The sequence below is a fragment of the Pseudomonas sp. TMW22090 genome, from assembly GCF_022496665.1.
Taxonomy (GTDB): Bacteria; Pseudomonadota; Gammaproteobacteria; order Pseudomonadales; family Pseudomonadaceae; genus Aquipseudomonas; species Aquipseudomonas gregormendelii.
On sequence record NZ_SCFH01000002.1, the window covers coordinates 282,964 to 688,945 of the forward strand.

General features: G+C 60.3%; 369 protein-coding genes, 4 tRNA genes, 1 other RNA gene and 3 pseudogenes (1 of these 377 cut by a window edge). 150 read left to right on the forward strand and 227 right to left on the reverse strand.

Annotation, left to right across the window (positions count from 1 at the left end; all coding sequences use genetic code 11):
• The 17 genes from EQV97_RS07385 to rpsB form a co-directional block, all read right to left on the reverse strand.
• Window positions 1–745: the 5' portion of an acetyl-CoA carboxylase carboxyltransferase subunit alpha gene (locus EQV97_RS07385; protein WP_010462799.1), read on the reverse strand. It extends 203 nt beyond the left edge of the window; only the first 745 of its 948 coding nucleotides appear in the window; the start codon lies at window positions 743–745; its stop codon lies beyond the left edge, outside the window.
• Between the two features lie 150 nt (window positions 746–895).
• The gene (gene dnaE, locus EQV97_RS07390; protein WP_045060139.1) at window positions 896–4,417 is read right to left on the reverse strand and encodes a DNA polymerase III subunit alpha; all 3,522 of its coding nucleotides are present in this window, start codon (window positions 4,415–4,417) and stop codon (window positions 896–898) included.
• A gap of 76 nt (window positions 4,418–4,493) precedes the next feature.
• On the reverse strand, window positions 4,494–5,120 hold the full coding sequence (gene rnhB / locus EQV97_RS07395; protein ID WP_045060138.1) for a ribonuclease HII: 627 nt from the start codon (window positions 5,118–5,120) through the stop codon (window positions 4,494–4,496).
• Between the two features lie 11 nt (window positions 5,121–5,131).
• The gene (lpxB, locus tag EQV97_RS07400; RefSeq protein WP_122837697.1) at window positions 5,132–6,262 is read right to left on the reverse strand and encodes a lipid-A-disaccharide synthase; all 1,131 of its coding nucleotides are present in this window, start codon (window positions 6,260–6,262) and stop codon (window positions 5,132–5,134) included.
• Window positions 6,263–6,264: 2 nt separating this feature from the next.
• Complete coding sequence (gene lpxA, locus EQV97_RS07405) at window positions 6,265–7,041, reverse strand: acyl-ACP--UDP-N-acetylglucosamine O-acyltransferase (RefSeq protein ID WP_045060136.1); 777 nt, start codon at window positions 7,039–7,041, stop codon at window positions 6,265–6,267.
• On the reverse strand, window positions 7,038–7,478 hold the full coding sequence (gene fabZ / locus EQV97_RS07410; RefSeq protein ID WP_007907157.1) for a 3-hydroxyacyl-ACP dehydratase FabZ: 441 nt from the start codon (window positions 7,476–7,478) through the stop codon (window positions 7,038–7,040). Before fabZ ends, lpxA begins: the two co-directional genes overlap by 4 nt.
• Before the next feature lie 109 nt (window positions 7,479–7,587).
• On the reverse strand, window positions 7,588–8,643 hold the full coding sequence (gene lpxD, locus EQV97_RS07415) for a UDP-3-O-(3-hydroxymyristoyl)glucosamine N-acyltransferase (protein ID WP_240888757.1): 1,056 nt from the start codon (window positions 8,641–8,643) through the stop codon (window positions 7,588–7,590).
• Between the two features lie 3 nt (window positions 8,644–8,646).
• Entirely contained in the window at window positions 8,647–9,150 is a 504-nt protein-coding gene (locus tag EQV97_RS07420) for an OmpH family outer membrane protein (RefSeq protein WP_010462812.1), read from the reverse strand.
• A gap of 45 nt (window positions 9,151–9,195) precedes the next feature.
• Window positions 9,196–11,571 carry an outer membrane protein assembly factor BamA gene (gene bamA / locus EQV97_RS07425; RefSeq protein WP_122837695.1) on the reverse strand — a complete coding sequence of 792 codons (2,376 nt, stop codon included), beginning with the start codon at window positions 11,569–11,571 and terminating at the stop codon, window positions 9,196–9,198.
• A gap of 74 nt (window positions 11,572–11,645) precedes the next feature.
• On the reverse strand, window positions 11,646–12,998 hold the full coding sequence (gene rseP / locus EQV97_RS07430; RefSeq protein ID WP_122837694.1) for a sigma E protease regulator RseP: 1,353 nt from the start codon (window positions 12,996–12,998) through the stop codon (window positions 11,646–11,648).
• 56 nt (window positions 12,999–13,054) lie between these two features.
• On the reverse strand, window positions 13,055–14,245 hold the full coding sequence (gene ispC, locus EQV97_RS07435; RefSeq protein ID WP_240888758.1) for a 1-deoxy-D-xylulose-5-phosphate reductoisomerase: 1,191 nt from the start codon (window positions 14,243–14,245) through the stop codon (window positions 13,055–13,057).
• Window positions 14,242–15,048, reverse strand: coding sequence for a phosphatidate cytidylyltransferase (locus tag EQV97_RS07440; RefSeq protein WP_240888759.1), 807 nt, complete (start codon window positions 15,046–15,048; stop codon window positions 14,242–14,244). Before EQV97_RS07440 ends, ispC begins: the two co-directional genes overlap by 4 nt.
• Window positions 15,048–15,803: a polyprenyl diphosphate synthase gene (gene uppS / locus EQV97_RS07445; RefSeq protein ID WP_045060131.1), complete on the reverse strand. Its 756-nt coding sequence runs from the start codon at window positions 15,801–15,803 to the stop codon at window positions 15,048–15,050. Before uppS ends, EQV97_RS07440 begins: the two co-directional genes overlap by 1 nt.
• A gap of 13 nt (window positions 15,804–15,816) precedes the next feature.
• Window positions 15,817–16,374 carry a ribosome recycling factor gene (frr, locus tag EQV97_RS07450; RefSeq protein ID WP_045060130.1) on the reverse strand — a complete coding sequence of 186 codons (558 nt, stop codon included), beginning with the start codon at window positions 16,372–16,374 and terminating at the stop codon, window positions 15,817–15,819.
• Complete coding sequence (gene pyrH / locus EQV97_RS07455) at window positions 16,371–17,114, reverse strand: UMP kinase (protein WP_003172271.1); 744 nt, start codon at window positions 17,112–17,114, stop codon at window positions 16,371–16,373. The genes frr and pyrH overlap by 4 nt, the downstream gene beginning before the upstream one ends.
• A 210-nt stretch (window positions 17,115–17,324) precedes the next feature.
• Window positions 17,325–18,188: a translation elongation factor Ts gene (tsf, locus tag EQV97_RS07460; RefSeq protein ID WP_028622556.1), complete on the reverse strand. Its 864-nt coding sequence runs from the start codon at window positions 18,186–18,188 to the stop codon at window positions 17,325–17,327.
• Window positions 18,189–18,379: 191 nt separating this feature from the next.
• A complete protein-coding gene (gene rpsB / locus EQV97_RS07465; RefSeq protein WP_003219330.1) occupies window positions 18,380–19,117 on the reverse strand; it encodes a 30S ribosomal protein S2 in 738 nt (245 codons plus the stop codon).
• A 374-nt stretch (window positions 19,118–19,491) separates the two neighbouring features.
• Here rpsB and map point away from each other — a divergent pair, with 374 nt between their 5' ends.
• From map to dapC, 3 genes are all read left to right on the forward strand, one after another.
• The gene (map, locus tag EQV97_RS07470) at window positions 19,492–20,274 is read left to right on the forward strand and encodes a type I methionyl aminopeptidase (protein WP_122837693.1); all 783 of its coding nucleotides are present in this window, start codon (window positions 19,492–19,494) and stop codon (window positions 20,272–20,274) included.
• Window positions 20,275–20,318: 44 nt separating this feature from the next.
• Entirely contained in the window at window positions 20,319–23,021 is a 2,703-nt protein-coding gene (locus EQV97_RS07475) for a [protein-PII] uridylyltransferase (protein ID WP_122837692.1), read from the forward strand.
• Window positions 23,022–23,137: 116 nt separating this feature from the next.
• Window positions 23,138–24,337 (forward strand): succinyldiaminopimelate transaminase, encoded by a 1,200-nt coding sequence (gene dapC / locus EQV97_RS07480; RefSeq protein WP_240888760.1) that lies wholly within the window; start codon window positions 23,138–23,140, stop codon window positions 24,335–24,337.
• Between the two features lie 112 nt (window positions 24,338–24,449).
• On the opposite strand, the gene EQV97_RS07485 is transcribed toward dapC, so the two are convergent.
• Window positions 24,450–26,081, reverse strand: a complete 1,632-nt coding sequence (locus EQV97_RS07485; protein ID WP_240888761.1) for a Na+/H+ antiporter — start codon at window positions 26,079–26,081, stop codon at window positions 24,450–24,452.
• Between the two features lie 276 nt (window positions 26,082–26,357).
• Here EQV97_RS07485 and EQV97_RS07490 point away from each other — a divergent pair, with 276 nt between their 5' ends.
• The 4 genes from EQV97_RS07490 to EQV97_RS07505 all read left to right on the forward strand — a co-directional run bounded on the left by EQV97_RS07490 (window position 26,358) and on the right by EQV97_RS07505 (window position 29,672).
• Window positions 26,358–26,720, forward strand: coding sequence for an ArsC family reductase (locus EQV97_RS07490; RefSeq protein ID WP_225570171.1), 363 nt, complete (start codon window positions 26,358–26,360; stop codon window positions 26,718–26,720).
• Between the two features lie 33 nt (window positions 26,721–26,753).
• Window positions 26,754–27,788 (forward strand): 2,3,4,5-tetrahydropyridine-2,6-dicarboxylate N-succinyltransferase, encoded by a 1,035-nt coding sequence (gene dapD / locus EQV97_RS07495; RefSeq protein WP_122837688.1) that lies wholly within the window; start codon window positions 26,754–26,756, stop codon window positions 27,786–27,788.
• Between the two features lie 277 nt (window positions 27,789–28,065).
• On the forward strand, window positions 28,066–29,271 hold the full coding sequence (locus tag EQV97_RS07500) for a cysteine desulfurase (protein ID WP_240888762.1): 1,206 nt from the start codon (window positions 28,066–28,068) through the stop codon (window positions 29,269–29,271).
• Window positions 29,268–29,672: a SufE family protein gene (locus tag EQV97_RS07505; protein ID WP_240888763.1), complete on the forward strand. Its 405-nt coding sequence runs from the start codon at window positions 29,268–29,270 to the stop codon at window positions 29,670–29,672. Before EQV97_RS07500 ends, EQV97_RS07505 begins: the two co-directional genes overlap by 4 nt.
• Window positions 29,673–29,764: 92 nt before the next feature.
• On the opposite strand, the gene tcdA is transcribed toward EQV97_RS07505, so the two are convergent.
• On the reverse strand, window positions 29,765–30,577 hold the full coding sequence (gene tcdA / locus EQV97_RS07510; protein WP_240888764.1) for a tRNA cyclic N6-threonylcarbamoyladenosine(37) synthase TcdA: 813 nt from the start codon (window positions 30,575–30,577) through the stop codon (window positions 29,765–29,767).
• Window positions 30,578–30,803: 226 nt separating this feature from the next.
• Here tcdA and EQV97_RS07515 point away from each other — a divergent pair, with 226 nt between their 5' ends.
• The 4 genes from EQV97_RS07515 (at window position 30,804) to EQV97_RS07530 (ending at window position 35,909) form a co-directional block, all read left to right on the forward strand.
• A complete protein-coding gene (locus tag EQV97_RS07515; protein ID WP_122837684.1) occupies window positions 30,804–33,392 on the forward strand; it encodes a glycosyltransferase in 2,589 nt (862 codons plus the stop codon).
• A 103-nt stretch (window positions 33,393–33,495) separates the two neighbouring features.
• A complete protein-coding gene (dapE, locus tag EQV97_RS07520; RefSeq protein WP_122837683.1) occupies window positions 33,496–34,647 on the forward strand; it encodes a succinyl-diaminopimelate desuccinylase in 1,152 nt (383 codons plus the stop codon).
• Window positions 34,647–35,456 (forward strand): putative RNA methyltransferase, encoded by an 810-nt coding sequence (locus EQV97_RS07525; protein ID WP_240888765.1) that lies wholly within the window; start codon window positions 34,647–34,649, stop codon window positions 35,454–35,456. Before dapE ends, EQV97_RS07525 begins: the two co-directional genes overlap by 1 nt.
• A gap of 75 nt (window positions 35,457–35,531) precedes the next feature.
• Entirely contained in the window at window positions 35,532–35,909 is a 378-nt protein-coding gene (locus EQV97_RS07530) for a hypothetical protein (protein ID WP_045060117.1), read from the forward strand.
• A gap of 119 nt (window positions 35,910–36,028) precedes the next feature.
• Here the strand turns inward: EQV97_RS07530 and EQV97_RS07535 are convergent, their stop codons facing one another.
• Window positions 36,029–36,238: a cold-shock protein gene (locus tag EQV97_RS07535; RefSeq protein ID WP_010462862.1), complete on the reverse strand. Its 210-nt coding sequence runs from the start codon at window positions 36,236–36,238 to the stop codon at window positions 36,029–36,031.
• A 164-nt stretch (window positions 36,239–36,402) separates the two neighbouring features.
• Between EQV97_RS07535 and plsB the strand changes: the two genes are divergently transcribed.
• The 3 genes from plsB (at window position 36,403) to EQV97_RS07550 (ending at window position 40,170) form a co-directional block, all read left to right on the forward strand.
• A complete protein-coding gene (gene plsB / locus EQV97_RS07540) occupies window positions 36,403–38,907 on the forward strand; it encodes a glycerol-3-phosphate 1-O-acyltransferase PlsB (protein WP_122837681.1) in 2,505 nt (834 codons plus the stop codon).
• A gap of 148 nt (window positions 38,908–39,055) precedes the next feature.
• Window positions 39,056–39,454: a YbaY family lipoprotein gene (locus tag EQV97_RS07545; protein ID WP_122837680.1), complete on the forward strand. Its 399-nt coding sequence runs from the start codon at window positions 39,056–39,058 to the stop codon at window positions 39,452–39,454.
• 38 nt (window positions 39,455–39,492) lie between these two features.
• A complete protein-coding gene (locus EQV97_RS07550; RefSeq protein WP_163019376.1) occupies window positions 39,493–40,170 on the forward strand; it encodes a DUF4197 domain-containing protein in 678 nt (225 codons plus the stop codon).
• A 113-nt stretch (window positions 40,171–40,283) separates the two neighbouring features.
• Here EQV97_RS07550 and EQV97_RS07555 read toward each other — a convergent pair whose 3' ends face one another.
• Window positions 40,284–43,349: an efflux RND transporter permease subunit gene (locus EQV97_RS07555; RefSeq protein WP_240888766.1), complete on the reverse strand. Its 3,066-nt coding sequence runs from the start codon at window positions 43,347–43,349 to the stop codon at window positions 40,284–40,286.
• Window positions 43,350–43,355: 6 nt separating this feature from the next.
• The gene (locus EQV97_RS07560) at window positions 43,356–44,456 is read right to left on the reverse strand and encodes an efflux RND transporter periplasmic adaptor subunit (RefSeq protein ID WP_240888767.1); all 1,101 of its coding nucleotides are present in this window, start codon (window positions 44,454–44,456) and stop codon (window positions 43,356–43,358) included.
• Window positions 44,457–44,549: 93 nt separating this feature from the next.
• Between EQV97_RS07560 and EQV97_RS07565 the strand changes: the two genes are divergently transcribed.
• Window positions 44,550–45,194: a TetR/AcrR family transcriptional regulator gene (locus tag EQV97_RS07565; protein ID WP_122837677.1), complete on the forward strand. Its 645-nt coding sequence runs from the start codon at window positions 44,550–44,552 to the stop codon at window positions 45,192–45,194.
• 115 nt (window positions 45,195–45,309) lie between these two features.
• Here the strand turns inward: EQV97_RS07565 and EQV97_RS07570 are convergent, their stop codons facing one another.
• Complete coding sequence (locus EQV97_RS07570) at window positions 45,310–46,089, reverse strand: class I SAM-dependent methyltransferase (RefSeq protein WP_225570200.1); 780 nt, start codon at window positions 46,087–46,089, stop codon at window positions 45,310–45,312.
• Window positions 46,090–46,184: 95 nt separating this feature from the next.
• Here EQV97_RS07570 and EQV97_RS07575 point away from each other — a divergent pair, with 95 nt between their 5' ends.
• Window positions 46,185–46,808 (forward strand): energy transducer TonB, encoded by a 624-nt coding sequence (locus EQV97_RS07575; protein ID WP_240888768.1) that lies wholly within the window; start codon window positions 46,185–46,187, stop codon window positions 46,806–46,808.
• Window positions 46,809–46,811: 3 nt separating this feature from the next.
• Here EQV97_RS07575 and EQV97_RS07580 read toward each other — a convergent pair whose 3' ends face one another.
• From EQV97_RS07580 to ppc, 7 genes are all read right to left on the reverse strand, one after another.
• Window positions 46,812–47,507: an extensin family protein gene (locus EQV97_RS07580; protein ID WP_122837674.1), complete on the reverse strand. Its 696-nt coding sequence runs from the start codon at window positions 47,505–47,507 to the stop codon at window positions 46,812–46,814.
• Between the two features lie 2 nt (window positions 47,508–47,509).
• On the reverse strand, window positions 47,510–48,331 hold the full coding sequence (locus EQV97_RS07585) for an isocitrate lyase/phosphoenolpyruvate mutase family protein (protein ID WP_240888769.1): 822 nt from the start codon (window positions 48,329–48,331) through the stop codon (window positions 47,510–47,512).
• Window positions 48,332–48,362: 31 nt separating this feature from the next.
• Complete coding sequence (locus EQV97_RS07590; RefSeq protein ID WP_240888770.1) at window positions 48,363–49,223, reverse strand: DUF72 domain-containing protein; 861 nt, start codon at window positions 49,221–49,223, stop codon at window positions 48,363–48,365.
• Window positions 49,223–49,528 carry a hypothetical protein gene (locus tag EQV97_RS07595; RefSeq protein ID WP_240888771.1) on the reverse strand — a complete coding sequence of 102 codons (306 nt, stop codon included), beginning with the start codon at window positions 49,526–49,528 and terminating at the stop codon, window positions 49,223–49,225. Before EQV97_RS07595 ends, EQV97_RS07590 begins: the two co-directional genes overlap by 1 nt.
• Before the next feature lie 254 nt (window positions 49,529–49,782).
• Window positions 49,783–50,457 (reverse strand): tRNA (adenosine(37)-N6)-threonylcarbamoyltransferase complex dimerization subunit type 1 TsaB, encoded by a 675-nt coding sequence (gene tsaB / locus EQV97_RS07600; RefSeq protein ID WP_240888772.1) that lies wholly within the window; start codon window positions 50,455–50,457, stop codon window positions 49,783–49,785.
• 85 nt (window positions 50,458–50,542) lie between these two features.
• Window positions 50,543–51,193 (reverse strand): adenylate kinase, encoded by a 651-nt coding sequence (gene adk, locus EQV97_RS07605; RefSeq protein WP_045060103.1) that lies wholly within the window; start codon window positions 51,191–51,193, stop codon window positions 50,543–50,545.
• Window positions 51,194–51,480: 287 nt separating this feature from the next.
• Window positions 51,481–54,111, reverse strand: coding sequence for a phosphoenolpyruvate carboxylase (gene ppc, locus EQV97_RS07610; RefSeq protein WP_122837669.1), 2,631 nt, complete (start codon window positions 54,109–54,111; stop codon window positions 51,481–51,483).
• A gap of 201 nt (window positions 54,112–54,312) precedes the next feature.
• Between ppc and EQV97_RS07615 the strand changes: the two genes are divergently transcribed.
• From EQV97_RS07615 to EQV97_RS07625, 3 genes are all read left to right on the forward strand, one after another.
• Window positions 54,313–54,657, forward strand: coding sequence for a pilin assembly protein (locus EQV97_RS07615; RefSeq protein WP_122837668.1), 345 nt, complete (start codon window positions 54,313–54,315; stop codon window positions 54,655–54,657).
• 286 nt (window positions 54,658–54,943) lie between these two features.
• Entirely contained in the window at window positions 54,944–55,357 is a 414-nt protein-coding gene (locus EQV97_RS07620) for a DUF4398 domain-containing protein (RefSeq protein ID WP_122837667.1), read from the forward strand.
• Window positions 55,358–55,411: 54 nt separating this feature from the next.
• Window positions 55,412–56,200 carry an OmpA family protein gene (locus EQV97_RS07625; RefSeq protein WP_240888773.1) on the forward strand — a complete coding sequence of 263 codons (789 nt, stop codon included), beginning with the start codon at window positions 55,412–55,414 and terminating at the stop codon, window positions 56,198–56,200.
• A 125-nt stretch (window positions 56,201–56,325) separates the two neighbouring features.
• Here the strand turns inward: EQV97_RS07625 and EQV97_RS07630 are convergent, their stop codons facing one another.
• From EQV97_RS07630 to EQV97_RS07700, 15 genes and pseudogenes are all read right to left on the reverse strand, one after another.
• Entirely contained in the window at window positions 56,326–56,655 is a 330-nt protein-coding gene (locus EQV97_RS07630; protein WP_045060763.1) for a hypothetical protein, read from the reverse strand.
• Window positions 56,655–57,566 carry an alpha/beta hydrolase gene (locus tag EQV97_RS07635; RefSeq protein WP_240888774.1) on the reverse strand — a complete coding sequence of 304 codons (912 nt, stop codon included), beginning with the start codon at window positions 57,564–57,566 and terminating at the stop codon, window positions 56,655–56,657. Before EQV97_RS07635 ends, EQV97_RS07630 begins: the two co-directional genes overlap by 1 nt.
• A gap of 160 nt (window positions 57,567–57,726) precedes the next feature.
• Window positions 57,727–59,004, reverse strand: coding sequence for a flavohemoglobin expression-modulating QEGLA motif protein (locus tag EQV97_RS07640; RefSeq protein WP_045060765.1), 1,278 nt, complete (start codon window positions 59,002–59,004; stop codon window positions 57,727–57,729).
• 35 nt (window positions 59,005–59,039) lie between these two features.
• The gene (locus EQV97_RS07645; RefSeq protein WP_122837664.1) at window positions 59,040–59,594 is read right to left on the reverse strand and encodes a hypothetical protein; all 555 of its coding nucleotides are present in this window, start codon (window positions 59,592–59,594) and stop codon (window positions 59,040–59,042) included.
• Between the two features lie 46 nt (window positions 59,595–59,640).
• Window positions 59,641–60,356: pseudogene (locus tag EQV97_RS07650) on the reverse strand (TetR family transcriptional regulator).
• 99 nt (window positions 60,357–60,455) lie between these two features.
• Window positions 60,456–61,958 (reverse strand): lysine--tRNA ligase, encoded by a 1,503-nt coding sequence (gene lysS, locus EQV97_RS07655; RefSeq protein WP_045060768.1) that lies wholly within the window; start codon window positions 61,956–61,958, stop codon window positions 60,456–60,458.
• A 125-nt stretch (window positions 61,959–62,083) separates the two neighbouring features.
• Window positions 62,084–63,179 (reverse strand): peptide chain release factor 2 gene (gene prfB, locus EQV97_RS07660; RefSeq protein ID WP_122837662.1). Its coding sequence is split into 2 segments (ribosomal slippage): window positions 62,084–63,106 and window positions 63,108–63,179, totalling 1,095 coding nucleotides; the frame shifts between segments, so codons are not numbered across the junction.
• 137 nt (window positions 63,180–63,316) lie between these two features.
• On the reverse strand, window positions 63,317–64,318 hold the full coding sequence (locus tag EQV97_RS07665) for a PleD family two-component system response regulator (protein ID WP_240888775.1): 1,002 nt from the start codon (window positions 64,316–64,318) through the stop codon (window positions 63,317–63,319).
• 48 nt (window positions 64,319–64,366) lie between these two features.
• On the reverse strand, window positions 64,367–65,377 hold the full coding sequence (locus tag EQV97_RS07670; protein WP_122837660.1) for a chemotaxis response regulator protein-glutamate methylesterase: 1,011 nt from the start codon (window positions 65,375–65,377) through the stop codon (window positions 64,367–64,369).
• The gene (locus EQV97_RS07675; RefSeq protein WP_240888776.1) at window positions 65,374–67,671 is read right to left on the reverse strand and encodes a hybrid sensor histidine kinase/response regulator; all 2,298 of its coding nucleotides are present in this window, start codon (window positions 67,669–67,671) and stop codon (window positions 65,374–65,376) included. The genes EQV97_RS07670 and EQV97_RS07675 overlap by 4 nt, the downstream gene beginning before the upstream one ends.
• Entirely contained in the window at window positions 67,668–68,351 is a 684-nt protein-coding gene (locus tag EQV97_RS07680; RefSeq protein WP_122837658.1) for a chemotaxis protein CheW, read from the reverse strand. The genes EQV97_RS07675 and EQV97_RS07680 overlap by 4 nt, the downstream gene beginning before the upstream one ends.
• Window positions 68,348–69,619, reverse strand: a complete 1,272-nt coding sequence (locus EQV97_RS07685) for a CheR family methyltransferase (RefSeq protein ID WP_122837657.1) — start codon at window positions 69,617–69,619, stop codon at window positions 68,348–68,350. The genes EQV97_RS07680 and EQV97_RS07685 overlap by 4 nt, the downstream gene beginning before the upstream one ends.
• The gene (locus EQV97_RS07690) at window positions 69,616–70,152 is read right to left on the reverse strand and encodes a chemotaxis protein CheW (protein ID WP_225570191.1); all 537 of its coding nucleotides are present in this window, start codon (window positions 70,150–70,152) and stop codon (window positions 69,616–69,618) included. The genes EQV97_RS07685 and EQV97_RS07690 overlap by 4 nt, the downstream gene beginning before the upstream one ends.
• Window positions 70,152–71,774 carry a methyl-accepting chemotaxis protein gene (locus tag EQV97_RS07695; RefSeq protein ID WP_240888777.1) on the reverse strand — a complete coding sequence of 541 codons (1,623 nt, stop codon included), beginning with the start codon at window positions 71,772–71,774 and terminating at the stop codon, window positions 70,152–70,154. Before EQV97_RS07695 ends, EQV97_RS07690 begins: the two co-directional genes overlap by 1 nt.
• A 143-nt stretch (window positions 71,775–71,917) precedes the next feature.
• Window positions 71,918–72,640, reverse strand: coding sequence for a tellurite resistance TerB family protein (locus EQV97_RS07700; protein ID WP_122837655.1), 723 nt, complete (start codon window positions 72,638–72,640; stop codon window positions 71,918–71,920).
• Window positions 72,641–72,824: 184 nt separating this feature from the next.
• Here EQV97_RS07700 and EQV97_RS07705 point away from each other — a divergent pair, with 184 nt between their 5' ends.
• From EQV97_RS07705 to EQV97_RS07745, 9 genes are all read left to right on the forward strand, one after another.
• Window positions 72,825–73,739, forward strand: a complete 915-nt coding sequence (locus EQV97_RS07705) for a LysR family transcriptional regulator (protein ID WP_045060777.1) — start codon at window positions 72,825–72,827, stop codon at window positions 73,737–73,739.
• A 132-nt stretch (window positions 73,740–73,871) separates the two neighbouring features.
• Window positions 73,872–75,329 (forward strand): gamma-aminobutyraldehyde dehydrogenase, encoded by a 1,458-nt coding sequence (locus EQV97_RS07710; RefSeq protein WP_240888778.1) that lies wholly within the window; start codon window positions 73,872–73,874, stop codon window positions 75,327–75,329.
• A gap of 89 nt (window positions 75,330–75,418) precedes the next feature.
• Window positions 75,419–76,570: a putative ABC transporter substrate-binding protein YdcS gene (ydcS, locus tag EQV97_RS07715; protein ID WP_045060779.1), complete on the forward strand. Its 1,152-nt coding sequence runs from the start codon at window positions 75,419–75,421 to the stop codon at window positions 76,568–76,570.
• A gap of 178 nt (window positions 76,571–76,748) precedes the next feature.
• Complete coding sequence (locus EQV97_RS07720) at window positions 76,749–77,786, forward strand: ABC transporter ATP-binding protein (RefSeq protein ID WP_122837653.1); 1,038 nt, start codon at window positions 76,749–76,751, stop codon at window positions 77,784–77,786.
• Between the two features lies 1 nt (window position 77,787).
• Window positions 77,788–78,735 (forward strand): ABC transporter permease, encoded by a 948-nt coding sequence (locus EQV97_RS07725; protein ID WP_122837652.1) that lies wholly within the window; start codon window positions 77,788–77,790, stop codon window positions 78,733–78,735.
• Window positions 78,725–79,552, forward strand: a complete 828-nt coding sequence (locus EQV97_RS07730; RefSeq protein ID WP_122837651.1) for an ABC transporter permease — start codon at window positions 78,725–78,727, stop codon at window positions 79,550–79,552. The genes EQV97_RS07725 and EQV97_RS07730 overlap by 11 nt, the downstream gene beginning before the upstream one ends.
• Window positions 79,553–79,721: 169 nt before the next feature.
• Window positions 79,722–81,146, forward strand: a complete 1,425-nt coding sequence (locus EQV97_RS07735) for a gamma-aminobutyraldehyde dehydrogenase (protein ID WP_240888779.1) — start codon at window positions 79,722–79,724, stop codon at window positions 81,144–81,146.
• Between the two features lie 459 nt (window positions 81,147–81,605).
• Window positions 81,606–83,087, forward strand: a complete 1,482-nt coding sequence (locus EQV97_RS07740) for an amino acid permease (protein WP_122837649.1) — start codon at window positions 81,606–81,608, stop codon at window positions 83,085–83,087.
• Between the two features lie 64 nt (window positions 83,088–83,151).
• The gene (locus EQV97_RS07745) at window positions 83,152–85,014 is read left to right on the forward strand and encodes an NAD(P)/FAD-dependent oxidoreductase (protein ID WP_225570622.1); all 1,863 of its coding nucleotides are present in this window, start codon (window positions 83,152–83,154) and stop codon (window positions 85,012–85,014) included.
• A gap of 48 nt (window positions 85,015–85,062) precedes the next feature.
• Here EQV97_RS07745 and EQV97_RS07750 read toward each other — a convergent pair whose 3' ends face one another.
• Window positions 85,063–85,248, reverse strand: coding sequence for a hypothetical protein (locus EQV97_RS07750; RefSeq protein ID WP_045061012.1), 186 nt, complete (start codon window positions 85,246–85,248; stop codon window positions 85,063–85,065).
• A 388-nt stretch (window positions 85,249–85,636) separates the two neighbouring features.
• Between EQV97_RS07750 and EQV97_RS07755 the strand changes: the two genes are divergently transcribed.
• The gene (locus EQV97_RS07755) at window positions 85,637–87,262 is read left to right on the forward strand and encodes a glucan biosynthesis protein D (RefSeq protein WP_240888780.1); all 1,626 of its coding nucleotides are present in this window, start codon (window positions 85,637–85,639) and stop codon (window positions 87,260–87,262) included.
• Window positions 87,263–87,334: 72 nt separating this feature from the next.
• On the opposite strand, the gene EQV97_RS07760 is transcribed toward EQV97_RS07755, so the two are convergent.
• The 3 genes from EQV97_RS07760 to EQV97_RS07770 all read right to left on the reverse strand — a co-directional run bounded on the left by EQV97_RS07760 (window position 87,335) and on the right by EQV97_RS07770 (window position 91,079).
• Window positions 87,335–88,441 carry an NADH:flavin oxidoreductase/NADH oxidase gene (locus tag EQV97_RS07760; protein ID WP_122837646.1) on the reverse strand — a complete coding sequence of 369 codons (1,107 nt, stop codon included), beginning with the start codon at window positions 88,439–88,441 and terminating at the stop codon, window positions 87,335–87,337.
• 319 nt (window positions 88,442–88,760) lie between these two features.
• Window positions 88,761–90,470 carry a single-stranded-DNA-specific exonuclease RecJ gene (gene recJ, locus EQV97_RS07765; protein ID WP_122837645.1) on the reverse strand — a complete coding sequence of 570 codons (1,710 nt, stop codon included), beginning with the start codon at window positions 90,468–90,470 and terminating at the stop codon, window positions 88,761–88,763.
• A gap of 66 nt (window positions 90,471–90,536) precedes the next feature.
• Window positions 90,537–91,079, reverse strand: coding sequence for a YaeQ family protein (locus tag EQV97_RS07770; protein ID WP_007897614.1), 543 nt, complete (start codon window positions 91,077–91,079; stop codon window positions 90,537–90,539).
• A 145-nt stretch (window positions 91,080–91,224) separates the two neighbouring features.
• Here EQV97_RS07770 and EQV97_RS07775 point away from each other — a divergent pair, with 145 nt between their 5' ends.
• Together EQV97_RS07775 and EQV97_RS07780 are read left to right on the forward strand one after the other, a co-directional pair.
• Entirely contained in the window at window positions 91,225–92,424 is a 1,200-nt protein-coding gene (locus EQV97_RS07775; RefSeq protein ID WP_122837644.1) for a CaiB/BaiF CoA-transferase family protein, read from the forward strand.
• A complete protein-coding gene (locus tag EQV97_RS07780; RefSeq protein ID WP_122837643.1) occupies window positions 92,405–92,626 on the forward strand; it encodes a hypothetical protein in 222 nt (73 codons plus the stop codon). The genes EQV97_RS07775 and EQV97_RS07780 overlap by 20 nt, the downstream gene beginning before the upstream one ends.
• Before the next feature lie 170 nt (window positions 92,627–92,796).
• On the opposite strand, the gene EQV97_RS07785 is transcribed toward EQV97_RS07780, so the two are convergent.
• The 10 genes from EQV97_RS07785 to ffh all read right to left on the reverse strand — a co-directional run bounded on the left by EQV97_RS07785 (window position 92,797) and on the right by ffh (window position 101,870).
• Complete coding sequence (locus tag EQV97_RS07785; RefSeq protein ID WP_122838606.1) at window positions 92,797–93,084, reverse strand: DUF3509 domain-containing protein; 288 nt, start codon at window positions 93,082–93,084, stop codon at window positions 92,797–92,799.
• Between the two features lie 220 nt (window positions 93,085–93,304).
• Window positions 93,305–94,714 carry a threonine synthase gene (gene thrC, locus EQV97_RS07790; protein WP_122837642.1) on the reverse strand — a complete coding sequence of 470 codons (1,410 nt, stop codon included), beginning with the start codon at window positions 94,712–94,714 and terminating at the stop codon, window positions 93,305–93,307.
• A 66-nt stretch (window positions 94,715–94,780) separates the two neighbouring features.
• On the reverse strand, window positions 94,781–96,085 hold the full coding sequence (locus EQV97_RS07795) for a homoserine dehydrogenase (RefSeq protein ID WP_092281511.1): 1,305 nt from the start codon (window positions 96,083–96,085) through the stop codon (window positions 94,781–94,783).
• A 133-nt stretch (window positions 96,086–96,218) separates the two neighbouring features.
• A complete protein-coding gene (gene dsbC, locus EQV97_RS07800; RefSeq protein ID WP_122837641.1) occupies window positions 96,219–96,950 on the reverse strand; it encodes a bifunctional protein-disulfide isomerase/oxidoreductase DsbC in 732 nt (243 codons plus the stop codon).
• Between the two features lie 255 nt (window positions 96,951–97,205).
• Window positions 97,206–98,102: a site-specific tyrosine recombinase XerD gene (gene xerD / locus EQV97_RS07805; protein ID WP_122837640.1), complete on the reverse strand. Its 897-nt coding sequence runs from the start codon at window positions 98,100–98,102 to the stop codon at window positions 97,206–97,208.
• A gap of 197 nt (window positions 98,103–98,299) precedes the next feature.
• Window positions 98,300–98,650 carry a 50S ribosomal protein L19 gene (gene rplS, locus EQV97_RS07810; RefSeq protein ID WP_003175895.1) on the reverse strand — a complete coding sequence of 117 codons (351 nt, stop codon included), beginning with the start codon at window positions 98,648–98,650 and terminating at the stop codon, window positions 98,300–98,302.
• Window positions 98,651–98,695: 45 nt separating this feature from the next.
• Complete coding sequence (trmD, locus tag EQV97_RS07815; protein WP_154503229.1) at window positions 98,696–99,469, reverse strand: tRNA (guanosine(37)-N1)-methyltransferase TrmD; 774 nt, start codon at window positions 99,467–99,469, stop codon at window positions 98,696–98,698.
• On the reverse strand, window positions 99,451–99,987 hold the full coding sequence (rimM, locus tag EQV97_RS07820; protein ID WP_008014731.1) for a ribosome maturation factor RimM: 537 nt from the start codon (window positions 99,985–99,987) through the stop codon (window positions 99,451–99,453). Before rimM ends, trmD begins: the two co-directional genes overlap by 19 nt.
• 5 nt (window positions 99,988–99,992) lie before the next feature.
• Window positions 99,993–100,244 (reverse strand): 30S ribosomal protein S16, encoded by a 252-nt coding sequence (rpsP, locus tag EQV97_RS07825; protein ID WP_045059142.1) that lies wholly within the window; start codon window positions 100,242–100,244, stop codon window positions 99,993–99,995.
• Window positions 100,245–100,493: 249 nt separating this feature from the next.
• Entirely contained in the window at window positions 100,494–101,870 is a 1,377-nt protein-coding gene (ffh, locus tag EQV97_RS07830; protein WP_007897558.1) for a signal recognition particle protein, read from the reverse strand.
• A gap of 195 nt (window positions 101,871–102,065) precedes the next feature.
• Between ffh and ccsA the strand changes: the two genes are divergently transcribed.
• The 3 genes from ccsA (at window position 102,066) to EQV97_RS07845 (ending at window position 105,710) form a co-directional block, all read left to right on the forward strand.
• Entirely contained in the window at window positions 102,066–102,878 is an 813-nt protein-coding gene (ccsA, locus tag EQV97_RS07835) for a cytochrome c biogenesis protein CcsA (protein WP_045059143.1), read from the forward strand.
• A 12-nt stretch (window positions 102,879–102,890) separates the two neighbouring features.
• Entirely contained in the window at window positions 102,891–104,135 is a 1,245-nt protein-coding gene (locus EQV97_RS07840; protein ID WP_122837639.1) for a transporter associated domain-containing protein, read from the forward strand.
• Window positions 104,136–104,393: 258 nt separating this feature from the next.
• The gene (locus tag EQV97_RS07845; RefSeq protein ID WP_122837638.1) at window positions 104,394–105,710 is read left to right on the forward strand and encodes an MFS transporter; all 1,317 of its coding nucleotides are present in this window, start codon (window positions 104,394–104,396) and stop codon (window positions 105,708–105,710) included.
• A 115-nt stretch (window positions 105,711–105,825) separates the two neighbouring features.
• Here the strand turns inward: EQV97_RS07845 and purT are convergent, their stop codons facing one another.
• The 5 genes from purT to EQV97_RS07870 all read right to left on the reverse strand — a co-directional run bounded on the left by purT (window position 105,826) and on the right by EQV97_RS07870 (window position 109,091).
• Window positions 105,826–107,007, reverse strand: a complete 1,182-nt coding sequence (gene purT, locus EQV97_RS07850) for a formate-dependent phosphoribosylglycinamide formyltransferase (RefSeq protein WP_201148427.1) — start codon at window positions 107,005–107,007, stop codon at window positions 105,826–105,828.
• 100 nt (window positions 107,008–107,107) lie between these two features.
• Complete coding sequence (locus tag EQV97_RS07855; RefSeq protein ID WP_045057738.1) at window positions 107,108–107,575, reverse strand: VUT family protein; 468 nt, start codon at window positions 107,573–107,575, stop codon at window positions 107,108–107,110.
• Between the two features lie 138 nt (window positions 107,576–107,713).
• Window positions 107,714–107,917 (reverse strand): DUF1289 domain-containing protein, encoded by a 204-nt coding sequence (locus EQV97_RS07860; RefSeq protein WP_122837635.1) that lies wholly within the window; start codon window positions 107,915–107,917, stop codon window positions 107,714–107,716.
• Window positions 107,914–108,438: a gamma carbonic anhydrase family protein gene (locus EQV97_RS07865; RefSeq protein ID WP_240888781.1), complete on the reverse strand. Its 525-nt coding sequence runs from the start codon at window positions 108,436–108,438 to the stop codon at window positions 107,914–107,916. Before EQV97_RS07865 ends, EQV97_RS07860 begins: the two co-directional genes overlap by 4 nt.
• A 53-nt stretch (window positions 108,439–108,491) precedes the next feature.
• The gene (locus EQV97_RS07870) at window positions 108,492–109,091 is read right to left on the reverse strand and encodes a CoA pyrophosphatase (RefSeq protein WP_045057735.1); all 600 of its coding nucleotides are present in this window, start codon (window positions 109,089–109,091) and stop codon (window positions 108,492–108,494) included.
• Between the two features lie 146 nt (window positions 109,092–109,237).
• On the opposite strand from EQV97_RS07870, the gene EQV97_RS07875 reads away from it, so the two are divergent.
• The 3 genes from EQV97_RS07875 (at window position 109,238) to leuA (ending at window position 112,447) form a co-directional block, all read left to right on the forward strand.
• Entirely contained in the window at window positions 109,238–109,789 is a 552-nt protein-coding gene (locus EQV97_RS07875) for an NUDIX hydrolase (protein WP_122837632.1), read from the forward strand.
• Between the two features lie 110 nt (window positions 109,790–109,899).
• Window positions 109,900–110,403: a L,D-transpeptidase family protein gene (locus tag EQV97_RS07880; protein WP_045057733.1), complete on the forward strand. Its 504-nt coding sequence runs from the start codon at window positions 109,900–109,902 to the stop codon at window positions 110,401–110,403.
• Window positions 110,404–110,767: 364 nt separating this feature from the next.
• Entirely contained in the window at window positions 110,768–112,447 is a 1,680-nt protein-coding gene (leuA, locus tag EQV97_RS07885) for a 2-isopropylmalate synthase (protein WP_225570633.1), read from the forward strand.
• A 214-nt stretch (window positions 112,448–112,661) separates the two neighbouring features.
• Here leuA and EQV97_RS07890 read toward each other — a convergent pair whose 3' ends face one another.
• The 21 genes from EQV97_RS07890 to trmJ form a co-directional block, all read right to left on the reverse strand.
• Window positions 112,662–113,453, reverse strand: a complete 792-nt coding sequence (locus tag EQV97_RS07890) for an amidohydrolase (protein WP_122837630.1) — start codon at window positions 113,451–113,453, stop codon at window positions 112,662–112,664.
• The gene (locus tag EQV97_RS07895; protein WP_240888782.1) at window positions 113,441–114,589 is read right to left on the reverse strand and encodes a pyridoxal phosphate-dependent aminotransferase; all 1,149 of its coding nucleotides are present in this window, start codon (window positions 114,587–114,589) and stop codon (window positions 113,441–113,443) included. The genes EQV97_RS07890 and EQV97_RS07895 overlap by 13 nt, the downstream gene beginning before the upstream one ends.
• A 224-nt stretch (window positions 114,590–114,813) precedes the next feature.
• Entirely contained in the window at window positions 114,814–116,283 is a 1,470-nt protein-coding gene (der, locus tag EQV97_RS07900; protein ID WP_045057729.1) for a ribosome biogenesis GTPase Der, read from the reverse strand.
• A gap of 234 nt (window positions 116,284–116,517) precedes the next feature.
• The gene (gene bamB / locus EQV97_RS07905) at window positions 116,518–117,669 is read right to left on the reverse strand and encodes an outer membrane protein assembly factor BamB (RefSeq protein ID WP_045057728.1); all 1,152 of its coding nucleotides are present in this window, start codon (window positions 117,667–117,669) and stop codon (window positions 116,518–116,520) included.
• Window positions 117,662–118,303: a tetratricopeptide repeat protein gene (locus EQV97_RS07910; RefSeq protein WP_122837627.1), complete on the reverse strand. Its 642-nt coding sequence runs from the start codon at window positions 118,301–118,303 to the stop codon at window positions 117,662–117,664. The genes bamB and EQV97_RS07910 overlap by 8 nt, the downstream gene beginning before the upstream one ends.
• Before the next feature lie 42 nt (window positions 118,304–118,345).
• Window positions 118,346–119,635: a histidine--tRNA ligase gene (gene hisS / locus EQV97_RS07915; protein WP_045057726.1), complete on the reverse strand. Its 1,290-nt coding sequence runs from the start codon at window positions 119,633–119,635 to the stop codon at window positions 118,346–118,348.
• Between the two features lie 36 nt (window positions 119,636–119,671).
• Window positions 119,672–120,781 (reverse strand): flavodoxin-dependent (E)-4-hydroxy-3-methylbut-2-enyl-diphosphate synthase, encoded by a 1,110-nt coding sequence (gene ispG / locus EQV97_RS07920; protein ID WP_045057725.1) that lies wholly within the window; start codon window positions 120,779–120,781, stop codon window positions 119,672–119,674.
• Between the two features lie 3 nt (window positions 120,782–120,784).
• Window positions 120,785–121,792, reverse strand: a complete 1,008-nt coding sequence (locus tag EQV97_RS07925) for a RodZ family helix-turn-helix domain-containing protein (RefSeq protein WP_240888783.1) — start codon at window positions 121,790–121,792, stop codon at window positions 120,785–120,787.
• The gene (gene pilW, locus EQV97_RS07930) at window positions 121,792–122,550 is read right to left on the reverse strand and encodes a type IV pilus biogenesis/stability protein PilW (RefSeq protein WP_122837624.1); all 759 of its coding nucleotides are present in this window, start codon (window positions 122,548–122,550) and stop codon (window positions 121,792–121,794) included. Before pilW ends, EQV97_RS07925 begins: the two co-directional genes overlap by 1 nt.
• A gap of 17 nt (window positions 122,551–122,567) precedes the next feature.
• Window positions 122,568–123,710 carry a 23S rRNA (adenine(2503)-C(2))-methyltransferase RlmN gene (gene rlmN / locus EQV97_RS07935; RefSeq protein WP_225570637.1) on the reverse strand — a complete coding sequence of 381 codons (1,143 nt, stop codon included), beginning with the start codon at window positions 123,708–123,710 and terminating at the stop codon, window positions 122,568–122,570.
• Between the two features lie 28 nt (window positions 123,711–123,738).
• Entirely contained in the window at window positions 123,739–124,164 is a 426-nt protein-coding gene (gene ndk, locus EQV97_RS07940; protein WP_007916882.1) for a nucleoside-diphosphate kinase, read from the reverse strand.
• A gap of 88 nt (window positions 124,165–124,252) precedes the next feature.
• Window positions 124,253–124,453: a Fe-S cluster assembly protein IscX gene (gene iscX, locus EQV97_RS07945; protein ID WP_122837622.1), complete on the reverse strand. Its 201-nt coding sequence runs from the start codon at window positions 124,451–124,453 to the stop codon at window positions 124,253–124,255.
• Window positions 124,454–124,467: 14 nt separating this feature from the next.
• The gene (fdx, locus tag EQV97_RS07950) at window positions 124,468–124,809 is read right to left on the reverse strand and encodes an ISC system 2Fe-2S type ferredoxin (RefSeq protein ID WP_045057720.1); all 342 of its coding nucleotides are present in this window, start codon (window positions 124,807–124,809) and stop codon (window positions 124,468–124,470) included.
• Entirely contained in the window at window positions 124,809–126,674 is a 1,866-nt protein-coding gene (gene hscA, locus EQV97_RS07955; protein WP_122837621.1) for a Fe-S protein assembly chaperone HscA, read from the reverse strand. The genes fdx and hscA overlap by 1 nt, the downstream gene beginning before the upstream one ends.
• A 51-nt stretch (window positions 126,675–126,725) precedes the next feature.
• Window positions 126,726–127,238: a co-chaperone HscB gene (hscB, locus tag EQV97_RS07960; protein WP_122837620.1), complete on the reverse strand. Its 513-nt coding sequence runs from the start codon at window positions 127,236–127,238 to the stop codon at window positions 126,726–126,728.
• 8 nt (window positions 127,239–127,246) lie between these two features.
• Window positions 127,247–127,570 (reverse strand): iron-sulfur cluster assembly protein IscA, encoded by a 324-nt coding sequence (gene iscA, locus EQV97_RS07965; protein ID WP_028620147.1) that lies wholly within the window; start codon window positions 127,568–127,570, stop codon window positions 127,247–127,249.
• 28 nt (window positions 127,571–127,598) lie between these two features.
• A complete protein-coding gene (gene iscU / locus EQV97_RS07970) occupies window positions 127,599–127,985 on the reverse strand; it encodes a Fe-S cluster assembly scaffold IscU (RefSeq protein ID WP_003443374.1) in 387 nt (128 codons plus the stop codon).
• 84 nt (window positions 127,986–128,069) lie between these two features.
• Complete coding sequence (locus EQV97_RS07975; protein ID WP_045057717.1) at window positions 128,070–129,284, reverse strand: IscS subfamily cysteine desulfurase; 1,215 nt, start codon at window positions 129,282–129,284, stop codon at window positions 128,070–128,072.
• Between the two features lie 50 nt (window positions 129,285–129,334).
• Window positions 129,335–129,826 carry a Fe-S cluster assembly transcriptional regulator IscR gene (gene iscR / locus EQV97_RS07980; RefSeq protein WP_007903581.1) on the reverse strand — a complete coding sequence of 164 codons (492 nt, stop codon included), beginning with the start codon at window positions 129,824–129,826 and terminating at the stop codon, window positions 129,335–129,337.
• Window positions 129,827–130,090: 264 nt separating this feature from the next.
• Window positions 130,091–130,867, reverse strand: a complete 777-nt coding sequence (cysE, locus tag EQV97_RS07985; RefSeq protein ID WP_045057716.1) for a serine O-acetyltransferase — start codon at window positions 130,865–130,867, stop codon at window positions 130,091–130,093.
• Window positions 130,868–130,869: 2 nt separating this feature from the next.
• Window positions 130,870–131,640: a tRNA (cytosine(32)/uridine(32)-2'-O)-methyltransferase TrmJ gene (gene trmJ / locus EQV97_RS07990; protein ID WP_122837619.1), complete on the reverse strand. Its 771-nt coding sequence runs from the start codon at window positions 131,638–131,640 to the stop codon at window positions 130,870–130,872.
• 146 nt (window positions 131,641–131,786) lie between these two features.
• Here trmJ and suhB point away from each other — a divergent pair, with 146 nt between their 5' ends.
• The gene (gene suhB / locus EQV97_RS07995; RefSeq protein WP_008014726.1) at window positions 131,787–132,605 is read left to right on the forward strand and encodes an inositol-phosphate phosphatase; all 819 of its coding nucleotides are present in this window, start codon (window positions 131,787–131,789) and stop codon (window positions 132,603–132,605) included.
• A gap of 263 nt (window positions 132,606–132,868) precedes the next feature.
• On the opposite strand, the gene EQV97_RS08000 is transcribed toward suhB, so the two are convergent.
• From EQV97_RS08000 to queA, 6 genes are all read right to left on the reverse strand, one after another.
• Window positions 132,869–133,417, reverse strand: a complete 549-nt coding sequence (locus EQV97_RS08000; RefSeq protein ID WP_045061576.1) for a glycine zipper 2TM domain-containing protein — start codon at window positions 133,415–133,417, stop codon at window positions 132,869–132,871.
• A 121-nt stretch (window positions 133,418–133,538) separates the two neighbouring features.
• Window positions 133,539–134,453: a protein translocase subunit SecF gene (secF, locus tag EQV97_RS08005; protein WP_122837618.1), complete on the reverse strand. Its 915-nt coding sequence runs from the start codon at window positions 134,451–134,453 to the stop codon at window positions 133,539–133,541.
• A 9-nt stretch (window positions 134,454–134,462) separates the two neighbouring features.
• Window positions 134,463–136,331, reverse strand: a complete 1,869-nt coding sequence (gene secD, locus EQV97_RS08010) for a protein translocase subunit SecD (RefSeq protein WP_122837617.1) — start codon at window positions 136,329–136,331, stop codon at window positions 134,463–134,465.
• A 63-nt stretch (window positions 136,332–136,394) separates the two neighbouring features.
• Complete coding sequence (gene yajC / locus EQV97_RS08015; protein ID WP_007982729.1) at window positions 136,395–136,730, reverse strand: preprotein translocase subunit YajC; 336 nt, start codon at window positions 136,728–136,730, stop codon at window positions 136,395–136,397.
• A 43-nt stretch (window positions 136,731–136,773) separates the two neighbouring features.
• Window positions 136,774–137,889, reverse strand: a complete 1,116-nt coding sequence (gene tgt, locus EQV97_RS08020; protein ID WP_163019375.1) for a tRNA guanosine(34) transglycosylase Tgt — start codon at window positions 137,887–137,889, stop codon at window positions 136,774–136,776.
• A gap of 14 nt (window positions 137,890–137,903) precedes the next feature.
• The gene (gene queA, locus EQV97_RS08025; RefSeq protein WP_122837616.1) at window positions 137,904–138,953 is read right to left on the reverse strand and encodes a tRNA preQ1(34) S-adenosylmethionine ribosyltransferase-isomerase QueA; all 1,050 of its coding nucleotides are present in this window, start codon (window positions 138,951–138,953) and stop codon (window positions 137,904–137,906) included.
• 108 nt (window positions 138,954–139,061) lie between these two features.
• Between queA and EQV97_RS08030 the strand changes: the two genes are divergently transcribed.
• Both EQV97_RS08030 and EQV97_RS08035 read left to right on the forward strand, forming a co-directional pair.
• A tRNA-Leu gene (locus tag EQV97_RS08030) sits at window positions 139,062–139,146 on the forward strand.
• Between the two features lie 156 nt (window positions 139,147–139,302).
• A complete protein-coding gene (locus EQV97_RS08035; RefSeq protein ID WP_122837615.1) occupies window positions 139,303–139,632 on the forward strand; it encodes a hypothetical protein in 330 nt (109 codons plus the stop codon).
• 767 nt (window positions 139,633–140,399) lie between these two features.
• Here the strand turns inward: EQV97_RS08035 and EQV97_RS08040 are convergent.
• The gene (locus EQV97_RS08040) at window positions 140,400–140,792 is read right to left on the reverse strand and encodes a hypothetical protein (protein ID WP_240888784.1); all 393 of its coding nucleotides are present in this window, start codon (window positions 140,790–140,792) and stop codon (window positions 140,400–140,402) included.
• A gap of 1,105 nt (window positions 140,793–141,897) precedes the next feature.
• Between EQV97_RS08040 and EQV97_RS08045 the strand changes: the two genes are divergently transcribed.
• Window positions 141,898–142,179 carry a DUF3077 domain-containing protein gene (locus tag EQV97_RS08045; protein WP_240888785.1) on the forward strand — a complete coding sequence of 94 codons (282 nt, stop codon included), beginning with the start codon at window positions 141,898–141,900 and terminating at the stop codon, window positions 142,177–142,179.
• 214 nt (window positions 142,180–142,393) lie between these two features.
• Here the strand turns inward: EQV97_RS08045 and EQV97_RS08050 are convergent, their stop codons facing one another.
• Window positions 142,394–142,762, reverse strand: coding sequence for a PH domain-containing protein (locus EQV97_RS08050; protein ID WP_045062660.1), 369 nt, complete (start codon window positions 142,760–142,762; stop codon window positions 142,394–142,396).
• 53 nt (window positions 142,763–142,815) lie between these two features.
• Window positions 142,816–142,950 (reverse strand): annotated as a pseudogene (locus EQV97_RS08055) (two pore domain potassium channel family protein); the annotation flags it as partial.
• A gap of 103 nt (window positions 142,951–143,053) precedes the next feature.
• On the opposite strand from EQV97_RS08055, the gene EQV97_RS08060 reads away from it, so the two are divergent.
• From EQV97_RS08060 to EQV97_RS08075, 4 genes are all read left to right on the forward strand, one after another.
• On the forward strand, window positions 143,054–144,967 hold the full coding sequence (locus EQV97_RS08060; RefSeq protein WP_240888786.1) for an alkaline phosphatase family protein: 1,914 nt from the start codon (window positions 143,054–143,056) through the stop codon (window positions 144,965–144,967).
• Window positions 144,968–145,241: 274 nt separating this feature from the next.
• Window positions 145,242–145,496 carry a type II toxin-antitoxin system prevent-host-death family antitoxin gene (locus EQV97_RS08065; RefSeq protein ID WP_082069261.1) on the forward strand — a complete coding sequence of 85 codons (255 nt, stop codon included), beginning with the start codon at window positions 145,242–145,244 and terminating at the stop codon, window positions 145,494–145,496.
• On the forward strand, window positions 145,493–145,747 hold the full coding sequence (locus tag EQV97_RS08070) for a Txe/YoeB family addiction module toxin (RefSeq protein WP_240888787.1): 255 nt from the start codon (window positions 145,493–145,495) through the stop codon (window positions 145,745–145,747). Before EQV97_RS08065 ends, EQV97_RS08070 begins: the two co-directional genes overlap by 4 nt.
• Window positions 145,748–145,908: 161 nt before the next feature.
• Window positions 145,909–146,406, forward strand: a complete 498-nt coding sequence (locus EQV97_RS08075; protein ID WP_122837610.1) for a GNAT family N-acetyltransferase — start codon at window positions 145,909–145,911, stop codon at window positions 146,404–146,406.
• Window positions 146,407–146,408: 2 nt separating this feature from the next.
• On the opposite strand, the gene msrA is transcribed toward EQV97_RS08075, so the two are convergent.
• The gene (msrA, locus tag EQV97_RS08080; RefSeq protein WP_122837609.1) at window positions 146,409–147,113 is read right to left on the reverse strand and encodes a peptide-methionine (S)-S-oxide reductase MsrA; all 705 of its coding nucleotides are present in this window, start codon (window positions 147,111–147,113) and stop codon (window positions 146,409–146,411) included.
• Window positions 147,114–147,137: 24 nt separating this feature from the next.
• Window positions 147,138–147,662 carry a peptide-methionine (R)-S-oxide reductase MsrB gene (msrB, locus tag EQV97_RS08085; protein ID WP_122837608.1) on the reverse strand — a complete coding sequence of 175 codons (525 nt, stop codon included), beginning with the start codon at window positions 147,660–147,662 and terminating at the stop codon, window positions 147,138–147,140.
• A 151-nt stretch (window positions 147,663–147,813) separates the two neighbouring features.
• Between msrB and EQV97_RS08090 the strand changes: the two genes are divergently transcribed.
• The 5 genes from EQV97_RS08090 (at window position 147,814) to EQV97_RS08110 (ending at window position 153,404) form a co-directional block, all read left to right on the forward strand.
• Window positions 147,814–148,530, forward strand: a complete 717-nt coding sequence (locus EQV97_RS08090; protein WP_122837607.1) for a response regulator transcription factor — start codon at window positions 147,814–147,816, stop codon at window positions 148,528–148,530.
• Window positions 148,527–150,041, forward strand: a complete 1,515-nt coding sequence (locus EQV97_RS08095) for a HAMP domain-containing sensor histidine kinase (protein ID WP_122837606.1) — start codon at window positions 148,527–148,529, stop codon at window positions 150,039–150,041. Before EQV97_RS08090 ends, EQV97_RS08095 begins: the two co-directional genes overlap by 4 nt.
• A 161-nt stretch (window positions 150,042–150,202) precedes the next feature.
• Complete coding sequence (locus EQV97_RS08100; protein WP_240888788.1) at window positions 150,203–150,703, forward strand: DUF6622 family protein; 501 nt, start codon at window positions 150,203–150,205, stop codon at window positions 150,701–150,703.
• A 234-nt stretch (window positions 150,704–150,937) separates the two neighbouring features.
• Window positions 150,938–151,642 carry a hypothetical protein gene (locus EQV97_RS08105; protein WP_225570968.1) on the forward strand — a complete coding sequence of 235 codons (705 nt, stop codon included), beginning with the start codon at window positions 150,938–150,940 and terminating at the stop codon, window positions 151,640–151,642.
• 340 nt (window positions 151,643–151,982) lie between these two features.
• A complete protein-coding gene (locus EQV97_RS08110) occupies window positions 151,983–153,404 on the forward strand; it encodes a PLP-dependent aminotransferase family protein (protein ID WP_122837603.1) in 1,422 nt (473 codons plus the stop codon).
• 92 nt (window positions 153,405–153,496) lie between these two features.
• Here EQV97_RS08110 and EQV97_RS08115 read toward each other — a convergent pair whose 3' ends face one another.
• From EQV97_RS08115 to EQV97_RS08160, 10 genes are all read right to left on the reverse strand, one after another.
• On the reverse strand, window positions 153,497–154,297 hold the full coding sequence (locus EQV97_RS08115) for an N-acyl homoserine lactonase family protein (protein WP_240888789.1): 801 nt from the start codon (window positions 154,295–154,297) through the stop codon (window positions 153,497–153,499).
• A gap of 15 nt (window positions 154,298–154,312) precedes the next feature.
• Window positions 154,313–155,272: a diiron oxygenase gene (locus tag EQV97_RS08120; protein ID WP_225570965.1), complete on the reverse strand. Its 960-nt coding sequence runs from the start codon at window positions 155,270–155,272 to the stop codon at window positions 154,313–154,315.
• Window positions 155,273–155,339: 67 nt separating this feature from the next.
• Window positions 155,340–156,095: a TauD/TfdA family dioxygenase gene (locus EQV97_RS08125; RefSeq protein ID WP_240888790.1), complete on the reverse strand. Its 756-nt coding sequence runs from the start codon at window positions 156,093–156,095 to the stop codon at window positions 155,340–155,342.
• A gap of 18 nt (window positions 156,096–156,113) precedes the next feature.
• Window positions 156,114–156,989: a branched-chain amino acid aminotransferase gene (locus EQV97_RS08130; protein ID WP_122837599.1), complete on the reverse strand. Its 876-nt coding sequence runs from the start codon at window positions 156,987–156,989 to the stop codon at window positions 156,114–156,116.
• A 24-nt stretch (window positions 156,990–157,013) separates the two neighbouring features.
• Window positions 157,014–158,354, reverse strand: a complete 1,341-nt coding sequence (locus EQV97_RS08135; RefSeq protein ID WP_122837598.1) for a lysine 2,3-aminomutase — start codon at window positions 158,352–158,354, stop codon at window positions 157,014–157,016.
• Between the two features lie 29 nt (window positions 158,355–158,383).
• The gene (yfcF, locus tag EQV97_RS08140) at window positions 158,384–159,028 is read right to left on the reverse strand and encodes a glutathione transferase (RefSeq protein ID WP_122837597.1); all 645 of its coding nucleotides are present in this window, start codon (window positions 159,026–159,028) and stop codon (window positions 158,384–158,386) included.
• Window positions 159,029–159,230: 202 nt separating this feature from the next.
• Window positions 159,231–159,698, reverse strand: a complete 468-nt coding sequence (locus tag EQV97_RS08145; protein WP_225570962.1) for a cupin domain-containing protein — start codon at window positions 159,696–159,698, stop codon at window positions 159,231–159,233.
• Between the two features lie 82 nt (window positions 159,699–159,780).
• The gene (locus tag EQV97_RS08150; RefSeq protein ID WP_122837595.1) at window positions 159,781–160,275 is read right to left on the reverse strand and encodes a RidA family protein; all 495 of its coding nucleotides are present in this window, start codon (window positions 160,273–160,275) and stop codon (window positions 159,781–159,783) included.
• Between the two features lie 27 nt (window positions 160,276–160,302).
• Entirely contained in the window at window positions 160,303–161,583 is a 1,281-nt protein-coding gene (locus tag EQV97_RS08155; protein ID WP_240888791.1) for a biotin carboxylase, read from the reverse strand.
• A 42-nt stretch (window positions 161,584–161,625) separates the two neighbouring features.
• Window positions 161,626–162,726 (reverse strand): hypothetical protein, encoded by a 1,101-nt coding sequence (locus EQV97_RS08160; protein WP_240888792.1) that lies wholly within the window; start codon window positions 162,724–162,726, stop codon window positions 161,626–161,628.
• Window positions 162,727–162,875: 149 nt separating this feature from the next.
• On the opposite strand from EQV97_RS08160, the gene EQV97_RS08165 reads away from it, so the two are divergent.
• Window positions 162,876–164,294: a PLP-dependent aminotransferase family protein gene (locus tag EQV97_RS08165; protein ID WP_122837592.1), complete on the forward strand. Its 1,419-nt coding sequence runs from the start codon at window positions 162,876–162,878 to the stop codon at window positions 164,292–164,294.
• Between the two features lie 46 nt (window positions 164,295–164,340).
• Here the strand turns inward: EQV97_RS08165 and EQV97_RS08170 are convergent, their stop codons facing one another.
• The 13 genes from EQV97_RS08170 to EQV97_RS08230 all read right to left on the reverse strand — a co-directional run bounded on the left by EQV97_RS08170 (window position 164,341) and on the right by EQV97_RS08230 (window position 178,194).
• On the reverse strand, window positions 164,341–165,489 hold the full coding sequence (locus EQV97_RS08170) for a hypothetical protein (RefSeq protein ID WP_240888793.1): 1,149 nt from the start codon (window positions 165,487–165,489) through the stop codon (window positions 164,341–164,343).
• A gap of 556 nt (window positions 165,490–166,045) precedes the next feature.
• Window positions 166,046–166,933, reverse strand: a complete 888-nt coding sequence (cyoE, locus tag EQV97_RS08175; protein WP_045062703.1) for a heme o synthase — start codon at window positions 166,931–166,933, stop codon at window positions 166,046–166,048.
• Window positions 166,934–166,944: 11 nt separating this feature from the next.
• Window positions 166,945–167,280, reverse strand: a complete 336-nt coding sequence (gene cyoD / locus EQV97_RS08180) for a cytochrome o ubiquinol oxidase subunit IV (protein ID WP_028623533.1) — start codon at window positions 167,278–167,280, stop codon at window positions 166,945–166,947.
• Window positions 167,281–167,907, reverse strand: coding sequence for a cytochrome o ubiquinol oxidase subunit III (locus EQV97_RS08185; protein WP_045062707.1), 627 nt, complete (start codon window positions 167,905–167,907; stop codon window positions 167,281–167,283).
• 3 nt (window positions 167,908–167,910) lie between these two features.
• Window positions 167,911–169,941, reverse strand: a complete 2,031-nt coding sequence (gene cyoB, locus EQV97_RS08190; protein ID WP_122837591.1) for a cytochrome o ubiquinol oxidase subunit I — start codon at window positions 169,939–169,941, stop codon at window positions 167,911–167,913.
• A 3-nt stretch (window positions 169,942–169,944) separates the two neighbouring features.
• Window positions 169,945–170,889: a ubiquinol oxidase subunit II gene (cyoA, locus tag EQV97_RS08195; protein WP_122837590.1), complete on the reverse strand. Its 945-nt coding sequence runs from the start codon at window positions 170,887–170,889 to the stop codon at window positions 169,945–169,947.
• Window positions 170,890–171,714: 825 nt separating this feature from the next.
• Window positions 171,715–172,224 carry a disulfide bond formation protein B gene (locus EQV97_RS08200; RefSeq protein ID WP_122837589.1) on the reverse strand — a complete coding sequence of 170 codons (510 nt, stop codon included), beginning with the start codon at window positions 172,222–172,224 and terminating at the stop codon, window positions 171,715–171,717.
• A gap of 637 nt (window positions 172,225–172,861) precedes the next feature.
• Window positions 172,862–173,638 (reverse strand): ABC transporter substrate-binding protein, encoded by a 777-nt coding sequence (locus EQV97_RS08205; RefSeq protein WP_045062714.1) that lies wholly within the window; start codon window positions 173,636–173,638, stop codon window positions 172,862–172,864.
• A 295-nt stretch (window positions 173,639–173,933) separates the two neighbouring features.
• Window positions 173,934–174,386 carry a molybdopterin synthase catalytic subunit MoaE gene (moaE, locus tag EQV97_RS08210; protein WP_122837588.1) on the reverse strand — a complete coding sequence of 151 codons (453 nt, stop codon included), beginning with the start codon at window positions 174,384–174,386 and terminating at the stop codon, window positions 173,934–173,936.
• A gap of 3 nt (window positions 174,387–174,389) precedes the next feature.
• Window positions 174,390–174,632 carry a molybdopterin converting factor subunit 1 gene (gene moaD / locus EQV97_RS08215; protein WP_122837587.1) on the reverse strand — a complete coding sequence of 81 codons (243 nt, stop codon included), beginning with the start codon at window positions 174,630–174,632 and terminating at the stop codon, window positions 174,390–174,392.
• A complete protein-coding gene (gene moaC, locus EQV97_RS08220) occupies window positions 174,629–175,102 on the reverse strand; it encodes a cyclic pyranopterin monophosphate synthase MoaC (protein WP_240888794.1) in 474 nt (157 codons plus the stop codon). Before moaC ends, moaD begins: the two co-directional genes overlap by 4 nt.
• 235 nt (window positions 175,103–175,337) lie before the next feature.
• Window positions 175,338–176,732 (reverse strand): PhoH family protein, encoded by a 1,395-nt coding sequence (locus tag EQV97_RS08225; RefSeq protein ID WP_122837586.1) that lies wholly within the window; start codon window positions 176,730–176,732, stop codon window positions 175,338–175,340.
• A 337-nt stretch (window positions 176,733–177,069) separates the two neighbouring features.
• Complete coding sequence (locus EQV97_RS08230) at window positions 177,070–178,194, reverse strand: polysaccharide deacetylase family protein (RefSeq protein WP_240888795.1); 1,125 nt, start codon at window positions 178,192–178,194, stop codon at window positions 177,070–177,072.
• Window positions 178,195–178,511: 317 nt separating this feature from the next.
• On the opposite strand from EQV97_RS08230, the gene yaaA reads away from it, so the two are divergent.
• From yaaA to EQV97_RS08305, 15 genes are all read left to right on the forward strand, one after another.
• Window positions 178,512–179,291 (forward strand): peroxide stress protein YaaA, encoded by a 780-nt coding sequence (yaaA, locus tag EQV97_RS08235; RefSeq protein ID WP_122837584.1) that lies wholly within the window; start codon window positions 178,512–178,514, stop codon window positions 179,289–179,291.
• An 801-nt stretch (window positions 179,292–180,092) separates the two neighbouring features.
• Entirely contained in the window at window positions 180,093–181,409 is a 1,317-nt protein-coding gene (locus EQV97_RS08240) for a nucleotide sugar dehydrogenase (RefSeq protein ID WP_122837583.1), read from the forward strand.
• Between the two features lie 286 nt (window positions 181,410–181,695).
• Complete coding sequence (gene alg8 / locus EQV97_RS08245; protein WP_177328586.1) at window positions 181,696–183,180, forward strand: mannuronan synthase; 1,485 nt, start codon at window positions 181,696–181,698, stop codon at window positions 183,178–183,180.
• A gap of 36 nt (window positions 183,181–183,216) precedes the next feature.
• Window positions 183,217–184,386 (forward strand): alginate biosynthesis protein Alg44, encoded by a 1,170-nt coding sequence (locus EQV97_RS08250; protein ID WP_240888796.1) that lies wholly within the window; start codon window positions 183,217–183,219, stop codon window positions 184,384–184,386.
• A gap of 9 nt (window positions 184,387–184,395) precedes the next feature.
• Window positions 184,396–185,907, forward strand: a complete 1,512-nt coding sequence (algK, locus tag EQV97_RS08255) for an alginate biosynthesis TPR repeat lipoprotein AlgK (protein ID WP_240888797.1) — start codon at window positions 184,396–184,398, stop codon at window positions 185,905–185,907.
• Window positions 185,904–187,391, forward strand: a complete 1,488-nt coding sequence (locus EQV97_RS08260) for an alginate export family protein (protein WP_122837580.1) — start codon at window positions 185,904–185,906, stop codon at window positions 187,389–187,391. The genes algK and EQV97_RS08260 overlap by 4 nt, the downstream gene beginning before the upstream one ends.
• A gap of 26 nt (window positions 187,392–187,417) precedes the next feature.
• On the forward strand, window positions 187,418–188,992 hold the full coding sequence (gene algG / locus EQV97_RS08265; RefSeq protein ID WP_122837579.1) for a mannuronan 5-epimerase AlgG: 1,575 nt from the start codon (window positions 187,418–187,420) through the stop codon (window positions 188,990–188,992).
• A gap of 10 nt (window positions 188,993–189,002) precedes the next feature.
• Complete coding sequence (locus EQV97_RS08270) at window positions 189,003–190,451, forward strand: alginate O-acetyltransferase (RefSeq protein ID WP_122837578.1); 1,449 nt, start codon at window positions 189,003–189,005, stop codon at window positions 190,449–190,451.
• An 11-nt stretch (window positions 190,452–190,462) separates the two neighbouring features.
• Window positions 190,463–191,593 (forward strand): mannuronate-specific alginate lyase, encoded by a 1,131-nt coding sequence (locus tag EQV97_RS08275; RefSeq protein ID WP_225570952.1) that lies wholly within the window; start codon window positions 190,463–190,465, stop codon window positions 191,591–191,593.
• 211 nt (window positions 191,594–191,804) lie between these two features.
• Complete coding sequence (locus EQV97_RS08280) at window positions 191,805–193,370, forward strand: MBOAT family protein (protein ID WP_122837576.1); 1,566 nt, start codon at window positions 191,805–191,807, stop codon at window positions 193,368–193,370.
• An 11-nt stretch (window positions 193,371–193,381) separates the two neighbouring features.
• A complete protein-coding gene (locus EQV97_RS08285) occupies window positions 193,382–194,557 on the forward strand; it encodes an alginate O-acetyltransferase (protein WP_122837575.1) in 1,176 nt (391 codons plus the stop codon).
• 17 nt (window positions 194,558–194,574) lie between these two features.
• Complete coding sequence (locus EQV97_RS08290) at window positions 194,575–195,231, forward strand: alginate O-acetyltransferase AlgF (protein ID WP_045061381.1); 657 nt, start codon at window positions 194,575–194,577, stop codon at window positions 195,229–195,231.
• 145 nt (window positions 195,232–195,376) lie between these two features.
• Window positions 195,377–196,828, forward strand: a complete 1,452-nt coding sequence (locus EQV97_RS08295) for a mannose-1-phosphate guanylyltransferase/mannose-6-phosphate isomerase (RefSeq protein WP_045061382.1) — start codon at window positions 195,377–195,379, stop codon at window positions 196,826–196,828.
• Window positions 196,829–197,117: 289 nt separating this feature from the next.
• Window positions 197,118–197,582: a multidrug transporter gene (locus EQV97_RS08300; RefSeq protein WP_240888798.1), complete on the forward strand. Its 465-nt coding sequence runs from the start codon at window positions 197,118–197,120 to the stop codon at window positions 197,580–197,582.
• Window positions 197,583–197,615: 33 nt separating this feature from the next.
• The gene (locus tag EQV97_RS08305) at window positions 197,616–198,440 is read left to right on the forward strand and encodes an SDR family oxidoreductase (protein WP_240888799.1); all 825 of its coding nucleotides are present in this window, start codon (window positions 197,616–197,618) and stop codon (window positions 198,438–198,440) included.
• Window positions 198,441–198,649: 209 nt separating this feature from the next.
• Here the strand turns inward: EQV97_RS08305 and EQV97_RS08310 are convergent, their stop codons facing one another.
• Window positions 198,650–199,531, reverse strand: coding sequence for a LysR family transcriptional regulator (locus EQV97_RS08310; protein ID WP_122837573.1), 882 nt, complete (start codon window positions 199,529–199,531; stop codon window positions 198,650–198,652).
• A gap of 110 nt (window positions 199,532–199,641) precedes the next feature.
• Between EQV97_RS08310 and EQV97_RS08315 the strand changes: the two genes are divergently transcribed.
• Window positions 199,642–200,862, forward strand: coding sequence for an MFS transporter (locus tag EQV97_RS08315; protein ID WP_240888800.1), 1,221 nt, complete (start codon window positions 199,642–199,644; stop codon window positions 200,860–200,862).
• Window positions 200,859–201,257, forward strand: coding sequence for a DUF4440 domain-containing protein (locus EQV97_RS08320; RefSeq protein ID WP_122837571.1), 399 nt, complete (start codon window positions 200,859–200,861; stop codon window positions 201,255–201,257). The genes EQV97_RS08315 and EQV97_RS08320 overlap by 4 nt, the downstream gene beginning before the upstream one ends.
• Window positions 201,258–201,315: 58 nt before the next feature.
• Here EQV97_RS08320 and EQV97_RS08325 read toward each other — a convergent pair whose 3' ends face one another.
• From EQV97_RS08325 to EQV97_RS08340, 4 genes are all read right to left on the reverse strand, one after another.
• Entirely contained in the window at window positions 201,316–202,173 is an 858-nt protein-coding gene (locus EQV97_RS08325) for an HlyD family secretion protein (RefSeq protein WP_045061385.1), read from the reverse strand.
• A gap of 24 nt (window positions 202,174–202,197) precedes the next feature.
• Window positions 202,198–202,398: a DUF1656 domain-containing protein gene (locus EQV97_RS08330; protein WP_045061386.1), complete on the reverse strand. Its 201-nt coding sequence runs from the start codon at window positions 202,396–202,398 to the stop codon at window positions 202,198–202,200.
• Window positions 202,388–204,580, reverse strand: coding sequence for an FUSC family protein (locus EQV97_RS08335; RefSeq protein WP_240888801.1), 2,193 nt, complete (start codon window positions 204,578–204,580; stop codon window positions 202,388–202,390). Before EQV97_RS08335 ends, EQV97_RS08330 begins: the two co-directional genes overlap by 11 nt.
• 168 nt (window positions 204,581–204,748) lie before the next feature.
• Window positions 204,749–206,260, reverse strand: coding sequence for an efflux transporter outer membrane subunit (locus tag EQV97_RS08340; protein ID WP_240888802.1), 1,512 nt, complete (start codon window positions 206,258–206,260; stop codon window positions 204,749–204,751).
• A 259-nt stretch (window positions 206,261–206,519) separates the two neighbouring features.
• Here EQV97_RS08340 and EQV97_RS08345 point away from each other — a divergent pair, with 259 nt between their 5' ends.
• Complete coding sequence (locus EQV97_RS08345) at window positions 206,520–207,488, forward strand: LysR family transcriptional regulator (RefSeq protein WP_122837567.1); 969 nt, start codon at window positions 206,520–206,522, stop codon at window positions 207,486–207,488.
• A gap of 76 nt (window positions 207,489–207,564) precedes the next feature.
• Window positions 207,565–208,539 (forward strand): D-glycerate dehydrogenase, encoded by a 975-nt coding sequence (locus tag EQV97_RS08350; protein WP_240888803.1) that lies wholly within the window; start codon window positions 207,565–207,567, stop codon window positions 208,537–208,539.
• Window positions 208,540–208,612: 73 nt separating this feature from the next.
• Here the strand turns inward: EQV97_RS08350 and EQV97_RS08355 are convergent, their stop codons facing one another.
• The gene (locus tag EQV97_RS08355) at window positions 208,613–209,515 is read right to left on the reverse strand and encodes a DMT family transporter (protein ID WP_122837565.1); all 903 of its coding nucleotides are present in this window, start codon (window positions 209,513–209,515) and stop codon (window positions 208,613–208,615) included.
• 135 nt (window positions 209,516–209,650) lie between these two features.
• Between EQV97_RS08355 and EQV97_RS08360 the strand changes: the two genes are divergently transcribed.
• On the forward strand, window positions 209,651–210,526 hold the full coding sequence (locus EQV97_RS08360) for a helix-turn-helix transcriptional regulator (RefSeq protein ID WP_240888804.1): 876 nt from the start codon (window positions 209,651–209,653) through the stop codon (window positions 210,524–210,526).
• A gap of 35 nt (window positions 210,527–210,561) precedes the next feature.
• Here EQV97_RS08360 and EQV97_RS08365 read toward each other — a convergent pair whose 3' ends face one another.
• The 8 genes from EQV97_RS08365 to EQV97_RS08400 all read right to left on the reverse strand — a co-directional run bounded on the left by EQV97_RS08365 (window position 210,562) and on the right by EQV97_RS08400 (window position 218,716).
• Window positions 210,562–212,991, reverse strand: a complete 2,430-nt coding sequence (locus EQV97_RS08365) for a TonB-dependent receptor (protein WP_240888805.1) — start codon at window positions 212,989–212,991, stop codon at window positions 210,562–210,564.
• A 166-nt stretch (window positions 212,992–213,157) separates the two neighbouring features.
• Window positions 213,158–214,147: a FecR family protein gene (locus EQV97_RS08370; RefSeq protein WP_240888806.1), complete on the reverse strand. Its 990-nt coding sequence runs from the start codon at window positions 214,145–214,147 to the stop codon at window positions 213,158–213,160.
• A complete protein-coding gene (locus EQV97_RS08375) occupies window positions 214,144–214,710 on the reverse strand; it encodes an RNA polymerase sigma factor (RefSeq protein WP_122837561.1) in 567 nt (188 codons plus the stop codon). The genes EQV97_RS08370 and EQV97_RS08375 overlap by 4 nt, the downstream gene beginning before the upstream one ends.
• 4 nt (window positions 214,711–214,714) lie before the next feature.
• On the reverse strand, window positions 214,715–215,041 hold the full coding sequence (locus tag EQV97_RS08380; RefSeq protein ID WP_240888807.1) for a DUF3325 domain-containing protein: 327 nt from the start codon (window positions 215,039–215,041) through the stop codon (window positions 214,715–214,717).
• Complete coding sequence (locus EQV97_RS08385) at window positions 215,042–216,622, reverse strand: PepSY-associated TM helix domain-containing protein (RefSeq protein WP_240888808.1); 1,581 nt, start codon at window positions 216,620–216,622, stop codon at window positions 215,042–215,044.
• Window positions 216,619–216,924, reverse strand: coding sequence for a DUF3649 domain-containing protein (locus EQV97_RS08390; RefSeq protein WP_122837558.1), 306 nt, complete (start codon window positions 216,922–216,924; stop codon window positions 216,619–216,621). The genes EQV97_RS08385 and EQV97_RS08390 overlap by 4 nt, the downstream gene beginning before the upstream one ends.
• A gap of 222 nt (window positions 216,925–217,146) precedes the next feature.
• Window positions 217,147–217,554, reverse strand: coding sequence for an HPF/RaiA family ribosome-associated protein (locus tag EQV97_RS08395; protein ID WP_045061399.1), 408 nt, complete (start codon window positions 217,552–217,554; stop codon window positions 217,147–217,149).
• A 214-nt stretch (window positions 217,555–217,768) separates the two neighbouring features.
• Window positions 217,769–218,716: a LysR substrate-binding domain-containing protein gene (locus EQV97_RS08400; protein WP_045061400.1), complete on the reverse strand. Its 948-nt coding sequence runs from the start codon at window positions 218,714–218,716 to the stop codon at window positions 217,769–217,771.
• 135 nt (window positions 218,717–218,851) lie between these two features.
• Here EQV97_RS08400 and EQV97_RS08405 point away from each other — a divergent pair, with 135 nt between their 5' ends.
• From EQV97_RS08405 to EQV97_RS08415, 3 genes are all read left to right on the forward strand, one after another.
• On the forward strand, window positions 218,852–220,228 hold the full coding sequence (locus tag EQV97_RS08405) for an L-serine ammonia-lyase (RefSeq protein ID WP_225570941.1): 1,377 nt from the start codon (window positions 218,852–218,854) through the stop codon (window positions 220,226–220,228).
• Between the two features lie 63 nt (window positions 220,229–220,291).
• Window positions 220,292–221,593 (forward strand): serine/threonine transporter, encoded by a 1,302-nt coding sequence (locus tag EQV97_RS08410; RefSeq protein WP_240888809.1) that lies wholly within the window; start codon window positions 220,292–220,294, stop codon window positions 221,591–221,593.
• Window positions 221,594–221,877: 284 nt separating this feature from the next.
• The gene (locus tag EQV97_RS08415) at window positions 221,878–222,195 is read left to right on the forward strand and encodes a DUF3509 domain-containing protein (protein ID WP_240888810.1); all 318 of its coding nucleotides are present in this window, start codon (window positions 221,878–221,880) and stop codon (window positions 222,193–222,195) included.
• On the opposite strand, the gene EQV97_RS08420 is transcribed toward EQV97_RS08415, so the two are convergent.
• Complete coding sequence (locus tag EQV97_RS08420; protein WP_045061403.1) at window positions 222,192–222,692, reverse strand: phosphate-starvation-inducible PsiE family protein; 501 nt, start codon at window positions 222,690–222,692, stop codon at window positions 222,192–222,194. The genes EQV97_RS08415 and EQV97_RS08420 overlap by 4 nt on opposite strands.
• Window positions 222,693–222,966: 274 nt before the next feature.
• Between EQV97_RS08420 and EQV97_RS08425 the strand changes: the two are divergent.
• Window positions 222,967–223,206: pseudogene (locus tag EQV97_RS08425) on the forward strand (YebG family protein); the annotation flags it as partial.
• A gap of 173 nt (window positions 223,207–223,379) precedes the next feature.
• Here EQV97_RS08425 and EQV97_RS08430 read toward each other — a convergent pair.
• Entirely contained in the window at window positions 223,380–224,399 is a 1,020-nt protein-coding gene (locus tag EQV97_RS08430; protein WP_045061405.1) for a Glu/Leu/Phe/Val dehydrogenase dimerization domain-containing protein, read from the reverse strand.
• Between the two features lie 175 nt (window positions 224,400–224,574).
• Here EQV97_RS08430 and EQV97_RS08435 point away from each other — a divergent pair, with 175 nt between their 5' ends.
• On the forward strand, window positions 224,575–225,378 hold the full coding sequence (locus tag EQV97_RS08435; RefSeq protein WP_122837554.1) for a transglutaminase family protein: 804 nt from the start codon (window positions 224,575–224,577) through the stop codon (window positions 225,376–225,378).
• A gap of 133 nt (window positions 225,379–225,511) precedes the next feature.
• On the opposite strand, the gene maiA is transcribed toward EQV97_RS08435, so the two are convergent.
• Genes maiA through hmgA form a run of 3 tightly spaced genes read right to left on the reverse strand, consistent with a single transcriptional unit; the run spans window position 225,512 to window position 228,778 of the window.
• Complete coding sequence (gene maiA / locus EQV97_RS08440) at window positions 225,512–226,147, reverse strand: maleylacetoacetate isomerase (protein WP_240888811.1); 636 nt, start codon at window positions 226,145–226,147, stop codon at window positions 225,512–225,514.
• Between the two features lie 12 nt (window positions 226,148–226,159).
• The gene (gene fahA, locus EQV97_RS08445; RefSeq protein ID WP_240888812.1) at window positions 226,160–227,464 is read right to left on the reverse strand and encodes a fumarylacetoacetase; all 1,305 of its coding nucleotides are present in this window, start codon (window positions 227,462–227,464) and stop codon (window positions 226,160–226,162) included.
• A gap of 3 nt (window positions 227,465–227,467) precedes the next feature.
• On the reverse strand, window positions 227,468–228,778 hold the full coding sequence (hmgA, locus tag EQV97_RS08450) for a homogentisate 1,2-dioxygenase (protein WP_240888813.1): 1,311 nt from the start codon (window positions 228,776–228,778) through the stop codon (window positions 227,468–227,470).
• Window positions 228,779–228,942: 164 nt separating this feature from the next.
• Here hmgA and EQV97_RS08455 point away from each other — a divergent pair, with 164 nt between their 5' ends.
• Window positions 228,943–229,734 (forward strand): IclR family transcriptional regulator, encoded by a 792-nt coding sequence (locus EQV97_RS08455; RefSeq protein WP_240888814.1) that lies wholly within the window; start codon window positions 228,943–228,945, stop codon window positions 229,732–229,734.
• 2 nt (window positions 229,735–229,736) lie between these two features.
• On the opposite strand, the gene EQV97_RS28875 is transcribed toward EQV97_RS08455, so the two are convergent.
• From EQV97_RS28875 to EQV97_RS08475, 5 genes are all read right to left on the reverse strand, one after another.
• Window positions 229,737–229,868 (reverse strand): hypothetical protein, encoded by a 132-nt coding sequence (locus tag EQV97_RS28875; protein ID WP_276614251.1) that lies wholly within the window; start codon window positions 229,866–229,868, stop codon window positions 229,737–229,739.
• Between the two features lie 415 nt (window positions 229,869–230,283).
• The gene (locus EQV97_RS08460) at window positions 230,284–231,195 is read right to left on the reverse strand and encodes an SDR family oxidoreductase (protein ID WP_122837549.1); all 912 of its coding nucleotides are present in this window, start codon (window positions 231,193–231,195) and stop codon (window positions 230,284–230,286) included.
• Window positions 231,196–231,370: 175 nt separating this feature from the next.
• Window positions 231,371–232,273 carry an alpha/beta hydrolase gene (locus tag EQV97_RS08465; protein WP_240888815.1) on the reverse strand — a complete coding sequence of 301 codons (903 nt, stop codon included), beginning with the start codon at window positions 232,271–232,273 and terminating at the stop codon, window positions 231,371–231,373.
• A complete protein-coding gene (locus tag EQV97_RS08470) occupies window positions 232,273–233,055 on the reverse strand; it encodes a class II aldolase/adducin family protein (RefSeq protein ID WP_122837547.1) in 783 nt (260 codons plus the stop codon). The genes EQV97_RS08465 and EQV97_RS08470 overlap by 1 nt, the downstream gene beginning before the upstream one ends.
• A 102-nt stretch (window positions 233,056–233,157) precedes the next feature.
• Window positions 233,158–233,613 (reverse strand): flavodoxin, encoded by a 456-nt coding sequence (locus tag EQV97_RS08475; protein ID WP_122837546.1) that lies wholly within the window; start codon window positions 233,611–233,613, stop codon window positions 233,158–233,160.
• 102 nt (window positions 233,614–233,715) lie between these two features.
• Here EQV97_RS08475 and EQV97_RS08480 point away from each other — a divergent pair, with 102 nt between their 5' ends.
• Together EQV97_RS08480 and EQV97_RS08485 are read left to right on the forward strand one after the other, a co-directional pair.
• On the forward strand, window positions 233,716–234,174 hold the full coding sequence (locus tag EQV97_RS08480; RefSeq protein ID WP_122837545.1) for a PAS domain-containing protein: 459 nt from the start codon (window positions 233,716–233,718) through the stop codon (window positions 234,172–234,174).
• Between the two features lie 72 nt (window positions 234,175–234,246).
• Window positions 234,247–234,852 (forward strand): hypothetical protein, encoded by a 606-nt coding sequence (locus EQV97_RS08485; protein ID WP_122837544.1) that lies wholly within the window; start codon window positions 234,247–234,249, stop codon window positions 234,850–234,852.
• 1 nt (window position 234,853) lies between these two features.
• On the opposite strand, the gene EQV97_RS08490 is transcribed toward EQV97_RS08485, so the two are convergent.
• Window positions 234,854–235,813, reverse strand: a complete 960-nt coding sequence (locus EQV97_RS08490; RefSeq protein WP_122837543.1) for a MerR family transcriptional regulator — start codon at window positions 235,811–235,813, stop codon at window positions 234,854–234,856.
• A 211-nt stretch (window positions 235,814–236,024) separates the two neighbouring features.
• Between EQV97_RS08490 and EQV97_RS08495 the strand changes: the two genes are divergently transcribed.
• From EQV97_RS08495 to EQV97_RS08545, 11 genes are all read left to right on the forward strand, one after another.
• Entirely contained in the window at window positions 236,025–236,594 is a 570-nt protein-coding gene (locus EQV97_RS08495; protein WP_240888816.1) for an antibiotic biosynthesis monooxygenase, read from the forward strand.
• Window positions 236,595–236,826: 232 nt separating this feature from the next.
• A complete protein-coding gene (folM, locus tag EQV97_RS08500; protein ID WP_240888817.1) occupies window positions 236,827–237,537 on the forward strand; it encodes a dihydromonapterin reductase in 711 nt (236 codons plus the stop codon).
• A 22-nt stretch (window positions 237,538–237,559) separates the two neighbouring features.
• A complete protein-coding gene (gene folE, locus EQV97_RS08505) occupies window positions 237,560–238,135 on the forward strand; it encodes a GTP cyclohydrolase I FolE (RefSeq protein WP_225570933.1) in 576 nt (191 codons plus the stop codon).
• A 2-nt stretch (window positions 238,136–238,137) separates the two neighbouring features.
• Complete coding sequence (gene folX / locus EQV97_RS08510) at window positions 238,138–238,509, forward strand: dihydroneopterin triphosphate 2'-epimerase (RefSeq protein ID WP_045061421.1); 372 nt, start codon at window positions 238,138–238,140, stop codon at window positions 238,507–238,509.
• Between the two features lie 96 nt (window positions 238,510–238,605).
• Window positions 238,606–238,902, forward strand: a complete 297-nt coding sequence (locus EQV97_RS08515) for a DUF1244 domain-containing protein (RefSeq protein WP_007944633.1) — start codon at window positions 238,606–238,608, stop codon at window positions 238,900–238,902.
• Complete coding sequence (locus EQV97_RS08520) at window positions 238,895–239,233, forward strand: HopJ type III effector protein (protein WP_225570932.1); 339 nt, start codon at window positions 238,895–238,897, stop codon at window positions 239,231–239,233. Before EQV97_RS08515 ends, EQV97_RS08520 begins: the two co-directional genes overlap by 8 nt.
• Before the next feature lie 163 nt (window positions 239,234–239,396).
• On the forward strand, window positions 239,397–240,647 hold the full coding sequence (locus EQV97_RS08525) for an aspartate aminotransferase family protein (protein ID WP_122837538.1): 1,251 nt from the start codon (window positions 239,397–239,399) through the stop codon (window positions 240,645–240,647).
• A 227-nt stretch (window positions 240,648–240,874) separates the two neighbouring features.
• Window positions 240,875–241,849, forward strand: a complete 975-nt coding sequence (locus tag EQV97_RS08530) for an amino acid ABC transporter permease (RefSeq protein WP_122837537.1) — start codon at window positions 240,875–240,877, stop codon at window positions 241,847–241,849.
• A gap of 69 nt (window positions 241,850–241,918) precedes the next feature.
• Window positions 241,919–242,647: an amino acid ABC transporter ATP-binding protein gene (locus EQV97_RS08535; protein WP_163019374.1), complete on the forward strand. Its 729-nt coding sequence runs from the start codon at window positions 241,919–241,921 to the stop codon at window positions 242,645–242,647.
• 45 nt (window positions 242,648–242,692) lie between these two features.
• Window positions 242,693–243,526 carry a transporter substrate-binding domain-containing protein gene (locus EQV97_RS08540; RefSeq protein WP_122837535.1) on the forward strand — a complete coding sequence of 278 codons (834 nt, stop codon included), beginning with the start codon at window positions 242,693–242,695 and terminating at the stop codon, window positions 243,524–243,526.
• Between the two features lie 157 nt (window positions 243,527–243,683).
• Window positions 243,684–244,967: an FAD-binding oxidoreductase gene (locus EQV97_RS08545; protein ID WP_240888818.1), complete on the forward strand. Its 1,284-nt coding sequence runs from the start codon at window positions 243,684–243,686 to the stop codon at window positions 244,965–244,967.
• Window positions 244,968–245,151: 184 nt separating this feature from the next.
• Here the strand turns inward: EQV97_RS08545 and trxB are convergent, their stop codons facing one another.
• Window positions 245,152–246,114, reverse strand: a complete 963-nt coding sequence (trxB, locus tag EQV97_RS08550; RefSeq protein WP_122837533.1) for a thioredoxin-disulfide reductase — start codon at window positions 246,112–246,114, stop codon at window positions 245,152–245,154.
• Between the two features lie 312 nt (window positions 246,115–246,426).
• On the opposite strand from trxB, the gene cysZ reads away from it, so the two are divergent.
• Complete coding sequence (gene cysZ / locus EQV97_RS08555) at window positions 246,427–247,179, forward strand: sulfate transporter CysZ (RefSeq protein WP_122837532.1); 753 nt, start codon at window positions 246,427–246,429, stop codon at window positions 247,177–247,179.
• A 39-nt stretch (window positions 247,180–247,218) separates the two neighbouring features.
• Complete coding sequence (locus EQV97_RS08560; RefSeq protein ID WP_225570928.1) at window positions 247,219–248,418, forward strand: glycosyltransferase family 1 protein; 1,200 nt, start codon at window positions 247,219–247,221, stop codon at window positions 248,416–248,418.
• 466 nt (window positions 248,419–248,884) lie between these two features.
• Here the strand turns inward: EQV97_RS08560 and EQV97_RS08565 are convergent, their stop codons facing one another.
• From EQV97_RS08565 to EQV97_RS08575, 3 genes are all read right to left on the reverse strand, one after another.
• A complete protein-coding gene (locus EQV97_RS08565; RefSeq protein ID WP_240888819.1) occupies window positions 248,885–249,988 on the reverse strand; it encodes an NADH:flavin oxidoreductase in 1,104 nt (367 codons plus the stop codon).
• 161 nt (window positions 249,989–250,149) lie between these two features.
• Window positions 250,150–250,632 carry a glutathione peroxidase gene (locus EQV97_RS08570; RefSeq protein WP_122837529.1) on the reverse strand — a complete coding sequence of 161 codons (483 nt, stop codon included), beginning with the start codon at window positions 250,630–250,632 and terminating at the stop codon, window positions 250,150–250,152.
• A gap of 123 nt (window positions 250,633–250,755) precedes the next feature.
• On the reverse strand, window positions 250,756–251,241 hold the full coding sequence (locus EQV97_RS08575) for a peptidylprolyl isomerase (protein ID WP_045061434.1): 486 nt from the start codon (window positions 251,239–251,241) through the stop codon (window positions 250,756–250,758).
• On the opposite strand from EQV97_RS08575, the gene EQV97_RS08580 reads away from it, so the two are divergent.
• The 3 genes from EQV97_RS08580 to EQV97_RS08590 are packed head-to-tail and all read left to right on the forward strand — an operon-like array spanning window position 251,210 to window position 254,611.
• The gene (locus tag EQV97_RS08580) at window positions 251,210–251,548 is read left to right on the forward strand and encodes a DUF3565 domain-containing protein (protein WP_122837528.1); all 339 of its coding nucleotides are present in this window, start codon (window positions 251,210–251,212) and stop codon (window positions 251,546–251,548) included. The genes EQV97_RS08575 and EQV97_RS08580 overlap by 32 nt on opposite strands.
• A gap of 57 nt (window positions 251,549–251,605) precedes the next feature.
• The gene (pta, locus tag EQV97_RS08585) at window positions 251,606–253,705 is read left to right on the forward strand and encodes a phosphate acetyltransferase (RefSeq protein WP_122837527.1); all 2,100 of its coding nucleotides are present in this window, start codon (window positions 251,606–251,608) and stop codon (window positions 253,703–253,705) included.
• The gene (locus EQV97_RS08590) at window positions 253,706–254,611 is read left to right on the forward strand and encodes an acyltransferase (protein WP_240888820.1); all 906 of its coding nucleotides are present in this window, start codon (window positions 253,706–253,708) and stop codon (window positions 254,609–254,611) included.
• Between the two features lie 173 nt (window positions 254,612–254,784).
• Here the strand turns inward: EQV97_RS08590 and cysN are convergent, their stop codons facing one another.
• The 3 genes from cysN to EQV97_RS08605 all read right to left on the reverse strand — a co-directional run bounded on the left by cysN (window position 254,785) and on the right by EQV97_RS08605 (window position 258,632).
• Window positions 254,785–256,683 (reverse strand): sulfate adenylyltransferase subunit CysN, encoded by a 1,899-nt coding sequence (gene cysN, locus EQV97_RS08595; RefSeq protein WP_045061437.1) that lies wholly within the window; start codon window positions 256,681–256,683, stop codon window positions 254,785–254,787.
• Window positions 256,684–256,692: 9 nt separating this feature from the next.
• Window positions 256,693–257,610, reverse strand: coding sequence for a sulfate adenylyltransferase subunit CysD (cysD, locus tag EQV97_RS08600; RefSeq protein WP_010463281.1), 918 nt, complete (start codon window positions 257,608–257,610; stop codon window positions 256,693–256,695).
• Window positions 257,611–257,873: 263 nt separating this feature from the next.
• Entirely contained in the window at window positions 257,874–258,632 is a 759-nt protein-coding gene (locus EQV97_RS08605) for a Nif3-like dinuclear metal center hexameric protein (RefSeq protein WP_122837524.1), read from the reverse strand.
• A gap of 102 nt (window positions 258,633–258,734) precedes the next feature.
• Between EQV97_RS08605 and algW the strand changes: the two genes are divergently transcribed.
• The 3 genes from algW to EQV97_RS08620 all read left to right on the forward strand — a co-directional run bounded on the left by algW (window position 258,735) and on the right by EQV97_RS08620 (window position 262,827).
• Window positions 258,735–259,901, forward strand: a complete 1,167-nt coding sequence (gene algW / locus EQV97_RS08610; RefSeq protein WP_240888821.1) for a Do family serine endopeptidase AlgW — start codon at window positions 258,735–258,737, stop codon at window positions 259,899–259,901.
• Window positions 259,902–259,988: 87 nt separating this feature from the next.
• Entirely contained in the window at window positions 259,989–262,094 is a 2,106-nt protein-coding gene (locus EQV97_RS08615) for a TonB-dependent receptor (protein ID WP_240888822.1), read from the forward strand.
• A gap of 13 nt (window positions 262,095–262,107) precedes the next feature.
• A complete protein-coding gene (locus EQV97_RS08620) occupies window positions 262,108–262,827 on the forward strand; it encodes a DUF4198 domain-containing protein (protein WP_240888823.1) in 720 nt (239 codons plus the stop codon).
• A 117-nt stretch (window positions 262,828–262,944) separates the two neighbouring features.
• Here EQV97_RS08620 and hisC read toward each other — a convergent pair whose 3' ends face one another.
• From hisC to EQV97_RS08670, 10 genes are all read right to left on the reverse strand, one after another.
• Entirely contained in the window at window positions 262,945–263,997 is a 1,053-nt protein-coding gene (gene hisC, locus EQV97_RS08625; protein ID WP_225570555.1) for a histidinol-phosphate transaminase, read from the reverse strand.
• A 2-nt stretch (window positions 263,998–263,999) separates the two neighbouring features.
• The gene (gene hisD / locus EQV97_RS08630) at window positions 264,000–265,325 is read right to left on the reverse strand and encodes a histidinol dehydrogenase (RefSeq protein ID WP_122837519.1); all 1,326 of its coding nucleotides are present in this window, start codon (window positions 265,323–265,325) and stop codon (window positions 264,000–264,002) included.
• 125 nt (window positions 265,326–265,450) lie between these two features.
• Complete coding sequence (gene hisG / locus EQV97_RS08635; protein WP_007942738.1) at window positions 265,451–266,086, reverse strand: ATP phosphoribosyltransferase; 636 nt, start codon at window positions 266,084–266,086, stop codon at window positions 265,451–265,453.
• 166 nt (window positions 266,087–266,252) lie between these two features.
• Complete coding sequence (gene murA, locus EQV97_RS08640) at window positions 266,253–267,518, reverse strand: UDP-N-acetylglucosamine 1-carboxyvinyltransferase (protein WP_122837518.1); 1,266 nt, start codon at window positions 267,516–267,518, stop codon at window positions 266,253–266,255.
• A 22-nt stretch (window positions 267,519–267,540) separates the two neighbouring features.
• A complete protein-coding gene (locus EQV97_RS08645) occupies window positions 267,541–267,780 on the reverse strand; it encodes a BolA family protein (protein WP_045061443.1) in 240 nt (79 codons plus the stop codon).
• Window positions 267,781–267,893: 113 nt separating this feature from the next.
• Entirely contained in the window at window positions 267,894–268,199 is a 306-nt protein-coding gene (locus EQV97_RS08650) for an STAS domain-containing protein (protein ID WP_045061444.1), read from the reverse strand.
• Window positions 268,196–268,849: an ABC transporter substrate-binding protein gene (locus EQV97_RS08655; RefSeq protein ID WP_122837517.1), complete on the reverse strand. Its 654-nt coding sequence runs from the start codon at window positions 268,847–268,849 to the stop codon at window positions 268,196–268,198. Before EQV97_RS08655 ends, EQV97_RS08650 begins: the two co-directional genes overlap by 4 nt.
• Before the next feature lie 11 nt (window positions 268,850–268,860).
• The gene (mlaD, locus tag EQV97_RS08660; protein WP_045061446.1) at window positions 268,861–269,328 is read right to left on the reverse strand and encodes an outer membrane lipid asymmetry maintenance protein MlaD; all 468 of its coding nucleotides are present in this window, start codon (window positions 269,326–269,328) and stop codon (window positions 268,861–268,863) included.
• On the reverse strand, window positions 269,328–270,125 hold the full coding sequence (gene mlaE, locus EQV97_RS08665; protein ID WP_045061447.1) for a lipid asymmetry maintenance ABC transporter permease subunit MlaE: 798 nt from the start codon (window positions 270,123–270,125) through the stop codon (window positions 269,328–269,330). Before mlaE ends, mlaD begins: the two co-directional genes overlap by 1 nt.
• Window positions 270,125–270,934 carry an ATP-binding cassette domain-containing protein gene (locus EQV97_RS08670; protein ID WP_122837516.1) on the reverse strand — a complete coding sequence of 270 codons (810 nt, stop codon included), beginning with the start codon at window positions 270,932–270,934 and terminating at the stop codon, window positions 270,125–270,127. The genes mlaE and EQV97_RS08670 overlap by 1 nt, the downstream gene beginning before the upstream one ends.
• 276 nt (window positions 270,935–271,210) lie before the next feature.
• Here EQV97_RS08670 and EQV97_RS08675 point away from each other — a divergent pair, with 276 nt between their 5' ends.
• The 10 genes from EQV97_RS08675 to EQV97_RS08720 all read left to right on the forward strand — a co-directional run bounded on the left by EQV97_RS08675 (window position 271,211) and on the right by EQV97_RS08720 (window position 278,237).
• Window positions 271,211–272,185 (forward strand): KpsF/GutQ family sugar-phosphate isomerase, encoded by a 975-nt coding sequence (locus EQV97_RS08675; protein WP_122837515.1) that lies wholly within the window; start codon window positions 271,211–271,213, stop codon window positions 272,183–272,185.
• Window positions 272,185–272,709, forward strand: a complete 525-nt coding sequence (locus EQV97_RS08680) for an HAD family hydrolase (protein WP_045061450.1) — start codon at window positions 272,185–272,187, stop codon at window positions 272,707–272,709. Before EQV97_RS08675 ends, EQV97_RS08680 begins: the two co-directional genes overlap by 1 nt.
• 7 nt (window positions 272,710–272,716) lie before the next feature.
• Window positions 272,717–273,289, forward strand: coding sequence for an LPS export ABC transporter periplasmic protein LptC (lptC, locus tag EQV97_RS08685; RefSeq protein ID WP_122837514.1), 573 nt, complete (start codon window positions 272,717–272,719; stop codon window positions 273,287–273,289).
• Complete coding sequence (lptA, locus tag EQV97_RS08690; protein WP_045061452.1) at window positions 273,276–273,824, forward strand: lipopolysaccharide transport periplasmic protein LptA; 549 nt, start codon at window positions 273,276–273,278, stop codon at window positions 273,822–273,824. Before lptC ends, lptA begins: the two co-directional genes overlap by 14 nt.
• Window positions 273,824–274,549 (forward strand): LPS export ABC transporter ATP-binding protein, encoded by a 726-nt coding sequence (gene lptB, locus EQV97_RS08695; RefSeq protein ID WP_045061453.1) that lies wholly within the window; start codon window positions 273,824–273,826, stop codon window positions 274,547–274,549. Before lptA ends, lptB begins: the two co-directional genes overlap by 1 nt.
• Before the next feature lie 183 nt (window positions 274,550–274,732).
• The gene (locus EQV97_RS08700; RefSeq protein ID WP_045061454.1) at window positions 274,733–276,226 is read left to right on the forward strand and encodes an RNA polymerase factor sigma-54; all 1,494 of its coding nucleotides are present in this window, start codon (window positions 274,733–274,735) and stop codon (window positions 276,224–276,226) included.
• A 74-nt stretch (window positions 276,227–276,300) separates the two neighbouring features.
• The gene (raiA, locus tag EQV97_RS08705; RefSeq protein ID WP_045061455.1) at window positions 276,301–276,609 is read left to right on the forward strand and encodes a ribosome-associated translation inhibitor RaiA; all 309 of its coding nucleotides are present in this window, start codon (window positions 276,301–276,303) and stop codon (window positions 276,607–276,609) included.
• A 12-nt stretch (window positions 276,610–276,621) separates the two neighbouring features.
• Window positions 276,622–277,086 (forward strand): PTS IIA-like nitrogen regulatory protein PtsN, encoded by a 465-nt coding sequence (ptsN, locus tag EQV97_RS08710; RefSeq protein ID WP_122837512.1) that lies wholly within the window; start codon window positions 276,622–276,624, stop codon window positions 277,084–277,086.
• Window positions 277,087–277,088: 2 nt separating this feature from the next.
• Entirely contained in the window at window positions 277,089–277,946 is an 858-nt protein-coding gene (gene rapZ / locus EQV97_RS08715) for an RNase adapter RapZ (protein ID WP_122837511.1), read from the forward strand.
• A 15-nt stretch (window positions 277,947–277,961) separates the two neighbouring features.
• Window positions 277,962–278,237, forward strand: a complete 276-nt coding sequence (locus EQV97_RS08720) for an HPr family phosphocarrier protein (protein ID WP_122837510.1) — start codon at window positions 277,962–277,964, stop codon at window positions 278,235–278,237.
• Window positions 278,238–278,317: 80 nt separating this feature from the next.
• Here the strand turns inward: EQV97_RS08720 and EQV97_RS08725 are convergent, their stop codons facing one another.
• The 6 genes from EQV97_RS08725 to pmbA all read right to left on the reverse strand — a co-directional run bounded on the left by EQV97_RS08725 (window position 278,318) and on the right by pmbA (window position 283,629).
• The gene (locus EQV97_RS08725; RefSeq protein WP_122837509.1) at window positions 278,318–279,211 is read right to left on the reverse strand and encodes a ZIP family metal transporter; all 894 of its coding nucleotides are present in this window, start codon (window positions 279,209–279,211) and stop codon (window positions 278,318–278,320) included.
• Between the two features lie 30 nt (window positions 279,212–279,241).
• Complete coding sequence (locus EQV97_RS08730) at window positions 279,242–279,853, reverse strand: superoxide dismutase (protein ID WP_240888824.1); 612 nt, start codon at window positions 279,851–279,853, stop codon at window positions 279,242–279,244.
• Between the two features lie 2 nt (window positions 279,854–279,855).
• A complete protein-coding gene (locus EQV97_RS08735; protein WP_122837507.1) occupies window positions 279,856–280,296 on the reverse strand; it encodes a hypothetical protein in 441 nt (146 codons plus the stop codon).
• A 27-nt stretch (window positions 280,297–280,323) separates the two neighbouring features.
• The gene (locus EQV97_RS08740; RefSeq protein WP_122837506.1) at window positions 280,324–281,700 is read right to left on the reverse strand and encodes a class II fumarate hydratase; all 1,377 of its coding nucleotides are present in this window, start codon (window positions 281,698–281,700) and stop codon (window positions 280,324–280,326) included.
• A complete protein-coding gene (locus EQV97_RS08745; protein WP_122837505.1) occupies window positions 281,681–282,088 on the reverse strand; it encodes a FagA protein in 408 nt (135 codons plus the stop codon). Before EQV97_RS08745 ends, EQV97_RS08740 begins: the two co-directional genes overlap by 20 nt.
• A 194-nt stretch (window positions 282,089–282,282) precedes the next feature.
• Entirely contained in the window at window positions 282,283–283,629 is a 1,347-nt protein-coding gene (gene pmbA / locus EQV97_RS08750; RefSeq protein WP_122837504.1) for a metalloprotease PmbA, read from the reverse strand.
• Between the two features lie 108 nt (window positions 283,630–283,737).
• On the opposite strand from pmbA, the gene yjgA reads away from it, so the two are divergent.
• A complete protein-coding gene (gene yjgA, locus EQV97_RS08755) occupies window positions 283,738–284,262 on the forward strand; it encodes a ribosome biogenesis factor YjgA (protein WP_045061465.1) in 525 nt (174 codons plus the stop codon).
• Between the two features lie 109 nt (window positions 284,263–284,371).
• On the opposite strand, the gene tldD is transcribed toward yjgA, so the two are convergent.
• From tldD to mreB, 8 genes are all read right to left on the reverse strand, one after another.
• Window positions 284,372–285,814, reverse strand: a complete 1,443-nt coding sequence (gene tldD, locus EQV97_RS08760; protein ID WP_122837503.1) for a metalloprotease TldD — start codon at window positions 285,812–285,814, stop codon at window positions 284,372–284,374.
• 22 nt (window positions 285,815–285,836) lie between these two features.
• The gene (locus EQV97_RS08765; RefSeq protein ID WP_122837502.1) at window positions 285,837–286,682 is read right to left on the reverse strand and encodes a carbon-nitrogen hydrolase family protein; all 846 of its coding nucleotides are present in this window, start codon (window positions 286,680–286,682) and stop codon (window positions 285,837–285,839) included.
• 156 nt (window positions 286,683–286,838) lie between these two features.
• The gene (locus EQV97_RS08770) at window positions 286,839–290,642 is read right to left on the reverse strand and encodes a YhdP family protein (RefSeq protein WP_240888825.1); all 3,804 of its coding nucleotides are present in this window, start codon (window positions 290,640–290,642) and stop codon (window positions 286,839–286,841) included.
• A gap of 75 nt (window positions 290,643–290,717) precedes the next feature.
• Window positions 290,718–292,175 carry a ribonuclease G gene (rng, locus tag EQV97_RS08775; RefSeq protein WP_045061469.1) on the reverse strand — a complete coding sequence of 486 codons (1,458 nt, stop codon included), beginning with the start codon at window positions 292,173–292,175 and terminating at the stop codon, window positions 290,718–290,720.
• 57 nt (window positions 292,176–292,232) lie between these two features.
• The gene (locus EQV97_RS08780; protein WP_122837500.1) at window positions 292,233–292,829 is read right to left on the reverse strand and encodes a Maf family protein; all 597 of its coding nucleotides are present in this window, start codon (window positions 292,827–292,829) and stop codon (window positions 292,233–292,235) included.
• A gap of 50 nt (window positions 292,830–292,879) precedes the next feature.
• Window positions 292,880–293,371: a rod shape-determining protein MreD gene (gene mreD, locus EQV97_RS08785; protein WP_045061471.1), complete on the reverse strand. Its 492-nt coding sequence runs from the start codon at window positions 293,369–293,371 to the stop codon at window positions 292,880–292,882.
• The gene (gene mreC / locus EQV97_RS08790; RefSeq protein ID WP_346769717.1) at window positions 293,371–294,474 is read right to left on the reverse strand and encodes a rod shape-determining protein MreC; all 1,104 of its coding nucleotides are present in this window, start codon (window positions 294,472–294,474) and stop codon (window positions 293,371–293,373) included. The genes mreD and mreC overlap by 1 nt, the downstream gene beginning before the upstream one ends.
• A 140-nt stretch (window positions 294,475–294,614) precedes the next feature.
• Window positions 294,615–295,652 carry a rod shape-determining protein MreB gene (gene mreB, locus EQV97_RS08795; protein ID WP_240888827.1) on the reverse strand — a complete coding sequence of 346 codons (1,038 nt, stop codon included), beginning with the start codon at window positions 295,650–295,652 and terminating at the stop codon, window positions 294,615–294,617.
• A 210-nt stretch (window positions 295,653–295,862) separates the two neighbouring features.
• Between mreB and gatC the strand changes: the two genes are divergently transcribed.
• From gatC to EQV97_RS08825, 6 genes are all read left to right on the forward strand, one after another.
• Window positions 295,863–296,150 carry an Asp-tRNA(Asn)/Glu-tRNA(Gln) amidotransferase subunit GatC gene (gene gatC, locus EQV97_RS08800; RefSeq protein ID WP_045061473.1) on the forward strand — a complete coding sequence of 96 codons (288 nt, stop codon included), beginning with the start codon at window positions 295,863–295,865 and terminating at the stop codon, window positions 296,148–296,150.
• Window positions 296,151–296,166: 16 nt separating this feature from the next.
• The gene (gatA, locus tag EQV97_RS08805; protein ID WP_045061474.1) at window positions 296,167–297,618 is read left to right on the forward strand and encodes an Asp-tRNA(Asn)/Glu-tRNA(Gln) amidotransferase subunit GatA; all 1,452 of its coding nucleotides are present in this window, start codon (window positions 296,167–296,169) and stop codon (window positions 297,616–297,618) included.
• A gap of 10 nt (window positions 297,619–297,628) precedes the next feature.
• On the forward strand, window positions 297,629–299,074 hold the full coding sequence (gene gatB / locus EQV97_RS08810; protein ID WP_122837498.1) for an Asp-tRNA(Asn)/Glu-tRNA(Gln) amidotransferase subunit GatB: 1,446 nt from the start codon (window positions 297,629–297,631) through the stop codon (window positions 299,072–299,074).
• A 148-nt stretch (window positions 299,075–299,222) separates the two neighbouring features.
• Window positions 299,223–299,597 carry a septal ring lytic transglycosylase RlpA family protein gene (locus tag EQV97_RS08815; RefSeq protein WP_240888828.1) on the forward strand — a complete coding sequence of 125 codons (375 nt, stop codon included), beginning with the start codon at window positions 299,223–299,225 and terminating at the stop codon, window positions 299,595–299,597.
• A 44-nt stretch (window positions 299,598–299,641) separates the two neighbouring features.
• Window positions 299,642–300,706, forward strand: coding sequence for a calcium/sodium antiporter (locus EQV97_RS08820; RefSeq protein ID WP_122838603.1), 1,065 nt, complete (start codon window positions 299,642–299,644; stop codon window positions 300,704–300,706).
• Entirely contained in the window at window positions 300,703–301,083 is a 381-nt protein-coding gene (locus EQV97_RS08825) for a carboxymuconolactone decarboxylase family protein (RefSeq protein ID WP_045061477.1), read from the forward strand. The genes EQV97_RS08820 and EQV97_RS08825 overlap by 4 nt, the downstream gene beginning before the upstream one ends.
• Window positions 301,084–301,212: 129 nt before the next feature.
• On the opposite strand, the gene EQV97_RS08830 is transcribed toward EQV97_RS08825, so the two are convergent.
• The 9 genes from EQV97_RS08830 to EQV97_RS08870 form a co-directional block, all read right to left on the reverse strand.
• Window positions 301,213–302,154 (reverse strand): AEC family transporter, encoded by a 942-nt coding sequence (locus EQV97_RS08830; RefSeq protein WP_240888829.1) that lies wholly within the window; start codon window positions 302,152–302,154, stop codon window positions 301,213–301,215.
• Window positions 302,155–302,476: 322 nt separating this feature from the next.
• Window positions 302,477–304,030, reverse strand: a complete 1,554-nt coding sequence (gene garD, locus EQV97_RS08835) for a galactarate dehydratase (RefSeq protein WP_225570544.1) — start codon at window positions 304,028–304,030, stop codon at window positions 302,477–302,479.
• An 11-nt stretch (window positions 304,031–304,041) separates the two neighbouring features.
• On the reverse strand, window positions 304,042–305,415 hold the full coding sequence (locus EQV97_RS08840; RefSeq protein ID WP_346769718.1) for an MFS transporter: 1,374 nt from the start codon (window positions 305,413–305,415) through the stop codon (window positions 304,042–304,044).
• Window positions 305,416–305,577: 162 nt separating this feature from the next.
• Window positions 305,578–307,023, reverse strand: coding sequence for an aldehyde dehydrogenase family protein (locus tag EQV97_RS08845; RefSeq protein ID WP_240888830.1), 1,446 nt, complete (start codon window positions 307,021–307,023; stop codon window positions 305,578–305,580).
• 59 nt (window positions 307,024–307,082) lie between these two features.
• Window positions 307,083–307,994 (reverse strand): 5-dehydro-4-deoxyglucarate dehydratase, encoded by a 912-nt coding sequence (gene kdgD, locus EQV97_RS08850; RefSeq protein ID WP_045061482.1) that lies wholly within the window; start codon window positions 307,992–307,994, stop codon window positions 307,083–307,085.
• 390 nt (window positions 307,995–308,384) lie between these two features.
• Window positions 308,385–309,134 carry a FadR/GntR family transcriptional regulator gene (locus EQV97_RS08855; RefSeq protein WP_205940042.1) on the reverse strand — a complete coding sequence of 250 codons (750 nt, stop codon included), beginning with the start codon at window positions 309,132–309,134 and terminating at the stop codon, window positions 308,385–308,387.
• Window positions 309,135–309,305: 171 nt separating this feature from the next.
• Entirely contained in the window at window positions 309,306–311,033 is a 1,728-nt protein-coding gene (locus EQV97_RS08860; protein ID WP_122837493.1) for an ABC transporter ATP-binding protein/permease, read from the reverse strand.
• Between the two features lie 97 nt (window positions 311,034–311,130).
• The gene (locus EQV97_RS08865) at window positions 311,131–311,697 is read right to left on the reverse strand and encodes a response regulator transcription factor (protein WP_045061485.1); all 567 of its coding nucleotides are present in this window, start codon (window positions 311,695–311,697) and stop codon (window positions 311,131–311,133) included.
• Window positions 311,690–312,952: an ATP-binding protein gene (locus EQV97_RS08870; RefSeq protein ID WP_045061486.1), complete on the reverse strand. Its 1,263-nt coding sequence runs from the start codon at window positions 312,950–312,952 to the stop codon at window positions 311,690–311,692. The genes EQV97_RS08865 and EQV97_RS08870 overlap by 8 nt, the downstream gene beginning before the upstream one ends.
• Before the next feature lie 314 nt (window positions 312,953–313,266).
• Between EQV97_RS08870 and EQV97_RS08875 the strand changes: the two genes are divergently transcribed.
• The 9 genes from EQV97_RS08875 to EQV97_RS08915 all read left to right on the forward strand — a co-directional run bounded on the left by EQV97_RS08875 (window position 313,267) and on the right by EQV97_RS08915 (window position 325,218).
• Complete coding sequence (locus EQV97_RS08875) at window positions 313,267–313,983, forward strand: SIMPL domain-containing protein (protein WP_240888831.1); 717 nt, start codon at window positions 313,267–313,269, stop codon at window positions 313,981–313,983.
• Window positions 313,984–314,454: 471 nt separating this feature from the next.
• The gene (locus EQV97_RS08880) at window positions 314,455–316,080 is read left to right on the forward strand and encodes an ABC transporter substrate-binding protein (RefSeq protein WP_122837491.1); all 1,626 of its coding nucleotides are present in this window, start codon (window positions 314,455–314,457) and stop codon (window positions 316,078–316,080) included.
• A gap of 302 nt (window positions 316,081–316,382) precedes the next feature.
• On the forward strand, window positions 316,383–317,984 hold the full coding sequence (locus EQV97_RS08885; protein WP_122837490.1) for an ABC transporter substrate-binding protein: 1,602 nt from the start codon (window positions 316,383–316,385) through the stop codon (window positions 317,982–317,984).
• 172 nt (window positions 317,985–318,156) lie between these two features.
• Complete coding sequence (locus EQV97_RS08890; RefSeq protein WP_122837489.1) at window positions 318,157–319,572, forward strand: OprD family porin; 1,416 nt, start codon at window positions 318,157–318,159, stop codon at window positions 319,570–319,572.
• Between the two features lie 78 nt (window positions 319,573–319,650).
• Window positions 319,651–321,246 (forward strand): ABC transporter substrate-binding protein, encoded by a 1,596-nt coding sequence (locus EQV97_RS08895; protein WP_240888832.1) that lies wholly within the window; start codon window positions 319,651–319,653, stop codon window positions 321,244–321,246.
• Window positions 321,247–321,320: 74 nt separating this feature from the next.
• A complete protein-coding gene (locus tag EQV97_RS08900; RefSeq protein WP_122837487.1) occupies window positions 321,321–322,331 on the forward strand; it encodes an ABC transporter permease subunit in 1,011 nt (336 codons plus the stop codon).
• 10 nt (window positions 322,332–322,341) lie between these two features.
• Window positions 322,342–323,259, forward strand: coding sequence for an ABC transporter permease subunit (locus EQV97_RS08905; protein ID WP_122838602.1), 918 nt, complete (start codon window positions 322,342–322,344; stop codon window positions 323,257–323,259).
• Window positions 323,260–323,269: 10 nt separating this feature from the next.
• Window positions 323,270–324,238 (forward strand): ABC transporter ATP-binding protein, encoded by a 969-nt coding sequence (locus EQV97_RS08910; RefSeq protein ID WP_122837486.1) that lies wholly within the window; start codon window positions 323,270–323,272, stop codon window positions 324,236–324,238.
• Entirely contained in the window at window positions 324,238–325,218 is a 981-nt protein-coding gene (locus EQV97_RS08915; protein ID WP_045061495.1) for a peptide ABC transporter ATP-binding protein, read from the forward strand. The genes EQV97_RS08910 and EQV97_RS08915 overlap by 1 nt, the downstream gene beginning before the upstream one ends.
• A 195-nt stretch (window positions 325,219–325,413) precedes the next feature.
• Here the strand turns inward: EQV97_RS08915 and EQV97_RS08920 are convergent, their stop codons facing one another.
• Both EQV97_RS08920 and EQV97_RS08925 read right to left on the reverse strand, forming a co-directional pair.
• On the reverse strand, window positions 325,414–325,671 hold the full coding sequence (locus EQV97_RS08920) for a hypothetical protein (RefSeq protein WP_122837485.1): 258 nt from the start codon (window positions 325,669–325,671) through the stop codon (window positions 325,414–325,416).
• Window positions 325,672–325,974: 303 nt separating this feature from the next.
• Entirely contained in the window at window positions 325,975–327,558 is a 1,584-nt protein-coding gene (locus tag EQV97_RS08925) for a peptide chain release factor 3 (RefSeq protein WP_045060017.1), read from the reverse strand.
• Between the two features lie 458 nt (window positions 327,559–328,016).
• On the opposite strand from EQV97_RS08925, the gene EQV97_RS08930 reads away from it, so the two are divergent.
• From EQV97_RS08930 to EQV97_RS08950, 5 genes are all read left to right on the forward strand, one after another.
• The gene (locus EQV97_RS08930) at window positions 328,017–328,733 is read left to right on the forward strand and encodes an ABC transporter permease (RefSeq protein ID WP_122837484.1); all 717 of its coding nucleotides are present in this window, start codon (window positions 328,017–328,019) and stop codon (window positions 328,731–328,733) included.
• Window positions 328,734–328,768: 35 nt separating this feature from the next.
• On the forward strand, window positions 328,769–329,662 hold the full coding sequence (locus EQV97_RS08935) for a glycine betaine ABC transporter substrate-binding protein (protein WP_122838601.1): 894 nt from the start codon (window positions 328,769–328,771) through the stop codon (window positions 329,660–329,662).
• A 12-nt stretch (window positions 329,663–329,674) separates the two neighbouring features.
• On the forward strand, window positions 329,675–330,328 hold the full coding sequence (locus EQV97_RS08940) for an ABC transporter permease (RefSeq protein WP_045060019.1): 654 nt from the start codon (window positions 329,675–329,677) through the stop codon (window positions 330,326–330,328).
• The gene (locus tag EQV97_RS08945) at window positions 330,325–331,482 is read left to right on the forward strand and encodes an ABC transporter ATP-binding protein (protein WP_122837483.1); all 1,158 of its coding nucleotides are present in this window, start codon (window positions 330,325–330,327) and stop codon (window positions 331,480–331,482) included. Before EQV97_RS08940 ends, EQV97_RS08945 begins: the two co-directional genes overlap by 4 nt.
• Before the next feature lie 453 nt (window positions 331,483–331,935).
• On the forward strand, window positions 331,936–333,099 hold the full coding sequence (locus EQV97_RS08950; RefSeq protein WP_045060021.1) for a type III PLP-dependent enzyme: 1,164 nt from the start codon (window positions 331,936–331,938) through the stop codon (window positions 333,097–333,099).
• A gap of 194 nt (window positions 333,100–333,293) precedes the next feature.
• On the opposite strand, the gene EQV97_RS08955 is transcribed toward EQV97_RS08950, so the two are convergent.
• Together EQV97_RS08955 and EQV97_RS08960 are read right to left on the reverse strand one after the other, a co-directional pair.
• On the reverse strand, window positions 333,294–334,055 hold the full coding sequence (locus EQV97_RS08955) for a sel1 repeat family protein (RefSeq protein ID WP_225570537.1): 762 nt from the start codon (window positions 334,053–334,055) through the stop codon (window positions 333,294–333,296).
• Window positions 334,052–334,732, reverse strand: a complete 681-nt coding sequence (locus EQV97_RS08960) for a Fe2+-dependent dioxygenase (RefSeq protein ID WP_240888833.1) — start codon at window positions 334,730–334,732, stop codon at window positions 334,052–334,054. The genes EQV97_RS08955 and EQV97_RS08960 overlap by 4 nt, the downstream gene beginning before the upstream one ends.
• Before the next feature lie 207 nt (window positions 334,733–334,939).
• Between EQV97_RS08960 and EQV97_RS08965 the strand changes: the two genes are divergently transcribed.
• Complete coding sequence (locus EQV97_RS08965; RefSeq protein ID WP_240888834.1) at window positions 334,940–337,276, forward strand: TonB-dependent siderophore receptor; 2,337 nt, start codon at window positions 334,940–334,942, stop codon at window positions 337,274–337,276.
• A 257-nt stretch (window positions 337,277–337,533) separates the two neighbouring features.
• Window positions 337,534–340,062: a sulfite reductase flavoprotein subunit alpha gene (locus EQV97_RS08970; protein WP_240888835.1), complete on the forward strand. Its 2,529-nt coding sequence runs from the start codon at window positions 337,534–337,536 to the stop codon at window positions 340,060–340,062.
• 153 nt (window positions 340,063–340,215) lie between these two features.
• Here EQV97_RS08970 and EQV97_RS08975 read toward each other — a convergent pair whose 3' ends face one another.
• Genes EQV97_RS08975 through ptsP form a run of 3 tightly spaced genes read right to left on the reverse strand, consistent with a single transcriptional unit; the run spans window position 340,216 to window position 345,769 of the window.
• Window positions 340,216–341,955 carry a PTS fructose-like transporter subunit IIB gene (locus tag EQV97_RS08975; RefSeq protein ID WP_225570534.1) on the reverse strand — a complete coding sequence of 580 codons (1,740 nt, stop codon included), beginning with the start codon at window positions 341,953–341,955 and terminating at the stop codon, window positions 340,216–340,218.
• An 11-nt stretch (window positions 341,956–341,966) separates the two neighbouring features.
• Entirely contained in the window at window positions 341,967–342,908 is a 942-nt protein-coding gene (gene pfkB, locus EQV97_RS08980; protein WP_122837477.1) for a 1-phosphofructokinase, read from the reverse strand.
• A complete protein-coding gene (ptsP, locus tag EQV97_RS08985) occupies window positions 342,908–345,769 on the reverse strand; it encodes a phosphoenolpyruvate--protein phosphotransferase (RefSeq protein ID WP_122837476.1) in 2,862 nt (953 codons plus the stop codon). Before ptsP ends, pfkB begins: the two co-directional genes overlap by 1 nt.
• Before the next feature lie 289 nt (window positions 345,770–346,058).
• On the opposite strand from ptsP, the gene cra reads away from it, so the two are divergent.
• The gene (gene cra / locus EQV97_RS08990) at window positions 346,059–347,054 is read left to right on the forward strand and encodes a catabolite repressor/activator (protein ID WP_240888836.1); all 996 of its coding nucleotides are present in this window, start codon (window positions 346,059–346,061) and stop codon (window positions 347,052–347,054) included.
• Between the two features lie 3 nt (window positions 347,055–347,057).
• Entirely contained in the window at window positions 347,058–347,858 is an 801-nt protein-coding gene (locus tag EQV97_RS08995; RefSeq protein WP_240888837.1) for a TatD family hydrolase, read from the forward strand.
• A gap of 165 nt (window positions 347,859–348,023) precedes the next feature.
• On the opposite strand, the gene EQV97_RS09000 is transcribed toward EQV97_RS08995, so the two are convergent.
• The 3 genes from EQV97_RS09000 to ampD all read right to left on the reverse strand — a co-directional run bounded on the left by EQV97_RS09000 (window position 348,024) and on the right by ampD (window position 351,616).
• Complete coding sequence (locus tag EQV97_RS09000) at window positions 348,024–350,054, reverse strand: methyl-accepting chemotaxis protein (RefSeq protein WP_122837473.1); 2,031 nt, start codon at window positions 350,052–350,054, stop codon at window positions 348,024–348,026.
• A 168-nt stretch (window positions 350,055–350,222) separates the two neighbouring features.
• Window positions 350,223–351,059, reverse strand: coding sequence for a regulatory signaling modulator protein AmpE (gene ampE / locus EQV97_RS09005; protein WP_122837472.1), 837 nt, complete (start codon window positions 351,057–351,059; stop codon window positions 350,223–350,225).
• Window positions 351,056–351,616, reverse strand: a complete 561-nt coding sequence (gene ampD, locus EQV97_RS09010) for a 1,6-anhydro-N-acetylmuramyl-L-alanine amidase AmpD (RefSeq protein ID WP_045060034.1) — start codon at window positions 351,614–351,616, stop codon at window positions 351,056–351,058. Before ampD ends, ampE begins: the two co-directional genes overlap by 4 nt.
• A gap of 195 nt (window positions 351,617–351,811) precedes the next feature.
• On the opposite strand from ampD, the gene nadC reads away from it, so the two are divergent.
• Window positions 351,812–352,660 carry a carboxylating nicotinate-nucleotide diphosphorylase gene (nadC, locus tag EQV97_RS09015; protein ID WP_240888838.1) on the forward strand — a complete coding sequence of 283 codons (849 nt, stop codon included), beginning with the start codon at window positions 351,812–351,814 and terminating at the stop codon, window positions 352,658–352,660.
• 54 nt (window positions 352,661–352,714) lie between these two features.
• Here the strand turns inward: nadC and EQV97_RS09020 are convergent, their stop codons facing one another.
• From EQV97_RS09020 to rlmE, 17 genes are all read right to left on the reverse strand, one after another.
• A complete protein-coding gene (locus EQV97_RS09020; RefSeq protein ID WP_122837469.1) occupies window positions 352,715–353,020 on the reverse strand; it encodes a DUF6388 family protein in 306 nt (101 codons plus the stop codon).
• Window positions 353,021–353,155: 135 nt separating this feature from the next.
• Window positions 353,156–353,231, reverse strand: a tRNA-Thr gene (locus EQV97_RS09025).
• A 215-nt stretch (window positions 353,232–353,446) separates the two neighbouring features.
• Complete coding sequence (pnp, locus tag EQV97_RS09030; protein WP_045060037.1) at window positions 353,447–355,552, reverse strand: polyribonucleotide nucleotidyltransferase; 2,106 nt, start codon at window positions 355,550–355,552, stop codon at window positions 353,447–353,449.
• A gap of 195 nt (window positions 355,553–355,747) precedes the next feature.
• The gene (gene rpsO / locus EQV97_RS09035; protein WP_028623136.1) at window positions 355,748–356,017 is read right to left on the reverse strand and encodes a 30S ribosomal protein S15; all 270 of its coding nucleotides are present in this window, start codon (window positions 356,015–356,017) and stop codon (window positions 355,748–355,750) included.
• A 117-nt stretch (window positions 356,018–356,134) separates the two neighbouring features.
• Entirely contained in the window at window positions 356,135–357,052 is a 918-nt protein-coding gene (gene truB / locus EQV97_RS09040; protein ID WP_045060038.1) for a tRNA pseudouridine(55) synthase TruB, read from the reverse strand.
• A gap of 3 nt (window positions 357,053–357,055) precedes the next feature.
• Window positions 357,056–357,457: a 30S ribosome-binding factor RbfA gene (gene rbfA / locus EQV97_RS09045; protein WP_045060039.1), complete on the reverse strand. Its 402-nt coding sequence runs from the start codon at window positions 357,455–357,457 to the stop codon at window positions 357,056–357,058.
• Window positions 357,458–357,616: 159 nt separating this feature from the next.
• Window positions 357,617–360,148 carry a translation initiation factor IF-2 gene (infB, locus tag EQV97_RS09050; protein WP_122837467.1) on the reverse strand — a complete coding sequence of 844 codons (2,532 nt, stop codon included), beginning with the start codon at window positions 360,146–360,148 and terminating at the stop codon, window positions 357,617–357,619.
• Window positions 360,149–360,175: 27 nt separating this feature from the next.
• Window positions 360,176–361,657 (reverse strand): transcription termination factor NusA, encoded by a 1,482-nt coding sequence (gene nusA, locus EQV97_RS09055; protein ID WP_045060041.1) that lies wholly within the window; start codon window positions 361,655–361,657, stop codon window positions 360,176–360,178.
• A gap of 47 nt (window positions 361,658–361,704) precedes the next feature.
• Window positions 361,705–362,163 (reverse strand): ribosome maturation factor RimP, encoded by a 459-nt coding sequence (gene rimP / locus EQV97_RS09060; RefSeq protein WP_010463487.1) that lies wholly within the window; start codon window positions 362,161–362,163, stop codon window positions 361,705–361,707.
• Window positions 362,164–362,301: 138 nt separating this feature from the next.
• Window positions 362,302–362,378 (reverse strand) — tRNA-Met (locus EQV97_RS09065).
• Window positions 362,379–362,474: 96 nt separating this feature from the next.
• Window positions 362,475–362,560 (reverse strand) — tRNA-Leu (locus EQV97_RS09070).
• Between the two features lie 22 nt (window positions 362,561–362,582).
• Window positions 362,583–362,966 carry a preprotein translocase subunit SecG gene (secG, locus tag EQV97_RS09075; RefSeq protein ID WP_240888839.1) on the reverse strand — a complete coding sequence of 128 codons (384 nt, stop codon included), beginning with the start codon at window positions 362,964–362,966 and terminating at the stop codon, window positions 362,583–362,585.
• A gap of 4 nt (window positions 362,967–362,970) precedes the next feature.
• Complete coding sequence (gene tpiA, locus EQV97_RS09080; RefSeq protein WP_240888840.1) at window positions 362,971–363,726, reverse strand: triose-phosphate isomerase; 756 nt, start codon at window positions 363,724–363,726, stop codon at window positions 362,971–362,973.
• Between the two features lie 66 nt (window positions 363,727–363,792).
• Entirely contained in the window at window positions 363,793–365,130 is a 1,338-nt protein-coding gene (gene glmM / locus EQV97_RS09085) for a phosphoglucosamine mutase (RefSeq protein WP_122837465.1), read from the reverse strand.
• Between the two features lie 17 nt (window positions 365,131–365,147).
• Entirely contained in the window at window positions 365,148–365,999 is an 852-nt protein-coding gene (gene folP, locus EQV97_RS09090; RefSeq protein WP_122837464.1) for a dihydropteroate synthase, read from the reverse strand.
• Window positions 366,000–366,007: 8 nt separating this feature from the next.
• Window positions 366,008–367,918 (reverse strand): ATP-dependent zinc metalloprotease FtsH, encoded by a 1,911-nt coding sequence (gene ftsH / locus EQV97_RS09095; protein WP_122837463.1) that lies wholly within the window; start codon window positions 367,916–367,918, stop codon window positions 366,008–366,010.
• A gap of 197 nt (window positions 367,919–368,115) precedes the next feature.
• Window positions 368,116–368,745, reverse strand: a complete 630-nt coding sequence (gene rlmE / locus EQV97_RS09100; protein ID WP_122837462.1) for a 23S rRNA (uridine(2552)-2'-O)-methyltransferase RlmE — start codon at window positions 368,743–368,745, stop codon at window positions 368,116–368,118.
• A gap of 101 nt (window positions 368,746–368,846) precedes the next feature.
• Here rlmE and EQV97_RS09105 point away from each other — a divergent pair, with 101 nt between their 5' ends.
• Window positions 368,847–369,155, forward strand: coding sequence for a YhbY family RNA-binding protein (locus EQV97_RS09105; protein WP_045060047.1), 309 nt, complete (start codon window positions 368,847–368,849; stop codon window positions 369,153–369,155).
• A gap of 9 nt (window positions 369,156–369,164) precedes the next feature.
• On the opposite strand, the gene EQV97_RS09110 is transcribed toward EQV97_RS09105, so the two are convergent.
• From EQV97_RS09110 to grpE, 8 genes are all read right to left on the reverse strand, one after another.
• Window positions 369,165–369,569: an MFS transporter gene (locus tag EQV97_RS09110; protein ID WP_122837461.1), complete on the reverse strand. Its 405-nt coding sequence runs from the start codon at window positions 369,567–369,569 to the stop codon at window positions 369,165–369,167.
• A 31-nt stretch (window positions 369,570–369,600) separates the two neighbouring features.
• The gene (greA, locus tag EQV97_RS09115) at window positions 369,601–370,077 is read right to left on the reverse strand and encodes a transcription elongation factor GreA (protein WP_008029775.1); all 477 of its coding nucleotides are present in this window, start codon (window positions 370,075–370,077) and stop codon (window positions 369,601–369,603) included.
• Window positions 370,074–373,295, reverse strand: a complete 3,222-nt coding sequence (carB, locus tag EQV97_RS09120; protein ID WP_045060049.1) for a carbamoyl-phosphate synthase large subunit — start codon at window positions 373,293–373,295, stop codon at window positions 370,074–370,076. Before carB ends, greA begins: the two co-directional genes overlap by 4 nt.
• A 116-nt stretch (window positions 373,296–373,411) precedes the next feature.
• Window positions 373,412–374,548 (reverse strand): glutamine-hydrolyzing carbamoyl-phosphate synthase small subunit, encoded by a 1,137-nt coding sequence (gene carA, locus EQV97_RS09125; RefSeq protein ID WP_045060050.1) that lies wholly within the window; start codon window positions 374,546–374,548, stop codon window positions 373,412–373,414.
• A gap of 258 nt (window positions 374,549–374,806) precedes the next feature.
• Complete coding sequence (dapB, locus tag EQV97_RS09130) at window positions 374,807–375,610, reverse strand: 4-hydroxy-tetrahydrodipicolinate reductase (RefSeq protein ID WP_240888841.1); 804 nt, start codon at window positions 375,608–375,610, stop codon at window positions 374,807–374,809.
• 10 nt (window positions 375,611–375,620) lie between these two features.
• Entirely contained in the window at window positions 375,621–376,745 is a 1,125-nt protein-coding gene (gene dnaJ / locus EQV97_RS09135) for a molecular chaperone DnaJ (protein WP_045060052.1), read from the reverse strand.
• A gap of 454 nt (window positions 376,746–377,199) precedes the next feature.
• Window positions 377,200–379,116 (reverse strand): molecular chaperone DnaK, encoded by a 1,917-nt coding sequence (gene dnaK / locus EQV97_RS09140; RefSeq protein ID WP_122837459.1) that lies wholly within the window; start codon window positions 379,114–379,116, stop codon window positions 377,200–377,202.
• A 102-nt stretch (window positions 379,117–379,218) separates the two neighbouring features.
• A complete protein-coding gene (gene grpE / locus EQV97_RS09145; protein WP_122837458.1) occupies window positions 379,219–379,785 on the reverse strand; it encodes a nucleotide exchange factor GrpE in 567 nt (188 codons plus the stop codon).
• 240 nt (window positions 379,786–380,025) lie between these two features.
• Between grpE and recN the strand changes: the two genes are divergently transcribed.
• Window positions 380,026–381,699: a DNA repair protein RecN gene (gene recN, locus EQV97_RS09150; protein ID WP_240888842.1), complete on the forward strand. Its 1,674-nt coding sequence runs from the start codon at window positions 380,026–380,028 to the stop codon at window positions 381,697–381,699.
• 101 nt (window positions 381,700–381,800) lie between these two features.
• Here recN and fur read toward each other — a convergent pair whose 3' ends face one another.
• Window positions 381,801–382,205, reverse strand: a complete 405-nt coding sequence (gene fur / locus EQV97_RS09155; RefSeq protein WP_045060056.1) for a ferric iron uptake transcriptional regulator — start codon at window positions 382,203–382,205, stop codon at window positions 381,801–381,803.
• 97 nt (window positions 382,206–382,302) lie between these two features.
• On the opposite strand from fur, the gene EQV97_RS09160 reads away from it, so the two are divergent.
• Window positions 382,303–382,830, forward strand: a complete 528-nt coding sequence (locus EQV97_RS09160; RefSeq protein WP_045060057.1) for an outer membrane protein assembly factor BamE — start codon at window positions 382,303–382,305, stop codon at window positions 382,828–382,830.
• Between the two features lie 58 nt (window positions 382,831–382,888).
• Here the strand turns inward: EQV97_RS09160 and EQV97_RS09165 are convergent, their stop codons facing one another.
• The 3 genes from EQV97_RS09165 to EQV97_RS09175 are packed head-to-tail and all read right to left on the reverse strand — an operon-like array spanning window position 382,889 to window position 385,041.
• The gene (locus EQV97_RS09165) at window positions 382,889–383,203 is read right to left on the reverse strand and encodes an RnfH family protein (protein WP_122837456.1); all 315 of its coding nucleotides are present in this window, start codon (window positions 383,201–383,203) and stop codon (window positions 382,889–382,891) included.
• Window positions 383,196–383,630, reverse strand: a complete 435-nt coding sequence (locus EQV97_RS09170) for a type II toxin-antitoxin system RatA family toxin (RefSeq protein ID WP_045060059.1) — start codon at window positions 383,628–383,630, stop codon at window positions 383,196–383,198. Before EQV97_RS09170 ends, EQV97_RS09165 begins: the two co-directional genes overlap by 8 nt.
• 7 nt (window positions 383,631–383,637) lie before the next feature.
• Window positions 383,638–385,041 carry a sodium-dependent transporter gene (locus tag EQV97_RS09175; protein WP_240888843.1) on the reverse strand — a complete coding sequence of 468 codons (1,404 nt, stop codon included), beginning with the start codon at window positions 385,039–385,041 and terminating at the stop codon, window positions 383,638–383,640.
• A 118-nt stretch (window positions 385,042–385,159) separates the two neighbouring features.
• Between EQV97_RS09175 and smpB the strand changes: the two genes are divergently transcribed.
• Window positions 385,160–385,642: an SsrA-binding protein SmpB gene (gene smpB, locus EQV97_RS09180; RefSeq protein WP_028623113.1), complete on the forward strand. Its 483-nt coding sequence runs from the start codon at window positions 385,160–385,162 to the stop codon at window positions 385,640–385,642.
• A 130-nt stretch (window positions 385,643–385,772) separates the two neighbouring features.
• On the opposite strand, the gene EQV97_RS09185 is transcribed toward smpB, so the two are convergent.
• Complete coding sequence (locus tag EQV97_RS09185; RefSeq protein WP_122837454.1) at window positions 385,773–386,540, reverse strand: GntR family transcriptional regulator; 768 nt, start codon at window positions 386,538–386,540, stop codon at window positions 385,773–385,775.
• 261 nt (window positions 386,541–386,801) lie between these two features.
• On the opposite strand from EQV97_RS09185, the gene EQV97_RS09190 reads away from it, so the two are divergent.
• The 7 genes from EQV97_RS09190 (at window position 386,802) to ssrA (ending at window position 395,306) form a co-directional block, all read left to right on the forward strand.
• Entirely contained in the window at window positions 386,802–388,496 is a 1,695-nt protein-coding gene (locus EQV97_RS09190; RefSeq protein WP_225570523.1) for a lactate permease LctP family transporter, read from the forward strand.
• A 151-nt stretch (window positions 388,497–388,647) separates the two neighbouring features.
• On the forward strand, window positions 388,648–389,472 hold the full coding sequence (locus EQV97_RS09195) for a (Fe-S)-binding protein (RefSeq protein ID WP_240888844.1): 825 nt from the start codon (window positions 388,648–388,650) through the stop codon (window positions 389,470–389,472).
• Window positions 389,469–390,923, forward strand: coding sequence for a LutB/LldF family L-lactate oxidation iron-sulfur protein (locus EQV97_RS09200; protein WP_240888845.1), 1,455 nt, complete (start codon window positions 389,469–389,471; stop codon window positions 390,921–390,923). The genes EQV97_RS09195 and EQV97_RS09200 overlap by 4 nt, the downstream gene beginning before the upstream one ends.
• Window positions 390,923–391,594, forward strand: a complete 672-nt coding sequence (locus EQV97_RS09205; protein WP_225570520.1) for a lactate utilization protein — start codon at window positions 390,923–390,925, stop codon at window positions 391,592–391,594. Before EQV97_RS09200 ends, EQV97_RS09205 begins: the two co-directional genes overlap by 1 nt.
• Window positions 391,591–394,401, forward strand: a complete 2,811-nt coding sequence (locus tag EQV97_RS09210) for an FAD-binding and (Fe-S)-binding domain-containing protein (protein WP_240888846.1) — start codon at window positions 391,591–391,593, stop codon at window positions 394,399–394,401. Before EQV97_RS09205 ends, EQV97_RS09210 begins: the two co-directional genes overlap by 4 nt.
• 127 nt (window positions 394,402–394,528) lie before the next feature.
• A complete protein-coding gene (locus tag EQV97_RS09215; protein WP_122837448.1) occupies window positions 394,529–394,810 on the forward strand; it encodes a hypothetical protein in 282 nt (93 codons plus the stop codon).
• Between the two features lie 99 nt (window positions 394,811–394,909).
• Window positions 394,910–395,306, forward strand: a transfer-messenger RNA (tmRNA) gene (ssrA, locus tag EQV97_RS09220).
• Window positions 395,307–395,635: 329 nt separating this feature from the next.
• Here ssrA and EQV97_RS09225 read toward each other — a convergent pair.
• The 3 genes from EQV97_RS09225 to EQV97_RS09235 all read right to left on the reverse strand — a co-directional run bounded on the left by EQV97_RS09225 (window position 395,636) and on the right by EQV97_RS09235 (window position 398,493).
• The gene (locus EQV97_RS09225) at window positions 395,636–395,917 is read right to left on the reverse strand and encodes a DUF3077 domain-containing protein (protein WP_122837441.1); all 282 of its coding nucleotides are present in this window, start codon (window positions 395,915–395,917) and stop codon (window positions 395,636–395,638) included.
• A gap of 1,128 nt (window positions 395,918–397,045) precedes the next feature.
• Window positions 397,046–398,239 (reverse strand): type II toxin-antitoxin system HipA family toxin, encoded by a 1,194-nt coding sequence (locus tag EQV97_RS09230; protein WP_240888855.1) that lies wholly within the window; start codon window positions 398,237–398,239, stop codon window positions 397,046–397,048.
• A gap of 5 nt (window positions 398,240–398,244) precedes the next feature.
• Window positions 398,245–398,493, reverse strand: a complete 249-nt coding sequence (locus tag EQV97_RS09235; protein WP_122837439.1) for a helix-turn-helix domain-containing protein — start codon at window positions 398,491–398,493, stop codon at window positions 398,245–398,247.
• Between the two features lie 178 nt (window positions 398,494–398,671).
• On the opposite strand from EQV97_RS09235, the gene EQV97_RS09240 reads away from it, so the two are divergent.
• The 5 genes from EQV97_RS09240 to EQV97_RS09260 all read left to right on the forward strand — a co-directional run.
• Window positions 398,672–399,193, forward strand: coding sequence for a sigma-70 family RNA polymerase sigma factor (locus EQV97_RS09240; RefSeq protein ID WP_122837438.1), 522 nt, complete (start codon window positions 398,672–398,674; stop codon window positions 399,191–399,193).
• Complete coding sequence (locus EQV97_RS09245) at window positions 399,190–400,152, forward strand: FecR family protein (RefSeq protein WP_240888847.1); 963 nt, start codon at window positions 399,190–399,192, stop codon at window positions 400,150–400,152. Before EQV97_RS09240 ends, EQV97_RS09245 begins: the two co-directional genes overlap by 4 nt.
• A 172-nt stretch (window positions 400,153–400,324) precedes the next feature.
• Window positions 400,325–402,664: a TonB-dependent receptor gene (locus EQV97_RS09250; RefSeq protein WP_240888856.1), complete on the forward strand. Its 2,340-nt coding sequence runs from the start codon at window positions 400,325–400,327 to the stop codon at window positions 402,662–402,664.
• A gap of 603 nt (window positions 402,665–403,267) precedes the next feature.
• On the forward strand, window positions 403,268–405,298 hold the full coding sequence (locus tag EQV97_RS09255) for a DUF3274 domain-containing protein (protein ID WP_240888848.1): 2,031 nt from the start codon (window positions 403,268–403,270) through the stop codon (window positions 405,296–405,298).
• Window positions 405,295–405,982 (forward strand): DUF2875 family protein (locus EQV97_RS09260; protein ID WP_240888849.1); only part of this gene is annotated, 688 nt, incomplete at its 3' end. The genes EQV97_RS09255 and EQV97_RS09260, both read left to right, overlap by 4 nt.

Consider the following 405,982-nt stretch of genomic DNA (forward strand, 5'->3'; position numbering starts at 1 on the left):
CCATGGCTTCAGCAGCATCCGGCGCCTTTTCGGCGGTTTTCCACAGGATCGACGCGCAGCCTTCCGGCGAAATCACTGCATAGGTCGAGTACTGCAGCATGTTCAACTGATCGCAAACACCGATCGCCAGTGCACCACCGGAACCACCTTCACCGATCACGGTGGCGATGATTGGGGTTTTCAGGCGTGCCATGACTCGCAGGTTCCAGGCAATCGCTTCGCTCTGGTTGCGCTCTTCAGCATCGATGCCCGGGTAAGCGCCTGGCGTATCGATGAACGTCAGGATTGGCATCTTGAAGCGTTCAGCCATTTCCATCAGGCGGCACGCTTTGCGGTAGCCCTCAGGGCGCGGCATGCCGAAGTTGCGGCGAACCTTCTCGCGCACTTCACGGCCTTTCTGGTGACCGATGATCATCACCGGCTGGTCGTCCAGACGGGCAATGCCGCCCACGATGGCCGCGTCGTCGGAAAAGTGACGGTCGCCGTGCAGTTCGTCGAACTCGGTGAAGATGTGCTCGATGTAATCGAGGGTGTATGGACGTTTCGGGTGACGCGCCAGACGTGCAATCTGCCAGCTGGTCAGCTTGCCGAAGATGTCCTCGGTCAAGGTGCTGCTCTTGTCCTGAAGGCGGGAGATCTCATCGCCGATATTCAGCGAATTGTCATTACCGACCAAGCGCAACTCTTCGATCTTGGCTTGAAGGTCGGCGATCGGCTGTTCGAAATCTAGAAAATTCGGGTTCATAGGCGTCCGTCTTGGGTCGACGTCCAAGTGAGCTTGGGCCGGCCGGTTGTCTATTCGCGCCCTACCATAAGGGACAGGCGCGTTCAGGTCGAGATTAAAAATTGGGTCGAGATCAGGGCTGCTCTCTTGTGCAAGAGCGGCACCTGGCCGTCAACGGTATTGGAGGAAGACGTTGTCTCGCCCGAACTGGTCACGCAAGGCTTGAATCAACGCATCCGCCGGGTCGATTCGCCAGGTCTCGCCAAACTGCAGCAAGGCCTTGGCATCGGGGCTCGTGTATTCCATGGTAATAGGACACGCGCCGCGATGGCGCTTGAACAATTCACCCAGCCAGCGTAGCTGATCGCCCTTCAAGTCCTTGGTCTGCAACTTCAGGCGCAGGCTTTCAGCCAGGTTGGTGCGCGCATCTTCCATGCTCATCACCCGCTTGACCCGCAGGCGCAGGCCGCCGGAAAAATCATCGTTGCTGACCTCGCCTTCGACCACCACCATCGCGTCGGTCTGCAACAACGATTGCGCGGAATGGAACGCCTCGGCAAACAATGAGGCTTCAATGCGGCCGGAGCGGTCGTCCAGGGTAATGAACCCCATCTTGTCGCCCTTTTTGTTTTTCATCACCCGCAGCGCAATGATCATGCCCGCCACGGTCTGGGTATCGCGTGCCGGCTTCAGGTCAATGATGCGCTGGCGGGCGAAACGGCGGATCTCGCCTTCGTACTCGTCGATCGGGTGGCCGGTGAGGTACAGGCCCAAGGTATCTTTCTCGCCCTTGAGGCGTTCCTTGAGGGTCAGTTCCTTGGCCTTGCGATGGTTGGCGTAAACATCCGCATCCTCTTCGACGAACAGGCCACCAAACAGGTCGGCGTGGCCACTGTCGTGGGTGCGCGCGGTCTGTTCCGCCGCCTTGATAGCCCCTTCCATCGCATTGAGCAACACGGCACGATTCTGGTCGATGCTCGCTTGATAGGCTTTGGGCTCGTCGTGGAAATACGGTCCCAGGCGATCCAGCGCACCGCTGCGGATCAAACCGTCCAGGGTACGTTTGTTGATGCGCTTGAGATCGACCCGAGCGCAGAAATCGAACAGGTCCTTGAACGGCCCATCCTGGCGCGCCTCGGTGATGGCTTCCACCGGCCCCTCACCCACGCCCTTGATCGCACCAAGGCCGTAAATAATCCGGCCTTCTTCGTTCACCGTGAACTTGAACTCCGAAGTATTCACATCCGGCGCGTCGAGACGCAGCTTCATGGTGCGAATTTCTTCGATCAAGGTCACGACCTTGTCGGTGTTGTGCATGTCCGCCGACAGTACCGCAGCCATGAACGGCGCCGGGTAATGTGTCTTCAGCCATGCGGTCTGGTACGACACCAGGCCATAGGCTGCGGAGTGAGACTTGTTGAAGCCGTAACCGGCGAATTTCTCCACCAGGTCGAAGATGTTACCCGCAAGGTCGGCATCGATATTGTTGGTCGCGCAACCTTCGATGAAACCGCCGCGCTGCTTGGCCATTTCCTCGGGCTTTTTCTTGCCCATGGCGCGCCGGAGCATGTCCGCCCCGCCCAAAGTGTAACCAGCCATGACCTGGGCAATCTGCATCACCTGTTCCTGATACAGGATGATGCCGTAAGTCGGTGCCAGTACCGGCTTGAGGCCCTCGTACTGGTAGTCCGAGTGCGGGTACGCCAGTTCCGCGCGACCGTGCTTACGGTTGATAAAGTCGTCAACCATGCCTGACTGCAAAGGCCCCGGACGGAACAGGGCCACCAGTGCGATCAAGTCTTCGAGGCAGTCGGGCTTGAGCTTCTTGATCAGCTCCTTCATGCCGCGCGACTCAAGCTGGAACACCGCTGTGGTTTCGGCTTTTTGCAGCAACTGGTAGGTCGGTTTGTCATCCAGCGGAATGAAGGCGATGTCCAGGGGCGCTTCATCGACCTTGGCACGGTCGCGGTTGATGGTTTTCAGCGCCCAGTCGATGACCGTCAGGGTCCGTAGTCCCAGGAAGTCGAACTTCACCAGGCCAGCGGCCTCGACGTCGTCCTTGTCGAACTGAGTTACCAGGCCATCGCCGGCTTCGTCGCAATAAATGGGCGAGAAGTCAGTGAGCTTGGTCGGGGCGATAACCACACCACCGGCGTGCTTGCCGACGTTACGCACCACGCCTTCAAGCTTGCGCGCCATCTCCCAGATTTCTGCGGCTTCTTCATCGACCTTGATGAAGTCGCGCAGGATTTCTTCCTGTTCGTAGGCTTTTTCCAGGGTCATGCCGACTTCGAACGGGATCATCTTCGACAGACGATCCGCCAGGCCGTAGGACTTGCCCTGCACCCGCGCCACGTCCCGGACCACAGCCTTGGCGGCCATGGAGCCGAAGGTGATGATCTGGCTTACCGCATTACGTCCGTACTTCTCGGCCACGTACTCGATGACCCGGTCACGACCGTCCATGCAGAAGTCGACGTCGAAGTCGGGCATGGATACCCGTTCCGGGTTGAGGAAACGTTCGAACAGCAGGTCGTATTCCAGAGGATCAAGGTCGGTGATCTTCTGCACATAGGCCACCAGCGAGCCGGCACCCGAGCCCCGGCCGGGACCTACCGGCACACCGTTGCTCTTGGCCCACTGGATGAAGTCCATCACGATCAGGAAATAACCGGGAAAACCCATCTGGATGATGATATCCAGCTCGAAATTCAACCGGTCGACATACACCTGGCGCTTGGCTTCGTAGTCCTCGGTGGTATCCCTGGGCAGCAGGACGGTGAGGCGGTCTTCCAGGCCGTCAAAGGACACCTTGCGGAAATATTCGTCGATGGTCATGCCATCGGGAATCGGGAAGTTGGGCAGGAAGTGCTTGCCCAGCTTCACTTCGATGTTGCAACGCCGGGCGATCTCGACGGTGTTTTCCAGCGCTTCGGGAATGTCGCTGAACAGCTCGGCCATTTCCTCGGCACTTTTGAGGTACTGCTGGTCGCTGTAGTTCTTCGAGCGCCGGGGATCGTCGAGGGCCCGGCCCTCACCGATGCAGACCCGGGTTTCGTGGGCGGCAAAATCTTCCTGCTTGATGAACCGCACATCGTTGGTCGCCACCAGCGGTGCACCGATTTTCTCGGCCAGGGCGACGGCGCCGTGCAGTTGCTCTTCGTCGTTGGGACGGTTGGTGCGCTGGATTTCCAGATAGAAGCGGTCCGGGAACACCGCCATCCATTCCCGTGCCAGGGTTTCCGCTTCCGCCGGATTGCCACTGAGCATGGCCAGGCCGATTTCGCCTTCCTTGGCCGCCGACAACATGATCAGGCCTTCGCTGGCCTCGGCCACCCACTCGCGCTCGATGATGATCGAACCATTGCGCTGGCCGTCGATGAAGCCCCGGGAGATCAGTTCAGTCAGGTTGCGATAACCCACGGCGTTCATCGCCAGCAGGCTGATCCTGCTCAATGCATTGTCCGGGTCCTTGTTGGACAGCCACAGGTCGGCGCCGCAGATCGGCTTGATGCCTGCACCCATGGCTGCTTTATAGAATTTGACCAGAGAGCACATGTTGTTCTGGTCGGTGACCGCCACGGCAGGCATGTTCATGCCGACCAGGGTCTTGACCAGCGGTTTGATCCGCACCAGACCGTCGACCAGGGAGTATTCAGTGTGCAGGCGTAGATGAACGAATGAAGCCGGCATGGTGATCCTGTCTGTGAGCTCGAAAACAACAAGGCCCGGATTGTACCGGGCCTTGGCGAAAACATCAGCCTTGCGACTAACTCTCGATCAGGCTCTCACGAGCCTCATACGCCAGGCGTACCGGGGCGAACGAGCGCCGGTGAATCGGCGTGGGTCCCAGGCGGGCCAGGGCTTCCAGATGAACGGGGGTCGGGTAGCCTTTGTGGCCGCCAATGCCGTAACCCGGGTAAATCAATTCGAAAGCAGCCATTTCACGGTCGCGGCTGACCTTGGCCAGGATCGATGCCGCTGCAATCGCAGGCACCTTGCCGTCGCCCTGCACCACCGCTTCGGCGCGCATGGACAATTTCGGGCAGCGATTGCCATCGATCATCGCCAGCTTGGGCTGGATGTGCAGGCCCTCGATGGCGCGCTGCATGGCCAGCATGGTGGCGTGAAGAATGTTCAGCTCGTCGATTTCCTCGACTTCGGCCCGGGCAATGCACCAGCTCAGGGCCTTTTCGCAGATTTCATCGTAGAGTTTTTCGCGACGGGCCTCGGTGAGCTTCTTCGAGTCGTTAAGGCCGAGGATCGGACGGTTCGGATCGAGGATTACCGCAGCCGTCACCACGGCGCCGCAGAGCGGCCCGCGACCGACTTCATCGACGCCGGCAACCAGTTCTTCGACTTCTGCGACCAAGGTGAAATCCAGTCCCATCTGCATGCTTGTCTTGCTCATTGTACGTGGCCAATCAGTTTCAGCACGGCGTCTGCCGCCTGGTTGGAGGCGTCCAGACGCAAGGTCCGGTGGATTTCGTCGAAGCCGCGGGTTTGCTCTTCCCCGCCTTCGATCAGGGGGGACAAGGTCTGGGCCAGGGCTTCGACCGTCGCATCATCCTGGAGCAATTCCGGCACCAGCAGGCGCTGGGCCAGCAAGTTCGGCAAAGACACATAGGGGCTTTTGACCATACGCTTGAGAATCCAGAACGTCAGCGGTGCCAGGCGATAGGCCACCACCATGGGCCGTTTGTACAACAACGCTTCGAGCGTAGCCGTTCCGGACGCGATCAACACCGCGTTGCAGGCGGCCAGTGCAAGATGGGATTGACCATCGAGCAGCGTCAGGGGCAGATCCCGCCCGGCCAGCATCGCTTCCAGCTGGGCCCGACGCTGCGGGCTGGCGCACGGCATGACAAATCGCACACCCGGACGCATCGCGCGCAGGCGCTGGGCAGTATCGAGGAACAGCTCGCCAAGACGCCCGACTTCACCGCCACGACTGCCCGGCATCAGCGCAACCAGAGGGCCGTCCGGCAAGCCGAGCTCGGCCCGCGCGGCGGCGCGATCGGCCTCAAGCGGAATCGCATCGGCCAGGGAGTGCCCGACAAAACGCACCGGCACGCCCTTCTCTTCATAGAATTTGGCTTCGAACGGAAACAGCGTGAGCATCAGGTCACAGCCTTCGCGAATCTTCAGCACGCGCTTCTGACGCCAGGCCCAGACCGAAGGGCTGACGTAGTGCACGGTCTTGATCCCGGCCTGACGCAGCTTGAGTTCGATATTGAGGTTGAAATCCGGGGCATCGATGCCGATGAACACATCCGGTTTTTCGGCGATGAGATCGCCGACCAGCTTCTTGCGCCGGGCCAGCAGCTCACGCAGACGGCCCAGCACTTCCACCAGGCCCATGACCGACAGGCGTTCCATGGGGAAGTAGGAAACGAGACCCTCGGCCTCCATCAACGGCCCGCCGACGCCAATGAACTCTACCGCCGGGTGCTGAACCTTGAGCGCGCGCATGAGACCCGCGCCCAGAATGTCACCGGAAGCCTCACCCGCTACCAGCGCAATACGCAAGTTAGCCATGATTAACGGGTGATGCCGCGGGTCGAAGACTGGATCGAGTCACGGAACACTGCGACTTCCGGGAACTGCGCCGAGGCCTCGCCCAGTTCGGTCAGTGCCTGCTCGACCGTCAGGCCCTGGCGGTACACGACCTTGTAGGCGCGACGCAGGGCATGAATGGCTTCTTCACTGAAACCGCGGCGGCGCATGCCTTCGAAGTTCATGCTGCGGGCTTCGGCCGGGTTGCCGAACACCGTGACGTACGCCGGGACGTCCTTGCCAATGGCGGTGCCCATGCCGGAAAAGCTGTGGGCGCCGATATGGCAATACTGATGCACCAGGGTGAAGCCGGACAGGATCGCCCAGTCCTCCACATGCACATGCCCCGCCAGCGCGGTGTTGTTGACCAGGATGCAGTGGTTGCCGATGACACTGTCGTGGCCGATATGGGCATAGGCCATGATCAGGTTGTGATCACCCAGGGTCGTTTCCGAACGGTCCTGAACAGTCCCACGGTGAATCGTCACGCCTTCGCGAATGACGTTGTGGTCGCCGATCACCAGGCGAGTTTCTTCGCCCTTGTATTTCAGGTCCGGCGTGTCTTCACCTACCGAGGAAAACTGGTAGATGCGATTGTGTTTACCAATACGTGTCGGGCCCTTGAGAATCACATGCGGCCCGATCACTGTCCCCTCGCCGATTTCCACACCAGCGCCGACGATCGACCAAGGGCCGACCTCGACGTCGTCGGCCAGTACGGCCGTCGGATCGATGATTGCGCGAGGGTCAATCAAACTCATAGTTTGCGTTCCGCGCAGATGATTTCAGCGGAGCACACTGGCTTGCCGTCCACCGAAGCCTGGCACTCGAACTTCCAGATCTGACGCTTGCAGCTCAGGAACTTGGCCTCAAGGATCAACTGGTCGCCCGGCAGCACCGGCTGGCGGAAGCGCAGTTTATCCGAACCGACGAAGTAGTAGAGGGTGCCGTCGGCTGGTTTCACGTCGAGCATTTTGAAACCAAGGATCCCGGCAGCCTGAGCCATTGCTTCAATGATCAGTACGCCCGGCATGATTGGGTGCGCCGGGAAGTGACCGTTGAAGAACGGTTCGTTGATGCTGACATTCTTGTAGGCGCGAATGCGCTTGCCTTCCACATCCAGATCCACGACCCGGTCCACCAGCAGGAACGGGTAACGGTGAGGCAGGTATTCGCGAATCTCGTTGATGTCCATCATTTCGGGGGGAAGCCTATGTAAAGATTGGGAGCGCGCGACTAAAAGCGCACCCCTCTAGCAAATCAAGGAGGCAGTCTAGCGGCTGTGCACACTTGATATGGAAATGGTATCAGCCATCTGATGAAGCATTACCGTCAGGGGTCACTTCCCCTGCACGCTTTTCCAGCTGACGCAAACGCCGCGCGATGTCATCGAGCTGACGGATGCGTGCCGCGCTTTTGCGCCACTCGGCTGCCGGCTGCATCGCCGTACCGGAAGAATAGGCACCCTTTTCGGTAATCGAATGGGTCACCATGGTCATCCCGGTGATGAAAACGTTGTCGCAAATTTCGATATGCCCCACCAGCCCCACGCCACCGGCGAGCATGCAATGCTTGCCGATCTTGGTGCTGCCGGAGATCCCCACGCATGCCGCCATGGCGGTGTGATCGCCAATCTGGACGTTGTGGGCGATCTGAATCTGGTTGTCGAGCTTCACGCCATTGCCAAGTACTGTATCGGCCAGCGCACCACGGTCGATCGCGGTATTGACCCCGATCTCGACGTCGTCACCGACCAGCACACCGCCGATCTGGGCGATCTTCTGCCAAACGCCTTTCTCGTTGGCGAAACCAAAACCTTCGCCGCCCAGCACAGCGCCCGACTGAATCACGACCCGTTTGCCAATGCGAACGTCGTGGTACAGCGTCACTCGCGGTGCCAACCAGCCACCTTCGCCGATTTCGCTGCGCGCGCCGATGAAGCAATGTGCGCCAACCGTTACGCCGGCGGCAATACGCGCCGCACTTTCGATCACCGCGAATGCACCGATGCTCGCTGTCGGATCAACCACTGCATCGGCAGCGATGACGGCGGTCGGATGAATGCCGGCAGGCGCCTTCGGCTTGGGATCGAACAGATGGGAAATCCGCGCATAGGCCAGGTACGGATCCGGCACCACCAGTACGTTACCGGCAAACCCGTCCGCGTCTGCGGCTTTGAGCAACAACGCTGCAGCCCGGCAATCAGCCAGGTACTTGCGATACTGAGGGTTTGCCAGAAAGCTCAACTGAGCTGGGCCAGCCTCTTGCAAAGTGGCTAGCCCAGTAATTTCTTTCTCCGGGTCGCCACGCAGGGTGGCGCCGAGGAACTCGGCCAATTGGCCGAGCTTCATAGTCGCTGTCATGGATTACTTCAGCTGATTCATGCGCTCGATAACCTGGCGAGTGATGTCGTACTGAGGTTTGACATCGATCACTGCGCCACGCTCGAAGACCAGGTCAAAAGCACCTTTCTTGATGACTTCTTCCACAGCGCTGTCCAGTTTTGGCTTGAGCTGCTTCAGCATTTCACGGTCAGCAACGGCTTTGGCTTCGTTCAGCTCCTTGGACTGGAACTGGAAATCACGGGCCTTTTGCTTGAATTCAAGCTCCAGGCGCTCACGCTCGCCTTGCTGCATCTTGTCGCCACCGGCCATCAGGCGGTCCTGGATGCCCTTGGCACTGCTTTCCAGTGTCTTGAGCTTGGACAGCTGAGGACCGAACTTCTTCTCGGCATCCACGGCGTACTTCTTGGCCGCGTCGGATTCGAGCAAGGCCATCTGATAGTTCAGGACCGCGATTTTCATGTCGGCAAAAGCCGGACCTGCTACCAGTACGGTTGCCAGGAGAACCAATTGAGTCAACTTACGCACGATGCACTCCTACAAAATCCATTGTCGTTATCTTGGGTCAGACGCTTAGAACGTCTGGCCGAGGGAGAATTGGAACACTTGAGTCTCAGCGTCATCCGGTTTCTTCACTGGCATGGCCAGGGCGAAGCTCAACGGACCCAGTGCGGTGACCCAGGTCACACCGACACCGACGGAACTGGCCATGTTGCTCAGGCTGATGTCGTTGCACTTGGTGCTGGACGGCGAGCCATCAGCATTGGTGGTGTCCTTGCACTGCGAGTCGAACACGTTACCCACGTCCCAGAAGACCGAAGTCCGCAGGGAACGCTGATCCTTGACGAACGGCAGCGGAAACAGCAGTTCCACGCCGCCCTGGATCAGGACGTTACCACCGAACGGCAGTGGATCCTGGTCCGGATCTTCCGCGGTACCGGGGTTGCGACCACGACTCGGTGTACTGCGAGGACCCAGGGTGCTGTCCTTGAAGCCACGAACCGAGTTGAAACCACCAGCATAGTAGTTTTCATAGAATGGCAAGCCATCGGTCGAACCGTAACCGTCGCCATAACCCAATTCGGTGTGCAGGCGCATGGTGTAGTTCTCGCTCAGCGGCTGGAACAACTGGCCACGGTAGTCGAGCTTGAAGAACGACAGGTCGCTGCCCGGCGTAGTGGTTTCCAGGGTCAGGCTCTGGGAACGACCACGGGTAGCCAGCACGCCCTTGTTCAGGGTCGACTCGGACCAGCCGGCCGACGCCTTGAAGTTCAGGTACTTGTCGCCTTCCTTGTTCACGAAGTCGAAAATTTCATCAACGGTGTAGACACCGGTCTTGATCGTGTCCTGCTGTGCGGTCAGGCCGAAGGTCAGGCGAGACGTCTCGCTGATCGGGTAACCCACGCTCACGCCGGCACCCAGGCTGTCTACCGCATAGCTGGCGATGTCAGTTTCGAGATCGTCATAGTCGGTGGTGCGGTAGAAAGCGTTGTAACCCAGGCTCACACCATCAGCAGTCCAGTACGGGTCGACATAACCGAAGTTATAGCGGCTCTGGTATTCACTGCGGGTCAGGCCGATGCTGACCTTGTTACCGGTACCCAGGAAGTTGTTCTGGGTGATCGAGCCACCGAGGATCAAACCGGCACTCTGGGCGAAACCGACACTGGCGGTGATGGAACCGGAGGCCTGCTCTTCGACGCTGTAATTCACGTCCACCTGATCGTCGACGCCCGGGACTGCTGGCGTTTCAACGTTGACTTCCTTGAAGAAGCCCAGGCGTTCAAGACGGGTCTTGGACTGGTCGATCAGGTAGGTCGAAGCCCAGCCACCTTCCATCTGGCGCATTTCACGACGCAGCACTTCGTCTTCGGACTTGGTGTTGCCACGGAAGTTGATGCGGTTGACATAGGCGCGCTTGCCCGGGTCTACGGCGAAGGTGATGTCGACCGTGTGGTCGTCATCGTGCGGCTGCGGAACACCGTTGACGTTGGCGAATGTGTAGCCTTCGTTACCCAGGCGGCGAGTGATCAGTTCCGACGTGGTGGTCATCAGCTTGCGCGAGAACACCTGGCCTTTCTGCACCAGCAGCAGGGATTTGACCTGGTCTTCAGGGACTTTCAGGTCGCCGCTCAGCTTGACGTCACGAACGGTGTATTTCTCGCCTTCGTTGACGTTGACGGTGATGTAGACGTGCTTCTTGTCCGGGGTGATCGACACCTGGGTCGAAGCGATGTCCATGTTGATGTAGCCACGGTCAAGGTAGTAGGAACGCAGACGCTCCAGGTCACCGGACAGCTTTTCACGGGCGTACTTGTCATCGTTCTTGAAGAACGACAACCAGTTGGTGGTCTTGAGTTCGAACAGGTCGATCAGGTCTTCGTCAGGGAAGACGGTGTTACCCACCACGTTGATGTGCTGGATAGCAGCAACGGTGCCCTCGTTGATGTTGACCTTCAGCGCGACGCGGTTGCGCGGCTGCGACACCACTTCGGTGTCGACGGTTGCGGAGTAGCGACCCTGAGCGACGTACTGGCGCTGCAGTTCGTTACGAACACCCTCAAGGGTGGCGCGCTGGAAGATTTCACCTTCGGCCAGACCGGACTGTTTAAGGCCCTTCATCAGGTCTTCAGTGGAAATCGCCTTGTTACCTTCGATTTCGATACTGGCGACCGACGGACGCTCGACTACCGTGATGACCAGGACGTTGCCATCGCGGCCCAGCTGGATATCTTGAAAGAAACCGGTTTTGAACAACGCACGAGTGGATTCCACCAGGCGACGATCGTCAGCCTGCTCGCCGACGTTCAACGGCAAGGCACCAAAGACACTACCCGCGGAGACCCGCTGGAGGCCATTGACGCGAATATCAGAGATAGTGAAGGACTCGGCGTGAACTTCGGCGATCATCAATACGGTGAGAACCGCAGTTAGCAGCAGACGTTTCATGAAGTCCTTTCTTATTCCAACTGGCAATAAACAAACTGCCGCAAAATGCGGCAGATTCGCAATTCAGCGAAGTGTTACAGACGGCCCAAATCATTGACCAGGGCAAGCAACATCACCCCGACCACCAAACTGATACCGATCTGTATCCCCCAACCCTGCACCCGATCCGACAAGGGGCGACCACGCACCCACTCGATCAGATAAAACAACAAATGCCCCCCATCCAGTACTGGAATGGGCAACAAATTCAGAACGCCCAGGCTAATACTCAGATAAGCAAGGAAATTCAGGAAATCAGCGACACCCGACTGGGCAGAAGCGCCCGCCACTTTAGCAATGGTTATCGGTCCACTCAAGTTTTTTACCGAGAGCTCGCCGAACAACATTTTCTTGAGCGAATCGAGGGTCAGAATGCTCATGGTCCAGGTACGTCGAGCCCCTTCCCCGATTGCCGCGACCGGACCGTAACTGATCTCGCGAATCATCTCTGGTGGCCAATCGACTGCTTTTACCCCGGCCCCCAGGTATCCGCTGGGCGCCTTGCTCTCGCCGCGAGCTGCCAGGGTCACTGGAACGTCGATTGGAGCCCCATCACGCTCGACCCGCAACACGATCTTGCTGTCAGGTCGCAGTCGAACCGTATCCACCACTTGTTGCCAGTCGTCGAGGGCCTTGCCATCGAGGGCCAGCAAACGGTCGCCCGTCTTCAGGCCGGCAGCCTGTGCCGGGCCCTTCGGGTCGAGTTCGGCCAACACCGGCGGCAGAGCCGGGCGCCACGGCCGAATGCCCAGCGAACGGATCGGATCGGGCTCATCTGCGCCTTTGAGCCACTTATCCAGCACCAGCTCGCGCGGGGTATCGCTGGTGGAACCCGGATCCCGTACAACCAGCTGCAACGCTCCGCTTTCGCCCAATCTGCGAACCAGCTGCAGGTTAACCGCGGCCCAGCCGGAAGTCGGCTCGCCATCTATTGCAACAATTTCCTGGCCCGCCGTCAGCCCGGCCTTGGCCGCTATGCTGGCGGGTTCGACACCACCGATGACCGGGCGCACCTGGTCGCTGCCCAGCATGGCGAGCACCCAGAAGAAAAACATCGCCAGCAGGAAGTTGGCGATCGGGCCCGCGGACACGATGGCGATACGCTGGCGCACGGACTTGCGATTGAAAGACTGATCGAGCTGATCGACCGGCACTTCGCCTTCGCGCTCGTCCAGCATCTTCACGTAGCCGCCCAACGGAATGGCGGCGACCACGAACTCGGTACCCTGCTTGTCGTGCCAACGCAGCAACGGCATGCCGAAGCCTACGGAGAAACGCAGCACTTTAACCCCACAGCGACGCGCGACCCAGAAATGGCCGAACTCGTGGAAGGTGACCAGCACGCCCAACGCAATCAGGGTGCCGACAATCATGTAAAGCGCGCTCATCTATTCTCTCCGCAATCCTATCCAGTGCTGCATGGGCTTGCGCATTGCAACACGTGTCAGCGCCCGTGGCGACTCAGCCATTGCCCGGCCAGTTCACGAGCCTTGGCGTCTGCCGTAAATACGGCATCGAGATCCTCCACCGCTACCACCGGCTCAAGATTCAACACTTGTTCGATAATACTCGCGATTTCCAGATAACGAATCCTTCCATCGAGAAACGCGGCTACCGCCACCTCATTTGCTGCATTGAGCATGGCCGGTGCACTGTTGCCGGCCTCGGCCGCCTGACGCGCCAGGCGCAGGCAGGGGAAACGCTCCTCGTCAGGCGCCTGGAAGTCCAGGCGAGCGATCGCAAACAGGTCCAGCGGCGCCACACCCGAGTCAATGCGCTCCGGCCAGGCCAGGGCGTTGGCGATCGGCGTACGCATATCGGGATTGCCCAACTGCGCCAACACCGAACCGTCTATGTAATCGACCAGGGAATGTATGACACTTTGCGAGTGGATCACCACCTCGACCTGGGACGGCTTGGCGTCGAACAGCCAGCAGGCTTCGATCAGCTCAAGCCCCTTGTTCATCATGCTGGCCGAATCGACCGAAATCTTGCGCCCCATGGACCAGTTAGGATGAGCGCAGGCCTGCTCTGGCGTCACGTGTTGAAGCTCGGCCAGCGGCGTCTGGCGGAACGGGCCACCGGAGGCCGTGAGCAAAATACGACGAACCCCGACCGAACCCAGGCCCTGGGCGAAATCCCGCGGCATGCACTGGAAGATCGCATTGTGTTCACTGTCGATTGGCAACAGTACCGAGCCGCTCTTGCGCACCGCCTGCATGAACAAGGCGCCGGACATTACCAGCGCTTCCTTGTTGGCCAGCAGGATCTTTTTACCGGCCTCGACCGCCGCCAGGGTCGGGCGCAAGCCTGCCGCTCCGACGATGGCCGCCATCACTGCATCCACTTGCGGATCGGCCGCGACCTGGCACAAGCCCTCTTCGCCCACCAATACCTGCGTGGACAGGCCGGCCGCGCGCAACTCTTCCTGCAGGCGTCGGCCGACGTTGACTTCAGGCACCACGGCAAACCGTGGCGCATGGCGCACACACAAGGCCAGCAGCTCGCTCAGACGCGTGAACCCGCTGAGGGCAAACACCTGGAAGCGATCCGGGTGCCGGGCAATGACGTCAAGGGTGCTCAGGCCAATCGAGCCCGTAGCCCCCAGCACGGTAATCTGCTGTGGGCGACTCACGGTGCCGCCATCCACAACAGTACTGCAAACACGGGGATGGCCGCGGTCAGGCTGTCGATCCGATCCAGCACTCCACCGTGACCTGGCAGCAGGTTACTGCTGTCCTTGATCCCGGACTGGCGCTTGAACATGCTCTCAGTGAGGTCGCCCACCACCGAGATGAATACGATCACCGCCGCACCGATCAAGCCCTTGAGCAGTTCTGCAACCGTCCAGTCGCGAACCAGCCCGACGAAAAACGTAATGACCAGCGCCAGCGCCAGGCCGCCGTAGACCCCTTCCCAGCTCTTGCCAGGACTGACCTGCGGCGCCAACTTGCGCTTGCCAAAGGCTCGACCGGAGAAATAAGCCCCGATATCCGCGCCCCACACCAGCACCATCACCGCCATGATCAGCCAGTTGCCCAGAGGCTCCTGCTTGATCAGGATCAGACCTTGCCACGCCGGAAGCAGCACCAGCAGGCCGATCACCAGCTTGCAGGCGGCGCTCGACCAATGACCGCTCGAACGCGGGTACGTCAGCACCAGATAGGTTGCAACGCCCCACCACAGTACCGCAGCGCCCAGCACCCAAGGCGCGAGCCCGGGCAATATATGCATGAAAAACAGCATCACCGCGACGGCCAGCGCGTAGCCGACACGAACTTGCTGGGCGGTAAAGCCCGCCAGGCGAGCCCACTCCCATGCGCCCAGGGTTACGACCAGGCCAATGAACAGCGCAAAGCCGGAGCCTTCCAGCAGGAAAAAGCCGCAAAGGGCGATCGGCAGCAGGATCAGTGCAGTGATGATTCGTTGTTTAAGCATTAAGCCCGGGCTCCAGCTTCGACCTGCTCGCTCGTTTTACCGAAGCGGCGCTGGCGCGAAGCGAAATCGGCCAGCGCTTTGCGCATGGCGTCGTGTTTGAAGTCCGGCCAGAACAGGTCGGAGAAGTACAACTCGGCGTAAGCCAGCTGCCACAGCAGGAAGTTGCTGATGCGGTGCTCGCCACCGGTGCGGATGCACAGGTCGGGCAGAGGCAGGTCGCCCGTCGACAGACACGTCTGCAGCAGCTCCGGCGTGATGTCCTCCGGACGCAGATGCCCGGCCTGGACTTCACGAGCCAGGCGTTGCGCGGCTTGAGCGATGTCCCACTGACCACCGTAATTGGCGGCGATCTGCAAGACCAGGCGATTGGCGCCCACTGTCATGGCTTCAGCCTCGCGCATGGCGGCCTGGAGTTCGGGATGGAAGCGCGAACGGTCGCCTATGATGCGCAAACTGATGTTGTTGTCGTTCAGGCGCTTGGCTTCGCGACGCAGCGCCTTGAAGAACAACTCCATCAAGGCACTGACCTCATCGGCCGGGCGCTGCCAGTTTTCGCTGGAGAACGCGAACAGGGTCAATACCTCGACCCCGGCCTCGGCACACACCTCAATCACTGCACGCACCGCATCGACGCCGGCCTTATGACCGGCGACACCGGGCAAAAAGCGCTTTTTCGCCCAGCGGTTGTTACCATCCATGATAATCGCGACATGGCGCGGCACCGCGAAGGGCGCAGTCTGCTTAGTCTTTTCCATGAAAACGCGACCCTTATACGGCCATCAGGTCCGCTTCTTTCTGCTTGGTCGCAGCGTCGATATCCGCCTCAGCCTTGTCGGTGAGCTTCTGGATATCGGCAGCGGCACGACGTTCTTCGTCTTCGCTGATTTCCTTGTCCTTCACCAGCTTTTTCAGGTCGCCAAGCGCATCGCGACGAATGTTGCGCACGGCAACACGAGCGTCTTCCGCAGCACTGCGAGCCTGCTTGGTGAAGCCCTTGCGGGTTTCCTCGGTCAGTGCCGGCATGGAGATCAGCAGCAGCTCGCCCAGGTTGGTCGGATTGAGGTTCAAACCGGCGCTCTGGATGGCCTTGTCGACTGCGGCGAGCATGTTGCGCTCGAACGCCACGACCTGCAGGGTACGGGAGTCTTTGACGGTCACGTTGGCTACGCCGCTCAACGGGGTGTCGGTACCGTAGTAAGGCACCATCACGCTGCCCAGAATGCTCGGGTGAGCCTTGCCGGTACGAATCTGTCCAAACGCATGGGACAGAGACTCCAGGGATTTCTGCATGCGCGCTTGAGCGTCTTTCTTGATTTCGTTGATCATTGTTGGCCTTCCTCGATCAGGGTCCCTTCAGCGCCACCATGCACGATATTCAGCAGGGCGCCGGGCTTGTTCATGTTAAAGACGCGCAATGGCATCTTGTGGTCGCGGCACAGGCAAATGGCCGTCAGATCCATTACACCCAGCTTGCGATCCAGCACTTCATCGTAAGTCAGATGATCGAACTTCTCGGCATGCGGATCTTTGAATGGGTCGGCAGTGTAGACGCCATCGACCTTGGTCGCCTTGAGCACGACATCGGCATCGATTTCGATAGCACGCAAGCATGCCGCCGAATCCGTGGTGAAGAACGGATTGCCGGTACCGGCCGCGAAAATCACCACTTCCTTGGCGTTCAGGTGGCGCATGGCCTTGCGACGATCGTAATGATCAGTCACACCTACCATGGAAATAGCCGACATCACGATGGCCGAGATATTGGCACGTTCCAGCGCGTCGCGCATGGCCAAGGCGTTCATCACAGTGGCCAGCATGCCCATGTGGTCGCCCGTTACCCGGTCCATGCCGGCTGCGCTCAGCGCTGCACCGCGGAACAGGTTGCCACCGCCGATCACCAGACCGACCTGCACACCGATGCCAACCAGCTGGCCGACTTCCAGTGCCATGCGATCCAGAACTTTCGGATCGATCCCGAACTCTTCCGAGCCCATCAGGGCCTCGCCGCTAAGCTTGAGTAGAATGCGTTTATAGCGAGCCTGATAACCACTGCCCTGCTGAGCCATTGCGAATCTCTCCTGCGGCGTATTTTAAAAATTCTTTGCGAGCTGTTTACAGCTGGCGTTCACTCTAGCTTGGCGCTGCTTCAGCGCCATCGGAACATGGCTTTGTAAGCCAGTTCCAAAGGGAAACCAATTAAAAATTTGGCCCCCCATCTGAAAAGAGGCTGCGCGCGTGAGCGGGCAGCCTCTTCAGGGCGACAGTTGAAAACTGTCTTATTGCTTGGCGGCGGCCAGCTGGGCAGCAACTTCTTCAGCGAAGTTGTCGACCGGCTTCTCGATGCCTTCGCCTACTTTGAAGTAGGTGAAGGAAACGATTTCAGCACCGGCTTTCTTGGCCAGTTCGCCAACCTTGATTTCAGGGTTCTTGACGAACGCCTGCTCAACCAGGCTCGCTTCAGCCAGGAACTTGCTGATACGGCCTTTGACCATGTTTTCAACAATGTTCTCCGGCTTGCCGGCGATCTTGTCAGCGTTCAGGGTCAGGAACACGCCCTTCTCACGCTCTACCGCTTCAGCGGAAACTTCCGATGGCAGCAGGAATTCAGGGTTGGTCGCAGCTACGTGCATCGCGATGTCTTTAGCCAGCTCAACGTCGCCGCCTTTCAGAACAACCGCAACACCGATTTTGTTGCCGTGCAGGTAGCCACCAACAACATCACCTTCAACGCGAGCCAGGCGACGGATGTTGACGTTTTCGCCAACCTTGCCGACCAGTACCAGGCGATCAGCTTCTTGAGCTTCGATCAGCGGAGCAACGTCAGTCAGTTTGTCAGCGAACGCTTTTTCAACGCTGGATGCGACAAATGCCTTGAAGTCGTCCTGCAGAGCCAGGAAGTCGGTCTGCGAGTTCACTTCCAGCAGAACGGCGGACTTACCGTCTTCTTTCAGAGCGATAGCGCCTTCAGCAGCTACGTTGCCTGCTTTCTTGGCAGCCTTGATGGCGCCCGAAGCACGCATGTCATCAATGGCTTTTTCGATGTCGCCGCCGGCCTTGGTCAAGGCCTTTTTGCAATCCATCATGCCTTCGCCGGTGCGCTCGCGCAGTTCTTTGACCAACGCTGCAGTAATCTCTGCCATTTCAAAATCCTCTTGGATAGGTTTTCAACCATTCCACCCGAGCAAACGGGCGTTCAATTCTTCCCGAAGCCTTATTTGATAGCTGCTGCACATTACAAGGCTGCAACTGCGCTGCACACAAATGGTTTTCGAGGTGGCAAAAAGGGGGCCAAGCCCCCTTTTTGCTTACTGAGTCAACGCCAAGGCGTCAATTACTCAGCTGCAGCTACCGGAGCTTCTTCAACGAACTGCTCGGTGCCACCAGCAACGTGGTTGCGGCCACGGATTACAGCGTCAGCCATCGAACCCATGTACAGCTGGATAGCGCGGATTGCGTCATCGTTGCCTGGGATGATGTAGTCAACGCCTTCCGGGCTGCTGTTGGTATCGACTACGCCGATAACCGGGATACCCAGCTTGTTGGCTTCGGTGATCGCGATGCGCTCGTGATCAACGTCGATAACGAACAGAGCGTCTGGCAGACCGCCCATGTCCTTGATACCACCCAGGGAACGATCGAGCTTCTCAAGATCGCGAGTGCGCATCAGCGCTTCTTTCTTGGTCAGCTTGGCGAAAGTACCGTCTTCGGCTTGCACTTCAAGGTCACGCAGACGCTTGATGGAAGCACGGATGGTTTTGAAGTTAGTCAGCATGCCGCCCAACCAGCGGTGATCGACGTACGGCGAACCGCAACGTGCTGCTTCTTCAGCAACGATCTTGCCAGCGGAACGCTTGGTGCCGACGAACAGAATCTTGTTTTTGCCCTGGGCCAGGCGCTCTACGAAAGTCAGAGCTTCGTTGAACATTGGCAGGGTTTTTTCAAGGTTGATAATGTGAATCTTGTTACGCGCGCCGAAAATGTACTTACCCATTTTCGGGTTCCAGTAACGGGTCTGGTGACCGAAGTGCACACCGGCCTTCAGCATATCGCGCATGTTGACTTGGGACATGATAGTTCCTTAATAAGTCGGGTTTGGCCTCCACGTATCCCAATGACCAACCAGCAGCATCAGCTGAAGGCACCCAGGTCATCGTGTCGACACGTGTGTGGATTTAAGCCTTTCGGGGTATCCCCGGAAAGCGGCGCATTTTATACCATAAGACTCGCAAAAACGGAACCCGGATTCTCAATTCCTGACGCACGCCTTTATCCGCGCCCTTGGAATCCCCCTGGAGTGCGCCCATCTAGATGAAGAAGCGATGCACAGAGCCTCAGGTTTGCCCTGATCGTCTGGTAGAATCGCGTTTTTCAGGGCGGCGAAGATCGTTTGCGCACCGCCCATTTTGACTTAGTGAAGCGCCATCGAGCGCAGAGAGAGCCTGTATGACCGTCAACCTCAAGACACCAGAGGACATCGCAAAAATGCGTGTCGCCGGCAAACTGGCCGCCGATGTGCTGGAAATGATTGCAGAACATGTCAAACCGGGCGTCACCACCGAAGAACTGGACCGCATTTGCCATGACTACATTGTCAATGTGCAACAGGCCATTCCTGCGCCGCTGAATTACAAAGGCTACCCGAAGTCGATCTGCACCTCGATCAACCACGTGGTCTGCCATGGCATTCCCAACGAGAAGCCATTGAAGAATGGCGACACGTTGAACATCGACGTGACCGTGATCAAGGACGGCTACCACGGCGACACCAGCCGCATGTTCCACGTCGGCACCGTACCGGTCTGGGCCGAGCGTTTGTCCCAGGTCACCCAGGAATGCATGTACAAGGCTATTGAAATCGTCAAGCCGGGCTGCCGCCTGGGCGACATCGGCGAAGTGATCCAGAAGCACGCTGAAAAGAACGGCTTCTCGGTGGTTCGCGAGTTTTGCGGCCACGGCATTGGCAAAGTGTTTCACGAAGAGCCGCAGATCCTGCACTACGGCCGTGCCGGCACCGGCATGGAACTCAAGGCGGGCATGACCTTTACCATTGAGCCGATGATCAACCAGGGCAAGGCCGACACCAAGGTGCTGGGCGACGGCTGGACTGCCATTACCAAGGACCGCAAGCTCTCCGCCCAATGGGAACATACCCTGGTCGTGACCGAGACTGGCTACGAGATTTTCACCCTGCGCAGCGATGACACCATCCCTCGCGTTTCGGCCTGATTCAACGCGCGCAACTTCCCGCCCATAGAAAGGAAAGCCAATCGATGCCGCAGGTGGATCCAGAACTCTTCGACCGCGGCCAGTTCCAGGCTGAACTGGCCCTGAAGGCAAGCCCCATTGCCGCCTTCAAGAAGGCCATCCGCCAGGCCCGCGAGGTGCTCGACGGGCGTTTTCGCAGCGGCCGCGACATTCGGCGCCTGATCGAGGATCGCGCCTGGTTCGTCGATAACATCCTGCAAAAGGCCTGGGAACAATTCGACTGGAGCGAAGACGCCGACATCGCACTGGTGGCGGTCGGCGGCTACGGTCGCGGCGAGTTGCACCCATATTCCGACATCGACCTGCTGATCCTGCTGGACAACGCCGATCACGAAGTTTTCCGCGATTCCATCGAGCGCTTTCTGACGCTCCTGTGGGACATTGGCCTGGAAGTTGGCCAAAGCGTTCGCTCGGTGGACGAATGCGCCATTGAAGCCCGCGCCGATCTGACGGTTGTCACCAACCTGATGGAAAGCCGCACCATCAGTGGCCCCGAGCGTCTTCGCCAGCGCATGCTCGACGTCACCAGCACCGCGCACATGTGGCCCAGCAAGGACTTCTTCCTGGCCAAGCGAGCTGAACAGAAGGCCCGCCACCACAAGTACAACGACACCGAATACAACCTGGAACCCAACGTCAAAGGCTCGCCCGGCGGCCTGCGGGACATCCAGACGATTCTGTGGGTGGCCCGGCGCGAGTACGGCACCTTGAACCTGCGGGCGCTGGCTGGCGAAGGCTTCCTGGTTGAAAGCGAAAATGCCTTGCTGGCCTCGTCCCAGGAGTTCCTGTGGAAGGTGCGCTACGCCCTCCACATGCTCGCCGGCCGCTCCGAAGACCGCCTGCTGTTCGATCATCAGCGCTCGATTGCCGGGCTGCTGGGTTTCGAAGGCGATGACGCCAAGCAAGCCATCGAAAACTTCATGCAGCAGTACTACCGGGTGGTCATGAGCATCGCCCAGCTCAGCGACCTGATCATCCAGCATTTCGAGGAAGTCATCCTCGCCCCGGAAGACGAAGCGCCGCCACAGCCGATCAACTCGCGGTTCCAGCTGCACGACGGCTACATCGAGGCGCGCAACGACAACGTGTTCCGCCGTACCCCGTTCGCCATGCTGGAAATTTTTGTTTTGATGGCCCAGCAGCCGGAAATCAAGGGCGTGCGCGCCGATACCATTCGCCTGCTGCGCGAACACCGTCACCTGATTGACGATGAGTTTCGCAACGACATTCGCAACACCAGCCTGTTCATCGAGCTGTTCAAGTGCAAGATCGGTATCCATCGCAACCTGCGCCGAATGAACCGCTACGGCATCCTCGGGCGCTACCTGCCTGAGTTCGGCTTTATCGTCGGGCAAATGCAGCACGACCTGTTCCACATCTATACGGTCGACGCCCACACCCTGAATCTGATCAAGCACCTGCGTAAGCTGCAGTACACCCAGGTGTCGGAAAAATTCCCGCTGGCCAGCAAGCTCATGGCCAAGCTGCCCAAACCCGAATTGATCTACCTGGCCGGCCTGTATCACGATATTGGCAAAGGCCGGCACGGCGACCACTCGGAAATCGGCGCAGTCGACGCCGAGGCATTCTGCCAGCGTCACCAGTTGCCGGTGTGGGACAGCCGCCTGATCGTCTGGCTGGTGCAGAATCACCTGGTGATGTCGACCACCGCCCAGCGCAAGGACCTGTCGGACCCGCAAGTGATCCATGACTTCGCGCAGATCATCGGTGACGAAACCCATCTCGACTATCTATACGTGCTGACCGTGGCGGACATCAACGCCACCAACCCGACGCTTTGGAACTCCTGGCGCGCCAGCCTGCTGCGCCAGCTGTACACCGAGACCAAGCGGGCCCTGCGCCGCGGCCTGGAGAACCCGGTGGACCGCGAGGAGCAGATTCGCCAGACCCAAAGTGCTGCCCTGGACATCCTGGTGCGCGGCGGGACCGATCCGGACGACGTCGAGCAGCTATGGGCGCAACTGGGGGATGACTACTTCCTGCGCCACACCGCTGGCGACGTGGCCTGGCACAGCGACGCAATCCTCCAGCAGCCGGCTGACGGCGGGCCCCTGGTGCTGATCAAGGAAACCACACAGCGCGAGTTCGAGGGCGGTACCCAGATCTTCATCTATGCCCCCGACCAGCACGACTTTTTTGCCGTGACCGTGGCGGCAATGGACCAGCTCAACCTGAACATCCACGACGCAAGGGTCATCACTTCGAGCAGCCAGTTCACCCTCGACACCTACATCGTGCTCGATACCGATGGCGACTCGATTGGCGACAACCCGACCCGGGTCAAGCAGATCCGCGAAGGCCTGACCGAGGCGCTGCGCAACCCGGACGACTACCCGACCATCATTCAGCGCCGGGTACCGCGCCAGCTCAAGCATTTCGCGTTCGCGCCCCAGGTGACGATCCACAACGACGCCCAGCGCCCGGTGACCGTGCTGGAACTCAGCGCCCCGGACCGCCCGGGCCTGCTGGCACGGATCGGGACAATCTTCCTCGAGTTCGACCTGTCATTGCAGAACGCGAAAATCGCCACCCTGGGCGAGCGCGTGGAAGACGTGTTCTTCATCACCGATGCGAACAATCAGCCTTTGTCCGACCCGTTGCTGTGCAGCCGCTTGCAGGATGCGATCGTCGAGCAACTGACCGTCAACCAGGAATCCGAAATCAAACTGTCGCGACTCACTATCTGAATTATCCCCCCTGTGGGAGCGAGCCTGCTCGCGATGGCGTCCGTCCATTCAACATCGCCAATGACTGACACAACGCCATCGCGAGCAGGCTCACTCCTACATTGAATGAGGCCCCCATGAACAACGCCCTGACCCAGTTGCAGCCCTACCCGTTCGAGAAGCTCCGCGCCCTGCTCGGCAGCGTCACGCCAAACCCGGACAAGCGCGCTATCGCCCTGTCCATCGGCGAGCCCAAACACCGCTCGCCCGCTTTTGTTGCTGAAGCACTGGCAAGCAATCTGGATCAGATGGCCGTGTACCCGACCACCCTCGGCATTGCCGCATTGCGCGAAGCCATCGCTGCCTGGTGCGAACGACGCTTCAGCGTTCCGAACGGCTGGCTCGACCCGGCGCGCAACGTGCTGCCGGTCAACGGCACTCGAGAAGCGCTGTTCGCTTTCACCCAGACAGTGGTCAATCGTGCCGATGACGCGCTGGTGGTCAGCCCGAACCCGTTCTACCAGATCTACGAAGGTGCGGCGTTCCTGGCGGGCGCCAAGCCGCACTACCTGCCGTGCCTGGATGCCAACGGCTTCAATCCGGACTTCGACGCAGTTTCGCCGGATATCTGGAAACGCTGCCAGATCCTGTTCCTGTGCTCGCCTGGCAACCCCACTGGCGCACTGATTCCAGTCGAAACCTTGAAAAAGCTGATCGCCCTGGCCGACGAGTACGACTTCGTGATCGCCGCCGACGAGTGCTACAGCGAGCTGTACTTCGACGAACAGACCCCACCCGCCGGTTTGCTCAGCGCCTGCGTGGAACTGGGTCGCCAGGACTTCAAGCGCTGCGTGGTGTTTCACAGCCTGTCCAAGCGTTCCAACCTGCCGGGCCTGCGCTCGGGCTTCGTGGCCGGTGACGCCGACATCCTCAAGGGCTTTTTGCTGTATCGCACCTACCACGGCTGTGCGATGCCTGTGCAGACTCAGTTGGCCAGCGTAGCCGCATGGAATGACGAAGTGCACGTGCGCGCCAACCGCGACCTGTACCGCGAGAAATACGACGCCGTGCTGGCAATCCTCAGCCCGGTGCTGGACGTGCAGCGTCCGGACGGCGGTTTCTACCTGTGGCCGAACGTTGAAGGTGATGACGAGTCGTTTTGCCGCGACCTGTACGCGGAAGAACATGTGACGGTGGTGCCGGGCTCCTACCTGTCCCGCGAAGTGGACGGGTTCAACCCTGGTGCTGGCCGCGTGCGCCTGGCACTGGTTGCGCCGCTGGCCGAGTGCGTCGAGGCCGCTGAACGTATCCGCGCGTTCATCCAAAGCCGCCGCTAAGCGCCGCCCCCCCCCGGTGGAGCTGCCGAAAGCTGCGATCTTTTGGCGTCTTCAAGGACGCTGATAGTCACAGGATCGCAGCCTTCGGCAGCTCCTACCGGGCGGGTCACCATTACTTCACCTGCCCCAAATTGGCCTCGCTCAAATCCAGCTCCGCCAACACCTCACGCAGTACGTCATCGCCAATCTGGTGCTGACGGCTGAGGCTGTACAGTTCCAGTCGCTGCGCCCGCAATGCTTTCAAGCGCATCCGCCGCTCCAGCAAGTCCATCTGGAACGCCAATGCCTGGGCTTCCGCCGAATCGTTGAACACCTCCAGCTGATGCCGGTATTCGGACATGATCCGCGCCTTGAGCTCGGCGGCGAGTGCTGCCTGCGCCGCGTCATGCGGCTTGGCTTCTTCGGCTTCGAGCGCATGAATCGCCGCCTCGGCCGTCTTGCGCCAGGCCTCACGCACTTCCTTGCGCCGCTTGTCGTCGGGGCTTTTTTCTATGCCACGCAGGAGCAACGGCAGCGCAATACACGCCGCAATCAGTGACAGCAGGATCACCCCGGCCGCGATGAATATCAGCAAGTCACGTTCCGGGAATGCCACGCCCCCCATCAGCATCGGCACCGACAACACACCCGCCAGCGTCACCGCCCCGCGTACGCCGCCAACGGTCAGTAACCAGCACGAGCGCGCAGTCGGAACCTGCGTCATTTCACCCTTGCCGCGCCAGCGGCGCAGCAGGCCCGACAAGCGCCAGATACTTTGCACCCACACGAAGCGCAACACCAACAGCACCAGAAAGATTGCCAGCACATCCAGGCAGCGGTAGAGCAAGGTCGGCCACAACGAGGTTTCATGACTGGCAACTGCCTTGATGATGTCCGGCAACTGCAAGCCCAGCAGCAGGAAAATCAAACCGTTGAAAGCGAACTCCAGCAGCGACCAGACGCTGCGATTGAGCAGCCGGGTACTGGTCTGGCGCGGCAGCAGGTCGAGCCAGCTCTGCATCATCCCTGCCGCCACCGCCGACAAGATGCCCGATGCTCCAAGGCGCTCGGCCAGTACGTAGGCGGCGAAGGGCAGCAACAGCATAAACACCACGTGGGTCGCGGGGTCATCCCAGCCGCGCGCGATCATCCAGGAGCGCAGTCGCCCGACCAGCCAGCTCAGCGCAACCCCGACCGCCAGCCCGCCGACCGCTACCAGGACGAATGTCAGGCTCGCATTGGCCAGGGAGAACACGCCGGTGACGGCGGCAGCCAAGGCAAATTTGAACGTCACCAGGCCTGAGGCGTCGTTCATCAGTGCCTCGCCCTGCAACATGTGCATCAATGGCGTCGGCAGCCTGTTCTGCGAAATCGCCGACACCGCCACGGCATCCGTCGGCGACAAGACTGCCGCCAGCGCGAACGCCACCGGCAAGGGAATGCTTGGCAATAGCCAATGAATGAAATAACCGGCGCCCACCACGGTGAACAACACCAGGCCCACTGCCAGCGTCAGGATCGGCCCCCGCAGGCGCCATAGCTCGCGCTTGGGCATCCGCCAGCCATCGGAAAACAACAAAGGCGGCAAAAACAAAAATAGAAACAATTCAGGGTCCAGTGCCACATGCAACCCCAGCGTCGGCCAGGCCAGCAGGGCTCCGGCGCAAATTTGCACCAGCGGCAATGGCAGCGGGATAACCCGCCCCACCAGACGAGAGACACTGACCAGCATGAGCAGGATCAGGACGGTGTAGGCGGTTTGCATAAAGCGTTTTCCCAGGCAATCGACAGCATTGAAGTGCCATATTAGCGGTTTAGACTGCGGGCTGGCCGTTACACCTATGTCGCATCGCGGGCATCAGCATGCCTGACATCCTGCGGGAGCGACCCCGCTCGCGATCGCGGCGTAACATTCGACATGAAGACTGACTGACCCAACGCCATCGCGAGCAGGCTCACCCCACAGGTTTACGCGCTAACCGTAAGGTCATGGCATAATCCTTCACCTTTTTTTTCCAGCACCTGTAAAGGGGGCAATTCCTTGACCGTTTCAAGTAAAACCTTGCACCTTTTCGGCATCAAAGCTTGCGACACCATGAAAAAGGCGCGCACCTGGCTTGATGAACACGCTGTCAGCTACGACTTCCACGATTACAAAACGGCCGGAATCGACCGTGAACACCTGACCCAGTGGTGTGACGAGCACGGCTGGCAAGTGGTGTTGAACCGCGCAGGCACGACCTTTCGCAAACTCGAAGACGAACGCAAAGCCGATCTCGACCAATCGAAAGCCATCGAATTGATGCTCGCGCAACCCTCGATGATCAAGCGCCCTGTGCTCGATCTCGGTGACCGAACCCTGATTGGCTTCAAGCCAGATATTTACGCGGCAGCGCTCAAGTAAGCCAGCCCGTTCAATTTTGTTAGAGGTATTTACATGTCCAATTCCCTGTTCAGCATCGCTTTCGGCGTCGGCACCCAGAATCGTCAAGGCGCATGGCTGGAAGTGTTTTACCCTCAGCCGCTGTTGAATCCGTCGGCCGAACTGGTGGCTGCCGTCGCGCCAATTCTCGCTTACAGCGAAGGCAACCAGGCCATCACCTTCACCACCGCGCAGGCTGCGCAACTGGCTGAAGCCGTGAAGGGCATCGACCCGGTACAAGGCAAGCTGCTGACTCGCCTGGCCGAAAGCCACAAACCGCTGGTCGCCACCCTGCTGGCCGAAGACGCGCAACTGACTTCTACCCCAGAGGCGTACCTCAAGCTGCACCTGTTGTCCCATCGTCTGGTTAAGCCCCATGGCCTGAATCTGGCCGGGATCTTCCCGCTGCTGCCGAACGTAGCCTGGACCAGCCAGGGCGCAATCGACCTGAGCGAACTGGCCGAGCTGCAACTCGAAGCCCGTCTACGCGGCGAGCTGCTGGAAGTGTTCTCGGTAGACAAGTTCCCGAAGATGACCGACTACGTCGTACCGGCTGGCGTGCGTATCGCCGATGCGGCCCGTCTGCGCCTGGGCGCTTATGTCGGTGAAGGCACCACTGTGATGCACGAAGGTTTTGTCAACTTCAACGCCGGCACCGAAGGCCCGGGCATGATCGAAGGTCGTGTCTCGGCAGGCGTATTCGTCGGCAAGGGCTCGGACCTGGGCGGCGGCTGCTCCACCATGGGCACCCTGTCGGGCGGCGGCAACATCGTGATCAAGGTAGGCGAAGGCTGCCTGATCGGCGCTAACGCCGGTATCGGCATTCCACTGGGCGATCGCAACACCGTCGAGTCTGGCTTGTACGTGACCGCTGGCACCAAGGTTGCGCTGCTGGACGAGAAAAACCAGCTGGTAAAAGTGGTCAAGGCCCGTGAACTGGCCGGTCAATCCGACCTGCTGTTCCGTCGCAACTCGGAAACCGGTGCCGTGGAATGCAAGACCCACAAATCGGCCATCGAACTGAACGAAGCGCTGCACGCTCACAACTAAGCTGCGCCATTAACCTGTAGAAGCGAGCTCGCTCGCGAACAACGCTAGGACAACGCGGCTATTCAGGTAGCCAGAGTTATCGTTGACGTCCATCGCGAGCAAGCTCGCTCCTACAGGTGCACAGTCAATTCTGCAGGAGCGAGCTCGCTTGTGAAAAACGCTTGGGCAACGCGGTTATTCAGGTAGCCCGAGTTATCGTTGACGTCCATCGCGAGCAAGCTCGCTCCTACAACGGGTTTGGCATTTTCCCGCCCATGTTTTGCAGGGCCCAATTTGCATGATGATCCCCTCCCCGTGGCGCGCCGACTTCCCGGCCATCGCCGCACTGCAACGGCAGGACCAGACCTATCTGGACAACGCCGCCACCACGCAAAAACCCCAAGCCCTGCTGGATGCGCTGGCGCACTACTACGCCAACGGCGCCGCCAACGTGCATCGGGCACAACACCTGCCCGGCGCCCACGCGACCCAGGCATTCGAGGACAGCCGCCGCAAAGCCGGACAATGGCTGAATGCCGGCGATAGCGGGCAGATCATCTTCACCCACGGCGCCACCTCCGCTTTGAATCTCCTGGCCTATGGCCTGGAGCACTCATTCCAGCCGGGCGACGAAATCGTTATCAGCGCCCTGGAGCATCACGCTAACCTGCTGCCATGGCAGCAACTGGCCCATCGCCACAAGCTGAAGCTGGTGATCCTGCCACTCGACAACGACGGCCTCATCGACCTGGACGCCGCCGCCCTGCTCATCGGCCCGAGCACTCGCCTGCTGGCCGTCAGCCAGCTGTCCAACGTGCTGGGCGCCTGGCAACCGTTACCCGCCCTGTTGGCCCTGGCACGGAGCCACGGCGCCATCACCGTAGTCGATGGCGCCCAGGGGATCGTTCACGGTCGCCACGATGTGCAGGCCCTGGGTTGCGACTTTTATGTGTTTTCCAGCCACAAGCTGTACGGTCCGGATGGCCTCGGTGTGCTGTTTGGCCGGCATGAAGCACTGTTACATCTGCGCCATTGGCAATACGGCGGCGAGATGGTGCTCGATGCCAATTATCACGACGCTCGTTTTCGTCCCGCGCCCCTGGGTTTCGAAGCCGGCACACCGCCGATCGCCAGCGTCATCGGGCTCGGCGCCACCCTGGATTATCTGGCAGGGCTGGATCAGGACGCCGTGTCGGCTCATGAAGCCGCCCTGCACGATTATTTGCTCAAGGGCCTGCAAGCCCGCAACGGCATTCGCCTGCTGGGCAAACCGCAACTGGCCCTGGCCAGCTTTGTGGTCGAGGGTGTGCATAACTCGGATCTGGCGCACCTGTTGACCGAACAGGGGATTGCCGTGCGCGCGGGTCATCACTGCGCCATGCCGTTGCTGAAGAGTCTTGAACTGGCCGGCGCGATCCGGGTGTCGTTGGCGCTGTACAACGACTCCGATGATCTGGAGCGCTTCTTTGAAGCCCTGGACCAGGCCCTGGAGTTGCTGCGATGACCCTGCCAGCGGACGCCGTCACGGCGCTGGCCACCTTCAAGGAAGCTGCAGGCTGGGAACAACGCGCGCGGCTGTTGATGCAGTGGGGCGACCGCCTGCCTTCACTCAGTGATGAGGACAAAGTCGACGCCAACCGCGTGCATGGCTGTGAAAGCCAGGTGTGGTTGGTGGGCTCGCTGCAGGACGGCCACTGGCAGTTTGCCGCGAGCAGTGATGCGCGGTTGATTCGCGGGTTGGTGGCGTTGCTGCTGGCGCGGGTCAATGGCCTGTCGGCCAGCGAATTGAAGCAGGTTGATTTGCCGGACTGGTTCAATCAACTGGGACTGAGCCGGCAGCTCTCCCCCTCGCGCAGCAATGGCCTCAATGCAGTCCTGCGGCGCATGCAAGAACTCGCCCCGTAGGAGCTGCCGAAGGCTGCGATCTTTTGATCTTCGGCGCCCACTTCGACACTAAAGATCAAAAGATCGCAGCCTTCGGCAGCTCCTACAAGTGTCTATGCCTCGGGTTTGATGCGATCCGCCGGGCGCCGCACGCCCGCCACAATCTTGTCCACAGCCTTGGTCGCCGCGACCATGCCGAACGTCGCCGTCACCATCATCACCGCGCCAAACCCGCCGGCGCAGTCCAGCTTCACCCCGTCGCCCACGAAACTCTTCTGCAGGCAAATGCTGCCATCGGGTTTCGGGTAACGCAGTTGTTCGGTGGAGAACACGCAAGGCACGCTGTAATGCCGGGTCACAGTGCGCGAGAAGTTGTAATCGCGGCGTAGCGTGGAACGCACTTTCGAAGCCAGCGGGTCGTTGAACGTACGGTTCAGGTCACAGACCTGAATCAGCGTCGGATCAATCTGCCCGCCCGCGCCACCGGTGGTGATGATCTGGATCTTGCGGCGCTTGCACCAGGCAATCAGTGCCGCCTTGGCGTTGACGCTGTCGATGCAATCGATCACGCAGTCGATGTTCGGCGTGATGTAGTCGGCCATGGTCTCGCGGGTGACGAAATCCGCTACCGCGTGCACGGTGCAACTCGGGTTGATCCCGCGCAAGCGCTCGGCCATCACCTCGACCTTGGGCTTGCCCACGGTGCTGTCCAGCGCATGCAACTGGCGGTTGGCGTTGCTGACGCAGACGTCATCCAGGTCGAACAGCGAAATCTCGCCTACGCCGCAACGGGCGATCGCTTCAGCCGCCCAGGAACCGACGCCACCGACGCCGACGATTGCCACATGCGCCGCGCGCAGGCGCTCAAGGCCTTCGATGCCATACAAGCGGGCGATGCCGGCAAACCGTGGATCTTCTGTACTCATGACCATTACCCCAAAAACCGGCGCGCATTATAGGGCCATCGGGCGACAAGTTTTAAGCTTCGGCGACAAGTGTAAGAACTTATGTGAAACCGGAGTGCCTAATGTCAGACATTTCCCTGTTAGCTGTACGGTCATAGAACCTCCAGTGTAGGATGCGCGCCCCTGCCCCAGGCAGTCAGTCGCCAACCGCTCCTTCGTTCCACAGCCTTTGGAACCCGAAAAAGCTATGTCATCGCGTAAATTTGGACTCAACCTGGTCGTGGTGCTCGCCATCGCAGCCTTGTTTACCGGCTTCTGGGCGCTGATCAATCGCCCTGTCACTGCTCCCAACTGGCCTGAACAGATCTCCGGCTTCTCCTATTCGCCGTTTCAGCAAGGCCAGTACCCGCAAAAAGATCAATATCCAAACGACGATGAAATGCGCCGTGACCTGGAGATCATGAGCAAGCTGACGGACAACATCCGCACTTACTCGGTCGACGGCACGCTGGGAGATATTCCCAAGCTCGCGGAAGAGTTCGGCTTGCGCGTGACCCTGGGCATCTGGATCAGCCCGGACGAGGAGCGCAATGAGCGGGAAATCCTGCGCGCCATTGAAATCGCCAACACCTCGCGCAGCGTGGTGCGGGTGGTTGTAGGAAACGAGGCAATTTTCCGTAAGGAAATTACCGCTGCGGAGCTGGGCATGATCCTCGATCGCGTGCGCGCGGCGGTGAAAGTGCCCGTGACCACGTCCGAACAATGGCACGTCTGGGAAGAACACCCGGAGCTGGCCAAGCACGTCGACCTGATCGCCGCTCACGTATTGCCCTACTGGGAGTTCATCCCGGTGGACAAGGCCGGGCAATTTGTCCTGGACCGCGCCCGTGACCTGAAGAAAATGTTCCCCAAGAAACCCCTGCTGCTCTCGGAGGTTGGCTGGCCGAGCAACGGCCGCATGCGCGGTGGCGCCGATGCATCGCCGGCAGATCAGGCGATCTATTTGCGCACGCTGGTCAACAAGCTCAACCGCCAGGGCTTCAACTACTTCGTGATCGAAGCCTTCGACCAGCCGTGGAAGGCCAGTGACGAAGGTTCGGTGGGTGCTTATTGGGGTGTATTCAATGCCGCACGCCAGCAGAAATTCAACTTTGAAGGCCCGGTAGTCGCAATCCCGCAGTGGCGCGTGCTGGCGGTCGGCTCGGTGGTACTGGCGCTGCTGTCCCTGACGCTGCTGATGATCGACGGCTCGGCGCTGCGCCAGCGTGGTCGTACCTTCCTGACCTTTATCGCATTCCTTTGTGGTTCGGTGCTGGTGTGGATCGGCTATGACTACAGCCTGCAATACAGCACCTGGTTCAGCCTGACAGTAGGCATCCTGCTCGCCCTCGGTGCGTTCGGCGTGTTCATCGTGCTGCTGACCGAGGCCCATGAACTGGCCGAAGCGGTATGGACCCACAAACGTCGGCGCGAATTCCTGCCGGTGGTGGGCGACTCGAACTACCGGCCAAAAGTCTCGATCCACGTGCCTTGCTATAACGAGCCACCGGAGATGGTCAAACAGACCCTCAACGCCCTCGCCAACCTCGACTATCCGGACTTCGAAGTCCTGATCATCGACAACAACACCAAAGACCCGGCCGTCTGGGAACCGGTGCAGGCGTACTGCGAAACCCTGGGGCCACGCTTCAAGTTCTTCCACGTCGCCCCCCTGGCCGGCTTCAAGGGCGGTGCGCTGAACTACCTGATCCCACATACCGCCAAGGATGCCGAAGTCATTGCAGTCATCGACTCCGACTACTGCGTTGATCCGAACTGGCTCAAGCACATGGTGCCGCACTTCGCCGACCCGAAAATCGCCGTGGTGCAGTCGCCGCAGGATTATCGCGACCAGAACGAAAGCACCTTCAAGAAGCTCTGCTATGCGGAATACAAAGGCTTCTTCCACATCGGCATGGTGACCCGCAACGACCGTGACGCGATCATCCAGCACGGCACCATGACCATGACCCGTCGCTCGGTGCTCGAGGAGTTGGGCTGGGCTGACTGGTGCATCTGCGAAGACGCCGAGTTGGGCCTGCGGGTGTTCGAAAAAGGCCTGTCGGCTGCGTACTACCACACCAGCTACGGCAAGGGCCTGATGCCCGATACCTTTATCGACTTCAAGAAGCAGCGGTTCCGCTGGGCCTATGGGGCGATACAGATTATCAAGCGGCACACAGCAAGCCTGTTGCGCGGCAAGGACACTGAACTGACCCGCGGCCAGCGTTACCACTTCCTCGCGGGCTGGCTGCCGTGGGTGGCGGACGGCATGAATATCTTCTTCACGGTCGGCGCCCTGTTGTGGTCGGCGGCGATGATCATCGTGCCCCAGCGGGTCGATCCACCGCTGTTGATTTTCGCGATTCCGCCCCTGGCACTGTTCGTGTTCAAGGTCGGCAAGATCATCTTCCTGTACCGCCGCGCGGTCGGGGTGAATCTCAAGGATGCCTTCTGCGCGGCACTGGCAGGGCTGGCGTTGTCCCACACCATCGCCAAAGCGGTGCTGTACGGGTTCTTCACCAGCAGCATTCCGTTCTTCCGTACGCCGAAAAATGCCGACAACCACGGCTTCTGGGTGGCAATTTCGGAAGCGCGGGAAGAAGTGTTCATCATGCTGCTGTTGTGGGGCGCGGCATTGGGGATCTTCCTGGTGAACGGCTTGCCAAGCAATGACATGCGCTTCTGGGTCACCATGTTGCTGGTGCAATCGCTGCCGTACCTGGCGGCATTGATCATGGCCTTCCTGTCCTCGTTGCCCAAACCTTCGTTGGAAACCGAACCGGCAACCGCATAGTCCGTTATTGGATAACGTCAAACGGCGGCCTTCGGGTCGCCGTTTTGCTTTAGAATGATCGCCCTTTTGCACAGGTTTACCGTGCGCACCTCGGAGCTTCTACATGACGGCCCACGCCGACCTTTCGCCGACCCTTCAACTCGCCATCGACCTCATCCGCCGTCCATCCGTGACGCCGCTCGACGCCGATTGCCAGAAGCAGATGATGCAGCGCCTGGGCGATGCCGGTTTCACGCTGGAACCGATGCGCATCGAGGATGTGGATAACTTCTGGGCCACCCACGGCCAGGACGCGGGCCCGGTACTGTGTTTCGCCGGCCACACCGACGTCGTGCCAACCGGCCCGGTGGCCGCCTGGCAAATCGACCCGTTCAACGCGTTGATCGATGAACACGGCATGCTCTGCGGCCGTGGCGCGGCGGACATGAAAGGCAGCCTGGCGTCGATGACCGTGGCCGCCGAGCGCTTCGTCACCGACTACCCGAACCACAAGGGCAAGGTCGCATTCCTGATCACCAGCGACGAAGAAGGCCCCGCCCATCACGGGACCAAGGCCGTGGTCGAGCGTCTGGCTGCACGCAAGGAGCGCCTGGACTGGTGCATCGTCGGCGAACCGTCGAGCACCACACTGGTGGGCGATGTGGTGAAGAACGGTCGCCGTGGCTCCCTGGGTGCCAAATTGACCGTGCGCGGCGTGCAAGGTCACGTTGCTTACCCGCACCTTGCCAAGAACCCGATCCACCTGGCTGCCCCGGCGCTGGCCGAACTGGCCACCGAGCATTGGGACAACGGCAACGACTTCTTCCCGCCTACCAGCTTCCAGATTTCCAACGTGAATTCCGGCACCGGCGCAACCAACGTGATTCCGGGCGACCTGGTGGCGGTGTTCAACTTCCGTTTCTCTACTGAGTCCACGGTTGAAGGCCTGCAGAAACGCGTTGCCGACATCCTCGACCGGCATGGCCTGGACTGGCACATCGACTGGGCGTTGTCCGGCCTGCCGTTCCTGACCGAGCCAGGCGCTTTGCTGGATGCTGTTGCATCGAGCATCAAGGACATCACCGGTCGCGACACCAAGGCGTCCACCAGCGGTGGCACCTCTGACGGACGTTTCATCGCCACCATGGGCACCCAGGTCGTCGAACTGGGGCCGGTCAACGCGACCATCCACCAGGTCAACGAGCGAGTGCTGGCCGCCGATCTCGACGTGCTGACCGAAATCTACTACCAGACCCTGATCAAGTTGCTCGCCTGATGCTCGCCTGCCCGATCTGCAGCGAACCGCTGAACGACGTGGACAACGGCGTGGCCTGCCCCGCGGGACACCGGTTCGACCGCGCACGCCAGGGTTACCTCAACCTGCTGCCGGTACAGCACAAGAACAGTCGCGACCCTGGGGATAACCTGGCGATGGTCGAGGCTCGCCGTGACTTCCTCAACGCCGGGCATTATGCCCCGGTGGCCCGGCGCCTGGCCGAACTGGCGGCGCAGTACGCGCCGCAACGCTGGCTGGACATCGGTTGTGGCGAAGGCTACTACACGGCACAAATCGCCCAGGCACTGCCCGATGCCGACGGCTACGCGCTGGATATTTCCCGGGAAGCGGTCAAACGCGCCTGCAAGCGCAACCCGCAACTGACCTGGCTGATCGCCAGTATGGCGCGGGTGCCGCTGGCTTCTGGCAGTTGCCAGTTTCTGGCCAGCGTGTTCAGTCCCCTGGACTGGGAAGAAGCCAAGCGCCTGCTCAGCCCCGGTGGTGGCCTGATGAAGGTCGGACCGACCAGCGGCCACCTGATGGAATTACGCGAGCGCCTGTACGATGAAGTCCGTGAATACACCGACGACAAGCATCTGGCCCTGGTACCGCAGGGCATGGTGCTGGCGCACAGTGAAACCCTGGAGTTTCGCCTGAGCCTGGCAAGCGGCCTGGACCGTGCCAACCTGTTGGCCATGACGCCCCATGGCTGGCGCGCCAGTGCCGAACGCCGGGCTGAGGTGATCGAGCAAGTTGAACCGTTCGAGGTCACCGTTTCAATGCGTTACGATTACTTCGTACTTCAATAATTTTGGTCTCGAGTTAACAACTTGAGGCCCGCTAAATCCGCGAATGGATTTTTCAGACCCGCAGTGAGGACATCCATGCGCCAACCCGATATCGAGATTTACCTGAAAGACGCTGACGTCGACTACAAGGCGGTCGCCACCTGGCTCGGCGAAGCCCTGGGGCCGTGCACCGACTGGGTCCAGAAGGGCCAGACCTACAAGTGCAAGGCCGGCAATGTCCCGGTGACCTGGTTGCCGAAGGCTGTAGGGAAATGGAACAGCCTGTACCTGGAAAGTGACCAGACCCCGTGGGAAGACGACATCGCCTGCGCCCGCGCTGCATTTGCCGCACTGAACGTCGAAGTACGCTGCGCGCCAGGTACGTGGGTCGAGGAAGAAGGTGAAGAGACCGCGGATCGCTGGATGCGCATCAGCGCTGACGGTGAAGAAGAGATCACCTGGAAGACCGCGTAAAGCGAATAGATCGTCCGAACGCGGCCCGAACCTTCGGCAGCTCCTACAGGGTCATGTGTACACCTGCAGGAGCTGCCGAAGGCTCGGGCCGCGTTCGGACGATCTTCTGATCTTAAAATTTACAACCCCACCACATCCTCAGCCTGCAATCCCTTCTCGCCCGTCACCACGGCGTATTCGACCTGCTGACCTTCCGCCAGCGAACGATGCCCCTCGCCGCGGATCGCGCGGTAGTGCACGAACACGTCCACCCCGTCCTCGCGCTGAATGAAGCCATATCCCTTGGCGTCGTTGAACCACTTCACATTGCCGGTCTCGCGCGTTGCCATAAATCGCACCTCTTCTTTTTATTGTTGAGGCGCGAGTATAGGACAGCCCGAAAAACTCTCAACTGAACTTTACTTAGCCGCTTTTTTGCCGATTTTCGATGAATCCGGCACACTATCGACCGCCCGAGCAAATGCTCGGTCTCATTCACTCACGCAGAAGCCGTATGACCCGCTCCCCGTTCCGCCGTCTAGTGTTTGGCACCTTGCGCCGACTGCTGTACCTCTGGGTTCGCTCGGAGACGATCAACCAGTCGTCGTTCACCCTCAACCTCGACCGCAGCCGGCCGGTGTTCTACGTCCTGCAAAATCCTTCGCTGACCGACCTTGCCGTGGTCGATACCGAATGCACCAAGGCCGGCCTGCCGCGCCCGGTCCTGCCGGTGTCGGTGGGCAACCTGCTGGAGCCAGCGGCGTTTTTCTACCTGACACCCGACCCCGACTGGCTCGGCCGCCAGGACAAGCGTGGCGCGCCGCCGACCCTGACCCGGCTGGTCAGTGCCCTGAGCCAGAATGCCGCCGAAGATGCGCAGATCATTCCCGTCAGCGTGTTCTGGGGCCAGTCGCCAGACAGCGAATCGAGCCCGTGGAAGCTGCTGTTCGCCGACAGCTGGGCGGTCACCGGCCGCTTGCGCCGGTTGCTGAGCATCATCGTCCTGGGCCGCAAGACCCGGGTACAGTTTTCCGCGCCGATCCACCTGCGTGAGCTCATCGATCACAACAAGGGCCATGAGCGCACAGTGCGCATGGCCCAGCGCATCCTGCGGGTGCACTTTCGCAACCTGAAAGCCGCCGTGATCGGGCCGGACATTTCCCACCGGCGCAACCTGGTCAAAGGCTTGCTCAACCAGCCGCTGGTCAAGCAGGCGATCCTCGAGGAGGCCGAGCGCGAGAACATCTCCCCGGAAAAAGCCAAGGCCCAGGCCCTGCGCTATGGCAACGAGATCGCCTCGGACTACACCTATACCGCGATCCGTTTCCTCGAAGTGGTGCTGAGCTGGTTCTGGAACAAGATCTACGACGGGATCAAGGTCAACCACATCGAAGGCGTGCAAAAGGTCGCCCAGGGTCACGAAGTCATCTACGTGCCGTGCCATCGCAGCCATATCGATTACCTGCTGCTGTCCTACCTGCTGTTCCGCAACGGCCTGACTCCGCCGCACATCGCCGCAGGGATCAACCTCAACATGCCGGTGATCGGCAGCCTGCTGCGCCGCGGCGGCGCGTTTTTCATGCGCCGCACGTTCAAGGGCAACCCGTTGTACACCTCAGTGTTCAATGAATACCTGCACACCCTGTTCACCAAAGGCTTTCCGGTCGAATACTTCGTCGAAGGTGGCCGCTCGCGCACCGGGCGCATGCTGCAACCAAAAACCGGGATGCTGGCGATCACGTTGCGCAGCTTCCTGCGGTCCTCGCGGATGCCTATCGTCTTCGTGCCCGTGTACATCGGTTACGAGCGAGTGCTGGAAGGCCGTACCTATCTGGGCGAGCTACGAGGGGCCACGAAGAAGAAGGAATCGATCTTCGACATCTTCAAGGTCATCGGCGCCCTCAAGCAACGCTTCGGCCAGGTGGCCGTCAACTTCGGCGAGCCGATCAAACTGGCGGAGTTCCTCGACAGCGAGCAGCCCGACTGGCGCCAGCAGGAACTCGGCCCGCAGTTCAAGCCGGCGTGGCTCAACGAAACTACCCATCGCCTGGGCGAAAAAGTCGCGCAGCACCTGAACGAAGCGGCAGCCATCAACCCGGTCAACCTGGTCGCACTGGCCCTGCTCTCCACCAGCCGCCTGGCCCTGGACGATCGCGCGATGGCGCGGGTGCTCGACCTGTACCTGGCGCTGCTGCGCAAAGTACCGTACTCGCCGCACACCACCTTGCCGGAAGGCGATGCTCGGGCGCTGATCGAGCACGTGAAGGACATGGACCTGCTCTCCGAGCAGAGCGATGCCCTGGGCAAGATCCTGTACCTGGACGAGCAGAACGCCGTCCTGATGACCTACTACCGCAACAACGTGCTGCATATCTTCGCGCTGCCCGCGCTGCTGGCCAGTTTCTTCCAGAGCGCCTCGCGCATGAACCGGGAGCAGATCCTGCGCTACACCCGCGCGCTGTACCCGTACCTGCAGTCGGAGCTGTTCATTCGCTGGTCCCTGGATGAACTCGATGCGGTGGTCGATCAATGGCTGGAGGCGTTCGTCGAGCAAGGCCTGTTGCGATTCGAAAACAATGTGTACCTGCGCCCGGCGCCGAGCTCGCGACACTTCGTGCTGCTGACCCTGTTGTCCAAGAGCATCGCCCAGACCTTGCAGCGCTTCTACATGACCGTGTCCTTGCTGCTCAACAGTGGCCAGCACAGCGTCAGCGCCGAGGAACTGGAAGACCTGTGTACCGTCATGGCCCAGCGCCTGTCGATCCTGCACGGCTTGAACGCTCCGGAATTCTTTGACAAGAGCCTGTTCCGGCACTTCATCCAGACCATGCTCGACCTTGACGTGTTGCGCCGTGACGAAGCCGGCAAGCTGAGCTATCACGAGCTGCTGGGCGAACTGGCTGAAGGCGCGGCGAAGCGGGTGCTACCGGCGGAGATTCGCCTGTCGATCCGCCAGGTGGCACTGCACCGCAGCGAAGATGCAGCGGATCAGCCACCGGCACCAAGCGAAATTTCATGAAGTCCTTGTGGCAATGAATTCCCCAGCAGGAGCCAAGCTTGCTCGCGGTAGCGGTGTATCCGACAGCAAAGATGTCGAATGCCGTATCACATCGTCGGAACACCGCCCGGAGCAGCCTCGCGCCCTCATTCAGAACGGAGACACCCCTATGAAAAAACTCTCTCTCCTGGCCGCAGCCACCCTGCTCAGCGCCTGCCAATCCATGCAACCTGCAGCAAAAACCAGCCTCGACGGCGAAGTGTTCTACCTGCAACGCATCGCCCTGCCGCCGACCGCCACCCTGAGCGTCAGCTTGCAGGACGTCTCCCTGGCCGACGCACCAGCGGTCGTCCTCGACGAACAGAAAGGCCCGGTCAAAGGCCAGGTGCCACTGCCCTTTCACCTGAGCTACGACCCGGCCCAGGTCAAGCCCGGCCACCGTTACTCGGTCAGCGCACGCATCGAAGCGGATGGCCAGTTGCTGTTCATCACCACCGAAAATCACGCCGTGCAACTGGATGGCAGTGATCCGCAGCCATTGAAGATTCGCGTGAACGCCGCTCGCTAACGCCCTCTTACCCCAAGGAAGCCGCCATGCCCCCCATGATCCTCCGCTTCACCGGCCTCTGTGCAGGCTTGCTGATGTGCGCCAACGCCATGGCGCTGTCGCTCAATGACCTGTCACAAAAAGACGCTACCGGGGGTCTCAAGGACGCCCTGACCCAAGGCGCACAGCTCGCCGTCAAACAACTGGGCGCTCCAGGCGGCTTCAGTAACAACCCTGAAGTGAAAATCGAGCTGCCGGGCAAACTGGGCAAGGTCGCCAGCAAGATGAAACAGTTCGGCATGGGGGCCCAGGTCGATCAACTGGAGACCAGCATGAACAAGGCCGCTGAAACAGCCGTGGTCCAGGCTCAGCCGATTCTTGTGGATGCGGTGAAGAAGATGACGGTCGACGATGCCAAGGGCATCCTGGGCGGCGGCAATGACTCGGCCACGCAGTACCTGAGCAAAACCAGTCGCGAACAGATCCGCGTCAAGTTCCTGCCCATCGTCAAGCAAGCCACCGACCAGGTCGGCCTGGCCAAGCAATACAACGCCTTCGCCGGTCAGGCGGCGACCCTGGGTGTACTGGATGCCAAGAACGCCAACATCGAAAGCTATGTGACCGAGCAAGCGCTGAACGGCCTGTTCGAGATGATCGGCAAACAGGAAGAAACCATCCGCAACAACCCGGCCGCTGCGGCGACCAGTTTGGCCAAGAAGGTGTTTGGCAGCCTGTAAACAGTGAGATCAAAGCTTGCCGCGGGTAGCGTTGCGACGATAGCCCTGAGGCGATCTGCGAGTGCAATCGCGTAGCATCGATCGCGAGCAAGCTTTGCTCCCAAAGGGGAGGATCAGGCCGGGTCCTTCCTGATGCGGAACCATGCCGCATACAAAGCCGGCAGAAACAACAGCGTCAACGCTGTGGCCACAATCAGCCCGCCCATGATGGCAACCGCCATCGGCCCGAAGAACACGCTGCGTGACAGCGGGATCATCGCCAGCACTGCCGCCAGCGCCGTCAGCACGATTGGCCGGAAGCGTCGGACCGTGGCTTCGATGATCGCTTGCCAAGGCGTGAGCCCGGCGGCAATGTCCTGCTCAATCTGGTCCACCAGGATCACCGAGTTGCGCATGATCATCCCCGACAGAGCGATGGTCCCGAGCATCGCGACGAAGCCGAACGGCTGGCGGAATACCAACAGGAACAGCGTCACGCCGATGAGCCCCAGCGGCGCGGTCAGGAACACCATCACCGTGCGCGAGAAGCTGCGCAGTTGCAGCATCAGCAAGGTCAGCACCACCACGATAAACAAGGGTACGCCAGCCTTCACCGAGTTCTGCCCACGGGCCGAATCTTCGACGGTGCCGCCGACATCCAGCAGGTAGCCGTCCGGCAGCTCGGCGCGAATCGGATCGAGGGTCGGCATGATCTGCGCCACCAGGGTCGCCGGTTGTTCCTTGCCGTAGATATCGGCCCGAACGGTGACGTTGGGCAGGCGATTACGGTGCCAGATGATGCCCTCTTCAAAGCCGTATTCCAGCGTCGCGATCTGTGACAGCGCCACGCTGCGCCCGTTGTCGGTCGGCACGGCGAGGCTCGGCAGCAACGACAACTCGGTACGCTCGTGCAGGGTGCCGCGCAGCAGGATCTCGATCAATTCGTTGTCTTCGCGGTACTGGCTGACGCTGGAACCGGTCAGGGAACTCTGGAGGAATTTTGCCAGGCTCGCGGTGCTCACCCCAAGCGCCCGGGCGCGGTCCTGATCGACGTTGAGGTACACCACTTTGCTCGGCTCTTCCCAGTCCAGGTGCACGTTGACCACATGCGGGTTCTCGCGCACTTTCGCCGCGACCTTGCGCGCCAGGGCACGCACCTCCTCGATGTGTTCACCGGTCACCCGGAACTGCACCGGATATCCCACAGGCGGGCCGTTTTCCAGGCGCGTTACCCGCGAGCGCAATGCCGGAAACTGCTCGTTGAGGGTCTCGATCAGCCAGGTGCGCAGGGGTTCGCGGTCTTCGATGGTCTTGGCCAGCACCACAAACTGGGCAAAGCTGGCGGCTGGCAGTTGCTGATCCAGCGGCAGGTAAAAGCGCGGTGACCCGGTGCCCACGTAAGCCACGTAACTATCGATACCGGCGTGACCCTTAAGCAGCACTTCGAGACGTTTGACCTCTTCGGCGGTGTTGCTCAGGGACGCGCCCTCGGCCAGCTTCAGGTCGACCATCAGTTCAAGGCGGCCGGACGCCGGGAAAAATTGCTGCGGCACAAACCGGAACAGCGCAATAGAGGCAATGAACAACACCACGGTTAATACGATCACGGTCTTGCGCCACCGCACGCACCACTCCACCAGGCGCCGCACGCGCTGATAGAACGGAGTGCCGTAAGGATCAGGCTGACCACTGCCGTGTTTGGCTGCGTGAATTTTCGCCAGATCAGGCAGGAGTTTTTCCCCCAGATACGGCACGAAGACCACGGCGGCGACCCAGGACGCCAGCAGCGCGATGGTCACTACCTGGAAGATCGAGCGGGTGTACTCGCCGGTGCCCGATTGCGCCGTGGCAATCGGCAGAAAGCCGGCGGCGGTGATCAGCGTGCCGGTGAGCATCGGGAACGCGGTGCTGGTCCAGGCGTAGCTGGCCGCCTTGACCCGGTCGAAGCCCTGCTCCATTTTGATCGCCATCATTTCCACGGCGATGATCGCATCGTCCACCAGCAAGCCCAGCGCCAGCACCAGGGCTCCAAGGGAGATTTTGTGCAGGCCGATGCCCAGGTAATACATGCAGGCGAATGTCATCGCCAGCACCAGGGGAATCGCCAGCGCCACGACCATGCCGGTGCGCACGCCCAGGGAGAAGAAACTCACCAGCAATACGATTGCCAGGGCCTCAACCAGCACCTGGATGAATTCGCCAACGCCGGTTTTTACTGCAGCGGGCTGGTCCGAGACCTTGCGCAACTGCATCCCGGCCGGAAGATTCTTCTGGATGCGGTCGAATTCGACTTCCAGCGCCTTGCCCAGCACCAGGATGTCGCCACCGTCCTTCATCGCAACCGCCAGGCCGATGGCGTCCTGCGCCATGAAGCGCATACGCGGCGCCGGCGGATCGTTGAAACCACGCCGAACGTCAGCCACATCGGAAATACGGAACGTACGTTCGCCCACCCGGATCGGAAAGTTCTTTATCTCATCGACTGTCTGAAAATTCCCCGACACCCGCAGCTGCAAACGTTCACTACCGGTTTCGAAGAACCCCGCCGTGGACACCGCATTCTGCTCTTCCAGCGCTTGCTGGACCGCGGCCAGGGGCAGACCCAGGGTGGCGAGCTTGACGTTGGACAGCTCGATCCAGATCTTCTCGTCCTGCAGCCCAAGCAGCTCGACCTTGCCGACATCCTTGACCCGTTGCAGCTGGATCTGGATGCGATCGGCGTAGTCCTTGAGCACCGCGTAATCGAACCCATCGCCGGTCAGGGCGTAGATATTGCCGAAGGTGGTGCCGAATTCATCGTTGAAAAACGGCCCCTGGATGCCCGGGGGCAAGGTGTGACGAATGTCGCTGATCTTCTTGCGCACCTGATACCACAGCTCGGGAATCTGCACCGAGTGCATGGAATCCCGGGCGATAAACGTCACCTGGGATTCTCCTGGACGAGAGAACGACACGATGCGTTCGTACTCCCCGGTTTCCATCAGCTTCTTTTCGATGCGTTCGGTAACCTGCCGCGAGACTTCCTCGGCGGTTGCGCCCGGCCAATTGGTGCGGATTACCATGGCCTTGAAAGTGAACGGCGGGTCTTCGCTCTGGCCAAGCTTGGTGTAGGAAAGCGCTCCAACCACGGCCAGCAGCAGCATCAGGAACAGTACGATCTGGCGGTTACGCAACGCCCATTCGGAAAGATTGAAGCCCATCGGGGGTTACTCCTTGTCCGCCAGATTGATCACGCGGTTGGAGCGGTCCACCGGGCGCACCTGCTGCCCGTCATGCAGCACATGGACACCGGCGGCGACTACCCAATCAGTGGCGTTCAGGCCTTCCAGCACCGGCACGGTCTTCTCGCCGAAGGCGCCGACACGCACCGGGGCTTTTTTCAGGGTATTGTTAGCGCCGAGTACCCAGACGTAGGTGGCGCCGTTTTCTGCGGTGACTGCCGAGAGCGGCACTGACAGCGATACGACGTCAGCGGCGTGGATAAACACCCGGGCGCTCTGACCAAGTTCGGCCGGTACTTTACCGGCGGTGAAGGCAATACGCGCAGCGAACGTGCGCGACTTCGGATCGGCCGCCGGCGAGAGCTCGCGGATCCGCCCGGCAAAGCGCTGGTCAGGTTGGGTCCAGAGCTCCACGGACACCGGCTGGCCCACCTTGAACCGGCCAAAACTCTGCTCCGGAAGGCTGATCAGCACTTCCCGCTCACCATCAGTGGCCAGCGTAAACACGGTTTGTCCGGCGGCTACCACCTGTCCGACTTCCACCGCCCGCCTGGCCACCACACCGTCCTGGGGCGCCCGCAGGACGGCATAGCTAGCCTGGTTGGTCGATACGTTGAATTCGGCTTTGATTTGCTTGAGGCGCGCTTCACCGGATCGGTAAAGATTTTCGGAATTGTCGTACGCCGAACGGCTGACCATCTGACGGTCCATCAAGGTCTTGTAGCGATCACGCTCGGCACGCACCAGATTGAGATTGGCTTCGGCCGCCGCGACCTGGGCACGGGTGGCCTCCAGTTGCAGGCGTACGTCCTGGGGATCAAGCTCCGCCAGCGGCTGATCAGCCTTGACCCGCTGCCCCTCCTCGACCAGTCGTCGAATCACCTTGCCGCCAATCCGGAAAGCCAGGTCCGGCTCGAAACGCGCCCGCACTTCACCGGGGAAACTTTCCATGGCCTGCGCCGAAGGCTCTGGCTGCACCATCATGGCCGGTCGCACCGTGACCTGAGGCGCCTCGTCGTGACCGCACGCGGACAATAAAAAAGCCAGACCGACTGGCAACGCGAGGGGCAAGGCATAGCGGAACATGGTGAAGGACCTTTCGCTAATGGTGCTTGGAATAATTATACTGGCCAGTATGTTATTAATAGCAAACTCACCAGTCCAGTATTAAAGCGAAGAATGCCCAACAATCTTTCAGCCCCCAACGGCCCTGGCCGTCCCAAGGATCTGGCCAAGCGCCAGGCGATCCTCGACGCGGCGAAAAGCCTGTTCCTGAGCAACGGCTACGCGAACACCAGCATGGACGCAGTGGCGACCGAGGCCGGCGTGTCAAAGCTCACGGTGTACAGCCACTTCAACGACAAGGAAACGCTGTTTTCCGCAGCCGTCGTGGCCAAATGTGAAGAGCAACTGCCGCCGCTGTTTTTCGAGTTGCCCGACGGCATCGCAGTGGAGACCGTGCTGCTGAACATTGCCCGTGGTTTTCACCAACTGATCAACAGCGATGAATCGGTGAACCTGCACCGCCTGATGATGACCCTGGGCAGCCAGGATCCGAAGCTCTCGCTGATCTTCTTCGAAGCCGGCCCCGAGCGCATGCTGCATGGCATGGAACGGTTGCTGGTAAGGATCGACCAAAGCGGCGCGCTGAGCATCGATAAACCGCGCAACGCGGCCGAGCATTTCTTTTGCCTGCTCAAGGGTGCAGGGAATTTTCGCCTGCTGTATGGCTGCGGCGCGCCGCTGGCCGGGGAGGCCGCGGAAAGCCATGTGCGGGAGGTGGTGGGGTTGTTTATGCGGGCTTATCGGCCGGATTCAGTCTGAGTTATTTGCAGCAAGGACCAGCCCCATCGCGGGCAAGCCCGCTCCCACAGGAAGTCTGTGATTTAACACGAATCCCGGTGGGAGCGGGCTTGCCCGCGAAAGGCGCAACCCGGTCTCAGGACTTGAGCGCCTTCTTCGGATAGATATCATACCGACTCGATTTCCCGTCCAGCGCATGGCTGGGCTTGGGCCCCTCAATGCACGGTGCCTTGCGCGGGCGCTTGACCACCACGCGATGGCTGGCAAGGGCTAACGCCGCTGCAAGCAAGGCCGGCGCATCCGGGTCGTCGCCCACCAGCGGCCGGAACAGGCGCATCTCCTTCTTCACCAGCGCGGTTTTCTCACGATGCGGGAACATCGGGTCCAGGTAGATCACCTGCGGTGGCTCCCCCTCCCAGTTGCGCATCACCTCGATCGAGTTGCCCTTGAGCAAACGCATGCGCGCCACGATCGGCGCCACGTCGAAATCCTCCGCCGCACGCAGCAGGCCATCTTCGAGCAAGGCGCCAATCAAAGGCTGGCGTTCGATCAGGCTCATCTCGCAACCAAGACTCGCCAGGACAAACGCATCCTTGCCCAGCCCCGCCGTGGCATCCAGCACCCGCGGCCGCACGCCTTGGCCGATACCCACCGCCTTGGCGATCATCTGCCCGGTGCCACCGCCAAACAGGCGCCTGTGGGCCGCACCGCCTTCGACAAAATCCACCCGCACCGGCCCCGGCGCATCCGCCCCCAGCTGTTGCAGCTGCAAACCCTGCTCGCCTACCTGCAGCGCGAACTCGGCATCGGCCACCTGCAACGGCAAACCCAGGCGCTCGGCCCATTGTTCGGCCTCTGGCTGGAAGGTCGCGCCCAGGGCTTCGACATGGATGCGGCAGGCCGACGGTTGCTCAATCATGGAAAACACACTCAAAAAATTAATGATCGGCAAAAACGGCCGATAACAAAACTATCGAGCATTTTGCCAGAGCTGAGCGTCGACCGAGAAAAATGTCAGACATTCAACCCATCATCACAGGCTTTATCTCGCCCTACGGCGATTACAGCCTGCGAAACTCCCAAGCACTGAGCGGCGTCAGCCACCTGTGGCAGGATTTTTTTGCCCGGGCCCTCGCTGATCAGTCGAAGGAAGATGTGCTCCCCGCTTCGCTGGATTTCCCCGCGGTCGACATCGACAGCCCGGTCGAACCTACCGTGGGCAGCGACCTGCTGGCACACATCGTTTCCCAGCGCGAATGTAACGTGCAGGACCATGTAGTACGCCCGCCCGAACCACTGTTCCTGCCAATCGCAGAGTTCGAGCTGGACCTGGTCGACAAGCCCTTCCCGCCGTTCCCGGAAGAAGAAATCGTCGCCCAGCAGAAACAGCAGGACTTCGAAAGTGCCTGGGTTCGGCCGATCGTGCTCAATGCTGGCCAGCCATTGCCAGACGCTGGCCCGGCGCCACAACCGCGCCCGCTGCACCTGCCCATCGCCGAATTCGAACTTGATCTGCTGGACAAGCCCTTCCCGCCTTTCTCGCCCGAAGAGCTGGTGGATCAGCAGAAAAACTTCGACTTCGACATCGGCTGGGCTCGCCCGATCATCCTGCACAACCTGCGCATCGCCGCCTGACCGTCAGCGGCACACCGACCACGGCCCGACATCCACATGAAAGTGATTGTGATGGGCGGCGTTGTAATCCGGACTCAAGACCACACTGAACAGCCCACAGCCGCCATCGCGAACCTGGCGTAAAAACTGCGCGTCGCGATTATCTCGTGGCCAGTCCTTGAGCACACTGATCGTTCGCCCATCTGCCAGGCGAAAACCGGCGATGTCCAGCGCATCGGCGGACGCATGCTGGCTGCGCCTGGCATTCTCGCGCCCGTAGACGTTGCGACAGGCGAAGCTGCCCAGATGATCGACCCGCGCCACCGCCTGCCCATAGATCGCCTGAGCCGCCGGCTGTAGGGCATGGCGCTCGAACAGTGCGAAGGTCACGGCCAATGGGCAACTGGCGAGGAAACTGCTGCTCAACGCGACCTCGCCGCCCTGTATGCGCAAGGTATTAAGCAGCGGGCAGGTCGCGTCGGGGCTATCGGCCTGGCGGTTCACGCGCAAGCCGGAAGTGGCCAGGGCCTGGTCACACAGCTGGGCATCGGCGCGCAAGCGCATGAGTTTGTAGCGCGTGAGGACATTGGGCGCAGCGGCAACGTCCAGCGGCGCCCAGGGGTTCCATTGCGGCGGTACTGCGATCCAGCCACGCCACACGCCCGCAGCGGTTGAGCCGATGATCAACAGCAGGAACAACAGCCACCAGCGCAACCGCATCGTCAGCCCTTGAACAATTGATTGGCCTGGGCGTACGGCATGGACCTTGCGGTGAAGCCAAACGTGCCGGCCTCCTTGATCTCCCGCGCCGCACGGAAAAACTCGCCATAGGCCGCCAGAGCCAGCGCCGAACCGACGCTGATGCGCCTGACCCCCATGTCGTTCAATTGTGCGACCGTCAACTTGAGGCCACCGGACATCAGCACATTGACCGGCTTGGGCGCGACTGCACGAACCACCGCCAAGACCTCCTCGGCACTGCGTAACCCAGGCGCATACAGCACGTCAGCACCCGCTTCTGAAAACGCCTGCAGACGGTGGATCGTGTCCGCCAGGTCCGGATTGCCGTGCAGGAAGTTTTCCGCCCGGGCCGTCAGCGTGAAGTCAAAGGGCAAGCTGCGAGCGGCTGATACTGCCGCTTCGATCCGCGCCACGGCATGTTCGAAACAATAGATCGGCGCGTCATCGCGGCCCGTCGCGTCTTCAATCGAGCCGCCAACAGCCCCGGCCTCTGCCGCACGCAGAATACTCTGCGCACAAGCGGCGGGATCATCGGCAAAGCCGTTCTCCAGATCGACCGCCACTGGCAGGTCCGAGGCCGCGACGATCGCCCGGACATTGGCCAGGGTGTCATCCAGGCTCAGTCCGCCGTCCGGGCGAGCGTTGGAAAAGGCATAACCGGCGCTGGTGGTGGCCAGGGCCTGGAACCCCAGGCTGGCGAGCATTTTCGCCGAACCGGCGTCCCACGGATTGGGAATCACGAACGCCTCGTCGCGTTCATGCAGCGCTTTGAACGCCTGGGCTCGAAGGGTTTGCGCATCCATTGGCAGGCTCCTGGAAAAGACGACTCACGCCTCAGAGCAAACCAAGTTGTTCGGCGGCGGGCTCTCTGTATAGCTCAGGCAGCGCCGGCAGGCCAGGTAAACGCAGCATCAGTTGAGTGTGGAAACGTTGCGCGAGTTTCGCCGCCAGCAGGTTGTCGGCGGTGTGCAGGAAGATATAAGGCGTACGGCCCTCCTCGATCCACTGCGCAATTTTTTCCACCCAGGGCACCAGGAACGGATCATTCGCTTCCAGCTGTGGATGACCAATGAAGCGCACCTGTGGGCTCTGTGTGAACGCCGCCGGGCGAGTCGCCACGTTGGGCTTCTTAGCCTGGGCGTCGAGCACGGCAGGATCGGTGGAGGTGCAACTGAACAGTGCCCGTGGATCGAGGCAGATACGTTCGATGCCACGATCGCGCAACAATCGATTGAGAATGCGTTCGCTGTCGCCCTTGGCGAAGAACTCCCGATGGCGCACCTCTACCGCCAGTGGCCGCTCCAACGCATCAATGAAACCGGCCAGTTCGGGCAGGCGTTGCGGTGTGAAGCTTTTCGGCAGTTGCAGCCACAGTGGCGAGACTCGTTCACCCAAGGGGCTGAGCAGTTGCAGGAAAGTCTCGGCCGCAGTCAGCTGTTCACGCAGGTCGCCGTTGTGGCTGATGTCGCCGGGGAATTTGGCAGTAAAGCGAAAGTGTTCGGGCATGGTGTCGGCCCAGCGCTGCACAGTACTGGCAGCCGGACTCGCGTAGAAGGTTGTATTGCCTTCAACCGCATTGAACACCTGGGAATAAAGCGACAGGAACTCGGCAGGACGGGCATCTTGCGGATAGAAGTAATCGCGCCAGGCGTTTTCACTCCAGGACGGGCAACCGAGGTAATACGGCAGCCGCATCAGATGTACAGGTCGAGGCCCAGCACGTCTGCATCCCAATCGACGAAACCGGCAGTGCTGAGGTAGCTGGCCAGGGCCATTGCGACGCTCTTGCTCATGGCGCGATGGTAGATCATGTCCTGCTGACGCGCCGGAAGATTACCCAGTCGTTGCGCGCAAGCTTTGGCGGCGCGGGCGGCCACTTGCTCTTCGGATGGATATTCCAGCTCACCGTCGATATCGACCGGCTCGTCCTGCACCACAGTGCTCTTACGCTGTTGGCGCTTGATGGGGTAGGACTGAGAGGAAAAGCCGTCTATACGCATAAAGTCATGCCCGGTATCGATGATGGCAGTTTAATGGCGCGTAGCGCTCTTCGCAAACTGCCGAGTGATAACTAGAACACAAAAAAGGAAAAAGGTTTAAAAATGGAAGCTGGGAACTGACGATTGGCTGTGTCTGTGAGGCCGTCTTCGCGGGCAAGCCCGCTCCCACAGGAGCCATGTCGCACACAAGTTCAGTGACAACTCGCAATCTGTGGGAGCGGGCTTGCTCGCGGAGAAACCACCGCGATTCAAGCTTATCTTGCTTTAGGCGTCGCCACTTTATCGCGCAAATAAACAGGCTGCGCCTCATCCGCCACGATGGCTTCACCGCGCGCCCAGGCAAATCTGGCCAGCGTCAGCAGGTCTTCAGCGTGGGGCAACATGCCCGCATCCTGCCCGCTCGGATTGACGGCTATGCGCTCGGTATAGCCCCAACCGGTACCCGCACCGAACCACTCGCCGCTGGCATCGGCAGGCAACGCTGCCGCTTCCGGCGCCAGCACCGCTTCGGCACCGACCAGGCGCATCTCCCCCGCCGTCTCGCGGTAGCAACCCCAATACACTTCATCCATGCGCGCGTCGATAGCCGCAGCCACCTGGCTCACGCCATGCTCGCGCAAGGCCCGCTGCGCCAGCACTGCCAGGTTGGATACCGGCAGTACCGGGCGATCCAGGGCAAAGGCCAGGCCCTGGACCACGCCGATGGCAATCCGCACGCCGGTAAATGCTCCCGGCCCCCGGCCAAATGCGATGGCGTCGACCGCCTGCAGCGTGGTCCCGGCGTCTGCCAGCAACTGCTGAATCATCGGCAACAGCTTTTGCGCGTGCAGGCGCGGGATCACCTCGTAATGGCTCGTGACCTTGCCGTCATGCAGCAAGGCAACAGAGCAGGCTTCAGTCGCGGTGTCCAGGGCCAGCAAGGTGCTCATCGATGTTTCCGTAAGAGAGTCAGAAAAAGTGCGCCAGTATAAACAACTACGGCCCGCAAGCGGGCCGTAGAAAATCAAACGCAGATCAGCTCAGGGCTTCAAGCACCTTGCCGGTGATCGCTTCGACCGAGCCGACGCCAGCAATGTGGCTGTACTTCGGCTTGCCATCGGTTTCAGCCGACAGCTTCTGGTAGAAAGCCACCAGTGGTTTGGTCTGGGAATGGTAGACCGACAGGCGATGACGAACGGTTTCTTCAGTGTCGTCCTTGCGCTGCACCAGGTCTTCACCGGTGATGTCGTCTTTACCGGCAACTTTCGGCGGATTGTAGACGGTGTGGTAGACGCGGCCGCTGGCCTCGTGAACACGGCGACCGGCGATGCGCTGAACGATTTCTTCGTCGTCAACGGCGATCTCGACCACGTGATCCAGCTCCACGCCGGCTTTGACCAGCGCTTCAGCCTGAGGAATGGTGCGCGGGAAACCGTCGAACAGGAATCCGTTGGTGCAGTCAGCCTGGCTGATGCGTTCCTTGACCAGGTTGATGATCAGGTCGTCGGAGACCAGACCGCCGCTGTCCATGACGCTCTTGGCGATCAGGCCCAGCTCGGTGCCAGCCTTGACCGCTGCACGCAGCATGTCGCCAGTGGAGATTTGCGGAATGCCGAATTTCTCGGTGATGAACTTCGCCTGAGTACCTTTACCGGCCCCGGGAGCTCCCAGCAGAATGACGCGCATCGATGTGCTCCTCAATTTTTTATATGGATAACGTCAGATTCGCCTCATGGGGCCAATCTCAAAAATAGGGTCGTGACCGCCCAAACGGCCAAAGGCTGCTCAAGATACACAGCAGTTCCTGCCCACACAAGCCGCCGAAAGTCGGAGAAACCCGCGCCTTGCGTGACTTTGCGACGGGGTACTCCAAGTCGCAACCCCATCACTAACTGTCGCCTGACCGCACTTTCGCTCGACTGGGCGGCAGGCATCCGCCACCCGCTGCAGGTGCCGGACGCCACCGCAAAATGTTAGCCGGTGTTACGCAAACCAGCGGCAATCCCCGCCACAGACACCAGCAGCGCCTGTTCTACCGGGCTGCCTTGAGTGACTTCCTGCTGTCGGGAGCGCGCCAGCAACTCCGCCTGTAATAGATGAAGCGGGTCGAGGTAGGTGTTGCGCAAGCGAATGAATTCGAGGGTGGCCGGGCTATGCGCCAGCAGTTGGGACTGACCGGTCAGCCCCAGGACCACCGCGCAGGCCTGCGACAATAGGTCGCGTAAATGCGCACCTAATGGCAGCAGATCCGGCTCCACCAGACGCTCGTCGTAAGACCGGGCGATGTCCGCATCGGCCTTGGCCAGGACCATCTCCAGCATATCGATGCGCGTGCGGAAGAACGGCCACTGCTCGCGCATCTGCCCCAGCAACTCACCTTCGCCGCGCTCCAGCGCCTTGCTCAGTGCCGCTTCCCAGCCGAGCCAGGCTGGCAACATCAGACGGGTCTGGGTCCAGCCGAAGATCCACGGAATCGCCCGCAGGCTTTCAATACCACCCGCACGTCGCTTGGCCGGGCGACTGCCCAACGGCAGGCGACCGAGCTCCTGCTCCGGGGTGGACTGGCGGAAATACTCGACGAACTGCGGATTTTCCCGCACCACTGCGCGATAGGCTTTCACGCCATCAGCGGCCAGTTCGTCCATCAGATCGCGCCAGGCAGGCTCCGGCGGTGGCGGTGGCAACAACGTTGCCTCCAGCACGGCCGCCAGGTAGAGGTTGAGGTTCTGTTCGGCGATATCCGGCAGGCCGAATTTGAAGCGGATCATTTCCCCCTGCTCGGTGGTGCGGAACCGCCCCGCCACCGAGCCCGGCGGCTGCGACAGAATTGCTGCGTGAGCAGGACCGCCGCCACGTCCAACGGTGCCACCGCGGCCGTGGAACAACAGCAGTTCCACCTGCTGCTCGCGGCAAATATCGACCAGGCGTTCCTGCGCGCGATACTGCGCCCAGGCGGCCGCCGTGGTGCCGGCATCCTTGGCCGAGTCGGAGTAGCCGATCATGACTTCCTGCGGGCCGTGCAGGCGTGAACGATAGCCTGGCAGGAGCAACAGTTTTTCGATCACCGGGCCGGCGTTATCCAGGTCGGCGAGCGTCTCGAACAGCGGCACTACACGCATCGGCCGCAATACCCCGGCCTCCTTGAGCAGCAGCTGCACGGCCAGCACGTCCGAGGCGGCGCCGGCCATGGAGATCACATACGAGCCCAGCGAAGCGCCCGGCGCGGCGGCGATTTCCCGGCACGTGGCCAGTACTTCGGCGGTGTCGGCCGATGGCTTGAAGTACGCCGGCAGCAATGGCCGGCGGTTGCCCAGCTCGCGCATCAGGAAGTCGATGCGCTCTTCTTCAGTCCAGTCCTCGTAGCGCCCCAGGCCCAGGTAATCGGTGATTTCGGTCATGGCCGACGAATGCCGCGAGGAGTCCTGGCGTACATCCAGGCGTACCAGGAACAGCCCGAACGTCACCGCTCGGCGTAGACAATCGAGGAGCGGTCCATCGGCAATCACGCCCATGCCGCACTCGTGCAGCGACTGATAACACAGCTGCAGCGGACCCAGCAGGTCGCGATTGTCCTGCAGCACATCAGCCGTTGCCGGCGTGCTGGCTGTCAGGGATGCATGCGCCCAGTTACGCGTTGCCCGCAGACGTTCACGCAGTTGCTTGAGCACCGCGCGGTAAGGTTCGGCACTGTCGCCGGCCTTCGCCTTGAGCGCGTCGCTGGCCTGCTGCATCGACAGCTCCGCTGCCAGTTGATCGATGTCACGAACGTACAGATCCGCCGCCATCCAGCGCGCCAGCAGCAGCACTTCGCGGGTGACCGCCGCCGTGACATTCGGGTTGCCGTCGCGATCGCCGCCCATCCAGGAAGCAAAGCGAATCGGCGCAGCTTCCAGCGCAAGGTGCAGGCCGGTGGCGTCGTGCAGGGCCTTGTCGGCCTTGCGCAGATAATTGGGAATGGCTTGCCACAGCGAGTGCTCGATGACCGCAAAACCCCATTTCGCTTCGTCCACCGGGGTCGGGCGGGTGCGGCGGATTTCCTCGGTGTGCCAGGCTTCGGCGATCAGGCGTTGCAATTTGACCTGGATCTGCTCGCGCTCGGCGCCGGTCAGGTCGCGATGATCCTGAGCCGCCAACTGCTCGGCGATGGCGTCGTATTTCTGGATCAGGGTACGGCGTGCCACCTCCGTCGGGTGCGCGGTCAGCACCAGCTCGATCTCCAGCCGCCCCAACTGCCGCGCCAGCGCTTCGGCGCCATGACCTTCGGCCCGTAAGCGAGCGAGCAACTCCGGCAATACCCGGGCCTCAAAAGGTGCCGGTTGGGATTCCTCGCGTCGGTGGATCAGTTGGTACTGCTCGGCGATATTGGCCAGGTTGAGAAACTGGTTGAACGCCCGCGCAACCGGGAGCAATTCATCTTCGCTCAACTGGTTGAGGCTGGCGCTCAGCTCGGCGTCCATCGAACCGCGCCGGTCGGCCTTGGCCCCCTTGCGAATCTGCTCGATCTTGTCGAGGAAGCCGTCGCCATACTGCTCGCGAATGGTGTTGCCCAACAGCTCACCCAGCAGGTGAACATCCTCGCGCAAGCGTGCATCAATATCGGTCATCAGCAGTTCTCCAGCAAAAAATCCGGGCGGCCAGGAACCTCAAGAGTGCCGCTCCAGACTGTTTCTGACAAGCAGACGACGAAGGGACTGTAAACCTTTGGGGTTGAAGCTAGTCTGAAGAGTAAGCCGTACAACGGCTTGCCGCCCCTCACCGGCGGATACTCTCCGGCCTGCCACGAGCAGGCGCGCAATGAGGTTGTCATGAAAATTCGCGAGCTCGCCCAGCATTGGGAAGAAAATGCCAAAGGTCGCCTGACCGACACCGGTTACAAGATCCACCTGGACATGGAAGCGGCTGCCAGACTGGCAGCCATCACCGAAATGTACCCCAAGCGCCAGCCCGAAGAACTGCTCGGGGAACTGATCGGCGCCGCGCTGGAGGAGCTTGAGAAAAGCTTCCCGTATGTGAAAGGCTCGACCGTCGTGGCAACCGACGAAGAAGGCGATCCATTGTACGAAGACGTCGGCCCGACCCCACGTTTCCTGGCGCTGTCGCGCAGGTATTTGCATGATCTGGCGAGCGGTGGCGACGAGTCCAAACACTGATCATCGCTCCCGAGAGTGCAGGTGATCCCTGTGGGAGCGGGTTTGCTCGCTCCCACATTAGCCCGCGAATACCCTGCGCCCCCCCACAAAGTTCCACCTCCAAAACCATGACCAATCGGTCAGATATTTTTTCCGGCGATTGGCCATCTCTTCTGAACTTTTGAAAAAGCGCTCGGGTCGTACCCAGTAACCACGCCTGGGACGGCCGTTTCAAAACGCCTCCTAACATCGACGGTACGGCTCCATGCCCAGGATGGATTTTTCAAGTTTTTCAGGAGCATTTCCAATGGAGTTGAAGACCATGAAGACCAGCATCGCCCAATCCTCGTCTACTCACCTGCGCGGTCTGAAGATGGCTGCACTGGCTATCGGCACCAGCTTCGTTCTGGCCGGTTGCGCAGGCAATCCGCCGACCGAGCAGTTCGCCGTGACTGAATCGGCCGTCAATAGCGCCGTTAGCGCCGGCGGTACCGAATTCGCAGCCGTGGAAATGAAATCGGCCCAGGACAAGCTCAAGCAGGCCGAGCTGGCCATGCATGACAAGAAGTACGACGAAGCCAAGGTTCTGGCTGAACAAGCCGAGTGGGACGCCCGTGTAGCGGAACGCAAAGCGCAGGCAATGAAGGCCGAACAGGCAGTCAAGGACTCTCAGAAAGGTGTTCAGGAACTGCGTCAGGAAAGCCAGCGCACCGTGCAGTAAGCGCGCATCCAGACCCAGACCTGAAGCTCTAATCGATAGAAAGGACGACTTATTATGCGTAAACAATTGATGATCCCCGCTCTCCTGGCCGCAAGCGTTGCACTGGCAGCCTGCTCCACTCCGCCTAACGCGAACCTGGAAAACGCCCGCACCAACTACACCGGCCTGCAAACCAACCCGCAGGCCAGTAAAGTAGCGGCGCTGGAAACCAAGGAAGCCAGCGACTACCTGGACAAGGCAGACAAGGCTTACCTGAACAAGGAAGACCAGTCGAAAGTCGATCAGCTGGCTTACCTGACCAACCAGCGCGTCGAAGTGGCGAAGCAGACGATTGCCCTGCGCACCGCGGAAGCCAACCTGAAAAACGCTTCGGCCCAACGTGCCCAGGCTCGTCTGGATGCCCGTGACGCGCAGATCAAACAGCTGCAGGACAGCCTGAACGCCAAGCAGACCGATCGCGGTACGCTGGTGACCTTCGGTGACGTGCTGTTCGCCACCGACCGTGCCGACCTGAAATCCAGCGGCCTGGTCAACATCAACAAACTGGCTCAGTTCCTCCAGGAAAACCCGGACCGTAAAGTGATCGTCGAAGGCTACACCGACAGCACCGGTACCGCGTCGCATAACCAGTCGCTGTCCGAGCGCCGTGCGGCTTCCGTGCGCACTGCCCTGGTGAAAATGGGCGTTGATCCAGCGCGCATCGTTGCTCAGGGTTATGGCAAGGAATACCCGGTTGCCGAAAACAGCAACGCTTCGGGCCGTGCCATGAACCGTCGTGTTGAAGTGACCATTTCCAATGACAACCAGCCGGTCATGCCGCGCTCGGCCGTCAGCGCGAACTAAGCTTCACGCAGTGACACAAAAGCCCCGCCTGATCTGATCAGGCGGGGCTTTTTGTTGAAGATCAAAAGATCAAAAGATCGCAGCCTGCGGCAGCTCCTACGGGGTTGTTGCAGCTGGCGAGGGCGTCAGGGTTCGAGCTTTTGCGGAGTTTCCCCGCCCACACAACGCACTGCCTTCTTCTTGTTATCCACCAGCACACCGGTCAGGCCTTTCTGCTCGGTGTCGAACATCACCAGCACGCCATCGATGCACTGGGCCACTTGCGCGGCCGGCTGCAGGGAAATCTTGTAGTCTTCGCCGGGCACGGTCTTGAGCATGGTGAACTCGCTCAGCAGCAGTGCATCCTCGGGTTTGGCGAAGTGCAGGTAGCCGTACCACCACAGGGCACCCACAGTGCCGAGGATGCTGCAGATACCGGTGATGATCAGCGGGATGGCGTTACGTTCTTCACTCATTACGGACTCTCTGGTGGTTCATCTTCAGAATTCGGGGGCGCCGGGTAATTCGGGATTTCGCCCAAGCGGCGCAGGCCGTCGAAATGTTGCGGATCGTCAAGGTAGCGCAGCATGACCTTGCGCCAGACCGGGTCGGCAAAGGTCTGCACATGCCCACCCCGGGTCAGTTGCAGCACCCGCGGCGGCGGCGCAGCTTGATACAGACGGATGCCATTGGAAAGAGGCACGATCGGATCGTCGATGCTGTGGTAAATCAATTTGGGCACGCCATCGAGCTGCGCCATGGAGTTGATCGCGCTGTCGCCGTCCGGCACCAGCCAGGACAACGGCACCTGCAAGGGCCAGGTCAGCCAGGAACTGCTCAGGGCAAAGCGCCCTACGCTGCGGTAGCTGGCCGGCACACCGTCGAGCACAAACGCCTTGAGCTGCTTCTGCCGCTCCGGGTGTTGGACCAGGTAATGCACCGCCATTGAACCACCGAGGCTCTGCCCTAAAAGGATCAACGGCTTACCCTGGACCTCAGGCGCCTGGTCAAGCCATTTGAAGGCGGCGTCGATGTCCTGGTAGATCGCCGGCAGGCTCGGTTCGCCCTCGGACAGGCCATAGCCGCGATAGTCCAGCAGCAATACCTGGTACCCCTCTTGCGGTAACCACCAGCTGCCTCCGAGGTGCATGGGCAAATTGCCGCCATTGCCGTGCAGATGGAGCACCGTGCCCTTGACCTCGACGCCTTGCTTCGCCGGAAGCCACCAGGCATTCAGCTTGAGGCCATCGGCAGTGACCAGGGTGACTTCACGGTAATCGAGCTTGGCTTTTTCCGGCGTGAACAATTGGCCCAGTTCGGGATAAAACAGCAGCGAACTGCAACCGCCCAGGCTCAGGAGAAGGCAAAGGATCCCGAGGATTCTCATCCGTTGAAACCTCGCAAATACGGGTTGAAATACGACTTCGTGGAAAATGAATAACCTGTGGGAGCAGGCTTGCCCGCGATAGCGGTGTGTCATACAACTTAGATGTGAACGTTAGACTGCTATCGCGGGCAAGCCCGCTCCCACAGGGTTGGTGTTGTACTTAAAGAATATTGGAATAATCCGCTTCAATCCGGTCCAGGCTCAAGTGATTGAGGAAGTTGGAGAAGCACATCCAGGCAGACAACGCGTTCATGTCACGGAACTGCTCCGGCAGATATTTGGGCGGCACCACCAGCCCTTCATCCACCAGCTGACGCAACGTCCGCATGTCTTCCAGGGTGGTCTTGCCGCAGAACAGCAAGGGCACCTGCTCAAGCTTGCCTTTACGCACGGCCAACTGAATGTAGTTGTAAACCATGATAAAGCCCTTGAGATAGGACAAGTCTTTGGTGAATGGCAGGCCGGTCGGCACCGAGCCGCGGAAGACCCGGCTGGCGTTGCCGTAGCTTTCGGCCATTTCGAAGCCTTGCTCGCGGAAAAACTCGAATACCTGCAGGAAGTCGGCACCCTCCTCCACCATGTGGATGGCACGAGTGCGGTTGGTCAGTTTGCGCAGGCGACTCGGGTAGGAGGCGAAGGTGATGATCTCCATGAGAATCGCCAGGCCTTCCTGGGTCACGGTCGATGACGGCGGGCCCTTGGAGAGGAAGGTGCAGATCGGCTGGTTCAGGCCATTGAGGGTGGTGCCGACATGCACCAGCCCTTCATGGACTTCCAGCGCGCGCACGTCGCGCTCGTTGAACATCGCGTCGGTGCGGATCTTGATGTAATCCGCGCCGGCCGCCGCGTCCGCGACAATGCCATCGGACTCGAACACCCTGATGGTTTCCTCGGCCTCGCCGAACACTTTGCTAAGGCGGGTTTGCAGCAGGTTTACGGCGTCCTTGGCGGTAAGGATTTTCGGCTCGTCCTTGAGATCGCCACGACCGTCGATGTTGTTGAGGTAGTCCGACAGCATCAAGCCAAGGTCGGACAGGGTCGGGTCGCCGGCGTGAAACGCATCGGAGGCAGCGCCATAGAGCTCCTGGGAAATCAACCCGAAGTCCTCGGTACCGCGGGCTTCCAGCATGCGCACCACCATGCGGTATTCCTTGCACATGCGCCGCATGATCTGGCCGACCGGGTTGAACTGGCCCAGTTGCCGGGTGATGTCGCGTTCGATGTTCTGGAATTCCAGTTTCACTTTGCTGGAGTCGAAAGACAGCGGCCGATTGAGGTAGTAATCACGGTCTACCGCCGGCATCTCCTTGCCCTTGGCCTTGAGGAAACCCTTGCGGATGCCCTCGTCCCACTTCACCGCGTCGAGGACACGAATCGGTGTCTGCGCCAGCACAATTCGATCGGACAAAATGCGTATCGTCTGCTGGTAATCGTCCACCCGAAACTCCTGTAGTAAAACCGTTAGTGCTGGGTTTATTTAGCGTTGGCCAAGCGCTGGTAGCGCACGGCTTCGACAAACACGTCGGAGTTGGCCGGGTTGTCGAGGTAGGCAAACACCTCGGGCATGCTGTTGTTGATCAGTACGCCATCGCCATCATCCGTCTGGAAGCCCTGGCCGTTGAGGGTTTTCTGCCCCATGGCCTGGTTTATCTGATCCAGGTCGAGGTTGTAGACCACCAGTTCGCGCTCCTCGTTGAGTTCAAAGCCGGCGATGAGGAAGTGGCCGCCAAATTGTGCCGGCACCTTCGCCGACAGGTACCAGCGATCACCATGGCGCGACACGGTAAACGGATAGGCCTCGCGCGCCTTGGGCCTGGCCTTGAAGTAGCTGACCGCCTGGTAACGATTGTTGCCGATGCGCGTCAGCTCCAGGTTCATGGGTTCGCCCCATGCATTGGTGCTGGTCCATTTGCCCAACAGCCCCTTGGGCGCGGGATCACTCTGGGGCAAAGGCTCCTTGAAGGACACCAGGCAGCCACTGAGCAACAGAAACGACAAGGCGATCACAACGACACGCCAGGTTTTCATTCAATACTCCCTATGAAATCACACCACCGAGCCCCGGGGGATCACGTTACACCGATGCCAACACCAGGTGCATGTAACGGTTGAGGATACCGAGCATTTCAGCCTCTGAGTCAGGCTCGGCATCGTTCAGCAGACCCTGATATTCCATCCGTCCGATAATCGCCGTCAACACCTTGGCGTCCTGTTGTGGCTCGCGGGACCCCAATACCTGAAACAGCTGACAGCTGCCCTGCAGCAGAATCTGCTGATGCGAGCGCACCAGTTCCGCCAGCCGCGGGTTCAGCAGTGCCTCCTGGCGGAACGCCTGCTCGGCCATCAGGTGCTCGCGACGATTGACCAGTTGGCGATGCACATAGTCGGCCATCAGGCGCGCAATATCGTCGGCCAGTTGCGAGCGCGACTCCGGGCTGCCGTCGCCACTGACCACCATCTCGCGCAGCAGCCCCTCATTGTCACCCACAACTTGCCCATGAAGGCAGCGCTGCGCTCCACGTACTGGGCGAAGGTATCGGTGAGCAGGTCATCGATGTCCTTGAAATAGTAGGTCGTCGCCGACAATGGCACGGCCGCTTCAGCCGCCACTGCGCGATGACGCACGGCCCGCACGCCATCACGCACCACAATGCGCATCGCTGCATCGAGAATGTCCTGTCGACGCTGTTCGCTGCCCTGTCGGCTGGCCTTGCGGCCCTGGTACTGAACACTTTCAGCGACCGCAGTGGCGACACCCGCTGCACCTTCTTGAGCCATTGCACGATTCACGACAGGTCTTTCCTCTCAGATGAAAGCAATAAATTGATACGTTTGTACCAGACAGGCAATAAAAAGCCGCCCTGGTAGGCGGCTTTTTGATTAAAACACTTACGCTTGCGGCCGCATGTGCGGGAACAGGATCACGTCGCGGATGGACGGGGAGTTGGTCAGCAGCATCACCAGGCGGTCGATGCCGATACCTTCACCCGCCGTTGGCGGCATGCCGTACTCCAGCGCACGAACGAAATCGGCGTCGTAGTGCATGGCTTCGTCGTCGCCGGCGTCCTTGTCGGCCACCTGCGCCATGAAACGCTCGGCCTGGTCTTCCGCGTCGTTCAACTCGGAGTAGGCGTTGGCGATTTCACGGCCGCCGATGAACAGCTCGAAACGGTCAGTGACGTTCGGGTTGTCGTCGTTGCGACGGGCCAGCGGCGACACTTCGAACGGGTATTGGGTAATGAAGTGTGGCTGCTCCAGCTTGTGCTCGACCAGCTCTTCGAAAATCATCACCTGCAGCTTGCCCAGGCCTTCGAAGCCCAACACCTTGGCGCCGGCTTTCTTGGCGATGGCACGGGCCTTGTCGATGTCGTTCAGGTCGTCAGCAGTCAGCTCAGGGTTGTACTTGAGGATCGAGTCGAACACGGACAGGCGCGCGAACGGCTCGCCGAAGTGGAACACCTTGTCGCCATAAGGCACGTCGGTACTGCCCAGGACCAGCTGTGCCAGTTCGCGGAACAGTTCTTCGGTCAGGTCCATGTTGTCTTCGTAGTCGGCGTACGCCTGGTAGAACTCCAACATGGTGAATTCAGGGTTGTGACGGGTCGAGACGCCTTCGTTACGGAAGTTGCGGTTGATCTCGAAGACCTTCTCGAAACCGCCAACCACCAGACGCTTGAGGTACAGTTCCGGCGCGATGCGCAGGTACATGTCCATGTCGAGGGCGTTGTGGTGGGTTTCGAACGGTTTGGCCGCCGCGCCGCCCGGGATGGTCTGCAGCATCGGCGTTTCGACTTCGAGGAAGTCGCGCTTCATCAGGAAGCTGCGGATGTGGGCGATGACTTGCGAGCGAATGCGGAACGTCTGGCGCACGTCTTCGTTGACGATCAGGTCAACGTAGCGCTGACGGTAGCGCGACTCGGTGTCGGTCAGGCCGTGGTGCTTATCCGGCAGCGGGCGCAGGGATTTGGTCAGCAGGCGCACGTTGGTCATTTCGACGTACAGGTCGCCCTTGCCGGAACGCGCCAGGGTGCCTTCGGCGGCAATGATGTCGCCCAGGTCCCAGGTCTTGACTGCGGCCAGGGTGTCTTCAGACAAGGTTTTGCGGTTGACGTAGACCTGGATGCGCCCGGACATGTCCTGGATCACCATGAACGAGCCACGGTTGAGCATGATGCGACCGGCAACCTTGACCGGGATTGCAGCCTCTGCGAGCTCTTCCTTGGTCTTGTCCGCGTACTGTTTCTGCAAGTCTTCGCAGTAGTTGTCGCGGCGGAAGTCATTCGGGAAGGCATTGCCCTTGGCGCGCTCGGCGGCCAGCTTTTCCTTGCGCAGGGCGATCAGGGAGTTTTCTTCCTGTTGCAGGGCTTGCGGGTCGAGTTCTAGGTCGCTCATGTCTTTAAGTATTCCATCAGGTTCATGGTCCACAGCCTGCGGCTGGGGATCGCGGGCAAGTCGGATCGCCGCACCGCCGCTCCCAGAGGAGCCGCGTTTTTTCAGGCGATCCCGTATTGCACGTGTTACAGGCCTTGTTTCAGGCTCGCTACCAGGTATTCGTCGATGTCGCCGTCGAGCACCTTGTCGCAGTCGCTGCGTTCGATGTTAGTGCGCAAATCCTTGATTCGCGACGCATCCAGAACGTAGGAGCGAATCTGGTGACCCCAGCCGATGTCCGACTTGGTGTCTTCCAGGGCTTGCGAGGCAGCGTTGCGTTTCTGCACTTCCTGCTCGTACAAGCGCGCCCGCAGCATTTTCATCGCGGTGTCTTTGTTCGCATGCTGGGAACGTTCGTTCTGGCAGCTGACCACGGTGTTGGACGGTACGTGGGTAATACGTACGGCCGAGTCGGTGGTGTTTACGTGCTGACCACCGGCACCGGAGGAGCGGTAGGTATCGATGCGCAGGTCCGACGGGTTGATGTCGATTTCGATGTTGTCATCGATTTCCGGCGAAACGAAAACGGCCGAGAACGAGGTGTGGCGACGGTTGCCGGAGTCGAAAGGACTCTTGCGCACCAGGCGATGCACGCCGATTTCGGTACGCAGCCAGCCAAAGGCGTATTCGCCCTTGATATGCACGGTTGCGCCCTTGATCCCGGCGACTTCACCGGCGGACAGCTCCATGATGGTCGCGTCGAAACCGCGTTTGTCAGCCCAACGCAGGTACATGCGCAGCAGGATGTTGGCCCAGTCCTGGGCCTCGGTACCACCCGAGCCGGCCTGGATGTCCAGGTAGGCGTTGTTGGCATCCATCTCACCGCTGAACATGCGGCGGAATTCGAGTTTTTCCAGGGACTCGCGCAGGCGTTCGACTTCGGCGGCAACGTCATCGACGGCGGCCTGGTCTTCCTCCTCGGCGGACATCAACAGCAGGTCCTTGGCATCAGCCAGGCCCGAGTGCATCTCATCGAGGGTTTCTACGATCTGCGCCAGCAGGGAGCGCTCGCGCCCCAGTTCCTGGGCGTAGGCAGGGTTGTTCCAGACACTCGGATCTTCAAGCTCGCGATTGACTTCGGTCAGACGCTCATGCTTTTGATCGTAGTCAAAGATACCCCCGAATAGTTTCGGAGCGCTCGGACAGGTCCTTGATGCTGTTAAGGATCGGGTTGATTTCCATGGCGGGCAGCACTCGTTGGCGAACTTTTGAAAGCCGGCGAGTATACCGTAATCAGGCTGTCACGGCAGCCCGCCTGGCGGCTTTAGGGGTGAATGATTTGCCCTGCTTGTCCCCGTGGTAGCGGGCTTGGTCCCACATTACGAGATACCCACCTGATTGCGCCCATTGTGCTTGGCCTGGTACAGCCCCTTGTCCGCCGCCAGAATCAGCTGCCGGCAGTCGCTGCCGTGCTCCGGCGTGATCGTCGACAAGCCGATGCTGATGGTCAGGCTGGAGCCTTCGGCCGGTGCGATGTGCGGAATTTTCAGGGCCGCAACGGTCTGGCGCAGTTTTTCCGCGACCAGCCGGGCGCCGCCGGGTGAGGTGTTGGGCAGCACCAGGGCAAATTCCTCGCCACCGTAGCGGGCCGGCAGGTCGGACGGCCGGGAGCTTGCATCGCGGATCGCCAGGGCGACCTTGCGCAGGGCTTCGTCACCTTCGAGGTGGCCGAAGTTGTCGTTGTAGGACTTGAAGTAGTCGACGTCGATCATCAGCAACGACAACTGAGTCTGGTCACGCACCGACTTTCTCCATTCCAGCTCCAGGTACTCATCGAAATGCCGGCGGTTGGAAAGCCCCGTCAGGCCATCGGAGTTCATCAGGCGTTGCAGCACCAGATTGGTGTCGAGCAACTGCTGCTGGCTCACGCGCAAGGCCCGATAAGCCGCGTCCCGTTGCAGCAGGGTCATGTAGGACCGCGAGTGGTAACGAATGCGCGCCACCAGCTCGATGTTGTCCGGCAGCTTGACCAGATAATCATTGGCACCGGCGGCAAACGCCGCGCTCTTGATCAACGGGTCTTCCTTGGTCGACAGGACGATGATCGGAATGTCCTTGGTCGCCGGGTGATTGCGGTATTCACGCACCAGGCTCAGGCCATCGAGGCCGGGCATCACCAGGTCCTGCAGGATGACGGTCGGCTTGATGCGCATCGCCTGGGCAATGGCCTGGTGCGGGTCGGCACAAAAGTGGAAGTCGATGTTTTCTTCGTGCGACAAGCCGCGTCGCACTGCCTCGCCGATCATCGCCTGATCGTCCACCAGCAACACCATGGCGGCGTTTTCATCGGTCTTGAAGTCGTCGAGCTGTAAATCATTCATGTGCGATCACCTGAGTACTGCCTGGGCCCGGAATGCGGATGAAGGTCTTCATTTGGTGAAAATCTCCAGCAATCGGGGCGCTATCTTTTCCAGCGAACGGATTTCCACCGCCGCGTCGATGGCCGCAGCCGCCTTGGGCATGCCGTACACCGCACTGCTTTGCTGGTCCTGCGCAATCGTCAGGTAGCCCTGCTGACGCATGAGTTTAAGCCCCTGTGCGCCATCGCGCCCCATGCCTGTAAGCAAAACCCCGACCGCATCGCCATTCCAGTAACTGGCCACGCTTTCGAAAAACACATCGATCGAGGGCCGATAGATCTCGTTGACCGGTTCGGCGGTATACGCCAGGGTGCCGTTCTTCAACAAGCGAATATGATGGTTGGTGCCGGCCAACAGCACTGTGCCGCTTTGCGGTGGCTCGCCTTCCTGGGCCAGGCGCACGTTGAGGCCGCTGGCACTGCTGAGCCACTCGGCCATACCGGCGGCGAACACCTGGTCGACATGCTGGACCAGCACGATGGCCGCCGAAAAATCCCGCGGCAGGCCCTTGAGCAGGACTTCCAGCGCCGCGGGCCCGCCAGCGGAAGAACCTATGGCGATCAGCCGCTGGCGCGACCCGGAGGTGCGCAACGTGTTGGGGGCCGGGCGCTCGCGGTTGCCCTTGTCGCCAATCAGCCAGCCGATGTTCATGATCTTGCGCAGCAAAGGCGCAGCGGCCTCCTGGGCGTTGCCGGCCCCGAGCGCCGGGGTGTCGACGACGTCAAGCGCGCCGTGCCCCATGGCCTCGAACACCCGATGCACATTCTGCTGGCGGTCGACGGTGACGATCACGATGGCGCAGGGAGTCTCGGCCATGATCCGGCGAGTGGCCTCAACGCCATCCATGACCGGCATGATCAGGTCCATCAGGATCAGGTCCGGCGTCTGCTCGGCACAGCGCTGCACGGCCTCGGCGCCATTGCCGGCGACCCAGATCACCTGGTGCGCCGGATCGAAGGCCACGGCGCGGCGCAGGGCCTCTACCGCCATGGGCATGTCGTTGACGATTGCGATTTTCATGCCCGTGCTCCTCCGATGAGCTCAACCACTGCATCAAGCAGGGCATCGTCATGAAAACTGGCTTTGGCTAGATAATAGTCGGCGCCAGCGTCCAGTCCACGTCGGCGATCCTCTTCGCGATCCTTGTAGGAAACCACCATCACCGGCAGCGATTGCAGGCGGTTGTCGCGCCGCAACAAAGACACCAGCTCGATGCCGTCCATGCGCGGCATGTCAATGTCAGTAATCAGCAGATCGAAATCCTCCGAGCGCAGGGCATTCCAGCCATCCATGCCATCGACCGCGACGGCGACATCGTAACCACGATTGAGCAACAACTTGCGCTGCAATTCGCGCACGGTCAGGGAGTCGTCGACCACCAGGATACGCTTGCGAGCAGCCTCCACGACCTGATTACCCTGGCGCGCGATCCGCTCCAGGCGCCCGGTATTGAGCAGTTTGTCCACGGATCGCAGCATGTCTTCGACGTCGACGATCAGTACTACCGAACCGTCATCGAGCAGGGCTCCGGCGGAAATATCCTGCACTTTTCCCAAGCGTTCATCCAGCGGCAAGACTACCAGCGTCCGCTCGCCGATGAACCGCTCCACGGCCACCCCATAAATGGCTTCGCGCTCACGGATCACAACGACCTTTAGCGTCTCCTGGCGGCCCTGGCTGGCCGGGCGCTGCAACAGTTGGCTGGCCGCCACCAGGCCGACGTGCCGGCCTTCGTACCAGAAGTGCTGGCGACCCTCGACCTGGACGATATCCGCGGGTTCGAGGTCGCACATGCGCTCGATGTGCGCCAGCGGAAAGGCATACGCCTCGTCACCGACTTCCACCACCAGGCTACGCACCACGGACAACGTCAGCGGCACTTCAAGATGGAAGTGACTGCCCTCGCCCGCCGTCTGCTCCAGCACCACCGCGCCGTGTAACTGGCGGACCATGTGCTGCACCGCGTCCAGCCCGACACCGCGACCGGAGACTTCGGTAACCTTGTCGCGCAGGCTGAAGCCCGGCAGGAACAGGAACGTCAGCAGCTCCTCTTCGCTCAACTGCGCGGCGGTCTCGGCCGGGGACAGATGGCGCTCGATGATGCTGCGCCGGACTTTCTCCAGGTCGACGCCGTTACCGTCATCGCTGAGTTCCAGCACCAGCAGGCCGGCCTGGTGGGAGGCGCGCAGGCGGATCAAACCTTCAGCGGGCTTACCCGCCAGCACGCGCTGCTCGGGGGTTTCGATGCCATGGTCCACAGCGTTGCGCAACAGGTGCGTCAGCGGCGCTTCGAGCTTTTCCAGCACATCACGGTCGACCTGGGTCTTCTCCCCTTCGATCTCCAGACGCACCTGTTTACCCAGGCTGCGGCCAAGGTCGCGGACCATCCGCGCCTGTCCGGCCAGTACATCAGCGAACGGGCGCATGCGACAGGCCAGCGCGGTGTCGTACAACACCTGGGCGCGCTGGCTGGCCTGCCAGGCAAACTCGTCCAGTTCGGCGTTTTTCTCCACCAGCAGTTGCTGGGATTCGGCCAGGAGCCGGCGAGCATCGTCGAGGGCTTCCTGGGCTTCCAGGCTCAAGGTCTGATCCTTGAGAAGCGCATTGAGATTTTCCAGGGCGCGCAAGCCGTTGCCCTGCACGCGCTTGAGGCGTTGCATGGTGGCCAGGTGCGGCTTCAGGCGCAGGGTTTCCACCAGGGACTTGCTCGACAGGTCGAGCAGGCTGTTCAAGCGTTCCGCCGTGACCCGCAGGACCCGCTCGCCAGTATCGGTGGTGCGGCGGTTTTTCACCGGGGGGTCAGCGGGAGCAACAGGCAGTGGCTCGATCACCGGAACCGGCACCTCGATCACCGGCGCCAGCGCTACGGGTTCCGGCTCGGCCATGAACGGCGCAATGGGCGTACTGATCGGGGCCGCGAGCGCCATGGGATCGAGCAACAGCCCCATCAGTGCGACATAAGCTTCAATGTCCGTAATGCCCGGTGCGTTATCGGGCGTGGCGATGCGCATCAACAGGTCAGTGCCTTGCAGCAAGGCGTCGATGTGCTCGGGGCGCAAGTACAGGCGGCCTTCCTGGGCGCTGACCAGGCAGTCTTCCATCACGTGCGCCACGCTGACCCCGGCATCAACGCCGACGATCCGCGCCGCGCCCTTGAGCGAGTGGGCGGCGCGCATGCACGACTCCAGGTGATCGGCCTGGGTCGGGTCGCGTTCAAGTGCCAGCAGCCCAGTGCTGAGTACCTGGGTCTGGGCTTCGGCCTCCAGGCTGAACAGTTCCAGCAGCGAGGCATCGCGCATCTGTTCGGGGGTCATGTCAGGCTCCGGGTCACCGCAGACAGCAATTGTTCTTCATCCAGCCAACGCAGGCTGCGGCCCTTGAACTGCAAGACGCCATGGGTGTATTTGCTGCTGGCCTGGGTGCCGGAACGGGACGCCGCTTCCAGGACCCGCTCGTCGATGGCATGGATGCCGTCCACTTCGTCCACCTGCACCACCACCGGCCCACCGTGCGCGGCGATGATCAACATGCGCGGCATGGTGCGCGCGCCGGGGACAGCAACAGCGGCAGCGTCGAGCCCGAGCAACTCCACCAGCGACAGGCACGCCACCAGCGCGCCGCGTACATTCGCCACGCCCAGCAAAGCCCGGGAACGCTGATGCGGCAATGAGTGAATTGCCTGCAACGGAGCCACCTCCACCAGAGTGCGAGTGGCCAGCCCCAGCCATTCTTCGCCGAGGCGAAACATCAGCAGCGAACGTGTTTTGACGTCGCTCTCGACGCTGCTGGAAACCTGTCCGCGATCCTCCTGCTGCAGCGCGTAACGGTCGAGCAAGCGCGTAGCGGCAGCGGAATACACCGCACAATTGCGGCAATGTATATGCTCGCCCAGCAGCGGGCAGGACTTGTCACCGTGGACCCCGATGCGGTTCCAGCAGTCGTCGATGGCCTGGGCATCTGCATGAGTGACGCTCAAGGTGTCGGAGGCGTTCATCGTTTACGCTCACTGTCAGCGGCGCGCTCGCTGCGCGCGGCGCGGTCCTGCAATCGTTTGGCACCCGCCGTGTCGCCCTGGGATTGCAGTAAGGCCGCCAGGTGCATCAACGCGTCGGGATGTTGCGGTTCAAGGTACAACGCCTTGCGATAGAAGCCTTGGGCCTCCAGGGCGCTGCCGGCTATGTCACTGAGCAAGCCCAGCCAGTAGAACACCTGCGCCACCGGTTCGTGGCTGCGCAGGTAACTCTCGCATGCAGCGCGGGCCTCGGCGCTTTTGCCCTCGTTGGCCAGCGCGGCGATGTTCACCAACAACGCGGCGGCGTCCGACGGCGGTGTTTTTACCGCCCGCGGCGCGGGAGCCACGGCTGCAAAGGGTCGGGGACGCGCTGGCGCCATGGGGCGCACCGGCTGGGGCTGGGGCTGCGGGATTGGCAGGACGGTTGGCAGGAAAGCCGTAACCGGCTCGGGCGCCGCCTGGCGACTGAACGCAAAAGACTGCGGGATGCCGATCGAGCGCATACCAAAACGTCCCAGCAGACTGCCTTCGGCGGGGCCGATGAACAGCACGCCGTCGACGTGGGTCAGGCGTTTGAGCACTTCGAAGACCTGCTGCTGGGTCGGCAGGTCGAAATAGATCAGCAGGTTGCGGCAGAACACGAAATCGTAGGCAGGCTCGTTGGCCAGCAGGGTCGGATCGAGCAGATTGCCGACCTGCAGCCGAACCTGGTCCAGGACTCGCTCGTCAAGGCGATAGCCCTCGTTTTCAGCGGTGAAATAGCGCTCGCGAAACTCGATGTCCTGGCCGCGAAACGAATTCTTGCCATACACCGCGCGCCGGGCTTTCTCCACTGACAGTGGGCTGACATCCATGCCCTCGACCTTGAACTGATGCGGCTTGAGGCCGGCGTCGAGCAGCGCCATGGCAATCGAGTACGGCTCCTCGCCAGTTGAGCAAGGCAGGCTGAGAATCCGCAGGGCGCGCAGGTTGTTGATCTGCGCCAGGCGAGTGGCCGCCAGCTTCGCCAGGGTGGCAAAGGATTCCGGGTAACGGAAGAACCAGGTCTCAGGCACGATCACGGCTTCGATCAGCGCCTGCTGCTCGTCCCGCGAGCCCTGAAGGCGGTGCCAGTAGTCGTCGGCGGTCAGCGCATGATTGGCGGTGCTGCGTTGGCGCACGGCGCGCTCGATGATGGCTGGCCCCACCGATGTCACGTCGAGGCCGATGCGTTCCTTGAGGAAGTCGAAAAACCGCTGATCGCTGCTCATGACCGCTCCTCAAGCAGCGCCGGGTCCAGAGGCTGGGCCGGAAACAGCAGCGCGCGCACCGAGTCGTCCAGCAGGTCGGCGATCCGTATCCATTGCAGCAAACCCTGGGCATCTTCGCGCACAGGCCCGAGGTACGGCGCCTGGCGATTGTCCAGCCCATATGGCTGGAACTGCGAAGGATGGCAGCGCAGGGTGTCGGTGGCCTGCTCGAGGATCAGCCCGAGCAGTTGCGCCGGCGCGGTCTCATCAGCACGGTAGTGCACCAGCACCAGCCGCGTACTGGTACGTGCCTGTGCCGGTCGGCCGAAGGTCAGCGCGCTGAGATCGATCACCGGCACGACCGCGCCACGATAGGCAAACACCCCGGCCACCCAGGCCGGCGCCTTGGCAATTGGCTTTAGCGGCACGCGCGGCAGTACTTCCGCCACGTCGATCGCTTGTAAGGCATAGCGCTCGTCGCCGATGCGAAACACCAGAAACAAGGACTGCTTTGCCGGCGCCACGGCGGCGCGTCTGCCTGCGAGTTCGCTCATCAGACTTTGAATCGCGATACGCCGCCACGCAAGCCCACAGCCACCTGGCTCAGTTCGTCAATGGCGAAACTGGCCTGGCGCAGAGACTCGACTGTCTGGCTGCTGGCATCACCCAGCTGTACCAGCGCATGGTTGATCTGCTCCGCGCCGGTGGCCTGAGCCTGCATGCCTTCGTTGACCATCAGCACCCGAGGCGCCAGCGCCTGGACCTGATGGATGATCTGCGACAGCTGTTCGCCGACCTGCTGCACCTCGGACATGCCGCGGCGCACTTCCTCGGAGAACTTGTCCATGCCCATGACACCCGCCGACACCGCCGACTGGATCTCGCGCACCATTTGCTCGATGTCGTAAGTGGCCACGGCAGTCTGGTCCGCCAGGCGCCGGACTTCGGTGGCAACCACGGCAAACCCGCGGCCGTATTCCCCGGCTTTTTCCGCTTCGATGGCGGCGTTGAGCGACAGCAGGTTGGTCTGGTCGGCCACCTTGACGATGGTCACCACCACCTGATTGATGTTGCCGGCTTTCTCATTGAGGATCGCCAGCTTGGCGTTGACCAGGTCGGCAGCCCCCATCACCGAATGCATGGTGTCTTCCATGCGCGCCAGGCCTTGCTGGCCAGAACCCGCCGCCACCGAGGCCTGGTCGGCGGCGGAGGAGACTTCAATCATGGTGCGCACCAGGTCCCGCGAGGTCGCGGCGATTTCCCGGGAAGTCGCGCCGATCTCGGTGGTGGTGGCCGCTGTTTCGGTGGCCGTGGCCTGCTGCTGCTTGGACGTGGCGGCGATCTCGGTCACCGAAGTCGTCACCTGTACCGACGAGCGCTGGGCTTGCGACACCAGCGCAGTGAGTTCGGTCATCATGTCGTTGAAGCCGGTTTCGACGGCGCCAAACTCATCCTTGCGATCCAGGTTGAGACGGCCGCTGAGGTCACCGGTGCGCATGATTTCGAGGATGTTCACGATGCGGTTCATCGGCGCCATGATGGCGCGCATCAACAGCAGGCCGCACAGGCCGGCGGCCAGCACCGCGATCAGCAGGGAGATGCCCATGATGATCTTGGCCGTGAGTACCGCGTTATCGATGGCAATGATGTCCTGGTCGGCCACGGCCTTGTTCTGGCGAATGATGTCATTGAGCTTGACCCGCCCGGCTTTCCAGGCCGGGGTCAATTGCTCGTCGAACATGCGGATCGCTTCGACTTCCTGATTGCGCTTGTGCAAGTCGAGCACCGCAGCCAGGGTGTTCTTGTAGTCCTGGTGCAGTTTTTCGAAGGTGGCGAACTCGACCTTGTCCTCATCCGTGGTGACAGTGCCGCGGTAGTTGCTCATCTGCTCCAGCAAACGGGCTTCGAAGGCATTGAACTCGGCTTCGTCCGCAGCACTGACACCCTGCCCCTCCTTGAGTCCGAGCATGTGCTGGATCTGCAGGTAACTGTCGGACCAGGCGCCGCGGATCATCGAGCTGTAATACACCCCGGGCAACGCATCTTCACGAACGCTGGCCTCACTTTCCTCGATCTTGAGCAGACGGGAATAGGAGACGATGACCATCAGCAGCATGATGGCGATGATTACCGCAAAGCTCGCCAAAATGCGTTGGCGCAACGTCCAGTTCTTCACATTCATTCCTCGGGGCCATATCAAATGCTGCCGAGTATAGCTGAGGGCGCTGTTTCATTTATAAGACAGATGCAGACCAGTTCTCATCCCTATGAATGAGGAAGGCGGCGTGGCTGCAAATGACCACGCCAGCGAGCCAGCCCCTACACGACAGCCTGGCGCACCTGTTTCTCCAGTTCAAGCTTCAAACCCGGCTCGAGTTTGAGCTGGCGCGCCAGCTCTTCCAGGTAGGATTTCTCCATATAGCTTTCCTCATCCACGAGCATCACGCTGGCGATGTACATCTCGGCCGCCATCTCCGGGGTGCTGGCGGCGCGGGCAACGTCTGCGGGGTCCAGCGGCTTGTTGAGCTCGGCGTGCAACCAGTGCTGCAATTCCTGATCGTTGTCGAGCTTAATGAATTCGCCTTCGATCAGCTCACGTTCGCGCTCATCGACATGACCATCCGCCTTGGCCGCCGCCACCAGCGCCTTGAGGATCGCCTGGCTGTGTTCCTCAACCTGGGCGGGCGGCACCCGGTCCACGGTTTGCGGTTCCTGCTTCGGTGCCGTGCCCTGCTGCGCCTGCCAGTTGCCATAAGCCTTGTAGGCAATAACACCGAGCGCCGCGAGGCCGCCGTAGATGGCCACCTTGCCGCCAACCTTGCGCACCTTCTTGTTCCCCATCAACAGTCCCATGGCGCCCGCTGCCAAAGCGCCACCACCGGCGCCGGACAGCAGCCCACCGAGGCCGGATGACTTACCGGAACCACCGAGCAAACCGCCCAGCCCGCCGCTGGATGATTTGTTGTGGGAACCTCCGGCCTTGTTTTGCAGCAGGTCCTGCCCGGACTTGAGCAGTTGATCGAGTAAGCCACGGGTAATCATGTGTGCCTCCAAACATTCGGTCTATGGACAAATAAGGCCATCAGCCTAGAGCGAAAGTGCCCGAAGACCGCCAGAGAGAGTGCTTCGGAATGTTGCGTGCTGCCACAGACCGTCCTGCTGAGCATCAGAAAAAAAGATATACACTCCAGCTCATCTAAAAATAACGCCCACCGGGTAATTCTTCATGATGACCTTGCGTCAGATCCGTCATTTCATTGCAGTGGCCGAAACCGGCTCGATCTCGGCCGCCGCGCAAACTGCGTTCATTTCCCAGTCAACGCTGACCCTGGCCATCCAGCAACTGGAACAGGAGATTGGCGTCGGGCTATTCAACCGCCATGCCAAGGGGATGACGCTGACCCATCAGGGGCACCAGTTCCTGCGCCAGGCGCACTTGATCCTGGCAACCGTGGACAACGCCAAGCGCAGCCTGCAACAGAGCACCGACCAGGTCGCCGGGCAGTTGATCATTGGCGTGACCAGCCTCGTCGCCGGTTACTACCTGGCTGATTTGCTCACTCGATTCCAGCGCGCCTACCCCAACGTGGAACTGCGCGTGATGGAAGACGAGCGGCCCTATATCGAGCATCTGCTGGTCAGCGGCGAGATTGATGTCGGCGTTTTGATTCTCTCCAACCTTGAGGATCGCCACGCCTTGCAGACCGAGGTCCTGACCCATTCGCCCCACCGCCTGTGGTTACCGGCCCAGCATCCACTGCTGGAACACGACAGCATCAATCTGGCCGACGTCGCGCGCGAGCCGCTGATCCAGCTCAACGTTGACGAAATGGACCGTAACGCTCAGCGCCTGTGGTGCAGCGCCGGCCTGCAACCGCGGATCACCCTGAAAACCGCCTCGACCGAGGCGGTGCGTAGCCTGGTCGCCGCCGGATTGGGGGTTTCGATCCAGCCGGACATGACTTATCGCCCATGGTCGCTGGAGGGCGACATCATTGAAGCCCGTCCCATCGCCGATCTCAGCCAGACCCTGGACGTCGGCCTGGCCTGGCGGCGCGGTACGGCCCGCCCTCCATTGGTCGACCCGTTTCTGACTGTAGCCCGCGAACAACCCCACGGCGGGCGCAAGCCATCTATTTAATCGAACGCCACCTTCAGTATTTAGTATTTGTCGACCTCGGGGCCTCAGACTAGTCTTGTTACATCTATATAAGACGGCCGGGCCCCAGTCGCTGGGAGCACCATGGCCACACAAGAAAAGAGAACCCGAAAAATGGCTGGCGCGCAGACTCCGATCTTCACCGCGTTAATGATCGACGGCGAACTGGTCGCGGGCGAAGGCTTTGTCGAGCCGATTCTCAACCCGGCTACCGGCGAAGTGCTGACCCACATTGCCGAAGCCAGCACCGAACAGGTCGAAGCCGCCATCCTTGCGGCCCATCGCGCCTTTGGCAGCTGGTCGCGTACCACCCCCCAGCAGCGCTCCGTGCTGCTCCTGGATATCGCCAACGCCATCGAAAAAAACGCCGACCTGCTGGCCCGCCTGGAATCGCTGAACTGCGGCAAGCCACTGCACCTGGCCCGCCAGGATGACCTCAGCGCGACGGTTGATGTGTTCCGCTTCTTCGCTGGCGCCGTGCGTTGTCAGACCGGCCAACTCAGCGGCGAATACCTGCCGGGCTACACCAGCATGGTGCGACGCGACCCGATCGGCGTCGTGGCGTCGATTGCGCCCTGGAACTACCCGATCATGATGGCCGCGTGGAAAATCGCCCCGGCCCTCGCCGCCGGCAATACCCTGGTATTCAAGCCTTCCGAACACACGCCGCTGTCGATCCTGGCCCTGGCCCCGGCCCTGGCCGAGATCCTGCCGCGCGGCGTGATCAACATCGTGTGCGGTGGGGGCGAAGGCGTTGGCAGTCACCTGGTCAGCCACCCCAAAGTGCGTATGGTGTCGCTGACCGGCGATATCGTCACCGGGCAGAAAATACTCCAGGCCGCTTCGAAAACCCTGAAACGCACACACCTGGAACTCGGCGGCAAGGCACCGGTGATCGTCTGCAACGACGCTGATATCCAGGCCGTGGTCGAAGGTGTGCGCACCTATGGCTACTACAACGCCGGGCAGGATTGCACCGCAGCTTGCCGGATCTATGCACAGGCCGGCATTCACGACCGCCTGGTGGCCGAACTCGGCGCCGCCGTCAGCAGCCTGCGCTTCGCCGGCAAGCGCGATGCCGATAACGAGATTGGGCCGCTGATCAGCACCCGCCAACGTGATCGCGTGGCCAGTTTTGTCGAACGAGCCCTCGGCCAACCGCATATCGAACGCGTCACCGGCGCGGCCGTGCATTCCGGTGCCGGCTTCTATTACCAGCCAACCCTGCTGGCCGGCTGCAAACAGAGCGATGAAATCGTCCAGCGCGAGGTATTCGGCCCGGTCGTGACCGTGACCCGCTTCGAGGAGCTGGAACAAGCGGTGGATTGGGCCAACGACTCTGAATACGGCCTCGCCTCTTCGGTATGGACGCAGAATCTCGACAAGGCCATGCAGGTCGCCGCACGCCTGCAATACGGCTGCACCTGGATCAACAGTCATTTCATGCTGGTTAGCGAAATGCCCCATGGCGGCCTGAAGCGTTCGGGCTACGGCAAGGACCTGTCCAGCGATTCGCTTCAGGACTACAGCGTGGTACGGCACATCATGGCCCGCCACGGACAGCATTTATAAAAGCGCACTACGCTAACAATTAGCCGTAAAGGCATTGGCTTGACCCCGTTAAAACTGCCCCGACCATAATTAAAGAAGAGGGAAACCCCATGTTCGTGCACAAGACCGCACTGCTCAGTGCAATCACCACCGCGTTGCTGGCCAGTGCCTCCATCCAGGCCGCCGAACCGCTGAAAGCCGTGGGTGCCGGCGAAGGCCAGCTGGATATCGTGGCCTGGCCCGGCTACATCGAACGGGGCGAAAGCGACAAGGCTTATGACTGGGTGACCGGTTTCGAGAAGGAAACCGGCTGCAAGGTCAATGTGAAAACCGCCGCAACCTCCGATGAAATGGTCAGCCTGATGGCCAAGGGCGGTTACGACCTGGTGACGGCGTCCGGTGATGCGTCGCTGCGCCTGATCGTGGGCAAGCGCGTGCAACCAATCAACACCGACCTGATCCCGAACTGGAAAAGCCTCGACCCGCGCCTCAAGGATGCGCCGTGGTACGTGGTCAACAAGCAGACCTACGGCACCCCGTATCAGTGGGGTCCGAACGTATTGATGTACAACACCAACGTATTCAAGACAGCGCCTACCAGCTGGAACGTGGTGTTCGACGCGCAGAACCTGCCGGACGGCAAGCCGAACAAGGGTCGCGTGCAGGCCTATGACGGCCCGATCTACATCGCCGATGCGGCGCTGTACCTGAAAACCGCCAAGCCGGAACTCGGTATCCAGAGCCCCTACGAACTCACCGAAACCCAGTACAAGGCAGTGCTCGACCTGCTCCGCGCCCAGCAGCCATTGATCCACCGCTACTGGCACGACACCACCGTGCAGATGAGTGACTTCAAGAACGAAGGCGTGGTCGCGTCCAGTGCATGGCCCTATCAGGTCAACGGCCTGATGAACGAAAAACAGCCCATCGCCTCCACCATCCCGCAAGAAGGCGCCACGGGCTGGGCCGACACCACCATGTTGCATGCCGAAGCCAAGCACCCCAACTGCGCCTACAAATGGATGGACTGGTCGCTGCAACCGAAGGTCCAGGGCGATGTAGCCGCCTGGTTCGGTTCGCTGCCAGCCGTACCTGCCGCCTGTCAGGGCAGCGAGCTGCTGGGCGCCGAAGGTTGCAAGACCAACGGTTTCGACCAGTTCGAGAAGATCGCTTTCTGGAAAACCCCGCAGGCTGAAGGCGGCAAGTTCGTGCCGTACAGCCGCTGGACCCAGGATTACATTGCGATCATGGGCGGTCGTTAAGCCTTCTTGAGATCAAAAGATCATCCGATCGCGGCCCGAGCCTCCAGCACCGCCAATCTTGCGTCCTCTGCAAATCGTGCAGGAGCTGCCGCAAGCTCGGGCCGCGTTCGGACGATCTTTTCGATAACACCACCGATTCAATTTTTATAGAAAGCGCGCCTTTTCGGAGCACCGCACCATGACGCTTGCAGTCCAGTTCACCAACGTTTCCCGTCTATTCGGCGAAGTGAAAGCCGTAGACCGGGTTTCCATCGACATCCAGGACGGCGAGTTCTTCTCCATGCTGGGCCCTTCCGGCTCGGGCAAAACCACCTGTCTACGCCTGATCGCCGGTTTCGAACAACCGAGCGCAGGCTCCATCCGTATTCATGGCGAAGAAGCCGCCGGGCTGCCGCCGTATCAACGTGACGTCAACACCGTATTCCAGGACTACGCGCTGTTCCCCCACATGAACGTGCGCGAGAACGTCGCCTACGGCCTCAAGGTCAAAGGCGTGGGCAAGGCCGAGCGCCTCAAACGTGCTGAAGAAGCCCTCGACATGGTCGCCCTCGGCGGCTATGGCGAACGCAAGCCGGTGCAACTGTCTGGCGGTCAGCGCCAGCGCGTGGCCCTGGCGCGCGCCTTGGTCAATCGCCCTCGAGTGTTGCTGCTCGACGAACCCCTGGGTGCCCTCGACCTGAAGTTACGCGAGCAAATGCAAAGCGAGCTGAAGAAGCTGCAACGCCAACTCGGCATTACGTTCATCTTCGTCACCCATGACCAGACCGAAGCCCTGTCGATGTCCGACCGTGTTGCGGTGTTCAATAAGGGACGCATCGAACAGGTCGACACCCCGCGCAACCTGTACATGAAGCCGGCGACCACTTTCGTTGCCGAGTTTGTCGGCACCTCGAACGTGATTCGCGGCGATCTGGCGCAACAGTTGAGCGGCCATCCACAACCATTTTCCATTCGCCCGGAACACGTGCGTTTCGCCGAAGGGCCGCTGGCCAGCCACGAAATCGAAGTCAGCGGCCTGCTCCACGACATTCAATATCAGGGCAGCGCCACGCGTTACGAACTGAAGCTGGAAAACGGCCAGACCCTGAATATCAGCCAGGCCAACAACCAATGGCTGGACACCAGCGCCCAACACCAGACCGGCCAGCGAATCATCGCCCGCTGGGCCCGAGAAGCAATGATCCCGCTGCAAGACCATGCAGTCGGCGGGGTGTGAGATGAACACCTTGGCTATCTCCCAAACCCCGTCGGGTGGCTCGCCGTTGCGCAAGTTTGCCAACCTGCTGTACCGCCGACCCAACCTGTACCTGTCGATGTTGCTGGTGCCGCCGCTGATCTGGTTCGGCGCGATTTACCTCGGCTCGTTACTGACCCTGCTATGGCAAGGCTTCTACACCTTCGACGACTTCACCATGGCGGTCACCCCCGACCTCACCCTGGCGAACTTCGCTGCGCTGTTCCAGCCGTCGAACTTCGACATCATCCTGCGCACCCTGGGCATGGCCATCGTGGTGTCGATTGCCAGCGCCGTCGTGGCCTTCCCGATCGCCTATTACATGGCGCGCTACACCACGGGCAAGACCAAGGCGTTTTTCTACATCGCGGTGATGATGCCGATGTGGGCCAGCTATATCGTCAAGGCCTACGCCTGGACGCTGTTGCTAGCCAAGGGCGGAGTGGCGCAATGGTTCGTCCAGCACCTGGGACTGGAGCCGGTGCTGCAGTTCGTGCTGGGTATTCCCGGCGTCGGCGGCAGCACCTTGTCGACCTCGCACCTGGGCCGCTTCATGGTGTTCGTCTACATCTGGCTGCCGTTCATGATCCTGCCGATCCAGGCTTCTCTGGAACGCCTGCCGCCTTCGCTGCTGCAAGCCTCCGCCGACCTCGGTGCCAAGCCGCGCCAGACGTTCATGCAGGTGATTCTGCCGTTGTCGGTCCCGGGCATTGCCGCCGGCTCGATCTTCACCTTCTCCCTGACCCTGGGCGACTTCATCGTGCCGCAGCTGGTGGGGCCGCCTGGGTACTTCGTCGGCAGCATGGTCTACGCCCAGCAAGGGGCGATCGGCAACATGCCGATGGCCGCCGCCTTCACCCTGGTACCGATCGTGCTGATCGCCATTTACCTGTCTATCGTCAAACGCCTGGGGGCCTTCGATGCACTCTAATTCAGACAAGCAGGGGGAGAAAGCTTCATTAGGCTTGAGAATCGCAGCCTGGGGCGGGTTGGTTTTCCTGCACTTCCCGATCCTGATCATCTTCCTCTACGCCTTCAACACCGAAGACGCGGCGTTTAGTTTTCCGCCCAAGGGCTTCACCCTGAAGTGGATCGGCGTGGCGTTCTCGCGCCCTGACGTGCTGGAAGCGATCAAGCTGTCGCTGCAGATTGCCTCCATTGCGACGTTGATTGCGATGGTGCTCGGCACCCTGGCATCCGCAGCGCTGTACCGGCGGGATTTCTTCGGCAAGCAAGGCATCTCGCTGATGCTGATCCTGCCGATCGCATTGCCGGGAATCATCACCGGGATTGCCTTGCTGGCGACGTTCAAGACGCTGGGGATCGAGCCGGGAATGTTCACCATCATCGTCGGCCACGCGACCTTCTGCGTGGTGATTGTCTACAACAACGTCATCGCCCGCTTGCGCCGTACCTCCCACAGCCTGATCGAAGCCTCGATGGACCTCGGCGCCGATGGCTGGCAAACCTTCCGCTACATCGTCCTGCCGAACCTGGGCTCGGCATTGCTGGCTGGCGGCATGCTCGCGTTTGCCCTGTCGTTCGACGAAATCATCGTGACCACCTTTACCGCTGGCCACGAACGCACCTTGCCGCTGTGGCTGCTCAACCAGCTCAGCCGCCCACGGGATGTGCCGGTGACCAACGTCGTCGCGATGCTGGTGATGATGGTGACCATGCTGCCGATCCTCGGCGCCTATTACCTGACTCGCGGCGGCGAAAGCGTTGCGGGCAGTGGCGGGAAATAGTCCCAGGACTGACACAACAATCCCTGTAGGAGCGAGCTTGCTCGCGATGAACCTGAGGGCGCCGCGTGCATTCAGGCAGCCCTCGTCATCGTTGACGTCCATCGCGAGCAAGCTCGCTCCTGCAAGGGTCCGGTTTGAAAACAAGAATTGCTTCAGAGAGGACAATGCCATGCAAACCAAACTCCTGATCAACGGCCAGTTGATCACTGGCGAAGGCCCCGCCCAAGCCGTGTTCAACCCGTCACTGGGCCGAGTCCTGGTGGAGATCAACGAAGCCAGCGAAGCCCAGGTCGATGCTGCCGTGCGGGCCGCCGATGCGGCGTTCGATGGTTGGTCACAGACCCCGCCGAAGGATCGCGCCCTGCTGCTGCTGAGGCTCGCCGACGTCATCGAGGCCCACGGCGAAGAGTTGGCCAAGCTGGAATCGGACAACTGCGGCAAGCCTTACAGCGCCGCTCTGAATGACGAAATCCCGGCAATTGCCGACGTGTTTCGCTTCTTCGCCGGCGCCAGTCGCTGCATGAGCGGTTCGGCTGGCGGTGAATACCTGCCCGGCCACACCTCGATGATCCGCCGCGATCCGGTGGGCGTGATCGCCTCGATCGCGCCGTGGAACTACCCGCTGATGATGGTCGCCTGGAAAATCGCGCCGGCCCTCGCTGCCGGTAATACCGTGGTGCTCAAGCCGTCGGAACAAACCCCGCTGACCGCGTTGCGCCTGGCCGAATTGGCGTCGCAAATATTCCCCGCCGGTGTCCTCAACCTGGTGTTCGGGCGCGGTCCAACGGTGGGTAGCCCGCTGGTAACCCACCCGAAAGTGCGCATGGTCTCGCTGACCGGCTCGATCGCCACTGGCTCGAACATCATTTCCAGCACCGCCGACAGCGTCAAGCGCATGCACATGGAACTGGGCGGCAAGGCCCCGGTGATCATCTTCGACGACGCCGACATCGACGCCGCCGTGGAAGGCATTCGCACCTTCGGTTTCTACAACGCCGGCCAGGATTGCACGGCGGCCTGCCGCATCTACGCCCAGGCCGGGATCTACGAGAAGTTCGTCGAGAAGCTCGGCGCCGCGGTCAGCAGCATCAAGTACGGCCTGCAGGACGATCCGGCCACCGAGCTCGGCCCGCTGATCACTGCGCAGCACCGCGACCGCGTGGCCGGGTTCGTCGAACGTGCCGTGGCGCAGTCGCACATCCGCCTGATCACCGGTGGCAAGGCGGTGGACGGCAACGGTTTCTTCTTCGAGCCGACGGTGCTGGCGGACGCACAGCAGGATGACGAGATCGTTCGCCGCGAGGTGTTCGGGCCGGTGGTGTCGGTGACCAGGTTTACTGATGAGGCCCAGGTGCTGGGCTGGGCCAACGACTCGGACTACGGCCTGGCGTCGTCAGTGTGGACCGCCGACGTCGGCCGCGCGCATCGGTTGTCGGCGCGCCTGCAATACGGCTGCACCTGGGTCAATACGCACTTCATGCTCGTCAGCGAAATGCCCCATGGCGGTCAGAAATTGTCCGGCTATGGCAAGGACATGTCGATGTATGGGCTGGAGGACTACACCGTGGTGCGGCATGTGATGTTCAAGCACTAAAAAGCATCGCTGGCAAGCCAGCTCCCACAAGGGTTGGGGCGTACCCAACTCTGCGGTCAACCACAAAACCTGTGAGAACTCGCTTGCCAGCTCCTACGAGGATTGGGACGTACCCAACTCTGTGGTCAACCACAAATCCTGTGGGAGCTGGCTTGCCAGCTCCGACAAGGGTTGGGACTTACCCAACTCTGTGGTCAACCACAAATCCTGTGAGAACTGGCAAGCCAGCTCTCACAAGGGTTGGGGACGTACCCAACTCTGCGGTCAACCACAAATCATGTGGGAGCTGGCTTGCCAGCGATGGCGTCACCTCGGTTTCAAGGCAGAAACCGGCAATACGCACCACCAGGCACCACCCCAAGGAAGTCAAAACAAAAACCACCGAACCGGGCGCGCTGTCACAGCCACGCCACGGCATCGGACATCCGAAATCTGCCGATTTTCCGGAGCTGACAGACCATGAGTGCATCAACCGATCTCCCCACAGCCGCCGACAGCGATGCCGAGCAGCTACGCAAGCTGGGTTATACCTCCAACTTCAACCGCAGCATGAGCCTGTGGGAAAACTTCGCCCTGGGCTTCACTTATCTATCACCGGTCGTCGGGGTTTATACCTTGTTCGGCCTGTGCCTGGCCGCCGGCGGACCACCGATGTTCTGGGCCTATTTGCTGGTCGGTTGCGGCCAGTTGCTGGTGTGCCTGATCTTTGGTGAAGTGGTCTCGCAGTTCCCCATTTCCGGCGGCGTCTACCCATGGGCGCGTCGCCTGGTGGGCAAGCGCTGGGCGTGGATGGTCGGCTGGATCTACTCCATCGCGCTGTGCGTAACCATCGCGGCAGTGGCCGTCGGCTCCGGCCCGTACCTGGCGGCGATGCTCGGTTTCGAACCCAGCAACAACACCAACATCATCATCGCGCTGGTGTTGACGCTGTTCGCCACCCTGGTCAACCTCAGCGGCACCAAAGTGCTGGCGCGCATCGCCATGTTCGGCTTCCTGTGCGAGCTGGCAGGCGCGGTGATCGTGGGTGTGTACCTGCTGGTGTTCGAGCGCCATCAACCGCTGAGCGTGCTGTTCAACACCTTCGACATCAGCATCAACGGCTCCTACCTGCCCGCCTTCCTCACCGCCTCGCTGGCGGGTATGTTCCTGTACTACGGCTTCGAGGCCTGCGGCGATGTCGCCGAAGAAACCCCAAACCCGAGCAAGCAGATCCCGGTGGCCATGCGCATGACCATCTACATCGGTGGCATCGCGGCAATGTTTGCCTGCCTGGCACTGATCCTCGCCGTGCCTGACATGCAAGCGGTCATCAATGGCACCGACAAGGACCCGGTCACCACCATCCTCAACAACGCATTCGGCCCGGTGGGCTCTAAAGTGGTCATGGCCGTGGTGATGGTTTCCTTCATCTCCTGCGTCATCAGCCTGCAAGCGGCGGCGAGTCGCCTGCTGTACTCCTACGCGCGAGATGAAATGGTCATCGGCAGTTCGCTGCTGAAGAAGATTTCTCCTACAACCCAGGTGCCGGTTGCTGCGCTGTTCGTGTCCGGCGTTCTGCCCGCACTCATCATAGTGCTGGGCTTCTTCCTGCAGGATGCGGTCGCAACGATCGTCAGCTTCGCGGCAATCGGTATTTACCTCGCCTTCCAGATGATTGTGCTGGCAGCGCTGTATGCACGCATCAAGGGCTGGAAGCCGAGCGGCAAGTTCACCCTGGGCGCATGGGGCTGGGCGATCAATATCGGCGCGCTGGTCTATGGTGTCGCCGCTATCATCAACATGGCCTGGCCACGCACCCCGGATGCGGCTTGGTACGTCAACTACGCCATGGTATTGAGCACCGCCATCGTCATTGGCCTGGGCCTGCTGTACATGTGGCTCGCCAAACCTTACGACCACGGCACCGCGCCTGCGGGCGATGCCTGGAAAATCAGCCGGTAACGGCCCTCGCCCCGGCACCTGAGCGGGTGCCGGGGTGATTTATGAAAACCCACAAGGATTGAACATGGACATCACCCGCCGCGACTTCCTCAACGGCGTTGCAGTCACTATCGCTGCCGGCATGACGCCACTGCAGATTCTTCAGGCTGCCCCCGATGGACGCTATTACCCGCCTGCCCTCACCGGCCTGCGCGGCAGCCACGTTGGCTCCTTCGAAATTGCCCACCAGATGGGCTGGGAGAAAAAGGTCTTCGACACCGACAAGCTGCCCATCACCGAGGACTATGACCTTGTGGTTGTCGGAGGAGGCCTCAGCGGTCTGTCCGCAGCCTGGTTTTACCGTGAGAAACATCCAAAAGCACGCATCCTGATTCTGGAAAACCACGATGACTTTGGCGGTCACGCCAAGCGCAACGAGTTCTCGGCCGGCGGTCGTACCATCATCGGCTACGGCGGCAGCGAAGCCTTCCAGTCGCCCAATCATTTGTACAGCAAGGAGGTGAACGGCCTGCTGAAAAAACTGGGTGTCGACATCAAGCGCTTCGAGACCGCCTTCGACCGCCAGTTCTATCCCGACCTGGGCTTGTCCCGCGCGGTGTTCTTCGACAAGGAAAACTTCGGCGAAGACAAACTGGTCAGCGGCGACCCGACACCGATGGTGGCTGACGACATTGCCCCCGATCAGCTCCACGCCCGTTCCATCACCGACTTCATCAACGACTTCCCGCTGCCGCCAGCCGATCGCCAGGCGCTGATTGCGCTGCACATGACGCCCAAGGATTATCTGGCCGGCAAGACCACCGAGGAAAAAAACGCGCACCTGGAAGCCACCAGCTACCAGGATTTCCTGCTCAAGGACGTAGGACTGTCAGCCCAGGCGGTGAAGTACTTCCAGAGTCGCACCAATGATTTCATGGCGCTGAGCATCGACGCCGTCGCCGCTTCCGACGCCTACTCGGTCGGTTTCCCAGGCTTTAGCGCGATGAATCTGGAACCCATCAGCGAAGAAGCCCGGGCGGAAATGGAAGAGCCCTACATCTACCACTTCCCCGACGGCAACGCATCGCTTGCCCGCCTGCTGGTGCGCAGCCTGATCCCGTCCGTCGCACCGGGACACACGATGGACGATGTGGTCCTCGCCCCATTCGACTACGCCAGGCTCGATCAGCCCAAGGCCGCCGTGCGCATCCGCCTCAACAGTACGGCGGTCAGCGTACGCAACGTCGGCAATGGCGTGAACGTCGGCTACAGCCGTGGCGGTCAACTCAACCAGGTGCGCGGCAAACACTGCATCATGGCCTGCTACAACATGGTCATCCCGTACCTGTTGCGGGACCTGTCAGCCGAGCAGTCGCACGCGCTGAGCCAGAATGTGAAGTTCCCGCTGGTCTACACCAAAGTCGTGATCCGCAACTGGGAGTCGTTCCAGAAGCTGGGCGTGCACGAAATCTATGCCGCGACCCAACCCTACAGCCGCATCAAGCTCGATTACCCGGTCAGCATGGGTGGCTACGACCATCCTCGCGACCCGAAACAACCCATCGGCCTGCACATGGTCTACGTCCCCACCAGCCCCAACAGCGGCATGAACGCCCGCGACCAGGCTCGCGCCGGCCGTGGTCGGCTGTACGGCCAGTCGTTCGAACAACTCGAAGCGCAACTGCGCGATCAACTGCAACGCATGCTCGGCCCTGGCGGTTTCAACCACCAGACCGACATCCTGGCGATCACGGTCAATCGCTGGTCGCACGGCTACGCCTATTTCTCCAACAGCCTGTACGACGATGCGGATGAAAGCGAAAAACTGATGAACCTGGCGCGTCAGCCCGTGGGTCGAGTCAGCATCGCCAACTCGGACGCGGCGTGGAGCGCTTATGCGCATGCGGCGATTGATGAGGCGTATCGAGCGGTGGGGGAAGTCGGATAGTCGGAAAAGATTCGGCCGCAACTCCCGTCGCGGCCGATCCCATCCTCATCAAAACCGCGACACGGTTCGCATCGCATCCACGAGGTAACGCATGGCGATCCGGTCGCTTTCCGACAGGTCGCGGTATTGCTCCACCAATTTCATTTCATCCGAACTCAATCGACGCCTTCGACGACTGACATTGAAGCAAGGAAAGATTCCTAACATTTCGGTAATGCCTTGTACTTTCGCCATGGACGATGTCCTTCCATATGTCAGAGAAAACCAAAATACCCATCGCCCCTATCAATTGTGCAGCCACCGGCCTGAAGGGCAGAAACCGGTCATGCCCATAGAATAGAAAGTTAATCAGCGCTGAAAAGCAGTTTTTAGAGTAATTAGTCGAAAACAGCAGAAATGCCCTCAAATTCAGAACGGTCTGTCAGAAAAGTTAACCGACATTTTTTGTTTCATTGCCGAACTGTCCTAATGCCATCAATCAATTTTGCTCCGCTACCGAACGGTTTAAGCTAAATGGCATCTGTTTAGAGTCCGTTGCGTTTGGCCGAAGGCATGTCCGAACCCCATTTTTGATCCAGCACGTGCCAGGAACGGCGCGGGATTGTTCACGACAGGTTTACTTATGCACCGCAGGAATTTGCTCAAAGCGTCCATGGCCATTGCGGCCTACACCGGCTTGTCCGCTACCGGACTGCTGGCATCCCGGGCTTGGGCCGCTAATGGCACAGCCGATGGCGATGCCCAGGCGTTCGACTTCGAAGCACTGAAGATCCAGGCCAAGCAACTTGCCGGCAATCGCTACCAGGACATCAAGCAAGTGCTGCCGCCGACCCTGGCGACCATGACGCCGCAAAATTTCAATGCAATTCGTTACGACGCTGATCACTCACTGTGGAATGACCTCAACGGTCAGCTCGACGTGCAGTTCTTCCACGTCGGCATGGGGTTCAAGCAGCCCGTGCGCATGTACAGCGTCGATCCCAAGACGCGTCTGGCCCGTGAAGTGCATTTCCGCCCTTCCCTGTTCAATTACGAGAAAACCACGGTCGATACCCAGCAGCTCAAGGGCGACCTGGGTTTCTCCGGATTCAAGTTGTTCAAGGCACCCGAGCTGGATCGGCACGACGTGTTGTCATTCCTGGGCGCCAGTTATTTCCGTGCAGTCGATGCGACTGGCCAGTACGGCTTGTCGGCGCGCGGCCTGGCGATCGACACCTACGCCAAAAAGCGTGAGGAATTCCCCGATTTCACCAAGTTCTGGTTCGAGACCCCGGACAAGAACAGCACCCGTTTTGTGGTCTACGCCCTGCTGGACTCGCCGAGCGCCACCGGTGCCTATCGGTTCGATATCGACTGCCAGGCTACTCAGGTGGTCATGGCCGTGGACGCTTACATCAACGCCCGCACCGCTATAGAACAACTGGGCATTGCGCCGATGACCAGCATGTTCAGCTGCGGCACCCATGAGCGGCGCATGTGCGACACCATTCATCCGCAGATTCACGACTCCGATCGACTGTCCATGTGGCGCGGCAACGGCGAGTGGATCTGCCGGCCACTGAACAACCCGGCGACCCTGCAATTCAATGCGTTTGCCGACACCGACCCCAAGGGCTTCGGCCTGGTGCAGACCGATCACGAGTTCGCCAGTTACCAGGACACTGTCGACTGGTACAGCAAGCGTCCAAGCCTGTGGGTAGAACCTACAACCTCATGGGGCGAAGGCTCTATTGATTTGCTGGAAATTCCTACGACCGGCGAGACTCTGGACAACATTGTCGCGTTCTGGACGCCGAAGAAACCTGTGGCCGCCGGGGACTCGCTGAACTACGGCTACAAGCTCTACTGGAGCGCCTTGCCACCGGTGGGCACGCCACTGGCGCGAGTCAATGCGACCCGCTCGGGCATGGGCGGCTTCACCGAGGGCTGGGCGCCGGGCGAGCATTACCCGCAAGTCTGGGCGCGACGGTTTGCCGTGGACTTCAATGGCGGCGGTCTGGATCGCCTGCCGGAGGGCACCGGTATCGAGCCGGTGGTGACATGTTCGAATGGCGAGGTGAAGGACTTCAGCGTGCTGGTGCTGGATGACATCAAGGGTTTCCGCATTCTCTTCGACTGGTACCCGACCAACGACAGCGTGGAGCCGGTGGAGCTGCGGTTGTTCATCCGCACCAACGACCGCACCTTGAGCGAGACCTGGTTGTATCAGTACTTCCCGCCGGCGCCGGACAAGCGCAAGTACACCTGATGTAGCAAAAATCAAAAGACGTTAAAAAGCCCCGACCCAACCGGCCGGGGCTTTTTGTTTTTACAGCCTCATTCAGTCGCGCAAATCCGACTCATGAATCGGCTGATCCCGATGCGTCGCCCGCTGATATTGCGCGGGCCAGACGGCCTTGCGACCTCCCAGGTCATCATCGGCATGCAGCGGCCAATACGGATCTCGCAACAACTCCCGCGCCAGGAAAATGATATCCGCCTGGCACGTGCGCAGGATGTGCTCGGCTTGCGCAGGTTCGGTAATCATTCCTACCGTACCGGTCGCGATGCCTGACTCCTTGCGCACCCGCTCGGCGAAGCGGGTCTGGTAACCCGGGCCGGTCGGGATTTCCGCGTTGACCGCGGTCCCTCCCGAAGACACGTCAATCAGGTCCACCCCCAGAGCCTGCAGGCGGCGCGCCAGCTCGACGGTCTCATCCGGGTTCCAGCCGTCTTCCACCCAGTCGGTGGCCGACACTCGCACAAACAGCGGGAGCTCTTGCGGCCACACCGCCCTTACCGCTTCAGTCACCTGAAGCACCAGGCGAATGCGATTCTCGAACGACCCGCCATATTGATCCCGACGTTGGTTACTCAACGGCGACAGGAATTGATGCAGCAGGTAACCATGGGCAGCGTGTACCTCCACCACTTTGAAACCGGCCACCAGGGCGCGTTTTGCCGAGTCGACAAAAGCCTGGATGATGTCGGCGATGGCCCCCTCATCCAGCTGCGTGGGCTGGGTGTGTTGCGGGTCGAAGGCGATTGGCGAAGGCCCAACGGGCACCCAGCCGCCGTCGTCCGGTTTTACGCTGCCGTGCTTGCCCAGCCACGGCCGATAAGTGCTGGCCTTGCGCCCGGCGTGCGCCAGCTGAATACCCGCCACCGCGCCCTGGGCGGCGATAAAGCGGGTAATGCGTTGCAAGGGCTCGATCTGTTCGTCATTCCACAGGCCGAGGTCTTCGGCGGTGATACGGCCGTCGGCGGTGATGGCCGTGGCTTCGGTAAAAATCAGGCCAGCGCCACCCACCGCGCGGCTGCCAAGGTGAACCAGATGCCAGTCATTGGCCAGGCCATCGACGCTCGAATATTGGCACATGGGTGATACCGCGATGCGGTTGAGCAGGGTTAGCTGGCGCAGCGTGTAGGGTTCAAGCAGCAGACTCATGGGGCACCTCTCAAATCAGTGGGCAGGCTCCAGGGTTCTGTTTGAAAGTCGACGAGTGACAGTAAAGAGATGCAGCACCCGCCCCCGCGGGCAAAAAATTCGACAAGACGTCACAAGGAAAATCAAGCAGTGCTTAGAGCCTAGTCGACAACGGGGGATCGGGGAGGGTTCAGATGTAATGGGTGTCAGAAAGATCGAATCGCGAGCAGGCTCGCTCCCACACTGGACATGTGGAGCTCACAAACCCCGGTTCCAGCTTGCCCATACTGGTCACTTGATGGACACAATTCCTGTGGGAGCGAGCCTGCTCGCGATGGGCTCAACGCGGTTCGATGTGGGCAATCATCAACTGCACTGTCTCATTGCCACGAAACTCGTTGAGGTCGAGCTTGTATGCCAGCTCCACCCACTTGATGGTCGGATTGGGCCAGATGTCGCGATCGATCCCGAAGGCAATGCCATCGAGTTTCACCGAGCCGCACTCGCTCCGGAGCACCACCTTGAGGTGACGTTCACCGACCACACGCTGCTCCACCAGCTGGAACACCCCGTGAAAAAGCGGCTCGGGGAAATGCTGCCCCCATGGGCCGGCATGACGCAGGGCCCGGGCCAGCTCCAGGTGAAACTCCTCAACCGCCAGAGTGCCGTCCGACAGCAGGCGGCCAGTCAGGTCCTCTTCGCGCAGTTGTCGACGCACTTCAGCGTCAAACGCTTCGGCGAACAACGGGAAATTTTCCTCGGGCAGGGTCAGACCCGCCGCCATGGCATGGCCACCATACTTGCTGATCAGTGTCGGATGCTGCGCCGCTACCACGCTCAAGGCGTCCCGGATATGAAACCCCTGCACCGAGCGCCCCGAACCCTTGAGCAGCCCATCACCGGCATCGGCAAAAGCGATGGTCGGACGGAAGTAACGCTCCTTCATCCGCGACGCGAGGATGCCGATCACGCCTTGGTGCCACTCGGGATCGAACAGGCACAAACCGAACGGCATGGACTCCACCGGCAGATCCTTGAGCTGGGCCAGCGCCTCGCGCTGCATGCCCTGCTCGATGGATTTACGGTCCTGGTTCATGCCGTCGAGCTGCACTGCCATTTCCCGGGCCAGGGCCTGGCTGTCGGTCAGCAGGCATTCAATGCCCAGGCTCATGTCATCCAGGCGCCCCGCCGCGTTCAAGCGCGGGCCGACGATGAAACCGAGGTCGGTGGAGGTGATGCGGGCGTGGTCACGCTTGGCCACTTCGAGAATCGCCTTGACCCCTGGCCGCGCGCGCCCGGCGCGAATCCGCTCAAGACCCTGATGCACCAGGATCCGGTTATTGGCATCCAGGGGCACCACGTCGGCGACGCTGCCCAGCGCCACCAGGTCCAGCAATTCACCGATGTTTGGCTGCGGTTTGGTCGCATACCAGCCGAGGTCGCGCAACCGCGCCCGCAGGGCCATCAGCACGTAGAAAATCACGCCGACACCCGCCAGCGCCTTGCTCGGGAAAGTGCAACCTGGCTGATTCGGATTGACGATGGCATCGGCCAGCGGCAACTCATCGCCGGGCAAGTGGTGATCGGTGACCAGCACCTGCAGCCCGGCCTTTTTTGCCGCCGCAACGCCTTCAACGCTGGAGATGCCGTTGTCCACAGTAATCAGCAACTGCGGGGTCCGGGTCAACGCCACTTCGACGATTTCCGGCGTCAGGCCGTAGCCGTACTCAAAACGGTTGGGCACCAGATAGTCGACGTGGGCGGCGCCCAGCAGGCGCAGCCCCAGCACGCCTACGGTGCTGGCGGTCGCGCCATCGGCATCGAAGTCGCCAACGATCAGGATGCGCTGGCGCTGCTCCAGAGCAGTCACCAGCAACTCCACCGCGGCGTCGATGCCCTTGAGTTGCTGGAACGGGATCAGCCGCGCCAGGCTCTTGTCCAGTTCGGCCTCGGACTGCACGCCCCGTGCCGCGTACAAGCGGGTCAACAGGGGCGGGATATCACCGAGAAAAGGCAGGATGTCGGGCAGCTGGCGAGGTTCGATGCGCATGGGGTGACGAGTGCTTCTCTTGAATACTTAGGAAAAAAACCGATTATCGCGACAGGCCGAGGCCAATCAGCCGCGTTCGCCGCTCAGCCACTGCAGCTGGACTTCGTGCTGACCACGGTCGTCAGTCACAAAAATTGTCCCTTCGCTGATCATCACGTCCCACTTGATGACGCGGGGCATGTCCTTGGCCAGGGTCTCGAGGACTTCCTGCGGAACAGCAGCGATGTGCACGTTTTTCAGGTTCTTGATCGCCGGGATCACCTTGGTTTCCCAGACCCGCAGGCTGCCGTAGGCCAGCAGGCTGGTGCGCTCGGTGCGACGCGAACACCAGGTCAGGCGATCGGCGTCTGGCTGGCCGACTTCGATCCAGTGCAGAACGCGATCGTCCAGGCTCTTTTCCCACAGGGCAGGCTCATCTACGTCCGACAGACCGCGACCGAAAGACAGCTGCTCGTTGTACCAGAAGGCGTAGGCCAGCAGTCGCACAGTCATGCGCTCTTCAGTTTCCGAAGGGTGACGGGCGATGGTCTGCTTCACGCTCTCGTAAACGCTGCGGTCGAGGTCGGTAAGGTTCAGTTCAAACTTGTAGGTCGTGGACGGCTGGGCCATGAACGGGCTTCTTGATACGAGGAAAGGCGGCAAGTCTAACCGATGCGACCACCAATCAACGAATTGTAGCGATGAACCTTGGGCGACTGACGCCCGGCTATGCTAAAACGCTCTATCAGCCAGCCTTTGTCCTACAGGATCCAGCATGCCGTTCACCGCCAAACCGCTCTCAGGCTTGAAAGTCATCGAATTGGGCACCCTGATCGCCGGGCCCTTTGCGTCGCGGATTTGCGGCGAGTTCGGCGCTGAGGTGATCAAGGTCGAATCGCCCGACGGCGGTGATCCATTGCGCAAATGGCGCAAAATCTATGAAGGCACCTCGCTGTGGTGGTTCGTCCAGGCGCGCAATAAAAAGTCCCTGACGCTGAACCTCAAGCACCCCGAAGGCCTGGCCGTCCTGAAAAAGCTGCTCGGCGAAGCAGACATCCTCATCGAGAACTTCCGCCCCGGCGTCCTGGAAAAGCTTGGCCTGGGCTGGGATGTCCTGCACGCCTTGAACCCCAAGCTGGTGATGGTGCGGCTGTCGGGATTCGGCCAGACCGGGCCAATGAAGGATCAGCCAGGGTTCGGTGCGGTTGGCGAGTCCATGGGCGGTCTGCGCTACATCACCGGCTTCGAGGATCGCCCACCCGTGCGCACCGGCATTTCCATTGGTGACTCGATTGCCGCCCTCTGGGGCGTGATCGGCGCGCTGATGGCGTTGCGTCATCGTGAGGTCAACGGTGGCCAGGGCCAGGTAGTGGACGTGGCATTGTATGAAGCGATCTTCGCCATGATGGAAAGCATGGTGCCGGAGTTTGACGTGTTCGGCTTCATCCGCGAACGTACCGGCAACATCATGCCGGGCATCACGCCCTCCTCGATCCACACCAGCGCCGACGGCAAGCACGTGCAGATCGGCGCCAACGGCGATGCGATCTTCAAGCGCTTCATGCTGATCATCGGCCGCGAGGACCTGGCCAATGACCCAGTCCTGGCCAGCAACGACGGGCGTGACACCCGGCGCGACGAGCTCTACGGGGTCATCGACCGCTGGGCCAACTCACTGCCCCTGGACGCCATCATCGAGCAACTGAACCAGGCCGAAGTACCGGCCAGCCGAATCTTCAGTGCCGAAGACATGTTCGCGGACCCGCAATACCTGGCCCGGGAGATGTTCCTCCAGGCCAAACTGCCAGATGGCAAAGACTTCAAGATGCCCGGGATCGTCCCAAAACTCTCCGAGACCCCGGGATCCGCAGAATGGGTCGGCCCCCAACTGGGCGAACACAACTCGCAGGTACTCAACGACCTTGGCTACGACCAGGCCCAGATCACCAAACTGCGTGAAGACGGAGCCATTTAAGCTCAAACGCCTGTTGCCACCCGCACCGCACAACCGCCTGGCCCTGGCGGCTATTGCGTTGTTGGCCGGGCTGGTCTCGCCCAACCTGGCGCAGGCCAGGGACACGCTGATCTGGGTGCTGCGCGACTTCCACGATGGCAATGTGGCCACCGGCAGCCTGAAGGACACTCGAGCATTTTTCGAGCACCCGGCGCTGCCGTGACAAATCGCAGGCAAAAAGAAACCCCGAGAAGTGGGGAGACGACTCGGGGTTAAACGTGGCCTACATAAAGACCAGTAACAGCAAGCGCCAGGCACCGGAGCACAATGCTTGTTCCTGCTGTTACATACTCTGACTGGCGATCCCGGGATTAGGTTCCCGCAAGATGCGATTCAATTTCGACTGGCGAGCAGCTTGTCCTGTGCAGCGTTGCGCAACGCCGCGATAACACAGGGTTCCAGACGACCTTCGGCAATCATCAAGTCGCGGCGCAAACCGTCGACCACGTCCGTGAGCAAGCGCTTGTCGCTCAACTGAGTCTGGTTGAAAGCCCGTTCGACCACGATCGCGCCGGTTGAACTCTTCAGAGTCACCAGGCATTCGCCGTGCAGACCCGATGGGGTCAGCGTTACTTGATACGGGCTCAGCGCCTCTGCGAGCAATAGACTGATACTTTCCAAATCGATCACCACTCATTAGTCCGAAAACAAAGTGCCTGGGGCAGGTCTACTGTAAATGACCATCGGCCTCAGAAGAAAGTTCTGAATGGTATCCGCAGGGACGTCGACGCCTCTGGTAGTTGAAGCATGCATGACGAAGATGACAGGAAAAAAACAGCGGCGCGCTGCATGAACGAAAAAGCCCGTCAGAAGACGGGCTTTTCAGTTCGAGGCTTTGGGCCTACAGCGGTTTACCGCGATTCCCATGCTGGCTGACGAACGCCTGGACGGCTTTCAGGTCATTGGGCAGCACGGTGCAGCGCTCATCGCGCTCGAACAGGTCGGTCAGGTGCACTGGCAGTTCCAGGGCCTTGCCGACGCCGGCCTTCAGCACCGCATCCGGGAACTTGACCGGGTGCGCGGTGCCCAGGATCACCATCGGGATGTCCAGGCTGCGACGGCACTCGCGGGCGGCCTTGACGCCGATCGCGGTGTGGGGGTCGAGCAACTCGCCAGTCTGTTCGTAGACTTCGGCAATGGTTTCGCAGGTTTGCGCGTCGTCCACGGCCAGGGAGTCGAACAGCTTGCGCGCTTCGGTCCAGCGTTCCTCTTCGACGCTGAAACCGCCACCTTGCTTGAAACTGTCCATCAGCCCGGCAATCGCCGCACCGTTACGACCGTGCAAGTCAAACAGCAGGCGTTCGAAGTTCGACGACACCATGATGTCCATCGACGGCGACAGCGTGGCGTGCAGGGTTTCCTTGACGTACTGGTTGCCGCTCATGAAGCGGTGCAGGATGTCGTTGCGGTTGGTGGCGACGATCAACTGGTTGATCGGCAGGCCCATGTTGCGCGCCAGGTAGCCGGCGAAGATGTCGCCGAAATTACCGGTAGGCACCGAGAACGATACCGAGCGGGCCGGCCCGCCCAACTGCAGGGACGCGTGGAAGTAGTAAACGATCTGGGCCATGATCCGCGCCCAGTTGATCGAATTCACCGCCACCAGGCGAGTGCCTTTGAGGAAGCTCTGGTCAGCGAAGCTGGCCTTGACCATTTCCTGGCAGTCGTCGAAGTTGCCTTCGATGGCGATGTTGTGGATGTTCTCGCCGAAGATGGTGGTCATCTGCCGACGCTGCACTTCGGACACGCGGTTGTGCGGGTGCAAGATGAAGATGTCGACGTTTTCGCAGTGCTTGCAGCCTTCGATGGCGGCCGAGCCGGTGTCGCCGGAAGTTGCACCGACGATCACCACGCGCTCCCCGCGTTTTTCCAGCACGTAGTCGAGCAGACGCCCGAGCAGCTGCAGGGCAAAGTCCTTGAACGCCAGGGTCGGGCCATGGAACAGTTCCAGGACCCACTCGTTGCCGTTCAGCTGACGCAGCGGCGCGACGGCGCTGTGCGAAAACACGCCGTAGGTTTCTTCCAGGATCTTCTTGAAATCCGCATCGGGAATGCTCCCGGTCACGAACGGGCGCATCACCCGGAAAGCCAGTTCGTGATACGGCAGGCCGGCCCAGGACGCGATTTCTTCCTGGGTGAAACGTGGCAGGTTTTCCGGGACGTACAGACCGCCGTCGGTGGCGAGACCGGCCAGCAGGACATCTTCGAAATTCAGGGCCGGTGCCTGGCCGCGGGTACTGATATAACGCATGACTGGCTCCAATAGACAGTGTTCGCAAACCCGGGCCCGCACGCGAGCCCGGTGAACGATAACGGCTTAGTTCAGGTGCTCGACGCGGATCCGTACCACCGGACCGACCACGCCCGCCAGGGCTTCCAGGGCGGCGATGGCATCATTCATGTGCTGTTCCAGCACACGGTGAGTCAGCAGGATCATCGGCACCAGGCCGTCATGCTCTTCGACTTCTTTCTGCATGATCGATTCGATGTTGATGCCGCGCTCCGACAGGATGCTCGCCACCTGGGCCAGTACGCCCGGGTGGTCCTTGGCTTGAATCCGCAGGTAGTAGGCACTTTCGCAAGCTTCGATCGGCAGGATCGGGTGGGCCGACAGCGAGTCGGGCTGGAAGGCCAGGTGCGGCACACGATTCTCCGGGTCGGAGGTCATGGCGCGAACCACGTCTACCAGGTCGGCGATCACCGACGAGGCAGTCGGCTCCATGCCGGCACCAGCGCCATAGAACAGAGTCGAACCGGCAGCATCACCGTTGACCATCACAGCGTTCATCACACCATTGACGTTGGCGATCAGGCGATCGGCCGGAATCAGCGTCGGGTGCACGCGCAACTCGATACCCGCTGCAGTGCTGCGGGCGACACCCAGGTGCTTGATGCGATAGCCCAGCGCTTCGGCGTAGTTCACGTCAGCGGTGGTCAGCTTGGTGATGCCTTCGGTGTAGGCCTTGTCGAATTGCAGCGGAATGCCGAATGCGATGGAGGCCAGGATCGTCAGCTTGTGGGCTGCATCGATGCCTTCGACGTCGAAAGTCGGATCGGCTTCGGCGTAACCCAGTGCCTGCGCCTCGGCGAGCACGTCTTCGAAGGTGCGACCCTTCTCGCGCATTTCCGTGAGAATGAAGTTGCCAGTGCCATTGATGATACCGGCGACCCAATTGATGCGGTTGGCCGAGAGGCCTTCACGGATCGCCTTGATCACCGGGATGCCACCGGCCACTGCTGCTTCGAACGCCACGATCACGCCTTTCTCGCGTGCCTTGGCGAAGATTTCGTTACCGTGAACGGCAATCAGTGCCTTGTTCGCGGTGACCACATGCTTGCCATTCTCGATGGCCTTGAGTACCAGCTCGCGGGCAACGGTATAGCCGCCCATCAGCTCTATGACGATGTCGATCTCAGGGTTCGTGGCCACTTCGAAGACATCGTTGGTAATCGCAATACCGGTCGTTTGGAACTGAGGCTTTGGCGTGCGCATGGCAATTTGTGCCACTTCGATCCCACGCCCGGCACGACGAGCAATTTCCTCGGCGTTGCGCTGAAGTACGTTGAAGGTACCGCCACCGACGGTTCCTAACCCACAGATGCCTACTTTGACCGGTTTCACTGTGAACTCCCCATAAAACGGCCGACGCAAGGCCGGCCGTGAAAACAACCGCATGCTCGCGGTTCTCTATTAATGGCCCGGCGCAACTGCCGCCGGACCATGATCGTCAAAGGCTGACCGTGACGATGCGAATCTACTTCGCGCCCAGCGCCAGTTTGGCGACTTGTGGCGCAGGCTGGTAGCCCGGAATGACCTGGCCATCAGCCAAAACGATAGCCGGTGTACCGTTCACGCCAATCGACTGACCGAGCGCGAATTGCTTGGAAACCGGGTTCTCGCACTTGGCGGCCTTGATTTCCTTACCGTCGGCCATCTTGTCCATGGCCGCTTTCTTGTCCTTGGAGCACCAGACCGCCTGCAGCTGTTCGTCGCCCGGCGAGCCCAGGCCCTGGCGCGGGAACGCGACATAACGCACTTCGATGCCACGCTTGTTCAGCTCAGGCACTTCGGCGTGCAGCTTGTGGCAGTACGGGCAGGTGGTGTCGGTAAATACGGTGATGTGCGACTTGGTTTCGCCAATGGCCGGGTAGACCACGGTTTCAGCGACCGGAATGGCATTGACCAGCTTGGAAACGCCCAGGCGCTCGGTTTTCTCGGTCAGGTTGACCGGCTTGCCGTCCTTGAGCTGGAACATGTAGCCCTGAACCACGTACTGGCCATCGGCGCTGGCATAGAGCACCCGGCTGCCTTGCAACCTGACTTCGTACAGGCCTGCCAGGGGGCTGGCGGAGATGCTTTCTACCGGAACCTCAAGCTGGAGGTTCTCCAGGCTTTTACGAATGGCTTTGTCGGCCGCGTCATCGGCGACGGCAAAGGTGCTGACCAACGCAATGGCTGCGGCGGCGAAAATCTGGGTCAGACGCATGAGAACTCCTGAAGGCGGACAAATGGGACGATCAGAACGCCCGTGCCAAGGCACCGGGTCACAACCGCCCACCGTGCAAACCGGCAAAGCCTACCACATAAGGCTCGTGGGGCCGAATGCGCCTGACGCAAGACATTGCTGGGCCCTGTAGGAGCGAGCTTGCTCGCGATGGTCGTTAACGATAACGCATGCTCTCTCGTTCAACGCGGTGCTATTGAGACCATCGCGAGCAAGCTCGCTCCTACAGGATTTGCGTCAACCTCTGGGATGATGTTTGGCGTGCAGGTCCTGCAGGCGGGCACGGGCGACGTGGGTGTAAATCTGGGTGGTCGACAGGTCGCTGTGGCCGAGCAACATCTGCACCACCCGCAGGTCAGCGCCGTGGTTGAGCAGGTGCGTAGCAAACGCGTGGCGCAGGGTGTGCGGCGACAGCGACTTGCCGATACCCGCCACCTTCGCCTGGTGCTTGATGCGATGCCAGAACGTCTGGCGGGTCATCTGCTCACCGCGCAGGCTGGGAAACAGCACATCACTGGGACGCCCGCCGAGCAACTCGCTTCGAGCGTCGCGCATGTAGCGCTCGACCCAGACAATCGCCTCCTCCCCCATCGGCACCAGCCGCTCCTTGCTGCCCTTGCCCATCACCCGCAGCACGCCCTGGCGCAGGTTGACCTGCTCCAGGGTCAGGCTGATCAGCTCCGTTACCCGCAGGCCACAGGCATACAACACCTCGAGCATGGCGCGGTCGCGCTGGCCGATGGCTTCGCTCAGGTCCGGCGCCTTCAGCAGCGCCTCGACGTCGGCCTCTGACAAGGATTTGGGCAATGGCCTGCCGAGTTGCGGCATGTCGATACGCAAGGTCGGGTCGACTGCGATCAACTTTTCCCGCAGCAGATAGCGATAAAAGCCACGCACTCCCGAGAGGAAACGCGCCGTGGACCGTGGCTTGTAGTTTTGCTCCAGGCGCCAGGCCAGGTGGTCGAGGATCAACTCGCGGCCGGCGTTGATTAACTCCAGGCCCTTCTCCTGCAGCCAGCCGTTGAACAAGGCCAGGTCACTGCGATACGCATCGCGCGTGTTGTCCGACAGGCCTTTCTCCAGCCACAACGCGTCGAGGAATTGGTCTATCAATGGATGTTCGATGGCGGGCATAAAAGCTCAGGTGACAGATAAACTGTCGGTAAGTCTTTCATAGACTGCTGGGGGTTTATAGAACCTGATGTCAACGCGCTGTCTGGTCGATCGATTCGCGTGCCAAGCCGGATCGCCGCATCTAACGCGCCCACCAGTAAATCGCAGGCAACAAAAAAGCAGCCCGCAGGCTGCTTTTTTTGCATCGGAAGCTGGACTTAAGCCAGTTTTTCCTTGATGCGAGCTGCTTTACCGGACAGGTCACGCAGGTAGTACAGCTTGGCTTTACGTACGTCACCGCGACGTTTAACGGCCATGCTGTCGATTTGCGGGCTGTAGGTCTGGAAAGTACGCTCTACGCCAACACCGTTGGAGATTTTACGAACGGTGAAAGCACTGTTTACGCCGCGGTTACGCTTGGCGATAACAACACCTTCGAACGCTTGCAGACGCGAACGGTCGCCTTCCTTCACTTTCACCTGAACGACAATGGTGTCGCCCGGGGCAAAGGTAGGGATCTCTTTGGTCATCTGCTCTGCTTCGAGTGCAAGGATGATTTTGTTAGTCATGCTGTGCTCCTAAGGTAAATCAACGGACTTACCATCGATACGTTGTTAACTATCGTCCCGCTCGCGGATGTATTCCTCGAGCAGCTTCTTCTCTTCTCCAGAAAGCGAGCGGCTTTCCAGAAGATCGGCGCGTCGTTCAAAGGTCCTACCAAGGGACTGCTGTAAACGCCAACGCCGGATATGCGCGTGATTGCCACTTAGCAACACGTCGGGAACACGCTGATCCGCATACACCTCAGGTCGGGTGTAGTGCGGGCAATCCAGCAAACCATCCGTAAAGGAATCTTCCTCGGCGGAGTCCGCATGCCCTAAAGCTCCAGGCAGCAGTCGTGTAACCGCATCGATCAGGACCATCGCCGGCAGCTCGCCGCCAGACAGTACATAGTCGCCAATCGACCACTCTTCATCGACATGAGCCTCTATAAAACGCTCGTCAATGCCTTCATAGCGGCCGGCAATCAGGATCAATGCATCCAAATTCGCCAACTCGCGTACCGCCGACTGTGTCAGTTGACGGCCTTGGGGGGACAGGTAAATCACCTTCGCCGCCTCCCCGGCTGCTGCCTTGGCCTGAACCAGAGCATCTTCCAGGGGCTTGATCTTCATCACCATGCCCGGGCCACCGCCAAATGGGCGATCGTCCACAGTGTGATGTCGATCCGTCGTGTAGTCTCGCGGATTCCAACAGGTGAGCTGCAAGAGCCCCTGTTTCACCGCACGACTGGTGATGCCGTACTCGCTGATGGCGGAGAACATCTCGGGAAACAAACTGATCACTTCTACGCGCAAGTTAGCCACGCTTAGAAGTCCGCATCCCATTCCACCTTCATCTCGCCTGCGGCAAGGTCAACGGCCAACACGCATTGCTCCGTATAGGGCAACAGGCGTTCGCGATCGTCCAGGCTGCCAGCGCAAGGCTTGACCACCATTACATCATTGGCGCCGGTTTCCAGAAGATGATCGATCTTCCCGAGCAGTTGCCCCAGTTGATCAATAACCTTCAGACCTTCGAGCTGGTACCAGTAGTACTCGCCGTCGGTCAATTCAGGGAACAGGTTGCGCGGCACACAGATCTCATAACCGGCCAGAAGACGAGCTTCTTCACGGTCATCAAGACCTTTGAGCTTTGCGACCAGGAACTTGTCGTTCCCGCGTCCACTGACCAGCTCAACCTGTTTCACATTGCCTTCACGCTTGAGCGTCCAGGTTTTGTACTGCAACAGGTTTTCAGTCGGATCAGTAAAGGAATACACCTTCACTTCGCCGCGAACGCCATGAACAGAGTAGATCTTGCCGATAACGATCAAATCATCAGCAACAGCAGGCGTCGCGTTCATATTGCTCAGGCCGCAGCCTTAGCCGAGTCCTTCAGCAACTGAGCAACACGCTCAGAAGGCTGTGCACCAACGCTCAGCCAGTAGGCTACGCGCTCTTGGTTCACGGACAGACGGACTTCTTGACCACGAGCAACAGGGTTGAAGAAACCAACCTGTTCCTTGTGCGAACCGTCGCGCGGGTTGCGGCTGTCGGTTACGGTCAAGTGGTAAAACGGGCGCTTTTTGGAGCCGCCAAGGGCAAGACGGATTGTTAGCATGTGAACATCGTTCCTGTAGTCGGTGCTGCAAATCTAAAGGCACAGCGGGCATAGGTGCCCGAAAGGCCGCATATTCTAAGGAATATCCGGACTTTTGCAAATGTCTTTTTCCGGCGGCCTATCGGACGCCATGCAGATTTGCTATAGAGCCGTCGTTTAAAACGGCCAGTCAGCTCCCGCCAAGTGCGGGTTTGCTGTTGATCCCACATCGCTGTGGGCAGCGCAAGGGCAAGCCCTTGCGCAGATTCTTTACATCTTGGGCATGCCGCCGCCGGGCAACATACCGCCCATGCCGCGCATCATTTTGGCCATTCCGCCCTTGGCGGAGAATTTCTTCATCATCTTCTGCATCTGCTTGTGCTGCTTGATCAAGCGACCGATGTCCTGCACCTGGGTGCCGGAACCCATGGCGATCCGGCGCTTGCGCGAACCGCTGATCAGCTCAGGGTCGCGGCGCTCGGCCGGGGTCATGGAATTGATGATGGCTTCCATCTGCTTGAATTGCTTCTCTGCCGCGCCCTGGGCATTGCCCATCTGCGCCAGGTTCACACCGCCGATGTTCGGCAGCTTGTCCATGAGGCCGCCGAGGCCGCCCATGTTCTTCATCTGTTGCAGCTGATCGCGGAAGTCTTCGAGATCGAAGCCCTTGCCCTTCTTCAGCTTCTTGGCCAGCTTGTCGGCCTTGTCCTTGTCGAGGGTCTGTTCGGCCTGCTCGATCAGGCTGAGCACGTCGCCCATGCCAAGGATGCGTGAAGCAATACGCTCGGGGTGGAACGGCTCGAGCGCTTCGCTCTTCTCGCCCATACCGATGAACTTGATCGGCTTGCCGGTGATGGCGCGGACCGACAGTGCGGCACCGCCACGGGCGTCGCCGTCGACCTTGGTCAGGATAACGCCGGTCAGCGGCAATGCGTCGCCGAAGGCCTTGGCCGTATTGGCGGCGTCCTGGCCGGTCATGGCATCGACCACGAACAGGGTTTCTACCGGGTTGATCGCGGCGTGCAGCGCCTTGATCTCGCCCATCATCTCTTCGTCGATGTGCAGGCGACCGGCGGTATCGACGATGACCACATCAATGAACTTGAGCTTTGCTTCTTTAATAGCGGCTTGCGCAATCTCGACCGGCTTCTGGCTCAGGTCGGACGGGAAGAAGGTCACGCCCACTTCGCCGGCAAGCATTTCCAGCTGCTTGATCGCTGCCGGACGGTAAACGTCCGCAGACACGACCATCACCGACTTCTTCTTGCGCTCTTTAAGGAAGCGCGCAAGTTTACCGGCGGTAGTGGTTTTACCTGCACCCTGCAAACCGGCCATCAACACGACAGCAGGCGGCACGGCGCTCAGGTTCAAGTCTTCGTTGGCCGCGCCCATCAGGCTTTCGAGTTCGGCCTGGACGATCTTCACGAACGCCTGGCCCGGGGTCAGGCTGCGTGACACCTCGGTGCCGACGGCACGTTCCTTGACCGAATTGACGAAGTCCTTGACCACCGGCAAGGCCACGTCGGCCTCGAGCAGCGCCATGCGCACTTCACGCAGGGTGTCCTTGATGTTGTCCTCGGTCAGCTTGGCCTTGCCGGTGACATGGCGCAGCGTCTGCGAGAGACGGTCGGTTAAGTTTTCAAACATTGCGCGATCCTTTCAGGCCCTGTGTAGACCGGGATAATGGCGGCCCAGACCGGAATAAACATGTGCTCGGCGAGCCTGCGGCGTGGGCAGGTCGCGGATTATAGCGAAGACTGCGTCTGGCGGACACCTCGCACTTTCGTGTGATGAGGGTTCTATGCCAAACTCAGCGCCTTTCGGGCTTGCCTAACAGGATTTATGCTCCCCTTGTCACCCAGCTTGCTAACTACCCTCGCCGCCGCCTGCCTCTACGCCGCTGCGACCATCTATCAGGGCACTCGCCTGGCGTCCGGCGCCAAGGCGAACAAACGCCTGCTGGTCACGCTCGGTGTTCTGGCCGTACTGGCTCACAGCGCCAGCCTGCTGACCCACCTGTTGACGCCGATCGGCCTGGGCCTGGATTTCTTCAGCGCCGCCAGCCTGATTGCCGCAGCAGTCATTGCCCTGACCCTGCTGGCATGCTCGCGCATCCCGGTGGAGAACCTGCTGATCCTGCTGTTCCCGCTGGGCGCCGCCACGGTGCTGCTCGCGCAATTCGCCCCCGCCGGCACCGTGCAGATCATCGACGAAGCGCCGGGTATCCTGGCGCATATACTCTTGTCGATCCTGGCCTACGGAATGTTCACCATCGCGGTGTTCCAGGCGTTGCTGCTGCTGGTCCAGGACCATCAGCTCAAGCACAAGCACCCTTCCGGCCTGATCAAGAACTTCCCGCCGCTGCAAACCATGGAAAGCCTGCTGTTCGGCTTCCTCTGGGCCGGCTGGACGTTGCTGTCGCTGTCGCTGATTTCCGGCTGGCTGTTCGTCGAGAATCTGTTTGCCCAGCACCTGGTGCACAAAACCCTGCTGGCCTGCCTGGCCTGGATCGTGTTCAGTGTGCTGCTGTGGGGCCGCAATCGCCTCGGCTGGCGCGGACACAAGGCCATCCGCTGGACCCTGGCCGGCTTCTGCCTGCTGATGCTGGCCTACTTCGGCAGCAAGCTGGTTCGTGAATACATTCTGCACATCTGACGGGCGGCAATAATGGACGACTTGCCCATAGGGCCGATGCTCGCAGTGATCGCCCTGCTGATTTTGTGGTCGGGGCTGTTCACCGCCATTGAAGTCGCGCAACAACACCTGCTGGCGCAGCGCACCGCTTCGCGCTCGAGCGACAAGCCCGTGGCCAGGCTGAGCTTCGCGCTCAACAGCCTGATCCTTTGCAACACCTTGTGCCGCGCGCTGGTGATGGTGATCAGCACCCTGCTGGCGATCTTCACCTGGGCCGAGAATGGCCCTTGGGCAGCGTGCCTCGGCGCGGGCGCGATCCTGCTGGTGTTCGCCGAATACCTGCCGCGCACCCTCGCCGTGCGTTATCCAGATGCTGTCCTGAGCCTGGGCAACACCTTGCTCGGCGTGCCATTGAAAATCGTCTACCCCGCCGCCTGGTTGCTCAATGGCCTCAGCCAATTGTTGATGCGCCCATTCGCCCGCAAAGTCAAAGTGGTGCAGCAGAGCGAAGACGAAGCCACCTCGGATCGGCACGAAGACCAGGAACACGCATCCTGCCGCCCGCACGTGCTGGCGGGCATCCATGCGCTGGATAACATCACGGTCAACGACATCCTGGTGCCACGCAGCGATGTCGACGGGATCAACCTCGACGACGATCTCCAGGAGATCATCGAGCAGCTGCGCAACAACCGGCGCACACGCCTGCCGGTGTTCCACAGCGATATCAACCAGGTTGAAGCGGTGCTCAATACCCGGCAGATCCGCCATCTGCTGGCCGATGCCAGCCTGACGATCGAAGCGCTGCTGGCGGCCTGTCACGAGCCCTATTTCGTGCCGGAGAGCACGCCGCTGCAGCTGCAACTGCTGAACTTCCACAAGCAACAGCGACGCTTGGGCATGGTGGTGGACGAATACGGCGAAGTGCTCGGCATTGTCACCCTGGAAGACATCCTCGAAGAGATCGTTGGCGAGTTTGAAAGCCAGCACAGCCTGGACAACCCCCACGTTCATCCACAGCCTGATGGCCGACTGATGATCGAAGGCGCCGCATCGATTCGTGAGCTGAACAAGAGCCTGGGCTGGCACCTGCCCAGCGACGGGCCGAAGACGCTCAACGGCTTGGTGACCGAAGCCCTGGAGACCATTCCGGAGAGCTCGGTATGCCTGAAGATCGGCCGTTATCGGCTGGAGATTCTCGAGACCGAGGATAACCGTGTGACCCAGGTGCTGGTCTGGCACACCAGCTCGGTGCCTGCGGTCGCGCCCGTGCGCTAGATAGCCACAAGATTGCAGCCTTCGGCAGCTCCTGCAGTGGAACGCATTCCAAACGCAGGAGCTGCCGAAGGCTCGGGCCGCGATCGGACGATCTTTTTGCCTCTTGTTGAATCGTTAGCCACCTTCCTATAATCGAGCCGCTTACCCAAGCGCCGCCCTACCCCAGTGCTACCCGCACTTCGCGTTAAACCCACATCCCTGGGTGTTCAACCATAATAATTCGCTCCACTGGGGCACATGACTGTCAGGGATAAACGCATGACAACCAGCACGACTTACAGCGAAACCACGCCAGCACAACCCACCAACTCCGCCACCCGGGTGGCCACGGCGAGCTTTATCGGCACCGCCATCGAGTTCTACGACTTCTACGTCTATGCCACCGCCGCGGCGCTGGTGATCGGCCCGGTATTTTTCCCCCAGACCTCTGGCACTGCGCAAATGCTGTCGGCCTTCCTGACCTTCGGCATCGCCTTCCTGGCCAGGCCCTTGGGCTCGGCGCTGTTCGGCCATTTCGGCGACCGCATCGGGCGCAAATCGACCCTGGTGGCCTCGCTATTGCTGATGGGCGTGTGCACCACGCTGATCGGCGTACTCCCGGGCTACGCCAGCATCGGCGCCTGGGCGCCCATCCTGCTCTGCGTCCTGCGCTTTGGCCAGGGCCTGGGGCTTGGCGGCGAATGGGGCGGCGCAGCACTGCTGGCGACGGAGAACGCGCCCAAAGGCAAGCGAGCCTGGTTCGGCATGTTTCCCCAACTGGGGCCTTCGATCGGCTTCCTCGCTGCCAACGGCCTGTTCCTGACCCTGGCAATGACCCTGAGCGACGAACAGTTCCGCTCGTGGGGCTGGCGTATTCCCTTCCTGCTGAGTGCGGCACTGGTCATGGTGGGCCTGTATGTACGCCTAAAACTCCACGAAACCCCGGTATTTGCCAATGCCATGGCGCGCCAGGAACGGGTGAAAATCCCCCTGGTCGAGCTGTTCAGCCAGTACTGGGCACCGATGTTGCTGGGTGCCGGTTCGATGGTGGTCTGCTACGCGTTGTTCTATATCTCGACCGTGTTCTCGCTGAGCTATGGCGTATCGACACTGGGCTACACCCGCGAAACCTTCCTGGCCCTGCTGTGCTTCGCCGTACTGTTCATGGCAGCCGCGACGCCGCTCTCTGCCTTGGCCAGCGACCGCTACGGGCGTAAACCGGTGTTGATTGTCGGCGGCGTGCTGGCGATTTTGTCGGGGTTTCTGATGGAACCGCTGCTGACCCAGGGTTCGACCTGGGGCGTTGCGCTGTTCCTGTGCATCGAGCTGTTTCTGATGGGCGTAACGTTTGCGCCGATGGGGGCGCTGTTGCCCGAGCTGTTTCCGACCCATGTGCGCTACACCGGCGCGTCGGCGGCCTACAACCTGGGCGGAATCGTCGGAGCCTCGGCAGCGCCGTTCTTCGCGCAGAAGCTGGTGGCGATGGGCGGGCTGAGTTATGTCGGGGGGTATGTGTCGGGGGCGGCGGTGTTAAGCCTGATCGCGGTGCTGTGCTTGAAGGAAACGCGGGATAACGATTTGAATCGAGTGGCCTGACAGGCCGCCATCGCGAGCAAGCTCGCTTCCACAGGATTTCGGGTTGTCCACCAATTGTGTGTACGACCCCAATCCCATGTGGGAGCGGGCTTGCCGGCGAATGCCGCGCCTCGGTTTAGAGGTCTACTACGACGGCCTGCGAAGCACGGGTAGCCTTCGCCCGAGCCGCTTCAATCGACTCATCCCGCGCCAGCGCCACGCCCATGCGGCGCTGGCCGTTGACCTCAGGCTTGCCGAACAACCGCAACGCCGTATCCGGCTCGCTCAGCGCAGCGCCAAGATTGGCGAATGCCGTCTGGGTCGACTGCCCTTCCACCAGGATCACCGCCGAAGCCGAAGGCCCGAACTGACGGATCAACGGGATCGGCAGGCCAAGAATGGCCCGGGCGTGCAGCGCGAACTGCGACAGGTCCTGGGAAATCAGCGTCACAAGGCCCGTGTCGTGTGGGCGTGGCGACACTTCGCTGAACCACACCTGGTCGCCCTTGATGAACAACTCGACGCCAAACAGGCCGCGGCCACCCAAGGCTTCGGTCACGGCTTTGGCGACGCGCTCGGACTCCGCCAGCGCGATCGGGCTCATCGCCTGTGGCTGCCAGGACTCCTGGTAATCGCCCTTCTCCTGGCGATGCCCCACCGGAGCACAGAACGTGGTGCCGCCAATGTGGCGCACGGTGAGCAAGGTGATTTCGTAGTCGAAATCGATGAAGCCCTCGACGATCACTCGCCCCTTGCCGGCACGGCCGCCTTCTTGCGCGTAATCCCACGCGGCCTTCACGTCATCGACACTGCGCAGAAGGCTTTGGCCCTTGCCCGACGAGCTCATCACTGGCTTGACCACGCACGGGAAGCCGAGGTCTTCGACCGCCTTGCTGTAATCCTCGAAGGTGTCGGCGAAGTGGTACGGCGAAGTGGGCAGGTCCAGCTCTTCAGCTGCCAGGCGGCGGATGCCTTCGCGGTTCATGGTCAGCTGCGCGGCACGCGCCGTAGGGATCACGGTGAAACCTTCGGCTTCCAGTTCGACCAGGGTGGCGGTCGCGATGGCTTCGATTTCCGGCACGATGAAGTGCGGTTTTTCTGCTTCGATGACCGCACGCAGGGCGGCACCGTCGAGCATGTTGATCACATGGCTGCGATGCGCCACTTGCATGGCCGGTGCGTTGGCATAGCGGTCCACGGCGATCACTTCAACGCCCAGGCGTTGCAGCTCGATCACCACTTCCTTGCCCAACTCGCCACAGCCACACAGCAATACGCGGGTCGCGGTCGGCGACAATGGAGTTCCGATACGGGTCATCTCAAGTCCTCAAAGAAGCGGATCATCGAGGGAGGCAGCGCCTGGCGCGCTTCCCATGGGGAGAAAGCGCGGCATTTTACATGAACCTGCGGTTTTGGCTTCAGCTGGCGACAGCCTGCTTGCGCAGGCGCCAGGCCATGATCAACCAGACGGCCGTCACGCCCGCGAACTTCGAGGCCATGGCGGTGAGGATCACGGCTGGGGTGAACGCGTCGATCATGCCAAAGAAGATGAACGTATCGAGAGGGATGCTCAGCGCCGAACTTATCCACAGGCGATCGTGCAGCGGGCGCCTGGTGATGCTGAACACCAGCCAGTCAATGCACTCGGAGACCGCGAACGCCGTGGCACTGGCCAGGGCGATGGACGGATCGGAGGTGACATAGGACAACACCAGCGCGGCCAGCATGGCGATGATTGCGCCGTGCCCAAAGCGCGTTTGCACCATGTCGCGCAGCACGAATACCAGGCCACCCCAGGCCGACCAGATGATGTCCAGGTGCGGGGCGGTGGAAAAGGCGTAGTTGATCAGCACGACGCTGCTGATGTAGGCGATCAAAAAAAGCATGGGACGAAAAGACACCTGTAGGAGCGAGCTTGCTCGCGAAGGACGTTAACGATTACGCGTAAAATCAGGTACCCCATAGCGCCCTCAGGTTTTCGCGAGCCAGCTCGCTCCTACAAGGGGCGCGATGAATGTCCGGAGTTACTTGCCAAGCATCCACACCAGCCCGCTGGACTTCGCCCTTTCATGGCAAAGCCCCAAGACCTTGCGCCGCTCGTCATTATCCATCCGGCTCCAGCGCGTGATCTCCTCGACCGTGCGCTGGCAACCGGTGCAGATGTCATCGTCATCCAGCGCACAGACATTCACGCACGGTGAGCGGACCGGTGGTTCTGCAGTGGTCATTCTTCCTGCTCAGCCAGGTCGCGGGCATAGCGCTGGGCGTTGTGCACGTAATGAGCAGCGCTGGCCTCGAGCATTTGCTTTTGCTGTTCGGTCAACTCGCGCACCACCTTTCCCGGCGAGCCCATCACCAGGGAGCCATCGGGAATTTCCTTGCCCTCGCCGATCAGCGAATTGGCACCGATGATGCAGTTTTTACCGATTTTCGCGCCGTTGAGAATCACCGCATTAATACCGATCAAACTGTAATCCCCGACCGTGCAGCCATGCAGCATGGCATTGTGGCCAATAGTCACGCCGGTACCGATGGTCAACGGGTAGCCCATGTCGGTGTGCATCACCGTACCGTCCTGGACGTTGCTGTTCTTGCCGATCAGGATCAATTCATTGTCGCCACGCAGCACTGCGTTGAACCAGACGTTGGCGCCCTCTTCCAGTTTGACCTTGCCCACCAGCACGGCGTTGGGGGCTACCCAGCTCTGCGGATGGGTTTCGACTCGGGCGTCGCCCAGGCGGTATTTCATCGTGTTGTCCTCAGGGCCAGGCCGGCTCGGGTATTGCCATACGAATGATGGCTTCAGGTATTGATAAAGCTTTTGGGCGGCTGGTGCAGGCTGATTTTCGCGTCATACAGCAGGTTGATCAACTCGACGATCATGATCGCCGTCAGGCCCCAGATCTTGTACTCGCCGTATCGATAGCTCGGCACATACCAGCTGCGGCCCTGATAATCGATGCGGTGGGTGTGTTCGCGCGGGTCCTCGCGAAAAAACTCCAGCGGTACACTGAACACTGCCGCGATCTCGGCATCGTTGGCCCGATACTCGACAAAATCCGGGATCACCCCGACATAAGGCGTGACCTTGATGCCATGCAGCGAGATCAGCGGGCTCAGAGGCCCAATCACTTCGACCAGCCCGGGCGGCAGGCCAATCTCTTCATCGGCTTCGCGCAGGGCGGTGAAAATCAGGTCCGGGTCTTCAGGGTCGCGGCGGCCTCCGGGAAACGCCACTTCGCCGCCATGGGTCGAGAGCCCGCTGGCGCGCAGGGTCAGAACCAGTTCCGGTTCGTCACTGCGGGTGATGGGCACCAATACGGCGGCCTCGGGAAAACGTTTGTCGGTTTCCAGGGTTCGCGGCGTGTGGTTGCTTACCCGATGCAGTAGCTCGTCCAGCATGAGTGATCTCGATCTGTGCCTTACCCTGCATCATGCACCAATCACACCGACCGCCCAAGCCCCGAACGGCCGTCTGTCGCGAAACGACAACTTGCCGACCGACACCGCCGCACGCCAAGATAGGCACAGCATTCAGGAACCCAAGCATGAAATTTTGCAGCCAGTGCGGCAACCCGGTGACACAACGCATTCCCGAGGGCGATTCGCGCCTGCGGTTTGTCTGTGACAGCTGTCACACCATCCACTACCAGAACCCCAACATCGTCGCCGGCTGCGTGGCCACCTGGGGCTCGAAGGTATTGTTGTGCCGACGGGCCATCGAGCCGCGACTGGGCTACTGGACCCTGCCCGCCGGGTTCATGGAGAACGGCGAAACCATCGAACAGGCCGCCATTCGCGAAACCGCCGAAGAAGCCTGTGCCAGGGTCCGCGACCTCTGCATCTACACGCTGATCGACGTGCCGCACATCAGCCAGGTGCATGTGTTCTACCGCGCCGAACTGGTGGACCTGGATTTCGCAGCAGGCATAGAAAGCCTCGAAGTCCGGCTTTTTGAAGAAGCGGACATCCCTTGGTCCGACCTGGCTTTCCGCACGGTGGGGCGTACTTTAGAATACTTCTTCGCTGACCGGCGGTCGGAGGTCTACCCCGTGCGGTCGGAATCGATTCCGCCGCTGGCCCAGCCGGTTATTGTTTGATTCGGAATGTGAAATTTTTTGCAAAAGCAAAAGATCATCCGCCTGCGGCTCAAGCCTGAGGCAGCACCTACAATTAGATAGTCGCAACACCTCTTAGGGATATCGTTTTAATGCGCTGGTTGCTTGCCCTGTTCTGCCTGTCGTTCATTGCCGTGTCCCAGGCTTCCACCGTGGTGACCCTGGATGGCAAACCGATCGAAAAAGTGTTGGTGCTTAAATCCGCTCATCAATTGCAATTGATTGCCGACGGCAAGGCGCTGCGAACCTACCGCATTTCCCTGGGCAAGCAGCCCAAGGGCGCCAAGCTGATGGAAGGCGACAAGCGCACCCCGGAAGGCTTCTACTGGGTGGACTGGCGCAAGGTCAGCGACCGCTTCAATCTGGCCATGCACATCTCCTACCCGAATGCGGCCGACTCTGCGCGCTCGCTGCGCGAAGGCGTACCACCGGGCGGCATGATCATGATCCATGGCACGCCCGATTCCTACGACTACCCGGAGAACCTGTTTCATACCCTCGACTGGACCGACGGCTGCATCGCCATGCGCAATATGGACATGCGAGAAGTGTGGGGCCTGGTGCCAGATGGAACAATGATCGAAATTCGTCCGTAACGGCCCATTGCAACCCAGACCTGGAGAGTGCAAAGCACGCCAGTTCGATTGCGCGGTGTTTAAACCGCCAGCAATCATTAGCACAATCAGGGCTGATCCAAGCAATTAAATCTCGCCAAAGGCTTACCCAAGAGTATTCCTCTCAATTTTTTTCGACCGCTTGCCAACCTTCACCCTCGCGGTTAGGGTTGAAGGCATGAAAACCTCTCACACCCTCATTCAGCTTCGCCAGCACCGCAGTCTGTGCCTTGTCAGTGCACGACTGCCGGGCTGAACCGCGGTGCCTCGTCCTACGCTTCATCCCCAGAACTTTTGATCCACCGGCAGGCCGCCTTTTTTCGGCCCCTACAACAAGGATTTCCCGATGAGCATGCTCAAAGACCCGTCTTCGAAGTACCGCGCGTTTCCGACCATCGACATCCCGGACCGTACCTGGCCATCGAAGACCATCACCGCGGCGCCGATCTGGTGCAGCTCGGACCTGCGCGACGGTAACCAGTCGCTGATCGAGCCTATGGACGCGGTTAAAAAGCTGCGTTTCTGGAAAACCCTGGTGCAGGTCGGCGTGAAAGAAATCGAAGCCTCCTTCCCGGCCGCTTCGCAAACCGACTTCGACTTCGTGCGCACCTTGATCGAAGGCAACCACATCCCGGACGACACCACCATCCAGGTGTTGACCCAAGGCCGTGAAGACCTGATCGAGCGCACCTTTGAATCTTTGCGCGGGGCGAAAAAAGCCATCGTTCACCTGTACAACGCGACTTCGCCGTCTTTCCGTCGCATCGTGTTCAACCAGGACAAGGACGGCATCAAGGAAATCGCCGTCAGCGCGGCCAAGCTGTTCGTCAAATACGCCGCACAGCAGCCGGACACCGAATGGACCTTCGAATACTCGCCGGAAACCTTCAGCGCCACTGAGCTGGAGTTCGCCAAGGAAGTCTGTGACGCAGTGATCGAGGTCTGGAACCCGACGCCCGAGCACAAGATGATCCTCAACTTGCCGGCCACCGTCGAATGCGCCACCCCGAACATCTATGCCGACCAGATCGAATGGTTCGGCCGTCATATCAACCGTCGTGACAGTGTGATCATCAGCCTGCACACCCACAACGACCGCGGCACGGGCGTTGCCGCTACCGAACTGGGCCTGATGGCCGGCGCCGATCGCGTCGAAGGCTGCCTGTTCGGTAATGGCGAGCGCACCGGTAACGTCGACCTCGTGACCGTGGCACTGAACCTCTACACCCAGGGCGTACACCCTGAGCTCGATTTCTCGGACATCGACGGCGTGCGCAAGGTCGTCGAGGAATGCAACCAGATCCAGGTGCACCCGCGTCACCCGTACGTCGGCGATCTGGTCCACACCGCGTTCTCCGGCTCGCACCAGGACGCTATCCGCAAGGGCTTTGCCCAGCAGAAACAAGGCACCCTGTGGGAAGTGCCGTACTTGCCGATCGATCCGGCCGACATTGGTCGCAGCTATGAGGCGGTGATCCGCGTCAACAGCCAGTCGGGCAAAGGCGGTATCGCCTACCTGCTGGAACAGGAATACGACATCAGCTTGCCGCGTCGCATGCAGATCGAGTTCAGCCAGGTTGTCCAGGCCGAAACCGACCGTGTTGGCCTGGAGATGACCGCACCACAGATCTACGCCTTGCTGCAGCGTGAATACCTGCAAGCCAACACCCCTTATGCGCTGGTCAGCCATCGCCTGCAGGAAGAGAACGGCAACAGCTCGGTGGAAGTCGAAGTGTCGAGCAAAGGCCAGGGTGAAAACAACTTGCGCTGGAACGGCAAGGGCAACGGCGCGCTGGAAGCCCTGGTGGCCGGCTTGCCGATTCCGGTGGAAATCATGGACTACAACGAACACGCGATCGGCGCGGGCACCCATGCCAAGGCAGCGGCCTACATCGAACTGCGAGTCAATGGTGAGCGTGCTGTGCACGGCGTGGGTATCGACGAGAACATCACCACCGCCAGCTTCAAGGCCCTGTTCAGCGCGCTGAACCGCTCGCTGAGCCAGCCGGAAGCGAAAGCGGCGTAAGGCTTTGGCTGTAATGCAAAAGGCCCCTGGGTGAGAACCTGGGGGCCTTTTTGTTTATGCTGTTTGAAGATCAAGAGATCGCAGCCTTCGGCAGCTCCTACCTCGCAATGCGGTCCCTGTAGGAGCTGCCGAAGGCTGCGATCTTTTCGGGCCTATCCTGCCCTGGAATGCGGTCCCCTGTAGGAGCTGCCGAAGGCTGCGATCTTTTCCGGTCTCAGGTGAACTCGAACGTATCCGCATCCAGATTCGCTGGAAACCGCGTGCGGTAGGCCGCCAGCTCCGCCGCATCCAGCACCACCTGAAACACTCCATCGGCCTCCCCCGCGCCCAGCAACGTCTCACCCTGGAAATCCAGCACCTGGCTGTCCCCGGTGTAGGCAAAGCCCTTGCCGTCGGTGCCCACTCGATTCACCGCCGCGACATAACACAGGTTTTCAATCGCCCGCGCCGGCAGCAAGCGGTTCCAGTGCTGGCGCCGTGCACCAGGCCAGTTTGCGGTGTACAGCAACAGGTCGGTGTCCTGCGCGTCCCGGCTCCAGACCGGGAATCGCAAGTCATAACAAATCAGCGGCCGCACCCGCCAGCCTTTCAATTCGAACTGCACCTGACGCTCGCCCGGGGTGTAGTGGTTGTGCTCACCCGCCATGCGAAACAGATGGCGCTTGTCGTAGTGCAGCACCTCGCCGTCCGGGCGCGCCCATAACAGGCGATTGCGATGGCTGCCATCACTGGCTTGCACGATGACACTGCCGGTAATCACCGCGTCGAACTTCGCCGCCTGCAGCCGCAGCCATTTGCTGGTGGGGCCGTTCTCCGGCTCGGCCAGGGTCTGGGATTCCATGGAGAAACCGGTGGTGAACATTTCCGGCAGGATGATCAGGTCGGCGCCACGCGCCTGCTCCAGCAACTGCTCGAAGTGCTCCAGGTTGGCCTGGCGGTCATGCCAGGCGAGCGTGGTCTGGACCAACGCGATGGTCAGGTTCGGCAAGGCACTCAGATCACGCATAGTTTTTCCGCTGCTTCACGCAGGGTCTCCTCGCGTTTGGCGAAGCACAGGCGTATCAGGCGCTGGCCTGCGGGCGGGCTCTGGTAGAACACCGAGATCGGGATACTGGCCACGCCGTGTTCGCGGGTCATCCAAAGCGCCATGTCGACGTCATTGAGGTCCGGACGAATCTGCGAATAGTCGACCAGCTGGAAATAAGTGCCCGCGACCCGTTTGAAGCTGAATCGCGAGGGCGCCAGCAAATCGCAAAACAGGTCGCGCTTGGCCTGATAGAACGCCGGCAGCTCCTCGACATGTTCAGGGTGCTCGGCCATGAAGTCGGCCAGGGCAAACTGCAGTGGAGTGACGCCGCAAAAGCTGACGTACTGGTGAACCTTGCGCATTTCCGCGGTGAGGGCCGGTGGAGCGACCACGTAGCCGGTTTTCCAACCGGTGACGTGATAGGTCTTGCCGAAGGAGCTGATCACGAAGGCGCGCTGGTACAGCTCCTCGTGCGCCAGCACGCTGACATGGGGCACGCCGTCGAACACCAGGTGCTCGTAGACCTCGTCGCTGATCAGGTAGATATCACGATCACGGATCAACTGGGCCAGTTGATCCAGCTCGGCGCGACTGATCAGTGCGCCGCTAGGATTGTGCGGGGTGTTGAGCACGATCATCCGCGTACGCGGCGTAATGGCTTCAGCGAGTTTCTGGAAGTCGATGGCGAAATCATCCAGCCCCAGCTGCACGTGCACACAACGACCGCCGGCCAGCTCGACCGACGGTTCATAACTGTCGTAGCACGGGTCGAATACGATGACTTCGTCGCCGCTGTTGATAACCGCCTGGATCGCGCAGAAGATCGCCTGGGTGGCGCCCGGGGTAATCGTCACCTCATTGTCGGCATCGACGTTGATACCGTAGCTGCGAGCGATCTTGGTAGCTACCTGCTGGCGCAAGGCCGGCAGGCCGGTCATTGGCGAGTACTGGTTGTGGCCCTGGGCGATGTGCCCGCCGACCGCGTCGCACAGCGCCTGCGGGGCATCGAAATCGGGAAAACCCTGGGACAGGTTCAGCGCGCCGGTTTGCGCCGCGAGCTGCGACATCTGAGTGAAGATAGTGATGCCGACATTCGGCAGCTTACTGTTGATCATCGGTGATTCCCTGCTCTGCACCCGGCTCTAACGGCGGCGCGGGAGAGCCCGAGGATAGCCCATACGGCGCCCATAAAAAAAGGGCGCCATAAGCGCCCTTTTTGGAACCCGATCCTGTGGGAGCGTGGCTTGCCCGCGATGGCCACACCACGATGTAACAGATACACCGCGTTTTCGTTCATCGCGGGCAAGCCCGCTCCCACAGGAGCCGGACAAGCCTTGAATCAGCGCTTGTCGCGGCGCTTCTTGTCGGCCTTCTTGTGGTGCGACATCATCCGGCGTTTCTTGTTGACCTGGCGGTCGGTGAGCGAGTTCTTGTTACCTTCGTACGGGTTCTCGCCGCCTTTGAACTCGATGCGGATCGGCGTACCGACCAGCTTCAGGACTCGGCGATAAGTGTTTTCCAGGTAACGAACGTAAGACTTCGGCACCTTTTCGATCTGATTACCGTGGATCACGATGATCGGCGGGTTGGCCCCACCCAAGTGGGCATAGCGCAGCTTGATCCGGCGGTTGTTGACCATCGGTGGCGCGTGCTCGCCGACCGCATCTTCCAGGATCTGGGTGAGGCGGTTGGTCGGCCAGCGGGTAACCGCGGACTTGAACGAGTTCTGTACGGAAGCGTAGAGGTTACCCACGCCGGTGCCGTGCAGCGCCGAGATGAAGTGGATGTCGGCGTAGTCAACGAAGAACAGTCGACGTTGCAGCTCGATCTTCACGAAGTCGCGCTCGCTCGGCGTCATGCCGTCCCACTTGTTGATCGCGATAACCAGCGCACGACCCGACTCGATGGCAAAGCCCAGCAGGTTGAGGTCGTGATCTACCACGCCTTCGCGGGCGTCCATGACGAAGATCACCACGTTGGCGTCTTTGATCGCCTGCAGGGTTTTCACCACGGAGAATTTTTCAACTTCTTCGTGGATCTTGCCGCGCTTGCGCACACCTGCGGTGTCGATCAGCGTGTACTTCTCGTCGTTACGCTCGAACGGGATGTAGATACTGTCGCGAGTGGTACCCGGCTGGTCATAGACGATTACCCGGTCTTCACCGAGCATGCGGTTGACCAGGGTCGACTTGCCGACGTTCGGACGGCCGATGATAGCGATCTTGATCCCGTCTTTTTCGCTTGGGCCAGGAATGCGCTTGGCTTCCTCACCTTCGGCAACGATCTCTTCTTCGCCGTCTTCCGGCTCTTCTTCGTCTCTCGGGAAGTCGCTGAGGGCGATTTCCAGCATCTGGGTGATGCCGCGACCATGGGCGCCAGCGATCGGGATCGCGTGACCCATGCCCAACGGGGCGAATTCGGCGCGGGCCATTTCCGGGTCGATGTTGTCGACCTTGTTGGCAACCACGTACGAGCGCTTGTTACGTTTGCGCAAATGCTCGGCGATCATCTGGTCGGCGGCGGTGAAACCGGCCTTGGCATCTACCAGGAACAACACCACATCCGCTTCTTCAATGGCCAGCAGCGACTGCTCGGCCATTTTTTCGTCCATACCGTGCTCGTCACCGGAGATACCGCCGGTGTCGACCAGAATGTAGGAACGCCCTTGCCATTTGGCCTCACCGTATTGGCGATCACGGGTCAGACCGGACAAGTCGCCGACGATGGCGTCACGAGTCCTGGTCAGGCGGTTGAACAAGGTGGACTTGCCGACATTGGGTCGGCCCACCAGGGCGATTACGGGAACCATGCGGCTCTCCACTTCGTTATTTCAGAAAATACAAAAGCCGCTGCTAGGCAGCGGCTGGTGCTCGGGGCAATCACTGCGTGCTTTCCTGTAGGAGCGAGCCTGCTCGCGAAAAACGCCAAGACACTGCGTTTATCCAAGAAGCCAACGTTATCGTTGACGTCCTTCGCGAGCGAGCTCGCTCCTACAGTTTGCGAACGGTGAAGCCGCTTGGGGGTTAAACCCCAAGCATAGTTCTTACTTGATGGTCAGGGCTTCCAGTTTGCCGCTGTTGCCATACACATAAATCATGTCACCCACCACCAGCGGTCGGGCACGCAGGCCGTCGCTGTCGATGCGCTCGCGGCCGACAAAGCGACCGTCCACCTGGCTCAGCAGGTGCAGGTAGCCTTCCAGGTCGCCGACAGCCACGTAGCTGGAGAACACTTCCGGAGCCGACAGTTGACGACGAGCCAGCGAATCGTTGGTCCACAAGGCTGTGGTGGTACGTTCGTCGACGCCTTCAACGGTGCCCGACGACAGGCTCACGTAGACGCTGCCAAAACCCTGGGCGACACCGGCATAGCTTGAAGCATCACGCTGCCAGAGCTGACGACCGCTTTCCAAGTCCAGTGCCGCAACGCGACCCTGATAGCTGGCCACGTACAGCGTACCGCCGGACAGCAGCAAGCCGCCGTCGATGTCGACGACACGCTCCAATTCCGAACGACCCTGTGGAATGGCAACGCGTTGTTCCCAGACCGGCACGCCGTTGGAGATGTCCAAAGCCACCACTTTACCGGTCGACAGGCCAGCCACCGCGAGGCGGTTGGTCACGATCGGAGCACTGGTACCGCGCAGGGTCAGGACCGCCGGAGTGCTGTCATACAACCAGCGCTGGTTGCCGGTGGCGGCATCCAGGCCGATCAGACGATCATCCTGAGTCTGAACCACCACCACATCACCATTGCTGGCAGGCGGCGCGAGGACTTCGCTGGACACGCGAGCGCGCCATTTCTCTTCACCGCTGCTGGCATCCAGGGCAACGATTTCGCCTTTGAGCGTGCCGATCATGACCAGCCCGTAACCCACGCCAACGGCGCCGGAAACTGGCAGCTCAAGATCTTTTTCCCATTTGACGTCGCCATTGCTGCGATCCATCGACATCACCACACCGGTGACGTCGGCGGCATAGATAGTGTCGCCATCGATCGCCGGGACCAGCATGTTATAGGTTTCGCCCTGACCGTCACCGATCGAACGACTCCACTGCTTCTGCAGAACCACTTCTTCTTTGAAGTCGGTCAACTCGGCCGGTGGCAATTCCTTTTTGCTGTTGCTGCTGCAACCCGCGGCCAAAATGGCCAGGGCCAGCAATGCTGCATGTTTCCAACGGATCACGTCACGCATCCCCTTTGGCCAGGTCGTCCAGCTTGATTTGTAGGCCACCTACTGCCGCTTCATCCGACAGTGCCGCCTTGGCTTTTTGATACGCCGCGTTTGCTTCATCGGTACGACCCAGCTTCACCAGGAGGTCGCCCTTGAGCTCTTCGCGGGTCGCCAGGAATGCAGTATCGGCGTCGCCTTCGAGCAGTTTCAAGGCTTCATCAGCCTTGTCCTGCGCAGCCAGAACCTGCGCCAGGCGCTGACGGGCGATTTCGCCCAGTGCCGGGTTGGCCGGCTTGGCAATAATCGCCTTGAGTTCAGTTGCCGCGTCATCCAGCTTGCCGCTGTCGACTGCGACCTTGGCCACGAACAGGCTGCCGTACTGCGCGTACGCGGTGCCGCCGAACTCGCTGTTGAGCTTGCCGGCCAGGTCCGAAACACGGGCTGCATCAGGCTTGCCGTCAGGGGTCAGCGTGGTTTCGAGCAATTGCTGATAGAGAATCGAGGCACTTTGTGCCTGATTGCCCTGATACTTCTGAAAGGCCTGCCAGCCGAACACGATGACCAGCGCCAACAGGCCGCCAGTAACCAGGGGCTTGCCGTTGCGTGTCCACCAATCCTTCAAATCCGCCAGGTTTTCGTCTTCGGTACTCGACACCCCAATACTCCTTAATCGCTAAATCGGCTGTTTATGACAGCTTCAACCCTGCACGACGCAGGTGGCCAGGTGTGCAGCAAGCGCATCCCAGGCAATGCTTTGTTGTTCGCCCTGGCCACGCAGGGGTTTGAAACCTACCACTTGCTGGGCCATTTCGTCGTCGCCGAGGATCAGCGCATACAACGCACCGCTCTTGTCGGCCTTCTTGAACTGGCTTTTGAAGCTGCCGGCGCCGGCATTGACTTGCAGGCGCAGGTTGGGCAATTGATCACGCACTCGCTCGGCCAGGGTCAGCCCGGCCAATTCGGCGGCTTCGCCGAACGCGCAGAGGTAGACGTCGACCTGACGGGAAATCTCGGCCGGGATCTGCTCCAGGGTCTCCAGCAGCAGCACCAGGCGCTCGATGCCCATGGCGAAACCCACGCCGGCAGTCGGCTTGCCGCCCATCTGCTCGACCAGGCCATCGTAACGACCACCGGCACACACGGTGCCCTGGGCGCCTAGCTTGTCGGTGACCCATTCGAAAACGGTCTTGCTGTAGTAATCCAGCCCGCGAACCAGCTTCGGGTTGATCACATAAGGAATACCGGCAGCATCCAGGCGAGCCTTGAGGCCCTCGAAGTGCACGCGGGACTCTTCGTCGAGGTAGTCGGCCATCTTCGGCGCATCGACCAGCACGGCTTGGGTGTCGGCGTTCTTGGTGTCCAGCACGCGCAACGGGTTGGTCTTCAGACGGCGTTGGCTGTCTTCGTCCAACTGGTCCAGGCGCGCCGAAAGGTACTCGACCAGCGCCTCGCGGTAACGACCACGGGACTCGGCGGTGCCCAGGCTGTTGAGTTCAAGCTTGACCGCGTCACGGATCCCCAGCTCGCCCCACAGGCGCCAGGTCAGTACGATCAACTCGGCGTCGATGTCCGGACCGTCGAGGTTGAACACTTCGACACCGATCTGGTGGAACTGGCGATAGCGGCCCTTCTGTGGGCGCTCATGGCGGAACATCGGGCCGATGTACCAGAGTTTCTGCACCTGGCCACCACCGGTGATGCCATGCTCCAGCACCGCACGTACGCAGGCAGCCGTACCTTCGGGACGCAGGGTCAGGGAGTCGCCGTTGCGGTCGTCGAAGGTGTACATCTCTTTTTCGACGATGTCGGTCACTTCACCGATGGAACGCTTGAACAGCTCGGTGAATTCAACGATCGGCATGCGAATTTGCTTGTAACCGTAGTTATCCAGCAGGCGCGAGACGGTGCCTTCGAAATGACGCCACAAGGGCGTCTGTTCGGGCAGGATGTCGTTCATGCCACGTATGGCTTGCAGAGACTTGCTCACTATAAATCCTTAAATTCGTTCGGCTCTTCAGTCGGCTCAGCCGCGCGCGATAACCGCTGCGTCAGCTTCGACCTTCTCGGCCGCTTTCTGGCGGATCAAGCGTTCAAGCTCATCCACCAGATTGTCATTCGTCAGTTTCTGCGACGGCTTGCCGTCGATGTAAATCAGGTTCGGTGTACCGCCGGTCAAGCCGATATGGGCTTCCTTGGCTTCGCCGGGGCCGTTGACCACACAACCGATCACCGCGACATCCAGCGGCACCAGCAGGTCTTCAAGGCGCCCTTCCAGCTCGTTCATGGTCTTGACCACATCGAAGTTCTGCCGCGAGCAGCTCGGGCAGGCGATGAAGTTGATACCACGGGAACGCAAGTGCAGGGATTTGAGAATGTCGTAGCCGACTTTCACTTCCTCGACCGGATCAGCCGCCAACGAGATGCGAATAGTATCGCCAATCCCTTCGGCGAGCAGCATACCGAGGCCCACGGCGGATTTCACCGTGCCTGAACGCAAACCACCGGCTTCGGTGATGCCCAGGTGCAACGGCTGGACGATTTCCTTGGCCAGCAAACGGTAGGCTTCGACGGCCATGAACACGTCGGAGGCCTTCACGCTGACCTTGAAATCCTGGAAATTCAGGCGTTCAAGGTGCTCGACGTGACGCAGGGCAGACTCGACCAGCGCAGCCGGCGTTGGCTCGCCGTACTTTTTCTGCAGGTCTTTTTCCAGGGAACCGGCGTTGACCCCGATGCGAATCGGAATCCCGCGATCACGGGCGGCATCGACCACCGCACGCACGCGGTCTTCGCGACCGATGTTGCCCGGGTTGATGCGCAGGCAGTCAACACCCAGCTCAGCGACACGTAACGCGATTTTGTAGTCGAAGTGGATGTCGGCCACCAGCGGCACCTTCACCAGCTGCTTGATCTTGCCGAACGCCTCGGCAGCGTCCATGTCCGGTACGGAAATGCGCACGATGTCGACGCCCGCCGCTTCCAGACGATTGATCTGGGCCACGGTGGCCGCGACGTCGTTGGTATCGCTGTTGGTCATGCTCTGCACAGCGATAGGGGCATCGCCGCCCACGGGCACATTACCGACCCAGATCTTGCGCGATTCGCGACGTTTGATTGGAGATTCGCCGTGCATGACTTATTGACCCAACTTCAGGCGAGCAGTCTCGCCACTGGTGAACGGAGCGACATCAACCACCTGCCCGTTATAGCTGACCTGCGCGCCACGGGCGTAACCCAGACGCACGGCAAAGGGTGGCTTGCCGCTGACGGAAACATTTTCGCCTTTACGCTTGAGACCACTCAACAGCACCTTGCCGGTGCCATCGGAAACTTGCGTCCAGCAATCGGCAGTGAATTGCAATGAAACCTGGCCTTGGCCGGCCACTGCCGCAGTCGGTGCAACGGCAGCAGCACTTGGCGCAACCGGCGCAGTCACCACCGGCGCTGGCACGGCAGGAACGGCAGGAGCAGGAGTCGCCGGGGTCGCAGCGGCCGGCGCAGTGTTTGGCACAGGCGCGGACGGTGTGGTCGGTGCAGGGGCCGGGGCAGTCGCTTCAGCTTGCGCCGCAGTGTTGCCCTGCGGCAGTGCCAGCGCGGTGCCGCCCTCGGCCTGACCTTCCACGACGGCCTGGTCTTCCGGCTCGTCCAGCGGATGGATCTGCGTGGTGCCATCGGCACCTTCGACTTCGACGTGCTCCGGGCTCAAGGTCGTCAGGTCCTTGGCACGCTGGGAGGTTTGATCCTGCCACCAGAAGAAACCACCGCCGATCACGGCAACCAGCAGCAACAGGCTGACGATTCGCAAAATGGTATGGGAAACCCGCACCGGCTCTTCGATACGGCCCAGGCTGTGCACGTTGCTGCCCTGGGAATCGGTGCCGGTGGATTGGTCGAATTGCTGGACGAGGGCGGTCTGGTCCATGCCGAGCAACTTGGCATAGGCACGGATATAACCCCGCGCAAAGGTATGCCCCGGCAGCTTGTCGAATGCGCCGGCCTCAAGATTGGTCAGGGAATTGACGGTGAGGTTGAGCTTGAGCGCCACTTCAGCCAGCGACCAGCCATTGCTTTCGCGGGCCTGGCGCAAGGTTTCACCGGGGTTAACGCGATTCGCTGCTACAACTTCGGGATGCGCCGCTTTCATCATTGCTCCGACAGGTATTGCTGATATTCCGGCGTACCGGGATAGAGTCGTTTTAGTTGCAGGCCATAACTGGCAGCCTTGTCGCGATCTTCAAACACTTTTGCCAGCCGAATGCCGAGCAATAGACTACGTGCATTTTGTTCGGTGAGCAGGCTAAAACGATCGTAATAGTCACGCGCGGGCACATAATGCCTGTCTTCGTACGACAACTCAGCCATTTCCAGCAAAGCGCGTGGCTGTTGACGATTCAAGCGCAAGGCTTTTTCCAGTTGCTGCAGCGCCAGGTCACGCTCTCCAAGCTTCGCAGCGGTCATGCCCAGGTTCTCGAACACTCGCGAGCGCTCAGGATACAGGGAGTCGGAAGCGGCCTGTTCGAAGCGTTCGTAGGCGTCCTTGTAACGCTTCTCTTCGTAAAGAAAACTACCGTAATTGTTCAGGATACGCGCGTCGTTGGGGCGCGAAGACAGTGCCTTGCGAAAATGCTCGTCGGCCAGTTCCGGCTCCATCTCGGCCTGGAACACCAGGCCCAGTGCAGCATTCGCGTCAGGATCCGAACTGTTCAGGTCCAGGGCCTTCTTCAACGGCACCTTGGCGCGCTCCGTCATGCCCTGCTGCAGATACCCCAGCCCCAGCTGCACGTAGGCAGCACGCGCTTCGTCGCGGCCTTTGCTGGTCTTCATCGGGTTGTAGTCACCCGACAGGACACAACCAGCACACAGGCTGGCCATCAGCAATAGCAGCGCAAAGCGCAGGGACATAGAGATCCTCTCTTACTTTATTTCGCGGCGTTCTGTGCGATATCGTTTTCGGCGCTCAACTCGCGCACGGCGATATAACGTTCGCTGCGACGGGTGCGATCCAGCACCTGCCCTACCAATTGGCCACACGCGGCATCAATGTCTTCACCGCGGGTGGTGCGTACGGTGACATTGAAGCCGGCATGGTGAAGCTGATCCTGAAAACGGCGAATCGCGTTGTTGCTCGGGCGTTCGTAGCCGGAATGCGGGAACGGGTTGAACGGAATCAGGTTGATCTTGCACGGGATGTTCTTGAGCAACTCGATCATCTCGACCGCGTGCTCGACCTTGTCGTTGATGTCCTTGAGCAAGGTGTACTCGATAGTCAGCACGCGCTTTTCGCCCAGGGACGACATGTAGCGCTGGCACGACTCAAGCAGCATCTTAAGCGGATACTTCTTGTTGATCGGCACCAGTTGATTACGCAATGCGTCATTGGGTGCGTGCAAGGACAACGCCAGGGACACGTCGATGTGCTTGGACAGCTCATCGATCATCGGCACCACGCCCGAAGTGGACAGGGTCACGCGGCGCTTGGAGATCCCGTAGCCCAGGTCATCCATCATCAGATGCATGGCGGCCACGACGTTGTCGAAGTTCAGCAGCGGCTCACCCATGCCCATCATCACCACGTTGGTGATGGCACGGTCGGCGGTCGCCGGGATGCTGCCAAACGATTTATTGGCAATCCACACCTGGCCGATGACTTCGGCGGCGGTGAGGTTGCTGTTGAAACCTTGCTTGCCGGTGGAGCAGAAGCTGCAGTCCAGGGCACAGCCAGCCTGGGACGAAACGCACAGAGTGCCGCGCTTGCCCTGGGGAATGTAGACGGTCTCGACGCAGCTGCCGGACGCCACACGCACGACCCATTTACGGGTACCGTCGGTGGAGATGTCCTCGCTGACGACTTCAGGACCGCGAACTTCGGCAATAGCCTTGAGCTTGTCGCGCAAGGCCTTGCTGACGTTCGTCATGGCGTCGAAATCATCGACGCCAAGGTGGTGAATCCATTTCATTACCTGACCGGCACGGAAACGCTTCTCCCCGATCGAGTCGAAGAATTTTTCCATTTCCTGTTGAGTCAGACCCAGCAGGTTGGTTTTTACAGTCGATGTAGTCATGGATTCACCTTCACTCTTAAGCCAATGCTTAGCGAGTGGTTACTTCAGTAGCTGCGAAGAAGTACGAGATTTCGCGAGCAGCAGCGGCTTCGGAGTCCGAACCGTGTACAGCGTTGGCATCGATCGAATCAGCGAAGTCAGCACGGATGGTGCCGGCAGCAGCTTCTTTAGGGTTGGTAGCGCCCATCAGCTCACGGTTCAGAGCGATAGCGTTTTCGCCTTCCAGAACCTGGACAACAACCGGGCCGGAGATCATGAAAGCAACCAGGTCGCCGAAGAAACCACGAGCGCTGTGCTCAGCGTAGAAGCCTTCGGCTTCGGCTTTGGACAGCTGCTTCAGTTTCGAAGCTACAACGCGCAGGCCGGCTTTTTCGAAACGAGTGGTGATCTCGCCGATGACGTTTTTTGCAACAGCGTCAGGCTTGATGATGGAGAAAGTACGTTGAACAGCCATGGTGTAACTCCAGAAACGATAATTTGTGAAAAATTAAACCCGCGAATTATACGCGGGTTCTTGGGTATTGCCTAACCTGCGAGGACGATCAGTCGGCTTCTTCGATCCAAAGCGCCTGAACCGCTTCCAACACCTTCTCGCCACAGCGGCCGGAGGTGTTGTCAAAATCGGGAAGTTCCATGATCCATCGCTGCAGGTCTACGAAATTGACCGACATTGGATCGACATCCGGCTTGGATTCGGCCAGTTCTTCTGCAATGCGCTGAACATCATTCCAACCATAACTCATGACAGTAATACCAATCAGTGCGGCGCTTCGGCAGCGTGGTTGAGCGAATACTTCGGGATCTCGACGGTGATGTCTTCTTCACCAACAATAGCCTGGCACGCCAGGCGCGATTGCGCTTCCAGGCCCCAGGCGCGATCGAGGAAGTCTTCCTCCAGCTCGTCAGCCTCTTCCATCGAGTCAAAACCCTCGCGGATGATGCAGTGGCAGGTCGTGCAGGCACAGACGCCGCCGCAGGCGTTTTCCATCTCGATGTGGTGCTCGTGCGCCAGATCCAGGATGGAAGTACCCGGCTCAGCCTCGACCACCATGCCCTCCGGGCAAAATTTGTCGTGGGGCAGAAAAATGACCTGCGGCATCAGATATCCTCGATTTCATTCAGATTGCGCCCCGACAGAGCGGCTTTCACCGTCAAATCCATACGGCGGGCAGCAAAGGCATCGGTCACTTGCGACAGACGCTTGGTCTGCTGCTCGATGGCGTAACCATCGGTACCTTTCATCAGTTCGGTCAGTTCCTGAACCTGCATGTCGATGACCATGCGCTCTTCGGCGTCGAGCAGGCGCTCGCCATCGACCTCAAGGGCCGCCTGCACCGCCTCGATCAGGCGCTGGGCGTCGACCTGCTGCTCGCGCAGTACGCGGGCCACCTTGTCGTCATTGGCATGCTGGAACGAATCCTTGAGCATCTTGGCGATTTCGCCGTCGGTCAGGCCGTAGGACGGCTTGACCTGGATGCTGGCTTCCACGCCCGAACCCAATTCACGGGCCGAAACGCTGAGCAGGCCGTCGGCATCGACCTGGAAGGTCACGCGAATTTTCGCCGCACCCGCCACCATGGCCGGAATGCCGCGCAGCTCGAAGCGCGCCAGGGAACGGCAGTCGCTGATCAGCTCGCGCTCACCCTGCAGCACATGGATCGCCATGGCCGACTGGCCATCTTTGTAGGTGGTGAAGTCCTGGGCACGGGCAACGGGGATGGTGGTGTTACGCGGAATCACCTTCTCCATCAGGCCGCCCATGGTTTCCAGGCCCAGGGACAACGGAATCACGTCCAGCAGCAGCAACTCACCACCATCGCGCTTGTTGCCTGCCAGGGTATCGGCCTGGATCGCGGCACCGATGGCCACCACTTGATCCGGGTCGATTTCAGTCAGGGGCTGACGACCAAAGGCTTCGGCCACTGCTTCGCGAACACGCGGCACACGAGTCGAACCGCCGACCATAACCACTGCGTGCACTTCTTCAAGCTCGATACCCGAGTCGCGCACCGCCCGGCGACAGGCTTTCAGGCTGCGAGCGACCATCGGCTCGATCAGCGCATTGAAGGCTTCACGGCTCAGTTCGGCTTTCCAGTCGCCATAGGCCACTTCAACCGATGCCGCATTGGTCAGCGCTTCCTTGGCCGCGCAGGCGGTTTGCAGCAGGCTGCGTTGCGCACCCGGGTCGAGATCGGCAGACAAACCGGCGCTCTCGATGATCCAGCCGGCAATCGCGTGATCGAAGTCATCGCCGCCCAGGGCGCTGTCGCCACCGGTGGCCAGCACTTCAAACACACCGCCGGTGAGGCGCAGGATCGAAATATCGAAGGTGCCGCCGCCCAGGTCATAAATGGCGACCAGGCCTTCGGCATGCTGATCCAGACCGTAGGCCACCGCAGCCGCCGTTGGCTCATTGAGCAGGCGCAGCACGTTAAGGCCGGCCAGCTTGGCCGCATCCTTGGTGGCCTGGCGCTGGGCATCATCGAAATAGGCAGGAACGGTAATCACCGCGCCGACCAGCTCGCCACCCAGGGCCGCTTCAGCGCGCTCGCGCAACACCCTGAGGATATCGGCAGAGACTTCAACCGGGCTTTTCGGCCCCTGGATCGTCTCGATGAACGGCATGTGCGACTCGCCACCGACAAAGCGGTACGGCAGTTGGTCGCCCAGTTGCTTGACGTCGGACAGACCACGACCCATCAAGCGCTTGACCGACAGCACGGTGTTCAGGGGATCGGTGGCGGCAGCCAGCTTGGCCGACTCGCCCACTTCGACACGGTCGGCGTGGTAGCGCACGGCGGACGGCAGGATGACCTGCCCGTCAGCATCGGCCAGGGGCTCGGAAAGACCACTGCGCAATGCAGCGACCAGCGAATTGGTAGTGCCCAAGTCGATCCCCACAGCCAGACGACGCTGGTGCGGTTGAGGACTTTGGCCGGGTTCGGCGATCTGCAGTAGGGCCATCGTTATCAGGACTTATCTGTATATCAGGCGTGCGACCGGAGCGGCACTGGGTTAATCGTCGAGGCGCTCTTCTAACTGGCGCACTTCGTAGGTGAGCTTGTCGAGAAACTGCATGCGTCGCATCAGGCGTTCGGCCTGATCACGGTGCGCTGCATCATCCCAACAGGCTGCGAAGCTTTGGTTCAGTTCATCCTGGGCGAGCTTCAGGCGGCGCTTGAACGCTGCAACACCGTCCAGATCGGACAGGTCTTCGAGCTCTTCACGCAGCTCCATCTGCTGCAGGAGGAACTCCGGATCATGCACCGTGACCTCCAGCGGCAACTCGCGACCACCCATGGCGAGCAGGTATCGCGCGCGCTTCGGGGGGTTCTTGAGCGTCTGGTAGGCCTCGTTGAGGCTCGCGGATTGCTCCAGCGCCAGCCGCTGCTCGCGCTCGGAAGCGTCTGCAAAGCGGTCCGGATGAACACCGCGCGCCAACTCACGGTAGCGCGTGGCCAGCTGGTCGAGGTCCAGGTTGAAACTCGGCTGCAGCTCAAATAAAGCGAAATGACAAGGAGTACCCACGATCAGCCTCAGATATTGAAGCTTTCGCCGCAGCCACATTCACCGCGCACGTTGGGGTTGTTGAACTTGAAGCCCTCGTTCAACCCTTCCTTGACGAAGTCGAGCTCGGTGCCGTCCAGGTAGGACAGGCTCTTGGGGTCGATGATCACTTTCTCGCCGTGACTCTCGAACACCTGGTCCTCTGCAACCACCTCGTCGACAAACTCCAGCACGTAGGCAAGGCCGGAACAGCCCGTGGTGCGAACACCCAGACGAATCCCCTCACCTTTGCCGCGCCCGTCAAGGGAGCGTCGCACGTGTCGAGCAGCCGCTTCTGTCATGCTGATAGCCATCGTTGACTCCTTACTCGTCGCCCAATGCTTAGATCAAGCCTTTCTTCTGCTTGTAGTCGCGAACGGCCGCCTTGATGGCGTCCTCAGCGAGCACGGAGCAGTGAATTTTTACCGGTGGCAGCGCCAGCTCTTCAGCCAGCTGAGTGTTCTTGATGGTCTCTGCTTCATCCAGAGTCTTGCCTTTCATCCACTCGGTCGCCAGGGAGCTGGAGGCGATCGCCGAACCGCAACCGTAGGTCTTGAACTTGGCGTCTTCGATGATGCCTTGCTCGTTGACCTTGATCTGCAGGCGCATCACGTCGCCGCACGCCGGAGCGCCGACCATGCCGGTGCCGACATCAGGGTCTTCCGCGTCCATCTTGCCGACGTTGCGCGGGTTCTCGTAGTGGTCGATGACCTTTTCGCTGTAAGCCATGATTCTTAATCCTCACTCATCAGAGAGTCGCTCTTGAGCCCTGCTGCCCGAAGGTTGGCAGGGCCGGTTTGCGGCGACTTGAAATCAGTGTGCCGCCCACTCGATTTTCGAAATGTCGACACCGTCTTTGTACATGTCCCACAGCGGCGACAAAGTGCGCAGCTTGGTAACGGCCTCGCAGACTTTCTGCGCGGCGTAGTCGATTTCTTCTTCGGTGGTGAAACGACCGAAGGTGAAGCGAATCGAGCTGTGTGCCAGTTCGTCGTTGCGGCCCAGGGCGCGCAGTACGTACGAAGGCTCAAGGGATGCCGAGGTGCAGGCCGAACCGGACGAAACCGCCAGGTCCTTGAGCGCCATGATCAGCGACTCGCCTTCGACGTAGTTGAAGCTCAGGTTCAGGTTGTGCGGAACGCGGGCGGTCATGCTGCCGTTGACGTACAACTCTTCCAGGCCTTCGACCTGTTTGAAGAAGCGGTCGCTCAGGGCTTTGATGCGCACGTTTTCGGCAGCCATGTCTTCCTTGGCTACACGGAAGGCTTCACCCATGCCGACGATCTGGTGGGTCGCCAGGGTGCCGGAGCGCATGCCACGTTCGTGACCGCCCCCGTGCATGGTCGCTTCGATGCGCACACGCGGCTTGCGGCTGACGTACAGCGCGCCGATACCTTTAGGGCCATAGGTCTTGTGCGCCGAGAACGACATCATGTCGACTTTCAGCTTCTGCAGGTCGATCTCGACCTTGCCAGTGGACTGAGCCGCGTCAACGTGGAACAGAATGCCCTTAGAACGCAGCAGTTCGCCGATGGCTTCGATGTCATTGATGGTGCCGATTTCGTTGTTCACGTGCATGGCCGACACCAGGATGGTGTCATCACGCAGTGCTGCTTCAATCATGGCCGGCGTTACCAGACCATCAGTCTGAGGCTCGAGATAGGTCACTTCGAAACCTTCACGCTCCAGTTGGCGCATGGTGTCGAGGACAGCCTTGTGCTCAATCTTGGTGGTGATCAGGTGTTTGCCCTTGGTCGCATAGAAATGCGCCGCGCCCTTGATTGCCAGGTTGTTGGACTCGGTGGCACCGGAGGTCCAGACGATTTCACGTGGGTCGGCATTAACCAGGTCGGCAACCTGACGGCGAGCGTTTTCGACCGATTCTTCGGCTTTCCAGCCAAACACGTGGGAACGGGACGCCGGGTTACCGAAGTTTCCGTCGACCAGCAGGCATTCACTCATTTTTTGCGCTACCCGCGGATCAACCGGGGTGGTCGCAGAGTAATCAAGGTAAATCGGCAATTTCATGGACTATCTCCTAAATCAGGCTGGCTGGCGTGCCGCTAGCTCTTTGGCTGTCATTCGACGGCGGACGCTTCAATCTTGTCCAGGCGCGGCGCCTTGCTGTTGCAACGACGCTGGTCCTGACGCTGGGCTACTTCTTGTACCTCACGGCGAGTGACAAGATCAGCCAAGCTGATACCGCTCAGAAATTCGTGGATCTGCAAGCTCAAGTCGCACCACAGGTGGTGGGTCAGGCAGGTATCGCCTTGATGGCAATCCCCTTGGCCCTGGCACTTGGTGGCGTCGACCGATTCGTTCACCGCATCGATCACCTGGGCTACCTGGATGCCCTGCATGTCGCGCGACAGCTGGTAGCCGCCGCCCGGACCGCGAACGCTGGAAACCAGGTTGCTACGACGCAGCTTGGCGAAAAGCTGCTCGAGGTAGGACAGGGAGATGCCTTGGCGCTCGGAGATATCGGCCAGGGACACCGGCCCGTGCTGCGCGTGCAACGCCAGGTCGAGCATGGCGGTCACGGCGTATCGGCCTTTTGTAGTCAGTCGCATGGACAGTTACCACGGAGTTCGGAATGGGGCGAGTATGCAATTCCCGAGTATTTAAGTCAACTATAAGACCTAGTACTTTAGTCAGGATTACCCGCAAAAGAGCGGCGGTATCATAGCAAAGGCTGGCCATTAACAGCCAGAGGTACCGAGTCGACTTCAATCGCGGGCAAGCCCGCTCCCACAGGAGTTTTCGGTGAGCGCACAATCTGTGCATCATCCGAGACCCTGTGGGAGCGGGCTTGCCCGCGATGAAGTCGGCCGGGTTTAGCCGGCCTGACTCTGATCCTTGTCCTTCACGCACGCGAAATCTTCTTCGCGCAGCTCAGGCAGATCTTTCGCACAGTAATTACTGCCCAGATCCTTCAGCGCGCCGCACATCCCCTCCAGGCGCCCATCCACTGCCTGCAGATGATCCAGCAACTGGTTGATGGCGCGAGCTACCGGGTCGGGCATGTCTTCGCCAACGCCGTAGGCATCAAAGCCGATCTTCTCGGCCATGGCCTTGCGCCGGGCATCCTGCTCTTCATCGGTCTTGACGATGATCCGCCCCGGAATCCCCACCACTGTCGCGCCTGGCGGCACGGCCTTGGTCACCACGGCATTGGAACCCACCTTGGCCCCCGCGCCCACAGTGAACGGCCCCAGCACCTTGGCGCCGGCGCCAACCACCACGCCGTCTTCAAGGGTCGGGTGGCGCTTGCCTTTGTTCCAGCTGGTGCCACCCAGGGTCACGCCCTGGTACAGCGTGACATCGTTGCCGATCTCGGCGGTTTCACCAATGACAATGCCCATGCCGTGGTCGATAAAGAACCGACGCCCGACCTTGGCCCCCGGATGAATCTCGATACCGGTCAACCAGCGACCAAAGTTCGACACCAGCCGCGCCAGCCACTTCAGCTCGGCGCGCCACAGGGCCGCCGCCAGCCGATGGATCCAGATGGCATGCATGCCCGGATAGCAGGTCAGGACTTCGAAGGCGTTGCGCGCTGCCGGATCACGATGGAAAACACTCTGGATATCTTCACGCAAACGCTCGAACATTTTTAATCCTTCCGCTTTAGAAGCTCACCACGGGCCGCTTTCTGGGTTTCCGTGAGGATGCCACGCAATATATTCATTTCCGCCCGGCTGACCGAGCTTCGTCCGTACAACCGACGCAGGCGCGCCATCAAGTGCCGCGGTTTTTCCGGATCGAGGAATTCGATGGCCACCAGGGTCTGCTCCAGGTGCTCATAGAATCGCTCCAGCTCATCCATGGTCGCCAGCTCGCCACTTTTAGTGGAAGCCACCTCATCCTTCTCGACCTTGCTCGGCTGGCCTTGAGCCGCGAGCCAGGACATGCGCACTTCATAACTCAACACCTGCACCGCGGCCCCGAGGTTCAGCGAACTGAACTCAGGGTCTGATGGGATGTGCACGTGATAATGACATCGCTGCAGCTCTTCGTTAGTCAGGCCGGAATCTTCACGACCGAACACCAGGGCGATCTCGGCGCCCTGCCCGGCCTCCTCGACCACTTTCGTCCCGCATTCGCGCGGATCGAGCAGTGGCCAGGGGATGCGCCGGTCGCGGGCGCTGGTGCCGAGCACCAGGTTGCAGCCCACCAGGGCATCTTCCAGGGTGGCGACAACCTGGGCGTTTTCCAGGATATCCCCGGCGCCGGAAGCCCGGGCATCGGCCTCGTGGTGCGGGAACAACCGTGGCTCAACCAGCACCAGCCGCGACAGGCCCATGTTCTTCATGGCACGCGCAGCCCCGCCGATGTTCCCGGGATGGCTGGTATTGACCAGGACGACACGAATGTTTTGCAGCAAGGGAGGCGCTCTCGAACACAATAAAGGGGAGCCGAATCTTACAGCGCCTACTACCGTTAAGCTATGAAAGCGAACGTCGTCCTTCACCTGTAGAAACTTTCTGATAGAATGCCCGGCTTTCTTTAACAACCTTAGGTGACACATCCATGCAGCCCATGCTGAATATCGCGCTGCGCGCCGCCCGCAGCGCCAGTGAATTGATCTTCCGCTCCATCGAGCGCCTGGATACCATCAAGGTCGACGAAAAAGACGCCAAGGATTACGTATCCGAGGTAGATCGTGCTGCCGAGCAGAAAATCATCGACGCGCTGCGCAAGGCCTACCCGAATCACTCGATCATGGGTGAAGAAACCGGCATGCACGCCGGCACCGGTATCGAAGGCGAAGAATACCTGTGGATCATCGATCCACTGGACGGCACCACCAACTTCCTGCGCGGCATCCCGCACTTTGCAGTCAGCATTGCCTGCAAATACCGTGGCCGCCTGGAACACGCAGTGGTTCTGGACCCGGTTCGCCAGGAAGAATTCACCGCCAGCCGTGGTCGCGGCGCCCAACTGAACGGTCGTCGCCTGCGCGTCAGCGGCCGCACCAGCCTGGACGGCGCCCTGCTGGGCACCGGCTTCCCGTTCCGTGATGACCAGATGGACAACCTCGACAACTACCTGGGCATGTTCCGCGCCCTGGTTGGCCAGACCGCCGGCATCCGCCGCGCCGGCTCGGCGAGCCTTGACCTGGCCTATGTCGCTGCCGGTCGTTTCGATGCATTCTGGGAGTCGGGCCTGTCCGAGTGGGACATGGCTGCAGGCGCGCTGCTGATCCAGGAAGCAGGCGGTTTGGTGAGCGACTTCACCGGCGGCCACGACTTCCTTGAAAAAGGCCACATCGTTGCCGGCAACACCAAGTGCTTCAAGGCAGTGCTGACGGCGATCCAGCCGCACCTGCCAGCTTCGCTGAAGCGCTAAGCTTCAAGCGACGAAAAAAAGGCACCCTTCGGGGTGCTTTTTTTTATGCCTGCAATCCGACTCCGCGCTTACCACCACCCCATATAGGAGCGAGCTCGCTCGCGATGGCCGTCAACGGCAGCGCGGGCTTCCAGAATGAACGCGGTTACTGGTAGTTATTCGCGACCAGGCTCGCTCCTACAGGGCATTGGTGGCATCCGCATATTCGAGGCACAAAAAAAGCACTCTAATCGAGTGCTTTTTTCAATCTGCAGCCGGGCGACTTACTGAGCCGGTTCGTTCTGTGACAGCACCAGCTTGCCTTCCTTATCGACCGGAATCTGGTTGCCTGGATCGCGATCCATCCGCACCTTGCCTTCCTTGCCATCCAGCGAATAACGGACGTCATAGCCCACGACCTTGTCGCTGATGTCATTCACCGTGTTACAGCGAGTCTGGGTAGTGGTGTAGGTATCACGGTTCTGCATGCCTTCCTGCACCTTGTTGCCGGCATAACCGCCGCCAACGGCGCCAGCTACGGTGGCAATCTTCTTGCCGGTGCCGCCGCCGACCTGATTACCCAGCAAACCACCGGCCACTGCGCCAATGGCGGTACCGAGGATCTGGTGTTGATCCTTGACCGGCGCCTGGCGGGTCACGGCTACGTCCTTGCACACTTCACGTGGCGTCTTGATCTGTTTCTTGACCGGGTCAACGGCTAGAACTTGCGCATACTCAGGGCCGCTTTTAACCAGGCTGTAGGTGGCAACAGCACCCCCGGCAGTCACACCGACAGCACCCAATACCGCACCAACCAGCAACGACTTGTTCACATGAACCTCCTGACCATCATAGGCGGGACAACGCCCGCGCTTCTCCCAGCCTTGGAGCATAAAAAAAGGCGCGAGTTCAATACTCGCGCCTTTTAGGCCGACAGCTGGAAGACGATGGCCGTTATGGGCGGTCGTCGACTTCCTTATCGGTAGCCACCGGAGGAATCAGATCCTCGGTGCTCAGGTTCAGCCAGATCAGCACCACGTTAGCGATGTAGATCGACGAGTAGGTACCCGCCAGAACACCGATAAACAGCGCAATGGAGAAGCCCCACAGGTTGTCACCACCGAAGAACAACAGCGCCGCAATCGCCAGCAACGTGGAGATCGAAGTAGCCATGGTCCGCAACAGGGTCTGGGTGGTCGAGATGTTGATGTTCTCGATCAGCGTCGCCTTGCGCAGCACCCGGAAGTTCTCTCGAACCCGGTCGAATACCACGATGGTGTCGTTGAGCGAGTAACCAATGATCGCCAGCACCGCCGCCAATACCGTCAGGTCGAAGGTGATCTGGAAGAACGACAGGATACCGATGGTCACGATCACGTCGTGGATCAGCGACAGGATGGCGCCGACCGCGAACTTCCACTGGAAGCGGAAAGCCAGGTAGATCAGGATGCCGCCGAGCGCCATCAGCATGCCGAGGCCGCCCTGGTCGCGCAGTTCTTCACCGACCTGCGGGCCGACGAACTCGACACGCTTGACCGCCGCCGGGTTGTCGCCGCCAACCTTCAGCAGCGCTTCAGCGACCTGATGCCCCAGCTGCGGGTCTTCGCCGGGCATGCGCACCAGCAAATCGGTAGTTGCACCGAAGCTCTGCACGATGGCGTCGTGATAACCCGAGGAAACCAGCTGCTCGCGCACCTTGGTGACATCGGCCGGACGCTCGTAGGTCAGCTCGATGAGCGTACCGCCAGTGAAGTCCAGGCCCCAGTTCATGCCCTTGGTCGCGACACTGAACAAGGCCAGCAACGAGAGGAACAATGTGACGCCGAACGCAACGTTGCGAACGCCCATGAAGTTGATTGTACGTAACATGGCAGCCCCTTAAATCCACAACTTCTTGAAGTCACGACCGCCGAAGATCAGGTTGACCATCGCGCGGGTCACCATGATGGCCGTGAACATCGAGGTAAAGATCCCGAGGGACATGGTCACTGCGAAGCCCTTGACCGGGCCGGTGCCCATGGCGAAGAGAATCCCGCCGACCAGCAACGTCGTCAGGTTGGCGTCGAGAATCGCAGTAAATGCCCGGCCGAAGCCTTCGTTGATTGCCCGCTGGACGGTCATGCCCGCCGCAATCTCTTCACGAATCCGCGAGAAGATCAGCACGTTGGCGTCTACCGCCATACCCATGGTCAATACGATACCGGCGATACCCGGCAGGGTCAGCGTAGCACCCAGCAGCGACATCAGCGCCAGCAGCAACACCATGTTCACTGCCAGAGCGACGGTGGCGATGATGCCGAAGAAGCGGTAGATGGCGATAATGAACAGGGAGACAAACAGCATGCCCCACAGCGACGCATCGATACCCTTGGTGATGTTGTCCGCACCCAGGCTCGGGCCGATGGTGCGTTCTTCAGCGAAGTACATCGGGGCAGCCAGGCCACCGGCACGCAGCAGCAGTGCCAGCTCGGAGGACTCGCCCTGGCCGTTCAGGCCGGTGATACGGAACTGGGCACCCAGTGGCGACTGAATGGTCGCCAGGCTGATGATCTTCTTCTCTTCCTTGAAGGTCTGCACCGCCACGTCTTTCTCGACGCCGTCGACCACTTGCTTGGTGTAAGTGGTAACAGGACGCTGCTCGATGAAGATCACCGCCATGCTGCGACCGACGTTGTTACGGGTCGCACGGCTCATCAGCTCGCCACCGTGGCCATCCAGGCGGATGTTCACTTCTGGCGTGCCTTGCTCGCCGAAGCCAGCCTTGGCGTCAGTCACCTGGTCACCGGTGATGATCAGGCTACGCTCGATCTGTGCCGATGGACGATTGCCTTCACGGAACTCGAACGTTTCCGAAGTGGCTTTCGAAGCGCCCGGCTCTGCAGCCAGACGGAACTCGAGGTTGGCCGTCTTGCCCAGGATACGCTTGGCTTCAGCCGTGTCCTGCACGCCTGGCAGCTCAACCACGATGCGGTTGGCGCCCTGGCGCTGCACGATCGGTTCGGCAACACCCAGCTCGTTGACGCGGTTACGTACCGTGGTCAGGTTCTGCTTGATGGAGTATTCGCGGATTTCCGCCAGCTTGGCCGGGGTCATCGCCAGACGCAGCACCGCCTGACCATTGAGGTCGGCCGGAACAATATCGAAATCGTTGAAGTTCTTGCGGATCAGTGCACGGGCCTGCTCGCGGGAAGCTTCATCAGTGAAACCCAGCTGAATGGCACCGTTGAGTTGCGGCAGGCTGCGATAGCGCAGCTTCTCTTTGCGCAACAGGCTCTTGACGTCGCCTTCGTAGACTTTCAGGCGGGCATCGAGGGCTTTGTCCATGTCCACTTCCAGCAGGAAGTGCACACCACCGGACAAGTCCAGACCCAGCTTCATCGGGTGCGCGCCCAGGCTGCGCAGCCATTGCGGGGTGGTTTGTGCCAGGTTCAGTGCAACGACGTAGTCATCACCCAACGCCTTGCGCACAACGTCCTTGGCCGGCAGTTGGTCTTCAGCCTTCACCAGGCGAATCAGACCGCCCTTGCCACCCGCCGTCAGCGAGGTCGCCTTGACGTTGATCCCGGATGCCTTGAGCGCAGCGCTCACTCGATCCAGATCAGCCTGATTGACCTGCAGCGCAGTGCTTGCACCGCTGACCTGAATGGCCGGGTCATCAGGATAAAGATTGGGAGCGGAATAAATCAGACCGACCGCCAGCACCGCCAGGATCAGAATGTATTTCCACAGAGGGTATTTGTTCAGCATCACGCCGCCCGCTTATGACGCGGGGCGCCTTGCGCGCCCCGTCGATTGAGTAGAAGTTGAAACTTAGATCGCTTTGAGCGTGCCTTTTGGCAGCGTGGCGGCGATGGCGCCTTTCTGGAACTTCATTTCGACAGTGTCGGAAACTTCCAGAACCACGAAATCATCAGCCACTTTGGTGATCTTGCCGGCGATGCCGCCAGTGGTCACAACTTCGTCGCCTTTTTGCAGGCTGCTCAGCAGGTTCTTCTGCTCTTTGGCGCGCTTGGCCTGTGGACGCCAGATCATCAGGTAGAAGATGACCAGGAAACCGACCAGGAAAATCCACTCAAAGCCGCCGCCCATTGGGCCTGCAGCAGGTGCAGCAGCGTCAGCCATGGCGTTAGAGATAAAAAAGCTCATTTAGCACTCCAGTTGCAAATGTTGAATCTTGGGGTCAGAAAACTCAGTCCAAAGGCGGAACGGGAAGCCCGCGTTTGGCGTAGAAGGCATCGACAAAGGCGGCCAATGTACCCTGTTGAATAGCCTCGCGCAAACCAGCCATAAGCACCTGGTAATGGCGCAAATTGTGGATGGTATTCAACATGCTACCCAGCATTTCGCCACACTTGTCCAGATGGTGCAGATAAGCACGGGAGAAGTTCTGGCAGGTATAGCAATCGCAGGTCGGATCCAGCGGCGAATCATCATGGCGATGGAACGCGTTGCGGATCTTCAGCACGCCTGTATCAATGAACAGATGCCCATTGCGGGCATTACGGGTTGGCATCACGCAATCGAACATGTCCACACCGCGGCGCACACCCTCAACCAGATCTTCCGGTTTGCCAACGCCCATAAGGTAACGAGGTTTGTCAGCCGGCATCTGGCCCGGCAGATAATCCAGCACCTTGATCATCTCGTGCTTGGGTTCGCCCACCGACAGACCGCCAATGGCAAGGCCGTCGAAGCCGATCTTGTCCAGGCCTTCCAGGGAGCGCATGCGCAGATCCTGGTGCATGCCGCCCTGAACGATCCCGAACAACGCCGCCGTATTGTCGCCATGGGCATTCTTCGAACGCTGGGCCCAGCGCAACGACAGCTCCATGGAAATGCGCGCGACGTCTTCGTCAGCCGGGTACGGCGTGCATTCGTCAAAAATCATCACGATGTCCGAGCCCAGGTCACGCTGGACCTGCATCGACTCTTCCGGCCCCATGAACACCTTGGCGCCATCCACCGGGGAGGCGAAGGTTACGCCCTCCTCCTTGATCTTGCGCATGGCGCCCAGGCTGAACACCTGGAAACCACCGGAATCGGTCAGGATCGGGCCTTTCCACTGCATGAAATCGTGCAGGTCGCCGTGCTTCTTGATCACTTCGGTGCCAGGGCGCAGCCACAGGTGAAACGTGTTGCCCAGAATGATTTCCGCGCCGGTGGCGGTGATATCCCGCGGCAGCATGCCCTTCACGGTGCCGTACGTGCCCACCGGCATGAACGCCGGGGTCTCGACGGTACCGCGCGGGAAGGTCAGGCGACCGCGACGCGCCTTGCCGTCTGTGGCAAGCAACTCAAACGACATACGACTTTGGCGACTCATTCTTTGTCCTCAGGGCCACGTGGTGCGGGGTTACGGGTGATAAACATCGCATCACCGTAGCTGAAAAAACGGTATTCATGCTCCACGGCGGCTTTATAAGCGGCCATGGCTTCGGGATAACCGGCGAACGCCGAAACCAGCATCAGCAGCGTGGATTCGGGCAAATGGAAGTTGGTGACCAGGGCATCGACCACATGAAACGGCCGCCCCGGGTAGATAAAGATGTCGGTATCGCCACTGAACGGCTTGAGCACGCCATCGCGCGCGGCACTTTCCAGGGACCGCACGCTGGTGGTCCCCACCGCCACCACGCGCCCACCGCGAGCGCGACAGGCCGCCACCGCATCGACCACATCCTGGCCGACTTCCAGCCATTCAGTGTGCATGTGGTGATCTTCGATCTTCTCGACGCGCACCGGCTGGAACGTTCCCGCACCCACGTGCAGGGTCACGAACGCCGTCTCGACGCCCTTGGCGGCAATCGCCTCCAGCAGCGGCTGATCAAAATGCAGCCCCGCCGTCGGCGCCGCCACCGCGCCCAGGCGCTCGGCGTACACCGTCTGATAACGCTCGCGATCCGAGCCTTCATCCGGGCGGTCTATATAAGGAGGCAACGGCATGTGCCCGACTCGGTCCAGCAGAGGCAACACCTCCTCGCTAAACCCCAGCTCGAACAACGCATCGTGACGGGCCAGCATCTCGGCCTCGCCACCGCCATCGATGAGGATCTTCGACCCAGGCTTGGGCGACTTGCTGGACCGCACATGGGCCAGCACGCGATGACTGTCGAGCACCCGCTCAACCAGAATTTCCAGCTTGCCGCCGGAAGCTTTCTGGCCAAACAGCCGCGCCGGAATCACCCGGGTATTGTTGAACACCATCAAGTCGCCCGGGCGTAAATGCTCAAGCAAATCAGTGAATTGACGGTGTGCCAGGGCGCCGCTGACCCCATCAAGGGTCAACAGGCGACTGTTGCGACGCTCAGCCAATGGATGGCGAGCAATCAGCGAATCAGGGAGCTCGAAAGTAAAGTCAGCAACGCGCATGATGGGGTTCGTCTAGCAGGGCCGGGAAGTCTAGCGGAAATATCAAAAATTCTCCATGAAACGTGATTGACCAACGGTAATCTCATCTCTATACTTCGCCGCCATTGAGCCCTGATGGCGGAATTGGTAGACGCGGCGGATTCAAAATCCGTTTTCGCAAGAAGTGGGAGTTCGAGTCTCCCTCGGGGCACCAAAATTGAGAAAGGCCTTGCTTAGCAAGGCCTTTTTTTTCGCCTGCGATAAAGCTACCCCACCACCCCCGTAGGAGCCGCCGAAGGCTGCGATCTTTTGATCCTGCTCTTCCCCATCGCTCCCACACCCGGTGAAAAATTTCAAAAGGATTCCCCCCATGGAATTGCTCCTGGAAACCGTCTCCCTGTTTTGCCTGAAGCTCGCGTATGAGACGGAAGGCTCGAGCCCGATTCTGCGCGACGATCCGATCATGAGCGATTACGAGCGCGAGGTATTTGGTTTACTGGTGCGCCAAGGGGATGTCGCTGCAATCCAGTTGAGGGTCGACCAATGCCTGGCGTTGGCACTGGATGCCTTGGGGGGCGTGGATAAACCCTTGGGGCGCGAACTGCAAAGGCTGTCGGTGGATTTTTATGATGCGCAGACTTTGCAGCAACTGGAAGCACCGATTCTGATGCTGCAGAACTACCTCAAAGACATTTATTAAGCGCCGAAAAGCTTACCGTAACGGCAAGCTTCAAGCGTGCTAACACATCGCTGTTTCAGGCATTGCAGATCATGAGTTACATTGGTTGTTTTTCGTTCGAAAGAACTACCCCCCAGAAAAATCCTATCTTTATCATTAGATTTAAGACGAAAGAGGTTACCTTCAGAAACTAAACTCACCACTGCATTGGAGGCACGAACAAGACAACCTGACACGCCAGATAATGAAGCCCCCCGATTATTTACGTTTCCTGGCGGGGTAAAACGACTAGCATTTTGGAGCGGGACAAAACTACCAACATTATTAATAAGTGGCATTACAAAGCAACCTCAAAATATGAGAAGGCGCACGATATGCTGCGTCCAGTTCTTTGCACAAATAATTTATAAGCTTCATACGAACTTTTAACAAACGTGTTCCGAGAGTTGATTCAATACACTTAAAACTCGGCACATTCATAACAGCCTCAGACACCGTTAAAACGAGCACTGAACACAATCAAGCTTGCGCTCAGCCGTCATCTCGGAGCATCTATTTTATTGCGCTCCGAGATAGATACTGGACCAAGGCAGCCAGTTATTATCGGCACGCAAATGACGGCTTTCAAATAACTGATAAACAACACCGCATGCCCACGCCTCGAATGATCACCCCCGCCTCAGTTAGCGCCGACCAGAGGCGGGAAATGTTATACAACTCTCCGCCATCCATTAACATCTTCAGGGTGCGAGCAAAAGCCTTATAAGGCTTTACCTCCCACCGGAATATTAGTTACGACAGTATGCATCAGCTAACTTATCAGCCGCTGCTTGTGCTTTAAAGTCGGCCCGTTTTTGTTGTTCAGTTTGGGAGGGGGCTTTGTATCCTTCTATATACTCCTGTCTATCAAGCTTGTTTTTACCACTTACCAACAGCTCGTCAATAGTATTTACTTTACCTGCAGCCCCCTTAGTCCCTTGGGACGAAGCAACACTCCTTGCAATTTCCAACGTACTGATGCACTTTCTGGTCTCGCTACTGAAGTTGGTAGACTTCAATTCGTTTTTAACTGTTTTTATAAATGAGTTTGATACATGACCGTCATCTAGCCCGCCCTTTGTAGGCTTGAAACAACTAAATATTTTCATATTAACAACACCGTCAATTAATAATTTCAGCATCGTAACCAACAAAAACAACAACGCCTATCACATTACGCTCACTCTAGACATAAATCAAAAGCCTACTTACCCACACATTCTTTCATCCCCACTTAAAAAGTTGGCAAATGCAAGATCACAGAAAGCAACATCAGAAAACTCTTAAACATTACGACTACCTTTTAAGCATGACTGGATCTGTCACACTTGAACCCGACCTGCGTGGAATTTCTGACTTTGATTTGCACAACAACCACTTTACGCAGGGTGTTTTGGTTCCCTTCAATTTGCTCGCCGCTACTGATCTGCGGTGGATAGAGCCCGAATAACGGAGTTGCAGGAAGCGAAGCTGGGGGATTCCCCCCCCCTTTACTGCCAATTCAGCGGCCGGGTGTGAGAGCCCGAATCAATCAAGGCGCAAAGCGCCCCTAAACACGTCGTCGCGTTTTTTCGTGTGCGATATGGCTTTATGGCGGCTGTGCATGGGAGCCCTTAGGGTCTGCCGGTTGCCTTGATTGCCGGTTTCTCACCCCGCGCACGGCTGTCATTCAAGCCCGTGAGAAGGCTCGTGGCAGCTCCTCAAATCAAGGAGTTGGATAATGCGCAGAATCAAACCGTACGAAGTGTGGCTTCCCCCTCGTCGCTGATGAAATTTCGCAACTAGCGTTAGAAACGCTATTTGTATTTTTAAATACATATAGTCATCGGAATATTCTTAAATGGCGACAAGTGCATCTTCACTGTTCCTGAGGTGGCCGATCTCCAATGAATGCGCCTGAAACAGGATGTTTTAAAGGTTGCAGGGAAATGGCCTGCACGCTACCCTTCCACCGTCGCTACCAACTCAGCGGCCGGGCTTGGAAACCCGATCAAATCTGGAAGCGCATCAGTGCCTTACTCACGTTCGCAGGAGTTTTTACTCTCGCAGTCGTGATCTATGGGGGCTGTGCGTGGGACGTCTTCGGACGTGCCGGTTTACTGGATTTTCGGTTTTCCAACCTTGGAGCTTCATCATGCGCAGTATAAATCCGTACAAAATTTGGCTTTCCCCTCTACGCGGCTCCCGGTTGCGTAACGCCTCACCATCCACCCTCCCACACGCCCTCTCCATCACCGGAGGTGGCAAATGACCGACAATCCAGAACTCAAAACCATCGGCTTCACACCCGCGATCTACCTCGGTAATCAAGCGATGTTTCACGTCATGGGTGGCGTGCCCATTAGTGATGCGTTGTCGATGGCTTCGGATTTTCTTTGCCTTGCCAAGTCGCTGACTGAGGATGCGGCTTATGCGAAGGACAATGGGCGGCATGCTTGGGCTGCGTATTATCTGGTGGCTATGGGTAAGGCGTTGGTTGATGATTCGGTGAAGGTTTTGATGCGGGAGCGGGGGAATTCTGGGGGTTAGTCTGAGGGTGGGCTTGCGATGGTGCTGGGTCATTTGGGTTTGTCGTGGATGATCTGGCGCTATCGCGGGCAAGCCCGCTCCCACAGGGGTGGTGTTTGGGGTCTGGATTTTTGGTTGTCTGCTGGGGGGCCAGGGTTGTGCAGTGGGGCTCCCCCTGATTCGGGGGCGGGCGCGAATGGTGCCAGCCCCCATCTTTTCGGGGGATGCACCCGCTTCAGAGCAGGTGCTGAGAAATCAACTTGGAGATTTCCACCATCGAGGTGCGCCCGGTGAATTCGAATTTCACCCTGCCCAGCGACGAAAAATAGATCTCCAGTTCCGAATCCAGATCGAAGGTTCCCGACGTTTCCACCGAGTACGCCACGATGTTCTTGTACGGCAATGAGGTGAAGTCTTTCTTGCTGCCCGTCAGCCCCTGGACGTTGACTGCGATGATGCGTTTGTTGGTAAACACCACGCCGTCGCGCATGGATTTGTAGGAGTCGATGACCTGCTCCCCCTCCAATAGCAGTGCGGTAACCCGTTCGGCGTATTCGTCGTTTTGCTTGAGCTTGAAGAAGCCTTTGTTGTTGAAGTCGATCATGTGCCATTCCCTATGGTTTAAATGCCTATCTAAGCATGTCGCCGCAGGCTTACCTACTCCTCCCCCGCCGTGGCCTTCACCGCCACTTCAATCGCCCGAACGCTGACCGCCGCAAATATCGCGGTCATCAACACGCCATTGAACCCGGGCAGGATCGCCAGGATCCGCGATACGCCGAGTTTGGGCACGCGGCACCGCAACAAGTGCCCGCGGCGATGCCGCGATGCTTTCGCTGTCCGCCGCCACCTGCGTTATCATCGCCCGCCTCTGCGCACCAAGAGCCTTGACCGGATGTCCGTACCGCTGCCACCAACCGCCGATCTTCACTCCCTGCCACCGGTTCTCGCCGGCCCGCTGTTGCGGCGCCTGGAGCCCACGCGGCTGGTGCTGTGGCTGGTGGGGTCGCGGGAGCTGGAGCTGACCCTGCGTTTGCAGGGTGTCGCCGACATCCGCCTCGATGCCACGCAGTGCACGGTGATTGCGGTGGGCAGCCATGCTTTCGTGCATTTGATCGACGTGCCCCTCGACAGCGCCCTGCCCTGCGACACGCTGATCGAATATGACGTGTTGATTGACGGCGCCGGCATTGCCGACTGGGCGCCGCATCTGTTGTATGGCGGCGCGCTGCGACCGAATTTTGTGTTGCGCTCGCGGGTCGATCAGTTGCTGCACGGTTCCTGCCGCAAGCCGCATCATCCTGCTGCCGACGGTTTGCTCTGTGTCGATCAGTTGCTGGCGACCGAACACGAGCCGCAGCAACGTCCCGCGTTGTTGATGATGACGGGCGACCAGGTGTATGCCGATGACGTCGCCGGGCCGACGCTGCGGGCGATTCATGCGCTGATCGAGCGGTTGGGGCTGTTCGAGGAACACCTCGAAGGCGCGGTGGTCAGCGACAGCGCCAGGCTTTATGAGCACCCGGCCAGTTATTACCACCGAGCGGATTTGTTACCGGCGCTTGAGAGCAACGAGACGTTGCGTGAGCGATTTTTCGGTGGGGCGCGCAAGCCGATTTTCACCAGCAGCAGCGCCGACAATCATTTGGTGACGTTTGCCGAGGTGATGGCGATGTACCTGCTGGTGTGGTCGCCGACGGCCTGGACGCTGATTGCGCCACAGCCGCCGGTGCTGACTGCAGAGCGCCGTGAGCGGTATGCGCTGGAGCAGACGCGCATCGATGGTTTCAAAGCTGGCTTGGGGCGTGTGGCCCGGGCGCTGGCGCATTTGCCGAGCCTGATGATTTTCGATGACCACGATATTACCGATGACTGGAACCTCTCCGCGCAGTGGGAGGAAACGGCCTACGGGCATCCGTTCTCCAAGCGGATCATCGGCAATGCGTTGATTGCCTACATGCTGTGTCAGGGTTGGGGCAATAACCCGGACGCGTTCAAGGATCTGCTGAAGAAAACGGCACAGTTCAGCGCCACCGGGCAGGACCGTTACCTGGACAGCCCGGTGCAGGACGACCTGATCGATGACCTGCTGAAGTTTCAGCAGTGGCATTACGTGCTGCCCACCAGCCCGGCGCTGGTGGTGATTGATACCCGCACCCGGCGCTGGCGCAGCGAGATGACGCTGAAGCAGCCTTCGGGCTTGCTCGACTGGGAAGCGCTCAGCGAGTTGCAGCAGGAACTGCTGGATCACCCCTCGGCGATCATCGTCTCGCCGGCGCCGATCTTTGGTGTGAAGCTGATCGAGACGGTGCAGAAAGTGTTCAGCTGGTGCGGTTTTCCGCTGCTGGTGGATGCGGAAAACTGGATGGCCCATCGTGGCGCGGCGCAGGTGATCCTGAATATTTTCCGACACTCGCGCACGCCGGGTAATTACGTGGTCCTGTCGGGGGATGTGCATTATTCCTTCGTCTACGAGGTATTTATCCGACACCGCAAGGGCGGGCCGCGCATCTGGCAGGTCACCAGCAGTGGCATCAAGAACGAGTTTCCGCCGAGGCTGCTGGAGTGGTTCGACCGGCTCAACCGCTGGCTCTACTCACCGCGCTCGCCGCTGAACTGGCTGACCAAGCGTCGGCTGATGCGCATTGTGCCGCATGTGCCGGAGCATGCTGAAGCGGGTGAACGGCTGTGGAATTCGGCGGGGATCGGGCAGGTGTTCTTTAACGAACAGGGTCAGCCCCAGGCGATTTATCAACACAATTCAAACGGCCTGCCGAAGACGCGGATGGTGGCGCCGCAAGAGGACTGACGGGGGCCCGGGTCGTCTGTATCGCGAGCAGGCTCACGCCTACAAAGGAATATGTAAGAGCGTCCCAGTCAGAAACCGACCTGATCCTGGCGGAATGCAGGATGGCGCATTTATCGGAAAAGGCCTACATCACTAGCAGAAACGTCTCAGCGGCTATCGGGTGATACTCAGCTCATACGCAAATGCACCGTTTGCGTAGCGACCACTCAGAGGTATTATCTTGCCATCCTGTACTCATTTCTGTACGTTCTTTGCTTCAGGCGAGGACTACAACATGCAAACCATCAACTACACGACAGCTCGAGCGCACTTGGCCGAAACAATGGATCGAGTGAACGAAGACCGTGCCCCATTGCTGGTGACTCGTCAAAAAGGTGAGCCGGTGGTGATGATGTCCCTGGCGGAATACAACGCTTTGGAGGAGACAGCATATTTACTGCGCTCTCCAGCCAATGCCGAGCGCCTGATCAAATCGATCGGCAATTTGCGCGCAGGAAAAACCAAAGCCAGGCAACTCATTGAAGAATGAATATCGAGTTCACTCCTGAAGGTTGGGACGACTATCTGTGGTTCCAACACAATGACAAGGCAGGCCTCAAGCGAATCAACCTGCTGATCAAATCAATTCAGCGCGAGCCTTTCACCGGACTTGGGAAGCCTGAGCCGCTCAAACACAATTTGAGCGGCTTTTGGTCCCGGCGAATCACGGCAGAACATCGCCTCGTATATTCAGTTGAGGACGGAGAGCTTCGGGTTGTGATGTGCCGGTATCACTACTGATTTTGGCTTGGTAGGCAATGCGCCATGCAGCGATGGGGCAAGCAGTAGCCAGTCAAGCCCGGCATGCACTAGTCTGCGCGGTGACCTGATCGACAGGGAGAGCGACGATGTTTAGTGTCTGCGTCGAGCATCTCGCTTCATCAACACGCCAAGGACAGCCCATGACTTCCCCTACCCTTTACCGCCGAGCCACTTCCCAGGATTTGCTGGCCATTTGCAGATTGGGCCAGCAACTCAACAGCCTGCACCACCAGCACCGGCCGGACATCTACGCACCCTCTACCGGGGATTTCGCCCGCGACAGTGACTTCTGGCGCCCCAGCCTCGAGGGCGAAAATCACGCGGTGTTCCTCGCCGAACAGGCTGCGACGGTGATAGGTTTCATCACCGTGCAAGTCACCGAATCGAAGGGCTCGCTGATGCAACCGCAGCGAGTCGGGCGCATCGGTTCGGTCTGTGTTGACCAGGCGGCCAGAGGCCAGGGCGTTGGCCGCGCACTGATGGCGCAGGCCCAAGCCTGGGCGCTCGACCAGGGCGCGGCGGATTTGCGTTTGACCGTGTGGGGCTTCAACGCGCCGGCGCAGCGCCTCTATGAAGAACTGGGGTTTGAAATGCGCGCGTTCGAAATGGGCAAGCGCCTGACCGATGTGCAGGCCTAAGGTTACGACCCGCCCTTGATCAGCACCGGTTTCTCCTGATATCGATCCGCAAACAGCTGTTTCAACTGCGCTACTTTCGGCAAGTCGTTGATGACGATGTAGGGATAGGTGGGATGTTCCGTCAGGAAGTCCTGATGTTCATCCTCAGCCGGGTAGAAGCCGTTGTAGCTTTCCAGCCTGGTCACGATCGGTTTGCTGAACGAATGCGCGGCGTCGAGCTGGGCGATGTACGCCTGGGCGACCTTTTGCTGCTCGCCGCTGCGGGTAAAAATCGCCGATCGATACTGAGTGCCGCTGTCCGGCCCCTGGCGATTGAGTTCGGTGGGGTTGTGGGCCACCGAGAAGTAGATTTGCAGCAGGGTGCCGTAGCTGACCTGAGTCGGGTCAAACGTGACTTCGACAGCTTCCGCGTGCCCGGTGTCGCCGTCGCTCACTCGCTCGTAGCGAGCGGTATCGGCGCTACCGCCGGCGTATCCCGACTCGGCTTTTTTAACGCCCTTGACGTGCTGGAACACACCCTGCACGCCCCAGAAACAGCCGCCGGCGAATACTGCGGTTTCACTGCGGGCCTGGGTGGTTGGGTCGAGTGCCGGAGGTGGAATGACCACTGCGTCCCCGGTGCCCAGGGAGAAGGCCGAGCATTGACCGATAACGCCGGCAGCGGCCAGGCCCAGCAGTGTGCGACGCCAGGTGAAGGATAATTTCATGGGTCTAGCTCCCGAAACGAAAGATCAAGCCGGCGTGAACTTCATCGCCAGGCCGTTCATGCAGTAACGCTGGCCAGTGGGTTGGGGCCCGTCATCGAAGACATGCCCCAGGTGACCGCCACATCGTCGGCAGTGCACCTCCTCGCGCACCATGCCGAATGAACGGTCCTGGCGAATGCCCACCGCGTTGTCCAGCGGCGCCCAGAAGCTCGGCCAGCCGGTGCGGCTGTCGAATTTGGTGGCCGAGGAAAACAGCGCCAGGTCACAACCGGCACAGGCGAACGTACCGTCCCGGTGCTCATCGTTCAGCGCACTGCTGTAGGCGCGCTCAGTGCCCTCTTCGCGAAGTATTTCGTATTGCTCGTCGCTCAGCAGGGCACGCCATTCACTGTCGCTGTGCGTCACTTCGAAGACCTCTGCGGCATTGGCATCGCCAATGAAATCGCCAATGAATGAGCAGCGACCGGCAAATTTGGGCAATACACCGACCGCCAGGGCTGCAACCCCCAGCCCGCCGCTCGCTACGAGAAACTGCCGTCGTGAAAACATGCTCGTCTCCAAAAATCCAGGGGGCCTTTCATGGAACACAGCCTAGGCTGAGTGTGATCGCCAAATCCTCACGGAGAGTTAAATAAATCGTGATAACTCGACGGGCGAAAAACCCGCACACTACCCACACTGCGCTGAAGGATTAAGCTTGATGGAACAGACCAAACGCGTCCTGGTGGTCGAGGACGACCTGCATATTGCCGACCTCATCTGCCTGCATCTTCGTGATGAACAGTTCGAGGTGGTGCACTGCGCGGACGGGAACGAAGGCATGCGCATGCTGCAGCAGGGAGGCTGGGATGCGCTGATCCTCGACCTGATGCTTCCTGGGGTCGACGGGCTGGAAATCTGCCGCCGCGCCCGTGCGATGGCGCGCTACACGCCGATCATCATCACCAGCGCCCGCTCCAGTGAAATGCACCGGATCCTGGGCCTGGAGCTGGGTGCCGACGATTACCTGGCCAAGCCCTTTTCCATGCTCGAACTGGTGGCGCGGGTCAAGGCGCTGTTGCGGCGAGTGGATGCGATGGCGCGCAACCTGAAAATGGACGCCGGCAGCCTGAGCCTTGATGGCCTTTCCATTGACCCGATCACCCGCGACGTCGCCCTCGATGGCCGGCGCCTGGACCTCACGCCCAGGGAGTTCGACTTGCTGTACTTCTTCGCCCGCCAACCCGGCAAGGTGTTCTCGCGCATGGACTTGCTCAATGCGGTGTGGGGCTACAGCCACGAGGGTTACGAGCACACGGTGAACACTCACATCAATCGCCTGCGGGCCAAGATCGAGGCCGACCCGGCGCAGCCCGTGCGCATCCTCACGGTGTGGGGGCGTGGCTACAAGTTCGCGGCGCAAGAGGACCAGCCATGAAGCTGACCCTGACACAACGCCTGTCACTGGTGTTCGCCGTGCTCCTGCTGGTGTGCTGCGGCACGTCGGCGTGGATGCAGGTGCGCGCCAACCAGATGCATGAGCAGGAAGTGGTACAGGGGTTGTCGAGGAATCTGGCGCAACACATTGCCAATGACACGGTGCTGATGAACAGCCAGGGCCTGATGCCTGATGCGGTGCGCAACCTGTTCAGCCAGTTGATGCTGGTGAACCCCAGCGTCGAGGTGTACCTGCTGGACCCAGCAGGTCGGGTCGTCGGCAGCGCTGCACCGGAGGGGCGGATTCGCCGCGAGCAGGTGGACCTGGCGCCCATCCAGCGCCTGCTCGCTGGCGATGCCCTGCCGATACTGGGCGACGACCCGCGCAGCACCGATGCACGCAAGGTGTTCAGTGCCGCGCCGTTGAAGGTCGATGGCAAGCCGGTTGGCTACCTCTATGTGGTGCTGCTCGGCGAGGAACATGACCGCTTCGCCGAACAAGGCGCCACCAGCGCGGCGCTGAACACGGCCCTGTGGTCAATCGGGCTGGTGGCGTTGCTATGCCTGATCGCCGGTCTCGCGGCCTTCTCGCTGATCACCCGGCCCTTGAGGCGCCTGACCGCGAACGTCAGCCAGTTCGATATCGATGGCATGCCGCAAACACCCCCGGCACCCGTGGAAAAAGCCGCCAGCCATGACGAAATCGCCGTACTAGACGCCGCCTTCCGCCAGATGCAGGCGCGCCTGAGCGAACAATGGCGCTCGTTGACTCGCCAGGACCAGGAGCGGCGCGAGCTGGTGGCGAACATCTCCCACGACCTGCGCACGCCCCTGGCGTCGTTGCATGGTTATCTGGAAACCTTGTCGCTCAAGGACGCGACCTTGTCCGTGGCCGACCGCCGCCGTTACCTGGGCATCGCCCTGGATCAGAGCCGCAAGGTTGGCGGGCTGGCACAGTCACTGCTGGAGCTGGTGCGGCTGGAGCATGGATTTGTGCAGCCCGTGCTGGAGCGGTTTTCCCTGACCGACCTGGTGCAGGACATTTTCCAGAAGTTCGAACTGACCGCCGAAGCGCGCCAGGTGCAACTCAAGGCCAACTTTGCGCCAACGGTGTCCGGGGTGTTTGCCGACCTGGGGCTGATCGAGCGGGTGCTGACCAACCTGTTCGATAACGCCCTGCGCCATACGCCGGTGGGCGGAATCATCAGCATCAGCCTGGTCCCGCAGGGCGGGTTCGTCGAGATCACGGTCAGTGACAGCGGCCCGGGGATTGCTGCGCAGTTGCGTGAGGGGTTGTTTCTGCGGCCGTTCAACATTGGCGGCGCGCGGCGGGATGGCGGATTGGGGTTGCGAATTGTGCAGCGGATTCTGCAGTTGCATGGCCGCGAGATTCGTTTGCTGGATGTGCCGGGCCAAGGGGCGACGTTGGTGTTTTCGTTGCCAGTGGATGAGGAAGTTGCCACGCAATTGGCGGTGCGGTCGATGAATCTGAATACGCCGGGAAAGGTCTGACGGACCGCGGTGCCTGCATCGCGGGCAAGCCTTGCTCCCACAGGGCTCTCAGGCAGGCAAGACACGTTCGGATAGTTCACCGCCCCGCGTGAAAATAGGCCAATGCACAGAACCCGACAGGGCTAATATCCACGCTCGCTTTTCGACACGGACACGTCAAGATGCTCAACGCCCTGCAAAATACCCCGCCGTGGGTCTACGCGCTCTTCGTACTGCTTTGCTATTTCGGGATCAAGGCCCTCTCCCCCACCCGGGAAAGCAAAATCTCGCTGCTGATCACGCCGCCGATCCTGCTCGCCTGGTCCCTGTATTCGCTCAATCTGGCGCTGCATCCGGTGTTATCGCTGGGCTTCTGGCTGGTCGCCGTACTGGTGGGCAGCGCTGCTGCCCTGCTGGTTTTTTCCAGCCAGGACGTCAGGCTGGATGCCTCGGGAGCCGGGCTGATCCTGCCCGGTACCAGCAAGACCTTGGTGCTCTATCTGCTGTTGTTTGCGGTCAATTACTACTTCGGCTATGAGGCCGAGGTTCACCCGCAACAATCCAACACGCTGCCATTGCTGTTGCTCAAGTCCTGCGCGTCCGGGATTGCCAGCGGTCTGTTCTGCGGGCGTTCGATCAGGTTTTATCAGGTGTTTCGCGGCCTCAAGGCAACTCATGCGTAGGAGCTGGCGAAGCCTGCGATCTTTTGATCTTTGGCTAGGTGGGGGCCGCCAGGATCAGGATCAGGATCAAAAGATCGCAGCCTGCGGCAGCTCCTACGGGGTACCGAGGTGGATGTTTTGGCCGCTGGCCTGTTCGTCCGTGACAACACGACGCCGGTCCAATAGATTAGGCGGCCTGAAAAGGCCCCGGGCTTTCTCGCCTCATCCCAAGTTAAAAGAAGTAGTGAAATTTCAATGTCCGATTCCAATACCGCTGAATCCGTAGTCACCTTGTCGTCCAAAGCGGAATACGAAAACTCCATCAATCTTTCACAACACCTGCCACAGGCCAAGACTATCGCCGAGATGGTCCTGGACTCGTTCCAGTCGACCCGTGAAAGCGACCAGATCCGCGAACTGCGTGCCGCGATCCGCCAGGCTCACGACAGCTTTGACGATGACAAGGCCTACGAACTGATGGGCGAACTCAAGCAGCTCAAGGACGCCGAGGCCGCTGATATCGCGGCACTGGAAGACCTCAGCAGCAAGTTCCCGATCAGCCGCATCCTGTCCAGCTTCAAGGACGATCCTGCGTTCCAGGAAATCGTCTACGGCCTGGCGCTGAAAGTGCTGAACCAGACTCATCAGGCCATCAGCAATCCGGGTAGCAGCAAGGGCAAGACCGTGCGGGCTAAGAAAGAAGTCGAAGTGTTCACCATCAGCAAGGACGGCGTGAGCGTCACCTTGCCGCTGCGCACGCCGCGTTCGCGCCTGAACGTTGATCGCCAAGCGCTGGAGTTCCTCGGTTTTGCGTTCGTCGGTGAAGGCGATGAAGCGGAGCTGGAAAGCGAAACCTTCCTCGACAACGCCGGGACTGAACAGGCGGTCAACCGCAAGAACATCATCACTGCGCTGCAGCAACAGACAGCGTTCGATGGCTTCAGCATCGCTGCCCAGTAACACACCTCCCGCAGCGCAGCGCCCTCCCCGTGGCGCGGGAGCTCGCGCCCCCTGGATTGCGTAGCGGCCGCGTAATAGTGGCAGCACGGCTTCTTTTTTGAGTGCTGCCCACTCAAGCGCGAGCAAGCTGCAGGCTTTTTCGCCAGCTCGTGTTTCTCCCAAGCCCCGCCCCTGTGCGGGGCTTTTTATTGCCTGCGATTCAGGCAAGTCCGCGACTACTGTTCCAGTATCGAATCAGCACTAACACTTCCCTTAACCCTCGAGCACCATGGGTCCGCCTGCGGGGAGCGTCTACTCACTGTTCAGCCCCGACCTCAGTGGTGCAACTGCTGAGGCCTGCATGAACACACTTCCCCTGTACCGTCAGTTAGCCAATCACTACCTCGACGCGATCCGCAGCGGCACCTTGAAAACCGGCGAACGCTTTCCGTCGATCCGCCTGATGATGGAGAAGCACGCGGTCAGCCTGTCGACTGCGGTGCAGGTGTGCCGGGAGCTGGAGGGCCAGGGGGTGCTGGAGGCGCGTCCGCGCTCGGGCAACTATATTCGCCAGCCGGAACCCCTGCCCCACCCCCTGCCACCGCCGCCGCTGGCTGCCGATGCATACGTCGGCATTCACCAACAGGTGTCGTCGGTACTCAAGGCGAGCCAGCGAGCGACGATCAAGGTCAATTTCGCCAACCCTTATTGCGCGCCGCAGCTCTACCCGCTGAAGACCCTGCAGGACCACATGGTCAAGGCGTTGCGTCAGAATCAACAGCTGCTGGGCACCACCGCGCCCACCAGCGGCAACCTCGCCCTGCGCAACATCCTCGCTCGCCGCGCCCTGACCAGCAAAACCCACCTGAGCGCCGAGCAGATCGTGATCACCAACGGCGCCACCGAGGCGCTTAACCTGGCCCTGCGCGCCGTCACCCAGCCCGGTGATACGGTTGCCGTCGAGTCGCCAACCTTCCACGGCCTGCTGCAGATTCTCGAAAGCCTTAATCTGCGGGTGCGCGAGGTGCCGGCAACGGCGCACTGCGGGATCAATCTGTTTGCCCTGGAACAATTACTACGAGGTGCTGAACCGATCCGCGCCGTGATCGTGATACCCAATCTGCAAAACCCCCTGGGCAGCATCATGCCCGACTCGCACAAGGCCCGACTGGTGCAACTGTGCGCCGAGCACGCCACGGTGCTGATCGAGGACGACACCTACGGCGACCTGGTGGACACCGAGCAACCGTTGTCCACGCTGAAACACTGGGACCGCAGCGACAACCTGATCTACTGCGCCTCGCTGAACAAGACCCTCGCGCCGGGGATGCGCCTGGGCTGGATCAGTGCCGGGCGCTGGCACGACCGGGTGGAGATGCTCAAGCACAGCCAGTCGAGGGGGTGTGAGGCGCTGTCGCAATTGGCGGTGAGTGCGTTCATGAAGACGCCGTCCTACGAACGTTACCTGCGCCGACTGAGGAACACCCTGACCCAGCAGCGCCAGCAGATGCACACCGCGATCCTGCGGCATTTTCCCCAAGACACCCGCGTGACCGAGCCGCAGGGCGGCACCCTGTTATGGGTGGAATTGCCGCCTGGGTATGCCTCGATGCGTTTGTTTCATGAGGGGTTGAAGGTGGGTATTCAGATTTTGCCTGGGGATATCTTTTCCAATGGGCCGGGGTTTGGGCACTGCCTGAGAATCGCGTGTGGCGCGCCGTTCACGCCGAGGATCGAGGAGGCGGTGGCGACCCTGGGACTACTCCTGAAAAACCAGAGGTGAAGCCGGTTTGATGGAGATACCCGGGGTGTATACGTAACCCGCACGAGGGCTGTGTTGCAGGTCGGGTTCAGGTGCAGGCCCCAAGGCGTTTTTCAGCTGGGGTTTTCGTGCAGGCAGATGATGTGCGGGTCATCATTCCAATGCGCAAAACGCTCGGCGATCAGGGGGTCGTGGCCAGGGATGACGTGCTCCTCGCCGTCCGCCAGGCGCTCGATCTCGTTGAAGGCTTCCAGCGTTTGCGCCAGGTCATCGATAATCGGAAACGGACTGCGCTGGCGAATGTTCACCCACAAATGCGCAGCGTCCGAAGCCAGCACAATCCAACCGCGCCGGGTATTGACCCGCACCACCTGGCTGCCCGGCGTGTGCCCGCCCACTGGATGCAGGGTCACGCCGGCGGCGACCTCGACGGTGCCAGTGTGCAAACGCATGCGCCCCTCGAACAGCGGCGGCAGCGCCGACATCACGTCGTCGACTTCGTAGGTTTTGTTTACCGTGCTATGGGCCATTTTCGGTCCGGTGCAGAAGCGCAGTTCCGCCTCCTGCAGGTGCACGGTGGCCTTGGGAAACAAACCCAGGTTTCCGGCATGGTCCCAGTGCAGATGAGTCAGGACCAGGTTGTCGACCTGCGCCGGATCAACCCCCAGCTGGCGTAGGGATTCTTCCGGCAGGCGATACATCTGACGGTTGCGCCGATCTGCGGTGGCCGGCTGGAAACAGGTATCCACCACGATCACGCGTTGCTCATGGCGAATCACCCAGAAGTAATAATCCAGCGGCATCGGCGCGTCAGGATCACCACAACAGGCGTCGTACAGAAAATTCTCCCGTGCCGTGCGCTGGGCATTGGCACCGACACGGATGGCGAACACTTCGTACTCGGGAACGGACATGGCGCAACTCCTGATTCAGGCCACCGATGCGGTCTTGAGCGTCGGCCGGAAGTCGAAATCGATTTGCCCGGTGATACCCAGGTCCTCGGCCAGACGCAGGAGCCCGCTGTAGTCGCGCATGATGGTTGCATTACGGTTGCTCTCACGGGTGTCGGCGATGATCAGCGCCGCGTCCTCAACCCCCAGTTGAGTCAGGATCGCTTCCCACATCGAGTAGTCCTGGGCGACAAAGGCACTCAGGGCCACGGACAACGTACGGGCGAAAAATTCCCGCTGCGGCGGCTGCATGTTCCCGTACATGACCTTGGCCACCTCGGCCAGGACCTTGCTGTGGGCATACTCGTCACGATTGTGCAGCTCGGCTACGCGACGGTTTTGCGGCTGGATGCTCTGGTCGTCCGCCAATAGATCCAGGTAGGCATTGACGCTGATTTCGGCCACCACTGCAAAAGTGATCGAGGCCAGGTCCCGCTGCCACTGTTCGGGCAATGCTTCGCGCAGGGCCAGCAGCCGCAGATAAGTGACCGACGGCGGCAAGTCCAGCGTCTGGTCCAGCGCGCGGTCGACCCGGGTGCGCTCGATCGCGCGCAGGTGCATCAGGGTGTGGTAGTGCTCGTCGATCAGCGTCTGCTGCATCGCCTCGCGAAAATGCCAGTCATGCTGCCCCAGGTATTGATTGGCGATGACGCTCAATGCGGGGTTTACCACATGTTCTTCGGCCGTGACCGTGCGCAGGTTGTAGCCGATCCAGCCCCAGGTCAGCACGCTGCTCTTGAGCTCCTCGCTCAGGGCCTGGAATTTCGGGTGATGAAAAAACGGCACCATGCACTCCGGGTAATCCGGACGCGCAGGGTCGAAGGCTTCGCCGGCCTGCCACTTGTCCGGCGCACACACCGTGGCTCGTTTGGTCCATGCCTGGTTGAGCCGCACGATCAATTGATGATCGACTTTGGCGATCTCGATGGCTGTTTGCATAACGCATTACCTGTAGGACGCGAACCCACCCAGGGGTACGCAAATAAAATGAACGGCACCGGAAAAATCAGGCCAGCCAGTAGCGGGTCAGGTTGCGCGCCGGGTCAGTGTAACGACTGCGGGCGTGGATCATCCGCCAGTTGTCCCAAATCAGCAGGCAGCCGTTCGGGATCAACACCGGGGTGTTGTGCTCCAGGAAATACGCTTCCCCCAGCACCGCGAACCGCGCCAGCGGCGAGGCGCTGTTGGCCACCAGCGACTGCTGCAGATCTTCTTTGGAGGGATTGACGTCGCCGTAGTGAAACTGGTTGTAGCTGAAACGGAAGATGTCGCCGTCTGGCGTCGGCGTCAGGATGTATTCCTGAACCCGCCGTTGCGCGGCTTCCCCGGGCTTGGCCGTGGCCACGAACTCCACGGGCGTCTCGACGAGCCACTGGTGCAACTGCGGCTCGGTGCGTTCCAGCAATGCCAGGAACCGGTAGCCGTCGACCAGGCCCGTGTGGCCGCCGCCGCAGGTCGCCTGTTGATGACAATGCAACGCCAGGTAACGTGGCGGCGGAGCATAGACCGGTGCCTCGGTGTGCGGGCCGATACCGTTCATGCTCTGGGAGTACGGCAGGTCTTCGTAGCCCGGCTTGCGCGTAATCGGGAACGCTGTCTGGCCGTTGAACTGCGGAATGATCGGACCGAACTGCTGCAGGGTGCCGACCACATCATCGGCAAATTCGTCGGCGGTCAGTACTGTCCAGCCCCGTGCTGCCAATTCTTCGTGGCGGTGGCCCAGTGAAACATCAGTTTTAAATGCAATCCCTTGATCGGACATGGTGAGATTCCTGGCGGTTTATCCGGCGTTGACGGTGGCGGTGTAGGCGGCAATGAATTCGCGACAGGCGTTGCCCGGGCGATAGCGCTGCTCGTCAATGCTGCGCACGGGGGTGATTTCGGCAGCGGTGCCCGTCAGAAAACACTCCTCGAAGTCGCTGAGCTCAGTAGGAAGAATCGTGCGCTCGACCACCTGGTAATCCAGCGCCCCGGCCAATTCGATTACGGTCTGGCGGGTGATGCCGTTGAGGAAGCAGTCGGGCAGCGGCGTGTGCAGCGTCCGGTCCTTGACGAAGAACACGTTGGCGCTGGTGGCCTCGGCGACATGGCCACGCCAGTCGAGCATCAGCGCATCGTGAAAGCCGTTGTTTTCTGCATCGTGCTTGCTCAGGGTGGCGATCTGGTAATGCCCCGAAGCCTTGGCTTCGAACGGGCTACTGCTGGGGGGCGGCCGGCGCCAGTCGGCGGTCTTCAGGCGAATGCCGCCCATGTGCCCTGCCGGGTCGAAGTAACTCGGCCATTGCCAGCAGGCGATCGCCAGGTGCACGCGATTGAAGCGGGCCGAAGTCGAGATCATGTCGCTGCCGCGCCACGCCACCGGCCGCACGTATCCGTCGACCACGTGATTGCGCTGCAGCAGTTCATGGCTGGCCGATTCCAGTTCGGCCAGCTCATAGGGAATCACGAAATCCATCAATTGTGCCGAGCGATACAACCGCTCGCTGTGTTCGCGCAGCTTGAAGATTCTGCCGTTGTACACACGCTCGCCTTCGTACACGGTGCTCGCGTAATGCAAACCATGGGTCAACACATGCAAGCGCGCCTGGGACCATTCGACGAACTCGCCGTCGAGCCAGATAACCCCTTCGCGCTGATCAAACGGGATGCCACTCATGTCCATGTCTCCTGATGAATCGTCCTATGCCGTTTCCAGCAGAACCGGTATCAATTCGGGTGCAGCCAGCGGCTCGTCCTGAAAGAAGAATCGCCGCTCGCCAAAAGCTGGGCGCAGGTCATCGAACCAGCTGGCGTGGGGATCGAATTGCGCATGAAAGGTGCGCAGCACCCATTGCGGATCCCGGGCCTGGAGAAACTGCAACACGAAGACTTTTTCTCCGGCCACGGTTTCAATCCCGTTGATCAGAACCTTGCCGTAGAAGGTGCTCATCGAGGGGCCGCGCACCGTGCGGGCGAGCCCGGACACGCTGCGATAGGCCGCCTGGAAAATCTCGAAGGCCCGGGCCAGCGGCATTGCAAAGTAATGACGAGGGCCGGTGTCGCGCTCGACGAACATGTAATAGGGCACCGCGCCCAGTCGCACGCCTTCGGTCCAGAGCTCGGCCCAATCGGCGGGGTTTTCGTTGATATGGCGGATCACCGGCGCCTGCATGCGCAACACGGCGCCGGTGGAGCGAATGCGTTCGACGGCCTGGCGGGCGATGTCCTGGCGCAGCTCGACCGGGTGGTTGTAGTGCCCCATTACTGACAAGTGCTTGCCTGCCGCGACGATTCGCCGGAACAGTGCCAGCAGCTCGGGGGCATCCTTGTCGCTGACGAACCGCTGCGGCCAGTAAGCCACCGACTTGGTACCGATGCGGATACTGCGCAGGTGCGGCAACTCCAGCAGCGGCTCGATGTAACCGGCCAGCGAGCGAGTGTTCATGATCATCGGGTCACCGCCGGTGATCAGCACGTCAGTGACTTCGGTGTGCACCCGCAGGTAACTCACCAGTTCCTGGGACTCACGGGCGTTGAACTTGAGTTCTTCTTCACCGATAAACTGCGCCCAGCGAAAACAGAAGGTGCAGTACGCGTGACAGGTCTGGCCGGCGCCAGGGAAGAACAGCACGGTTTCCCGGTACTTGTGCTGAATGCCCGGGAGGACTTTACCGTCCAGGCTTGCGCTGTTATGGGTCAGCTGGCCGGCCGGATGGGGGTTCATGCGCAGCCAGATTGCTTCGATTCGGCGCTTGATGGCCGCAGCGTCGTCCTGCTCGATCAGTTGCTTGAGCGACGCATACTCCTTCGGCAACAGCATGTCCGGGTGGGGGAAAGTCATGCGGAAAATCGGATCGTCGGGAATGTTGTCCCAGTCGATCAATGTTTCCAGCACGTATTCGTTGGTGCGAAACGGCATCACCCGCGCGACCACGTCCATGGCTTCCTGTAACGCTGGCGTGAGCCTGTGCCAGTACGGCGTCTCGCGGATGGTCCGGGCGTTATAGGGCTTGTATCTGTGCAGCTCCGACATTCCCTGCATGGCAGCGCTCCCGATGAATTCCTGGCGAGTTACTGGGCAGCCGGCGCTGTGCGCTCGATGTCCATCCACGCCCGCACACTGTCGCGGTCCCACTGCCGGCGAACATAGGCGGCAAGTCGCGCCGGCACATGATCGCCATTGGCAAGCAGGCGGTTGAGCATGATTGCCAGGTCGGTATCAGCGATGCTCCAGTCACCGAACAGGTGATCGGCGCCGCCTTTGAGCAGGCGATCGGCCACGAAGAACAATCGGTCCACGGCCACCAGGGCCTCCTCGGACAGGGGCGTGTCTTTTGTTCCGAAGTAGATGAGATCCGCCGGACGCTCCCGGCGAATGATCAGCAGGTCGCTGCGTAACCAGGCCTGAAGCTGACGGGCCCGGGCGCGCAGCCGGGTGTCTGCAGGGAACAGTTTTCGGCCCTCGGGCGCTATTTCGTCCAGGTACTCGGCAATGGCCGAAGACTCTGAAAGCGCGAAGTCTTCATGGACCAGGGTAGGTATCTTGCAAGTCATCGACAGGTCTCGATAACTCGCCTGATAGTTCTCTCTACTTTTCAAATCAAGGGTTACACATTCAAACGGAAGTTGTTTTTCTTTCAGCGCCACAAATGCCGACATGGCAAAAGCACTGACAAAATCCGCCCCTACGTACAACTTTATCTTTGCACTTTCCATGGACCACTCCCTTGCATCAAGACTATTAATCCGTTGCACTGGAGTCGATGCTAGATAGTTGCTCATGCACTGAACAGATACAGAAATTATCTGTTTATACGGATACAGAGACGCGCGACGGGCAATCCAAAAACAAAAAAAGGGAGTCGGCTAATGCGGACTCCCGTAAGGACAGCAAACAGAATATGGGGGTTGTCGAGGCTCAGCTCACTGCGTTGGCCATACTGGAAAGCAACGCCAATTGCGGCATGTTGCTCATGTTGAGCATGGCCATCGACTCGGTGGCGCTGGTGTTGACGAAGCCATGTCGGGTCCAGGCGGGCACCAGCAGGACGTCGCCGGTGCTGGCTCGCACCTCGTCACCCTCGCCCATGGTCAGCAGGCCGCTGCCGGCCTGTATGACAAACAGATGCCACCAGCCATGGGCGTGGCCATTCAACACAGCGCCGGGTTTCAACCATTGCATGGACACCGCCACACCCGGTGTCAACTTGCAGCCTTCAAGGCTGTTGTCGTGGGCCAATGCGACGATGTCGACTTCGCTGGCCGCAAGACTTTCGCGCATTGTGGCAAGTTTATCGCTCGTCCATACCCGCGCACTCTGGGGCGGCTGATGCAAACTCTGGCGAAACTCGTCATATGAAAAAAAAGCACCTTGAACATTATCCATTCGCGCCTTCCAACTTGATGTCGACGTCAATTCACCGAACAGTAGGTGAAGCCATCGACACTGTAAACCCAACACGCCGAGCTTATAACGCAGAAGGCCGCAAGGCTGCGATCATGTCCACTTCCACCGCCGCGTTCTTTGGCAACTGATAAACCCCAACTGTGGTTCTTGTATGTTTACCCGCATCCCCCAGCACATGACTGAAGACGTCCGATGCGCCATTGGCCACTTCACTGAGGTCGACAAAGTCCGCGGTGGATTTCACGTACACAGTGACCCGCACCAGCGACTTGATTTTATCCAGCGAACCGATGGCATCCACTATCAACGCCAGCCCGCGCATGGCACTGATGCTGGCGGCTGCCTGGGCATCACTGAGGCTGAGCTCCAGGCCAACCCGTCCGGGGTATTGGATCTTGCCATTCATGCGCGGCACCATGCCGCTGATATACAGCTCATCATGGTGCCGTACCAACGGCGCGTAGTGGCCGCCGGCGGTGTTTTCACCGTAGATGTCGTAACCCAACTCCTTGGCGAGGGTGAGGAAGCGCTCATCACAGGTTGTCTGTTCAAACATGGGTATTACCTCTCAATCAAATCGTGTTCAGCCCATCGCTCGGGCGGGCGGCGCCAGGCAGGCGACTTCCATGCGCACTTCAACCGCCTCGGCCAGGCGCAACAAGTCACTGGTGAGCTGCTCGTAGTCCTTGTTGAACAGGACGATGTGGCCGATAAATGAAGTGTTGTCCTTGACCAGCGCCGACACCGAGTCGCCGATGCGCCGCTCATACACGGCCGCCACCAACTCGATGCCGAGCATCCGCGCCACGGCGTCAATGTCTGGCAGGTCACGCAACAGGCCACCGCCCGGCGCCCTGAGCAGGCGAATGCCGCAGTAACCCCGCGCGACCGGATCCTGTCGCTCGCACTGGCCCTCCACGGCCCACCTTACCCAGCGCTCCCATGGGTCGAAGTCGACAAAGGCAATGCGCGCCAGGTCCCAGATGTGCATGCCGCCAGGGCGCATGTTGGTTTCCACCGCCGAAGTGAGCTGGTCAGCGCGCAGGAAGATTTCGTTGTGGTAGGCACCGTTGTCCAAGGAGACCAGCCCCGACATGTGCCGCCCCGCCGCTGCCAGGCGGGCCTGGGCATCACCCTGCAACGGCGCAGGCACCACCTGCTGGATCTCGGCCCGGAAGGCGCCTTCGGTCGTGATTTTCTCGGTGATCCAGCTGCTGCCGGCCACATAGTCCCAGCTGTATTCCCGAGCATCGCGAACCAATTCTTCAAGCACGATGCCGCCACTGCGATAAGGCTTGAGTGCCTGCCATGCCTCGTCGCATTCGGACGGGTGATGGATCACCCGGCAGCCGCGACTGGCACCTTCACAGGCGGGCTTGATGAACGCCCTGCCACCCAGTTCGACGACCCGCTGGCGCAGTTCTGCCAGGCTCTCGACACGGGTTGAAAATACTGGCCGGTAATCTTCGGGAGCCTTGCTGGAGGTGGCTTCGAGCTTGCGGAAAATCTGCTTGTCCAGCCCCGCCCGTGCTTCGTTGGGCGTGATACCCGGGAGTCCGAAATGACTGGCCAGGGCCGCGCCGAGCAACACCCCGCGGTCGGAAAACGGCAGCACGCCGATCAGTTTCCAGCGATCGACCGCCAGGCAGCCCACCACCAGTTCCAGGGAATCGGTTACATCCTCGGGCGCCAGTGAAGCGCTGCAGACGTGGTCCGCCACCTGGTCGTCATCAGGGGCAATGCGCTCGACCACCAGGATCAGCCTTGCGTTGTAGAGCGTCTTGCAGAGGTCGCGCAGCTTCTGGATATCGTGAACCCGGTTGCCGTTGTACCCGACCACTACTACGCATGACGTCGTCTTCATGAAACCTCCTGACTGTGAAGCAAAAAAAGCAACCGCAATGGCTCAGTCGTGCAGCGCCGCGTTGGATGTGCGGTTGAGCCAGTACCACGCCAGAATCCCGCCCGCGCCGATGGCGGCCAGCAACAAGGCGTTGTAGGGCGCCGGCACCACCCGCATGATCAGCACCGTTAGCCCGGCGCCGACGCCCAGGGACACTTCCTTGACGAACATGTTGTTCTGCTTGACCGAGAAGTAATCGAGATAGCTGAAGGCGCACTCGGCGATGGACAGCAAGGCCACCCAGATCAACGCGCCGATCAGGGTTTCCACATGAAAGGCCGCGGGAGACGAGAGCACCACAAAGCCTGCGACGATGATTCCGATCACCGCGAGTACCTTGAAGCGACCCGTGCGCTCGATGAGTTTCATCACCGGCACCTGGGCGAACACCACGACCGCGCTGTTGAGGATCAGCATCAGGCCGTACCACGCTGGCAACTCACCGGTTTCGAGCAGGATCGCCTGCGGAAGAATCGAGAACACACCAAACAGCTTGATGCCCATGATGATGCCGGCGATCGCCCACGGCAGTTTGTTGCGCCAGCCACTGCCTTCCTGTGTCACCGGACTGACTGCCGCTGACTGGGTGGTGAAGGTCGCGCCCATGGCGATGGGCACGCACAGCAGGACAAAGCTGGCGGCACCGAGGAAAAACAGGGGCGGGGTCAGCAGTGGCGACAGCAGGATCAGCCCGGCCAGCAGGCTGCCCATGTTCATCGCCACCCGGTTGTAGGCTGCGCCCTCCTTGGTCTGGGCCGCTTCGCTCTTGATCAGGTAACCGGCAATCGCGATGCCATAGGCAAACAGCGCCGCAGCGAACATCACCATGCCCTGGTTGCTGGTGACGGCCAGCAGCACCAACCCCAGGGCGGCGCACAGCAGAGTGACGCTCAGGGAACGACGGCCCAGCACCAGCAACGTCAACGGCAGCAGCAATAACAACGCCCGATAACCCAGGGCAAGGATGCTGTTGGTGGCGGTGTCGAGCCAGACGTTGGCCTTGCCCAGCACGGCAAACAACGACACGGCGGTAATGATCCGGATCGTGAACAGACGGATGTTGATCACCGGTTTGGCGATGGCGGCCGTTGTCTCGATACTCATGCAACACCTCTGGAACCAAGTGATTGTGCGAGCAAAAAACGCCGACAATCAGGAAAGACTGTAAGGTGATGGTAGAGAGAGACACTTGTCTTGATCAGAGCAAGTTCGTATAGAATCGAACGAACTTTACTGCCGGAGAGACCAGTAAAATGCAGGTTCAACGCGCAGTCATCGCGGCCATCGAATTCCAGCCCGGCGTACCGCTGGTGCAGCAGATCGTCGATCAGCTGTCGGTGGCGATCAACCAGGGCGGCCTGCCCCACGGCTCCCGCCTGCCGCCCATTCGCGAGCTTTCGGACCTGATGAATGTGGGCAAGTCCACGGTGGTCGACGCCCTGGATCGGCTGCGTGCCAAGGGCCTGGTGGTTTCCCGCCAGGGCTCGGGGCATTTCGTACACCGCTCCAGCGCCATGCCCAAACTGGATGCCGGCCCCGACCTGCTGCCTCAGGACACGCTCAGCGTGGTCCGCCGCGCTGTGCTGCAGGACAACGGCGCACTACGTCCCGGCGCAGGTTTTCTGCCTTCCTCATGGCTACCGGCCGATGAGTTGCTCAAAGCCGTGCGCGGGACCCTGCGCGACGCCTCCCTGCGCATGGGTGAATACGGCGTGGCCGCCGGTTATCCGCCGTTGCGCGAAGCCTTGCGGGTCAAGCTGACAGCCATCGGCATCGAGGTGCCGGTGGAGCAGATCGTCACCACCGCCAATACCGTGCAGGCCATCGATATGCTGATGCGCCTGCTGATCAAACCCGGCGACACCGTGCTGCTCGACGACCCGTGCTACTTCACCATGCACACCAACCTGGCCTTGCACGGTGCCAAGGTCGTCACCGTCCACCGGGGTGTCGAGGGCATGGACCTGGAAGCTTTCGAGCGAACAGTCATTGCCCATCGGCCTGTGCTCTACATGACCAACAACAGTCTGCATAACCCCACCGGACACTCGTTCTCGCCGGCGCAGGTCTATCGCTTGCTGGAGTTGAGTCACCGCTACGGCTTCCACATTGTCGAAGACGATTTGTATTGCGACCTGCAACAACGAGGTACCCCGCGCCTGGCGGCAGGCGGGCTGGACAACGTCAGCTATGTGTCCGGCTTCTCCAAGACCCTGACCGCCAACAGTCGCGTCAGCTACGCGGTGCTTGCGCCGCCACTGGCCGCACGCATGATCGGGCTCAAGATGGCCGCCGGCGGCATGACCTCGGAGCTGGCCGAGCAGATCGTCTGCAACATGCTCAGCGACGGCAGCTACGCCAAACACACCCGCCGCACCGTGGACCGGCTCTACGACTCGAGCAACCGGGTGACCCGCTGGCTGGAAGAAGCCGGTTGCTCGGTGTCATCGTTGCCCCATGAGGGGTTGTTCATCTGGACCCGATTACCTGATGGGTACCATGCCGAGACCCTGGCCAGGAAAGGCCTGGAAATCGATTTGGTCCTGGCCCCCGGCACCCTGCTCAGCAAAGCCCCGGACGCGGGCCAGCACCTGCGCTTCAACGTCGCCCACAGCGACAGCAGCCAGGTGCGCGAGCGCTTTTTCCGGTTGCTGGATAAACCACAAAAATAGCCGACCACCGCCCTCCCCTACGGGGGTTCGGTTTGCCTACTCGGCATCAAACCTTCGAAACATCCATCTTGTACCCCGCTCCGGGTGCGCCCTCGTGCAACGCGCACTGGATATCCGCGTACAAGGCATTTGCCTCAGCCGTCGTGATCGATCGCGAACAATCTCGAAGCACCACCCGGAGCAGTACATTCTCCTGGCCCGGCAACAGCCCGAGACGCTCGACGGCCTGCACAGGCAAGTCAGCGAATCCCCAACGTCCCTTGACCTGCATTTCCTCAATCCATTCGGCGCAGTCACCGGCCGCGAGTAACATTTTTTCGGTCAACACTTCTTCGCTCAACCCCGGTGTGACCGCCAGCGAAATATCACGAGCAATCGACGGCAAACGCGAAACCGCACGCCATGGATTCAAATCGTGCATCTGCGCCTGCACCCGTTCATTCTGATCCCGCAGCAAGCGAATATCCGGAATGCCCTTGTGCAGCATCGTCAGGCGATCCAGCCCCATCCCGAGCGCCAACCCACCATGACGCGATGGATCTATCTGCAACCGTTCCAACAACGATTGTGCAATACGACCGCACTCCAGGACCTCGACGGGAGCGCCGTCATTTATCACGTTCACTTCGATTCCACCTTCGGTGTAGTGATGCGGGCTGTCGCTGTAGACCCATGCTTTGTCAGGCACGGCGGCCTGCAGAATATCGCCGACCAGGCGCTGCAAATGCTCGTGCGTCGACAGCTGCGGATCACCGAGGACCCAGATATCCATCTGATGCGGCTCCGCGCAATGCCAGCGGTCACGACTGTCTCGGCGAAAGGTGATACCGGGCGCGGCCAGCAATATCGTCTCCCCCGGCTGCCGACTACGAGCTGCACGCTGCAGCGCAGAAGGAATCTGACTGGTGGTTTGCGTACGCAACAGAGAGTGCTCATCGACCCAACGGGTATGTTCGCTACCCAGTGTGATTTCAGCGGGGTCATAGCCGAGCAACCCGTAGTTTTCCTCGGCAGACACAACACGGGGGCCTGTCTGTAGTTGAGCCTGGGGCCAGCCGCTTGCAGCCAGTCGTTGAAGGATTTCATTGAGCAATAGTCGGACGGCATGCTCGGGAGCGCTTTTTTCGGTGAGATCGACCAGTAACAGAGCCTGGTGGACCGCCGCATTGGTCAGGTATTTTTTTGATGCATTCACGCTAACAGCCCTCTAACGACAGTTGATTTCAGGGCTCTTAAAAACCACCCGACAAGGAAATCTAACGACAGAAGTTGAGCGCTCACAACCATGCGAACACTGCATTGCAGATTTTCAGAACACTCCTTCAGAGACTTCCTACGTACTCATCAACATGCGCAATGAGCGAAAAAACACAATAGCCGGTCAACGTCTGCCACCACCGTGCACCTTTTTTGAGTTCTCGTAACACGCATCAAATACCGGTACAGGTCATCAAACCGTCGTGTTCCCCTGCCAGCGGCTCGCTAAGATTGTTTAACGCAGTATCCACAGGCTCATCCTCAAAAATATCAGCGTCGAGCATCAGGTCTCTGTAGGAGCTGCCGCAGGCTGCGATCTTTTGATCTTCAGCAATGTCTGTTCCTGCCAAAGATCAAAATCAAAAGATCGCAGCCTGCGGCAGCTCCTACAGGGGTTCGGCGTTGTAAACATTGGTGGCAGCGCGTGAACTGTCGCCCATAAAAAACCCCGCGCTTCTCTCGAAGGCGGGGTTTTTCTTTACGGCAGTCGACGCTTAAGGCGCGTACGTCAGCAACAACTCGCTCGGCACTTTGAAGTCCAGGGACATCATCACGCTCAACGCGGTAATGGTGAAGATCGAGAACACGAACAGCTTGCGTGCCCAGACCGTGTCATCCACTGCCTTGTAGCCGGTCCAGGCCATGTACAACCAGTACATGCCCATGGCCGCGGCGACGGCGAGGTAGCTCATGCCGGCGTAGCCGCTGAAGGTCAGCATCAAGGTCGCCACGAGGAAGGCCAGGATGTAGAGCAGGATGTGCTTCTTGGCCACTTTGATGCCGCGCTTCACTGGCAACACCGGAATCGATGCGGCCAGGTAATCGTTGAAGCGGAAGATCGCGATGGCGTAGGAATGCGGCATCTGCCACAGGCTGAACATCACCAGCAGCGTCAGCGCTGCCATGTCGAAGCTGTTGCTGACGGCCACGTAGCCGATCACCGGCGGCATCGCCCCCGACAGACTGCCCACCAGCGTGCCGTGAACCGACTTGCGCTTGAGGTACAGGCTGTAGAAACCGACGTAGATGACAAAGCCGATCACCGCGAACAGCGCCGCGAGCGGGTTGGCCACCTTGTACAACAAGGCAACGCCGGCGACACCCAGGACGGTCGCGTAGATCAGGGCCAGTTTCAGGGAGATCAAGCCCTGCACCAGCACCCGGTTCTTGGTGCGCTCCATCTTCACGTCAATGTCGCGGTCAATGCAGTTGTTGAACACGCAACCGGAAGCGACGACAAGGGACGTGCCGATCATGGCGGCCAGGAAGATGGCCAGATCGACATGCCCTTTGGAGGCCAGGAAAAATCCGCCTGCCACTGAAAGCACGTTACCGAAAATGATCCCCGGTTTGGTGATTTGGATAAAGTGCTTCAAGGACATCCGGATTTACCTCAGTGCGCCATCATGTTGGTGTGGATGCTGAACATGATCCACAGCGACAGGCCAACCAGCAGGACAATAACGATCGCGGCGAAAACAAACGCAATGACGTTGTTACGCTGGGCGGCCGAGCGGTCCAGATGGAGGAAGTACACCAGGTGCACCAGCACCTGGACGACTGCGAAGATCAGTACGATCCACAGGGTCATGGCTTTCGGCAGAGTCGGGTACATCACCAGGCCGAATGGAATGACGGTCAGGATCACCGACAGAATGAAACCGATAGCGTAGGACTTGACGCTGCCGTGGCCGGCGTCGTGGCTATCGTGGGAATGAGCGTTAGCCATTTACATAGTCCCCATCAGATAAACAACGGTGAATACGCAGATCCACACCACGTCCAGGAAGTGCCAGAACAGGCTCAGGCAGCTCAGACGAGTCTTGTTGGTCGCCGTCAGGCCGTTTTTCTGCACCTGGTACATCATGATCGCCATCCAGATCAGACCGCTGGTCACGTGCAGACCGTGGGTGCCGACCAGGGTGAAGAACCCGGACAGGAAACCGGAACGGCTAGGGCCGTAGCCTTCGGAGATCAGCAGGTGGAACTCGTTGATCTCCATGGCGATAAAGCCGGCGCCCAGCAGGAAGGTCATGGCCAGCCAGCCCAGGACCTGAGTCTTCTTGCCCTTGAACAACGCCAGCATGGCGAAGCCGTAGGTGATCGAGCTGAACAGCAGCAGAGCGGTTTCGCCCAGTACGTACGGCAGCTCGAAAATATCGGCGCCCGACGGGCCACCGGCTACGTTGTTAACCAGTACCGCGTACACCGCGAAGATCGACGCAAACAGGATGCAGTCGGTCATCAGGTAGAGCCAGAAACCGAATACGGTCATCTCGCCCGAGTCGTGGTGATGGTCATCGTGCCCATGTCCATCGACATGGGTGTGTCCAGCATTGGTCACTAAGTTCGACATGGTTTAAGCCTGTTCCAACGAGGTTTCAACACGGGTGGCGTTGGCTGGGATTTTCCCGGCCGCTACCAGACGTTTGTGCTGCTCGGCTTCGATGCGCTCGATGACATCCACCGGCACCATGTAGCCCTGATCGTCACGGGCGGCATGGATAGTGAAATACACCACGGTGCCAACCAGACCCACGATTGCCAGCCACCAGATGTGCCAGATCATCGCGAAACCGAACACGGTCAGCAGAGCACCCATGACCACACCGGTAGCGGTGTTGTTTGGCATGTGGATCGGCTCGTACTTGGCCGGAGCCTGGTACGCGGTGCCGTTTTCCTTGGCTTCGGTGAACGGGTCGATGGTTTGCGCTTTCGGCAGCACGGCAAAGTTGTAGAACGGAGGTGGCGACGAGGTCGACCATTCCAGGGTATGGGCATTCCACGGGTCACCGTGTTCGCACATGTTTTCCGGCTTGTTGCGGTCACGCACACTGACGTACAACTGGATCAGCTGGCAGGCGATGCCGACAGCGATCATCACCGCACCGAACATGGCGACGTACAGGTACGGCACCCACTCAGGGTTGGTGGTGGCGTTCAGGCGACGGGTCATGCCCATGAAGCCCAGTACGTAGAGCGGCATGAAGGCAACGAAGAAGCCGGTGATCCAGAACCAGAATGCAGCCTTGCCCCAACCTTCGTGCAGCTTGAAGCCGAATGCTTTCGGGAAGTAGAACGCGAAGCCTGCGATGTAGCCGAATACCGCGCCGCCGATGATCACGTTGTGGAAGTGAGCGATCACGAACAGGCTGTTGTGCAGGACGAAGTCAGCACCAGGAATGGCCAGCAGTACGCCGGTCATGCCGCCAATGGCGAAGGTCACCATGAAGCCCAGGGTCCACAGAACCTGGCTGGTGAAACGCAGACGACCCTGGTAGATGGTGAACAGCCAGTTGAATAGCTTCACCCCCGTCGGGATCGAAATCAGCATGGTCGCCAGCCCGAAGAAGGCGTTGACGCTCGCGCCCGAACCCATGGTGAAGAAGTGGTGCAGCCAGACCATGAAGCCCAGGATCGAGATCGCGCCAGAGGCGTAGACCATCGAGTGGTGGCCGAACAGACGCTTGCCGGTGAAGGTCGAGATGACTTCGGAGAAGATCCCGAACGCCGGCAGAATCAGGATGTAAACCTCGGGGTGACCCCAGGCCCAGAACAGGTTGACGTACATCATCGGATTGCCACCAAGTTCATTGGTGAAAATGTGGAAATCCATGTAGCGGTCAAGCGTCAGCAGTGCCAGGGTAGCGGTCAGGATCGGGAACGAAGCCACGATCAGGACGTTGGCCCAGGTGCAGGTCCAGGTGAAGATCGGCATGTCCATCAGCTTCATGCCAGGGGTACGCATTTTCAGCACGGTGGCCAGGAAGTTGACCCCCGTTAGCGTCGTACCTAACCCGGATAGCTGTAGCGCCCAGATGTAGTAGTCCATCCCTACGCCAGGACTGTATTGCAAGCCCGACAGCGGTGGATAGGCAACCCAGCCGGTCTTGGCGAATTCGCCGACGCCCAGGGACAGGTTGATCAGTACGACGCCCGATACCAGCAGCCAGAAGCTCAAGGAGTTCAGGAACGGGTAGGCAACGTCACGCGCGCCGATCTGCAGCGGCACTGCAAGGTTCATCAGACCGGTGAAGAATGGCATCGCCATGAAGATGATCATGATCACACCGTGAGCGGTGAAGATCTGGTCATAGTGTTCAGGCGGCAGGTAGCCAGGCGAACCCTCGGTGGCCATGGCCAGCTGGGTACGCATCATGATGGCGTCGGCAAAGCCGCGCAGCAGCATGACCATGGCGACGATGATGTACATCACGCCGATCTTCTTGTGGTCAACCGAGGTCAACCACTCGGTCCACAAGTAGGTCCACTTCTTGAAGTAGGTGATTGCAGCGAACAGCGCCAGGCCACCGAGTGCGATCATGGCGATGGTAATCATCACGATCGGTTCGTGGAACGGGACCGCTTCCCAACTTAATTTACCAAACATCGTTTACTCCTCTGCCCCGGCAGCTGAATGCGCGTTCATGTCCATTCCTTGCGTTGCGGCCACTTCCTTCTCTTTCTTCTCGTGGTTCACTTTCGGACCTGGTTTCATGCCTTCGTACTTGTCGACGATGATCTGGAACAGGTTCGGCGTGACCGAAGAGTAGAGCTCGACTGGGTTGTTCTGGCTTGGCTTGGAAAGGGCTGCGTATTCAGCTTTTTCCAGCTGTTTAGGTGCCTTTTTGACTTCACTTACCCAGGCGTCAAAATTTTCCTGAGAAGTCGAGATCGCTTTGAATTTCATGCCGGTGAAACCTGCGCCGCTGTAGTTGGCAGAGATGCCTTCCATTTCAGCGTCACGGTTGGCAATCAGGTGCAGCTTGGTCTGCATGCCGGCCATCGCATAGATCTGGCCGCCCAGGCCCGGAATGAAGAACGAGTTCATCACCGAGTCCGACGTGACCTTGAAATTGACCGGGGTATTGGTCGGGAACACGATCTTGTTAACCGTTGCGATGCCCTGCTCCGGGTAGATGAATACCCACTTCCAGTCCAGTGCGACCACTTCGATAGTGATCGGCTTGACGTCGGATTCCAGCGGACGGTACGGGTCAAGTTCGTGGGTCGACACGTAGGTGACGTAACCCAGGGCAATGATGATCAGGACTGGAACAGCCCACACCGCGATTTCGATCTTGGTGGAGTGCGACCACTTGGGCGTGTACACGGCGTCAGTGTTGGTCGCGCGGTATTTCCAGGCGAACAGGAAGGTCATGACGATGACCGGGACCACGACCAACAGCATCAGCAACGTTGCGGTGATGATCAGGTTTCGCTGCTCCAGGCCCACCTGGCCCGTTGGATTGAGCAAGGTCATGTTGCAGCCTGACAGCAACAACGTGCCGATCAGCGGCAATAAGCCTAGTAGTCTGGGGTACCTGTTTTTACTCATCTCACGACCTCTAAAGCAGCTTGCGCAATGCAGTTGGGTTTTGATCGCCAACACTTCACCCTGCCAAGGGTTGGCATTTTTCTTGGATTGAATAAGGGCTGCCCGTCGCGCGTCAGACGCTATTCGACAAATCCTGGGCCAGCGGTGAGTTCTTATTCGAATTCGTGGTCAAAGGCCTTGTTACAGACCAATTCCATTTGGTGCGGATAATTGGAAGGCACCGACACCTGGGGAGTCGCACGAAGCTCTGGAGCTTCTCGACGCCCTGTTCTGCTCTGGGGTGAGCAGTGCCGGGAATTCAGTGGTGGCGATTGTAGATATGTAACGTTTTATAAACCATGTCTTATCCCGAAATAATTTTTATCCGTTCCGGCAACAATCATTCACGGTTTTCGCAAAAGTGCGCCATGGTATCGAAAATAATTCTCAACAAAAACACCAAAAATAGTAGGTCTACCGGGCGCAGTTTAGACAGTGTCGAAGGCTTTTCAGCCTCGGCCTACCCCGCCGTAGCCCCTATATGGCAAGGGCTCCGGCAAATCGCCAGGGCCTGTTAAAACTGCCTGTTCGAGGTTTTTCGGTTGTACGGCGCGCACCTGAAACCAGAGCCAATTTCGTCGCGCAGAACTGCGCCAATCAGCCACTTTGAAACGCCCTGCGACACTTGCGCTGTGACAACATGTCGCACACCTGTCGCACCCTCGACTGTCGCACATCACGCTCTTTTTACTTCAGGGCTGAAACAGGCTTTTTACCCACAAAAAAATGCCCCGGCCTTCTCAACGAAGGCCGGGGCGTCTCGGTAATCCTGGGAACAGCAGCGGGTTAGCGCAGCGCCCTGCGGTTACGCACCGTCAGCAACGGCACCAGTACCACGATCAGCACGAAAGCCACCAGCGCCCACTGGGCCAGGGACAGCCCGAGGATCGGTGGATACGGGGTGGAACAGAAGCCGTCGACCTGGAACCCCAGCGGGAAGACCTTCGCCAGCGGCAGCCCGTCGACAATCGGCTGCAGTACGTCGATACCGCAGCTGACCGCCGGGTAGAACTGGGTGTAGACGTGATGCCCGGCCACTGCCACACCGGCCAGCGCGCAGATCACCACCAGGGTTTCAAGGATGGTAATACTGCGCCGGGTGCTCATTGCCGCGCCAATGAAGGCAAACACCGCGACCAGCAGCAATGCGTAACGTTGCAGGATGCACAGCGGGCAAGGCGCCTCGCCCAGGACGATTTGCATGTACAGCGCGCCGCCGATCAGCGCCAGGCAGATGATACCCAGCAATACCAGGTAGCGCCGCTCACGGCCCAACCGCATCGTTTCCTCGCTCATTGCGTTTCCCTTCTGAATTCGATTGACCGGAAGTCTACACGCTGGCCCCTGGCTTGGAGAGCCCCGGGGCGCATGGAATAGATGTCGGGGAATAAACGACAGGGCGGTTAAGAAGGGATTAACGTGGGCTACTGACACAGATGTGCATGTGCTTGCGACCGAATCGCCAGCAGGCTGGCTCCCACATTGAAATGCGCTCAACTGTGGGAGCCTCGGACTGCTGTCCCGCTCTGGGATGCATTCAGAACTGTGAGAGCCAACCTGCTGGCTCCCACATCAAAATGCGCTCAACTGTGGGAGCCTCGGACTGCTGTTCCGCTCTGGGATGCATTCAGAACTGTGAGAGCCAATCTGCTGGCTCCCACAGCGAAATGCGCTCAACTGTGGGAGCCTCGGACTGCTGTCCCGCTCTGGAATGCATTCAAAACTGTGGGAGCCAACCTGCTGGCTCCCACAGCGAAATGCGCTCAACTGTGGGAGCCTCGGACCGCTGTTCCGCTCTGGGATGCATTCAGAACTGTGAGAGCCAACCTGCTGGCTCCCACAGCGAAATGCGCTCTGTGGGAGCCTCGGACTGCTGTCCCGCTCTGGAATGCATTCAAAACTGTGGGAGCCAGCCTGCTGGCGATGCTTTTGCTCAGTCGCCGTAAATGTCCGACTTGAAGTACTTCTCGGAAATCTTCAGGTATTCGCCATTGGCGCGAATGCCGTCGATGGCGCTGTTGAGCTCGCTGACCAGTTCGGTGTTGCCCTTGCGCACGGCAATCCCGGCGCCCTCGCCTACGTATTTCGGGTCCTTGAGTTCAGGCCCGACGAACGCATAACCCTTGCCGCGAGGCATCGAGAGGAAGTCACTGAGCGGGATGGTGTCGGCAAAGATCGCATCGAGGCGACCGGCTGCCAGGTCCATGTAGATCTCTTCGTTGTTGCTGTAACGCTTGACGTTGACGCCCTTGGGTTCAAACACCTCGGTGGCGTAACGGTCAGTGGTAGTGGCGCGCTGCACGCCGACGTTCTTGCCTTTGAGGCTGGCGTACTGATCATCCACGACTGCGCCATCCTTCATCACCAGCCGCGATGAGGTGAAGTAGTACTTGTGGGTGAAATCCACCGACTTCTTGCGATCTTCGTTGATGGTCATCGACGACAGGGCCATGTCGATTTTCTTCACTTTCAGCGAAGGAATCAGGCCATCGAACTCACCTTCGACCCACACGCACTTGGCCTTCATCTGCGCGCAGAGGGCATTGCCGATGTCGTAGTCGAAACCGACGATCTCGCCCTTGTCGGTCTTGGAGGCAAACGGCGGGTAGGCGGCTTCAATGCCGATGCGCAGGGTTTTCTCGGCGGCGAACACAGAGCTGCACGCCAACAGGCTCAGGGCCAGACCGGTGATGAGGGGGAATTGCTTCATATTCGTTCTCTCGCGGGTTGTTGTTGGTTTGGCAAGACAGAAGAAAAAGCTGGAACTGGGCACGGCCTTTTTTGTACTTATAATTCCATACTGGACTTTTGTGTACTGATCGTCAATTGGGGGATTGGCCGGTGGTCGGGAGGAGTACCAAGCTGAATTCAATGGTGAAGCTGATGGCCTCTTGGCGGGCAAGCCCGCTCCCACAGGGATCTATGTGGCTAACACATTATGGGAACAACACAAGACCTGTGGGAGCGGGCTTGCCCGCGAAGGCGTATCTGAGGACGACGAGGATCTATCGCTTCCAGCGATCCGCCGCCGCATGATCACTGTCCCGCCCTTCCACCCACCGCGGCCCGTCGCTGGTGTTTTCCTTCTTCCAGAACGGTGCACGGGTCTTGAGGTAGTCCATGACAAAGGCGCAGGCGTCGAACGCCGCCTGGCGATGCGCACTGGCGGCCCCGACGAAGACGATCGGCTCCCCCGGTTCCAGCGCGCCGATACGGTGCAGCACTTCCAGCTTGAGCAGCGGCCAGCGCTGTTCAGCCTCCAGGGCAATCTTGCCCAAGGCCTTTTCGGTCATGCCCGGGTAGTGTTCAAGAAACATCCCGGACACGTCGAGCCCGTCATTGAAGTCGCGTACGTAGCCGACAAAGCTCACCACGGCGCCCACGCCCACGTTGGCAGCCTGCATTTCATTGACTTCAGCACCCGGATCGAACGCCGCGCACTGCACGCGAATGGCCATGGCTCAGCCTCCGGTCACGGTCGGAAAGAACGCCACTTCATCGCCATCCACCACCGGCTCATCGAGCTGGCAGAGGTCTTCGTTGCGGGCGCACATCAGGTTCTGCTCTGTCAGCACAACGGCGCCGTCGCGCCGGGCGACACATTCACGCACGTCATCGACAGTGGCGAAATCCCCTGAGACCTGCAGCGAATCGACCCCCATCGCCTCACGATAACGGGCAAAAAACTTCACGGTGATGTTCATGTCGGCTCCGCCTGGAAATGCCCGCTCTTGCCGCCGACTTTTTCCAGCAGCCGAACGCTTTCGATGGTCATGCCACGGTCAACCGCCTTGCACATGTCATAGATAGTCAGTGCCGCGACGATGGCTGCCGTCAGGGCCTCCATCTCGACACCGGTCTGCCCGGACAACTTGCAGCGCGCGACGATGCGCACGGCGTCGTCGCCTTCTGCACTGAGCTCCACCTTGACGCCGGTGAGCATCAGCGGATGGCACAGCGGAATCAGATCGCTGGTTTTCTTCGCTGCCTGAATACCGGCAATGCGTGCCACGGCAAACACATCACCCTTGGGGTGACCGCCGCTGACGATCATCTGCAGGGTTTCGGGCAGCATGCGCACCAGCGCCTGGGCGGTCGCTTCACGGAAGGTCACGGCTTTTTCAGTGACGTCGACCATGTTGGCGCGACCTTGGGAATCGAGATGAGTCAGCACGGGGTTACTCCTGATCAGGAGTGGCGATTGTAAACCTGCGAGTCAATTTTTCGCACGCAAGATTGCAAGGCTGCCGCCAAACACCGTAGGAGCTGCCGCAGGCTGCGATCTTTTGATCTTCAATCTGAAAATCAAGATCAAAAGATCGCAGCCTTCGGCAGCTCCTACGGGGCGGCAGGCGCGAAATATGGGCAAAAAAACGGGCGGCTTGGGGCCGCCCGGTTTGGGTGAGGGGTTACAAATGCGTCTCTGCGTATTCAGCCAGAATCGAACGGGGCACCCCTTGCAGGGTGATATGCACGCCATTGGGGAAGTCTTTGAAGCGTTCGGTCAGGTACGTCAGCCCGGAGCTGGTCGCGGACAGGTAAGGGGTGTCGATCTGTGCCAGGTTGCCCAGGCACACCACTTTGGAACCGGCGCCGGCACGAGTGATGATGGTCTTCATCTGGTGCGGCGTGAGGTTCTGGCATTCGTCAATCAGAATCAGGCTCTGCTGGAAGCTGCGACCCCGGATGTAGTTGAGGGATTTGAACTGCAACGGCACTTTGCTGAGGATGTAGTCGACGCTGCCATGGGTGTTTTCGTCATCCATGTGCAAGGCTTCGAGGTTGTCGGTGATTGCGCCGAGCCACGGTTCCATTTTTTCCGCTTCGGTGCCAGGCAGGAAACCGATCTCCTGGTCCAGGCCCTGCACACTGCGGGTGGCGATGATGCGGCGATAGCGTTTACTGACCATGGTCTGCTCGATCGCAGCGGCCAACGCCAGAATGGTCTTGCCGGAACCAGCGGCGCCGGACAGGTTGACCAGGTGGATGTCCGGATCGAGCAAGGCATACAGGGCCAGGCTCTGGTAGATGTCGCGCGGTTTCAGTCCCCAGGCTTCCTGATGCAACAGGGGTTCCTGATGCAGGTCGAGAATCAGCAGCTTGTCTTCGTCGATCTCCTTGATCCAGCCTACAAAGCCCTGCTCGTCGATGATGAACTCGTTGATATGGACCGCAGGCAGGTTGTCGATCATCCGCACCTGATGCCACGTGCGGCCATGGTCCTGGCGGGTTTCGACATTTTTCACCAGATCCCAGAAGGAGCCGGTCATGTTGTGGTAACCGTTGGGCAGCAGCGAAACATCGTCGACCAGTTGGTCAGTGCTGTAGTCCTCGGATGCGATCCCGCAGGCCCGGGCCTTGAGACGCATGTTGATGTCTTTGGTGACCAGCACCACCGGCAGATTGGGTTCGCGCGCATGCAGGTCGATCAGCTGGTTGATGATGATGTTGTCGTTCAGGTGTTCAGGCAGGATGATGTTTGGCTCAGCCCGCTTGCTCATCAGAATTGACAGCAGACCCTTCGGCCCACTTTTGCCCCGCTGGATCGGTACTCCCAGTTCGACGTCTTCAGGGCTGGCTTCACCCAGTGTCTTGTCGATCAGGCGAATCGCCTGGCGACATTCCGCGGCCACGCTGTGATGCCCGCTCTTGAGCTTGTCCAGCTCCTCAAGCACGGTCATTGGGATGGCGACGTGGTGTTCTTCGAAGTTGAGCAGTGCGTTTGGATCGTGAATCAATACGTTGGTATCGAGTACATAAAGGATAGGCTGGTTGGAGGAAGAACTACGTCCGTGATCATCCATACTCGGTCACCTTTGTGGGAGCCAATCGACGCAATACCATGACAGTGCTGCGCCTCGAAGTAGCCACCGAATTCACCTGCGAGGGATCAAGTGAACTGCACACACAATTGGGTCTTGGGAGACGCCACCTGTGTTGCAGGTTTCGGCGGTCTGTCTTCGTAATACTCCAAAACAGGTGACAGGAAAAAGTACTTTGACGCTTTTTTGAAGTTTATTTTTCAGAGTGACGAAAAGCCCTTGGCGTGCAGGCAATGTGCCGTTAAAGTCGGAAGTCCGCCTGCATCGAAATCTCTCAAGATTTCGCCCCTCGCCCAATGTTTACGGGCTTTTGTCCTGTTCAGCGAAAACCGTCCTGACAGTCGTCCCAACCGATCCCGCTGGCCGCCGTTTGCGTGATCAGCCAGGGCAGCGCGGTTTTCACTGCATCCTGTTTCACATTGAAATTGATCACCCCGTGGCGCCACAGCAGCATCAGCGTCAGCACCCGTTGTGCGGCCTGATTGGCCTTGAGCTTGCCCGCGCCGTCCTGGGCGTCGATGTCCCACAGCGCCACCTGCAGGCCCTGCGCCTTGAAGAAGGCCGCCGCGTCCGCGCGACGCTGGCCGTCCGGCGGGCGAAACAGCGGCACGTAGTTTTCCGGCAGCTTGCTTTTGACCAGCTCGGCGCTGCGCCTTACCGAGTCCTGCCAGTCCTGCCAGTGGCTGTGGGAGCGAAATTCCCAACCCTGCACGCCGATGCACTGTTGCGAGTAAGTCGCTTGCAGGCTGGACACTGAACGCTCGGCGAGTCGCGCCTGAATGTCCTTGCCCAGCACGAAGAACGTGCCGCTGATGTTCGCCTTGCGCAGGTACTCGGTCACCCAGGCGGTATTGTCCGGGACAGCATTGGCGGCGCTGTCGAAGGTCAGCAGAAACAACCGGTCGTGCATGCTTTCGCCGTTGCGCTCATAGTCGCCAAAACGATCGACTTCGCTGGTGGTTTGCGGGAACAGCGCAGCCTTGCGCAACAGTTCGTCGAGGTACTGAGCGTGGAACAGGCGACTCGGTTCGGCCCATTTGATGTAGTAGCTGTCATCGCTGACCTGAAACTTGGCGGCCTGTTCGCGCAGCGTCGCCATGTCCTCTACCAGAAAGCAGAACGAGGCGTCCTGATCGCAGCTTTGCTGGGCGAAGTTGTAGTTGGTCAGCAGGCGCTGCCACAGGCGCTCGCGCAGCTGATGGACGGCGTCCGAATTGATCGTGCGCAGGCCCAGGCGTTGGGTCAGGCTGGCATCGTCCATGGACTCACTGGCCAGCAGCACCCGCGCGAACATGAGGATCTCGGCGCGCGACGCGACGTCGAACAGGGTCGGGTTGCCGAGCTGTTCGGGCCAGGTGCTACGGTCGAGCGTCGCCACCTCGCCGGGTGCCGCTGTGGCGCCGAGGCTTAAGAGGCAGGCGAGGGCCAGAAATACGATACGCAAAGGGATGTCTCCATAACAAAACCCGCGCGGCACTATATATCGGGAAGATCAAAAGATCGCAGCCTTCGGCAGCTCCTACATGAGCACACCCAATCCCCCGGTGAACCCGATCCATAGGAGCTGCCAAGTGAAACGAGGCTGCGATCTTGCCCCGGATGCCGCAGCCCAGTGCCGGTGAGCCCGGCCCGTAGGAGCTGCCAAGTGAAACGAGGCTGCGATCTTTTTCCATGACACCACCGATCACCTATCACACCCATAGCTGGAGTCAACGCAGACAACCCCCTAGAATCGCCCCCACGATTAAAGGAGAAGACTTCATGCTGATGGTGATTTCCCCCGCCAAGACCCTCGACTACGAAACACCGCCGGCCACCCAGCGCTTCACCCAGCCGCAGTACCTCGACCATTCCCAGGAACTGATCCAGCAATTGCGCGACCTCACGCCCGCGCAGATCAGTGAGCTGATGCACGTCTCCGACAAGATCGGCGGCCTCAATGCCGCGCGTTTTGGCAGCTGGACGCCTGCATTCACCCCGGAAAACGCCAAACAGGCCTTGCTGGCCTTCAAAGGTGATGTCTACACCGGGCTGAACGCGCAAACCTTCAGCGAAGCCGATTTCGATTACGCCCAGGAACACTTGCGCATGCTCTCGGGCCTATACGGCCTGCTCCGCCCCCTGGACCTGATGCAACCGTACCGGCTGGAGATGGGCACCAAACTGGCCAACGCCCGTGGCAAGGACCTGTATGCCTTCTGGGGCACGCGCATCAGCGAATGGTTGAACGAAGCCTTGGCCGACCAGGGCGATGATGTGCTGCTGAACCTGGCCTCCAACGAGTATTTTTCGGCCGTCAAACGCAGCGCCTTGAACGCCCGCATCATCAATACCGAGTTCAAGGACCTGAAAAACGGCCAGTACAAGATCATCAGTTTTTACGCGAAAAAAGCCCGCGGAATGATGAGCCGCTTCGTCATTGAAGAACGCATCAACGATCCGCAGGCGCTCAAGCAGTTCGACGTCCAGGGCTATCGGTTCAGTGCCGAGCAGTCTAAACCGGACAACCTGGTATTCCTTCGCGATCACGCTCCCGAGTGATGCACCCGCTCGGCGCACGATCTCCGTGCGCCGACGTTTGATCGTCTGACAATCCCCCCTTCGAATCGACGACATTCTGGCGTCAAAAATACAGCGCACCCTCCCGTAACTTTTGTTTCACTCGACGTCGACGTTTTTTTTCAGTAGTGGCACCGAAAATTTTTCTCTGTAGTGGCACAAAACTATCCCCGGCAATTATACGCCTATATATAAAGGGCGAGACGGCAAGTGCTATCAATATGAGAGCAGTGCCATCTTTCTCAATATTTCAAGAAATTTCAGATTTCGCGATGGGTGGACAGGAACTATGTCCAAATGCGTCGCTCATACCACCGGTAACGATTATCCGTGAGGTTGTACGAGATAACTTACGCAGATAAGAGATTCATGCAGCGAAGTTGTCACATAAACTAGCGCTAACTAATCGCTCATTTGGGCAACACTGAAAGGACTGGAGATAAGCCACACTGCTATCCCCTGACAGGCCAAGGCTGCGCCCCTATAAACGTGCTCACCTGAGCACCCAACCGCTTGATCTACGGGCCTTTCGCCTGGCATCGAGCGCGCAAGACCTTTGCACGAAGGTCCTCTGAACCGAGGATCCGCTGCATGACAGGGCAAGCCATAACAATAAAGCCTAGTTACGCACACCTTGAGTGCACTTATTTAGACACTCGGAACTTATATGCCTGTACGCGGCACTGCGGCGCTTGTATGCCGTACTTCCGAGTGCACTTTGACCGCTGAACACCATTAACTCCGGCCATGTAATGGCTTGATAAAACACTGAGGTAATTTGCGATGCGCATCAGCATATTTGGTTTGGGTTACGTGGGCGCTGTCTGTGCCGGTTGCCTGTCTGCACGGGGCCACGACGTGGTTGGCGTCGATGTTGCCAAAGACAAGATCGATATGATCAACGCCGGCAAATCGCCGATCGTTGAACCGGGTCTGGGCGAACTACTGCGCAAGGGCATCGATACCGGCAAACTGCGCGGCACGACCAACTTCGCCGAAGCGATTCGCGACACCGACCTGTCGATGATCTGCGTCGGCACGCCGAGCAAGAAAAACGGCGACCTGGAACTGAACTACATCGAGGCTGTGTGCCGCGAGATCGGTTTTGTCCTGCGTGACAAGACCACCCGCCACACCATCGTGGTTCGCAGCACCGTACTGCCGGGCACTGTCGCGAACGTTGTCATCCCGATCCTCGAGGACTGCTCCGGCAAGAAAGCCGGCGTCGACTTCGGCGTTGCAGTGAACCCTGAGTTCCTGCGTGAAAGCACCGCGATCGCCGACTACGACCTGCCGCCAATGACGGTCATCGGCGAATTCGACAAAGCCTCGGGCGACGTCCTGCAATCGCTGTACGAAGAGCTCGACGCGCCGATCATCCGCAAGGACATCGCCGTTGCCGAGATGATCAAGTACACCTGCAACGTCTGGCACGCCACCAAGGTGACCTTCGCCAACGAGATCGGCAACATTGCCAAAGCCGTCGGTGTCGATGGTCGTGAAGTGATGGAAGTGGTCTGCCAGGACAAGACACTGAACCTGTCCCAGTACTACATGCGCCCTGGCTTCGCCTTCGGCGGTTCCTGCCTGCCCAAGGACGTGCGCGCCCTGACCTTCCGCGCCGGTTCCCTGGACGTGGAAGCGCCGCTGCTGAACTCGCTGATGCGCAGCAACGTGTCGCAGGTACAGAACGCCTTCGACATCGTTTCCAGCCACGACAAACGCAAAGTCGCCCTGCTGGGCCTGAGCTTCAAGGCCGGCACCGACGACCTGCGCGAAAGCCCGCTGGTCGACCTGGCTGAAATGCTGATCGGCAAGGGTTACGACCTGAGCATCTACGACAGCAACGTCGAGTACGCCCGTGTCCACGGTGCCAACAAGGACTACATCGAGTCGAAGATCCCTCACGTCTCGTCCCTGCTCAACTCCGACTTCGACGATGTGATCAACAACTCCGACGTGATCATCCTCGGCAACCGTGACGAGAAATTCCGCGCCCTGGCGCAGAACGCTCCGCACGGCAAGCAAGTGGTCGACCTGGTTGGCTTCATGTCCCAGGCCACCAGCGTCAAAGATCGCACCGAAGGCATCTGCTGGTAACCGCAAGGCATCTCTTCGGCGCCGCGCAACAACTGTGCGAACCCGCGGTAGGAGCTGACGAGTGAAACGAGGCTGCGATCTTTTCAGGGTCACTTGAGTTCTGAGCGAACCCTGAAAGATCAAGATCAAAAGATCGCAGCCTTCGCCAGCGCCTACACAGGTTCACCCGGGTTTCGAGTGAACCCGAAAAGATCGGTGTCACCCGTAACCTTGCAAGTTTTTTGTAAGCCTGCCTTAACCCCATCGGGCCACCCCACAGGCTCGCCCGAGATCGAGACGGATGCAGATTATGCACAGGCTAAAGCACGGCCTACTTCAGGCCGCCGGCTGGCTGTTTTACCTCACTATTTTGATGGGCATCGCCATGGCGCTGCCTGTGTCCACGTTCGACTCCGAGTCGAAGGACTTCATCTTCCTGATCGGTATCGTCGGTATCTGGCGCTACTCGATGGGTGCCACGCACTTCCTGCGCGGCATGCTGTTTCTGTACGTGGTCTACCCGCACCTGCGCCGCAAAGTGCGCAAGCTGGGCAAGGCGGCGGACCCGTCCCACGTCTTCCTGATGGTCACCAGTTTCCGAATCGACGCGCTGACCACCGCCCAGGTCTACAGCTCGGTGATTCGCGAGGCCATCGACTGCGGCCTGCCGACCACCGTGGTCTGCTCCATCGTGGAAATGTCCGATGAGCTGCTGGTCAAAAGCCTCTGGTTGCGGATGAACCCGCCCGAGCGGGTCAAGCTCGACTTCGTGCGCATTCCCGGTACCGGCAAACGTGATGGCCTGGCCTACGGTTTCCGTGCGATCTCCCGGCACATGCCGGACGACCGTGCGGTTGTCGCCGTGGTCGATGGCGACACCGTGCTCGCCGAGGGCGTGGTGCTCAAGACCGTGCCGTGGTTCCAGCTGTTTGGCAACGTCGGCGGCCTGACCACCAACGAGTTCTGCGAAGTGCGCGGCGGCTACATCATGAGCGAGTGGCACAAACTGCGCTTCGCCCAGCGCCACATCAACATGTGCTCGATGGCCCTGTCCAAGCGCGTCCTGACCATGACCGGCCGGATGTCCGTATTCCGCGCCACCGTGGTGACCGACCCGGACTTCATCGCCGACGTGGAAAGCGACTCGCTGCAACACTGGCGCCTGGGCCGCTTCAAGTTCCTCACCGGTGACGACAAGTCGAGCTGGTTCAGCCTGATGCGCCTGGGCTACGACACGTTTTACGTGCCGGACGCGGCGATCCACACCGTGGAACACCCGCCGGAAAAGAGCTTCATCAAGGCCAGCCGCAAACTGATGTTCCGCTGGTACGGCAACAACCTGCGCCAGAATGCTCGCGCCCTGGGCCTGGGGGTCAAGCGCCTCGGCCTGTTCACTTCGGTGGTGCTGTTCGATCAACGCGTATCGATGTGGACCTCGCTGCTGGGCCTGACCGTGGCCATCATCGCCAGCTTCAAGTACGGCACCGCGTTCATCCTGGTCTACCTGCTGTGGATCGGCATCACCCGCCTGATCCTGACCCTGCTGCTGTCGTGCTCGGGTCACAAGATCGGTCCGGCCTACCCGGCGATCCTCTATTACAACCAGATCGTCGGCGCGCTGGTGAAGATCTACGTGTTCTTCCGCCTCGACCAACAATCCTGGACCCGCCAGGACACCAAACTGACCCGTGATCTCGCCAGCTTTCAACGTTGGTTCAACACCTGGTCGTCTCGGACCATGACCTTCTCCGCCGGCAGCATTTTTGTCGCCGTGCTGCTGATGATGGTCTGACCGCCCCCTTATTGAATTAACCAGGAAATCGCCTATATGAATACCGCCGTCAACGCCAACGTAGTGCACGAATCTGAAGCCCAGCGCCAACACGCTCGCGTGAAAATCCCGGCCAAGCTGCGTTTCTTCGGTCCCGACCGGACCCCGGTCGAAGCCCGGGTCATCGACCTTTCCGCCGGCGGCCTGGCCTTCAACGCCGGCCAGCTGCCGCTGAAGATCGGCGACGTGCACAAGGCTCGCCTGCAATTCGTGATCGACAACCTCGGCCTGGCCATGGACGTGGAACTGCAAGTGCGCTCGTTCGATCGCCAGACCGGTCGCGCCGGTTGCCAGTTCCAGAACCTGGAACCGCAGGACATCTCGACTCTGCGTCACCTGATCACTTCGCACCTGTCCGGCGACATCGTCAGCATGGGTGAAGTACTGGCGACCCTGCAGCGCGACAACTTCACCAAGGCGCGCAAAATGAAGGACGGCGGCCACGGCATGACCCCGTTCGGGCGTTTGCGTGCGGTGACGTTCAGCCTGGCGATTTTCCTCGTCGGCCTCACGGCGTTCGGTTTCATCTTCAAGTCGGTGTACGGCATGTACTTCGTCAGCCACGCCCAGGCGGGTCTGGTCAGCGTGCCGGGCATGAACATCACCATGCCCCGCGACGGCACCGTGCAGAGCCTGGTCAAGGCCGACGGCATCGCCGCCAAAGGCGCCCCGCTGGCGACTTTCAGCACCAGCATGCTCGATGTGCTCAAGGGCCATCTGGAAGAAGACCAGCTGCAGCCGGCCAAGGTTGAAGAGCTGTTCGGCAAGCAAATGACCGGCACCCTGACCTCGCCGTGCGACTGCACCGTGTCGCAGCAACTGGTTGCCGACGGTCAGTACGCCAGCAAGGGCGACGTGATCTTCCAGCTGGTGCCGCGCAACAGCGAAGCCAACGTCGAAGCGCGCTTTTCGTATCGCCAGTTCAGCGACGTGCGCCCGGGTACCCAGGTCAGCTTCCAGATCGCCGGCGAAGACAAGACTCGCACCGGCAAGATCGTCAGCAGCACCAGCCTGAAAAGCGCCGACCTGTCCTCCGACATCCGCGTCCTGATCCAGCCGGACGAGCCGCTGGACAGCAAGTTCGCCGGTCGCCCGGTTGAAGTGAACAGCGACCGTGGCCCCAACCTGAACTGGCTGATCGACAAAGCCATGGCGGCTGGTCTGTAACCGGAGGACATGCCCGTGACGATCATCAGTTTTCTGAGAACACCGAAATCCCTGTGGGAGCTGGCTTGCCAGCGATTGGATCACCCTGGTATTCCTGAAACACCGAGCGGCCTGAATCGCTGGCAAGCCAGCTCCCACAGGGGTCATCTGGTGTGCTCACTGGCATTGGCAGTCAGCCTCGCCGGCTGCGCCGGCCTGCCCGACCAGCGCCTGGCCAACGAAGCCCTCAAGCGCGGCGACACCGCCCTGGCCCAGCAGAATTACAAGCAACTGGCCGACCTCGGCTACAGCGAAGCCCAGGTAGGCCTCGCCGATATCCAGGTCGACAGCCGTGACCCGGCGCAGATCCGGCAGGCCGAGGCGACTTATCGCGCGGCCGTCGATGTCTCGCCGCGGGCCCAGGCGCGCCTGGGCCGCCTGCTGGTGGCCAAGCCCGGTTCCACCGAAGCCGAACAGCACGAAGCCGAAGGCCTGTTGAAGAAAGCCTCGGCCAATGGCCAGGGCAATACCCTGATTCCACTGGCCATGCTGTACCTGCAATACCCCCACAGCTTCCCGGACGTCAACGCGCAACAGCAGATCAGCCAATGGCGCGCCGAAGGCAAGCCTGAAGCCGGTCTGGCCCAGGTGCTGCTGTATCGCACCCAAGGCACTTACGACCAGCACCTGGACGAAGTCGAGACCATCTGCAAAGCCGCGCTCAATACCACCGACATCTGCTACGTCGAGCTGGCCACGGTCTATCAGAAACAGGCCAAGCCCGAGCAACAGGCCGAGCTGATCAAGCAGATGCAAGCCGCCCATGCCCGCGGCACCGTTTCCGCCCAGCGAGTGGACAGCGTCGCCCGCGTCCTCGGCGATGCAACCCTTGGGACCACCGACGAGAAAACCGCCCAGTCGCTGCTCGAAGGCATCGCCCCCGGCTACCCCGCTTCCTGGGTCAGCCTGGCGCAGCTGCTCTACGACTTCCCGGAACTGGGCGACGTCGACACGATGATGAAGTACCTGGACAACGGCCGCGCCGCCGATCAGCCGCGCGCCGAACTGTTGCTGGGCAAGCTCTACTACGAAGGCAAGATGGTCCCGGCCGACGCCAAGGCAGCCGAAGAACACTTCCAGAAAGCCGTCGGCCGCGAAGTCGCCGCCGATTACTACCTCGGCCAGATTTATCGCCGTGGTTACCTGGGCAAAGTCTATTCGCAAAAGGCCCTGGACCACCTGCTGACCGCTGCGCGCAATGGCCAGAACAGCGCCGACTTCGCCATCGCCCAGCTGTTCTCCCAAGGCAAGGGCACCAAGCCTAACCCGCTCAATGCCTATGTCTTCAGCCAGCTGGCCAAGGTCCAAGACACCCCTCAAGCCACCGAGCTTGCGCAAACACTCGAAGCCCAACTGCCGCCTGCCCAGCTCGCCGAGGCCCAACGCCTGTTGAAACAGGAACAGGCCGTTCGTGGTGCCTTGAGCCAGAACACGCTGCAACTGCACGCCCTGCAAGAAGAAGACGGCGAGGAATCCCTATGAAGTTGAATCCCTTTGTGCAGGCCGGCATTGGCCTGACGTTCGCCTTGCTGTGGTCGTGCCCGACCCTGGCGGCACTGACTGAAACCCAGAACTACGGCCTGGACGTGAAAATCACCGGCCAGTCCGAGGACGACCGTGACCTGGGTACCGCCAGCGGCGGCGACGTCAGCGGTGTGGGCCTGGACCTGCGCCCCTGGATCTACGGCGAAAGCGGCGCGTGGAGCGCCTACGCCATGGGTCAGGCGGTGACGTCCACCGACATCATCGAAACCGACACCCTGCAGCAGTCCGACAGCGACGGCTCCCAGACCACCGACAACAGTGATCGCAAGACCAAGAAGAACTACCTGGCCATGCGCGAGTTCTGGGTCGGCTACAGCGGCCTCACGCCTTACCCGGGCGAGCAGTTGAAGCTGGGGCGCCAGCGCCTGCGCAACGATGACGGTCAATGGCGCGACACCAACATCGAAGCGCTGAACTGGACCTTCGATACCACCTTGTTGCGCGCCAACGTCGGCGTTGCCGAACGCTTCAGCGAATACCGCACCGACCTCAAGGAACTCGCGCCCAAGGACAAGGATCGCCTGCATGCCTATGCCGACGCGGCCTATCAGTGGACACCGGGCAACTGGGTCGGCGTTCGCGGTCACCACACCCACGACGACGGCAAGCTCGACTACCCGGAACCGGGTGTAGCGGGCGATTCGCTGGACAAGAAGCAAAACGGCGACATCAGCTGGCTGGGCCTCACCGCCGACAGCGACGCCTACAACTACCGCAACACCAATACCCTCAATTACTGGGGCAGCATCACCGGCATGAGCGGCGACACCGACACGGTCAACGCGCTGAATGCCGACGGCACCCGTCCGGCCGAAGCCAAGCGTGGTGAAGACCTCAACGGCTGGGCCACCGACATCGGCGTGCGCCTGCGCCTCGATCAGCAATGGCAAGTCGGTGCCGCCTACGCCCGCGCCAGCGCCGATTACGAACAGAACGGCCTGGAAAGCAACCGCTCGAACTACACCGGCACCCGTTCGCGCGTGCACCGTTTCGGCGAAGCGTTCCGCGGCGAAATGAACAACATGCAGACCGCCACCTTGTTCGGTTCGTGGATGCTCAACGACGAATACGACGCCAGCCTGATCTACCACAAGTTCTGGCGCGTCGACGGCAACAAGCCGGTCGGCAGCAACGGCATCAATGCCGTACAGAACGACACCGACGACGTCACCGGTGCGGTGCTCTCCAGCACTTCCCTGCCACTGGAAGACGGCAACAAGGACCTGGGACAGGAGATGGACCTGGTGGTCACCAAGTACTTCAAGCAAGGCTTGCTGCCAGCGTCCCTGAGCCAGTCTATCGACGAGCCTTCGGCCCTCGTGCGTTTTCGTGGCGGCGTGTTCAAGCCGGGTGATGCGTATGGCAAGGACGTCGACTCGTACATGCACCGTGCGTTCATCGACGTGATCTGGCGCTTCTGATGCCAACTGCGAAGGGAGTGCCCGACATGAACAATCCGAAGCGAGGTTCAATCACCTTGCTGGCCGGCGCGATGCTGCTGGCAAGCGCGGCCGCCTTCGCCAACGTGGAACCGGCGAGCAAGCCGGTGACCATGGGCAAGGAACTGCAACAGGCCAAGACCTACACCGTCACCAGTGCGCCGACTGCGCCGCTGGAGCTGGCAAAACCCGAGCTGCCGGACACCTCCGGCTACACCGCCGAAGCCATTGCCGCCAAGATCGTTCGCACCAAGGCCGGCAAAGTCAGCGTGCGCCGGATGATGCAGGAAAACGCCCTGAAGGACTTCATCGGCGGCGATAACAAGATGGCTGAATGGGTGGTGCGCCAGCACGGCATCCCCCAGGCGATCTTCATCGACGACGGCTACATGAACCTCAAGGACCTGGCGAAGAAACTGCCCAAGCAGTACTTCAGCGAAACCTCGCCGGGTGTTTACCTGGCGAAGTTGCCGATCGTGGTCGGTGAAAAAGGCATCCTCGAAATCGACCAGCAGACCCAGGAACTGCGCCTGTCCCAGGAGGCCGGCTCGTTCCTGGTCAACGACGGCCAGCTGTTCGTGCGTGATACCAAAATCACCGGCTGGCGCGAAAAGGAAAATGGCCCGGCGACCTTCAAGTCGCCCAAGGAATTCCGTCCGTTCCTGTTGTCCTGGGGCGGCACCGAAACCTACATCGCCAACAGCAAGCTCGCCAGTTTCGGCTACGCCAACAGCAAGTCCTACGGCGTGAGTATTTCCCAATACACGCCGAACATGGCCAAGATGCTCAAGCGCCCTGAACCGACCGGCTGGATCGTCGGCTCCGAGTTCTCGGACATGTGGTACGGCTTCTACTGCTACGAAACCGAAGGCTTCGTGGTCAAGGGCAATACCTACAAGGACAACATCGTCTACGGCATTGACCCGCATGACCGCTCCCACGGCCTGATCATCGCCGACAACACCGTTTACGGCACCAAGAAGAAGCACGGGATCATCATTTCCCGTGAGGTCAACGACAGCTTCATCTTCAACAACCGCAGCTACGACAACAAGCTGTCGGGCCTGGTGATCGACCGAAACAGCGTCAACAACCTGGTCGCCTACAACGAGATCTACAAGAACCACACCGACGGCATCACCCTCTACGAGAGTGCCGACAACCTGCTGTATGGCAACAAGGTGATCAGCAACCGTCGCCACGGCATCCGGATTCGTAACAGCGTGAACATCCGCCTCTACGAAAACCTGGCCATGGCCAACGGCCTCACCGGCGTATACGGCCACATCAAGGACCTGAGCGATACCGATCGCGACATCAAGCTCGACCCGTTCGACGCCCAGGTCTCACTGATCATCGTTGGCGGCGAACTGGCCGGCAACGGCAGCGGCCCGCTGTCCATCGACTCGCCCTTGAGCGTCGAGCTGTATCGGGTATCGATGCTCGCCCCGACCAAATCCAGCGGCATCAGCTTCAACGGGATTCTTGGCGAGCGCCAGGATGAAATTCTCGACCTGCTGGTACGCCAGCAGAAAGCCGTGCTGATCGACCCTGTCGAACGCCAGACCGAACTGCAGGACTGAGGATAATTTTATGCACCCACACTTGATCAAATTACTCAGCCTGTCGGGCCTGACCCTGGGGATTCTCGCTGCCAGCAACGGCGTGCGCGCCGACGAGCTCAAGGCCCCGGAATTCGCCGCTGAACCTTGCTGCAACCTGTGCCCCGAAGCCCATGACGCGAAGAACTACACCACGCGTTACCAGCAGAACTTCACCACGCTGGTGCAGGCCCAGGGCGACTGGCTGTTCCGTACGCAGGAAGACTTGCGCACCGAGTTCGACACCACGCCAGCCGGCTACAAGCGCATGCAGCAACTGCACGATGCGTTCAAGAGCAAAGGCGTCGAGCTGGTGGTCGTGTACCAGCCTACCCGTGGCCTGGTGAACCGCAACAAACTCAATCCGCAGGATAAAGCCCAGTTCGATTTCGACAAGGCGCTGAAGAACTACAAGACCATGCTCGGGCGTTTCGCGCAGATGGGCTACGTAGTGCCCGACCTGTCGCCGCTGACCAACGAATCGCTGCCCGACACCCTGCCCGCCCACGATTTCTACTTCCGCGGCGACCAGCACTGGACCCCGTATGGCGCCCAGCGCACGGCAAAAATCGTGGCCGAGAAGGTCAAGCAGATTCCTGCCTTTGCCGACATTCCCAAGCGTGAATTCGAGACCCATAAGTCGGGTCGCATGGGCAAGACCGGAACATTACACAATATGGCCGGTCAACTCTGCGGCACCAGTTACGCCATCCAGTACATGGATCAATTCACCACGGAACCCAAAGGCGAAGCGGCCGATGGCGATCTGTTCAGCGACTCCGGCAATCCGGAGATCACCCTGGTCGGTACCAGTCACAGTGGCAAGAACTACAACTTCGCCGGTTTCCTCCAGGAGGCCATCGGCGCTGACATCCTCAACGTAGCGTTCCCTGGCGGTGGCCTGGAAGGTTCGATGCTGCAGTACCTGGGCAGCGAAGAATTCCAGACCAAGCCACCGAAGATCCTGATCTGGGAATTCTCGCCGCTCTATCGCCTCGACCAGGAAACCATCTACCGCCAGATGATGGCGCTGCTGGACAACGGTTGCGAAGGCAAGGAAGCACAGATGACCGGCAGCACCACATTGAAGCCGGGCAAGAACGAATTGATGGTCAACAGCAAGAACCTGAACCTGCAAAACAGCAGTCACCAGGTTGACATCCGGTTCGCCGATCCATCGGTGAAAACCCTGCAAGCCACCCTCTGGTACATGAACGGTCGCCACGAGGACATCAAGATCGACAAACCGGAAACATCCGACACCGACGGGCGTTTCGCCTTCGAGTTGCGCACGGACGAAGACTGGGCCTCGCAGAATTTGCTGGCCGTCGAAGTCCAGGGCCCTGAAGCAGGTGCCGCGCCGCAGAAAGTCGAAGCGAAAATCTGCAAACGCAACGTGTTCCCTGGCGCTGGGCAGCGTACCGCTCAAGCCGGGCAATGAGGTTACCTCTTATGACATGCATGCAATCGCGAACGCTGAAGAAGTTGCTCGCACCTTCTGTGCTGACGCTGGCGATGTTCGCCGGCGCCACCCAGGCCGCCGCACCACTGCGGCCACCCCAGGGTTACTTCGCGCCGATCGAGAAAGTGAAGACCGGCGACTTCAAGGATGGCTGTGATGCCATGCCAACGCCTTACACCGGCTCGCTGCAATTTCGCAGCAAGTACGAAGGCTCCGACAAGGCCCGTTCGACCCTGAACAAAGCATCGGAAAAGGCCTTCCGCGACACTACTGCGGATATCACCAAGATCGAGCGCGGTACCAGCAAGCGCGTGATGCAGTTCATGCGCGACGGTCGCCCGGAACAGCTCGAATGCACGCTCAACTGGTTGACCGCGTGGGCCAAGGCCGATGCATTGATGTCCAAGGACTTCAACCACACCGGCAAGTCCATGCGCAAATGGGCGCTGGGCAGCATGGCGTCTTCGTACATCCACCTGAAATTCTCCGACTCGCATCCGCTGGCGAACCATCAGCAGGAATCGCAGTTGATCGAGGCCTGGTTCAGCAAGATGGCTGATCAGGTGGTGAGCGACTGGGACAACCTGCCGCTGGAAAAAACCAACAACCACTCCTACTGGTCCGCCTGGTCGGTGATGGCAACTTCCATCGCCACCAACCGCCGCGACCTGTTCGACTGGGCCGTGAAGGAATACAAGGTCGGTGCCAATCAGGTCGATGCCGATGGCTTCCTGCCTAACGAAATGAAGCGTCAGCAACGCGCCCTCGCCTATCACAACTACGCCCTGCCGCCGCTGTCGATGATCGCCAGTTTTGCGCTGGTCAACGGTGTGGACGTGCGTCAGGAAAACAACGGCGCGCTCAAACGCCTGGGTGATCGAGTGCTCGCCGGGGTTGAAGACCCTGAGGCATTTGAGAAGAAGAACGGCAAGGAACAGGACATGACCGACCTCAAGGTCGACTCGAAGTTTGCCTGGCTGGAACCGTTCTGCACGCTCTACACCTGCTCCCCTGATGTGCTTGAGAAGAAGCACGAGATGCAGCCGTTCAAGACGTTCCGGCTGGGGGGTGACCTGACCAGGGTCTACGACCCGGCCAGCGAAAAAGGCAAAGGTTCTTAGGAACATTATTAAACCCTGTGGGAGCGGGCTTGCCCGCGATGGCGGTCTGACATTCAACATTGATGTCGACTGACCCAACGCTATCGCGGGCAAGCCCGCTCCCACAGGGTCAGCGTCAGGCTTCAGTTTTGTGTGTTGCCCTCCAGATTTCTGTGGGGGGTTTGGGGGGGCCGTTGGCCCTTGAATGTTGGTTAAACACGGAGAGATCGGGATGGTATTTTCATCCAATGTGTTCCTGTTTCTGTTCTTGCCGATCTTTCTCGGCATGTACTATCTGAGCGGAATACGCTATCGCAACCTGCTGCTGCTGCTCGCCAGTTACGTGTTCTATGCCTGGTGGCGCGTGGACTTCCTTGCACTGTTCGCAGCCGTCACGCTGTGGAACTACTGGATCGGCCTCAAAGTCGGCGCCGCCGGCGTGCGTACCAAACCGGCACAGCGCTGGCTGCTGCTAGGCGTGGCCGTCGACCTGTGCATTCTGGGCTACTTCAAGTACGCCAACTTTGGCGTCGACAGCATCAACGCGATGATGACCTCGGTCGGCCTGTCGCCCTTCATCCTGACCCACGTGCTGCTGCCGATCGGTATCTCGTTCTACATCTTCGAGTCCATCAGCTACATCATCGACGTCTATCGCGGTGATACCCCGGCGACACGCAACCTGATCGACTTTGCCGCTTTCGTGGCGATCTTCCCGCACCTGATTGCCGGCCCGGTCCTGCGTTTTCGCGACCTCGCCGATCAGTTCAACAACCGCACCCACACCCTCGACAAGTTTTCCGAGGGCTGCACGCGGTTCATGCAGGGTTTCATCAAGAAAGTCTTCATCGCCGATACCCTGGCGGTGGTCGCCGACCACTGCTTTGCCTTGCAGAACCCGACCACCGGCGACGCCTGGCTCGGCGCCCTGGCCTACACCGCGCAACTGTATTTCGACTTCTCCGGCTACAGCGACATGGCCATCGGCCTGGGCTTGATGATGGGTTTCCGCTTCATGGAAAACTTCAAGCAGCCGTACATCAGCCAGTCGATCACCGAGTTCTGGCGGCGCTGGCACATCAGCCTGTCCACCTGGCTGCGTGACTACCTGTACATCACTCTGGGCGGCAACCGCAAAGGCACGCTGACGACCTATCGCAACCTGTTCCTGACCATGCTGCTCGGTGGCCTGTGGCACGGTGCGAACATCACCTACATCATCTGGGGTGCATGGCACGGCATGTGGCTGGCGATCGAAAAGGCCCTGGGCCTGAATACCTCGCCACGCAGCATCAACCCGATCCGCTGGGCCCTGACGTTCCTGCTGGTGGTCATGGGCTGGGTCATCTTCCGCTCGGAAAACCTGCACGTCGCCGGTCGCATGTACGGCGCGATGTTCAGCTTCGGCGAGTGGTCGCTGTCGGAACTCAACCAGGCCAGCCTCACCGGCCTGCAAGTGGCGACCCTGTTCGTGGCCTACGCCACCCTGGCGTTCTTCGGCATTCGTGATTTCTACAGCAACCTGCCGCCTGAAAAGTCCAAACCTGCGGTGGACGCTACGACCGAAGGCCCGGCGACTGCCACCCCTGGAATGATCAAGGCCGTACCGGGCGACAACCCGGCCAGCATCCACGAACCGGGCTACACCGTTGGCGTTGAAGCCACCGTGCAACCGGCCTACTGGAGTGCTGACTGGTCGCGCTATGTGATGCGCACCCTGGTACTGCTGCTGTTCATCGCCTCGATCTTCAAACTGTCGGCGCAAAGCTTCTCGCCGTTCCTTTACTTCCAGTTCTGAGGGATCCGACCATGACCCGCTCATTACGTCTGTTCTACATCGCCCTGTTCATGGTGATCCTGGTGGTCCTGGGGCTGTGGTCCACGCGCAGCTTCCTGGGCTTCAGCACCAATGCCGAAACCACGGTACTCAACGGGCGCTGGGCCAAAGCGGTCGAGACGCACTACGACGAAGAGTTCCCGATCAAGCGCCTGGGCACCAACCTGTGGGCTGCGCTGGACTTCAAACTGTTCAACGAAGGTCGTCCGGGCGTGGTGCTCGGTCGCGATCAATGGCTGTACAGCGATGAAGAGTTCAACCCGATCGTCAACGAAGAGTTGAACCTGCAAGGCAACTACGCGCTGGTCGAAGGCGTGCGCCAGACCTTGAAAGACAAAGGCGTGAAACTGGTGATGGCGATCGTGCCGGCCAAGGCGCGCCTGTATCCGGAGCACCTGGGTGACGTGAAGCCTTCGAGCATTCACGGCAACCTGTACCAGGACTTCCATGCTCGCGTGGCAGCCAACAAGATCCTCGCCCCGGACCTGCTCGGCCCGTTCAACCAGGCCAAGCTCAAGGGTGAGCAAGTGTTCCTGCGCACCGACACTCACTGGACGCCGGAAGGCGCACAAGTGGCTGCCGAAACCCTGGCCAAAACCATTACCGCCAAGTTCCCGCTCAGCGGCGAACCGCAACACTTCGTTACCCAGCCTGGGGAGAAAGTCACCCACAAGGGCGACCTGCGCCTGTTTCTGCCGCTGGACCCGCTGTTCGAAAACCTGATGCCGGCACAAGAGCCGTTGCAGAAGCGCAACACGGTCGCCACTGGCGAGCAGCCTGCCGGTGATGACGCCCTGTTCGCCAACACCGAAGTTCCCGTGGCGCTGATTGGCACCAGCTACAGCGCCAACCCGAACTGGAACTTCGTCGGCGCGCTGAAACAGGCGCTCAACAGCGACGTGGTCAATTACGCCGAAGACGGCCATGGCCCGATTCTGCCGATGCTCACCTACCTCAAAAGCGACGCTTTCAAGAACAGCCCGCCACAGGTGCTGATCTGGGAGTTTCCTGAACGTTATCTGCCTGTGAACAACGAAATCGGTGACGCCGACCCGCAGTGGGTCGCAGAGCTTAAACAAGCCGGCGCCCGCCAACAAAACGTAGCCGCAACCACTAAATCCGAGACGCCCGACCGGGCGCAAAACTGAAAGAGAGAGGTACTACCATGACTTTCACTACAACTCCTCGTCGTCTCGCCAAGACCTTTGCACTGGCCGCGACCTTCAGCGTCCTGTCGATGAACGCATTCGCCGGTGGCGACTCCGCGCTCTACGGCCCCACCGCACCGAAAGGCTCGAGCTTCGTGCGTGTCTACAACGCGGGTAATGCTGAAGTCAGCGCCACCGTCGGCAGCACCAACCTGGCCGAAGTCGCGCCGCTGTCCAGCACTGACTTCAGCTTCATGCCGGGTGGCGACTACAGCGCCAAGGTCGGCAGCCAGTCGCTGCCGGTGAAACTGGCCGGTGACCACTATTACACCCTGGTCAACAACGCCAGCGGCGCCCCGCAACTGATCGAAGAACCGCCGTTCAAGAACAAGCAGAAATCCCTGGTGCGCGTGCAGAACCTGAGCGACAAGGCCCTGACCCTGAAAACGGCTGACGGCAAGACTGAAGTTGTGCCGTCCGTGGCGGCCAAGGGCCGTGGCGAGCGTGAAATCAACCCGGTCAAAGTCAGCCTGGCCCTGTACGACGGCGCCACCAAAGTCGGCGACGTGAAACCGGTTGCCCTGGAACGCGGTGAAGCCGCCGTGCTGTACGTCACCGGCAAAGGCAGCAGCCTGTCGCCAGTCTGGGTAAAACGCCCGGTTTCGACGCGCTAATCATTTTTTCGGAAGGCTGACACCCACCGGGGCCTTGAAACGGGCCCTACAGGGTCAGCGTCGACCTTCTGACACGGAACAAAAACAAGAGTGAAACGACACAGCGTTCGTAGCTCTAACCAAACGATTTTCAAGGAGTAACAACATGATTCCGGTGATCTTGTCAGGTGGTAGCGGCTCACGTCTTTGGCCGCTTTCGCGTAAGCAATTCCCCAAGCAGTTCCTGGCCCTGACCGGCGAGCACACGCTGTTCCAGCAAACCCTGGAACGCCTGGTGTTCGATGGCATGGACACCCCGATCGTGGTCTGCAACAAGGACCACCGCTTCATCGTCAACGAACAGCTCAGTGCCCGCAAGCTGGAGACCCAGCGCATCCTCATGGAGCCATTCGGTCGCAATACCGCGCCTGCGGTAGCCTTGACCGCGATGATGCTGATCAACGAAGGTCGCGATGAGTTGATGCTGGTGCTGCCGGCCGACCACGTGCTCGAAGACCAGAAAGCCCTGCAGCGAGCCCTGGCCCTGGCGACAGTTGCTGCGGAAAACGGCGAAATGGTGCTGTTCGGCGTGCCGGCCACCAAACCGGAAACCGGCTACGGCTACATCAAGTCGACCAATGATTCGCTGCTGCCCGAAGGCGTCAGCCGCGTCTCGCAATTCGTCGAGAAACCGGACGTTAAGCGCGCCACCGAGTTCGTCCAGTCCGGCGGTTATTTCTGGAACAGCGGCATGTTCCTGTTCCGCGCCAGCCGTTTCCTCGAAGAGCTGAAGAAGCACGATCCGGACATCTACGACACCTGCCTGCTGACCCTTGAGCGCAGCGAACAGGACGCCGACACCATCACCTTTGACGAAGCCACCTTCGCCTGCTGCCCAGACAATTCCATCGACTACTCGGTGATGGAAAAAACCCAACGCGCCTGCGTCGTGCCACTCACGGCCGGCTGGAGCGACGTCGGCTGCTGGTCGTCGCTGTGGGAGGTCAACGAGAAGGACGCCAACGGCAACGTCACCAAAGGCGACGTGGTGATCCAGGACAGCAAGAACTGCATGATCCACGGCAACGGCAAACTGGTGTCGGTGATCGGCCTGGAAAACATCGTGGTGGTCGAGACCAAGGACGCCATGATGATCGCGCACAAGGACTCGGTCCAGGGCGTGAAGCAGATGGTCAACACCCTCAACGAGCAGGGTCGCAGCGAAACCCAGAACCACTGCGAGGTCTATCGTCCGTGGGGTTCCTACGACTCGGTCGACATGGGCGGACGCTTCCAGGTCAAGCACATCTCGGTCAAGCCGGGCGCTTGCCTGTCGCTGCAGATGCACCACCACCGAGCCGAACACTGGATCGTGGTCAGCGGCACCGCGGAAGTGACCTGCGACGACAACGTGTTCCTGCTGTGCGAGAACCAGTCGACCTACATTCCGATCGCTTCGGTTCACCGTCTGCGCAACCCGGGCAAGATTCCACTCGAGATCATCGAAGTGCAATCGGGCAGCTACCTGGGCGAAGACGACATCGAGCGGTTTGAAGATATCTACGGTCGCTCCACCCCGATCGAGCGTGGCGTGTCGGTGAAAACCATCGCGCAGTAAGCGTTCAGCAAAACAGGAAGCCCCCGCCCAGACCGCTGCGAATCCCCATCCGCAGCGGGTTGGTCGGGGGCTTTTTTTTGGCATTATGGGTGCCTCGGCCGGCCTCTTCGCGGGCAAGCCCGCTCCCACAGGGTTTTGGTTTGACCCTGAACTTTGTGTCCAACTCCGATCACTGTGGGAGCGGGCTTGCCCGCGAAGAGGCCATTTGATTCACCACACTAATCAAGCCCATCGCCACCTCACCGGCGCTTAGGTAGGATGACCTCCTCTCTCCCCGAGGTTTCGCGTCATGTTTATCGGCGTCCTGCTGGTCATTACCTGGCTGGTCCTGCTCCTGCGCTACCCCGCCAAAGCCTTGCCGGTGTCCCTGGCGGCTGCCGTTGGGCTGGGCCTCGTGGCCACCTGGGTCATCTGGATGGACCATCGCGAGCTCAAGCAACTGGAACGCCTGGAGCTACGTATCAGCTATGCACCACAGAGCGGCCCCGCAGACCGGCCTTTGCACCTGACCATGAACAACGCCAACGACGTGCCGCTGACCGAACTGCGCTGGCGCGTCGGCGCCTATGCGCCGGGCGACACGGTCAACCTCGCCGACAATCAATACACCGCACCGCGCTACCGTGGCCCTGGCGAATTGCAGGCCGGTGGCAACTGGGAAGACTGTTTGCCCATGCCGCCGTTGCGTCCAGGTTATCGCCCGGAAACCCTGGAGTTTCGCGCCGAGCGTTTGCAAGGCAGTTTCTCCGACTGACCTCTCCACTTTCTCCTGCACAAGGACTGCGCCATGCCGATTGCGTTGATTACCGGTTGTTCCAGCGGCATTGGCCGTGCCCTGGCCGACGCCTTCAAGGCGGCCGGTTATGAAGTCTGGGCCAGTGCCCGCAAACCCGAAGACGTGGCCGCGTTGAGCGCTGCCGGCTTTACCGCCGTGCAGCTGGACGTCAACGACGCTGCGGCGCTGGAGGTATTGAGTACGCGGATCAACCAGGAGCGCGGCGGCCTCGATGTGCTGATCAACAATGCCGGGTATGGCGCCATGGGGCCGGTGCTCGATGGCGGTGTGGCGGCGATGCAGCGTCAGTTCGAAACCAATGTGTTCGCGATTGTGGGTGTCACCCGTGCAATGTTCCCGGTGCTGCGTCGCACCAAAGGCCTGGTGGTGAATATCGGCAGCGTATCCGGGGTGCTGGTGACGCCATTCGCCGGCGCCTACTGTGCGTCGAAGGCCGCGGTACATGCCTTGAGCGATGCGCTGCGCATGGAACTGGCGCCGTTTGGTATCCGCGTCATGGAAGTTCAGCCGGGTGCCATCGAGTCCAGCTTCGCGAAGAATGCCGGCCATGAAGCCGAACAATTGATCACCGAGCAATCACCGTGGTGGCCGCTGCGTGAAGGCATTCGTGCGCGGGCCAAGGCCTCGCAAGACAACCCGACCCCGGCCACTGAATTTGCGGCGGGGCTGCTCAAGGCTGTGCAACAAAACAAACCACCGCGACTGCTGCGGTTGGGCAATGGCAGCCGGGCGTTGCCGTTGCTGGCGGGGTTGTTGCCCAAGGGGTTGCTGGAGTCGGGGTTGATGAAGCGGTTCGGGTTGCGCGGGCAGCTCTAACACCGAGTCGACTATCTTGCACCGTACCTGATACCGAATCGACCTGCCTCGTACCGTACCTGATACCGAATCGACCCGCCTCGCACCGTAGGAGCTGCCGAAGGCTGCGATCTTTTGATCTTGCCTTGGCGGCACAACAGTCGCCGAAGAGCAAAAGATCGCAGCCTTCGCCAGCTCCTACCGTCCGGCACCCTTCACGATCCCCGACCTCACCGCCACTCCTTCATGAAATCAATAAACGCCCGCACCTTCAGCGGCAGATGCCGCGTATCCGGATACAGCGCATACACCCCCTGCTGGCTGAAGGCATGATCCGCCAGCAAGCGCACCAACCGCCCCGCCTGCAAATCCTCCTCAACCAGCCACTGCGGCAAAATCGCCACGCCCTGCCCGCTCATCGCCAACGCCCGCAGGGTGATCGAGTTGTCGGCGACGATCGTCGTCTTCCCCGGCGCTGGCTGATACAGGTGCTCGACTCCCTCAGGGTCCTTCACCGCCAGCTCCCCTACCCGCCCATGCCCCAGCGCCGGCCACTGCGCCAGCGCGGCCAGGGTCGAAGCCGGGTCGAAGGCGTCGATCAGGGCCGGTGAAGCCACCGCAAAAATCTCGAAGGTGGACAACTGCACCGCGCGCAGATTGGAGTCGTGCATGCGCCCCAGCCGGATCGCCAGGTCGAAGCGCTCGGAGATCAGGTCGGCGTGGGTCGAGGACGTCGACAGGTGCACGTTCAACTGTGGATGCTGCGCGCGAAACACCTTCAACGCTGGCACCACTTGCGCCAGTGCAAACTCCACCGTGGTGGTAAGGCGCAAGGTGCCGCGCAGTTGCGTGTGCTCGGAGCGCGCATCTTCGACCGCCATGCGCGCCTCATCCAGGGTGCGCACACAGCGTTGGTAAAAACGCTCGCCGGCGTCGGTCAGGGCGAGCTTGCGTGTGCTGCGGGTCAGCAGCGTGACCCCAAGCTCGGCCTCCAGACGCTTGAGATTGAAGCTGACCACTGCACGGGTCTGCCCCAGCAGATTCGCTGCGGCGGTCAATGATCCGGCTTCGACCACCGCCTTGAAGGTGTCAAAACGGTCCAGGCTAACCATGCTTGTCAGCGCTCCTTGTCAAAATAATTTTGACAAACTAGCAGTCAAAACCGCGTTTCCCTAGGGCTTTAGCCGCCTTACCCTGCACGTCTCACTACAGGGAAGTCGCCATGGCTTATCGCTCGAAAGTTGCATTGGTGTATTTGTTAGGCTTTGCACTCGACCTGCTGAACATGTTCAGCGCCAGTATCGCCTACCCCGACATCGCCCGGGAGCTGCAGGCGTCTGTCAGCGAACTGGCGTGGATCAGCAACGCCTACATGCTGGGCCTGACACTGATTATTCCGTTGAGTGTGTGGCTCGCCGCAAAGGTCGGCGAGCGACGGCTGATTCTCGGTTCGCTGGCGCTGTTCGGCCTCGCCTCGTCACTGGTGGCCGGGGCGAATTCGATAGAAGCACTGATCGGCTGGCGCCTGCTCCAGGGCCTGGGCGGGGGCTTACTGATTCCTGTCGGCCAGGCCATGGCCTTCCGGCACTGCCCCGTGCCTTTACGCAGTCGCCTGACCGCCTGGGTATTGTCCGTAGCCCTGCTGGTGCCGGCGCTGTCCCCGGCAGCGGGCGGGTGGATCGTCGAGACGTTGTCCTGGCGCTGGGTGTTCCTTCTCAACCTGCCGCTGACGCTGTTGACCCTGCTGCTGGCGGCGCTGTGGCTACAGGCAGATGGCGTACCCGACGGCAAACAGCAGCGCGGCCCCCTGCTGGATTTGCAGTTGCTCAAGAGCCCGTCGCTGCGACTGGCCATGGGGGTGTACCTGTTCGTGCCCGGGGTATTCATCGGCACCAGCCTGATCGCGGTGCTGTACCTGCACCTGCTTGGCTTCGCCACCACACGAATCGGCGCCCTGATGTTGCCCTGGGCCTTGGGCTCGGCGGTGGCGATAGTCCTGGGCAAACGCGGGTTCAATCGCTTTGGCCCAAGGCCGTTGCTGATCGCCGGCATGCTCATGCAAAGCCTGGGCATCGCGTCGCTGGTGTTGATTGATCAATCGCAAGTCTGGCTGCCGATCGCCGCCTACGCCCTGATGGGCCTGGGCGGCAGTTTTTGCAGCAGCAGCGCGCAGACCCTGGCATTTCTCGAAGTGCATCCACAGCGTATGAACCATGCCAGCGCTTTGTGGAACATCAATCGTCAGCTGAGCTTTTGCCTCGGCACGGCGGTGTTGAGCGCGTTGCTGGGTGCCCTGGGTGCAGATTCACTTCGGGCTTTTGAGCTCTGTTTCCTGGTTGCCGCCGTCCTGACATTGCTGCCCCTGATTGCCGTGCTGAGATTTAATGCCGCGCAGTTGCAAGCGCTGGTTCGTCCCTCTACCCTCAAGGAAACAACTGCATGAATGATTACCGCGAGTATTTTGATGAAGTCATTGAAGCTCATCGCCAGATTGAACAATGGTTTGCCGACCCTCAGCCCCCTGCTGTAGTGGAAAACCTGCTGATGCGTTTTTCGCCGCAGTTTTCGATGATCACGCCGGCTGGCAGGGTCCTGGATTTCGAGCAGTTGGGCGAATTGTTCCGCAAGGCCGGCGGGGCCCGACTCGGGCTGCGCATTGAGCTTGGCGAGATGCACGGGATTGACCTGCACGAGCGCGGGGCGACCCTGAGCTATCGCGAGCTGCAGACCGATGCGACAGGGCTGCAGACGGATCGGCGTTCGACTGTGGTGTTTGAAAAGCTGGAATCAGGGCAGGTGGTTTGGCGGCATTTGCATGAGACCTTTTGCCCGGCCTGATTTCATAAACGACCGAGCGCCCATAATGATCGGGTTTCTACCGGCAATACGTAGCGTTTCAGAGTCCGTTGTTGACGATCACCGTACAGGTAATCCCCGCCGCCAACAGCACCCCCTCCGGTACCTCGTCGATGTGAATCCGTACCGGCACCCGCTGGGCCAGACGTACCCAGTTGAAGGTCGGGTTCACATCGGCGATCAGCTCGCGGCTCTGCGGGTTGTCCCGATCGTAGATGCCGCGGGAAATACTCTCGACATGCCCCTTGAGCACTTCGCCGCTCATCAACTGCATGTCCGCCTTGTCGCCCACCCTTACGTGGGGCAGCTTGGTTTCTTCGAAGAAGCCGTAGACCCAGAACGAGTTCATATCCACCACGGCCATTTTTGCTTCGCCGATGCGTGCATAGTCGCCACGATGCACGTTGAGATTGGTGACATAACCGTCGACCGCAGCACGTACTTCGGTGCGCTTGAGATTCAGTTGCGCTGCTTCCAGTTGCGCCTGGGCGTGCTGGTAATCAGCCAGGGCCGAGTCGGCGATGTTGCTGGCGTCGTCGCGGTTCTCTTTGGAGATCACCAGCGCGTCCATGTCGGCGCGACGATGGGCGTTGACCTTGCGCATTTCCCAGGTCGACTTGCGTGAGGCCACCAGCGCCTGGGCCTGTTTGACCGCAATGCGGTAGTGCTCGGGATCGATCTGCATCAACAGATCGCCTTTGCGAACCAACTGGTTATCGCGCACCGGCACATCCACCACTTCCCCGGTGACATCGGCGGCAACGTTGATGATGTCCGCGCGCACCCGGCCATCGCGCGTCCAGGGTGTGTCCATGTAATGCACCCACAGGGTCCGGCCGATCCATATTGCAAGCGCCAGCACCAGCAACGTGGCGAGCAGGCTGAAAAGCTTTTTCATCAAGGCATTCTCTAAGGCACAGAGTCAGTGGTAGACAGTCAGCGCCAAGGCGCCAAACAGACAGGTAAACAGGCTCAGGCGCAGCAACGCCGGGTGCCAGAAAAAACGGTAGAGGTCGAACCCGGACAGGAACCGGTCCAGGGCCCAGGCCAACGCGACGGCGAGGAAGAACATCAGCGTCATGGTCGGCATGTACACGCCGTGGAAGGCAATTTCACGAGGCATGATCAAGTCCTTGAGGCCGGGTGGCGGCATACGCGGCCAATGGCGATTGCGGGTCCAGCAGCGAGGTCCGGATGAAGTGCAGGTAGCTCTTGACCCGACGTAGCGCCGAGGTATCAAAGTGCGGCGCGAAAGGTTCGTCGGTGGCCTGTACGCGACTGATGGCGTGGTCGACGGCGACCAGGCCGCGCTCCAGATTGCTCTGGCTCGGCTGCAGGAACAGGCGCACCAGGGAGCGACCCATCACGCGAATCGCCTGGCGCCATGGCTGGGATCCGGCATAGGCCGGATGCACCGGCAGGATCGCCTGCTCCTTGCGCAACTCGATGATCGCGTGGCCGACTTCCAGCACCACGAACATCCAGCGCAACAAGTCCCGTTGCACCTGCGGCTGACCCGCCGCGAGTCCGTAGGCCTGGTGCAGCAGGTCGCGGGTGCGGCTTTCGAAACCCGAGGCCAGGCCCTTGAGCTTGCCGCTGATGGCGAACACCACCTGGCCGCGCAGGTCCTGCTCCAGCCGGCGCCACAGCCAGCGGCTGTTGGGCGGCAAAATGATCGCCCCGGCGGCCGCGCACACCAGCATGCCCAACACCATGGCGATGTAGTCGTTGATGAAGGCGTAGGGGTTGTAGACCGTGAGGTTATCGGGGACAGATCCGGTGCTGAAGAAGATCAGCAGGCCCAGGCCCACGCCGGCATATTGCGGCCGCGACGACAGGAACGAACCCAGCACGATTACTGGCGCGAGCATCACGCACAGCAACGGGAAACCGTCGATCCAGGGGAAGATGAAAAACATCTCGATGAAACCGATCAGCGCGCCGAGGAGGGTCCCGCAGGCCATTTGAAACGCCATGCGCTTGGGGTTCGCAGTGGCGGCGGACAGGCCGATGGTCGCGGCGGCAATCAGGGTCATGGTCGCCCCGCTCGGCCAGGCCGTAGCCACCCAGTAACTGCCCAGCACCACCAGCACAAACGCCGCGCGAATGCCTGATGCGGCCGCCGCCAGCCAGTTGGTCTGCGGGGTGAACGGCTCGTCCCACTGCTCCCGCGCATGACGATGCTCGGCCAGCGAGGCGTGTGTCTGGGCGTACCCGTGCAGGTCGTCGACGAAGCGATACAGCAGCTCATACGCGGTATGAAAATCCAGCTGCTCGGCATCGCTCGGTTCACTCTCCTGGAATGTTGCCCGCAAGCTGCGCACCCGGGCTGGCAAATGCTCCTTGTAGGTCGCCAAAGCCAACGCCAGGCGTGCGGCATCGGGGCAGGTCAGGGCGCGACCGCTGAAGGTGTCGAGCACTTCGGCCAGGTCCTGCAGGCCCGGGGTGATGGCTGCCACCACGTGATGGGTACCACTGCTGCGCAGCCGTTCCAGCAACTGATGCAGGGCATTAAATCGGGTGGTGATGCCCATGAACTCGCTGTTCAGGCGATTGAGGCGACCATTGCGCCGGCGCATGTGCGGGTCCTCGAATACGGTGACACTGCGCAGGCCTTCCAGGCCGACCGCTTCAGCAATAAACCGCACGTTGCTGGCTTCAAACGCGTCCCGCTGGCTGCGGCCGCGCAAGCCATCGGTGACGAACAGGGCAAACACGCCAAAGCGTTGATACAGGGCATTGCGCATTGCCGCACTGGCGGTTTGCGGCAAGATCGCGGCGCTGACCAGGGTGGCGCAGAGAATCCCCAGGGAGATTTCCAGCACCCGCCAGACGGCCGCCATGAAGGCGCCGTCCGGATGGGCCAGCGCCGGCAGGCCGACCATCGCGGCGGTGTAGCCGGCCAGCACAAACCCGTACGCGCGAAAATTGCGGTAACGCGCCGCCCCCGCCGAACAGATGCCGACCCAGATCGCCAGCGAACCCAGGAACAGTTCGGTGTTCTGCGCGAACAGGGCAATCAGCGCGACCATCACCGCCGAACCCGTCAGCGTACCGAGGAAGCGGTAGAAGCTCTTGGCGAACACCTGACCACTTTGCGGCTGCATGACGATGAACACGGTAATCATCGCCGTGCGCGGCTGCGGCAGTTCCAGGCGCATCGCCAGCCACAGGGTCAGGAAGGCGGCGAACAGCACTTTAAAGATGTAGACCCAGGTCACGCCATCGCTGCGCGCCCAGTCAAAAAAGCCCCGGCGCCATTCGAGGGAGTACAGCCAGCGCAGCGGTGCGGGCAAGGGTGTCATGGTGTCCTGCTCAATGAAATTTTGCCGGGCACAAGCCCTGCAGGCGACTTGGAACCTGTGGGAGCGAGCCTGCTCGCGATGGGGTGGTGTCAGGCAACACACTCATTGGCTGATATGCCCTCATCGCGAGCAGGCTCACTCCCACAGGGTCTGCCGCAGGTCTGGTGATCAATGGGAAAGGCTCCTGAGCAGGGCCGGGGTTTTCGGCGCCTGGGTCTGGCTGTCTTGCGGCACATCCGCGCCCTCCCCTAACCCGCCACCCAGTGCTGTCACCAGCTCTGCGTGGGCACTCAGGCGCGCGGCCTGGACCTGCTGCTGCACTTGCTGCTGTTTGAACAGCAACGTCTGGGCGTTGAGCACATTGAGGTAATCGGTGAGCCCGCGCTGGTAGGCGATCATGGCGATGTCGTAGGTCTTCTGTGCGGCGGCCACGGACTCGGCGGCGAACGTCTGCTGCTTGTTCATGGACTCGCGACGGATCAACTGGTCCGAGATGTTCTTCAGGGCGTTGACCAGGGTCTGGTTGTAGCGGGCCACGGCGATGTCATAGCCGGCCGATGCTTCACCCAACTGCGCCCGCAACCGACCACCGTCGAAGATCGGCAACGAGATCGCCGGACCAACGCTGTAGTTGAGTTTCTTGCCAGTCAGGAACTCAAGCGCCCCGCCGCCAGTGGCCATGTAGCCGAGACTGCCGACCAGATCAACGTTCGGGTAGAAACCCGCATGGGCGACATCAATGCCCCGCGCCTGCGCCGCCACTTGCCAGCGACTGGCAACCACGTCTGGACGTTGTCCGAGCAACTGCGCCGGCAGCGCCGATGGCAGCTTCAACGCCGCGCCCAAGAACAAGGTGGGGCGCTGCAACTGTGCCCCGTTACCGGGCCCAAAACCTGCCAACGCCGCCAGCTGATTGCGGCTGAGGGCGATCTCCTCGTCCAGCGCGTCGAGTTGGCGGTGGGTTTCGGGCAGCGGGGTTTCGGCCTGGCTGACTTCAAAGTGCGTACCGATGCCGGCGTCCAGGCGCTTTTGCGCCAGTTCAAGAATCTGCTGTTGCTGCTGCAGCGTCGCGGCCACGATGTCGCGCTGGGAGTAATGCAGCGACAGTTCGATATAAGCGCGCACGATGTTGTTCTGCAATTCGAGCTGGGCCTGCCGGGCTTCGGCGGCGCTCATGTGCGCCAGGTCCACGGCGCGCTCGCTGGCATTGCGCTCGCGGCCCCAGAGGTCGAGGGCGTAGCTCAAGCCCAGCGCGGCGTTATTGTCCCAGGTCGTGGTATCGGCCAGTTCGCCCGGCCCGTAGAACTGATCGGAAGGCCAGTTGTGGCGCTTGAGGGTCGACTCGGCGTTGATCTGCAGTGACTCGGCGGATTCGGCGATACCCGCCATGGCCCTGGCCTGGCGTACCCGTGCGGCTGCGATGGCCAGGGTCGGGCTGCCCTGCAGGGCCAGGTCGATCCAGTGATTCAACTGAGGGTCGCGGTAGGCCTGCCACCATTGAGCGACTGGCCAGTTGGCGTCCTTTGCCGCGTGTTGGATAGCTTCGTCGGTGGCCAGGGCATTGGCCTCCAGTGCCTCGCCCTGCGGGGCGATGCCTGCGGTGCCGATGCAGCCGCTGATGACCAGGGAAAGGGCGAAAACACTGAACGTCTGAAGCGCTCTGCTGATGCGACGGGGCACTGCGGATATTCCTGCAATAAGGGAGATCCCCGTAGGAGCTGCCGCAGGCTGCGATCGTCTGATCCTGATTCTCAAGATCGAAAGAACGCAGCCTGCGGCAGCTCCTGCCAAGGTGGGCGCAATTCTAGGGGCGGGTTTTGTTGGCGATAAGCTGGGATTCTTGTGAATCTTTGTTACCGTTAACGCGATAATCCCTTGGTCGGGGTCTCGGACTCTGAAACGTTGTGTCACAATTTGTCATTCGCCCAGAGAGCACCCCATGGACACTTTGCAAAACATGCGCGCCTTCAGTTACGTGGCCGAGGCTGGCAGCTTCACCGCCGCCGCCGTGCAACTCGACACCACGACGGCCAACGTCTCGCGCGCGGTCTCCAACCTGGAGGCCCACCTGCAAACCCGACTGCTCAACCGCACCACCCGCCGCATCGCGCTCACCGAGGCCGGTAAGCGCTACCTGCTGCGCTGCGAACAGATCCTGGCCTACGTCGAAGAAGCCGAGGCCGAAGCCAGCGACGCGCACGCCCGCCCTGCCGGCCAGCTCAAGGTGCACACCATGACCGGTATCGGTCAGCACTTCGTGATCGACGCCATCGCCCGCTACCGCAAAACCCACCCCGACGTGACCTTCGACCTGACCCTGGCCAACCGCGTGCCAGACCTGCTCGACGAGGGCTACGACGTGTCCATCGTGCTGGCCAGCGAATTGCCAGACTCCGGCTTCGTCTCGCAGCGCCTGGGCATCACCTACAGCATCGTCTGCGCCTCGCCGGCCTATGTGAAAGCCAATGGCTGTGCGCATAAACCCAGCGACCTGCTTAACCACGCCTGCCTGCGCCTGGTGAGCCCGGTGATACCGCTTGAGAAATGGACGTTCGATGGTCCGGAGGGCCAGGAAATGGTCACCATCAATACCTCGCCGTTCCTGGTGAATTCAGCGGACGCCATGAAAACGGCAATCACCAGCGGCATGGGCGTGGGCGTTCTGCCGGTTTACGCGGCCATTGAAGGTCTGCGCAACGGCACGCTGGTACGGGTCATGCCCAATTACCGCTCACAGGAACTGAACCTGTATGCGATCTATCCTTCGCGGCAATATCTGGACGCGAAAATCAAGACCTGGGTCGAGTACCTGCGTGGGTCGTTACCGGAAATTTTGGCGGCGCATCAGGCGGAATTGGCGGCTTATGAATTGAGCGGCAGCCTGGCCGGTGTCCGGCTGGCTAATTGACTGGCCAGGCTCGCCCGGCACCGGAAAAGAATGTTAGCGTGCTTGGCATTCTCACCGCCCGACGAGCCCTCCCCCCATGAAAAAGACCGTACTCGCGTTCAGCCGCATCACACCGCAGATGATCGAAGACCTGAAGCAGGATTTCGACGTCATCGTGCCCAACCCGAAAAACGGCGATATCAACGCCCAATTCAATGAGGCCTTGCCCCACGCCCATGGCTTGATTGGTGTCGGACGCAAGCTCGGGCGTGCGCAGCTGGAGACCGCAGCCAAGCTGCAGGTGGTGTCCAGCGTCTCGGTGGGCTACGACAACTACGATGTGGCGTATTTCAACGAGCGCGGCATCATGCTCACCAATACCCCTGACGTCCTGACCGAGAGCACGGCGGACCTGGCGTTTGCCCTGATCATGAGCAGCGCCCGCCGGGTGGCTGAACTGGATGCCTGGACCAAGGCCGGGCAATGGCAGGCCAGCGTCGGCGCGGCGCTTTTCGGCAGCGATGTGCATGGCAAGACCCTGGGCATCGTCGGCATGGGCAATATCGGCGCAGCGATCGCGCGACGCGGCCGCCTGGGCTTCAACATGCCAATCATCTACAGCGGCAACAGCCGCAAGAGCGACCTGGAACAGGAACTTGGCGCGCAATTTCGCAGCCTCGACCAGGTGCTGGCCGAAGCCGATTTCGTCTGCCTGGTGGTGCCGCTCAGCGAGAAGACCAACCACCTGATCAGCCATCGTGAACTGGGACTGATGAAGCCAGGCGCAATCCTGGTGAACATTTCGCGCGGGCCCGTGGTGGATGAACCCGCACTGATTGAAGCGCTGCAGAACAACCGCATTCGTGGCGCGGGCCTGGACGTCTACGAGAAAGAGCCGCTGAGCGAGTCGCCGTTGTTCCAGTTGAAGAACGCCGTCACCCTGCCGCATATCGGTTCGGCCACCCATGAAACCCGTGAAGCGATGGCCAATCGCGCCATTATCAACCTGCGCAGCGCCCTGCAGGGCGAACGCCCACAAGACCTGGTCAATCCGCAGACCTGGAAAGGCTGATGGTGACCTGGCACGCCTTCACCGGCGTGCCAGGTATCTGACAGCAGTGAAAGACTCGTGAAGGCCCTGCTCCTTATGCCAATTTGCCGGCCATGGGTCTGGACGTCGCGCGAGGCTTACGAAACACCAGCACGTTGCCCAGCATGACCAAAACCAGCCCGACGAGTGCCGGAGCGGTCCACTGATAACCTTCGGCAAATGCCGACACATTAAGCGCAACCACCGGGAACAATACGGTGCAGTAAGCGGCTCGTTCCGGCCCCATGCGGCCGACCAATGTCAGGTAGGCGGTGAAGCCAATCACCGAACCTGGAATCACCAGATAGAGCAATGAGCCGATGTAACGGCCATTCCACTCCATGTCGAACGGGATGCCCCTGACCAGGCACCAGGCCGACAACATTGCTGCGCCATAAGCCATGCCCCAGGCATTGGTCGTCAGCGGCTTGAGGCCAGCTTTCTGCTGCAGGCTCGACAACATGTTGCCGGCGGAAAAACACAGCGTGCCGCATAGCGCCAACCCCAGGCCCAGCAGGGTTTGCGGGGAGGCGGTGTGGCCCGCAAGCTCTGGCCAGAACAGTAAACCGAGCCCCATCAGGCCCAAAGCGCCCCCCATCAAGACATTACGAGCAATTTTCTGACCGAAGAACACCCGGGCATTCAAGGCGTTCCACAAGGTGGCCGTGGAAAACACCACCGCCACCAGACCGCTGGGGATCCACTGGCTGGCGGTGAGGAAACACATGAAGTTGACGCAGAACAGGCACAGGCCCTGCGCCAGGCAAATCAGATGGCCGCGGCGATTCATCACCTGCAGGCGTCGGGTGAGCAGCAACATCACGAACAGCACCAGCGCGGCGAGGCCGAAGCGATAGACGATCGACACCGGGATAGCGACCACGCCCAACTGCCATTTCAAGGCAATCCAGGTGGTGCCCCAGATCAGCACGGTCAGCAAATACAACGAAAGGTTCATGATCAAAACTCCTGAATAGGAGCTCAGTGTCCTGCGTCGGGTTTCGGCGCACTTGCATAAACTTGCGCTTTTGTCCGCCACGGGCTGGCAGGTCACGCGCTACGGAGTAGGATGCAAGGCGTTGGAGAATCGATAATGCCCGCACTGGAATCCCTGCAAGTCTTTCAAGCCCTTAACCGTTCGGCCCATGCTCGCCTTGAGCACAGCGCCGAACTCGGTGACGGCATGGCGGCAGCCCTGTGGAACAATCATCACGACGCTCAGGATTACGAGGCGCCCAGCCACCACACTTTGTCCTGCTACATCGGCGGCGGTACCGGCACCTTTCGCCGTGATCAGCCCGGCATCATGGGCGGCCCGGACAAGCTGTGCATCCTGCCCGCCGAGCATCCCTCGGCCTGGGTGATCAATGGCGATATCCGCCTGGCCCATGTGTATTTCAGCCCTGAGCAGTTTGCCCTCGGTTGCGTCACCCTGCTCGACCGCGAACCTCGCGAGTTGCTCCTGCGTGAGCACACCTTTCTCGACGACCCGATCCAGGCCCGGCGCTTTCGCCAATTGATCGCGCTCAACTGGGATGAGCCTGGCGAACGCCTGCTCACCAGCAGCCTGGCCCACGAGATGCTCAGTCACGTATTGCTCGGCCAGGTGGGCAAGCGCGAAGGATTGCGGCTCAAGGGCGGACTGGCGGCGCATCAGCGGCGGCAACTGGTCGAACTCATCGACAGTCAGCTGGCCGAGCCCATCAGCCTGGGGCAACTGGCCGGATTATGCGCGTTGTCGGAGTATCACTTTGCGCGGATGTTTCGCCAGAGCTTTGGCTTGCCGCCGCACCAGTATGTGCTGGCGAGGCGCTTGCGTAGGGCGCAGGACCTGTTGCGCACAAGCGCACAGCCCCTGGGGGAGATTGCACTGGCGTGCGGGTTTTCCAGTGCCAGCCATTTCACCAACCGGTTTCGCCAGGCGTTGGGTGGGACGCCTGGGGAGTATCGGCAGGCTTTTTTACGCTAGGCTCGGGGGGGTTGGCGCCTGTGCTGCCGCCTTCGTCAGAACTCCAACGTACTCGATAGCATCACCTGCCGCGAATCCCCCATCGACACGAAGAACCGGCTCGCCGCCGAGGTGTAGTACGTGCGATCAAACAGGTTCTTCACGTTGAGCTGAAACTTGACCGTCTGCCCCTCGACCTTGGTGTCATAGGTGGCAAACGCATCCGCCACCGTGTAGCTGGGCAGGTCAAAATCATTTACGGCGTTGCCCGCCCTCTCGCCGACGTAGCGTGCGCCGGCGCCCACCCGCAACTGGTCACCTCCGACTATATTGCCGAAGTCATACACCGCCGACAGCGAGCCGCTGTTCTTCGCCACATTCTGCAGTTTCTTGCCCTTGTAGGTCGGATCTTCAGTGACCTCGGCGTCGGTATACGCGTAGCTGCCAATCATGCTCCAGCGGTCACTGAGCTGGCCGCTCAGATCCATTTCCAGGCCACGGGATCGTACTTCGCCAGCGGCGCTGTAGAGGGTCACCGGCCCTTCGGAATTGGCGACCAGCACATTGCGCTTCTTGATGTCGAACAACGCGATGTTGCCGGTGACACGCCCTGGCAGGTCCAGCTTGGCGCCGACCTCCCATGACTTGGCCTCCTCGGGGGCGATGCTGCCATCGAGCACCGTGCTGCTGCCGCTCAGCGGCGCAATGGTCGAGTTGGGCTTGAACGATTCGGTATAGCTGCCATAAAACGACAGGGCATCGGTGTAGCGATACACCAGGCCGGCGCGGGGCACCCATTTCTGGCCGTTGCTGTCGGTGTTGGCCTGGAACGGCACGCCTTTGCCGGCGTACTGGTCGTACGCCTGGAATCGTGCGCCACCGACCAGAATCCACTGCTCGTTCAAGTGAATCGAGTCCTGCAGGAACATCGAATCGCTGCGCAGCAGGTCGGTCTGTGCGCTGTCCGCCGGGCTGACTGTGGTGCCTTCCACTTCGCGGCCGTACACCGGGTTGATGTAGCTGAAGGTGCTGAGACTTTTCTGGCGGATCAGGTCGGCACGGTAGATCTTGCGGTACTCGTCATCGATCCCGAACACCAGGTCATGCTGCATGCCCGCGACATCGACGCTGCCCTCCACGCTGGCCGTGGCGAAGCGATCGGTGCTGATCGCGTTGTGCGTGCCGTCCATGCTGCGGGTCAGCGTGCCGTTAGTGGTATCGATGGCCGTGACGCGGACCTGGCTGGCGTCGTAGGTCTCGCGGTTCCAGCTGTAGCCCAAGTGCGCGCTCCAGTTGTCATTGAGCTGGTGATCGGCCTCGAAATGATAGAGATCCGAACGGCCTTCCATGTCGTTGAACGGCTCGTCCAGGCGACGCCCGCGGGAGATGTCCAGCGGATGATTGTCCCGGGGATCGATCACCGTGCCGCGGTCGAACGGGGTGAGAAACTCCCGGTGTTCATAGGCGAACAACAACTTCGTGTTGTCACCGAACCAGGCCAGCGACGGCGCTACCAGGGTCTCGCGCTGCACTCCGTAATTGCGCCAGTAATCCTCGTCATCGTGGTCCAGCACCATGCGGTACGCGAACCCGGAATCACCCAGGGCACCGGTGCTGTCGAGGCCGCCGCCGCTGCCGTTCTTGCCGTTGCCGTAGGTCGAGCCGCGCAGGTTCAAGGCGTTGTATTGCTCAAGCTCGGGCTTCTTGCTGACCATGTTGACGACACCGCCGGGGTCTTGAATCCCGTACAGCAGCGAAGCCGGACCCTTGAGCACTTCGACCCGGTCCACCGTGGCGTTAAGGCCCCTGCCCTGTATGACCGGCATGCCATCGCGCATGATCGAGCCATTGCGGTTATCGCCGAAACCGCGGGTCATCACCGAGTCCTGGGTGCTGCCCAGCGTGTTGCCTTGGGTGATGCCGCTGACGTTGGCGAGTGCATCATCCAGATTGCGCGGTGCCTGATCGCGGATGACCTGGGCCGGGATCACGTTGACAGTCTGCGGGATTTCCTGGAGCAACGCCTGCGAGCGCATCACCGAACTGGTGGGCGGCGGCTGATAGCTGGTGGATTGATCCAGCACCGAGGTAATGGTCGTCGCGCCGAGGTTCACAGCGCCCTGGGTGGGCAGCGGCTCCAGCGCGAGGGTATGAGCATCCGTTCGGCGGAAGGTGAAGCCCGAGCCGCCCAGCAAACGCTGCAATGCCTGCTCGGCACTCATCTGCCCGCTGACCGCCGGGGCGCTGATACCGTAGGGCGCTTCGTCGGTGTAGACCACGCTCAGGCCGGTGATCCGGCTGAAGTCGGCCAGGGCCTGGGGCAACGGTTTGGCGGGCAGGGCGAAAGTGACCTGGGAATGTTGCTGGGTTGCCCCGGCGTCAGCGCCCAGGGCAACGCCCGACGGCAGCAAGGCCGACGCCGTCAAGCCCAGTGCAGATGCACCCAACCAATGTTTGACCGAAACCAATTTTGCCCTGGACTTCATTGCTCATGACCTGTGTAGAACCGCAACGGATGCGAATGACTCGCAGTTTCAGTCACTACACGGATGGCGCGGAGTTTTACCTCACCTTGATTTTTGAAATATTTGTAGAAGATCAAAAGATCGTCCGAAGGCTCGGGCCGCGTTCGGACGATCTTTTGATCTTGCTCTACCGCAAAATAATCAGATGCCCGAACACCTCGGTCTGCTCAAACCCCAACACCCCCTGCAATGAACTCAACACCGCCTGGGGATCCTTGCTCGGGAAACTGCCGCTGACCCGGCGTGCCGCCAGTTCATCGTTCAGCAACAGGATCCGCCCCGGGTAATAGCGTCCAAGGTCATTCACCACATCCGCCAGCGGCGCCCTGTAGTAATTGAGCCAGCCCTGGCGCCAGGCCAGTTGCGCTTCACTGTCCACACTCTGGAGTTGCTCCGCAGAGCCGGCGCCGTAAGTCACCTGCTGGCCCGCGCCGACAATCTGCTGCGCAGTCTGCCTGTGCGCCGTGACACCGACGCGCCCCGACAGCACCGTCACCTGAGCGCCAACAGGTTGCAGGCGTACCTCGAACTGCGTGCCCAATACCCGCGCCTGACCTTGTTCGGCGTCGACGACAAAAGGCTCGCCGGTATGAACGACACTGAAAAAACCGGCGCCGCGACGCAAATGCACGTGCCGTTCACTGCCAGTGAAATCCACAGCGATGGCGCTGTCCGCATCGAGCGTCACCTGGGACTGATCAGCCAGCGTCACCGTGCGGATTTCCCCCGGAGCCGACACATAGTCCGCCCCCAGGTCATCCAGCCAGCGCATCGGCTGCCAACCGACGCTCATGCCGACCATCAACAACAGACAAGCCGCCACTGCCAAGCCACCGGCCCAGCGCCGCACAGGGTACTGGCCGGAACGATTCATCGCATCGAGGTAACCCTGCAAGGCAAGCGCATCTTCGGCGGCCAGGGTGCGCGCCGGAGCTTCGCTCAGTTCCCACACCACCTGGGCCTGGGCATAGGCCTCAGCGTGAGCGGGATCGGCTTGCAGCCAGTGACTGAAGGTCACTTGGTCGCCGCTGCTGGGATGGTCATGCAGCAGGCTCAGCCAGGCATACGCGGCCTGCTCCTGAGCCGGCGTGGGAATGATACGTTCAGCGTGGTTCACGGTGCTTTCCCTGGCGTGCGCAATTCGGTGTCCCGCAAGCTTGCCTTGCAGGCTTCGAGTGCGCGCATCATATGTTTTTCCACGGCACTCTGGGACAGGCCCATGGCCTTGGCGATCTGCGCATATTTGCGCCCATGGAGGCGATTGAGCAGAAAAATCTGCCGCGTGCGCTCGGGCAATGCGCGCAACGCCGCCTCGACGTGGCGCAGATCATTGCCGGCTTCCAGCGCCGCCTCGGGCTCGCTGCCATGGCTGTCCGGCTGGTCCGGCAACCACCCCTCGTTGCTGCGCACCCGTGCGCCTTCGCTGCGCAAATGGTCGATGGCAATGTTGCCGGCACAACGCAGCAGGTAGGTACTCAGTTCCTCGACCTGCACCAATGGCCGCCGCCAGAAACGCAGGAACAAGTCCTGCACCAGATCGGCGGCCGTCGCCCGACAGCCCACCCGCCGGCTGACCAATGCCTCCATTTGCGAGCGCTGGGACAGGAACACTTGCAGGAAATGCGCGCGTCCCCCGCCTTGTTGTTCGTCTTCACTGGATTCGGGCGGGACGCCGATCATCGAGTCATGACTGCGCGAGCACGGCAACAGGGCTGGCGAGCAGGCTCAGGCCTGCGAGCGCCAGCACCAGGCGCGGGCGATAGGGCAACAACAGCACCAGCAACAAGGCACTGAGCATCAGTACCGCAAACCATTCGACCAGGCCAAGGCCCCAACCGATCCGGCTCACCAGAGTCCATGGCGAAACAGCCAGCAGCGACCAACCCGCCAGCTTCAGGAGCTTGCGGCGACCCGCTGTGAGCCTGTGACCGAGCAGTTCGGCGTGATGCCGGTCCATCGACAGACACAACACGGTAAAACCGCTGTAGCAGAGCAACAGGGCCAGCAGCATTCAGTTCACCTCTCGCTCTAGGCTGACGGCCGGTGCACGTTGGCGGGTGGTGGTTGCAACCCGGCCGCTGCGGCGCATTTTCCATGCGGCCCAGGCCAGGAACAGGCCGCTACCCAGGCAAGCCAGGTCAAATCCGGCCATCGCCCAATCACCTTGGGTCAGGGCCGCTACCAGGTGATGCGAGGTGGTTAGCGCATTGAGCAATGGAATGCCGCAGAACAGCAGCGCAGCCAGGATCAGTTGCTCAACCCAGGCGCTGCGCCCAGGGCGGATCCCGGCATGAATCACACTCAGGCCCCACAGGATAAAGAAGCTGTTGATCTCCCAGTCCGCTCGGCCAGTCATGTGCACCGGCAGCAGGCGGTTGGCCCAGAAGAACGCCGCCACCGCGACCGTCAGCCCGGCCATGCTGGCAATGTTCAGGACTTCCACCAGCCGTAACTCGAACGGCATCACGCCACTCTTTGCGTGCTTGAGTTGGCGCTTGCCCAGCCAGATCACCAGCCCGGTGCCTATCACCGCCGTGCTCGCCAGGCCGCAGATAAAGTACAGCCAACGCAACACCGGGCCGGCAAAACGGCCCATATGCAAGCCGTAGAAACTGCCAGCGACAGCCATCGCTGCCGGTTGCTCGGGCGTGGCACTGAGCAGTTGGCCGGTGACGCCATTGAAGGTCACGGCACTGCTCGCATCGTGCACTACCCGATCGGCACCGTCGCGCACCAGCACGACCGAGGCATTGGCATCTGCCGGATTATTCACCGTCAAGCGCGCCACACGCCCCCCGGCCCACTGCTCCCGCGCCCGCTCCAGCAGCGGCGCCATCGGCGCCAACTGACCGGGGGTACCGGCGAGTTCCGGCGTGCTGGAGGCAGGGAAGACCTCATCGTAGAACGCCCGCACATCGCCTTTGTAGGAAGCGAGGATGCTCGCCGGCATGACCATCGCCATGAAAATCACCAGGCTGCTATAGCTGATCATCAGGTGAAAAGGCAGCACCAGCACACCCACGGCGTTGTGGCCATCCAGCCACGAACGCTGGCCCTTGCGCGGGCGGAAGGTGAAGAAGTCCTTGAAGATTTTCTTGTGGGTGATGATCCCGGTGATCAAACCGATGAACATCACCATGGCCGCGATCGTCGACAACCAGCGGCCCCACGGATGGGGCATCTGCAGCTGGAAATGGAAGCGATAGAAGAAGTCGCCGCCACGGGTCTCCCGCTCCTGCACTTCAGTACCGGTTTGGGGGTCGAGGCTTTTTTCACTGAACTGGCCACGCTCACCGCGCTTGGCGGGCGACTGTTGCCAGCGCACCGTCAGTGCCGGTTGACGAGCGCTCGGCAGGTCGATCAGCCAGCGCGAAGCTCCCGGTGCGTGCTCCTGCAGGTAGTGCTGGGCAAGATCGAGGCTGTGTTCCGAGGAGACCGACCGCGCCGGAATCTCCGGCTGCATCCAGTGACTGATCTCGTCGTTGAAGTAAGCGAGTGTGCCGGTCAGGAAAATCGCGAACAGCAGCCAGCCGAAGAGCAACCCGGTCCACGTATGGACCCAGGCCATGGCCTGACGAAAACCCTCCTTCATGCCTGCCCCATCCAGTAAGCCACACCGGAAACTGCCGCCAGCACCAGGGCTGGAACAATCAAGCCGTACCAGGCCTGCCACGCACTGCGGCAGGCAAAGCACCACAGCACGGCGCACAGGTACACCAGAAACGAGATCATCATCCCGGTCACCACCGCTTCGGCGCGCGGCATCGGCAGCCAAAGGGTCACGCTGACACTGGCCAATGCGGCGACCACATAGCCACCCACCACGGCGGCAAGCACCCGCGAGGTGACCGCCAGTCGATAAGAAACGGGGAGCGCTCTGGTTTTGACTTTCATGTTTCGGCCTTGAAACAGTGGAGCTGCGCGATCATCACGCGGCTAAGCAGGCGCCAATAATAATGATAAATATTCTCATACGCAAAAGAGTTCGATGAGACTTGAGTCAGACCGCCGCCCGCAGCAAGCTCGCTCTCAAAAGGGTTCGCGCCCCACCCAAATAAAAACGGGCCTGCATATGCAGACCCGTTTGTCGTTGGCTGGAAAAGATCACATCAGGCGTCAGCCGTTTTGCGCAGCCTGTTCGTTCTCGAGAAACTCGTCTTCGAGCAGTGCATCAGCCTGAACCCTTTCGAACGGCACGATCGCGGCGCGTGGTTTGCCCCGCAGTTTGCCGAACAGGTGCTCAAGCGCATGTTCGAGTTTTTCCGCCGCACCATCGATGGCTTGCTCCAGGGTGTCGGCTTTGTGGGTTACGGAAATCGGTTGATGGCCTTTTGGCCGCGCTTCCAGCTGGCAGCGCATATCGTGGGGACCGGGCTTGTCGCCGTTCTCGTCCCGCAGATGAACCTCGACACGGGTCAGGTCCTCTTCATAACGTTCGAGCGTGCTCTCAATGGTAGTACGTACCCACTCCTCCAGTCGGATGCTGCTTTGAATATGGTTATCACTGTTGACTTGGATTTGCATAGTTCATCCCTTATTTCAGCTAGCTCGCGAGAGGCCTTCAGGCTAGCCCTTGGGCGTCATCACCGTGACCTCTTACTTACACAATCAGGCTGGCGGAAGAACATTTCAACCCCTAAAAAAAGATAAATATCTATTCGCAAAAAAAGCCGGACAACCGCCAAAAGCACTGTTAAGGTCGGGAGTTGGGTAGCCAGGGTCCAGCCCCCCAGGCCGCTCACATCTGCCGCTCGCCCAGCGGGTGCAGGCTTCGAAAGACCCCCGCCTCTTCCACCAGCCAGTCATGTACCGCCCGCACGCCCGGGTGACTCAGCGCCCCAGGCGCATACAGCAGCACGTAGCGTTTATGGTTGGGCACCGCCAGGCCAAACGGCACGATCAAGGTGCCGCGTTCCAGTTCGTCATTGAGCAAGGTACGCCGCGCGATCGCCACGCCCATGCCGGCAATCGCCGCTTCAATGGTCAGGTGGTTGCGGTTGAAGGTATGCCCGCGCCGCACGTCTGCGCCTTCAAAGCCGATGGCGTTGAGGTAAAACTCCCATTCCGCGTATTCATAGCTGCCGCGCCAGGCGGTGATGTCGTGCAGCAACGGAAAGTGCAGCAGGTCCGCCGGGCCGTGCAGCGGCGGGCGGCCGCGCAACAGGCCCGGGGCACAGACCGGGAAAATCTGCTCGTCCAGCAGAGTTGTGGATAACAACCCTGGGTAGCTGCCGTCGTTAAGGTCGATCGCCAGGTCGAAGTCGCCTTCGTGCAACGGCACGCTGCTGTCCTCGGCCACCAGCCGCAGCTGAATATCCGGAAAGCGCTGCTGCAAACGCGGCAGCCGAGGCGTCAGCCATTTGCTGAGGAACGATGGAATCGAGCGCACCCGCAGGATGCCACTGATCATTCCGGCGTCCAGTCGTCGCAATTCCGCATCGATGCTGCCGTACGCTTCGTTCACGGTAATGGCCAATCGCTGGCCTTCTGCGCTCAATTCAACGCCCCGGGCACGTCGATGAAACAGCCGGAATCCGAGGCGCTCTTCCAGTTGCCGAATCTGCTGGCTGACTGCACCCGGCGTGATATGCAGCTCTTCAGCACATCGGGTAAACGACAGGTGCCGCGCGGCACAGGAAAATACGTGCAACCAAACGTAAGTCTGGGCATGCAATTGACGACTCATCGTTTAGTCCTGCTAAAGGCTTGAGTAGGAAATTTCGTTGGTCTTGTAGGACCGAGGTGGGCAGTATCGCCGACATTGCGCTTGTCCTACAAAAATGGCAGCGATTTTTCTTCCATTGCTTGTATAGGCTTTAGCATGGCTATCAGTGTATTTGATCTCTTCAAAGTCGGCATCGGCCCGTCCAGTTCCCACACCGTCGGTCCCATGCGCGCTGCGGCAACCTTCGCCCAGAGCCTGCAGGAACAGAATCTGCTCGACGCCGTTCGTCGTGTGCAAATTCGCCTCTATGGCTCCCTGTCGGCCACCGGCGTCGGCCATGCCACCGACCGCGCGTGCGTGATGGGGCTGATGGGCGAGTGGCCAGACAGCATCGACCCGACCTGCATCGAAGACCGGATCAACACACTGTTGAAAACCCGCGAGCTGAAGCTGGCCGGGAAAACCACCATAGCGTTCGACTGGCAAACCGACCTGCTGCTGCTCGACGAGAGCCTGCCTTACCACCCCAACGCGATGTCCCTGACCGCCTTCGGCGAAACCGGCGAACTGGCCGAGCAGACGTATTACTCGATAGGCGGCGGTTTCATCATCGAGGCGGCCGAGGCCGAGTCGGGCATCGCACCGTCCAGCGACGTCGTATTGCCTTACGATTTCTCCAGCGCCGCCGAATTGCTCAAGCTGTGTAACCAGAACGGCCTGCGGGTTTCCGAGCTGATGATGGCCAACGAACTGGCCTGGCGCAGCGAAACCGAGATTCGCCAGGGCCTGCTGCATATCTGGTCGGTGATGCGCGAATGCGTCGAGCAGGGCCTGCGTCACGAGGGCATCCTGCCGGGCGGCCTGAACGTGCCACGTCGGGCGGCGAAATTGCACCGTGCCCTGCTGGAAATCGGCAAGCCCAATGTCATCACCTCCACGCTGTCCGCCATGGAGTGGGTCAACCTGTTCGCCCTCGCCGTCAACGAAGAGAACGCTGCCGGCGGGCGCATGGTCACGGCGCCGACCAATGGCGCGGCGGGGATCATCCCGGCGGTGCTGCACTACTACATGAAATTCAATCCGGATGCGTCCGATGACGACGTGGTCGCCTTTTTCCTCGGTGCGGCGGCGGTAGGCATTCTGTGCAAGAAAAATGCGTCCATCTCGGGTGCCGAAGTCGGCTGTCAGGGAGAGGTCGGATCCGCCTGCGCCATGGCGGCTGCCGGCTTGGCGGACGTGCTGGGCGCGACGCCGGAGCAACTGGAGAACGCGGCCGAAATCGGTCTGGAACACAACCTTGGCCTCACCTGCGACCCGGTGGGCGGACTGGTTCAGGTGCCCTGCATCGAACGCAACGCGATCGCCGCCGTGAAGGCGATCAATGCCACGCAAATGGCGTTGCGCGGTGATGGCAAGCACTTCATTTCCCTCGACCGGGTCATCCGCACCATGCGCGATACCGGCGCCGACATGCACGACAAATACAAAGAGACTTCACGGGGCGGCCTGGCCGTGAGCTGGGTGGAGTGCTGAGGAGCATTCCCTGACCGCCCGTACCACGTGAGCCCGAGCAAGAACAATAACGAGGCCAATACGATGACCGATGTACGTACACCTGCTGCCGAAAATCCTGCTGTAGAAGTAACACGCGACACCGCGACCGTCAGCAAAGGCTGGAGCAAACACGACACCACCTGGATGCTCGGCCTCTACGGCACGGCGATCGGCGCTGGCACCCTGTTCCTGCCGATCAACGCCGGAGTCGGTGGTTTCTGGCCCCTGCTGATCCTTGCAGTGCTGGCGTTCCCGATGACCTTCTTCGCACACCGTGGCCTGACCCGCTTCGTGCTGTCCGGTCGCTCTGGTGACATCACCGAAGTGGTGGAAGAACACTTCGGCATTGGGGCCGGCAAGCTGATCACCTTGCTGTACTTCTTCGCGATTTTCCCGATTCTGCTGGTGTACAGCGTCGCGCTGACCAACACCCTGAGCAGCTTCATGGAACACCAGCTGCACATCGCCCCGCCGCCGCGCGCCATCCTGTCGCTGGGGTTGATCCTTGGCCTGATGGCCATCGTTCGCTGCGGCCAGGGCGTGATCGTCAAATGCATGAGCGTGCTGGTCTACCCTTTCGTCGCCGCATTGCTGCTGCTCGGTATCAGCCTGATTCCGAACTGGAACGGCGCGTTCTTCGCCACCGCCAGTGAAGGCATGCCGATGCCGCTGTTCTTCAAGACCCTGTGGCTGGCAATCCCGGTAATGGTGTTCTCGTTCAACCATTCGCCGATCATCTCGGCTTTCGCGGTGGATCAGAAACAGCGCTACGGCGAACAGGCCGAAGCCAAGAGCAGCGGCATTCTCGCCATTGCTCACGCAATGATGGTCGTCACAGTGATGTTCTTTTGCTTCAGCTGCGTGCTGGCGCTGTCCCCGGCTGACTTGGCGGCGGCGAAGGCACAGAACATCTCGATCCTGTCTTACCTGGCCAATCACTTCCAGACACCAGTGATCGCTTACGCGGCGCCATTGATTGCCTTGGTGGCGATCACCAAATCCTTCCTCGGCCATTACATCGGCGCCAGCGAAGGTTTCCAGGGCCTGATCGTCAAGAGCCTGCGCGGCCGTGGCAAGGTCATGTCCGCCACCTGGCTGAACCGCGCGACGGCGGTGTTCATGATCCTCAGCTGCTGGGCAGTGGCGACGTTCAATCCGAGCATCCTGGGCATGATCGAGACACTCGGCGGCCCCATCATCGCGTGCCTGCTGTTCCTGATGCCGATGTACGCCATCCGCCGCGTACCGGCATTACGCCAGTACTCGGGCCAGGCTTCGAATGTGTTCGTGGTGTTGATCGGCTTGATTGCACTGTCTGCGATCATCTTTTCATTCCTGCCCTGAAACGGGCGGAAATCACCAGGCGCTGCAGGTGTACGCTTGCTCCGGGCGGCGATCAAGGATGATCGTCAACGCGGGGGGAAAGCTTGCAGCCCGCGCCGTTCTCGGGTTCTTCGCGAGCAAGCTCGCTCCTGCAGGGTTGTGCTTTTGTTCGACAATCTTTCCGGCATGCCGCTTGCTACGTTCCCCGGGAGAGATCGCAAGCGGCCAGCCGATGGTCCGGTCATGCGAACCAACCCGATCATGGTCGGTCAACAACTGCACGTTCAATCAGGCGGTGACGCATCATGAACAATCCTTTTCAGCTCATTACCGATGCCTTCGCGCCGGATTACCAGATCAACCTGAGCATTCAGGGACTCGACGGCAGCATCATGCTGACGTTGTCCAACAGCGGTCGCGTGGTGGCCAAACGGATGATCAGTGCCGAACAGCGCAATGATCCCAAGCGGCTCAAGCGCCTGGTGCAAAGCATTCAGTTCGGCATCGCCATCGAGCAGGGCCACAGTGCCGTGGCCATTCTCGAAGCGATGACCGACGGCGACAACCGGACGCTGCCACCGCCGCCAGCCAAGGGCTTGCCGCGTCCGGCGATCGGGCTTTAAAGCTCGCCCTTTTCCACTTCGGGATGCTCGCTGGAACCCGCGCCGACCTTGCGCTGCGGGTGCTCGATCTTCACCGAAGGGAATTGCGAGGAGGCATACCGCACCACCAGAATCGCGAACGCCAGCAGCAGGATGCCGCCGCACAGGTAGATGATGCCGATATCCGGTGGGTTGTGATGCGACACGTTGGAAATAAGCAGGCGAGTCAGTGCGGTGATGGCCACGTAGATCAGGAAGCGTACCGGCATGTGGTTGGTCTTGAAGTAGATCCCGACCATGGCGCCCAATTCCAGGTAGATGAACAGCAGCAGGATGTCATCGATCTTGATGTGTCCCTTGTCCAGCATTCCCAAAAATTCCATCACCGCCGCCCAGGCGGTTACTGCTCCGATGGCGAACAGTGCCAGGTAGTGGAAGCTTTCGACGAACAGGTTACCCAGGGATTCGGCCAGTTGGTGCACGTTCTGCCGCAGTTTCTCGGCCCAGTTGATTTTCACGGTGGTTCTTCCTTAGGTCGGTTTGACCGGATGATGCGGTTTTGACGTGACGGTTGTTTGGCATGCAGAAAAAAGGCCAGGGGTTGGAAGGTGAGATGGCGGCCGGGTGATGGGAGGCACTTTGGGGACACCAACAACCCGCCACTCCCCAGTCAAAATACGGCTACAGTGAAATGCCACTACCCAAAGCGGCAGGATTCGCTTATCCTTTTAGCTGTATATAGATACAGTGGTCGAATACGACAACTTAATGTGAAGGCATGTGAGGTGGTGAATGGCCGTCGAAGTGGTATACCGCAGCAGCCGAGATCTGGAGCGCTTGTTCATGGATAAAGCCGAAGCTGACCGTCATGACAAAATGCTCGAACTCGCCGAATTGCTGGCTGAAGTGTTGCAAAAAGCCGTTCCGTCCCTGACCGAACAGCAAGTGGAAGAAGCCGGGATCTACATGGCGAAAAACCGCGACGTGTTCGCCAAGGCTTTCAAAAGTCAACCAGACGCCTTGTCCGAACTGTTGAGCGCGCCTGCCGAAGTGGTTGCCCCCGCTGAAGTGGCGCAAGAACCTGAAGCGGTTGAACCCGCTGCCCCCGCCAAACCTGCAAAGGCGGCAAAAGCACCAAAGTAATCAGCGCCCGAATTGAACAGGCCCTGAGTCCAGCGACTCAGGGCCTTTTTCATGCCTGGGCATCAGCGATACAACACCCGCTCCGCCAGCTCATCTGCCACCCGCGCAGGAGAACGCTTTTCCGCCTGGGCATGGGCGAACACCTCGGTGAGACGGGAGCTGATTTTCGACAGGTGCGCGGTAATGGTGGTCAGCTCTTCACCACGGTGCTTGAGCGAGACATAGATCAACCCGCCGGCATTGATCACATAATCGGGGGCGTACAAAATCCCCCGCCGCTCAAGCAAGTCGGCGACTTCGACATGGGTCAACTGATTGTTCGCCGAGCCCGCCACCGCCGAGCAGCGCAATTGCGACACGCTGTTGCTGTTAAGGACTCCGCCCAGGCCGCATGGCGCGAGGATATCGCAGGGCGTGCTGAGCAATGCATCGTTGGCGATTGGATGAGCGCCCAGTTGCTCCATCGCAAGCTGGACCTTGCCGTGGTCAATGTCGCTCACCAGCAGTTCAGCGCCGGCCGCATGCAGCTGTTCCGCCAACGCGTAACCCACATTGCCCAACCCCTGGATTGCCACGCGCAGGCCTTCAAGGTTATCGCTGCCCAGGCGTGCCATTGCCGTGCTGCGAATACCGGCAAACACCCCCATTGCGGCATGTGGGGCAGGATCACCGGCCGAGGTGGTGCTGGTGACATGCTGGGTCTGTTGGGCGATGCAATCCATGTCGGCTACCGAAGTGCCGCTGTCGATAGCGGTGATGTAGCGCCCGTCGAGTTGGTCGACGCAACGACCGAACGCTTCAAACAGCGCGGCGCGGCTTTCCACGTGCATCGGCCGGATGATTACGGCAACTCCGCCACCTTGGGCCAGGCCGGCAAGCGCCGCTTTGTAGCTCATGCCCCGGGCCAGGCGCACAGCGTCCTCGACGGCGGATTCGTCGTCAGGATAGGCAAGGTATCGACATCCGCCAAGGGCCGGGCCCAGACGGCTGTCATGAATGGCAATGACCGCCTTCAACCCGGTGACCGGGTCGACGCTCAGATGCAGCGATTCAAGGCGATTGCTTTGCATGAGAGCGAACATCGTAAGGCTCCCGAAAATCACTTCTTGTAGTCGCCAGTATAGGCTCGCGCCTGAATTTTGCTGAAGCACGCCGGAATAAGCAGCGCTCGGGTTAAGGGATTCGGACATAACCTTTCGGGGCACTGGACGAATGAGGGAGACGGGGCTAAAACGAGGCATGTCCCGGGAGATTTTGATGACGCCCCGCCAATGCTTCTTCGAGTGCCTGCAACGATCACCGCCCGCGCTGTTCGAGGCGGCGCTGTGGATCTGCGTCGAGCATGACCAGGAGCTGAACGTCGAATCCCTACTGGCTGGGTTCAGGGATCTGCAGCAGCGGGTTAGCCATGGCTTGCCCATGTTGCCGGTGAGCGAGTTGGCGCAACCGTTGCTGCGCCGCATGAATGACCTGGGATTTGCCCAGGACGACTTCACGCCGCTGCGTCCGCAGGCGGCATTGCTGGACAAGGTGCTGACACGCCGACGCGGACAACCCCTGGCGCTGGGCTTGATCGCGCTTGAGCTGGCACGGCGCCTGGAAATACCGATGGTCGGGGTCAATTTCCCGGGGCATTTTCTATTGCGGGTTCCGGGCGCCGACCACCTGCTTGATCCTTGCGGCGGGCGGCGTCTGTACCCGAATGATTGCCGGGAGTTGCTGCATCGCCAATACGGTCCGAACATGAAGCTGAGCGCCGAGCATCTGGTCACCGCCGAACCGCTGCAGATGCTGCAACGTCTGTCCCGCAACCTGCGCCAACTGCATCTGGCTCACGATGATTATATCGGTGCCCTGATCGATGCCGAGCGGGTACTGGAACTGGGCAACGCCAGCGCCGCCGACTACCTGGCCCGGGCGAGCCTGTATCAAAGACTGGACTGTCCCAATGCCGAACGCTTCGACCTGGAGCATGCATTGATGCTCAGCGAAGATCCGATCCAGCGGATTCGCCTGACCGAACGGCTGGGGCACTTGCCGCCAAACACCATCGTCCACTGACACCCAATCCTGTGGGAGTACAGCTTGCTCGCGAGGGCGTTGTGTCAGTAGACATTGATGTTGAATGACACACCGCCATCGCGAGCAAGCTGTGCTCCCACAGGTTGCCGGATGTTTATATTGGCGTGTGCAGTCAAGGAGTGTCCGGCTGATTGGCCGGGTGTGCCTTGATGAATGCCGGGTGAGCCGCTGCCAGCGCCGCCACTCGACGAATCCGCGGCCAGGCCTGCGGGGAGATGTTGAAGCGCTCAGCCGCATACAGCTGCGGTATCAGATAAACATCCGCCACCCCAGGTTGCGATCCGAAACAGTACCCCTGGTTACCAATCAACTGTTCCACGGCCCCAAGCCCCTGACTGATCCAGTGCCCGATCCACTCGACTACCTGCTGTTCATCGTGACCCAACTGCCGAAGCCTGTTGAGCACGCTGACATTATGCAGCGGGTGCACATCGCAGCCGATCAGCGCCGCGACCCCGCGCTCATGGGCGCGAGCGACCAGATCGGTGGCCAACAGCGGCACCTGTGGATAACGTTCCTCGAGGTACTCAATGATCGCGGGCGACTGGATCAACAGATCGCCTTCATCCGTGCGCAAGGCCGGCACGCGGCCTTGCGGGTTGATGCCCAGATACGGCGCCTGGCGGTGCTCGCCCCCCGCCGGCGCGATCAGATTGACCGGCAGCGCCTGATAGTCCAGGCCCTTGAGTGCCAGGGCAATCCGCACCCGGAAGGACGATGTCGAACGGTAATAGGTAAAGAGTTCCATCGGCCGATCCTCTTAACGCGCCGGCAGCACTTTGCCGCGGCACTCGCCAAATCCGATGGAGGCAAACCCGTCCCGGCTGCAACGGGCGCGCAGGATGATCTCGTCACCGTCCTCGAGGAATTTACGCACCTCACCACTCGCCAGTTCAATCGGCTTTTTCCCGCCTTCGGTGATTTCCAGCAGGCTGCCGAACTGACCGTTCTTCGGGCCGGACAAAGTGCCCGAACCGAACAGGTCGCCCGCCTGCAACTGACAGCCGTTGACACTGTGATGCGCCACCATCTGCGCGACGGTCCAGTACATGTGCCGGGTGTTGCTCAGGGTCAGGCGATGGGCCGGCAGATTCTGCTCGCGCATTGTTTCGGTGAGCAGCAGGACTTCCAGTTCAATGTCGAAAGCCCCGGCGGCCTGGTCACGCGGGTCGTACAGATACTGCAGCGGTTGCGGATCGCCTTGGGGACGTGCGGGCTGGGCACGGCGGAACGGCTCCAGTGCTTCAGCCGTCACCACCCAGGGCGAGATGCTGGTGATGAAACTTTTCGACAGGAATGGCCCCAGTGGCTGGTACTCCCACGCCTGGATGTCCCGCGCCGACCAATCGTTGAGCAGGCAGAAACCGGCGATGTGATCGGCGGCGTCAGCGATGGCGATCGAGTCGCCCATTTCGTTGCCCTGGCCGATCCAGATGCCCAGTTCCAACTCGTAGTCCAGCCGTGCGCACGGACCGAACACCGGCTCGGCCTGGCCGGCCGGCAGGGTCTGGCCTTTGGGGCGGCGAACGTCGGTACCGGAGGGGCGAATGGTCGAGGCGCGACCGTGGTAGCCGATTGGCACGTACTTGTAGTTCGGCAGCAGCGGGTTGTCCGGGCGGAACAGTTTGCCGACGTTTTGCGCGTGCTCGATGCCCACGTAGAAGTCGGTGTAATCGCTGATTTTCGCCGGCAGGTGCATCACGCAGTTTGCCGCCAGCGGCAGCAACCTGGCGCCCTGGGCTTCGATTTTGCCGTGCAGGGTGCTGCCTTCTGCCAGCAACTGCAGCAGCCGCTCACGCAACGCCTTGCGCGCTGGCGTACCGGCCTGGAAAAAAGCATTCAGTTGCCCGCCGCAGGTGGCCTCGGCCGCCGCTTTGGCATCGCCTTCGAACAGGCCGGCATCCAGCGCCGCTTCCAGATCGAAGATGTGATCGCCGATGGCCACGCCACTGCGCGGTGCCCCGCCGTCGATGCTGAACACGCCCAGTGGCAAGTTCTGCAACGGAAAATCGACATGGCCGTTGGCCGAAGCAACCCAGCTGCGAGTAGTGGAAGTCTGAGTCATGGGTTATCTCCGGGTCGGGTCGAAAGTGGCGGGCAGCGTGGCCCAGCAAGTGTCGTAGTTTTTCTGTAATTGCGGGCACTCCAGGGCGAACCGGCTCGGGCGCAGGACCTGGCAGGTTTCGAACATGAAGGCCATGGTGTTATCGATTTTCGCCGGCGCCAGTTCAGCGTTGATTGCCCGGGTACAGGTTTCGCCGTCGGGCCCATGGGCGCTCATACAGCTGTGCAGGGACGCACCGCCCGGCACGAAACCTTCGGCCTTGGCGTCGTACTCGCCCTTGATCAGCCCCATGAATTCATTCATCAGGTTGCGGTGGAACCAGGGCGGACGGAAGGTGTTCTCGGCCACCATCCAGCGTGGCGGAAAGATCACGAAGTCGAGATTGGCCAGGCCGTGGGTGCTGGTGGGCGATGTCAGGACGGTAAAGATGGAGGGGTCCGGATGATCGAAACTGACGGTGCCGATGGTGTTGAACCGGCGCAGATCATATTTGTACGGCACGTTGTTGCCGTGCCAGGCGACCACGTTAAGCGGCGAATGATCGAGCTCGCAGCCCCACAGCTGGCCGAGGAATTTCTGCACCAGCGTGGTCGGCTGCTGGAGGTTTTCATAATGCGCGACCGGCGCCAGGAAGTCCCGAGGGTTGGCCAGGCCGTTGCTGCCAATAGGCCCGAGGTCCGGAAGGCGCAGCGGCGCCCCATGGTTTTCGGCAATGTAGCCACGGGCCTGCGGGTCCAGCAATTCGACGCGAAATTTCATGCCCCGGGGCAGCACGGCGATCTCCAGCGGCTCCAGCTCCAGCACCCCCAGCTCGGTGGCGATGCGCAGGCGACCCATCTCGGGGACCAGCAGCAACTCACCGTCAGCATTGAAAAACACGCGCTCCATGGAGCGGTTTACACGGTAGCTGTAGATGCTGATGCCGGACGGTTTTTCCGCCGCTGAGTTGGCCACCATGCTGACCAGCCCGTCGACGAAGTCGGTCGGCTCATCCGGCATGTCCAGCGGGTTCCAGCGCAGGCGATTAGGGGTCACCTCACCCAGCGGGCCGCCCGCCAGTTGGCGTTCAAGCTTGACGAACGCGGGATGATTGGCCGAGGGCTGGATGCGATACATCCACGTGCGCCGCGACTCGGCGCGGGCCATGGTGAAGGCCGTGCCAGACAGCAGTTCGGTGTACAGCCCGTACGGGGCTTTCTGCGGAGAGTTCTGCCCGATCGGCAAGGCGCCAGGCAGGGCTTCGCTGCTGAATTGGTTACCGAAACCGGACTGGTAGGCAGGCCCGGCTGCGGACGCGGTTGAATCGAGGTTCATGGAGCCTCCTGAACAGGGAGCAGGCCGTGGCCAGTCCTGCTTTGCAGAAATCTCGGCACGCCCGGGTTATTTTTATCGTAATTCGATTACGCATAACGTAATTTGATTGGTTTCTACCGTCAAGCTATAAAGACGCCCATTCGTAACAGGATCAGATCGCCTTCATGGAAACGCCGCGTAGCAACGACAAGCAGAAAGTCCGCTCGGCCGAGGTCGGCACCGACATCCTCAGGGCGCTCGCCGAGTTGTCGCCTTCGACTTCGCTGTCACGCCTGGCCGAACATGTGCAGATGCCGGCGAGCAAAGTGCATCGCTACCTGCAGGCGTTGATCGCCAGTGGTTTTGCCGAACAGAACTCCGCGACCAACCATTACGGCCTGGGCCGTGAAGCCCTTCGCGTGGGCCTGGCAGCCCTGAACAGTATGGACGTGCTGAAAGTCGGCGCGCTGCCCCTGGCCGACTTGCGCGACGAACTGAACGAAACCTGTTTCCTGGCGGTGTGGGGCAACCAGGGCGCGACGGTTGTGCACATTGAACCCGCGATTCGTGCCGTCACGGTGGTGACTCAACTGGGATCGGTGTTGCCACTGCTCAGCTCGTCCACCGGCCTGGTATTTGGTGCCTTCTTGCCTAAGCGCGAAACCGTGGATCTGCGCGAGATGGAACTACAGGCAGGCAAACCCCACCCGCTGGCGGACGACCAGGCCTACGCGACGCTGTGTGAACGCATCCGCGACCGCGGCCTGCATCACGTGCACGGGTTATTGATGCCCGGCGTGGATGCATTGTCGGCGCCGGTGTTCAACGCCGTGGGCCAGGTGGTGGCGGTAATGACCATTGTCGGCCCGGCGTCGTTGTTCCACGCCGATGAAGACGGCCCGGCAGCGCAGCGATTGCTGGCCGCTACCCGCGCCGTCAGCTGGCGCATGGGCTTTGAGCCCGCCCCTGCCCAGTGACCTCAGGATGAGGCAACAGACTGACTGCTGACCTGAAACCGCACGCCAAGGTAAACGGTGTCGGCGATCTGCCGTTGCTGCATCAAGCGCTCCGCATCGCGCAGCAGCACGAACGCCTGGGCGTCATCCGCCAAAAAAGAAGGGTGGCCTGAGCGCCAAGGACTTCGCGCGGGATATGCACGGGGTGGACGGGGCGGTATCAGGAACGTGGATGCGAAACGCCGCACTGTTGCCGATGCTGCAACAGTGCATGTCGGTAATCGCTATTTTTCCTTTGGGAACAAGGCTTTATTCTGGGCGGGCTTTCAGGGGAACAGGCTGGAGGCGCGGATCGATGGCGGTGTGTTGTTGTCCACTGCATCGTTGACCAGATTCAGATGAATCGAAGCTTTTTCGGTTCGTTGCACCCTGTACACAGACGTTGATTTGTAGCTCCTTAATCGAACGTCTTACTTTGGCCGCTGCGTTTGCAGCGGCCTTTTTTATGGGCGTTTTTGTGGGAGCAACGCTTTGCTCCCCCAAGTGTGGCCACAGAGAAAAAACCTGCGTTTACAACGAGTACTTCTGCAAATTCCCCATCATCTCCTTCAGCGCGTCGATATTATCCTTGGGATGCGCGGCCCCCTCGAAATCACAAATCTGCTGCCAATTCGCCGCCACATCTTCCGGCGAGAATCCCGCCCGCGGATCAAACCCGACGCCCAGGCTGCGTTCCCAGCGAACTTTGCCCATCCAGCCACCCCCTACCTCGAACAGCCCTGAAGTTTCCTGGCAGTTTTCACTGGCGAGGTACACCACCAGCGGGCTGACCAGCTCGGGCTTGAGTTGTTCGAACACTTGCGGCGGGATAAGGCCTTCGGTCATGCGGGTGCCGCCGGTGGGGGCGATGGCGTTGACCAGAATATTGTTCTTGCGACCTTCAATGGCCAATGTGCGGGTCAGGCCGTAGAGGCCGAGTTTGGCCATGCCGTAGTTGGACTGGCCGAAGTTGCCGTAAATGCCGGAAGTCGACGCAGTGAAGATCACCCGGCCGTAGTTTTGCTCGCGCATATGCGGCCAGGCCGCGCGGGTCACCTTGTAGGCGCCCTCGACGTGGACGCGGTAGACCAGGTCCCAATCGGCGTCTTCCATTTTGTGGAAGGTTTTGTCGCGCAGGATCCCGGCGTTATTGACGACTACATCGACCCGGCCGAAGGCGTCCATGGCGTGCTGGACGATTTTGTCGCCGTCAGTGACGGAGTCGTGGTTGGCTTCGGCGATGCCGCCCGCTTCGCGAATTTGCGCGACCACTCGATCAGCCGCCGAAGCGTTGGCGCCCTCCCCCTGGGCCGAACCTCCCAGGTCGTTAACCAGAACCTTCGCGCCCTGACTGGCGAACAGCAACGCGTGGGCGCGACCGAGGCCGCCGCCGGCACCGGTAATGATCACGACTTTATCTTCGAAGCGCACAGACTCACTCATGGGGGACAACTCCAGGCCAAAGGGACATGGGCCCGAGTGTCAGGCACGGGGCTGCGGGTCACAATGAAAACGGCTGGGGCTGAATAGTGCTCGATAAGGCAGGGGGATGATGCGTTAAAGCTCGCAGCCTTCGGCAGTTCCTGCAGAAACGCAGACAGCGATATTTACCGCAGATTTACGAACAGGCGACCTTGCGCGGCAGTAACACGCAATTGTCGCGGAACGCCAGGTAGTGCTTGAGCACCTGCGCAGGCGCTTCGATTTGTGGATAGTGACCAATACCGGGCAGCACGACCGTATCGGGGTTGGGTATCAGCTGGCGATAGCGTTCGACCATGTGGCCCCCGGAAATGGGATCGGCCTCGCCATCGATCACCCGCATGGGCACTTCGTTGCGTTGCATGGCGGCGACCCAGCGATCACGCTGGGCGCGGCGCTCGGGAATGTAGCCAATGAGTTTGTGCATGATGCGCGGGCCACGGTTGCTTTCCACCAGACTCCAGAAGTCGTCCATCTCGCTCTCGCTCGGGCCACTGTGAGGGCCGAAGACATGCCGGAAACTCTTCACCAGCGCGTCTCGGTTAAAGGCCCGCCCGATCATCCAGCCCAAGGGGCTGAGCAGCAGTTTCTGTACCAGCAAGGCACGATGGGTTTCAGGAAACAGGCCGCCATTGAGAAATACGCAGCTGGCCAGCTCGATGCGCGTCTCGTGGTGCCGCGCCAACAGTTCCTGGGCAACGCTGTCACCGTAATCGTGGGCAAGCACATGCACCGGGTCTGCGACTTGCAGGTGCGCGAGCAGCGCTTGCTGCAAGTCGGCTTGCTCCAGCAGGCTGTAGTCATGCTGGGCGGGCTTGGCAGAATCACCGAAGCCGAGCATGTCGCAGGCAATCACCCGGTAACGCTGGGCCAGTGGCTGCCACAGGCAATGCCAGTCCCAACTGGCGGTGGGGAAACCATGGAGGAGCAGCAACGGCTCACCCTGCCCCGCCGTCCAGTAACGGATGTGCTGGCCACGGAAAATGAAAGTCTGGCCGCGTTTGCGCCAAACGCACAGCGGAATCTCGGCGAGTGCCATCAGAGTTTATAACCCGGGTCGAATTGATCGAGTTTGCGCAGCAACGCTGGCCAGGCCAGTGCGCCACCCATCCCTTGAGCACTTTTGGTCACACCCGCAATCATCGCCTTGGCCCCGGCCAGAATCTGCGGCTCGATGGCGATCAACTCGGCACCACCGTTTTGCGCCAGCACCTGGATATCGCAGGCGCGCTGGAAAATGAACATCATCAGGAAGGTATCGGCGATGCTGCTGCCACAGGTCAGCAGCCCATGGTTGTGCAGCACAAGGAAATTGTTCTGGCCCAGGTCGGCTTGCAGTCGCGCTTTCTCCTCATGGTTGAGCGCGACACCTTCGTAAGCGTGATAGCCCAGGCTGGACAAGACGAACAGCGACTGCTGGCTGATCGGCAAAACGCCCTGCTTCTGCGCCGACACCGCGACACCGGCCGCCGTATGGGTGTGCAGCACGCACACCACGTCGTGACGCACTTCATGCACGGCGCTGTGGATGGTGTAACCCGCCGGATTGATCTCGTAGGGGCTGTCCATCAACTTGTTGCCGGCCTGATCGACCTTGACCAGGCTCGATGCAGTGATCTCGTGAAACATCAGCCCGTAAGGGTTGATTAGAAAATCTTCAGTACCAGGCACTTTGGCAGAAATGTGCGTGAAGATCAGGTCATCCCAGCCATGCTGGGCGACCAGCCGATAACAGGCGGCCAGATCAACGCGAGCCTGCCATTCGGCGGCGCTGACCTGATCTTTGACGTCAGGCGGTGACGAGACGGGGGCTACGCTCACGACAAGGAACTCCTGTTCTTATTGTTTTGCACGTGACAGCAGTCTAGTCAGCCTCCGGGATTCGCGTAGTTGCATTGGCAGCCAGCTTGATGGCCGAGCGAGTCAGTTACGTAACGCCTCCACCAGTTCTGCCAGCCAGGGCTCGGCATCTGTTTCCGGGGTCACGCTCTCGCTGGCGTCCAGGCGTAGCATCGGCAGTACTTCACGAACGCCCAGCTCGCCGAACAGTTCACGCATCAGCTCACCGCCGCCGCAAAAAGTATCGCCGTAGCTCGCATCGCCAAGGCCGATGACCGCACCCGGCAGACCGCGCCAGGCCGCCGGCAACTGGTCGCGAATGGCGAAATACAGTGGCTGCAGGTTGTCTGGCAGCTCGCCCATGCCGGTGGTCGAGGTCACTGCGAGCAAGGCTTCGGGGCCGAAATCCTGAACGTCTGCAAGCGTTGCCCGAGGGTTGTGCCAGGTGTCGAAACCGGCCTCCTTCAAAATGCCTGCCGCGTGACGAGCGACTTCTTCGGCAGAACCGTAAACCGAGCCGGAAAAAATGGCGACTTTCATCAATCTGATCCTAATGCTGAGTAAATAAGGAGGATATTACCAGCAGGCCCCCAATGGTTTCTTTTAGAATGCGAAGGTCAATCAGACAGGAAAGGATTCTCAATGATCAACGCCCAGCTGCTGCAACTGGTCATCAACGCCTCCAATGACGGTATCGTGATTGCCGAAAAAGAAGGCGATCGAGACAGCATCCTGATTTATGTAAACCCGGCATTTGAACGCATGACGGGCTATTCCAGCGAGGAAGTGCTGTACCAGGATTGCCGCTTCCTGCAGTCCGGCGACCGTGACCAGGACGCATTGGCGGTCATTCGCGAGACCTTGAGCAAAGGTGGCTCATGCCGGGAAACGCTGCGCAATTACCGCAAGGATGGCTCGCCCTTCTGGAACGAGCTGTCGCTTTCCACGGTAAAAAACGCAAGCGACGGTATAACGTACTTCGTTGGCGTGCAGAAAGACGTCAGCACTCAGGTCAAGGCGCAGCAGCGAGTTGCCCAGCTTGAGGCTCAATTGGCTGAACTCCAGGCCGAGCTTGCCGCGCTGAAAGCGACGAACGGTTAAAACAAAAAGGCGAATTAATTGTCATTAACTACAATCACCGATGACTTTGTAACTATTTCTTTCGAGTAGATCATGCAACGCGACGCGCTCCTGACGCAGGATGAGCTGGATTTTATCCAGACCATGCAACACAACCCGCAACTGAACATGCGGGATGCGACGTCGAGCCTGTTGGTAAATGGTGGTTCGCAAATCCGTGACCTGCTCACGCGCCTGGCTGCGCACGAGCAAGTCACCATCCAGGCCAATTTCGAAAACCAGCAGATGACTTTTCCGTTGCACCTGGTCGAAGACGAATTCCATGCGCTGCACCTGCGCCTTGGCGTGCCCAGCATCTACGAAGACGGGCCGATGGTCAGGCCTTGGCGCCTGGTGCTCGAGGAGCCCGTAGCACTGGAAAACGCCAACGGCCAGCCAGGTACCCTGTGGGTGCATGAGGTGTCGTTCAAAGGTGTACTGCTGGAAGTGCGCAACAAGACCAAACCGCCGAAACACTTCGCCTTGTGGTTCAGCCCGTCCGGCTATGAACGGATCGCGTTGCGCGGAACATTCGAGAAAGAAACCGAAAGCGGCTTTTTTGCTTATCAGTTAAGTCAGAGCGACAAGGACGAAACCGAGCGGCTGCGCCAGTTCATCCTTCAGCAACATCGCCTGACCCACCCCGCCCTGCACCTCTGATCTACGTATCGAGATTGCCCGCCAGAAATTGTTTCAGGCGCTGGCGCATCACTACGCCTTCACTGCCCAGGCAACCGATCGACGACTCGGCCAGGCTTTCTTGCGCCAGGTCAGACGCATCACCGGCCAGGAATAACTGACAATCCAGGCTCAGGGCCAGACGATTCAGACGTCGAGGAAAGTCGGCAGCCGGCGCGTGATTGGACACCAGTACCAGTGCCTGCGGCTTGACCCGCTCGCAGACCAGGGTGAGTTCGTCAAAAGGCTGGCCGATCGACAGGAACTGAATGGCCGAGTCGACATGGCCGAGATACAGCGCCGTCACCAGTACCTCAAGCTCACGGGCCTGGTCGCCCAAGGCGCAGACAATCACCCGGCGCGGTTGCATGACGCGCATCAGTTGCAGGCGCTGCAACACCCGGGAGCGCAGGAAACCGTCGAGAAATAGCCATTCGCTGGTTTGCCCGAACCCATCATGGCGCAGCAGCAACTGTTGCCATAACGGCATGAGGATGTCCTGAAAGACCACCGCCAGTGGATAACTCGAAAAGATCTGGCCGTAGATCTGTTCCAGCAGCACTTCATCAAAACCACTGACCGCCGCCTGCACTTGCTGCTGCCACTGGGCATAGTCGGCGAGCACCAGTTCGTCAGGGATGATTTTCGCCAGGGCCTGGAGGGGCTCGGCCTTGGCCAGGATCTTGCCGACCTTGCTGACCGCTACACCGCGCTCGATCCAGCCGAGGATACTGCGGACCTTTTCGATATCGGCCATGGAGTACAGCCGATGCCCGCTTTCGGTGCGCGTGGGCTGAAGCAGCCCATAACGACGCTCCCAGGCTCGGAGGGTCACCGGATTGATTCCGGTCAGGCGCGAGACCTCCCGAATGGGAAACAGGTCTTCGCGCTCCAGCGAACGGGCTTGCAGCGTAGAAGGAGCGATGTCAGTCAATACAGGCATTTCGCGGCCCACGTCCGTGTATGAATCAGTACTTATCTTAACTCCCCTGCCCCACGACCACTCAAGAAATTCATGAATGACCGAAGGCGCTGGTGAATTATGCAGAATCAGGAATAATCCTTGCTTGATTCAACGCGCAGTCCATTACCCCGGTGCTGCGCCTGGCGAATCTCCTACCCGGAGAGACGCATTTGTCTTACGGAGATACACAATGTCTACTTCCCCCGTCACGCTGATGGTTGCGCGTCGAGTCGCCGATGGGCGCTATCAGGACCTGATGGACTGGCTGCGCGAAGGCGAACAGCTGGCCACCGACTTCAAGGGTTATCTTGGCTCCGGCGTGCTTGCTCCGCCGCCCGGCGATAACGAATTCCAGATCATCTTCCGCTTCGCCGACGAGCAAACCATGCACGCCTGGGAGCACTCCGCCTCGCGTACAGCCTGGCTGGCGCGCGGCAGCGACCTGTTTGCCCACCCCAAGGAGCATCGGGTCAGCGGCATTGAAGGCTGGTTCGGCGCCGCAGGCGCACGTCCGCCGCGCTGGAAACAGGCGGTGGCTATCTGGCTGGCGTTCTTCCCGGTGTCGTTGTTGTTCAACTTTTTGCTGGAGCCGTTGGTGGGCGAGCTGAGCCTGTTGCCCCGGGTGCTGGTCAGTACGCTGTGCCTGACGCCGTTGATGGTTTATTTCTTTATTCCGCTGTCGACGCGAGTCCTGGCGGGATGGCTGAGTGGTAATGCTGCCCGGCGGGTGGCGGTGAAGGCGTCTGCGCAGAATCATTGAAGCCACCACCACTGCGAGGTAGGAGCGAGCTCGCTCGCGATGGTCGCCAACGATGACGCGGGGCAACAGGGTGGCTGCCGCGACCTGCCGACCATCGCGAGCAAGCTTTGCTCCCCCAGTGCTCAGGTCGCAGTACTGAATCCCTCAATCCTCAATCCTTGAGTCCACAGGACGGAGGTAGATCCACCCCGGCGCTGGTATAGTTTGGCTCTTACCGCAAAGCGAGCCCGACATGACCTCTTGCGCAGCCCCAATCCTCATCACCGGTGCCGGCCAGCGAGTCGGCCTGCACTGTGCGCAGCGATTGCTCGAGGAAGGTCAGCCGGTCATCTTCAGCTATCGCAGCGAACGCCCCGGTGTGCAGGCCCTGCGCGATCTGGGCGCCACGGCGGTGTTCGCCGACTTCTCCAGCGAAGCCGGGATTCTCGCCTTCATCGCCGAACTGAAAACCCACACCGACAGCCTGCGGGCCATCGTGCATAACGCCTCCGAATGGCTGGCTGAAACCCCAGACACCGACGCGCTTGCCTTCACCCGCATGTTCAATGTACACATGCTGGCGCCCTACCTGATCAACCTGCATTGCGCCGACCTGCTTGAACGCTCGAGCCCGGCAGACATCGTGCACATCAGTGACGACGTGACGCGCAAGGGCAGCAGCCGCCACATCGGCTATTGTGCGAGCAAGGCCGGCCTCGACAGCCTGACGCTGTCCTTCGCCGCGAGGTACGCGCCGACCATCAAGGTCAACGGCATTGCGCCGGCCCTGCTACTGTTCAACCCTGAAGACGACGCAGCGTACCGCGCCAAGGCCCTGGCCAAGTCCGCGCTGGGGATTGAACCCGGTAGCGAAGTGGTTTATCAATCCCTGCGCTACCTGCTCGACAACCCTTATGTCACCGGCACGACCCTGACCGTCAACGGCGGACGGCACGTCAAATAGACGGCCCCCGCGAGGATGTTCCATGACTCTAACGCTACCCCGCAACGCCCTGTCCCAGAGCTATCGCGAGATCCTCATCGGCATTGGTGAAAACCCCGACCGTGAAGGCCTCATCGATACTCCGGCGCGAGCGGCCAAGGCCATGCAGTACCTCTGCCATGGCTATGAACAGAGTGTCGAGGACATCGTCAACGGCGCGCTGTTTTCCTCGGATACCGACGAGATGATCATCGTTGCCGACATCGAGCTGTACTCGTTGTGCGAACATCACCTGCTGCCCTTCATCGGCAAGGCCCATGTGGCTTATATTCCGACTGGCAAGGTGCTGGGCCTGTCGAAGATCGCGCGGCTGGTGGACATGTTCGCTCGCCGCCTGCAGATCCAGGAAAACCTCACCCGGCAAATCGCCGATGCGGTGCAAGCGGTGACCGATGCCGCCGGCGTCGCGGTCGTTATCGAAGCACGGCACATGTGCATGATGATGCGCGGCGTCGAGAAACAGAACTCGACCATGAACACTTCGGTGATGCTCGGTGCCTTTCGCGAGTCGAGCAATACCCGCCAGGAGTTCCTGCAATTGATTGGACGGAGCAAGTAGCAATGCCACAACTTCAGCCAGGAATGGCACGCATCCGGGTCAAGGACCTGTGTCTGCGCACCTTCATCGGAATCAACGAGGACGAGATCCTCAACAAACAGGACGTGCTGATCAACCTGACGATCCTGTACGCGGCCCAGGAAGCGGTGCGCGACAACGACATTGATCACGCGCTGAACTACCGCACCATCACCAAGGCGATCATCGCTCACGTGGAGGGTAATCGCTTCGCGCTGCTCGAACGCCTGACCCAGGAAATCCTCGATCTGGTGATGCTCAACGAATCGGTGCTGTACGCCGAGGTCGAAGTGGACAAGCCACACGCACTGCGCTTCGCCGAGTCGGTATCAATAACGCTTGCAGCCAGCCGCTAGCTGCAAGTTGCAGACTTGAAGCGGTAAACTGCGAGCCAACGCCATCCACTTTTTACAGCTTGAAGCGTGCCGCCTGCAGCTGTCTCAGAGATCCCTATGACCGATCAACAACGCCTCGAACTCGAAGCCGCCGCTTTCCGCCGGCTGGTGGCGCATCTCGATAGCCGCAAGGATGTGCAGAACATCGACCTGATGAATCTCTCCGGGTTCTGCCGTAACTGCCTGTCCAAGTGGTACAAAGCCGCCGCCGATGAACGCCAGATCGACGTCAGCCTCGATGACGCCCGCGAAGTCGTGTACGGCATGCCGTACGCCGAGTGGAAAGCCCAATACCAGCAAGAAGCCAGCGCCGAACAACAGGCGGCGTTCGCCAAAGGAAAACCCAATGAGTGACTTGAATACCCTGCGCGCCAGCCTGCAGAGCGGCGAACACGTTTTTGCCGACACCCTGGCCTTTATCGCAGCGGGCTACGACTACCAACCCCAGGCCTTCAGCAACGGCGGCGTGGACAACGCTGCCGGCCAGAACGAAGGCTCGTGCAAGACCCTGGGCCTGGCGCTGCTGGAAGGCCTGAGCGATGAAGAGGCTCTGCTGGCGTTCGGTGAACATTACCGTTCGGTGCTGGCGACGCCCGAGGGCAGCGATCATGGCAATATCCGGGCGTTGATTACCCACGGGCTGGCGGGTGTGAAGTTCAGTGCGCAGCCGCTGACTCGTCGTTGACCTAACAGCAAAAGCAAAAGATCGGGCCGCGTTCGGACGATCTTTTGATCTTCAAAAACATCCCGACTTTTAAGATTGACCCGGCGACTTTATTTCGTTTGCCCGCCACCACCGCTCACGGCTTAGATAAAAAGAAGCATCCCTTCTTCAGAGTCGGTCACCCATGAGCAGCGAAAGCATCAGCCGTTCGATCAACGTGGTTCATCCCGTCACCCTCAGCCATGGCAAAAATGCCGAGGTCTGGGACACCGAGGGCAAGCGCTACATCGACTTCGTCGGTGGTATCGGCGTGCTCAACCTCGGTCATTGCCACCCGCGCATCGTCGAAGCCATTCGCGATCAGGCCACACGGCTGACCCATTACGCATTCAACGCCGCCCCACACCAGCCCTACATCGATTTGATGGAGCGCCTCAGCGCCTTCATCCCCGTCGACTACCCGGTCAGCGGAATGCTCACCAACAGTGGCGCAGAAGCCGCAGAAAACGCCTTGAAGATCGTCCGTGGCGCCACCGGGCGTAGCGCCGTGATTGCTTTCGACGGCGCGTTTCACGGCCGTACCCTGGCCACCCTCAACCTCAACGGTAAAGTCGCGCCCTACAAACAAAAAGTTGGCCTGCTGCCCGGGCCTGTTTACCACTTGCCCTATCCGAGCCACGACAATGGCGTGACCTGCGCTGAAGCCCTCAAAGCCATGGACCGTCTGTTCAGCGTGGAAATCGACATTGCTGACGTCGCCTGTTTCATCTTCGAACCGGTGCAGGGCGAAGCGGGCTTTCTCGCGATGGACCCGGCGTTCGCCCAGGCGCTGCGACGTTTGTGCGATGACAAGGGTATTGTGCTGATCGCCGACGAGATCCAGTCGGGCTTTGGCCGTACCGGCCAGCGCTTCGGCTTTTCGCGCCTTGGCATCGAGCCGGACCTGATTCTGCTGGGCAAAAGCATCGCCGGCGGAGTGCCACTGGGCGCGGTGGTCGGGCGCAAGGAGCTGCTGGACGTACTGCCCAAGGGCGGGCTGGGCGGCACCTATTCCGGCAACCCCATAGCCTGCGCGGCTGCGCTGGCGACCCTTGACGAAATGACCGACGCCCGATTGCACAGCTGGGGTGCGCAGCAGGAAGAAGCCATCGTCAGCCGCTATCAGTCCTGGCACACCCGCCAGCTGTCGCCCTTCCTCGGGCGCCTGACCGGTGTCGGCGCCATGCGCGGCATCGAGCTGACTCATCCTGACGGCACGCCGGCTGCCGCGCAGCTCACCCAATTGCTGGCCCTGGCCCGGGATGCCGGCTTGTTGCTGATGCCCAGTGGCAAGTCGCGCCACATCATCAGGCTGCTGGCGCCGTTGACCACCGAGGCCGCCGTGCTGGAGGAAGGCCTGGACATCCTCGAGTCCTGCCTGGCACAACTGACCTGATGGCAAAATGAGCTCAGGGACTGACGTAGCGAATTATGGTCGCTTGCAGTCCCTGAATTTGCGTCGCAATACTCATCGAAGACATCCGATTTCGAACTGTAGGAGCCGGATTGCCGGCGATGGCGTACTTGAAATCGCCATCACCGGCACACCGGCTCCTACAGTTCAAATCCTGACCAACCCCACTTTATCAGCGAGATCATCACCATTTAAACGCCGAGGCATGCATGTATCACGACAATATAATTTATAAGAAGAAGTCCAACGATCCTCAATTCCTGCTCGGCGTAGCCGTTGTACTGTTCCTCGGCGCCTACCTGATGAACCTGGGCAACAGCGCCCTCGGTAACGTTCTGCATCCACTGCTGGGCAATGCCCCCGACAGCCTGACTACCCGCAACATCGCCATCGGCCTGGCCATCGCCGCGCTGGGGACGCTGAACTTCCACATCCTCGGACGCCTCAAGTTCAAGGTGCAGACCACGGTGGTCTGGATTGAACTGCTGATCCTGTTCCTCGCGTTCTTCGACACCTTCGACCTGTCCTACAGCTTCATCCTCGACAAAGTCGGTTTCCTGGTCGTCCAGGGCGCCGCCACCACGCTGTACATTTCGGCGGTGGCGATCGTGATTGCCTTCGTGCTGGCGTTGATCGGCGCAGTCGCCAAGCTGTCGAACAACGGTCTGGCCAACGCCCTCGCTTCGTTCTACACCTCGTTCTTTCGCGGCGTGCCGTTGCTGATCCAGATCTACCTGATCTACCTCGGCCTGCCGCAGCTGGGGTATGTGGTCGACGCAGTCCCGGCGGGCATCCTCGCCTTGTCGCTGTGCTACGGCGCTTACATGACCGAGATTTTCCGCGCCGGCATCCAGAGCATTCCGGTGGGTCAGTGGGAAGCCTCCCGGGCGCTGAATATCAGCCCGTTCAAGACCTTGAGCCGGGTGATCATGCCCCAGGCGCTGCGCGTGATTATCCCGCCCACCGGCAACCAGTTCATCGCCATGCTCAAGGACAGCTCCCTGGTTTCGGTGATCGGCGTGTGGGAGTTGATGTACCTGGCCAAGACCCAGGGCCGTGCGGACTTCCGCCACCTGGAAATGCTGATCACCGCCGCGATGATCTACTGGGCGCTGTCGTTCATTCTCGAGCGGGTGCAGGCGCGAATCGAAAAACGGGTGAACCGATCCACGGCAAGAGGTTGATGGCTGATGACTCTCACCAGTACCGCAGAACGTCTCGACCTGGCCCCGGCTGGGCCAGCCAATCCCCCGATGATTTCCATCACCGGCCTGAACAAGTGGTACGGCAATTTTCATGCGCTACGCGATGTCGACCTGAACGTCGCCACCGGTGAAATCCTGGTGGTGTGCGGGCCCTCGGGCTCGGGCAAGTCGACGATGATTCGCTGCATCAACCATCTGGAAAATTTCCAGAAAGGCCAGATCAAGGTCAACGGCATCCTCCTCACCAGCGAGGCAGAAAGTGTCAGCGCCGTGCGCAGTGAAATCGGCATGGTGTTCCAGAGCTTCAACCTGTTCCCGCACCTCAGCGTGATGGACAACCTGACCCTGGCGCCGCAACTGGTGCAAGGCGTGTCGGCTGGGGAAGCGAAGAAGCGCGCGCAGGTGTACCTGGAGCGGGTGCGCATTGCCGAGCATGCCGACAAATACCCGTCGCAACTATCCGGCGGCCAGCAGCAGCGAGTGGCGATTGCCAGGGCGTTGTGCATGAATCCCAAAGTGATGCTGTTCGATGAACCGACCTCGGCCCTGGACCCGGAAATGGTCCATGAAGTACTGGACGTGATGGGCGAACTGGCCACCGACGGCATGACCATGATCTGCGTCACCCATGAAATGGGCTTTGCCAGCAAGGTCGCCGACCGCGTGCTGTTCATGGATCAGGGGCAGGTAATCGAACAGGCCACCCCGGCCGAATTTTTCAATAACCCGCAGACCGAACGTGCGCAGAAATTCCTATCGCAGATCATCGGTCACTGAACACCGCTTCGCCCTTCATAACAATAACGAGACATGGAGATGGACATGGTCAGAAGTAAACGCGTACTCACCCTCGCCGCCGCAATGTCGCTGTTGTTTGTCGGCGCCGCCCATGCCGGCGCGGTGCTGGACAAGATCCAGAGCAGCAAGACGATGACCGTTGCCACGTCGGCCACCTGGCCGCCACAGGGCTTCATCAACGACAAGAATGAAATCGATGGCTTCGATATCGATGTCTCGAAAGAAATCGCCAAGCGCCTGGGCGTCGAGGTCAAGTTCATCACGCCCGATTGGGACGTGATCACCGCCGGCAAGTGGAACGGACGCTGGGACATGTCCGTGGGCTCGATGACGGCAACCAAAAGCCGCGCGCGCATCCTCGACTTCCCGGGCACTTATTACTACGTGCCTTACGTGTTTGCCGTGCATGACAAGTCCACGGTCACGGACCACAAAGCCTTGAACGGCAAGACGATCGGCGTTGAAGGGGGCACCACTTCCGAGGACTTCCTCAACCAGGCATTGGCCATCGAAACCAGCGATGTGCCGCCCGTGGTGTACGACGTCAAGACCGAAAAAATGAAGACCTACGCCGGTTCCGTCGGGCCGCTGGACGATCTGCGCCTGGGCGATGGCGCTCGTCTGGACGCCATCCTTACCCAGCGCAGCACCCTGGATGCGGCGGTCAAAAAAGGCTACCCGCTACGCGCCGTGGACAACGTCGTCGTTTTCTATGAGCCGCTGGCAGTGGCTACCGACAAGGGTGATCCGGAGTTGAAGGCCAAGCTGGGCACCATCATCGACGAGATGCACAAGGACGGCACGCTGACGAAATTGTCGACCAAGTGGTACGGCGTCGATTACTCGACCGTCAAGTAACCCGTTTCCCTTGTAGGAGCGAGCTCGCGATGGGCGTCAACGATAACGCGGGCAGCCTGAATGAACGCGGTGTCCATGGTTTCTCGCGAGCAAGCTCGCTCCTACAGGGTTGAATGTGTGCGTGCATGTGCAGTCAACTATTTCCAAGGATCGACCCATGTCCTTCCCCAACACCTGGTACTCCCAAACCTCGCTGCCCCGCGCGGCCAGGCCTGAACTCAATACCGATGAGAACTGTGACGTGTGCATCATCGGTGCCGGCATCGCCGGCCTCACCGCGGCCCTGGAACTGACCCGACGCGGCAAAAGGGTGATCGTGCTGGAAGCCCACCAGGTGGCCTGGGGCGCATCCGGACGCAATGGTGGGGTGGTCTCGCCAGGCTGGGCTGAAGGCTCGGGGGCCATTCGCAAAAAGCTCGGGCTGGATCAGGCCAGGGCACTGTTTCAGATGTCAGTCGAAGGCGTACAGATCGTGCTTAATAATATCGCCGAATTGGCGCTGGGCGGTTGCGAGCCGTCCGCCGGCACGATCCGGGTCAAGCGCTACGACGACGGCGCTGGCGTCAAGTCTCACATCGAGACGATGCGCCGCGACTTCGGCTACGAGCTCAATTACCTCGACACCGCACAGATTCGCCAGCGGGCTCACACCCAACGTTACTTCCAGGGCGTAGAAGACCCGAACGCCCTGCATTTTCACCCGCTCAATTACTGCCTGGGCCTTGCACTGGCGATTGAAGCGGCGGGCGGCAAGATTCACGAACACTCGAAAATGCTGGCCTGGCATCACGCAGGTACGGACAAGTTGATCCGCACGGCTCGCGGCAGCGTACGCTGCCAGCACCTGGTGTTCTGCGCGGGCGGCTACGGTGGCCCGGAACTGCAGAAGCTCAGTCGCGCCTACCTGCCAATTGCCACTTACGTGGTACTGACCGAGCACCTGGGCGATTCGATTAAATCGGTGCTCGATTCCGGCGCAGCGTTTTCCGATGACCGTCGGGCTTCGGATTATTATCGGGTAGTGGAAGGCGATCGCCTGCTCTGGGGCGGACGCATCACCACCCGGAACGAACAGAACGAACAGGCCCTGGCCGCCATGCTCAAGGCAGACATGGTCTCGGTCTACCCACAGCTGGCCCCGGTGAAAATCGAACTGGCCTGGTCCGGGCTGATGGGCTATTCAACCAACAAGATGCCCAACCTCGGGTTGCTGGAACCGGGTGTCTGGGCCTGTACTTCATTTGGCGGGCACGGGTTGAATACCGGCTCGATCGGCGGCCGCGTCATCGCTGAGGCGGTGTGCGGGGAAAGCCGGCGGTATGAGCTGTTCAAACCCTACTTGCTGGACTGGAACGGCGGGCTGTTTGGGCGGGTCGCGGCGAATGCGATTTATCAGTCGTTGAAGGTGATGGATTTCGTGCAGGAACGAATCAAGGGTTGAGCCTGTAAAGCATCTCACTGTAGGAGCAAGCTTGCTCGCGATGGACCTCAACGATGATGTGGGCTTGCTGGATAAACGTGTCGCATGGAGGTTTTCCGCGAGCAAGCTCGCTCCTACAGTTGGGTGTTGACAGGATCCACGAACAAAAAAACCGGCCGAAGCCGGTTTTTTCATTTCAACGCTCTCAGAACTTGGCGTTCTGCAGGTCGTCCAGGTAGCGCTCGGCATCCAGTGCCGCCATGCAGCCGGCACCGGCGGAGGTGATGGCCTGGCGGTAGACGTGGTCGGCCACGTCGCCAGCCGCGAAGATACCTTCGAGGTTGGTCGCTGTAGCGTTGCCTTCACGGCCGCCCTGCACCACCAGGTAACCATCTTTCATGGTCAACTGGCCTTCGAACAGCGAAGTGTTCGGCGTATGGCCGATAGCGATGAACACGCCGTCGACTTTCAGTTCGTCGAAGCTGCCGTCGTTGTTCTTAAGGCGCGCACCGGTCACGCCCATGTTGTCGCCCAGCACTTCGTCGAGCGTCGAGTTCAGCTTCAGCACGATCTTGCCTTCGGCAACGCGAGCGTTCAGCTTGTCGATCAGGATCTTCTCGGCGCGGAAGGTTTCGCGACGGTGGACCAGGGTCACGGTGCTGGCGATGTTGGCCAGGTACAGCGCTTCTTCCACCGCAGTGTTGCCACCGCCCACTACCGCCACTGGCTTGTTGCGGTAGAAGAAACCGTCGCAGGTAGCGCAGGCCGAAACGCCCTTGCCCATGAACGCTTCTTCCGACGGCAGGCCCAGGTAACGAGCGCTGGCGCCAGTGGCGATGATCAGGGCGTCGCAGGTGTAAGTCCCGCTGTCGCCAGTCAGGCTGTAAGGCTTGGAAGCAAAGTCCACGGCATTGATGTGATCGAAGACGATCTCGGTCTCGAAGCGCTCGGCGTGTTCTTTCATACGTTCCATCAACGCCGGGCCGGTCAGGCCGTGGACATCGCCCGGCCAGTTGTCGACTTCGGTGGTGGTGGTCAGCTGACCGCCAGCCTGCATGCCGGTGATCAGCAGTGGCTTGAGGTTGGCCCGGGCGGCATAGACCGCTGCGCTGTAACCGGCAGGGCCGGAACCAAGAATAATCACTCGCGAATGACGGACTTCAGACATGACCTGCTCCTGTTGACCGGCCCAAACAACTGGCGCGGAACGCCGGGTTGCCGGCGGGAATTAAAAAGGACCGTTGAAAGCACTTGGGGAAGGCTTGGGCTCGACAGTCCTGTAAAAAGAATGGGTGCAGCTTATCGAGGGGGCGAAGATTAAGGAAATACGCAATAACAATCCAGCTCATAGGTGGTCTCTATCCGGTACCGCGACTGTATAGACTAATTTGTTAAAGCTGATGTCGTGGCTGCCACGGCGCTTTCGCCTCCCGGGCAAAGCCGGTAAGGTCGGCGCGTTTCCCCTAGCTCGGAGCCCCTTATGCCCGCCCCCGTTCTCTCTGGCCCGCAATACCTGCGTGAAGGCCTCAAGCTGGTCCTGAGCCCCGGCCTGCGTCTGTTCGTGCTGTTGCCGCTGATGATCAACCTGATACTGTTCGTCGGATTGATCTACCTGGCCAGCCATCAGTTCAGCCTGTGGGTTGATACGCTGATGCCATCATTACCCGAGTGGCTGAGTTTCCTCAGTTACATCCTGTGGCCGATTTTTGTCGTGCTGGTGGTGTTGATGGTGTTTTTCACCTTCACCATGCTGGCCAACATCATCGCGGCCCCCTTTAACGGCTTCCTTGCGGAAAAAGTCGAAGTGGTGGTGCGCGGCACCGACGACTTCCCCGCTTTCAGCTGGGGTGAGCTGATCGCCATGATCCCGCGCACCCTGGCCCGGGAAATGCGCAAGCTCGGCTACTTCCTGCCACGGGCGCTCGGGCTGTTCATCCTGTCGTTCATCCCGGTGGTCAACATCATCGCCGCGCCGTTGTGGTTGCTGTTCGGGGTGTGGATGATGGCGATCCAGTACATCGACTACCCGGCGGATAACCACAAGCTGGGCTGGAACGAGATGCTTGCCTGGCTGCGCGAAAAGCGCTGGCAGAGCATGAGTTTTGGCGGCAGTGTTTACCTGATGCTGCTGATTCCGGTGGTCAATATCCTGATGATGCCGGCGGCCGTCGCGGGCGCCACGTTGTTCTGGGTGCGTGAACGTGGCGCGGAAAACCTGGTGACCCAGCGCTGACTGTTCACAAATCCATCATTTCTCCGTCACACCGACGACATGGCCCCAGCCGACACTGGGGTCATGACGACAGCTCTGCATATCACCCTGATCACCGAAACCTTCCCTCCCGAAATCAACGGCGTGGCCAACACCCTTGGCCGCTTGTGCGACGGTTTGCGCGCGCGCGGCCATCGCGTGGAGCTGGTGCGGCCACGCCAGAATGGCGACCGGCAAATGGTGGGCGACGATGAGTTGCTGCTGTGCCGGGGCTGGCCGCTACCGGGTTATCCAGGGTTGCAGTGGGGGCAGTCGTCGATGCACAAGTTGCTGCGGCGCTGGCAGCACCATCGCCCGGATGTGCTCTACATCGCTACGGAAGGACCGCTGGGATTGTCCGCGCTGCGTGCTGCACGCCGCCTGGGCATTGCGGTGGTCAGCGGGTTTCACACCAATTTCCAGCAGTACTCCAGCCAGTATGGCTTTGGCCTGCTGACCCGCCTGCTGACTCACTACCTGCGCTGGTTTCACAACCGTTCGAGCCTGACGCTGGTGCCCAGTGTGAGTCAGCGCATGGAGCTGGAGCGTCGGCATTTCGAGCGGTTGGCGTTACTGTCCCGCGGGGTCGACAGCCAGTTGTTTCATCCGACCCGGCGCTTGCCGACGCTGCGTGAACAGTGGGGCCTGGCCGAGCGCGACATCGCCGTGATCCATGTCGGTCGCCTGGCGCCGGAGAAGAACCTGGGCCTGCTCAAGCGGTGTTTCGATACCTTGAAGGCGAGTTATCCACAGAAGAATCTGAAACTGATCGTGATCGGTGACGGCCCGCAACGGGCTGCGCTCGAGAAGGAACTGCCACAGGCGATCTTCTGCGGTGCCCAGCGCGGGGAAGTGCTGGCCAGTCACTACGCATCGGGGGATGTGTTTCTGTTTCCGAGCATGACCGAGACCTTCGGCAATGTAGTACTGGAAGCGCTGGCTTCGGGCCTGGGCGTGGTGGCGTACGATCAAGCTGCGGCGGCCCAGCATATTCGTCATGGCTACAACGGGGTGCTGGCGATGCCTGGGGATGAAGATGCGTTTTGCGATGCGGCGGCATGGTTGCTGGAGGAGCGCGAGACGTTGCGCTGCGTGCGTCTGAACGCCAGGCAGCATGCCAGTCGCCAGGGCTGGCCGGCGATTATCGAGCAGTTTGAGGGGCAGTTGCGGGGGGCTTGTGAGGGGGAGCACGTGGTGCCAAATGCACCAACCTCACCCTGAGCCCAGGGTGACATTGAGTCAGTCATCGCCAGCAGGCTGGCTCCCACAAGGGGTCTGCGGTGTACTCAAAACCTGTTAAAGCCAGCCTGCTGGTTCACAGGGGTCTGCGGTGTACACAAAACCTGTTAAAGCCAGCTTGCTGGTTCACAGGGGTCTGCGGTGTACACAAAACCTGTTACAGCCAGCCTGCTGGTTCACAGGGGTCTGCGGTGTACACAAAACCTGTTAAAGCCAGCCTGCTGGTTCACAGGGGTCTGCGGTGTACACAAAACCTGTTAAAGCCAGCTTGCTGGTTCACAGGGGTCTGCGGTGTACTCAAAACCTGTTAAAGCCAGCCTGCTGGTTCACAGGGGTTGCGGTGTACACAAAACCTGTTAAAGCCAGCTTGCTGGTTCACAGGGGTCTGCGGTGTACACAAAACCTGTGGGAGCCAGCCTGCTGGCGATGGGGCCTTCCCGGTTGACGCTTAAACCAGCGTCATCAACGCCTCACGGCTGAACGGCAGGATATCTTCCTCACGCCCATCGCGCACTTTCTGCGCCCAGTCCGGATCCACCAGCAGCGCGCGCCCTACCGCCACCAGGTCAAACTCATCGTTGTTCAAGCGTTCCAGCAGCTTTTCCAGGCTGGCAGGCTGAGCGATCTTGTCGGTGTTGACCATGAATTGCAGGAACTCGCCATCCAGGCCCACGCTGCCCACGGTGATGGTCGGTTTGCCAGTGAGTTTGCGAGCCCAGCCTGCCAGGTTCAGTTCGGACCCGTCGAACTCCGGCTCCCAGAAACGGCGCGTCGAGCAATGGAAAATATCCACGCCGGCGTCGGACAGCGGCTGGAGGAATTCACCCAGCGCTTGCGGGGTCTGCACCAGGCGCGCGGTGTAGTCCTGCTGCTTCCACTGGGAGAAGCGGAAGATGATCGGGAAGCCTTCACCGACCGCTGCACGCACCGCTTGAATCAATTCGATGGCAAAGCGCGAACGATTGGCCAGGCTGCCACCGTACTCGTCGGTGCGCTGGTTGCTGCCCTCCCAGAAGAACTGATCGACCAGATAGCCGTGGGCCCCGTGGATTTCCACGCCGTCCATGCCAATGCTTTGTGCATCCTTGGCCGCCTGGGCAAATGCGCCGATGACGTCCTGGATGTCCTGTTTGCTCATGCCGTGAACCACGACCTGACCGTCCTTCAGCTTTTCCGAGGGACCGTAGCCCGGCACGCTGGCGTCCGGCTCGGTGCCGGTGCGCCGCACACTGCCGACATGCCACAGCTGAGGCACGATCTTGCCGCCTTCGGCGTGCACCGCATCGACCACTTTCTTCCAGCCGGCCAATGCCGCCTCACCATAGAAGTGCGGCACGTTCGGGTAGCCATTGGAGGCCTTGTGCCCGACCGTGGTGCCTTCGGTGATGATCAGGCCAACGCCGGCGGCAGCGCGACGACGGTAGTACTCGATCACCTTTGAATTGGGCACGCCACCTGGGGAGAACGACCGAGTCATTGGCGCCATGACGACGCGGGTCGGCAATTGGAGAGTGCCGAGGTGGAACGGTTTGAACAGGGCTTTGACGGGCATGAGGACGCTCCACGGGGGATAGGCTTTATGACGGCGATAATATTGAGAGCGCCGAGCCATTGGAAGCATTATTGATTTTGGTGATTTAGGGTCAGAAGGCAGAATCAAAAGATCGTCCGAACGCTCGGGCCGCGTTCGGACGATCTTTTGATTTTTCTTTTTCAGCTCAGAGCTTTTTCAATCGCATGAACAATCGTTGGATCATCCGGCGCCGTGCGCGGTGAGAACCGCGCCAGCACGCGGCCGTCCTTGCCCAGCAGGAATTTCTCGAAGTTCCAGGTGATGTCCCCTGGAAACTCTGCCCCCTCGCCCGCCAGCAGGCGATACAACTGATGACGATCGTGCCCGTTCACTTCCAGCTTGCTGGACAACGGAAACGTCACGCCATAGTTCAGACTGCAGAATTCCTGGATCTCCTGCTCAGTCCCCGGTTCCTGTCCGGCGAACTGGTTGCACGGCAGCCCGAGCACGCTGAAACCTTTGTCCTTGTACTGCTGGTAAAGGTTTTCCAGCGCCGCGTATTGCGGAGTCAGGCCACATTTGGAGGCAACGTTCACCACCAGCACGACGCGCCCTTTGAAAGGCGCCAGCGGTAGCTCCTGACCATCCAGGGCTGTCAATTTAAGGTCGTGAAAAGCGCTCATGACGAACTCCAAATTCCCGTGTTCTTCTCGAAACAGCTACCTGGCGGCGCTGCCATGGACAACCGCGGACTAAAAAAGGCGCCCTCGGGCGCCTCTCCAGTTCTCTGAGCTTAGCGCAGAAAATCAGTGGTGATGACCACCTTCGCCATGGACGTGACCATGGGCAACTTCTTCCTGGCTGGCGTCACGGATGTCGATGATCTTGACCTGGAAATTCAGGCGCTGACCGGCCAACGGGTGGTTGCCGTCGACAGTCACGTCGTCGCCGTCCAGATCGCGAATGGTGACGATCTGCATCTGGCCGTCCGGAGCGGAAGCGTGGAACTGCATGCCCACTTCCAGTTCGTCGACGCCTTCGAACATGCTGCGGCTCAGGGTGCTGACCAGTTCGGCAGCGTACTCGCCGTAAGCGTCTTCAGGTTCAACGGCAACGGTCAGTTCATCACCAACTGCCTTGCCTTCCAGGGCTTTTTCCAGGCCTGGAATGATATTGCCTGCGCCTTGCAGGTAAACCAGCGGCGCGCCGCCGGCGGAGCTGTCGATGACCTCACCAGCGTCGTTGGTCAGGGTATAGTCGATGGAGACAGCCTTATTGGCGGCGATCAGCATGGGGCGAGACCTTTTGCAGAAGAATATAGAAAGGCCAAGTTTAGCGAAGCAATCGCCCGAAAGCGAACACAACCCGGACAGACGGATGACGATGCAGGACTCCAGGGTCACAGGTTTCCACCAGGACGAGGACGGGCATTGGGTGGCCGAGCTTTCCTGCGGCCACACCCAGCACCTGCGCCACCAGCCGCCATGGCAATCCCGGGCCTGGGTCATGGACCCGGTGCAGCGCACTGAAAAAATAGGCCAGCCCTTTGCGTGCGGTTGGTGCGCACAAGGCCCGGTTAGCGATAACCTTGGCGACTGAATGTCGGTAGACCTTCAAAAATAGAAGGTCACCCCTGCGCTCCCTTAGAGAATCCGCATGCAAACTTTTTTTATCGCACCTACCGATTTTGGTGTGGGTCTGACCTCCATCAGCCTCGGGCTGGTGCGCACCCTTGAGCGAGCCGGTCTCAAGGTCGGCTTTTTCAAACCGATCGCCCAACCACACCCGGGCGACACCGGGCCTGAACGCTCCACTGAACTGGTGGCGCGTACCCATGGCCTCAAACCGCCCCAGCCGCTGGGCCTGGCCCACGTCGAACGCATGCTGGGCGACGGTCAGCTCGATGAGCTACTCGAAGAAATCATCACGCTCTATCAACAGGCAGCGATCGGCAAGGACGTGCTCATCGTCGAAGGCATGGTCCCGACCCGCAGTGCCAGCTACGCTGCGCGAGTCAATCTGCACCTGGCCAAGAGCCTGGACGCCGACGTGATCCTGGTCTCGGCGCCGGAAAACGAAGTCCTCACCGAACTGTCCGGCCGTGTGGAATTGCAGGCGCAGTTGTTTGGTGGCCCCAAGGACCCGAAAGTCCTCGGCGTCATCCTCAACAAGGTCAAGACCGACGAAAGCATGGAAGTCTTCGCCTCGCGCCTGAAAGAACATTCGCCATTGCTGCGCAGCGGTGATTTCAAACTGCTCGGGTGCATCCCGTTCCAGCCGGAACTCAACGCCCCCCGCACCCGCGACGTCGCCGACCTGATGGGCGCGCAGATTCTCAACGCCGGGGATTACGAAACCCGGCGCATGAGCAAAATCATCATCTGCGCGCGAACCATGCGCAACACTGTCGAGCTGCTCAAGCCCGGGGTGCTGGTGGTCACCCCGGGCGACCGCGACGACATCATCCTCGCCGTCAGCCTCGCCGCCATGAACGGCGTACCGCTGGCCGGCCTGCTGCTGACCAGCGACACCCTGCCCGACCCGCGCATCATGGACTTGTGCCGCGGCGCCTTGCAGGCCGGCCTGCCCGTGCTGTCGGTGAGCACCGGTTCATACGACACTGCCAACCAGTTGAACGGCCTGAACAAGGAGATCCCGATCGACGACCGCGAGCGCGCGGAGATCATCACCGACTTCGTCGCCAGCCACCTCGACGCCAACTGGCTGCACCAGCGCTGCGGTACTCCGCGGGAAATGCGCCTGTCGCCGGCAGTGTTCCGCTATCAACTGATCCAGCGCGCCCAGGCCGCTAACAAGCGCATCGTATTGCCTGAGGGCAGCGAGCCGTTGACCGTACAGGCGGCTGCCATCTGCCAGGCCCGCGGCATCGCCCGTTGCGTGCTCCTGGCCAAGCCCGCAGACGTCGAAGCCGTGGCCCGTGCGCACGGTATAGAGCTGCCGCCGGGGTTGGAAATTCTCGACCCGGACTTGATCCGCGAGCGCTATGTCGAGCCGATGGTCGCACTGCGTAAAAGCAAAAGCCTCAACGCGCCGATGGCCGAGCAGCAACTGGAAGACACCGTGGTGATCGGCACCATGATGCTGGCGCTGGACGAGGTCGACGGCCTGGTGTCCGGGGTCATCCACTCCACCGCCAACACCATCCGCCCCGCCCTGCAGCTGATCAAGACCGCGCCGGGCTGCACCCTGGTGTCATCGGTGTTCTTTATGTTGTTTCCGGAAGAGGTGCTGGTCTACGGCGACTGCGTGATGAACCCGCACCCGAGCGCCAGCGAACTGGCCGAGATCGCTCTGCAAAGTGCCGACTCGGCGGCGGCTTTCGGCATCACTCCGCGGGTGGCGATGATCAGCTATTCCAGCGGCGAATCCGCCAGCGGTGAAGAAGTCGAGAAAGTCCGCGAAGCGACATTGCTCGCCCACGAACAGCAGAACTCGCTGCTGATCGATGGCCCCCTGCAGTACGACGCTGCCGCCAACGAAACCGTGGCCCGGCAACTGGCGCCTAACAGCCAGGTCGCCGGTCGCGCCACGGTGTTCGTGTTTCCCGACCTGAACACCGGCAACACCACACACAAAGCCGTGCAGCGCAGCGCCGACTGCGTCAGCCTCGGGCCGATGCTGCAAGGCCTGCGCAAACCGGTGAACGACCTGCCGCGCGGCGCGCAGGTCGACGACATCGTCTACACCATCGCGTTGACCGCGATCCAAGCCGCCAACCGACCAATGGATCTTTAAATGCTGGGTTTCCTGCCTGCCGCCGTGCGCGGCGTGATCGCCTCGCTATTGCTGGCGCTCAATACCATCCTGCTGTGCTCGTTCCTGTTCTGCGTGGCGATCTTCAAGGTGCTGCCCTTTGCCATCACCCAGCGCTTCACGCGCTGGCTGATGAGCCATACCCATGAAGCCTGGATCAGCAACAACAAATCCTGGATGAACCTGGTCTGCCGCACCCGCTGGCACCTCAGCGGCCTGGAAGGCCTGGACTATCAGCACTCCTACCTGATCACCAGCAACCACCAGAGCTGGGTCGACATCATGGTGCTGCAGTACGTGCTCAACCGCCGCATCCAGCCGCTGAAGTTCTTTCTCAAGCAGGAACTGATCTGGGTCCCGGTGATCGGTCTGGCATGGTGGGCCCTGGGCTTCCCGTTCATGAAGCGCTACTCCAAGGCCTACCTGGAAAAGCACCCGGAGAAGAAAGGCAAAGACCTGGAAACCACCCGCAAGACCTGCGCAAAATTTCGCAACTACCCGGTAGGCATGTTCAACTTCGCCGAAGGCACGCGCTTTACCGAGGGTAAACACGCGCAGCAGAAATCACCCTTCAAATACCTGCTAAAACCCAAGGCCGGCGGCATTGCGTTCGTGCTGGATGCGATGGGTGAGCAGCTGGAGTCGATCGTCAACGTGACCATCCACTATCCTGGCGGGCGTCCGGGGTATTGGGATCTGTTGTGCGGGAACGTGCAGGATGTGGTGGTGCACTTCCAGGAGCTGAAAATTCCGCCGGAGTTCATCGGCAAGAATTATGAGCAGGATGGGGAGTACCGGTTGCAGTTTCAGGGGTGGATCAATCAGCTCTGGGAAGACAAGGATGCACTGTTGGAGCAGATGCATCGCAAATATCCAGTCAAACACTGATCTCCTGTTGGAGCCAGCCTGCTGGCGATAGCGGATTCACATTCAGCAGATGGGTTGACTGAAACACCGCAATCGCCAGCGGGCTCGCTCCCACAGTTGACCGAGTCGACCCGAAACAAAAAACCCGCCGGATGATCACTCATCGGCGGGTTTTTTATTGCAGCAACTGACGCTTAGATCGCGCCGCGCTGACGCAGCAGATCCAGCACTTGCTTGACGCTTTCTTCCAGCGACAACGACTGGGTATCGACCACGAGGTCGGCATCCAGCGGCACGTCGTACGGGAAGGATTCGCCCGGGATGTTGTCACCTGCCGCAGCATACAGGCCTTGCGGGTCACGCTCGGCGCAGACCGCTGGCGAGGCCTGGACATAGACTGTCAGCAGGCGCTCCTTGCCGATCAGGTCCTTGGCCTGTTCGCGGCCTTCGGCGCTCGGTGCAACGAATGCGGCGAGGGTCAGCAGGCCGGCTTCGTTGAACTGACGCGCAACGTGTGCGGCACGGCGCCAGTTCTCGGTGCGCCCGGCGCGATCCTGTGGCAGACCCTTGTTCAGGTCGTGACGCAGGTTCTGGCCATCCAGTACGAACACCGCACGGCCCATGTCGAACAACTTGCGTTCAACCGCATAGGCCAGGGTGCTTTTGCCCGCGCCCGACAGCCCGCTGAACAACACGGTTGCCGGTTGCTGGCCGAAGCGCTGGGCGCGTTCTTCGGTGGCCACGTGAGCCAGTTTGCCGTGGTGCGTGCTGCTGCCATGAGCCAACGGCTGGGCAATGATCATGCCGGCGGCAACTGTGCCATTGGTCAGGCGGTCGATGACGATGAACGAACCCGTGGTGCGGTTGCTGGCGTAACCGTCCAGCGCGATCTCCGCGTCGAGGCTGACCTTGACCCGACCGATCTCGTTCAGTTGCAACGAGCTGGCAGGGCCCTCTTCCAGGGTGTTCACGTCAACACGGTTAACGATGCTGGTGATCGAACCCGGCACGTAGGTGGTGGCGCGCTTGATGTCGTATTTCTTGCCCGGCAGCATCGGCTCTTCCGCCATCCACACCAGCATGGCGTCGAAAGCGTCAGTGACTTGCGGCAGGTTGTCGGCGTGCACCAGCAGGTCGCCGCGGGAGATATCGATCTCGTCTTCCATGGTCAGCGTTACCGCCTGACCAGGACCGGCGTGCTCCAGTTCACCCTCGAAGGTGACGATGGATTTCACACGGCTGCTCTTGCCCGACGGCAGCACAACGACTTCATCGCCCTTGTGCACAACGCCGCTGGCCAGGGTGCCGGCGAAACCACGGAAGTTCAGGTTCGGACGGTTGACGTACTGCACCGGGAAACGCAGGTCGGTGTAGTTGCGGTCGTTGGCGATTTCGACGGTTTCGAGAATTTCCATCAGCGACTGGCCGGTGTACCACGGCGAGCGCTCGGATTTGTTCACCACGTTGTCGCCCTTGAGAGCGGACATCGGCACGAAGGCCATGGTGGTCGGTTTGAAGGCGATACCTTCGGCAAACTTCAGGTAATCGGCCTTGATCGACTCGAACACGCTTTCGTCGAAGCCATTGAGGTCCATCTTGTTGATGGCGACCACGATGTGCTTGATGCCCAGTAACGAGGCGATGAAGCTGTGGCGACGGGTCTGGGTCTGCACGCCGTAGCGGGCATCAACCAGGATGATCGCCAGGTCACAGGTGGACGCACCGGTGGCCATGTTGCGCGTGTACTGCTCATGGCCCGGGGTATCGGCGATGATGAATTTGCGCTTGGCTGTGGAGAAATAGCGGTAGGCGACATCGATGGTGATGCCCTGCTCACGCTCGGCCTGCAGGCCGTCGACCAGCAATGCCAGGTCGATGTCTTCGCCAGTGGTGCCGACTTTTTTCGAGTCGCGGGTGATGGCTTCCAGATGATCTTCGTAGATCATCTTGGAGTCGTGCAGCAGGCGCCCGATCAGGGTGCTCTTGCCGTCGTCGACGTTGCCACAGGTCAGGAAGCGCAGCATTTCCTTGCGTTCGTGCTGGCCCAGGTAGGCGAGGATGTCCTCGCTGATCAAATCAGATACGTGCGACATGACAACCCCTTAGAAATAACCCTGACGTTTCTTTTCTTCCATCGAGCCTGCGCCATCGTGGTCGATGACCCGGCCCTGGCGTTCGGAAGTTCGCGTCAGGAGCATTTCCTGAATGATGTCGGTCAGGCTGGTGGCCTCGGACTCGACCGCACCGGTCAGCGGGTAGTCACCCAGTGTGCGGAAACGGACTTTCTTCTTGACGATGCGCGCCTTGTCTTCGTCGCTCAGGTGATTGAGCAGGCGTTCGTCGTCGATCATGATCCAGGTGCCATTCATCTCGATGACGTCGCGCTCGGCGGCGAAATACAGCGGCACGATCGGGATGCCTTCGAGGTAGATGTACTGCCAGATGTCCAGTTCGGTCCAGTTCGACAACGGGAACACACGAATGGATTCGCCCTTGTTGACGTTGCCGTTATAGACGTTCCACAGCTCCGGGCGCTGGTTTTTCGGGTCCCAGCGGTGCTTGGTATCGCGGAAGGAATACACGCGCTCTTTGGCGCGGGATTTTTCTTCGTCGCGACGGGCACCACCGAAGGCGGCGTCGAAGCCGTATTTGTCGAGGGCCTGCTTGAGGCCTTCGGTCTTCATGATGTCGGTGTGCTTGGCACTGCCGTGGGTCAGCGGGTTGATGCCCTGCGCGACGCCATCGGGGTTTACGTGCACCAGCAGGTCGAGGCCGAGTTCTTCGACCATGCGGTCGCGGAACGCGTACATTTCCTTGAACTTCCACCGGGTGTCCACGTGCATGACCGGGAACGGCAGCTTGCCCGGGAAGAATGCCTTGCGCGCAAGGTGCAGCATCACGGCGGAGTCTTTACCGACGGAGTACAGCATCACCGGGTTATCGAACTCGGCGGCGACCTCGCGGATGATGTGGATGCTTTCGGCCTCCAGCTGTTTCAGATGCGTCAGTTTGTCGACCATGGCTACTCACGAAAACGATCTTATGGACGGCCAGCGGGCCGTGTTCGAGCGGGGAATCCTAGCACAGCGACCTCTTCTAATCAGGACGCTGGCTAGATCGAAAGGGTATATGAATATACCCCCGCGTTTGGCCGCCACCACGCCTGGCTGATTGGCACACCCCCCTGTAGGAGCTGCCGAAGGCTGCGATCTTTTGACGTTGTTTTTTTAAGATCAAAAGATCGCAGCCTTCGGCAGCTCCTACGCAAGGCATTGCGATTCAATCAGATCGGGTTGGGGCAATCGATGAAGATGTGGTCCAGCGCAAAGCGTCGCGCCAGGTAGTCGCCCAGCGCCTGCACGCCGTAACGCTCGGTTGCATGGTGGCCGGCGGCGATGAAGCTGATGTCGTTTTCCCGGGCGCTGTGGAAGGTCTGCTCGGACGCTTCGCCACTGAGGTACAGGTCAACGCCGGCCAGCACCGCCTGGTCGATGTAGCCCTGGCCGCCGCCGGTGCACCAGCCGACGCGGCGGATCATCTCGCTGCCTTCGATCAGCAACGGCTCGCGCCCCATGACTTCCTGCACTCGACGGGCGAAATCCCGGGGTGTCATCGGCTCGCTGAGGGAGCCGACCAGCCCGACGATCTTCAGGTTGTCCGGATCCAGCGGGCCTTCCACGGTGATCTCCAGCTGACGCGCGAGCTGGACGTTGTTGCCGACATCCGGGTGCAGGTCCAGTGGCAGGTGATACGCCAACAGGCTGATGTCGTGCTTGAGCAGGGTTTTCAGCCGACGCTGCTTCATCCCGGTGACGCAGGGGTTCTCGCCCTTCCAGAAATAACCGTGATGCACCAGCACCAGGTCGGCCTGGGCTTCGACCGCCGCGTCCAGCAGCGCCTGGCTCGCGGTGACGCCACTGACGATGCGCATCACCTGCGGTCGACCTTCGACCTGCAACCCATTGGGGCAATAATCGGCAATCCTGGCGCTGTTCAGGTAACGGTCAGCTTCTTCGACCAGGGTGCTCAGGGCGACGGCCATAAAAGACTCCTAAATATCCCGTTCAGAGGCGCGCGCGGCCTCGTATAATGTGCGTCATTATGGGCGGTCTCATACCGCCTGCAACCTTTCAGGACGTGCTTAATGCTCAAGGCGCTGCGTTTTTCCGGCTGGCCGCTGTTGGCCGGCGTGCTTATCGCTCTGTTGATCATCCAGCGTTACCCGCAATGGGTCGGGCTTCCAAGCCTCGATGTGAATCTGCAGCAAGCCCCGCAAACCACCAGCGTGCAGCAAGGTCCGGTGTCCTATGCCGACGCGGTGACCACGGCCGCGCCATCGGTGGTCAACCTCTACACCACCAAAGTGATCAACAAACCGAACCACCCGCTGTTTGAGGACCCGCAGTTCCGCCGGTTCTTCGGCGACAACTCGCCCAAGCAGAAACGCATGGAATCGAGCCTGGGTTCGGGCGTGATCATGAGTCCCGAAGGCTATCTGCTGACCAACAACCACGTCACCAGCGGTGCCGACCAGATCGTCGTGGCCCTGAAGGATGGCCGGGAAACCCTGGCCCGGGTGATTGGCAGCGATCCGGAAACCGATCTCGCGGTATTGAAAATCGACCTCAAGAACCTCCCGTCGATCACCGTCGGGCGCTCTGACAATATCCGCATCGGCGACGTCGCCCTGGCCATCGGCAACCCATTCGGGGTCGGCCAGACCGTGACCATGGGCATCATCAGCGCCACTGGCCGTAACCAGCTGGGCCTGAACAACTACGAAGACTTCATTCAGACCGACGCCGCGATCAACCCCGGCAACTCCGGCGGCGCGCTGGTCGATGCCAACGGCAACCTGACCGGAATCAACACGGCGATCTTCTCCAAGTCCGGCGGCTCCCAGGGCATCGGCTTCGCCATCCCGGTCAAACTGGCGATGGAAGTGATGAAGTCGATCATCGAACACGGCCAGGTGATTCGTGGCTGGCTCGGCATCGAAGTACAGCCCCTGACCCAGGAACTGGCCGAGTCGTTTGGCCTGTCGGGGCGCCCGGGTATCGTGGTCGCAGGGATTTTCCGCGATGGCCCGGCGCAGAAAGCCGGCCTGCAACTGGGCGACGTGATTCTCGCGATCGACGGCGAACCAGCCGGCGACGGCCGCCGCTCGATGAACCAGGTGGCGCGGATAAAGCCGACGGACAAGGTGACCATTCAGGTGATGCGCAACGGCAAAGAGATCAAGCTCACCGCCGAAATCGGTCTGCGTCCACCGCCGGCACCGGCCCCGACCAAGGAAAAAGAAGAGGAGTAAGCACTAGCCCGCCAATCGCGGGTTAGTGGCAGACACCGACAAAAGAAATGTTATATTGTTTCAATATCACTATTGGAACAATCTGACATGTCGTCTCGAATAAAGGCCTGCTTCACAACTCTTGCCCTTGGCCTGCTGGCGGACCCGGCGTTTTCCGAAGATTCCACCCCCATCGAGCTGGAGGCCATCAGCGTCACCTCTGACTACGAATCCGCCACTGGCCCGGTCACGGGCTACCGCGCCACCCGCTCCTCCAGTGCGACCAAGACCGACACCGCGATTCGCGATATCCCGCAATCGATCAGTGTGGTGCCCGCCAGCGTGCTCAAGGATCTGGGCAGCACCCGTGTCGAGCGCGCCCTGGATTTTGCCGGCGGCGTGTCGAAGCAGAACAACTTCGGCGGCTTGACCCTCTACGAATACAGCGTGCGTGGTTTCACCACCTCCGAGTTCTACAAGGACGGTTTCAGTGCCAACCGCGGCTACCCGAGCACCCCGGACGTGGCCAACATCGAACGCATCGAGGTCCTCAAAGGTCCGGCTGCCAGCCTGTATGGCCGTGGTGATCCGGGTGGCACAGTGAACATCGTCAGCAAGAAACCCCAACCCCAGCCGTTCACCACGCTCGAAACCAGCGCTGGCAGCTGGGACCGTTATCGCACTGCGCTGGACCTGAACACGCCGCTGGACGAAGCCGGTAACCTGTTGTCGAGGGTCAACCTGGCGGTCGAGGACAACCACAGTTTTCGCGATCACGTCGACAGCCAGCGGGTGTTCGTGGCGCCCTCCTTCAGCTGGCAGCTGAACCCGGACACCCGCCTGCTGGTGGAGAGCGAATTCGTGCGCCACAGCTCCACCTTCGACCGCGGCATCGTCGCGCCGAACAATAAATGGAGCGGTGTTTCCCGTTCGACCTTCCTTGGCGAACCCAGCGACGGCAACATCGATAACCACAACAATCTGCTGCAAGCCGCACTCGAACATCAGCTCAACGATAGCTGGAAACTGCGCTTGGCCAGTCATTACAAGGAAGGCAAACTCTGGGGCTTTGCCTCCGAAAATCGTCCCCTGAACGCCGACGGCCACACCGTCAACCGTCGCTACCGCGAGCGCGATACCAATTGGCACGACAGCATCACCCAGCTCGAACTGCGCGGGCTGTTCGACATCGGCAGCTGGCAACACGAAGTGCTGATCGGCAGCGAGTATGAGGACTACCGCAAGAACGAGCGGGTGACGACGATTGCTGGCGGCCCGTACGCCATCGATATCTATCGACCGATCTACGGCCAGCCGAAACCCGATGGCGCACGCTCCGGGACCGACTTCTTCGAGCATGTCGAAAGCCAGGCGCTGAACCTTCAGGACCAGATCATTTTCACAGAAAAACTGCGCGGCATGCTCGGTGTGCGCTTTGAGCATTTCGAACAAAGCATCGACGATCACAACCGCAACGCGACCAGCCGTCAGCGCCACGATGCCCTGACCCAGCGGGCCGGCCTGCTCTACCAACTGACGCCTGAAGTGGGGTTATTCGCCAACGCCTCCACCTCGTTCAAGCCGAACAACGGGCTGGACGCCGCCGGCAAATCATTCGACCCGGAAGAAGGCGTCGGTTATGAGGTCGGGATCAAGAGCGAGCTGTTCGACGACCGCTTGAGCACCACCCTCGCCGCCTTCCATATCGAAAAGGAAAACGTCCTTGCGCTCGACCCGACCACCGATTCCAGCCGCGCCATGGGCAAGGCCCGCAGCCAGGGTGTCGACCTGCAAGTCACCGGGCAAATGACCGACGCCGTGCGAGTGATCGGGGCTTTCGCGTACATCGACGCCGAAGTCACCCAGGGCGACAAGGTGATTCCCACCGGCAGCCGGATTCCCGGCGTGGCCAAACGCAGCGGCAGTCTGTTGGGTGTTTATGAATTTCAGGATGGCCATATGCGCGGTTCGGACCTTGGTGCAGCGTTCACCTATGTCGGTGATCGCTCGGGTGAAGCCGGCAGCGATTTCGAACTGCCGGCCTACCACACCGTCGACCTGTTGGCCCATTACAAGGCCAGCGAAAACGTCACCGTGGGCCTGAACCTGAACAACCTTTTCGACGAGAAATACTTCGAGCGCTCCTACAGCAACTACTGGGTCAACCCCGGCGAGCCACGCAATTTCACCGTCAGCCTGACACTCAACCTGTAAGAGGACGTCCACCATGCAACACGGCAAAACCCTTCTGCTCATCGCGTCCCTCTTCGCCACTCAAGCTTCGGCCCATGGCCTCTGGACCGAACAACGTCGCGGCAACATCGAAGTCATCTACGGCCATGGCGCCGAAGACAACGCCTTCAAGGCGCAGAAAATCAGTGGTGCCTGGGCCTATGACGTAGCCGGAAAAATGATCCCGGTGAACGTGCAGCGGCTGGCCGACCACGCCCGCCTGCAGCCGTTGAAACCACCGGCAGTGATGGCCGTGGCGCTGAACAATGGCATGTGGTCGCAAACGGCGGATAAAAAATGGATCAACGAAGGACGCAGCAAAGTACCGGGGGCCATTGAGTCGACCCAGACCTTCAAATACAGCCTGTCGATATACCAGCCGGGGGCGAAGTTGCCAAAGCTCGATCAGATGAAATTGCTGATTCTGCCGGAGGTTGATCCGCTGACGGTCGGGCCGGGTAGATCGTTGCCGGTTCGAGTGCTATTGGACGGTAAGCCGGCGGCGGGTGTGAAGCTGGCGGGCGACTATCGCAGCGCGCCGAATACGTTAAGCACCGAGACTGACGAAGAGGGTCGGGCGCAAGTACTGGTGCGTAATGAGGGGTTGAATGTGATTGCGGCGCAGATGGAGATTCCGCTAAAGGACAACCCGGATGTGGCGACGCGCGGGCTGTTCACGTCGCTGACCTTTCTGGGCGAACCGCATCACGAGTAACTCACCAAACCTTGTGGGAGCGTGGCTTGCCCGCGATGGGGACGCCGCGGTGCAATAGGTAGACCGCGTTATCGTTTATCGCGGGCAAGCCACGCTCCCACAGGATCGAGGGTTGGGTTAAAGGTCGCCGAGGCCGTCGATCAGGGCCTGGTTCTGCTCCGGTGTACCGATGGAGATCCGCAGGAACTGCGCAATGCGCTCCTGCTTGAAGTGCCGGACGATCACGCCTTGTTCGCGTAACTTGGCTGCCAGGCCGGCTGCGTCGTGCTGCGGATGACGGGCGAAAATGAAGTTGGCTGCCGACGGCAACACTTCAAACCCCTTGCCTTCCAATTGCGCGACGACCCACTCACGGTGCTCGATGACCAACCGGCAAGTCTTGTCGAAGTAATCGCGATCCTCGAACGCCGCCGCCCCCCCGACATTCGCCAGACGATCCAGCGGATAGGAGTTGAAGCTGTTTTTGATTCGTTCCAGTGCCTCGATCAGGTCCGGATGGCCTACCGCCAAACCTACCCGCAAGCCTGCCAGCGACCGGGATTTGGACAGGGTCTGGGTCACCAGCAAGTTCGGATAACGATCCACCAAAGTGATCGCGGTCTCACCGCCGAAGTCGATGTACGCCTCATCCACCACCACCACCGAATCCGGACTGGCCTTGAGGATTTGCTCCACCGCATCCAGTGCCAGCAGGCAACCGGTAGGCGCGTTCGGGTTCGGAAAGATGACCCCGCCGTTCGGCCTGGCATAGTCCGCCGGATTGATCTGAAACTGTTCATCCAGCGGCACCGCATCGAACTTGATGCCATATAGCCCGCAATACACCGGATAGAAGCTGTAGCTGATGTCCGGGAACAGCAGCGGCTTATCGTGTTGCAGCAAGCCATGGAAAATGTGCGCCAAGACTTCATCGGAACCGTTGCCCAGGAAAACCTGGTTAGCCTGCACTGCGTAGTAACGGGCAACGGCTTGCTTGAGCACATCGCTGTTGGGGTCCGGGTACAGACGCAGATTGTCGTTCAATTCGCTCTGCATCGCCGCCAGCGCCTTGGGCGAAGGACCGTACGGGTTTTCATTGGTGTTGAGTTTCACCAGCTTGGTCAGCTTGGGCTGCTCGCCCGGCACGTAAGGCACCAGGTCCTTGACGAAGGGGCTCCAGAATTTACTCATGTTCAGTTCCCCTTCTGATCGTCGACGATGCGGTATTCGGCACTGCGCGCGTGGGCGGTCAGCGACTCGCCACGGGCCAGCACGGAGGCAGTTTTGCCCAATTCGGAAGCACCCTGCTCGGAGCAGAAGATGATCGAGGAGCGTTTCTGGAAATCGTACACACCCAGTGGCGAGGAGAACCGCGCGGTGCCGGAAGTCGGCAATACGTGGTTGGGGCCTGCGCAGTAATCGCCCAGGGCCTCGGAGGTGTGACGACCCATGAAGATCGCACCGGCGTGACGAATCAACGGCAGCCAGGCCTGTGGATCAGCCACCGATAGCTCCAGGTGTTCCGGGGCGATCCGGTTGGCCACCTCGATGGCCTGGTTCATGTCCTCGACCAGAATCAGGGCGCCACGGCCATTGATCGAGGTTTCGATGATCTCGGCACGCTCCATGGTCGGCATCAGTTTGTTGATGCTAGCGGCCACCTTGTCGAGGAACTCGGCGTCAGGGCTGACCAGAATCGCCTGGGCGTCTTCGTCGTGCTCGGCCTGGGAAAACAGGTCCATGGCGATCCAGTCCGGATCGGTCTGGCCGTCGCACACCACGAGGATCTCCGAAGGGCCGGCAATCATGTCGATACCGACCTGGCCGAACACGTGGCGCTTGGCGGTGGCGACATAGATGTTGCCAGGGCCGACGACCTTGTCGACCTTCGGCACGCTCTCGGTGCCGTAAGCCAGTGCGGCGACGGCCTGGGCGCCGCCAATGGTGAACACCCGGTCCACGCCGGCAATGCACGCCGCCGCCAGCACCAGCTCATTGAGTTCGCCACGCGGGGTGGGTACTACCATGACCACTTCGGTCACGCCAGCCACCTTGGCGGGAATGGCGTTCATCAGTACCGAAGACGGATACGACGCCTTGCCGCCCGGCACGTACAGGCCAGCGCGGTCCAGCGGAGTAACCTTCTGGCCCAGCACGGTGCCATCGGCCTCGGTGTAGCTCCAGGAGTCCTGCTTCTGTTTCTCGTGGTAGCTGCGCACCCGGGTGGCCGCTTTTTCCAGGGCTTCGCGCTGAGCGATGGTGATGCGCGTGAGCGCCAGTTCCAGGCGCTCGCGCGGCAGGATCAGGTCGGCCATCGAGGCCACTTCCAGGCCATCGAACTTCTGGGTGAACTCCACCAGGGCGGCGTCGCCACGCTCGCGCACGGCTTTGATGATGTCCAGCACCCGCTGATTGACCGAGTCGTCAGACACACTTTCCCAGCTCAGCAGATGATCCAGATGATGCGCGAAATCCGGGTCAGCAGCGTTGAGTCGGCGAATTGCAGTCGGTGCGGTCATAGCGAGAGCCTCATAGGAATGGCAAAAACTCAGGCGCCCTAACTTAGCAGTCGTTTCCGCTTGGGCACCTGAGATTCTGGCTATGAGGCGGATAGACGGGCGCGACTCAAGGTCGCGCAGGTGAATCAGCCGCGGTGTCGAGACTCCACTGCCTTGCGCAGGGTGTCGATCAACGCCTGGATACGGGCGTGCTGCATTTTCATCGAAGCTTTGTTGACGATCAGCCGGGAGCTGATGTCGGCAATGAAATCCTGAGGTTCCAGGCCATTGGCGCGCAGCGTATTGCCGGTGTCGACCACGTCGATGATCTTGTCTGCCAGACCGATCAGCGGGGCCAGCTCCATCGAGCCGTAGAGCTTGATGATATCGACCTGACGGCCCTGCTCGGCGTAATAACGCTTGGCAACGTTGACGAACTTGGTTGCCACGCGCAGACGGCCCTTGGGCTCGACATCACCGACACGGCCAGCAGTCATCAGCTTGCACAGTGCAATGCGCAGGTCCAGTGGCTCGTACAAGCCCTGGCCGCCGTATTCCATCAACACATCTTTACCGGCGACGCCCAGGTCAGCGGCACCATGCTCGACGTAAGTCGGCACATCGGTAGCGCGCACGATCAGCAAACGTACGTCGGGCTGGGTCGTGGGGATGATCAGCTTGCGGCTCTTGTCCGGATTCTCGGTCGGCACGATGCCCGCTTCAGCCAGAAGCGGCAGGGTGTCATCAAGAATGCGGCCCTTGGACAATGCAATGGTCAACATGGGAAACGTCAGTCCTTAATAAAGGTACTCATGCCCGGTCGCAATCGGCGCCGGACACACATCGAGGCATTCTCGATAATGAAGAATCAGCCTCGATTTGAAACAAATCAGTTAACAGCAAACCGTGGCGAGGGAGTTTGCTCCCTCACCACAACTGCAGCAGGGACTAGCCCGGTACGCGGCGGATCTTGGCGCCGAGCATCTGCAGTTTCTCTTCGATGCACTCGTAACCACGGTCTATGTGGTAGATGCGATCGATCAGGGTGTCGCCTTCAGCAATCAGCGCGGAGATCACCAGGCTGGCCGAAGCACGCAGGTCGGTGGCCATGACTGGCGCGCCCTTGAGCTTCTCGGTGCCGGTAACGATGGCAGTGTTGCCTTCGACCTGGATCTTGGCGCCCATGCGGTGCAGCTCGTAGACGTGCATGAAACGGTTCTCGAAGATCGTCTCGATCACGGCACCGGTGCCTTCGGCAATGGCGTTGAGCGAAATGAACTGCGCCTGCATGTCAGTCGGGAATGCCGGGTACGGAGCCGTACGCACGTTGACGGCTTTAGGCCGCTTGCCGTGCATGTTCAGCTCGATCCAGTCTTCGCCGCAGGTAATCTCCGCGCCCGCTTCCTTGAGTTTTTCCAGCACCGCTTCAAGGATGGTCGGATCGGTGTCCTTGACCTTCACGCGACCGCCGGTAACAGCAGCAGCAACCAGGTAGGTACCGGTTTCGATACGGTCCGGCATTACCTTGTAGGTGGCCGGGTGCAGGCGGTCGACGCCATCAATGGTGATGGTGTCGGTGCCGGCGCCGGAGATCTTGGCGCCCATGGCGATCAGGAAGTTCGCCAGGTCGATGACTTCAGGTTCGCGAGCGGCGTTCTGCAGGACGCTGCGACCCTTGGCCAGCGCAGCGGCCATCATGATGTTCTCGGTACCGGTCACACTGACGGTGTCGAAGAAGAAGTGCGCGCCGCGCAGGCCACCTTCAGGCGCCTTGGCCTTGATGTAGCCACCTTCCACGTCGATCACCGCGCCCATGGCTTCGAGACCGCGGATGTGCAGGTCAACCGGACGCGAGCCGATGGCGCAACCGCCAGGCAGCGCAACTTCGGCTTCGCCGAAACGGGCAACCATCGGCCCCAGTACCAGGATCGACGCACGCATGGTTTTCACCAGTTCGTACGGGGCGATCAGGGTCTTGATGGTGCGCGGGTCGATTTCGACGCTGAGCTTCTCGTCGATCACCGGCTCGATGCCCATGCGGCCGAACAGCTCGATCATGGTGGTGATGTCGTGCAGGTGCGGCAGGTTGGCAACGGTAACCGGGCCATCGCACAGCAAGGTTGCGGCCAGGATCGGCAGGGCGGAGTTCTTTGCCCCGGAGATGCGGATTTCGCCATCAAGACGAACGCCACCAGTAATAATCAGTTTATCCATAAGAATCTCGACGCCCTTGGGCTCAGGTGCGCTCGGCCCAGGCCGCGCTGCTGAAAAATTTCATAGTGACCGCATGGATGCTGCCATCGGTGATCCATGGGTTCAAATGGGCATAGACCTGCTGCTGACGCTTCACCGGGCTCAACGCCGCCAGTTCATCGCTAATCAGGTTCAGCTGGAAATTGCAGCCTTCGCCTTCAACTTCCACCTTCGTGTCTGGCAGCTTTCCTTCAAGGAAGCTCTTCACTTCTACGGCCTGCATGCTCAACCTCAATCGGCGCCTTGTGCGCGCGGGTCGGACATCATACAAAAAAGCCCCGCGCCTGCGAACCCCGCTAAGCAGGACTCTGACGGGGGGCTTCCCTGTAGATGCGGTTAGGGATGCGCCAATAACTCGGTCAATTCACTGACCTGAGCGATTTCGCGCATATCTTCGGGCATCGCGCGGATGCTCAGGGCCTTGCCGGCGGCCTGGGCATCACGCATGAAGCACAGCAGCAACGACAAGCCGACACTGCTGGACTTCACCACCTGCGAACAGTCAACCACCAGCGCCGCAGCCTTGCTGGCCTTGATCAGCGCCTGGCCCTGCTTGCGCAGAACCGGGCCGCTGCGGTAATCCAGCGTACCACTGAGGTGCAGTTCGCCGGATTCATTCATCTGGACGGCCGACTCACTCATTGGGTTTGCTTCTCGGCAGCTTGCTCGGTGGTTTCCTTGGCCTTGGCAACTTCGCCGGCCCAGTTGTTGATCACCTTGTCGAGATCGTTGCCATTGCGCTGCATCGAGTCCTGGAACTGATCGCGGAACAGCTTGCCGATGTTGATGCCGTTGATGATGACGTTACGGACTTTCCACTCGCCGTTGATTTTCTCCAGCGTGTAGGACACAGGATAGATGGAACCACTGCTGCCCTTGACCTGCATGTCAACGCTGGTCCGGTTACCGCTTTCATCCTTGGCAGGGGAAACGGTGATGCCCTGGTTGTTGTATTCGAGCAACGCATTGCCATAGAACTGCATCAGGCTGCGCTTGAAGTTTTCCTGAAAGCGCTGCATCTGCTCAGGCGAGGCCTTGCGCGAATACTTCACGGTCATGATGCTGCGGGAAATGCCGTCGGCATCGACCACCGGTCCGACAATACCGTTCAGGGCGTTGTAGAACTCGTTAGGGTCCTGCTTGTACTTTGCCTTGTTGGCAGCCAGATCGGCCAGCAACCGGGTAGTGGTGTCCTGTACCAGATCGTGCGCCGACGGCGCCGCCACGGCGTTAGCCATCAGCGGCACAGCCGCGAGTAATACCAACAGGCCACGTCGCAAGGTAGAGATCATTCAAAAACTCCTCATTTGGCTTCTTTGCTAACGGTGTTGAGCAGGAATTTACCGATCAGGTCCTCGAGCACCAGCGACGACTGCGTATCGTGGATGGTCCCGCCATCCTTGAGCAGCGTTTCTTCACCACCAACGCTGACGCCGATGTACTTCTCGCCCAGCAGCCCAGCGGTCAGGATAGATGCAGTGGAGTCCGTCGGCAGGTTATCGACGCTCTTGTCCAGCTGCATGGTCACCCGGCCAGTGAAACTGTCGCGGTCCAGATCGATCGCAGTGACCTTGCCGATGGTCACACCGGCCATGGTCACTTTAGCTCTGACCGTCAAACCGGCGATATTGTCAAAATATGCGTAAAGTTTATAAGAATCGGTTGTTGCGCTCGGGGACAGGCCACTGACCCGCAACGCAAGCAACAGCAAAGCCAGGATGCCAGCCAGCAAGAAAAGGCCGACACCGATTTCCAGGGTGCGGTTTTGCATCAGAAATCTCCAAACATCAAGGCGGTCAGAATAAAGTCCAGGCCGAGTACCGCCAACGAGGCGTATACAACGGTCTTGGTAGTGGCACGACTGATCCCCTCGGAAGTGGGCTCGCAGTCATAGCCTTGGAATACGGCAATCCAGGTCACGACGAAGGCGAAGACGACACTCTTGATGATGCCGTTGAGCACATCTTCAGAGAACGTCACGCTGTTCTGCATGTTCGACCAGTAGGAACCTTCATAGACTCCCAGCCAGTCGACGGCCACCCATGAACCGCCCCAGATACCCACCACGCTGAAAATCATCGCCAGCACTGGCAGGGATATGAAGCCCGCCCACAGGCGCGGGGCAATGATGTACTTGAGCGGGTCGACACCAATCATTTCCAGGCTGGACAACTGCTCGGTGGACTTCATGTTGCCAATCTCGGCCGTCAGGGCAGAGCCTGCGCGCCCGGCGAACAGCAAGGCGGTGACTACCGGCCCCAGTTCACGCAGCAGGGTCAGTGCAACCATCTGCCCGACCGCCTGCTCCGAGCCGTAGCTGGACAGGATGTTGAAACCCTGGAGCGCCAGCACCATCCCGATGAACACCCCGGAGACGACGATGATCACCAGGGACATGACGCCCACCGAGTGCAATTGCCGGATCAGCAGGCCGAAGCCACCACCGATGCCGCCACGGCCGAGCAAGGCATGAAACAGGAACAAGGTCGCGCGCCCGAACACGGCGACGGCATCGATCGCCGCCGCGCCGAACCGGCGTACACGTTCTATCAGTGAAATCTTGCGCATCAACGCTTCCCCAGAAGATCTGCGCGGTAATCCGTCGCTGGAAAGTGGTATGCGACCGGGCCATCGGGTTCGCCCGTCATGAACTGGCGGATCCGCGGATCGTCCGAATTCATCAGCTCGTCCGGTGTGCCCTGCCCCAGAACCTGCGCCTCACCCACTACATAGATGTAGTCGGCGATGCTCGCGGTCTCGGCCAGGTCATGGGAAACCACGATACTGGTGATACCCAGCGCATCGTTGAGCAGGCGGATCAGGCGCACCAGCACGCCCATGGCGATCGGGTCCTGCCCGACAAAGGGCTCGTCGTACATGAGGATCTGCGGATCGAGGGCAATGGCGCGCGCGAGCGCGACACGCCGCTTCATGCCACCGGAGAGTTCGTCGGGCATCAGGTCGATCGCGCCGCGCAAGCCGACGGCCTGCAACTTGAGCAGGACGATGTCCCGGATCATTTCCTCCGGAAGCTGGGTGTGCACACGCAATGGGAAAGCCACGTTCTCGAACACGTCGAGGTCGGTGAACAGCGCACCGCTCTGGAACAGCACGCCCATATGCTTGCGAGCGTCGAACAGGTCGCTTCGAGACAGCTTCGGCAGGTTCTGGCCGTTAACCCAGACTTCGCCGGCAGTCGGCCGCAACTGTGCGCCCATCAGGCGCAACAGCGTGGTCTTGCCGCACCCTGAAGGTCCCATGATGCCGGTGACCTTGCCCCGTGGAATACGGATATCGACGTTATTGAAAATGCTGCGCGCACCGCGCTTGAAGGTCAGTCCCTTCAGCTCGACCGCGTAGGCGTTATCGGCACTCATCTAAACTCCTTGCGATGCAGCCTCACACTCGGACGCCTGTCTTTCTGGCGAAAGCACATTCATCGTGGGCAGGCCGAACTGGCGGCGAACTATATCACTGCAAGGGCTTGGCGCCCAAGGCTAAAGCCGGGCGATGTTCAGCTGCACGACAGGTCAAAAGGCTCACAGGGAGAGGATTACGTAACAGGGAATGACAAAGCACGACGAACTAGCGTGAGGGTTTCGGTCATAACCGCTATAATCGCCGCCTTTTCATCAGGCTATACGATTTCCGACATGAGCCAATCCAGCGACCTTATTCAATCGGCACAACGCACCATCCGTCTCGAACTGGAAGCCGTACAAGGCTTGCTTCCACGCATCGACGCAGATTTCGTACGCGCGTGCGAGATGATTCTGGCGAGCAAGGGCCGCGTGGTCGTGGTCGGCATGGGAAAATCGGGGCATATCGGCACCAAGATCGCCGCCACCCTGGCCAGCACCGGGACCACGGCGTTTTTCGTCCACCCGGCCGAAGCCAGCCACGGCGACATGGGCATGATTACCCGGGACGACATCATCCTGGCCCTGTCCAACTCCGGCTCGACCACTGAAATCGTGACCCTGCTGCCGCTGATCAAGCGCCTGGGCATCCAGTTGATCAGCATGACCGGCAACCCTGACTCGACCCTGGCCAAGGCCGCCGAAGTCAATCTCGACGTGCAAGTCGAGCATGAAGCCTGCCCGCTGAACCTGGCGCCCACCTCGTCCACCACTGCGGCACTGGTCATGGGCGACGCACTGGCCGTCGCGCTGCTGGAAGCGCGTGGTTTCACGGCGGAAGATTTCGCTTTTTCCCACCCGGGTGGTGCACTGGGTCGTCGCCTGCTGCTCAAGGTCGAGAACGTCATGCATGCCGGCGACGCCCTGCCCCGGGTCCAGCGTGGCACCCTGCTCAAGGACGCGCTGATGGAAATGACTCGCAAGGGCCTGGGCATGACCGTGATACTGGAGGCCGACGGCAAACTCGCCGGGATCTTCACCGACGGTGACTTGCGCCGCACCCTGGACCGCGCCATCGACATTCATCACGCCACCATCGACCAGGTCATGACCCTTCACGGCAAGACCGCGCGGGCCGAGATGCTCGCCGCCGAAGCCTTGAAGATCATGGAAGACAACCGAATTAACGCTCTCGTAGTGGTGGACGATGAGGATCGCCCGATCGGCGCCTTCAACCTCTCCGACCTGCTGCGCGCAGGAGTCATGTAATGAGCAACGATCTGCTGCAACGCGGCAAGAATATCAAGCTGGCAATCTTTGATGTCGATGGAGTGCTCACCGATGGGCGCCTGTACTTCCTCGAAGACGGCAGTGAATTCAAGACTTTCAACACCCTCGACGGCCAGGGCATCAAGATGTTGATGGCAGCCGGCGTTCAGACCGCTATCATCAGCGGTCGCAAGACCCCGGTGGTTGAGCGTCGGGCGAAAAACCTCGGCATTCCCCATCTGTACCAGGGGCGCGAAGACAAACTGGTGGTGCTGGACGAACTTCTTGGCGAACTAGGCCTAAGCTATGAGCAAGTCGCCTACCTCGGCGACGACTTGCCTGACCTGCCGGTGATACGCCGCGTTGGCCTGGGCATGGCGGTGGCCAATGCGGCCAGCTTCGTGCGTGAACATGCCGACGGCATCACCCAGGCCCGCGGAGGCGAAGGTGCTGCCCGCGAGTTCTGCGAATTGATCCTGCGCGCCCAGGGCCGCCTCGATGCGGCAAACGCCGCGTACCTGTGAGCCAACTATGCTGAGCAAAAAGTTTCGCAACATACTGCTGTTCGGTTGCATCGCCGCGATTTTTGCTGCGGTCGGCTACTGGAACATCAGTCCTGAACGCTTTCTCGACAAGCCGACCGTGGCCGTCGATGAGACGGCGATCGACTATTACGCCCTGAACGCCCACAGCGTGCAGTTCCTGCCCGATGGCAAGCTGCAGTACGAGATGACGTCGGACAAGGTCGAACACCTTAAAGCCACTGAAGTGACGCTGCTGACCAACCCGGACCTGAACATGTTCCGCGGCACCGAGTTTCCCTGGCATGTACAGAGCGAACGCGGTGAAGTGAATCCGGATGGTACGCAAGTGGAACTGATCGACTCGGTGCGTATCACACGTTTCGACGAGAAAAACCGCAAGACGCTGATTACCACCACCCGTATGACCGTGTTCCCGAAGCAGCAATATGCGCAGACGGAGCAACCCGTTAGAATCGACGGCGCCGGTGGCGTGTCGACTGGCACGGGAATGAAAGCGTATTTGAAAGAAAGCAGGATACACCTGCTATCGAACGTAAGAGGACAGTATGAGGCTCGTTAAAACCCTCCCTATTTTGCTCAGCCTGGGCGCAGCACTGGGAAGCGTGAGCGCCTGGGCTCTGCCGAACGATCAAGAGCAGCCTATCCGCATTCAGGCCGACGACGCCCAACTGGACGACAAGAACGGCATCGCCACCTACAAAGGCGACGTCATCATCACCCAGGGCTCCATGAAGGTGACTGGTAACACCGTGACCATCACCCGCACCCCGGCAGGCGACATCGACGTGGTGACTTCCGTGGGCAACCTGGCTTACTTCGAGCAATTGCAGACCCAGGGCGACGCCAAGCCTGTCCAGGGCTACGGCGTCACGATCCAGTATCACGCCTCGCAGAACCGCGTCGTGCTGATCGATCGAGCCAAGGTCATCGACAAGGACAACAACGTCACCCAGGGCGAGAAAATCGTCTACGACACCGTGAAGAAGCTGGCAAGCGCCGGTCGCGCCACGGGCAACAAGGTGACCGAGTCGCGCCCGCGAATCGACATGGTGATCCAGCCGAAAAAGAAAACCGACGAGCAGAAGGCCCAGTAATGGCAACTCTGAAAGCTCAGCATCTGGCCAAGAGTTACAAGAGCCGCCAGGTCGTGCGTGACGTCAGCCTGTCCATCGACAGCGGTCAGATCGTCGGGCTTCTGGGCCCCAACGGCGCCGGCAAGACCACCTGCTTCTACATGATTGTCGGTTTGGTGCAGGCTGATCAGGGCCGCGTGCTGATCGACGACCTGGACGTCAGTCACCAGCCCATGCACGGCCGCGCCAAGGCAGGTATTGGCTATCTTCCGCAAGAAGCGTCGATCTTCCGCAAACTGTCGGTGGCCGATAACATCATGGCCATCCTCGAGACCCGCAAGGAACTCGACAAGGCCGGGCGCCGCAAGGAGCTGGAGAGCCTGCTGCAGGAATTCCACATCAGCCACATCCGCGACAACCTCGGCATGAGCCTGTCGGGCGGCGAGCGGCGCCGCGTTGAAATTGCCAGGGCGCTGGCCACCAACCCGAAGTTCATCCTGCTCGATGAACCTTTCGCCGGCGTGGACCCGATCTCGGTTGGCGATATCAAGCAGATCATCCATCACTTGAAGGCCAAGGGCATTGGTGTACTTATCACCGACCACAACGTCCGCGAAACCCTGGATATCTGCGAAACAGCCTACATCGTCAACGATGGCCAGCTGATTGCCGAGGGCGACTCCGCGACCATCCTGGCCAACGACCTGGTCAAGGAAGTGTATCTGGGCCATGAGTTCCGCCTTTAAGCGCTGAGGTGCCTGCCCAGTCGCGCGAGCGCTTGTCACTCTAAAAAATCAATACTTTTTTATTGTTACAGCGCTCTAGGCAAACACTGCAATATCGGGCATATAATTTGCTTAAGTTTGGCGTTTCGGCGCCCTGTAGTGGATGGCGCATGCGCGCCGGCGAATAAGGTTTAAGCCCCTGCCATGAAACCATCGCTAGTCTTGAGAATGGGCCAGCAGCTGACGATGACACCTCAGCTGCAACAGGCCATCCGCCTGCTCCAATTGTCGACCCTGGACCTGCAGCAGGAAATCCAGGAGGCGCTGGAGTCCAACCCGATGCTCGAACGCCAGGAAGATGGCGACGACTTCGACAATGCCGATCCCTTGGCCGACAAAGCCGAGCAGCAGCCCAACGCCGATGTTTCGGAGCCCTCCTATCAGGAGACCGCGCCAACGGTCGACAACCTTGAGGAAGGCGACTGGAACGAGCGCATTCCCAACGAGCTGCCGGTCGATACTGCATGGGAAGACGTTTACCAGACCAGCGCCAGCAGCCTGCCCAGCAACGATGATGACGAGTGGGACTTCACCACCCGCACGTCGGCCGGTGAAAGCCTGCAAAGCCACCTGCTGTGGCAGCTTAACCTCGCCCCGATGTCCGACACGGACCGCCTGATCGCCGTCACCCTGATCGACTGCATCAACAATCAGGGCTACCTGGACGAAACCCTCGAGGAAATCCTCGAAGCCTTCGACCCGGAGCTGGACATCGAGCTGGACGAAATCGAAGCCGTCCTGCACCGCATCCAGCAATTCGAACCGGCCGGTATTGCTGCCCGCAACCTCGGCGAATGCTTGTTGCTGCAATTGCGCCAGTTGCCCGCCAAGACGCTCTGGCTCGCAGAAGCCAAGCGCCTGGTCACGGACTACATCGACCTGCTGGGCAGCCGCGACTACAGCCAGCTGATGCGCCGCATGAAGCTCAAGGAAGATGAGCTGCGCCAGGTGATCGAACTGGTGCAGAGCCTCAACCCGCGCCCCGGCTCGCAGATCGAGTCCAGCGAGGCCGAATACGTGGTCCCGGACGTGATCGTGCGCAAGGACAACGAGCGTTGGCTGGTGGAACTCAATCAGGAGTCGGTGCCCAAATTGCGGGTCAACGCCCAGTACGCCGGTTTTGTGCGTCGCGCTGACACCAGCGCGGACAACACCTTCATGCGCAATCAGTTGCAGGAAGCCCGCTGGTTCATCAAGAGCCTGCAGAGCCGCAACGAAACCCTGATGAAAGTTGCCACCCAGATCGTCGAGCATCAACGGGGTTTTCTGGAGTACGGCGACGAAGCCATGAAGCCGTTGGTACTGCATGACATCGCCGAAGCCGTCGGCATGCACGAATCGACGATTTCCCGGGTGACCACGCAAAAATTCATGCATACCCCACGGGGTATTTATGAACTGAAATACTTTTTCTCCAGTCACGTCAGCACCTCGGAAGGCGGTGAATGCTCGTCCACGGCGATCCGCGCGATCATCAAAAAACTGGTTGCAGCGGAAAATCAGAAAAAGCCGTTGAGTGACAGCAAGATCGCTGGTTTACTGGAGGCACAAGGCATTCAGGTGGCTCGCCGCACCGTCGCCAAGTACCGCGAATCCCTTGGGATCGCGCCTTCGAGCGAACGCAAGCGGTTGATGTAAAGCCACGCCACAGCGTTCCAGTGGTAGATCATCGGATCTACCGCTTTATGCACTGGCAACGAAGGAGAAGCTGTATGCAAGTCAACATCAGTGGACACCAACTGGAAGTGACCGAACCCCTGCGCACCTACATCGGCGAAAAACTCGCCCGATTGGAAAGGCATTTCGACAAGATAACCAACGTGCAAGTCACGATGACCGTCGAGAAGCTGCTGCAGAAAATCGAAGCCACGCTGCATATCCCCGGCGGAGAAGTGGTCGCCAATGCCGAGCATACGGACATGTATGCCGCCATCGACCTGCTGACCGACAAGCTGGATCGCCAACTCAAAAAGCATAAGGAAAAGACCCAGAGCCTCCTCCAGGGCGCAACCGGTCGTTAACACTCCCAACCCATGATCCGACTTGAAAGCATCCTGACCCCCGGCCGTTCCCTCGTGAACGTGCCGGGCGGCAGTAAAAAGAAAGCCCTCGAACAAATTGCCAACCTAATCCATCGCGAAGTGCCGGATATGGAGATGCAAGATGTCTTTGAGGCCCTGATCGCCCGTGAAAAACTCGGCTCGACCGGTTTTGGCAACGGCATCGCCATCCCCCACTGTCGCCTCAAGGGCTGTGCCTCGCCGGTCAGCGCCCTGATGCACCTCGACGCCCCTATTGATTTCGACGCCATCGACGGTGCCCCGGTCGACCTGCTGTTCGTGTTGCTGGTCCCGGAAGCCGCCACCGATGCGCACCTGGAGCTTTTGCGCCAGATTGCCAGCATGCTTGATCGCAAGGAAGTTCGCGAAAAATTGCGCAGCGCCCCGAGCAATGAAGCCTTGTACCAGGTTGTCCTGGACGAGCAGAACGGTCATTAATCATGCGCTTGATCATTGTCAGCGGCCGCTCCGGCTCAGGTAAAAGTACCGCGCTCGATGTCCTTGAAGACAGCGGGTACTACTGCATCGACAACTTGCCCGCCGGGCTGTTGCCCGAGCTGGCCGAACGAGCACTGATCCACACCGAGCTCGCGCAACCGCTGGTGGCCGTGTCGATTGACGCGCGCAACCTGCCAAGCCACCTGTCCCGTTTTCCGGAATTGCTGGAGGAAGTGCGCAGCCGTCACATCAAGTGTGACGTGCTGTACCTGGACGCCGACGAAGAAACCCTGCTCAAGCGGTTTTCCGAAACCCGTCGCCGCCATCCGCTGAGCAATGCCAATCGCTCGCTCGCCGAGGCGATTCAGGACGAGTCCAATCTGCTGGGTCCGATTGCCGACCTGGCTGACCTCAAGGTCAACACCACCAACCTGAACCTGTACCAGCTGCGCGATACCATCAAGCTGCGGCTGTTGAACCAGCCTGAGCCTGGCACCGCGTTCCTGGTGGAGTCTTTTGGCTTCAAGCGGGGCATGCCTGTGGATGCCGACCTGGTGTTCGACGTGCGCTGCCTGCCCAACCCTTATTGGAAACCAGAGTTGCGCGAGCAGTCCGGGCTCGATCAACCGGTAGCCGACTACCTGGCCGCGCAACCGGACGTCGAGGAAATGTTCCAGGACATCTCCACCTACCTGCTCAAATGGCTTCCACGCTTTGCTGCCAGCAACCGCGCGTATGTCACCATAGCCATTGGCTGCACCGGCGGGCATCACCGCTCCGTCTACCTGACCGAACGTCTGGGCCAGGTTCTGCAACAATCCCTGAAGAACGTCCAGGTCCGCCACCGCGACCTCAGCTAAAGGATTCACATCGCGATGCCTGCTCTGGAAATTGAAATCATCAACAAGCTGGGCCTGCATGCCCGCGCTTCAGCAAAATTCGTCGGGGTTGCCGGGCAATTCAAGGACTGCACCATCAGGGTAGGACGCACGCCGGAAACCACGGTGGACGGCAAGAGCATCATGGCAATGATGATGCTGGCGGCTGGCAAGGGCACCAAGATCCATTTGAGTACCGAAGGCGAAGAGGCGGACGAAGCGCTGGATGCGCTGGTAGCGTTGATCAACAACTACTTCGACGAAGGCGAGTAAAGAACAAGGTCAAGATCAAAAGATCGCAGCCTGCGGCAGCTCTTGCAGGGAAAAACGAACCCTGTGCGATCTTTTGATTTTCAAGCCAACGCCGTATCCATCACCATCATCAAGCAAAACCCGATCAGCAACCCCAGGCTCGCCAGCTTGTCGTGACCATGACGTCGCGACTCGGGGATCACTTCGTGCGTAACCACCAGCAACATGGCCCCGGCCGCCAGTGCCAGCCCAAGCGGCAATAGCAGTTCGGCCAGGCTCACCAGCCACGCACACAGCAGCGCAAAAACCGGCTCAACCAACCCTGAAGCGGCACCGATCAGGAATGCCCTGACCCTCGACATCCCCGCCCCCGCCAACACCAGCGCAATCACCAGCCCTTCCGGCACATCCTGCAGCGCAATACCCATCGCCAGGCTATCGGCATCAGGCATGCCGCCCCCTGCTGACACGCCGACCGCCATGCCTTCGGGAATGTTATGGGCAATGATGGCAAACACGAACAGCCAGATCCTGGGCGCAATCGCCGGCCGCTCCTGCCCGCCTGCCAGCATTTCCGGGCAGGCCCCGGAGACCTTGCGGTCCACCAGATACAAACCCAAAGCGCCAAGCATGATGCCAAGGCTGATCAGGCCACTGGCGGCCCAAGGCTTGAGCCCGAGGCTCTGCGCGGCGGAGATCCCAGGCACGATCAGCGAAAACGCCGTCGCCGCCAACATGACCCCCGCGCCGAAACCTAACAGCGTATCGCTGACGGCTTGCGGCATGCGGCGAATCACCAGCACCGGCACCGCGCCCAGCGCCGTACCCAGTGCGCAGATCGCCCCACCCTGCAATGCACGCAGCAGTTTCGGTTCAAGATCCAGCCACGCCAGCCCTTGGGCGACCAGCAAGGACATACCCGCCAGCAATAACAGCGATCCGAATGCGTAACGAAACATCCGCCCACTTCCGATCGCCAGCGTTTCAGTGCCCATAATCAGCCTTGGTGGTTTTTCATTGAAGATTCAACCCAGGGCCGCTTTGTAGCGCGCCGCCACTTCAGGCCAGTTGATCACGTTGTAGAACGCGTTGATGTATTCCGGGCGGCGGTTCTGGTACTGCAGGTAGTAGGCGTGCTCCCACACGTCCAGGCCAAGGATGGGCGTGTTGCCATTCATGAGCGGACTGTCCTGATTGCCGCTGCTTTCCACTACCAGTTTTTTCTGCGGGGTCACACTCAGCCATGCCCAGCCACTGCCAAAACGGGTCAGCGCAGCCTTGGTGAACGCCTCCTTGAAACTGTCGAGCCCGCCCAGTTGCTCGTTGATTGCCTGGGCCAGCGCGCCGTCAGGGGCGCCGCCACCGTGCGGGGCCATGACTTCCCAAAACAGCGAATGGTTGGCATGGCCACCGCCCTGGTTGATAACGGCGGCACGCAGTTTTTCCGGCAGCTGCTGGACGGCCGCCACCAGTTTTTCCACGGTCCATTCGGCGAATTCGGTGCCTTCGACGGCGGCGTTCAGATTATTGATGTAGGTCTGGTGGTGCTTGGTGTAGTGGATCTCCATGGTCTTGGCATCAATGTGCGGTTCCAGGGCATCGTAGGCGTAGGGCAAGGCAGGCAGGGTAAAAGCCATGTTCAGTGAACTCCATGATGAAGAGGCGCAGGCCGGTTGGCAGTTGGAACGGCTTCGATGTGCAGCAGGCGGTGGGTCCGTGGGTATTCACCGTGTTCGCTGATGAAATTCAGCAGCTCGACATAGGTCTTGCTGCTCTGGCGCAGCGCCGCTTCGCGCAAGGCTGGCGCCAGTCGCATGTCCTGCATGGTCTGCAGCAACCGCTGGTGAATGGCACAAAGGTATTCGGCGCTCTCCTCCGGCTGATTGAGCCGCAGGTGCAGGTCTGCCAGGTTGTGATGGGAGATGACGCAGGCTGCTACCGCTTCGTCGGCATCCGCCCAGCGCTCGAACAACACCTGGGCCAGCGCCAATGCCTGCAAGTAAGCCTCGCGCGCATCGACCAGTTCGCCCTGCATGAAACAGCGATTTGCTCTTTCGATCGTGCGTTTCCAGTGCTCCATGGTGAGCCTCCAAAACGGTAGCGGTGGTTACACGCCGCCTGCAGTGAGCTTTACCGGGTCAAGCAAAAGCTCGAGCTGGCTGCGCGTCAGGTCAGTGTGTTCAAGGGCGACATCAATCACCGGGCGGCCTTGCTGATAGGCCTTCTTGGCGATTTCAGCGGCTTTCTGGTAGCCAATGATCGGGTTCAGGGCCGTGACCAGGATCGGGTTGCGCGACAGCGCTTCCTTGAGCCTGGCTTCGTTGACCTTGAAGCTGGCGATGGCTTTTTCACCCAGCAGATGGCTGGAATTGGCCAGCAATTCGATGCTGCTCAGCAGGTTCTGGGCGATGATCGGCAACATCACGTTGAGCTCGAAATTGCCCGACTGACCGGCGACGGTGATGACCGTGTCGTTGCCGATCACTTGAGCGGCAACCATGGCGGTGGCTTCCGGTATGACCGGATTGACTTTGCCCGGCATGATCGAAGAGCCCGGCTGAAGGGCCTCGAGTTCGATTTCACCGAGACCGGCCAAAGGGCCGGAGTTCATCCAGCGCAGGTCGTTGGCGATCTTCATCAAGGTCACGGCGGTGGCTTTCAACTGGCCGGAAACACTGACGGCCGTATCTTGCGAGCCGATAAGCGCAAACAGATCCTGGCCCGGGGTGAACTCCACCAGGGTCAACTTGCTCAACTGTTCGCTGAAACGTACCGCGAATTCGGGATGGGCGTTGACCCCGGTGCCCACCGCCGTGCCGCCTTGAGCCAGGGATTGCAGGCTCGGCAGCAAATCCTGCAGGTGCCCGACGTTCGCCTTGAGTTGCTGGGCCCAACCGTTGAGCACCTGGCTCATGCGCACCGGCATGGCATCCATCAGGTGCGTGCGACCGGTCTTGACGTGGTGATGAACCTCTTCGGCCTTGCGCTCGATCACCTGCACCAGGCGGGTCAATGCCGGCAACAATTGCTCGTGCAGCGCCAGGGCAGCGCTGACATGGATGGTAGTCGGGATGATGTCATTGCTGCTCTGGCCGCAGTTGACGTGGTCGTTTGGATTGACCGGCTCACCGAGCAGGCGGCTGGCCAGGGTGGCGAGCACTTCGTTGGCGTTCATGTTGGAACTGGTGCCCGAACCGGTCTGGAAGATATCCACCGGGAAGTGCTGCATGAAGTCGCCCTCGAGCAAGCCTTGCGCCGCATCGACAATGGCTTTGCCCTGCGACTCGCTGATCTGCTTGAGCTCGACATTGGCGCGGGCCGCTGCAGCTTTGGCGAGGATCAATGCACGGATGAACTGCACCGGCATCGGCTTGCCGCTGATGGGGAAGTTGTCCACTGCGCGCTGGGTTTGCGCGCCGTACAGGGCGTCTACCGGGACGTTCAATTCGCCCATGCTGTCGCGCTCAATACGTGTCTTGTTCATCAGAAAATCCTTGCACCAGTTCGTTTAGAGGAATGGAGGGCTGCAACTCGCAGGTGGCCAGTTGCCAGGTGTAGCGTTGCCAGCGCTTGAGGCGGCATTTGCACAAGGAGAGGCGCTCCAGGTCGCGCAGCGGACGCCAGGCCTGGTCAAGGCACAAGCTGCGCCAGTGCCAGGGCAGAGCGACGTCGGCGGCGGTATCCAGCAGCAAACGGAAAGAGGTTTCGGCGATGGTCCAGGGAGAAGTGGCCGTGCAACACGCCAGGTACCGGCCTTCGGCCAGGTAGTGCTCAATCAGGCGCGGCTCGTCAGGGTCCATTGCGCAACGGATCTGGCGACTCATCCAGCGCCAGCTTTCTTGATAGGGCTGCTCGTGCAAGGCAGAACTCATGATCCGGGCTCATTCGGTAATGAGACTTATTATTAGATGATAATGAGAACCAACACAACCCCGAGATTCCGGATAATCCCCCTATGGGAGCAAAGCGTGTTCCCACAGGCGTGCTTTACCTGCCGTGGTGTGCAGGCGAAAAAAAAGCACGCCATCCGGTTGGGTGGCGTGCCTTTAGTGTTGCAGCAAAAATATCAGCTGCCTGCGACGGTCATCCGCTCAATCAGCACCGACCCCGTGCGAATGTTGCTGCGCAGTTCCAGGTCATTACCCACGGCAACGATCTGCTTGAACATGTCGCGCATGTTGCCGGCGATGGTCACTTCCTGGACCGCAAACTGGATTTCGCCGTTTTCTACCCAGTAGCCCGCAGCACCGCGGGAATAGTCGCCAGTGACCATGTTCAGGCCCTGCCCCATCAACTCGGTTACCAGCAGGCCGCGCCCCATGCGGCGCAACAAGGCCGCCTGGTCTTCGTCGCCATGGGTGACGAACAGGTTGTGCACGCCGCCGGCGTTGGCGGTGCTCGGCATCCCCAGCTTGCGACCGGAATAGGTGCCAAGGATGTACGACACCAGCTCGCCCTTCTCGACGAACGGCTTGGCATAGGTCGCAAGGCCATCGCCGTCGAACGCCGAACTGCCCATGGCGCGCATCAGGTGTGGACGCTCATCGATGGTCAGCCATTGCGGAAACAGTTGCTGCCCCAAGGTGCCTTCCAAAAATGAAGATTTGCGATACAGGCTGCCGCCGGAGATCGCCGAAAGGAAACTGCCGAACAAGCCACCGGCAAGTTCGGCGGAGAACAGCACCGGCACTTCACATGTTGGCACCGGGCGCGCGCCCAACCGGCTGGCAGCCCGCTGCGCGGCACGCTGGCCAATGCTCACCGGGTCGGCCAGCAGATTGCCCTGGCGGTTGACGTCATACCAGTAATCGCGCTGCATCTGGCCATCGGCCTCGGCGATCATCACGCAGCTCAGGCTGTGGCGGGTCGATGCATAACCGCCAATGAACCCGTGGCTGTTGCCATAGACGCGGCAGCCCTGATGCGTGCTGAGGGTGGTGCCGTCGGCGTTCTTGATCCGGCTGTCGGCTGCAAACGCCGCCGCTTCACAGCTAAGGGCCATCTCGATGGCCTGCTCCGGGGTTATGTCCCACTGGTGGAACAGATCGAAATCCTTCAGGTCTTTGGCCATCAGCGCGGCATCTGCCAGGCCCGAGGCTTCGTCTTCGGACGTGTGCTTGGCAATTGCCAGCGCGGCGGCCACGGTTTCCCGGATTGCCTCCGGCCCACTGGCCGACGTGCTGGCCGAGCCTTTGCGCTGGCCAACGTACAAAGTGATGCCAAAGCCCTGATCGCGGTTGAACTCAACAGTCTCGACCTCACGCTGGCGCACCGAAGTCGACAGGCCCTGCTCCAGGGATACTGCTACTTCACAGGCACTGGCGCCCTGGCGCTTGGCTTCAGCAATGATCTGCTCGACCTGTTCCTGCAGTGCCGGCAACGCTTGCGGGCCGACGCTTTCAACTGCACTCATGCTGTTCTCCACTCAAATTCTGCTTTCGGCGAGGGTCATCGAGCGACCGGGCCGGACAAGCGGCCCCCGACTGGTTATCATGGCGGCGTTTCTTTGCGGACGGCCACCATGGTTGATTCTTACGACGACTCCCTCGATACGGGAGAAAAAAGCAAATCCCAGGTTAAACGCGAGCTGCATGCTCTGGTTGACCTTGGCGAGCGCCTTACAACACTCAAGCCTGACTTGCTGGCAAAACTGCCGTTGACCGACGCCATGCGCCGGGCACTGGCCGATGCGCCCAAGCACACCGCGAATATCGCGCGTAAACGGCACCTGATGTTCATCGGCAAACTGATGCGCGACCAGGACACTGACGCCATTCTTGTTCTGCTCGATCAACTCGATGCCTCCACCCGGCAGTACAACGAACGTTTCCATGGCCTGGAACGCTGGCGCGATCGCTTGATCGCGGGCGACGATGCGGTCCTGGAGAAGTTCGTGCTCGACTACCCGGAAGCTGATCGCCAGCAGTTGCGCTCCCTGATCCGTCAGGCCCAGCACGAACTGGCGACCAACAAGCCGCCGGCATCGAGCCGTAAAATCTTCAAGTACATCCGTGAGCTGGACGAGACTCAACGCGGTTTGCGTTAAGTAGCGCCCAAACCCTCCGAGGTAGGAGCTGGCGAAGACTGCGATCTTTTGATCTTGTAAAAGCAAAAGATCGCCGCCTGCGGCAGCTCCTGCACGGAACACGTGTTCCTCAGGATCCTGTGCCACCCACAGTGATCGCATCAATCTTCAGCGTTGGCTGGCCGACACCGACCGGCACCGACTGCCCATCCTTGCCACAGGTCCCTACACCGCTGTCCAGCGACAGGTCGTTGCCGACCATCGACACCTTGCTCATCGCCTCCGGCCCGTTACCGATCAGGGTTGCGCCTTTGACCGGCGCGGTAATCTTCCCATCCTCGATCAGGTACGCCTCGCTGGTGGAGAACACAAACTTGCCACTGGTGATGTCGACCTGGCCACCGCCGAGGTTGGCGCAGTAGATGCCGCGTTTCACCGAGGCAATGATCTCCTGCGGATCACTCTCGCCTGCCAGCATGTAGGTATTGGTCATGCGCGGCATCGGCAGGTGCGCATAAGATTCGCGACGACCGTTGCCGGTGCGGGCCACACCCATCAGCCGGGCGTTGAGCTTGTCCTGCATATAGCCTTTGAGCACGCCGTTTTCGATCAGGGTGGTGCACTCGGTCGGAGTGCCTTCATCGTCGACGCTCAGCGAGCCGCGACGACCGGCCAGCGTGCCGTCATCAACGATGGTGCACAGCTTGGAGGCAACCATCTCGCCCATGCGTCCGCTGTAGGCGGAGCTGCCCTTGCGATTGAAGTCGCCTTCCAGGCCGTGACCAACCGCCTCGTGCAGCAACACACCGGACCAGCCCGAGCCCAGTACGACCGGCAAGGTGCCGGCCGGTGCCGGAATGGCTTCCAGGTTCACCAGCGCCTGACGCAGCGCTTCGCGGGCGTAGCCCATGGCGCGGTCATCACTGAGGAAATAACGGTAGTCGGTACGACCGCCGCCGCCATGGCCACCGCGCTCGCGGCGACCGTTCTGCTCGACGATCACGCTGACGTTGAAGCGCACCAGTGGACGCACATCCGCTGCCAGGCTGCCGTCGGTGGAAGCCACCAGAATGCGCTCCCACACACCGGCCATGCTCACGGTGACTTGCTGGATGCGCGGATCGAGAGCACGGGTTGCGACGTCGATGCGCTTGAGCAACTCGACTTTCTCGGCACGGCTCAGCACTTCCAGCGGGTTATCCGGCCCGTACAACTGGGCGACGTCCTGGGTAGTGAAGGCCTGCACGCTGCCATTCTGGCCGGCACGGGAGATCGAACGCGCGGCACGGGCCGCGGCGCCCAGGGCTTCGAGGGTGATGGCGTTGCTGTAGGCAAAGCCGGTTTTTTCACCGGACTGCGCGCGCACGCCGACGCCCTGGTCGAGGTTGAAACTGCCTTCCTTGACGATGCCGTCTTCCAGCGCCCAGGACTCGGAGATCTGTCCCTGGAAGTACAGGTCGGCGGCATCGATGCCCGGGCCGGCGAGATCGCCGAGCACACCTTGCAGGCTCTCGATGGTGACGCCGCCAGGTGCCAGGAGGTGTTCACTGACTGAGGACAACAACTCGCTCATATGCTTTGCGCCTTAAATTCGTTCATTGCGAGGCAGGTCGCTGTGCGCCCTGCGAGAAAAAGCGCCGGTGACTGGACACCGGCATCCGCGCCCTGATGGACGCCTGTTCGCTGCTATCGCGTTCGGCCAGCAGCACGGCCTCGCCTTGATCCTGCCGGGCCAGCACCCGCCCCCAAGGATCGATGATGGCGGCGTGCCCCCAGGTTTCGCGCGGTCCCGGATGAGTTCCACCCTGGGCGGCCGCGAGCACGTAACACTGTGTCTCGATGGCCCGTGCGCGAATCAGCACCTCCCAATGCGCCGCGCCCGTGACCGCCGTGAAGGCTGAAGGTGCGGTAATCAACTCCGCGCCGGCAGCCCGCAATTCGCTGTACAGTTCGGGGAAACGCAGGTCATAACACACCGTCAGGCCGACCCGGCCGACGGGTGTATCCGCTACCACGACACCACTGCCATAAGCATAGTCATCGGATTCGCGATAACGCCCGCGGTTGTCTGCCACATCCACATCGAACAAGTGCAGCTTGTCGTAGCGCGCCACCGTCTCGCCCTGGTCATTGACCAGCAACGAGCAGGCGTGCACCTTGGCCGTCGGCTGATCCACCGGCGGCAGCGGCAATGTGCCGGCCACTATCCATAACTTGAGGTCGAGGGCAGTCTGTTTCAACCATGGCAGGATCGGACCTTCGCCCAACGCCTCGGCGCGCCCGATGTCAGCGATATCACGGCGGCCCATGGCGGCAAAGTTTTCCGGCAGCACGGCGAGGCGCGCGCCAGCTGCGGCGGCCTCTTCGAGCAAGCGGCGGGCCTGGGCCAGATTGGCCGGCACATCGCTTTGGCTGACCATTTGAATCACCGCAAATGACATGACGTATTCCTATCGTGAAATCGAAACATACCCCGTAGGAGCTGCCGAAGGCTGCGATCTTTTGATCTTGACGATTTTGAAATCAACGTCAAAAGATCGTAGCCTGCGGCAGCTCCTACAGGGGCCATGCTACTCCATCGAGCCTGGCTGATGATTTCAAAAAGGCTTGTCGAAAGTGATTTTCGGTTCTTTCCACGGCCCCTTGACGGTGTACTTGACGCTGGCGAAACGCGCCACGCGGTCGCCGATCAACTTGTCGATCAGGAACAGCGCGCCTCCGATGGCCGGTGCGCCGACAATCAGCGCGGCAATTGGCAGGTTATTGGTCACCGGCAAGGTCACCAGCAACTTGGCATCGACCTTGTCGCCCACCAGGTCCAGGGTGCCATTCAACTCGATGTTGCTCGATGGGCCAGTCATCAGGATCGGCTCGCGGGTGACGTAGACCCCGTCACTTGCGACCAGCAGTCCCTTGACCCGATCGTAGCTCAAGCCTTTGCCGAACAGGTCGGAAAAGTCCAGGCGCAGGCGCCGGCCGATGGAGTTGAAGTTCAGCAGGCCAAATACCCGCAATGCCTGGGCGCCGCCATCAACTTCGACGAACTGGCCTTTATTCAGCGACGCATCGAGGCTGCCGGAGAAGCGCTTGGTGGCCAGCCAGGCTGGCGAACCGGGCCAGCGACCGTCGACGTCCATGTGAAAGTTTTCACTGGTGACACTCGGCGCGAATCCCCAACCCTTCAGTACGTCGGCGAGATTCTTGCCGCTGATCCGGCCCTTGTACCAGCTGCTCGATGCGCCCGGTGTGCCTTCCCAGCCACCGCTGCCTTGCAGCAGGATGCCCTTGAGGCCCAGGTCCAGGGTGTTGAGGGCAATGCCTTTGGCCGTGGGGCGGACCTTCAGCGACCAGGCGCCAACCAGGTCCTTGCCCTGGTACAGCTGGTTGATCATGACATCCAGCGCCGGAATCTTTGTCGGGTCCACGGTGGCCAGCGGATCCGGCGAATTCTCATCGGCGAGGACCGTCGGATCGGGCGCTGGCAACTTCACGTACTGCAGGTTGATGGCAATCGGCGCACCTTTGGCGTCAGGGATGGCGACCGTGCCCTTGACCTGTTGGCTGTCGAGCTGCAGGGCCCACGAGGCCGGCCTGCGGTTCAACTGCACCGATGCCTGATCCAGGGTCGTACCCATGGCGGTGAGCTTGCCGATCTTCAGGTCGGCGCTGCTGAGCAACTGCTTGGCACTGCCGCCAGGATCCTGGCCGGCATATTTGTCTGCCAGGTCCTTCCAGGGCCCGACGTCCAGTTCCGGTAGCGAACCGCGCACTCGCAGGCCCTTGGCACCCGGCACGACGGCCTGTCCGCCACCTAGCAGCAGTTCGCCACGACCTTCGGCGAAATTGCTGACGGGTGCTTCATAGGTGAAGTTCGCCAGCTCGCCGTAATTGACCCAGTAACGCCGATCCTCACCCTGCAGGGTCATGCGGAACGTGGTGTCGCGCCCCACATCCGCTGCCATCCCAAACGGCGCAGGCAGATCGATGGCAACGCCCTTGAGATTGGAGCTGACCAGTAACTGGCTGTCGGCTCCGCCAAGGTTGAGCTGCAGTTGATAGGGAATCACGCCGGTGACCGGCAACGGCTGCGTCACGCTTAACCAATCGGTAAGTTTTTTCACCTCGACCTGACCCGATGCCGTCACCCGGGTTTTCAGATCGCCGGCACTGCCATCGGCAAAGATCTGCGCGGAGACCGGCTTATCAAAGGCCCGTGCCGTGATGTTCTGACCGCTAAGGCCTTTGGTGCTGTCGAAACGGAAATCACCCTTGAGCTGGGTCAATTCCAGTGCCGGTTCGCTCAATTTCAGGCGCGACTTGGCGGTCTTGAAGTCGACCAGGATTTTCGGTAGCTCGCCCTTGGCCAGCGCAATATCCAGCTTCAGCTTGCCCTGCAGGTCGCCCTCGCCTTCCCAGCCGGCAAAGGTCTGCGCGGTACCGATCGGCGCGGTCTGGAGAATTTTCAGGCCATCGCCCAGGCCCCCGGCAAAAGCGCCGTCGAGCAGCAGGTGACTGCTTTTGCCGGCAGCCGCATGGGGAATTTCGACGTAGATATCGCGAACCTGGGTGTCGAGCAACTGCCCTTTGCTGGCAAGAATCCGCACCCCGCTGTCCTCGATGAACACATCGCCACTGACCTTGCTGACATGCGGCCAGCCTGGCTGGAAGGCCAGTTCTGCGTCATGAACCTTGAAGAACAGGCTGATGCTGCGATCCGCTTCTGCAGCGCCGTGGGCCAGCGAGCCCTGGTACTGGAAGAAACCTTCGTCTACCGCGCCCTTGAGAATCGCGGTGCGCAGCCATTCGTCCAGCGCCGGGCTCAATACGGTCGGCAGGTACTTGGCAGTGTATTTACCATCACCGTCCACCAGGCCGACCCGCAGGTCCATGTAGTCTTCCTGGGAATGATCGAAATGCAGGCGGATCAGGAAGTCGCCGGCAATCTTGCCCTCCTCGCCCAACACCTTCAGGTAGGGCGCGGTCAGGGTGAAGGCTTCTTTATCAATTTTCCAGGTCAGCTTGGCGTTGGCCTGGAGGTACTGCCAGGGCTTGGCGAAGATCGGGTCCAGGTGCAGGGAAAAGTCCTTGCTGTCCATGCGCAACTCGCCCTGCCCCAGGTCGCCACTGATACTGCCACTGACATTTCGCGCCGCCGGTGCACCGTGATAGGCATTGAAGCCTACCCGGTCGAGGTTGGCGGCAAAGCTGATTTTGCTGTCGTCCGTGGCCGCTGGCCGGAAGTCGAGCAGTACATTACGCAGGCTACCAGTCACTTTAAGTCGCTCGACCGCCGTGGCGACGCCTTCAGGCAAGGGGCCCAGCGCATTCAACAGCGGCGTGAGCGGCGTAAGGTCGAGGCGATCGGCCTGCAGGTGCCACAGTTCCGGGGTGTTATCACTGGCCCCGCTCTGCTTGAGTTGCAGTCGCGATTCCCAACGGGTTTCGCCGAAGTTCATGGCCAAGGAGTCCAGCGTGACCAGCGCACCCGCGGCGTCACGCTGGAAATAGGCGTTGAGTGCCAGGTTGCTGATCTGGATCGGCTTGCGCTCGGCGTAGGCACCTTTGATTTGCGGCGCGTTCAGACGCACGGCCGCGCTCTGCAGCGCGCCCTTGCTCCAGTTTACCCACAGCTCGCCGCCGGCCTTGATCTCGGTGAAATTCCAGTGTTGGGTCAGACGCTCTGGCAGCCACTTCGACCAGTCACTTTGCGGCAGGCTGAGATAGGCGTCCGCCGCACCGTTCTTCCAGTCGCGGGCCTGCAGACGAGTGCGCAGGCTCAGGGCCAATGGCTGGCCATCCGGCAATGTCAGCCGGGCATCGAGCCGCTGTCGGGAGCTGCCGGTCTTGAGGCTCATGCCGACATACGTCAGGGTAAGCGGCACATGATCCAGCGGCTGCAAGGTCACCTGGCTCTCAAGGACCGAAAGCTGCTGGACCATCTGCATACGATTTAGCAGTTGCTCAGGGTCCAGCGGCTGATCCTGCTGGACGGGCAATCCTTCCAGCGCCCAATGGCCATCCTCGCCTTCCTTGAGGCTGATCTTCAGGCCGTTGAGTTCGAGATGGGCCAGGCGCACTTCGCGGGCCAGCAGGCTGGCCAAGATATCCGGCACAGCGCGCACCTGGTCCAGGCGCAGAGCGTTTGCTCCTTCGCCGAGCATCACGTCATGGGCCAGCAGGATCGGCGCAAATTCGCTCCAGTTACCTTCCAGTTCACCGATGTGCAGCGGCATACCCAACGCGGCGCTGGCCTTGGCCTCGACCTCGGCCCGGTATTCGGCCACCAGCGGCGTCAGTTCCCGCCCAAGGCTGACGTAGAGCGCCATCAGCACCAAAGCCAACGCGCACAGGCCCAGACCCCAGCGGGTCAGTGCGGCCAAAATGCGTGTCAGACGGTCCATGTCAGTTGGCTCCCATGGCGTTAAAACTGCAGAAAGCTGAGGCCAGCTGTTCCAGGTGATTGACGACGTAAGGGTTCAGAGCAGCACCACGTCGTATTGTTCCTGTGAATACATGGTTTCCACCTGGAACCGGATGGTGCGGCCGATAAATCCTTCGAGTTCGGCGACATTGCCGGACTCCTCATCCAACAGACGGTCGACAACTTTCTGGTTCGCCAATACACGATAGCCTTCGGCCTGATAGGCGCGAGCCTCCCGCAGGATTTCCCGGAAAATTTCATAGCAGACGGTTTCCGGCGTCTTCAGCTTTCCCCGGCCCTGGCAGCTGCTGCAAGGTTCGCACAGCACCTGTTCGAGACTTTCACGGGTACGCTTGCGGGTCATCTGCACCAGGCCCAGCTCGGTGATGCCGATGATGTTGGTCTTGGCGTGGTCGCGCTCCAGCTGTTTTTCGAGGGTACGCAGGACCTGGCGCTGGTGCTCTTCGTCTTCCATGTCGATGAAGTCGATGATGATGATCCCGCCCAGGTTGCGCAGGCGCAGTTGACGAGCGATGGCGGTGGCCGCTTCCAGGTTGGTCTTGAAGATGGTTTCTTCGAGGTTGCGATGCCCGACAAAAGCCCCGGTGTTGACGTCGATGGTGCTCATGGCTTCCGCCGGATCGACCACCAGGTAGCCACCGGATTTGAGCGGGACCTTGCGCTCAAGGGCCTTCTGGATTTCATCTTCGACGCCGTAAAGATCGAAAATCGGCCGTTCACCCGGGTAATGCTCCAGGCGATCAGCAATTTCCGGCATCAGTTCAGCGACGAACTGCGTGGTTTTCTGGAAGGTTTCCCGGGAGTCGATGCGGATTTTTTCGATCTTCGGGCTGACCAGGTCGCGCAAGGTGCGCAGCGCCAGGCCGAGGTCTTCGTAGATCACGCTCGGCGCGCCGATGGTCTTGATTTGCTCGTTGATCTGATCCCAGAGCCTGCGCAGGTAACGGATGTCCATGAGGATTTCATCGGCACCGGCGCCTTCTGCGGCCGTGCGCAGAATGAAACCGCCCGCTTCCTTGATCCCTTCCCTGGCCACGCAGTCGGTGACCACCTGCTTGAGCCGTTCACGCTCGCCTTCGTCTTCGATTTTCAGGGAGATGCCGACATGGGCCGTACGCGGCATGTACACCAGGTATCGCGACGGAATCGACAGCTGGGTGGTCAGGCGTGCGCCTTTGGAGCCGATCGGATCCTTGGTGACTTGCACCACCAGGCTCTGGCCTTCGTGAACCAGTGCGCTGATGCTCTCGACCGCAGGCCCTTCGCGCAGGGAAATCTCCGAGGCGTGGATGAACGCCGCCCGATCCAGGCCGATGTCGACAAAAGCTGCCTGCATCCCCGGCAATACCCGAACGACCTTGCCCTTGTAGATGTTGCCGACAATCCCGCGCTTTTGCGTGCGCTCGACATGAACCTCTTGCAGAACACCGTTTTCAACCACCGCCACGCGCGATTCCATCGGCGTGATGTTGATCAGGATCTCTTCACTCATGGCAGGGTCTCGTTCAGGCATTTTCACGATAATGGCCGCATCTTGTCAGTACGACGCTCAGAGCGCGTTAAGGGTTTGCCAACAGGGTATGCCGAAATGGCCCAGCAGTTCTGCGGTTTCGCACAGTGGCAAGCCAACCACCGCCGAGTAGCTGCCATCCAGCCCCGCCACGAACACCGCGCCGAGCCCCTGGATACCATAACCGCCGGCCTTGTCACGGGGTTCGCCGCTGGCCCAGTAGGCCGCCGCTTCTGGCGCTTCAATGCGGCGAAAACGCACCAGGCTGCGGATCACCCGGGATTCGCAATGCGCGCCATCGAGCACCGCGATACCTGTCAGAACTTCATGCTCGCGACCGGACATCATCATAAGCATGGCGCATGCGTCAGCTTCGTCCACCGGCTTGCCAAGAATTTTCCCGTCCAGCACTACGGCGGTGTCGGCGCCCAGCACGCAATACTCTGCGGCGGACACGACAGCATCACGCCCGGCCTCGGCCTTGCCTCGCGCCAGGCGCTCGACGTAGGCCGAAGGGGATTCGTCATTCAAGGGGGTTTCATCGATGTCCGCACTGATGGCGGAAAACGGCACGCCAATCTGCGTGAGCAACTCACGCCGACGTGGCGAGCCTGAGGCGAGAAATAGCTGTTTCATCACGACATCTCCCTGTCCAGTAAACCCGTGCGGGCAAATGCCTGACCGAATTAGTTGATCTTGTAGCGTCGACGCAGCCCGCGCAAACCGTAGCTGATCCACGGCCACAGCAGGGCACTGACCAGCGCGGGCAATACCAGCGCCAGTGTCGGCTGGCGATTACCGGTGAGGGCGCTGAGCCATAGCTGAACCAGTTGGGCCAGGCCGAAGATCACCAGGATCACCAGGCTCTGCTGCCACATGGGGAACATCCGCAGGCGTTGTTGCAGCGACAGCACCAGGAAGGTGATGAGCGTGAGAATCAAGGCGTTCTGGCCCAGCAGCGTGCCATAGAGCACGTCCTCGGCCAGACCCAGGCACCATGCGGTGACCATGCCGACTTTCTGCGGCATCGCCAGTGCCCAGAAGGCCAGCAGCAATGCCAGCCACAATGGGCGCAGGATTTCCATGAACTGCGGCAGCGGTGAGACGCTGAGCAGCATGCCGATGGCGAAGGTCAGCCAGACGATCCAGCCGTTTCGGGATGCAGTCGTACCGACCATTATTCTCGTCCCCCAGTGTTAGCCGGTGCAGAGACAGGCGGTTTGGCAGCAGGCCTGGTGACCGGCGGCTTTGTCACCACAGGCTTGACCGGGGTCGCGGCGGCAGGCGTCACCGGCGCGACGACCGCCGGCACAGCGGGAGCTGCGGGAGCTGCGGGCGCGGTCGCTGCCGCCGGGACCATGGCAGGTTTGGGCACCGTGGCAGGAATCATCGGGCCGCCACCGTACTGGTCCAGGGTTTCCTGGGCCTGGGCTGCGTCATTGGCACGCTCTTCGGCCGTGCGCCCGTCGCTGAACACCAGCAGCAGGTAACGACTGCGGTTCAATGCGGCGGTGGGCACGGCGCGAACGATGGCAAATGGCTGGCCGGAGTCATGGATCACTTCCTTGACCGTGGCCACCGGGTAACCGGCCGGGAACCGCTGGCCCAAGCCGGAACTGACCAGCAGGTCGCCTTCCTTGATGTCGGCCGTATCGGCCACATGGCGCAATTCCAGGCGTTCCGGGTTGCCGGTGCCACTGGCGATTGCGCGCAGGCCATTGCGATTCACCTGCACCGGAATGCTGTGGGTGGTATCGGTCAGCAGCAACACGCGGGAGGTGTATGGCATCAACTCGACCACCTGCCCCATCAAGCCGCGGGCATCGAGTACCGGCTGGCCAAGGACCACGCCGTCACGCTCACCCTTGTTGATGATGATGCGATGGGTGAAGGGATTGGGGTCCATGCCGATCAACTCGGCCACTTCGACCTTTTCGTTGACCAAGGCCGAAGAATTGAGCAACTCGCGCAGCCGAACGTTCTGCTCGGTCAGGGCGGCAAGCTTTTGCATGCGGCCCTGCAGCAGCAGGTTTTCGGTCTTGAGTTTTTCGTTTTCGGCGACCAGTTCGGTGCGGCTGCCAAACTGACTGGCCACGCCTTGCCATAACCGCTGCGGCAGGTCGGTGATCCAGTAGGACTGCATCAGCACCAGCGACATTTGGCTACGCACTGGCTTGAGCAGTGTGAAGCGGGCATCGACCACCATCAGCGCGACCGATAGCACGACCAGCACCAACAAGCGCACGCCAAGTGAAGGCCCTTTGGTGAAAAGCGGTTTAATAAGCCGCTCCTCCCAGGCAAATGTTTTGTTTATTCATACGGCAGACCGGCCTGGATGCAGACTGACAGAAGATAAACGCCAACAGGCAGCACTGCAAAGTGCTGCCTGTGCGCTCAACAGCATAGATGCAACCCCGCGACTTATTCGCTGGAGAGCAGGTCCATGGTGTGTTTATCCATCATTTCCAATGCACGGCCACCGCCGCGAGCAACGCAGGTCAACGGGTCTTCGGCAACGATCACCGGCAGGCCGGTTTCCTGGGCCAGCAGCTTGTCGAGGTCGCGCAGCAAGGCGCCACCACCGGTCAGCACCAGGCCACGCTCGGCGATATCGGAAGCCAGTTCCGGAGGCGATTGCTCCAGCGCGTTTTTCACTGCCTGAACGATGGTTGCCAGGGACTCTTGCAGAGCTTCCAGCACTTCGTTGGAGTTCAGGGTGAAAGCACGTGGCACGCCTTCAGCCAGGTTGCGACCGCGAACATCGACTTCGCGAACTTCGCCGCCCGGGTAGGCCGTACCGATTTCCTGCTTGATGCGCTCGGCGGTGGATTCGCCGATCAGGCTGCCGTAGTTGCGACGCACGTAGGTGATGATCGCTTCGTCGAAGCGGTCGCCGCCAACCCGTACGGATTCGGCATAGACCACACCGTTCAGGGAGATCAGCGCGATTTCAGTGGTACCGCCACCGATATCGACAACCATCGAACCGCGAGCTTCCTCTACCGGCAGGCCGGCGCCGATCGCAGCAGCCATCGGCTCTTCGATCAGGAACACTTCACGGGCACCGGCACCGAGGGCCGATTCACGGATGGCACGACGCTCAACCTGGGTGGATTTGCATGGAACGCAGATCAGCACTCGGGGGCTAGGCTGCAGAAAGCTGTTTTCATGAACCTTGTTGATGAAGTACTGCAGCATCTTTTCGCAGACGCTGAAGTCGGCGATTACGCCGTCTTTCATCGGACGAATGGCAGCAATATTTCCTGGAGTACGGCCGAGCATACGCTTGGCCTCGGTGCCGACGGCCACGACACTTTTCTGGTTACCGTGTGTCCGAATGGCCACAACCGATGGCTCATTCAGAACGATTCCGCGCTCGCGCACGTAAATAAGGGTGTTGGCAGTGCCCAGGTCAATGGAAAGATCGCTGGAAAACATGCCACGCAGTTTCTTGAACATGGGGAAAGGACCCTAGGCAACGCGTGGGTAAAAAAGTGCGGCAAACTCTAACAACGACAGGGATTTTGGGCAAGGCGCCAATATGTTAAATTGGCCGCTTTTCTGTGCACCAACCCCCACAATCGCGGCCTTATGACCGTAGAAATGCGGTAGTGTTCCGACAATCTAACACACGGACGCCGTCCGTTCTGTTTTCCACTGGAGATTCCCATGGCGCTTGAACGCTCCGACGTGGAAAAAATCGCTCATCTGGCCTGCCTTGGCCTCAATGATGCCGATCTTCCACACATCACTTCGGCCCTGAACAGCATTCTCGGGCTGGTCGACGAAATGCAGGCGGTCAATACCGACGGTATCGAGCCGCTCGCCCACCCACTGGAAGCCAGCCAGCGCCTGCGCGCGGACGTCGTGACCGAGACCGATCATCGCGAGGCCTACCAGTCCATCGCACCAGCGGTCGAAAACGGCCTGTACCTGGTTCCGAAAGTCATCGACTAAAGGGAAAGAGCCTGCAATGCATCAAATGACTCTGGCCGAGATCGCCCGCGGACTCGCCGACAAAAAGTTTTCTTCCGAAGAGCTGACCAAGGTCCTGCTGGCGCGTATCGCCCAGCTCGATCCACAGCTCAACAGCTTCATCAGCCTCACCGAGGACCTCGCGCTGCAGCAGGCCAAAGCCGCTGACGCCCGCCGGGCCAATGGTGAGAGCGGCGCCCTGCTTGGCGCGCCGATCGCCCACAAGGACCTGTTCTGCACCCAGGGTATCCGCACCAGCTGCGGCTCGAAGATGCTCGACAACTTCAAGGCGCCGTACGATGCCACCGTGGTTGCCAAGCTGGCCGCTGCCGGGGCCGTGACCCTGGGCAAGACCAACATGGACGAATTCGCCATGGGTTCGGCCAACGAGTCGAGCTACTACGGCGCGGTGAAAAACCCGTGGAACCTGGAACACGTACCGGGCGGTTCGTCCGGCGGTTCAGCTGCGGCCGTTGCCGCGCGCCTGCTGCCGGCCGCCACCGCGACCGACACCGGCGGCTCCATTCGTCAGCCCGCCGCGTTTACCAACCTCACGGGCCTTAAACCGACGTACGGTCGTGTTTCGCGCTGGGGCATGATCGCTTACGCCTCCAGTCTCGATCAGGGCGGCCCTCTGGCGCGCACCGCCGAAGACTGCGCGATCCTGCTGCAAGGCATGGCCGGTTTCGATGCCAATGACTCCACCAGCATCGACGAGCCCGTGCCGGATTACAGCGCCAGCCTCAACGGCTCGCTGCAAGGGCTGCGCATCGGCGTGCCGAAGGAATACTTCAGCGCCGGTCTGGACCCGCGCATCGCTGAGCTGATCCACAACAGCATCAAGGAGCTGGAAAAGCTCGGTGCCGTGATCAAGGAAATCAGCCTGCCGAACATGCAGCACGCGATTCCTGCGTACTACGTGATCGCCCCGGCAGAAGCCTCCTCCAACCTGTCGCGTTTCGACGGGGTACGTTTCGGCTATCGCTGCGAAGACCCAAAAAACCTGATCGACCTGTACAAGCGTTCCCGCGGTGAAGGTTTCGGCCCGGAAGTGCAGCGCCGCATCATGGTCGGCGCCTACGCGCTGTCGGCCGGCTACTACGACGCCTATTACCTGAAGGCGCAGAAGATCCGCCGCCTGGTGAAAAATGACTTCATGGCCGCCTTCAACGAGGTCGACATCATCCTCGGCCCAACCACGCCGAACCCGGCCTGGAAGCTCGGCGCCAAGAACAGTGACCCGGTCGCTGCCTACCTGGAAGACGTCTACACCATCACCGCCAACCTCGCCGGCTTGCCGGGCTTGTCTATGCCGGCCGGTTTCGTCGATGGCCTGCCGGTGGGCGTGCAACTGCTTGCCCCGTATTTCCAGGAAGGTCGCCTGTTGAACGTTGCCCACCAGTATCAGCTCAACACTGACTGGCACACCCGCACCCCAACCGGCTTCTGAGGAGAAACACATGCAATGGGAAGTCGTGATCGGGCTGGAGATTCATACCCAGCTCACCACCCGGTCGAAAATTTTTTCCGGTAGCTCCACCACTTTCGGTTCCGAGCCGAACACCCAGGCCAGCCTGGTTGACCTCGGCATGCCTGGCGTCCTGCCGGTACTGAACCAGGAAGCGGTGCGCATGGCGGTGATGTTTGGCCTGGCCATCGATGCCGAAATCGGCCAGCACAACGTGTTCGCCCGTAAAAACTACTTTTATCCGGACCTGCCCAAGGGCTACCAGATCAGCCAGATGGAACTGCCGATTGTCGGCAAGGGCCACCTGGACATCGCCCTGGAAGACGGCACGGTCAAGCGCGTCGGCATCACCCGGGCGCACCTGGAAGAAGACGCCGGTAAAAGCCTGCACGAAGAGTTCAATGGCGCCACCGGCATCGACCTGAACCGTGCCGGCACGCCGCTGCTGGAAATCGTTTCCGAGCCGGACATGCGCAGTGCCAAGGAAGCCGTGGCTTACGTCAAGGCTGTCCACGCACTGGTGCGTTACCTGGGCATCTGTGATGGCAACATGGCCGAAGGCTCGCTGCGTTGCGACTGCAACGTGTCGATCCGTCCGAAGGGCCAGGCCGAGTTCGGCACGCGCTGCGAAATCAAGAACGTCAACTCGTTCCGTTTCATCGAGAAGGCGATCAACACCGAAGTGCAGCGCCAGATCGAGCTGATCGAAGACGGCGGCAAAGTGATCCAGCAGACCCGCCTGTACGATCCGAACAAGGACGAAACCCGTCCGATGCGCAGCAAGGAGGAAGCCAACGACTACCGTTACTTCCCGGATCCGGACCTGCTGCCAGTGGTCATCGAGGACTCGTTCCTCGACGACGTGCGCGCGACCCTGCCGGAATTGCCGCCGCAGAAGCGCGAGCGTTTCCAGGAGCAGTTCGGTCTGTCGGTCTACGACGCCAGCGTCCTGGCCACCAGTCGCGAACAAGCCGATTACTTCGAGAAAGTCGTGAGCATCAGCGGCGACGCCAAGCTGGCGGCCAACTGGGTGATGGTTGAGCTGGGCAGCCTGTTGAACAAGCAGGGCGTGGACATTGACCAGTCTCCGGTCTCGGCCGAGCAGCTGGGCGGGATGCTGCTGCGCATCAAGGACAACACCATCTCCGGCAAGATCGCCAAGGTGGTCTTTGAAGCCATGGCCAACGGTGAAGGCAGCGCTGACGAGATCATCGACAAGCGCGGCCTCAAGCAAGTGACCGACACCGGTGCGATCTCGGCGGTGCTGGACGAGATGCTCGCGGCCAACGCCGAGCAGGTCGAACAATACCGCGCGGCAGATGAAGCCAAACGCGGCAAGATGTTCGGCTTCTTCGTCGGCCAGGCCATGAAAGCCTCCAAAGGCAAGGCCAACCCGCAACAGGTCAACGAACTGCTGAAAAGCAAACTCGAAGGCTGATGAGAATGGAGCCAGCCTTCAAATCTGGCTCGACTCCTTGTGGGAGCCAGCCTGCTGGCGATAGCGGTCTGACATTCACCCTGTTCGTGTCTGACACTCCGCAATCGCCCGCAGGTTGGCTCCCACATTTGTTTTCGGGAAACCCTGAATGAAGCGTCTACTCGGGCTTTGCGCCCTGCTCTCTCTGTTGGCCGGCTGTTCCAGCAATGACATCGTCGATCCCCACGGCTACGACAAGACCGGCACGGCGTCCTACTACGGCGCCAAACACCAAGGGAAACGCACCGCCAGTGGCGAGCGTTTCAACAAGAATTCCCTGACCGCCGCCCATCGCCAACTACCCTTCGGTACGCGGGTGAAGGTCACCAACCTGAGCAACGACAAGTCTTGCGTGGTCCGCATCAATGACCGCGGCCCGCACACCCGTGGGCGACTGATTGACCTTTCCCACGAGGCTGCCGCACGCCTGGGCATGCTCAGAAGCGGGACCGCACGGGTGCGGGTGCAAGCCCTCGACGACTGACAGCTGGAGCGCCGACCATTTTCGGACTTGCAGATTTGCCCCTGATCAACGTAATTGAATTGCTCAGCGGCCTGGTTCTACTGATCGCCGGCGCCGAGCTGATGGTGCGGGCCGCCGTACGCCTGGCCGCACGCCTGCACGTGCGGCCGCTGATCATCGGCCTGACCATCGTCGCCCTCGGCAGCAGCGCGCCACAAATGGCCATCAGCCTGCAGGCGACCCTGGCACAGAACGTCGACATTGCGGTGGGCAGCGTCATCGGCAGCAGCATTTTCAACATCCTGGTAACGCTTGGCCTGTCGGCGCTGATTATCCCCCTGCGGGTGTCCCGGCAGGTGGTGCGCCTGGATATTCCGCTGATGATCGGCGCCAGCCTGCTGGTCTTCATACTTGCCTGGAATGAAGAACTGACCCGCTTCGACGGCATGGTGCTGCTGGCCGCGCTGATGGTGTACCTGGGCCTGTTGTTGCGCCAGTCGCGCCACTCGGCGCGGCCGCCATCTCACGATGAAACTCGCCAGGCGCCCTGGTTCAGCAGCCTGCTGATGATCGTCGCCGGCCTGGGGATGCTGGTGTATGCCGGCCACCTGCTACTGGGCGCTGCGGTCGCGGTCGCTACTGATCTTGGGCTTTCGGAACGGATCATCGGCCTGACCATCGTGGCCATCAGCACTTCCCTGCCGGAACTGGCCACCTCGTTGATTGCGGCCTTGCGCGGCCAGCGTGAAATTGCCGTGGGCAACGTCATTGGCAGCAATCTGTTCAACCTGCTGGGCGTGCTCGGCGTCACGGCGCTGATTGCTCCGACGCCCTTGTCGGTCTCGCCCAACGCCCTGGATTTCGACCTGCCGGTGATGCTCGGCGTCGCGGCGCTGTGCCTGCCAATCTTCTACTCCGGTTATCGGGTGACGCGTGCCGAAGGCCTGGTTTTCCTGGGGCTGTACCTTGCGTACGGCCTGCATGTGGTGTCCTTTACCACCGGCATGCCGCTGGCCGGCAAGCTTGAACACCTGATGCTGTTTTTCGTCCTGCCAGCCCTGGTGGCGTTTGTGCTGCTTACGTCACTGCTCGCCTGGCGTCGCCAACACCACAAAAAGGAAGTGCCATGACCGACAATAAAAAACCCGGCGTTGAAGTGCGTCGGCAAGTGATGGGCGATGCTTTCGTCGATCGCGCACTGGGCAATGCCACCGATTTTACCCAGCCGCTGCAGGACTTCGTCAACGAGCACGCATGGGGCAGCGTATGGAATCGCGAGGGCCTGCCGCTGAAAACCCGCAGCCTGATCACCCTGGCCGCGCTGACCGCACTCAAGTGCCCGCAGGAATTGAAGGGGCACGTGCGCGGGGCGTTGAACAATGGCTGCACGGTGGAAGAGATTCGCGAGGCGCTGTTGCATTGTGCGGTGTATGCAGGAGTACCGGCGGCCATCGATGCGTTCAGGGCGGCGCAGGAAGTGATTGATACTTACCAGAAGCCGGAATGATTATTCGAAAGTTGTGGTGACAGGTCTGCCGCCATCGCGAGCAGGCTCGTTCCCACAGGGCAATGCATTCCAAATGTGGGAGCGAGCCTGCTCGCGATGAGGCCCTTGAGAGCGCCGCAACCCCCTGGGCTAAATCCACCCGCCCCACTGCAACCAAAAGATCCCGACATTGGTGGTCACCGCCGCCATCAAGGTCGTGATCACTATGATCGCTGCCGCCAGCTCGTGGTTGCCATTGGCCTGGCGGGCCATGACAAAACTGGCGGCAGCGGTCGGGCTGCCGAAGTACAGGAACAAAATTCCCAGTTCCGCCCCGCGAAAACCCCACAGCCAAGCGCCCAGCGTCGCCAGCACCGGCAGGCCGATCATCTTGACCAGGCTGGAGCTGAGCGCCATAGAGCCACTTTTTCGCATCGCTGCCAGCGAAAGGGTGCCGCCGATGCAGATCAGGGCCAGGGGCAAAGTGGTCTGCGCCAGGTACTGCCCGGAGGTTTCCAGCCAGCCCGGCAGGCCGATCTTGAAATAGGCAAAGGGTGCCGCTGCAATCACGCTGATGATCAACGGGTTGATCATCACGCTCTTGAAGATACTCCAGGGATCGGACTTGATCACCGGGCTGTACACCGCCAGGACGATAGTCGAGAGGGTGTTGTAGAACAGGATCACCAGCGCCGCGAGAATCGCCCCAAGGGAAATCCCGTAGTCGCCGTACATGCTCGCCGCCAGCGCCAGGCCGATCACCCCGTTATTACCGCGGAATGCGCCCTGGGTGTAGATCCCGCGATCTTCCCGCGGACATTTCCAGATCGCCCAGCCCCAGGCGATGGCGAAACACACCAGGGTCGCCACCGAGAAATAGATCAGCAGTTCCGGTTGCAGGGCGGCATGCAGGTCGGCATGCAGGATGCCCAGGAACAGCAGCGCCGGCATGGTGACGTTGAACACCAGGGCCGATGCGGTGTGGATGAAGTTGTCGTTGATCCAGTCAATGCGTTTGAGCAGCACACCCAGAAACAGCATGGCAAACACCGGGGCGGTGATGTTCAGGGTTTCGAGGAAGATTGCCAGCATGCCGGAGTTAACCTTGGGTGAGCGTCGTTAGGTGGCTAATGATAAGCCACCCGGGACGTTGGCGTCTGGTAGACCGCTATCGCTGGCAAGCCAGCTCCCACAGATTCCTCGGCGTACATACGTTTTATGCAACGCAGAAATCCCTGTGGGAGCTGCCTAGCCAGCTCTCACAGATTCATCGACGTTCATACGTTTTATGCAACGCCGAAATCCTTGTGGGGGCTGGCTTGCCAGCTCACACAGATCCTCGATGTTCTTACGTTTTATGCAACGCAGAAATCCCTGTGGGAGCTGGCTTGCCAGCGATGCAGGCGACGCGGTCTTAGGTAATCGGCGCTGGGTTAAACAAGGTGATGTCGTTATGCAGCTTGTGCTGCTCGGCCCATGTCTGTTTCTTGCCGCTGGCAACATCCAGGTAATAGTGGAACAACTCCCACCCCAGGTCCTCGATCGAAGCCCGCCCTGTCGCAATCCGCCCGGCGTCGATATCGATGAGGTCAGGCCAGCGTTGCGCCAGCTCGGTGCGGGTCGAGACTTTCACTACCGGCGCCATCGCCAGACCATACGGGGTACCGCGCCCGGTGGTGAATACGTGCAGGTTCATCCCGGCCGCCAGCTGCAAGGTCCCGCAGACAAAATCACTGGCCGGGGTTGCGCAGAAAATCAGGCCTTTGCGCTTGAAGCGTTCGCCAGGGCCCAGCACGCCATTGATCGCGCTGCTGCCCGACTTGACGATCGAGCCCAACGACTTCTCGACAATGTTCGACAACCCGCCTTTCTTGTTACCCGGCGTGGTGTTGGCACTGCGATCCGCTTCGCCCTTGGCCAGGTATCGGTCGTACCAGTCCATTTCCCGCACCAGTTCCTGCGCCACTTCCTCGGTTTCAGCGCGGGAGGTCAGCAGGTAGATCGCGTCGCGCACCTCGGTGACCTCGGAGAACATCACCGTGGCACCGGCCCGCAGCAACAGGTCCGAGGCGTAGCCCAGGGCCGGGTTGGCGGTGATCCCGGAAAACGCATCGCTGCCGCCGCACTGCATGCCCAGAATCAGCTCGGACGCCGGCACGGTTTCGCGACGACGCTGGTCGAGTTTTTTCAAGCGAGTCTCGGCCAGCGCCATGATCTGTTCGATCATCTCGGTGAACCCGTGACTGGAATCCTGCAGGCGGTACAACCACGGGTCGCTCAGGTCTACCGAACTGTCGCCCTCGTGCATTACCTGCCCGGCCTGCAACTTCTCGCAGCCCAGACTGATCACCAGCGCCTCGCCTCCCAGGTTCGGGTTGCGCGCCAGGTTGCGCACGGTGCGGATGGGGATGTACGCATCTGTTGCGGTAATCGCCACGCCACAGCCATAGCTATGGGTCAGCGCCACCACGTCGTCGACATGCGGATACCTGGGCAGCAACTCGTCCTTGATGCGCTTGACCGCATGGTCCAGCACGCCGGTGACGCACTGCACCGTGGTGGTAATGCCGAGGATGTTGCGCGTGCCCACGGTGCCATCGGCGTTGCGATAACCCTCGAAGGTAAAGCCTTCCAGCGGAGCCTGCGCCGCCGGCACTTCGGTGGACAGCGGCAGGCTGTCCAGGGGTGGCGCGGTCGGCATGCGCAGTTGATCCTCGTTGACCCAACTGCCGCGGGGAATTGGCTGCAACGCGTAGCCAATGGTCTGGCCGTAGCGAATCACCTGGCCACCCTCGGGAATGTCTTCCAGGGTGACCTTATGGCTCTGCGGCACAAAGTCCAGGGTTACCAGGCCGTCCGCAAACGCTGTGCCGGCCGGCACGCCCTGGTCGTTAACCACTACGACCACGTTGTCCCGCTCGTTGAGGCGGATGTAGCGCGGCGAGTCGGAATGTTCAATCAACTGCATGACGCCGCTCCTCAGGAATGCGCTTGGGACAATTTATTATGCGTTTCAGGACCGCTCACCGGCGGTTCCTTGAGCACCACGCGCTTGATCGGACCGACGATCACCAGGTAGCTGAACACCGCAACCAGTGCGTTGCAACCGACGAACACCAGGGCCCATTTGAACGAGCCGGTGGAGCTGATGATGTAGCCGATCACGATCGGCGTGGTGATCGAGGCGATGTTACCGAACGTGTTGAACAGGCCACCACTCAGACCGGCAATCTGCTTGGGCGACGTATCGGACACCACTGCCCAACCCAGCGCACCGACGCCTTTGCCGAAGAAAGCCAGGGCCATGAAGCCGACGACCATCCATTCAACATCGACATAGTTGCACGCCACAATGCTGCTGGAGACCAGCAGGCCGGCAATGATCGGCGCCTTGCGAGCGAAGGTCAGTGAGTGCCCCTTGCGCAACAGGTAATCGGAAATCACCCCGCCGAGCACACCCCCGATAAAGCCACAGATGGCCGGCAACGAGGCAATGAAACCTGCCTTGAGGATGGTCATGCCGCGTTCCTGCACCAGGTATACCGGAAACCAGGTGAGGAAGAAGTAGGTGATGCCGTTGATGCAGTACTGGCCCAGGTAGACACCAAGCATCATGCGGTTGGTCAGCAATTGGCGGATGTAGTCCCACTTCGGTCCGTCAGCCTTGGCCCCTTTGCCTTTGTCCTGGTCCATGTCGACCATGCCGCCGTTGTCGGCGATGTGCTTGAATTCCGCTTCATTGATCATCGGGTGCTGACGCGGGCTGTAGATCACTTTCAGCCAGATGCCCGAGAAGATGATGCCGATTACGCCCATCACGATGAATACGTGCTGCCAGCCGTAGCTATAGACGATCCAGCCCATCAGCGGCGCGAACAGCACGGTGGCAAAGTATTGCGCCGAATTGAAGATCGCCGAAGCGGTGCCGCGCTCCGCCGTCGGGAACCAGGCCGCGACGATGCGCGCGTTGCCGGGGAAAGAAGGTGCTTCAGCCAGGCCCACGAGGAAGCGCAGCATGAACAGCGCCACAACCGCCGTGGACATGCCGAACTCGCCGACATAACCCTGCAGCACGGTAAACAGCGACCAGGTGAAAATGCTCAGTGCATAGATTTTTTTCGAGCCGAAACGGTCCAGCAGCCAGCCACCGGGAATTTGCCCGGCCACGTAGGCCCAACCGAATGCAGAGAAGATGTAACCGAGGGTGACCGCATCAATGCCGAGGTCTTTTTGCAGGCTGGAGCCCGCAATGGCAATGGTTGCCCGGTCGGCATAGTTGATGGTGGTCACCAGGAAAAGCATGAGCAATATCAAATAGCGGACGTGGGTCGGCTTGGTCGCTTGCATGTAGATGTACTCCCACTGATTATTTTTATGCGGGTAATAACGGTGTTCTGTAGGCGCTGATTTCCTGTGGGAGCCGGGCTTGCCCGCGATGCAGGCACCGCGCAGTGTCAGTCACTTTCGCGGTGATGCTATCGCTGGCAAGCCAGCTCCCACAGTTACAGCGGTGGATCAGGAACCGACGTAGGCAGTTTTCACGACCGTGTAGAACTCTTGCGCGTAGCGACCTTGCTCGCGGGAGCCATAGGATGAACCTTTACGCCCGCCGAATGGAACGTGGTAATCCACCCCAGCCGTCGGCAGGTTGACCATCACCATCCCGGCCTGGGAGTGGCGCTTGAAGTGGTTGGCGTACTTCAGCGAAGTGGTGGCGATGCCCGCCGACAGACCGAACTCGGTGTCGTTGGCCATGGCCAGCGCGGCGTCGTAATCGGCCACCCGAACAATGTTGGCCACCGGGCCGAAAATCTCTTCGCGGCTGATGCGCATCGCCGCTTCGCTGTCGGCAAACAGGGTGGGCGCGAGGTAGTAGCCTTCGGTATCACAGGTCACCAGGCCGCCGCCGCTGACCAGGCGCGCACCCTCGGACTGGCCGATGTCGATGTACTTCATGTCTTGCTCAAGCTGCGCCTGGGAGACCACCGGACCAATATCGGTGCCGGTTTTCAGCGCATGTCCAACCTTGATCGACTTCATGCGCTCGGCCATGGCCTCAACGAACTTGTCATGAATTCCGGCGGTGACGATGAAGCGGCTCGAAGCGGTGCAACGTTGGCCGGTGGAGTAGAACGCGCTCTGCACCGACAGCTCGACCGCTTGCTTGAGGTCGGCGTCGTCAAGAATGATCTGCGGGTTCTTGCCGCCCATTTCCAGCTGCACCTTGGCTTGGCGCGACACGCAGCTGACTGCGATCTGCCGACCCACGCCCACCGAACCGGTGAAGCTGATGCCATCGACTTTCGGACTTTGCACCAGCGCATCGCCTACCACTCGACCGCTGCCCATCACCAGGTTGAACACGCCGGCCGGGAAGCCCGCGCGGGAGATGATTTCGGCCAGGGCCCAGGCGCAACCCGGCACCAGGTCAGCGGGCTTGAGCACCACACAGTTGCCATAGGCCAGGGCCGGGGCGATTTTCCAGGCAGGGATCGCGATCGGGAAGTTCCACGGGGTGATCAGCCCGACCACGCCCAGGGCTTCGCGGGTCACTTCGACGTGGACACCCGGACGCACCGACGGCAGGTAATCACCGGACAGACGCAGGGTTTCACCGGCGAAAAACTTGAAGATGTTACCGGCGCGGGTCACTTCGCCAATGGCTTCGGGCAGGGTCTTGCCCTCCTCCCGTGCCAGGAGGGTGCCGAGCTCTTCGCGACGGGCGAGGATTTCAGTGCCGACTTTGTCCAGCGAATCGTGACGAGCCTGAATGCCCGAAGTGGACCAGGCCGCAAACGCAGCGCGAGCGGCGTCGATGGCGGCGTGGACCTGGGCCAGGTCCGCCTTGGCGTACTCGCCAACGGTATCGGTCAGCTCGGACGGATTGATGTTGGCGCAGTAATCACTGCCGGCGACCCATTCGCCGTTGATGTAATTGTCGAAACGCTTTGTATCTGCCACGGATCTATCTCCTCACGCAAAAGGCCGCTGATTGCTCAGCGGCCTTGCTCAATCGATTGTTATTGCGCGCCCTGCTTGTCGATCAGCGCAGCCAGAGCTTCGTACTCCTCCGGCAGCAGGTCGGTCAGCGGCGCACGTACAGGACCTGCGTCATAGCCGGCAATTTTTGCCCCGGCCTTGACGATGCTCACTGCGTAACCGGCTTTGCGATTACGAAGGTCCAGGTAAGGCAGGAAGAAGTCGTCGATGATCTTGCCAACGGTGGCGTGATCTTCGCGGGCAATGGCGTGGTAGAAATCCATCGCGGTTTTCGGGATGAAGTTGAACACCGCCGAGGAGTAGACCGGCACGCCCAGTGCCTTATAAGCAGCGGCGTACACTTCGGCGGTCGGCAAACCACCCAGGTAGCTGAAGCGATCGCCGAGGCGGCGACGGATCGACACCATCAACTCGATGTCGCCCAGGCCATCCTTGTAGCCGATCAGGTTCGGGCAGCGCTCGGCCAGGCGTTCCAGCAGCGGTGCGGTCAGGCGGCAGACGTTACGGTTGTAAACCACCACGCCGATGTTCACCGATTTGCACACGGCTTCAACATGGGCGGCAACGCCGTCCTGGCTGGCTTCGGTCAGGTAGTGCGGCAGCAGCAGCAAGCCTTTGGCGCCCAGGCGCTCGGCTTCTTGAGCGTACTCGATGGCCTGACGGGTCGAACCGCCAACACCCGCCAGAATCGGCACGCTGGTTTCGCAGGTGTCGACGGCAGTCTTGATGATTTCCGAGTATTCGCTGGCCGCCAGGGAGAAGAACTCACCGGTGCCGCCTGCGGCGAACAAGGCCGAGGCGCCATAAGGTGCCAGCCACTCAAGGCGCTTGATGTAACCAGCGCGATTGAAATCGCCCTGGGCATTAAAATCGGTTACCGGAAAAGACAGCAGGCCGGAAGAGAGGATGGACTTCAGTTCTTGTGGATTCATTATTCGAACACCCTGGGTAGCGACGTATTGTTGTTGGAAAACCGTTCAGCTTTCGCCGAGTTGTAGGTCATCGTACAACTTAAAATTTAATCGTCAACTGCATTTCATCGTCAGGAGGGGAATAAGTGAGAAAACCTGCAGCTGGATGGGCGCTGGATAGCCACGGCTGAGAGGTAAGTTGTCCGAGGATGTCCACTTTCAGAGCCGACGCGGGATGATCGCTGGCCTCATCGCGGGCAAGCCCGGCTCCCACAGGGAGCGTCGATGGACACAGAACCGGGTTTCACTCATGCCTGTTGCAGGAGTGCGGCTGCTGGCGATCGCAGTGTCCTGTCGCGTCGATAGTGGAGGTGCCGCCGCCATCGCGAGCACGCCCTGCTCCCGTCAGGTTTAGCCCCGCTGCGCCTCTGCCTCTTCATGGGCGTGGCGCAGCCGCTCGCGGCTGTTGGTCAGGTGCAGGCGCATGGCGGCCCGTGCCGCATCGGAATCCTGGCGCGCGATGGCGTCGTAGATCTCTTCGTGCTCACGGCTCAGGCGGCTCATGTAATGCTGCTGGTCGTCGTGGGCGAGCCGCGCCGAGTTGAGGCGGGTGCGCGGAATGATGCTGGTGCCCAGGTGCGTCATGATGTCGGTGAAGTAGCGGTTGCCGGTCGACAGGGCGATCTGCAGGTGAAACTGGAAGTCCGAGGCCACGGCGTCACTGGCATGGGCAGCGCTTTCGTTCAGGGCATCAAGCGCGGCGCGCATCAGGGCCAACTGCTCGGCGCTGCGGCGTTGCGCGGCAAGCCCGGCAGACTCTACTTCGAGGCTGATGCGCAACTCCAGGATGGCCAGCACGTCTCGCAGGGTGACCACGGTGGCGGGATCGATGCGAAAGCCACTCGGGCTTGGGGTATCGAGCACAAAAGTACCGATGCCATGGCGGGTTTCCACCTGCCCGGCAGCCTGCAACCGTGAAATGGCTTCGCGCACCACGGTGCGACTGACGCCATGGGCGTCCATGATCGCCGACTCGGTCGGCAACTTGTCACCGCGTTTGAGATGACCGTCGCGGATCTGCTCGGACAGCACCGTCACCAGTTCCTGAGCGAGGCTACGGCGCTTGCGAGGGAGACGTGGTGTGGCGATCGGGTTTTCCATGGTGAACATCGGTCTCGAAAAATTCGGTTGAAACCGCATCATAGCTCAACGCGGTTGTACGATCACCTCTACCCCGTAGGAGCTGCCGCAGGCTGCGATCTTTTGACCCTCGGTGCCTGCAAAACAAAATCAAAAGATCGCAGCCTTCGGCAGCTCCTACAGGCGTATCGTCTAGGCGGTGACTGGTTGCTCCACCAGATGGCCATTGTCGATACGCACATGGCGCGGATGGAAGCGTTTGAGGCTGCTGCGGTGGCCGACGCTGACAATGCTCAAGCCCGGGATCTCGTCGATCAGCGCCTGATACAGCGAGGCTTCATCCTCTTCATCCATCGCCGACGTTGCCTCGTCCATGTACAGCCACTGAGGCGCATAAAGCAGCGCGCGGGCAAACGCCAGGCGTTGCTGTTCACCCGGTGACAACATGCGCTGCCAGTGATTGGGTTCGTCCAGGCGTCCCAGCAGGTGCGGCAGGCGACACACTTCCAGCACGTGGGCGTAACGCTCTTGCGGATACGTCTCGGCGACCTGTGGATAACTCAGCGCTTCACGCAAGGTGCCAATCGGCAGGTAGGGTTTTTGCGGCAGGAACAGGTACCGCTCGGCCGGCAGGCGGATGCTGCCATGGCCCCGCGGCCACAAATGCCCCATCGCCCGCAGCAGCGTCGATTTGCCACTGCCGGAGCGGCCGCTGATCATCACTCGGTCACCCTCCTCCACCGTCATGTCGGCGTCGGCCAGCAGGTGGCGACCATCAGCAAGATCCAGCCCCAGGTTGTGTACTTTTAACGCCGAGCCCGAATTCTGCACGTCGATGGCCTGCGGCTTTTGCTCATTCTCGGTCATGGCCTGACGGAAACTGAGCAGGCGATCACAGGTGGCGCGCCAGGCCGCGAGGCTCTGGTACGCACTGATAAACCAGCTGAAACTCTCTTGCACGTTGCCGAACGCCGAGCTGATCTGCATCAGCTCCCCGAGCTCGATCTTGCCCGCGAAGTAGCGCGGTGCCGCGACCATGAAGGGAAAGATGATGGCTGCCTGGCCATAACCGGCCGTGAAGAACGTCAGTCGCTTGGACACCTTCATGATGTCCCAGAAATTGTGCCAGACCAGGCCGAAGCGACTGCTCAAACGACGATTTTCATTGGGCTCGCCGTTATACAGCGCAATGCTTTCGGCATTCTCGCGAATGCGCACCATGGAAAATCGCAGGTCGGCTTCGAAGCGTTGCTGGTTGTTGTTCAGGCCGATCAGGCGACGACCGATCAAATGCGTCAGCCAGCTGCCGATCACGGCATACACCAGTACGCACCAGAACATATAGCCGGGAATGGTAAACCCGTAGACCTCGATACTGCCCGACACACCCCAAAGGATGATCGAGAACGACACCAGGCTGACAATATTGCGCAGCAGGCCAATCCCCAGCTCGAGGGTGTTGGAGGTGAAGCTGTTGAGGTCCTCGGAGATGCGCTGGTCCGGGTTATCGGTGTAGCCGCCTTGCTCAAGGTGGTAGTAATTCTTGTGGCCCAGCCAGCGGGCGAAGTGTTTTTCGGTCAGCCAGGCCCGCCAGCGAATGGTCAGCATCTGCGTCAGGTACAGCCGATAAACCGCGCCGACAATCGCGACGGCCGCGATCGCGCAGAAATACAGGATCAACCGCCAGAATGCCGCCTCATCCTTCTGTTGCAGGGCGTTGTAAAAATCCTTGTACCAGGTGTTGAACCACACCGAAATGCCTACGCTGACCAGCGATAGAACGATCACGGCGATCAGCAGCGTCCAGGCCTTGCCCTTCTCTTCACTGCGCCAGTAAGGCGTGATCATCGCCCAGACTTTGCGAAAAAACTGCCCGCGCACAGCATCATTGACCGCGGAGTACTCAGCGTTCTGATTCATGGAAAAGGCTCATTGGAAAAAAGAACATCACACGAACCGATCATAGATGATCGGCTCGTGTTGCAACGCGGTGTGACAACAATTGTTCAGCACCGGTTCAGCGACGGACAGGGCGCTTCTGCAATTTGCGCTGCAGAGTACGCCGGTGCATGCCCAGGGCGCGGGCAGTGGCGGAGATGTTGCCTTCGTGTTCAGTCAGCACCCGCTGGATGTGTTCCCACTGCAAGCGGTCCACCGACATCGGGTTTTCCGGTACCAGGGTGTCGAGGTCGGCGTGCTCGGACAGCAGTGCGGCGAGGACGTCATCGGCATCGGCCGGTTTGCACAGGTAGTTGCAGGCACCGCGCTTGATCGCCTCGACGGCGGTGGCAATGCTCGAATAACCGGTGAGGATCACCACGCGCATTTCCGGGTCAAGCTCCAGCAGCTTGGGCAACAGCACCAGGCCGGAGTCACCGTCCATTTTCAGGTCCAGCGCGGCGTAATCCGGCAGGTCTGCCTGGGCGATGGTCAGGCCTTCCTCGGCGGACCCGGCGGTGCTGACGCGAAAGCCGCGACGGGCCATGGCGCGAGCCATCACGCGGGTAAAGGTTGCGTCGTCGTCTACCAGCAGCAAATGCGGGAGTTCTTCGCCTTCGCCTTCGACTTGGATATCGTCACTCATGTTCGTCTCCTCGGGCGACACGGGGCAGGCGCAGCTCGGTGAGCGTGCCGCCTTCCTCATGACTATAGAGTTTCACTGAGCCGCCGGCGCGTGTCACGCTGGCCTTGCTCAAAAACAGGCCCAGGCCGAAACCTTTGCCCTTGGTGGTAAAAAACGGTTTGCCAATCTGCTCGGCGATGGCCAGCGGCACACCGGCGCCGTGGTCGCGGATGCTGATGGTCAGGTCCTCGGCATTCCAGTCCAGCGTCACCTGCAACCCTTCCGGGCAGGCGTCGGCGGCGTTGTTCAGCAGGTTCAGCAAGGCCTGGGTAAGGTCCGGCGGTGGCGCCATGCGGGGCACGGCGCCCTGGCCGAGCCGCTGGAAGCGATAACTGGCTTCGGGGCGCATCAGGTGCCAGCGATTCAGGGCCTCGTCGAGCCAGTCGGTGACGTCCTGCATCTCCACGGCCAAGCGACGATTGGCTTCGGCGGCGCGCACCAGTTGCTGCAAGGTTTCTTTGCAGAGTTTCACCTGATCCTGCAGCACCTTCAGATCATCCTGCAACATCGGGTCGGGATGATCCTGCTGCATCTCTTTTAGCAGCACGCTCATGGTGGCCAAAGGCGTGCCCAGTTCGTGGGCGGCGCCGGCGGCCTGGGTCGCAACGGCCAGCAATTGCTGGTCGCGCAGGCCCTCTTCTCGCCGAATGGCGCGCAACTCTTCCTGGCGACGCAGCTCCTCGGCCATGCGCGCGGCGAAGAAGGTGATCACCGCCGCGGCCAGGGCGAAGCTCAGCCACATTCCGTAAACCTGCAGGTTTTCCCGGGCGATGGGGAACGTCTGCAGGGGGTAGAACCGCGCCAGCAGCAAGGTGTACATGGTCAATGCGATACCGGACAGGATCACCGAATAGCGCCAGGGCAACGTCACGGCGGCGATGGTCAGCGGCACCAGGTAATAGGACACGAAGGGGTTGGTCGAACCGCCGGAGAAATACAGCAGCGCACTGTGGATAAACAGGTCGCAGGCCAACTGCACGGCGTATTCGAGCTCAGTGACCGGCCAGGAGGTGCGCAGGCGAATGGCCGTGAACGCGCACAACAGCATCGAGCAGCCGAGGGTCGCGGCCAGCTGAAACCAGGGCAGCGGCAGCAGGTCGAACCAGTAAGCCAGGCCCACGGAACCAGCTTGGGCGGCAAGTACCAAAGTACGAATGAACGTCAGCCGCCAGAGGTTCTGGCGAGTCGCGGAAGTGATTTGAACGGGGGCGAGCATGAGCTCTCCTGATGAGCGCTCCAGGCGGATCGGCAGGAGTATAACCAAGCGCGGGGGCTGGCAGGCAAAAGTGCGGCAAACGGCCACATGGCAGAAAGAACGGTGGCGTCTATTAGACCGCCATCACGAGCAGGCTCGCTCCCACATTAAGATGCAATCTTTGTGGGAGCGAGCCTGCTCGCGATTGACCGCGCAGCGGTCGCCTTCGATCTGTATAGAAGTTGTAACTGTGCGAACCGGATCATTAAAGCTAGAGTCTGATGGTTTCACGCAGGCTCGGACCTTAACCCCTGCGCACCGTCCAAGGAGTTTTCATGCACACTTTCCGCCGCAGCGCCGCCCTTCTTGCCCTTAGTGTTGGCACCGTCGCCAGCCTGCCGGCCCTGGCCGCCGACGAGCTGCATTACAACCAGATCTCCCTGCGCGCCGAAGTCAGCCAGGAAGTGGCCCGCGACCTGATGATCGTGACTCTTTATACAGAAGAGCAAAACACCGACCCGGCCAAACTCGCCGCCGACATCAGCACTACCATGAACAAGTCGCTGGCCCAGGCCAAGCAGGTCAAGGACATCACTCTGCGCCAGGGCAGCCGTAACAGCTATCCGGTCTACGATACCAAGGGCCAGAAAATCACCGGCTGGCGTGAACGCGCCGAGCTGCGCCTGGAAAGTTCCGATTTCGCCGCCCTGTCGAAGCTCACCGGCGAACTGCTCACCGACCTGAAAATGGCCGGCATGGACTTCGCCATCGCCACGCCAACGCGCAAGGCCAGTGAAGACGCGCTGCTCAAGGACGCGGTCAGCGCCTTCAAGGCCCGCGCCCAGCTGGCAACTGACGCCCTGGGCGGCAAAAGCTACAAGATCGTTAACCTGAACCTCAACAGCAACGGTTATCCACAACCGTACATGCGCGGGCCGATGATGATGAAAGCCGCCAGCATGGACGCCGCTCCGGTGACCCCGGAAGTTGAGGCTGGCACCAGCCAGGTCAGCATGACGGCAGATGGGTCGATTGAAGTGTTGATGCCTTAAACCGCATTGATTGCCCCTTGTAGGAGCTGCCGCAGGCTGCGATCTTTTGACTTTGCCTTAAAGATCAAAAGATCGCAGCCTTCGGCAGCTCCTGCGCGGAATACGTCGATCAGGCCGCATACGTGGAATATGTCGATTACGCCGCGTGCGCGAAATATGCCGCATCCGTGGGATATGCCAGATGCGCCGATGGCGAGGGTATAAATAAGTAACACCGCGCGCCAACCGGGTGCACCTCAGCCTTCGATTGCTCCACGCGGGTGCGCGATATGCACCGAAAAAAACCTGCGCAAACGGTCAAATGCGCGTCAATTTACACATATGCGACATTAAGGTACGTTCGTGCCACTGTTTAATGCTTGTGGCCCCCCTGCGTCTTGCATTGGGTATGGCCCCTGCATAAGTATCCGCAGGCACGACTCACGAGGTCGTCCTCTAATTCCAAAAATGACAACAAATCATGAGGCCACCATGCTCAAACACGCGGTCATTCCGTTTTTAGTCGGCGCCAGCTTGTTAGCTGCCGCACCTTTCGCCCAAGCGGCGACTAACCTGGTGTTTTGCTCCGAAGGGAGCCCGGCCGGTTTTGATCCTGGTCAGTACACCACCGGAACCGACTTCGACGCCTCTGCAGAAACCATTTTCAACCGCCTGACCCAGTTCGAGCGCGGCGGCACCGCCGTGATTCCTGGTCTGGCGACCAGCTGGGACATCGCTGACGATGGCCTGACGTACACCTTTCACCTGCGTGAAGGCGTGAAGTTCCACACCACCCCGTACTTCAAGCCGACTCGTGAGTTCAACGCCGACGACGTGCTGTTCACTTTTAATCGCATGATTAACAAGGACGACCCGTTCCGCAAAGCGTACCCGACCGAATTCCCGTACTTCACCGACATGGGGATGGACACCAACATCACCAAGATCGATAAAGTCGACGATCACACCGTCAAATTCACCTTGAAAGAAGTCGACGCTGCGTTCATCCAAAACATGGCCATGAGCTTCGCCTCGCTGCAATCCGCCGAGTACGCTGCCCAGCTGCTCAAGGACGGCAAGCCTGCCGACATCAACCAGAAACCGGTCGGCACCGGCCCGTTCGTGTTCAAGAGCTACCAGAAAGACTCCAACATCCGCTACACCGGGAACAAGGACTACTGGAAGCCTGAAGACGTCAAGATCGACAACCTGATCTTCGCCATCACCACTGACCCGTCGGTACGTATCCAGAAGCTGAAGAAGAACGAGTGCCAGGTCACTCTGTTCCCGCGTCCGGCTGACCTCAAGGCGCTGAAGGAAGACAAGGCGCTGAAGATGCCTGACCAGGCTGGTTTCAACCTGGGCTACATCGCCTACAACGTGATGGACAAGGTCAAGGGCAGCAACGAGGCCAACCCGCTGGCTGACCTGCGCGTGCGCCAAGCGCTGGACATGGCGGTCAACAAGCCGCAGATCATCGACTCGGTTTACCAGGGCGCGGGCCAACTGGCCGTCAACGCCATGCCGCCGACCCAATGGTCCTACGACACCACCATCAAGGACGCCAAGTACGACCCTGAGAAAGCCAAGGAGCTGCTCAAGGAAGCCGGCGTCAAGGAAGGTACCGAAATCGTCCTGTGGGCCATGCCGGTACAGCGTCCGTATAACCCGAACGCCAAGCTGATGGCCGAAATGCTCCAGTCCGACTGGAAGAAAATCGGTCTGAACGTGAAGATCACCAGCTACGAGTGGGGCGAGTACATCAAGCGCTCCAAAGGTGGCGAGAACCAGGCGATGATCATTGGCTGGAGCGGTGACAATGGTGATCCGGACAACTGGCTCAACGTGTTGTTTGGTTGCGACTCGCTGAGCGGCAACAACTTCTCGAAATGGTGCGACAAGAAATTCGACGGCCTCGTGAAGGAAGCCAAGCGCACCACCGACCAAGGCAAGCGCACCGAACTGTACAAACAGGCACAACACGTCCTCAAGGACGCTGTTCCAATGACACCTATCGCTCACTCGACGGTGTATCAACCCATGCGCGCCAACGTGCAGGACTTCAAGATCAGCCCATTTGGCTTGAATTCCTTCTACGGCGTCAGCGTCAGCAAATAAGGTTCAACAACGGCGACGTCAATGACGTCGCCGTTGTTGTATCTACCGAGAGAGTAGGAAATAACCTACATCCATGTCCGACGCTGACTCCAGCGCCGGCGCAGGACGCGTCTACTTTTCCTACGAATGTTTAGGACTCTACGCATTTACTGCCGGCCCGATGGCTCATACCGTCGGAGTTCGACCAGCTCATGCGTGGGCTCTCGGTTTTGCTTCACGTAAATGGATTGCGCTCGATAAGACCCCACGTCCCCAGTCGGAACGAGGCTTGTCGAAAATACTCAGAGAACAGAGGGAGCGTCATGCGCCATACCTTGGTTTTATCCGCATTGCTGGGCACCGGCCTGTTGGCCGCCACGTCCATTAGCCAGGCTGCCAGTGACAGCCTGGTGTTCTGCTCCGAAGGCAGCCCCGCTGGCTTCGATACCGCGCAGTACACCACCGCGACCGACAACGACGCCGCCGAACCGCTCTACAACCGCCTGGCAGAGTTCGAAAAAGGCGCGACCAATGTCGTACCTGGCCTGGCCACCCGCTGGGATATTTCCGAAGACGGCCTGAAATACACCTTCCACCTGCGTGAAGGCGTGAAATTTCACACCACCAAGTACTTCACCCCGAGCCGTGATTTCAACGCCGATGACGTGCTGTTCACGTTCAACCGCATGCTCGATCCGCAGCAGCCATTCCGTCAGGCTTATCCAACCGAATTCCCGTATTTCAACGGGATGAGCCTGAACAAGAACATTGCCAAGGTCGAAAAGACCGGGCCTTTGACCGTGGTCATGACGCTTAATAGCGTCGACGCCGCGTTCATCCAGAACATCGCCATGAGCTTCGCCGCCATCCTGTCCGCCGAATACGCCGACCAGCTGCTGACATCCGGCAAACCAAGCGATATCAACCAGAAGCCGATCGGCACCGGGCCGTTCGTATTCAAGAGTTACCAGAAAGATTCCAACATTCGCTACACTGGCAACAAGCAGTACTGGGACCCGAGCCGGGTCAAACTCGACAACCTGATTTTCGCCATCAACACCGACGCCTCGGTGCGGGTCCAGAAGCTCAAGGCCAACGAATGCCAGATCACCCTGCACCCGCGCCCTGCCGACGTCACCGCGCTGAAAAACGACCCGAAACTCAAGCTCATCGAGAAGCCCGGTTTTAACCTCGGCTACATCGCCTACAACGTTCGACACAAGCCATTCGACCAGCTTGAAGTGCGCCAGGCGCTGGACATGGCAGTGAACAAGCAGGGCATTCTCAACGCCGTGTACCAGGGCGCCGGGCAACTGGCGGTCAACGCCATGCCGCCAACCCAGTGGTCCTACGACGAGACTATCAAGGACGCCGCCTACAACCCGGAAAAAGCCCGTGAGTTGCTCAAGGCCGCCGGCGTCAAGGAAGGCACCGAAATCACCCTGTGGGCGATGCCCGTGCAGCGCCCTTACAACCCCAACGCCAAGTTGATGGCCGAGATGCTCCAGGCCGACTGGGCAAAAATCGGCCTCAAGGTGAAGATCGTCAGCTACGAATGGGGCGAGTACATCAAGCGCACCAAGAATGGCGAGCACGACATCAGCCTGATCGGCTGGACCGGTGACAACGGGGACCCGGACAACTGGCTCGGCACGCTCTACAGCTGCGATGCCATCGGTGGCAACAACTACTCCATGTGGTGTGATCCGGCTTACGACAAGCTGATCAAGCAGGCCAAGATCGTCACCGATCGCGACCAGCGCACCGTGCTGTACAAGCAGGCGCAGCAATTGCTCAAGCAGCAAGTGCCGATCACGCCAGTCGCCCACTCGACGGTCAACCAGCCGTTGAGCGCCAAAATCGAAGGGTTCAAGGTCAGCCCTTTCGGTCGCAACGTGTTCTCGGGTGTCAGCATAGAAAAATAACCGATTAGCCGAAAAACGCGGGGGGCGGATTCCGCCCCCAAGCAAGCGTATTGCCGTTATTCGTCGATCTGGCGTAATGCAAACGTTTGCCAAGCGAAAAGAGTTCCAAACCAAATAGCCGGACCACAAAAAAAGGCCGGTATAAAAAAAGAGAAACCAAGGAGCTTTACCCATGAAACTGAGCAGCACCGCGTTGTTGGCCCTGGCCATCAGTAGCATCACCGCCACGGCTTACGCCGAGACTCAGAGCCAGGAATTCACCCCGGTAACGGTCAACACCAAAAGCGCTCAAGCTGAAGCCACAGGCTTCGTCGAAGGCCAGTCCATCAGTGGCACGACCCGTAACTGGTACGCCAATGAACAGCTCAAACGCGGTGGCAAGTTCGCCTACCGCAAAGACGGCGTTTCGACCGAGACTGATCGCCGGATCAACTGGGTGCAAGGCACCATCATCAAGTACAACTCCGGCTTCACCGAAGGCACCGTCGGCTTCAGCACTGAAGTCGCGGCCTACAACGCCATTGCCCTGGAACGTGATCGCGAGAACCTGGCATCCAACAACGGTGGCGCACCGGGTACTCGTCCAGGCGCGGGCAACAACCGCACCCTGACCCGCGAAGGCGGCGAAGCTGAGGGCCAGTGGAGCAAGCTGGGCCTGGCCAACGTCAAGGCGCGCGTCTCCAACACCACCCTGACCGCCGGGCGCATGAACTTCAGCAGCCCGCAGGTCGACGTCATCGGCAACCGTGCCCTGCCTTCGAGCTTCGAAGGGATCGCGATCCACAGCGAAGAACTGAACAACCTGTCCTTCGACCTGGCCACCTTCGATCGCAACTCTCCGCGTACCGAAGAAAGCCTGAGCAAGTTCCGCTCCGAATACGGCGACTCCAGTGCCGAAGCCGATCACGTCAACACCGCCGGCATCACCTACACACCATTCGCCAGCCTGACTACGAGCCTCTGGGGCACCCAGGCCGAAGACCTGTGGAACCAGTACTACTTCGGCGCCAGCCACGTGCTGGGCGACAGCTCGGTACTGAGCCTGACCACTGGCCTGAACTACTACAAGACCGTCGACGAAGGCAAAAAACTGCTGGGCGAAATCGACAACGACACCTACTCCCTGTCGCTCGGTCTGACCCACCAGGCCCACAGCCTGACCTTCTCCTACCAGGAAGTGAACGGTAACGAGTACTTCGATTACCTGCACGAAACCAACGGCATCTACCTGGCCAACTCCCTGCTGTCGGACTTCAATGGCCCGAACGAGAAATCCTTCCAGATCGCCTATGGCCTGAACATGGCTGAATACGGCGTGCCAGGCCTGAAGTTCAACATCTACCAGGCTCGCGGCTGGGGCATCGACGGCACTCACTACAAGGGTGGCGGCTACGACGGCGTGCAGTCCATGGACGGCGAACACCATTACGAGTACGGCATCGGTGCTGCTTACGCAGTACAAAGCGGCCCGCTCAAGGCCACCGCGATTCGCGCGACCTACACCGCGCACCGTGCCAGCGAAAACCAGGCTGATGGCAGCATCAACGAGTTCCGCCTCGTGACCACCATCCCGTTCAACATTCTGTAATGCACCTGCCCTGCGGCTGATTCAACGATGAATCGGCCGTTGGGCTTTTGTCTTTAAACCGATTGCAGAGGGTTCTCGATGAAAATGCTTCCCCTACGTGCGGCCATTGCGGCCGCGTTGCTGAGTGTCGCTGTTGGCGTCTCGGCCAAGCCCCTGGTGGTGTGTACCGAAAACAGTCCGGAAGGCTTCGACACGGCCCTGTACACGACTGCAGTCACCGCCGACGCCGCAGCCGAGACGCTCTTCAACCGGCTGGCGGACTTCAAGCCTGGCACCACCGAAGTGGTTCCGGCACTGGCCGAATCCTGGGACATCAGCGAAGACGGCCTGAGCTACACATTCCATCTGCGCAAAGGCGTCAAGTTTCACACCACCGACTATTTCAAGCCGACCCGCGAAATGAATGCCGACGACGTGCTTTGGAGCTTCCAGCGCCAGCTGGACCCGAATCATCCGTGGCACAAACAATCGAGCGTGGGCTTCCCGTACTTTGAAAGCATGGGCTTCAAGGAACTGCTCAAAAGCGTCGAGAAGATTGACGACAACACCGTCAAGTTCACCCTGACCCGTCGCGAAGCGCCATTCCTGGCCGACATCGCCATGGCGTTCGCCTCGATCTACTCCGCCGAGTACGCCGACCAGCTGCTCAAGGCAAACAAGCTGGGCGACCTCAACAACAAGCCGGTCGGCACCGGCCCGTTTGTGTTCCAGCGTTACAACAAGGACGCCCAGGTTCGCTTCAAGGCCAACCCGGACTATTTCCGCGGCAAGCCACCGGCTGATGCCCTGATCCTGGCCATCGCCACCGACAACAACGTGCGCCTGCAAAAGCTCAAGGCCAACGAGTGCCAGATCGCCCTGTATCCGAAACCGGACGACATCCCGAGCATCAAGAAAGACACCAACCTCAAGGTTGATGAGCTCAACGCGATGACCGTTTCGTACATTGCCATGAACACTTCGCACAAATACATGAGCGATGTGCGGGTGCGCAAAGCCATTGATATCGCTTTCGACAAGGAAGCGGCGGTCAACGCGCTGTTTGGCAAGGGCAATGCCACCGTGGCGGTCAACCCGTACCCGGACACCCTGCTGGGCTACAACCACAGCCTGAAGAACCCGCCGCGTGATCTCGACAAGGCGCGTGCCCTGATCAAGGAAGCAGGCGTGCCTGAAGGCACCGTGTTGACCTTGTTTACCCGCAACGGCGGCGGCGCGACCAACCCCAACCCGATGCTCGCCGCGCAGATGATGCAGGCCGACCTGGCCAAGATCGGCCTCAAGATCGACATCCGTGTCATGGAGTGGGGCGAAATGCTCAAGCGCGCCAAAAACGGCGAGCACGACATGGTGGCCGCCGGATGGGCGGGCGATAACGGCGACCCGGATAACTTCCTGACGCCTATGCTCAGTTGCGAGGCGGCCAAAAACGGCGAAAACTACGCGCGCTGGTGCAACGAGAAGTTTCAGGCCCTGCTCGACGAAGCCCGGGTCAAAGTGAACCCCGATGAACGTGCGTCGCTCTATGAGCAGGCGCAGGCGATCTTTAACCAGGATCAACCCTGGATCGCCCTTGCCCACACCCGTATGTTTACCGCAATGCGCAAGAACGTAGAGGGCTATCACATCAGCCCTCTCACCACTAATAACTTCGCCACTACCCAGGTGAAGTAGATAAGAAAACTCCCGGTGTCCCTGACTCCAGGGACACCAGGCACGCCTAACCGGCTGATGAGGTACACCACAAGATGTTTAGTTTTATTGCCCGCCGATTGGGGTTATTGATCCCCACGTTCTTCGGCATCACCTTGCTGACTTTCGCGTTGATTCGCATGATCCCTGGCGACCCCGTGGAAGTCATGATGGGCGAACGCAGAGTCGACCCGGAAATGCATGCTCAGGCAATGGAACGCCTAGGTCTGAACAAACCCCTGTATGCCCAATACCTGGATTACATTGGCAAACTGGCTCAAGGCGATCTCGGCGAATCGTTGCGCACCCGGGAAAGCGTCTGGACTGAATTCACTTCACTCTTCCCCGCGACCCTGGAACTGTCCATGGCCGCCCTGCTGTTCGCCGGCATCCTGGGCCTGCTGGCCGGGGTGATCGCGGCACTCAAGCGAGGATCCCTGTTCGACCATGGGGTGATGGGCATCTCCCTGGCGGGATATTCGATGCCGATCTTCTGGTGGGGCCTGATCCTGATCATGTTCTTCTCGGTGTCCCTGGGCTGGACCCCGGTGTCCGGACGGATCGACCTGCTCTATGACATCGAGCCGCGTACCGGCTTCATGCTGATCGACACGCTGCTGGCCGATGACGTCGGTGCTTTCCTCGATGCGCTGCACCACCTGATCCTGCCTGCCATCGTGCTCGGCACCATCCCACTGGCGGTCATTGCGCGGATGACCCGTTCCTCGATGCTCGAAGTGCTGCGCGAAGACTACATCCGCACCGCCCGCGCCAAAGGCCTGTCGCCATCGCGCGTGGTATTCGTGCACGGCCTGCGCAATGCACTGATTCCGGTACTGACGGTAGTCGGCCTGCAAGTCGGCACGCTGCTGGCCGGTGCGGTCCTGACCGAAACCATCTTCTCCTGGCCCGGCATCGGCAAATGGCTGATCGAAGCCATTGGCGCGCGGGACTATCCCGTGGTGCAGAACGGCATCCTGTTAATCGCCTGCCTGGTGATTCTGGTCAACTTCGTAGTGGATATCCTCTACGGCTTTGCCAACCCACGCATCCGTCATCAGCGCTGAGATCATGACCATGACCACTCCAGCTTCAACTCCAGCGGTAGCAGTCGATCAAAGCCTGCTGTACCCGTCCCCGTACAAAGAATTCTGGCATGCCTTCTCCAGGAACAAAGGCGCCGTCGCCGGCCTGATGTTCATGTTACTGGTGATTTTCTGCGCACTGTTCGCCCCCTGGGTGGCACCGCACAACCCGAGCGAGCAGTACCGCGACTTCCTGCTGACCCCGCCAGCCTGGCTGGAAGGTGGGCAGATGCAGTTCCTGCTCGGTACCGATGAACTGGGCCGAGACCTGCTGTCACGGCTGATCCAGGGCTCGCGGCTGTCGCTGCTGATCGGCTTGTCGTCGGTAGTGATGTCGCTGATTCCAGGGATTCTCCTGGGACTGTTCGCCGGGTTTTTCCCGCGCTTGCTTGGCCCGACCATCATGCGCCTGATGGACATCATGCTGGCACTGCCGTCACTGCTGCTGGCCGTGGCGATTGTCGCCATCCTCGGCCCTGGCCTGATCAACACCGTGATCGCCATCGCTGTGGTGTCCCTGCCATCCTACGTGCGCCTGACCCGCGCTGCGGTGATGGGCGAACTGAACCGTGACTACGTGACCGCCGCGCGCCTGGCGGGTGCCGGTCTGCCACGCCTGATGTTCATCACCGTGCTGCCCAACTGCATGGCACCGCTGATCGTGCAGGCGACCTTGAGCTTCTCCTCGGCAATTCTCGATGCTGCGGCACTGGGCTTCCTGGGCCTTGGCGTACAACCGCCAACCCCAGAGTGGGGCACCATGCTGGCTTCGGCTCGCGACTACATCGAACGCGCCTGGTGGGTGGTGAGTCTGCCTGGTTTGACCATTTTGCTCAGCGTGCTGGCAATCAACTTGATGGGCGACGGCCTGCGCGATGCGCTGGACCCGAAACTCAAGAACGCCGCCTGAGGAGATTCAAATGTCATTGTTAGAAATCAAGAATCTCAATGTTCGCTTTGGCGACAAGAATGCCGTGCCAGTGGTCGATGGCCTCGACCTCAAGGTCGACAAGGGCGAAGTCCTGGCCATCGTTGGCGAGTCGGGTTCCGGCAAGTCCGTGACCATGATGGCGTTGATGGGGCTGATCGAGCACCCGGGCATCGTGACCGCCGACGCGCTGAACTTCGACGGCAAGAACATGCTCAAGCTCAGCAATCGTCAGCGTCGGCAAATCGTCGGCAAAGACCTGGCCATGGTGTTCCAGGACCCGATGACCGCGTTGAACCCGAGCTACACCGTCGGTTTCCAGATCGAAGAAGTGCTGCGCCTGCACCTGAAAATGTCCGGCAAGCAGGCGCGCAAACGCGCCATCGAACTGCTGGAAAAAGTTGAAATTCCGGGCGCCGCCAGTCGGATGGATGCCTACCCGCACCAGTTGTCCGGCGGTATGAGCCAGCGTGTCGCGATCGCCATGGCGATTGCCGGCGAGCCGAAGTTGCTGATCGCCGACGAACCGACCACAGCCCTCGACGTGACGATTCAGGCGCAGATCATGGAGTTGCTGCTGGCCCTGCAGAAAGAGCAGAACATGGGCCTGGTGCTGATCACCCACGACCTCGCCGTCGTTGCCGAAACCGCCCAGCGCGTGTGCGTGATGTACGCCGGCCAGGCAGTTGAAGTCGGCCAGGTACCGCAACTGTTCGACATCCCGGCGCACCCGTACAGCGAAGCGCTGCTCAAGGCCATTCCGGAACACAGCCTCGGCGCCTCGCGCCTGTCCACGCTGCCGGGCATCGTTCCGGGTCGTTACGACCGTCCGCAGGGTTGCCTGCTGTCGCCGCGCTGCCCCTATGTGCAAGAAAATTGCCGCACCCAGCGTCCGGCCCTCGACCCGAAAAGCAACAGCCTCGCCCGCTGCTTCTACCCGCTGAATCAGGAGGTGGCGTAATGGCCGTCGTACTTACCGCCCGCGACCTGACCCGTCACTACGAAGTGTCCCGTGGCCTGTTCAAGGGCCATGCGACCGTACGCGCCCTCAACGGCGTGTCGTTCGAACTGGAAGCTGGCAAAACCCTCGCTGTCGTGGGTGAATCGGGTTGCGGCAAATCCACCCTGGCCCGCGCATTGACCCTGATCGAAGAGCCGTCATCCGGCTCCTTGAAAATCGCCGGCCAGGAAGTCGCTGGCGCCGACAAGGCCCAGCGCAAGCAGCTGCGTAAAGACGTGCAGATGGTGTTCCAGAGCCCGTATGCGTCGTTGAACCCGCGGCAGAAAGTCGGCGACCAGCTGGGCGAACCGCTGCTGATCAACACCAACCTGAGCGCCGCTGAACGTCGCGAGAAAGTCCAGGCGATGATGAAGCAGGTGGGCTTGCGCCCTGAGCATTACCAGCGCTACCCGCATATGTTCTCCGGCGGCCAGCGCCAACGGATTGCCCTCGCCCGCGCGATGATGTTGCAGCCGAAAGTGCTGGTGGCGGATGAGCCGACCTCGGCACTGGACGTGTCGATCCAGGCCCAGGTGCTGAACCTGTTCATGGACCTGCAGCAGGAGTTCAACACCGCCTACGTGTTCATCTCCCACAACCTGGCGGTGGTGCAACACGTCGCCGATGACGTAATGGTGATGTACCTCGGCCGCCCGGTGGAAATCGGCCCGAAGAACGACATCTACGAACGCCCGCTGCACCCCTACACCCAGGCGCTGCTGTCGGCCACCCCGACCATTCACCCGGACCCGAACAAGCCGAAAATCAAGATCGTCGGCGAACTGCCCAACCCGCTGAACCCGCCACCGGGCTGCGCTTTCCACAAGCGCTGCCCGTATGCGACCGAGCGCTGCAGTACCGAAGAGCCGGCGTTGCGTCTGCTCGACAACCGCCAGGTGGCTTGCCACTACGCCGAGCAGTTCCTCGACGGCGTGGCCTGACAGTGGAATAAAAAACCTGTGGGAGCGGGCTTGCCCGCGATAGCGTCCCGCCAGTCGACTTTGATGTCACTGAGGTATCGCCATCGCGGGCAAGCCCGCTCCCACAGGATCATGGACTGGTTGTTCAAGACCCCCTTCTACCTCGACTATGTACATGTCGGAGTGAAGGGGTTTTCTTTTGCCCGAAATGACCTCTTACGTCTGGCTATCGCCTTCATCCGGGTCGTCAGAATCCGGCTCGTCGGTAGTGGAATCATCGTCGTCAGCGCTACCGCCCTGCCCCTGGTCACCGGGCTCGGATTCGGACTTGGCGATCATCAGGCCTGAGTGCCCTACCTGCCCGCTCGATGCCTGTTCACCGTGATCAGGGCATTCCGCCCGCGCTGCGGACATGCCAACGGACATAATCACCAAAACCTTTAGCAACAGCAAAATGCGTTGAAGAATGCTCATAGCCGAATCCATCCTTTCTGAGATGCAGCATGGGTGCCTGCCGGCGCGTAACCCGGTTACCGTGGCGCTGACTGAAATCTAGTTCCGATCGACCGGGTTCTCCAGATAGGACGCCAGCGAACAGAAGTAATTGCCGCTAATGGACAGATTGGTTTGGAATAATTGTTAGGCCAAAAAATCAAAAGATCGCAGCCTTCGGCAGCTCCTACAGGTATACGCCGAAGGCTGCGATCTTTTGGTCTTCGCCAGAAAGCAAAAACCCCGAGGCTTTCGCAACGGGGCTTTTGTGTGACAGCTCAACGCTTAGTGATGCTCACGCGTTGCTCGGAATTTCACATCCGGCCAGCGCTCTTCCATCAGCGCCAGGTTGACCCGCGTCGGGGCAAGGTACGTCAGGTGACCGCCTCCGTCGACCGCGAGGTTTTCCACAGCCTTGACGCGGAATTCCTCCATCTTCTTCTTATCGTCGCAATCGATCCAGCGCGCCGAGTACACGGTGATCGGCTCGTACGAGCACTCGACCTTGTATTCCTCTTTCAAGCGGCTGGCGACCACGTCGAACTGCAGCACACCCACGGCGCCGAGGATGATGTCGTTGCTGCGCTCGGGGAAGAACACCTGGGTCGCGCCCTCTTCGGCCAGTTGCTGCAAGCCCTGGCGCAGCTGTTTGGACTTCAGCGGATCGCGCAGACGCACACGACGGAACAGCTCCGGGGCGAAGTGCGGGATACCGGTGAAGCCCAGGACCTCGCCTTCGGTGAAGGTGTCGCCGATCTGGATGGTGCCGTGGTTGTGCAGGCCGATGATGTCGCCGGCGAAGGCTTCTTCCAGTTGCTCACGCTCGGAGGAGAAGAACGTCAGCGCGTCGCCGATCCGTACATCCTTGCCGGTGCGCACGTGGCGCATCTTCATGCCCTTTTCGTATTTGCCGGAGCAGATACGCATGAAGGCGATACGGTCGCGGTGTTTGGGGTCCATGTTCGCCTGGATCTTGAACACGAAGCCGGTGAATTTCTCTTCGATCGGTTCCACGGTGCGCTCGTTGGCGACCCGCGCCAGAGGTTTCGGCGCCCAATTGATCACGGCGTCGAGCACGTGATCGACACCGAAGTTGCCCAGGGCAGTACCGAAGAACACAGGGGTCAGCTGGCCGTCGAGGAATTCCTGTTGGTTGAATTCGTGGCAGGCGCCCTGCACCAGCTCCAGCTGGTCGACGAAGCGGTCGTACTCGTCGCCCAGATGCGCGCGGGCTTCGTCCGAGTCGAGCTTCTCGATGATCTTCACATCGGTACGTTCGTGGCCGTGACCGGCGGTGTAGACGATGATGTAGTCGTCGGCCAGGTGATACACACCCTTGAAGTCGCGGTAGCAACCGATCGGCCAGGTGATCGGCGCGGCCTTGATCTTCAGGACTGCTTCGATTTCGTCGAGCAGTTCGATCGGATCGCGGATGTCGCGGTCGAGTTTGTTGATGAAGCTGACAATCGGCGTGTCCCGCAGACGGCAGACGTCCATCAGCGCGATGGTCCGTGGCTCTACACCCTTACCGCCGTCGAGGACCATCAATGCCGAGTCGACCGCCGTCAGGGTACGGTAGGTATCTTCGGAGAAGTCTTCGTGGCCCGGGGTGTCGAGCAGGTTGACCATGTGGTCGCGATACGGGAACTGCATGACCGACGTGGTAATGGAAATACCCCGTTGTTTTTCCATTTCCATCCAGTCGGAGGTGGCATGGCGGTCGGACTTGCGTGACTTCACCGTGCCGGCAACCGCGATCGCCTTGCCCATCAGCAGGAGCTTCTCGGTGATGGTGGTCTTACCGGCATCGGGGTGGGAAATAATGGCGAAAGTGCGGCGTTTCGCGACTTCGGCGGCCTGTTTGGTCATGGGAAATCGCCTGGCAGGTGATTCAAAAAAGGGCGGCGAGTATAGCTTAAAACGCGCCCCACGGACCACCGCTCGTACCCTTCCCAAACACCCTATCCCCCCGTAGAAGCTGCCGAAGGCTGCGATCCTGTGATCTTGTTTTGAAAAAAACCGTCGAAGATCAAGATCAAAGATCGTCCGAACGCGGCCCGAGCCTTCGGCAGCTCCTACGGTGGCTATTTGCTGTTATTTATGGAACCTTTTAAAAGGTAGAGACGTCCACTCCCCTGTTACAGCACTCGTGTCAGGGGCTGATAAATCAGCAAGTTAGCCTGACGAGGCTGCGCTTATGGCTTGATCTCATGCGGTTTTATCAGCATGAACAGCTGCTTCTCGCGAACGTTGCATTGCCCGGCAGCCAGGAATGGCACTGCCACTCGGGACTGCGTTCGCCGACTAAGAAAAAAAGGAGTCCGCCTGTGGCTATTCGCTATGGCAAAGGGCTGATAGGAGGTGCGGTTGTCGTCGCACTCCTGGCCCTGCTGGTCCACTGGATCGGCATCGATACGATCGAACATTACCGCGACGATTTGTTGTTTTACCTGCAAGCCCATTTGATGCTCGTCCTCGCCTCCATGCTGGCCGCCCTTGTTGTGGGCATACCCGCCGGTATCTTCCTCAGTCGCCCGACCATGGTTGGCCGTGCTGAACGCTTCATGCAAATCTTCAACATCGGCAACACCGTGCCGCCCCTGGCCGTACTGGCCATCGCCCTGGGCATCCTTGGCATCGGCAGTGGTCCTGCGATCTTCGCCCTGTTCCTCGCCTCGCTGTTGCCGATCGTGCGCAACACCTATGAAGGCCTGAAAAACGTCCAGGGTTCGCTCAAGGAAGCAGCCGTCGGCATCGGCATGACGCCGACCCAAGTGTTATGGCGGGTCGAACTGCCAAACGCCGTACCGATCATCATCGGTGGTGTGCGTGTGGCCCTGGCGATCAACGTCGGTACGGCACCGCTGGCTTTCCTGATCGGCGCCAACAGCCTGGGCAGCCTGATTTTCCCTGGCATCGCCCTGAACAATCAGCCGCAACTGCTGCTCGGCGCGGCATGTACCGCCTTGCTGGCCTTGCTGCTCGATGGTCTGGTGACACTGGCCAGCCGCCTCTGGCTCGAACGCGGCTTGCGCCCGTCTTAAGCCTCGGCAAAGGAATATTTATGAAAGCTCTCCACTTGAAAGGCATGACCTTGATAATGGGCTGTGTCCTGCTGTTCGCAGGATTGGCCCAAGCCGCTGAAAAACCGGTGATTCGCATCGGCGCCCGGGTGTTCACCGAACAGACCCTGCTCGCGGAAATCACTTCCCAGTACCTGCGCACCAAGGGTTACGACACCCAGGTGACGGGCGGTCTGGGCAGCAACCTCGCTCGCAGCGCTCAGGAAAGCGGCCAACTGGACCTGCTTTGGGAATACACCGGCGTGTCGCTGGTGGCTTACAACCACATCACTGAAAAGCTCGACAGCGCCCAGTCCTACGCCCGGGTGAAAGAACTCGACGCGAAAAAAGGCCTGGTCTGGCTCACCCCGTCGAAGTTCAGCAACACCTACGCCCTGGCACTGCCGGAAACCACCGCCAAGGCTTATCCGCAGATCAACACCATCAGCGAGCTGAACACGGTGATGCAGGCTGAGGCGAAGACCAACCACCTCGTTGCACTGGACACCGAGTTTGCCAACCGTTCCGACGGCATGGCCGGCATGGTCGAGCTCTACGGCATGAACCTGACCCGGAAAAACACGCGCCAGATGGATGCCGGGCTGGTCTATACCGCCCTGCGTAATGGCCAGGTGTTTGCCGGCCTGGTCTACACCACCGACGGTCGCTTGAACGCCTTCAAACTCAAGCTGCTGGAAGACGACAAGCACTACTTCCCGGACTACACCGCAGCACCGGTGGTACGCCAGGCTTACCTCGACGCTCATCCAAAACTCGCGGAAGAAATCAAACCGCTGGCCGAGCTGTTCGATGACGAGACCATGCGTGCTCTGAATGCGCGGGTCGACGTCGGTCACGAAAGCCCATCATCCGTTGCCGCCGATTTCCTGCGCCAGCACCCAATCAACTAAGGAGGAAAAGACATGGAATTTCTGAACGCCTTTTCCCATCTCGACTGGGCCCAGGTGGCGCATCTGACCTGGCAGCACATCACCCTGGTCGGCATTGCCGTGACCCTGGCGATCGTAGCCGGCGTGCCGTTGGGCATCCTGATGACCCGGTTCCCGACGCTGGCCGGGCCGCTACAGGCCAGCGCCACGGTGCTGCTGACGGTGCCGTCGATCGCACTGTTCGGCCTGCTGCTGCCGTTCTACTCGAAATTCGGCCAGGGCCTGGGGCCGATGCCGGCGATCACCGCCGTCTTCCTGTACTCGCTGCTGCCGATCATGCGTAACACCTACCTCGCCCTGACCGGCGTGGAACCTGGCATTCGCGAAGCCGCCCGCGGTATCGGCATGACCTTCGGCCAGCGCCTGCGCATGGTCGAGCTGCCGATTGCAGTGCCGGTGATCCTCGCCGGTGTACGCACCGCCGTGGTCATGAACATCGGCGTCATGACCATCGCCGCCACCATCGGTGCCGGTGGCCTGGGTGTACTCATTCTCGCTTCAATCAGCCGCAGCGATATGTCGATGCTGATCGTCGGCGCCGTGCTGGTCAGTCTCCTGGCCATCTTCGCCGACCTGCTTCTGCAATGGCTGCAACGCACGCTGACTCCAAAAGGACTGCTCAAATGATCGAACTTCAAAACCTCAGCAAGACCTTCCAAAGCAACGGCAAAGATGTGAAAGCCGTGGACTCCGTCAGCCTGACCGTCAATGAAGGCGAAATCTGCGTGTTCCTCGGGCCATCGGGCTGCGGCAAAAGCACCACGCTGAAAATGATCAACCGCCTGATCAAGCCGACCTCGGGCAAGATCCTGATCAACGGTGAGGACACCACCGACCTCGACGCCGTGACCCTGCGTCGTAACATCGGCTATGTGATCCAGCAGATCGGTCTGTTCCCGAACATGACCATCGAGGAAAACATCACCATCGTCCCGCGCCTGTTGGGCTGGGACAAACAGAAATGCCACGACCGCGCCCGCGAGTTGATGAGCATGATCAAGCTTGAACCCAAGCAGTATCTCAATCGCTACCCGCGTGAACTGTCGGGCGGCCAGCAGCAGCGGATCGGTGTGATCCGCGCGCTGGCGGCAGATGCGCCATTGCTGTTGATGGACGAACCGTTCGGCGCGGTCGACCCGATCAACCGCGAGATGATCCAGAACGAATTCTTTGAGATGCAACGCGCGCTGAACAAGACCGTGATCATGGTCAGCCACGACATCGACGAAGCGATCAAGCTGGGCGACAAGATTGCGATCTTCCGCGCAGGCAAATTGTTGCAGATCGATCATCCGGACACCTTGCTGGCGCACCCTGCGGATGACTTTGTCAGCAACTTCGTCGGCCAGGACAGCACCCTCAAGCGCCTGTTGCTGGTGAAGGCTGAAGACGCGGCGGACAACGCGCCATCGGTCAGCCCGGAAACCCCGGTGGCCGACGCCCTGGAGCTGATGGACGAACATGACCGCCGTTATGTGGTGGTGACGGATGGTGAGAACAAGGCGCTGGGCTATGTCCGACGTCGTGACCTGCATCGCCAGGCCGGCACGTGCGCGCAATACCTGCGCGAGTTCAACGCCACGGCGGCCTACGACGAGCATTTGCGCATCCTGCTGTCGCGCATGTACGAGTTCAACCGCTCGTGGTTGCCGGTGATGGACGCCGAGCGGGTGTTCCTGGGTGAAGTCACTCAGGAGTCGATTGCCGAGTACCTGAGCTCCGGCAAGTCCCGTGGCGGCAAGACCAGCATTGTTTCGCCAGCCGAGACTGCGGTCGCCTGACAAAAAATAACTGTAGGAGCGAGCTTGCTCGCGATGCACTCAATGGCCCCGCGGAGTATCAGGTTCCCTGCGCTATCGTTGACGTCCATCGCGAGCAAGCTCGCTCCTGCACGTATTGAAATCTCCCTCCTTGGGGAACATCACACTGTCATGCAGGTCGGTTACATCAGTAACTGTCCAGGACCGCACGACGGAAGCGTGCAAAAACGCGACATTTTTTGTTGATCTCGAGCCCCTCACGCCCTAAAGTTCGCGCCGAACGTCCATGCTGGAAACGATCCATCCGGCTCAAGTACTGACGACGAGACAGCAAGGCCAAGGGAAGCACCGCCTCCCGTGGCCTTTTTTGCTTTCGGCGACATGCCTTGGGAAGTAGGCGAACCAAAGTGGGGATACGGAGGACGTTCATTTACACCCATTGACCAAACCAGTTTGCCCTTAGGAGTCTCCAGCATGTCGATCAACGTCGAAGATTATTTCGAGCGCGCCACTTTTGACAAAATGAAGGCGTTCGCCGACAAGCAAGAAACCCCGTTCGTGGTGATCGACACCGCGATGATCAGCCAGGCCTACGATGACCTGCGCGCCGGTTTCGAGTTCGCCAAAGTCTATTACGCGGTAAAAGCCAACCCGGCGGTAGAGATCATCGACCTGTTGAAAGACAAGGGGTCGAGCTTCGACATCGCGTCGATCTACGAGCTGGACAAGGTCATGGACCGCGGCGTCAGCGCCGACCGTATCAGCTACGGCAACACCATCAAGAAATCCAAAGACATCCGTTATTTCTACGACAAGGGCGTGCGCCTGTTCTCCACCGACTCCGAAGCCGACTTGCGCAACATTGCCAAGGCTGCACCGGGCTCGAAAGTCTACGTGCGTATTCTCACCGAAGGCTCGACCACGGCTGACTGGCCTTTGTCGCGCAAATTCGGCTGCCAGACCGACATGGCCATGGACCTGCTGATCCTCGCCCGCGACCTCGGCCTGGTGCCTTACGGCATCTCCTTCCACGTCGGGTCGCAACAGCGCGACATCAGCGTGTGGGACGCGGCGATCGCCAAGGTCAAGGTGATCTTCGAGCGCCTGAAAGAAGAAGACGGCATTGTGCTCAAGCTGATCAACATGGGCGGCGGCTTCCCGGCCAACTACATCACCCGCACCAACAGCCTGGAAACCTACGCCGAGGAAATCATCCGCTTCCTCAAGGAAGACTTCGGTGACGACCTGCCGGAAATCATCCTGGAGCCGGGCCGTTCGCTGATCGCCAACGCTGGCATCCTGGTCAGCGAAGTGGTGCTGGTTGCGCGCAAATCCCGTACCGCCGTCGAGCGTTGGGTGTACACGGATGTGGGCAAGTTCTCCGGCCTGATCGAAACCATGGACGAAGCCATCAAGTTCCCGATCTGGACCGAGAAAAAAGGCGAGATGGAAGAAGTGGTCATCGCCGGCCCCACCTGCGACAGCGCCGACATCATGTACGAAAACTACAAATACGGCCTGCCACTGAACCTGGCGATCGGTGACCGTATGTACTGGCTGTCGACCGGTGCCTATACCACCAGCTACAGCGCCGTAGAGTTCAATGGCTTCCCGCCGCTGAAATCGTATTACGTGTAAGCGGTAGCCGCGCAAAACAAAAAGCCCATGACACGTCATGGGCTTTTTTGTGCCTTGAAATGCAGTCCCTGTAGGAGCTGCCGCAGGCTGCGATCTTTTGATCTTGTTTTTCAAAGGCCAGATCAACAGATCGCAGCCTGCGGCAGCTCCTACGGCCAATTGCAGTGCAGGTAGCGTTTCGTCATTGCCCGCAATTACAGGGGATCGCGTTCCAATTCGCTTTGGCGCTGGGCGTAGTCGGTTGCCAATGCGCGGATTTGCGGATCGGCGGCGCTCGCCAACGCCTGGCTCGCCACCCGCAGGAAATTCAGGTTCCCGCCCGCCAGTGCCTTGCGTAACCAGTGCAGCGCTTCGGCGACATTGCCTTCATCCGCCAGCACGGCGGCATAACTGAACTGCCCGCGAAAATCGCCGCCAACCGCCGAGCGTCGATACCAGTCACGCGCCGCCTTCGGATCACCCGGGCAGTACTGGCCTTCTTCAAGATAACGCCCCAGCAGGTTCATCGATTTCGCGTGGCCAAGCCCGGCGGCACGGCGATACAGAGCAAGTGCCTGCCCCTGATCTTCCGTTACCCCACGCCCGGTTGCCAGCAGGTTGGCGTAGTTGTACATCGCCCAATCCAGGCCTGCGTCTGCGGCGATCCGATAATGCCCGGCCGCCACTGCGGCGTCCGCAGCGCACCCCCACCCGTGTTCATGGCAGCGACCCAGCATGTTGCGCGCCATCAGGTGGCCGCGTTTCGCCGCTATCTCGAACCAGCGCAGGGCCAGTGGCAAATCCTGCTCGATACCTTGCCCGTCCAGCAGGATCTGCCCGAGCAATGCCTGGGCCTCCAGGAGGTTCTCGCGGGCGGCGATCAGGATGGCCTGGGCAGCACGCGCCGGGCTTTCGTCGAGCATGGCCTTGAGCCGTTCACCGTCCAGAACTTCCTCGCGGCGCAATTGAAAAGTCATACCTCGACCCAGCGGCGCAGCAGGTTGTGATAGGTGCCGGTCAGGCGGATCAATGAAGGATGATCCGGCATGTCCTGAGTCAACTGACGGATCGCCCCGTCCATCTCGAACAGCAGCGCGCGCTGGCTGTCCTCGCGCACCAGGCTCTGGGTCCAGAAGAACGAGGCAAAACGTGTCCCGCGGGTAACCGCATTGACCTTGTGCAGGCTGGTGCCGGGATACAGGACCATGTCACCGGCAGGCAATTTGACCCGCTGGGTGCCGAAGGTGTCCTGGATCTCCAGTTCGCCGCCGTCATAGTCCTCGGGCTCGCTGAAGAACAGGGTGGCCGACAGGTCGGTGCGCACACGCTCGACACTGTTCTGCGGCTGGCGCACTGCGTTGTCGATATGGAAGTCGAAACTGCCGCCCGCCGTGTAACAGTTCAGCAACGGCGGGAAGACCTTGTGCGGCAGGGCTGCGGACATGAACAGCGGATTTTTCCACAGCCGTTCCAGCATCGCTGCGCCGATTTCCTTGGCCAGTGGATGGCCTTCCGGCAGCTGCAAATTATGCTTGGCCTTGGCCGATTGGTAACCGGCCGTGATTTTGCCATCGGCCCAATCCGCCTGCTCCAGGGCCTCCCGGATACGCTGCACTTCTTCTTTCGCGAACACGCCGGGAATGTGCAGCAACATGGAGGCAATACCTGAAGGCAAGGGGATGGCAATGGTATTGATTCTTATTGACCGTGTAAAACCCTCGCGACGAACGAATCAGCAAAAACCGTAAGGGTAAATTGTAAAGAATGTAAATTCAGTGCGAATAGTAATGTTTCGCAATTGATACGAATACCTGTTTACCCTATATTCCGCGACCTCAAATCCTTGGGGAGGGGAATTTCAATGTCACGCCAACAACTACAATCACCCGTCAGTTCACCGCGTTTGCTCGCGTCTGCAATTGGCGTGGCAATCACTGCCGGCTCCGCAGGCCAAATGGTTTTCGCCGCAGAGAAGACCGACGCCAAGGCGCAGGGCAACACGATCTCCCTGGACGCCACCTCGATCAACGCTGAAGCTCAGGAAGCGACCAGCTACAACGTCGAAAAAGCCTCCTCGCCCAAGTACACCGCGCCACTGGTAGACACGCCGCGCTCTGTCACCGTGATTCCGCAACAGGTGCTCAAGGACACCGGCGCCCTGAACATGCAGGATGCGCTGCGTACCGTTCCGGGCATCACGTTCGGTGCCGGTGAAGGTGGCAACCCCCAGGGTGACCGCCCATTCATCCGTGGTTTCGACGCCCAGGGCGATACGTACCTGGACGGCGTGCGCGACACCGGCTCGCAAAGCCGCGAGATCTTCGCGGTAGAGTCGATCGAAGTCAGCAAAGGCCCGAACTCGGCCATTGGCGGCCGTGGCGCTGCCGGTGGCAGCATCAACATGGTGAGCAAGAGGGCCCACCTGGGCGACTCCCTCGACGGTGGATTCACCTGGGGCTCGGACCAGACGCAACGCTACACCTTCGACGGCAACTACCAGTTCACCGACACCGCCGCTGGCCGTCTGAACCTGATGAGCCACGAAAGCAACGTCGCCGGCCGTGACAGCGTCGACTACGACCGCTGGGGCATCGCGCCGTCCGTGGCTTTCGGCCTGGGTACCGACACCCGCGTCAATCTCGATTACTACCATCTGGAAAGCAACGACACGCCAGACTCGGGTATCCCGTACAGCATTCCGGTTGCCGGTTCTGCCGCGCGCACCAAGTCCAACCCGGACACGCCGGATGACGGTGGCGACAGCAGCAACTTCTACGGCCTGGACGGACGCGACTTCCGCAAGGGCCGCACCGACACCGCGACCATCGCCATCGAGCATGACCTGAACGATGCCCTGACCGTGAAGAACACCCTGCGCCACGGCAGCAGCATGCAGGATTACATCCTGACCCAGCCAGACGACTCCAAGGGCAACGTCAACAATGGCAGCGTCTGGCGTCGTGCCAACACCCGTGTCAGCAACACCGACACCACCACCAACCAGACCGATCTGTTTGGTGACGTGTACATCGCCGGCTTCAAGAACAGCTTCGCCACTGGTATCGAGTTGAGCCACGAGAAAAGCCAGAAGTCTTCTTACACCGTTAACACCGACACCACGCCGGGCACCGCCGCCGCGACCACCAACTGCAGCCCTGCACTGATCGGCGCGCCAAGTGGCTACAACTGCACCTCGCTGTCCAGCCCGAACCCGAGCGATCCATGGGACGGCGCGATTTCGCGCAACTACGCCGGCACCGACACCTCCAGCACCACCCGCGCACTCTATGTGTTCGACACCCTGGAATTGTCCCAGCAGTGGCTGGTCAACATGGGCCTGCGTTACGACCACTTCGACACCAAGTACAAGACCTACAACGCCGCTGGCGCGACCGTCGTGACCAATGGGGTTGCCTCCAAGGGCAAGGACACCAGCGAGTTCATCACCGGTCAGTTCGGCGTGGTCTACAAGCCGGCTGAAAACGGCAGCATCTATGCCTCTTACGCGACTTCCGCGACGCCACCGGGCAACACCCTGGGCGAAGGTCAGGAAGGCAACCCACTGGGTGGCTCGACCGACCGTGCCGGCAACCTGCTGAGCAGCGACATGGAGCCCGAAACCACCAAGAACTACGAAATCGGTACCAAGTGGGATCTGCTCAATGATCGCCTGTCCCTGACCGCCGATATCTTCCGCACCGAAAAGGATAATGCTCGTGTTCAGGTGGACACCACGTCCTATGAAAACGCCGGCAAGACCCGCGTGCAAGGTATCGAACTGTCGGCCAGCGGCAAGATCACTGACAAATGGCAGGTCTTCGCCGGTTACGCCTACATGGACAGCGAGCAGGTCGACGGCGGCCCACTGGGCGCAGCCAACGATGGCAACGAACTCCCTAACACGCCGAAAAACAGCGCCAGCCTCTGGACGACCTACCAGGTCACGCCGAAGCTGACCGTCGGTGGCGGCGCGTTCTACGTCGATGACGTGTTCGGCAGCGTGGCCAACACCACCATGGTTGATGACTATGTTCGCTACGACGCGATGGTTGCCTACAAGCTGACCAAAAACGTGGACCTGCAGCTGAACGTGCAGAACCTGACCGACGAGACCTACTACGACAAAGCCTTCTCGACCCACTTCGCCAACCAGGCGGCGGGCCGTACGGCATTGTTGAGCACCAACTTCCACTTCTGATAAAGGGTGAACTCCACCCATAGCAGGAGCGAGCTCGCTCGCGATGGTCGTTAACGATGACGCGGGCACCCAGATACCCCGCGTTGCTCTCGAGTTTTCGCGAGCAAGCTTGCTCCTACAGGTAGCGCCGAGCGTTACCGCCTGGCCCCGTTCATCCAGATGAACGGGGCTTTTGTGCGTAATAGACAAGGCATCCCGTCAACCCACGGCATAATGCGCGCCGTGATGATTATTTTCGAACGAACAAGGCGAGCGACGTGTTGAAGAAAACCCTGTTCCAGCTGCACTGGTTTTTCGGCATCAGTGCCGGGCTGGTCCTGGCCCTGATGGGCATCACCGGGGCGACCGTGTCGTTCCAGGATGAAATCCTCAGGGCGCTGAACCCATCGGTGTTGCAGGTCCAGAAGCAGGTCGCCGGCGTCCTGCCGCCTGCCGAACTGGTGGAGCGCATCGAAGCGGCCTCCGGCAAGAAAGTCTCGATGCTCAGCGTCGAAACCGACAGCGGCGCAGCGGCCAAGGTGTTCTTCACCCCCAAGCCCGGCGAACGCCGCGGCGAGATGCGCTACTTCGACCCCTACACCGCCGAGTTCATGGGCGATGCCGCCGGCCAGGGCTTTTTCGGCCTGATGCTGCAACTGCACCGCTTCCTCGCCATGGGCGATACCGGCCGGCAGATCACCGGGGCATGCACGCTGATCCTGGTGTTCTTCTGCCTGTCCGGCCTGTACCTGCGCTGGCCCCGCCAGTGGAAAAGCTGGCGCGCCTGGCTGACCCTGGACTGGAAGAAAAAAGGCCGCAGCTTCAACTGGGACCTGCATTCGGTCGCCGGCACCTGGTGCCTGCTGTTCTACCTCCTGGCGGCACTCACCGGCCTGTCCTGGTCTTACGAGTGGTACAACAAGGGCCTGACCCGCTTGCTGTCCGACTCACCGCAAAATGAGCGGGTGCGCGGCGGACGCGGGCCTGCCCCCAGCGGTCCGGCGCCGACAGCCGACTACGCGGCCATGTGGAGCAGTATCTACAGCGCTGCGGGTCCCGCATTGAGCGCCTACAACATTCGCATGCCGCCTGTGGCCGGCCAGCCGGCAACCGTGTTCTATCTGCTGAACACCTCACCCCACGACCGCGCCTTGAACCAGATCACCCTCGATCCCGCCACCGGCATCGTCAAGCGGCATGACCGCTACAGCGACAAGAGCCTCAAGGCGCAGTTGCTGACCAGCATTTACGCCCTGCATGTCGGCAGTTACTTCGGGATTGTCGGGCGGGTGATCCTGACCATCAGTGCCCTGACCATGCCGTTGTTCTTCATCACCGGCTGGTTGCTGTACCTCGACCGTCGACGCAAGAAAAAGCACATCAGAGACGCTCGCAACGGTCTTGCCCAACCGTCGGCCGACGCCCCGTCCTGGTTGATCGGGTTCGCCAGCCAGAGCGGCTTTGCCGAACAGTTGGCCTGGCAGACCGCCGGGCAATTGCAGGCCGCCGGCTTGCCGGTGAAAGTGCAGCCACTGGCCAGTGTCAGCGAGCAGGACCTGCAGGATTCGAGCAACGCGCTGTTCGTGGTCAGTACCTTTGGCGACGGCGAAGCGCCGGACAGCGCCCGGGGTTTCGAGCGCAAGGTGCTGGGTCGCGCCATGAGCCTGGACAGCCTGAACTATGCGGTGCTGGGCCTCGGTGATCGGCAGTATCAACACTTTTGCGGATTCGCCCGACGCTTGCACACCTGGCTGGGCGAGCATGGCGGCAAGACGCTGTTCGCCCCGGTGGAAGTCGACAGCGGCGACCCCTACGCCTTGCGTCACTGGCAGCAGCAACTCGGCCAGCTGACCGGACAGGCGCCCCTGGACACCTGGCAAGCACCCAGCTACGACAACTGGACGCTGACCCGCCGCGAACTGATGAACCCGGACAGCAGCGGTTCGCCGGTCTACCTGCTGGGCCTGACTGCCCCCACTGCCAGCGGCTGGCTCGCCGGTGACCTGGTGGAGGTACTGCCGCGTAACTGCCCGTGGGCGATCGAGCACTTCCTCGATGGCCTGGGGATAGACGGGCGAGCCACCGTGACCCTCGATGGCCTGGCACAAACCCTGGAGCAGGCCCTGGCCAGTCGCCAACTGCCGCAGAACCGCGCGCACCTGGTCGGCCTGCATGCCCAGTCACTGGTAGATGCACTGGTGCCGCTGGCCATGCGCGAATACTCCATCGCCTCGATCGCCGCCGACGGAATCCTGGAACTGATCGTGCGCCAGGAAGTGCACCCGGACGGTAGCCTGGGCGTCGGCTCCGGCTGGTTGACCGAGCACGCACCGGTAGGTGGCAGCATCAGCCTGCGGGTTCGGCGCAACAGCAGTTTCCACCTGCCAACCGAGCCGTTACCGATGATTTTGCTGGGCAACGGCACCGGCCTGGCCGGGCTGCGCAGCTTGCTCAAGGCGCGGATCGCCGATGGCCAGCAGCGGCATTGGCTGCTGTTCGGCGAGCGCAATCGCGAGCACGACTTCCTTTGTCGCGATGAGCTTCAGGAATGGCTGGTTTCGGGCGATCTGGAGCGTCTGGACCTGGCGTTCTCGCGAGACCAGGCGCAGAAGATTTATGTGCAGGACCGGCTGCGCGAGTCGGCCGATCTACTCAAGCAATGGCTGGCCGAAGGCGCAGTGATCTACATCTGCGGCAGCCTGCAGGGCATGGCCTCAGGAGTGGATCACGTACTCAACGAAGTGCTCGGAATTGAACAAGTCGACAAGCTGATCGAGCAAGGCCGCTACAGACGCGACGTTTACTGATACCCAAGATCCCGGGATATGCCGGCGGGTGCGCCGCCGACATCCTGTAGGAGCGAGCTTGCTCGCGATGGTCGTCAACGATGACGAGGGCTGCATGACACCCCGCGCTGTCTTCGCGTTTTTAGCGAGCAAGCTCGCTCCTACAGGTGGGTATCAGGCCTTGGCGGGCTCGAGTGCCAGTTCGACGGCTTCCGGGCGCTTGAGCAGCGCATAAGCCACCGCTGTCACCAGGCTCCCTGCAACGATCGCCAGCAGATAGAGCAAGGCATGATTGATCGCATTCGGAATGGCCAGCACAAACAAACCGCCGTGCGGTGCCATGAGCTTGCAGCCGAAGTACATCGACAATGCACCCGTCAGCGCCCCACCGGCGATGCTCGCCGGGATCACCCGCAACGGATCCTTGGCAGCGAAGGGAATCGCGCCTTCGGAAATGAAGCACAGCCCCAACACAAAAGCAGCCTTACCCGCCTCACGCTCTGACTGGGCGAACTTGCGCCGGGCGATGAAGGTGGCGATGCCCAACCCGATCGGCGGCACCATCCCGGCGGCCATGGTCGCGGCCATCGGTGCATAACTCTGCGATGCCAGCAGCCCTACCGAGAATGCGTAGGCGGCCTTGTTGATCGGTCCGCCAAGGTCGACGCACATCATGCCGCCGAGCAACACGCCCAGCAGGATCGCGTTGGTGGTGCCCATGCTGTCGAGGAAGTGAGTGAGCCCTTCCAGCATCCCGGCTACGGGTTTGCCAACCACATAGATCATCACCAGGCCGGTGAACAAACTGGCGAGCAACGGGATGATCAAGATCGGTTTCAGCGCTTCGAGGCTCTGCGGCAATCGCGCATAACGATTGATCGCCTTGGCGGCATAACCGGCGATGAAACCGGCAATGATCCCGCCGATGAAGCCCGCGCCAAGAGTGCTCGCCAGCATACCGCCGATCATCCCCGGCGCGAGGCCCGGGCGGTCGGCGATCGAGTAGGCGATGTAACCCGCCAGCAACGGCACCATCAGTTTGAATGCGGTATCGCCACCGATCTGCATCAGCGCGGCAGCCAGGGTGCCCTCCTCTTTGAACGCGGTGATGCCGAACACAAACGACAAAGCGATCATCAAGCCGCCTGCCACCACCATCGGCAGCATGAACGACACGCCGGTCAGCAAGTGCTTATAGACGCCCGTCTTCTCCTGCTTGGCGGGGCCTTGGGTTCCACTCGCTGCAGTTTCCTGCGAGCCCTCGGCCAGCGCTTTGTTGAGGGTGGCCTCGGCTTGCTTGAGGGCGATACCCGTGCCGCAGCGGTAGATTTTTTTCCCGGCAAAACGCTCGGTCGCCACTTCGATGTCACAGGCCAACAGCACCACATCGGCCTGGGCAATGGCCTCGGCACTCAGCGGATTGCGCGCGCCGACCGACCCCTGGGTTTCGACTTGCAGGTCGTAGCCCAGTCGCTTGGCCGCTTGCTGCAGGGCTTCGGCGGCCATGAACGTATGGGCGACACCGGTCGGGCAGGCGGTAATCGCCACCAGTCTCGGCGCGGCCTGGCCGGTGGGCAGTGCCTGGGCAACGGCTTCGGGGGCCACGTAAATCTGCGCCTCATCGGCGCCTTTGCGCAGCACCGCCTCCACGTCCTGCAGGGCCTGGGCCGGAGTGCTCTGGAACACGCGCTTGCCGACGAATCTCGACATGTCCACAGGCGCACTGGTCACCAGCAATACCCACTCGGCCGCCTCCAGCGTGGCGGCCGACAATTGCCGCTCAGGGTGCGCCGCATCGGTGACTTCGACGCTGGTGCTCCAGCCCTGGCGCTGCGCTGCAGCATCCAGCAAACGGGCGCACAGCACACTGGTGACCATGCCGTTCGGGCAGGCCGTAACAATGGCTAACTTCATGACAATCCCTCTTATTGTTCTGTCAGGGGGCGTACACGCACACCCTGTTCGAGCTGCGCCAATTGCGCGGTGTCGCCAATGCCGAAGCCAATCTGGGTCACGGCCATCGCGGCAATCGCCGTGGCGGTGCGCAGGGTCTGTTCAGGCGTGTCTGCGCTGAGCAAACCGTGGAGCATGCCGGCAAGCAACGAATCACCTGCGCCCACCGTGCTGGCGACGCTGACCTTGGGCGGCGTGGCGTGCATCGCCGAGCCAACGCTGAACCAGTTCACACCTTGCGCGCCATCGGAGATCACTACGTGCTCGATACCTTGCGCGTGCAGGCGACCCGCTACTGCAGCCTGCGCAGCCACCGACACCATTTCGCTATCGAATACCTCGGCCAGTTCTTCGGCGTTGGGCTTGATCAGCCAGGGTCCGGCCTTGAGCGCTGCGCGCAGGGCTTCGCCGCTGGTGTCCAGGGCCACCTTCAGGCCGAGATTCTTCAGACGCTCGATCAGTGCCTGCAACCATGCCGGGCTGACACCCTGGGGCAGGCTGCCGGCGACGACGACCGCGTCATGATCGGGCGCGATTTGATCCAGGCGGTCAAGCAACGCCTGCTGCGCCGCGACGCTGACCAGCGGTCCCGGACCGTTGACGTCGGTGATGCGCCCATCGCTCTCGGCGAGTTTGAGGTTGCTGCGGGTTTCACCCGGAACACGAATGAACTCATCGACAAAGCCACGCTTGGCGAACAGCGTCTCGAATGCCTGGGGATTGTCTGCGCCGAGAAACCCGCTGACCGTTAATTGATGCCCGAGGTCTGCCAGTACCTGCGCCACGTTCACGCCCTTGCCGGCCGCGTGGGTGTGCATCTCGTCACTGCGATTGACCTGGCCGGGTTCAAGGCGGGGCAACTGGACAGTGAGGTCCAGTGCCGGGTTGAGGGTCAGGGTCAGGATCTTGGCCATTACAGGGCCTCCACTAGTGCGCGTACTTCATTCGCGCTGCCGACGGCCAGGGCCTGGCGGGCAACGGTTTGGGCCTGGGTGAGGCTGAGCTCGCGGATGCGCGCCTTGACCTCGGCGATGCTGCGACCAGAGACGCTCAACTCATCCACGCCGAGGCCGACCAGGACTGGCACCGCCAGTGGATCGGCAGCCAGCTCGCCGCACACACCCACCCATTTGCCATGGGCGTGGGCGGCTCGCACGGTGATGTCGATCAGTTGCAGCACCGCCGGGTGCAAGCCGTCCGCCTGCGCCGACAGGGTCGGATGACCGCGGTCGATGGCCAGGGTGTACTGGGTCAGGTCATTGGTGCCGACGCTGAAGAAGTCGACTTCCTTTGCCAGCACCGGCGCCAGCAAGGCCGCCGACGGCACTTCGATCATGATCCCCAGTTGCAGGTCCGCCACAGGGATTTCCAGCCGCAGGCGCTCGGTCATGTCCCGGGCCTGGCGCCATTCGTCGACGCTGCCGACCATGGGAAACATGATGCGCAATGGCCGGTTGTCCGCGGCCCGCAGCAAGGCCCGCAATTGCGCTTCCATGACCTTGGGACGTTGCAGGGTCAGGCGAATGCCCCGCACTCCAAGGAAAGGGTTTTCTTCCTTGGCGATCGGCCAATACGGCAAGGGTTTGTCACCGCCGACATCGAGGGTGCGTACCACCAGCGGGCGACCGGCGAGGCCATCGAGCACGCGGCGGTATTCCAGCTCTTGCGTGGCCTCGTCCGGCAGTTGCGGATGAGCCATGAAGATCAGTTCGGTACGCAGCAGGCCAATACCTTCGGCGCCCTGCTCCACCGCACTGGTGACCCCCGCACTTTCGCCAATGTTGGCAAACACTTCCACGGCGTGGCCGTCGCTGGTCAGCGCCGGTTGGTGCCGCTGCTCGGCGGCGGCCTTGAGCCGCTGGTCGCGGGTATCACGTTCTTCGGTGGCGCGCTGCAAGGTGGCGGCGTCGGCGTCCACGTGCAGGCGACCGCGCTGGCCATCCAGCAGCAATGGCGTACCTGGGGCCAGCAGCAACACGGCCGCGCCCGCACCCACCAGGGCCGGAATGCCCAGGGCCCGGGCGACGATTGCACTGTGTGCCGTAGCGCCGCCGCGTGCAGTGAGGATGCCGGCAACGCGCGCCGGGTCGAGACGTGCCACATCGGAAGGACCGACTTCGTCCATCACCAAAATGTAGGGTTGATCCGGCTCGCTCGGCGTCTCGATGCCACAGAGTTGCGCCAGCACCCGGCGCCCGATGTCTCGCAGATCGGCTGCGCGTTCGGCGAGCAATGCATCCTGCAAAGCTTCCTGTTGCCGGGCCGCCGCTTCGATCACCGCCATCCACGCAGCTTCCGCGCTTTCGCCCTGCTTGAGTCGGGTGTCGACTTCGTCGGTGAGTTCCGGGTCGTCGAGCATCTCCTGGTGGGTGATGAAAATCTCGCGGATGGCCTTGGCCTTGCTGCGTTCGATCAACCCTTGAATATCTTGCCGCACCTGGGTCAACGCCAGTTTGAGACGCTCGCGCTCGATAGCGGCCGACTCTCCCCGCAGCGGGTATTCGATGGCTTGCAGCACCTGGATATGCGCCGGGCCGATGGCGATGCCGGGAGCGGCGGCGATCGCCTGGATCAGGCTGCCGGATGCCGGTGCCAGAAGCACCTCGGCGATGTCGGTGAGCACTTCTCGCTGCTGGCTCACGGCAGGCAATGGCTCGACTTCCTCGCCAAGGCCCTCTTCGATGGCAGCCAGCAAAGCCGGCAACGCGTCAGCGGCAATTCCCGGCTCGGCGACAAATTCCAGCACCTGACCACGGCGCGCGCCAAGGCTCAGCAGCTTGCTCAAACTCTTCACCGACACCGCGCTGTCCTGGCCATCGACGATGCGGACCCGGATCTCGCCGTCGAAACCCTTGGCCAGTTGAGCGAGAATCTTCGCCGGGCGTGCGTGCAAACCATGGGCATTGGCCAGGGCGATCCGTGCGCTTGGCCAGTCGGCAGGCAATTCACCGCCCAGCACCTCGAGGACTTTGCGGCTGCTCGTGGCGCGGCCCAGTTCATGGCCACGCCCTTCGATCAACAATGCGCACAGACGCTCAAGCAGGGCCTGATGCGCCTCGCCGAGGCTGGCCAGACAGAACAGGCCACTCAGCGGCTGGCCGAGGTAACGCATCGGCTTGTCCGGCGTGACGAAGGCCAGGCCAGGACGCTTGACTGTCTGTTCGCTGTGCAGCCACCACAAACCGTCTCCCAGCGGCAGCGCTTCAACCTGCTGCAATACCGCAGCGAAACCATTACTCACACAATCCGCCTGGCGCAGTAGACGCGCACCGCGCCACACCAGCTCTTCGAAGTCGTCGGCGGACACACCCAGGCCAATCATCTGGGCATCCAGCGCCAGTTCCTGCGGTGCGCCCTGCAGGAGCTTGAGCAAGGCTTCGGCGCTGCTGGCGCGACGCAGGGCCTGGCCCAGGTCGGTCTCGCCCAAGGCGCGGGTCAGCAGTTGCAGCAGGCGCAGGTGTTCATCGGATTTGGCCGCGATACCGATCGCCAGGTAGACAATCTGCCCGTCGCCCCAGTCCACCCCTTCGGGGAACTGCATCAGGCGCACGCCGGTGGAAAACACCTGGTCGCGGGTATCCGGGGTACCGTGGGGGATGGCAATACCTTGACCGAGAAAAGTCGAGCCCTGGGCTTCCCGGGCTTGCAAGCCGGCGAGATACCCCTCGGCGACCAGTCCATCGGCAACCAGGTGCTGGGCCAGTAAATGCAACGCTGCGGACTTATCCACGGCCGATTGGCCCATGGATATCTGCTCAATAGTGAGCTCGAGCATGCTTTCTCCTTTTTGGCGCCGACAAGGTGCCAGGTATTGTTTTGGATAGTTCAGCTTAGGCGCTTGTTCAGCAAATTTGGCAGTTTCACGGCAGAACTGGCCAAGGCGCCTTAAACGTAGAAAATACGCCTGCTGAAACGTTTAATCTAGAAAGATTGGCACGTTACTCGATAATGTCCCATCCTTGAAGTCCAGATTGTCGGATGCGCTGCGACAATGGTCGCCTGCCTGAATCGGGTAGGATTGGCGAAAATGTCGGGCAAGCTCGAAAAAACAAGGAAAACCCGAGTTGAAACTCAGTGATATCGCCCAGTTGGCTGGGGTCTCCGTGACTACCGCCAGTTACGTCATCAATGGCAAGGCTGAACAGCAGCGCATCAGCAGCGCCACGGTCGAGCGCGTGCGCGCGGTAGTCGAACAGCATGGCTTCACCCCCAATCCACAAGCGGCAGGTTTGCGCAGTCGGCACACCCGCACCCTGGGGTTCATTCTGCCGGATCTGGAAAACCCCAGTTACGCGCGAATCGCCAAATTGCTCGAACAAGGCGCACGGGCCCGTGGCTATCAGCTGCTGATCGCCAGTTCGGACGACGCACCCGAGAGCGAGCGGCAACTGTTGCAGCTGTTTCGCGCCCGGCGCTGCGATGCGCTGATCGTCGCCAGTTGCCTGCCCAGTGGCGACGACAGTTATCGCCAGCTGCAAGCCAAGGGTATTCCGATCATCGCGATCGACCGGGTCATGGAACCCGAGCATTTCTGTTCGGTGATCAGCGACGACCGCGAAGCCAGTCTGCAATTGACCCGCAGTCTGTTGCAGCCCTTGCCCACGCAGATTGCCCTGATCGGCGCACGCCCTGAACTGAGCATCAGCCAGGAGCGTGCTGCAGGCTTCAAGCAAGCGTTGGCCGGGTTTGATGGCGAGGTGCTGATAGAGCACGGCGAATCCTTCAGCCGCGAATGTGGCAAGCAGTTGATGGAGCAAATGCTGCAACGCCTGGGGCACCTGCCCGACGCGCTCGTTACCACCTCCTATGTGTTGTTGCAGGGCGTGTTCGATGCCTTGCACGATTTCCCGCTGAAATCCCGGCCGTTGCGCCTTGGCACATTTGGCGACACCCAGTTGCTGGATTTCCTGCCACTGCCGGTGAATGCCATGGCCCAGCAACATCAGCTGATCGCCGACAAGGCCCTGCAACTGGCATTGGCGGCCATCGAGCAGCAGGACTATCAACCTGGCGTGCAAGCCATCGCCCGGACCTTCAAGCAGCGTATTCGCCAGGACTGAATCGTGGAGCTGATCGATACCCACACCCACCTGGATTTTGCCGATTTCGACGCCGATCGCACGGCGCTGCTGGCTGAAAGCCGCGCACTGGGTGTGCGGCGGATGGTGGTGCTGGGGGTTTACCAGGATAACTGGCAGCGGGTGTGGGACCTGGTGCAAAGCGATCCCGGCTTGTATGCGGCGTTTGGCTTGCACCCGGTTTATCTGGACCAGCACCAGCCTGAGGATCTACCCGAGCTGGGCGCCTGGCTCGAGCGCCTGGCCGGCCATCGACAGCTGTGCGCGGTGGGCGAGATCGGCCTGGATTACTTCATAGAAACCCTGGACCGCGAGCGCCAGCAGGCGTTGTTCGAAGCGCAATTAAAACTGGCCGCGGATTTCAATTTGCCGGCGCTGATCCATGTGCGTCGCAGCCATGCGGCCGTCATCGCCACGCTCAAACGCCTGCGCCTGAAACGCGCGGGTATCATCCACGCGTTTGCCGGCAGCAAGGAAGAGGCTCGCGAGTACATCAAGCTGGGGTTCAAGCTCGGCCTGGGCGGCGCCGCGACCTGGCCCCAGGCCCTGCGCATGCACCGGGTGCTGGCCGAGTTGCCCCTGGACGCCGTGGTGCTGGAAACCGACTCGCCGGACATGGCACCGGCGATGTACCCCGGCGTGCGAAACAGCCCGGCGCATTTGCCGGCTATTTGTGTGGCATTGGCGGCGATCATGGGCGTCAGTGCCGAGCAGTTGGCGGCTGCCAGCACTGCCAATGCGTGCGCAGTGTTCGATTGGACTATTCCAACTCAGAGCGGCCTGTAGGAGCAAAGCGTGCTCGCGATTGCTGCATGACAGTCGACATAGGTGCTGCATGTCAGTCCGTCATCGCGAGCAAGCTTTGCTCCCACAGAGGTTGGCTCATACAAAAGTTTGCTTCCACAAAGCCTTGCTTGCGCTGAGTTTGCATCTGCAGGGCCAGCCGGGGAGTCAGACCCGGAATGCGCTGATCAGCTGCTTCAACTCCACCACCTGGGCCGACAGTGCCCTGCTCGCGTCTTCGGTCTGGTGCGCCCCTTCGGCCGTCCTTTCGCCCGCACGGTTGATCTCGACGATGTTCTGGTCGATGTCGTGCGCCACGGCCGTCTGCTGCTCGACGGCAGCCGCGATCTGCTGGTTCTGGTCGACGATCATGCCGACTGCGCCGAGGATGTTTTCCAGCGCCTGCTGGACTTTCTCCGACTGCCCCACGGTACCGCTGGCCATCTGATGACTGCTGCCCATGGCCTTCACCGCTGCACCCACGCCACTGTGCAACTTGCTGATCATTTGCTCGATTTCTTCAGTCGATTGCTGGGTGCGCTTGGCCAGCGTCCTGACCTCATCGGCCACTACCGCAAATCCACGCCCCTGCTCACCCGCCCGCGCGGCCTCGATGGCCGCGTTGAGCGCCAGCAGGTTGGTTTGCTCGGCAATGCTCTTGATCACTTCGAGCACGCGGCTGATGGCCTGGCTGTCGGTGGCCAGTTGATTGATCACCAGCACCGACTGGTCGATTTCCCCGGCCAGAGCGGCAATGCTGCCCTGTTGTGATTGCACGAGGCCGCGCCCGCTAAGCGTCTCGTCATTGACGCTGTGGGCGCTACTGACCGCTGCGGCGGCACTGCGCGCCACTTCCAGGGAAGTCGCCGACATCTGGTTCATGGCGGTCGCCACCTGCTCGATCTGCAGGCGCTGCCCTGCCACGGCCTGGTTACTGCGGGCGGAGACGTTTTCCACCTGGCCGGCCTGGCGCTCGACTTCACCCACGGTGTGCCCCACGCGCTCGATCAAGTCGTGGATTTTCTTCACGGTGCCGTTGAACACCTCGCCCAACTCACCCAGTTCATCGCGGCTATTGGCGTTGAAGGTTACTGTCATGTCGCCGGCCGCGACCTTGTCCATCATCGCGCCCAGGTTCTTCAGGGTGGTGCGGGTGGACGCGTAGAAGCCGCCATACAGATAGAAAATCAGGATGAACACCACCGATAACGCCACAGCCTGCAGCACCATGTGCGTGCGGTTCTGCTCAAGGCGTTGCTGCAGCTGGGTCCCGAGGAATTTCAGGGTGGCTTCATTGAGCTGGTAGGTCTGGTCCATCAGGCCCGTGACCTGGTCGTAGAAACCCTGCCAAGGCGCGTCCAACGTGTCAGCCATGACCACCTGCTCTTCAAACAGCTCGATGGCTTTTTTCAGGGTCGACTGGCTGATGTCGGCTTGAGCCGTCAGGCTTTCCCTGGCCGCCTTGCTTGAACCGAGTGCGTCCTGCAGCTTCAGCCCGTACTCGCCCTGGAGCTTTTCGATTTGTGCCAACAGCTCGTCGAAGCGAGTGCTCGACGCCGAATTGAGAAAGCCCTGCCCCAGGGAAAACGCACCCATGGCCCGCCCTTCACCCAGCAACTGGGTGACCGCAGGCGTAACGGTGGTAATGAGTTCGGTCAGTTGCCGCATGTCGCTTTGCGTATCGCGGCTCAGGCCGGCCTGACTGGCAATGATCTGGCTGAAAATCTGCGCGCTGCCCAGCAGCTTGCCGATCATGCCACTTTTACTCTGCACGGAGCTCTCGGCCTGCTGGGCCTTGAAGGCGGCGATCATTTCATCGCGCTTGGCCTCGAACACCGCAATCTGTTCCGGGTCCGACGCCATGGCGCTCAACCCCTGCAGGCGTGCCAACAGGCTTTGTTCCAACGCGCTGATTGTCGACTCGACGTTGCCGGCCTTGCCCGACTGCCCCAAGGTGACGTTGATCTGCACCAGGTTGTTGAGCGTTTCCAGATCCCGGCGCAGCGCCAGACTGCTGCCCAGCAGGTCGATGCTTTGCAGTTCGACCCGAGTGCCCTGGAATTCGCGATAGGAATCGCGCACCAGATAAAAATTGGTCACCAGCATCGGTATAAGGAACAGCACGCTGATCAGGCTGAACTTCATGCCAAAGCTCAGGCGATTCATTAGCGCGACGGCGGGATAGAGCAAGCTCTTCACTGTGAAGTCTCCCTTGGATTTCTTATTGTTATTGGCAGGCGCACAGAGACAGCAGATAGCCACTATTGAGCGCTGTCTCTGTATAGCTTAAATCGGCGGGAGTTTTTGTAACTTAAGGTTAACGACGAAGATCGTGTGCATCGATCTTCGTCGTTCAGGTGGCAGGATTCAGGGAAGCACTGTCCACAGGGCGAAACCGGCGTACCAGAGCACGGCTGCGCGCAGCAGCAGCTCCCAGATCCGGTCGAGGCTGTTGATGCCGTCCGGGCCGACCACCGGTGCCGGGATCTCGCCGGCCACCAGGCCAACTTTTTCGATCAGCTGGGCCGCGCTGATGTCCCAGTTCAGCAGTTCGTGGAGCATGACCCGGCTGACCGCAACAAAGTTGCCGACCAATGCAAAGCTCGCCGCCAACAGGCGTACCGGTATCCAGTCGAAGGCATGGCGCAATTGCGCGGCACGCTCGGCGACGGCGGGGTTCCGGGAGTGGACTTCGGCCAGTGCCAGCAGGCGATAGCTCAGTGCCGCGACCGGGCCCAGCAGGAAGTACCAGAAGATCACCGCGAAGAAACTCTGGTAGGCCTCCCACAGCAAGTGAGCCTGGACGCGTTCGAGCAACTGTTCGCCACTGTCTGCGCAGATAGCCAGATCACGGTTCGCCACATGCCCGGCCGCTTGCAAGTCTTCCCGGCGCCAGGCGTCGCGGAAAGGGCCGAGGCCGGCGAGCAGATCGCCGCGGCCCAGGCTGTAGATCACCACCAGCAAATGCACAGGCAAGGCCAACAAGCCGTAGGCCACCGGATCGAGGACGACCAATAGCAGGCCCAGCAGCGCAACCGGCAGCAACACCAGAATCACCAGCACCAGCCATGGGTGGCTCGCCAGGCGGGGGCTGGCTTCAAGCTTGTGCAGTTCGCGCAACCATCCGCCGTCGCGCTGGACCCGATGACGCAGGGCCGAGAACTTCTCGATCCAGACCGCCAACAGCAACACCAGAAAACTCATTGTTGTTCCTCTTTTGCCAGGGCTGCGCGATAGCGTGCCCAGTCGAACGCTGGCCCCGGATCGGTCTTGCGACCGGGTGCGATGTCACTATGACCGCAAATACGCTGTGGCGTGATGGCCGGGAAAGCCCTCTGCAATTGTCGGGTCAGCCCCGTCAGCGCCTCGTATTGAGCATCGGTGAAAGGTTGATCATCGGTGCCTTCAAGCTCAATGCCCACGGAAAAATCGTTACAAGTTTCCCGCCCTTCGAAAACCGAGACCCCCGCGTGCCAGGCACGCTCAAGGCAGGAGACAAATTGAGTCAGGGTGCCGTCTCGTTCAATCAGAAAGTGCGCGGACACCCGCAGATCGGCAATTCCGGCAAAATACGGATGCTCCGTGACATCCAGGCGATTCTGGAAAAACGCCTGCACCTTGCCGGTGGCGAATTGCGCTGGCGGCAGGCTGATGTTGTGGATCACCAGCAGGGAAATTTCATCCGTAGGGCGCGCATTGAAGTTGGGCGAAGGGCAGACCTGGGCACCTTCACACCAACCACTCGCGGGGTCCAACTGCATACCGGCTCCTTCAGGGTCGACTGTATTGGCCCCCAGTATGCCGCGATAGACCCTCCGTGCGCGATCACTTGCCACGATTGATCTCCCGGGCCAGGCGACCAAATGCAGGTTTCACCACCGCGCAGGGCTTCTGATGCCTTGGGTTGCCGCGTGCCATGGCCCTATAATCGGAGCACTTTGTTTGTGGAGCCCTTTATGCCGAATCTACGTCTCGCCGATTTGACTGCCGAAATCGAAGCCAACGTGCGCCGTGCGTTGCTTGAAGATATCGGCAGCGGCGACATCACCGCACAGTTGATCCCGGCAGAACGCCTGGCCAAAGCCACCATCATTACCCGTGACGCCGCCGTCATCGCCGGTACCGCCTGGGTCGATGCCGTGTTCCGGCAGCTGGACCCGCGAGTGGCCGTGCACTGGCAGGTGAGTGACGGCGACCGGGTGCAACCCAATCAGGCGCTGTTTCACCTCGAAGGCCCGGCGCGGTCTCTGCTGACGGGTGAGCGCTGCGCACTGAATTTCCTGCAACTGCTGTCGGGCGTTGCCACTCGCGCCCGGTACCTGGCGGATTTCGTTGCAAACACCGAGGTCAAGCTGCTCGACACCCGTAAAACCCTCCCCGGCCTGCGCCTGGCGCAAAAGTACGCGGTCACCTGCGGCGGTTGCCATAACCACCGCATTGGCCTGTATGACGCGTTCCTGATCAAGGAAAACCACATCGCGGCCTGCGGCGGCATTGCGCAAGCCATCAACGCCGCGCACAAGATAGCCCCGGGCAAGCCGGTGGAGATCGAGGTGGAGAGCCTGGGTGAGCTGAGGGAAGCGCTGGCAGCGGGTGCCGACATCATCATGCTCGACGAGCTGAGCCTGGATGACATGCGCGAAGCAGTGCGCCTGAACGGCGGCAAGGCGAAGCTGGAGGCCAGCGGCGGGGTCAACGAAAGCACGCTGCTACCGATTGCTGAAACCGGTGTGGACTATATTTCGATCGGTGCGATGACCAAGGATGTGAAGGCGGTAGATCTGTCGATGCGCTTGAGTATCTAAGGCAACACCCCATCACAGATGGGAGCGGCGGTGCGACCGCCGCTCCCACACGTATTACACCACCAGATTATTCATCTCGCAGTATTCATCCCACTCCACACCCAGGACTTCGGCCGCTTCCTTGTGCAAAACCAGGCGCGCGGCTTCGAACTCTTCCGGTGTCGAGGTGTACTTGAGCGTCAGCTCCCAGGGTTGCAGGCCCTGGGATTCTGCCTCGTCCTCGAATGCCCACTGGATCTGGTCTTTCTGATCGTCAGCGGGCAGGTCCTTGATCTCGTCAGCCAGTTGGGGGGACTCAAGCAAGTACTTCTTCAGCGCTTCTTCGTGACGAGCTTCCTGGGACAATTCTTTAACGGTCATGGCGTTCTCTTTGATCGGGGGAATGGAAGATGGATCTGGATCATCAAGGATCTCTCTGACGCAAATAAACCGATTGAAGCCGGGTTTGTCTGGCCTTCAGAACCATTCGTGGATCATCTGAAAACAACGTGTCGCTGGTGCCCGAGACAGGAATCGAACCTGCGACCTTCGCGTTACGAGTGCGCTGCTCTACCGGCTGAGCTACACGGGCGGTGGGCTAAACCTAGCACTGACTATAGAGTCAGGCAACTTCATACGCCCTAATAACAAAAGATCGCAGCCTGCGGCAGCTCCTACATTGAAACCGAGTAGGAGCTGCCGCAGGCTGCGATCTTTTGATCTTTCTGTACAGAGCAAAAAAATGCCCCGCAGCGTTCACTGCGGGGCATTTTTTACAACGTCGAAGCTTTCAAGCGAAGGGGGTAATTAAACGCCCGAAGCCTTGGCAGCTGCTACGTCTTTGATGGAGAGCTTGATACGGCCGCGGTTGTCCACGTCCAGTACCAGCACTTCCACTTCCTGGCCTTCTTTGAGAATGTCGGTCACTTTCTCAACGCGAGCGTCGCTCAGCATCGAGATGTGAACCAGACCGTCCTTGCCAGGCAGGATGTTGACGAATGCGCCGAAGTCGACGATGCGCTCAACCTTACCCACGTAGATCTTGCCGATTTCAGCTTCAGCGGTGATGCCCAGAACGCGCTGACGTGCTGCTTCAGCCGCTTCCTTGGTTTCGCCGAAGATCTTGATCGAGCCGTCGTCTTCGATGTCGATCGAAGCCTTGGTCTCTTCACAGATCGCACGAATGGTCGCGCCGCCTTTACCGATGACATCACGGATTTTGTCGGTGTCGATTTTCATCGCGATCATGGTCGGCGCGTTTTCCGACAGTTCGGTACGCGACTGGCCAATGATCTGGTTCATCTGGCCGAGGATGTTCAGGCGCGCTTCCAGGGCTTGGCCCAGGGCGATTTCCATGATCTCTTCGGTGATGCCCTTGATCTTGATGTCCATCTGCAGCGCGGTAACACCTTTGGCGGTACCGGCTACCTTGAAGTCCATGTCGCCCAGGTGGTCTTCGTCACCCAGGATGTCGGTCAGGATGGCGAACTTCTCGCCTTCTTTAACCAGGCCCATGGCGATACCGGCAACCGGTGCCTTCATTGGCACGCCAGCGTCCATCAGGGCCAGGGAAGCGCCGCAGACCGAAGCCATCGAGCTCGAACCGTTGGATTCGGTGATTTCCGATACAACGCGGATGGTGTACGGGAACACGTCGGCGGCTGGCAGCATGGCCTGAACCGAACGGCGGGCCAGACGGCCGTGACCGATTTCGCGACGACCAGCGCCACCCATGCGACCACACTCACCTACCGAGAACGGCGGGAAGTTGTAGTGCAGCATGAACGGGTCTTTTTTCTCGCCTTCCAGGGTGTCCAGCAGCTGCGCGTCACGGGCTGTGCCCAGAGTTGCAACAACCAGGGCCTGGGTTTCACCACGGGTGAACAAGGCCGAACCGTGGGTCTTTGGCAGAACACCGACTTCGATGTTCAGAGGACGTACGGTCTTGGTGTCGCGACCATCGATACGTGGCTTGCCGTTCACGATGTTTTCGCGAACGGTGCGGTATTCGATTTCGCCGAAAGCAGCTTTCACTTCGCTGGAAGAAGGCTGGCCTTCTTCACCGGACAACTTGGCAACCACCTGGTCTTTCAACTCACCCAGGCGAGCGTAACGGTCGGCCTTGATGGTGATGGTGTAGGCCTGGGAGATCGCGTCGCCGAACTCGGCACGGATAGCGCCCAGCAGAGCGGTAGCTTCTGGCTGTGGAGCCCAGGCCCAGGTTGGCTTGGCCGCTTCGGCAGCCAGTTCTTTAACGGCGTTGATCACAACCTGGAACTCGTCGTGAGCAAACAGTACAGCGCCCAGCATCTGGTCTTCGGTCAGCTCTTTGGCTTCCGATTCAACCATCAGTACGGCTTCCGAGGTACCGGCAACGACCATGTCCAGGCTCGAAGCTTTCTGTTGCTCGTAAGTCGGGTTCAGCAGGTAGCCGGTGCTTTCGTGGAACGCAACACGGGCAGCGCCGATCGGGCCATCGAAAGGAATGCCGGAGATGGCCAGGGCAGCCGAGGTACCGATCATCGCAGCGATGTCCGGATCGGTCTTCTTGCTGGTGGAGACGACGGTGCAGACAACCTGCACTTCGTTCATGAAGCCTTCTGGGAACAGCGGACGGATCGGACGGTCGATCAGTCGGGAAGTCAGGGTTTCTTTCTCGGAAGGACGGCCTTCGCGCTTGAAGAAACCGCCAGGGATCTTACCGGCAGCGTAAGTCTTTTCCTGGTAGTGAACAGAAAGAGGGAAGAAGCCTTTGCTCGGGTCAGCGGTCTTGGCGCCAACAACGGTCACCAATACGGTAACGTCGTCGTCAACGGTAACCAGCACTGCGCCGGAGGCTTGACGGGCGATACGGCCTGTCTCGAGGGTAACGGTCGACTGACCGAACTGGAATTTTTTGATAACCGGGTTCACGGTGTCCTACCTTCTTTGTGGCTCTTGGGGAACTTGTCTTCTTGCGAAATTCTTGGGCAATGTCGGGAATCGGCCCAACGCCTGTCCAGGGTAAAACGTGTATCCAGATAAAACTTGAGGCTGGGAGCCTGCCATGCGCCAGCGGGAAACCCGCTGACGCACAGCAAACAACCAACCTCATAGCGCAATCGCTTATTAGCGACGCAGACCCAGGCGACCGATCAGAGCGCTGTAACGGCTCACGTCTTTGCCTTTCAGGTAGTCCAGCAGCTTACGACGCTGGTTTACCATGCGGATCAGACCACGACGGGAGTGGTGATCTTTACCGTTGGCCTTGAAGTGACCTTGCAGTTTGTTGATGTTGTGGGTCAGCAGTGCAACTTGCACTTCTGGAGAACCAGTATCACCAACAGCTTGCTGGTAGTCGGCAACGATTTGAGCTTTTTCTTGAACGTCGAGAGCCATGAGGCAATCCTTTTATCAGGAAACTGTTTCAGAAAAACAGTCTCAATAGGCCAGGGACAAATCCCTGTATCTAAAAATGAGTAGTGACCGTGCCTATTAACAGCCACCCTCGTCCGGTCATTCTGACCGAATCAGTCGACGCGGCGCGATGCGCCCGTCTTCGCTCACTTCACCGATACCGATGAAGCGACCATTGTGATCCTGTACCCGTACCATGCCGAACTTCGGCGCGTCCGGGGCTCGTACCGGCTGGCCGTTAAGCCAGTAGAACGAGCTGTGCTCCGAAAACTGCAGCAGTGGCCAATCCAGCAGGCCGCTGTCCGATGGCATCAGGAAGCGATCGACCGCTTCGTTACCGCCCTCGGCATGTACCGCTTCCAGCTCTTCAAGCGTAACAGTCTGGGCCAGCGTGAAAGGCCCGGCCTGGGTACGTCGCAATTCTGCAACGTAAGCGCCACAACCGAGTTGCTCACCGATATCCTCCACGAGGGTACGAATATAGGTGCCTTTGCTGCAATCCACCGCCAGCCGCGCAGTATCGCCTTCGAAGGCCAGCAATTCCAAGCGCGCAATAGTAACAGAACGCGGTTCACGCTCCACTACTTCGCCTGCACGAGCCAGCTTGTACAGCGGCTGCCCGTCACGCTTGAGCGCCGAGTACATAGGCGGTATCTGACTGATTTGCCCACGGAATTTTGGCAAAGCCGCTTCGATATCGACGCGACCAACGGTCACCGGGCGCTCCTGCAAAACCTCACCTTCGGCATCCGCCGTGGTGGTGGTCTTGCCCAGCTGCGCCAGGGTTTCATAGGCCTTGTCGGAATCGAGCAGGTATTGCGAAAACTTGGTCGCCTCCCCGAAGCACAACGGCAATACACCGGTGGCCAGCGGATCGAGGCTGCCGGTGTGACCGGCCTTCTCGGCGTTCAGCAACCAGCGAACCTTCTGCAACGCCGCGTTGGAGGTGAACCCCAGCGGTTTGTCGAGCAGGATGATGCCGCTGACGTTACGACGGATACGTTTGACCTGAGCCACCGATTACTCCTTGGCGTCTTCGGGTTCAGCCGCTACCGGGCGCTGACTGTCTTCAGCCACCGCACGTTCGATCAGGGCCGACAGGTGCGCGCCACGCACGACACTTTCGTCGTAGTGGAAGTGCAGCTGCGGAACGCTGCGCAATTTCATTTCACGGGCCAGCTGCATGCGCAGGAAACCTGCGGCGGAGTTGAGCACCTTGATGCTTTGCGCGATGTCTTCGGCGTTGTCCTGGCCCATCACGGTGATGAAGATCTTGGCGTGACCGACGTCACGGCTGACTTCAACAGCTGTAATGGTGACCAGGCCGACGCGCGGGTCTTTGACTTCACGACGGATCAGCTGTGCCAGCTCACGCTGCATCTGATCGCCGATACGTTGGGTACGGCTGTATTCTTTTGCCATGTCTTGTTACCTGTTGCTGCCCCACGGTGAAACCCGTGTGGTCTGAAAGCGGCAAACGCCCGGCCTGACAGAAGCCAGACCGGGCGTTGCGTTTAGAGTCCTGACACCTGGCCGCGCATCTGCATGCGGCGGCCTGGCGTGGCCCTTGAAGTGCGCGAGTTAGAGGCTGCGAGCAACCTGAACCTTCTCGAAGACTTCGATCTTGTCACCGACCTTGACGTCGTTGTAGCTCTTCACGCCGATACCGCATTCCATGCCGGCACGTACTTCGGCAGCGTCATCCTTGAAGCGGCGCAGGGATTCCAGCTCGCCTTCGAAGATAACGATGTCTTCACGCAGTACACGGATTGGACGGTTACGGTGAACGACACCTTCGAGCACCATGCAACCGGCGATCGCGCCAAACTTCGGCGAGCGGAACACGTCACGCACTTCAGCGATACCCAGGATGTTCTCGCGAACATCGCTGCCCAGCATACCGGTGAGGGCTTTCTTGACGTCTTCGATGATGTCGTAGATCACGTTGTAGTAACGCATATCCAGACCTTCCTGCTCGACGATCTTGCGAGCGCCAGCATCGGCACGCACGTTGAAGCCGAACAGTACAGCGTTGGAGGCCAGTGCCAGGTTGGCGTCGGACTCGGTGATACCACCTACACCGCCACCGACAACACGCACTTGCACTTCGTCGTTACCCAGGCCGTTCAAGGCGCCGTTCAACGCTTCCAGCGAACCACGGACGTCAGATTTGAGGACGATGTTAAGCGTCTTCTTCTCTGCCTGGCCCATGTTCTCGAAGATGTTTTCCAGCTTGCCGGCGTGAGCGCGAGCCAGTTTGACTTCGCGGAACTTGCCTTGACGGAACAGAGCCACTTCACGGGCTTTCTTCTCGTCCGACAGCACGCTCATCTCGTCGCCAGCGTCCGGGGTACCGTCCAGGCCGAGGATCTCGACAGGGATGGAAGGACCGGCTTCCTTGATTGGCTTGCCGTTCTCGTCGAGCATGGCACGTACACGGCCATAGTTCGAACCGACCAGTACCATGTCGCCTTGGCGCAGGGTACCGTCTTGAACCAGAACGGTTGCAACCGGGCCACGACCTTTGTCGAGACGCGATTCAACCACGACGCCACGGCCAGGAGCCGAAGGAGTCGCTTTCAATTCAAGGACTTCAGCTTGCAGCAGGACAGCTTCGAGCAACTCGTCCACGCCGGTACCGACTTTCGCCGAAACCGATACGAACGGGGTGTCGCCGCCCCACTCTTCCGAAGTCACGCCGTGAACCGACAGTTCGCTACGGATGCGATCGAGATCAGCGCCCGGCTTGTCGATCTTGTTCACTGCAACCACCAGTGGAACACCGGCAGCCTTGGCGTGCTGGACAGCTTCAATGGTCTGCGGCATCACGCCGTCGTCCGCTGCAACTACCAGGATCACGATGTCAGTCGCCTTGGCACCACGAGCACGCATGGCGGTAAACGCGGCGTGACCCGGGGTGTCAAGGAAGGTGACCATGCCGCGTTCGGTTTCAACGTGGTACGCACCGATGTGCTGGGTGATACCGCCGGCTTCGCCAGCAGCTACCTTGGCACGACGGATGTAGTCGAGCAGGGAAGTCTTACCATGGTCAACGTGGCCCATTACGGTCACAACTGGCGCACGGGAGAACGTCTCACCTTCAAACTTCAGGGACTCGGCCAGGGAATCTTCCAGGGCGGTGTCGCTGACCAGGGTCACTTTGTGGCCCAGTTCTTCGGCTACCAGCTGAGCAGTTTCCTGATCCAGCACCTGGTTGATGGTCGCTGGAGTACCCAGTTTGAACATGAACTTGATGATTTCAGCAGCCTTGACCGACATCTGATTGGCGAGATCGCCAACAGTGATGGTCTCGCCGATCTGCACATCACGCACGACAGGGCCGGTTGGGCTCTGGAAACCGTGGGCGTTGCGTTTTTTCAGCTTGGCCTTGCCGCGACCACCACGACGGAAGCCATCGCTTTCTTCGTCGGTAGTACGTGGAGCAACCCGTGGAGCAGGCGCTTTCTCTTTGACCGAGGCACGATGCGGAGCGTTTTTGCGCTCGCCATCGCCACCACCGCTGCGACGATTGTTATCGTCTGCACGTGGTTTGTCCGGACGGCGCTGTTCGTTCTGCTTGTTACGAACGTCTGCAGACGGTGCTGGAGCAGCAGCCACAACCGGAGCGCTTTCACGCACAGGTTCGGCGGCCGCAGCAGGAGCCGCGACTGCGTCGTTGGTAGCGGTTTGCGCAGTAGCTGGCTGGCGACGCGCTTCTTCTTCGGCGCGACGCTTGGTTTCTTCTTCAGCCTTCTGACGAGCAGCATTATCTACTGCGCGACGTTCATCCAGTTCGCGTTTGCGCTCGGCTTCGATTTCTTCCGGGCTGCGCTGTACGAAAACTTTCTTCTTGCGTACTTCAACGCTGATGCTTTTGCTGCCAGCAACACGCAGGGTGCTGGTGGTTTTACGCTGCAGCGTGATCTTACGTGGTTCTTCCACTTTCGCCTTGTGGCTGCTTTTCAAGTGAGTCAGCAAAGATTGCTTCTCACTGTCAGTCACATGTTCTTCGGCGGCGGTGTGCGGCAGACCTGCCTCACGCATCTGCTGCAACAGGCGCTCTACCGGTGTTTTGACCTCATCGGCCAGTTGTTTCACCGTGACTTGCGTCATGCACTTCTCTCCTCAGGCCGCGCCTAATTACTCGAACCAATGGGCTCGGGCGGCCATGATCAACTTGCCGGCACGATCATCGTCAATGCCGTCGATGTCGAGCAGATCGTCAATAGACTGCTCGGCCAGGTCTTCGCGGGTAATTACGCCGCGCACCGCCAGTTCCATCGCCAAATCCTTGTCCATACCCTCAAGCGAGAGCAGGTCTTCGGCCGGATGGGCGTCTGCCAGCTTTTCCTCAGTAGCGATGGCTTTGGTCAACAAACGATCCTTGGCACGAGCGCGAAGCTCGTTGACGGTTTCTTCGTCAAAGCCATCGATGTTGAGCATTTCCTCCACCGGTACGTAGGCAATCTCTTCCAGGCTGGTGAAGCCTTCATCTACCAGCACCTGTGCCAGGTCTTCGTCGACTTCCAGCTCGTCGATGAAGTTGCGCAGGATGTCGCCGGTTTCTGCTTGCTGCTTAGCCTGGATGTCCGATTCGGTCATCACGTTCAGGGTCCAGCCAGTCAACTGGCTGGCCAGACGCACGTTCTGACCTCCGCGACCGATGGCCTGAGCCAGATTGTCTGCGCCAACGGCGATGTCCATTGCATGGGCATCCTCGTCAACGATAATTGCCGCAACCTCAGCCGGGGACATGGCGTTGATCACGAACTGAGCAGGGTTGTCGTCCCACAGGACGATGTCCACACGCTCGCCGCCCAACTCGCCCGACACTGCCTGGACGCGCGAACCGCGCATACCAATGCAAGCGCCCTGCGGGTCGATGCGTTTGTCCTTGGAGCGGACCGCGATCTTGGCACGCGAACCCGGGTCACGGGATGCAGCCATTACTTCGATCAGGCCTTCAGCGATTTCCGGCACTTCGATGCGGAACAACTCGATCAGCATTTCCGGCGCGGTACGCGACAGGATCAGCTGCGGGCCGCGGTTCTCGGTGCGGATTTCCTTGAGCAGCGCACGCAGTCGCACGCCAACCCGGAAAGTTTCGCGGGAGATGATGTCTTCACGAGCCAGCAACGCTTCTGCGTTGTTGCCCAGGTCGACGATCACGTTGTCGCGGGTCACTTTCTTCACGGTGCCGGAGATGATTTCTCCCAGGCGCTCGCGATAAGCATCAACGACCTGAGCGCGCTCGGCTTCGCGAACTTTCTGCACAATGACCTGCTTGGCGGTCTGTGCAGCGATACGGCCGAACTCGATGGACTCGATCTTTTCTTCGACTACGTCACCGACCTGAGCACCAGGATGCGTTTCAGCAACCTTGCTCGGCCAGGTTTCGATAGCCGGATCGTCCAGGTCCGCTTCTTCGACGACCGTCCAGCGACGGAAAGTCTCATAGGCACCGGTGTGGCGATTGATTTCCACACGCAGATCGACTTCGTCCTCGAAACGCTTCTTGGTAGCAGTGGCCAGAGCCAGCTCCAGCGCTTCAAAAATTACGTTTGCCGGTACGCCCTTTTCATTGGATACCGACTCAACAACCAGCAGTACTTCTTTGCTCATCGTACGCCTCGCCTTTCGCAAGCCATTGGATCCGCGGGATCCGCGTCTCAGTCAAAACTGGGAATAATGTTGGCCTTGTCGATCATATCGATCGGCAACAGGAACTCATGGTCTTCTACCTGCACCACGACGTCCTGCTCTTCTACACCGCGCAGAAGGCCCTGAAAGTTGCGTCGTCCTTCAAAAGGCGAGCGCAGCTTGATCTTCACTTGTTCACCGGCAAATTTTGCAAACTGCTCAATAGTGAACAGCGGGCGTTCCATGCCAGGCGAGGAAACTTCGAGGGTGTATTCAACGGCGATTGGATCTTCAACGTCCAGGACACCACTGATCTGACGGCTGACAATGGCACAGTCGTCCACCAGCACACCGCCCTCTTTATCGATATAAACGCGCAACATTGAGTGGCGACCTTGAGCCGAAAACTCAATACCCCAGCATTCATAGCCTAGGGCCACGACCACCGGGGCCAGCAAGGCCTGCAACTCTTCTAGCTTGCTCGACACCTGAACCCCCTCGTGCATGTATGTGCATGCTGTGCAAAATAAAAAAATGGGCGAAACGCCCATCCTTGAAACGCCGTCGAACAGCGGCGTTGAAAGTGTCCAGCTAACAAAAAGCCCCTTAAAAGGGGCTCTTTAAACTGGTTGCGGGGGCCGGATTTGAACCGACGACCTTCGGGTTATGAGCCCGACGAGCTACCAGACTGCTCCACCCCGCGACAAAGCTGGGGCGGAAGTATACGACCGATCCCTTCCAGGGTCAATGTAACCTTCCACCTACAAGAAAGCCCGCAACAGCGGGCTCTCCTGATAATTGGTACCGAGAAGGGGACTCGAACCCCTACACCCTATGGGCACAACCACCTCAAGGTTGCGTGTCTACCAATTCCACCACCTCGGCAATACTACGTTTGAAACCCTTCTTACTTCTGCTCTTGAGCTGGAGGCACGTCAGTCGCTGGAGTAGCCGACTGTTGCTCTTGAAGCACCGGTACATCATCAGAAGCCGGTTGTTGCTTTGGTACTTCCAACACTGCTGGATTTGGCAAACCTACTTGAGTCAGCTGATGAGCTTTCTCTTTAGCAAAGTAACCTAACCCTAAGCTGGTTATGAAGAAACCTGCGGCAAGTATAGCAGTAAACTTACTAAGAAAGGTAGAGGAACCTTGGCTTCCGAACACAGTATTTGAAGCACCTGCTCCGAAAGACGCACCAGCATCCGCACCTTTACCCTGCTGCAGCAAAACCAGAGCAACTACGCCCAATGCACCCAGCAGATGAAAAACGACTACGACTGTTTCCAGCATTTTTTCAGTTTCCCGCGGCGCGAATGATCGCACCGAACTCATCTGCATTCAGGGAAGCTCCACCAATGAGCCCCCCATCGATATCCGGCATGCCGAACAGTTCGACCGCATTGGCCGCCTTCACGCTGCCGCCGTATAGAAGCCGCACACCTTGTGCGACCTCAGAATTTTCTGCCGCCAACTGGGCGCGGATGGCTGCATGCACATCCTGCGCCTGTTGCGGCGAAGCCGTTAGCCCGGTGCCAATGGCCCAGACCGGCTCGTAAGCAATGACTGCCCGGGCAAAGACACCAACACCCAGCTCCTCGATGATGCAGCCCAGCTGACGCCCGACCACTTCAAGAGTTTTTCCGGCTTCGCGCTGCTCGAGGGTTTCCCCTACACACAACACCGGAATCAAGCCACATGCCTGTGCCGCTGCGAACTTGCGGATCAGTGTTCCGTCCTGCTCGCCCATGATCTGGCGGCGTTCGGAGTGTCCAACAAGAACCAGGGTACAACCTGCATCCACCAACTGACTCGGCGCGATCTCACCGGTCAACGCACCTTGCTGGGCTTGCACCGCAGCATTCTGTGCACCGACCTGGATCGGCTGGCCTTTCAAGCCATCAATCACTTGATTGATATGCAGGCAAGGCGGGAATACCGCTACATCAACACCGCTTGGCAAGGCCAGTTGACCCAGGCCGTTGATCAGCTCAGCGACGCTGGCGCGGGTACCGTGCATCTTCCAGTTACCAGCTACCATAGGGCGACGCATGCTGTACCTCGTCGGTCAAAGTGGGCGCAGATGTTACCCAACACAATCAAGGCTGGCAAGCCGAATTCAGGCAGAAACTTCAGTAACCAGCTTTGCCAGCTCTTCGGCGTAGCCGCGAACCTGTGTTTCGTCCTCGCCTTCGACCATGACACGCACCAGCGGCTCGGTACCGGACTTGCGCAACAGCACGCGTCCACGACCCGCCATGGCGTCAGTAACGCGCTGGCTGGCCTCCTTGACTGCCGGATGTTCAAGCGGGTTGGCGCCGCCGCCAAAACGCACATTGATCAGCACCTGAGGGCACTTGCGCAGCGCCTGGCGTGCCTGGGCGAGGCCTTCGGCGCGAGTTTTGAGCGCCATCAGCACTTGCAGCGCCGCAATGATCGCATCGCCCGTAGTGGTGTGGCTGAAGCACACGATATGCCCGGAGTTTTCGCCACCCACCAGCCAGTTGCGCTCGAGCAGGTCAGCAATCACATACCGGTCACCGACATTGGCGCGAACAAAAGGAATCGACAGCTCAGCCAGTGCCAGCTCCAGACCCAGGTTGCTCATCAGGGTACCGACCACGCCGCCCTGCAGCTTGTCGCGCTCATGCAGGTCGCGGGCAATGATGTAGAGCAACTCGTCGCCATCAACGATGGCCCCGGTGTGATCGACCATCAATACCCGATCGCCATCGCCATCAAAGGCGATACCCAGGTCTGCATGCTCGGCCAGTACTGCAGCCTGCAACTGGCCCATGTGGGTCGAACCGCAATTGTCATTGATGTTCAGGCCGTTGGGCTGGGCGGAAAGCACTACGACTTCAGCCCCCAGCTCACGGAATACGCTCGGGGCCACCTTGTAGGTCGCACCGTGGGCGCAGTCGAGCACGATCTTCAGGCCAGCAAAGCTGGTGCCGGTCGGCACGCTGCTCTTGCAGAATTCAATGTAGCGACCCGAGGCGTCGTTGATGCGCGAAACCTTGCCGATCTTGCTCGATTCAACCACGGTCATCGGGGTGTCGAGCAGCTCTTCGATCATCAGCTCGACTTCATCCGGCAGCTTGGTGCCCTTGCCGGAGAAGAATTTGATGCCGTTGTCGTCGTGGGGATTGTGCGAGGCACTGATCACGATCCCGGCTTCTGCATGAAACGTACGGGTCAGATAGGCAATGGCAGGCGTCGGCATCGGCCCCAGCAGCATCACATCGGCACCGGCCGACGTCAGGCCAGCCTCCAGCGCCGACTCAAACATGTACCCGGAAATGCGCGTGTCCTTGCCCACCAGCACCTTGCATGCACCCATCTTGCGAAAGGCCATGCCTGCCGCCCAGCCGAGCTTGAGCATGAAGTCAGGGGTAATAGGGTATTCGCCGACACGACCGCGAATGCCGTCGGTACCAAAATATTTCTTAGTCATAAGTTGCTCCATCACTCTTATTCGGCTGTTTCAACTGCGGTAATCATCCGCACTACATCAACTGTTTCGGCTACATCATGGACGCGCAATATACGCGCTCCCTTGGCGCACGCCAGTGCCGCCAGTGCCAGGCCGCCATACAGGCGCTCCCCGACCGGGCGATTCAACGCATGACCAATCATGCTTTTGCGCGAAACCCCGACCAGCAGGGGGCGCCCCAGGGCATGCAAAGTCTCCATGTGCCTGAACAAGCTTAGATTGTGCTGCAGGGTTTTGGCGAAGCCGAAGCCCGGATCCAGGATGACCCGCTCGGCTGGAATTCCAGCCAGCGCACACTGGACCATGCGCTCGGCGAGAAACTCACCGACCTCTTTGGTCACGTCCTGATAATGCGGATCATCCTGCATGTCCCCAGGCTCGCCCAGCATATGCATCAGGCACACGGGCAAGCCCGTGGCTGCCGCCGCATCCAGGGCGCCCTCACGACGCAGGGAGCGCACATCATTGATCAACCCGGCCCCCAGCCGCGCGGCTTCGCGCATGACTGCCGGGGTGGAGGTATCCACCGAGATGATCACATCGAGTTCGCGACTGATGCGCTCGACGATAGGCGCTACGCGCTCGATCTCCTCCAGCGGAGAAACCGCCCTGGCACCCGGCCGGGTCGACTCACCGCCGACATCGATCAAGGTCGCGCCGGCGGCCACCATCGCTTCGGCATGGCGCAAGGCCGCATCGAGCTGGCTGTATCGGCCACCATCGGAGAAAGAGTCGGGAGTTACATTGAGAATGCCCATGACATGCGTATGGGCCAAATCAAGAACCCGGTTGCCGCAAGGCAACCGGGTTGAGGACTGAACAGAAGTCATTTCAAACCTTAAACGTCAGCAGCAGGACCGCCGATCGGTGTTTCCGGACGCGGATCCTGCACTGCCGGAGGAGTACCGGAATTACCTGTACCACCCGACCAGTCGCGAGGTTCGCGAGGAGTACGACCTGCCATGATGTCGTCGATCTGCTCAGCATCGATCGTCTCGTACTTCATCAAGGCATCGGCCATCGCGTCGAGCTTGTCGCGGTTGTCCGTGAGGATCTGCTTGGCGGTGCCGTAGCACTGGTCAATGATGCTGCGCACTTCGGAGTCGATCAGCTTCGCTGTCTCACCGGAGAAGCTTGCACTCTGACCACCGCCGCCGCGACCGAGGAATACTTCGCCCTCGTCTTCGGCGTACATCAACGGACCGAGTTTTTCCGACAGGCCCCACTTGGTCACCATGTTCCGCGCAATCTGGCTGGCACGCATGATGTCGTTGGAAGCGCCGGTGGTGACACCGTCGAAGCCCAGGGTCATCTCTTCAGCGATACGGCCACCGTAGAGCGAGCAGATCTGGCTGATCAGCGCACGCTTGGACAGGCTGTAGCGATCTTCTTCCGGCAGGAACATGGTCACACCCAGCGCACGACCGCGCGGGATGATGGAGACCTTGTAGACCGGATCATGCTCAGGCACTACGCGACCCACAATGGCGTGGCCGGCTTCGTGATAAGCGGTGTTCTGCTTCTCTTTTTCCGACATGACCATGGATTTGCGCTCGGCGCCCATCATGATCTTGTCCTTGGCCAGCTCGAATTCTTTCATTTCGACGACGCGCTTGCCGGTACGGGCAGCGAACAGCGACGCTTCGTTCACCAGGTTGGCCAGGTCGGCACCGGAGAAACCCGGGGTACCACGGGCAATCACCGCAGGAGCGACATCGTCACCCATTGGCACTTTGCGCATGTGCACCTTGAGAATCTGCTCGCGACCACGGATATCCGGCAGACCGACCACAACCTGACGGTCGAAACGACCCGGACGCAGCAACGCAGGGTCCAGTACGTCCGGACGGTTGGTCGCGGCGATGACGATGATGCCGTCATTCATTTCGAAGCCGTCCATCTCTACCAGCAACTGGTTGAGAGTCTGTTCGCGCTCGTCGTGACCGCCACCCATGCCGGCGCCACGGTGGCGACCGACGGCGTCGATTTCATCGATGAAGATGATGCAAGGCGCGTGTTTCTTGGCCTGCTCGAACATGTCACGAACACGGCTCGCACCCACGCCGACGAACATCTCGACGAAGTCGGAACCGGAAATGGTGAAGAACGGCACCTTGGCTTCGCCGGCAATCGCCTTGGCCAGCAAGGTTTTACCGGTACCCGGAGGACCGACCATCAGCACACCACGAGGGATGCGACCGCCCAGGCGCTGGAACTTGCCCGGATCGCGGAGGAACTCGACGAGCTCGCCAACTTCTTCCTTGGCTTCGTCGCAACCGGCAACGTCAGCCAATGTGGTCTTGACCTGATCTTCGGAGAGCAGGCGTGCCTTGCTCTTGCCAAAGCTCATCGGCCCGCCCTTGCCACCTGCACCGCCCTGCATCTGGCGCATGAAGAACATGAACACGGCGATGATCACCAGGATCGGGAAGCTGGCCACCAGGAGTTGAGTCCAGATGCTTTGCTGCTCAGGCTGCTTGCCCTCGACAACGACGTGGTTATCCACGAGGTCACCGATCAGACCGTTGTCCTGGATCGCCGGACGGATGGTCTTGAAGCTGTCGCCATCGCTGCGCTTGCCGGTGATGACATAACCATCAACGGCTACGCGCTCGACCTTGCCATCCTTGACCTGCTGGATGAAGTCGGAATAGTTGAGGGTCTGCGGCTCGTTAGGGCTGGAGAAGTTGTTCATCACCGTCACCAGGACTGCCGCGATGATCAACCACAGGATCAGATTCTTTGCCATATCGTTCAATTAACTACCCTCTGAAGCAAGCTCCGCTAATGGCGCGCGCTTCGCATGATATTCACCGGCCTAACTTACTACATTACGAACGGCTCTGGCAGGCGCCGTCTGTAACCCTTTGTGAAACACTTTCTACACAATATTCGCTATTGCCCGCGGGGCGAAATACGAAAATCCTATCGACCCGCTAAAAAACCTTACTCGGCAGGACGGCGAAAGCCCCAAGCCAGCATGTATTGCTCGCGGGAACTGCCACGGGAAGAGTCCGGCTTGATCATCTGGACCTTGTCGAATTTCTGACGAGCGTCCTTCACGTAAGCATCAAACCCTTCGCCCTGAAACACCTTGATCACGAAATTACCACCCGGCTTGAGTATCCGAGCCGCCAGATCAAGCGCCAGTTCACATAGAAACATGGCTTTTGGCATATCTACTTCAGGCGTACCACTCATATTGGGGGCCATATCGGAAATCACAAGGTCCACCTGCGAATTACCCACGGCTTCAAGGATCTGGGCGAGTACTTCGTCCTGGGTGAAGTCACCCTGGATGAAAGTCACGTCCGGAATACTGTCCATTTCCAGAATGTCCGAGGCAATCAGGCGCCCCTGACCACCGATCAGCCGACTGGTGACCTGCGACCAGCCGCCGGGCGCCGCACCCAGGTCGACAACGCTCATACCCGGACGGATCAGCTTGTATTTCTCCTGGACTTCCAGAAGCTTGTAGCTCGCACGCGAGCGGTAACCATCCTTCTGCGCCTGCTTCACATAGGGATCATTGACATGTCTTTTCAGCCAGCCAAGGCTTGTCTTGGAACGCGCCATTGGGCACCTCGATGATAAGGGTCGTGATTAATTGGGCGGATCCACGAGCCCTCGGGTAAAATGGCCGCCATTTTACAGAATCCAGACGAAAGGGTCAGATTATGCCGCTCACTCAAGAGCAGAAGAAACAGTACAAATCCATTGGCCACCATCTGAAACCGGTTTTGATCGTGGCGGACAACGGTTTGACTGAAGGTGTGTTAGCCGAACTTGAACGCGCTTTGGCGGATCACGAGCTGATCAAGATCAAGCTCAACATCCTCGATCGCGAATCGCGCCTGGCGTCCATTGCAGAGCTGTGCAAGGTCGGTAAAGCGGACCTGGTCCAGGTCATCGGCAAGATGGCACTGATTCACCGCAAGAACTTCAGCGTCAACAAGCAGCTGTCGAACGTCCATCGCTTCAAGTGATGACAAGGGTCAAGGGTGTGCTTCGCGCACCCTGCCACTCCATCCAGGTACCGGCTGCAGCACCAGCACCAGCCCGGAAAACCCCAGGACCAGATAGCTGAAAACCTGCCAGGGCAAGGCATCCGGCCACCCCAGGCGCACGGCAAAAAACATCCCGCACGCATACAGCGCCATCAACAGCAGTTGCCCGCGGATATCGCGCCATAGACTGGCAAGGCCCTCGGCCTGAATCAGCACCAAAGCCTGAAAAATCACACACGCTGCGGCAAACGCCACCATCAGCGCATTCAGCATGCCTGCAATTTCGTCGATCAGCAGCGGCGCCAGGCCAATCCAGCCCAGCACCGGCAGCAGACCGATATGCAACAGCCACAGGCCGCCTACCCATAGCATCTGGGTCAGCTGCCAGAGCATCGCGCCCGCACGAAGCGGGCGCCATGGCTTATCAGATGTGGCGAACTTCGACAATCTCATACTCGATAACGCCACCCGGCGTCTTCACGGCAACCACGTCACCCTCCTCCTTGGCGATCAAGGCGCGGGCCAGTGGTGAACCCACCGAAATCTTGCCGAGTTTGAAGTCAGCTTCGTCCTCACCCACGATGTGGTAAGTGACGCGCTCATCCGTCTCGACGTTGGCGATTTCAACGGTGGTGCCGAAAATCACTTTACCGGTGTGAGGAATGGACGTGACGTCGATGATGACCTGATTCTGAATCCGGCCTTCGATGTCACGAATCCGCGCCTCGACCATCCCTTGCTGCTCGCGGGCAGCGTGGTACTCGGCGTTTTCCTTCAGGTCACCCAACTCGCGGGCCGTCCCGATGTCCTGGCTGAGCTTCGGACGGACGACCTTGGTCAGGTGAGCGTGTTCTTCTTCCAGGGCTTTGGCGCCCTGGACGGTCATTGGGTACTTGATCATGCCTTCAATCCTGCGTGTAGATCCTGCAAGCGGCGCACAGTCTTCTCGGGACCGAACTTCAACGCTTCGCAGATGGCTTCGCCAGCAGCAATAGTCGTGGTGCAGTAGATCTTGTGCTGCAGCGCGTTACGACGAATGGAGTACGAGTCGGCGATCGACTGGCGACCTTCGGTGGTGTTGATGATCAGGGTGACTTCGTCATTCTTGATCATGTCGACCACGTGCGGACGACCTTCGGTCACCTTATTCACACGGCGCACTTTCAGGCCTGCGGCTTCGATCAGCTTGGCAGTACCGGCGGTGGCAACCACTTCGAAACCCAAGTTGATCAGATCACGGGCTACCCCTGCAACCAGTGGCTTGTCATCGTCGCGCACGCTGATGAACGCGGTACCGCCGGTCGGCAGCACTTCGCTGGCGCCCATCTGGGCCTTGGCGAATGCTTCGCCAAAGGTGTCGCCCACGCCCATTACTTCACCGGTGGACTTCATCTCAGGGCCCAGGATCGGGTCCACACCAGGGAATTTGGCGAACGGGAATACCGCCTCTTTCACGCTGTAGAAGTTAGGAATGATTTCCTTGGTGAAGCCGATTTCCTTCAGGGTTTTGCCGGCCATGACGCGCGCCGCGATCATTGCCAGGGAAACACCGATGCACTTGGACACGAAAGGTACGGTACGGGAAGCGCGCGGGTTGACTTCGATGACGTAGATGTCTTCGCCTTGCAGCGCCAACTGTACGTTCATCAGGCCGACAACGCCCAGTTCCAGGGCCATTTTCTTGACCTGTTCGCGCATCTCGTCCTGGATATGCGCAGGCAGCGAGTACGGCGGCAGGGAGCAAGCGGAGTCACCGGAGTGAACGCCGGCCTGCTCGATGTGCTGCATGATCGCGCCGATCACCACGTCGGTGCCGTCGCAGACCGCATCCACGTCCATCTCGATGGCGCAGTTGAGGAAGTGGTCGAGCAGCACCGGGCTGTCGTTGGACACTTTCACCGCGTCACGCAGGTAGCGCTTGAGCTCTTCTTCTTCGTAGACGATTTCCATCGCACGACCGCCCAACACGTAGGACGGACGAACCACCAGCGGGTAACCGATCTTGCTGGCAGCGCGAATCGCTTCGTCTTCGCTGCGCACGGTGGCGTTCGGCGGCTGGCGCAGGTTCAGGCGCTCGACCATCTGCTGGAAGCGCTCACGGTCTTCAGCGCGGTCAATGGCGTCAGGGCTGGTGCCGATGATCGGCACGCCGGCTTCTTCCAGGGCACGCGCCAGTTTCAGCGGGGTCTGGCCGCCGTACTGGACGATCACGCCTTTTGGCTTCTCGACGCGGCAGATTTCCAGCACGTCTTCCAGGGTCACTGGCTCGAAGTACAGGCGATCGGAGGTGTCGTAGTCGGTGGAAACGGTTTCCGGGTTGCAGTTGACCATGATGGTCTCGTAACCGTCTTCGCGCAGGGCCAATGCCGCGTGCACGCAGCAGTAGTCGAACTCGATGCCCTGGCCGATACGGTTAGGGCCGCCGCCGAGGATCATGATCTTGTCGCGACCCGAAGGGGCGGCTTCGCACTCTTCCTCGTAAGTCGAGTACATGTAGGCGGTGTCGGTGGCGAACTCGGCCGCGCAGGTGTCAACGCGCTTGTAGACCGGGAAGATCTCCAGCTTGTGGCGGTGACGACGCAGCGCCTTCTCGGTCACGCCCAGCAGCTTGGCCAGACGCATGTCGGAGAAGCCTTTGCGCTTGAGCTTGAACATCAGGTCGCGGTCGATGCTGGCCAGACCCAGGGTCTTGACCTTCTCTTCTTCCTTGATCAGATCTTCGATCTGCACCAGGAACCACGGGTCGATCATGTTCATGCCGAAGATGTCTTCGACCGACAGGCCGGCGCGGAAGGCGTCAGCCACGTACCAGATACGCTCGGCACCCGGCACGGTCAGTTCGCGCTTGAGGATGCTCATGCTTTCCGGATTGCTCAGGTCGAGCTTCTCGTCCAGGCCGCAAACGCCCACTTCCAGGCCGCGCAACGCTTTCTGCAAGGATTCCTGGAAAGTCCGGCCGATGGCCATGACTTCACCTACCGACTTCATTTGAGTAGTCAGGCGCGCGTCGGCTTTCGGGAATTTCTCGAAGGCGAAGCGAGGCAGCTTGGTCACGACGTAGTCGATGGACGGCTCGAAGGACGCAGGCGTAGCACCGCCGGTGATTTCGTTCTGCAGTTCATCCAGGGTGTAGCCGATCGCCAGCTTGGCAGCGATGCGCGCAATCGGGAAACCGGTGGCTTTGGAGGCCAGTGCCGACGAACGGGATACCCGCGGGTTCATCTCGATGACCACCATGCGACCAGTGTCCGGGCAAATGCCGAACTGGACGTTGGAGCCGCCGGTTTCCACGCCGATTTCGCGCAGTACCGCCAGGGAGGCGTTACGCATGATCTGGTATTCCTTGTCCGTCAGGGTCTGTGCCGGCGCAACGGTGATCGAGTCACCGGTGTGCACACCCATCGGGTCAAAGTTTTCAATGGAGCAGACGATGATGCAGTTGTCCTTCTTATCGCGGACAACCTCCATCTCGTATTCTTTCCAGCCGATCAGGGATTCGTCAATCAGCAGCTCTTTGGTTGGCGACAGGTCCAGGCCACGGGCGCAGATTTCTTCGAATTCTTCACGGTTGTACGCGATACCGCCACCGGTGCCGCCCATGGTGAAGGACGGACGGATGATGCACGGGAAGCCAAGCTTCTCGAGCACTGCGTTGGCTTCTTCCATGCTGTGGGCGATACCCGAGCGCGGGCAGTCCAGGCCGATGGATTTCATCGCCTTGTCAAAGCGCGAGCGGTCTTCAGCCTTGTCGATGGTGTCGGCATTGGCGCCGATCATCTCTACGCCGAATTTTTCCAGGACGCCTTCGCGCTCCAGGTCCAAGGCGCAGTTCAGGGCGGTCTGGCCACCCATGGTTGGCAGCAGAGCGTCCGGACGCTCCTTCTCGATGATCTTGGCAACGGTCTGCCACTTGATCGGCTCGATGTAGGTGGCGTCGGCCATGTCCGGGTCGGTCATGATGGTCGCCGGGTTGGAGTTCACCAGGATGACGCGGTAGCCCTCCTCGCGCAGGGCTTTGCAGGCCTGGGCGCCGGAGTAGTCGAATTCGCAGGCCTGGCCGATCACGATCGGGCCAGCGCCGAGAATCAGGATGCTTTTAATGTCTGTACGTTTTGGCATGGGTTTGTCACTCAAATCCGCAGGTCAGTCGGCAAGCCGTCTTGTTCAATCTGTGAAGCCTTGAGGGGGCCGCCGATGGGGGCCGCCCTCAAGCTTTGCTGCATCAGGGCGAGCGATCAGCGTCGCTTGGCCATCTCGTTGATGAAGCGATCGAACAATGGCGCTACGTCGTTCGGGCCAGGGCTGGCTTCCGGGTGACCCTGGAAGCTGAAGGCGCTCTTGTCGGTACGCTCGATGCCTTGCAGGGTGCCGTCGAACAGCGATTTGTGGATCGCGCGCACGTTGGCCGGCAGGGTCGCTTCGTCCACCGCAAAACCGTGGTTCTGGCTGGTGATCATGACTACACCGCTGTCCAGGTCCTGCACCGGGTGGTTGGCACCGTGGTGGCCGTGCCCCATCTTCAGGGTCTTGGCGCCGGAGGCCAGGGCCAGCAGCTGGTGACCGAGGCAGATACCGAATACCGGGATCTCGGTTTCCAGTACGTCCTTGATCGCCTGGATCGCGTAGTCGCATGGCTCCGGGTCACCCGGGCCGTTGGACAGGAACACGCCATCGGGTTTCATCGCCAGCACGTCGGCCGCTGGCGTCTGGGCCGGAACCACGGTGACGCGGCAACCGCGCTCGACCAGCATGCGCAGGATGTTCAGTTTTACGCCGTAGTCGTAGGCGACCACGTGGTACGGCAGCTCAGAAGCGTCGATGGTCGCGTGGCTGTCGGTTTTCAGGTCCCAGACCGTCGAGCGCCACTCGTACTGCTCTTTGGTGCTGACGACTTTCGCCAGGTCCATGCCCTTAAGGCCAGGGAAACCCTGGGCGGCGGCGATGGCGGCTTCTTCGGAGATGTTGTCGCCGGCCATGATGCAGCCGTTCTGTGCACCTTTCTCACGCAGGATGCGGGTCAGGCGACGGGTGTCGATACCGGCGATGGCCACGACGTTGTTGGCTTTCAGGTAATCGGACAGGGACATCGTGTTGCGCCAGTTGCTCGCAACCAGTGGCAGGTCACGGATGACCAGGCCAGCGGACCAGACGCGGTCGGACTCGGCGTCTTCCGGCGTGGTGCCGGTGTTGCCGATGTGCGGGTAAGTCAGGGTAACGATCTGTTGGGCGTAGGAAGGATCGGTAAGGATTTCCTGATAGCCGGTCATGGCGGTATTGAACACCACCTCACCAACGGTTTGACCGTCGGCTCCAATTGCTTCGCCGCGAAAAATGCTGCCATCAGCAAGGGCGAGTATGGCTGGCTTAGTCAAGAAGACCTCCCGTAAATAAAGCCTGAAAGGGCGATCGCAGGTGTAAAAAAGCGGAGTGACGTATGGACACGTCACCCCGCTCATTCACTGAATTATTCTGCGCGCTTTTAGTGAACACACTAAAGCTGTAGCTTACAGAAAAAGGCCTTTTTGGTCTACCGCCAATGAGCCTTAAAGGCCGGAGAATGCGACAGGTCGTCGCTTGGCGGAGTAAAACCGGGCTCAAACGCTGCGCGCGAGCCCGATTTCCGGTGCATCTTAACGCAGGTCGAGCACGTCTTGCATGTCGTACAGACCAGGCTCACGCCCGTCCAGCCACAATGCGGCACGCACCGCACCCTTGGCGAAGGTCATGCGGCTGGAGGCCTTGTGAGTGATCTCGACGCGCTCACCGTCGGCGGCGAACAGCACCGTGTGATCGCCAACGATGTCGCCGGCACGCACGGTGGCAAAACCGATGGTCTCGCGCTCGCGAGCGCCGGTCTGACCCTCACGACCGTACACCGCAACCTTCTTCAGATCACGGCCTAGGGCATCGGCAATCACCTCGCCCATGCGCACGGCAGTGCCTGACGGCGCATCGACTTTATGCCGATGGTGAGCCTCGGTGATTTCGATATCGACGTCATCACCCAGCACCCGCGCCGCCGTATCGAGCAGTTTCAGGCACAGGTTGACGCCGACGCTGAAGTTGGCAGCGAAGACAATTGGAATGTCCTTGCCCGCCTCGGCCAGCAGCTGCTTCTCTTCGACACTGAAACCCGTTGTGCCGATGATCATCGCCTTGCCGTGCTTGCGGCAGAAGGCGAGGTTCTTCAGGGTCACTGTCGGGTGAGTGAAGTCGATCAGCACGTCGAACTCGTCGGCCACCCGAGCCAGGTCACCAGACAGCGGAACGCCAATGCGACCCAGCGCCGCCAGCTCACCGACATCCGCACCGACCAGCGTGCTGTCGGGACGATCCACAGCCGCCGTCAGGCCGGCGCCCGGGGTTAGCTGCACGGCTTCAATCAGGGTTTTACCCATGCGCCCGGCGGCGCCCATCACTGCAATACGTCGCATGCCCTTCCCCTTACAAATCGCCGAAGAAGCGCTTCACGCCTTCGAACCAGCCGGTGGTTTTCGGCGAATGGCTGTTATCGTCCGCCAGCGAGCTGCGGAACTCTTCCAGCAATTCGCGCTGACGACGACCCAGGTTTACCGGGGTTTCGACCGCCACCCGGCACATCAGGTCGCCGGCACCGCCACCGCGCACCGGCGCAACGCCTTTGCCACGGACACGGAACTGCTTGCCGGTCTGGGTGCCCTCGGGGATCTTCAGCTTGACTCGACCATCCAGGGTCGGAATCTCCAGCTCGCCACCCAGCGCCGCATCGACGAAGCTGATCGGCACTTCACAGAACAGATGCTTGCCGTCGCGCTGGAAGATCGCGTGCTCACGCACGTTGATCACCACATAGAGGTCGCCAGTCGGGCCGCCCTGGGCGCCCGCCTCGCCTTCGCCGGACAGGCGGATGCGATCACCGGTATCAACACCGGCCGGCACTTTCACCGACAGGGTCTTGTACTCTTCGATACGACCGTCACCGTTGCAGGAATCGCACGGGTCGGAAATGATCTTGCCCTGGCCATGGCAGCGCGGGCAGGTCTGCTGTACCGAGAAGAAGCCTTGCTGCATGCGAACCTGGCCGATGCCGCCACAGGTCGGGCAGGTAACAGGCGCCGAGCCCTTCTTGGCACCCGAGCCATCGCACGGCTTGCAGTTGACCAATGTCGGAACGCGGATATTCACGGTCGTACCGCGCACCGCCTCTTCCAGGTTCAGCTCCAGCGTGTAGCGCAGGTCGCTGCCGCGCTGGGCGCCGCCACGAGCACCGCCGCGACCGCCACCGAAGAAATCGCTGAACACATCGCCAAAGATGTCGGAGAAATTCTGACCACCGAAACCTGGCCCACCGCCGCCCATGCTCGGGTCGACGCCGGCATGACCGTACTGGTCGTAAGCGGCGCGCTTGCTCGAATCGGACAGCACTTCGTAGGCCTCGTTGGCCTCCTTGAACATCTCTTCCGACGCTTTGTCATCGGGATTACGGTCCGGGTGATGCTTCATTGCCAGGCGGCGGTAGGCCTTCTTCAGGTCTGCTTCGCTTGAGCCACGCTCAACACCCAACACTTCGTAATAGTCACGCTTTGCCATAAGTCTTTGCACTCTTGAGGACGTCCGGCAAACCTCTCCTGAGCCTTGCCAAACTCGTTGAGCCCCAATACAGGCCCGGACCCAACTCACGTCAATTCAACGATCCTGGTCTTTGATTCATTGCGGTACTTGCGGCGCGAAAAGCAGGAGCATTCCCGGCCATACCACCAACACTGGGGCGGACTGAATGGCTTGTTCGTTAGGCAATTTCGGCGCCCGAGCACCATACCCTGCGTTGCCGCTCCTCCCCATAGCACGCTATGAGTCGTCGCGGCGCCTTGGCTATGGCGCCCTGGCATCCGAACTTGCTCTAACGAACAAGCCACTCACTCCGCCTTTGTCGCATGCTGCAAAAAATTCTCGTACTCCAGACACGCCAACGCGGGAGCAGGCTCCCGCGCGGCGACATCCTACCAGTCACCGCCTGAAGGCAGTCAACCGGGCGACCAACAACTTACTTGTTGTCTTTGACTTCTTCGAACTCAGCGTCGACGACGTCATCGGCCTTCTCAGCCTTTTCGTCCTGCGGTGCAGCGCCATCAGCAGGCTGGGCCTGTTCGGCGTACATCTTCTGCGCCACTGGAGCGGAGACTTTCGACAACTCTTCAACCTTGGCTTCGATCGCAGCCTTGTCGTCGCCTTTGACAGCGGCTTCCAGGGCTACTACAGCCGCTTCGATTGCAGTCTTCTCTTCAGCGCTCACCTTGTCGCCAGCATCAGCGATCATTTTGCGAGTCGAGTGCACCAGCGCATCACCCTGGTTACGGGCAGCAGCCAGCTCTTCGAACTTGCGATCTTCGTCGGCGTTGGTTTCAGCATCGCGAATCATCTGCTGAATCTCTTCCTCGGACAGACCGGAGTTGGCCTTGATCACGATCGACTGAGTCTTGCCAGTGGCCTTGTCCTTGGCGCCTACGTGCAGAATGCCGTTGGCGTCGATGTCGAAGGTCACTTCAATTTGTGGCACGCCACGTGGTGCTGGTGGAATCTCGGCCAGGTCGAACTTGCCCAAAGACTTGTTCTGCGCGGCTTGCTTACGCTCACCTTGCAGCACGTGGATGGTCACCGCGCCCTGGTTGTCGTCGGCAGTCGAGAACACTTGCGATTTCTTGGTAGGAATCGTGGTGTTTTTCTCAATCAGCGCAGTCATCACGCCACCCATGGTTTCGATACCCAGGGTCAGCGGGCTGACGTCGAGCAGCAGAACGTCTTTCACGTCACCGGCCAATACTGCGCCCTGGATAGCAGCACCCATGGCAACGGCTTCGTCCGGGTTCACGTCTTTACGAGCTTCTTTACCGAAGAACTCGGTTACCAGCTTCTGAACCAGTGGCATACGGGTCTGACCGCCCACCAGGATCACGTCGTTGATGGCGCCAACGTCGATACCGGAGTCTTTCAGAGCGATGCGGCATGGTTCGATGGTGCGTTGAACCAGGTCTTCAACCAGCGCTTCCAGCTTGGCGCGGGAGATTTTCACGTTCAAGTGCTTCGGACCGGTAGCGTCTGCAGTGATGTACGGCAGGTTCACGTCGGTCGAATTGCTCGAAGACAGTTCGATCTTGGCTTTTTCAGCGGCTTCTTTCAGGCGCTGCATCGCCAGCGGGTCACCCTTGAGGTTCATGCCGCTTTCTTTCTTGAATTCGTCGACGAGGTAGTCGATCAGACGAATGTCAAAGTCTTCACCGCCCAGGAACGTGTCACCGTTGGTGGCCAGTACTTCGAACTGGTGCTCGCCATCAACCTCAGCGATTTCGATCACGGAAACGTCAAAAGTACCGCCGCCCAGGTCGTAAACGATCACGGTGTGATCGCCCTTGGCCTTGTCCATACCGTAAGCCAGAGCCGCTGCGGTTGGTTCGTTGATGATACGTTTAACGTCCAGGCCCGCGATGCGGCCGGCGTCTTTGGTCGCTTGACGCTGGCTGTCGTTGAAGTAGGCCGGAACGGTGATCACCGCTTCGGTCACTGGCTCGCCGAGGTAGTCTTCGGCGGTCTTCTTCATTTTCTTCAGAATTTCAGCCGAGATTTGTGGCGGCGACATTTTCTGGCCGTTCACTTCTACCCATGCGTCGCCGTTGTCAGCCTTGGCGATTTTGTAAGGGACCATCTTGATGTCTTTCTGTACGACTTCTTCGTCGAACTTGCGACCGATCAGACGCTTCACCGCGTACAGGGTGTTATGCGGATTGGTCACTGCCTGACGCTTGGCCGACTGGCCAACCAGGATTTCGCCATCGTTGGCGTAAGCGATGATCGACGGCGTGGTACGCGCGCCTTCAGCGTTTTCGATAACTTTGGCCTTGCCGTTTTCCATCACGGAGACGCAGGAGTTGGTAGTCCCCAGGTCGATACCGATAATTTTGCCCATTTTAACTCTCCCGAAACTTTGGATTTGGTTGCCGCAGCAGTGGTGGCTAACTGCGGTAGCACTTAAACGCTTGACTTCTAAATGGGGGCCTTGCGGCTAATTTCAAGCCTGCTCGTCAATAGAAGGCGAAACTGGCGCAGGGGCCTTGCTGACCACGACCATGGCCGGACGCAGCAGGCGACCATTGAGCTGATAGCCCTTCTGGAACACCTTGAGCACGCTGTTTGGCTCAACGTCGGCGCTTTCCTGCATGGCCATTGCCTGGTGAAGAACGGCGTTGAACGGTTCGCCATGCGGGTCGATCGCTTCCAGCTGATAACGCTTCAGGGTGTCCTGGAACATTTTCAGGGTCAGCTCGATGCCTTCACGCATTGGGCGGATGCTTTCGTCATCCGGGTTGGACAACTCCAGGCCACGCTCCAGGCTGTCGATGATCGGCAGCAGGTCGCCGGCGAATTTTTCCAGCGCAAATTTGTGAGCCTTTTCTACATCCTGCTCGGCGCGACGGCGGACGTTCTGCAGATCTGCGGCTACACGCAAAGCCTGATCCTGAGCGCCTGCCAGTTGCTCTTCGAGCACTTGTACACGGGTCGCCAGGTCGTCACCCGAAGTCTCGGGCGCCTGATTGGCGTCTGGATTTTGCGTATCCACTGTCTGTTCGTCAGCCATAGATTTCTCCTTTCAATTACGTCCGCGAGCTCAACTCGCGCTTCTGCCCAGCTATATGGGGCCGCAAAAATCAGCTTCAAGGGCCCGAGCGGATTAACCCTACAAAAAAGAGCTGCATTGTGATTCCACCCAGCACTAAGGGTTTCGTCGGATCAAGCGAATCGAGCTAAGCGAGGGCATTGTCAGCCAGAATGAAAACACTGTATAAATAACCAGACCTAACACCTGGGAGCGGCCCTTATGCTGGTGCACCTGTCTGTACATAACTACGCCATCGTTGAACATCTCGATCTGGAACTTGATCGCGGGATGAGCGTGATCACAGGGGAAACCGGCGCCGGCAAGTCGATCATGCTCGACGCCCTGGGCCTGACCCTGGGCGATCGCGCCGACAGCGGCGTGGTGCGACCAGGCGCAGACAAGGCCGACATCCTGGCCACCTTCGACCTCGTCGACATCCCTGAAGCCAGCGCCTGGCTGGCCGAGCGCGACCTCGACAGCGATGGGCCATGCATCCTGCGCCGGGTGATCACCGCCGAGGGCCGTTCCCGCGGCTACATCAATGGCACCCCCTGCCCCCTCGGCGACCTCAAGTCCCTCGGCGAACTGCTGATCGACATCCACAGCCAGCACGAACACCAGTCCCTGCTGAAAACCGACACCCACCGCCGCCTGCTGGACGAGTATGCCGGCGCAACCGACCTGGCCCGCCATGTTCAACTGGCCGCCCAGCGCTGGCGCCAGACCCGCCACGAACTGGACCGCCTCTCCAACTCCGGCGACGAACAGCGTGCCCGCCATCAACTGCTCAGCTACCAGCTCGAAGAACTGGAAAACCTGGGCCTTGGCGAAAACGAGCTGGAACAGCTGGAGCAGGAGCACAAGAACCTGACCAATGCCGAGACACTGCTGGGCATTTGCCGCCAAGTGGTCGAGCAATGCAGCGAAAGTGATTCAGGAAATGTCTTGAACGCCCTGACGGCCAGCCTCAATCGTCTGTCGAGCGTGAACAACTCCATCGGCGCCCTGGGCGAAGCCAGCAGCCTGCTGACCAGCGCACAGATCCAGGTCGAAGAAGCCGTTGGCGAGCTAAATCGTTTCCTCGACAACTTCGATGCCGACCCCGCACGCCTGCAGTACCTGGAGGAACGCCTGGATGCGATCTACACCATGGCACGCAAGCACCGCATCCAGCCGACCGAAGTCGCGGAAATGCAGCAGAAACTGCTGGATGAAATCGAGACACTCAATGCCAACGACGAATCCATCGAGCGCTTGAGTGATGAGCTGGCGTCTTACGCCCGCCATTATCACGAGAAGGCCCGCGACCTCAGCGACCTGCGCAGCCAGGCAGCAGGCAGCCTGGCCAGCGCAGTGGAACAGGAAATCCAGCGCCTGGGCATGCCCGGCGGGCGCTTCAGTATCGAATTGCGCCCCAACGCCAGTGATGAACTGCTGCCTAACGGGCTGGAGCAGGTCGAATTGCTGGTCAGCGCCAACCCCGGCCAGCCGCTCAAAGCCCTGGCGAAAGTGGCGTCGGGTGGCGAGTTGTCGCGGATCAGCCTGGCCATTCAGGTGATCACCGCCCAAACCTCTCGGGTGCCAACCCTGGTATTCGACGAAGTGGACGTGGGCATCGGTGGCCCCACCGCAGAAATTGTCGGCCAGTTGCTGCGCCGCCTCGGCGAACGCGGCCAGGTACTGACGGTGACCCACTTGCCGCAGGTGGCCGCCCAAGGTCATCAACATCTATTTGTGCATAAAGTGCGCGGGGAGGACGCGACGCGTACCGCCGTGTCCAAGCTCAGCAAGAATGACCGGGTGGAAGAAGTGGCGCGCATGCTGGGCGGCATCGATCTCACCAAGGAATCCCTGGCTCACGCCAAGAAAATGGTCGTCACCGCGAAAATCTAAGCCCCCTACCAAACCGCTTGCAAGCCAAGCGGCAGAAAGCACGAAGGCGACCCTGGGGTCGCCTTCGCTCGTTTCGCGAACCGAAGGTTCACGCGACATGCTTACTTTTTCTTGCGTACGTACAGCACAAGATTGTGATCAACCATCTCAAAGCCATACTTGTCGACGATGGCTTTCTGCAGACGCTCGATTTCTTCGTCGAAGAATTCGATCACTTCGCTGGTTTCGACGTCGACCATATGGTCGTGATGCTTACCGTCGTCCAGCTCGAAGACCGCATGGCCTCCGTCGAAGTTGTGCCGCACCACAAGGCCAGCTGCCTCGAACTGGGTCAGTACACGGTAAACCGTGGCCAGACCGACGTCCTCACCAGCCTCCATCAGCGCCTTGTAGACGTCCTCGGCACTCATGTGGCGTTGCTCGGCGGAATCGAGCATTTGCAGAATTTTGACCCGCGGAAGGGTCACTTTGAGGCCGGCTTTGCGTAGTTCGCTATTTTCAACCATGGTCAGCTTTCTCGCGATGCTGCTTCGCAGCTTCTCTTAATGCGGGTATGATCGGCGTTTACGTTGTCCCAGCCAAGATAGTGGAAGTCGCCCACCGATGCAAAACACCAAGCTCTTGCTAACCAGTTTCACCTTTGTGGGACTGCTCGCACTCGCCGGTTGTTCATTCCCCGGGGTTTACAAAATCGACATCCAGCAGGGCAATGTCGTCACGCAGGACATGATAGACCAGTTACGCCCGGGAATGACCCGTCGGCAAGTACGGTTTATCATGGGCAACCCCCTGCTGACTGACACGTTCCATGCCGATCGCTGGGATTACCTGTACAGCCTGCAACCCGGTGGCGGTGAACGCCAACAGGAACGCATTAGCGTTATCTTCAACCCAAATGACCAGCTTGTCAGCCTTTCCGGTGATTTCATGCCGGGGGTCAGCCGTGACGAAGCCATTCTCGGCCAGGATGGCGGCACTAATGTGACCGCACCTGCAGAGAACGTCGAGAAGCCGAAACCGGAAAAACCGGTCAAGCCAGGCTCGTTGCTGGACCAGATCCAGAAGGACGTGGACGGCGTAGAAACCGTTCCGGTCCCGACTCCAGAGCCCCTGGACACTTCGCCGCAATAATTTGCGACGCATTAAAAAACCCGGCATGCCGGGTTTTTTATTGTCTGCGGTTCAGCTATTACTGATTTCGCGCCCTGGCTTCAGCCGCTTTTGCTGCGCGCAGCCGCCGAACCTCCTTGGGGTCCGCCAGCAATGGCCGGTAAATCTCGATCCGGTCACCGGCCTGGGCCAGCCGGCTTTGCGGATCGGCCACCACCTTGCCGAAGATCCCAAGCGGGCACTCGTCAAGATTAAGCTCGGGAAACGTCTCGCCAACCCCGGAGCGCCGCACAACCTCGCGCACGGTCAGCCCCGGTGGCACGCTCACCGCCAACAACAGCTGGCGATCAACGGCGGCGTACACCACCTCAACGTCGATCATGACCTCAACCATGCATTTGCTTGGCACGCTGGCAGAACGCATCCACCAGGGTATTGGCGGCCTGGTTGAACAGCGGCCCCAGGGTCGCGCGAACGATCGGGCCGGCGTAATCAAACGACAGATCGAGGCTGATCTTGCAGGCCTTCTCGCCCAACGCCTTGAACACCCAGACGCCATGCAGCTGATTGAACGGACCTTCTTCCAGGTTCATCTCGATGGACTGGCCGGGCACCAGCGTATTGCGCGTCACGAAATGCTGGCTGAGGCCACCCTTCGCCACGCCGACACTGGCGCGCATATGCTCGGCAGAACTTTCCAGGACCTCGGCAGACGAACACCAGGGCAAAAATTCCGGATAGCGAGCCACGTCGTTCACCAGGTCATACAGCGCTTGTGCCGGATAGGGCAGCAGGGCCGAACGTTGAATATGTGTCGTCATGTCAGCGTCACTTCCACAGCTGGGCGGCAAACACTACAAGAATGCCGATGGGCGCCACATAGCGCATCAAAAACAGGGACAGGGCGAACAGTGCCGGGCGGCGGATCGACAATTCGTCGCGCACCGCTTCACGGCCCATCACCCAGCCTGCAAACACCACGAAACATAACCCGCCAAGGGGCAACATGATTCGCGAGGTGAAGAAATCGATCACGCCGAAGAAGTCCAATCCCCCGGCCGCACCCCATTGATAGAGGTGAAACATCCCGCCTTCGTTCACGAAAAACTTGGCTTGCTTCCAGATATTGAAGGAAAACACCGTGCCCAGCCCCACGAACCAGCAGGTGAACGCCAGCCAGAACGTGACCCAGGCGCGGCTGACCTTGGTGCGTTCAACCAGGTAGGCCACCATCGGTTCGAGCAGGGAAATCGCCGAACTCCAGGCCGCAACGGCCACCAGCACGAAGAACACTACGCCCATCAGTTGGCCGAAGGCTACGTTACCGAAGGCGAAAGGCAGGCTGACAAACATCAGCCCTGGACCTTCGCTCGGGTTCAGGCCGGCCGCGAACACGATCGGGAACAGGGCCAGTCCGGCGACCAGGGACACGAAGGTATCCAGCAGCGCCACGCCGACAACCGTGCCGGAAATCGACGAATCCTTCGGCATATAGGCGCCGTAGATCATGATCGAACCAACGCCGACACTGAGGGAGAAGAACGCATGGCCCATGGCGGGCAGCAGGCCATCAAGGACTTTTTCCGGATGGAAGTCGAACATGAAATGCACGCCTTCCATGAAATGGCCCGTGGTCATGCTGTAACCCAGCAACACCAGGATCATCACGAACAGCAGTGGCATCATGATCCGCAGGCTGCGCTCGAGCCCGGCGACGACGCCCTTGGCGATCACCACGGCCGACAGCAGCATGAATATTGTGTGCCAAAGTGTCAGGCGCCAGGGGTCGGCAATGACATTACCGAAATACGCGCCGACCTGATCAGGTGTCGCGCCCTGGAAATCGCCACGCCCCATGTCGATGATGTAATCCAGCGACCAGCCGCCCACCACACTGTAGAAAGACAGGATCAGCAACGCCGTGATCATGCCGGCGAAGGCCCCCCAGGACCACTTGCCCGAATGCCCGGCCTCGACGGCCAGCACCTTCAAGGCATTCGCCGGGCTTTGCCGTGCACGGCGGCCGATCAGGGTTTCGGCCAGCATGACCGGCACCCCGATCAGCGCGATGCAGGCCAGGAACATCAGCACAAAGGCGCCGCCGCCATAGACGCCGACCATGTAGGGGAATTTCCAGATACTACCCAGGCCCACGGCCGAACCGGTCGCGGCGAGTATGAAGACCCAGCGGCTAGCCCAACTGCCGTGGACAGAAACCTTGTCTGTCGACATCGTTATCACGCCCAAGCGTTCAAAAAAGAGCGCGCATTGTCCGGGATTCAATCAACCTGCTCAAGCACGTAGCGATACCGTAGCCGACTCGCTTGCAACTCCCTATAATGCCGCCCCTATGGCTAAACAGAAGAAACACCCCACAGGGACCATCGCGCAAAATAAAAAGGCGCGACACGATTACTTCATCGAACATCGGTTCGAGGCTGGTCTGGTCCTGGCCGGCTGGGAAGTAAAGAGTTTGCGGGCGAGCAAGCTACAACTGGTTGACAGTTATGTACTGCTCAAGGATGGCGAAGCCTGGCTGCTTGGCAGCCATATCACGCCACTGATGACCGCAAGCACCCACGTCATTGCTGACCCGACCCGCACGCGCAAGTTGCTGCTCAATCGGCGCGAGCTGGAAAAGCTGGCCGCCGCCGTGCAACAGAAGGGTTACGCCTGCGTATGCCTGTCCTGGTACTGGAGCAAGCACATGGTCAAGTGCGAGATCGCTCTGGGCAAGGGCAAGAAGGAATACGACAAGCGCGACACCGAACGCGAGCGCGACGCCGGTCGTGAGCTGCAGCGTGCGGTGCGGAACAAGGGCAAGGAAGATTAATTTTCTTTTTGCTTGAATCCGCTTTCGCGGGCAAGCCCGCTCCCACACTGGATTTGTGAACGACACAAAACCACTGTGGGAGCGGGCTTGCCCGCGAATGCAATCTCGAAAACCCTGCAAATCTTACTGACTACATTCCCTTGCGCCGCTCCGCCCGAGCCACGCGCTGCACTTCCTGACGCACCTCCTCCAGCACCTCCTGCACATACAGGATATGCCTGCTGGACACTTCTCGCGCCTGCTCGGCACGCCCCTCGATAATCGCCAGGTACAGCTCCCGATGCTGAGTGATCAGCATGTCGCGGGTTTCCGTGCGCTGCTTGTACATCCCGCCGATGTTAGTCACGACATTGCGCTTGAGCAGATCAAACAGCCCGCGAATCGTGTGCAACAACACGGCGTTGTGGCTGGCTTCGGCAATCGCCAGGTGAAATTTCGCATCCGCGGCGCCCTCCTCCGCGCGACTGATTTCATCGTGTCGCGTGTAGCAGTCCTGCAGCTGATTGAATGCCGCAGTCAGTCGCTCGCGATCCACATCGGTAGCGCGCAGCGCCGCGTAATAGGCGCATGAAGCTTCCAGTGTGTGACGAAACTCGAGCAAATCGCGCTGGGCCTCGGGATTGCTTTCCAGCAGATGCAGCAACGGATCGCTGAACGTCGTGCCCAGGGATTCGACCACATAGTTGCCACCGCCCTGACGACTGACCAGCAAGCCCTTGGCCGCCAGTTTCTGGATCGCTTCGCGTAACGACGGCCGCGAAACGCCGAACTGCTCGGCCAGCGCACGCTCGGCAGGCAAGCGCTCACCGGCCTTGAGCGTGCCCTCGAGAATCATCCCCTCGAGCTGCTCGACAATATCGTCAGACAAACGGCGCTGCCGAATCTGATCAAACCCCATGACTCATTTCTCCACGATCCCGACCACTCGCCGGGCTCTCTATTCTGGCCTATCGGCGCTGCGCAGGCACCTGCCAGACACTGTTAAGTCGAACAAAAAATCGATCCGCCCGGCGCACCTAAGACGAAAGTTTGCGGGAGGCAAATTGACACACCCCCCAGAAGGCTTTTACCCTAGCCAACAGCGATTGTAAATTGGTATTACCAATTATCCAAGAACGCTGACCAGTGCCTGACCAACAACAATTAGGGGCCACCCCATATGCAAACCTGGCAACAGCTCTATACCCCGCTCGGCAGCCTTGGCTTCTCCGCGCTCGCCGCCGTTATCCCCATCGTGTTTTTCTTCCTGGCGCTGGCGGTGTTCCGCCTCAAAGGGCACGTGGCCGGCAGTATCACGCTGGCGTTGTCCATCGCCGTCGCCATCTTCGCTTTCCAGATGCCCGTCGACATGGCGTTCGCCGCCGCAGGCTATGGCTTCGCCTACGGTCTGTGGCCGATTGCGTGGATCATTGTCGCCGCTGTGTTCCTCTACAAACTGACGGTCAAGAGTGGTCAGTTCGAGGTCATCCGCAGCTCGGTGTTGTCGATCACCGACGACCAGCGCTTGCAGGTTCTGCTGATCGGTTTCTGCTTCGGTGCGTTCCTGGAAGGTGCTGCCGGTTTCGGTGCGCCGGTAGCGATTACCGCCGCATTGCTGGTAGGACTCGGCTTCAACCCACTGTACGCCGCGGGCCTGTGCCTGATCGCCAACACCGCGCCAGTGGCCTTCGGCGCCTTGGGGATTCCGATCATCGTGGCCGGGCAAGTGACCGGCATCGACGCGTTCAAGATCGGCGCCATGACCGGTCGCCAACTGCCGCTGCTGTCGCTGTTCGTGCCGTTCTGGCTGGTGTTCATGATGGACGGCCTGCGCGGCGTTCGTGAAACCTGGCCTGCTGCGCTGGTCGCCGGTTTGAGCTTTGCCATCACTCAATACTTCACGTCGAACTTCATCGGTCCTGAGCTGCCGGACATCACCTCGGCCCTGGCCAGCCTGATTTCCCTGACGCTGTTCCTGAAAGTCTGGCAGCCAAAACGCGCCGCCGGCCAACACATCGCCGGTGCCGTCTCGGCCTCGGTGGTGACCGCCAGCGCTGGCGGTTTCGGCCAACCGCGCACCAGCGTGGCATCCCCTTACAGCCTGTTCGAAATCATCAAAGCCTGGTCGCCGTTCCTGATTCTCACCGTGCTGGTCACCATCTGGACCCTCAAACCGTTCAAGGCAATGTTTGCCGCCGGCGGCTCGATGTACAGCTGGGTATTCAACTTCGCGATTCCGCACCTGGATCAGATGGTGATTAAAGTCGCACCCATCGTGACTGCGCCAACCGCCATTCCAGCGGTGTTCAAGCTCGACCCGATTTCCGCCACCGGCACGGCGATTTTCTTCTCCGCGCTGATCTCGATGCTGGTACTGAAGATCAACTTCAAAACTGGTCTTACCACTTTGAAAGAGACCTTCTACGAACTGCGTTGGCCGATTCTGTCCATCGGTATGGTGCTGGCCTTTGCCTTCGTCACCAACTACTCGGGCATGTCTTCGACCATGGCGCTGGTATTGGCAGGCACCGGCGCGGCCTTCCCGTTCTTCTCGCCGTTCCTCGGCTGGCTGGGCGTGTTCCTGACCGGTTCCGACACATCGTCCAACGCGCTGTTCAGTTCGTTGCAAGCGACCACCGCGCACCAGATCGGCGTCAGTGATGTGCTGCTGGTAGCGGCAAACACCAGCGGCGGCGTGACCGGCAAGATGATCTCGCCGCAATCGATCGCCGTGGCCTGCGCCGCGACCGGCCTGGTGGGCAAGGAGTCGGATCTGTTCCGCTTCACCCTCAAGCACAGCCTGTTCTTTGCAACGATCGTCGGCCTGATCACCTACATCCAGGCCTACTGGCTCACCGGCATGCTGGTGCACTAAGACCTGTAAGCAGCATCGAAAAAACCGACGCCGGACCACGACTCCGGCGTCAGCTATTCACAACCCGGTCTGTAAGGCTGCTGAAAGCTTCCCTCTCTATATTCAGCAGCCTCAGCGGACGGATAACCGGGCCCACCCGGAGACACGCCTGATGAGCGAGCTTTTTTACAACGCCGTGCCGAACGCCACCCGCGTGGCCCCGCCACTGCCTGAGCCTCGGCAATACCCCAGCGAGAAACCGTCACGGGTCTACCTGTTCGGGACTTGCGTGGTGGATCTGTTCTATCCCGAAGCCGGGATGGATGCGATCCACTTGCTGGAACGCGAAGGCATTCGGGTCGAGTTCCCGCAGGGGCAGAGCTGCTGCGGACAACCGGCCTACACCTCGGGTTACACCGAGCAGGCAAGGACCGTCGCGCGCTCGCAACTGGCGCTGTTCGCCGCAGATTACCCGGTGGTGGTGCCGTCGGGATCCTGTGCCGGGATGTTGCGCGAACACTATGCCGACTTGTTCAAGGACGAGCCGCAAACGCTGAAACAGGTTCAGGCATTGGCGGCCCGGACGTATGAACTGGCTGAGTTCCTGCTGTTTGTCTGCAAGGTGCAGCTCAAGGACAGCGGCGAGCCGGTAAAAGTGGCGCTGCACACCTCGTGTTCGGCGCGTCGTGAGATGAACACCCACCTGCACGGTCGCGAGTTGTTGTCGCAACTGAGCAACGTGGAGCGAGTCGAGCACAGCCACGAGAGCGAATGCTGTGGCTTCGGTGGGACTTTCAGCGTCCGTATGCCAGACATTTCCGGCGCGATGGTGGCTGACAAGACCCGGTCGCTGAAGGAGTCGGGCGCGCACCAGGTACTGAGTGCCGATTGCGGTTGCCTGATGAACATCAACGGCTCGCTGGAGAAACAGAAGGAAGCGTTGCGCGGCCAACACCTGGCCAGTTTCCTCTGGCAGCGAACCGGAGGTGTTCAATGAACGCTTCCGCGCTTATTCCTACGGTTGCCGTAGAAGAAGATTTTCGCACCCGAGCCCACAAGGCACTGGGTGACCCGCAGTTGCGAAACAACTTTCGCACGGCGATGGATTCACTGATGACAAAAAGGGCAGCGTCTTTCAGCGATGCCCACGAAAGGGAACATCTGCGAGCGCTCGGCAATGCCGTCCGCGCCCGTGCTTTATCCAAGCTGCCCGACCTGCTCGAGCAGCTTGAACAGAACCTGACCCGCAACGGTGTGACAGTGCACTGGGCGGAAACGGTGGACGAGGCCAATGGCATCGTCCTCTCGATCATCCGCGCTCACGAGGGGCGGCAAGTGATCAAGGGCAAATCGATGGTCAGCGAAGAAATGGAGATGAATCATTTCCTTGCTGATCGGGGCATTGAATGCCTGGAATCGGACATGGGCGAGTACATCGTCCAGCTCGACCACGAGAAGCCTTCACACATCATTATGCCGGCAATCCACAAGAATGCCGGTCAGGTCGCGTCCTTGTTCCACGACAAACTTGGCGTGGAGTACACCAAGGACGTTGACCAACTCATTCAGATCGGTCGCAAAGTCCTGCGGCAGAAATTCTTCGAAGCAGACATCGGCGTCTCCGGTGTCAACTTCGCCGTGGCCGAAACCGGCACCCTGCTGCTGGTGGAAAACGAAGGCAACGGGCGCATGACCACCACGGTGCCGCCGGTGCACATTGCCGTCACCGGTATCGAAAAAGTGGTCGAGAACCTGCGCGACGTGGTGCCGCTGCTGTCGCTGCTGACCCGTTCCGCCCTCGGCCAGCCGATCACCACCTACGTCAACATGATCTCCGGCCCGCGCCAGGAACATGAACTCGACGGCCCGCAGGAAGTGCACCTGGTGCTGCTGGACAACGGTCGCAGCCAGGCTTTCGCCGACAGCGAACTGCGCCAGACCCTCAACTGCATCCGCTGCGGCGCCTGCATGAATCATTGCCCGGTCTACACCCGAGTCGGCGGCCACGCCTATGGTGAAGTGTACCCAGGGCCGATCGGCAAAATCATCACCCCGCACATGGTGGGCCTGGCGAAGGTTCCGGACCACCCCAGCGCATCGTCGCTGTGCGGTGCATGCGGTGAAGTCTGCCCGGTCAAAATTCCTATCCCCGCGTTGCTGCGGCGCCTGCGGGAAGAGAACGTCAAGGCCCCCGACAGCCCGAACCCGGTCATGCGCGGCCAAGGCAGCAAGTATTCGCGCAAGGAACGCTTCATCTGGAATGCCTGGGCCAGGCTCAACAGTTCACCGACGCTCTATCGCCTGTTCGGCTTCTTCGCCACCCGCCTGCGCGCCCTCACACCGACCCGCCTGGGCCCGTGGACACAAAACCACAGCGCGCCAAAGCCGGCTGCCCGTTCATTGCACGACCTGGCCCGCGAACATCTGGCCAGACAGGGAGATCGTTGATGAGTGCCAAGCAGAATATCCTCGGCAAGTTACGCAACAGTCTGACGGGAACCACACCGGTGCCTGACGACTTCGACGTCGAACTGCTGACAGCGCCCTACACCTACGCGCCCGAACAACGCATCCCGCAACTGCGCAAGCTGATGGAAGCGGTGCACACCGAGATCCACCTGACGTGCGATGAACAGTGGCCGGCACTGCTCGCGCAACTGGTCAAGGATCGCCAGCTACCCAGCTTGCTGATCGCCCCGACCACTGCACACGGCCAACGCGTCACTCAGCATTGGGCGAACAATCCGCAGCTGCCAACACTCAAATCCTACAATCGCCCGATCGAGGAATGGAAAGCCGAGCTGTTCCACGACACGCCGGCCAGCCTGACCACCACCCTGGGTGCCATCGCCGCCACCGGCAGCCTGATCCTCTGGCCAACGCGGGAAGAGCCGCGCTTGATGAGCCTGGTGCCGCCGGTGCATTTCGCCCTGCTCAAGGCGAGCGAAATCCGCGACAATTTCTATCAGGTGCAACAGGAATTCGAGTGGGCCCAAGGCATGCCGACCAACGCCTTGCTGGTGTCCGGCCCTTCCAAGACCGCTGACATCGAACAAGTGCTGGCCTACGGCGCCCACGGTCCGAAGGACCTGGTGGTTTTGATTCTGGAGGACCAATGACTTTACCGGCGGCTTTCCTGCGAGACGCGCAGCAACTGATCCCCCAGGAGCGGCGCTTCGACGACCCGCTGTCGACGCTGGCCTTCGGTACCGACGCCAGCTTCTACCGGCTGATTCCCCAGCTGGTGATTCGGGTCGAGTCCGAAGACGAAGTGGTGGCACTGCTGAAGCTGGCGCAACGGGACCAGGTTTCGGTGACCTTCCGTGCGGCGGGCACCAGCCTCTCCGGCCAGGCCATCAGCGACTCGGTGCTGATCGTGCTTGGGGATAACTGGAACGGCCGCGAGATTCGCGGCCAGGGCACACAAATCCGCCTGCAACCGGGCGTGATCGGCGCACAGGCCAACGCCTGGCTGGCGCCGTTCGGACGCAAGATCGGCCCGGACCCCGCGTCGATCAACGCCTGCAAAATCGGCGGCATCGTCGCCAACAACGCCAGCGGCATGTGCTGCGGCACTGCGCAAAACACCTACCACACCCTGGCCGGCATCCGCCTGGTGCTGGCTGACGGCAGCCGCCTCGACACCGAAGACGCGGCCAGTGTCGCGGCATTCCGCCAGAGCCACGCCGCCCTGCTGGAGCGCCTGGCCACATTGGGCCGTGAAACCCGCGCCAATACTGAACTCGCGGCAAAAATTCGCCACAAATACCGCCTGAAAAACACCACCGGCCTGTCACTCAACGCCCTGGTGGATTTCGACGAGCCTGTGGATATCTTGAGCCACCTGCTGGTGGGCTCCGAAGGCACGCTGGGCTTTATCAGCGCCGTGACCTACGACACCGTGATCGACCACCCCAACAAGGCCTCGGCGCTGATTGTCTTCCCGGACGTTGAAACCTGCTGCAACGCGGTCAGCGTGCTGAAAAGCCAGCCGGTGTCCGCCGTGGAACTGCTCGACCGCCGCAGCCTGCGCTCGGTCCAGGACAAACCCGGCATGCCGGCTTTCGTGCAGCAGCTGTCGAACAACGCCTGCGCCCTGCTGATCGAATCCCGCGCCGCGTCATCGAGTTTGCTGCAGGAACAACTGGCGCGGATCATGGCGTCGTTGACTTCCTTCCCCGTGGAAAAACAAGTCGACTTCACTGAAGACCCGGTCGAGAACGCCCGACTCTGGGCGATCCGCAAGGACACCTTCCCCGCCGTCGGCGCCGTTCGTAAAACCGGCACCACGGTCATCATCGAAGACGTGACCTTCCCGGTGGAACAGCTGGCCATCGGCGTAAACCGCCTGATCGAGCTGTTCGACAAACATCATTACGACGAAGCGATCCTGTTCGGCCACGCCCTGGAAGGCAACCTGCACTTCGTCTTCACCCAAGGCTTCAACAACCCGGAAGAAGTCGCGCGCTACCAGGCGTTCATGGACGACGTGGCGCAACTGGTCGCCGTGGAATTTGGCGGTTCGCTCAAGGCCGAACACGGCACCGGCCGCAACATGGCGCCCTTCGTTGAACTGGAATGGGGCAGCGATGCCTACCAGTTGATGTGGCAGCTCAAGCGCCTGCTCGATCCCGCCGGCATCCTCAACCCAGACGTGGTACTCAGCGAAGACCCGCAGATCCATCTCAAGCACCTCAAGCCCTTGCCCGCCGCCGACGAGATTGTGGACAAGTGCATCGAGTGCGGCTTTTGCGAACCCGTCTGCCCGTCCAAGGGACTGACCCTGAGCCCGCGCCAGCGCATCGTGATCTGGCGCGATATCCAGGCGAAAAAACGCGCCGGCGTCGACACCACCGAACTGGAAGCCGCTTACGAATACCAAGGCATCGACACCTGCGCCGCCACCGGGCTGTGCGCACAGCGCTGCCCGGTAGGCATCAATACCGGCGAACTGGTGAAAAAGCTGCGCAGCCGCAAGGCAACCAGTAAGAAAACCGCCGACTGGCTGGAAGGCAATTTCGCCACCGCCCTGCAAGGCGCGCGCTTCACCCTGCACGTGGCCAACGGCGCCCGGATGCTCCTGGGTGCGCCGCGACTGGCGAAAGTGTCCGCGGCACTCAGCAAATTATCCAAAGGCCAGGTCCCGCAGTGGACCAACGCCATGCCACAGCCGGAAAAAGCCATTCGCTTCAGCCCGCCCCTCTCGGACGACCGCCCCCGGGTGGTCTATCTGGCCGCCTGCGTGTCGCGCGTCATGGGCCCGGCAGCCGGTGATAACGAGCAAATGTCGCTGTACGACAAAACCCGCGGCCTGCTGGAAAAGGCCGGCTACCAGGTGGTCTTTCCGGACAACCTGGACAGCCTCTGCTGCGGGCAACCTTTCGCCTCCAAGGGTTATGCCGAGCAGGCCGAACACAAGCGCCAGGAACTCATCGGCGCACTGTTGCACGCCAGCCGCGGCGGGCTCGACCCGATCTACTGCGACACCAGCCCCTGCACCTTGCGCCTGGTCCAGGACCTGGGCGAAGTGCGCCTGGACCTGTACGACCCGGTTCGATTCATCCGCACCCACCTGATGGATCGCCTCGACTTCACCCCGCAGCAAGCGCCCATCGCCGTCCACGTCACCTGCAGCACCCAGCACCTGGGCGAGAGCCAGGCGCTGATCGACCTGGCGCGCAAATGCAGCACCAACGTGGTCATTCCGGAAGGCATTCACTGCTGCGGTTTTGCCGGCGACAAAGGCTTCACCACCCCGGAACTGAATGCGCACTCGCTGCGCTCGCTCAAGGACGCCGTGCAGCACTGCAGCGAAGGCATATCCACCAGCCGCACCTGTGAAATCGGCCTCAGCCAGCACGGTGGAATCGACTACCACGGGCTGGTCTACCTCGTGGACCGCGTCACCCGAGCGCGAGCGACCTGAAGAAAAAATAGAACCCTTGCGCCTGGCTGTAGTCAACCAAGTAACCCGGCCCTGCCGGGTTTTACCCAAACTCGGCAGCCCGTCCTGACGCCGGCCAAGCCCGGCGCCTCAGTTCAAGGAGATACACATGAAACGTTCTGTACTGTTAGGTCTGTTCGTTACTGCTTCCATGATGGCCTCCACCTCTTTCGCCGCCACTGAAGACCTGTGCGCAGTGAACCTGCAGACCATCGCCAATGCCAAGTCGCAGATCCAGGCGCCGGAAATCCAGACCCGTGTCGAGGCCAGCGTCCAGCAAGCCAAGGCGCACCAGGCCATGAACACCAAGGAAGGCACCGAGAAGTGCATCGCTGAGACCACCCAGACTATCCAGGACATCCAGAACGCCAGCAGCGGCACCAATAAATGACCCCTTGCCCGGAAGGTGAACCTTCGGGTTGGCCTTCCGGGTTGGTTTGCCGTACACTATACAGGCTTGTTGCTCACCAGATTCACGAGCAATGAGTTCGGGGCCGTTTAGGATTCGACGCCGGTCGCGAAACTTTAGGTGCATGCCGAGTTGGTAACAGAACTCGTAAATCCACTGTTGCAACTACTTATAGTTGCCAATGACGAAAACTACGGCCAGGAATTCGCTCTCGCTGCGTAAGCAGTCTTAGCCCTGAGCTTCTGGTGCCTTCGGGCCCAGCAATCACTAGGGGATGTCTGTAAACCCGAAGTGATTGTCATATAGAACAGAATCGCCGTGCAGTACGTTGTGGACGAAGCGGCTAAAACTTACACAACTCGCCCAAAGCACCCTGCCCTTCGGGTCGCTGAGGGTTAACTTAATAGAAACGGCTACGCATGTAGTACCGACAGCGGAGTACTGGCGGACGGGGGTTCAAATCCCCCCGGCTCCACCAAATCAACGAAAAAAGACGTCCATGGACGTCTTTTTTTGTGTCTGGGATTCAGTGCAATTATGGGTTTCAGGCCATTGGCTTCCACAGATGCTTTTTGAATTCCAGGCGCTTTGGTGTCCCGTTGGTATCCCGAGCCTGAAGATTCGAGCAGCCACGCCAATCCCCACGACCACCAAGACACCCTGCCTCACTCCACATCAATTGCTAATCAGAGAACAAAAGCCCACCCCCCGAACATCACCTCCTGTGGGAGCGGGCTTGCCCGCGAAAGCGCCAGATCATCCACAACAAATCCAAATGACCCGGCACCATCGCAAGCCCACCTTTGACTAACCCCCAGAATTCCCCCGCTCCCGCATCAAAACCTTCACCGAATCATCAACCAGCGCCTTACCCATAGCCACCAGGTAATGCGCAGCCCAAGCATGCCGCCCATTGTCCTTCGCATAAGCCGCATCCTCAGTCAGCGACTTGGCAAGGCAAAGAAAATCCGAAGCCATCGATAACGCATCGGTAATGGGCACACCACCAATGACGTGGAACATCGCTTGATTACCGAGGTAGATCGCGGGGGTGAAGCCGATGGTTTTGAGTTCGGGATTGTCGGTCATTTGCCACCTCCGGAGAGGGAGATGCAGTGGCCGAGGGTGGGTGGTGGGGCGTTACGCCACTGGGAACTGCGAAGAGGGGGAAGCCAAACTTCGTACGGTTTAATTCTGCGCATTATCCAACTCCTTGATATGAGGAGCTGCCACGTTCGTTTCCACACGAATGGGTGACAGCTGTGCGCAGGGTGGAAAACCGGTAATCAAGGAAACCGGCACGCCCGAAGACGTCCCACGCACAGCCGCCATAACTCACGCCGCAGGTAAAAAACACCTGCAGACATGATGGGAGCGCTGTTGCGCCTTGAATTACTCGGGTTTCCACACCCGGTCGCTGAGTTTGCAGCGACGGCGAAAGGGTATCGCGAGCGTTCCTCCCCTGCAACCACTGACAGCCTTGGACTGAATCATGCAATCCACAAGACGACGCCTGGAGCGCTTCTCGGCGTGCGGGCTAACAGACGGTTTGCTTCGTAACAGATCTTTGCAAGCATGCATCAGTCCCTGGCGCGCTCAGGAAGGGCAGACATTGATTTAGTAGTTAAACCACGCAAGCATTAATCCCAATCGCGCCTGATCGCCCTGGATCTGGCTTAGTTGGGATTACGTTTGGGCCTTCTTTTTTCTGTTAAAGATGCATTGCTGCAAAAATGATTTCGTGTGAAATCAATGGCGCTCGTACGGGCTTGGTATCGTCAGCTTTTTACGGCAAATGTGGCGCGAAAACGAATACCTGCGTGCAGAGTTTCCATTCAGTAACTGGTTTGCGAAAGGATAATCTATGACGCGAAAGCCTCCGTCTCACCACCGTTTTGCAGAACTTCAACTCTCACCGCTAACCTCCATTGCGATTATGGTTGTTACGCCCCTGCGTCCCGCACCCCCGCTATCTACCTGACCAATAGGCACCCTTAGCCAGGCTCCAGCGGCGCCGCCGCTCCTGCCCCAAAAGCTCCCCACTTTTATCGTTGCTGTCAGTCATAAACACAACCGTTTGCCTATCACTTATCAGGAGGGGGAAAGGGTGTCTTATCTTTCATGGGGCTCGTTCACATCTGGGGTTTGAGTCTTATGCTCACTTTGAAGCACAGGCTATAAGAAAAAATGCTGAGTAAGCATTGCACCTCCTGCTTTCTACCCAAAAGTCCGCGCAAAAGGCACCGCTGCTCTCTCAATCGCCTGCACCACTCGCGGCGCACGCTCCCGATGCTGCGGATATCGTCCAAGCACGCCTTCCACCGCAGCGAGTAGCCGCTCGATCCGCTCTCTGGGACGTTCGACTTCGCAAACTGGCGCAAACTCCAACAGCCCCTGGCGTGAAGCAAACATCGATTTGTTGCCCGCCAAATCCAACGCCAACACGTCTTCTGGGATATAGGCAGTCGTATTGACGATGTCGTACGCAGGCGCCAGCCGAGCGTCCCGCTGAGTAGGCTCAGAATAGAGCAGGCCAAAATTCTTCAAATGCGCATCACCATTGCCGACGATACAGCTTAGAGCGACGATGTCGAACAGTTGCTCAAGGGAAGGTCCCACGTTCGCGGTCGGGCAAAACAAGCGGATTGCCTTAGCGACTGCTGCATAGCTCTTACTGTATTTCTGATTAGCCGACAGTCCCATCAGCGAAGCCATATCCTCGAACCCGAGCGGATTGAGCTGCGAGTCCCGATCAAATCGGCGCATGACGAATAGCTTGGCATTATCGGAGAGATAAAACGGAGGAACCGTGATACCTGCTTCTTCGGCGATCGACATGCAAAGAAATTCGTTGATCGCCAGACCTGGAAACTCATCTCTACCACTCTTGATGATCAAGTCTGAAGTTTTCGAAGTCACACGCGGCAATCCAGTCTCCTGTTTTTCAGGGACCAGCACTTTGGGCTGAACCCCCGAAATACCCGCGCGCAGGACATACCGATCCAGCAGGTCAGCAAAAATATCCGCAGTACCGTCCCATGTCAGGATCTCTTCCAGCTTTTCCCCGTTAAATTTCTGCTCGCCGAGCAATGCATCCACTGCTTGCGACTGCATTCTGACTCGGCCTATCGGCGAACTGCTACCCGACAGTGCGAGAAGCAACATTGGGTCGAGGTTTACCGTTTTGGCCAGTCTATTGCGCAAATATTCAAGGACGAACCCTTCAGGCAAGTTCATCTGGAAAACAGGATGCAGGTCTCGTCGACGAAACTCCTCGGCGCGTACGGGCATCGACAGGCTGATCGACGTGCCAGGTTGCGCACGCTCGTCATAGCGGAAGATGAAGTCTCCGGCGCTGGTGAAAATACGCCCGCTGTTACCTTCCGGCGTACTGACATTGAGTGATGCCATGCTTTTCAAAACAGATCCCCCAGTTCATCCAGCGTCGGCATCCGCGCCGGAATCACCGAAAACTCGCAATCCAGCGCCCCGAGCACCCGCGCATACGCAATCATGCTCACAGACAACGTCCCCTTTTCGACAGCGATGACTTTCTGCCGCGTCAATCCAGCAAGATCTGCGAGATCCGCCTGAGTCAGGCCCCGACTAGTACGTTTCTCACGTATTTGTTTGCTTAGGCGGTCAATAATAAGCGCATGGTCCATGTTCAGTATCCGAGACATTTACAGTTAAATGTATCGGATACGTGACATTATGCCAATTATACGTTTTAAAAAAACGGACGCCAGCCTCGCCTCTCACCGTCACTTGCCACCACACCCGGTCGATCTATATGATAAGTATTATCATTTGTGATATTTACTCATCCGGCGCCTCCACCTCATGTCATCCCCCCCTCAAACCACCTTCTGCGACCTGGCCACGCTGTACCAACAACAGCACAGCTGGCTGCAGAACTGGCTGCGGCGCCGGCTTGATTGCTCACAAAGCGCCGCAGACCTGGCGCAGGACACCTTTATGCGCCTGCTGGCCAAGGAGCAGGTGCCAGAGTTGCATGCGCCGCGCACGTTTCTGGCGAAGGTGGCGCAGAGTGTTTTGTCCAATCACTACCGTCGGCAAAAGCTCGAACGCGCTTACCTGGAAGCGCTGGCCGCGATGCCCGAGCTGACTGCGCCGAGCCTGGAGACCCAGGCGATTTTGCTGGAGACCTTGATTGCCCTGGATGCTGCACTTGAATCCCTGGAGCGACCGGTGCGCGAGGCTTTTTTGTGGTCGCAGGTGGATGGGTTGAGTCACGCCGATATCGCCCAGCGGCTCGCGGTGTCGATCACCACGGTCAAGCGTTACATCGTCAAGGCCGGGGCGCTGTGCATCATGCTCGATAGCAGCCTGGACCCGACGTGAGCCCGGCCATCACTGGCGATATCGCCGAACAGGCCATGCACTGGCAGCTGGAACTGCAGGAGCCTGGCGTCAGCGCGGAAACCCTGGTGGCCTGCATGAGCTGGCGCCAGGCCCATCCCCTGCACGAGCGCGCCTGGCAGCGAGCCGAAGCGCTCGCGCAGCGCATGAGCGAGATGCGCTCGCCAAACCAGCGCCCCTTGGCTCATGCCGCCTTGCGACCCACCCTGTCTCGACGCACAGCGCTCAAGCAGCTTGGCCTGGTGTTGGCAGCCGGTGCTGGCGCCTGGAGCATGAAGGACACCGCAGTGCTGCAAGACCTGACGGCGGATTACCACAGCCAGGTCGGCGAACAGCAACGTCACGTACTCGCAGACAACACCGAGGTTGAGCTCAATACCGACAGTGCGATCAATGTGGCCTTCGAGCGCGAGGCGCGGCGCATCAAGCTGTTACGCGGCGAGATATTGATCACCCGGGACAAGATTGCCGACGGTCGCCCGTTGTCGGTGACAACCGCTGAAGGACGTATTGATGTGGCGTTGGCTCGCTTCAGCGTGAGGCAGCGCGCGGGGGTGACGCAGGTCAGCGTTTATCAAGGCTCGCTGGTGATCAACCCGATGGCCCAGCGCCAATTGGCAATGACGTTGGAGGCTGGCGAGCAGTTGAGCTTCAACGCAGAAGGGGCCATTACCCGACGCGTCGCTGCGCTGACGGCCCCCGCCTGGAGCCAGGGCATGCTGGTGGCTCAAGCGCAGCCGTTGCAGGAGTTTCTGGCTGAGCTGGGCCGCTATCGACGCGGGCACCTGACGTGTGATCCGAGGCTGGCCAACGTGCCGGTATCGGGAACCTTTCCCCTGGCGAACACCGAGCGCATCATTTTCGCCGTCGCCGATACCCTGCAGCTCGACGTCCGGCAATTCACCCGCTACTGGGTCACGTTGCAGCCCCGGCAGGCCTGAGACATTTTTTTTGCGCTTGGGTGGTCCGTTTTCGAATCTCGCGAGACTTAAACCCCAGACACTTATTTTCATTGGGGTATCACTCGTGGATTTCACTGCATGCAACGGCCGGGTCTGGCACTTTTCTCTCAAGCACAAACTGGCCTGCGCCGTGGTTCAGGGCGTTGCCTGCATGGCAGCAGCCGCGCCGTTACTGATCGCGCCGAGCTGGGCCGAAGCTGCCGAACAGGCGCAGCAGGCATTTGATATTCCGGCAGGCCCGTTGGCCCCGGCGCTCACTCGCTTCGGCCAGAGCGCCCACATCCTGCTGTCCTACCCCGCGCCATTGACGGAGGGCCAGACCACTCAGGGGCTGCAAGGTCGCTACGATGTGGACCAAGGCCTGGCCATGTTGCTCGCCGGCAGCGGCCTGGAAGCCAGCCGCAACGCCAGCGGCAACTACACCCTGGTGGCCCGTTCGGAAGAGGCGTTGCAACTGGGCGCGGTGTCGATTTCCGGCAAGGCGCCGGGCTCCACTACTGAAGGCAGCGGGCTGTACACCACCTACTCGTCCAGCAGCTCGACCCGGCTCAACCTGACCCCGCGGGAAACGCCGCAGTCGCTCACGGTGATGACGCGCCAGCGCCTGGACGATCAGAACCTGACCACCCTGACCGATGCGATGGACGCCACACCCGGCATCACCGTGATTCGAGACGGCGTCGGTGCAGAGACAGACACCTACTACTCGCGCGGCTTCGTCATCCAGAACTACGAGATCGACGGCGTGCCCACCAACACCCGCCTGGACAATTACACCCAGAGCATGGCGATGTACGACCGCGTCGAGATCATCCGCGGCGCCACCGGTTTGATCAGCGGCATGGGCAACCCCTCGGCGACGATCAACCTGATCCGCAAACGCCCCACGGCCCAGGCTCAGGCCAGCATCACCGGTGAGGCGGGTACCTGGGATCGCTACGGCAGCGGCTTCGACGTGGCCGGCCCGCTGACTGAAAGCGGCAACGTGCGCGGTCGCCTGGTGGCCGACTACAAGACCCAGGATGCCTGGATCGACCGCTTCAACCTGCAATCGCAACTGCTCTACGGCATCAGCGAATTCGACCTGAGTGAAGACACCCTGCTGACCATGGGCTTCAGCTACCAGCGCACCGACGTCGACTCGCCATTGCGCACGGGCTTGCCATCGCGCTTCAGCACCGGCGAACGCACCGACCTCAAGCGCTCGATCAACGGCGCGCCGGACTGGTCCTATAACGATCACGAGCAGACCACGTTCTTCACCTCCATCGAACAGCAATTCGCCAACGGCTGGAGCGGCAAGATCGAGTACACCTACGCCGAAAACAAATTCGACGAAGCCTTCAACTATGTCATGGGTGATTTGAACAAGGACGGCAGCGGCACCTCGCAATTGCCGGTGCGCTTCTCCGGTACGCCACGGCAGGACAACCTCGACCTGTACGTGACCGGCCCGTTTGGATTGTTCGGGCGCGAGCATGAATTGATCGGCGGCATGACCCTGTCCAAGTACAAGGAAAACGTCCCGGGCTGGGGCGGCTGGCAATACGACTACGCCTCCTCTGCCGCAGGCGCGATCGACAACCTGTACACCTGGGACGGCAACTCCGCCAAACCCGACTTCGTCGAAAGCGGCAAATCGTCCATCGACGAGTCGCAGTACGCGGCCTACCTGACTTCGCGGTTCAGTGTGACCGATGACCTGAGCCTGATCCTCGGCAGCCGTCTCATCAACTGGAAACGCGACACTTCGGACCGCCCGTATGGCGCGCCGGAAACCGAAGTCAATCGGGAAGAAAATGGCGTGTTCATCCCTTACGCCGGGGTGGTTTACGACCTCAACGATACCTGGTCGGTGTACGCCAGCTACACCAGCATCTTCAGCCCGCAAGCCTCATGGGTGACCAACGAGGACAACAAGCCGCTGGACCCGATGGAAGGCAAGGGCTACGAGATCGGCCTTAAAGGCACGCACCTGGACGGCAAGCTCAATTCCAGCGTTGCGCTGTTCAAACTGGAACAGGACAACCTGGCGATCTGGCAACACGACAACGTCTACTCCGCCGAGCAGGACACCACCTCCAAGGGCATCGAACTGGAGCTGAACGGTGAACTGGCCGAAGGCTGGCAGGCATCGGCGGGGTACGCCTACTCGGTGACTACCGATGCGGACGACAGCCGTATCAGCACGATGATGCCGCGCAACAGCGTCAAGACGTTCACCAGCTACCGCCTGCCGGGCGCGCTGGAGAAGCTGACCTTGGGTGGCGGCGTCAACTGGCAGAGCAAAACCGGCAACGACCTGCACACCTTTAGCCAGGGCAGCTACGCGATCACCAATCTGCTCGCGCGTTATGAGATCAGCCGTAACCTGACGGCTTCGGTGAATCTCAACAACGTGTTTGATCGCGCCTACTACAGCTCCCCCGCGCTCTCGGCGAACTATGGTGCGCCACGCAATGTGATGACCAGCTTCAAGTACGACTTCTGACGTTGATGGGCAGTGTGCAGTGCGGATGAATTTGTCTTCAACGCACTGCACGGCGCCAGACGGCACACTGGCTTCGCTCATTCAGGAAACTAGGATTTGCCCGCCCTCCCGCGGGATTTTTTTGTCTGCAGGAAAAAGATCGCAGCCTCGTTTCACTCGACAGCTCCTACGGGGGCGTTGGTGTCTCGTGCTGAATAAGGTTTACCTGGCTTCTCGGCAGGTGGGTGCCTTGGATAGGGGGAAGTCGGCTGTAGGACGATTCTGAAATTGCAGGGTTGGGCAAAGTCCCGATTTCCGGGCTCGGCCCCGTATTCACGCCGCTTCTGCCCTCCAAGCTGCAAAAAACCATACAGAGCCACCACGTCGCTACGATTGTGCCCGCCGATCCGTGCACGCTAACGTCCAGCCGCATTGCTCATTTGCGACTCGCGGTCTTATGCCCCGACCGGTTTCGCAGATGCTTTTAGGAACTCTCCAGGAGCTTTCGCCGGAGTAAACGTTAATGGACCTGACAACGATATGTGCGCTGCGAAATCGGCGCCTGCTCAAGTGTGTAACCGCCAGAGAAGCGATGCGTGCCAGCGGCTCGAAAGGGGCCGGCCAATGAGCAGCGAGGATTATTACAGCGTAGCGGAACTCAAGTTCCGCCTCCTCCCCAACTGTAACACCGTGCTGAACATGGAAGTGCCCGCCGACTTGCCGGGGGTGGTGATTTTCCTGCACGGCGTCAATGACCCCGGGGCGTCCTATGAATCGGTTGAAATCGGGTTATGCCAGGGGGTTAACGAGCGCCTGGATCGGCCGGATCTGAAGGCGGGGCGATATGGGGCCAAGTACCACAACGCCAAGCAAACGCCTCGGGAAACTTGGAAAGATAAAGAAGAACAAATACTCGACGACCCGGACACTTATCTTTATCAGCGCGACACGGTCGATCCCAAAACCCGCAGCCTGATGATCCCTTTCTACTGGGGCTATCGAGCCGCACCGGAACACGTCAAGCGCGATGATGCCGGTGATCCGTTCAGGATGCGCAACCAGTTTCAGGATATCCGGGGCAATCGCCTGGATCGCCACTTTGCCAAGGGCGGTGGTTTTTTTGTCAATGCCACCAATAACCTGGAGCAGATGTATGGCGAGGGTTTCCAGGCCAACTGGAAAACCGCCACCGTCGAACGCGCGAATCCGAACAATTACCTGCTCTTCGCCGATGCGCCGCTACGGCAGTACTTTGTGTTGGCCGCCCACCGTCTGGCGATGCTGGTCAATGAGATTCGCCGGGTATCCCCTGATGAAACCATCACCATCATGGGCCATAGCCAAGGCACCCTGATCGCGTTGTTGGCGCAGGCCCTGTTGGTGGACAAGGGGCAGCGCTGCGCCGACACGCTCATCATGGTCGACTCGCCTTACAGCGTGTTACCCAAGGTCACTCCAAAAGACCATGACACACTCGCCACGTTGATCCGCATCGTCACGGCGGTCACGCAAACGCCCCATGCCCAGCCACCGTTAGCCGCGCTCAGGGATAGCAAAACCTATGGCGGTCGCACCGGCCCGCGATGGTCGCCGACTCAAGGCACCCGCAAAGACAAAATCGGCAACCTGACGGTGTTTCCCGAGCGCGACAATCGCGGCAAGGTGTACCTGTATTTTTGCCCGGACGACACCACCGTGGCCCTGGACGATGTGCAAGGCATTGGCACCTACGGAGTGCCCGATGCGACGCCTGACGGGCGACCGGCGATGATGGCGCTGCAATCGATGGGCTTTTATCAACGGCTGTGGACCCGGCGTCATCGTGATGGGGATCCGGTGCCGGTGGGCAAGCCACCACAACCTGAATTCATCCGCGCGCCGGGCGAGCACCGCTACCCGGGCGCGTCCCTGGTCACCGGGATGGTCTCGCAAGCGCCGATAGCCGAAGGGCAGGAACGCCTGATCAATGCCGAGGCCCTGAACCCGCCGCATGCGCCGCAGATGTTCGGTGGCGAAGCGATCAAAGGCAGCCCGGCGACCGCAGGCCTGGACAAACCTGATGATGTTGGAAAGAGCGTTGCACTGGGCAAAGACGCCGCGACATTTTTGTGGATAAAAATGCCCGCCGAGTATGACGCCCCGAACACTACGCAGCAGGAGGCGTTAGACCGCTTTAACGGATTAACTGCCGACCAGGAGGACCATACTCGCGCGGTACGAAAAGGCCCGGCCCGCTCCAACTCCAGCTCCAGTTCTTGTCACGAGCGCGAGGAAACTCCGCGAGAAGCCCGGGCGCGCATGGAGCATGACCAAGGCACATGGGACGCCAACTCCTACCACTCAGCGATCTTGCGCAGCCCGGAAAACCAGAGGTGGGTGACGGCGATGGACATTGCCATTGGCCAGGCCCGCTGCCTTGATGAGCCGGCCATGTGTGAGGTGTTGGTGGCGATTGCGGATTGGAAGATGGATGAATTGCAATACAGCGAAGTTACCAAACTGCCGGGTTGGTCTCGGCTTAGCGCTGAGGCTCAGGCACTAGTGGAGTCCAGTCACCTGTACTACCAGGAAGGAATATTTCCGCCCTCCGATTTGGTATCGCTGACGCCCCCCGCTCTGCTTGCCGGCACCGCTAAAAAAGGAGTGGCCTTGTGAGCGACTCTCAACACCGAACCCGAACTTTACCGGGACTAAAGCCTTACCTATGGATCGCCGGAATACTGCTAATCCTATGGCTCGGCTTCGTCTGGATGGTCCACATCAAGGCAGAGGAAAACAACGTGGTACTACGTGACATGAACCCGGTCATACGGTGGGGAATCGCTGCCATTCTGGGCCCTTTACTTGTGATCTTCAGCGTTCACTGGTGGGGCAAAGCCGTGGCCAGTGAAAGGGCGGAGTTCGCTGCTTATAAAGCAAAAGTCATGGCGCAAATCACCGAGCAGCAAGCCACGCAAGCGCGGACTTATGCGTTGGAAATTCGGGGGGTGGGGATTGCGGTGGACGACTGGCATCAATCGTCGATATGGCGAGAAATTAAAAAAAAGAACGACAACTTCACTTCGATCTATTCACGAGACGCCAAGGATTATGATTCTGCATTGAGCTCCCGGCGAATCACCAAGGCAATCAACACTCGTGTTGCTTTCAAACATTCGGCAGGCGAGTCGGTGGCGTACTGGCCAATCCCGGTGTTTTCCATCGCACCGAACAAGCAACCGACAGATACAGGGGCTGCGAGCAATATCCTCAGCGGTCGCAATGCTGCCACGCTTGGGGTCACGCTCTTTTTGTGGCAGGACGCGGAAAATACAACCCATGCTCAGGGCATGATCGAGC

Coding starts and splice junctions, on each gene's coding strand:
- dnaE (WP_045060139.1), bottom strand. CDS start 4,417: ATGCCGGCTTCATTCGTTCATCTACGCCTGCACACTGAATACTCCCTG.
- rnhB (WP_045060138.1), bottom strand. CDS start 5,120: ATGCAGATGGGACTGGATTTCACCTTGGTCGCAGAAGTCGAAGAACTG.
- lpxB (WP_122837697.1), bottom strand. CDS start 6,262: ATGGCTAACTTGCGTATTGCGCTGGTAGCGGGTGAGGCTTCCGGTGAC.
- lpxA (WP_045060136.1), bottom strand. CDS start 7,041: ATGAGTTTGATTGACCCTCGCGCAATCATCGATCCGACGGCCGTACTG.
- fabZ (WP_007907157.1), bottom strand. CDS start 7,478: ATGATGGACATCAACGAGATTCGCGAATACCTGCCTCACCGTTACCCG.
- lpxD (WP_240888757.1), bottom strand. CDS start 8,643: ATGACAGCGACTATGAAGCTCGGCCAATTGGCCGAGTTCCTCGGCGCC.
- bamA (WP_122837695.1), bottom strand. CDS start 11,571: ATGAAACGTCTGCTGCTAACTGCGGTTCTCACCGTATTGATGATCGCC.
- rseP (WP_122837694.1), bottom strand. CDS start 12,998: ATGAGCGCGCTTTACATGATTGTCGGCACCCTGATTGCGTTGGGCGTG.
- EQV97_RS07440 (WP_240888759.1), bottom strand. CDS start 15,048: ATGCTTAAACAACGAATCATCACTGCACTGATCCTGCTGCCGATCGCC.
- uppS (WP_045060131.1), bottom strand. CDS start 15,803: ATGGAAAAGACTAAGCAGACTGCGCCCTTCGCGGTGCCGCGCCATGTC.
- frr (WP_045060130.1), bottom strand. CDS start 16,374: ATGATCAACGAAATCAAGAAAGACGCTCAAGCGCGCATGCAGAAATCC.
- pyrH (WP_003172271.1), bottom strand. CDS start 17,114: ATGGCTCAGCAGGGCAGTGGTTATCAGGCTCGCTATAAACGCATTCTA.
- tsf (WP_028622556.1), bottom strand. CDS start 18,188: ATGGCAGAGATTACTGCAGCGTTGGTCAAAGAACTGCGCGAGCGCACC.
- rpsB (WP_003219330.1), bottom strand. CDS start 19,117: ATGTCCCAAGTCAACATGCGCGATATGCTGAAGGCCGGTGTGCACTTC.
- map (WP_122837693.1), top strand. CDS start 19,492: ATGACCGTCAACCTCAAGACACCAGAGGACATCGCAAAAATGCGTGTC.
- EQV97_RS07475 (WP_122837692.1), top strand. CDS start 20,319: ATGCCGCAGGTGGATCCAGAACTCTTCGACCGCGGCCAGTTCCAGGCT.
- dapC (WP_240888760.1), top strand. CDS start 23,138: ATGAACAACGCCCTGACCCAGTTGCAGCCCTACCCGTTCGAGAAGCTC.
- EQV97_RS07485 (WP_240888761.1), bottom strand. CDS start 26,081: ATGCAAACCGCCTACACCGTCCTGATCCTGCTCATGCTGGTCAGTGTC.
- dapD (WP_122837688.1), top strand. CDS start 26,754: ATGTCCAATTCCCTGTTCAGCATCGCTTTCGGCGTCGGCACCCAGAAT.
- EQV97_RS07500 (WP_240888762.1), top strand. CDS start 28,066: ATGATGATCCCCTCCCCGTGGCGCGCCGACTTCCCGGCCATCGCCGCA.
- EQV97_RS07505 (WP_240888763.1), top strand. CDS start 29,268: ATGACCCTGCCAGCGGACGCCGTCACGGCGCTGGCCACCTTCAAGGAA.
- tcdA (WP_240888764.1), bottom strand. CDS start 30,577: ATGAGTACAGAAGATCCACGGTTTGCCGGCATCGCCCGCTTGTATGGC.
- EQV97_RS07515 (WP_122837684.1), top strand. CDS start 30,804: ATGTCATCGCGTAAATTTGGACTCAACCTGGTCGTGGTGCTCGCCATC.
- dapE (WP_122837683.1), top strand. CDS start 33,496: ATGACGGCCCACGCCGACCTTTCGCCGACCCTTCAACTCGCCATCGAC.
- EQV97_RS07525 (WP_240888765.1), top strand. CDS start 34,647: ATGCTCGCCTGCCCGATCTGCAGCGAACCGCTGAACGACGTGGACAAC.
- EQV97_RS07530 (WP_045060117.1), top strand. CDS start 35,532: ATGCGCCAACCCGATATCGAGATTTACCTGAAAGACGCTGACGTCGAC.
- EQV97_RS07535 (WP_010462862.1), bottom strand. CDS start 36,238: ATGGCAACGCGCGAGACCGGCAATGTGAAGTGGTTCAACGACGCCAAG.
- plsB (WP_122837681.1), top strand. CDS start 36,403: ATGACCCGCTCCCCGTTCCGCCGTCTAGTGTTTGGCACCTTGCGCCGA.
- EQV97_RS07545 (WP_122837680.1), top strand. CDS start 39,056: ATGAAAAAACTCTCTCTCCTGGCCGCAGCCACCCTGCTCAGCGCCTGC.
- EQV97_RS07555 (WP_240888766.1), bottom strand. CDS start 43,349: ATGGGCTTCAATCTTTCCGAATGGGCGTTGCGTAACCGCCAGATCGTA.
- EQV97_RS07560 (WP_240888767.1), bottom strand. CDS start 44,456: ATGTTCCGCTATGCCTTGCCCCTCGCGTTGCCAGTCGGTCTGGCTTTT.
- EQV97_RS07565 (WP_122837677.1), top strand. CDS start 44,550: ATGCCCAACAATCTTTCAGCCCCCAACGGCCCTGGCCGTCCCAAGGAT.
- EQV97_RS07575 (WP_240888768.1), top strand. CDS start 46,185: ATGTCAGACATTCAACCCATCATCACAGGCTTTATCTCGCCCTACGGC.
- EQV97_RS07580 (WP_122837674.1), bottom strand. CDS start 47,507: ATGCGGTTGCGCTGGTGGCTGTTGTTCCTGCTGTTGATCATCGGCTCA.
- EQV97_RS07585 (WP_240888769.1), bottom strand. CDS start 48,331: ATGGATGCGCAAACCCTTCGAGCCCAGGCGTTCAAAGCGCTGCATGAA.
- EQV97_RS07590 (WP_240888770.1), bottom strand. CDS start 49,223: ATGCGGCTGCCGTATTACCTCGGTTGCCCGTCCTGGAGTGAAAACGCC.
- EQV97_RS07595 (WP_240888771.1), bottom strand. CDS start 49,528: ATGCGTATAGACGGCTTTTCCTCTCAGTCCTACCCCATCAAGCGCCAA.
- tsaB (WP_240888772.1), bottom strand. CDS start 50,457: ATGAGCACCTTGCTGGCCCTGGACACCGCGACTGAAGCCTGCTCTGTT.
- adk (WP_045060103.1), bottom strand. CDS start 51,193: ATGCGCGTCATTCTGCTGGGAGCTCCCGGGGCCGGTAAAGGTACTCAG.
- ppc (WP_122837669.1), bottom strand. CDS start 54,111: ATGACCGATATTGATGCACGCTTGCGCGAGGATGTTCACCTGCTGGGT.
- EQV97_RS07615 (WP_122837668.1), top strand. CDS start 54,313: ATGAAAATTCGCGAGCTCGCCCAGCATTGGGAAGAAAATGCCAAAGGT.
- EQV97_RS07620 (WP_122837667.1), top strand. CDS start 54,944: ATGGAGTTGAAGACCATGAAGACCAGCATCGCCCAATCCTCGTCTACT.
- EQV97_RS07625 (WP_240888773.1), top strand. CDS start 55,412: ATGCGTAAACAATTGATGATCCCCGCTCTCCTGGCCGCAAGCGTTGCA.
- EQV97_RS07630 (WP_045060763.1), bottom strand. CDS start 56,655: ATGAGTGAAGAACGTAACGCCATCCCGCTGATCATCACCGGTATCTGC.
- EQV97_RS07635 (WP_240888774.1), bottom strand. CDS start 57,566: ATGAGAATCCTCGGGATCCTTTGCCTTCTCCTGAGCCTGGGCGGTTGC.
- EQV97_RS07645 (WP_122837664.1), bottom strand. CDS start 59,594: ATGAAAACCTGGCGTGTCGTTGTGATCGCCTTGTCGTTTCTGTTGCTC.
- lysS (WP_045060768.1), bottom strand. CDS start 61,958: ATGAGCGACCTAGAACTCGACCCGCAAGCCCTGCAACAGGAAGAAAAC.
- EQV97_RS07665 (WP_240888775.1), bottom strand. CDS start 64,318: ATGAATGATTTACAGCTCGACGACTTCAAGACCGATGAAAACGCCGCC.
- EQV97_RS07670 (WP_122837660.1), bottom strand. CDS start 65,377: ATGAAAATCGCAATCGTCAACGACATGCCCATGGCGGTAGAGGCCCTG.
- EQV97_RS07675 (WP_240888776.1), bottom strand. CDS start 67,671: ATGACCCCCGAACAGATGCGCGATGCCTCGCTGCTGGAACTGTTCAGC.
- EQV97_RS07680 (WP_122837658.1), bottom strand. CDS start 68,351: ATGAACGCCTCCGACACCTTGAGCGTCACTCATGCAGATGCCCAGGCC.
- EQV97_RS07685 (WP_122837657.1), bottom strand. CDS start 69,619: ATGAGCAGCGATCAGCGGTTTTTCGACTTCCTCAAGGAACGCATCGGC.
- EQV97_RS07690 (WP_225570191.1), bottom strand. CDS start 70,152: ATGAGCGAACTCGCAGGCAGACGCGCCGCCGTGGCGCCGGCAAAGCAG.
- EQV97_RS07700 (WP_122837655.1), bottom strand. CDS start 72,640: ATGATTACCCGTGGCTTACTCGATCAACTGCTCAAGTCCGGGCAGGAC.
- EQV97_RS07705 (WP_045060777.1), top strand. CDS start 72,825: ATGATGACCTTGCGTCAGATCCGTCATTTCATTGCAGTGGCCGAAACC.
- EQV97_RS07710 (WP_240888778.1), top strand. CDS start 73,872: ATGGCTGGCGCGCAGACTCCGATCTTCACCGCGTTAATGATCGACGGC.
- ydcS (WP_045060779.1), top strand. CDS start 75,419: ATGTTCGTGCACAAGACCGCACTGCTCAGTGCAATCACCACCGCGTTG.
- EQV97_RS07720 (WP_122837653.1), top strand. CDS start 76,749: ATGACGCTTGCAGTCCAGTTCACCAACGTTTCCCGTCTATTCGGCGAA.
- EQV97_RS07725 (WP_122837652.1), top strand. CDS start 77,788: ATGAACACCTTGGCTATCTCCCAAACCCCGTCGGGTGGCTCGCCGTTG.
- EQV97_RS07730 (WP_122837651.1), top strand. CDS start 78,725: ATGCACTCTAATTCAGACAAGCAGGGGGAGAAAGCTTCATTAGGCTTG.
- EQV97_RS07735 (WP_240888779.1), top strand. CDS start 79,722: ATGCAAACCAAACTCCTGATCAACGGCCAGTTGATCACTGGCGAAGGC.
- EQV97_RS07740 (WP_122837649.1), top strand. CDS start 81,606: ATGAGTGCATCAACCGATCTCCCCACAGCCGCCGACAGCGATGCCGAG.
- EQV97_RS07745 (WP_225570622.1), top strand. CDS start 83,152: ATGGACATCACCCGCCGCGACTTCCTCAACGGCGTTGCAGTCACTATC.
- EQV97_RS07750 (WP_045061012.1), bottom strand. CDS start 85,248: ATGGCGAAAGTACAAGGCATTACCGAAATGTTAGGAATCTTTCCTTGC.
- EQV97_RS07755 (WP_240888780.1), top strand. CDS start 85,637: ATGCACCGCAGGAATTTGCTCAAAGCGTCCATGGCCATTGCGGCCTAC.
- EQV97_RS07760 (WP_122837646.1), bottom strand. CDS start 88,441: ATGAGTCTGCTGCTTGAACCCTACACGCTGCGCCAGCTAACCCTGCTC.
- recJ (WP_122837645.1), bottom strand. CDS start 90,470: ATGCGCATCGAACCTCGCCAGCTGCCCGACATCCTGCCTTTTCTCGGT.
- EQV97_RS07770 (WP_007897614.1), bottom strand. CDS start 91,079: ATGGCCCAGCCGTCCACGACCTACAAGTTTGAACTGAACCTTACCGAC.
- EQV97_RS07775 (WP_122837644.1), top strand. CDS start 91,225: ATGCCGTTCACCGCCAAACCGCTCTCAGGCTTGAAAGTCATCGAATTG.
- thrC (WP_122837642.1), bottom strand. CDS start 94,714: ATGCGTTATATCAGTACCCGCGGCCAGGCACCGGCCCTGAATTTCGAA.
- dsbC (WP_122837641.1), bottom strand. CDS start 96,950: ATGCGTCTGACCCAGATTTTCGCCGCCGCAGCCATTGCGTTGGTCAGC.
- xerD (WP_122837640.1), bottom strand. CDS start 98,102: ATGCCCGCCATCGAACATCCATTGATAGACCAATTCCTCGACGCGTTG.
- rplS (WP_003175895.1), bottom strand. CDS start 98,650: ATGACTAACAAAATCATCCTTGCACTCGAAGCAGAGCAGATGACCAAA.
- trmD (WP_154503229.1), bottom strand. CDS start 99,469: ATGGGATGCGGACTTCTAAGCGTGGCTAACTTGCGCGTAGAAGTGATC.
- rimM (WP_008014731.1), bottom strand. CDS start 99,987: ATGAACGCGACGCCTGCTGTTGCTGATGATTTGATCGTTATCGGCAAG.
- rpsP (WP_045059142.1), bottom strand. CDS start 100,244: ATGCTAACAATCCGTCTTGCCCTTGGCGGCTCCAAAAAGCGCCCGTTT.
- ffh (WP_007897558.1), bottom strand. CDS start 101,870: ATGTTTGAAAACTTAACCGACCGTCTCTCGCAGACGCTGCGCCATGTC.
- ccsA (WP_045059143.1), top strand. CDS start 102,066: ATGCTCCCCTTGTCACCCAGCTTGCTAACTACCCTCGCCGCCGCCTGC.
- EQV97_RS07840 (WP_122837639.1), top strand. CDS start 102,891: ATGGACGACTTGCCCATAGGGCCGATGCTCGCAGTGATCGCCCTGCTG.
- EQV97_RS07845 (WP_122837638.1), top strand. CDS start 104,394: ATGACAACCAGCACGACTTACAGCGAAACCACGCCAGCACAACCCACC.
- purT (WP_201148427.1), bottom strand. CDS start 107,007: ATGACCCGTATCGGAACTCCATTGTCGCCGACCGCGACCCGCGTATTG.
- EQV97_RS07855 (WP_045057738.1), bottom strand. CDS start 107,575: ATGCTTTTTTTGATCGCCTACATCAGCAGCGTCGTGCTGATCAACTAC.
- EQV97_RS07860 (WP_122837635.1), bottom strand. CDS start 107,917: ATGACCACTGCAGAACCACCGGTCCGCTCACCGTGCGTGAATGTCTGT.
- EQV97_RS07865 (WP_240888781.1), bottom strand. CDS start 108,438: ATGAAATACCGCCTGGGCGACGCCCGAGTCGAAACCCATCCGCAGAGC.
- EQV97_RS07870 (WP_045057735.1), bottom strand. CDS start 109,091: ATGCTGGACGAGCTACTGCATCGGGTAAGCAACCACACGCCGCGAACC.
- EQV97_RS07875 (WP_122837632.1), top strand. CDS start 109,238: ATGAAATTTTGCAGCCAGTGCGGCAACCCGGTGACACAACGCATTCCC.
- EQV97_RS07880 (WP_045057733.1), top strand. CDS start 109,900: ATGCGCTGGTTGCTTGCCCTGTTCTGCCTGTCGTTCATTGCCGTGTCC.
- leuA (WP_225570633.1), top strand. CDS start 110,768: ATGAGCATGCTCAAAGACCCGTCTTCGAAGTACCGCGCGTTTCCGACC.
- EQV97_RS07890 (WP_122837630.1), bottom strand. CDS start 113,453: ATGCGTGATCTGAGTGCCTTGCCGAACCTGACCATCGCGTTGGTCCAG.
- EQV97_RS07895 (WP_240888782.1), bottom strand. CDS start 114,589: ATGATCAACAGTAAGCTGCCGAATGTCGGCATCACTATCTTCACTCAG.
- der (WP_045057729.1), bottom strand. CDS start 116,283: ATGGTTCCCGTAATCGCCCTGGTGGGCCGACCCAATGTCGGCAAGTCC.
- bamB (WP_045057728.1), bottom strand. CDS start 117,669: ATGCGTGACGTGATCCGTTGGAAACATGCAGCATTGCTGGCCCTGGCC.
- ispG (WP_045057725.1), bottom strand. CDS start 120,781: ATGCACGGCGAATCTCCAATCAAACGTCGCGAATCGCGCAAGATCTGG.
- EQV97_RS07925 (WP_240888783.1), bottom strand. CDS start 121,792: ATGAAAGCGGCGCATCCCGAAGTTGTAGCAGCGAATCGCGTTAACCCC.
- pilW (WP_122837624.1), bottom strand. CDS start 122,550: ATGTCCCTGCGCTTTGCGCTGCTATTGCTGATGGCCAGCCTGTGTGCT.
- rlmN (WP_225570637.1), bottom strand. CDS start 123,710: ATGACTACATCGACTGTAAAAACCAACCTGCTGGGTCTGACTCAACAG.
- ndk (WP_007916882.1), bottom strand. CDS start 124,164: ATGGCTGTTCAACGTACTTTCTCCATCATCAAGCCTGACGCTGTTGCA.
- iscX (WP_122837622.1), bottom strand. CDS start 124,453: ATGAGTTATGGTTGGAATGATGTTCAGCGCATTGCAGAAGAACTGGCC.
- fdx (WP_045057720.1), bottom strand. CDS start 124,809: ATGCCGCAGGTCATTTTTCTGCCCCACGACAAATTTTGCCCGGAGGGC.
- hscA (WP_122837621.1), bottom strand. CDS start 126,674: ATGGCCCTACTGCAGATCGCCGAACCCGGCCAAAGTCCTCAACCGCAC.
- iscA (WP_028620147.1), bottom strand. CDS start 127,570: ATGGCTATCAGCATGACAGAAGCGGCTGCTCGACACGTGCGACGCTCC.
- iscU (WP_003443374.1), bottom strand. CDS start 127,985: ATGGCTTACAGCGAAAAGGTCATCGACCACTACGAGAACCCGCGCAAC.
- EQV97_RS07975 (WP_045057717.1), bottom strand. CDS start 129,284: ATGAAATTGCCGATTTACCTTGATTACTCTGCGACCACCCCGGTTGAT.
- iscR (WP_007903581.1), bottom strand. CDS start 129,826: ATGCGACTGACTACAAAAGGCCGATACGCCGTGACCGCCATGCTCGAC.
- cysE (WP_045057716.1), bottom strand. CDS start 130,867: ATGTTCGAGCGTTTGCGTGAAGATATCCAGAGTGTTTTCCATCGTGAT.
- suhB (WP_008014726.1), top strand. CDS start 131,787: ATGCAGCCCATGCTGAATATCGCGCTGCGCGCCGCCCGCAGCGCCAGT.
- secF (WP_122837618.1), bottom strand. CDS start 134,453: ATGTTACGTACAATCAACTTCATGGGCGTTCGCAACGTTGCGTTCGGC.
- secD (WP_122837617.1), bottom strand. CDS start 136,331: ATGCTGAACAAATACCCTCTGTGGAAATACATTCTGATCCTGGCGGTG.
- yajC (WP_007982729.1), bottom strand. CDS start 136,730: ATGAGCTTTTTTATCTCTAACGCCATGGCTGACGCTGCTGCACCTGCT.
- tgt (WP_163019375.1), bottom strand. CDS start 137,889: ATGTCGTTTGAGTTGCTTGCCACAGACGGCAAGGCGCGTCGCGGTCGC.
- queA (WP_122837616.1), bottom strand. CDS start 138,953: ATGCGCGTTGCTGACTTTACTTTCGAGCTCCCTGATTCGCTGATTGCT.
- EQV97_RS08035 (WP_122837615.1), top strand. CDS start 139,303: ATGGAATTGCTCCTGGAAACCGTCTCCCTGTTTTGCCTGAAGCTCGCG.
- EQV97_RS08040 (WP_240888784.1), bottom strand. CDS start 140,792: ATGCTGAAATTATTAATTGACGGTGTTGTTAATATGAAAATATTTAGT.
- EQV97_RS08045 (WP_240888785.1), top strand. CDS start 141,898: ATGACCGACAATCCAGAACTCAAAACCATCGGCTTCACACCCGCGATC.
- EQV97_RS08050 (WP_045062660.1), bottom strand. CDS start 142,762: ATGATCGACTTCAACAACAAAGGCTTCTTCAAGCTCAAGCAAAACGAC.
- EQV97_RS08060 (WP_240888786.1), top strand. CDS start 143,054: ATGTCCGTACCGCTGCCACCAACCGCCGATCTTCACTCCCTGCCACCG.
- EQV97_RS08065 (WP_082069261.1), top strand. CDS start 145,242: ATGCAAACCATCAACTACACGACAGCTCGAGCGCACTTGGCCGAAACA.
- EQV97_RS08070 (WP_240888787.1), top strand. CDS start 145,493: ATGAATATCGAGTTCACTCCTGAAGGTTGGGACGACTATCTGTGGTTC.
- EQV97_RS08075 (WP_122837610.1), top strand. CDS start 145,909: ATGACTTCCCCTACCCTTTACCGCCGAGCCACTTCCCAGGATTTGCTG.
- msrA (WP_122837609.1), bottom strand. CDS start 147,113: ATGAAATTATCCTTCACCTGGCGTCGCACACTGCTGGGCCTGGCCGCT.
- msrB (WP_122837608.1), bottom strand. CDS start 147,662: ATGTTTTCACGACGGCAGTTTCTCGTAGCGAGCGGCGGGCTGGGGGTT.
- EQV97_RS08090 (WP_122837607.1), top strand. CDS start 147,814: ATGGAACAGACCAAACGCGTCCTGGTGGTCGAGGACGACCTGCATATT.
- EQV97_RS08095 (WP_122837606.1), top strand. CDS start 148,527: ATGAAGCTGACCCTGACACAACGCCTGTCACTGGTGTTCGCCGTGCTC.
- EQV97_RS08100 (WP_240888788.1), top strand. CDS start 150,203: ATGCTCAACGCCCTGCAAAATACCCCGCCGTGGGTCTACGCGCTCTTC.
- EQV97_RS08105 (WP_225570968.1), top strand. CDS start 150,938: ATGTCCGATTCCAATACCGCTGAATCCGTAGTCACCTTGTCGTCCAAA.
- EQV97_RS08110 (WP_122837603.1), top strand. CDS start 151,983: ATGAACACACTTCCCCTGTACCGTCAGTTAGCCAATCACTACCTCGAC.
- EQV97_RS08115 (WP_240888789.1), bottom strand. CDS start 154,297: ATGTCCGTTCCCGAGTACGAAGTGTTCGCCATCCGTGTCGGTGCCAAT.
- EQV97_RS08120 (WP_225570965.1), bottom strand. CDS start 155,272: ATGCAAACAGCCATCGAGATCGCCAAAGTCGATCATCAATTGATCGTG.
- EQV97_RS08125 (WP_240888790.1), bottom strand. CDS start 156,095: ATGTCCGATCAAGGGATTGCATTTAAAACTGATGTTTCACTGGGCCAC.
- EQV97_RS08130 (WP_122837599.1), bottom strand. CDS start 156,989: ATGAGTGGCATCCCGTTTGATCAGCGCGAAGGGGTTATCTGGCTCGAC.
- EQV97_RS08135 (WP_122837598.1), bottom strand. CDS start 158,354: ATGCAGGGAATGTCGGAGCTGCACAGATACAAGCCCTATAACGCCCGG.
- yfcF (WP_122837597.1), bottom strand. CDS start 159,028: ATGGAAAGTGCAAAGATAAAGTTGTACGTAGGGGCGGATTTTGTCAGT.
- EQV97_RS08145 (WP_225570962.1), bottom strand. CDS start 159,698: ATGGATAATGTTCAAGGTGCTTTTTTTTCATATGACGAGTTTCGCCAG.
- EQV97_RS08150 (WP_122837595.1), bottom strand. CDS start 160,275: ATGTTTGAACAGACAACCTGTGATGAGCGCTTCCTCACCCTCGCCAAG.
- EQV97_RS08155 (WP_240888791.1), bottom strand. CDS start 161,583: ATGAAGACGACGTCATGCGTAGTAGTGGTCGGGTACAACGGCAACCGG.
- EQV97_RS08160 (WP_240888792.1), bottom strand. CDS start 162,726: ATGAGTATCGAGACAACGGCCGCCATCGCCAAACCGGTGATCAACATC.
- EQV97_RS08165 (WP_122837592.1), top strand. CDS start 162,876: ATGCAGGTTCAACGCGCAGTCATCGCGGCCATCGAATTCCAGCCCGGC.
- cyoE (WP_045062703.1), bottom strand. CDS start 166,933: ATGTCCTTGAAGCACTTTATCCAAATCACCAAACCGGGGATCATTTTC.
- cyoD (WP_028623533.1), bottom strand. CDS start 167,280: ATGGCTAACGCTCATTCCCACGATAGCCACGACGCCGGCCACGGCAGC.
- EQV97_RS08185 (WP_045062707.1), bottom strand. CDS start 167,907: ATGTCGAACTTAGTGACCAATGCTGGACACACCCATGTCGATGGACAT.
- cyoB (WP_122837591.1), bottom strand. CDS start 169,941: ATGTTTGGTAAATTAAGTTGGGAAGCGGTCCCGTTCCACGAACCGATC.
- cyoA (WP_122837590.1), bottom strand. CDS start 170,889: ATGAGTAAAAACAGGTACCCCAGACTACTAGGCTTATTGCCGCTGATC.
- EQV97_RS08200 (WP_122837589.1), bottom strand. CDS start 172,224: ATGAGCGAGGAAACGATGCGGTTGGGCCGTGAGCGGCGCTACCTGGTA.
- EQV97_RS08205 (WP_045062714.1), bottom strand. CDS start 173,638: ATGAAGCAATTCCCCCTCATCACCGGTCTGGCCCTGAGCCTGTTGGCG.
- moaE (WP_122837588.1), bottom strand. CDS start 174,386: ATGGCCATTCGCGTGCAGTGCGCGGCGTTCGATCCGGGTGCTGAAGTC.
- moaD (WP_122837587.1), bottom strand. CDS start 174,632: ATGAACATCACCGTGAAGTTTTTTGCCCGTTATCGTGAGGCGATGGGG.
- EQV97_RS08225 (WP_122837586.1), bottom strand. CDS start 176,732: ATGGATGATCACGGACGTAGTTCTTCCTCCAACCAGCCTATCCTTTAT.
- yaaA (WP_122837584.1), top strand. CDS start 178,512: ATGCTGATGGTGATTTCCCCCGCCAAGACCCTCGACTACGAAACACCG.
- EQV97_RS08240 (WP_122837583.1), top strand. CDS start 180,093: ATGCGCATCAGCATATTTGGTTTGGGTTACGTGGGCGCTGTCTGTGCC.
- EQV97_RS08250 (WP_240888796.1), top strand. CDS start 183,217: ATGAATACCGCCGTCAACGCCAACGTAGTGCACGAATCTGAAGCCCAG.
- algK (WP_240888797.1), top strand. CDS start 184,396: ATGCCCGTGACGATCATCAGTTTTCTGAGAACACCGAAATCCCTGTGG.
- EQV97_RS08260 (WP_122837580.1), top strand. CDS start 185,904: ATGAAGTTGAATCCCTTTGTGCAGGCCGGCATTGGCCTGACGTTCGCC.
- algG (WP_122837579.1), top strand. CDS start 187,418: ATGAACAATCCGAAGCGAGGTTCAATCACCTTGCTGGCCGGCGCGATG.
- EQV97_RS08270 (WP_122837578.1), top strand. CDS start 189,003: ATGCACCCACACTTGATCAAATTACTCAGCCTGTCGGGCCTGACCCTG.
- EQV97_RS08275 (WP_225570952.1), top strand. CDS start 190,463: ATGACATGCATGCAATCGCGAACGCTGAAGAAGTTGCTCGCACCTTCT.
- EQV97_RS08280 (WP_122837576.1), top strand. CDS start 191,805: ATGGTATTTTCATCCAATGTGTTCCTGTTTCTGTTCTTGCCGATCTTT.
- EQV97_RS08285 (WP_122837575.1), top strand. CDS start 193,382: ATGACCCGCTCATTACGTCTGTTCTACATCGCCCTGTTCATGGTGATC.
- EQV97_RS08290 (WP_045061381.1), top strand. CDS start 194,575: ATGACTTTCACTACAACTCCTCGTCGTCTCGCCAAGACCTTTGCACTG.
- EQV97_RS08295 (WP_045061382.1), top strand. CDS start 195,377: ATGATTCCGGTGATCTTGTCAGGTGGTAGCGGCTCACGTCTTTGGCCG.
- EQV97_RS08300 (WP_240888798.1), top strand. CDS start 197,118: ATGTTTATCGGCGTCCTGCTGGTCATTACCTGGCTGGTCCTGCTCCTG.
- EQV97_RS08305 (WP_240888799.1), top strand. CDS start 197,616: ATGCCGATTGCGTTGATTACCGGTTGTTCCAGCGGCATTGGCCGTGCC.
- EQV97_RS08310 (WP_122837573.1), bottom strand. CDS start 199,531: ATGGTTAGCCTGGACCGTTTTGACACCTTCAAGGCGGTGGTCGAAGCC.
- EQV97_RS08315 (WP_240888800.1), top strand. CDS start 199,642: ATGGCTTATCGCTCGAAAGTTGCATTGGTGTATTTGTTAGGCTTTGCA.
- EQV97_RS08320 (WP_122837571.1), top strand. CDS start 200,859: ATGAATGATTACCGCGAGTATTTTGATGAAGTCATTGAAGCTCATCGC.
- EQV97_RS08325 (WP_045061385.1), bottom strand. CDS start 202,173: ATGAAAAAGCTTTTCAGCCTGCTCGCCACGTTGCTGGTGCTGGCGCTT.
- EQV97_RS08330 (WP_045061386.1), bottom strand. CDS start 202,398: ATGCCTCGTGAAATTGCCTTCCACGGCGTGTACATGCCGACCATGACG.
- EQV97_RS08335 (WP_240888801.1), bottom strand. CDS start 204,580: ATGACACCCTTGCCCGCACCGCTGCGCTGGCTGTACTCCCTCGAATGG.
- EQV97_RS08345 (WP_122837567.1), top strand. CDS start 206,520: ATGGACACTTTGCAAAACATGCGCGCCTTCAGTTACGTGGCCGAGGCT.
- EQV97_RS08350 (WP_240888803.1), top strand. CDS start 207,565: ATGAAAAAGACCGTACTCGCGTTCAGCCGCATCACACCGCAGATGATC.
- EQV97_RS08355 (WP_122837565.1), bottom strand. CDS start 209,515: ATGAACCTTTCGTTGTATTTGCTGACCGTGCTGATCTGGGGCACCACC.
- EQV97_RS08360 (WP_240888804.1), top strand. CDS start 209,651: ATGCCCGCACTGGAATCCCTGCAAGTCTTTCAAGCCCTTAACCGTTCG.
- EQV97_RS08365 (WP_240888805.1), bottom strand. CDS start 212,991: ATGAAGTCCAGGGCAAAATTGGTTTCGGTCAAACATTGGTTGGGTGCA.
- EQV97_RS08375 (WP_122837561.1), bottom strand. CDS start 214,710: ATGATCGGCGTCCCGCCCGAATCCAGTGAAGACGAACAACAAGGCGGG.
- EQV97_RS08380 (WP_240888807.1), bottom strand. CDS start 215,041: ATGCTGCTGGCCCTGTTGCTCTGCTACAGCGGTTTTACCGTGTTGTGT.
- EQV97_RS08385 (WP_240888808.1), bottom strand. CDS start 216,622: ATGAAGGAGGGTTTTCGTCAGGCCATGGCCTGGGTCCATACGTGGACC.
- EQV97_RS08390 (WP_122837558.1), bottom strand. CDS start 216,924: ATGAAAGTCAAAACCAGAGCGCTCCCCGTTTCTTATCGACTGGCGGTC.
- EQV97_RS08395 (WP_045061399.1), bottom strand. CDS start 217,554: ATGCAAATCCAAGTCAACAGTGATAACCATATTCAAAGCAGCATCCGA.
- EQV97_RS08400 (WP_045061400.1), bottom strand. CDS start 218,716: ATGAGTCGTCAATTGCATGCCCAGACTTACGTTTGGTTGCACGTATTT.
- EQV97_RS08405 (WP_225570941.1), top strand. CDS start 218,852: ATGGCTATCAGTGTATTTGATCTCTTCAAAGTCGGCATCGGCCCGTCC.
- EQV97_RS08410 (WP_240888809.1), top strand. CDS start 220,292: ATGACCGATGTACGTACACCTGCTGCCGAAAATCCTGCTGTAGAAGTA.
- EQV97_RS08415 (WP_240888810.1), top strand. CDS start 221,878: ATGAACAATCCTTTTCAGCTCATTACCGATGCCTTCGCGCCGGATTAC.
- EQV97_RS08430 (WP_045061405.1), bottom strand. CDS start 224,399: ATGTTCGCTCTCATGCAAAGCAATCGCCTTGAATCGCTGCATCTGAGC.
- EQV97_RS08435 (WP_122837554.1), top strand. CDS start 224,575: ATGACGCCCCGCCAATGCTTCTTCGAGTGCCTGCAACGATCACCGCCC.
- maiA (WP_240888811.1), bottom strand. CDS start 226,147: ATGGAACTCTTTACCTATTACCGTTCGACATCGTCCTTCCGGGTGCGG.
- fahA (WP_240888812.1), bottom strand. CDS start 227,464: ATGACTCAGACTTCCACTACTCGCAGCTGGGTTGCTTCGGCCAACGGC.
- hmgA (WP_240888813.1), bottom strand. CDS start 228,778: ATGAACCTCGATTCAACCGCGTCCGCAGCCGGGCCTGCCTACCAGTCC.
- EQV97_RS08455 (WP_240888814.1), top strand. CDS start 228,943: ATGGAAACGCCGCGTAGCAACGACAAGCAGAAAGTCCGCTCGGCCGAG.
- EQV97_RS08460 (WP_122837549.1), bottom strand. CDS start 231,195: ATGAGTGAGTCTGTGCGCTTCGAAGATAAAGTCGTGATCATTACCGGT.
- EQV97_RS08465 (WP_240888815.1), bottom strand. CDS start 232,273: ATGGCACTCGCCGAGATTCCGCTGTGCGTTTGGCGCAAACGCGGCCAG.
- EQV97_RS08475 (WP_122837546.1), bottom strand. CDS start 233,613: ATGAAAGTCGCCATTTTTTCCGGCTCGGTTTACGGTTCTGCCGAAGAA.
- EQV97_RS08480 (WP_122837545.1), top strand. CDS start 233,716: ATGATCAACGCCCAGCTGCTGCAACTGGTCATCAACGCCTCCAATGAC.
- EQV97_RS08485 (WP_122837544.1), top strand. CDS start 234,247: ATGCAACGCGACGCGCTCCTGACGCAGGATGAGCTGGATTTTATCCAG.
- EQV97_RS08490 (WP_122837543.1), bottom strand. CDS start 235,813: ATGCCTGTATTGACTGACATCGCTCCTTCTACGCTGCAAGCCCGTTCG.
- EQV97_RS08495 (WP_240888816.1), top strand. CDS start 236,025: ATGTCTACTTCCCCCGTCACGCTGATGGTTGCGCGTCGAGTCGCCGAT.
- folM (WP_240888817.1), top strand. CDS start 236,827: ATGACCTCTTGCGCAGCCCCAATCCTCATCACCGGTGCCGGCCAGCGA.
- folE (WP_225570933.1), top strand. CDS start 237,560: ATGACTCTAACGCTACCCCGCAACGCCCTGTCCCAGAGCTATCGCGAG.
- folX (WP_045061421.1), top strand. CDS start 238,138: ATGCCACAACTTCAGCCAGGAATGGCACGCATCCGGGTCAAGGACCTG.
- EQV97_RS08515 (WP_007944633.1), top strand. CDS start 238,606: ATGACCGATCAACAACGCCTCGAACTCGAAGCCGCCGCTTTCCGCCGG.
- EQV97_RS08520 (WP_225570932.1), top strand. CDS start 238,895: ATGAGTGACTTGAATACCCTGCGCGCCAGCCTGCAGAGCGGCGAACAC.
- EQV97_RS08525 (WP_122837538.1), top strand. CDS start 239,397: ATGAGCAGCGAAAGCATCAGCCGTTCGATCAACGTGGTTCATCCCGTC.
- EQV97_RS08530 (WP_122837537.1), top strand. CDS start 240,875: ATGTATCACGACAATATAATTTATAAGAAGAAGTCCAACGATCCTCAA.
- EQV97_RS08535 (WP_163019374.1), top strand. CDS start 241,919: ATGATTTCCATCACCGGCCTGAACAAGTGGTACGGCAATTTTCATGCG.
- EQV97_RS08540 (WP_122837535.1), top strand. CDS start 242,693: ATGGTCAGAAGTAAACGCGTACTCACCCTCGCCGCCGCAATGTCGCTG.
- EQV97_RS08545 (WP_240888818.1), top strand. CDS start 243,684: ATGTCCTTCCCCAACACCTGGTACTCCCAAACCTCGCTGCCCCGCGCG.
- trxB (WP_122837533.1), bottom strand. CDS start 246,114: ATGTCTGAAGTCCGTCATTCGCGAGTGATTATTCTTGGTTCCGGCCCT.
- cysZ (WP_122837532.1), top strand. CDS start 246,427: ATGCCCGCCCCCGTTCTCTCTGGCCCGCAATACCTGCGTGAAGGCCTC.
- EQV97_RS08560 (WP_225570928.1), top strand. CDS start 247,219: ATGGCCCCAGCCGACACTGGGGTCATGACGACAGCTCTGCATATCACC.
- EQV97_RS08565 (WP_240888819.1), bottom strand. CDS start 249,988: ATGCCCGTCAAAGCCCTGTTCAAACCGTTCCACCTCGGCACTCTCCAA.
- EQV97_RS08570 (WP_122837529.1), bottom strand. CDS start 250,632: ATGAGCGCTTTTCACGACCTTAAATTGACAGCCCTGGATGGTCAGGAG.
- EQV97_RS08580 (WP_122837528.1), top strand. CDS start 251,210: ATGGAGACAGCCTTATTGGCGGCGATCAGCATGGGGCGAGACCTTTTG.
- EQV97_RS08575 (WP_045061434.1), bottom strand. CDS start 251,241: ATGCTGATCGCCGCCAATAAGGCTGTCTCCATCGACTATACCCTGACC.
- pta (WP_122837527.1), top strand. CDS start 251,606: ATGCAAACTTTTTTTATCGCACCTACCGATTTTGGTGTGGGTCTGACC.
- EQV97_RS08590 (WP_240888820.1), top strand. CDS start 253,706: ATGCTGGGTTTCCTGCCTGCCGCCGTGCGCGGCGTGATCGCCTCGCTA.
- cysN (WP_045061437.1), bottom strand. CDS start 256,683: ATGTCGCACGTATCTGATTTGATCAGCGAGGACATCCTCGCCTACCTG.
- cysD (WP_010463281.1), bottom strand. CDS start 257,610: ATGGTCGACAAACTGACGCATCTGAAACAGCTGGAGGCCGAAAGCATC.
- EQV97_RS08605 (WP_122837524.1), bottom strand. CDS start 258,632: ATGGCCGTCGCCCTGAGCACCCTGGTCGAAGAAGCTGACCGTTACCTG.
- algW (WP_240888821.1), top strand. CDS start 258,735: ATGCTCAAGGCGCTGCGTTTTTCCGGCTGGCCGCTGTTGGCCGGCGTG.
- EQV97_RS08615 (WP_240888822.1), top strand. CDS start 259,989: ATGTCGTCTCGAATAAAGGCCTGCTTCACAACTCTTGCCCTTGGCCTG.
- EQV97_RS08620 (WP_240888823.1), top strand. CDS start 262,108: ATGCAACACGGCAAAACCCTTCTGCTCATCGCGTCCCTCTTCGCCACT.
- hisC (WP_225570555.1), bottom strand. CDS start 263,997: ATGAGTAAATTCTGGAGCCCCTTCGTCAAGGACCTGGTGCCTTACGTG.
- hisD (WP_122837519.1), bottom strand. CDS start 265,325: ATGACCGCACCGACTGCAATTCGCCGACTCAACGCTGCTGACCCGGAT.
- hisG (WP_007942738.1), bottom strand. CDS start 266,086: ATGTTGACCATTGCATTGTCCAAGGGCCGCATTCTTGATGACACCCTG.
- murA (WP_122837518.1), bottom strand. CDS start 267,518: ATGGATAAACTGATTATTACTGGTGGCGTTCGTCTTGATGGCGAAATC.
- EQV97_RS08645 (WP_045061443.1), bottom strand. CDS start 267,780: ATGCAGGCCGTAGAAGTGAAGAGCTTCCTTGAAGGAAAGCTGCCAGAC.
- EQV97_RS08650 (WP_045061444.1), bottom strand. CDS start 268,199: ATGAGTGAGTCGGCCGTCCAGATGAATGAATCCGGCGAACTGCACCTC.
- EQV97_RS08655 (WP_122837517.1), bottom strand. CDS start 268,849: ATGATCTCTACCTTGCGACGTGGCCTGTTGGTATTACTCGCGGCTGTG.
- mlaD (WP_045061446.1), bottom strand. CDS start 269,328: ATGCAAAACCGCACCCTGGAAATCGGTGTCGGCCTTTTCTTGCTGGCT.
- mlaE (WP_045061447.1), bottom strand. CDS start 270,125: ATGCGCAAGATTTCACTGATAGAACGTGTACGCCGGTTCGGCGCGGCG.
- EQV97_RS08670 (WP_122837516.1), bottom strand. CDS start 270,934: ATGAGTGCCGATAACGCCTACGCGGTCGAGCTGAAGGGACTGACCTTC.
- EQV97_RS08675 (WP_122837515.1), top strand. CDS start 271,211: ATGAGCCAATCCAGCGACCTTATTCAATCGGCACAACGCACCATCCGT.
- EQV97_RS08680 (WP_045061450.1), top strand. CDS start 272,185: ATGAGCAACGATCTGCTGCAACGCGGCAAGAATATCAAGCTGGCAATC.
- lptC (WP_122837514.1), top strand. CDS start 272,717: ATGCTGAGCAAAAAGTTTCGCAACATACTGCTGTTCGGTTGCATCGCC.
- lptA (WP_045061452.1), top strand. CDS start 273,276: ATGAGGCTCGTTAAAACCCTCCCTATTTTGCTCAGCCTGGGCGCAGCA.
- lptB (WP_045061453.1), top strand. CDS start 273,824: ATGGCAACTCTGAAAGCTCAGCATCTGGCCAAGAGTTACAAGAGCCGC.
- EQV97_RS08700 (WP_045061454.1), top strand. CDS start 274,733: ATGAAACCATCGCTAGTCTTGAGAATGGGCCAGCAGCTGACGATGACA.
- raiA (WP_045061455.1), top strand. CDS start 276,301: ATGCAAGTCAACATCAGTGGACACCAACTGGAAGTGACCGAACCCCTG.
- ptsN (WP_122837512.1), top strand. CDS start 276,622: ATGATCCGACTTGAAAGCATCCTGACCCCCGGCCGTTCCCTCGTGAAC.
- rapZ (WP_122837511.1), top strand. CDS start 277,089: ATGCGCTTGATCATTGTCAGCGGCCGCTCCGGCTCAGGTAAAAGTACC.
- EQV97_RS08720 (WP_122837510.1), top strand. CDS start 277,962: ATGCCTGCTCTGGAAATTGAAATCATCAACAAGCTGGGCCTGCATGCC.
- EQV97_RS08725 (WP_122837509.1), bottom strand. CDS start 279,211: ATGGGCACTGAAACGCTGGCGATCGGAAGTGGGCGGATGTTTCGTTAC.
- EQV97_RS08730 (WP_240888824.1), bottom strand. CDS start 279,853: ATGGCTTTTACCCTGCCTGCCTTGCCCTACGCCTACGATGCCCTGGAA.
- EQV97_RS08735 (WP_122837507.1), bottom strand. CDS start 280,296: ATGGAGCACTGGAAACGCACGATCGAAAGAGCAAATCGCTGTTTCATG.
- EQV97_RS08740 (WP_122837506.1), bottom strand. CDS start 281,700: ATGAACAAGACACGTATTGAGCGCGACAGCATGGGCGAATTGAACGTC.
- EQV97_RS08745 (WP_122837505.1), bottom strand. CDS start 282,088: ATGAGTTCTGCCTTGCACGAGCAGCCCTATCAAGAAAGCTGGCGCTGG.
- pmbA (WP_122837504.1), bottom strand. CDS start 283,629: ATGAGTGCAGTTGAAAGCGTCGGCCCGCAAGCGTTGCCGGCACTGCAG.
- yjgA (WP_045061465.1), top strand. CDS start 283,738: ATGGTTGATTCTTACGACGACTCCCTCGATACGGGAGAAAAAAGCAAA.
- tldD (WP_122837503.1), bottom strand. CDS start 285,814: ATGAGCGAGTTGTTGTCCTCAGTCAGTGAACACCTCCTGGCACCTGGC.
- EQV97_RS08765 (WP_122837502.1), bottom strand. CDS start 286,682: ATGTCATTTGCGGTGATTCAAATGGTCAGCCAAAGCGATGTGCCGGCC.
- EQV97_RS08770 (WP_240888825.1), bottom strand. CDS start 290,642: ATGGACCGTCTGACACGCATTTTGGCCGCACTGACCCGCTGGGGTCTG.
- rng (WP_045061469.1), bottom strand. CDS start 292,175: ATGAGTGAAGAGATCCTGATCAACATCACGCCGATGGAATCGCGCGTG.
- EQV97_RS08780 (WP_122837500.1), bottom strand. CDS start 292,829: ATGAAACAGCTATTTCTCGCCTCAGGCTCGCCACGTCGGCGTGAGTTG.
- mreD (WP_045061471.1), bottom strand. CDS start 293,371: ATGGTCGGTACGACTGCATCCCGAAACGGCTGGATCGTCTGGCTGACC.
- mreB (WP_240888827.1), bottom strand. CDS start 295,652: ATGTTCAAGAAACTGCGTGGCATGTTTTCCAGCGATCTTTCCATTGAC.
- gatC (WP_045061473.1), top strand. CDS start 295,863: ATGGCGCTTGAACGCTCCGACGTGGAAAAAATCGCTCATCTGGCCTGC.
- gatA (WP_045061474.1), top strand. CDS start 296,167: ATGCATCAAATGACTCTGGCCGAGATCGCCCGCGGACTCGCCGACAAA.
- gatB (WP_122837498.1), top strand. CDS start 297,629: ATGCAATGGGAAGTCGTGATCGGGCTGGAGATTCATACCCAGCTCACC.
- EQV97_RS08815 (WP_240888828.1), top strand. CDS start 299,223: ATGAAGCGTCTACTCGGGCTTTGCGCCCTGCTCTCTCTGTTGGCCGGC.
- EQV97_RS08825 (WP_045061477.1), top strand. CDS start 300,703: ATGACCGACAATAAAAAACCCGGCGTTGAAGTGCGTCGGCAAGTGATG.
- EQV97_RS08830 (WP_240888829.1), bottom strand. CDS start 302,154: ATGCTGGCAATCTTCCTCGAAACCCTGAACATCACCGCCCCGGTGTTT.
- garD (WP_225570544.1), bottom strand. CDS start 304,030: ATGCAGTTGATTGAACATTCCGACTCGCCGCGCTACATCCGCCTCAAC.
- kdgD (WP_045061482.1), bottom strand. CDS start 307,994: ATGAATCCACAAGAACTGAAGTCCATCCTCTCTTCCGGCCTGCTGTCT.
- EQV97_RS08855 (WP_205940042.1), bottom strand. CDS start 309,134: ATGGAAAACCCGATCGCCACACCACGTCTCCCTCGCAAGCGCCGTAGC.
- EQV97_RS08860 (WP_122837493.1), bottom strand. CDS start 311,033: ATGAATCAGAACGCTGAGTACTCCGCGGTCAATGATGCTGTGCGCGGG.
- EQV97_RS08865 (WP_045061485.1), bottom strand. CDS start 311,697: ATGAGTGACGATATCCAAGTCGAAGGCGAAGGCGAAGAACTCCCGCAT.
- EQV97_RS08870 (WP_045061486.1), bottom strand. CDS start 312,952: ATGCTCGCCCCCGTTCAAATCACTTCCGCGACTCGCCAGAACCTCTGG.
- EQV97_RS08875 (WP_240888831.1), top strand. CDS start 313,267: ATGCACACTTTCCGCCGCAGCGCCGCCCTTCTTGCCCTTAGTGTTGGC.
- EQV97_RS08880 (WP_122837491.1), top strand. CDS start 314,455: ATGCTCAAACACGCGGTCATTCCGTTTTTAGTCGGCGCCAGCTTGTTA.
- EQV97_RS08885 (WP_122837490.1), top strand. CDS start 316,383: ATGCGCCATACCTTGGTTTTATCCGCATTGCTGGGCACCGGCCTGTTG.
- EQV97_RS08890 (WP_122837489.1), top strand. CDS start 318,157: ATGAAACTGAGCAGCACCGCGTTGTTGGCCCTGGCCATCAGTAGCATC.
- EQV97_RS08895 (WP_240888832.1), top strand. CDS start 319,651: ATGAAAATGCTTCCCCTACGTGCGGCCATTGCGGCCGCGTTGCTGAGT.
- EQV97_RS08900 (WP_122837487.1), top strand. CDS start 321,321: ATGTTTAGTTTTATTGCCCGCCGATTGGGGTTATTGATCCCCACGTTC.
- EQV97_RS08905 (WP_122838602.1), top strand. CDS start 322,342: ATGACCACTCCAGCTTCAACTCCAGCGGTAGCAGTCGATCAAAGCCTG.
- EQV97_RS08910 (WP_122837486.1), top strand. CDS start 323,270: ATGTCATTGTTAGAAATCAAGAATCTCAATGTTCGCTTTGGCGACAAG.
- EQV97_RS08915 (WP_045061495.1), top strand. CDS start 324,238: ATGGCCGTCGTACTTACCGCCCGCGACCTGACCCGTCACTACGAAGTG.
- EQV97_RS08920 (WP_122837485.1), bottom strand. CDS start 325,671: ATGAGCATTCTTCAACGCATTTTGCTGTTGCTAAAGGTTTTGGTGATT.
- EQV97_RS08925 (WP_045060017.1), bottom strand. CDS start 327,558: ATGACCAAACAGGCCGCCGAAGTCGCGAAACGCCGCACTTTCGCCATT.
- EQV97_RS08940 (WP_045060019.1), top strand. CDS start 329,675: ATGGAATTTCTGAACGCCTTTTCCCATCTCGACTGGGCCCAGGTGGCG.
- EQV97_RS08945 (WP_122837483.1), top strand. CDS start 330,325: ATGATCGAACTTCAAAACCTCAGCAAGACCTTCCAAAGCAACGGCAAA.
- EQV97_RS08950 (WP_045060021.1), top strand. CDS start 331,936: ATGTCGATCAACGTCGAAGATTATTTCGAGCGCGCCACTTTTGACAAA.
- EQV97_RS08955 (WP_225570537.1), bottom strand. CDS start 334,055: ATGACTTTTCAATTGCGCCGCGAGGAAGTTCTGGACGGTGAACGGCTC.
- EQV97_RS08960 (WP_240888833.1), bottom strand. CDS start 334,732: ATGTTGCTGCACATTCCCGGCGTGTTCGCGAAAGAAGAAGTGCAGCGT.
- EQV97_RS08965 (WP_240888834.1), top strand. CDS start 334,940: ATGTCACGCCAACAACTACAATCACCCGTCAGTTCACCGCGTTTGCTC.
- EQV97_RS08975 (WP_225570534.1), bottom strand. CDS start 341,955: ATGAAGTTAGCCATTGTTACGGCCTGCCCGAACGGCATGGTCACCAGT.
- pfkB (WP_122837477.1), bottom strand. CDS start 342,908: ATGGCCAAGATCCTGACCCTGACCCTCAACCCGGCACTGGACCTCACT.
- ptsP (WP_122837476.1), bottom strand. CDS start 345,769: ATGCTCGAGCTCACTATTGAGCAGATATCCATGGGCCAATCGGCCGTG.
- ampE (WP_122837472.1), bottom strand. CDS start 351,059: ATGAGTTTTCTGGTGTTGCTGTTGGCGGTCTGGATCGAGAAGTTCTCG.
- ampD (WP_045060034.1), bottom strand. CDS start 351,616: ATGCAGTTGGACCCCGCGAGTGGTTGGTGTGAAGGTGCCCAGGTCTGC.
- nadC (WP_240888838.1), top strand. CDS start 351,812: ATGCCGAATCTACGTCTCGCCGATTTGACTGCCGAAATCGAAGCCAAC.
- EQV97_RS09020 (WP_122837469.1), bottom strand. CDS start 353,020: ATGACCGTTAAAGAATTGTCCCAGGAAGCTCGTCACGAAGAAGCGCTG.
- rpsO (WP_028623136.1), bottom strand. CDS start 356,017: ATGGCTCTCGACGTTCAAGAAAAAGCTCAAATCGTTGCCGACTACCAG.
- rbfA (WP_045060039.1), bottom strand. CDS start 357,457: ATGGCAAAAGAATACAGCCGTACCCAACGTATCGGCGATCAGATGCAG.
- infB (WP_122837467.1), bottom strand. CDS start 360,148: ATGACGCAAGTCACGGTGAAACAACTGGCCGATGAGGTCAAAACACCG.
- nusA (WP_045060041.1), bottom strand. CDS start 361,657: ATGAGCAAAGAAGTACTGCTGGTTGTTGAGTCGGTATCCAATGAAAAG.
- secG (WP_240888839.1), bottom strand. CDS start 362,966: ATGCTGGAAACAGTCGTAGTCGTTTTTCATCTGCTGGGTGCATTGGGC.
- tpiA (WP_240888840.1), bottom strand. CDS start 363,726: ATGCGTCGCCCTATGGTAGCTGGTAACTGGAAGATGCACGGTACCCGC.
- glmM (WP_122837465.1), bottom strand. CDS start 365,130: ATGACTAAGAAATATTTTGGTACCGACGGCATTCGCGGTCGTGTCGGC.
- folP (WP_122837464.1), bottom strand. CDS start 365,999: ATGACTTCTGTTCAGTCCTCAACCCGGTTGCCTTGCGGCAACCGGGTT.
- ftsH (WP_122837463.1), bottom strand. CDS start 367,918: ATGGCAAAGAATCTGATCCTGTGGTTGATCATCGCGGCAGTCCTGGTG.
- rlmE (WP_122837462.1), bottom strand. CDS start 368,745: ATGGCGCGTTCCAAGACAAGCCTTGGCTGGCTGAAAAGACATGTCAAT.
- EQV97_RS09105 (WP_045060047.1), top strand. CDS start 368,847: ATGCCGCTCACTCAAGAGCAGAAGAAACAGTACAAATCCATTGGCCAC.
- EQV97_RS09110 (WP_122837461.1), bottom strand. CDS start 369,569: ATGCTCTGGCAGCTGACCCAGATGCTATGGGTAGGCGGCCTGTGGCTG.
- greA (WP_008029775.1), bottom strand. CDS start 370,077: ATGATCAAGTACCCAATGACCGTCCAGGGCGCCAAAGCCCTGGAAGAA.
- carB (WP_045060049.1), bottom strand. CDS start 373,295: ATGCCAAAACGTACAGACATTAAAAGCATCCTGATTCTCGGCGCTGGC.
- dapB (WP_240888841.1), bottom strand. CDS start 375,610: ATGCGACGTATTGCAGTGATGGGCGCCGCCGGGCGCATGGGTAAAACC.
- dnaJ (WP_045060052.1), bottom strand. CDS start 376,745: ATGGCAAAGCGTGACTATTACGAAGTGTTGGGTGTTGAGCGTGGCTCA.
- dnaK (WP_122837459.1), bottom strand. CDS start 379,116: ATGGGCAAAATTATCGGTATCGACCTGGGGACTACCAACTCCTGCGTC.
- grpE (WP_122837458.1), bottom strand. CDS start 379,785: ATGGCTGACGAACAGACAGTGGATACGCAAAATCCAGACGCCAATCAG.
- recN (WP_240888842.1), top strand. CDS start 380,026: ATGCTGGTGCACCTGTCTGTACATAACTACGCCATCGTTGAACATCTC.
- fur (WP_045060056.1), bottom strand. CDS start 382,205: ATGGTTGAAAATAGCGAACTACGCAAAGCCGGCCTCAAAGTGACCCTT.
- EQV97_RS09160 (WP_045060057.1), top strand. CDS start 382,303: ATGCAAAACACCAAGCTCTTGCTAACCAGTTTCACCTTTGTGGGACTG.
- EQV97_RS09165 (WP_122837456.1), bottom strand. CDS start 383,203: ATGGTTGAGGTCATGATCGACGTTGAGGTGGTGTACGCCGCCGTTGAT.
- EQV97_RS09170 (WP_045060059.1), bottom strand. CDS start 383,630: ATGACGACACATATTCAACGTTCGGCCCTGCTGCCCTATCCGGCACAA.
- EQV97_RS09175 (WP_240888843.1), bottom strand. CDS start 385,041: ATGTCGACAGACAAGGTTTCTGTCCACGGCAGTTGGGCTAGCCGCTGG.
- smpB (WP_028623113.1), top strand. CDS start 385,160: ATGGCTAAACAGAAGAAACACCCCACAGGGACCATCGCGCAAAATAAA.
- EQV97_RS09185 (WP_122837454.1), bottom strand. CDS start 386,540: ATGGGGTTTGATCAGATTCGGCAGCGCCGTTTGTCTGACGATATTGTC.
- EQV97_RS09190 (WP_225570523.1), top strand. CDS start 386,802: ATGCAAACCTGGCAACAGCTCTATACCCCGCTCGGCAGCCTTGGCTTC.
- EQV97_RS09195 (WP_240888844.1), top strand. CDS start 388,648: ATGAGCGAGCTTTTTTACAACGCCGTGCCGAACGCCACCCGCGTGGCC.
- EQV97_RS09200 (WP_240888845.1), top strand. CDS start 389,469: ATGAACGCTTCCGCGCTTATTCCTACGGTTGCCGTAGAAGAAGATTTT.
- EQV97_RS09205 (WP_225570520.1), top strand. CDS start 390,923: ATGAGTGCCAAGCAGAATATCCTCGGCAAGTTACGCAACAGTCTGACG.
- EQV97_RS09210 (WP_240888846.1), top strand. CDS start 391,591: ATGACTTTACCGGCGGCTTTCCTGCGAGACGCGCAGCAACTGATCCCC.
- EQV97_RS09215 (WP_122837448.1), top strand. CDS start 394,529: ATGAAACGTTCTGTACTGTTAGGTCTGTTCGTTACTGCTTCCATGATG.
- EQV97_RS09225 (WP_122837441.1), bottom strand. CDS start 395,917: ATGACCGACAATCCCGAACTCAAAACCATCGGCTTCACCCCCGCGATC.
- EQV97_RS09230 (WP_240888855.1), bottom strand. CDS start 398,239: ATGGCATCACTCAATGTCAGTACGCCGGAAGGTAACAGCGGGCGTATT.
- EQV97_RS09235 (WP_122837439.1), bottom strand. CDS start 398,493: ATGGACCATGCGCTTATTATTGACCGCCTAAGCAAACAAATACGTGAG.
- EQV97_RS09240 (WP_122837438.1), top strand. CDS start 398,672: ATGTCATCCCCCCCTCAAACCACCTTCTGCGACCTGGCCACGCTGTAC.
- EQV97_RS09250 (WP_240888856.1), top strand. CDS start 400,325: ATGGCAGCAGCCGCGCCGTTACTGATCGCGCCGAGCTGGGCCGAAGCT.
- EQV97_RS09255 (WP_240888848.1), top strand. CDS start 403,268: ATGAGCAGCGAGGATTATTACAGCGTAGCGGAACTCAAGTTCCGCCTC.